We start from the raw sequence: 461,373 nt of genomic DNA, 5'->3' as shown, positions 1-461,373 counted from the left end.
ACGGGTCGCCGGGTCCGGCCACGCCGACCACCGCCAGATGGGGGATTGCCGCGCCCACCGCCAGCGCTTTCCGAATGGCCTGATCCGGCTCCAGCAGTTCCGCCACTACGCCGGGGCGCGATTCATTACTGCAATGGTATTTGCGGTTGCAGTAGTTACACTGGATGTTGCATTTCGGCGCGACCGCCAGATGCAGACGGGCGAAATGCCGGTGCGCTGCCGGGGAATAGCAGGGATGGAGCGCCGGCGCATCGCCCGCGGCTGTTGGTCGGCTGTTCGATTCCATGGGTATCCCCCGAAGCGGCGAAATCGTCGAAAAGCGGGCGTCAACCCGCCACCGCCCGGAAGCGAGCGGCGCAAGTTTCCTAGCAACCGCCGTGCCTGATTGATGGCATTTGATAACTTATTGCTGAAAATGGCTTTTATTGCATGAGTTCGGACGGTCTGTGGCGTTTGCCACAGGAGGAAGAAGGCGATTGTCGGCTATGGAACAAAGGTGACCTCCAAGATTAAGTTCGGATCGGTATTCATACCTGATTTTCTTGCTTAATGGATGCAGTGCAATCGAGTGGGAATCGTGACTGAGCGAGTGTGGTGGATTGTTTGAATTATCAGTTCTCGGAATGACTCAAGTTAGCATGTCTATGTGATTTTGTGGATTTGTGCGCTGATTTAGTCGTTGTTTTATTCCAAAAAACAACAAAAAATTATAATAAAAATATTAGACAAGCAAGGTCTCTTCTACTATATATTTATGTCCATGATTGGAAGACTTGGTGGTTTTCCGGTCGCTTTTGATTTTCCCCATTCTCGAATAATTAATTTAATCGACCCTGCTATCCAGTAGGGCCAAGCCGGGCGATAAGTTCGCTTTCACCACCCAAAGAGAGAGGTTATTATGAAAAGATTTGCAACCGCGGCTTTATCCGCAACCCTGTTGCTGAGCTTGAGTAATGTAAATGCCGCTGAAGAGAAGTACGTGACTATCGGTACCGGTGGTCAGACCGGTGTCTACTACGTCGTGGGTCAATCCATCTGCAAGCTGGTCAATCGTGGACAGAGCAAGCACGGCATTAAATGCACGGCGCCGTCCACCGGCGGTTCGGTCGCCAATCTGAATGCGATCCGGGCCGGAGAGCAGGACATGGGCGTGGCTCAGTCCGACCAGCAATACAAGGCGCTGAAAGGCGAGGGCGATTTCGAAGCGGCGGGGCCTTTCAAGGAATTGCGCTCGGTATTCGCGGTGCATCCCGAATCCTTCACCGTGGTGGCGCGCAAGGACTCCGGCATCAAGACCTTTGACGACCTCAAGGGTAAGCGAGTCAATATCGGTAACCCCGGTTCCGGTCAACGCGCCACCATGGATGCGTTGATGCAGGAAAAGGGTTGGGATACCAGCGTGTTTCAACTGGCGTCCGAACTGAAGGCGGCGGAGCAGGCCCAGGCGTTGTGCGACAACAAGATCGACGCCATGGTCTATGTGGTCGGCCATCCGAACGGCTCCATCCAGGAAGCCGCTTCCTCTTGCGATGCGATTGTGGTGCCCGTCACTGGCCCGGAAGTGGACAAGCTGGTGAAAACCTATCCCTACTATGCCGTTTCCGTCATTCCTGGCGGCATGTATCCAGGTAGCGACAAAGACGTCAAGACCTTTGGTGTGACCGCGACCTTCGTGTCGTCCACCAAGACCCCCGATGACACGATCTATGTGGTCGTCAAAGCCGTATTCGACAATTTCGATCGCTTCAAGAAGCTGCATCCGGCCTTTGCCAGTCTGGATCCGGCCCACATGATCAAGGATGGTCTGTCCGCGCCCTTGCACGACGGTGCCGTGAAGTACTACAAGGAAAAAGGCTGGCTGAAGTAACCCCGCGACCAGCGGACGGGCGACCGGGAAGGTTGTCCGTTCAGCCGATCCCTCTTAACGCAGTAGGTGTTTGGTACATGTACCGATGCAACCATGGGGGCTATCTTGTGAAAGTCAGTCGCTTAACCCGCATTTTCATCGCCTCGGTGGCCCTGGTCCTGGGAGTGGGTGCCGCACGGCTGGTCCAGGCCGAAGAGATCGCCATCGGGACCGCCAGCCGCGCCGGCGTGTACTTTCAGGTCGGGCAGGCTATCTGTCGGTTGTTGAACGTCGAAACCACCCAGCACGGAGTTGCTTGCAAGGCGCTGCCAACGGATGGTTCCATCTACAATCTGCAACAAATTCGATCTGGCAAGTCGCAGCTCGGTGTCGTGCAATCCGACTGGCAGTATCGTGCCGCCAACGGTACGGGGATATTCAAACCGGCGGGACCGGACACCGACCTGCGGGCCTTGTTTTCCGTGCATGGCGAGCCCTTCACGGTAGTAGCCCGCCGCGACGCCGGCATCCAATCCTTCGATGACCTTAAGGGCAAACGAGTCAACATCGGGAACCCCGGCTCCGGCCAGCGCGCCACCCTGGAGGTACTCATGGACGCCAAGGGCTGGGACAAGAGGGTCTTTTCCCTGGCCAACGATCTGTCGGCCTCCGAGCAGTCCCTGGCGCTTTGCCATGATCGCGTTCAGGCCATGGTCTACGTCGTGGGGCACCCGAATGCGTCCGTGGCCCAAGCCGTCGAGCTGTGCGATGCCATCATCGTGCCCGTAACGGGACCGGCGGTCGAGCGACTGCTGGCCGACAACCCGTATTACGCCCGTACCCAGGTGCCTGGCGGAGTCTATAAGGGCAACCCGCAACCGGTCAGCACCTTCGGCGTCAAGGCCACGGTCGTTGCCTCGACCAAGCTGAGCCCCGACACCGCCTACCTTTTGGTCAAAACGGTGTTTGAAAATCTGGACGATTTCAAGAAGCAGCACCCGGCCTTTGCCAACCTGGAGCCGGCCCACATGATTAAGGACGGCCTTTCGGCGCCGCTGCATGAAGGCGCGCTGCGCTACTATCAGGAGAAAGGCTGGTTGTGAACCCTGCCTGGCGAGTTCCTCATTATTTTTACCAAGGCGCTTTTGCGTATTGGTTTCCTGGCTGTTGATCCATGACCGACCCGCGCGAGTATCGCCGGGTGAAGGGGGCTTTGATGAGCGAGCAAGTTGATAGCAAACCGGTGGTGTCGGAAGAGGAACTGCAGGATCTGGTGGCCCAGGCGGATACCGGCGCCCGGTCGCCGGGAGGCATACCCCAGAAGATTTTGCTCGGAGTGGCCACCGCCTGGTCTTTGTTTCAATTGTGGATCGCGTCGCCTTTACCTTTCATGGTCGGTTTTGGCGTGTTCAACGATACCGAAACCCGCTCCATTCATCTGGCATTCGCGGTTTTCCTGGCCTTTTTGGGCTACCCCGCGCTAAAGCGCTCGCCGCGCCATTACATTCCCCTGCAAGACTGGATCATGGCGCTGGTGGGCGCCTTTTGCGCAAGCTACCTGTTTCTATTCTATAACGAGCTGTCGCAGCGACCCGGCGCGCCCAACACCCAGGATGTGATCGTGGCTTGCATCGGCATGGTCCTGTTGCTGGAGGCGACCCGGCGGGCGCTGGGTCCACCGCTGATGGTGATGGCCATGCTGTTTCTGGGCTACACCTTTGCCGGCCCCTACATGCCGGGCATCATCGCGCACAAGGGCGCCAGCCTGAACGCGGTGGTCAACCACCAGTGGATTACCACCGAAGGCGTGTTCGGCATCGCCCTCGGCGTCTCCACCAGTTTCGTGTTCCTGTTCGTGCTGTTCGGGGCGATGCTGGATAAGGCCGGGGCGGGCAACTATTTCATTAAAGTGGCTTTTTCCATGCTGGGGCATATGCGCGGCGGTCCGGCCAAGGCCGCCGTCGTGGCCTCGGGCCTGACCGGACTGATCTCGGGTTCCTCCATCGCCAATGTGGTGACCACCGGCACCTTCACCATTCCCATGATGAAGCGGGTCGGTTTTTCGGCGGAGAAGGCCGGCGCGGTCGAAGTGGCTTCCTCGGTCAACGGCCAGATCATGCCACCGGTGATGGGCGCGGCCGCCTTCCTGATGGTGGAATATGTCGGGATCTCCTATCTCGAAGTCATCAAACATGCCTTCGTCCCGGCCATCATTTCCTACATCGCCCTGGTTTATATCGTTCATCTGGAAGCCTTGAAGGCCAACATGCAGGGCTTGCCGAAACGCGGCGTAGTCAAACCCTGGCTACAGCGCATCATCGGTACCTTGTTCGGATTTATCGCTACCGCCATCCTTGCCATGGCGGTTTATTACGGCATCGGCTGGCTGAAGCCGGCCTTGGGCGATGCCTCCACCTGGGCGATTTCGCTGCTGCTGGTGGTGGTCTATGTGGCGCTGGTTTGGGTCGGCTCACGGTATCCCGTGTTGGAGTTGGACGATCCCAACGCGCCGGTGGTCCAACTGCCCGAGACCAAACCGACGGTGATGTCCGGCCTGCACTTTATCCTGCCGGTCATCGTGCTGGTCTGGTGTTTGATGGTGGAGCGGCTGTCGCCGGGTTTGTCCGCCTTCTGGGCCTCGGTGCTGATGATCTTTATCCTGCTCACCCAACGACCGCTGTTTGCGCTGTTTCGCGGCGAGGGCCAAATCGGCGCCGCCATCCACCGTGGTTACAACGATCTGGTCGATGGCCTGATCGCCGGCGCCCGCAACATGATCGGTATCGGCATCGCCACGGCGACGGCCGGCATCATCGTCGGCGCCGTTTCCCAGACCGGTGTCGGTCTGGTGCTGGCCGATCTGGTGGAAATTCTGTCACTCGGCAACATCCTGCTGATGTTGATCCTGACGGCGGTGCTTAGCCTGATTCTGGGCATGGGATTGCCCACCACGGCCAACTACATCGTGGTGTCGTCGCTGCTGGCGCCGGTCATCGTCACCCTGGGCGAACAGTCGGGCTTGATCGTTCCGCTGATCGCCGTCCATTTGTTCGTCTTTTTCTTCGGCATCATGGCCGATGTGACGCCGCCGGTGGGCCTGGCCTCCTTTGCCGCCGCCGCGATTTCCGGTGGCGACCCGATCAGAACCGGCGTCGTGGCTTTCATCTACAGCCTGCGTACCGCGATCTTGCCATTTTTGTTCATCTATAACACCGACTTGTTGTTGATCAACGTGGACTGGGTGCACGGCATCATCATTTTTGTCGTGGCCACCATTGCCATGCTGTTGTTCGCCGCCGCCATGCAGGGTTATTTCTTTGCTCGGAGCCGGTTCTATGAATCCATTCTACTGATGCTGATCGCCTTTACCCTGTTCCGTCCCGGTTTCTGGATGGACATGATCTCCCCGCCCTACGAGGAACTGGCGCCCGCGCAGTTAATGGCGGAGGCCGATAAGCTGGTGCCAGGCACGGAGATCCGATTGCATATCGATGGCACCGATGATGTCGGCAAGCCGCGCAGTTTTGTGGCCGTGCTACCGATGGGCGACGGCGCCACTGGCGAGGAGCGCTTGATGAACACCGGTCTTGAAGTGCTTGAGGAAGACGGCAAGCTCCTGGTCGATAACGTCGCTTTCGGCAGCGTCGCCCAGAAAGCGGGTTTGGCTTTCGATCAAAGCATCCACGGGGTGTTGTTGCCCTTGGATCAGCCTCGAAAGGAATGGCTGTGGATTCCCGCGTTCCTGGTGTTGGCGCTGATCGTCAAACTGCAACGGGCGCGCCTTGGTCGCGAAACGGCGCCAGCCGCCGCTTAAAGGAGAACTCCATGTATAAAGACATCCTGTTTCCCATCGACTTGAATCAAAATAGTTCTTGGGTCAATGTACTACCGTGCGTGATTGAATATTGCAAGGCGTTCAATGCGCGCCTGCATGTTGTTACCGTGGTGCCCGATTTCAGCATGCCGCTGGTCGGTAGCTATTTTCCCGAGAATTTCGGCAACAAAATGGTGGGGGACGCCAACAAGCGCCTGCACGTGTTTATCAAGGAGCATGTGCCCTCCGAGGTCCATGTGCAGCACATTGTCGCCGAGGGCGTCGTGTATAAGGAAATCATCCGGATGGCCAATGAGATCGGCGCCGATCTCATCATCATGGCTTCGCATCGTCCGGAATTGGGGGATTTTTTAGTCGGCCCAAACGCGGAGCGGGTGGTCCGGCATTTCAATAAATCCGTGCTGGTCGTTAGAAACTGAAACGGGTTACACATAATTTCTTCACGGATATCGTCTTTCCCGCAAGCAAAAAGCGAGTGGCGAGGGGACAGTCGCAAAGACTGACCCCTCGCTCCACGCTGGCTTTTCGCTTCGCTCTTTCCTGCTTGGCGGGGAAGGGGGAACTGGATAAGTGCTTCCACTTTTTCGTTGTCAGTGGATTCATGGCCAGTTGTCGAGCCTGGCTTTTTGCTTTATCCAGGATGTCGCTATTCTTTTCCCTCTGAAGTCGGTGCCGCTGGTGGATTGCGTGCACTTGCGCACCCGCTTGGGCGAGCAAGCCCAGCTTCGATTTGTAATGGTTGCGAAGATAGCGAGTTATCAAGTCGCTTAATAACGAAAATTCCACCAAAGGAAACAATCATGGCAATTAAGGCAAAATCAGAAAAGGCGCAAGCTAAAGCAAGTAAAAAAGCAGGTATTTCACTAAATGCTTGCCGCAATATCATGCAGTTGCGAACGGATAGCTGGAAACGCCTCAAGAATGACGCCAAGCGTCTTGCGGATGCGGTGGTCGAGGGAAGGGATCATGAAAGGCTGAGACAAAAGGTTGGTGATGGCTTAACGTTGTTGGAACCCATTGACAGCTATTGGGCATTTCCAAGCCGGCAGGATTTTCAATATCTTTACGAGCTGTTCGATGGAGCTGAGTACGACCGGCTGAGCAAAGTATGCGCCCGTGTCAATCGGACACTGACCAGTTTATCCTATCGCCACAAGCCGGTTTCCCTGCCCAGTAGTGACGGTAACAGTGATGTAGGGGATGATTCAGAAGATTTTTCAGACGCTTACCAGGAACGAGAGGGTCAGCATTATCTTAATCGACCCTATTTCGAAGTCTTGGTCGTGGATAATATTTCGCCCCGTGAAGAGGAAGCACTCAGGATAGGATTGCGCAAGATGCGCAGAATCGAAGATAAATTCGTCTATGAAATCGTAGTGGTTCCGAGTTTCGAAGATGCCATCATTGCGGTCCTGTTCAATTTTAATATTCAGGCTTGTGTCATTCGCTACGGCTTTCCATTCAAGTCCAAACACCAGCTGGAGATACTCCGCCAACTTCTGGAAGATCATGAAGGTGAGGAGAATGAGAATCTGTCGGAAAGTGACTATGGTCCGGTACTTGGCGCCAAGATCGCCGAAATTCGCCCTGAAATCGATTTGTACCTGGTGACCGATGCGGCGGTCGAGAGTATGGCCGGCAAGCTTTGCCGTAACTTCAGGCGTGTCTTCTATCGCGAAGAAGACTACATGGAACTCGACCTTAGCATTTTGCGTGGGATTGGCGCTCGCTACAATACGCCGTTTTTCACCGCGCTCAGGGAATACAGCAAACAACCGACCGGTGTGTTTCACGCCCTGCCCATTTCCCGAGGCAAATCCATCATCAAATCCAATTGGATTCAGGATATGCTCCAGTTTTATGGACCCAATGTCTTCATGGCGGAAACCTCGGCCACCTCGGGCGGGCTGGATTCCCTGCTCGATCCGACCGGCCCGATCAAAAAGGCCCAGGAGTTGGCCGCCCGCGCGTTTGGGGCGCGCCAGACCTTCTTCGTGACCAACGGCACTTCGACCGGCAACAAGATCGTGGTGCAAGCCCTGGTCGAACCGGGCGACATCGTGCTGGTGGATCGTAACTGTCACAAATCGCACCATTACGGCGTCGTTTTGGCTGGTGCCCAAGTCGCTTATCTGGATGCCTATCCGCTGGAAGCGTACACCATGTACGGGGCCGTGCCTCTGCGGCACATCAAGGAAACCTTGCTGGCCTATCGCCGCGCCGGCCTGTTGGATCGAGTGAAAATGATCACGCTCACCAACTGCACCTTCGACGGGCTCATCTACGATGTCGAGCGGGTCATGGAGGAGTGTCTGGCCATCAAGCCGAACCTGATCTTCCTGTGGGACGAAGCCTGGTTTGCCTTCGCCTACTTTCATCCGACCTATCGGCGGCGCACCGGGATGGCCACGGCGGCGCGCCTGCGCGAGCGGTACCGTGACCCGAAGTATCGGGAACGCTATCGGGTTTTCAGGGAAACATTCGACCAACAGGACCCGAACGATGACCGGAATTGGCTGGAGACCCGGCTGCTACCCGATCCCGACCGAGTCAGGGTGCGCGTCTACGTCACGCAATCGACCCACAAACGACTGACTTCGCTGCGTCAGGGATCGATGATTCATGTGCATGATCAGGACTTCAAACATCGGGTGGAGGATGCCTTTCATGAGGCGTACATGACTCATACTTCCACCTCGCCGAATTACCAGATTTTGGCCTCCCTGGATATCGGACGGCGCCAGGTCGAATTGGAAGGTTTCGAACTGGTGCAGAAGCAAACGGATCTGGCCATGGCCCTGCGGGAAACGGTGGGCAGCCATCCCTTGCTCCAGAAATATTTTGCTTTCCTGGCTATTCAGGATTTGATACCGGCCCAGTATCGCCCTTCCGGAATCGATCTTTATTATAGCGCGGAGAAAGGCTGGTCGCGCATGGAAACTGCTTGGCGGCAGGATGAATTTGCACTCGATCCCAGCCATTTAAATCTGAATATCGGTTTGACAGGTATCGATGGTGATCATTTCAAACATGACTATTTGATGGACAAATACGGCATCCAGATCAACAAGACCACCCGCAACACAGTCTTGTTCATGACCAATATCGGTACCACCCGCAGTTCCGTCGCTTATCTCATCGAAGTGCTGGTCAAGATCGCTCAGGAGTTGGATGAAACCCTGGAGGAAATGAGCCCGATAGAAAGGCGTCTGCATCAGCAAAAGGTCAAATCCCTGACCGAAGATAATCCTCCCTTGCCCGATTTCAGCTATTTTCATCCCTTCTTCCGCGCTCACCCGGAAATACCGACCCGCGAAGGGGATCTGCGCAAAGCGTTCTTCATGTCTTACAAGGACAGTTTGTGCGAGTATCTCAAGCTGCCAGCAGTGCGCAAGCAAAGCGCCGCGGGACGGGAAGTGGTTTCCGCCATGTTCGTCATTCCTTATCCACCGGGATTTCCCGTATTGGTGCCGGGGCAAGTCATCAGCGAAGGCACTCTGGCATTCATGCAGGCGCTTGATACCCGTGAGATTCATGGCTATCGACCGGAATTGGGTTTCCGGGTCTTTACCGAAGCCGCCTTGAAAATGGACCCGGCGGTCGTGGATCGAATTGATAGCGCCAAAAAAGTTGAAAAAGAGGCCGTTATTCGTGCCGGCATGGAAATCGCCGCTTCCGAGGAATAAGGTGCCTTGAAAAAATGTGAAAAATTAATCGATTGGTTTTGGGTAAGATTGCAAAAATTTTGGAATAAATCCACCTTGGAGACAACCGGCATGAAGAAAACCTTGCAAGGCATTTCCGACATTCGGCGCTATTTTCACCGCAACGAACGACCGATATTTTTCATCAGCGCCACCAACTTCAATCTACTCGGCATTGATGAGTGGGTCAAAGGGTTCAAATACATCTGCTATATCGATTGTTACGATGGCCAGCACCCGAATGTCTTCGTGCCGAGCGAGATTCCTCACCCGGAGTTCGAAAGCATCGAAGATATCAATAATTATCTACTGGAACACAAGGAGGTGATCGACTATATCAGGAGTCATGGAGACAATCCGGTAGCGGTATTTTTAATGTTCGACGAAAAGACCGAAGCCCTGTGCCAGGAACTCGGCATCGAGATCTGGTTTCCGCCGGCCAATCTGCGTAGCCGCTGCGACAACAAGATGGAAACGGTACGCATCGGCAACATGGCGGGCGTACCCAGCGCGCCCAATGCGCTGTCCAAGGTGGAGAGTTACCCGCACTTGTGCGCGCTGGCCAAGGAACACCATTTGGGTAACGATTGGGTGATTCAGACGGCGTTCGGCGATTCCGGCCACACCACTTTTTTCATTTCCAGTGAGGAAGACTGGAACAAGTACGCCGGCGAGATCGTCTGTGATCCTGAAGTCAAGATCATGAAACGCCTCAATTGCCGGGGTTCGACCCTGGAAGCCTGCACCACCCGCAAGGGCACCATCGTTGGACCCTTGCTGACCGAAGTCGTGGGGGCGCGGGAACTGACGCCCTACAAAGGGGGTTGGTGCGGTAACGAAATTTTTCCAGGCGCCTTCACCCAGCAAATTCGCGACCAGGCGCGCGATTATACCTTCAAGTTCGGCGAGCAGTTACGCAAGGAGGGCTATCGGGGTTACTTCGATCTGGACTATCTGATCGACCTGGACAGCGGTGATCTCTATCTGGGCGAACTCAACCCACGGGTTACGGGCGCCAGTTCGATGACCAACCATGCGGCTTTCGCCCATGCCGACGCTCCGTTGTTCCTGTTTCATCTGTTGGAATTCGCGGGTGTGGATTTTGTGTTCGATGTGGATGATCTCAACTCGCGCTGGTCCGATCCCGATTACATCGACAGTTGGTGCCAATTGGTGATCAAACACACTGAAGATAGCGTGGATGTGGTCACTCAGGCCCCCGCCAGCGGGATCTGGAAAATGAACGACGATGGTTCGATTGCCTACAGCCGCTTCGATTATCACCGGCGGGCGGTGGCCAGCGAGAGTGAGGCGTTTTTCCTGCGGATTACCGGTCCAGGCAACTTCCGCTATGAGGGCGCCGATCTGGGGATTCTGATTTTGCGCGGCCGATCGATGACCGACGATTTTGTCCTGAATGATCGGACTCATGCCTGGATCAAGGGTATTCTCGATCAATATCAAGCCCATCCGCTGGAAACGGCGCAGGTCGATACGGCGCCCGCCGCGGGTGCTTTCAAGATTCTCTGATACCGTGTGGTGGGTCGTGGTTGCCATTCCACTTGCCAAGCGATGGCGGCTCGGCAAAACAGGGATAGGGTTTTCGCAAATAGAGGAATCCGCCCATGGAGCGCGTTTTCGAAGCCATCGAGGAGGGTTGGCCGGGACCCAAGTGGCAAGATCTTTTCCAAAGGCACTGGCCATCCTACCAACGCTGGTTCTTGAGCGAAGGGAATAAAGCCCGACCATTTTATCTAAGCTCGATTCGTAGCTTGAAAGCGCATATGCCGGAACTGATGGCAACCTACGAACGTCTGGTGGAACTGGCCGGCGGCGGCGATTTGGCCGCCCGCTTCCTGTCGCTGTATTGTCCGCCGCCCTATCTAAGCGGTTGCTCCCAGGCGGTCTGGCCGGGAGCGGTTCCCCTGCTGGTTCGCAACTACGATTACAGCCCGCAACTGTTCGAGGCGGTGATCCTGAAAACGGCGTGGAATCACCGCCAGGTGATCGCCGTCAGCGACTGTCTGTGGGGGGTATTGGATGGCTTGAACGAAGACGGTTTGGCGGTTTCACTGACCTTCGGAGGACGGCGGATCGTGGGCGAGGGGTTTGGCGTGCCACTGCTGTTGCGCTATATCCTGGAATTTTGCACCACCACGCGGGAGGCGGTAGAGGTGCTGAAACGGGCGCCGACCCACATGGCGTATAACATTACGGTATTGGATCGCAGCGGGGCCTTCATGACGGTGTTTATCGCCCCCGACCGGCCGGCGGTCGTTAAGCCGGTTCCCATCACCACCAACCACCAGCAGGAGGTGGAGTGGCATCAGCACGCCCAGGCCACGGCGACTCTCGAACGGGAACGCTTTTTGAAGTTTCGCCTTCGTCAAAGCAGTGAAAATCCCGATAAGCTGATTCAGGCTTTTCTGCACTCACCGGTGTATTCGAATGCCTACGCTCGCGGGTTCGGTACGCTGTACACGGCGGTGTACCGGCCATTGAGCGGAGAAGTCGAGTTTCTTTGGCCCAACGGCGCCTGGCGACAGTCTTTTCACGCTTTTGAAGAAGGCCGGCGAGTCGTGCGCTTTCCCCATGCCCTTGAACCGACTGAAATGCTGCATTAAGCGGTGCTGTGAAAACCGGTTCCCCGCGCCGGGGGGTGCGGGCGGTTTTTATTGGAGCCGGCCCGATGTTTCCACGACATGATCGATGGATTCTTCCGCCCTGAGCAGTTCAAAACGCACGGCGTTGTCTTCGCCGATGTGGAAGCCGTAAACGGCGGCGTCGGGGAGGCTGTTGTACTGGAAGGGCGTGGAAAAATAATAGGCGCCGGTATCGTGGGCCAGGATGAAATCCCCCGGTTCGAGCAGCGGTAGCGGGCGTTCGTGGGCGAGGATGTCGCCGGCGAAGCAGCACGGACCGGCCACGTCCTGAGGGATTTTTTTACCTCGCTTGAACCGGCCTTGGGCGTCGAAGGCGCTTAGGCGGATAGCCCACATCTCCGGCATGAACACCGTGCGCGCCGCGACCTGTGCCCCGGCGTGGGTGATGGCGATGTGCCGGTCGCCGCTGGTTTTGGTGTACTCCACGCGGGCGGCGATGAAGCCGTTTTTGGCCATGATCGACCGTCCGAACTCGGTAATGACCCGATAAGCTCCCGAAAACAGGGCCGGCGCGCGAGCGCGCAGGAGCGCGGCGTATTCGGCGTAACTCGGCGTGAACTCGTCGCTGGCGAAGTTGACCGGCAAGCCCCCGCCAATATCGAGAACCCGCACCTGCCGGCGCCCCACGGCGGCATTGATCTCCTCCGCGAAAGCCACTACTTTGGCGACGCCGCTGGCGATGAGTTCGAGCGAGCAGCCTTGCGAGCCGACGTGGGTATGCACGCCAGTCAGCCACGGCCGCTCGATATAGGCTTGAATCAGCCGGGCTCGCTGTCCCTCGTCTTCCAGCGGGATGCCGAATTTCGAGGTTCGGGTGGCGGTGCTGGTGGCGGCGATGGCGCCGACCCCGACCTGCGGGTTGATGCGGACGCCGATCTCGGAATTCGACGACAAGGTGGCCATCAACGCCGTCACCCGTTCCAGTTCCTGGAAGTTGTCGATGTTCAGCGCGATGCCCAGCCGCAGCGCCTGTTCGATTTCCCCAAGCGTCTTGGCTGGGGAGTCGAGCACGATCTCGTGGGGTAGAAATCCGGCCCGGCGAGCTTGAGCGAATTCGCCGGGGCTGGCGACCTCGCACCCCATTCCGCACGCGCGCAGCAGTGCGAGCACCCGATGCAGGCAATTGGCCTTGGCCGCGAAGGCGTGGGTGAAATGATCGTCAAAAGCCGCCCGCAGACTGGCCACGGTCTTTTGGGTACCGTCCATGTCGATAAAGGCCGCCAGCAGGTGTTCTTCACCGAGCAGCCCGCGTGCGACGGCTGCCTGCATCACGGTTTCCTGACGGGGAGATATGTCGTCGTTCACGGCGGGTTCCTTTTCGGGTTTCTGCTGAGACTATCCGGGCAAACCATGGGTTCTGATTTAGTGATTGATTTTACTCTGGCAGAGAGGGGTCGGACCCCAGGATACAGATAGTTTGAGCTGCGTTAAAAACATATATGTACTTTTTAATAAAATATTATTACAAACGTATTTACACGAGAGCCGGTTTGTGTATACTTCAAAAAAATACAAATGTACTTTTTTTATAATTATGAGACTTTCATAACTATCCATGGTCCCCCCGTAATGAATACGCCAAACTTCGAAACCCTAATTTATCATTCAGAACAGCAAGTTGTTGAAATTCACTTCAACCGCCCGCACCGCCTCAACGCGGTCGTCGAGCAGTTCTACACCGAGTTGCTGATGGCGCTATCGTTAGCCGAGCGCGACCCGGCGATTCGGGCCGTCATCCTCACTGGCGTGGGCCGAGCATTCTGCGTCGGCGCCGATTTGAAGGAGCACGGGGCAGGGCAACGTACCGCCCATCAGCGGCGCCAGTACCTGCAACTCGGCAACGACGTGTGCGAGAAAATCTTCCGGCTGAGCAAGCCGGTGGTGGCGACCGTCAACGGTTATGCCTTGGGCGCCGGGGCGGAAATGGCCGTGTCCTGCGATTTCGTGCTGATGGCCGAGAGCGCGCAAATCGGCTTTCCCGAAGTCAGCATCGGGACCAGCGTGGGCGGAGGCGTCACCCAGATTCTGCCGCGCCTGGTCGGCCTCGGCAAAGCACGCGAGCTGCTGTTCCTGGGCGCGCGCATCGATGGGACCGAAGCACAGCGCATCGGTCTGGCCACTCAAGTTTGTCCCGATGTGGAACTGCTGGACCGCGCCCGGCGGTTCGCCCAGGAACTGGCGGGCAAGGCGCCGGTGTCCATGACGGTCGGGAAAAAACTGCTCAACGAAGCCGCCGGCCGTGACTTTGCCATCCAGTTGCAACTGGAGCTGGACGGCGTGTTTAGCTGTACGGTGACCGAAGATTGGCGGGAAGGGGTCAACGCCTTCGCCGAAAAGCGCGCGCCCCGGTTCAAGGGGTATTGAGCATGAACAGTCCACTCCATCAATTCCTCGCGCCCGACTCGATTGCCATCATCGGTGCTTCCCTGGACCCGACCAAGCGTGGCTATAAAGCGCTGGTGGGCCTCCTCAATGATGGCTATGCCGGCCGGATCTACCCGATCCATCCCAAGCTGGAGGAGATCATGGGCCTGAGAGCCTATCCCTCCATTGAACAGGTGCCGGAACCGGTGGATTTGGCGCTGATCTGCACGCCCGCCAAGACCCTGCCCGGCATTCTCGAACTGAGTGGCCGGAATGGCGTCAAGGGCGCGGTGATCCTGGCCAGCGGCTTCGGCGAAGCCGGGGAAGCCGGTGTCCAACTGGAACGGGAAACCCTGGAAGCGGCGCGACGCGGCGGTGTGCGCCTCATCGGCCCGAACACCTCCGGCCTGTTCAACCTGCATAAAAAGGTCAATCTGCTGGCGCTGGATGCGGTCAAGCCGGGCAACGTGGGCATCATCTCGCAGTCGGGCAACATGCTGCTGGCGCTGGCGCTGGAAGCTCAGCATAACGGCCACATCGGCTTCAGCACCTATGTCGGACCGGGCAACCAGACCGACATCGGCTTCGCCGACTACCTGCGCTATCTGGGCGAGGAGGCGAACACGCAGGTTGCCACCTTGTATGTGGAAGGCTTCAAGAACGGCCGCGAGTTTTTGCGGGTCGCGCGGGAAACCGCCCGGAAAAAGCCGGTGGTGGTCTACAAGTCGGGCAGCACGGCGGCTGGCCAGAAAGCGGCCAGTTCGCACACGGGGGCGTTGGCGGGCAGCTACGCCATGACCGTCGATCTGCTCCGGCAGGCCGGCGTCAACGTGGTCGGCAAGTCCGACGAGATTTTGCCGGTCGCCGAAGGGTTGGGGCTGTTGCAACAGGCGGCCGGTCGGCGTGTCGCCATCCTGGCCGACGGTGGCGGACAAGCCACCATCGCGTCCGATCGCCTCTCGGAAGCCGGCTTGTGCTTGGCCGAACTGGAACCGGCAACCCGCGAGCGATTGCGCGCCGTGCTGTTTCCCCAGGCGTCGCTAGCCAACCCGATCGACGTGGCCGGCAGCACCGACGCCAATCCCGGTTTGCTGGCGACCTGCGCCGAGATTCTCTGTCAGGACCGCACGGTCGATCAGGTTTTCGTGGTGGGGATGTTCGGTGGCTACGGCATTCGTTTCGCCCAGGAGTTGGCCGGTCAGGAACTCGACGCGGCCAGGGAAATCGCCGCGCTCAAGCAAAAGAGCGACAAGCCCCTGATCGTTTACAGCCTCTACGCGCCGTTGAAGCCCGAACCGTTGGAGGTGTTGCGCGGGTCCGGCGTGCCGGTGTACGACTCCATCGAGCACGCGGTGGAAGTGCTGGCCGCCTTGAGCGAGCGCGGCGAGTTTGCCCGGCGCGACGCCAGCGCCATTCACGCGGAACCCGTGCGGCCGGACGAGTCGATGCGGCGGATGATCGCGGTCGCGCGTCAGGCGGGCCGGGACCTGCTCGAACCCGAAGCCAAGGATCTGCTCGCCGCCTATGGCATCGATGTGCCGGAACAACGTTTGATCGCCAAAGCGGCCGATCTGGACGTGCTGGACTCCGCGTGGCTCGACCGGCCGCTGGCCATGAAGGTGGTGTCCAGGGACATCCTGCACAAGTCGGATGCGGGCGGGGTCAAGCTGAACCTGCAAGGACGCGACGCATTGCGCGCCGCCCATGCGGAGATCATGGCCTCGTGCCGCGCCTACCAGGCCGATGCGGACATCGCCGGCGTCCTGCTCACCCCGATGGCCGCTAAAGGCGTGGAGGTCATCATCGGCGTCAGCCGCGACCCGATTTTCGGCCCGGTCATGATGTTCGGCCTGGGTGGCATCTTCGTGGAAATCCTGGAGGATATCGCCTTTCGTTCGATCCCGCTGAGCCGGCAGGACGCCGAATCCATGGTGAATCAGATCAAGGCCCGCAAGATTCTGGAAGGCGCACGCGGCGCGGTGGGAATTGACAAGGCGGCGCTGGTGGAATTGATCCTCAAGGTGGCCGGCATCGTCGAGGCGCATCCCGAAATCGCGGAAATCGACCTCAACCCGCTGATGGCCTATCCCGATGGCTACGCGGTGGTTGATGCCCGCATGATTCTTGATCGGATTGACTGAAGGAGACGACCAGCATGATGGCTCCACTGGCATTGCAAGACGCGGAACTGGTGCTCGACCACCGGGTCGCCACCCTGACGATGCGGCGCGACGACGTGCGTAACGCCCTGACGGGGACTCACTTGATCGATGACATCGTCCGCACGGTGGAATGGGCCAATACCAATCCGGCGGTTTCGGTGCTGGTGCTGACCGGGGCTGGCGCCGCCTTCTCGGCGGGTGGCAACGTCAAGGATATGGCGAACCGTGGCGGCGATTTCGCCGGCGACGTGGCCGAAGTCGAGGAACGCTATCGGCGTGGGATTCAGCGCATTCCGCTGGCGCTGCACCAGGCCGAGATTCCCCTCATCGCCGCAGTCAACGGCCCGGCCATCGGCGCTGGCTTCGATCTGGCCTGCATGTGCGACCTGCGCATCGGTTCGCCACGCACGGTGTTCGGCGAGACTTTCCTCAATCTGGGGATCATTCCCGGCGACGGCGGAGCCTGGTTCCTGCAACGATTGGTGGGCTACCAGCGCGCCGCCGAGCTGACCTTGACCGGGCGTTTGGTGAAGGCCGAGGAAGCGCTGGCCCTGGGGTTGTTGCTGGAGGTGGTGCCCGAAGCGGAGCTGCTGGAGCGGACTCATGCCCTGGCCCGACGCATCGCCGGGCAGCCGCCGAAAGCGTTACGCTTGACCAAGCGTCTGCTGAAAATCGCCCAACGTGAGAATCTGCCGGACTTTCTCGACCGCTGCGCCGGTTTTCAGGGGATGTGCCACAACAGCGAGGAGCATCTGGTCGCGGTCAACGATTTTCTGGCGCGCCAGCGCGGCGGGCAGTCCTCATGACCGATGGCGGGCGCCAGGACATCATCACCCGGTTGCAACGGGAATTGCCTGAGCTGCGACCGGCGTTGCGGCGGGCGGCGAAATTCATCCTGGACCATCCGAAGGAGATTGGACTGCTGCCGATCCGCGATGCGGCGGCGCGGGCACAGGTCAGCCCTAACACTTTGGTGCGCCTCGGGCAATGGCTCGGTTATCCGACCTACGACCATCTGCGCCAACCTTTTCGGGAGGCGTTGAAACAGGGTTCGCACACCAGCAGCGGTCAAGCGCGCTGGTTGCAACAATTGGGGCAGGGCAAAGGACTGGCACCGCTGTACGCACAGATGGCTTCCGCCGGCGTGTCCAACCTGCAACAGACGTTCTCCGAGAACGATCCGAGCAAGCTGGAGCAGGCGGCACTCGAACTGGCGCAAGCCCGGCAAGCTTACGTACTGGGCTCGCGCAGCTCGTATTCCCTGGCCCATTACTTTTTCTATGTGGGGCGGATGGCGATGCCGAACCTGAACCTGGTGCCCCGGCATGTCAGCGCGCCGTTCGACGATCTCGCGCTGGTGGGGGATCGCGATGTCGTGTTGGCGCTGAGCTACGCGCCCTATGCCAAGGAGACGTTACAAGCCTGCGAATACGCCAAAGCGCGTGGCGCCAAGCTGATTGCGATTACTGACAGCGTGGCGGCCCCCTTGGCGTATCTTGCCGACCCTGTATTCGTTGTGCCGACGCAAAGCCCCCAATATTTTGCCTCGGCGGTGGCCATCATGGCGCTGTTGGAAACGCTGCTGGCGTTCGTGGTCGCCAAGGGCGGACAGGAAACGCTGGACACCATCGCCACCTTCGAGAAAGTCCGCGACGACATGGCGGTGTATTGGAATGAGGCGGAGCGTTCGCGGGGGCGCGATTGAGCGCTTCTCCCGCATCGGGCTGAACTCGACCTGGGTCCAGGTTGGGCGCCGTGGTTGAAGCCGGGTTTGGGACGGGTGGTTGGGGTCGCCGCTAGAAATCCAGCGGACTTTTGGCTTCCTTGAGGGTAATGCTCCGCACCGTGTGAGTGTAAATCATGGTTGTACGCACGTCGCTGTGCCCCAGCAACTCCTGAATGGTGCGAATGTCGTAGTTCGCCTGCAACAGATGACTGGCGAAGCTGTGGCGAAGGGTGTGCGCGGAAGCTCGCTTGAGAATCCGGGAGCGGCGCACCGCGTCCTTGATGGCCCTTTGCATCAGGCTCTCATGTAAATGAGAACGCCGGTACTCCTGGGTGGCCGGCACCTTGGTCAGCGTCATGGCCGGAAACAACCACTGCCATCCCGGTTCCTTGGCCGCGCGCGGGTATTTGTCCCCGAGCGCGGTGGGCAAAAACGTCCCCGCGTAACCGGCGGTCAAGTCCGCCTCATGCACCTGTGCGACCTGATCCAGTTGCACGTGCAGCTCAGGGATGAGCGCTTGCGGCAATGGCACCGCGCGATCCTTTTGGCCCTTGCCGTCATGCACGGTCAACACCTGCATGGCGAAATTCAAATCCTGCGCGCGCAGCTTCAGGCACTCGAACAGGCGCAGGCCACACCCGTACAACAATTTCGCCACCAGCGCGTAAGGCGCATCGAGCCGGGCGATGACGTGGTCCACTTCTTCCCGCGACAACACCACTGGGATGTAGGGCTTGCGCTTGGCGCGGACCACGCCTTCGACCTTGCCGAATTCCTTTTCAAGGACGTGCCTGAATAAAAACAGCAGTGCATTGAAAGCTTGATTTTGGCTGGATGCGGCGATTTTTTTATGGACCGCCAGAAAACTCAAAAACCCTTTGACATCGTCCATCGACAACAACGGTGGGTCTTTGCTTTTCGTGAAGGCCTGGAATTTTTGGGTCCAGATTTTATAGGCCTGCAAGGTCTTGGGGGAGTAATGCCGGACCTGGATCGCCGAGGTCAATCCGTCGTAGACCGACACCCAACTGGCTCCGGTCAATTTGAGTTCAGACGAAGCCGTTGGGTCGTGTTGGGAAAGCGCTTTAACCGGGTTTGCGGGTGTGGGAGGCACTCGACCGGACGCTTCCCTTTTTGGCCAGGCAGGTGGTTGCAATGGCGCAAGCGGGCGGAGAGGCGGCATGGCCCTTTCCGGGGGCGAGTGGACGAGCGCGGCTTGGGAGATAACCTTCGGAGGATGCGGCTCCATGGCGGCGGGAGAAGCGATCTCCAAATAGAGCGACACGGCGTGTCCGGCCTGTTGGCGCAGGGATACTGGCTGGTGCTTGGTCCGCAGCTTCTCCTGGAAAGCGGGCAAACTCCGGCGATCCGCTGGCGCGAAGCTATACTTGTGACAAAAGTCCAGGTAATAGCGCAGCCACTTGTGATAGTGCGGGCGCTACCCGGCCATGATCTCCTGCTGCGCCAACCGCGCCTCGTAGCGGCGGGTCAGCTCTGGGGGAACGGCAAGCATGACGGAATTTCCAGGGTGGCAAGGTTGGCAATGAATGTTATACTGCTAACAAAGACTAACTAGATCAAATAGTTATTGTCAACCATCATGGATTCGGGTAAATATACAGAAACCATATAATCACTTGTTTCGCGGACGCTTCGCGCCCGCGAAACGGGGCGGCGGATTGCAATCCGCATGGCTGCTTGGCGCTTCGCGCCGCACAACCACGCGGATCAAGCCGACATCGGCCGTCAAAGCCTTCGGCTTTTCCGTCCTCGCGGCTTATCCGCCGCCCCGTTATGCCTGAGAAGCTGTACAAAAACTAACACATTGATATTATTATAGTATTTTTGACAAAATAAGCCAAAATCCGGCGATTATTTTAATTTCAGAGATTCTATTCGAGGTGCTGTATGGCTTGGCCAAAAGAAATTCCTTGTAAGAGGTACCCCAGCGATTTGACGGATGAAGAATGGGAAATCTTGGAGCCGATTTTAAAAAAAGCGGATTTTTATACGACAGGTCGGCCACGTAAAGTTGATCTCCGCGAAGTAATCAATGCCATTTTTTACCTGAACAAGACGGGCTGTCAATGGCGGTATTTGCCTAAAGATTTTCCCTGCTATACCTTAATAAGTTACTATTATCATCAATGGGTTGACAACAATATTATGGAGCAAATCAATACAGCGATTCATCAGCAACTCCGAAAAGAAATGGGTCGAAATGAGAATCCGAGTGCGGGGATTATCGATAGCCAAACCGTTAAGGGGACACCGGAATCGGCCCAGGAATCCGGGTTCGACGGTGGTAAGTTAATTCAGGGTCGCAAGCGACATATTGTAGTAGATACAGTAGGTTATATTATTATTGCTCGGGTTCATGCGGCCAATATCTACGATGGTCATGCGGCTCGCCAAGCCTTGACTGCCTTATTTTCAATCGTGGATAATGTCAAAAAAATCTGGGCGGATGGTGGTTATAGAGGTGAAGAGTTTATTCAATGGGTTAAAGAGCAATTTGACTGTGTGCTCGAAGTCGTTGAGAAGAAAAAAAACCGGCGAAGGTTTTCAAGTGTTACCTCGACGCTGGGTCGTGGAACGAACCTTTGCCTGGCTCGGTCGTTATCGGCGACTGAGCAAAGATTACGAGCGGAAACCTACATCGAGTAGGGCGTAACCAGTCGAGCGCGGGGTAGCGCGCCGGGGTGGAAAGGGGCGGTGGGTCCCTTGCCCGGTTGACCCGGAGGTGGGTAGATTGATGTCACCCAACAAGCAATCACCCGAGGAACCCACCGATGTCGATGATGTGGCCGTTGACGACCGAAGGCAAGGGGTTGGACCTGTCGGCGCACTTGGCGGTGCTGACCGGGTTCGTGTACGACGCCGCCCGCGACGGCTTGCCGGCGCACGAACTGGAGCACGGCCTGTGGTCGCGCCTGTTGCGACTGGGTCATGAGATGCAAGCGCAGTATTTTGCCTTGGTGGGCGACGGGGATTGCGGCAAAACCCTGACGCTGGCCGACGGGCGAGTGGTCAAGCGCTTGCCCAAACCCCATGGCCGACCCTATCGGTCGATCTTTGGCGACTTCACTCTGGTGCGGGTGGTCTACGGCACGCGGGAAGGCCAGGCGATCGAGGCGGCGCCGCTGGATGCCCGGCTGGGGTTGCCCGAGGGCCCGTTTTCCTATCTCTTGCAGGACTGGGATCAAGCGCTGGCGGTGGAGAATCCCTACGGTCAGGTCAACACGGTGCTGGCGCGCATCCTGGGTCTGAAACAGTCGGTGGCCAGCCTGGAGGCGATGACCCGGACCCTGGCCGGGGCGGTGGCCGGTCATGAAGCGGCCCGACCGCCGCCGGCCCCGGCGACGGGCCAGCAGCTCGTGGTGCTGAGCGCCGATGGCAAGGGGGTCCCGATCCGCAAGCCGGCCGACGCCCCGACCATCGCCGCCCACGACCACACCCGAGGGCCGAAGCCGGATCGTAAGAAGATGGCCGTGCTCGGTGCGGCCTATCAGATCGAGCCGCATCCGCGTACCGCCACCGCCGTGGTCGAGTCCTTGTTTCGCGATCCGACCGCCCCCACGGAACCCTCGGCGACGCCCCGACCGGCGCCTCGACAGAAACGGCTGTGCGCGGTGTTGCCGGTGGCCGCCGCCGTGGCGGCGGCGCTCGCCGCACCGCGCCCGGTCGAGGTGGTGTTCCCCTGGTTGCGGGCTGAGGCTCGCCAGCGCGACCCCGACCACCGGCAAACCTGGGTCCTGCTGATGGACGGTCAGCCGGCGTTGTGGGACGCCGCGGCGGACACCTTGGGCGACACCGCGCGGGTCGAGATCCTCGATCTGCTCCATGCGACCGGCTATTTGTGGGACGCCGTTCACCTGTTTCAGCCGTCCGGTAGCCCGCTGGCGACTAAACTGATGAAGGTGCTGGTGCATGCCCTGCTCGACGGGGTGGGGACCGGGGTGATTCGCTGGCTACAGGACCTGGCCGAGCAGGGCCACCTGTCCGCCGCCGCCCGCGCCCGGCTGGAACAGATTCACGGTTATTTCGACCGCCACCGCGACCGCATTCATTACGATCGGTATCTCGCCGCCGGCTATCCCATCGCCTCAGGGGTGATCGAAGGGGCCTGCCGCCATGCGGTCAAGGACCGGATGGAACGGGCCGGGATGCATTGGACCCTGCCCGGCGCCCAGGCCCTGTTGAACCTGCGCTGCGTGGCGCTCAACGACGAATGGGAGCCGTTCATGAACCATTACATCCAAACCGAAACGGCGCGCCTCTATGCGAACATCCCGAGCCAACCCCCATCCACCCGGCTTCGACTCGTCGCCTGAACCAAGGGCGCGCTCGACTGGTTACGCCCCATCGAGTACGGGTCATGTTTATATGGCCTCAATTCGACTCATGCTGCGAAGAATTTGTAAAGAACGAGCATTATTACAAGGGGCTGCTTTAGAGGCAGCTTAGGTAATTGAGTTTTTGTACAGCTTCTAAGGAGTAAAACATGAGGCGACTAGTTCTGGTCGTGACAGTTGTAGGCTTGGTTACGTCTGCAGTAGCAGAAACAATGGGTAAAGAGGAGTTTATCGACACTTATGCAAAACTAGCGGCCTGCGTCGAAGCCAAACATATTGAGGATAAAGACGCAGAAAATGCCCTAGCCCCCCGAGTACAGTATTACGGACTAACCCATTTTTCTAAACCCGAGATAGACGGAATGCCAGTTGTTTTAAAGCTCAGAGCAAAAAACACTATCACGATGATGGGTTGGGGGTGCGAAGCTGCCTTTAAGAAGTTAATGACCCTACCTCTCCCACCACCGGAATAATTATCATCTACTGTAACCACGTAAGTCAGGTTGCCGTCTGTTTGGCAACCCAATATTCAATCAACTGGCCTAGCGCGTAGGGCGGTTAGAGCGAAGTGAAACCCGCCTTCCTTATAGAGCCTTGCGCATGACTGCGGTATGTACGGCAGGTACGTCTAATACTAAGTGTTGATATTGATTAGTGAGGCAGCAATGAAACAGAAATATACTTATTGGAAAGATGAAGATATGTGGTTAGGCTACTTTGATGAATTTCCAGATTACTGGACTCAAGGTGAAACAGAAGAAGAATTAAAGAAAAATTTGATTGATATTTATAAGGAACTGACTAGCGGAACAATCTCGAATATTCGCCGAGTCGCTGAGATCGAAGTGTCGTGAAAAACAAGGATCTAATAAAGAAACTTGAAGATATGAGCTGCGTCTTTATCCGTCATGGTGGCAACCATGATTGGTATCAAAATCCACGCACTAGAATATCGCAACCTGTTCCTCGGCATCGAGAAGTTAATGAACACTTAGCGAAACATATCATCAAAATTCTTAGTAACGACGATACCTAACTGGGGCTTGCACCTGACCCCGCTACGCGGGGCAGGTGAAGCCGGGCGTTTCGCGGACGCTTCGCGCCCGCGAAACGGGGCGGCGGATTGCAATCCGCATGGCTGCTTGGCGCTCCGCGCCGCACAACCACGCGGATCAAGCCGACATCGGTCGTTAAAGCCTTCGGCTTTTCCGCCCTTGCGGCTTATCCGCCGCCCCGTTAAGCCAAGATAGACGTGCGTAAATGTAATTACCGATATTGAGCAAAACGCATAGCGCAATAATCGGGAAATTGAATAGCGGGGTGTCCATCTGAGTGCGGTAGTGCCTATGGATTAGATCTTGACACACCATAGAAAGGGCGCTTCGATGGTCAAGATCACAATATCTGGTGTCCACCGCACTCAGATGGACACCCCGCATTGAATATAACCAATGGGTGATTTTCTGGGGTTTAAAAACGTGATATAGAGCGAAGCAAGTAAGCGATGACGCTTAATTGAAACCATTGAAGCGTCATCGCTTACTTGCTTCGCGCAATAGTGCAGTTTTCGCAGTTGTTTTTGCGATTCAAGCAATAACCGGGAGCGGGCGAAAATGGGAACGCCAACAATCAGCGAACCACGAGCACGACTATCTCAGCCTAACGCCTCGTTCGACCGGACACGCGATTGGCGTAGTCGCCCAAGCGAGCGTTTGCGCGCGTGCCGCTCAACTCGAAAACGTTAGAAGTAAATAGGACACAAAGAAGCAATGTCTTGGCTTAGAAACACATTTGAAATTTCGCACACTACACACAAGGCTATTGTTTCCATGGAAGGAATCCGTGGTTTTGCGGTATTTTTAGTATTCTTGGTTCACTACGTTACGCTCGTTGACCCTTGGCTTACAAAAGCATCTGCAACACAAATACTATCTGCTCATGTGCGCAGTATTGGCAATATTGGTGTTGATCTTTTTTTTGTTTTAAGCGGATACTTAATTTATGGAATGCTAATAAGAAAGAAGAAGCCTTTTGGTAGCTATCTTGCGAGAAGAATCCAAAGAATTTACCCAACATTCGTCACTGTCTTTCTAATCTACCTCTTATTGTCGGCTGCGTTCCCTTCTGAGTCCAAAATTCCAGATGGTTGGGAAGGTCTAATATTTGTAATGCAAAACCTGCTCCTCCTTCCTGGTCTATTTGATATAAATGCCATCATCACCGTAGCCTGGTCATTAAGTTATGAATTTTTCTATTATCTATTGATTCCATTGTTGATCAGCTTATTTAGGTTACGCGAATGGAATTGGAAATCGAGAGCTGCTCTATTTATTTGTGTGTCAGTTCTCCTTTTTGCGTATTTTGCTATCTACGGCGGGCACATCAGATTACTAATGTTCATTTCTGGAATATTGTTGTTTGAAGTCGTCGAGCATAAAAAAAATATAGATAATATACCTCCAATTGGTCTTCCCGCTCTAGCTCTAGCGATAGCGTCTGTCATATTGCTTAACGCTTTTGAAGCGAACAATTGGTGGAAGTTTTTATTGCTCTTTATTCTCTTCTTTATATTTTGCCTTGAATGCTTTTCTTCCGAAGGAATCTCAAACAGGATATTCAAGTTTACACCAATGAGGTGGCTGGGCAATATGAGTTACTCATATTACTTAATTCATGGCCTTGCACTGAAATTCGTATTTATACGCGATGTTCGACTTTTCAGGCGATCAGGCTCTCAAACTGCAGGTCTGACCGACCGATTTGCCGGTTCATGAAAATACCCAAGGTGTGCGCCAAGATTTTTCGGGCGATCCGACTCGTCAAGTGCCAAACATCCCGCGCCCGGATTTTCTCAAAATGAAACTGCTCGGTCAGTTGACCGATGACGGTTTCCACGAGGCGGCGGGTTCTCGTCAGTTGTTGGATGATCCAAGGCGCACGGGAATCGGCCATGTTCGCCCGCAAGGGGGTTTGCAAATCGATCCCCGTGGTTGCCAGTTCCGCCTGAAGACAGGCGCTCAGGTATCCCTTGTCGCCAATGACCAAGCCGTGAACGCCGTCCGTCAAATCCCAAAGCGCTTCGCGTTCATCACCGGCGGCGGGGGTCACCGTCCACGCCGTGATCACGCCATCGAATGTGATCATCAAGTGACCATGAAGTCCATAATAATACTGCTTTTTTGCCGCGCAATAGCCGAAGCCGGCCGCCTCGGGAAAACATCGGCATTGCGGGGCACGGGTCAGCATACACACCGGCATGGGGCAGCCATCGACGAGGTGAATAGGGTCCGTCACCGCCCCCAAGTCGATCAGCAGATGCCGATGCAGCCGCTGTTTGACGACCCAGAGATTGGCCGCTTGCTGGGCAAACGTGGTTCGCGATCCGAGTCTTGGAAACCACGACGGCCAATGACGACGGAAATACTTCCAGATGCCCACATCGGTATCCAAACCCAGAAACTCACCCACCACCTCCATGGTGATCACTTCGCTGTCCGCCAACTTCGGGGCAAAACCACGCTGGCGCAAGCGATGATCCCCAGCAGGGCTTCCAGGTGTTCTTCTACCCAGCAAAACACCGTGATGATAAAGTCTTCAAGCGGCATGGCGGTCTCTCCGTGCGGTTGAGGTGGTTGGTTCCTCTCAGCTTAGCTCGCACCGTCATGCCGCATCGGTCTGCCCTCATCTCTCCTCGAAAAAGTCGAACATCGCGTTATTTATGGTTTTGGCTGTTGTTTACGTACCAAAGAGTGCTGATGATTGGGTGTTTTGGGTAGGCTTGCCAGTGGCGTTTTTTGCTACTCTTGTACCGTCTACGATCTTGTTTATATTTATTGAGAAACCATACTCTTTGGTTTACAAAAGAGCGTCAGTTTCGGCACCTGTCAGCACAGAATCTTCTAACAATTAGCTCCACCGGACAAAATACTCGCTGCGCTCGCATTTTGCCGGTGAGCATAGCGTTTCGCGGACGCTTCGCGCCCGCGAAACGGGGCGGCGGATTGCAATCCGCTGGTTGCTTGGCGCTTCGCGCCGCACAACCACGCGGATCAAGCCGACATCGGCCGTCAAAGCCTTCGGCTTTTCCGTCCTCGCGGCTTATCCGCCGCCCCGTTAGGCATTAGCAAGCAGCATCGAGGTGACCATGAAATTTGAACTGCTAATTGGCACTGTTACCGTCGGCCTCGGCGCAACCTTCGTCATGGATCTCTGGGCCATATTTCTCAAGCAGGCCTTCAAAATTCCTTCTTCCAACTATTGCATGGTTGGTCGTTGGCTGCTCCACATGACCAATGGCTCCATCAAACATCAAAGCATTACCGCTGCTGCTCAGAAGCCAGCCGAGTGCACAATCGGCTGGGTTGCGCATTACACAATAGGGGCGCTGTTCGCGCTTGCCCTTGTGGCATTGGCCACACCCAAATGGCTACAGTCGCCGACTCTGATGCCTGCTTTAGTCTTCGGCATTGCTACTGTTGGCTTTCCCTTTCTTATCATGCACCCTTCAGTCGGCCTTGGCATTGCGGCGTCTAAGACGCCAAATCCCATGCAGGCGCGGCTACGTAGTCTTATGAATCATGCCGCGTTTGGGGTTGGGTTGTACGTTTCGGCTGTAGTTCTGAGTTTTATTACGGAAGCTCATGCCTAATCGGGTAAGGGCGGGTGTTTAACCCGCCCTCCCCACACCACCTAGCATGCGGGTCCGCACTAGGCGGTTCATGCGAAGGGAGCACACGACGGTTCAGGCATAGCCATGCGCTTTCATCCATTGATCGCGAATGCCAATCAAGCCCTGGCTCTTCAGCCAGTCGTTGGTCATCCCGGTTTGGGTGCCCAGCGAGCGAGACAGGCGCCAGTAGCTCTTGGAGCTCATGCCCGTCCAGATCGCCGCGCGTTTCGGCGTCCCCAGGGCCAGCAGGTTGCGGATACGGTTGCGCACGCCGCGCCACTGTTTCCAGTAGCACATGCGCACCCGCCGGCGCAGCCAGTGGTCCAGCTCGGGGATCGGCCGATAGTAGTCCGAGATGCCGAAGTAGCCCATCCAACCCCGGACATATTCGGCGAGCTTCTTGAACCGGTAGTCCATCGACACGCCCCAACTCCGCCCGGTCAGCTTGCGCAGCCGGTCGCGGAAGTCGTGATAGGCGCGCTCGCTCCAACGCAGCTTCTTGCCCCGGAAGATGAATCCGAGGAATTCGCAGTCATTGGTCTTGACCACCTGGCTCTTGTGCTCGTTGACCACCAGCTTGAGCTTGCCGGTCAGGAAGCGAGACACGCTCGCCATGACCCGCTCGCCGGCGCGGTGGCTGCGCACGAGGATCAACAGGTCATCCGCGTAGCGGACCAACCGGTATTCCCGCCGCTCCAGTTCCTTGTCGAGGTCATCCAAGAGGATATTGGCCAGCAGCGGCGAGAGCGGTCCGCCTTGCGGCGTGCCGATCGCCGTTGCCTCAATGGTTTCTCCAACCAGGACGCCTGCCCGCAGGTACGCGCCGATCAATGCCAGCAGCCGCTTGTCGCGAATCTTTCTGGCCACACGGGCCATCAGGACGTCGTGCTGGACCATGTCGAAGAACTTCGCCAGGTCCAGATCGACGGCGATACGGTAGCCGGCCCCGATATGGGCTGGTACCCGCCTCAGTGCTCCATGGGCAGAACGTCCGGGCCGGAAGCCGAAGCTCGATTCCGAAAACCCTGGATCGAACAGCGGCCCCAGGACTTGCGCGATGGCTTGTTGGATGACGCGATCCAGGACCGTCGGGATGCCGAGCAGGCGCTCGCCTCCTTGGGGTTTCGGGATGCTCACCCGCCGCACCGGCTGGGGCCGGTAGCTGCCATCGCGCAGGGCTTGGCGGATCGTCGGCCCGCTCGAACGCGCAAACTCGGCAAAGTCCTCGGTGCCCATCCCGTCGATGCCGGGCGCACCCCGATTGGACTTCACCCGCTTCCAGGCCCGTCGCATGTTCTCGCTCTCCAGCACCCGCTCCATCAGGTCGTCGTGCAAGGTTGGCTGCATGGCATCGCGCCGCCGTTCGTCTCCCCCGAGCGGGTTCGTCAACGTCTGCGAGCAATCCACGGCTCCACCTTGGCTTCTCATGTTCGGCCCTTCGCCGGCAACGCCCTCCAGGGCGTGCCTGCTACTATGGCCTCTGCTGACTTCTGTCCCATCACGCCGGACGTTGCCGCCCGACGCGCTGCCCGAGTCGCGGTAGGGTCCGGTGGCGATGCCAGCACTTTCGCGCCGGGCCTCAGGCCGGCTCCCTGGCGACCACAGCCCCCGTAGGGTTCGATGGTCTATCCAGCCCTTTCGGACTGGGCCTCAGTTCGGCTCCCATAGCGGTACGGGCTGCATGCGGGACAGATCTCCCCGGATAAGGACATGAACTTTCCGTGCACAACCGCCGCATTTACCCTATCCCCTGCACCTGTCGGGCTTCGTCACCTTGTGCTGACTCGCCCGGGGACTGAGCCTTCTATGCGGTTTCTGTCCGTCGGCTCGCACCTTTGCACTCGGGCTTCCTCCAGACAGACCCTCACGGGTTTGCCCTTGCCGTCGGCTAGTAGTTACTATCCACATTGTGGACACAGGTACTCCTACAGGGGGCTTTCACCCCATCAGTTCACGCCCGTGCCGGGCGTACACAAGTCGCTCCAACCGACGGTCTTGCCTCCGCTTTTCTCCGGCAAGCCTGCGGCTGAGCTCTGACGTTATGGCCCAAAAGTTCGTAAATTCGATCAGAGTGAGGATATGCCAGAAATAGCGAGATTTTACGGAATAGTAATAAAGCTCTTCTTCGGGGATCATCCGCCGCCGCATTTTCACGCAGTCTACGGAGAGCATATTGGCCTATTCAATATTGATACCCTTGAAATGATGGAAGGAGATCTACCGAATAGGGCCAAAAAACTCGTGATTGAATGGGCTACAATTAACCGAGACGAAATGAAAAAAATGTGGAATAGCCAAGAGTTTCACAAGCTGCCCCCGTTGGAGTAAATCGTGGAATATCCAAGAATCGTTTCAGCAAAAGCAGTCGATGAAAATACGCTATTGGTTGAATTCGATAATAATGAAAAAAGAAAATATGATGTTACTCCACTATTAAGTAAAGAAATGTTCGCCCCGCTTAGGGATCCGGCTTTATTTAAGGCTGTGAAGGTAGAAAAGGGTGGCTACGCGGTAGTGTGGAACAGCGAAATTGATATCAGTGAATATGAGTTGTGGCGTCATGGCTTGTCATTGCCATAACAAGGCAATGCAGCCGACGTCCAACTCTCCACGGTTTTTTGTGCATTCCGCTGTGCTCCATTTTTGCACAAAAAACCGTTCCAAGTTGGCTGCGGCTGATCGCTGTCGTTAGGCCAGGGAAAGCGTTATGAGCCTGTCCCCAGAAGAATCACTATTCGTCGAAAAGCGAGAAAGGCTTACGAAGCATTGGCCAGTATTCGGTTTTGGCGTTTTGTTCGTGCTTGCTACGTTTGCCTTCTGGTTATGGCTCAAGGTGCCGTATCTGATCAATCCTTGGGTTGTTGAGGTTGGCCTTGAGAAAGGCACGCTGCCCGAATCAACGGTGGTCCTTATGGCGGTTATGTTGCCTATGGTGATGCTGGTTTTTCTTGCATTTGCCAGTGCCGTTGTATTGCTGGCATTTGCGGCATTCTCCAACGAACGCAGATTGATTGAGCTTCTTCGAAGAGAAGGTGTGAATCCTGGTGCCAACGAGTCGCGGTAATGCAGGTTTGTGAACTCACAATACCGACAAGCCGCGGGCGCGGGCCTGACAAATCGGAAGCACATCCGCGCTTCGTGGTATGCGCCGGGCATCGACCTGCGGCGATGCCTAACCTTTCGCTCAAACGGGAGCCCGTGGCATGGTGCCTGTTTGGCATAAACCTTAATGCTCAAACGTAAACTATTATGAACGACATACCCAATGTAATGAGAGGCGTCCAGCTAACAGGGCATGGTGGCTTGGATAAGCTGGTGTTCCGCGACGATATTCCCGTGCCTGCTTTTGGGCCTCGCGACGTACTGATAAAAGTGAGCGCGGCCGGTGTTAACAATACTGATCTCAATACACGACTTGGATGGTATTCAAAATCAAACGGAAACAGTAGTGACGCAGGTTGGTCAGGAAATGCGATTCAATTTCCCAGAATCCAAGGTGCCGATGTTTGTGGCAGAGTCGTTGCCGTTGGAGAGCAAGTTGATCGTGGTCTCCTGAATCAAAGGGTACTGGTTGAGCCATGTATTTTGGAAGCGGGAGGTAAGGTCTTGGATCAACCCTGGTACTTCGGTTCCGAAATCGACGGTGGTTTCGCTGAATACACCGTTGTTGCAGCCAGGCATGCCCATAAAATCAATAGCAAGTTCAGCGATGTTGAACTCGCATCCTTTCCTTGCTCCTATTCCACAGCCGAAAATCTTCTGACCCGAGCCAGCGTTATCGGCAATGAAGTTGTCTTGGTAACCGGGGCGTCAGGCGGTGTGGGTTCTGCTGTCATTCAACTTGCCAAGGCAAGGGGAGCACGAGTTCTTGGTATTACCACACCGTCCAAGTCAGACAAGATATTGAGTCTTGGAGCTGAGCGTACACTGGCAAGAAATGCCAATCTTGTTCAAGAGCTTGGAAAAAATAGTATTGATATCGTGATCGACTTGGTGGCAGGCAAGCAGTGGCCTGATCTATTGGAGGTGCTTAAGCCCTTTGGACGGTATGCCGTTTCTGGCGCAATTGCCGGTCCGCTCGTGGAGTTGGATGTCAGAACGCTTTACCTGAAAGATCTCAGTTTATTTGGCTGTACTGTTCTCAACGAAGGTGTTTTTCAAAACCTGGTCAGGCGAATTGAAGCCAGTGAAATCACTCCCATCGTTGCCAGTGCTTTTCCTCTATCCCAGGTTCCCGAAGCGCAAAAACAATTCGAAACAAAGCAACATGTCGGAAAGCTGGTGATCGATATTTCAAGTGAGAGATAAATGCAATTTATCAGCTCAAAATCAGGTTCCATGGACGATCCGCCAACCGGCACGCCCGCCACTTCGCGCGATCAGGCGTTCGTCCGCTCCGGTACCGATCAGTGCAACGTCCTTGATCGATTCAAAATGAGGGTGGCGTACATACGCTGATCAACTCGCACTCCTGATCACCCACGTTGCGAAAGCGGTGCGGTTGGCGACTGTCGAAGTAGTAGGCATCTTCTGCTTCCAGCACGCGGCGCTGGTCGCCCACCATGATCTCGATCCGCCCTCGCAGCACAATGCCGCCTTCCTCGCCATCATGTTGCAACATGAGCTTGCCGGTGTCGGCGCCGGGCGCATAGCGTTCATGCAGGATCTGCAATTTACGGTGGCGCAGATTCCTGCCGACCTGACGAAAGGAAATCGCTCCCTTGGCCAGCTCCAGTAACTCGTGTGCCTTGAAAAAAATCGGGTCCTGAGAAGGCGGCTCCAAGCTAAAAAACTCGCTCAGCGACAGCGGAATACCATCCAGCACTTTCTTTAGAGACGCCACCGACGGGCTGTTCTTATTTTGTTCGATCAGGGAAATGGTGCCGTTGGTGACCCCGGCGCGGCGAGCCAATTCGCGTTGCGACAGACCATACTGCTCGCGCACGGCCCGCAGGCGGGTGCCCAGATCGAACCCTGGTTCCGCATCGCTCAGGCTATCGACGAGCTGCTCATGAATGTTCGACATATTAAACTTCCTTAGGCTGTTGGTCATCGGAATACTGGCCGATCAAATTATCAATATATTATTGATATAAAATATAAAATTTATATTTATGGATAAATTTTTCACTTTCAAGAGATCATCTTGATCGATTATTGTTTATTTTTTTAAACGATGCTAGGCTTGCGTTTACAAATTCAAGCTATCCAGATGACGGTCAGACGCTGCTTTTCCAGCCAGAGTGCTGAGCGGCGGCCTTCCGCGAACCGATGGAGTTCCTCATGCATCTGAAAGACCCTCGCCTGTTTCATCAACAGTGTTATATCGGCGGTGCCTGGATGGATGCCGATAACAGGGAAACTTTTCCGGTGAGCAATCCGGCCACGGGTGAAACGCTCGGCAGCGTGCCCAGGCTGGGAGCCGCCGAGGTCGGCCGGGCCATCGCGGCGGCCCGGGACGCTCTCGCCGGTTGGCGGGCGCGAACCGCCAAGGAGCGTTCCGCCATCCTGCGTCGCTGGTTCAACCTGATGCTGGAGCATCAGGAGGATCTGGCCGTACTGATGACGCTGGAACAGGGCAAGCCATTGACGGAAGCGCGCGGCGAGATCGCTTACGCGGCCTCCTTCATCGAATGGTTCGCCGAAGAAGCCAAGCGGGTTTACGGCGACGTCATTCCTCCGCATCAGGCCGACAAGCGCATCGTCGTCGTCAAGGAACCGATCGGCGTCTGCGCGGCCATCACTCCCTGGAATTTTCCCGCCGCCATGATCACCCGCAAGGCCGGCGCCGCGCTGGCCGCTGGCTGCACCATGGTGGTCAAACCCGCCTCGCAGACGCCGTTCTCGGCGCTGGCGCTGTGTGAGCTGGCGGAGCGGGCCGGCGTGCCGGCGGGGGTACTGAACGCGGTCACCGGTTCCGCACAGGTCATCGGCGCCGAACTCACCGCCAACCCCACGATCCGCAAGCTCAGCTTCACCGGCTCCACGGCTATCGGCAAGCAGCTCATGCGGGAATGCGCCGGCACCATGAAAAAGCTGTCGCTGGAACTGGGCGGCAATGCGCCTTTCATCGTGTTCGACGACGCCGATCTGGATGCCGCCGTGGAAGGCGCGATCATCTCCAAATACCGCAACGCCGGTCAGACCTGTGTTTGCGCCAACCGCCTGCTGGTGCAGGATGGCGTCTACGACGCTTTCGCCGACAAGCTGAGCCGGGCGGTGGCGGCCCAACTCAAGGTGGGTAATGGTCTGGAGTCCGGCGTCACCCAGGGACCGCTGATCGATGAGGCCGCCGTGGCGAAAGTGGAGGAGCACATTGCCGATGCCGTGAGCAAGGGTGCCCGTATCGTGCTGGGTGGTCAGCGGCACGAACTCGGCGGGACTTTCTTCCAGCCCACGATCCTGACGCAGGTGACCCCGGAGATGGCGGTGGCGCGGGAAGAAACCTTCGGCCCGGTGGCGCCGCTGTTCCGTTTCTCGACCGAGCAGGAGGCCATCCGCATGGCCAACGACACCGAGTTCGGCCTGGCTTCCTACTTCTATAGCCGCGATATCGGCCGGATCTGGCGGGTTGGCGAGGCTTTGGAATACGGCATGGTCGGCATCAACACCGGGCTCATTTCCACCGAAATCGCGCCCTTCGGCGGCATGAAGGAATCCGGCCTCGGCCGTGAGGGCTCCAAGTACGGCATCGAAGAGTATTTGGAAATCAAATACCTGTGCATGGGCGGTATCGACCGCTAAGCCGCTGGCTCCCAACCCTGTTTCCCTTTGCCGATGGAGTACCGAACCATGACCACCAACGCCGAGCTATTGTCGCGCCGCGTGCAAGCCGTCGCCCGAGGCGTATCCAGCATCCATCCCATCGCCGCCGCGCGCGCCGAGAACGCCGAGATCTGGGATGTGGAAGGTAAGCGCTATATCGATTTTGCCGGCGGCATCGCCGTGCTCAATACCGGTCATCGCCATCCTCAGGTGATGGCGGCGGTCGAGGCGCAAATGCAGCGCTATACCCATACCTGCTTTCAGGTCATGAGCTATGAACCTTATGTGGCGCTGGCCGAGCGGCTTAACGCCTTGGCGCCGGGTCGGGGACCGAACAAAACGCTGCTGTTGACCACCGGTGCCGAGGCGGTGGAAAACGCCGTCAAGATGGCCCGCTTTTATACCAAGCGCTCGGCCGTCATCGCCTTTAGCGGGGGTTTCCACGGCCGGACGATGCTGGCGTTGGGCCTGACCGGCAAGGTGCCGGCCTACAAGACCGGCTTCGGTCCTTTCCCCGGCGAGATTTACCACGCACCGTTTCCCAATGCCCTGCACGGGGTCAGCGTCGATCAGTCGCTGGGGATGCTGGAGTATTTCTTTAAAGTGGACGTGGAACCGGAGCGGGTGGCGGCCATCATCATCGAACCGGTGCAGGGGGAGGGCGGTTTTTACATCGCGCCGCCGGAATTCCTCAAGCGCTTGCGCCAGCTTTGCGACCAGCACGGCATTCTGCTGATCGCCGATGAAATCCAGACCGGCGCGGCGCGCACGGGCAAATTCTTTGCCATCGAGCATAGCGGGGTGGTGCCCGATCTGATCACCATGGCCAAAAGTCTGGCCGGCGGGTTTCCGCTCTCGGCGGTGGTCGGCCGCGCCGAGGTCATGGACAGCGTCGGCCCCGGCGGTTTGGGCGGCACCTACGCCGGCAGCCCACCGGCCTGCGCGGCGGCGCTGGCGGTGTTGGATATCATCGAGCGCGAGGGCCTGCTGGAACGCAGCCTGCGGTTGGGCGAAACGATCCAGGCCCGGCTCAAAAAACTGGCCGACCGCGTGACCCGCATCGGCGATGTGCGCGGCCTGGGCGCCATGGTGGCGATGGAATTTTTCAAGGACGAGGAGCGCCGGGTGCCCGACCCCGAACTGACCCGGGCGCTGGTGACCCAGGCGGCCGAGCGCGGCCTGATCCTGCTGTCCTGTGGCATGTACGCTAACGTCGTGCGCATCCTGGTGCCGCTGACCGCATCCGATGCACTGGTGGACGAAGGCTTGACGATTATCGAACAATGCCTGGAGTCGCTGACGCTGGAAGTGGCCTGAACCTGAACCGCCCTCGACGGTTCGGCCCAGTCGCCGACCGCGAGGGTGCGCATTACAACCAAAGGTAACTTGCTCATGACCCCGTTTGCCATCGCCGCCATCCAAATGCACGTTTCGGCCTTGCATGACAACATCAGTGCCATGGGGCACCGGCTCGACTTGCTCATGACCCGGTTTCCCTGGGTACAGATGGTGGTGTTCAGTGAGTTGGCGCCGTTTGGACCGCTGCCGGGGCACGCCCAGCCGATGCCGGGTCCGGCCGAGGCTACGTTTTGCCAGATGGCGGCCCATCATAAAATCTGGCTGATTCCCGGCTCGATGTTCGAACTGGTGGGCGAACACATCTATAACACGGCCAGCGTCATCGATCCCCACGGGCAGGTGGTCGGACGCTATCGCAAAATGTTCCCGTTTCGCCCCTACGAGAACCATGTGGAAGCGGGGAAAGAGTTTCTGATCTTCGACGTTCCCGAAGTGGGGCGGTTCGGCGTCTCCATCTGTTACGACATGTGGTTCCCGGAGACCTCCCGCACCTTGGCCGCCATGGGCGCGGAAGTGATTCTGCATCCCTCCATGACCGATACCATCGACCGGGAAGTCGAATTGTCGATCGCTCGCGCCACCGCCGTGACCAACCAGTGCTACTTTTTCGACATCAACGGGGTGGGTGACGGTGGGGTCGGTTCTTCCATTATTGTCGGGCCGTCCGGCTACGTCATTCACACGGCGGGCGGCGGGGAAGAAACCATCCCCGTGGAAATCAATCTGGATCGGGTGCGGCGCGAGCGCGAAGTCGGCATCCGCGGTCTGGGGCAACCCCTGAAGAGCTTCCGCGATCGGCCGGTGGATTTTCCGATCTATCAGCGGGGAAGTGGGTTTCCCGAGGACTATTTGCATAGCCTGGGTCCACTGGCCAAGCCGGAGCGGGGTTCCCGGGCCGGTCTGAAACAGGACATTGCGCCCGCGGTGGGGCAGGAAGGCTACCATCCCTTGGCTTGAGGGAGGCAGCCGGCTATTTCTTTAGTTCAGATGAAGATAATCTATTGTTTTAAATGTAGAAAAATACAATTTGTGGCTACAGTCGCCGCATCTTGATATCGAGGATTTGAATGCGGTAGGCAATCTGGCGCGGCGTCATGCCCAACAGCCGGGCCGCCTTGGCCTGCACCCAACCGGCCTGTTCCAGCGCGGCAATGACCCGTTCCCGCTCATCCAGGTCGGGTGCGTCCAACTCGATCCTGGGTGGAGCGGAGATCGGGGTCGCGCCAGCGCCACGCGGACTCAGGCCGCTCAATTCAATCACGTCCTGGGCGATCACGCCGTTGGCGCTCATGATCGCGCTGCGCTCCAGGCAGTTTTCCATCTCGCGCACGTTGCCGGGCCAGTGATGCCGCATCAGCAGGCGAATGGCGCCATCCGTGATGGCCAGCTTGCGTGCCTGGTGCTTGCCAATCTTTTCCACCAAAAACCGCGCCAGATCGGGAATATCCTCCTGGCGTTCGCGCAACGGCGGCATGAAAATCGGCATCACGTTGAGCCGGTAGTAGAGATCCTCGCGGAACAGGCCTTCATCCACCGCCGCTTCCAGATCGCGGTTGGTGGCGGCGATGACTCGAACGTCCACCCGCAGAGTCTGGCTGCTGCCGACCCGCTCCAGCTCGCCTTCCTGGATCACCCGCAGCAGCTTGGCCTGGAAAGCCGGCGAGATGTCGCCGATCTCGTCCAGGAACAGGGTGCCGCCGTGCGCCTGTTCGAAACGCCCCTTACGCTGGTTGACCGCGCCGGTGAACGCGCCTTTCTCGTGTCCGAACAATTCCGATTCCAGCAGGTTGTCCGGCAGGGCCGCACAGTTCAGCTTGACCAGCGGTCCGCCGGCTCGCGGCGAGTTGTAGTGGATGGCGCAGGCGATCAGCTCCTTGCCGGTACCCGATTCGCCGCGTACCAGCACCGTGGTGTTCCATTTCGCTACCTGCCGCACCTGCTCGAACACCTGCTGCATCGGCTGGCTGTGGCCCACCATGCTGTCGAAGCCGTGCTGGCCGCGCACCGTCCGCCGCAGGCTGTCGCGCTCGGCGGTCAGCGCCCCGCGCTCGCGTTCTGCGGCCTGCGCGGCGCGCACGCTGCGGGCGATCAGGTTGGCGACCATCTCCAGAAAGCGGGCACGCTCCGCCAGCCACTCGTCGCGGCGGGGCGGCTGCGCCGCCAGCACACCGCTGTATTGGCCCGAACCGGCCCGGATCGGCACCCCGATCAGTGGCAATTCGCGGTCGTAGAGTCGCAGGCGGTCGAGAAAGCGCGGTTCATCGGCCAGACGTGGTAGCACCAGTCGCTCGCCGCGCTCCAGCACCATTCCCAGCACCCCTTCCCCCGGCAGGTAACGCACCGGTTCGCCGGTCGGCGGCGGCTTGGGCTGATCGTGGATGGCGCTGACCAGCAGGGCGCCGCTATCGGGGTCCACCAGCGAAACCACGCCGCGATGCAATTCGCCGTGTTCGTGCAGAACCCGCAGGACCTGATCGAGCGTTTCCCACAATGGGCAGGGACGGCTAAGCACCTGGCTCACCCGGAACAGCGTGGCCAGTTCAATTTCCAGCAAATCCGATCGATCCATGACGACGTTCTTCGCGCTAATGGCGGTCAAGAATCATCCTCGTATTTGATGGGCAGCAAGACTTGCCAGCGGCAGCCCGCGTTGTAGTCGGGATCGAGGGTAATCATGCCGCGCTGCTCGTTGACCACCTCCTGGACCATGGCCAGGCCCAGGCCAACATGGGTGGCGGCGCGCTTGGTGGTGAAGAACGGCTCGAAAATTCGCCATTGCAAGTCCGTGGCCACGCCGGGGCCGGTGTCCTCGATCACCACCGATACCGCCTGTTCCTGAGTGGCGGTGGTGATGCGCAGTTCGCGCGGTTGCTGACGATTGCTGTCCATGGCGTCCAGGGCGTTGTCGATCAACTGCTTGAACATGCCGCGCAGGCGGCTGACCCGCGCGGTGACGGCGGGTAGCATCGGCGCGGGTTTCCAGTCGACGACGGTGCCGCCGGCCAGCAGGCGCTGCTTGCACAGTTCCAGTACCTCGCGCAGCAACTGATTGATGTTGACCGGCGCCGCCGCTTCCGGTGGCACCGCCGGTACCAGCGCCCGCAGCCGCTCCAGCGCCGTTTGACCGGTCGTGGCGGCCTGATTCAGGGCGTGGCGCAGGGCGGGATCGGCCTGGGCGCCACGTCGTTCCAACAGGTCGCGGGCGGCGGAGATCAGGTTCATCGGTCCCTGCATCTGGAAGATGGCGGCTTGCAGCGCCTCGCGCATGCTGCGCACCCGTTCCTGCTCGGCCAGCAGGGCGCGCATGGCGTTCATGCCCACTGCTTCCTGCTGGCGCTTGAGCGCGGTGATTTCGTTGGCCATGAGCAGCAGATAGGTCTGCCGCACCGGCTTGAAGAAGGTGGCGGCGCTGCTGTCCTGTTCGCGGAACCACACGCCCGAGCAGGAAAACCAGCGCGGTTGCCCCTTGCCGCCCGGATCGAAGCTGACCTCCCGATCGCGAAAGCCGTGCTCGGCGTTCGCGCCCCACGGAAAGGTTTCGCCCAGGGTTTCCCGCAGGGCGCGCAGAAATTCCGCCGCCGGTTCCCGCACCCGCAGGTCACCGACCAGCTTTTTGTATTCGTGGTTGTCGAGGATGACCCGCCCGTTCTCGTCCAGTAGGGCGATGACCGCTGGGGCGGCATCCACCATCGATTCGATCAACGCCTTTTGATAGTGCACCTGTTGTTCCAGATGGTGCATGGCGGTCACGTCGCGATGAATGCCGAGGAAGCAGGCGGTTTCCGCCCGGAGGTCCTGGATCGGGATGACGGTCAGTTCCGCCAGATAGACGGTGGAGCGCTTGCGGCGGTTGACCAGCAGCCCGGTCCAGGGTTTGCCGCGCTTGATTTGCCGCCATAGTTGATCGTAGACCCGGGCCGGCGTGCAGCGGTCGGAGAGCATGGCGGTGTTTTGACCGATAACCTCGTTGGCGGCATAGCCGGTGACTTCGGTGAAGGCCGGGTTGACGTAGAGGATGTTGGCGTCGGTGTCGGTGAGGCAGACCGCGATGGTTAGATTGTCCACCACCTTGGCGAACACCCAGGGCGGCAGGGTTTCGGCGGCGGATTGCATCGCCTTCGGGTCGCCTTGGGCGGAGAGATAGCCGAATGTTCTCTGATCGTTCTGGGCCATGGGTGTACTCGGCATTGTGGGAGGCTAAAACCATTGAAAAATGGTATGCAAGTTCATGGCCAGTATAAGGGGTGTGAAAGGTGAGGATCGCGCATGAGGCGAAGCGACGGAGGGATTCGCCTCGATCCGCCATCCGCCTCTTTTCATCCGCAATGCGGCATTCATGACAAGCGCACCTCGTTTTCCTCCGTTATTGTCGCGAACCTCACAATCTTGCCGCGATCGGCCGGGGAGAATCGAGATCGGCAAGGCATTGAACGCCTAGGGAATGGCATACGTTCGATCCGGTTGGCACGATTGCTGCCGGGTAGCGAGCCAGGAACGCGGAGGGCTGTTATGCGGGATTACCTGTTCATCCTGTTGGGCGCGGCACTGGTCAACAACGTGGTGCTGGTGCGGTTTCTCGGGCTGTGCCCGTTCATGGGCGTGTCGAACAAGATCGACTCCGCCCTGGGCATGGGCATGGCCACCACCTTTGTACTGACCTTGGCGGTCGCGGCCAGTTGGCTGTTGGAGCATTACCTGCTAGTCCCGCTCGACATCGAGTTTTTGCGCATCCTGGCGTTCATCCTGGTGATCGCCGCCCTGGTGCAGTTCACCGAGATGTTCGTGCGCAAGGCCAGCCCGACGCTCCATCAGGTGCTGGGCATCTACCTGCCGCTGATCACCACCAACTGCGCGGTGTTCGGTATCGCGCTGCTCAACGTCCAGCAAAAATACGATTTTATCAGCAGCCTGTTGTACGGCTTCGGCTCCGCGCTGGGGTTCACCCTGGTGATGCTGTTGTTCGCGGGGATTCGGGAGCGGTTGGCCCTGGCCAACGTGCCGGCCACTTTTGCCGGCGCTCCCATTGCTTTCATCGCCGCCGGCCTGCTGGCGCTGGCGTTCATGGGTTTCGCTGGGTTGCCGGTACATTAGCCGTCGGCCCTGATCGGGAGTTCACCAAAATGATTGCCGCCATGATGACGTTGACCGTGCTGGGATCGCTGCTGGGACTGCTGTTGAGTCTGGCCGCCCGCTATTTCCAGGTGCCGAGCGATGCCTTGCGTGAGGACATCATGGAGTTGCTGCCCGGCGTGAACTGCGGGCAGTGCGGTTATCCCGGTTGCGGTGGCGCGGCGGATGCGCTGGTGGCCGGCACCGCCGCGCCGACGCTATGTCCGCCCGGTGGCACGGCATTGGCGCGAGCGTTGGCGGCCAAGCTGGGTCGGGCGATGGATGCGCCGGGAGGTCCGCCACTGCTGGCCGAGATCGACGAAAGCCTGTGCATCGGTTGCGCCCATTGCGGCAAGCTCTGCGCCACCGACGCCATCATCGGCGCGCCCAAGCAGATCCACGCCGTTTTGCGGGAAGCGTGTACGGGCTGCGGTTTGTGTGTCGAGGTGTGCCCGACCGAATGCCTGCAACTGCGTCCCCAAAAACCGACTTTCGATAGCTGGTGCTGGCCCAAGCCGGCGCTGGCGGGAGTGTGAGCGATGCGTCTGCATGACTTCCGTGGCGGGGTCCATCCGCCCAGCCAGAAACATCTCAGCGCCGGGCGGCCGATCGAGTCCCTGCCGTTGCCGGCGCGTCTCTATATTCCGTTGCAGCAACACGCCGGCGCCCCCGCGCTGCCGGTGGTGACGGTCGGCCAACAGGTCGGCAAGGGCGAGTTGCTGGCCCGCGCGCAGGGCGCGACTTCCGCGCCGCTACACGCGCCCAGTTCCGGACGGATCGCCGCCATCGGCGAGTTCACCGCGCCGCACGCCTCGGGGTTGCCGCTACCGACCATCATCCTCGACACCGACGGCGAGGAGCGTTGGGCCGAACGCGCCCCGCCGCCCGATCCCTTCAGCCTAAGCCCGGAAGAAGTCGCCCGCCGGGTCGGCGCCGCCGGCATCGTCGGTATGGGCGGCGCCAACTTTCCGGCGTCGGTCAAGCTCAGCAAAGCGCGCCAGGCCGGTGTGCATACCCTGGTGATCAACGGCGCGGAATGCGAGCCGTATGTGACCTGCGACGATCAACTCATGCGCGAGCGGGCAGGGGAAATCGCCGACGGCATCGCCATCATGCTGCACGCCTTGCAAGCGTCGCGCGCCGTGATCGCCATCGAGAACAACAAGCCGGAAGCGATCCAGGCCATGAGCGACGCCTGTCGGCACGATGCCCGGATCGAGGTATTGGGCCTGCCCAGTCGCTATCCCGCCGGGTCGGCCAAGCAGTTGATTCAACTGCTGACCGGTTTGGAGACGCCAGCCGGCGGGCGCGGCACCGATACGGGACTGCTGGTGCACAACGTTGGTACCGCCTATGCGGCGCATCGGGCGCTGCGCCACGACCGGCCGCTGATCTCGCGCATCGTCACGGTCAGCGGCGGGGCCGTGCCGGAGCCTCGCAACCTGGAGGTTCCCATCGGCGCGCTGGCGGCCGATCTGCTGGCCTATTGCGGCGGCGTCAGCGACGAGCGCGCCCGCCTGCTGATGGGCGGGCCGATGATGGGACAGCCACTGCCCGGACCTCAGGTGCCGGTGATCAAGGGCACCAACGGCATTCTGGCGCTGACTCCCGACGAAGTCGGGGAGGCGGGCGAACCGTCGCCGTGCATCCGCTGCGGTCGCTGTGTGGAAGCGTGTCCGATGGGTCTGCTGCCGCTGGAATTGTCCAAACGGGCGCGCGGCGAGGACTGGGAGGGTATCCAGGCCCTGGGCTTGAACGACTGCATGTCCTGCGGTTCCTGTGCCTATGTCTGTCCGTCGCATATCCCCCTGCCGCAGTACTTCGCCTACGCGCGCGGCATGTTGGCGGCGCAACGGCGCGAGGAACAGAAGGCGCGGCGCACCCGCGAATTGATGGAGCAGCGTCAGGCGCGGTTCGAACGGCAGGAGCGGGCCAAGGCGGAAGCGGCGGCGGCGCGGCGGGCGGCAAAGAAACCACGAACTGTGGTTCTGGAAGCGGATGAAGATTAAGACTTTGCATTGTCAATCAAGGGCCGAGGTATGAATTCAAATTCGTTCGCCGGTGCTCCTCATGCCCACGACCAGGACAGCGTGCCTCGGTTGATGGGCGCGGTGTTGCTGGCGATCCTGCCGGCGACCTTGTACGGCTTGTTCCTGTTCGGCTGGCCGGCGTTCAATCTGCTGACGATCACCGTCCTGGTTGGCTTGGTTTGTGAAGCCGGTTGTCTGTGGCTGGCGGGGCGACCGATCCGACCGGGAGTGATGGACGGTTCGGCGTTGCTGACCGGGGTGTTGCTGGCCCTGTCGCTGCCGCCCTGGGCGCCGTGGTGGATCGGCGCCATCGGCGCCGGCTTCGCCGTCGTGGTCGGCAAGCAGGTGTTCGGCGGCACCGGTCAGAACATTTTCAATCCGGCGATGCTGGCGCGGGTCATGCTACTGGTGTCGTTTCCGGTGGAGATGACGACTTGGTTGACACCGCATCCCTGGTGGTCCGGGACTTCGCCGGGATGGCTGGAAGGCTGGCTGATTACGCTCGGCCATTTCAGCGCAACCGACGGGGTAACGGGTGCCACCATCCTGGGTTACGCCCGCACCGAGTTGGGCATGAATCATTCCCTGGCCCAGATTTTAGCGGGGCATTATCAGGCCAGCGCCGCCGCGCTGGGTTGGACCGGCGGCAGTCTGGGCGAAACCGCTGAATGGCTGGTGTTGCTGGGCGGCTTGTGGTTGCTGCGGCGGCGGGTGATCACCTGGCACATCCCGGTCGGGATGCTGGGCGCGGTGCTGGTGCTGGCCAGCGGTTTCCACCTGCTCGATCCCCAGCGCTTCGCCGATCCCGTGCTGCACCTGTTGTCGGGTGGGCTGATGCTGGGCGCGTTTTTCATTGCCACCGACCCGGTGACGTCGCCAATCTCGTCGTTGGGACAGATCGTGTTCGGCGTCGGCTGCGGTGTGTTGGTGTACATCATTCGCACCTGGGGCGGCTACCCCGAGGGCGTGGCGTTCGCGGTGGTGCTGATGAACGCCGCCACGCCGGTGATCGATCATTACATCCGCCCGCGCGCCTATGGTCGAACCTGGAGCGGCAAGCCGCGACCGGTGCCGGCTCGCGCCAAACAACCGCCCCTGGCGCGGAAATCCGGAGTAGATGCGCGTGATTAGTCACTGGCTGAAACCGGAGATTCGGCAAAGCTCGGGGTATCCGATCCTATTGCTGGGCGGTGTGGCGCTGCTGGTCAGCATGGCGATCGGTATCGCCAACTTGGGGACCCATGCCGATATCGCCCGGCGCCAGTTGGAGGATTTGCAGGCCACTTTGCAACAGGTGGTGCCCGCCGGGTACTACGACAACGATCCGGTGCGCGACACGGTGACCGTGCAAGAGGGCGATCGATCGGTGCGGGTCTACCGGGCGCGGCGCAAGGGCCAGGTGCAAGCGGTGAGTTTCCGAACCACGGCGCCGGGTTACGGCAGTACGGAGATGGTGATGATCATCGGGGTGGATCGCGACGGCAAGCTGCTGGGGGTGCGGGTGATCAGTCACGGCGAGACGCCGGGCTTGGGCGACAAGATCGAACTGAGCCGATCCAACTGGATTTTGAGCTTCAACGGCCGCTCGCTGGACGATCCATCGCCGGCCGGCTGGGGCGTCAAAAAAGACGGCGGAGTATTTGACCAGTTCACCGGCGCGACCATCACGCCGCGCGCGGTGGTCAAGTCGATCAAGGGGGGACTGGAATTTTTTGCCGCTCATCGAGCGGTATTACTGGATGAATCGAGCGGAGGCAATGACCGATGAACGACTATCGCGGCATCTTTGCCGACGGTCTGTGGAACAACAACGTGGTGTTCGCCCAGATGCTGGCGCTGTGCCCGCTGATGGCGGTGACCAGTACCGCCACTAATGGACTCGGCATGGGGTTGGCGACCACGGCCGTGCTGCTGGCGTCCAACATGGTCGTCGCCAGCCTGCGGCACTGGATCGTCCCGGAGGTGCGCATTCCGGTGTTCGTGCTATTGATCGCATCCTTGGTGACATTGGCCGATATGGCGATCAACGCCTGGCTGCACGAGTTATACAAGGTGCTGGGGTTGTTCATTCCGCTGATCGTGGTCAACTGTTGCGTGTTGGGGCGGGCCGAGTCCTTTGCCTCCAAACAGCCGGTACTCGCCGCCGCCGCCGACGGCCTGGCGATGGGGCTGGGTCTGACCCTGGCGTTGGTGCTGATCGGCGCTTGTCGCGAGATCCTGGGCAGCGCCACCTTGTTCGCCCACGCCTCCCTGTTGCTGGGGCCAGCCTTCACCTTTCTGGAAACCACGCTGATTGAGGATTATCGCGGCTTTCTGCTGATGTTGCTGCCGCCGGGCGGTTTTCTGGTGCTGGGATTCTTGCTGGCCGGCAAACGGGTGATCGAGCGGATCACCGAAAAGAGCGAGGTGAAAGAAGAGTTTCACTGTAGTGTCCAGTGATTTACGGTTTGCGATTTCAATGAAGAGTCGTGTGAAGGAGGATCTATGCAAGTCAGTGTCGCTTACGCCGAGTCGGGCCATCAGATCTGGCTGTCCCTGGAGATGCCCGAAGGGAGCACGGTGCAACAGGCCATTGAGTTATCCGGGGTCCTGGACCGTTATCCGCATCTGAATCTCAAGAAAAACAAGATTGGGATTTTTGGCAAACTCGCCAAGCCGACCGCGCCGTTGGAAGCGGGGGATCGGGTCGAAATCTACCGAGCGATCACCGTCGATCCCAAGACCGTGCCGCAACGGAAAATCGCATTGGATGACGATGACGACGACGATTGATTGGGGTCCGGTTTTCTTTTGCGTGAATCAGCGCGCCACGGGCAGCAGCGTCAGCCGATGCCGCGCCGGTCCGGGCAGGAACGGCAGTGGTTGGCCGTCGGCCCAAGCGTCGAACCCGGCCCGGTAGAAAGGCGACAGGGGATGACCGCTCTGGCCGCCGGGCATGTGTAGAATGCCTTCCGTCTCTCGTCCCGGCGCAACCGCCAACCGTTCGGACGAGCCATTGCTGGGGGTCTGTACGCGAGGCATGTATTGATCGCCGGGCAGGGCGCGTACCGGCATGTCCAGCCAAGTGCTCAGCCACGGCAGAATCCGGCTGAAGGGGTGCTGGATATGGATCAGGTTTCGATCCCCCCAGCTTTTCTTGCGCAGCGGCCGGCCGTCGGCGGTCAGTTCCGCCAGCGTCGCGTCCGCCGCGTCCAGCAGTAGCGCCGGCCAGTCGGGATAGCGGGGATCGAGCAGATGCGGTGGCTGTTGGGTGAGCAGTTGCCACAACGGCCCTTCGTGCTGCCTGATCGATGTGTAGTCGAAACGCAGATCCGCTTGCAGGCAGGCGACGGTCAACGGCGCGAACGCCCGTTCCCGGACCTTCAGACGAAAAGCGCGGACCAACCGGTAGCCGACCGAATCCACCGCCGCCCGGCCGCCCCAGTCGCTGACCCACCGGCGCATGTCCTGCCGCCGTGGATCGGCGTGGGCGGCCTCCGGGGTCAGCACCGCCAGCAGCAGGTCGCGCCAGTGCTGGAGAAACAGCGCGCGATCATCGAGTTGCAGCGCCAGGAAACTCGCTTCGTCGAAACGTTGCGCCGACCGCAGGCCGTCGCGAATCTGCCGGGCGCGGGCGCCGAGCGTGTAGCCGCCGTCGCCCAGCCGGTCCAGCCACGTCCCGTCCACCACTCGACCGTTGGCGGTCCACAGCCGGCCATCGGGCGGATCGACGATCCGTGGATATTCGGCTGCTTCCAGCCAGCCGTCCCAGCCGCGCCGGCCATCGGCCCAGGAAGACGGTATGCGGCCCGAGTGGCCGAAGCGGCGCGGAATCGGGCCGGTGAGGGTCCAGGCGATTCGTCCGTCCCCGCTGGCCAGCAGGATGTTCTGCGCCGGCATGCCGGCCTGGTTGGCGACCGTCAGCGCCGCCTCCAGCGTATCGACCCGCTCCAGCCCCTGTGGCCCCAGGTTGAACGCCCGCGGCTCGTGCGCCACCCAGCGCAGCGCCCGCCGCCGACCCCGATGGTCGTGGTCCACCACCGGCCCCCAGACGGTTTCCAGCACCTCCAGCGTTTCGGGCGGCCCGTCCTTGACGGTCAGTGTTTCCCGGACATGGGTAAAGGCGCGCGGCCCGTCGGGAGTCAGATAGTGCTCGTCGTCCACGCCGGGTTCCAGGATCACCAGATCGGCCCAGTCGCCTTCGCTGTTGGTGAAACCCCAGGCGATATGGCCGTTGCCGCCGGCCGCGATGGCGGGCGCTCCGGGCAACATGACGCCGGTGATTCGTCGTTCGCCGCCGGCCTCGGGATAGGCCAGGGTAGCCCGATACCAGATGTTGGGGACGCGCAGCGCCAGATGCATGTCGTTGGCCAGCAGCGCGCCACCGTGCGCGGTCAGTTGCCCGGCGACCGCCCAGTTGTTGCTGCCGCTGGCCGTTTCGGATTCGTCGGTCGGCACGAGTGGAAAGAGCGCGAAAGCCGGCGACGGGTGCGTTCGCGGGTTCGCCGGAACGATATCGACGACCGGCTGACCGCGCAGATCGAACACCTCGGGACCGGGCGGGGGCGGCGATGGGAGTGCTTCCCCCTGCAATGGCGCGTCCCACTCGGTGCCGAGCGGGTCGAGGAAGTCGGCCAAGGCGGGCGGCAGTCGGTCGTGCAGCAGGCCGCGGGTTGATTCACGCGGCCATTGCTGGCCTTGCAGGTTCAGATACATTGCGTACACCGCCAGCGCCGTATCCTCGGCTCGCCAGGGTTCGGGCGTGGCCCGCGGCAACAGGTATTCGAACGGTGGGGCGGCGAGGGCAGCCAGTCCGGCATTGACACCGGCGGCGTAGGCATCGATCAGGGCGCGATCTTCGAGGGGCAGCGTTGCCAGTGCCTGACGGGCACGATGGCGGAAGCGATGCAGGCGGTGGGCGCGATCCAAATCCAGCGCCGTCGGGCCGAACAAGGCCGCCAGCTCGCCGGCCGCCGTGCGCCGCAGCAGATCCATCTGAAAAAATCGTTCCTGGGCGTGGACGAAACCGGTGGCGCGGGCGACATCGAGTCGGTTCGCGCCGCGAATGACCGGTACGCCCAGCGCATCGCGTTCGACGGTGGCCGGCGCGCTCAGTCCGGCCAATATCGCCGCGCCATCCAGTTGGGGCAGGCTGCCGTGCAATCGGCTATACAACCAGATGGCGCCAATGGCCAGCAGCGCCAACAGGCCGATACCGACCAACAGCGCTCGGTGGCGCCAGCGAAAGCGAAACCGCGCCCTGCTCGCAGTCGTGTGCATGCCATGTCGCTCCAAAAAGGAGGAAATTGGCCGTTGTCATTGTCGGATGTCAACCTGTCTTACGGTAGTCCATGTTATCATTCGGCCACTCGCGCAGGTGGTGTTCGCGCGAGTTTTACCAGTTCATATAACAACTTCCGAGGAAACCACCATGGCCAATCATGTTCCCGACAACAGCCGCCGCCGTTTCATCAAGCTGACCGCCGTCGGCTTGGCCGCCGCGCCGTTCGCCAACGCGCTGTTGAGCGGAACCGCCCGAGCGGCGGATATGGTCAGCGAGACCGATCCCACGGCGGCGTCGCTGGGTTACGTGGCCGACGCCACCAAATCCGACAAGCGCAAGGACGCAACGGCGTTATGCCATAATTGTGGCTTGTACACCGGCAAGGCTGGCGAAGAAAGCGGCCCCTGCGCGATTTTCCAGGGTAAACTGGTTCATGCCAACGGCTGGTGCACCGCCTGGACCAAGAAGGCGGCCTGAACCGTTCGAGAATTCAGGGGGCAGGTCTTGCGTTATCCCTGCCCTCTGCCCCCGCGCCATCACTTCCCTCGCTTTCGATCCAAGCGCCAGACGATGTCTTCGACGATGGCGCGATAGAGGTTTTCCTTGAGCACCGCGTCTTCGACGCCGTGATCGATGTTGGGGTTGTCGTTGACTTCGATCACCACCACGCCCTTGGCGGTCTGTTTCAAATCCACGCCGTATAAGCCGTTGCCGATCAGATTGGCGGCCTTGAGCGCCGTCTTGACCACTACCTCCGGTGCATCTTCGACCCGGAAGGTTTTGAAGTCGCCGGCGTGGGTATCGGTCTTTTGGCCGGACTCGTGATTGTAGATCTGCCAGTGCTCCTTGGACATGAAATACTGGCAGACGAACAGCGGCGTCTTGTTGAGAATCCCGACCCGCCAGTCGAACTCGGTGTAGAGAAATTCCTGTGCCAGCAGCAGGTCGGATGACTTGAACAATTTGCCGGCCATGTCCAGCAGTCCGGTCCGATCATTGACCTTGAACACCCCACGCGAGAACGAGCCGTCGGGGATCTTCAGTACGATGGGGTAGTCGATCTCGCTGTCCACCCGCTCCAGATTGTCGCGGCGGACGATGACGGTTTTCGGGGTGCGGACCCGATGGGTACGCAGCAACTCGTCCAGATAGACCTTGTTGGTGCATTTGAGGATGGAGTCGGGGTCGTCGATCACCACCATGCCTTCGCTTTCCGCCTTTTTGGCGAAGGTATAGGTGTAGTGATCGATGCCGGTGGTTTCGCGGATGAACAGCGCGTCGAATTCGGCCAGTCGCCCGAAGTCCTTTTTCTCGATCAGTTCGGCATTGACCCCGCACTCACGGCCGATCTTGATAAATTGTTGCAGGGCTTTGGGGTTGGAGGGCGGCAGGGCCTCCTTGGGGTTGTGCAGCATCGCCAGGTCGTAGCGGTAGTTGCTGCTGCGGACCCGCGGCTGCCGCCAGCGCCGGCTCAGATAGGCCGCCAGCGCCCCGAGAAACATCTCCGACTGCTCCGCCGACAGCGAATGCAGGTGCAGCGCCTTGAGGGTGGCGATGCGCCACTTGCCCTGTAGCCGGAATTCCACCCGCAGCAGCGGTGAGCGGAAGGCGTCGAACAGTTGCCGGGCCAGTTCCTGCAATTCCTTGGCGGCGCACTGGCCGAAGAAGATGTCCAGTTCGAAGGCCGTGGCGGTGAAGCCGGGTCGGGGCTTGCCCAGCACCTGCTGGACGTGATCGTCCAGATCCTCGACATCCAGGCTGTAGATCGACTTGCGGCTGAGGTCGTTGAGGGTACGCACGCTGGGGATCACCCGGTGGCGCCGGGCCTCGGCCAGCAGCGAGCAGTAGTAGCCGACGCTCAGATAGCGGTAGCTGCGACACAGATTCAGTACCCGCAGGCTGCGGCCGGTGGAATATTCGGGCTTGGCCAGATAGTCCTTGGCGGCGACGACGGGCAGGTTGGGAAAATGAGGTTTCCAGTCGGTGGGATTTTCCACCAGGATGATGTGATCGGCCATCGGTGCAAAGCGTCCTGATAAAGCGAGTGTGCGGTTAAGGTGGTTAAGGCGTCGGCGATTCGGAGCGGCGGTTGGATCGATAGAGGATCAGCACGGCTTTTTGCGCGACCTTGCCATAGCGGGCCATGCGCTGGAACTCCCGGTGCGAGATCGGCATGTTGACGGAGTCGGTGACGGTTTCGCCGTTTTCGACATCGACGAATGGGTCGTGGACGTAGATGCAGTGATCGTCGAAACCGGTGACGACCACCCAGTGCGGAAAGCGCTCGCCATAGATGCGGTAGGAGCTGATCAGCACCAGCGGGATACCGCCGGCTTCGAATTTCTGCCGCAGTTCGTCCACGCCCAGGCTGCCGCAACGCAAGACGACCGGCAACTGGCTTAATTCCTCGATCCAGTCTTCCTGCACCAGCCGCATCACTTCCTTTTTTTCCGGGCTGCGCACCGAATCGACCAGGAACACCCCGTCTTCGTTGACGTGGATCTCCAGATCGAAACCGCGCCGGTGGGACGACAACGCCAGTCCGTAGGGACCGCAACCACCGTGGCCGGCGGTCATGAAGATGGTGGTGGCTTCGCGCCACAGCCGCAGTTCCAGTTTGCGATCCAGTTCGAGCGTCGGGTCCAGCGCCTTCATGGCCATCATCAGTGCCGCCGGGCCGCAGGTAAAGTCGAGGGTCTGCTGGTAGTAGGGTACCTTGACCAGATCGAGCTGGAGCTGCGGGACCAGCCGCTTTTCGAAGCGCAGCGCGGTCATGTGGTCTTCGTAATAATCCAGCACTTCCTTGAACTGGCGGTAGCCGTGGCGACGGAACAGATTCAGCGAAGGGGCGTTGTCGCGGCGAACCTCCAGCCGCATCGACACGCAATCGCGCTCCAGGGCGGCGGTCTCGGCGGCTTCCAGCAGGCAGTCGCCGATGTTGCGGCGGGCGAAGTCCGGGTGGACGGCGATGGAGTACAAGCGGGCCATCGAGGTGCCGCGCGAGAACAGCAGCAGCACATAGCCACGAATGCGGCCGGCGTCTTCCTCAACCAGGGTAACCGCGTTGCCGCGGCTCAGCAGATGGCGGAAGCTGCGGCGGGACAGGCGGTCACTGCTGAAGCAACGGTTTTCAATGGTCAACAGAGCCGGAATGTCGTTCCGGGCAGCGGCACGCAGCATGGCGGTTCAGAGGTTCCAAACCCGGAGAGGGGACGGGCGAACGGAGATGGGCGAAGCGGCTTGGCGACTACGGCCAGGACAAGCGCGGGGTACCAACCGGTGAATATTGTTATTATCTCGCAGTATCCACCTCTATCGCCAGTGAAAAACTCATGCCGACCTTGCCACCCTTATTACTGGACCACATCCGCCAACTGATCGCCACCCCCTCGGTGAGCAGCGTGTCGCCACAGTTCGATCAGAGCAACCGGCCGGTCATCGACCTGCTGGCCGGTTGGCTGGAAGATGCCGGTTTCGCGGTGCGGATCGAACCGCTGCCGGAGCGGCCGGACAAGGCCAATCTGATCGCCACGCTGGGGGCGGGGCCGGGCGGGTTGGTGCTGGCCGGGCACACCGATACGGTGCCGTTCGATGCCGGGCGCTGGCGCTACGATCCATTTGGCGGAGAGATAGCGGACGGGCGAATTTACGGCCTGGGCACGGCTGATATGAAGTCCTTCCTGGTGCTGGCGCTGGAAGCGGCGCGGGAATTCGCGGCAGGTCCGTTGCGCCAGCCGCTGGTGATTCTGGCCACGGCGGACGAGGAAAGCAGCATGCACGGCGCGCGGGCGCTGGCGGCGGCCGGCCAGCCGCTGGGTCGGCACGCGGTGATCGGCGAACCGACCGGGCTGAAGCCGGTGCGGATGCACAAAGGCATCCTGATGGAAGCGATCCGGCTGGAAGGCCGCTCGGGTCATTCCAGTAATCCGGCGCTGGGTGTGAGCGCTCTGGAAGGGATGCACCGGGTGATCGGTGAGTTGCTGCGGTGGCGGGCGGAATTGCAGGCGAACCATCGCAATCCGTTGTTCGAGGTCGAGGTGCCGACCCTCAATCTGGGGCACATTCACGGCGGCGACAATCCCAACCGGATCTGCGCCGACTGCGAGCTGCATATCGATATTCGGCCGCTGCCGGGAATGTCCTTGGCGGATCTGCGCGGCGAATTACACGGGCGGTTGGCCCACCTGCTGGCCGATAGTGAATTGCATCTGGGGTTCCTGCCACTGTTCGAGGGAATCGAGGCGCTGGAAACGCCGGCGGCGGCGGCCATCGTGCGAGCCACCGAGGAACTGACCGGCACGCCGGCTGGAGTGGTGAGTTTCGGCACCGAGGGGCCGTATCTGAACGCCCTGGGCATGGAGACGGTGATTCTCGGTCCCGGCGACGTGGAATGCGCCCATCAACCGAACGAATTTCTGCCGTTGGCGACGATTCAGCCGACGCTGGATCTGCTGCGGAGGCTGATCGGGCGGTTTTGCCTGCCATCCGCATGACCAGTCTTCCCCTGATCCTTGGCGCGCTGGGTCCGATCTTCGCGCTGATCCTGCTGGGTCTGGGCCTGCGGCGGCTGGGGTTTCCGGGCGACGGGTTCTGGCCGGCCGCCGAGCGACTGACTTATTTCCTGCTGTTTCCGGCCCTGCTGGTGAATCGCCTGGCGCAGGCGCGGCTGGAAGAGTACGCGGTCGGGCCGGTGGCGGTGGTGGTGGTGGCTTTGTTGTTGGGGATGACGGCGCTGGTGTATGCGTTGCGGCCGTGGCTGGGAGTGGACGGACCGGCCTTTAGCTCGGTATACCAGGGCGCGATCCGCTTTAATACCTATGTGGGGTTGGCGGTGGCGCTGGCGGTGTTTCACGCCGAGGGCGGCACGGTGGCGGCACTGGTGATGGCGCTCATGATCCCGATGATCAACGTGCTGTGCGTGCTGGTGCTGAGCGCGCACGCCGGCCGGGCGGCCAGCGCGGCCAGCGTGTTGCGGGGCTTGATCACCAATCCGCTGATCCTGGGCTGTCTGGTCGGGATCGGCTTGAATCTGAGCGGGATCGGCCTGCCGTGGGGATCGGCGGCGGTGCTGGATATTCTGGCGCGGGCGGCGTTGCCGTTGGGCCTGCTGGCGGTGGGCGCGGGCTTGCGACTGGCGGCGCTGAACCGGCCGGGCCTGCTGGTGGCGACCGGTGTGCTGAAACTGCTGGCGCTGCCGGCGCTGGCGGCGACGTTGTGCTGGCTGGCGCAACCGGGCCGGCTGGAAACGGCGGTGTTGCTGACCTTTGCCGCACTGCCGGGATCGTCCACCGCCTATATCCTGGCGCGGCAACTGGGCGGCGACGCGCCGCTGATGGCGGCGATCGTGACGGTGGAAACGGGGCTGGCGCTGGTGACGCTGCCGCTGGTTCTGGTCTGGGTGGTCTAGCGTGGAATACGTGGAGCGGAGGGGTCATGACCGCGACGGTGCAATTACCACGACATAAGCTGACGGTGGTTGATTTTCAGCGGCTGGGCGCGGCGGGAATTCTGAGCGGGTCCGACCGGGTGGAACTGATCGATGGGGAGTTGATGGATATGGCGCCGATTAGTAGCCTGCATGCGGATTATGTGGATCGGTTGGCGCAAATTCTGACGGTTCAAAATTGTGGCGATTATCGGGTGCGAGTTCAAAATCCCGTGCGACTGGATGACGATGGCGAAGTAACGCCGGACTTGGCGCTGGTGGTGAACCGGGGTTATCGCGACGCGCATCCGACCGCGGGAGATGTGCTGCTGCTGATCGAGGTGGCGGATACCGCGGTGGCCTATGATCGCGAGTTGAAGATCCCGCTGTACGCCCGGAATGGCATCCCGGAGGTGTGGTTGCTGGACGCGACGAAAGGGCGGATGGCGTGCTATCGGGAACCGGTGCTGGGGAATTATCGGGAGAGCCGGACGGCGGAGCCCGATGAGACATTGACCCTGGAGCGGTTGCCGGAGGTCAGGGTCCATTTGGCGGCATTATGGCGTTGATCGAAATCAAAAAAGCTTGGGGTAGGACCTGCGGGTTAATGGGTTAATGGGATGATGGATGCGATGGTTTATCCGCTTGGCTGGAGATTTAGGTGGTGTTATGGAAACCCTTTATGAACGGGATTTGTACGCATGGGCAACGCGAAATGCGGCCCTGCTGCGCGCGGGGCGATGGGCGGAAATTGATCGCATGAACATCGCCGAGGAATTGGAAAGCATGGGACGGAGTGAGCGGCGGGCGTTGGGGAGCCGGTTGGCGGTGTTGTTGATGCATTGCTTGAAATGGCGTTATCAACCGGAACGGCGTGGTCGAAGTTGGCGGGCGACGATTCGGGAGCAACAGCGACAGGTGGCTCGGCTGCTGGCCGATAATCCGAGCCTGCGCCTCGAATTACCGATACTCATGGCGGATGCTTACATTGATGCGGTACTGATGGCGATTGCCGAAACGGGCTTGGAGGAGACGCTGTTTCCAGAGACTTGTCCGTTTGAACTGGAGCAGCTCATGAGCGAGCGCGATGGGTGGGAGCTGATGCCTTAGCTTCCGTGGTGGATTTTGGCCAATGCAGCGGCGGGAGCGGAGCTGGCGCAACTGGAAGTGTGGGGCGGACGGACGTTGGCGACCATTGCTTGAAAGAGGTGTTCGAGGTGAGCGGCGGGCACTAAACGAGCCTGGCTTTCCCGTTTTTATTGCAGTCCTCTTGAAAGGAGCTTGACCATGCAAGCCATTGAATTTGAAGCTATCGCTGATCAGCGCATGCTTCGACTGCCGGACCAGGTGCCCGACGGCGTCAAGCTTCGGGTTTTGCTGCTGTTGGACGACGCGATGAATGAAGTCCACAAGCGGCGGCCAGAGGATAGGCCACGCCGGAAACCATGGCGAAGCTGGCCGGTTCGGTGGTCATGCACGACGACCTGATGACGCCCGTAATGCCGGAAGAGGACTGGGATGCCTTGAAGTGATCCTGCTGCTGGATACGCATGTTTGGGTTCGCTGGGTTGATTCTCAGGCAAACCCCTTATCGCCTGGAATCATCGATTGCATCGAAACCGCCGAGTAATTGGCGGTCAGCGCGGTTACGTGCTGGGAGGTCGCCTGGCTTGTTCGGCGAGGTTGCTTGCAGCTCAGACTGAGTTTGCCCGAGTGGTTCGATCAGGCATTGCAGGGTTCCGATGTGATTTGTATCCCGGTAGATCCATGGCGATGTCCTGGTTCCTACCCTTGAGTGGCAGGTACAGGTAATCTTCCAGCCGTCCGCCCCGACCGGCGATGATGCCAGCATGGCAGACGTGTCGAATGGGCAGCGCCATGTAGATCGATTATGCTCTTACAAAACGTAGAATAAGGTCGATCATGAACGAGAGCTTGAGCATCATCCTGCCGGCCAAGAACGAAGCAGCTAACCTGCCGTCGTTACTGGCCGAGCTGAAAGCGTTGTATCCAGCGGCGGAAATCCTCGTGGTCGACGACGGTTCCACCGACCAGACCGGTGAGGTGGGCCGAGAGTATGGTGCGCGGGTGGTCCGTCACCCGTACTCGTTGGGAAACGGCGCAGCGGTCAAGACCGGCGCGCGCAATGCCAGGGGCGACCTGCTGGTGTTCATGGACGCCGATGGCCAACACGCGCCCGCTGACATCGCTCGATTGTTGGCCAAGTTGGAGGAAGGCTACGAGATGGTGGTAGGGGCGCGGCAAGCGGATACTCATGCCTCACCGGGCCGGCGGTTGGCCAATCACTTCTACAATCGGCTGGCCTCGGTCATGACCGGTTATCGCATTGAGGACCTCACTTCCGGGTTTCGCACTGTCCGCGCTCGGCATTTCCGCAAGTTTCTCTACCTGCTGCCCAACGGTTTTTCTTACCCCACCACCAGTACCATGGCCTTTTTCCGTTCGGGGTTTCCGGTCGCCTACATCCCAATCCGCGCGGGCCAGCGCGGCGGTAAAAGCCACATCCGCCTGCTGCGGGACGGCGCGCGGTTTTTCCTGATCATCCTCAAGGTCGGCGCCCTGTTTTCGCCGATGCGGTTTTTTCTCCCGCTGAGCTTGGTCTTCTTCCTCACCGCCGTGAGTTACTACGGTTACACTTATGCCACTCTGCATCGCTTTACCAACATGAGCGCCGTGTTGCTGATCTATTCCCTGTCGCTGTTTCTGATCGGGCTGGTCTCGGAACAGATCTCCGCCCTACACTACAAGGGGGTCGAGGATGATCAGCGCCGAACCCGGTGGGACGAACGCCGTCGGTTGGCTGCTTCATTCCCGAAAAACACCGCCACGGGTGAGGAGGTAGCGGCGGGTTTTCCCTCTTCCCCATCGCGGGAGGAGGGCGGAGACAAGAGATAAAGGCAACGAACTCTGGCGAGATGAGGGTGGCCATGCCCTGCCGCATCATCTGAGCGTGGTGTTCGGTTATCAGGAGTTGGTGGTGACACGGCGGGAAACGATGAAGTTTTAATTTCTATAAGTCAGGTGTAAACTCATCGTGAAAATAAATTGGGTATGAGGAGAGGCAAACGCTTGTCATGCACCATATGAAGCCACCCGGAAACCATGAATAAGTCAGATACCACCGGCCCTGTGACCGTCTATACGCCGGATTCATCCCTGCGCGATCCGGGTCGATTGATCGGTGAGATGTTCCACGACCTGTGGGCCGGGCGCGAGCTGGCGTGGCGGTTGGCGGTGCGCGACATCAGCGCGCAGTACCGCCAGACTGCCTTGGGCCTGGTTTGGGCGTTTATCCTGCCGCTGGCCAATACGGCGGTCTGGCTGTTCCTGAGCACCAGCGGCATCGTCCGCATGGGTGGGACTGTGCTGCCCTATTCGGTGTACGTTTTCACCGGCACCATGCTGTGGGCGATCTTCATGGAGGCAGCCAACGCCCCCTTGCAGCAGACGAATGCCGCCAAGCCCATGTTGGCCAAGATCAATTTTCCGCGTGAGGCGTTGATCGTCTCGGGCATCTATCAGACGCTGTTCAACGCCGGCATCAAAATTGCCCTGTTGTTGCCGGCCATTATGTTGCTGGGGGTTTTTCCGAGCTGGGGCTTGTTGCTGTTCCCGCTGGCGGTTTTGGCGTTGATTCTCGCGGGCACGGCATTTGGTTTGGTTCTCACTCCAGTGGGGATGCTGTATACGGATATTGGCAAGTCGTTTCCGTTGGTCATGCAGTTTTTGATGTATTTGACGCCGGTGGTGTTTGCCATGCCGTCCGGCGGTTGGGCCGCGACGGTCTTTCAGCTCAATCCGCTGACACCGTTGATTCTGACTGCCCGCGACTGGCTGACGGGCATGATGCCGGAGTATCTGGGGTTTTTTCTGGGGGTGAACCTGGCGACTTTGGTCTTATTGTTCGTGATGTGGATTGTGTTTCGCGCCGCCATGCCCATTCTGATTGAGCGGATGAGCGCCTGAGTTCGCTGGTCCCCGAGACTGAAAACTGAAAACCTGATGGAACCGACTCCGACTCCGCATGATTGCTTCTTTCGCGAGAACTTCGGGCGATTGGTGATTGCTCAGGATTTCCTGCGGTGTGAATTGCCCGCGTCGCTGCTGGCCGAGATCGATTTGACCGCTTTGACCATCGCCAAGGATACCTACGTATCTCCAGATTTGCGGCAAGTCTATTCGGACCTGGTCTATACCGTGCGCCATCGGGGAAGCCCTCTGCGGATTTATTTGCTGTTTGAGCACAAGAGTCGGCCTGAGCACTGGGTGTTATTGCAATTGCTACGCTATATCGTGGCCGGGGGTGACGAATACCGTAAACAGCATTCGAAGGCGCGTCATCTGCCGCCCGTTTATCCTTTGGTGTTGTATCATGGGCAACAGCAGTGGCGAGTTCCAGCGAATTTTCATGAGTTGGTGGCTCCATTGCCCGAGGCGCTGGCGCCGTATGTTCCGCGGTTTCGCTACGCCCTGCATGATATCTCCCCACGTGGCAGCACTGAAATTAAAGGTGAAGCGTTGACTCGCCTGGTGCAGTTGGCGCTACGGCATATCTACAGCAACCAGCCACTGGAACGCTTACGGGAGTTGTTGAGGTTGATCGAGCAGGTCATCGAACAACCGACCGCTCTGGAGATTCTGGAATCGTTGTTGCGTTATTATGTCCAAGGTACGCAGCGACTGAACGAACAAGACGTGCGATCACTGTTGCAAGAGACCCATAGCGGAGAACCTCTTATGCAAACTTTCATTGATAAATACATCGAACAGGGCTTACAGCAGGGCTTACAGCAGGGTTTACAGCAGGGTTTACAGCAGGGCTTACAGCAGGGCGAACGACGTGGTGAAGCCACGATGCTATTGCGATTGCTCGAACGCAAATTCGGCCCGCCAAGCGAGTCTGTACGTGCGCGAATTATTCAAGCGGATGCTGAGACGCTGCTTCGTTGGTTCGATCAGGGTGTCATCGCACAAAGTCTGGATGAAGTCCTGCACTAAATATAAGCTCAGTCCTTACAGTTTAAAACTCCGATGTCTGACTCACTGGTTATCGTCGAAAACGTCTCGAAAAAATTCTGCCGCAGCCTCAAGCGCTCCTTGTGGTATGGGATGCAGGATCTTAGTAATGAGCTATTGGGACGTCGGCATGGCGGCGACGGGGAGTTGCGCCCGGATGAGTTCTGGGCGGTGAACGATGTGAGCTTCGAACTCAAGCGTGGTGAGTGTTTGGGATTGATCGGACGCAACGGGGCAGGTAAAACCACGCTGCTGCGGATGCTCAACGGCTTGATCAAACCGGATGCGGGGCGGATCGAGATGCGCGGGCGGGTGGGGGCACTGATTGCCTTGGGAGCCGGGTTCAACCCCATCCTGACCGGGCGCGAGAACATCTATGTCAATGCTTCGGTGTTGGGCCTGACCCGCCACGAGATCGACCGCAGGATAGGCGACATTATCGACTTCGCAGAGTTGCACGACTTCATCGATACGCCTGTGCAAAGCTACAGTTCAGGCATGCAGATGCGGCTAGGCTTTTCCATCGCATCTGCCCTCGAACCCGATGTGCTGCTGCTGGACGAAATCCTGGCGGTGGGTGATACGGCCTTTCGCAGCAAGTGCTTCCAGCGCATCGGCGAAGTACTGGAAAGAGCAGCCGTAATTTTCGTCAGTCACAGCGAGTCGCAGGTCAGCCGGATCTGCGACTCCACGCTGCTGCTGGATGCCGGAACTGTCAGCCATCTAGGTGAAACGGCCGAGGGGCTACGTCATTATAGTGAGGGCCAACAGACACCAGAGTCACCTTACCGGTTGATTGCCGATAAGCGAATTTCGTCAATATACCTATCGCCCTTGCCCGCGCGCATCGCTTGGTGCGACATCCTTAAGTTTGAATTTGCCATTGCGGTTACCGAAAACATCACGATTGGGCTGATATTGGTACATTTCTCGATCGAGAACGAATTCAAGGCAAATTCTATCGTTCGCCTTGATCAGTCCGATGTCCTAGAACTAGGTGGCGGATCGCATGTGCTGCAATTTGAGCTAGGGCCTATTCAACTTGCGCATGGCCGCTATCAGATCAGTATCAGTTTATTCGACCGCTCGGGAAAGGTTACGGTTACACAAGCACTTAATGCCGGCATAGTCGAAATTACAGGCCCGGTTGGTGGCGGTGTAAGTCATTTCTTCCCGATGACAGTAAACTTCGACCATCATGAAATCCCATCGGCAAGATGAACTCAATAATTCCTCATGCCGGAATTCGCCCCGATACGGATAGGATATTGTCCCAATACGCTCCTGAACACAATCGGCTCAAGGCCTACATTGATGGGTACAAGTTGGGGATTGTGAAGCTACATCTAGGTTGCGGCGGCATACGTTGGCGTGATTTCATCAATGTCGACATGTATCCAGCCGAGGCCGGCACTCCCGACAGTTCGCGCATTGGCTGCGTGGCCGACGTGTTCGCGGACATGCGCAAGCTAGGACTTGCTAATTACTCTGTCGATGAAATCTTCACCTCGCATACCATCGACCACTTCCCCCGCTGGGAAGCCATCGACATGTTTCGTGACTGGTATCGCATGCTGAAGCCTGACGGGTTGCTGGTCATCGAGGCGGCGGACTTCGTACGCTGCGTACTGTGGCTGCTACACCCAAACCGTAGTAAGCGTATCTCTGCCAAGAACCAGTTTTACGGAAACCAATGGGACCGCATCGACTTCGAGACGCACCGCTACTTGTGGAGCGCCCGTGAACTCGTCGGAGTCCTGCGTGATATCGGTTTCCGCAAGGTGAGCTTCAGCCATGCGACGCTTACGCACCACCCTGGGCGAGACATGCATGTCGAGGCCGTCAAATGAACACGCGATCCAACCTGCTACGGAAACAATGATCCTATGGCACTCCATCGGAAATTGATGGCCTTGATCACTTCGGCAAGAGGCCTGCTGCACCCGAAGCAGGGCGGCGTATCGAACGCCCGTCGGGAAAGTAATGCCTGGCTGCGCCAGCATTGTATGGCCATCCAAGGCAAGGTGCTGTCGATCGGGAGTGGCAACGATTCGGATGGGGAGGGTAGTCATTACCGGGATTACTTCGCCGCCGCAGTGTCCTATACGACATCCGAAGTCGGCCCAAACTTCGGATGCGATCTGGTCCTCGATGTACGGTCTATGCCCGAACTTAGCGATGGTTCCTTCGATTGTGTTTATTGCAGCGGTGTGCTCGAGCACGTCGATGACTTTCACGCTGGCTTTGCCGAGATCACTCGAATACTTGCCGACGGCGGCACACTGCTCCTTGGCCTGCCGTTCCGGCAGCCGATCCACATGAGCCCTAACGACTTCTGGCGATTCACAGAGTTCGGCATACGGCGCCTATTGCGGGATGCCTATGAGATTCAGGATGTAGTCACCATCGATACACTTCAGGGAGCCGAATTCCCTGCCGCATACTGGGCCAAGGCGATCAAGAAGGAACTGGAACACTCACCTACTGCCTCTGCATGTATAGGAGCCAAATAAAGATGGGGGCGCTGGTACATATCAAGCTATCCGACCTCGGCTGGATACAAGAGAGGCAAGCAAGGGAAATATGCAGTCGCCTTCCCTATGTGTCATACGGTTTAGAGGAAGACAGGCGAGCACGGATCCAATACTACATGACCTACGGCTGTCGCGGCGAACGGATATCCCCAATCGAGATCGGTTTTTTCACCCACCGAGAACGTGACAAAGCGGCACGTGACCTGTTCGAGAAGGTTGCGAGGGAGGTGGATGTGTGTGTCGCCATGGCAGACGCGACCGCCGACATCATCCGTTCGTTTGGTAGCTATCGAACAGAAATCATTTCCCCGGGCGTAGATCTCGCCGCCTTCTATCCAGTGGTCAAGCTTGGCGTTGTCGGACGAACCTACGCCACCGGGCGTAAGGGAGAAGGCATCGTATCGGCTGTCATGGACATCCCCCGTATCGAATGGCATTTCACCGGACATGGCTGGCCAGGGCACACAACCAGTTCTATGGCAACCAGTGGGATCGCCTGGAATATGAAACCCACCGCTATGTTTGGAGCGCGCGCGAGCTGGTCCGAGTGCTCCGTGATATCGGCTTTCAACGGGTGTCGTGTTCGCATGCGACCTGGACGCATTACCCGGGACGGGACATGTATGTCGAAGCCCATAAGTGAATGATCGCATCTATTTAGAGAACAGCTTCTCTTGCCGGTTTAAGGGGCGGACGATGGGACTTCGGAGCATTCTGATATACACCCATGAATTTCCTCCATTTAAGGGCGGGGCTGGTGTCTACAGTCACGATCTGGCAGTGGGGCTTATCTCGCTCGGTGTCGAGGTGCATGTTCTGACGCCACAGCCAAGTGTGGAGACGGGTTCAACCGACCTTAAAGACATCCATATCCATTTCCTAGCAAGGACGAGTACCAGGATCTCCACGCAGCATGCCCTTTGTTGTCTACAATTGAAATATCGATTTGATGTAATTCTGGTGACGGAGCGCCGTGCGCAAGAGAAATTCGCCCGGATGTCGAAAGGCTTATTTTCCTATGCGACGGTATTGCATGGTTCCGAAATCCTAATTTATTTCAGGGATCACGCAACGAAGCTGCCAGTACTTCGCGACCGCATGATCGCCTATTACAAAGAAGCAATAGGATGTATTGCGGTTAGTAAGGCAACGGCCGCTTTGACGAGAAGGGTGTTCCCTGGTCAGCTACGGTGTACCGTAGTGCCGAATGGTATAGACACTAGTCGCCTACTAGATGCGGACCCGGATGATGTAAAGTCGTTACGCCAGTCGCGTCCGCCAGACTCCAGGATCATTTTCTGCCTTGCCCGGCTGGATTTGGACAAAGGGCATGACATACTGATTCGGGCATTCGCTCTGGTTCGCCACGTTTACACGCGCGCGTACCTGGTGATCGGGGGCATGGGGCCTTATCGCGCCGCTTTGGAGGAGTTGTGCGTCGAACTGCAGCTTGAGAGCTGCGTCGACTTTGTCGGGGAAGTCCCTTCCTCGATGTTGCCAGCCTATTTCACGTTGTGCGATGTGTTTGCATTAACGAGTAAATGCGAGCGGCGCTGGGAGGGGTTTGGGCTGGTCTACTTGGAAGCCGGCTATTACGGAAAGCCCGTGATTGGTGGACATGAGGGCGGGGTACCTGAAGCGATTGCGCATCTGGAAAGCGGTTTGCTTGTCAACCCGCGCGACAGCGAAGCCGTGGCAATTGGCATAATCGCATTGCTATCTGATAGGGATATGGCTATGGAGATGGGAGCAAGAGGACGACAGCGCGTCCTAAGTTATTTCAATGCGAGGCGCATGGCGAAGGATACTCTAGAGTATTTGGAAACGAAAGTCCGAATTCATGAGAATGTCGGCCGCTTCGTGAATATCAAATTGTGGGCTTGTCGTTATTTATGCGCGCTGATTTTATTTGTCAAAGGTTTGCCGCGTCTTTCTGATAAAGTTTGACATGAAATTCTTGATATTTATTCCTTGCTTTACCCATGGTGGTGCCGAGAAGCAAGCATCCATTCTGGCGATGCATCTTAAGGAGATCGGCCATTACGTCGAAGTCTGGGGATTGCCCTCACGTGGAAAGGGAACCCCTCTTTTGGAGCTGCTTACTACTGCTGGAATTACTTGTCGACAGTTAGACCGCTGGCCATCATTCGGTTGGATTTATCAAGATGCAGGGCTAAATCCGGCATCTTTCTTACTCCGTGCATTTCTGCGGCTTCTTCGCAATCGGAAACTTTGCGCAGAGCTTCCTCGACAGCGATTTGATATTGTTATTCCATTCACAATCACCCCATCTGTATTAACTCTGCTATGTCGAAAGCAACTGGGTGTGAGAATCTTCTGGAATCATCGAAGCGGATATGATAACGGAAGTTTTATTTACAACCGTTACTTTGTAAGACTGGCTACCAGCGCCAATGTGGAATTCGTGGCAAATTCCCAGGATGGGGCGCATTTTGTCGCAGATACATTCAATCAGCCCCTCGCGTCTGTATCTATTATTCCTAATGCTTTTGTCCCTGATGGAACCTGGAAGACGCTACCAACTTTTGAGCGACATAGAACAAATAAAAGGAATACTTTGCGCTTGCTTCATCTCGCCAACCTGAATCGAGAAAAGGACATCTGGACGGCTCTGGAAGCTATAAGAATACTCAAGAAAGATGGTAGCAATGTTTTGCTGGACATTGCTGGGTTTACGCCGTTTAAGGAAGATGAGCGCCGATTACTTGAGGAAATATCGAGGGAAGATCTATTTGGGTCGGTTCGCTTCTGTGGCCCTCTGGGTCGCGCTGAACTAGAGCAGTGGCTTATCGACGCTGATATAGGCCTATTGTCCACACGGTGTGAAGGAACATCGAACAGCATTTTGGAGTATATGTATGCGAGGTTACCAATAATTGGTACCGACATTCCTGGAATTAGAGAATTACTACCAGAGGAAAACCGGAAGTGGTTGTTTCCCGTTGGGGATAGCGAAAAGCTTGCCTCCCTGATTCAAAAGATGAGCGAATCTGAGGAATTGAGGATGCACCTGGGTGCGGAAAACTGCGCCCATGTGGAGAGGAAATTCTCCATGTTGGCGACCATGCAACAGTGGGAGCGCGTCTTAAAAATCACTCATAAAGCCCCATAAATTAAGTTTAATGCGAAGAAAATATATGACCTTTACTTACATATAGTCTTCCCAATGCTGATTCGTACATCGCTAGGGCTGCTCGAAAGGATTTAGTCATTAAAACAGTAGGTTACTTGTAAGAAATGTCCAGTTCTAGATTGGGGCCTCTATATTATCCACCGATCTCATGAGCATTGAAATTATCTCACGCTGAGCACCGAGCTCGACATGGAAAAATATTCACCTCTTGTATCAATCTTGATACCTAGCTATCAAGTCGAAGAATTTATTCTTGCCACAGTAGAATCGGCGGCATCGCAGACATATTCTAAAATCGAGATTATAGCGGTCGCTGATGGTTGCACGGATGGCACCGTCGATATATTGCGTGATTATGGTAGGCATGATTCTAGGTTGCACATAATTGCTCTCGACAAAAACGAAGGTGTTCATTTAGCCCGCGTACGCGCTATGTCCGCAGCCCAAGGTGAGTTTGTCGGATTCCTTGATGCGGATGACTGGTTGCAACCGGAGTTTGTAGAACGCATGGTTTCCGCCATGACGCTGGGTCATGCCGATATTGTTATTTGCGGCATTCGCTATGCAACGAAAGACGGCACGCAAGGGGTGCACAAGGTAAGATTCGGACGTAGTGAACTTGTCGACAAGGATATACTGCGCAGGTTCTGTGATCTTGGGTTCGGCACCGGCTCTTTGTGTAACAAGCTTTATCGTCGAGAAGCAATAGAGCCGTTCTTATCTCAAGACTTCGGCGAAACAGTTCCTATTAACGAAGATTATATCGTTAATTTTGGTGCATTCGCTACAGCTAAACGAGTTTGTCTATTATCAAATACGCTTTATTTCTACCGACAACATCCAAGTAGTGTTACCGCATCATCGCATCGTGCAAAGGTCTTTGCACTCATGTTACGTGCCTATATTGTTTGTCTTGAAACCTATGTCGGGCGTATCTCACAAGCCGAGGAATTGGTAGATACGTTGTATGCCGCGCAATTTCACTACGATGCATATCGAGTTGATTCGAGAATCGCCTTGACCGAATATGCTGACCACATCGCAGAGTCACTCAAACGGCTTGCAATAATCCACCCAACAGCCATTTATGGACTGATGCATCTATTTGAAAAACCGGCTCGGAGGCCGAGTTTGCTATGGTGCATTTTACGTAGTGTCGTGCGGCGTGCGAAATCCTTATTTTCTAACTAATTAGATATGAACGTGCTGGATAAAAAAAATAATTCGATCAATAAGAATAGGGTGCTGATTTATACGAATGATCTATTACCTTACTCGGAAACCTTTATCAAGGAACAGGCACGTGCATTGCGTGGTAGCTGGTATCCTATTCTTGTCGGTGAATCTTTGATACTAAGCGGGCTCGCCTTAGATGGCTTGGATGTTCGGCTGCTGATTCCGGAGCATGCGCCTAGGTGGCGCCGATTCATTTATCGTATATTCCGATATCTCTGGCTGGCCGATCCGCTCGTGGTCAGGCGCTTGAGAGGGTTTGACGCGAAAGTTATCCATGCCCATTTTGGCACGTTCGCGGTGGATATCTGGCCTTACGCACGAATCCTCGGTTTGCCGTTGCTAGTCACCCTCCATGGTTATGATATTAATATCAAGCAAGAGTGGTGGGAAGCCGGACATGGTGGGTTGCGTCGACGGACATACCCGCGAAGATTACGGCAGATAGCTACTCACTCGCGCGTACATTTCATCGCCGTGTCGGATGCAATTCGTCGGCGCGCAATCGAATATGGCATCCCTCCCGAGAAAATTTCGCTGAGTTACATCGGCATCAATACCGACTTTTTTCAACCTGCTGGTGTGCCATTATACCTGCGACACAAGCGTGTGCTTTTCGTTGGCCGTATGGTGGAAAAAAAAGGCCCTTTGCTGATGATCCAAGCTTTTTCAAGGGTGTATAGGGAGGTGCCAGAAGCCGAATTGATTATGGTTGGTGACGGACCAATGCGCATGACCGCAGAGCAATTAGCATGTGAGTTGGGAGTGCCGGTAATTTTTACCGGCGCACTGTCGAGTATACAAGTGCTTGAACAACTGCATAAAGTACGAGTGTTCTGCTTGCCGAGCGTTACTGCTGCAAATGGCGATGCCGAAGGGTTTGGAATGGTCATTCTTGAAGCGCAGGCATGTGGAGTACCCGTCGTTTCCTCGGCACGAGGAGGTTCCATTGAGGGTATTGTCGATGGCGTGACCGGATTCCAGTGCAACGAAGGAGATATTATTTGTATTGCTGATCGACTTTTACGATGCCTACTGGACGAAGATTTGGCGAAGCGGATGTCGGAATCAGCTATAAAGTTTGTCCACGAAAATTTTAACCTGATTGAGCAAACAAAGAAAATAGAAAAAATATATGAACAATTTGTAACTTCATGCAACAGAACATATGCCAATGAGGTAAGAGATGAAATTTGAACAAATACACTCCATTGTTGGTGGTGTTCCATTTATTACAGAGCCGAATGCGCGATTTATTTATAACCTAATTGTCAAAGAAAAACTTACAAATATTCTCGAATTGGGGATAGCTCACGGCACAGCTACTTGCTATATGGCTGCGGCCCTACAGAATTTAGGCAAAGGTTTAATAACTGCCGTCGATCTTATTGAGGCCAAAAACGCTTATAATCCATCTATTGAAGTGCAGTTAGCGCGAACAGGTCTTTCTACATTTGTTGAAATATTACGAATGAAATCTGGTTATACATGGTTTTTGCATGATGAAATTGTAAGAAATAGTCAGGATGGTCGATGCAAAGAAATCTACGATTTATGTATTGTTGATGGCCCAAAGAACTGGACTATTGATGGAGCAGCTTTCTTTTTAGTGGATAAACTGCTCAAGCCAAATGGCTGGATAATATTTGATGATTATCTTTGGACCTACGCCGCTGCAAACTATCAACGTGATGCAACCGATGGTATTACTCATCGATCTTTATCTAAAGATGAGCAAGAAATTCCACACATCAGAGAGATATTTGAGCTATTAGTTAAGCAACATCCAAATTATGGCAACCTAATATTACTGGAAGGTAACAACTGGGTTCTTGCGCAAAAAAATATGGCGTCAGAAAAAACCTATACGATTATCCATAAAGAAATCACCATAGGAGTTCTCAATAAACTGATTCGCAAGGCTTTTAATTTTGTTAAGCACTCAACACAAACATTAAAGAAATTCAGCCCTCGATAAATAAATGGCTACTCCGCTAATTTCTGTAGTTATCCCCACCGCCAATCGACCGCAATATTTGCCCCGCGCGATCGAGAGCGCCTTGGCAGGTATGACACCTGGCGAAGTGGAAGTCATTGTGGTGCCCAACGGATTGGATGAGTCGTGGCGATCAGTTGCAGAAAACTATCGCCACCACCTATCTGTTATCTGGTTACCAACCCAGATTGCTCATGCAAACGTTGCTCGCAATATCGGTTTAGTTCAGGCGCGTGGAAAATTTATTCGTTTTCTGGACGATGATGATTTTATTTATCCTACCGCTGCTTCCGAACAAATCGATCTTTTGGAAAAGACCGGAGATGAATTATGCTCTGGTCTTGTGATGAACTTGGATGATCATAGTGAACAGCTTGGTACTCTTGGTTTTCCTGATACAAAGGACTTTGTTTGCGCTGCCCTATCGGTCAGTGGTTTCAGGCTGCCAGTTGGTAATGTATTTCTTCGAAATACATTAAGAACAGCCAGATGGGATGAGTCGGTCAATCGAGCTCAGGACTACGTTTGGATGGTGCAGCTTGCAGCGATAAAAGAGTGGAAATGGGTGCATCTTGAAAAACATGTTGGGGTGTGGTTTCAACACCCCGGCCAGAGAGTGTCGACTGTGTCCACTGCATCGGATCGGCCCAATAACATTATCGATGCGATAACCGGCTTGCATCGGCGCTTGTCAGAGCAGAGCCGCCTGACGGCAGAACGCGCCGATGCCTTGGCCGAGGCATTGTGGCATTACATTCATCGTTTCTTCCCATATGCGCCACGATATTGGGCGCGTGTTGCCGAGCAGGCTTATGACATCAGTCCTCGGGCGGGTCCACGGCATCCTGTATTCGACAATGCTGTGCTCCGGTCGATGGACCCGCTACAAGTCGAATGGCTCATGCTTCCCTTACGGCTGATTTCGACTAATGCAAGAAAGTTACGGCATGCTTTTTTCGCCATCGACTATCGGCGCAGGTTATAAAGTCGGATGAGCCGAGGAGACATAAATCCGACTGGCAACCCGGTGGTGGTCGTGGTGACTTACAACCGCAAAGCCTTGCTGGCTCATTGTTTGGACGCCCTGAGGCATCAGACACTGGCACCGGCACACATTATCGTTATCGACAACGCCTCCACCGATGGTACCCGTGAGACCCTAGCCCAAGCAGGTTGGTTAGATTTTCCCGGCTTTAGCTACACACGCTTGGACGAAAACACTGGCGGAGCGGGCGGTTTCCATGCTGGCTTGAAGCTGGCCGCACGCGAGCACTCAGGCTGGGTTTGGCTGATGGACGACGACGCCATACCGGAGCCGACGGCCTTGGAAGAACTCGCACGGGTCGCCGTCGATACTGCCAACATCTACGGCTCCGTTGCGCTCGACGGCAATCGATTATCCTGGCGGATGAGCGTCCGCCGTGCGGGGCTCGATGCTGCTCGCGAGGTCTACGAGCACATCCGCCAGCCAGCGGCGCTGCCGGATAATCCCGAGGTCCAGTTCATACCCTTCCTCGGCTTTCTCATACATACCGAACTGGTCAAACACATCGGGCTGCCCGAACAGGATTTCTTCATCGCCGCCGACGATGTCGAGTACTGTGTGCGTGCCCGCAAGCAAGGTGCGAAGATCATCCTCGCGACTCTTAGCCATCTCCAGCATCCGACTGCCGACGATTACTCAGTGAAGCTGTTTGGACAGGAAATCCTCTGTCTTAAATTGCCACCCTGGAAACGCTACTACGATACCCGTAACCGGCTGCTGGTGGCGCGCAAGCACTACGGCGTCGAGTTTTATTACAAGACCATTCCTGGTTCCCTTGTCCGGCTGTTCAGTGTGCTCTGGTTTGAGCCCCGGCGGCTCGCGCAATTGCGCGCGTTCGTCGCTGGCTTCGTGGATGGGCTACTGGGTCGCCAAGGACGGCGCCACGAACGTTGGTGTATTGAGAAATAAGCGCGCCTCCACTTGTGTGATGACCGTATATCCACCCCTAGCCTGACTAACCCGACATCCGGCATGTCGGACGATGACGGTGTCGGTTTCTATCGCGTGGGAGTCCTCTATGCCTGCCTGTAATGTTCTGATTATCGGTGCCGGTTTTGCCGGCAGCGTCGTCGCCGAACGCCTTGCCAGTGCCGGACAGCAAATTCTGGTCATCGACCAAGTCCTCGGTGGTTGTCGCCGAGTTGGCGCGAATATTTCAGGGGCGAAAACCGATTTTGGTCTCGGCACATGCTATCGAGGGAACGGGGGTCAATGCGATTCCAGAGGTGCTGGCGGACGTGGTGGCGCAACAATTGGGTTGGCGCGTCGATAGTGGAATCGTGCAAACGAACATTGTTGCGCACACTGGCGCCAACGGATTCTCGCGCTTGGCCCGACAGGCCATGTTCGATGGTCTGGTGATTGCCGGAGATGAATATGTTCTGGTCGACGATTTCGTGGGCCAAGGTGAAACGCTTGCGAACTTGCGCTCTCACATATTGAGGGACGGCGGAGCGGTGATCGGTGCAACCGTCTTGACGGGAAAGCCCTATTCCGCGAATCTGCGACTCAGTACGGATCCTCTTGAAAAACTGAGATTAAAACATGGAAAAGCACTTGAAATCTGGTGGAAACAACGATTCGTCTTCGGATTTGACGGCCTTACAGAGTCTGAAGCGCGTTACCTTCTCAACACCCCGGATGTTGAGCGCATCCGAAATCGAATTACTGCGGCAATCGAAGCGTGAGGTCGCTCTACGGGTGAGTGAATTAGTGAAAAAATAGCCTGATTCATGAACCTTCAACATTCACGCTCAGGCTTGCCCACATGATGGCTAGAAAAAACCTCTTCGCCGGATTGGATCAGGACTTACAGATTGCTCTACGGGCACAATTACGGGATTTGTGGACACATACCTCCACCGCCCTTGAAGGCAACAGCCTAACGCTGGGCGATACGGCCTTCATTCTGGCCGAAGGACTCACCGTCGCGGGCAAACCCCTGAAAGATCATTACGAGGTGGTGGGCCATGCGCGAGCGATCGAATTGCTCTATCACTGGATCGAACGCACCACGCCACTGGTGGAAAGCGATTTATTCCAACTCCATCGGGCCGTGCAAACCGAAGTCATCGTTGATATTTACAGTCCGGTCGGCGCGTGGAAAAACGAACCGAATGGAACCTACTATATCGATCCACATAACCGTCAGGCTTGGCGCGAATACGCACAACCCAAGCACGTTCCCGCCTTAATGGGCGATTGGCTGGCCTCCCTCAATCAAACGCTAACTGGCGATCTGGACCGTGATGCGGCATTAACCGCCTACACTCGCCTGCACTTGGCCTTCACCCGGATTCATCCCTTTTTCGACGGCAACGGGCGTATGGCGCGATTGATTGCCAATTTACCCTTGCTTCAATCCGGATTCCCGCCGATTGTGGTGGCACGGGAACGACGACGTGAATATATTAAGCTGCTCGTCGCTTATGATAGCGCCCACGGTCAAGCACAACTGGGTCAACCGCTGCTGGAAGAAGGTTCTGAATTGCAGACGCTTGAGGGGTTTTTTGCGGACAATTGGCAAGAAACCCAAGATCTCTTGGAAAATATGCGACAAATTCAACACCATCGAAGCCAGAACAAGGAGCAGTCGATCCAGGAACCCAAGTAGGGATTGACGCCGAACTGGCAGCGGACTGTCTTCGGTAAGCCGAACAATATAGCGCTCCCAGACTGGTTGTGGAATCTCCCCTCCTTGGACAAAGAGGGGTGGTGCGCAGCGCCGGGGTGCTTCGAAACAGCGACTCCACAAATCAGACAGGAACACTATATCTTATTGATCCACCCTAAATCTTTCCGGCCAATTGTGTTAGAGACTACCCAAGCGTGAAAACAGCCGACTTTATAGTTATCGGCGCTGGCTTTGCCGGCAGCGTCGTCGCCGAACGCCTCGCCAGCGCTGGCCAACAAGTTCTGGTCATCGACCAGCGTCCCCACATTGGCGGCAACGCCTACGACGAACCCGACGCCCACGGCGTCCTCATCCATCGCTACGGCCCGCACATCTTTCACACCAACGCCCAGCGCGTGGTCGACTACCTCTCGCGCTTCACCGACTGGATGCCCTACGAACACCGTGTCCTTGCCAGCGTTGATGGCCAACTTCTTCCCATCCCCATCAACCAGGACACGATTAATCGTCTCTACAGCCTCAACCTTGACGAAACCGGCGTCCGGGCCTTCCTCAACCGGGTGCGTGAACCCCGCGACCCCATCAAAACCAGTGAAGACGTCGTTCTCAATACCGTCGGCCGCGACCTCTACGAAAAATTCTTTCGCGGCTACACCCGCAAACAATGGGGCCTCGACCCCTCCCAACTCAGCGCCGCCGTCACCGCCCGTATTCCGGTTCGCACCAACCGCGACGACCGCTACTTCAGCGACCAATTCCAGATCATGCCCAAGGACGGCTACACCGCGCTATTCCAGCGGATGCTCGACCACCCCAACATCCGCCTCGAACTCGACACCGACTTCTTCACCATTCGCCACCGGATCAGCGCCAAAGCCATCATCTACACTGGCCCCATCGATGCCTATTTTGAGTATGGCCATGGACCCTTGCCCTACCGCTCCCTGCGTTTCGAACACCAACAACTGCCCGGCATTCCCCAACACCAGCCGGTCGCCGTCGTCAACTATCCCAACGAGCACGCCTACACTCGTATCACCGAATTCAAGCACCTCACCGGCCAAAGCCACCCCGGCACCTCCATCGTCCGCGAATATCCCCAAGACACCGGCGATCCCTACTACCCCATTCCGCGCCCGGAAAACGAAGCGCTCTACCAGCACTACAAAGCCCTTGCCGCCCGCGAAACCCACACCTTTTTTGTCGGCCGCCTCGCTCAATATCGTTACTACAACATGGACCAGGTCGTTGCCGCCGCCCTGAAAACCGCCGAGCGGATACTTGGCCTCGCTAACGAATAGGCATAGATTGACATGAACCCGATCAAAATCACCCTGCTTTTCGCCCTGAGTTTTTGAGCGGCAACCCTCGCCCATGCCCACCACTATCGCCGCCGTCCTGGTCACCTACAACCGCCAGCGTCTGCTCGCCGACTGTCTTACCGCCCGCCGCCATTACGGCCACCGGCTTTGGACCGAAACGCTACCCGGTTTACTGATCCGTCTGTTGGGTTCCTTGCGCCACGATCCCAAGCGCTGGCAACAATTATCCGCCTACCTGCGCGGGATTCATGACGGGTTTCGCAATCGCACCGGTCCTCGTCGCCCACCGTCCTGAGAAATTCACCCAATGCGCATTGCCTTCCTCTGTAAACGCCAGTACATGAGTTACGACGTGATCGCTGATCGCTATGCGCGGCTGTACGAGCAACCACGCCAACTGGCTCTGCGTGGCCATGACGTTTTGGGACTGTGTCTCAGTTATCGCGCTACAGAGGCGCGGGACGAGCGGCATCCGGCGAATCCGGGGGAATTACGGTGGGTCGGACTGACGCCGGGGCGCTCCGGTGGACTGACCTATCCGTGCCAGGCTTTGCGGCTGTTGCGCATGTTTGCGCCCGATCTGCTGGTGGGCGCCTCGGATGCCCCGCACATCATTTTGAGTGATTGGTTAGCTAAACGACTAGGTGTGCCTTTCGCTGCCGATCTTTATGATCATTTCGAAAGTTTTGGTTTATCCCGACTACCGGGAATAGTCCCTCTTTACCGGCGTGCCTTGCGCCGGGCAACGGTTGTGACTTGTGTGTCCGAACCGCTTGCTGACTTAGTGCGGGATGACTACGGTGTGCATGGCGTTGTGCTCGCCTTGCCGAGCACGATTGACCGTACTATTTTCTATCCACGCGACCGTTGGGCATGTCGAGCTCGTTTGGGATTGCCCTTGGATGCAAAGCTTATCGGTACGGCTGGCGGACTCTCGAAAGAGAAGGGGATCGAACCGCTGTATCGTGCCTTTGAACGGATTGCCCAGGAAAATCAGAACGTTCACTTAGTGTTAGCGGGTTCTCTCGATCCTGAATGTCCACCCCCTCAAGACTCGCGTGTGCATTATTTGGGCATGATGCCTCACGCTCAAACTGCCGAACTGTTCAGTGCGCTTGATGCGGGGGTGGTTTATTTACGGGATACACCTTACGGACGCTACAGCTTTCCGCAAAAGGCTTATGAAATGGTAGCCTGCGGGGCGCCCCTTGCTGTCGCTCGTGTTGGGGCGATGACTACACTTTTTCAAAGTTCCATTCAAACTTTATATGAGCCCGACGATGTTGCGAGTTTGGCCCACTGTCTAAAGGCGCAACTCGCCCGGCCTGAAGTGGTTGCCCTGAAAATCCCGGATTGGGGAGAACTGGCGAGCTTGGCGGAAAAGGCTTACTTGGACTTATTCGAATAAATTGAATTGATCTCGATGCCCATAAAGGCAATTCTTGTCATTTACGGGCAGTGGCCACCAGTCCATCTCCCCAATCCTTGCCATAAAACACGCGCTGAAGCACTTTGAAGGGGCTAAAAATGCCTTCGTTCAACCCTCTCAGAATGTTGCGAATATGTTGGGGTCTTGAGAAACTGCTGCGCGTGCTCCTCTCGACGGACGTAAGTTTCAGATGGGCATTCTCACGACAAATCAATAGATTAGATACAGTTCGTGTGATCTCGGTAAGAGGAAAGCCATAATTTACCAAATGGATATCCCGATAACCTGTAGCATTCAGAAGATCCGTTAGCTCGTGCCGTTCGTAGCGTCGGACATGGCCAACAATTTCATCAGACTTGCCGAATTTTTTGGCGTGTGCCGGTACCGTAACTAGAATTTTACCTCCCGGTTTAAGGTACTGGGTCCAATCCCGCAGCGCTGCCCTATCGTCCTCGATATGTTCTAGAACCTCGAAGGCAAATAGATAATCGAATGAGCCTGGAGTAAGGCTGCACAAGTCGTCTACAACGTCCATACGCGCTCGAAAGGTGGCCAAATTCTGCCTGAGCTTGTTTCTGCTCTCCTCGCCAAGATCGTAGCAGACTCCATGAAAGCCGCTCTCCAGAAATTTTCGAGTCATGTAGCCCGTTCCGGCACCCACCTCAAGAAAGCCAGATGGGATCCAAGTACGTGTTATATCTTCGATACAACTCTCACGTAGGATGAGTTTGGGTTGTCTTTTGCTCATTCAGGGATTCCGGTACTATTCACTCACCGTTCGCTTAAATTTTTCCCAGTTTTTAAGATTTTCACCTTAATAGCTGAGTAATTGGCTGAAAAATGATTAAATTGTCTTATTTTGAGTCACATTAACATGCCTTGCGGATGGAGACTTTTTGGAAGCTTGAGTTGTCATCCCAAAATAGGCCCTGTTTTTACCCCCAAAGTGGGAAATAATTTTCATTTTCCGCCCTAAATTTTAAGCGAACGGTGAGATTCAGGAATTAAGGTATGGCCAAAACGCCTCGCAATATCCCAGCATATTGCCGAGCAATAGTATCCCAACTCAGCCGCTGCGAGAGACGGACACGCATCCGGTCGGCGCGGCGGCAAGCCTCCCGTGGATGCTCCAAGGTCGCGATAACGTGCTCTGCCAGCGCCTGGATATTGGTGGAGATCACCCGCAGGTCCGCCTCATCTGGTTCGAAGAGATCCGCCATCGCTTCCAGTTCACCCACCACCACCGGACAGCCGCAGGCGATAGCTTCCATCAAAGTGACGGGTAAGCCTTCCTGATCGCCGGACTCGGCTCGTACAAAGGGGGCAACAAAGACCGCCGCGCGCCGATATAGATCCGGTAGTTCCACCTGAGCGAGCGGGCCGAGAAACTTGACCTTGTGAGCAAGGCCCAAAGCCTCAGCCTGAGCGCGCCGCTCGCCTTCCTCCGGCCCGAACCCCACTATCGTCAGGAACGCCGCAGGATGGCGGGCAATAATCTCCGGCATGGCGGCGAGCAAATACCGTAGCCCCTTCTTTTCCACCAGCCGCCCGACAAACAGGATTTCATCGTGCGAGCGGGGCTGATCAGGCATGGGGGTAAAACGATGGGTGATGTCTACGCCCATCGGTAGCACACAGACCTTTTGCGCGGATACCCCGATTCGTGCCAGTTCGCCGGTCATCGTCTGGCTGACCACCGTCAGCGCGGCCGCGCGACTCACGACGAAGCGCTTCAGCGCTGTCAGCGGGCGGGCACGCAAGGCAAAGAGATCGGCGCCGTGCGAAGTGACCAGAAAAGGCGGTGTGTGGCGATCCAGTAGGTCGAGCAGCGCCACGATCAAACCCTGCGGCAGTAGCCAGTGGGCGTGAATCACGTCCGGGTGCCAGCGACGTATCTCGCGCCAGGCGCACCAGAACAAGCCCAGAAGAAAAGACGGGACGAGCAACCACTTCCACGGTTGGCGTTTTAGATTGTTGACGATACCACCGTCGTTGACCAGGGTTTCAAGCCGGCTTGGCGCATAGCGGTAGCGCCTCACTTGAACGCCTTCGAATGTTTCCCGCGGCGCCGCGCCCCGCGCATGAGGGCACAGGACGCGCACATCGAACTGGGTTGTGAGTCTTTTCGCCAGTTCGTGTACGAAACCCGGTTCCGGATCGCCCAGCCAGCGTGGATAGGTGGATGAGAGGACCAGTAGTTTTTTACGGCTCACGCATTCCCTTTATGCCTTGGGTCTACTGCTTCATTCGTTCTGAGTCGATGGGTAGAGGGGCTTAGGATTGTATCCTCGCCGGAACACTGCTTGGAATCCGTATGCACCCTCAGTCCAATCCCAGCAGTTTTCTGGCCTGCGCGAGAGGGATGCCGCTGGCCACCAATCGGTCCAGCGCTTCGCGCATACCTTTTTCCATACCTTTTTCCATACCTTTTTCCATACCTTTTTCCATACCTTTTTCCATACCTTTTTCCATACCTTTTTCCATACCTTTTTCCATACCTTTTTCCATACCTTTTTCCATACCTTTTTCCATACCCTTCTGGTAGCTGGGCAGGCGTTCGAGATTGATTTGTAGCATGGCGTAGGCTTCCTGAAGAATGAGGTTGAGGGAGCGATTGTCAGCCAGAATCTCTAGCATGGACAGATATTCGCGCAGGCGTTTCTCATCAGCCCCGGTCAGGGTGCGCAGTTTCTCCAGCAGACGCAGCACCACCGCTTGCGGGTCCTCGTCGCCAAAGTCGCCCAGGATCGCCAACACCAGGGCATCAGGCTGGTCGCTGGCGTACAGGGTGCGATAGTCGATGTCGTGCATGTCCACGATATCGTAACGATAGCGCAATTGCGGGCTGTCCAGTCCGGCGGTCATGGTCAGTCGCCCGGCGCCGATGTAGACCAGGCCTTGATGCACCCGGTAGCCGGGATACGCCAGATAAATGTCGCTGAGGTAGCGCAGCATCCGCTCCGCCATTTGACCGTCGTTGGCGTTCTGAATTTCCAGATGCAGGATGAACGGCTCGCCCTGAACCGGAGTCACTTTCGCCACCAGGTCGGCGCGGCGGTCTTCGATCCGCTGCTCCTCGGTGGCGAGCAGTTCGGCGTCGACCAGTTCCAGGCGGCACAGATAGCGCGCCATGTCCAGCAGGAGGCGTTGGAGAAGGTTTTTGGAGAGGATGTCTTTTTGGCCCATGGCGCCAACATTCTAGCAGGCGGAGTGAGGCGGAGGATGGCAGTTTTGGCTACCGATAATCCTCCAGCCACGGGCTGATGGGGATGGAACCCACCGGCAAGCCGTTTTCGGGCGACAGCACCATGACGATATCCTGGTTCCTACCCTTGAGCGGCAGATACAGATAATCTTCCAGCCGTCCGCCCTGGCTGGCGATGAAGGCATCAATGGCGTGCTTGGCGTCCGCGCTCAGGGCGGCGATTTGGGTAAGGTCGATGCTGTGCGAGCGGAGTTGTTGCAGGTCGGGCCGGTAGGGTTCGTAGAGTTCGGTCCGGAATTCCAGATCCTTCTGGCCTTCCTGTAGGACACCGAACAACAATGCCTGGCGCTGCTTGGGATCTTGAGGCGGTTTGGCCTCTGCTAAGGTCGGGCCGATGCCGACGATGCCTTTCAGCTCGGGATAGCGAAGTTGCTCGAAGTCCACGTTCGCCGCCGGCACAGTGGTGAAGCGGTCGACACCAAACACTACAAAGGCCGGGCGCTGTTGGTAGATAAGAATCCCGCCATAGAGTAATGCAACCAATTGCACCGATATTATGCAGCCCATATCGAACTTCAGGCCGGGTTTTCCGGGTTTGAATATGATTAAGGTGAGCAATGGTCCGAGCACGACCTCCACGCCCGTCAGGATGCCCAATACGTTCCAGCCGCCGTCCGGTTCAAAGTAAGGTGCGGGATACCAGACGAACCACATCAGACCCAACAGCGCCAGAACGATAGTGGCACTGGCGGACAAGTGAACGACGACGGCGCGCAATCGGGTCATGATTTAATCAGTTTCCTGTATCATCTTTATTGATCAGCATGTTACGAGTTTTTTGTTTTTTGTCTAATCTATCTGATTCTTTCCGAAGATCCTCCCGCAGGGTTTTCTCCAGTCTGGCGATTTCCCGCTCGTAGGTGCCACGTTTTCTGTCGAGGGTGCTATCGGGTTGGGTTTCGAGTATATGCCGGGATTGTTCCAACATGTCCAGCGCTTGTTGAAAGTGACCGTGCGTGGCGAGCATGCTCACGAAATGCAGAGCGGTTTCCACTCGTTGGTAGTGTGACAAGGCTTCACTCAGGTAGTGGTATGCACCTTCACCATCACCTTGGCCCGACAGTAACAACCCTTGTAGATAATAGGTATAACGGTGAGCGACCGGAACCCGGCCTTGGAGATCGTCGCGAATGCCAGCCAGCAACGCCATCATGATCGCGGTGTGTTCGGGCAGTGGCGCGCGCGTATTGAAGGTGTCCACTAAATATTTTAACGCCACGAGCATCTGAGCATCGAATGGCTGCCGACGCAGGCGATCCCCGCGCTCAGCGAATTCGTCCGTACTGAGAATGCCAATGTCGGCTTTGAGGGATAGATAGCTGCTTGCGAGCAGCGCACTATCCGGTATTTCCCGCAAGGCCTGTTCCAGATGGGCAATGGCGCGGTCTGGTTGGCCCAGTCGTAGCAAGGTTTGCACCGCCGAATTTTGGGCGCGCGGCGAGCGTGGGTTGGTTTCAGCCCAGACTAGCATCAGTTGATTTTCGTCACTCCAGAGGCGCGCTCTCTGCCATGTAACCATCGCGTAGCTTCCAATGAGTGCGAAGGCGATGCATGCAACCAGGGCCGGTTGGATCCGATTTCGCAACCTCATGATACCCGCCGCGATGGGCAGAAAGAGAAAGATAGCTGGCAAATAATTCCGGTGTTCGAAATACAGTTCCAAGGCAATCGTGGTTGATTCGAGTAGTTGACCGACTAAAAAGAATAAAATGGCGAGACTCAACAGTGGCCATTGGCATCGCGCCAGCCATCCACCAATACCCAAGGCCAGGATTCCCAACAGCGCGGGCAGGGTTGTCCAAGGGGTGGAGAATCCGGTTGAAATCACTGTTCCATCATGGTAAAGCCCCTGAGTTTGAATATGGGGAATAAATAGATGGAACAAATAGTCCCAAAGAATGCGCGACTCAGTTAATAGACGCTCGGCCAAAGAAAAATTTCGAGTAGGAATCTGATGTTCAAGACCGGGTAGACGCATGATCAGATAAACGATAATCGTCAGTGCGGGTAATCCTAGGAATAGGGCTGTCCAGCGCCAGTTCGGGCCTGAGGTCGTCCAGTGAAAGCGAAGCGCAAATTCTATTGTCAGAATCAGTAATGGCAATAGCGCCCCGTTTTCCTTGCTGAAGACGGCTAGAACGGTCCCCAGCCCAACGCTGAGGCTGAGGGTGGCATAGCCAAGATACGGCCGTGTGGGTAGCCAGAGCCGCCCTTGTAGATACCCCCAGATGCCAAGGATTGAAAACAGAGCGGCAAGCTGAGTCATGCGTTGCACGACATACAGCGTGGTGGAAACTAGGAAGGGGTTAAGCAGCCACAGCGTCGTGGCGATGAGTGCGATCCAGTCCGTCTCGCGGGGCGATCGGCCAATGGCATATAGCAGCCCGCGGATTGTGGGAAAAAGAATGACGCCAATCAGGAGATGAATGAGCAAATTGGTGTATTTAAATGACGCGGGATCGGCTGGCCAATCGTTGGCGTTGATCAGGAAGCTGAGCAGGGAAATGGGGCGTCCACTAGGTCCGGCAAAGCCGCTGGAAAGGTAAGCTCGAAATAGCTCCCAGTTCTCGATGGGGCCGAAAGCACCGATCTTTTCCAGATTGGGGAAGTCGTCGAACAAAAAAGGACCCGTAAAGCCTGGTTCGTAAACCAGTACTGTCAGGAACCAGCTTCCGATCAGAAAGACACTTATGGATAGTTGGTGTCGACTTGGCATCGGAAAAAACCTCACAACAAAAAAGCCTGGTTAGAACCAGGCTTTTTCGAACTAACTGACTAGCAACAATCAGCGGCGGCAGGAAGAAGGTAGATATTTGCTATCAACCCCAGAAGAAGAACTGGCTTTGCATGTCCAGTCGATGCTACCTACGTTCGAGATGGGACTGAGGTCGAGTTGTTTGCCGCTAAGATTCTGATGCACTTCAGGGCCACTGTACTGGACGGTAATCAAACCATTCGCGATTGTTACGCTACTGGCGTATTTGCCTTTAATATCCGCAGCAGGGGCAACACCAGCCTCATCATTATCTGTGGGATAAGTCCCTTTGGTCTGTTTAAACTCGGATACGGCGGCTTTTGAGCCTCCCGCCAAGCTCAAACCATCCGTCACTTGGGCGCGAATGGTATAGTCTTGATAGGCCGGCAACGCGATGGCGGCCAGAATACCGATGATCGCCACGACGATCATGAGTTCGATCAGGGTAAAGCCTTGTTGATACTTTTTCATGGGATGCTCCTTACTGCACTTGGATGAAAACCCGTTGGGGGACTTGAGAGTTTTCGGGGATCACCGTTCAATCCCGTCGCGTACCCTGTTGCAGAGGGTATGCCAACAAACCTGATGATGAGAAAATTTTATTTAACATCTTGTTAAATAAACAATAATAATCACATTCCTATGCGCCGCCATGCTGGAAAGTCCTGGAAGCGAGTCACCCGTCCCGTTTAAGAGTGACCCTAACCGGCGCTGGCTGACAAAAAAGGTCAGATTCAAAGAACGCCCTGACTTTTTAGTGTCGCCAGTTCCGCCGCGCTCAGCCCCAGCAGCCCGCCAAATACCTCCTCGTTGTGGCGGCCAATCGCCGGCCCCGGCCAGTCGGTTGCGCCCGGCGTGGCCGTCAGCTTGGGCAGAATAGCGGGAATTTTCAGCGGCTTGCCGTCGATCTCCACCGTCTCGAACAAGCCGCGCGCCTGAAAATGCGGATCGGCGACCATATCCGCCACACTGTAAATCGGCCCCGCCGGTACCTCCGCCGCTTCCAGCCGCGCCAACACCTCCCGGCTGTCCAGCGTTGCCGTCCAGGCCGCGATCGCCGTGTCGATCTCTGTTTGATGTTCGACCCGGCCAGTGTTTTGAGCCAGTTTCGGGTCTTCGGCCAGATCCGCCCGCCCGGCGGCGTGCATCAGCCGCTGGTAAATCGAATCGCCGTTGCCGCCGATGATCACATCCTTGCCGTCCCGGCAGCGGTAGGTGCCGGTCGGGACAATGCCGGTCACGGTCGAACCGGACGGCTCGCGGATCGCGCCGGCGCCATCGTATTCCGGCACCACCGCTTCCAGCAGATTGAACACCGACTCGTACAGCGCCACATCCACGCTCTGGCCGGCGTGCGGCGCGCGGCGCTGGCGGTCGAGCAGCGCCAGCAGCACACCGAAGGCCGCGTGCAGCCCGGCGAAGGTATCGCCCAGGCTGAGGTTGGGTCGCACCGGCGGCTCGCCGGGCACCCCGTTGACGTAGCGCAGCCCGCCGATCCCCTCGCACACCGAAGCGTAGCCGGGCCGGGCGGCGTAGGGGCCATCCTGCCCGTAGCCGGAAATCCGTGCGAAGATCAACCCCGGATTGACCGGCTTCAGATCGTCCGGCCCCAAGCCCCAGCCTTCCAGGATGCCGGGACGGAAATTCTCGATCAGCACGTCGCAGCGCTCCGCCAGCCGCCGGGCCAGCGCGCGACCGGCGGGATCGCGCAAATTCAGCGTCACGCACTTCTTATTGCGGCCCAGACTGCGCCACCACAGCGACGCGCCGTCGCGGACGATGCGCCATTGCCGGATCGGGTCGCCGCCGGGCGGCTCGACCTTGATCACCTCGGCGCCGAAATAGGCCAGCAGAGTGCCGGCGAACGGTCCAGCCAACAATTGGCCGAGTTCGAGTACGCGGATACCGTCCAGCGGACGGGGGGCGGAAGTAGCAACGACGGACATGGTGCGATCACTCCATGAGCCTAATATTGCGTTGTGGTGTCTTATATGGCGCTCCCAGACCGGTTGTGGAATCTCCCCGCCTTGGATAAGGAGGGGTGGCGCGCAGCGCCGGGGTGGTTCGAAACAGTGATTCCACCGGTCAGACAGGATTGCTATACCAAGGCGATTTCCAAAATGATCCAATCCGAAATTATAGAGATGAGGCCGCAATCATGAATGAGGCAGCACGCAAAATCCCGCTTTCGCCAGCGGACTATCTGGCGGGCGAGCAACTGACCGAGCTGCGGCACGAGTACGTGGATGGCGCGGTGTATGCCATGACGGGCGCCCGTAAAACGCACAATCTGGTGGCGGGCAATCTGGCCCGTGCCCTGCACGCCCATCTCAGGGGCACGCCCTGCCAGGTGTTTACCAGCGACATCAAGGTGCATGTCGCCTGGGATTGGCGCGAGCGTTATTACTACCCGGACGTAGTGGTGGCCTGCGAGCCCGACGACGCCGATCCGTATGTGATCGAGAAACCCAAACTGATCGTCGAGGTGTTGTCGGAATCGACCGAGCGCAAGGATCGGGCGGACAAATTCTATGCCTATCGTCGCCTCGGCAGTCTTCAGGAATATGTGTTGGTGGCTCAGGATGCCGCGCGGGTCGAGGTGTATCGGCGCGATACCGGCTGGGATTTGGAGATTTATGAAGTGATCGAAGCCCTGATCGAATTGCGAAGCATCGGCTTGAGCCTGACCGTGCGGGAGGTTTACGAGGGCTTGCCCGAGCTGTTAGCTGAAAAAAGGTTATAAATTTATGGTTAAAAAATGCTTTATGGGCATATGGCGGCAATGATAGTGTCTTAGCATAGCCGCCCAAGGTCGATGTTGCCGGGGCGCGATCAGCGGATTCTCAGCGGGGAGCGACAACGATGTACCAGTACGACCAGTACGACCAGACGCTTGTGGACGAGCGGGTTGCCCAGTATCGGGGCCAAGTCCAGCGCTATCTGGCCGGTGAGCTGAGCGACGAGGAGTTTCGGCCGCTGCGGCTGATGAACGGCCTCTATCTCCAGCGTCATGCGCCGATGCTGCGGGTCGCCATTCCCTACGGCCTGCTCTCTGCCGATCAGTTGCGGGTGCTGGCCCAGATCGCCCGCCGCTACGACCGGGGCTTTGGTCATTTCACCACCCGCCAGAACATCCAATACAACTGGCCCAAACTGGAAGAGACCCCGGATATCCTCGCCGAACTGGCCAAGGCGCAGATGCACGCCATCCAGACCAGCGGCAACTGCATCCGCAACGTCACCGCCGACCATCTGGCGGGGGTGGCTCCGGATGAAATCGAAGACCCGCGCGTCTACTGCGAAATCATCCGCCAGTGGTCCACCTTCCACCCGGAATTCTCCTACCTGCCGCGCAAGTTCAAGATCGCCGTCACCGGCGCCCGCCACGACCGCGCCGCCGCCCAGGTCCACGACATCGGCCTGAACCTGGCGCGTGACGAGCGCGGCGTGATCGGTTTCCGGGTGCTGGTCGGCGGCGGGCTGGGTCGCACCCCGATGATCGGCCACGTCATCCGCGAGTTCCTGCCCCAGCGCGACCTGCTGTCCTACCTGGAGGCGATCCTGCGGGTCTACAACCAGCACGGCCGGCGCGACAACATCTACAAGGCTCGCATCAAGATTCTGGTCAAGGCGCTGGGACCGGAAGTGTTTCGCCAGCAGGTCGAGGCCGAGTGGGCGCAGATCAAGGATTCCGGTCTGGTGCTGGATCAAGCCGAGGTCGAGCGGGTGCGCCGCTTTTTCGCGCCGCCGCCCTACGAGGCGGAGGTCACCCAAGATCCCGGTTTCGAGCAGTGCCTGAAGGCCGACCCGGCTTTCGCCATCTGGGTACGCCACAACGTCGCCGAGCACAAAGTGGCGGGCTATCGTAACGTATTCGTCGCCCTGAAGGAGCCGGGCGCGCCACCGGGCGACATCGACGCCGATCAGATGGAGGCGGTGGCCGATCTGGCCGACCGCTACAGCTTCGGCCAGATCCGCGTCACCCACCACCAGAACCTGTTGCTGGCCGACGTGCGCCAGGCCGATCTCTACCCGCTGTGGCACGCGCTCAAGGCGCAAAAGCTGGCCGCGCCGGTGATCGGCACGCTGGCCGACATGATCTGCTGTCCCGGTCTGGACTATTGCAGTCTGGCCAACGCCAGTTCGATTTCGATTGCCCAGCAGATCAACGAGAAATTCGACCGGCTCGACTATCTCTACGATCTGGGCGAGATCCGCCTCAACATGTCCGGCTGCATGAACGCCTGTGGCCATCATCACGTTGGCCATATCGGCATTCTCGGCGTCGATAAGAAAGGCGAGGAGTGGTACCAGATTTCCCTGGGCGGCTCCTCGGAAAACGACGCCGCGCTCGGCGATATTCTCGGCCCGTCCGTGCGCAAAACCGAAGTCGCCAACACCCTGGAGCGCATTCTGCGGGTCTATGTGGAGCAGCGAGCGGAGGGCGAGCGCTTCCTCGATACGTTCCGGCGGATCGGGCTGGAGCCATTTCGAGTTCGGGCCTACACGCCGGGCAGCAAAGAGGCCAAGCAGGAGGAAAAGCGTTATGCGGTCGGTTATTAAAAACCGCCAGATCGTCGAAGATCGTTGGCAAGCGGTTGGCGAGGAAGAGGAGCTACCGGTCGGGTCGCTGATCGTGCCGTTGACGCGCTGGCGGCGGGAGCGGGTCGAGTTGCTGGCGCGGGGCGAGCCGCTGGGGGTGCGCCTGCCGAACACCGCCGACGTGGCCGAACTGGTCGCCGATCTGCCGCTGTTGGAGCTGGTGGCGCTGGAGTTTCCCAAGTTCAGCGACGGTCGCGCCTATTCGCAGGCTCGGCTGTTGCGGGAGCGTCACGGCTATCGCGGTGAAATCCGCGCGGTGGGCGAGGTGCTGCGCGATCAATTGTTCTTCATGGTTCGCAGCGGCTTCGACGCCTTCGAACTGCGGGCCGACCGCAGTCTGGAGGACGCGCTGGCGGCGTTCGACGAATTCAGCACCAGCTACCAGCCGGCCGCCGATCAACCGCTGCCCCTGTACCGGCGCGGGCGCTGAGCACCAGCGCTAAGGGCGCGCGCGTACCGCCTCGCGCCTCGCGCCTCAATCCAGGTACCAGTCCGGCGGGATCGGATTGTCGAGCGTTGCCGCGCCCGGTTCCTCGGTGGCTTCCAGGGGATCGGCGTCGATGTTGACCACCACGGTGGTTACGTTGTCGCTGGCGTCCCGCATCAGCGCGAGGTGGATGAAGGCCTTGACCGCCTCGTGACAGTCGTGGTCGCTGTGGATCAGCAGGCGACTGATTTCCTCGTCGCTCACGGTTTTATTGAGGCCGTCGCTGCACAGTAGAAACATATCGCCGGGATGCAGCGGGTGGATGACTTCGTCGATGAGCATTTCCTCGGCCGATCCGACCGCCCGGGTGATCACGTTGGCCAGCGGATGGCGGTGCGCGTCCTCGGGTGCGATCAACCCCTGGTCGACCAATTCCTGTACGTGGCTGTGATCGCGAGTGAGTTGCTGGAGTTGGCCGTCCCGCAGCCGGTAGATACGGCTGTCCCCCACCCACAGGCAGGCGCACTGCGTCTCGTAGATCAGTAGCGCCACCACCGTGCTGCCGATGGTGCGGTTCTGGTAGCGTTGCGCCGATTCCAACCGCAAGCGCTGGTTCACCTCTTGCATTTGCTGTTGCACCGAGTCCAGAAAACTCTGCCAATCGCGCGGTGGCGGTATCTGCTGCAGGCCTTCGATCAGCATCTGGCTGGCGATATCGCCGGCTTCATGTCCGCCCATGCCGTCGGCGACCGCCCAAAGGCCCAGTTCGGGCATCACCAGGCAGGAATCTTCATTGATCGCCCGCACCATGCCGACATGGCTACGGCCGGCGGACGACCATTTAAAAGCGGGTTTCTGGTTCATGGTTCTTCCTCTTCGGCGGCGGGTGGCTCGCCTGGGCGATGGGCGATGCCGGCGGGCGCTTTTTCGTGCCAGCCCCATTGTTGCCAGTTTCCGGCCAACAGCGCCGCAAAACCATCGGCTGGCGGCAGGTCCTTACAGATCAGCAGGCAGCGGGCGATCCAGTCGGAGCCGTCGGCCCACCACAGGCTATGCAGGGGAAAGCCCCGTCGTAGCAGATCGCTGGCCAGAAACGGCGAAATCCCGGTCGAGTCCAGCGCTTGCGGCAACGGACAATACCAGGCGTCGCCGCCGCTCGCCGGACTCGTCGCTGGAAAATCGTCCGCAAGCGGTGCGCCCAGTGCCGCGACCTGTTGGCTGAATTGGTCCAGATCCAGTTCGTCGCGTTCGAGCGCCGCCAGCGCCAGCTGTTCGGCTTGGCGAAACCAGGCTTCGCCGCCAGCCGGCAGCGCGAACAGCGGCCAGTCCGGTGCCAGCGCCGCGGCGATCACCAGCGGGTAGTAACGTCCCACCCGGTCCATGCTGGGCATCATGATACCGGCGTAGGCGGCGGACCCGCAGAGACCGGGGCCGAGCGCGAAGCGCCAGACCGGGCTGGTACAGTAGTATTCCCGCCAGTTTTCGCCCAACTGGTCGCGGCTGTGGGCGATAGCGGTCTGCAACCAGTGATCCCAGGGGCCGACGAAGCTTTTGGGCAGATGGCGGCCGATGAAATCGCCTCGACTGGGCAGCTTGCCGAAGAAGCCAGCCGCCGGTCGTGCCAGGGTGGGGGTTAGAGTTGTTCCGGACACTGGAAACCCACCATCTCTTGCAGGCTGAAGGGGTTGGAGGTGCTGCCGGGGGTCCGCATCTGGTAGATGGCCTGCAAGCCGCCCGACTGAAACGTGACCTGGAATTGGCCGGCGCCCAGCGGCCGGATCTGAGCCTGGTCGAGCAACTTGAACCAGGCCCAGGGACCGGTTTCGCTCAGTCGCGCCGGACTGCCGCCGGGCTGCGGCAGCAATTCGACGCGTGCCTGCCCGGCGGTTCCGGTCCATTGCAGGTCGCCCTGCCGCCCGGCTTGGTTGGCGCTGTAAACGAAGGTTTGGCCATCCAGACTGATCGTGGACTGACTCACGCCGGGGCCAAGCTGAAGAGGGATCATCTGAAAGCGGATCATGGGATTCTGGCCACCGCCGAATAAAGCGGCGCGCACGACGGCGGCGCGCTGGAAGGCTTGCAGCGCTTCCGGGGCGATGCTCTGCTCCGGTCCGGTGGGACCACGCCAGCGCCAGCTACCTTGCGAGGTATCAACGTATGGTTGCAGGTACTGCTTGAAGAAGCGGTCCATCAGACCGTTTGGGCCAAAAAACCGACCGAAGGCGGCCAGGGTGGCGTCGGGCGGTCCCGCCGGCGAGCGGATCGGGCTGACGGGGCTTTGTCCAACCCATTGAATCGAATTGACTGGGGCGCTGGAGTCCTGAGCGCCGCCCGCTCCGACGCCGCTCCATTGAATGGAGCTGCGGACCAGCGGGTAACGGCCGCGCAGATTATCCTGAAAAAAAGGGGCGACTTGCGCCGCCTTCCACTGAGCGTTTAGCCGGTCGCGCAGGCTGCGCACAATATCGGCGCTGTCCCGGGCCAGTTTGTCCAGCAGGAGGTTGAAGGGCGGCGGCTTGCGGGCGGCATCCACCTGCAACTGATTGATCACGGTACCAAACTGGTCCTTGAGATTTTGCGGCACGGCGCCATCCGGGCTGGACTCCCGGGCGCGGGCGATGGCGTTCATATGGCCGTACAGATCGTTGAGCGTCGCCAGGGTTTTGTCGAAGGGTGGAATGGTGCCGCCGACGCCATCGATTTCCCGGCGGTACTGGGCATCGAAGCTGGTCAGCCGGGGGTCGAGGGCGCAAGGTTGCAGCAGCGGGTCGGCGGCGGTGGTGTCGCTCTTGCCCAGGATGCCAGCGATCTTGTCGGTCAGCGACCGGTCGGCGGCGGGTTTGCCGGCCTCCGGCGGCGCGGGCGGCTGGTCCAGCGCGGTTTCACGGGCCACGGTTTCGATCAGGGTTCGCAGCGGCGAGGCCGGTCCCGACAGTACTTGCAGAATGTCGAGCGCCTCTTGCGGGTTGTTGAACACCTTGATCTTGACATCGCCGAGCAGATCCTGCCACTGCTTCAGGTAATCGCCGAGGTACAAGCGGCAGACACCCTCGGCGATGCGCTGACGGTCGGCTGGATCGCTGGAAATTTGCAGGGTTTGGCCCAGAATCCAGCTTTCGTCGGCCAGGTGGGCCACCAGCTTGGGGTTTTCGTCCAGAAAAAACTGGTAGTAACCCTTATAGGTGTACAAACCGGGAACCCCGCTGTTCAGCGCCTGGCCGCTCCCGCGGTCGAATACCCGGGGCGTGTCGGGGCCAGCGGCGAGGGTTAGGCCGATGTCCGGTGGCGTGCCGGCACTGCGCTGGCGCTGCTTGAGTCGTTCGTAGATACGCTGGGACAGGGGTACCTGGTTCAGCAGATTCCGGCTGCGCTGGATCAACGCATTGTCCAAGGCGATGGGCGATTGCAGCGGCGCCTGTTCCAGCAGGGCGTCCAGGTGGGCCGACAGTTGTTCGCGCTGCTCGCGGGTGAAGCCGCGCGGCAGGTTGGTCTGCCACTCCTGCTCCATCCAGTCCTTGACGGTCTTGGCGTCGAAGTGCTCGGCGTCGTCCAGCATCAGGTACGCCTTGAGGGTGTCGTATAGCGCGCCGGTATTGTCGGTGTTCTGGCGTAGCCGTTCCTCCATGTGCAGCACGATGCGGGGTAGAAAAGCCCGCTCCAGCAGCCGCTGGTAGATCGCCAGTGCTTCGCCGCCGAGCTTGTCGCCCTGATAAAGCCCAAAGCCCATCAGCCAGGGGGTGCCGGTATCGCGGTCGTCATAGCCGCCGGGGATGGTGCGGGCGGCGGTCAACAGGGACAGGGCGGCGGCGGGATCGGTCTGATCGGGCGAGAGCACCTGGATCTGTCGTTCCACCTCCAGCCGCTGTTTTTCCACCGCCCGCACATAGATTTCATTGCGGGCGTAGCTGGTCAGCCACAGCAGGGCGGCAATGACGGTGACCAGCAGGGCGGCGGCGTAGGCACCACGCTGGATCCAGCCACGCCAGCGTTCCACCTTGAGATTGGCGCCGGCGATCTCCGCTTCCGGGAAGATAACCTCGCGCAGCAGCCGGGTAATGAAGTAACTGCGACCCTTGCCGGAGAAGGTGCTCAAGGTCTGGCGGTGCAGGCCGAAAGTGGTGGCCAGCGAACTCATTAGCCGATCGATCGGCGTACCTTCCTGGGTGCCGCTGGTGAAGTACACCCCGCGCAACAGCACCCGCTCCTCATAGCGGCTGGGTCGGAACGCTTCCTTGAGGAAGCGGTCGGCGACCTGCTTCAGGGACGCGAACTGCTGGGGCAGGGTGTAGATCAGATCGCGCCGTTGGGGGTCACGTTCCTCCTGCAGGCGCTGCACCAGTCGGTCATTCAGCCGCTGCTCCAGCAGCTCGAACTCGGCGGTGAACCGTTCGACCACGCCTTCCGGACTGGTGGTGTCGTCCAGCGGGAAGGTCAGGCCCCAGACCTGAGCCCGCTCTTCCAGGCCCAGATCACCGAAGAATTCGATGAAACCGGCGATCAGGTCGGCCTTGGTGAACTGGACGTAGATGGGGAAGCGGATGCCGAAATGTTCGTGCAGCTCCTGTACCCGCTGTTTAATGGCCAGCGCCTGGGCGGAGCGTTCCTCCTCGCTCTGCTGCATCAGATCGGCCAGGCTGATGGCGATGAAGGCGCCGTTGATGGGTCGGCGGCGGCGGTGTTTCTTCAGCAGGTCCAGGAAGCCGCGCCAGGCGGCCCGGTCCACTTCCTCGTGGCTGTCCTGGGTGGTGTAGCGGCCGGCGGTGTCCAGCAGCACCGCTTCGTCGGTAAACCACCAATCGCAGTTGCGGGTGCCGCCCACCCCGCGCACCTTGCCGGCGCCCAGCGGGAAACGCAGACCGGAATTGATCAACGCCGTGGTTTTACCGGAACCGGGTGGGCCGATGATGATGTACCAGGGCAACTGGTAGAGGTATTGGGTGCGGCCGGTCTTGCCGCCCAGCTTGGCCCGCTTGAGGACCGACAGCGCTTCGTCCAAACCCTGCTTGAGCGTGGAGATTTCCTCGGCCGAGGCGGCTTCCTCTTCCTTTTTTCTCTGACGCTCGCGAGCAGCCTGCTCGCTTTCGCTGGCCGCGCCCTGATCGGCCGCTCCGGCCGCTCCGCCCGTTCCGCCCGTTCCGCCCGTTCCGCCCGCTCCGCCCGTTCCGATCCCGGCTTGACCGGCCAGATCGGCCAACATATTGCGGTTCCGCTTCAGGGTGTCGATATAGTACAAAAGCTGGTACAGGCCATACATGCCGCCGACGGTCATGATGGAGCCGATACGGCCCAGGTCCGAAGCCAGCGGAGTCTGGCCGGCGACGGCGATCAGGGGGCCGAGGTACCAGATCAAACCGGCGACGGCCAGGAAGCCGGTAATGCCGATGAACCAGCGGCTTTTTAGAAAATTCAGGATCTTGTTCATGGTCCCCGCCTAGTTGACTCGCGCCAGCAGGATGATATCGACGCGTCGGTTCAGCGCGCGGTTCTGCGGGGTGTTGTTGGGAGCCACCGATTCCGTATCGGCGCGGCCTTCGCTGATGAAACGGCCGGGCTGGTTGCTGACGGCGGCCAGTAGCTGGACCACGCTGTCGGCGCGGGCTTTGGAAAGATGCCAGTTGGAAGGAAATCGCAGGGTGTGGATCGGGATACTGTCCGAATGGCCGGTGACCAGCACCCGGCCCTGGACGGTGTTGAGTTCCTTGCCAATCTGCGCCAGCAGCGGCAGAAAGGCCGGTTTGACGTTGGCGCTGGCCGAGTCGAACAGGCCGTCGCCGCGGATGCGGACCGTGGTCTTGTCGGCATCCTCGATCACATCGACCAGACCCTGCCGGATCTGGGGATCGAGAAAATTGCGCAGATCGCGCGATACCCGGTTGAGATCGTTGAGATCCTGCGGTTTTGGGATCGCGGGCGCCGCCGTCGCGCCGCCACGGCGGACCATGGCCACGGTGTCCTCGCGAATGCCGCCGAGCGCGGTCAGCACCGGGTCGGAGGCGCTGTTCAGCAGCCAGTTGAACAGCGCGTAGGCGATCAGCAGCAGAGCCGCCGCCACCGCCGCCACCACCCATAGTGGCACGTAGCGGATCAGCGGGTTGTGCTGGTTGAGAACGCCACGCCAGTGCGGGGACAGTTCCCGCTCGAATTCGCCATGGGCGGTGCGGATGGCGTTATAAGTGCGCTCCCGCTGTTCCTCCAACCGGCTGCGGCCGTTATCCAACAGCCGGTAGCGGCCCTGAAAACCGAAGGCCAGACACAGGTACATCAGTTCCAGCAGGTGGAGATGCTTGCGCGGGTCGGGAAGAACGGCGTCCAGCAGCTCGAAGAATTTTTCGCCACCCCAGGTTTCGTTGTGAAACGTGATCAGCAGGCTGCTCTCGCTCCATTCGCTGGCCCGGCCCCAGGGCGTGTTCAGCACCACCTCGTCCAGCGTGGTGCAGAGCACATAGCGGGCCCGGAACACGGTCTTTTCGTGGACGCCAGCGTTGCGGGCGTTGACGGTAAACGCTTTCAGTTCTTCGATCATGCGCAGTCGCAAGCGCTCGGGATCGGGATGCGAGTGGGTGTTCTTCAGGCGCATGATCAGGCTGAGTAGCGGCGCGGCGGCGGCTTCCAGTGGATTCAGGCCGACGCCGGCCGACACCGGGGCGGAGTCGGCCGGCGCCGGGCTGGGCGAGCGCGGCGGCGGGGGTGGCGGGGATGATGGCGAGGACGGGCCGGCACGCCGGCCGCCCGGCGCCGGCCGAATGATGGTGCGGTCGCCTTCATCTCCGTCGGCGGCAAACGGATCGTCGATGGTCACGGTTCGCTACTCGCTTACTCTTTGATGGCCCAAAACGCCATGTCCAAGCCCGGAAACTCGCCACCGACATGGAAAGCGAAGCCGCCCGAGGTGAGCACTTGTTTCCAGAATTCGCTGCTGCGGTCGAGCCGGAAATAGATGAAATCGGCCTGATAGGGGATCTCGCGCGGCGCCACCGGCAGCGCGCTGACCCCGATGCCGGGCAGATGATGGTTGACGAACTGCGCGATACGCTCGACCGGACCGATCTTGACCTGGGTCGGAAAGCGGGCGCGCAGCAGGTCGGTCGCCATGTCGGCGCGGACCGCCAGAATGAAGGTGGCCTTGGTCAGCAACGGGCGTTCGCGGTCGGTGATGATGGCCACCCGGATGCCGTACTGGCGTTCTTCGATCGGAATGCGGATGGCCGCCTGCTCTTCGACCAGACTGAGCGAGCGGCGCAGCTCACCGATCAGGGCGCCGAAGGTTTTTTGCAGGTCGTCGTGGTCGTAGGCGGGGAACGGCGGCGGCCGGCGCTTGGTTTTGCCGGTGAAGGTGGACATTTCGCCGGCCAGTTGCAGGGCGATCTGGTAGAACGTTTCCGGATGCAACCCCTGCATGGAGGCCAGATGGGCGAATAGCGGTTCGAAGCGGTTGACGGTCTGCAGGCGCAAGAACTGGGCGATGTCCACGCCCGCGCCACGCGCCGTGCCCGCCCCCGTCACTCGTTCGGCCAGGGCGTCGCCGCGTTGATGCAGCAGCCCGAGTATTTCGGTGGCGAAACCGAGCAGCACCGGTACGCCGCGGCAGTCCAGGCAGGGCGGCAGGTAGTCGGGGTCCAGCACCACCGTCTGATCGGGTCGCTTTTCCTGCACCCGGGCGATGCCGATGCAGGTGTGCTCGCTGGAGTCGCGGGTGTCGAGGAATAGCCGTAGCCGGCGCTCGCCGGTTTCGACGAAGGCGCTGTTGTTGGCGGTGTCGACGTTGTTGTCCCGCACCTCGCGGGCCACGGCCCGGTAGCGGGTGGCGGTGTCTTGTTGCTGCTCGCCGCGTTCCACGTCGGCCATGCCGGTCCGCCGCAGCGGCAGGGCCAGCATGACCCGGGTGTCGCGCACGTCGGCGTCGATCGTCAACGGCGCGGGTGGCGGATCGTGGTCGGGAATGCTGAACGGCGTGCCGTCGGGCAACAGACCGGAGGCGGTGGTGATGGCGATTTTGCCCAGGGCCAGCGCCTCCCGATCCAGAGCCAGTTCGGCGATACCCCAGTCGTAGGGGCGCAGATGGTGGCAGGATTGCCGGACCACGGCTTCGAAATAGCGGTCCTGTTGTTGGAAGTGCTGGGGGCGTAGGAACATCCCCTCGGACCACACAACTTTACTGTACCAACTCATGGCGGAATCGCTCGTTGTATCGTTTCGTTAAGAGTGGGGGTCGCCGTTTTTTCTAAAGCCTAGCATTCAAACCGCGCAACGACAGTAATGGGTCGGATCGGGAACGCGAAGATCAGTGTTCACCCAACCGTTCTTCGTAGGCACGGGCAAATTCGTCGCCAAACAGCTCGTTGAAATCGTCCTCGGCCTCTCGGGCGATGGTTCGATATTCGGTCGTAAACAGATCCCAGTACTTAGCTTTGCGGTTGCCCGGCCAGAGGTTATCGAGCACGCTCTGTTCGAGCCGGGTTTCCAGATTTCCCGGATCGAACCGTTCGAGAAGGCGGGCCAGAGCGGCCTGAATCCCGGCCATGACCGCCAGTTGGTGGGCCTTGATGTCGTTGAAGCCCTCGCGCACCGCCTGCACTGGCGACATGTAGGCGTCTTTCTGTCGGACCAGCAACAGGGTCATCACCTGTTCGGGGCTGAGCGGCGGTTGGCCCGGCGAGGTCTTGAGCGGGTTGTTTTCGATGGGACCGATAGTGGTGCGATGCAGGCGGAACTCGCCTTTGACATCGCCACGGGCGAGCAGAACTTCCACCAGGCCCTGCACGGTTTCGCGGAAGATCTCGCCCAGGGTGCGCATGCAGTCGGGCAGTTGTTCGGCTGTCAGTTGCAGGTGCGGCAGGTCGGCGCCCTCCAGAAAGGCACGAATCAGGACATCGATGTCCGGCCCGGTCGGTTGAGCGGTGGGACGGGGTTCGGGCCGCGCTGGCCGCGCGGGGGGTTGCACTGGCGGTGGCGCGGGTATTTCCGGGACGGGCCGCGCGGGGGGTTGCACTGGCGGTGGCGCGGGTATTTCCGGGACGGACCGTGCGGGGGGTTGCACTGGCGGTGGCGCGGGTTGGGCGGCGGGGGAAGGGGTCGACCACCAGTCTTCCGGGATCAGCGGCTCGGCGCTTTCCCCCGGACGCTCGCCGGCCACCGGCGGTATTTCTGGCGGCGCTTCCGGTGGCGGTGCAAGGATATCGGGAAACGGTTGAGCTGGGGGTTCCATCTCAGCCTGTGCCGCGGACGGTTCGTCCGTTGGTTCCGATCCGGGTTCGAACGGTGGGGGTGTTATTTCTGGAATTGGCGAGGGCGGTGTTTCGGGGATCAGCGCCGGCGGTTCGAAGGAAGCCCGTTCCGGTTCCATCAAATCGGAAGGCGGTTCGGTGACCACCGCTGCCTTGCCCGGCTTCCCCGGAGCCTGACGTAGGCCCAGGCCATCCCTGCCCTCGGTCATAATGTCGCCGAAGGACGGTTTGATCATGCTGTCGGGGCCGCCGCCCAATTCCGCGGTGCCAGAGGCGGGCATCAGGTCTGAAATCGGCACGGCCTCGGTGATCGGCCCTTCCGGTTGGATTTTCGCTGGTTCGGCGGCTTCGGATAGCAGGGCGACCGCGATCTCGTATTCGCCCAGAACGAAATGGTCGCCATCTTTCAGCCTGACCATCTGGTTGCGGCCGACGCGCTGTTCGGAATCGTTGAGATAGACGCCGTTGGTGCTGGTGTCGGTCAGGAAGTAGCCACCATCCTGATAGTGGAGGGTGCAATGCCGGCCGGACAGGATGCGTTCCGGGTCTTGCAGGACCCAGTCGCTTTGCGCCGCCCGGCCGATGCTGATCGACCCGCGGTCGAGCGTCTTGGTGGTTTCCTGACCGGGAGAGAGCCGCTGAAAGCTGGTGATGGTCAATCGCAAGGGCATAACGCAATTTCCGTTGGCAGGGAGGTCCGCTGAGGTCATTTGGGCGGAGTTCATCAAACCAATCGCATAAGTTCATTAGATTTCAGTCTATACCGCCCAGGGTAATCGCGCCAAGCAGGGCTATACTTGAAAATCGACAATCGATGAAGAGGCGCACGACCGATGAGTGTGATCGAAATCGAAACATTGCTGAGCGATATCGCCGCCGATACACCATGCGGCGAGGATCTTGAATACGACCCCTTATTCGCCGAGATGGAAAAACTGGCGCAGGAAACGCCCGAGCGTCAGTACGGCGACACGATTATTCCGGCCGAGCCGCCCGACTGGCGCGGCGTCAAGAAAGCCGCCCTGACCCTGCTGGAGCGTACCCGGGATCTGCGGGTGGCGGTCTACCTGGCCCGAGCTTTGTTGCAGAGCGATGGCTTTCCGGGTTTTGCCGAGGGCTTGGCCCTGGTGGAGGGTCTGATCGAGCGCTACTGGGATGGCGTTTATCCGCTGCTCGACCCGGACGACGACAACGATCCGACCCTGCGGATCAACACGATCGTGGCGCTGTGCGATTCGGAAACCACCCTGCGCGACCTGCGGGAGACGCCGCTGGTCAGTTCCCGCACCCTGGGGCGGTTCAGTCTGCGCGACGTCCAGGTCGCCACGGGCGCGCTGACGCCGGTGGCGGGCGACGACGAGGAGCTGCCGACCCAGAGCCGGCTCGACGCCGCGTTCCAGGATGCCGATCTGGAGGTGTTGCAGCTCACCACCGAAGCGGTCGCCGATGCCTTCGACCGGGTCGGGCGCATCGAAGCGACGCTGACCGATCAGGTGGGGGTGACCCAGGCGCCGGACATGAGCGATCTGACCGGGGTTCTGAAGGAGGTCCGGCAGGTATTGACGGAGCAACTGCAGCGGCGCGGAGTGAGTTCGACCGGCGAAGCCGAGGGGCAGGCCGAGTCGGAGGAAGGAGCGGCGTTTGGCGCCGCGGTGGCGGGACAGCGCTTGGTGGTGGGCGATATCGCCAGCCGCGAAGACGTGATTCGCATGTTGGATAAGATTTGCGACTATTTCTCTCGCCATGAACCCTCCAGCCCCGTACCGTTTTTACTAAAACGTGCTAAGAATTTAGTCACCAAGGACTTTATGGAGATCATGCTTGATCTTGCACCGGGAGGGACCGAACAGGCTAACCTGATTTTCGGCCTGCAGAACGAGAGTTCCAGCGAATACGGCTAACGGGCCGGATCGCCGCTGGGTAAGGTAACAGACCACACGCTTCCGAATTCCAGAGAGGTAATTTTCCGATGGCGATGAGCAGCCAGAAATTTATCGCCCGTAACCGGGCGCCGCGCGTACAGATCGAGTACGACGTTGAGGTGTATGGCTCGCAGAAGAAGGTACAACTGCCGTTCGTAATGGGCGTGATGGCCGACCTGTCCGGAAAGCCGGTCGATCCGCTGGCGCCAGTGGCCGAGCGCAAGTTCCTCGAAGTCGACGTGGATAATTTCGATAGCCGCATGAAAGCCATGAAGCCGCGCGCGGCGTTTCGGGTTCCCAACTCGCTTACCGGCGAAGGCGAGTTGAGCGTGGATCTGACCTTCGAGAGCATGGACGATTTCTCTCCGGCCGCCGTGGCCCGCAAGGTCGATGCCTTGAATCAGTTGCTGCAGGCGCGCGAGCAACTCACCAATCTGATGACCTATATGGACGGCAAGACCGGCGCCGAGGATCTGATCGCCAAGGTGCTGAACGATCCGACTCTGTTGCAAGCTCTGGCGTCCGCGCCCAAACCCGAGGGCGAAGCGCCCGCCGCCGAGGAGTGATGAACCATGGCCGAAACCGACACGAACGCCCAGGCCCAGCCCGAAGCCCAAACCGAAACGGTGGAAGCCAGCGAGTTTGGCTCGCTGTTGCAGCGGGAATTCAAGCCTAAATCCGATCAGGCCAAGCAGGCGGTCGAGAATGCCGTCCACACCTTGGCCGAGCAAGCCTTGCAGCATACGACGCTGATTTCCAGGGACGTGCTCAAGTCCATCGAGTCGATGATCGCCGCCATCGACCGCAAGCTGAGCGAACAGATCAATCTGATCATGCACCATTCGGAGTTCCAGCAACTGGAGGGCGCTTGGCGCGGATTGAGCTACCTGGTTAACAATACCGAAACCGACGAGATGTTGAAGATTCGGGTGATGAACATCTCTAAGAAGGAGTTGGCAAAAAATCTTAAAAAATTCAAAGGGGTTGCCTGGGACCAAAGCCCGCTGTTCAAGAAAGTCTACGAAGAAGAGTACGGCCAGTTCGGCGGCGAACCGTTCGGTTGCCTGGTGGGTGACTACTACTTCGACCATAGCCCACCGGATGTCGAATTGTTGCGGGGAATGTCGCAGATCGCCGCTGCTTCTCACACGCCGTTCATCGCCGCCGCCGCGCCCACGGCCATGCAGATGGATTCCTGGCAGGAATTGAGCAATCCGCGCGATCTCACCAAGATCTTCCAGACTCCGGAATATGCTGCTTGGCGGTCGCTGCGCGAATCGGAGGATTCCCGTTACATTGGCTTGGCCATGCCGCGATTTCTGGCGCGCCAGCCCTACGGGGCCAAGTCCGATCCAGTCGAGGAGTTCGATTTCGAGGAAGACGTGGAAGGCGCCGACCACAACAAATATACCTGGGCCAATTCGGCCTATGCGATGGCCACCAACATTACCCGGGCGTTCAAGATGTATGGCTGGTGTACCCGGATTCGCGGCATCGAATCCGGCGGCGCGGTGGAGAATCTGCCGACCCATACCTTCCCGACGGATGACGGTGGCGTGGACATGAAGTGTCCCACCGAAATCGCCATCAGCGACCGGCGCGAGGCGGAGTTGGCCAAGAACGGATTCATGCCGCTGATCCACAAGAAGAACAGTGACTTCGCGGCTTTTATCGGTGCCCAGTCGCTGCAAAAGCCGGCCGAGTACGATGATCCGGACGCCACCGCCAACGCCAATCTGTCGGCCCGCTTGCCCTATCTGTTCGCGACCTGCCGCTTCGCCCACTACCTGAAATGCATGGTGCGCGACAAGATCGGCTCGTTCAAGGAACGCGATCAGTTGCAACTCTGGTTGCAGGAATGGATTTACAACTATGTGGACGGCAATCCCGCCATTTCCAGCGACGAGACCAAGGCCATGAAACCCTTGGCCGCCGCCGAGGTGGTGGTGGAGGAGGTGGAAGGCAATCCAGGCTACTACACTTCAAAGTTCTTCCTGCGCCCCCACTATCAGTTGGAAGGGTTGACCGTGTCGCTACGCCTGGTCTCCAAACTGCCTTCGATCAAGGGAGCTTAGGTCGAAAAAGCTTGAAATCTGGACGGGTCAGAATGGACTCCAAGGGCTCGTTCTGATCCGTTCGCAGGAAGAAAATGGAAACAAGTTGCTTAGAAACAGTGGCTTGTATTTTGGCACACAAGGTGCATTATCTAGATCGACGACGGAACTTCCAGTCTTTTACGCCCAAGGCCGGGCGGGAAAGGCGCCGTTGCTCGCAGGGGCGGGGTAACCCGCCGGCAGTTTCCATACCCACATCGAGAGGATACGACCATGGCTGATGCATTTTTGAAAATTGGCGACGTGAAGGGCGAATGCAAGGATCACGAATTCAAGGAATGGATCGAGGTGTTGAGCTGGAGCTGGGGCGCCAGCCAGATGGGCACCGCCGGGCACGGCGTCGGCCTGGGCGCCAGCAAGGTCAGTTTGCAGGACTTCAGCTACACCATGCACTTCTGCGCCGCTTCGCCCGAACTGCTGCTGTCGTGCTGCTCGGGCCACCACTACCCCGAGGCTACCCTGGTGATGCGCAAGCCGACCGGCAAGGACGGTGGGCAGAAGAAGTTCCTGGAGTTCAAGTTCAAGGACGTGCTGGTCAGCAGTTATCAGACTGGTGGCAGCGACGGCGCCGGCCTGCCGGTCGAGAGCCTGTCGTTGAACTTCACCAACTTGACTCAGGAATACTTCACCCAGGATGAGAAGGGCGCGACCAAGTCGGCCGGCAAGGCCGGCTGGGATGTCAAGACCAACAAGAAGGTCTGACGACAAGGCGCGTTCGGTCCGGGGCCCAGACGCGGATTCCGCGCATTCGGACGCTTGTTCGGTCCGGGTGCGCGGTGTTTTTCATTCCCAACCAGTGGGATATGCCGTTTATGCAAGCCGAGCAAAGTGTACGCGAAGGCCGTTTGCAGGACGCCCTGGCCGAGTTGCAGGCGCAGGTGCGCAAAGAGCCCGCCAACGCCAAATACCGTATCTTCCTGTTTCAGTTGCTGGCGGTGCTGGGGCAATGGGAGCGGGCGTCGAACCAGTTGAACGTACTGGAGGAGATGGACCCCGAATCCCTGCCGATGGTGCAGACTTACCGCGAAGCCATCCGCTGCGAATTATTGCGCGCCGAGGTGTTCGCCGGTCGTCGTTCGCCGCTGATTTTCGGCGATCCCGAACCCTGGATGGCGTTGTTGTTGGAGGCGTTGCAGTTGACCGCCGGCGGCCATCATGCCCAGGCCCAAGTGGCGCGCGACCAGGCATTTGAGGGCGCGGCGGCGACCTCGGGAACCCTGGATGGCCAGCCGTTCGAGTGGCTCGCCGACGCCGACCCGCGGCTGGGGCCGATGCTGGAGGCCGTAATCAACGGCCGCTACTACTGGATCCCCTGGCAGCGGATCCGCACGCTCGCGCTCGAACAGCCCAGCGACCTGCGCGACTATGTCTGGATGCCCGCCGGTTTCACCTGGGCCAACGGCGGCGAAGCCGTGGGCCTGATTCCGTCACGCTATCCCGGCTCGCAGGCCAGCGCCGATCCACAGCTGCAACTGGGCCGCAAGACCGAGTGGCTGGAGCAGGAGAGCGGGATCTATCTGGGCATCGGACAGCGCCTGTTGGCCACCGATCAAAACGAATATTCGCTGCTCGATATTCGGCGGATCGATCTGAACACCCCGGAAGCCCCACCGCAAGAGACAGATTCCGGCGATGGCTGAACTCACGCCCAGGGAGCGGCTGCAACCTTCGCTGTTGGATCGCCTGACCGACGACGAGCCGTACCAGCAGCAGGAATCGCGCGACAAGCGAGTGCTGTCCACGAACCGTTTGCGCGAGTGCGTGCTGCGCGATCTGGCTTGGCTGTTCAACACCAGCCGGATGCCGGATGACCGCGAAATCGAGCGTTATCCCTTCGCCGCCCGGTCGACCCTCAATTTTGGCTTGCCGCCGCTGGCTGGGGTGACGGCCCGTAGTTTGGACGTGGATGGGCTGGAGCTCATTCTGCGCCAGGTGATCATGGATTTCGAACCGCGCATCCTGCGCAATTCGTTGCGGGTGCGCGCGTCGTTTACCGAGGAGCGCATGAGCCATAATGCCCTGACCTTCGAGATCGAAGGGGAGTTGTGGGGGCAGCCCATGCCCATACAATTATACTGGAAAACCGAGATCGACCTGGAAAGCGGTCAGGTCAAGGTCGAGGAAGCCAGTCGGACGAGGGAGCACTGATGGATCCCCGTCTGCTCGAATACTACAACCGGGAACTCCAGCACTTGCGCGAGCTGGGCGGGGAATTCGCCCGCGAGTTCCCGAAGATCGCCGGGCGGTTGGGGTTGGAGGGGTTCGAGTGCGCCGATCCCTATGTCGAGCGGTTGCTGGAGGGTTTCAGCTTCCTGGCGGGGCGGGTGCAGCTCAAGATGGATGCCGAGTTCCCGCGGTTCACCCAGCACTTGCTGGAGATCGTCTACCCGCACTATCTGGCGCCGACGCCGTCGATGCTGGTGGCCCACTTCCAGCCGGACCCGACCGAAGGCGCGCTCGAACAGGGGTTCGTGATCCCTCGCGACAGCCAATTGCACAGCCAGCTCGGCAAGGGCGATCAAACGCCCTGCGAGTACCGGACCGCCCATGACGTGACGCTATGGCCGCTGGAACTGACCGAGGCGCAATATTTCGCCGGTAAGGAACCAGTGGCGCAGCTCGATCTGCCGGATCTGGCCAAGGTCCGCGCCGGCATCCGGTTGCGCCTGCGCACGACGCTGCCGGGTCTGCCCTTCAACAAGCTGGCACTGAGCGAGTTGCCACTCTACCTGCACGGCAGCGAGGCCGTGCCGTCCCGGCTGTACGAGCAGTTGCTGGCCAACGTGGTGATGGTGGTGGCGCGGCCCGGCCAGCGGCCGGCACCCTGGCACGAAGTCGTGGCCAAGCACGAAATCCGGCGGCTCGGCTTCGAGGATGAGCAGGCCCTGCTGCCCTGCACACCGCCCTCGTTTCAGGGCTACCGGCTGTTGCAGGAGTACTTCTCCTTCCCGCAGCGCTATCTGTTCGTGGAACTGGGTGGCCTGGGGCCGGCGGTGCGCCGCTGCGCGGATCGCGAGCTGGAAGTATTGATCCTGCTCAACCGCGACGATCGGGCGCTGGAAAACGTGGTGGCGGCGGAAAATTTCGCCCTGTTCTGCGCGCCCGCGATCAATTTGTTTCCCAAGCGGGCCGACCGTATTCACCTGAGCGATCAGGTGGCCGAACATCACCTGGTGCCAGACCGCACCCGGCCGATGGATTTCGAGGTTTACCAGATCAACGAGGTTACCGGGATTGGTTCCGAAGGCGAAGAACAGGAATTTCTCCCGTTCTACGCCAGCTACGATCGGATCGACCAGCGCCAACAGCGTTCCTACTACACCCAGCACCGATTGCCGCGCCTATTGTCCAGGCAGCAGCGGCGCGATGGGCCGCGTTCGAGTTACGTGGGCAGCGAAGTTTTTCTGTCGCTGGTCGATGCCGACGAGGCGCCGTATCGCGGCAACCTGCGGCAACTGGCGGTCACCACCTGGTGCACCAACCGCGATTTGCCCCTGCTCATGCCGATCGGGCGGGGCGATACCGACTTCACGCTGGCCTCCGGGGCGCCGGTCGGCGCCGTGCGCTGTTTGGCCGGACCCACCCGGCCGTGGCCTTCCCACGCGCACGGCGACACCGCTTGGCGGCTCATCAGTCATCTGTCCCTGAACTATCTGTCGCTGGCCGATACCGACGCCCGTCAGGGCGCCGTGGCGCTGCGGGAGTTGCTGGCGCTGTATGGCAACCTGGCGGAAATGACCGTCCGCCGGCAGGTCGATGGAGTCTGCTCGGTGCGGGCCACACCGGTGACCCGGCGCGCGCCGATTCCCGGTCCGATCGCCTTCGCCCGCGGCCTGGAAGTGACCTTGACGCTGGATGAGGCCGCCTTTGAAGGGGTGGGCATCCTGCTGTTGGGCGCGGTGCTGGAGCAGTTTTTCGCCAAGTACGCTTCCATCAATTCCTTCACCGAAACGGTCGTTAGATCGACCGAGCGGGGCGAGATCATTCGATGGCCAGCCCGGATCGGACGCAGGCATACGCTGTAGCTCTGTTCGAGGCGCTACAGCACAAGCCGTATACCTTCCATTTCTTCCAGGCGCTGCGGCGGCTGGAATGCCTGTACCGCGATAAGCCTCGGCTGGGCAAGGCGACCCGGCTGAGCGATGATCCCGTGCGTCTGGCGCAGGAGCCGTCGATGGCTTTCGCGCCGGCCACGCTGGCGGCCTTCGATCCGGGTGGCGACGGCAAGCCGCCGCGCCTGTTCGAATATTTTCTGGGGTTGTTTGGCCCGCAAGGGCCGTTGCCACTGCATCTGACCGAATACGCGCGCGACCGGTCGCGCAATTTCGACGACCGGACCTTCGCCTGGTTCGCCGATGTCTTCCATCATCGGATGCTCAGCCTGTTCTACCGGGCCTGGGCGGATACCCAACCGACCGTCAGCTTCGACCGGCCGGAAACCGATCGCTTCAATGTCTATGTCGGCGCCCTGTGCGGTTTGGGCATGCCGTCGCTGTGGAATCGGGATGCGGTGCCGGATCTGGCCAAGTTTCATTACGCCGGCCGCCTGGTCGGCCAGACCCGCAACCCCGAGGGCTTGCAGGCGATCCTGGCGGATTTCTTCAAGCTGCCGGTGCTGGTCGAGAGCTTCGTCGGGCACTGGCTGCCGCTGTCCGAGGCCAGTCGCTGCCGGTTGGGGGAAACCCCGGCCACCGGCCTGTTGGGAACGACGGCGGTGATCGGCGAGCGGGTGTGGGACTGCCAGCACAAGTTTCGGGTTGTCATGGGGCCGATGGGCTTGGCGGAATTTCAGCGCTTTTTACCCGGCGGCGCCAGTTTGCGGCGCTTGATCGACTGGGTGCGCAACTACGCCGGCGACGAACTGCTGTGGGATGTCAATCTGATCCTCCGCAAGGAGGAAGTCCCGCCGCTGCGATTGGGCGAGGGGTCGCAGTTGGGCTGGACCACCTGGCTGACCAGCCAGCCGCTGGATCGCGACGCCGATGACCTGAAGCTGGATGCCGTTATCTACTGTACCTGATCTTGAGGTGAAGGGTTAAAGGCGACCGGTTAAAGGTGAGAGCGGTAAAGGGCCGAAGGCTGGCTGGAGACCTCCTCACCTGACCCTGACCCTGACCTTGGCTCTTGACCTCGCGTGTCTACCTGTCAATGCCGCTGGGAGTCTGAACCTATGGCCGAAATCAGTCGTGTCACCGCATTCGGTAAGCTGAACAGTCTGGGCTATAAAGCCATCGAAAGCGCCACCGTTTTCTGCAAGCTGCGTGGGAATCCTTATGTAGAGCTGGTGCACTGGCTGCATCAAATCCTGCAATTGCAGGATTCGGATCTGCACCGGATCATCCAACACTTCAGTTTGAATCCGTCGCGGCTGGCCAAGGATTTCACCGAGGCCCTGGACCGGTTGCCGCGCGGCTCGACGTCGATTTCCGATCTGTCCTCCCATGTCGATGCGGCGGTGGAGAGTGGCTGGGTGTGCGCGACCTTGATGTTCAAGGACGCCCAGGTGCGCACCGGTCACCTGCTGATCGGGATGCTGAGGACGCCGGACCTGCGCAACGTGCTGCTGGCCATCTCGCGCGAATTCGACAAGGTCAAGCTGGACGAACTGGGTGACCGGTTTGGCGATATCGTCGCCGCCTCGCCGGAAACCGGGTTGCGCGCCGCGGACGGTTCCCAGGTCGGCGGCGGCGCGGCGCCCGGCGAGGCCAGCGAGGCCGTGGCGCCGGCGCAGATGGGCAAGCAGGAAGCCCTGCAACGCTTTTCGGTGGATCTGACCGAGCGGGCGCGCAAGGGTGAACTGGACCCCATCGTCGGCCGTGATGAGGAAATCCGTCAGATCGTCGATATTCTGATGCGCCGCCGCCAGAACAACCCGATCCTGACCGGCGAGGCCGGCGTGGGCAAGACGGCGGTGGTCGAAGGTTTCGCCCAACGCATCGCTTCCGGTGATGTGCCGCCGCCGTTGCAGGACGTGACGCTGCGGGTGTTGGACGTCGGCCTCCTCCAGGCCGGGGCCAGCATGAAGGGCGAGTTCGAGAACCGGCTGCGGCAGGTGATCGACGAGGTGCAATCCTCGCCCAAGCCGATCATCCTGTTCATCGACGAGGCCCATACCCTGATCGGCGCTGGCGGCGCGGCCGGTACCGGCGACGCCGCCAACCTGCTCAAGCCAGCGCTGGCGCGCGGTAAATTGCGCACCATCGCCGCCACTACCTGGGCCGAGTACAAAAAGCACATCGAGAAAGATCCCGCGCTGACCCGCCGTTTTCAGGTGGTGCAGGTCGGCGAGCCCAGCGAGGAAAAAACCATCCTGATGATGCGCGGGATGGCCTCGACCATGGAGCAGCATCATCGGGTGCAGATTCTCGACGAGGCGCTGGAGGCGGCGGTCAAGCTGTCGCATCGCTACATCCCGGCCCGGCAGTTGCCGGACAAGGCGGTCAGCCTGCTGGATACCGCCAGCGCCCGGGTGGCGATCAGCCTGCACGCGGTGCCGGCCGAGGTCGAAGACTGCCGCCGCCGCATCGAAGGGCTGAACACCGAACTGGAGATCATCGGTCGCGAGACGGTGGTCGGCATCGATACCGCTCAACGTCAGAACGACGCCACCGAGAAGTTGCAGGCCGAGCAGCTGCGATTGGGGCAACTGGATGCCCGTTGGCAGGAAGAAAAAGGCTTGGTGGACCAGGTTCTGGAACTGCGGGCCAAGCTGCGCGGTGACGGCGGTGCAGTCGATACCTCCTCTGTAACCGAACCCGATCCGGAACGGCAGACCTGGCTGGCGGAGCTGAAGGATCTCCAAACCCGACTGCACGAATTACAGGGCGAAACACCGCTGATTCTGCCCAGCGTGGACGCTCAGGCGGTGGCCTCGGTGGTTGCCGACTGGACCGGCATTCCGGTCGGACGCATGGTCAAGAACGAAATCGAAACCGTGCTCAAGCTGGCCGACATCATCAACCGCCGCATCATCGGCCAGCGCCATGCCCTGGATATGATCGCCCGGCGGATTCAGACCTCGCGCGCTGCATTGGACAACCCCAGCAAGCCGATCGGCGTGTTCATGCTGGCCGGCCCGTCCGGCGTGGGCAAGACCGAGACGGCGTTGGCGCTGGCCGAGGCGCTGTACGGCGGTGAGCAGAACGTCATCACCATCAACATGAGCGAGTTTCAGGAAGCGCACACCGTTTCCACGCTCAAGGGCGCGCCGCCGGGTTATGTCGGCTATGGTGAGGGCGGTGTGTTGACCGAGGCGGTGCGCCGCCGGCCCTACAGTGTGGTGCTGCTGGATGAGGTGGAGAAGGCGCATCACGATGTGCATGAAATCTTCTTCCAGGTGTTCGACAAGGGGTGGATGGAAGATGGCGAGGGGCGGCACATCGACTTTAAAAACACCCTGATCCTGCTAACCACCAACGTCGGTACCGATTTGATCATGGGCATGTGCAAGGACCCGGATTTGTTGCCCGACCCCGATGGCTTGGCCAAGGCACTGCGGGAACCGTTGCTCAAGGTATTTCCGCCGGCGCTGCTCGGCCGGTTGGTGACGATTCCCTATTACCCGCTTAGCGACGAGATGATCGGCGATATCGTGCGCCTGCAATTGGGACGGGTTCAGAAACGGGTTTTGGAGAACCACAAGGTCCCATTCGGCTATGACGACGAGGTGGTGAAGTTGATCGTCAGTCGCTGCACGGAACTGGAGAGCGGTGGGCGAATGGTGGACGCGATTCTGACCAACACCGTGTTGCCGGCGATCAGTCAGGAATTCCTGAATCGGATGGTGGAAGGCAAACCGGTTTCGCGGGTGCAAATTAAGGTCGTGGATGGGGAGTTTGGTTTCGAGTTTGAATGAGAGTGGCTTAGGACTGAAATGAACCGGTCCAGAATGAACTAGAGGAGGTTATTCTGGGCTGGCTCCCCAAGCTAATAGAGCATTAATCAGGATGGAGTTGCTCCGCAGGATAGAGTCGCTTGGGTTGGTATGGAAAGTGCTTTCTATAAAACCAAGTAGCGCATGTTTGCCACAAATGGCATACTGACCTGATTTTTAGGTTTGTGTATTTTGCGCAATTTCAGTTGAGCCAAATGTAAGGAGGTGCTCCTATGGCAACTATGCAGATCAATATTGGTGATCATGTAAGCTCTGAAGCTGGTTATGTTGCTATTCCTGCTGAATATCAGGGCAGCATGCGATGGGCGCGCACAAAAGCGAAGGAGATAGCCAGTAAATTCAATTCGGCCAATGCGTATTTCCGTACCTTACCCGATGGCAAATCGCTCACAGAGTTGCTTGCAGACAATACGATATGGGTGAATTACCATGCCACCATGAATGCCTACGGCGAGACAAATCAAGTCAGCGGTAAAGAGATCGCTATTTCAAGGAGAGCTTTTAGGATTGGTCGTTGGACGGTGCTGGCGACTTTGATTCATGAATTGGCGCATACCGACGGAGCGCCGGGTGGAGCAGACAAACGGGCAGAGCGAGCGGTCCTTGCGTGTAGGTTGGGTAAGCAGTCGGAGTTGACCACTGGAGTTGATGATCCACATACGCCTTACGACCCGAATATTTCGGGGTGATTTGCATTTATCATTTTGACAAGTAAGGATTAATTGCCAGTCTGGCACTAAACATATCACCGGTGGCTGTCTGAAAATACCCCTCTCTTTTTGCAATGCGAAAAGGAGAGGACTTGAACGCTAACTGACAAGAGCATGGCGCTAGGTTGGTAACGGCGGTGGCGGGTTTCAACTGCGTATAAGTGAGGGTGCCATAATATTATGATCACACAAAATTTTTTTTGCAGAGGGGCATTCCTGACCGTTCTCCTGTTGATGTTGCCAACAGTGGGTTTTGCCTGCCGTTGTCCTGGTTCGATTTCACCGATAGCCGCTTATAAACAGGCGGATATCGTGCTGTGGGGCAAGGTGATGGCTGTCAAGGGAGATATTAATAAGGAGGGTGCAACGGCAAGAATCAGCGTATCCAAGGTTTGGAAGAAAAAAATCCAGAATGAAGTGAGTGTATTAACCGCCACGACCTGTGCGTTTGAGTTTCAACTTAATGAAGAATATTTACTCTATCTTTACGAATCTTCGGATGGTAAGTATTACACCACCAAGAAATGTGTTGGTAACCTCCCAATTTCCCAAGCTGAGAAAGCATTGGATTGGTTGAAGCGCCATGGTATGCCAATGGATATCGATTATAAGCCCTGATTTTCAATACCCGGTTTAGTATTTCTCAATCCTTTGATCTCTTGACTTGGGCCATCGAGCCCACAGACAGATGCTGGTTGTACGAATTGAGGCGACGCTGAGAAATTACGATGGAAGCTTATGATTTTGAGTTTTTGAACAGCGATCAGGAACCATGTGCCGTCGTTTTCAAATGGACCGGAGTCTACGCGGGCTTTTTCAAGAATGATCGGCTGTTTGACAGAACCGGACGTTATCTAGGCTGGCGCGACGCCCAAGGTTCGGTATGGAAATACGACGGGGAATGGCTCGGTCAGGTCGTCGAACAAAATTACCTGGCGCGTGACCTGCGGGCGCTATCCCAAAAACGACCGCCACAGGTGCCCTCGGTGTCGGCACTGCCACCGATGCCGCCCGCGCCGCGAGTAGCGCGGGCGGTGCGACCGGGCTGTTGCGACCCCTTGGAAGCTCTGCTGCGAGTGCCGGCACCGGAGGAATTGATTGGCGAGTGGTGTTCCGACGATGAAAGCTTGCGGTTGAGCGAGGACGGCTCTTTTCAGTGGATGGCGATGGAATCGGCAACGGAAGCCGTTGGCCGCTGGGAATTGCGCGGGCAGGAGTTGCTATTGTGCTGGGAAGGCGTCGAAGAACCGGAACGAACCTATTGGGTGATTGAATTCAGCGGGGACTCGCTGCTGCTGCGCTGGATGAGAAAAACCGGCCGCAGCCTTCCCTTCTGGATGCACCGCCGGAGAGCCCAATCAGACATTCGGGACGACGCCGATGAATCGCAAGCAACGTAGGGCGCTCGCCGGCGCGGTGCGCTCGGATGCGCCTGCCAGCGAAGCACAATGGGTCGAGCAAGCGATTGCCATGCAGCGGCAAGGGCAACTTGATGCGGCGGAAGCGCTTTATCGCCAGACACTCCGCCGGAATCCACGGCAGGTCGATGCCCTGCATTTTCTGGGCGTGCTTGCCGCGCAGCGGCGCGATAACGACGGCGCCGTCAAGTTGATCCGCCAAGCGCTCGAATTGAAGCCACGCTATGCGGACGCCCACAATAACCTGGGCAACGTGCTGGCCGCCATGGAGCGGTTCGATGAGGCAGCGGCGGCTTATCGCCAGGCCATTGAGCTGGCGCCCGGCAATCTCGGTGCCCGCTGCAATCTTGGTGTGATGCTGCGGCGGTCCGGCCGGTTCGAGGAAGCGGTAGTGGCCTGTCAGCAGGCGCTTGCCTTGGATCAGCGCTTGCCAGAGGTCCATCTCAACTTGGGCAAGGCGCTGACGATGCTGGAGCGCTATGAAGAAGCGGTGACCGCGCACCGCGAGGCGATCCGACTGCGGCCCGGCCATGCTTCCGCTTATAAGAGTTTGGGTATGCTGTTGTACCGGCTCAATCGCAGCGAGGAAGCCGCCGAATTGTTCCGACGCTGGTTGGAACAAGATCCGGCCAACCCGGTCGCCCGGCATCTGTTGGCGGCGCATTCCGGGCGCGCCGCGCCGGCGCGGGCGGCGGACGATTATGTCCAGGAACTGTTCGATGGCATGGCCGACAGCTTCGACGACCACCTGCGCCGGCTGGAATATCGGGCGCCGGAGTTGATTGCTCGGGAAGTCGGCACGGCGCTGGGCGTGCCGACCCAGTCGCTGGAGATATTGGACGCCGGTTGCGGCACGGGGCTTTGTGGGCCGCTGTTGCGTCCTTACGCCCGCCGTTTGGTCGGAGTCGATCTGTCGCCGCGCATGGTGGAGCGCGCGCGGGCGCGGGGGGGTTACGACGAATTGGCGGTCGCGGAGCTGACCGCGTTCCTCACCGCCCGACCAGCGTCTCATGACCTGATCGTGTCGGCGGATACTCTGATTTATTTTGGCAATCTGCGGCCGGTGTTGGTCGCCGCCGCCGCCGCCCTGCGGCCCGAGGGTTGGCTGGCGTTTACCGTGGAGCGAGGCGAGGGTGGGGAAGCGGAGGAGTTCCTGCTGGATCGCAGCGGTCGCTACCGCCATGCCGAAGCCTATCTGCGCCGAGAACTGGTCCGGGCCGGCATGGCGATCGAAACTCTGGAAACCGTGGATTTACGTCTGGAAGGCGGCCAACCGGTCGTCGGGTTCCTGGTGCTGGCGCGCAAGCTCTTGCCAGTGACAGAGGTTGAAACGTGGTCGAGGCAAGCTTGAGGAGGCGCCAGTGAGCGACAATGCTAAGAAGTTGGATCAAACGTCTGGCGGCGATTTGCGGACCACGGTGGTGGCCGGATGGTTTGATCAGGCGATGACACGGCATCGCCAGGGCGATCTGACCCAGGCGCAGGTATTTTACCAGCGGGTGCTCGATGCCCAGCCCGATCACCCGGAAGCCTTGAATTTTCTGGGAATTCTCATGCAGCAACGGGGGCAATCGACCCAGGCGGAACAGTTCATTCGCCGGGCCATCCGCAACGCGCCCGATTATGCGGCGGCATATACCAATCTGGGCAACGTGCTGATCGTCCAGAAGCGCTACGAAGATGCTATCGCCGCCTACCGGCAGGCGACCATTTACAGAGCGGATGAGGTGGAAGCCTGCGTGAATATGGGCGCGGTGCTCAGGGGGTTGGGGCGGCTGCCGGAAGCGCTGGAGGCGTACCGCCAGGCCAGCGAGCGGCGCCCCGCAAGCGCTGAAATCCACCACCGCCTCGGCCTGGTGCTGGCCGAGTTGGGGCAGTTTGAAGAAGCGATTGTCGCCCAGGAGGCCGCGCTGCGCTGCGATGCCGGCCACGAGGAGGCCATCGAGCAGTTGGGTGGCTTACTGCATCGCATGGGACGGTCCGAAGACGCACGGATGGTGTTGGGCAACGCCGTGTTCCAATTGGGAGATAGCAAGGCCGCGCTGAATTTGCTGCAATTCTGGCTACGGTTGATGCCGGACGATCCGATCGCCCAGCATCGCTTGGCGGCCTGGTTCGGGCAGGATCAGACGCCGGTACGCGCTTCCGATGCCTACGTGACGTATCTGTTCGATCGGTATGCGGAGGGGTTCGACCAGCATTTGGTGCAGGAGTTGAACTATCAGGCGCCGGCGGTCATCGCGGAGCGGATCGCCGAAGTGTTGGGTACGCCCGCCGCCGGTCTGGATGTTCTGGACGCTGGCTGCGGCACCGGTTTGTGCGCGCCGCTGTTGCATCCCCATGCCCGCCATCTGGTCGGTGTGGATCTGTCGCCGCGCATGTTGGACAAGGCACGCGAGCGAGGTGGTTATGATGAGTTGGTCGTCGCCGAGCTGACCGCGTTTCTGGCGAGGCGGCTCCAAGCCTACGACCTGATCGTTTCGGCCGATACGCTGGTGTATTTCGGGGCGTTGGAAGCGGTGTTCGCCGCCGCCGCCGCCGCCTTGCGCCCTGGTGGTTGGTTGGCGTTTACGGCGGAAGCCGTGACGGGGGATGCGCCGCCGGGCGGATTTCGCATCAATCACAGTGGCCGTTATTGCCATGCGGCCGAGTATTTGCGGCAGGCCTTGGCGGAAGCAGGCCTGGAAATCCACTCGATGACGACAGCCACGCTGCGGCGGGAATGTGACCAGCCCATGATGGGTTATGTGGTGCTGGCCCGCCAGTCCGTCGCCCCGATCAGCTAACCGCTGGATTCTTGTCATCGGCAAGACTATCTTGACAAGCTCTCGGCGCGCGCGGCGGCCGGCAACTCGCCGGCCGCCGCGCGTCGCCTTTTTTCCCATCCCGAGGAGGCGGTTTTGATGGTCGAGTTCGATGACGTGCGGCAGTTGGTCGGCGAAATATTGCAGTTGGGAGATCGGGTCCTGCGGCTCGGCCCGGATACGCCGCTGCTGGGGAGCATCCCGGAGTTCGACTCGATGGCGGTGGTGACCTTGATCTATGCCTTGGAGCAGCAGTTCGATATTGAGGTTGCTGACGACGAGATTAGTGCCGAAACCTTCGAAACCTTGGGCAAGGTCCATGAGTTTGTCCGCGGCAAGGTTACGGCGGGGGGGTGAGCGCTGTCGCTTCCACCAGGCGGGTGCCTGAGTCGCTCCACCGTGTTGCCAGAAACTCGGGAATCCTTTGTTCCAGCCAATATTCCGCCCGCCACGGCCAGCGCCCGGCAACGAAGCCGACATGACCGCCGCGCGGGCCGAGTTTCAGCCGCACGCAGGACGAAAGCTCGCTGGCGTCCGGTACCGCTTCCGGCCGCATGAAGGGGTCATCCAGGGCGTGCAGGATCAGGGTCGGAACGCGGATGTGCCGCAGGTAAGGCCGGCAACTGGCCTGGGTGTAGTAGTCATGGACGCCGGCATAACCGTGCAGGGGCGCGGTGATCCGGTCGTCGAAGGCGTAGAAATCCCGTAGCGTCGTCAGTTCGTCCAAGGGCATGGGAGCATCCGAGCGGTGCCGGAATTTGTTGCGGTAGCTTTTTTTCAGCGCGCGCAACAGGTATGCCTGATAAAGCCGCGAAAAACCCTGGTTCAGCCGCCGCGCGGTCGTGTCGAGCACGAAGGGAACCGATACCGCAACCGCTGCGTGCAAGGGATTATCGGTTCCGGTTTCCCCCAGCCACTTGAGCAGGGCGTTGCCGCCCAGCGAGTAGCCGATGGCGGCCAGGAGCGTGGTGGGCTCGTTTTGGCGCAGCCAGGTCGCCACATGGTCGATGTCGGCGGTATCGGCGGCGCAATAGCCGCGCGCCAGCCGGTTGGGCTGGCCGCCGCGGCCGCGAAAGTGCATCACCACTGCTCGCCAGCCGCGCCGGGCGATGGCCGCCAGCAGGCCGAGCGCGTAATGAGAAGCGCTGGAGCCTTCCAAACCGTGCAGGATCAGCACGATCGGTCCCCGTCCGCCGGGGAGCCAGTCCAGATCCAGAAAATCGCCGTCGGGCAATTCCAGGCGTTCGCGCCGTAGAGGCAAACGGGGCCGGCGTCGGCACAGCACCGGCCACAGCGTTTGAGCATGCGGGCCGGGTAACCACCATGCCGGGCAAAAATTGGCGGATTGCATGAGGTGATAAGCGGATCGCGGGATGGATAAGGAGATCAGAGCGGGTTTGGCGCTGGTGACCGAGAGCGCTGTTAGGGTCGATCAACCAGTTGATCAGTTAAAGAGAAGATGATTCAGAAGCTGATCGTTTCTGAATGGATGGCCGGTGGCGACCTTCGAAACAGTCTGGGGCGCGGCTCGTTCGCCGCCGCGCCCCAACAGCGGTTTATTCAGGTTGTGCCAACTCTTCCTCGACTGAGTCCGGGGCGGCGGATGTCAGCCGTTTGGCGGCTGGCTTCGCCAGCGGTTCTTCCCCGATGGCCGTATCAGCCAGCAGCTCGCCCAGGGCGGTTGTGGTGAGCACCGGTTCCGGCAGCGGTTCCGGACGGAGCACCAGACCGCCCAGTGGTGGCACGGTAATGGTGATCGAGTAGGGATGTTCCATCCACGGCTTTTCCTCGGCGATCATGTCGATTCCACCATTACCGACGCCGCTGCCGGCGTAATAGTGGGAGTCGGAGTTGAACACTTCCGTATAACGGCCCGCCCGCGGCACGCCGATGCGGTAGTCTTGGCGCGGGACCGGTGTAAAGTTGACCACGACCACCAAAAAGTCATCGTCCTTCTTGCGCAGGTAGCTCAGGATGGATTGCTCGGCGTCGTGACAGTCGATCCAGTCGAAACCTTGCCATTCGAACTCGTAGTGATGCAGCACCGGATCGCTGTGATAAAGCCGATTCAGGTCGGTGACCAACTGCTTTAAACCCCGGTGGAAATCGTACTGCAGCAGCCACCAGTCGATGGAGTTGGCGCTGTTCCACTCGTTGCCCTGGCCGAACTCGGTGCCCATGAACAGCAGTTTTTTGCCGGGGTGGGTGAACATGTAGAGATAGAGCAGCCGCAGGTTGGCGAAGCGCTGCCATTCGTCGCCCGGCATCTTGTTCGGCATCGATCCCTTGCCATGCACCACTTCGTCGTGCGAGAACGGCAGCATGAAGTTCTCGGTGAAGCAGTACAGCATGCTGAAGGTCAGCAGGTCGTGGTGATATTTGCGATGGATCGGATTCTGCGCCATGTAGCGCAGGGTGTCGTTCATCCAGCCCATGTTCCATTTCATGCTGAAGCCCAGCCCGCCCAGGTAGGTCGGGCGGGTGACCTGCGGCCAGGAGGTGGATTCCTCGGCGATGACCATCGCGCCGGGGTGTTCGCTGTGAACCACCGTGTTCAGCTCGCGCATGAAATCGATGGCTTCCAGATTCTCACGCCCGCCGTATTTGTTGGGAATCCATTCGCCTTCCTTGCGTGAATAATCGAGATACAGCATCGAGGCGACCGCATCCACCCGCAGACCGTCGAGATGAAACTCCTCGATCCAGTACAGGGCGCTGGACAGCAGGAAGTTTTTTACCTCGTAGCGACCGAAGTTGAAGATCAGCGTGCCCCAGTCGAGATGCTCGCCCTTGCGGGGGTCGGTGTGCTCGTACAGCGCCTCGCCATCGAAGCGGGCCAGGCCGGCAGCGTCCTTGGGAAAGTGCGCCGGCACCCAATCGAGGATCACGCCGACATCGTGCTGGTGGCAGTAATCCATGAAATAGCGGAAATCGTCCGGGGTGCCGAAGCGGCTGGTTGGGGCGTAGTAACCGGTGGTTTGATAACCCCAGGAGGCGTCGTAGGGATGCTCGGTGATCGGTAGCAGCTCGATGTGGCTGAAACCGGTTTCCTTGACGTATTCCACCAGCTGGTGCGCCAGTTCCCGATAGTTCAGGAACTCGCCTTCCGGCCCGCGCCGCCACGAGCCGATATGGACCTCGTAGACGGACATCGGCTGATGCAGCCAGTCGGATTTTTTGCGTCGCTCCAGCCAGTCGGCATCACGCCAGGCATAGGAATCGGGCTTGGTGACGATGGTGGCGGTGCTGGGACGCAGCTCGAACTGTTGGCCGTAGGGATCGGACTTCAGCATGATCGCGCCACTGTTGCGGTTGCGGACCTCGAACTTGTACAGATCGCCCGGGCTCACGTTGGGGATGAACAGCTCCCATACGCCGCTGCCGCCACGCACCCGCATGGGGTGGATTCGACCGTCCCAGCGGTTGAAATTGCCGACCACGCTGACCCGTTCGGCGCTGGGCGCCCACACCGCGAACAGCACACCGGCCACCCCGTCCGCCTCATGCCGGTGCGCGCCCAGAAAGCGATAGGAATGCCAGTGCTTGCCTTCGCCGAACAGGTAGAGATCGAAATCGGGCAACTGCGGCGGAAAGCAATAGGGGTCGTGGGAAATGTGTTCGTGGTGGTCGGCGTCGCGCCAGATCAGCCGATAGCGCTCCGGGACCTGATCGACCTTGCCCTGCCACTCGAACAGATCGGTGTTGGGGATTCGCTGCAAGGGCAGGTTGCCCTCGGCGATGTGCACTTCCTGGGCGTAGGGCAAATGAGCGCGCACCACGACTTTCTTGTCTTGCGGGTGGCGGCCGAGTACGGCGAACGGGTCGTGATGGCGGGCTTCGATAATGCGTTGCAGTTCGGGTTGGAGTTTCGGGCTCGTCACGTAGCGCGTCCTTATAGTGTTAAAGGTTTTTGGGGCCATGCCCGGTGGCGGCTGGTGCTCCAACCGCAAAACCAGACAACAACGCGCGAACGAAAATCGCGCGTTGCGCGGAATCGGGAATCGGGAATCGGCAAGCGTCTGAAATCGGGCGCCTAACGCCAAACGCCATGCACGTTAATGACTCTAGTATAACGCAAAATCCGCCAGGGCAGGACTTTCCGTGAGGATATCAGCGGGCGGTCCGCCTGTGGAGCAACCGGTCGCAGCTCGATTTTTCCTGTCGGTGTCCGCTTTATTCCAGCCGTTCGATGCCCAGCGTCCGTAGTACATATTTCTCGTACACCGGTTCAGAGGTGCCGGCTTTGATCTTGTGAATGAAGTATTTTTCGAAGGCGATTTTAGCGTAGTGAACCCACTTGCCTTTTTTGAACCAGTTGACGTTGCGCGGCGGGATTTGCGGTAGTGCCACGAAGGCCGCGCCGGTATCGCCCATGTCCGCCAGGCAGATGGCGTTCCAGGTGCCCTTGGCCACGGCTGGTTGGCCGGCCAGGTCGGCCTGGATGTTCTGGACGATGGCGGAGACCATCGATTCGATCATATAGCCGGTCTTGGGTATCCCGGTGGGCACCGGCGTGGCCTCGACTGGCGGGATCGCCACGCAGACCCCGGCCGAGAAGATGTTACGGTACTTGGGGCTGCGCTGGTTGGCGTCGATCAGTACGAAGCCGCGCGGGTTACACAGGCCATCCACGGCGGCGACCGGGTCCACGCCGCGAAACGCCGGCAGGGTCATGGCGAACTTGAAGGGTACTTCATGTTCCTGGATCACTTCGCCTCGCTCGTTATATTCCTCAACAAGGGCGCGGTCGGATTCGATCCGGGTGGTCTTGGCGTTGGTGATCCACTTGATATGCCGGTTGCGCAGATCTGATTCCAGCATACCCTTGGAGTCGCCGACGCCGCCCAGGCCCAAGTGGCCGATGTACGGCTCGCTGGTGATCATGGTCATGGGTACGTGCTTGCGCAGCTTGCGCTTGCGCAGGTCGGCATCGAGAATGAACGCGCTTTCGTAGACCGGCCCAAAGCAACTGGCCATGGGCATCGCGCCCACCATGATCGGGCCGGGGTCCTCGCAGAAGGCTTCATAGGCTTCGTAGGCGGTCTGGGCATGGTCCACCGCGCAGACCGAATGGGTGTGGCCGTTGTGGGGGCCGGTGCCCGGTATCTCGTCGAAGGCCAGTTTGGGGCCGGTGGTGATGACGAGATAGTCGTAATCGACGGTTTGCCCGTCTTGTATCGTGAGCCGGTTGTGGGCGGCGTCGATATGGGTGACCGGCCGACCGATGAAACGGATATCCTTTTTTTCGAGGTAAGGGCCGATCGGGAAGGCGATATCGCCGCGCCGGCGCCAGCCGACCAGCAACCACGGGTTGGAAGGGAGGAATTGGAACTCCTCGCTCGCGTTGATCACCGTGATATCGTGGGTTTTGCCCAGTTTCTCCCGGGCTTCGTAGGCGAAGGGGATACCGCCGATACCCGCACCCATCACAACGATATGAGCCATGATTGTTCTCCCGAACCCTCTTCGGGGTATTTTCAGACGGTTGTTTGTGAAGCTGGTTAAGGTAAATAACATCTTTAAAAGTAGAGCATAGATCATTTCCGCGGGCTTGGTTGGATGCTGGCTCGTGACGATTCGCGGTGCTTTGGCATCCCCGCGCCGCCGCAGTCTGGTAAGATTATGGCGGTATCATCCAGACGTATCCGATAACCCGAGCAGGTCTAAAACATATCCAAAAGGACGATCCATGAACTCTCGTAAACTGCTTGCATTCGCGCTGGTTTTGGGGTTTGGCATGCTGGCGGGTTGTTCCGGTGAACAACCGAATAAGCCGGTGAGCTTCCAGAAGGACGTGTATCCGATTCTGAAAGCGAGCTGTTTGGAGTGCCATACCGTGCCCAATGGCGAGGGCTATACCAAGAGCGGTTTGGCGCTGGGCACCTATGAGGGGTTAATGAAGGGCACCAAGATGGGTCCCGTCATCATCCCCGGACAGAGTCTCAACAGCAGTTTCAACCGTCTGATCGAAGGCCGTCCCGGCGTGGATCCTTCCATTCAAATGCCGCACGGCAAGGTCAAACTGCCGGAAGAACAACTGGCCATCATCCGTCAGTGGGTCGATCAGGGCGCCAAGAACAACTAAACAGCCCGCGCTGTTTCCCGCCCGCATTCCTGCTCTCCCTCCGACGCCAGGGGGAGGGCGCGGTGCCGGCCGATCTCATCCACCAAAATAATCCGGTTCGTCCGCCCGACCCCGATCCTCCGTTCCGCCGCATATCCAACATCGGAACGGGCCTGTTCCATTAGATCGTTTTGGGGAGGCATCATGGTTAGCTCCCGGCAGACCGCGTTGGCCGGCGCGGATTTCGATACCTGGCTAAGTACCCTGCAAATCAGTTGGTCGCCGGCTCAGATTGAGATCGTCCGGCACGCCTACGCGCTCGGCGGCGAGCCGGAGCTGGCGGTGGCCGACCTGCTGGCCGGCTTGCGCATGGATCACGAAGTGGTCGCCGCCGCGCTGCTATACGAACCGGTTACGGCCGGGCTGATCAAGCTGGCTTTGGTTGAAGAGGAATTCGGACCGGCTGTCGCGTGTTTGGTCGATGGTATCGCCAAGCTCGATGCCATCGGCGAATTGCACCAGAGCGGCCAGCATGCCGGCCATCAGTTGGAAAGCCTGCGCAAGATGTTGCTGGCAATGGCGCAGGACGTGCGGGTGGTGCTGATCAAGCTGGCGATGCGGCTGAATGAACTGCGCCGGTTCGGGCGGCGACCCGCCGCCGGGCAGCGCCGCGTCGCCCGGGAGACTCTGGACATTTTTACCCCGCTGGCCAACCGGCTTGGCATCGGACGCATCAAGTGGGAGATGGAAGATCTGGCGCTGCGCTACCTGGAACCGTCGGCCTACAAGCAAATCGCCGCTGCTCTCGACCAGCGCCGCGCCGACCGGGAAAACTATATCGACCGGGTAATGGAGGAATTGCGCGATCATTTGCGTCAGGTCGGCATCCGCGCCGAGGTCAGCGGCCGAGTCAAGCATATCTACAGCATCTGGCGGAAGATGCAGCACAAGAAGCTGTCCTTCGAGCAGATTTTCGATGTGCGCGCGGTGCGGGTCATGGTCGATACGGTGAATGACTGCTACGCCGCGCTCGGTGTGGTGCATGCCTGCTGGAACCATATCCATCAGGAATTCGACGACTACATCGCCCATCCCAAGCCCAACGGCTATCAATCACTGCATACGGCGGTGGTGGGTCCGGAGGGCCGGGCCCTGGAAGTACAGATCCGAACCTTCGTTATGCATCAGAACGCCGAATTGGGCGTTGCCGCCCACTGGCGCTACAAAGAGGGCGGCGAGAGTCCGGGCGAAACAGCCGAACAGCAAATCGCCTGGCTGCGGCAGATTCTGGAGTATAGGGAGGAAGAGACCGGCGACGGCGATCTGTTGGAGCGCTTCAAGGCCGAGGCGTTCCAGGACCGGGTGTATGCCATCACACCCAAGGGCGCCATCGTCGAACTGGCGCAGGGAGCGACGCCGCTGGATTTCGCCTACCACATCCATACCGAGGTCGGTCATCGCTGTCGGGGCGCCAAGGTCAACGGCCGCATTGTGCCGCTGACTTATGAACTCAGGAACGGCGAGCAGGTGGACGTGCTGACCACCAAGACCGGCGGTCCCAGCCGCGACTGGCTCAGCCCGCATCTGGGCTATGTCAAGACCAATCGGGCACGGGCCAAGATCCGCCAATGGTTTGTCCAGCAGGATCAGGATAAAAGCATTACCGCCGGCCGCGCGCTGTTGGAACGGGAGTTCCAGCGGCTGGGAATCCGGCAGCTCAAGCTGGAGAAGGTGGCGGAAAAATTCAATTTCGCCAAACCGGAAGAGCTGTTCGCCGCCATCGGCCACGGCGCGCTGACCACCGCGCAGGTGGTGGCCAAAATTCAGGATCTGCTACCGGCGCCGCCCGCCGCCGCGAACCACCCACCCATCGCGCGCAAGCCCAGGAGCGTCGGGTCCGGCAAGGACGATGTGCGGATCCGCGGGGTGGGCCGATTGCTGACGCAAATGGCGCAGTGCTGCCAGCCGGCGCCGTTCGAGCCGATCGTCGGCTACATCACCCAGGGGCGCGGCGTGACCATCCACCGCCAGGATTGCGCCAACTGGCTGAGTCTGGCCAGCCAGCATCACGAACGCGTTATCGAGGTCGGTTGGGGCGAAACGCCGGCCACTTATCCGGTGGACGTCATGGTGGTCGCCCATGATCGCTCCGGCCTGCTGCGCGATATTACCTCGATTCTGGCCAACGAACAGGTCAACGTGCTGGGCGCGAACACGCTGACCGACCGGGAAACCTCGATCGCCCGCATGGGGTTGACCCTGGAAATCACCGATGTGGTGCAACTCAGCCGGGTGCTGGACCAGATCGGGCAGTTGCACAACGTGGTGGAGGCCTATCGCAAGAGTTGAAGCCGATGGTTTACGCCAAGCTGGCCAACAGCCGCCGGGTTTCCCGCAGCAAGGGATTGCGCCGCAGCAGCAGCGTCAACCGGCCCCCGCCGCTTTGCCGCCACAAGGCCGCCGCGCGGATGCCGGCCAGCAGCAGCGCCCGAATCCGGTTGCTGTTCTCCGGGTTGTTCAAGTGGACCGGTGCGCCGCTGACCATGATGCGCGGTGACAGTGTGCTCAGGTTGTTCAGATAGATCTCGGCGAAACGGGCGATGGAGTTGCTGTGCCCGACCGGAAAATGTGCCAGATTCGGGATGATGTTCTCGATACCGGTACGGACGGCCCGCAACAGATTGGCGCGTTGGGATAGCTTGCGTTCCAGGCTCAGCAGCGTTACCGCATAGCGGGTCAATTCCATGTCTCGCGGATTGCCGAGCTGCTGCTCAAGTAGTTGTAGTCCGGTGCGCAGCTGGAGAATGCCGCCGTACACGTCGTCGCTGCTGGCGGCGTCAATCTTGATCAGGCTGTTCAGGCAGGTTTCGACATCCTCCGGGTTGGCTTGGCCGCGGCGGGCGATGCCGCGCACCAGGTCGGCGGCTTGCAGCACGCCGGCGAGAGCGATGGCGCGATCACGGTCGGTCTGGGGCATGAGATGGAGATCGGGGTTGCGAAGTTGGATTCAATCCCAGGCGGCGTCGATCGTTCCGCCGCCCAGGCAGTCGTCGGCGAGGTAGAAGACGATGGACTGTCCGGGGGTGATGGCGCGTTGTGGTTCCAAAAACCGGACCGTGGCGCCTCGTGGGTCCAGCGCGTCCAGCACGCAAGCCTGATCATGCTGGCGATAGCGAATCTTGGCCTGACAGCGCAACGGCATGGTGGGCGCTTGCCCGGCAATCCAGCGCAGTTGCGAGGCGCGTAAGCGCCGGTGGAACAGAGCGGGGTGATCGTGCCCCTGCACCACGATCAGTGTGTTGCTGTCCAGCTCCTTGCTGGCGACGTACCAGGGTGCGCCGCTGCCATCGCGTCGGCCACCGATGCCGAGTCCCTGCCGCTGGCCGATGGTGTGAAACATCAAGCCGGCATGTTCGCCCAGCAGTTCTCCGTCCAGGGTTCGGATCGGCCCCGGTTGGGCTGGCAGAAAACGGTTCAGGAACTCTCGGAACGGACGTTCGCCGATAAAGCAGATGCCGGTGCTGTCCTTTTTGGCATGGGTGACCAGACCGGCGCGGGCGGCCATATTCCGCACCTCCTGCTTGTGGATGTCGCCGACGGGAAACAGTGCGCTGGCCAGTTGGGACTGGTCGAGTCCGTACAGAAAATAGCTCTGATCCTTATTCGGGTCGCGGCCCTTGAGCAAGTGCTGGTGGTCGTCGCGCCCTTCGCGTCGGACATAGTGGCCGGTGGCAATACGCCCAGCGCCCAGTCGGCGGGCATGGTCGAGGAAAGCCCTGAACTTGATTTCGGTGTTGCACAGGATGTCCGGGTTGGGGGTTCGGCCGCAGCGGTATTCGTCCAGAAAATAGCGGAACACCCGTTCCCGATATTCGGCGGTAAAGCTGACCTGATGCAAGGGAATGTCCAGCGTGTCGCAAACCGAGCGCGCGTCCTCCAGATCCTCGGCGGCGGAACAGTAACCGGCCTCGTGGGAATCCTCCCAGTTTTTCATGAACACGCCATGCACATCGTGGCCCTGTTCGACCAGCAGCAGAGCGGCCACCGAGGAATCCACGCCGCCGGACAGGCCCACCACGATCCGATTTTTTGTCATTGGGAGATCATCGGGAAACTGGGATGCAGGATGCGAATGGAGAGCTATAGAATACCAAACGGAACCCGCCGGGACAGTGTCTGCTCACCGCCGGCCAAAGAAAAAGGCCGAACCGGGAGGTTCGGCCTTGCGGGGAAGGAGGCGGCTTATTTGCCGATACCGCCCAAGCTGTCCTGTACCAGCTGGTCGAATTCGGCCTTGAAGCGCGTTGTCAGATCGGCCAGGGTCTTGGCATCGTCCATGAACTTCTGATTCAAACTGGAGATCGACTCGGACTGCGAGGTCAGGAACGCCTGCAAACTGGCGGGGTCGCTGATGTCGGCGGCGCTTTTCATCCGGTTCATCGCCATATCGACATAGGATTGCAGGGCGTTCATCTGAAAATTGACCAAGGCTTCCAGGTTGGTGGCGGACAGCTTGTTGGCCTTGATCACCGGAGCCAGGAAGCTCTGGTACTGCTCGGACATTTTGGCTAGGGCATCGTTGGTCATGGCGGTGGTTTCTCCACAAGTGATCGGTTGATGGAAAATAGCATAAAGCAGCTTTTGTTGCAGTGCAATATAAGCTCGGATTTTTATTGCAGCGCAGCAAGACGGCGACGTCAATGCCGACTTGGCGTCCAGCCGGCATTGACGGATAATGCTGACCTTTGCGGCGATGGATAATTCCCATGTGGTTCAAGAATATGACGTTATTTCGCTTGGTTGAGCCATTGCCGCTCTCGGCCGAGACGCTGGCGACGCGACTGGAGCAGCGCGCCTTCCAGCCCTGTCCCAGCCATCAACCGAGCAGTACTGGCTGGGCGCCGCCGCTGGGCCGCAAGGGACGCGACCTGGTGCATGCCGCGGCGGGCCGGTTGTTGCTGTGCTTGCGGACCGAGGAGAAAGTCTTGCCGGCGGCTGTGCTGAACCAGATGGTGGACGAGCGCATCGCCGAGATGGAAGAGCGGCGGGGGCCAGTGCGGCGGCGTGAAAAACAGGAACTGCGCGAGCAGATGGTGGGCGAACTGCTGCCGCGCGCCCTGTGCCGGAGCCGGCATGGCTATGCTTATCTCGATCCATCAGCGGGCTGGCTGGTGGTGGGCAGCGCCAGCCCGCGCGGAGTGGAAGAGCTGACCGGGATGCTGCGCAAGACGCTGGACACCCTGCCGATCGCTCCGCCACGGGTGCGGCACCCGGTGGCGGCGGTTATGACGGCGTGGCTGGCCGAGGGCCAAGCCCCCGCGGAATTTACACTGGGTGATATCTGCGAGCTGCGGGAGGCGGGAGAAACCGGTGGAGTCGTGCGTTGTCGCGGACAGGATTTGGCGGGTACCGAAATCCGCGGCCATCTGGCCGCGGGGAAGGAGGTAACCCGGTTGGGCCTGTGCTGGAACGGGCGGATCGCCTTTGTGCTCGATGAAGCGTTGACGATTCGTCGGCTCCAATTTCTCGATGTGATCCGGGAGTCGTTGCGGGATATCGCGGACTCCCCAGAGGCGATATTCGATGCCGAGTTCGCGCTGATGAGCGGCGAGTTGGCGCTGCTGGCGCCGCGCTTGCTGGAGGTATTCGGGGGCGAGGCGTAGATATTCGGCATTGAGCCGGCACAGGCGCTAGATTTGAATAATACGGCGGGGCCGTACATCACTGCGGCGGTTCGAAAAGGCGACACATGAGCGGTTGGCAACTAACGGGCGTGATCGGATTGCTGGGGGCGCTGGCGAGCATTGTGTTCGCCGGCTGGCTGGTCCTGCATTTTATCCAACAGCATAAGCAGCGAATGGAACAGCGGTTAGAGGCGTTGAAGAAAGCCTCGGCGGAGAGAGTAGCGGCGGAGAAAGTGGCGGCGGAGAAAGTGGCGGCGGAGCGGCTGGCGACCAAGCGGGCGGCGGCGGAGCGGCTGGCGGCCAAGCGGGCGGCGACGGAGAAGGCGGCGACGGAGAAGGCGGCGACGGAGAAGGCGGCGGCGGAACAGGCTATCGCCGAGTGGGCGGCGGCCGAACAGGCCGAGGCCGAGCGTGTCCAGATTAAGCGCACCACGGTGGAGCGGCGGGAGTCCGAGGAAGTCGAGGCGCGAATGCGCGCCGTCGAGGATGCCATCACCGAATGGTTGGATGCGGAACGCGAAGGCAACCGGGTGGCCGCTCCCGCCGTCGCCAAACCGGGCAAGGCATCGCAAAAAACCTACACTCGGACGGAAGCGATCCGTCAGCAGGTGCGCACCACCGCCGAGAAGGTGGAGAAGGAGGCACAGGAACTGGAGTTCATCAAGAATCGCATTGAGGCCGGGGTGGATTTTTTGCCGATCGAATTCAAGCAAACCATCGATGATTGGAAAGAAGGGCGACTTTTCCGCCACAACACTTTCGAGGATCTCAAGCTTAAATTCCGCTATAAAGCCTACTCGGTCGAGGACGGCTACGAGCTGCTGCATCAGTACAATGAGTGGATGACCCAGCAACGCGAAAAACTCCGGGTGTTTATTCGCCTGCTGGGTACCGAGGTGGATAAGGGAGAAAGCATTCAGGCGGCCATCGAGCAGGCGGAGCGCGGCGAGCGGCAAAAGTACCTGGAAATGGATGTTGATGTCATCTTCACTCTGCGCGAGGTCCGCACCATTCTGGACCGGCTGATTGGCATGGAGACCATTCTGAAGGAACTCGAAATGGTCTGTCGCAAGCGCTCCGAACAGATCATTACTCCATCCTGGGAGGCGAGGGGGTCGTTATAAGTAAAGTCGTTTTTCAGCCTCGTCCACCCAAATATGCCCGCCGCACCTCGGGGTCGGCCAGCAATTCCTCGCCGGTTCCCGACAGGCGGATTTCACCGTTGACCAGCACGTAGCCGCGCTGGGCGAGCTTTAGTGCATGGTGGGCGTTCTGCTCCACCAGAAAAATGGTGGCGCCGCTGTCACGAATTTCCCGGATCGTGGCAAAGATACGCTGCACCATCAGCGGTGCCAGTCCCAGACTGGGTTCATCCAGCAGCAGCAGGCGAGGCCGGCTCATCAACGCCCGGCCAATCGCCAGCATCTGCTGCTCGCCGCCGGAGAGCGTGCCGGCCCGTTGATTGCGCCGTTCCTTGAGGCGGGGGAACAGCTCGAATACTTTGATCAGGTCGGCATCCATGTGCTCCATCCCGACCGGTATCGCTCCCATCAGCAGATTTTCCTCCACGCTCATCGCCGCAAAGATTCGCCGTCCTTCCGGAGCTTGCGCGATGCCGCGCTTGGCGATCTCGTGGGTCGGCAGGCCGGTGATGTCGCAACCCTGATAGTGGATCCAGCCCCCGGCTGGCTGTGGATCGCCGAACAGGCTCATCAGTAAGGTCGATTTTCCCGCTCCATTGGCGCCGATCAGGGTCACGATTTCGCCGGAATCGATATGCAGGGAGACTTGGCGCAAGGCCTGGATCGGACCGTAGCGGGCATCCAGTTCGTGGATTTGCAACAACGGCTCGCTAGGACTCATCGTCGTTTACCGTGTCGGTTCCAAGATAGGCCGCCAACACGGCTGGATGGTGCGCCACGGTGTGCGGATCGCCATCGGCGATGACCTCGCCATAATCCAGTACCACGATATGCTCCGACAGCCTCATCACCAAGCCCATGTCGTGTTCGATCAGCAGGATCGTGACCCCATGCTCGTCGCGCAACCGGCGAATCAACTCGCTCAATTGCTCGGTCTCGCGGGGATTCAATCCGGCCGCGGGTTCGTCCAGGCACAGCAAGCGGGGACCAGTGCACATGGCACGAGCGATTTCCAGACGCCGCTGGTGACCATAGGGTAATTCTCCAGCCAGACGGTTGGCATCCTCGGCCAGTCCAAAAACCTTGAGCCAGGCGTAAGCGCGCTCCAGGGCGTCGCGTTCGGATTGGCGATAGGCTGCGGTTTGCAGCAGGCCCGCCACCAGGTTACGGTTGAGTTGCAGGTGCTGAGCGACCAGCAGGTTTTCGATCGCGGTCATTTCCTTGAACAACCGCACATTCTGGAAGGTGCGCGCCAGCCCAGCCCGGGTCACCCGATGGGTGCCACCAAACGTTTTATAATACAGCCGGTTGGCAAAGTCCGCCGGGTTGACCAGGTCACCGGCCTGAAAGGGCTGACCCAGGATCTGAATCAGGTCGATGGCGGCGCGCGGAGTATGCAGCGCGATCCGGCCTTCCGTCGCTTTGTAGAAACCGGTCAGGCAATTGAATACGGTGGTTTTGCCGGCGCCGTTGGGTCCGATCAGGGCCGAGATCGAACCGTGCCTGACTTCAAAACTGACATCATTGAGTGCCAGGATGCCACCGAAACGCATGCTCAACCCGGCCACTTCCAGAAGCGGCGGGTGAATCGGGTCGCTGGTCATCGACACAATCCCTTGACCTCGAAGGCACGCCGCCGGGGGCGAATCAGGCCGCGTGGTCGCCAGATCATCATCAGCACCATCAGCACCCCGAAGGCAAACACCCGATAGTCAGCAAAGGCGCGCAGCAGCTCGGGTAAAATGGTCAGCACCACCGCCGCCACAATTACCCCAGTGGTGGAACCCAGCCCGCCCAGCACCACGATGGCGACGATCAACGCCGATTCGAAGAAGTTGAACGACATCGGATTGATGAAGCCCTGATAGGTGGCGAAGAACACTCCGGCGATACCACCGACTGTCGCCCCCATCATGAATGCCGACAGTTTGACCAGAACATGGTTGATGCCCAAGGCGCGACAAGCGATCTCGTCCTCGCGCAACGCTTCCCAGGCGCGGCCTATCGGCATGTTACGCAGGCGGGTGACCACCACGACCATCAGACAGACGATCAGAAACAGCGCCAGGTAGATAAAGATGAAGCGATGTGTTGGATCGTAGCTGATTTGGAAATATTCGTGAAAGGGTATCCCCCCATCCCTGGCCGTGCGGGTGAATTCCAGACCGAACAATTGCGGGGCTGGGGCGGAGACGCCGTTGGGACCGCCGGTGAATTCCAGCCAGTTATTCAGCACCAGGCGGATGATCTCGCCAAAGCCCAGGGTGACAATGGCCAGATAGTCGCCATGCATCCGCAGCACCGGGAAGCCGAGCACGCCGCCGAACAATGCCGCCAACATCGCCGCCAGCGGTAGTGCGCTCCAGAAGCCCAGGTCGAGATACTGTGCGCCCAAGGCCAACCCATAAGCGCCGACGGCGTAGAAGGCGACATAGCCGAGATCGAGCAGACCGGCCAGCCCGACCACGATGTTCAAACCCAGACCGAGCAGCACGTAGATCATGGCCTGGATCAGCACCGTCAGCCAATACTTGCTAGCCAGAAACGGCAGGGTCAGGCTGACGGCAACGATGATCAGTAGCCACCAGCGCTGCTGGTTGCTTTCCGAGGCGCTGACCACCAGCACCCCCGGTTGGCGACGGCGGGCATTGAACCGTTCGAGCGCTGCTTGCCCGGTCGGGGTGTGCATCGCCAAGGTCACCAGAAACCGGCCCACGGCGATGATCGCGGCGATTAGCAACGGGCGTTGCAATTCATTCTTGACCTGATAGCCGTCCAGCACCAGGCCGACGATGGGACCCAGCAGCAAGAGCGCCAGGGCAAACGCCGCGGTGGCTTCCAGGACAGCCTGGCGGAACACGAGATTCCAGCGAACCCCGGTCGTGGAGGGGGCGGCGGCAACGGGTGGCATGGCTTACACTTTCTCCACTTCCGGCTTACCAAGCAGGCCCGTGGGGCGAAAAATCAGCACCAGCACCAACAGCGAGAAGGCGAATACGTCTTTGTAATCGGTGTTGACCATGCCGGAGAACAGCGCTTCCGCCAAGCCGAGAATCAGGCCACCCAACATCGCGCCCGGCAGCGAGCCGATACCGCCCAGCACCGCGGCGGTGAAGGCTTTGATGCCGGTGACGAAGCCGATGTAGAAATCAAAGGAGCCATAGTTCAGGGTCACCAGCACCCCGGCGATGGCGGCCATGGCGGCGCCGATGACGAACACCATGGAGATAATCCGGTCGGTGTTGATGCCGAGAATCGCCGCCATCCGTCGGTCCTGCTGCGTCGCGCGGCATTGCCGGCCCAATGAGGTGCGCTGGATCAGCCAGGTGAGTGCCGCCATGCTGGTCAGGGAGACCACGATAATCATCAATTGCACCAAAGTGATTTGCACGAAGTCATGGCCTTCGCCAAAGCGCAGTGTGGCCGGGATCAGGCTGGGCACGCCTTGAGTCTTGGCACCCTGACTGAGTTGCACTCCATTTTGCAGCACCAGCGACATGCCGATCGCGGAAATCAGCGGCGCCAGCCGAGGCGCGCCGCGCAGTGGGCGGTAAGCGACGCGCTCGATGGTCCAGCCGTAAGCGGCGGTGATCAGCATGGTGGTTGCTAAAGTGGCCAGCAGGGCGAAGGGCAGCGAGTCGATGCCGAAGGAGAACAAGACGGCCAGACAGATTGCGGTCAGATAAGCCGAGACCATGTACACATCGCCGTGGGCAAAGTTGATCATGCCCACGATGCCGTACACCATGGTGTAGCCGATGGCGATCAGGCCGTAGATGGAGCCAAGCGTCAGGCCGTTGACCAGTTGTTGGGCGAGAATATGCCAGTCCATGCGGATCGGACTACCCAATGCGGGATGGGAAAGGGCGGTGACCCTCCCTCGCGGGGAGGAAGGGCCGGGAGACAAGAATTACTTCTGCATTTCCTTATAGGTGCCGTCCGGTTCCCAGATGAACAACGAGAAGCTGGTGTCCTTGAGATCGCCCTTGCTATCCCAACTCTTTGGGCCGAGCACGGTCGGCACGGTGTGGGATTTGAGCCACTTGGCGAGCTTCATGCCGTCACTGGTCTTGGCGCCGTTCATGCTTTCGGCGATGGCTTGCAGCGAGGCATAGGCATACAGCGTGAAGCCGGCGGGATCGAATCCGGCATCCTTCATTTTCTTGACGACTGCTTGACTGGTGGGGATGTTGCGCGCCTCGCGGACCGAGGTCATGTAGGCGCCTTCGACGAACTGCGGGCCGCCGGCGGTGGTGACGATGGCCGGGTCCAGACTGCCGTCACCGGAGAGAAAGTTGACTTTCAAGCCCTGCTCGCGCAATTGCCGCAGCAACGGGCCGGCTTCGTTGTAAAGGCCGCCAAAATATACAGTGTCGGCACCCGATGCCTTGATCTTGGTCACCAAGGCGTTGAAATCCTTCTCGCCACGGGTCAGTCCCTCATACAGCACCACCCGGTCGTCGGCCTTCAATTCTTTCAGCCGATCGCGCATGGCGTCGGCGATACCTTGGCCGTAGGTGTCCTTATCATGCACCACGGCAATTTTCTTGGCCTTGAGTTTCTTGATGATGAAGTCGGCGGCCAGCGGCCCTTGCTGGTCGTCGCGTCCGCACATGCGGAACACGGTCGGTAGACCGCGCTCGGTGACTTTGGGATTGGTGGAGCCGGGGGTGATGACCAGGACGCCAGCGTCGGCGTAGACTTCGGAAGCCGGGATGGTCGAGGATGAACAGAAGTGGCCGACTACCGCCGCCACCTTGTCCTGGTCCAGGAGCCGGTTGGCGACCGCCGTTGCTTGTTTGGGTTCGCAGGCGTCGTCACCCTTGACCAGTTCGATCTGCTTGCCATTGATGCCGCCGGCGGCGTTGATGTCCTCGGCCGCCTGGCTGGCGCCGCGCCAGAATTGCTCGCCGAATGCTGCGTAGCCGCCAGTCATTGGACCGGCAACGCCGATCTTGATGGTCTCGGCGGCGCCAGCCAGGCCACTCAGGCTCAGTCCGCCAGCAAGGACCATGGACAACAGGCCACGCGGAAAGGAAGGAAAATCCATAAAAGCACTCCTTGAGGATGGGTTGAAAACGGATCTATGTGATTGGCGCCGCCAATTCGAAGTGAGTGGCGCCAAAGGGGCCGTAACATTGCTAGGCCCTTCTCTTAATTTTTATTGACATTGCCCGATCTTGCCAACTTTTGCAAAGATTGCCGTGCCCGCGCGGATCGCCACCCGCGCCTACGCGTCGGAAACCGGGACGGCCGCTCTATCTGGCGCCATCGGGAACCACTCGGCGACCCTCGGATCAAGGAAGTCGATCTGGGGGCTGGCGCCGGCCCGGGAAACAGGCACCAGCATTCCCGTCTTTCAACCGCCGCTTAGTTTGACACGATATCCTTTTCGAGGTCGCGCTCCAGCAACGCCTCGTAGATCGGTACATCCGGCCACCATTCGGCGATGACATAGGCCGAGAAGCAGGCGGTGAACAGCGGTAAAATCAAGGAATAGTTGCCGGTCATTTCGACGATCAGCACGATGCCGGTGAGCGGTGCGCGAACAATGGCGGTGAAATAGGCGGCCATGCCGGCGACCGCGACCGTCAGCGGTTCCGGCGCGACCAGCGGGAACCACTCGCGGCCCAGTTCGCCGATCCCCAGTCCCAGCAGGGCGCCGAGTACCAGCAGCGGCGCGAAGATGCCACCGGCCGCGCCGGTGCCGTAGCTGCCCATCGTCAGCAGGAAGCGCAAGCCAAACAGCAGGGCCAGTGTCCAGAGATCGATGTATTCGCGCCCGCTCAGAATCCGCTCCACCAGCGGCTGGCCGCCTCCGCAAATTTCCGGCATCCACCATCCGGTCAGGCCGATGATCACACCCCAGGAGATCCATTTACCCGCCAGCAGCCGTGGGTTTTGAGTATCGCCCAAGCGCTGGGTGGTCAACAACGCCCGGTTGAACAGGACGCCGAGAACGCCAGCCAGGATACCCAGAGCCAGAAATAGTGGCAGGCTGGCCAGATCGGGAATGGCGGTGACCGTTACGTGGAACACCGGATGCTGGCCCATGAGCCCACGCGAAAGCACATCGGCGGTCATGGAGGCGATGAGCGCGGCGAAGAACACCAGTGAAGTGAAGTTTCCTTGCAGTTCCTCCAGGACGAAGACCACGCCCGCCAGCGGCGCGTTGAAGATGGCGGACAACCCGGCACCGGCGCCGGCGGCGATCAGCGAGCGTTGTTCCAGGGTATCGCTGTGGGAGCGGCTGCCCAGCATCTGGCCTAGCGCGCCGCCCATTTGCACGGTGGGGCCTTCCCGCCCCAGGGTGAGGCCGCCGGTGACGCCGATCACCCCCCCGACGAATTTCACCCAGAGCACCCGGTGCCAGACCATCGAACGATACCCGAGCAAGACGCCCTTGAGGTGAGGAATGCCGCTACCGGCGGCGGCCGGGGCGAAGAACCGGACCAGCCAAACCGCCAGGCTGATGGTGACGACCGAAAACGCAATGGACAGGACGACTCCCCACCGGTCGAAACGGCTGGCAAAGTCGAGGAGAGACAGCCGCAGCGTGTCGCCGGCATCCATGGCTTTCGCGAAAGCCACCGCCATTAGGCCCGAAAGCACGCCGAGCAAGAGGGCGCGCGGCAACAGGCGCAGCCGTTGGCGATTCAGTTTCTCCATGCGCCGCTTGGCGCGGAGCAGATTGCCGCCGGGTTGGGAAAAATTCTGATCCGTTCGGGGAGTCATCGTTTAAGGGGAAGTAGGGCACCGGCGCTCGGCGCGAGTTTGCCCGCCGCAAAGCCGGTGTGTCGGAATGGTGACCGAGCGGCGTTTCAGAGGTAGTCGAACAAATCCAGTGGATAGCGCCTGCCGGCCAGATAATCATCGATGCAGCGCAGCACCATCGGACTACGCAACTTCGGCCCCAACGCCGCGATTTCATCCCGGTTCAACCAAAGCGCTCGTTGGATGCCATGATCCAGCGGCTGGTCGGGATGGTGGTGCAGGGCGGTGCCGGCAAAACAGGTACGGACGAAGGTATGGCCCTTGGGGTGGGTCCAGTAATACAGGCCAACGATGGCATCGACCCGGACTTCCCAGGCGGTTTCCTCCAGGGTCTCCCGGAGAGCCGCCGCCGCCAGCGTTTCGTGCTCGTCCAGGTGACCGGCGGGCTGGTTGTAGACCAGTTCCTCGCCGTCGGCGTATTCCTCCACCAGCAGAAAGCGTCCGTCGCGCTCGACGATGGTGGCAACGGTCAGACGCGGGCTCCATTCCGGGTTCATGCGGTCCCCTCTACGGCAATGGCTGGGCGATGGTGAAGGCCCCGCGCAGATCCCCTTCCTTGAAGCCGCGGGCGGTGTCGTTTGGGTACAGCGCTTTCAGCTTGGCGTCTACTTCGGGATCGAGTTTACCGCCATGACAGGCCAGGCATAGCGCGCCGGTGGGTATTGCTTTCATGTAGCGAAAGGTTTTCTGGCCCTGGTCGTCTTCGATGACCGCGAAGAATTCCAGCTTGTCGGCCGGCTCGCCCTGAGCCTTGCGGGCCTCGAACTGCTTAAGCACGGCGAGTTCCCAGTTGTCGGGCGCGTTGCCGGGGTTACGGATCTTGAGGCTGGTCCGGCCGACGATCATGTCCAGTTTCGAGCCAAGATCGGTCGCAATCTGGCCGGCCTGGTCGTGGCAGACCGTGATGCCGTTGGCCGGACCACCGGCCTTGATCGCCTCTTGCAGTGCTTCCTTCAACGCGCCACCAAACTGTCGCGCGGCGGCGCGGCTGGCTTTCACCTCGGCGCTGACATCCGGTTGCTCATCAGCGGCGGGCGGCGTTCGGGCGAAGGCAACGCCGGCCGCCAGCATTGCGCCAAGGACCAGAGTTGAAGAGTAGCGCATGCGGATTTCCTCATTTCGGTCAATACTTGACGGTCAGTATAAGTGAAATGCCCCGTTCTGGCGGACTTTTCCAGGTTTCGCCGCTCTAAAACGCCAGATGCGGATTGTCGACGAACCAGCAAGCGAGGTACACGATGGACCTGTCCCGGAAGAGCTGCACGCCCTGTCAAGGTGGAGTCTCCCCCCTTACACCCGGCGAAGCCGAAATTCTGTTGTCGCAAGCGCCCGGCTGGCGGTTGCTGGAAAATGGCACCCGGTTGGAACGGCGCTTCGAATTCAAGACCTTCGCCACCGCCCTGGCCTTCGTCAACCGGGTCGGCGACTTGGCCGAGAGCGAGGGGCATCATCCGGATATCAGCTTCGGCTGGGGGTACGCCAACATATTATTTTACACTCACAAGATTGGCGGCCTGCACGAAAACGACTTCATCATGGCCGCCAAGGTCAACGAGTTGTACACGGACGAATACTCAGCGGCTTGAAGGTTTCTCAGGGCAGGGCCGCCGCCACGCCGCGCAGCGCCGGATTGGCGGCGGTGATCACCCAGGTCGGGATCGCCGCCAGATACGCGCTGAACCGGCCCTTGGCCTCGAAGCGGCTCCGAAACGCCGACCGGTCGAAAAAATCGCCCAGGCGCGGCACGATACCGCCGCCGATATATACCCCACCCCGCGCGCCGAGCGTGATCGCCAGATTGCCCGCCGCCGTGCCCAGGGCCCCGCAGAACAGGTCCAGTACCTCTCTACTGTGTGGGCAAGTACCGGCCAAAGCGCGCTCGGTGAGGTCGGCGGGCGTCAGATTTTCCGCTGGCCAGCCTTCCAGTTCCGCCAGCGCCGTATAGAGATTCACCAGCCCCGGCCCGGACAGCAGCCGTTCCGGCGAGACGTGGCCGAACCGTCGGTGCAGAATTTGGTCGATGGCCCATTCCCGCTTGTCGGTTGGAGCGAAAGTGACGTGACCGCCTTCGGTCTGCAAGGGTAGCCAGCGATCGCCGGACCATACCAGGCCCGACACGCCCAGGCCGGTGCCGGCTCCGATCAAACCGATGGGCGCGCCGGCAATCGCCGTGCCGCCACCGACCGCTCGGCGTTCGTCCGCGCCCAGCAGCGGCAACGACAACGCGAAGGCGGTGAAGTCGTTCAGGATCAGCAATTGTTCCAATCCCAGCTCCCGTCGCGCGGTTTCCGTCGAAAACGACCAATGGCTGTTGGTAAATTGAACCCAGTCACCGGTGATCGGCGTGGCGACCGCGATGGCCGCCCGGGTCGGGCGCGGTCCCCCGGTTGCTTGCAGGTACGCCGTGGCGGCGGTGGTCAGACCGGCAAAGTCGATGCAGGCCAGGGTCTGCTCGGCGTACAGCCGCCGATGGGTGTCAACCCGGGCAAACCGGGCGTTGGTCCCGCCGATATCGGCGATCAGGTCATGAGGTCCAGTCGGGGATTCTTGCATCGCGGTCGTTCCGGGCGGTCGGGGAGAATGGAATGTCGATGATCGCTAGATTCTAGCAAGCCGGCGGAACCCGTGCCGCCGTGGTGCTTTTCGCGAGGGACGGATCGCCCGGTCGTTGTAATCCGCTTGTAAAATGCTGCATAGCCACATTAGAATAATTGAAATTACTGGTTGTGCAGTATGTTTCGCAATACGAAAATCGAGTGGGATTATCATGATTTCGCCGCGTCTTGCGGCAAGCTCGAGGCGTCTTTGTTACGACCGCTTCGCCTGACATTAAACCAAGCACATAACCCTCAAAGAGGATCAGCACATGGCGCACCTCAGCGTTGAGCAACTAAAGAAAGACTGGGCTGAAAATCCCCGCTGGAAGGGCATCACGCGCGGCTACACCGCCGAAGATGTCGTGCGGCTACGCGGCAACGTACCAGTCGAGTACAGCCTGGCGCAACGGGGCGCCGAGAAGCTGTGGCACCTGATCAACCACGAACCCTACGTTAACTGTCTGGGCGCGCTGACCGGTGGGCAGGCGATGCAGCAGGCCAAGGCCGGCATCAAGGCCATCTATCTGTCGGGTTGGCAGGTCGCCGCCGACAACAACAGCTACATGTCCATGTATCCCGACCAGTCGTTGTATCCGGTCAACTCGGTGCCGGCGGTGGTTGAGCGCATCAACAACACCTTCAAGCGCGCCGATGAAATCCAGTGCGCTCGGGGCATCGGTCCGGGCCACAAGGATTTCGTGGACTATTTCCTGCCCATCGTCGGCGATGCCGAAGCCGGGTTTGGCGGCGTGCTGAACGCCCATGAGTTGATGAAATCGATGATCCGCGCCGGCGCGGGCGGTGTCCATTTCGAGGATCAACTGGCCTCGGTCAAGAAGTGCGGCCACATGGGCGGCAAGGTGCTGGTACCGAGTCAGGAAGCGGTGCAGAAATTGGTCGCCGCCCGACTGGCGGCCGATGTGTACGGCGTGCCGACCATCATTCTGGCCCGCACCGACGCCGAAGCGGCTGACCTGCTGACCAGCGACTGCGATGAAAATGACAAGCCGTTCTGCACCGGCGAGCGCACCGTTGAGGGCTTCTACAAGACCAAGAAGGGTCTGGAGCAGGCGATTTCGCGCGGTCTGGCCTACGCGCCCTACGCCGATATGGTGTGGTGCGAGACCGGTACGCCGGATCTGAATTTCGCCAAGAAATTCGCCGAAGCGATCCGCGACCGCTTCCCCGGCAAGCTGCTGGCCTACAACTGCTCGCCTTCGTTCAACTGGAAGAAGAACCTGGACGATGCCACCATCGCCAAGTTCCAGCGCGAGCTGGGCGCGATGGGTTACAAGTATCAGTTCATCACCCTGGCCGGCATTCACAACATGTGGTACCACATGTTCGACTTGGCGCAGGACTATGTGAAACGCGGCATGTCCGCCTATGTCGAGAAGGTGCAGGAGCCCGAATTTGCCGCCCGCGACCGTGGCTACACCTTCGTATCCCACCAGCAGGAAGTGGGCACTGGCTACTTCGACGACATGACCACCGTGATTCAGGGTGGAGTCTCCTCGGTGACGGCCCTGACCGGCTCCACCGAAGAAGAGCAGTTCCACTGAGTGGGTCTGGTTCCGCCAGTCGCCGATGAGCGCTGACGGAACCCAGCGATGGACGACAACCCGGAGGCGAACCCTCCGGGTTTTTGTCTTGAAAACCGCGATAAAATGATGCCTGCCTATTTTTAACGAACGTCCCTCCCAGGAGTAGCCATGAAGCTGAACCTACCTGCTGGCGTACAAGTGAACGCCCCACTTCATCCCCGTTTCGACGAGGTTCTCACTCACGACGCCCTGGCGCTGGTGGCCAAGCTGCATCGCGCCTTCGAGTCGCGCCGCCAAGAGTTATTGAAAGCCCGTGTTGAGCGTCAGGCCCGGATCGATGCCGGCGAAATGCCCGACTTTCTGGCGGAAACACAGCACATCCGTGAGGGCGACTGGAAGGTTGCGTCGTTGCCCAAGGCGCTGGAGTGCCGCCGCACCGAAATCACCGGTCCGGTCGAGCGCAAGATGATCATCAATGCCTATAATTCCGGCGCCGATTCCTACATGACCGACTTCGAGGATTCCAACAGCCCCAACTGGTACAACCAGATTCAGGGTCAGGTGAATCTGGTCGATGCGATCCGCCGCAAACTCAGCTTCCTCAATGAAGTGGGCAAGGAATACAAACTCAACGACCGGATCGCTACCCTGCAAATCCGGCCACGCGGCTGGCACTTGGATGAGAAACATGTGACGGTCGATGGCCAGCGCGTTTCCGGCGGCATTTTCGATTTTGGTCTGGTGTTTTTCCACAACGCCAAGGAGCAGATCGCTCGCGGCGCCGGCCCGTTCTATTACCTGCCGAAGATGGAGAGCCACCTCGAAGCGCGGCTGTGGAACGACATCTTCGTGATGGCGCAAAACGAGTTGGGCATTCCGCGGGGGACCATCAAGGCCACCGTACTGGTCGAAACCATTCTTGCCACCTTCGAGATGGAAGAGATTCTGTACGAACTACGCGAGCATTCCGCTGGCCTGAACGCCGGGCGCTGGGACTATATTTTCTCCTGCATCAAGAAATTCAAGAAAAACAAAAACTTTTGTCTAGCCAATCGCGGTGCGATCACCATGGAAGTGCCGTTCATGCGCTCCTATGCGCTGCAATTGGTCAAAATCTGTCACAAACGCGGCGCGCCGGCGATGGGCGGCATGTCGGCGCTGATCCCGATCAAGGACGATCCGGTCGCCAACGAGAAAGCGCTGGCCGGTATCCGCCACGACAAGACCCGCGACGCCAACGACGGTTTCGACGGTGGTTGGGTGGCGCATCCCGGTCTGGTACCCATCGCCCACGAGGAATTCGTCAAGGTGCTGGGCGACAAGCCGAATCAGTGGGAAAAGCAGCGGGACGAGGTATTCACGGCCAAGCATTTCCTGGACTTCCAACCCGAGCAGCCCATCACCGAGGTCGGTCTGCGCAACAACATCAACGTCGGCATCCACTACTTGGGCTCCTGGCTGGCCGGCAACGGCTGCGTGCCGATCCATAATCTGATGGAGGACGCCGCCACCGCCGAGATTTCCCGCTCGCAGGTGTGGCAGTGGGTGGTCAGCCCGAAGGGTGTCCTGGACGATGGTCGCAAGGTTACCGCCGAGCTGGTCCAGGGCCTCATTCCCGAGGAACTGGCCAAGGTAAAAGCCACCGTCACCGCCCAGGGCGAAGATACCGCGACCTACGAGCAGGCGGCCGGTATTTTCGAGAAAATGAGTCTGTCGCCGGACTACCCCGAGTTCCTGACCCTGCCGTTGTACGAAGCAATGGATTGATCTGATCCATACTCTCCTCGATGAGTGGTGGTTGACTCAGGAGCGGAAATCCCCCAACCCCCTTTTGCAGGGGGGCGCCGTGTCAGCGGCGGGGGGATCGATCTCGGCGCTCCACGCGTCCACCACTCAAAGAGGGTTGCTACAGCCAGCCGTTCGATCAGCGCCTTTGAGGCGCTCATCCAATTAAAGGCTCGGCATTGTCGGCGGTCCTGTAACGCCGGCGATGCGCCACAGCACGCCTCAATCCACCAAGAGCCAGTTGCGCACCACCGCGATTTGGTCGTCGGCCATCAGCGCCGGGGCGTGGCCCATGCCGGGAAATTCGATCAATTTCGCCTTGGGGCCGCGCTCGGTCATGGCGACGGCGTCCGAGTGCTCCAGCACATCGGAATGTTCGCCGCGCAAGACCAGGGTCGGGCAGTGAATGGCGTCCCACATCGACCACAGGTCGATATCCTTCAAATCCAGCGTCTTGAAGTTTTTAGCGATACCGGGATCGTAGGCGAACGTGTAGCGGCCGTCTTCCAATTGCCGGGCGCTGTGGATCGTCATGTGTCGCCACTGTTCGTCGCTTAGATTGCCGAAGGTGGCGGCGATGGCGCGCAGGAATTTTTCCATCTTTTCGATGCTGTCGAAGGCCATTAGCTGGCCGACGTAGGCGGCGACCCGTTGCAAGCCAGCGGCGGGAATGCGCGGGCCGATGTCGTTGATCACCATCTTGTGGATCGGCGAACCGGCGTAGCTGGCCAGGAAGATGCCGATCAGCCCGCCCATCGAGGTGCCGATCCAGTCGATCCGTTCGGCGTCGATCCGCGCCAGCAGCATGGCGATGTCGTTGACGTAGAGCGGATAGGTGTAATCGCTTTTGTCGTTCAGCCAGTCGCTTTGGCCGCGGCCGACCACATCCGGGCAGATCACCCGATATTCATGTTCCAGCGCGGCGGCCAGAAAATCGAAATCGCGGCCGGTGCGGGTCAGGCCATGGACGCAGATCAATACCTTGGGGTTGTCGGGGTCGCCCCATTCGGTGTAGTGAACGCGGTGGAAACCGTGCGGGCCGAGTGCGCGGTGGCTGCGGGATTTCATCGCCATGGACCATTCTCCTGAGTCGAATCCCGCCATTATCCGGCAAGCGGCCAAGGGTGGCTATAATCGCCGTGTTGACCACCGAATGGAGGATACCGGCATGGCCACTTTACACCACACCGAAAGCGGCCAGGGCGAGCCGCTGATGCTGCTGCACAGCGGCGGGATGAGTGGGGCGGAATGGACACCGCAAATCCCGCTGTTCGCCCGCCATTTTCGGGTTGTCGTGCCCGATCATCTCGGTCACGGCCGCAGTCCGATGGTCGCCGAGAAGCTGATCGTCGGCGACATGGGCCGGGCGGTGCTGGAGTTGATGGACGAACTGGCATTGCCATGGGCTCATCTGGTCGGGTCTTCGCTGGGTGGGGCGGTGGCGCTGTGGCTCGCCATCCACCATCCCGAACGGGTGAGCAAGCTGGTGCTGTATCGGGTGGGCTACCGCAAGGACGAGCATACTCATGCCGGCACTCGCGGCATGGCCGATCCGGCCTACTGGCGCGGGGTCGGCATGCACAAATGGCTGAGCGATATCCACCAGCCGCAGGGTGGACCGGATGCCTGGGAGGCGGTGATCGGCCGGGTGTCGGAGGCATTGGAGCCGGCTACCACCGACCACGCGCACGATCTGGAGATTCTGGAGCGCATGGCACAGCCAACCTTGCTCGTGGTCGGCGACCGTGACCCGGTGGCGCCGCTGGAGCAGATTCTGGAGATGTTCGGCGCGATTCCCAACTGTGGGTTGTGGGTGATGCCGTATGCCACTCATGTGACCGCCGGCAACACTTGGCGCGCGGAGTCGTTCGCGCTGGAGGTGACGCGGTTTTTGCAACGACAAAAGTAGGTCGGTCCCGGGTGAATCATTGGCACCCATACGAATTCACCGGTGATCGGGTGGGCAATGGAGAGGGCAAGGCAATGCGTGATCGATTGAAAATGTTGCCGATGCTGGTGGCGCTGGCGGTGATTTCGCCGGCTTGGGCTGGCCCGTATGAAGCAGTATTCGGGTATGTCCAGCAGATGCTGGCGCGGTCGGCGGAAAATGATACGGAAGGGATGAACGCGGCGCTGCGGCAACTGGAGAGCGTGCCCCGGCCGGCGCGCCAGAACGTCAAGGAGGCTCGCGCTCTGAACGGGCAGGGTCTGGACGCATTGCGGCGGAACGATTTTTCGGCCGCCCTGGACGCTTTCCAGCAAGCCCAGCAGGCCGATCCCGCCGATGCCGAGATCAGCGGCAACCTCGGTTATATCCAACTGAAGCTCGGCCAGTTCAAGCGCGCCGAGCACCAATTGGTGTATGCGCTCTCGCTGGCGCCGGAGCGGGCATCCACATGGTTCAATCTGGGGCAGGTGTATGGGGCGCTGGGCGAGATTGACAAGGCGACCGGGGCGTTCGCCAACACCTACCGTTATTCCCGTGATGCTCCAAAAACCAGGGAATTCATGACGCAGGCGGTGCTGGCGCCGGAGAACGACGAGGCGACCCGCACGGCATTGCGGCGGGCGCTGCAATTACTGGGGTTGTCGCAATAATGGGTTCTCGCGGGGTCGCTACGGTCCGAGCGCCGCGTTCAGGCAAGAGTGGATGAAGCGGGCCACGACCGGCTTGCTCCGAAAGATGCCGTAATGCCCCTCGCAGAGAATGTCTGTGTTCAGCGCCAGCAGCCGTTCCAGCGAGGCCAGGTAGTCGGTGCGATTGGAGCGCAGGCGGACCGGGTCCAGCGGCCCGTGTACGTCTTGGGCGAATATAATCTGTTTGCCCTCGGATTCGACCAGGTAGGCTAGCGAACCGGGGGAGTGACCGGGGATGTGCAAGGCGGTAATGGCGCGCCCGCCCAGCGACAGTGTCTGACGCAGCCCGTGCAAGGGGTGGTCCACCGGGCAGGGGTGCAGGTGGGCGGCGTACCAGTCGGCCGCCGTGACTTCATCGTCGCCGCTTTCCAGAAAAACGGCATCCAGTTCGTGGGCGACCACCGGGCAATCCAGGTATTTCCGCAAGTTGTGGGCGCCGCCGGCGTGGTCATAATGGCAGTGGGTGAGCAGCAGGTATTCGATTTGCGCGGGGAGCACGCCGACCATGGCGAGATGGTCGAGCAGGCGTGCTTGCTCGCGGCCTCCGCCGGCGTCCACCAGCGCCGCATGACCATCGAAGTTGATCAGATAGATGGCCGCGTCTTCGGGCGCGGTCAGGCCGTATCCGCCCACCTGATAAATTTCGGAGGTGATGGCGATGGGTTCGAGCTGCATGGCGAAGGGGACTCAAGTGGGTTCGAATCCAACATAGGCTATGGTCGCGGTGCTGTCTACTTGTATCGATTGTGGGAAGGTATTCTCAGGAAAGTGCGCCGAATTCGACCGGCCGCGCGCCGCGGGCCAGTTTGTCGAGCACCCCGTTGATAAAGCGATGTCCCTGTTCGGCGCCGAATACCTTGGCCAGTTCCACTGCTTCGTTGAGAACGATCCGGTAGGGGATGTCCGAGCGCAGCATCAGTTCGTAAGCACCGATGCGCAGGATGGCGCGCTCCACCGGGTCCACCTGCGCCAGGGGTCGGTCCAACAACGGTTCCAGGGCGGTATCGATCTCCGCGATCCGTGCCGGAATTTGGTGGACCAGTTCCCGAAAATAGGCGGTATCGGCTTTTTGCAAGTCTTCTTCCGCCAGAAAGTGGGCTTCGATCTGGCCGGGGGTCTGCTCGGTCAATTGCCACTGATAGAGCGCCTGTACGGCACAGCGCCGCGCCCAACTGCGTTTGCCGGGCTGGTTTTTCCGAACTGGAGCACCCATGGTTCAGCCTTCCAACCGCCGCAGCAGACTGACCATCTCCAGCATGGCCATCGCCGCCTCGGCGCCTTTGTTGCCCGCCTTGGTACCCGCTCGCTCCACCGCCTGATCGATGGTGTCGACGGTAAGCACGCCGAAGCCGACCGGAATATCGTATTCCAGCGAAACGCTGGCCAGCCCCTTGACGCACTCGCCGGCGACGTACTCGAAATGCGGGGTGCCGCCGCGGATCACCGCGCCCAGCGCGACGATGCCGTCGTAGTGTTCGCTGGCGGCCAGCTTTTGCACGGCCAGTGGCAGTTCGAAGGAACCGGGGGTCCAGATCAGGTCGATGGCGGTTTCGGGGACGCCGTGCCGGCATAGGGTGTCCACCGCGCCATTGATCAGGCTCTGTACGATGAAACTGTTGAACCGCGACGCCACCAGCGCGAAGCGGGCGTCCTGGAGCGGGGTGAAGTCGCCTTCAATGATGTTGATGTGGTGCATGGCGGGGATTCCGTAACGATGCGCGATACAAAAACTCCCCTCTCCCTGTGGAAGAGGGGCCGGGATTGAGGGCGTCTTTCAAGCGTTTGACGCGCCAGAGGCTAGGCGAAAACGCTCCTAGGGAAAAGGCGTTCAGGCGACGTATTCCACGACTTCCAGGTTAAAGCCCGACAGCCCGCTGATACGTTTGGGCGCGCTGAGCACCCGCATCCGCCGCACGCCGATGTCGAGCAGAATCTGGGCGCCGATGCCGTAGGTGCGCAGCTCGGCGGACTGATCGGGCGGGCGCACGGTCTCGCTGGTACCGAACTGGTAGCCACGCATGCGCCGGATCAGGGCCGCCGGCTCTTCGAGGTGGCTCAGAAACACCAGCACGCCGGCCGGTTCTTCCGCCACTCGCCGCAGGGCATCGCGCAGGGGCCAACTGTTTTCCGACAGCCGGATCGCCAACAGGTCGCTCAGAAAGTTCTGCACATGGACCCGGACCAGAACCGGTTGCTCGGGATCGATATCACCCCTGACCAGGGCAAAATGTACCTGCCGGCTGACCACATCCTGATAGGTCAGCACGCGGAACGGGCCAAATTCGGTGGCCATGACCGTATCCGCGACCCGCTCCACGGTCTTTTCGTTCTGCATCCGGTAGCGGATCAGCGCGGCGATGGTGCCGATCTTGACCTCGTGTTGGGCGGCGAAGGCTTCCAGGTCGGGCCGCCGCGCCATGCTGCCATCCTCGTTGAGGATTTCGACGATGACCGCCGCCGGTTCCAGCCCGGCCAGCCGGGTTAAATCGCAGCCGGCTTCGGTATGGCCGGCGCGGGTCAATACTCCGCCGGGCTGGGCCATCAGCGGGAAGATGTGGCCGGGTTGGACCAGATCCTCGGGCCGGGCGTCGGGTCGGACGGCGGTGCGGATGGTATGGGCGCGGTCGTAGGCGGAAATGCCGGTGGTAACGCCTTGCGCGGCTTCGATGGAAACGGTGAAGTTGGTGAAGTAGGGGGTGGCGTTGTCCTGCACCATCAGCGGCAGGCGCAGTTGCTGGCAGCGTTCGCGGGTCAGGGTCAGACAGATCAGGCCGCGGCCGTAGCGGGCCATGAAATTGATGTCCTCGGGCCGGACCATCGAGGCGGCCATCAGCAGGTCGCCTTCGTTTTCCCGGTCCTCGTCGTCCATGACGATGACCATTTTGCCCTGCCGCAGGTCGGTGAGGAGCTCGTCAATGGTGTTAAGTGCCATGCTTATATCCAGAAGCCGTTTTCGCGCAGCAGCGCCTCGGTGACTCCGCCGCCCTCTGGTTGCGCGGCGCGCTCGCCCAGCAGCAGCCGTTCCAGATAACGGGCGATCAGATCCACTTCCAGGTTGACCCGTCGGCCGGTCTGAAAATCGGCGAGGGTGGTTTCCGCCAGGGTATGCGGGACGATGTTGAGTTCGAAGGCCGCGCCATCCACCCGGTTGACGGTGAGGCTGATGCCGTCGATGCAGATCGAGCCCTTTTCGGCGATATAGCGGGCCAATGTGTCCGGGGCCTGGATGCGCAACCGCCAGGAGCGGCCGTCGGGACGCCATTCGGTCACCGTGCCGATGCCGTCCACATGGCCACTGACCAGGTGGCCGCCGAGCCGGGTGCTGGGGGTCAGGGCCTTTTCCAAATTAACCTTCATGCCGGGCGCTTTTGCGCCGAGGGTGGTGAGTTCCAGGGTCTCGCGCGAGGCGTCGGCCCAGAAGCCGTCGCCGGGCAGTTCGATGGCGGTCAGACAAACGCCACTGACGGCGATGCTGTCGCCGAGTTGTACGTCGTTCAAGTCCAGCTTGCCGGTGGCGACGCGCAGGCGGACGTCGCCGCCACGGGGTTGCAGAGCGGTGAGGGTTCCGACTGCGGCGATGATGCCGGTGAACATGATGACGTTACCTCGATCAGGCCGTGAGAGCCCCGGTTACGACGGATTTCAGGGTGTGGGCAGACCAAACTACCGCGGCCGTAGCGTCAGCCGCCAGTCCCTCCCCACCGCCCGCGTTTCGACCATTTCCAACTCCGTGCGCTCGTTCATCCCTATCATTTCCGGCAATTGAAACAGCCCACGCGCCTTGTCGCCCAGCAACAGCGGGGCCATGTACAGCACCAGTTCATCCATCAGTTTTTCCTGCAACAACGCGCCGGCCAGGGTCGGACCGCATTCGACATGGATTTCGTTGCACTCGCGGCGGGCCAGCTCCGCCATCACGGCGTGCAGGTTGAGACCGCCTTCGGCGCGGGGCGCGACCACGATTTCCGCGCCGGCCGCTCGCAGGGGCGCATGCAACGCCGCATCGGCGACGGCGGTGAAAATCAGCACCGAACCGGGCAACCGCAAGATCCGGGCGGTGGGCGGCGTGCGCAGTGTACTGTCGAGAATCACTCGCAGTGGCTGGCGCGTGGTTTCCGACAGACGAACATTCAGGTTGGGGTCGTCGGCCAGCAGGGTTCCAATGCCGGTCAGGATCGCCGAACCGCGCGCCCGTAATCTTTGCACGTCCTGTCGCGCCGCTTCGCCGGTCAGCCATTGACTGTCGCCGGAGGCCAGCGCGGTACGCCCGTCCAGGCTCATCGCCAGCTTGACGCGGACAAAGGGGCGACCCTGGGTCATGCGCTGGATAAAGCCGGGGTTCAGTGCCCGCGCCTCGGGTTCCAACAACCCGCAATCCACGGCCATGCCGGCATCCCGCAATTGCTTCAGACCCTTGCCGGCCACTTGCGGATTCGGGTCGGGCATCGCCGCCACCATCCGGGTGATGCCGGCCCGGAGCAGCGCGTCGGTGCAGGGGGGAGTGCGGCCGTGATGGCAGCATGGTTCCAGGGTCACATAGGCGGTGGCGCCGCGCGCCCGGCCGCCGGCCGCCTCCAGGGCGATTACCTCGGCGTGGGCCTCGCCGGCGCGTTGGTGCCAGCCCTCGCCGACGATTTCCCCACTTTCGACCAGAACGCAGCCGACCCGCGGGTTGGGATCGGTGCCGTACAGGCCGCGCCGGGCCAGCGTCAGGGCGCGCGCCATGTGGCGATAATCGTCGGGGGACATTACTCGGAATCCGCTGCGCCGGGAGGGATCTGCAGCCGTTCGATTTCTTCGCGAAAGGCGTTTACGTCCTCGAAGCTGCGATAAACCGAGGCGAAGCGGACATAGGCCACCGGGTCCAGACCGCGCAATTCCTCCATCACCCATTCGCCGATCCGCCGGCTGCTCAACTCCCGTTCTCCTCCGGCGCGGGCACGGTTTTTGATGCGCAGCAGGGTCTCCTCGATGCGTTCGGTGCCGACTGGCCGCTTTTCCAGCGCTCGCAACAAGCCGGAGCGCAATTTTTCCTCCAGAAACGGTTCGCGGCGGCCGTCGCGCTTGACCACCGCCGGCATCAGCAGCTCCGCGATCTCGTGGGTGGTGAAGCGGGAGTTGCAGCGAACGCATTCGCGGCGGCGGCGCACCTTGTCTCCTTCCGCCGATAGTCGCGAGTCAATCACCCGGGTATCGGGCGTGCCGCAGAACGGGCAATGCACCGCCGCCGTCTCGCGTGGAACGCGCGATCAGCCGTAGACCGGGAACTTGGCGCACAGCTCGGCGACTTGGCCGCGCACCCGCTCGATCATCGCTTCGTGGTCGAGATCGTCGAGAATGTCGCACATCCAGCCGGTCAGTTCGCGGCATTCCCGTTCCTTGAATCCTCGGGTCGTGATGGCTGGCGAGCCGATGCGGATGCCGCTGGTCACAAACGGCGATTGCGGGTCGTTGGGCACGGCGTTCTTGTTGACGGTGATCCAGGCCCGGCCCAGCGCGGCGTCGGCGGCCTTGCCGGTCAGGCCCCGGGCGATCAGGCTGACCAGGAACAGGTGGTTGTCGGTGCCACCGGAGACGACCTCATAACCGCGTTCGATGAAGGTTCCGGCCATGGCGCGGGCGTTGGTGACCACCTGTTTTTGGTACTCGACAAATTCCGGTTGCAGCGCTTCCAACAGGGCGACCGCCTTGGCGGCGATGACATGCATCAGCGGGCCACCCTGAGTACCGGGGAACACCAGCGAGTTGAGCTTCTTTTCGATCCCGGGATTGGCGCGCGCCAGGATCAGGCCGCCGCGCGGGCCGCGTAGCGTCTTGTGAGTGGTGGTGGTGACCACGTCGGCGATGGCAATGGGGCTGGGATAAACACCTGCCGCCACCAGTCCGGCGACATGCGCCATGTCCACGAACAGATAGGCGCCGATCCGGTCGGCGATGGCACGAAATCGCTGCCAGTCCACCACTCGCGAATAGGCCGAGAAACCGGCCACGATCATTTTGGGCTTACATTCCAGCGCCAGCCGTTCGACCTGATCGTAGTCGATCTCGCCGGTGGCCTCGTTCAGGCCGTATTGCACCGCCTGGTACAGCCGACCGGAGAAGTTGACCTTGGCGCCGTGGGTGAGATGGCCGCCGTGGGCCAGGCTCATGCCCAGCACGACCTCGCCCGGCTCCAGCAGCGCCATGTAGACGGCGGCATTGGCCTGGGAACCGGAATGGGGCTGGGCGTTGGCGTAATCGGCGTGGAACAGTTGCTTGGCGCGGTCGATCGCCAGTTGTTCGGCGATGTCCACGAACTCGCAGCCACCATAGTAGCGCTTGCCCGGATAGCCTTCGGCGTATTTGTTGGTCAGCACCGAACCTTGGGCTTCCAGCACCCGGGGGCTGGCGTAGTTTTCCGAGGCGATCAGTTCGATGTGGTCTTCCTGCCGCTGTTTCTCACCCCGCAGGGCGGCCCACAACTCATTGTCAAACCCGGCGATCCGCATCTCTCGACTGAACATTCGCAACCTCTGCAAAAACGGGCGCCCGCTGCTTCGGAAGAAAGCGCGGGCGGGCTGTGGAAAGCTGCCAATGATACCCGATGTGGCCGGCGGATGGCAGGAGATTCGCCGGCGAGGGTGGCGGACGCGGGCCGAAGCGGTCAGCGCATCGGGGTTTCCAGGAAGGAATCCACCACGGCGGTCCAGGCCTTGGCGACGTTGCGTAGCTCGTAGCCGCCACCACCGACGGCGAGAATGCGGCCTTCGGCGAATTCCTCGGCGATCTGGCACAAGCTCCGGGCGGCGCGGCTGTGGGCGCGGGCGGTGTAGTGCAGGTGGGCCAGCGGATCGCCGTCCAGCCCATCGGCGCCGCAGTTCATGATCACGAACTGCGGCTCCCACTGGCGTAGAAACCCTTCGACCTTGTCCCACATCATCATGAAATCATCGTCGGCCGATAGCGGCAGCAGTGGGATATTGAGCTTGCGACCCTTGGCCGGACCCTTGCCGACTTCATGCGAAAAGCCGCTCTGCGGGAAGTTGTAGCGGCCATCCTCGTGAATATCGGCGAAGATGACGGTCGGATCGGACTCGAAGGGATAAAACACCCCGTCGCCGTGATGCGCGTCGATATCGACATAGGCAATGCGCTCCAGGCCATATTCCTGTTGCAGGATCTTGATGGCCACGCCAGCGTCGTTGAACACGCAAAAACCGGAAGCGGTATCGGGCATGCTGTGGTGCAGGCCGGCGATGGGCACGAAGGCGCGCCGGACCTCGTTGGCCATGATTTTGCGAGTGGCGTCGATCACCGTGCCGACCACCACCGCGGCGTCCTCGAATACGCCCTTGTAGGCCGGAGTGTCGCCGTAATCCAGCAAGCCTTCCCCCACCTCGGAATAGATCTTGACCTTCTCGACGTAGTTGGATGTGTGGAACAGTTTGATCTGCTCCTCGGTGGCCATGGCGGGAGGCAACACGCGCACCTGGTAGTCGAAGTGGCGGATGAGCATCTCATCCCAAAAGGCATGAATGCGGTCTTCCCCGAATGGGTGGTCTTCGAACCCGTAGCGGCCCAGTTCTTCACCGGTGTACACAGCCACCGTTCTGCTTCGCGCCATTACTCTTGATCCTCGTTGGGGGCGGTCGGTTTGCAGTGCGGTATCATAGCCGAACTTGACATGAATATGACGCCCGGTTAGCCGAAATGCGGCCGAGGGCGGGCCGCCATATCCATTCCCGTTTCCATCAGGAGAGCCAATGTCCCCAAACGCACGGCAAGGGCAGGACATTTTTCCGCGCGATCGCCAGCCGACGGTCCGCATTTTGGCGATGCCGGCCCATACCAATCCCAACGGCAATATCTTCGGTGGCTGGATCATGGCGCAAATGGATATTGCCGGTAGCGTGGTGGCGGTCGAGTACGTCGGTGGCCGGGTGGCGACCGTGGCGGTGACCTCGATGGAATTTCACAAGCCGGTATTCGTCGGCGATCTGGTGAGCTGTTTCGCCCGGATTCAGAAAGTCGGCTCGACCTCGATCACCGTCAAGGTGGAGGTGTTTGTCCAGCGTGCTCGCGATGGCCAGCTGCTGGCGGACCAGGTGACCGAGGCGGTCATTGTCTATGTAGCCGTCAACGACGACGGCTCGCCGCGCAAGCTGCCGGAGCGGGGACCGGATTTCCAGCAATATTGGTGAGCCGATCCTCAGTCCGGGTCGGTCGCGCCGTAGCCGCCGCCGCCCGGTGTTTCGATCGCGAACACATCTCCGGTCTGTACGGCCACCCGCGCCGTGCCGGGTAATTCCTCGATCTTCCCATTCGCGTGTTCCACCGCATTGCGTCCGACCCGGCCCGGCATGCCGCCGCGCAGGCCGTAGGGTGCGATCCGGCGGTGGCCGGACAGGATCGCGGCGGTCATCGGTTCCAGAAAACGAATGCGGCGGATAACCCCGTCGCCGCCGCGCCAGTGGCCCGCGCCGCCGCTGCCCGCGCGGATGGCGAATTTCTCCACTCGTACCGGGAACCGCCATTCCAGGACTTCCGGATCGGTCAGCCGGGAGTTGGTCATGTGGGTATGCACCGCCGAGGCACCGTCGAAACCCGGTCCGGCGCCGGCGCCACCGCAGATCGTTTCGTAGTACTGATACTGGTCGTTGCCGAAAGTGAAATTGTTCATCGTGCCCTGAGCGGCGGCCATCACCCCCAGCGCCCCATACAGTGCATCCACCACGCATTGCGAGGTTTCCACGTTGCCCGCCACCACCGCCGCCGGCGGGCGGGGATCAAGCAGGCAGCCGGGCGGGATCACGATCTCCAGCGGCCGCAGGCAGCCGGCGTTGAGCGGAATGTCATCATCCACCAGGGTGCGGAACACGTACAGCACCGCCGCCAGACATACCGCGCGCGGGGCGTTGAAATTGTTGGGTTGTTGTGGCGAGGTGCCGGTGAAGTCGATACGAGCGGTTCGCCGGGCACGGTCCAGGCGGATGGCGACCCGAATCACCGCGCCATTGTCCATCTCACAGGCGAACGCGCCGTCGCTCAGCCGATCCAGGGCCCGCCGTACCTGTTCGGCGGCGTTGTCCTGGACGTGGCGCATGTAGGCGTGGACCGTGTCCGAACCGAAGTGCGCCACCATCCGCCGCAGTTCCCGCACGCCCTTTTTATTGGCGGCGATCTGTGCCTGTAGGTCAGCCAGATTCTGGCGGACGTTGCGAACTGGCCAAGGCCCGGCGGTGAGCCGTTCCAGCAGTTCCCGTTCGCAAAACCGGTCACCGCTTACCAGTTGCACGTTGTCCAGCAGTACCCCTTCCTGTTCGATGTTGACGCTATCCGGCGGCATCGAACCGGGCGTGATGCCACCGATGTCGGCGTGATGGCCGCGCGAAGCGACGTAGAACAGGACCTCTCGTCCGGCGGCGTCGAACACAGGGGTGATAACCGTTACGTCCGGCAGGTGGGTGCCGCCCTGATAGGGCGCGTTGGTCGCGTACACGTCGCCGGGCTGGAAGCGACCGTGGTGGGCCTTGATGATGGCCTGGACCGCCTCGCCCATCGAGCCCAGATGCACCGGAATATGCGGGGCGTTGGCGATGAGCTGGCCGTCCCGGTCGAACAGCGCGCAGGAAAAATCCAGCCGCTCCTTGATGTTGACCGAATGGGCGGTGTTGGCCAGGGTGACGCCCATCTGTTCGGCGATGGCCATGAACAGGTTGTTGAACACCTCCAGCATGATCGGATCGACGGCCGTGCCGACCGCGACCCGCTGGGGGCGGGGCTGGTGGCGGGTCAGCACCAAATCGTCGTGCCCGCCGACCTCGGCTTGCCAGCCCGGTTCGATCAGAGTCGTTGCCCCGGCTTCGCCGAGGATCGCCGGGCCGACGATGCGGTCACCGGGCCGCAGGTCCTCGCGCCGGTAGAGCGGCGCGGCCTGCTCGGCCCCGATGAGATGTAGGGCAACCGTCGCGGCTGGCGCCAGCGGTTCGTCGCGCGGTGTGTTCGGCGCGTTCGGCGTGTTCGCTTCGCCCATGCCCACGCCGAAGCCGCCGCCGATGATCTCGACCTGCGCCGCTTCCACGATCAGCGTCTTGTCGGGAAGGGTGAAACCGAAGCGCCGCCGGTGGGCGTCGGCGAAGCGCGTCGCCAATTGGCCCGGATCTCCGGCGGCGACGAGCAGAGCGGTATCGCTGCCGGCGTAGCGCAGGCGGGTGGAGCGAATGGCTTGAATGGACTCGGCGGGAACGTCCTGGGTCTGCATCGCTGTCCGACCGGCCCGTTCCAATTCACTGAACGTGCGCTCCAGTACCGGCGCCAGATCGGCCGCCAGCGGGGCTTCGACCGCGCGTTCCTTCAGCAGGCGGGCGTCGGCCAGACCCATGCCGTAGGCTGACAGCATCCCGGCCAGCGGATGAATGAAAATGACCGGCATCCCCAGCGCGTCGGCCACCGCGCAGGCGTGCTGGCCACCGGCGCCGCCAAAGCAGCACAGGGTGTATTCGGTGACGTCGTAGCCGCGTTGGGTCGAGATCTGCTTGATGGCATTGGCCATGTTCTCGACGGCGATCCTGAGAAAGCCCTCGGCCAGTTCCGCCGGGGTGTAGCGCGTGCCGCTGGCGGCTTCGATTTCGGCGGCCAGCGCGGCGAACCGGTGCGCGACCGTGTTCCGGTCCAGCGGCTGATCCTGGTCAGGGCCGAAGACCTTGGGGAAAAACGCCGGCTGAATCCGTCCCAGCAGCAGGTTGCAGTCGGTCACGGTCAGCGGTCCGCCCCGCCGGTAGCCGGCCGGTCCCGGATTGGCGCCGGCCGATTCCGGCCCCACCCGCAAGCGGCCACCGTCGAAACGGCAGATCGAGCCGCCGCCGGCCGCCACGGTGTGGATGTGCAGCATCGGTGCCCGCAGCCGTACCCCGGCCACCAGGGTTTCGAAAGCGCGTTCGTACTCGCCGGCGTAGTGGGCGACATCGGTGGAGGTGCCGCCCATGTCGAAGGTGATGATCCGCTCGAAACCGGCGCGGGCGGCGGTGCGCGCCGCGCCGACGATGCCGCCGGCCGGACCGGACAGGATACTGTCCTTGCCGCGGAAATGGCGGGCGTCGGCCAGGCCGCCGTGGGATTGCATGAACAGCAGGCGCACACCGCTCAGTTCGCTGGCGACCCGGTCGATGTAGCGGCGCAGGATCGGCGACAGATAGGCGTCCGCCACCGTGGTGTCGCCGCGCCCGACCAGCTTCATCAGCGGGCTGACCTCGTGCGACACCGAAATCTGGGTGAAACCGATGCGCCGGGCCAGCGCCGCCGCCAGCCGCTCGTGCTCCGGGAAGCGATAGCCGTGCAGGAACACGATGGCGACGGCGCGGATGCCGGCGCGCCAGGCATCCTCCAGTGGGCGGCGGGCGCTGTCGGGATCGAACGGGGCGAGCACTTCCCCCTGGGCCGACACCCGCTCGCGCACTTCGGCGACCCGCTCGTACAGCAGCTCCGGCAGCACGATTTGGCGGGCGAACAGTTTCGGCCGGTTTTGATAGGCGATGCGCAAGGCGTCGCGGAAACCCCGGGTGATCAGCAGCAGGGTGCGGTCGCCCTTGCGTTCCAACAGCGCGTTGGTGGCGACGGTGGTGCCCATTTTCACCGCCGCGATCCGTTCGGCGGGGATCGGTTGATCCGGCGGAACGCCCAGTAAATCGCGGATGCCCCGCAAGGCGGCATCGGGATAATGCTCGGGATTGTCCGATAACAGTTTGTGCGCCACCAGCCGGCCATCGGGACGCCGCGCGACCACGTCGGTAAAGGTACCGCCCCGGTCGATCCAGAATTGCCAGCGGGCGGAGGGGGAGGAAGGGGGTGCGGTCATGGGGAATATTCCAGTGGACGGACGTCTAAGCCGCATGATTCATGAAAGAGCGAAACCCGGTTAATCCGATATGGCGCCCGGGCATCATTCTATTCAAGATTCCCTGGCTTTTCCCACCGTTGATCGGGCCAGGATCGCCAATGGCATCGTGCCTCGCTCTTCATGATTGATAATTTCATTCCACTATCGTTATACCCATTCTGAATAGGTGTTCGTCATTCCCGCGAATGCGGGAATCCAGGCCGCCGCCGAAAAACGGGAGATCCGCGTTCCCCGCGTTCGCGAGGACGGGCAGGACGAACAGGGTGGTTTTTGGCCTCCGAAAAGAACAAAACCGATCGGGAAACGGTATTATATGGCGGCGCTCACTCGGAGACGCTCGCTCATGACATTGCGTTTTATCCCTCTGCTGGCGGGCCTGGTGCTCGCCGTTTCCAGCTTGACGGCCCAGGCCGGCGAGCTTCAGGTGGCGGTCGCCGCCAATTTCACCGCGCCGATGCGGAAAATCGCCGCCGAATTCGAGAAGGACACCGGACATAAAGCCCTGCTTGCTTTTGGCGCGACCGGTAAGCTCTACGCGCAAATCAAGAACGGCGCGCCGTTCCAGGTTTTTCTCGCCGCCGATGACACAACCCCGGCCAAGCTGGAAGCCGAAGGCGATACCGTGCCCGGCAGCCGTTTCACCTACGCCATCGGTACGCTGGTGCTGTGGTCCGCTCAGCCGGGTTTTGTGGATAATCAGGGCGGGGTGTTGAAAAAAGGCCCATTCAAGCATCTGGCCATGACCAATCCCAAGACCGCTCCTTACGGCGCGGCGGCGGTGGCCACCCTGATGAAACTCGGGCTGCTCGATGCCCTCCAGTCGAAGTTCGTGACTGGCGAAAACGTCTCGCAAACTTATCAATTCGTTGTTACCGGCAATGCGGAATTGGGTTTTATTGCGCTGTCGCAGGTCATGATCGACGGTCAGTTGAGCGGTGGTTCCACCTGGATCGTCCCCGCCGACCTGCATGAAGCGATTCGGCAGGATGCGGCGATTCTCGCCAAGGGCAAGGACCAGCCGGCGGCCTTGGCGCTGGTCGAGTACCTTAAGAGCGAAAAGGCCAAAGCCATCATCCGGTCCCACGGTTACGATCTCTGAGGAAACCCGCGGGTGCTGAGCGATGCTAATTTTGCCGCGGTCTGGTTGACCCTCAAGCTGGCCACGATCACCACGGTGATTCTGCTGATCGTGGGGACTCCCATCGCCTGGTGGCTGGCCCGCACCCGTTCAAAATGGAAAGGCGTCATCGGCGCGGTCGTGGCGCTGCCGCTGGTACTGCCGCCCACGGTACTGGGTTTCTACCTGCTCATTGTCTTGGGGCCGCATGGCCCGGTCGGTCAACTGACCCAGTCCCTGGGATGGGGCGTGCTGCCCTTTACCTTCGCCGGGCTGGTGGTGGCCTCGGTGCTCTATTCCATGCCGTTTGTGGTTCAGCCCTTGCAGCAGGCGTTTGAGGCGATCGGCGCTCGGCCGCTGGAAGTGGCGGCCACCCTGCGCGCCAGTCCGTGGGATGCGTTTTTCACCGTGGTGTTGCCGCTGGCCAAACCGGGTTTCATCACCGCTTCGATCCTTGGTTTTGCCCACACGGTCGGGGAATTCGGCGTGGTGCTGATGATCGGTGGCAACATTCCGGAAAAGACCCGGGTGGTATCGGTACAAATCTACGATCACGTCGAAGCGCTGGAATATGCCGAGGCGCATGTGCTGGCCGGCGGCATGTTGCTCTTCAGTTTTCTGGTGCTGCTGGTTCTTTACTCCCGCAAGGGGACGAGCGCTTGGAAATGATATCCGACGAGGCGATCCATGCCCGCTTTCGGGTAATCTGGCCGGGGTTTACCCTGGATGTCGAGCTGTGCCTGCCCGGTCGCGGCGTCACCGCGCTGTTCGGGCATTCCGGCTCGGGCAAGACCACCTTGCTGCGCTGCCTGGCCGGACTGGAGCGGCAAAGTGTCGGCGCGCTGAAGTTCAAGGGCGAGGTCTGGCAGGACGACGCGCGCGGCATTTGCCGGCCCACCCATCGCCGGCCACTGGGTTATGTGTTCCAGGAAGCCAGCCTGTTTCCACATCTGTCGGTGCGGAAGAATCTGGACTACGGGCGAAAGCGGGTGAACGGCGGGCATAAGGTATCGCTGGATCAGGCGGTGGAATTGCTGGGCATTGGACATCTGCTCGACCGGATGCCCGACCGGCTTTCCGGGGGCGAGCGCCAGCGGGTCGCCATCGCCCGCGCACTGGCGACCAGCCCGGAACTGTTGCTGATGGACGAACCGCTGGCCGCGCTGGATCTGAAACGGAAAAGCGAAATCCTGCCCTATCTGGAGCGTCTGCACGACGAGTTGGAAATTCCGGTGTTCTACGTCAGCCACGTACCCGATGAAATAGCCCGACTGGCGGATCATGTGGTGCTGCTGGCCGAAGGCCGCGTGGTGGCCGCGGGTGGCTTGCGAGAGACTCTGGCGCGACTTGATCTACCGACCGCCTTTACCGAAGATGCCGGGGTGGTCATCGAGGCGGTGGTGGCGGACCATAATGAAGTCTACCACTTGACCCGGCTGGATTTTACCGGGGGCAGCGTGGTGGTTGCCCGCCGCCCGGAGGCGCTGGGGCGCCGGCTGCGGTTCCGCGTTCATGCCCGCGACGTGAGCCTGTCGCTCACCCGCGCCGAAGGGACCAGCATCGCCAACCTGTTACCCGCCACCGTGACCGAGGTAGCCGATGCCGATACGCCGGCCCATGTGCTGGTTCAGATGGATGCCGGCGGCACAGCTCTCATCGCCCGTATCACCCGCTACTCCCTCGATCATCTGGGCGTGACGCCCGGTAGAGCGCTGTGGGCGCAGATCAAGGCAGTGGCGCTGCTGGGTTGAATCGATACGGGTGCAAGGCAAGTCCTCGCTTTGATCCGCCCAATCTGAAAGCTGCCCAAAAGGATGACTGACCGTATGTACTCATGCGCCCTATCCGATGAAGCCCTGAGCCGTTTGCTGGCCGAAGACGTCCCGTTTGGCGATCTGACCACCGAATCGCTAGCTTTGCGAGGACGACCGGGTCGTCTGGAGTTTCATGCCCGTGGCGCGATGACCGTCTGTGGTGTTGAAGAGGCCGTGCGTCTGTTCGCGCTGACTGGAGCCAGTGCCCGTCTGGTAATTCCCTCGGGCGCCGCGGTAGAGAGCGATGCCTTGCTGCTGAGCGCGGAAGGGCCGGCGGACGCCCTACACCGGGCGTGGAAGACCGCGCAGACCTTGATGGAATGGGCTAGCGGTATCGCCAGCGGCGCGGCGGCTCTGGTGCGGGCCGCCACGCCGGTTCCCGTCGCTTGCACCCGCAAGAACACGCCGGGGACCAAGGCGCTGTCGATCAAGGCGATCCAGGCCGGCGGCGCGATCGCGCATCGGCTCGGCCTGTCGGAAACCCTGCTGGTGTTTGCCGAGCATCGCCTGTTTCTCGACGAGCCGCCCAGCGCGACCGTTGCCCGATTGCGAAATCGTCAACCGGAAAAGAAGATCGTGGTGGAGGTCGTCTCGACGGACGAGGCGTTGACCTGGGCGCGCGCGGGAGCCGATGTTTTGCAACTGGAGAAGTTCACGCCCGCTGGGTTAAGCGCCTGTCGAACACGGCTGGAAACCGATGGATTACATCCGGTACTGGTCGCCGCCGGCGGAGTACGCGTGGAGAACGCCGCCGATTATGTCGCTTCCGGAGCGGCGATGATCGCGACCTCCGCGCCTTATCACGCCGCGCCGCGCGATGTGCGGGTGCAATTCTTCAAGGCGGCATAGGGCGATTCTCCGGATGCGGGCGAGGAGAATCAGCGACTGACATCGACCCGGTACTTGCGGTGCCGATGCCGCGCCAAGTCGGCGCAATCCCGTGCCGAAGCCGGAAGCCGGTTTGGAATGCCTCATGCGGTATTTCTCCAGGCAGGGTCTACCCTTACGGAAGGCGGGAGCCAAGCAGGATCGATACGATCCTGGCTCACCGCCTGGAGAAGACGGCAATGCCCAAGCACGTTGCCGCAACCACCAATTGTCAGGAGGTGCTCCCATGTTATATGCCAGTCCCGGCCAATCCGGCTCCAAGATTACTTTCAAACCCCGCTACCAAAACTTCATCGGCGGCCAATGGGTCGCGCCCGTGAAGGGCGAATATTTCGAAAATATCAGTCCGGTCACCGGCCAGGCGTTTTGCGAGATCCCCCGGTCCAGTGCCGAGGATATTGAGCTGGCGCTGGACGCCGCCCATGCCGCCGCCGACGCTTGGGGCCGCACCGCCGTCGCGGAACGGGCCAACCGGATCAACCGCATCGCCGATCGCATGGAAGCCCATCTGGAGATGCTGGCAGTGGCGGAAACCTGGGATAACGGCAAGTCGGTGCGGGAAACCCTGGCCGCCGACCTGCCGCTGGCCATCGACCACTTCCGCTATTTCGCCGGTTGCATTCGCGCCCAGGAAGGCACCCTGTCGGAAATCGACGACGACACCGTCGCCTATCACTTCCACGAACCGCTGGGCGTGGTCGGCCAGATCATCCCCTGGAATTTCCCGATCCTGATGGCGGTCTGGAAACTGGCGCCAGCCTTGGCCGCCGGCAACTGCGTGGTGCTGAAACCCGCCGAACAGACGCCCGTGTCGATTCTGGTGCTGATGGAACTGATTCAGGATCTACTGCCGCCCGGCGTCCTCAACGTGGTCAACGGCTTCGGCCTGGAAGCCGGCAAACCCCTGGCCAGCAACAAGCGTATCGCCAAGATCGCTTTTACCGGCGAGACCACCACCGGGCGACTGATCATGCAGTACGCCTCGCAGAATCTGATTCCGGTCACACTGGAACTGGGCGGCAAATCGCCCAACGTTTTCTTCGCCGATGTGTGCGCCCAGGACGACGAGTTCTTCGACAAGTCCCTGGAAGGTTTCACCATGTTCGCCCTGAATCAGGGCGAAGTCTGCACCTGTCCCTCGCGGGCGCTGATTCAGGAATCCGGCTATGACCGCTTCATGGAGCGGGCGATCCAGCGAGTGAAAGCGGTCAAGCAAGGCCATCCGCTCGATACCGACACCATGATCGGTGCCCAGGCCTCTTCCGAGCAGTTGGAGAAAATCCTCAGCTACCTGGACGTCGGCCGCCAGGAAGGCGCGGAGTGTCTGACCGGCGGGCAGCGGGTCGAACTGGGTGGGGAACTGCGCAACGGCTACTACGTGCAGCCGACCGTGTTTCTGGGGCAGAACCGGATGCGGTTGTTCCAGGAGGAAATCTTCGGGCCGGTGCTGGCGGTGACCCCCTTCAAGGACGCGGCGGACGCGCTGGCCATCGCCAACGACACGCTGTACGGGCTGGGCGCCGGGGTGTGGAGCCGCGATATGAATATCGCCTACCGGATGGGACGCGGCATCAAGGCCGGGCGGGTGTGGACCAACTGCTATCACCTCTATCCGGCGCACGCCGCGTTCGGGGGCTACAAGCAATCCGGGATCGGGCGGGAAAACCACCGGATGATGCTGGACCACTATCAGCAGACCAAGAACCTCCTGGTCAGCTACAACCCCAAGGCCATGGGGTTCTTCTAAAATCAAACCGTGGCGCCGATATCCTTCGCTCTCGACACATCACGCCGGCGGATTGGCAAAATCAATTCGCCGCCAGCGCGACCATCTCGGCGGGCTGACAACGCTCGGTCCGCCCTATATTGGCCACCTTGCTCGGGGTGAAGGAGGGATCAGTGGCAAGCGTTTCCCGCGTACTGGCGACCGAAGCCGCCTTGGATTTGATCGCCCGGCTCAAGGCCAAGCATGGCCCGCTGATGTTTCACCAATCCGGCGGCTGCTGTGACGGCAGCGCGCCGATGTGCTACCCGGAAGGCGAACTGCTGGTCGGCGATGGCGATGTGCGCTTGGGCGAGATCGGCGATTGCCCGTTCTACATGAGCGCCGCCCAGTTTGAGTATTGGAAACATACCCAGTTGATTATCGATGTCGTGCCCGGACGGGGCGGTATGTTTTCGCTGGAAGGACCGGAAGGATTGCGCTTTTTGACCCGTTCGCGCCTGTTCAGCGACGAGGAGCAGGCGACGCTGGAGGAAGAGCCGGCCCGCCGCTCACAGGCCTGACTTGCCTTTCCATGATCGAAGAGATGAATGATGACCCTATTGCTGTTGATCATCCTGTTCGCGCTCGGCGCGATCTTCGTGCCGCGTCTGATCCCGGAAACCCGGACCACCCGCGGCGGCAAGACGCTGTCGCTGGACTGGCTCAGAAGCGGCACGCGCTTCGCCCTGTCGCTCGCGGCGGTGTTCATGATTCTGATGACCTCGTTCGTGATCATCGATCAGGACAAGGTCGGTCATCTGAAACTGATCTACGGGCTCAAGCAATTGCCGCCCGGCCACATCATCGCCATGGATGGCGAATCCGGTCCCCAAGCGGAGATTCTTGGTCCCGGCTTCCATTTCAAACCGCTGCTGAACCTGCTGTACGAAGTCGAGCAGTCGTCGGTGACGATGATCCCGGACGGCCGTTACGGCTATCTGGTTGCTCGTGACGGCCTGCCGCTGCGGGCGGATCAGTTTCTGGCCGATGCCTGGCCCGACGAACAGAAAATGCTCGACGCTCACTATTTTCTGAGCGAGGGTCGGGGTCAGAAGGGGCCGCAACTGACGGTGTTGAAGCCGGGCCGCTACCGGCTGAATCAATACCTGTTTGATGTCTACGTCAAGGAAGATCTGTTTCGAGCCACTTCGATTCCCGCCGGTTTCGTGGCGGTGATCAAGTCGAACGTGCAGCAGAAGCCGGATGACGCTTGCCGGCCGGTGCGCGATGAGCGTACCGCCAAGCAGTCGATTCCGCTGGTGCCCAAGGGGTGCCGCGGGGTCTGGAACGAGCCGTTGCTTCCCGGCACCTATTACCTCAACCGGCGCGCTTACGAGGTTGCATTGGTGGATACCCGCATCCAGACCTGGCAGTACCAGGGCGGGTACGCCCGGCGGCGGATCAACCTGACCCTGAATCAGAACGGGCAGATCGAGCAGACCGCCGAGCGGGAGGAGATCGTGACGCCGCGGAGCGCCGCCGACAACGCGGTGTTGTTGCGGGTCGAGGGCTGGGAGATCCCGCAGGATCTGCGGGTACTGGCCCAGGTCACGCCGGAGGACGCGCCGTTCGTGGTGGCGTCGGTGGGCGATTTGCAGGCGGTCGAGGACAAGATCATCACCCCGACCGTGCGCAGTATCGTGCGCAACGTCACCGGGTCCACGGCGCCGGTCGCGGACGGTCAGGATGGCGACCATCTGCAAAGCGTGCGCCGGGTGCTGGATTTGCAGGATAAGCGGCCGCGGTTGGAACAGGCGGTGCTGGATGCGCTGATTCCCGAGGCGCGCAACGCCGGGGTGTCGATCCGCGAGGTGCGCTTCGGCGATCCGGTGATCCCGCCCGAACTGCTGCTGGCCCGCAAGCGCGAGCAACTGGCCCAGCAGATGATTACGACCTTCCAGAAGGAACAGCAGGCACAGGAAGAGCGGATCAAGACCGAAAAGGCCCGCGCCACCGCCGAACAGCAGCCGGAACTGGTACGGGCGGAAATTCAGGTCGAGGTGGCTCGGCAGGATCGCACGGCGGCGCAGTTGCGCGGCGAGGGCGAGAAACTGCGCTTGCGGGAAATCGCCACTGGCCAGCAGGTCCAGGCCGAGGTGTTGGGCCGGGAGCTAACCTACCAGTTGGCGATGGTCAAGGAGGTGCTGGCGTTCATTGCGGCCAACCCCGACGCGGTCAAGGTGCCGAGCGTGCTGGTGGAGGGTGGCGAATCCGGTGCTTCGCTGCCGGCGGCGGCGGCCATCTTCGGCTTTCTCGGTAACAGCACGGTGGCACGGGGTCTGGGCCAGGCCGCCGCCGCGCAACCCACCGCGCCGGCCAAGGCCAGAGAGCCTTGAGAAGTCAACTGACCCGCCGCTTCAAGCCGGCGGCGGGCGCAGGAACTGCTCCAGCGCCGCCAGGAATATCCCCTTGCGGATGGGCTTGGTGAGATGGGCGGTGCAGCCGGCGTCCAGGCTGCGCTGCTCGTCTTCCTTCAGGGCATTGGCGGTTAGCGCGACGATGGGAACCGGCGAGCGTTGCTGTTCGCGCTCCCATTCGCGGATCAGCCGGGTTGCGGTGTACCCATCCATGACCGGCATTTGCACGTCCATGAATACCAGATCGTAGGTGTTCCGCTTGAACAGATCGAGCGCCAGCGCCCCGTTTTCCGTAACCTCCAGCCGGTGCGGTGTCTGTTTAAGGTAGGCCCGGATCAGCATGGTGTTTTCGCGCGAATCCTCGGCCATGAGAATGGATAGACCGTCCTGCTTCGAAAGATCGTGGGGATGCTGGCTGGGAGGGGCTCGGCTCAGCGGATCGGCGCGCCGTTCGCCGCGGATGTAGGCCAACAGGTAGTCGACCGCCACCCACAGCTCCCGGCGCTTGAGTGGCTTCGTCATGCAGACGATGCGGCCATCGCTGGCGTCCGCCAGTTCCCGGCAGCGCGGCTCGCCGGAGCTGAGCAGGATCACTGGCAGCGACCGGTAAGCCGCTTCCTTGGCCAGGTTGTTCAGCACAAAATCCAGCCCATCCAGCCCGCGCGGGCCGGATATCCGGGAATCCAGCGCCAGCAATTGGCAGGGTTGGCCGCGGTTGCGCTGGCCCTGCAACACGGCCAGCGCAACGCCGGCGCTGTCGGCCTGCTCGACCCGCGCCCCGGCCAGGGCCAGCGGTTCCGCCACGATCCTGCGGTTGAGCTCTACGTCGTCCACAACCAGCATCTGCCAGCCGTCGATGGCCGGGTAGGTGGGCCGTGCCAGTGCGTCAGTCGGCGGCGGCGTCAGCCCCAATCGAATCGTGAAATGAAAGGTGCTTCCATGGTCGGGTTGGCTTTCCAGCGCAAGCTGACCACCCATCAGCTCGACCAGCCGCCGACTGATGGTGAGGCCCAGACCGGTACCGCCGTATTTACGAGTGATTGCCCCATCGGCCTGGGTGAAGGCCTTGAAAATCTGCTGTTGTTTGTCGAACGGGATGCCGATGCCGGTATCGGTCACGGCAAAGCGGAGGTAGCCGGAAGCCGGGCGGTCGGGGTCGGTGTCGATCGCGATGACGACTTGGCCGCGCTCGGTGAACTTGATGGCGTTGCCGGCCAGATTGGTCAGCACCTGCTGCAGCCGGTGGGCATCGCCTTCGACCGTGACGGGCACATCCGGGCCGAGATACAGGATCAGTTCCAGCCCCTTTTGTTGCGCGCGCAACGCCAGCAGGTCGATTTGTTTGTTCAGCAGCGCTTCCAGATCGAAACTCTCATGGTTCAGCATCAGCTTGTCGGCTTCGATCTTCGACAGGTCGAGGATGTCCTCAATCAGGATGATCAGGTTTTCTCCGGCGTTTTTGAAGACTTCGACGTAATTACGCTGTTCCTTGCTCAGCTTGGTTTCGGCCAGCAGATCGGCCATGCCGATGATCGCGTTCAGCGGAGTGCGGATCTCGTGGCTCATGTTGGCCAGGAATTCGCTTTTGGCGCGGTTGGCGGTGTCGGCGGCCTCCTTGGCATTCTTGAGCTCCCCGGTGCGCGCCTCGACCAGTTTTTCCAGGTTGTTGTGGTAGGCGGCCAGCCGGGCATTGTTTTGTTCGATGGTGTCCAGCATCTGGTTGATGGCGAAACCGAGTTGAGCGACCTCGTCGGTGTGGCCGGAAACGAAGCGTGAACCCATCTGCCCGGACTGGACCTGGCGGGCTACCTCCGAGAGTTCCCGGATCGGCCAGACGATTCTGCGCGCCATCGAGTGCAACAGGATGCCGAAAAAGCCGATGATGACCGCCGTGAACACCAGCAGGGAGCGCTGGATGTGGACCCGGATGTTCTGGCTGGCCTGGAATTCCTGGTGGTAGGTGCTGATGGCCTGGGCGGAGATCTCGGAGAGCAGCAGCGTCAGGCTGCGGGTCAGCTCGTCGAACTTGCGGCTGAGGTTGCGAAGTTCGTTTTCCAGGTCGAAATCCCGGCGCAGCAGCTCCTGGTAACGGGTGGTGTAGGAGCCAAAGCGGCTGTCCTCGCGCAGGGAGGATCCCTCGATGTTGCGCAGCAACGAGTCGAACGCGATGATCAGACCGCGGTATTTGACTTCCGAGCGGACGAAGAAATAGCTTTCCTGGAAGCGATTGACGTTGAACAGCGGTTTATAAAGGGGGCTGGCGTTTGGAATGAAGAAGATGGTCGAGGACAGCACCTGATAGTTGGAGTCGAAATTGGTCTTGTTCAGCCGTTGCTGAGTCTTGAGTTGGGTCAATTGGCTGAACAGGTTTTCGTACTTCGCCAGCAGCGTGGTGATTTCGTCGATCTTGGGTGGGTCCAGCACGCTGGAAATCCGTGGGTCCATCTGCCGAATGTTGGCTTTCGCCTGGTTCAGCAGCGCCGCGAAGCGCTGTTCGGCGTCGGGACGGTCTTGCGACAGCGCCGCCTGTTCCCAAAAGCGGATTTCCCAGAACTGCCGTTCCAGGTTGCGGGTTTCCCGGTCGGTCAGCATGGCCTGTTCGCCGCGGGTGGCGCTGGAGGAAAGCTGCTCCAGGAAGAACCCCACGCCGGCGTAGCCGATACCGAGCAGTACCAGCAGCAGGCCAGCCATCAGGTAAAAGCGGTTTCTTACGGTGCCGAACATGATGCTATCGCCGCGGGTGGGTTGGTGGATCGGGCCGCGCGCCCTGGCTGGGATCGGGCGCGCGGTTTGCTCGAAGCGCGCCGGACGGCGCTATTCGCCGCGCTCGATCAAGTCGAGTTCGACCAGTATCAAGGGGGGCACGGTTTCCTGCCGCAGCGCCTTGATCGCCGCGCCCATCGCCAGATTGCCCATCCGCTCCGGTTTCTGCGCGACGGTGGCGTCGATTCGGCCCTCGCGCAGAGCGCGCAATGCTTCCGGGATGGCGTCGAACCCGACCAGCAGCGGGCGTCGGGCGGGATCGGCGGCTTGCAGCGCGTCCAGCACGCCCAGGATCATGCTGTCGTTGTGGGCGAAGACGGCGTCGAAGGTCTGTTGCCGGGCCAATAGCCGTGCCATGGTTTGGCGGGCCTCGTCGCGGTTGAAATGGGCCACTTCGCGCGCCGTCACCTTGAGCTTGGCATGTTGGGCGATGAGGTCGTTGAAACCCTTGCCGCGTTCGTAGCTGACCGAGGTGCCGGGGATGCCCTCGAATTCGGCGAGGGTTCCGCCGCGTTCCAGTTGGCGGGCGACGTACTCGCCCGCCAGGCGGCCTCCGGCCATATTGTCGGACGTGATATGGGAGATCACCTTGCCGCCGTCTTCCTTGCGGTCGACCGTAATAACCGGGATGTGGGCGTGGTTGGCGATTTCGATTCCGGGCTGCACCGCCTGCGAGTTGGTGGGGTTGATCAGGATGAAGTCCATTTTCTTGTCCACGAAATCCTGGATGGCCAGCAATTGCTGGCCATCGTCGTTGTGGGCGTCGGCGTACCGCAGTTCGACGCCGTGCAGTTTGGCCTGGGCGCGGGCACCCGCGAGCAGGGTGGCGAAAAACGGGTTGCTCAGATCCGAGAGCGACAGCGCGATCCGCTTACCGAAACTTTCGTAAGTGATCAGGTCCAGCGGCACTTCCTGGTGGGTCGGAATCTGCTTGCCTTGCAGCGCCCGCAGCGCCAGAGCCACGCCGTGGCGACCCATCAGTTCGGGGTGCTGTTCGATGGTGGCGTGCATCCGGCCATTGCGCAGTTCGTTGTGAGCGGCCTCGATGTTGTCGTAGCCACCGACCAGCACCTTGCCGCTCAGGTCGCGCGAGTTCAGGGCTTGCAGCACCCCGAGCGCCATCTGGTCGTTGGCGCAGAAGACGGCGTCGACGGCGCCCTGTTTTTCCAGCAGGCCGGACATGTGGGCGAAAGCGTCCTCCGTATGCCAGTTGGCGCTGACCGAATTCACGATCTCGATGCCGCCGCCCGCGGTGATGGCCCGCCGGAAGCCGGCCTTGCGCAATTCGCCGTTCTGAGCACCGCTGATGCCCTCGATGATGATGACGCGGCCCTTGCCGTGCAGCTTGCGACGGAAGTAGTCACCCACCAGCGCCGCGCCCTTGGCGTTGTCGGAGCCGACGAAGGGGATGGTGATGCCGTATTGAGCCTGGGCATGCTGGTCCAACGGGTTGTCGATATTGATGACCACGATACCCTGATCGATGGCTTGCTTGAGCGGTGGGACCAGTTTGCGCGAATCCGCCGGCGCGATGACGATGGCGCCGTAGCCACGGGAAGTCAGATTGTTGATCAGGCTAATCTGATGTTCGATGTCCGTTTCCATCTCGGTGCCGAACACTTCCAGGGTGACGTCGTTCTCGCGGGCGTATTCCTTGGCGCCGGCTTCCATCTTGGAAAAGAACGGGTTGGACAGCGCCTTCATGACCAGAGCGATTTTGTTCTTGTTGCTGTCGGTTTGCGCGTGTCCCGGAGACGGCGGCGTCCATGCGATCAGGCAGAGCAGCATCAGGGGCAGCAGACGGTGCGGCGAGTTGTTCATGGGCTGTGTTCCGTGTCGCCCGGCGGACAGGGTAGGGCGGCTGATGAGCGTGAAGGATCAAGGAGGAATGATAAAGAATTCGGAAGTAATAATGGCTCGAATCCCGCGATTGTTTGAATATTTGTTGAGATGACCGAATGTGGCTAAGCTGAAGTCATGACGAATTTTCTCGGTGAATTCGAATGCAAGCTCGATTCCAAGGCGCGGATCGCGTTGCCGGCCGCGCTGCGAAAGCAGTTGCCGCCCGAGGCCGAGGGGCGGTTGGTGGTCAACCGCGGTTTTGAGCAGCACCTGGTGTTGTACCCGCTACCGGAGTGGCGGCGAGTGACCGCCGAACTCGAGCGCCTCAACCTGTACGTCAAGAAGCATCGCGAATTCGTCCGCTATTTCCATCGCGGCGCGACCGAACTGGAACTGGATGGCAGCGGCCGGCTGTTGTTGCCCCGACGGTTGCTGGACTATGCCGGTATCCGCGATGCGGCGATCCTGCTGGCCTACGCCCATCGGATCGAGTGCTGGGACCCGACCCTGTACGATAATCTGCTGTCGAACGAGCCAGCCGATTTTGCCGGTTTGGCCGAGGAGATCATGGGCGCGGCGAACCGTCCGGAGCCGGACGGGGAGCGGATTCCCGCTTTCCGGGATTTTCCGCCGGCGCCGCCCAATTCGCGCCATTGATCCGCGGCGCTACCCCGCATGCCCTGACGCGGATGTTTCCTCGGTGGGCGGTATGGGCCGCAATCGGCGCCAGACCCCTTTTTCCAACTCCACCAGCAGGAAGACCGCCAGGCCAGCCAGGGTGACGATGCCCCAGTCGGCGACGCTGATCGGCGCGGTGCCCAGCAGCCGTTGCACCGGCGGGAAATAGGTGAACGCCAGTTGCAGCACCAGCAGGATGCCGACGGTGAACAGCACCGGACGGCTGCCCAGCAGGCCCTGGCGCGAAAGCGAGGAATCGAAAATGAAGCGGCTGTTGAACAGATAACAGATTTCGCCCATCACCAGCGCGTTGACCGCCACGGTGCGCGCCGCCTCGTGCGAGACGCCCTGCGCGGTCTGCCACAGAAACAGGCTCAGTGGGGCGATCACCAAGAGCACCGACACCAGGGCGATCCGCCACAGCATGAAGCCGTTCACCAGCGGCTCGTCGGGGTCGCGTGGCCGCCGCCGCATCACGTTCGCCTCGGCCGGCTCGAAGGCCAGCGACAGCGACAGCGTGACCGCCGTCACCATGTTCACCCACAGCACCTGGACCGGCGTGAGCGGCAGCGCCGTGCCCAACAGAATGGCGGCGATGATGACCAGCGCCTCGGCGCCGTTGGTCGGCAGGGTGAACAGCAGCGCCTTGCGCAGATTGTCGTAGACCGTGCGGCCTTCCTCCACCGCGTGGGTGATGGAAGCGAAATTGTCGTCGGCCAGCACCATCTCGGCCGCTTCCTTGGCCGCTTCGGTGCCCTTCATTCCCATCGCCACCCCGACGTCGGCGCGCTTGAGCGCCGGGGCATCGTTGACACCGTCGCCGGTCATCGCCACCACCTGGTGGTTGTCCTGCAGGGCCGCGACCAGCCGCAGCTTGTGCTCGGGGCTGGCGCGGGCGTACACATCGGTGTCCAGGACCACTGACCGCAGCGCCGCCTCGTCCATGGTTTCCAGCTCCGGTCCGGCCAGCACCCGCCGGTTGTCGCCGATGCCAAGCTGGGCGGCGATGGCTTGCGCCGTGGCGCCGTGGTCGCCGGTGATCATCTTGACCCGAATGCCGGCCTGCTGGGTGAGCCGCACCGCCTGGATCGCTTCCTCGCGCGGCGGGTCGCTGATGCCGAGCAGGCCGAGCAGGGTCAATCCGGCTTCGACGTCGGCGAAGGTCAGTTCGTGCTGGGTTTTGGGCACCGGCCGGCGGGCGACCGCCAGCACCCGCTGGCCCTGTGCCGCCAGGGCCTCGATGTGTTCGTGCCAGTACGCCGGGCGCAAGGGTTGCGGGTGGTCGGGATGCTGTTCGTCCGCGCACATCGCCAGTACCCGTTCCGGCGCGCCCTTGACGTGGATCACATGCGCGCCGTGATGATCGTGGTGCAGGGTGGCCATGAAGCGGTGCTCGGACTCGAAGGGAATGCTGTCCAGACGGCGGAACCGGGCCTGCTCGGCCATCGGGTCGAGGCCGGATTTCAGCGCCAGGGCCAGCAGCGCGCCTTCGGTGGGATCGCCGTCCATGCGCCATTCGCCCTCGCGCTCGCGCAGACTGGCGTCGTTGCACAGGCGCACGGCGCGGGCGATGACCCGCAAGTCGGCGGTGTCTTCCGGCATGATCGGTTCGCCCCTGACGCTGAACCCGCCGGTCGGCGCGTAACCGACACCACTGACTTCGAAAATCCGGTCGGCGGTGACGACCCGTTGCACGGCCATTTCGTTGCGGGTGAGGGTGCCGGTTTTGTCCGAACAGATCACGGTCACCGAGCCCAGCGTTTCCACCGCCGGCAGCCGGCGGATGATGGCGTTGCGCGCCGCCATGCGCTGGACGCCGATGGCCAGGATGATGGTCATGATCGCCGGCAGCCCTTCGGGAATCGCCGCCACCGCCAGCGCCACCGCCGCCATGAACATGTCGTCCATGGACTGGCCGCGCCAGAGTACGCCGGCGGCAAAGGTGGCGCTGGCCACCACCAGGATGGCCAGGCTCAGCCAGCGGCCGAACTGGGCCACCTGCCGCAGCAGGGGCGTGGCGATTTCCTCGACCTGCTCCAGCAGAATGCTGATTCGGCCGATCTCGGTCTGTTCGCCGGTCGCCACCACCACGCCCAGCCCCTGACCGTAACTGACCAGGGTGCCGGAATACGCCATGCCGGCGCGGTCACCGAGCGCCGCCGCGGCTGGGACGGGGGCTGTGGTTTTATGCACCGCCTCGGCCTCGCCGGTCAGCACCGCCTCCTGAATCCGCAGATTTCTGGCCTCGACCAGCCGCAGATCGGCGGGCACCTTATCACCCGATTGCAGCAGCACCCAGTCGCCGGGCACCAATTCCTCGGCGGGGATTTCCCGACGCTGCTCGTCGCGCAAGACCATGGCGTGCAGCGACAGCATGTTGCGGATGGCGGCCATGGCCGATTCGGCCTTGCCTTCCTGTACGAAGCCAACGATGGCGTTGATGAGCACCACGCCCAGGATCACGGCGGTGTCGATGCCGTGGTCCAGCGCGCCGGTGATCGCGGCTGAAACCAGCAGCAGGTAAATCAATACGTTGTGGAATTGCAGCAGGAAGCGCGCCAGCGGCCCGCGCCGCTGGGGAGGGCGCAGCCGGTTGGGGCCGTGAATGTCCAGTCGTCGGGCAGCTTCCTCTTCGCTCAAGCCACCGGGTACGGTGTCCAGTTCGCGCGGAACCTGATCGAGGGAGAGCGTGTGCCAGAGGGGGGATTGCGGGGAAGAGGGCGTGTTCATGGTCCTATGTCACAATATTTTAAGGGTCTTTGGATATTATACTGACGGCGAATGCACGCCTTTACCTGGCTGGGAGGGTGGTTTGCCGCCCCGGTTCGGCCAGCGGTTTGGCGGAGCACCGCAAGGCGGGTGATGGCTCACGCCTTGGTATAGCCATTTTATATGGCTTCATTAGCGATAATTAATTTTAGTAAATAATCGAATTCCAATATTCTAATCCCGTGCATTCCCCTGGGGGTTTGCGACATTGATTCCGCTAACCGAGGAACATCCCATGGAAACCATGACTCCCGTGAAAGAGACTGTTGGTCTGCCCCGTTTGAATGAGCGTGCCCCCGAGTTCGAGGCGCCCACCACCCACGGTGTTCGAAAACTAGCCGACTACCAGGGTAAATGGCTGGTGCTGTTTTCCCATCCGGCCGACTTTACCCCGGTGTGCACCACCGAATTCATGGCCTTCGCCAAGGCCCAGGATTCGTTTGCCCAACTGAATTGCGAGTTGCTGGGCCTGTCCATCGACAGCCACTACTCGCATGTGGCCTGGATGCGTAACATTCAGGAGAAGTTCGGCGTCGAAATCAAGTTCCCGATCATCGCCGACCTGTCGATGGCCGTGGCCCGGGCCTATGGCATGATTCATCCGGGCGCGGCCGATACTTCCGCCGTGCGCGCCACCTTCATCATCGACCCCAACGGCATCCTGCGTGCCATGGTTTATTATCCGATGAGCAACGGCCGCTCCATCGCCGAGTTCCTGCGTCTGGTCCAGGCGTTGCAGACCTCCGATGCCAATAAGGTTGCCACCCCCGAGGGCTGGCAGCCAGGCGACAAAGTTATCGTACCGCCGCCGGCCACCGCCGAGGAAGCTCAGGCGCGGGTCAGTCAGGGTGAGTACGAATGCACTGACTGGTATTTCTGCAAGAAGTCGCTGTAAGCCGGGACGAGGCTTCTTAGTCGGTAAGGGTGATCGTTTGCTTCCGGTTCCAATCGGAAGCCGAGCGGTTCCGAAATAAACCAGGCCCCGTAGCCCATGTCGCTGCGGGGCCTGCTGTTTTGTACATGCCTACGCCAGACGCCACGCCAGCATCTCTCCGGCCCGTAGCGGAATCAGCTCGTTGTCGTCGAACGGAAACGAGGCGGGCACAACCGTCGGTTGGCGGTACAGGGTGACGGTTCCCTTGTTGCGCGGCAGGCCGTAAAAATCCGCGCCATGGAAGCTGGCGAAGGCTTCCAGTTGATCCAGTGCGCCGGCGCTGTCGAAGGCTTCGGCATACAACTCCAGCGCGGCATGGGCGGTGTAGCAGCCGGCGCAGCCGCGGGCGGTTTCCTTGCCCGAGCGTGGATGCGGGGCGCTGTCGGTGCCGAGGAAGAATTTGGGATCGCCGCTGGTGGCGGTTTTGAGCAGCGCTTGTCGGTGATGCTCGCGCTTGAGCACCGGTAGGCAGTAATAGTGTGGTCGAATGCCGCCCTGGAAGATGGCGTTGCGGTTGTAGAGCAGGTGATGGGCGGTGATCGTCGCCGCGACCGTGACCGGCGCTGCCCGCACGTAGTCCGCCGCATCCTGGGTGGTGATGTGCTCCAGCACGATCCTCAGCGCGGGAAAGTCGCGAACGATCGGGTTCAAGACCCGGTCGATGAACACCGCTTCACGGTCGAAAAGGTCTATGTCCGGGTCGGTGACTTCGCCGTGGATCAACAACGGCAAGCCTTGAGCCTGCATCGCTTCCAGTACCGGGTAGATCGTGCGAACGTCGGTCACGCCGGAATCGGAATTCGTGGTCGCGCCGGCCGGATAGAGCTTACAGGCGTGGATGTGACCGGAAGATCGGGCGCGGGCGATTTCGGCCGGTGGGGTGTTGTCGGTCAAATACAGCGTCATCAGAGGTTGGAATTCTACTCCCATCGGTACCGCGTCCAGAATCCGCGCCCGGTAGGCCAGGGCCTGTGCGGTCGTCGTCACCGGCGGGCGCAGGTTGGGCATGACGATGGCACGGGCGAACTGGCGGGCGCTGTGCGGCGCGACCGCGCGCAGAGCCGCGCCGTCGCGCAGGTGCAGGTGCCAGTCGTCGGGGCGGGTGAGGGTGAGAGTATCCATGCGGGTTTCCGGTTGGGGTGAGGACGGTTCGGCGACGGATTATAAACCCCCAGGTTGCCGCAAACCGCAAAGTACCGCGTACCCGCCATCCGCAATATGACACGGTCTTGGTTGCGGCACCCATTCAAGCAAGTTTCGATGCGCTCACCTGCGGATGCGCTTGGTATACTTTAGCTAATTCCAATTTTAACTTCTTTGAAGGATTGGAAATTAAAAGTCAGTAATGATTTGAGGGTGCCTTTTTTCTTTACATGAGCGGTTTTAATGAAATCGAGAATCGCGCTTTTAAATTCTGGATACGTGGGATAATACTCGGTGTGCAAGCAGCATTTTTTCACCAACTTCCAGAACCGGGTAGTGTCCCTCAGTTTCCGTGATGAGCTTCAGGCCAACCGGGGAACAATTTTTCAAGATGGGGGCATTCTGCCCAATACAGCGGTGAGACCCGATACGATAACAGCTCCCGGGTGGTCCAGATGTGATGGGTCACGCCGGCCGCCATCGCAGGCGTGATGGAACACCATCGACGGGGAGAACCCGATCCGCGCGTCGGCTCGGTGACCGGCAACGAGCGGCGCAAGCTGTCATGGGGTAACACCAAATGGTAGTAGGCCAACGACAACCACAACTGTTTTTCGAACCAAGACAAGTTCTTGGAGAACCCGTTGGTGCGACGGGTCAGGCGGCGGTTCTGCTGCCGCTGGGTCAGGTTGTCCCGCTCGACGAAACTGGTATTGATGGTTTGACTGACGGGCGATTGGGCCAGTCGCGCCGCGACGGTCGCCCGGTCCCCAAAAACGACTTGAGTGGAGATCGCGGTGATACGCCCACCCCTTCGATGCTTGATCACTTGGGCATACAGCAGATCGGCATGCGGTCGCCGGCGGGGTTTGGGATGCGGGCCGCGCGTCCCGCAGCGGGGCGGACAGTACCATTCCCCATACATGTTCAACAACGCTTGCGTATAAGCAGGCCATTGATCGCTGGTAAAAAAGGGCACGGTTTCATCGGTCACCGACGCCACTTGTTCCACCAGCCGGTCGGCCTGGGTTTGATCATGTTTGCCGATGACAAACCCCAATATCAGGCGCCAGACCGGCGCAAACGCCAACCACACCCAAGCGTCGCCATAGGTCTCGACATACTCCTTGGCGCCAGGCAAGTTTTCTTGTTTGGTATGGATAAAGCTCCACAATTCATCCAATTGGCATTCGGTGACCGGCAAGTTTCGCCACAAGGACAGCACGACCGCCCGGCATTGCCGGGCACCTCGATCCAGCCAAGCGCAAACCGTGTCCTTATCCACTTCGACGATGCGCGCGGTGGCCCGCAGCGAATTCCCCTCGGCCAGCGCGCGCAGGGCGGTCTCAAATTGCACCGGATCGGCTTCCAGCCCATAGTAAGCCGTCCCATAACGCAAGGTCACCGTACTCCCGCAGCTCCGGCAGCGCGCCTGAGGTTCGCCTCGACTGCTGCCATTGCGTACTAATACCAATTCCCGGTAGATTTTGACTTTTTAACTGGTGGGCCAGGATAAAGCATAGCGCAATCCCAGCAGGCGCGTGGGCAGGTAATACCTATCGAGAAACGGTATAACCCACCAGTTTTAAAAGGTTTTCCGTAGTGCTCGCACCGTTCATTCGGACAATACAACGTTTCCCAGTCCATGCCGACCTCCTCGATGGAACCATGACCGCCATCGAGAATGCCAACTTGTCACTAAAATGGGAAAGCTCATCACGGAAACTGAGGGACACTACCCAGAACCGTTCGATCAGGTTGAATTGGGGCGAATAGGCCGGGAGAAACAGCAGTTCGATGTTCAAGGCGGCGGCGGTGTCCTGAACCAGCCGACAGCGCTGGTAGCGGGCATTGTCCAGCACCACCGTGATCGGCACCGTCAAGCCCAGCGCCGCCAGTTTGTACAGCATCCGGCAGACGTGCTGGCTGTTGATATAGGCGTCCGTGGTGACGGTGATCAGTTGATGGGTCGTCGCGTTCAAGGCCCCCAGCACGCTGAGCCGATGCCGGCCACTGGGCGTCGGCTGCCAGCAGCGCGCCAGGCACCAGACCCAACTCAGGAACAGCCCGTGGACGAAGTGGGCGGCGTCCAAAAAAAAACTTCGCGCCGTCCGGCTTGCGCCTCTTCCAGCCGCGGGGTCAGCGCCTCGGCTTCGAAGCGGGCCTGTTCCGCCCGGCGTTCCGCCGTCGGCGCCGGTCCCGGGATCGCCCCGGTCTTGCGCCGTCCCAGTCCAAACTGTTTAAGCACCTTGCCCACTTGGGCGGGACTGCGCTCAATCCCGGTCAGTTCGGCGATGCGGGCACGGGCCTCGACCAGGGTTGCCGGCGGGCGCCGCGCGAACGCCGCCACGATCACCCCTTCATACGGCGCCAGCGCGCTGCGGGCTTGGCGGAATCGACAGCTCGTCAGCGCCGCCCAGCCGCCCTCTTGATACAATCGCAGGTAGCCAATCAGGGTTGGCTTGGTGATCCCCAGACTCGCGCAAATCGCTTGATGCGACCTGCCCTCACTCTTCAGATAAAGCGCCGTCAACCGTTGCCGCACCCGGGGATGCGGATGATGAATTCGTTCGTGACGCAGGCGTTCCCGCGTCTCATCAGAGAAAACCAGTCGAATCATGGTGCGCGCTCCAGCCTCTTTCAGGCCTTCCGATTAACCCTCGGAACACCGTAAAACAAAACAACTATAAAGTAAATTTTGACTTAATTTAAAGTATATTTCCGACGTCGTCGGTCTGACTGGGGAAACAACTGCGATGGGAGTAGTGCCGCAAAAGACAAGACCTGATTCCGATGGTTATTAAGCGTCTCCATTCACCTCAATATCGGTAAAGGCCGCGTCGCCGCGAAGAGCACCCAGTATCGTTGCCACAAGAGCATCATCAGCGGTCATTTTATTTCTCCTCAAAATTTTTTCTTTCAGGGATCGATTTTTGTGGATTTGGATGAGCCACTCAATTTTCTCACCAAGAACCGGTTCTTTTTCAGTATACGCAATTGAACCCACAAGGTATGAAGAGACGTCGTTTGATACATCCATATACCAACCCCAGTCCTCGGTATCCGGTTTCGTCGAAGAATATGAGGAGCCGAGTGCGTTCTCACGTAACCAGATGAGCACACTCTCACCCGAAATTGGGTTGAACGGATTTAGCCGTTCTTTGGTGGTATCAAACTTCGCCGTTTTAAACGAAATCAAATGAATCATGGAGATGCCTAATTTTTAGGCTCAATGGCGCGGGTTTTGGCATCTGCTGGAGTAGCTTGTTTGGCGCTTCTGATTTCATTATCCAGGAGTTTTATCTGACTGATAATGCTGAATAGCCTCTGGCCATTCTGAGTTAGTGAATATTCTGTTCTGGGCGGCGCCTCTGCAAAAACATGCTTGACTTACCAGCCCGCCAGCTCCAACTGCGAGCCGATAAGCGTGCCCTTGGCGCCGAACCAGCCACCCTTCTCGATCACCCTGCCGTCGGTCCCGAACGGCGTCACCAGGATGCGTCGGTCGGCGGCGTTCAGGTCCGCGCGACAGAAGTTGTCTTTCTGGGTGAAGTTCCACGCACGAGCCGGGTGCGCGGGCGTCGCCCGTTTTCCTGGGTGATGGCGATGACGCCGATGGTGTGGCGTTGCTCGTCGATAGCGGTGCCTTCGTCACTTGAACCCCCTCGAATCCAGAGCCTTGCGGTGGTGTCCGAGGTGTGGCCGACGATGGGACCCAACTGTGCCGGACGGAGACTGCTCATGGTGTGGTTCCTTATCTTGTTGGAGCCGTGCGCGCGCGTTTGGTGTGCGGAGTCCTTCGGCGGGTATAACCAACGATGGGGCCAGCGCATCGCCCTGGATGGTTGGCTCCATCGTTGTTCAAGCGTTCCCCTTGGATGCCTTGGATGGATCGAGTCGTGCCGCCGCCTCGGCGGCGGTTTCATAAATATGGGGCGCGAGGTCGCGCTGGCGCAGGGCATCGCCAAGCTGCGCCCGCAGGAAAGTGTTGGTGGTGTAGCGGGTTACGCCCAGGTAGTAGCGCTGCAGCAAGTCGCTGACCATATCCATGTACTCCTGCATCAATTCCGGAGTAATCGAGAAATTGTCGTAGTTGACAATACCGAACACCCGCTTGCCGAGCGGCTCCAGCCGACCGCTGATCGCCGCGCGAATGCGCTGGATATCCTCATGGCTGCGCACCGACAGACCCTCGAAATTCAGGAAGAGCACGTTCTTGGCGGGGTCGTAGGAAAACCGCTGATCCAATGGCCGCACGACCATGAGTTCGCGCAAACCCATCGGCCCGTCATTGAAAATGCAAGCATCCATTTGTTTGAGGTGCGGGCTGATGGCGGGCCGAAATCCCATCTTCGCCAGCACCTCACGCTCCAGATCGATCCCTGGCGCGATCTCCACCAGTTCCAGCCCTTCCGGGGTCAAGCGGAACACCGCCCGTTCGGTCACATACAGCACCGGCTGCTTGCTGCGACAGGCCACCTCGCCGCTGAAGGTGCGCTGCTCGACCGTCTCGACGAATTTCGCCGTTCCGCCTTCGCGCCGGATGCGTAACTGACCGTCTTTCGCGGCGATGTCCAGCCCGCCGGCGGTGAATGTCCCGGCGAACACCACCTTCCTGGCATTCTGACTGATGTTGATGAAGCCACCGGCACCGGCGATACGCGGGCCAAATTTCGAGACGTTGATATTGCCCTGCCGGTCGACCTGAGCCAGCCCCAGCACCGCAATGTCCAACCCGCCGCCGTCGTAGAAATCGAACTGATTGGGTTGATCGATGATCGCCTGGACGTTGGTGGCGGCGCCGAAATCCAGCCCACCGGCGGGAATGCCGCCCACCACGCCCGGCTCGGCGGTCAGGGTCAGCAAATCGATGATCTTCTCCTCGGCGGCGATGCTGGCCACGCCTTCCGGCATGCCGATGCCAAGATTGACGATGGCGTTCATCGTCAGTTCCAGCGCCGAACGGCGAGCGATGATCTTGCGTTCGCTCATCGGCATGGAGGCAATCGAGGCCAGCGGCACCTTGATCTCACCGGAAAACGCGGGGTTGTATTGAGTGGAAAAGGTTTGCCAGTGGTGTTCCGGCGGCGCGACCACGATGCAATCCACCAGAATACCCGGCACCCGCACATCCTTGGGCCGCAGGAAGCCACGCTCGGCCACCCGCTCCACCTGAGCGATGACGATGCCACCGGAATTACGCGCCGCCATGGCGATGGCCAGCGATTCCAGCGTCAACGCTTCCTTTTCCATGGTCAGGTTGCCGTCGATGTCGGCGGTAGTGGCACGGATGATGCCGACATGGATCGGGAACGCTTTGTAGAACAAATAATCCTGGCCGTCGATCACCATCAGTTCGACCAGATCCTTCTTGGTGCGGGGGTTGAGCTTGCCACCGCCGTGACGCGGGTCGACGAAAGTGCCCAGCCCGACCCGGGTCAGCGTCCCCGGCTTGCCGGCGGCGATGTCGCGGTACAGATGAGTGATCACCCCTTGCGGCAGGTTCCAGGCCTCGATTTGATTGCTCACCGCCAGCGCTTGCAGCTTCGGCACCAGTCCCCAGTGCCCGCCGATGATGCGTTTCACCAGTCCCTCGTGGCCGAAGTGATTGAGGCCGCGGGTTTTGCCGTCACCCTGGCCGGCGGCGTAGACCAGGGTCAGGTCGCGGAGTTTGTCCAGCACCGGTGCGTCGGGCGAAAGATACAATGCCTCGATGGCGCAGGCGATGTCCTCGGCGAAGCCGGTGCCGACAAAGCCGCTGGTGGCCAGGGTATCGCCGGGGCGGATCAGGGTCACGGCCTCGCGGGCGCTGACCACTTTGCCGCGTTCGGGAATGTGCAGGGAGGCGAGTAGGGGATGCTGCATGATGATGTCCATCGTCAGGATTGAGGAACGCCGCTCGTCGGCACGCGCGGCGGTGCGAGATCAGAAGCTGCCGAACAGGGTTCCCTGGCTGATGACCATCACCAGGGCGCTCACCATGATCGCTACCAAAACCATGAAGATATCAAAGTCGGATGGTCGGTGCGTCAACCGGTAAATACTCAGCAGCGTCATGACCACGCCGTTATGGGGCAGCGAGTCGAAACTACCAGAGGACATCACCGCGACCTGGTGCGGCGGTTCCGGATCATCAGGGCGACAATAATCGACCACAGGCCGGCGCTCGCCGAAAGTTTCGTGGTGCCGTTATTGTTGTTCCATGGCGAGAAGGAGCAGCGGGAGAGTGAAATGTTTTCGGGAGTGATCGGAGACGGAAGACAGGCTTGGCACCGGTTGCCGATGCGGTGCTCTCGCTCAAGTTCCTCCCCCTTGAGAGGGGAGGAGGGTTATTCGGGTTCCTACTCTTCGCCAGAATCCAGTTGTTCGACCAGCGCCGTTCTCAGTGCTGCGTATTTTGCCGAATTGTTCAAGGGCCGGTTGTCCTGGTCAGTGACAAAGAACACGTCCTCGGCCCGGGCGCCGATGGTGGCGATCTTGGCGTTATGCACCTGCACCCCGCATTCCATGAATACCTGACCAACCTGGCACAGCAGTCCCGGCCGGTCCCAGGACACCAGTTCCACCAAGGTGCGGCCGTTGGCCTGATCCTCCCGGAACGAAACCAGGGTCGGCATCTGGAACGCTTTCTGAATCCGGGAAATATGCCGGCTGGGCGCCGGCGGCGTTTTGTCCGGCCGGCTCAGGTAGTGCAGCAGGGTGGAGGTGATTTCCTTGATCCGCCGTCGGTCGCGGATCGGCGAGCCGGAGTCCTCCAGCACCGTGAAGCTGTCCAGGGTGTAACCACTGTGGCCGGTGATGATGCGGGCATCGAGAATAGTCAGTCCCAACTGGTCGAGGATGGAGGTGATCAGCGCGAACAGGTTGTCCTGATCGCGGGTGTAGATAAAGACTTCGGTGCCGCCCCGGCCGGGATCGTCGCGGGCCATGACCAGCGGCCGCTCGTGATAGCCCTTCTTGAGAATCGCGCGGGTGTGCCAGACGATCTCGTCGGCGGAATGACGCAGGAAATAGTCGTCGCCGAAGCCTTCCCATACCCGGTCGATGCGCTCCCCATCGATCTTGGTGGCGCGCAGCCGTTGCCGCGCCCGCGCCTGCGCTTCGCGGATCCGTTCCTCCTTGTCGATGGGGTGGTCCAGCCCGCGCCGCAATGCCTGGCGGGTAGCCTTGTACAAGGTCCACAGCAGTGACGCCCGCCAAGTGTTCCACAGGTGGGGATTGGTGCCGCGGATATCGGCGACCGTCAGTAAATAAAGGTAATCCAGATGCATCTGATCGCCCATTTGCAGGGCGAATTGATGGATGACGTCCGGGTCGTGGATGTCTTTCTTCTGCGCGGTCAGCGACAGTGTCAGGTGATGGCGCACCAGCCAGGCCACCAGCCGGGTATCGAAACTGCTGAGCCCGTGCTGGCGGCAGAACCGCTCGGCGTCCTGAGCGCCCAGGATGGAATGGTCGCCGCCGCGCCCCTTGGCGATGTCGTGGTACAGACCGGCGATGTAGAGCAACTCCGGCTTGGGTAGTTGATCCATGATCGCACTGTATTCCGGGTCCCGCTGGGCGAACTGGGGGAGGAAAAACCGCCGCAGGTTACGCACCACGAACAGGATGTGCTGATCGACGGTGTAGGCGTGGAACAGGTCGTACTGCATCCGCCCGAGGATATGGCCGAATTCCGGCAGGTAGGCCGGCAGCACGCCATAGGCGTTCATCAGCCGCAGTTGCAGTGTCACCCCGTGCGGTTGGCGCAGGATCTCCATGAACAGGCTGCGCGGGCGCACGTCGTTGCGGAACTTGTCGTCGATCAGCGGCCGGTGGTCACGGATCAGGCGGATGGTGGAGGCTCGCAGCCCCTTGATTTCCGGGTGTTGCTGCAAGACCAGAAAAATTTCCAGCAGCGCAAACGGGTAGCGCAGAAACACGTTGGGCTGGGTCACTTCCAGATAGCCGCGGCGGACCTGGAAGCGGCGGTTGATGGGCTGCGGTTCGCCCGGTTCGTCGGCCAGCAGGATCGCTTCCTCGAACAGTTGCAGCAGCATCTCGTTCAGCCGGCTGAGTCCGTTGACGGTGCGGTAGTAGCGCTGCATGAATTGTTCGACCGCCAGGTTTTGCGCCTGATCCCGGTAGCCGAACTGCTGGGCGATCCGGCGCTGGTGATCGAACAGCAGCATATCTTCGCGGCGGCCGGTCAGCGCGTGCAGGGCGAAGCGCACCTGCCAAAGAAAATTGCGGCAGTCGATCAGCTCATCGTATTCGCTCGGGCTGAGAAAACCGTAGCTCACCAGTTCCTGCAAGGTGCTGACGCCGAAATGCCGTTTGGCCACCCAACCGATCATCTGCATATCGCGCAGCCCGCCGGGACCGTCCTTGATATTGGGCTCCAGGTTGAAGGCGGTTTCGTTGTATTTATGGCAGCGCTGGCAACGTTCCCGCTGCTTGGATTCGAAGAAGGCGGTATCCGGCCAGATACGGTCGGGGCCGGTGGCGGCGCGCATCTGCTCGAACAGTACCGATGTACCGATCAATAGCCGCGCCTCCATCAGACTGGTGGCGACCGTGATGTCGGCGGCGCCTTCGTGCACGCAATCCTCGAGCGTGCGCACGCTGTGCCCGACCTCCAGCCCGATATCCCACAGGAAGGCCATGAAGTCCTCCAGCGCGGAGCGGCGGGTTTCCAGCGTCCGCTCATCCAGCAGGATCATGATGTCCACGTCCGAGCCGGGGTGCAGCTCGCCGCGGCCGTAGCCTCCGACCGCCGTCAACGCCAGATCGGGGGTGTCGGCCTCGAAAAACCGCAGCCAGACGAAGCGCAGCAACTCATCCATCAAGCCAGCGCGGGCGGGCACCAGTTCATGCGCGGGCACGCCTTGCTGGAACAGTTCCTTGAACCGGGTGTCGCTCTGTTTGAGCAGGGCCCGAAACACGAGCAGCGGGTTGGCGGCGGCCGCCAGATCGCGGGCGAAAGCCTCCGCGTCGAACAGGGCGATCTCGGCCTGTCGCAAGTTATCCGACGGTGGTTCGGCGTGGACGGCGAAGGTGGGCGCGGCGACGGGCGAAAAAGCGATATCGGTGGCGGCCATGGGATCTTCCGGGGTATGGCGGGCGCTTACAGCGGATCGCCCGGGTGCGGCGTGAGGACTTCGTGGCCGGTTTCGGTGACCAGCACGGTATGCTCCCATTGGGCGGAAACGCTGTGATCCTTGGTGATCACGGTCCAACCGTCGGGTAGCAGCTTGACCTGCCGTTTGCCGGCGTTGATCATCGGTTCGATGGTGAAGATCATGCCGGGGACCAGCTCGATGCCGGTATCGGGGTCACCGTAGTGCAGCACCTGCGGTTCTTCGTGGAATTCCCGGCCGATGCCGTGACCGCAATACTCGCGCACCACCGAGCAGTGCTGGGCTTCGGCGTACCGCTGGATGGCGTGGCCGATATCGCCGAGGCGGATGCCGGGCCGCACCATTTCGATGCCGATGCACAGGCATTCGTAGGCCACCCGGCTGACGCGTTGCGCGGCGACCGGTGGGGTACCGACCTGAAACATCCGACTGGTATCGCCGTGATAGCCGTCCTTGATCACCGTGATATCGATGTTGAGTACGTCACCCTTTTTCAGCTTCTTCGGTCCGGGAATGCCGTGGCAGACCACATGGTTGATCGATGTGCAGATGGATTTGGGAAAACCGCGATAGTTGAGCGGGGCGGGGATCGCTTGCTGGACATCGACGATGTAGTCGTGGCAGATCCGGTTCAGCTCCTCGGTGGCGATTCCCTCTCGTACATGAGGCTGGATCATGTGTAGCACCTCGGCGGCCAACCGGCCGGCAACGCGCATCTTTTCGATTTCTTCCGGCGTCTTGAGAGTGATGCTCATCGATTTCCTGGGGGGTTTCTGGAACATGGCGTCGATCTACGGGCGTGTGGGCGGTGGGCGAGGGACGGCGTCCGGAACGGGCCGCGGTGTTTGGGACCGTGCCCGCGGGCGGCGGTTCATTTGGTTTTCCCAGACGATCCATGGTATAAAGCGCGCGCCTTTTAGGCAAACCTTCTCGCGTTGCACACACTTCGCACATTCGCCGGCACGGGCGGCCGGGTGCCCCCATGAGGGGTCGCCGCTTGGGGCGAATGGAGGCTCAACCCCAAATCCTTAAGGAGAATTCGGCAATGGCGACCATTTCCATGCGCCAGATGCTGGAGGCCGGCGTGCATTTCGGCCACCAGACCCGTTACTGGAATCCCAAGATGGCCCCGTATATCTTCGGGGCGCGCAGCAAGATCTACATCATCAATCTGGAAAAGACCCTGCCGCTGTATCTGGAAGCACTGAATTTCATCGGTCGACTGGCTTCCAAGGGTGGCAAGATTCTGCTGGTGGGCACCAAGCGCTCGGCGCGCGAGGCGACCGCCGAAGCGGCGCTCCGTTGCGGCATGCCTTATGTCAATCACCGCTGGCTGGGCGGCATGCTGACCAATTTCAAGACCGTCCGCCAGTCCATCAAGCGGCTCAAGGATCTGGATCTGATGGCGCAGGACGGCACTTTCGAGCGCTTGGCCAAGAAGGAAGTCATCGGCTTGCGGCGGGATATGGACAAGCTGGAACGCAGCCTGGGCGGCATCAAGGACATGGCCAGCTTGCCGGACGCGCTGTTCGTGATCGACGTCGGTCACGAAAGCATCGCCGTGCAAGAAGCCAATAAACTGGGGATCCCGGTGATCGGGGTGGTCGATAGCAACAATTCGCCCGACGGTATCAGCCATATCATCCCCGGCAACGATGACGCCATCCGCGCCATTCAGCTCTATGTGGGCGGTCTGGCGGAAGCGGTGCTGGAAGGCCGCGCGGTGCTGACTTCGGGCCGCGTCGAGGAAGAGTTCATCGAAATCCCGGAGGAAGAGACGCTGCCGGCGGGCGATGGTGTTTGATCCTCGCTGATCTTCCGTCAACACTGGGTTTTGCCAGCAAGGCTCGTGCGCCTGGCGCTCGCGAGCCTTTTTAATGAGTTCGGTTCAGTCCGGTTTCAGATTGAGTGCGGTAAATTTATCGTTACGAGGTACGTGAGCATGGTGGCAATTACGGCGACGCTGGTTAAAGAACTGCGCGAACGCACGGGTTCGGGAATGATGGAATGTAAAAAAGCCCTGCAGGAAACTCAGGGCGATATCGAGGCGGCGGTCGAATCGATGCGCAAGGCTGGACAGGCCAAGGCTGACAAGAAAGCCAGCCGGGTGGCCGCCGAGGGTTTGATCGTCATCAGGCAGACGGCTGGCGTGGCGGCCATGGTCGAGGTGAACTGCGAAACCGATTTCGTCACCAAGAACGACGACTTCCGGGAATTCGCCGCCGCCGTGGTCGAAACGGTCCTGAATAGCGATCCCGCCGACCTGGAAGCGCTGCTGACCTCGAATACGGCAAATGGCCAGAGCATCGAGCAGCATCGACGGGAATGCATCGCCAAGATCGGCGAGAATATCAACGTTCGTCGCTTCGCCCGGCTGACGACGCCCGCCGGCGTGCTGGGCAGCTATCTGCACGGTACCCGCATCGGCGTGCTGGTCGAACTGGACGGCGGCGATGGCGATCTGGCCCGGGACATCGCCATGCATGTCGCCGCCAGCCGGCCGCTGTGCGTCAGCGCCGACCAGATACCGGCCGAGCAGGTGACCAAGGAGAAGGAAATCTTCGCGGCGCAAGCAGCGACCAGCGGCAAACCGGCTAACATCGTCGAGAAGATGGTGGAGGGGCGGCTGCGCAAGTACTTCGATGAGATCACCTTGCTGGGGCAGCCGTTCGTCAAGGATCCCGAACAAAGCGTGGAAAAACTGCTGAAGGCCAATCAGGCCCGAGTGATCCGTTTCGAACGCTTCGAGCTGGGTGAAGGGATCGAGAAAAAGGCCGATAATTTCGCCGCCGAGGTGATGGCTCAAGCGCGGGGCGGCTGAGCGGGCGATGCGCTTCACCACCGCCGCCGCGATTACAGTACAATTCTTTCAGTGCCGATATTGCAGGTTGCGCGATGCCCATGCCGGATTCCAGACCAACGTTCAAGCGAATTCTTCTCAAGCTCAGCGGTGAAGTCCTGATGGGCGCGGGCGATTATGGCATCGATCCCGACGTGCTGGCGCGCATTGCGGGCGAGGTGCGGGAGCTATGTCAGCTCGGCGTTGAGGTGGGCATGGTCATCGGTGGCGGCAACCTGTTTCGGGGGGCCGGGCTGGCCAAGAAGGGAATGGATCGAGTCGCGGCCGACCACATGGGCATGCTGGCCACGGTCATGAACTCGCTGGCGATGCAGGATACCCTGGAGCGATTGGGGGTGTTCACCCGCGTGATGTCGGCGATCCGCATCAATGAGGTCTGCGAGGACTACATTCGCCGCCGCGCCATCCGCCATCTGGAAAAGGGCCGGGTGGTGATTTTCGCCGCCGGCACCGGCAACCCCTTTTTCACCACCGACTCCGCCGCCAGCCTGCGGGCCATCGAGGTTAACGCCGAGGTGATGCTCAAGGCGACCAAGGTGGATGGTATCTATTCGGCGGATCCGTTCAAGGATCCCAAGGCGGTGCGTTACGATCGGCTGACTTACGACGAAGCCCTGGCGCGCAAGCTGCAAGTGATGGACGCCACGGCTATTGTCATATGCCGGGAAAACGACATACCGCTGAAAGTTTTCAACATCAATCGCCACGGGGACCTGGTGCGGGTCGTGTGCGGCGAAAGCGTGGGCACCACCGTGGTGCGGGAATGACGACCATGATCGATGACATCAAGAAAGAAGCGGCTGACCGGATGACCAAGAGCGTGGATAGCCTCAAGCAGGAATTGACCAAGCTGCGAACCGGCCGCGCGCATGCCAGCCTGCTGGATCACATTACGGTCAGCTACTACGGCAGCGAGGTGCCGCTTGGCCAGGTGGCTTCGGTCGGCGTCAGCGACGCACGGACCCTATTGGTGACGCCGTGGGAAAAAAACATGGTGGGGCCTATCGAAAAGGCCATTTTAAAGTCCGATCTGGGTTTGAATCCCGCTTCCGCCGGGACGGTAATCCGGGTACCGCTGCCGGCGCTGACCGAGGAGCGCCGCCGTGATCTGGTCAAAGTGGTTCGGCAGGAAGGCGAAGGCGCCAAGGTGGCGATTCGTAACATTCGCCGCGACGCCAACAACCAGCTCAAGGCCTTGCTCAAGGAAAAGAAGATCGCCGAGGACGCGGAACGGCAGGCCCAGGACGAGACTCAGAAACTCACCGACCGGCACATTCAGGACGTAGACAAGGTGCTTGCGGCCAAGGAAGCCGAATTGATGGAAATTTGAAGCGTCGGCAGCGGGCTGCCCGCGGTGAGCGCGAACCTGACGAGGAACCTCCCGAATGTCGGTTGACGTCCCGATGCCACGGGCGCCGTGCCAGTCGTTACCTCGCCATATCGCCATTGTCATGGACGGCAACGGTCGTTGGGCGCAGCAGCGGTCCCTGCCACGCACGGCGGGCCACCGGGAAGGTGCCAAGGCCGTGCGCCGGATCGTGCGGGCGTGCAGCGAGCGCGGCATCGAAGTGCTGACGTTGTTCGCCTTCAGCAGCGAGAACTGGCGACGGCCGCGGCCGGAGGTCGAGGTGTTGTTGAAGCTGTTTCTGACCACCCTGCGCGGCGAAATTCGCCGGCTGGACACCGCCAACGTGCGGTTGCGTTTCATCGGCGATCACAGTGCCTTTCCCGGAAACTTGCAGGATTACATCGTCAAGGCTGAACAACGGACCGCCGCCAATACCGGTTTGACCCTGGTTATCGCCGCCAATTACGGCGGGCGTTGGGATCTGGCCCAGGCGGCGCGCCGGGTGTCCGAAGCCATGTTGGAGGGTCGATTGCAACCGAGCGATATTACCCCGGCTGTCCTGCATCCCTTCACTTGTTTATCCGATCTGCCCGAACCGGATCTGTTCATCCGCACCGGCGGCGAGCAGCGCATCAGCAATTTTCTGTTGTGGCAGATGGCTTACACCGAGCTGTATTTTACCGAACGGCTCTGGCCGGATTACGATAGCGGCGACCTGGAATCCGCCTGCGCCGCGTTCGCCAGCCGGCAACGGCGCTTCGGTCAGACCGGCGAGCAGGTAGAGCAAGGCCAACATGCTTAAACAACGGGTCGCGACGGCGATTGTATTAGCCGCGCTGGTCGTGTGGGCGGTGATGAAACTGCCGCTGGCCGGTTTTGGCCTGCTGCTGCTGGTGGTGATCCTGCTGGGCACCTGGGAGTGGGCCGGGCTGGCGGGATTGAGCGGGCCGCGCCACCGCCTGGTGTACGGCGGTCTGGTACTGGCTTTGATCCTCGCGCTCTGGCCGCGGGTGGGCAACGCCGCCTTCGTCGCTGGCCTGATGGGCTTCGTGCTGGCCGGCTGGTGCTACGCTCTGTTCTGGATGGGTCGCTACACCGCGCACCCCGACCGCCAGGACCGTTCGGTGACGGTTGCGGCGGCCGGCGTGATGGTGCTGGTGGCACCCTGGGTAGCGTTCATGGCGCTGCGGGACGAGTTTGGACCGGCCTATGTGCTATTTCTGTTTCTGTTGGTCTGGATCGCCGATATCGGCGCCTATTTCGCCGGCCGCCGCTGGGGGCGGCGCAAGCTGGCGGTCACCATCAGCCCGGGCAAGACTTGGGAAGGGGCGCTGGGCGCCGGGATGGCCGCGCTGATGTTCGCGCTAGCCGGCGCGGCGGTGCTGGATATCGGCGCGCACTGGCCCTGGTTTGTGGCGGTCTGTATGGTGACGGTCGGTTTTTCCATCGTTGGGGATCTGTTCGAGAGCATGCTGAAGCGACAATGCGGCATGAAGGATAGCGGCACGCTGCTGCCTGGTCACGGCGGCGTGCTCGATCGGGTCGACAGTCTGACCGCCGCCGCGCCGGTATTTCTGCTGGGGCTGTACGGAATGCGGGGATGAGCGAGCGTATCGGGGTCGCCATCCTGGGGTCGACCGGCTCGATCGGCGCCAGCACTCTCGATGTGCTGCGGCGCCATCCCGACCGTTTCCGGGTCGTGGCCCTGACCGCCCATCGGGATGTCGAGGCGCTATTCCAGCAGTGCCTGACACACGAACCGGATGTTGCGGTGCTGGCCGATGCCGCCGCCGCCGAACGGTTGCGGGAGCGGTTGCGGGCGCTGGGCCGGTCGGTCGAGGTGCTGGCCGGGGTCGCCGGGCTGGAGCGTGCGGCGACCTTGCCCGAAGCCGCTTATGTGATGGCGGCCATTGTCGGCGCGGCGGGTTTGCTGCCGACCCTGGCGGCGGCGCGGGCCGGCAAGCGGGTGCTGCTGGCCAACAAGGAAGCGCTGGTCATGGCCGGGCCGCTGTTCATGACGGCGATCCGCCAGCACGGCGCGGAGCTGCTGCCGATCGATAGCGAGCACAATGCGTTGTTTCAATGCCTGCCGGCGGATTTCGCGCACACCGGCCTCGCCGCCGCCGGCGTGCGCCGGATTCTACTGACCGGCTCCGGCGGGCCGTTTCGAACCGCGCCATTGGCACAATTGGCGGATGTCACTCCCGAGCAGGCTTGCGCCCATCCCAACTGGAACATGGGCCGCAAGATTTCGGTCGATTCCGCCACCATGATGAACAAGGGGCTGGAGGTCATCGAGGCACACTGGTTGTTCGAAGCACCGACGGCGACGATCGAGGTGGTGGTGCATCCGCAGAGTGTGATCCACTCGATGGTCGAATATCAGGACGGTTCGGTGCTGGCGCAATTGGGTAATCCCGATATGCGCACCCCCATCGCCCATGCCTTGGCCTGGCCGCGGCGCTTGGTCTCCGGGGTGACCTTCCTGGATTTTTCCCGCTTGGGGAAACTGGAATTTCAGGCCCCCGATTTTGCCCGCTTTCCCTGTTTGCGGTTGGCCTTCGCCGCGCTGGAAGCCGGCGGGACCGCGCCGGCCGTGCTGAATGCCGCCAACGAAGTCGCGGTTCAGGCGTTCCTCGATCGGCGCATTCGCTTCACCGACATCGCCGCCGCGGTGGAGCATGCCCTGGAACAGGTTCCGGCGAGCGCGGCCGAAGAACTGGCGGCGATTCTCGATGGCGACTTGGAGGCGCGAGCCGTCGCCGGCCGCTGGATCGCTACCCGGGCGTTGGAGGGTTGATGATGAGCAATTCACTGGTTTCGGTCCTGGCCTTGATCGTCACCCTGGGGGTGTTGATCACTGTCCATGAATTCGGTCATTTCTGGGTCGCGCGCCGCCTGGGCGTCAAGGTCTTAAAGTTTTCCATCGGCTTCGGCCGGCCGCTCTGGCGGCGGCTGGGCCGGGACGGCGTGGAATATGTGATCGCCGTGCTGCCCCTGGGCGGCTACGTAAAGATGCTGGACGAACGTGAAGGCGAGGTACCGCCGGACGAACGGCAACGGGCCTTCAATTGCCAGCCGGTGGGTTCGCGCATCGCCATCGTGTTGGCCGGACCCGCCTTTAATTTTCTGTTTGCCGTGCTCGCGTATGCCTTCATGTTCATGGTGGGCATACCTGGGGTCAAACCGCTGCTGGACGAGCCGCGGCCGAAGTCATTGGCCGAAGCGGGTGGTTTTCGCAAGAGCGACCTGGTGATGGCCATCGACGGTAAGGAAACTCCGACACTGGGCGCGGTGGTATTGGCGCTGGTGGACCGGACCATGACCGGGGAGGTGATCAAGGTCGAGGTGCTGGATGCCGACGACCGGACTCGAATTCGTACCCTGGATACCAGCGAACCCCAGGGGCTGGCCGATCCGGCACAGGTTTTCGAGTGGGTTGGGCTGGTGCCCTGGCGACCGGTGTTGCCGGCGGTGATCGGCCAGGTGATGCGCGACGGCGCGGCCGAGCGGGCTGGGTTGCGGCCGGGTGACCGGATCGTGTTGGCCGACGGCAAGCCCGTCGCGAATTGGCGACAATGGCGTGAGGTGATCGAGCGGCACCCCGGCCAAGCTTTCAGCACGCGCATCGAGCGCGAAGGAATCGAGCAGTCGCTGGAGTTGATCCCCGACGCGCGGGAAAATGAACGAGGCCAGCGGGTCGGGTTCATCGGTGCCGTCGCCGATATGCCGGAAGACCTCGCCCGGAACTTGCGGGTCGTGGTACGTTATGGTCCGCTGGACGCGGTCGGCGCGGCGATCGGTAAAACCTGGGACATCTCGTTGCTGACTCTGCGCATGTTGGGACGCATGTTGGTCGGCAGGGCCTCGCTGGACAATCTCAGCGGTCCGTTGACCATCGCGCAGTTCGCCGGTCAGGCGGCCAGCGCCGGTTTGATCGCGTTTGTGTCGCTGCTGGCCCTGGTCAGCATCAGTCTGGGGGTGTTGAACCTGCTGCCGGTGCCGGTGTTGGACGGTGGCCACTTGCTGTATTACCTGATCGAACTGGTCAAGGGCAGTCCGCTGTCGGAAACGGTGCAGAATCTGGGGCAGCGAGTGGGGATCGCCGTTTTGCTGCTGTTGATGGGATTGGCCCTGTTCAATGACTTCAGTCGTATCATCGGATAAGAAGAACCAATTGCCCGTGCCTTGGGGTAACCACGTACTTATGAAATTGTATCGTCGCCTGATTCTTTCCTTTGGTCTGATGGTCGTGGCCTGCGGGGCACGCGCCGGCGAATTCGTCGTGCAGGACATCCAGGTCGATGGTTTGCAGCGCATTTCCGCCGGTACCGTATTCAACTACCTGCCCGTGCAGGTCGGTTCGTCGGTTTCCGAGCAGGAATATCCGGAAATCATCCGCGCGCTGTTCAAGACCGGATTCTTCAGCGATGTCAGCCTGGAGCGCAAAGGCAACGTGCTGGTGGTGACCGTGACCGAGCGGCCGGCGATTTCCGAGGTTCGGATCACCGGCAACGAGGATATCAGTACCGACGACCTGAAAAAGGCGCTGGCCGAGGTCGGCTTGGTCGAGGGTCGGGTTTTCGACCGCTCCCTGCTCGACAAGGTGGAGCAGGAATTGCTGCGGCAGTATTACAGCCGCGGCCGTTACGCAGTGCGGATCGACAGTCAAGTGCGGCCGTTGGAGCGCAATCGGGTCGCCATCACCATCGAGATTTCGGAAGGCGCGGTGGCCAGCATCGGCCAGATCAATATCGTCGGCAATCGGGCTTTTAGCGATAAGGAACTGTTGGGTCTGTTGCAGTCCTCCACCACCGGCTGGCTGTCCTTTTTCAGCAAGGACGATCAGTACTCCAAGCAGAAGCTGGCGGCGGACATCGAGACGCTGCGCTCCTTTTATCTGGATCGGGGCTATCTCAGGTTCAACGTCGATTCCACGCAGGTTTCGATCACGCCCGACAAGAAAGATGTCTACATCACCATCAACATCACCGAGGGCGAGCCCTACACCATTGAGGACACCCAGCTGGCCGGCAATTTCGGCGATGTCCCGGAGCAGGATCTGCGGGAGCTGATTACGATCAAGGCGGGTGAAACCTTTTCCCGCGCCAAGATGGCCGAAACCACCAAGAAATTGAGCGAGCGTCTGGGCGAGGAGGGCTATGCGTTCGCCAATATCAATACGGTCCCTCAGGTCAACGACGAAACCCGAAAAGTCACCTTGGTCTTCATGGTGGATCCGGGCCAGCGGGTTTATGCGCGGCGCATCAATTTTCAGGGCAACATCAAGACCCAGGACGACGTGTTGCGGCGGGAGCTGCGCCAAGCGGAAGGTGCTTGGGTTTCGACCAAGGATCTCGAGCGCTCCAAAACACGCTTGCAGCGCCTGGAGTATCTGGAGAGCGTCAGTGCCGAGACGCCGGCCGTGCCCGGAACCAACGATCAGGTCGATGTGAATTATACCGTCGTCGAGCGCCCGTCGGGGAGCCTGATGTTCGGCATCGGCTACGGCCAGGATTCGGGTTTGCTGCTGAATGCGAGCGTGACCCAGAATAATTTTCTCGGCACCGGCAATCAGATGAGCTTGGTGCTCAACAATAGCGACGCCGGCGCCAACTACAGTATTTTCTATAACAATCCCTACTATACGCCGGACGGTATCAGTCGCGGGTTCCGGCTTTACTATCGAGACATCGACGCCGCGCAGGTCAATACCGCCGACTACGTGCTCAACAACTACGGTGCCCAGGTCAGTTTCGGGTTCCCGCTCAACGAATTCGATACGCTGCTGCTGTTGCCCGGCTACGATCATGTTACGATCGATACGACGACCGGCACGCCCGTTGAAATTCTCGATTATATCGACCAGAACGGCGATACCTTCAACGAGTTCAAACTGGATGCCAGTTGGGCGCGCGACACCCGCAATCGGGTTATTTTTCCGACCAGCGGCAGCCTGAATCAAATTTCGGCCGAACTCGCCGTGCCGGGTAGCGATGCGGAATACTATAAGCTCAACTACCGGGGCTTGATGTACTACCCCTTCGCCCGGTGGCTGACCTGGTCGCTTGGCGCGGATATCGGCTATGGCGACGGTTACGGTAATACCGATGGCTTGCCCTTTTTCGAAAATTTTTACGCGGGTGGCCTGCGGTCGGTGCGGGGTTACAAGGCCAATACGCTGGGTCCCCGTTACAGTGACGACGAACCGAGCGGTGGTGCGTTCAAGACCGTCGCCAGCACGCAGATGATCTTGCCGGTGCCGTTCCTGGAAAAATCGGAAAACGTGCGGATGGCGGCGTTCTTCGATGTCGGTAATGTCTTTGCGACCGCAAGTGATTTCGACGCCAACGAACTGCGCTATTCGGTCGGTATCGCTGGATTGTGGTTGTCTCCGCTGGGTCCCATCGCGGTGAGCGTCGCCGCTCCGCTCAACGACAAGTCGAACGATGAGACGGAGGTTTTCCAATTCTCCTTTGGTGTACCGTTCAACTGATGCGGGATAGAAGGTGGATTTTAAGTTGCTGGTTTATATTCGTGTTTTTTTGATGGAGGTTATCGAGTGAAGCTTATGTACAGGTTATTGGCCGCAGCCGCCCTGGCGCTGCCCCTTTCGTTGACCCAGGCGGCCGATTTGAAAATCGGTTTCGTTAGCATCGCCAAGATTCTGAGTAGCGCGCCGCAAGCCGAATCGGCCAGCAAGCGGCTGGAAAAAGAATTCGCGCCGCGGCAGAAAGGCTTGGTCGAGGCGCAGAAGTCGCTGCGCCGCTTGGAGGAGAAACTGGCTAAGGATGGCGCGGTGATGAGCGACAGCCAACGCCGTAATCTGGAGAGTGACATCCGCAATCAGGCTCGGGAATTAAAACGGAGCAGCGATGAGTTCCGCGAGGACTTCAACCTGCGCCGCAACGAGGAGCTGGGCAAGTTCCAGAAACAAGTGCTGGATGTGATCAACAGTGTCGCCAAGGAAGAGGGTTTCGACCTGGTCATTAACGATAGCGCAACGCTGTACGCCAGCCCGCAAGTGGATGCCACCGATAAGGTCTTGAAGCGTCTTACGTCCAAATAACCTTGATGACCACGCTGGGGGAGGTGGCGGCGGCGGCGAACGCCCGCTTGCAAGGGTGCGACGCCACGACCGTCATCACCGGCGTGGCGCCCCTGGACGGCGCGGAATCCGGCCAGATCAGCTTTTTGACCCATCCACGCTATCGCCCGTTTTTGGCCCATACTCGGGCGGCGGCCGTGATCTTGTCGCCCGAAGACGCCGCGTCCTGCCCGGTGCCGGCCCTGGTGGCCACCAACCCGCATGTTGCCTATGCCCGAGCCGCGGCATTGTTCGTGCCGACCACCGGGCCGCATGGTGGGATTCATCCCACGGCTTGGGTTGATCCCAGCGCCCAGGTTGCGGCCAGCGCCTGGATCGGCCCGCAGTGCACGGTGGAGGCCGGCGCGGTGGTGGGCGAGGAGGTATGCGTCGGTCCCAACTGCGTGATCGGCGAGCAGGCGGTGGTGGGCGCCGAGACACGATTGGTGGCACAGGTGACCCTGTGCCACCGTGTTCATATCGGTCGGCGAGTGCTGGTGCATCCAGGCGCGGTGATCGGCAGCGACGGTTTCGGTCTGGCGCTCGGGCCGGATGGACACTGGGTCAAGGTGCCGCAGCTCGGCGGTGTTTGGATCGGCGACGATGTCGAGATCGGTGCCAATACCACGATCGATCGCGGTGCCCTGGAAGATACCGTGATCGAGGAGGGGGTCAAGCTGGATAACCAGATTCAGATTGCTCACAACGTGCGGGTTGGCGCCCACAGCGCGTTGGCCGGTTGCGTCGGTATCGCGGGCAGCGCCCGCATCGGGCGCCATTGCATGCTGGGCGGCGGGGTCGGCGTCGCCGGCCATCTGGAGATCGCCGATCGCGTGCAAGTGACCGGTATGTCGCTGGTGGCCCGATCCATTGCCGAACCGGGTGCCTACTCTTCGGGTTTGGCAGTGGAGCCGAACCGACTTTGGAATAAGATCAGCGCCCGCCTGCGTCGCTTGGACGAGCTGTTCCGGCGGGTGGCGGCACTGGAAAAAATCAGTCGAAATGGCTCCATTTGAGAGGATAAGGTTTTGGAACCGATGGATATTCAGGAGATTTTGGAATACCTGCCGCACCGGTATCCCTTTTTACTGGTCGACCGGGTTCTGGCCATCGAACCGGGGCTGTCGCTGATTGGCCTCAAGAACGTCAGCTTCAACGAACCGTTTTTCCTCGGCCATTTCCCACAACGGCCGATCATGCCTGGCGTACTGATCCTGGAAGCGCTGGCGCAGGCGACCGGAATTCTGGCGTTCAAGAGCGATGGCGTGCGACCGGATCGCCAGTCGATGTATTACTTGGCCGGGGTGGATAACGCCCGTTTCAAGCGGCCGGTTGGGCCGGGCGATCAGTTGATCCTGGAAGTACGGCTGGAGCGTATCAAGCGCGATATCGGCAAGTTTATCTGCGAAGCCAAGGTGGATGGCCAACTGGCGGCGAGCGCTGAGTTGATGTGTGCCAAGCGAGGCATTCACTTGTGATCGATGCGCGCGCCGTGGTGGACCCTTCGGCCCGATTGGCGGCGGATGTGGCGGTTGGTCCCTTTTCCATCATCGGTCCAGGCGTGGAGATTGACACTGGTACTTGGATCGGCCCGCATGTCGTGATTCAGGGGCCGACGCGGATCGGTCGCGACAACCGGATTTATCAGTTCAGCTCGCTGGGCGAAATCCCGCAGGACAAGAAATATAACGGTGAGCCGACTCGCCTGGAGATCGGTGACCGTAACACCATCCGCGAATTCGTGACGATTAACCGTGGCACGGTGCAGGATGCCGGCCTGACCCGGTTGGGCGACGATAACTGGATCATGGCCTATGTCCACATCGCCCACGATTGCGTGATTGGCGACCGGACCATTTTCGCCAACGGCGCATCGCTGGCGGGCCATGTCCATATCGACGACGATGTGGTGCTGGGTGGGTTCGCGCTGGTTTACCAGTTCACCCGGCTGGGGATCCATAGTTTTTGCGGATTTGCCTGTGGGGTGCATCGAGATGTACCGCCTTACGTCACCGTGGCCGGCTACCGGGCCGAACCCTACGGCATCAACGCCGAAGGGCTGCGCCGCCGTGGCTTTTCCGATGAAGAGATTCAGGCGATCCGCCGCGCCTATAAAGTGATCTACCGTTCCAACATGCGTCTGGATGAGGCAACCGAAAAAGTTCGGGAAATGACGGTGGAATGGCCGCGGCTGGGGGTTCTGGCCGAATTTCTGACGGCCCCTTCGCGCAACGGTGTCGTCCGCTAGGAGCGCGCCGTTCATGCACATCGTGCTGGTGGCCGGCGAGCTGTCGGGCGATTTGCTGGGCGCTGGCCTCATCACCGCCTTGAGGACGCATTACCCGCATGCCCGCTTCAGCGGCATCGGCGGACCCGGCATGATCGAGAGGGGATTGCGTAGTCTGGTGCCATTGGAACGACTGGCGGTGATGGGTCTGGTCGAGGTCTTGCGCCATCTGCCGGAACTGCTGCGCATTCGGCGGCGGCTGTACCGGGAATTGCTTGCCGATCCGCCGGCGGTGTTCGTCGGGATCGACGCGCCCGATTTCAATCTGGGTCTGGAACGCCGGCTGCGGATTCGCGGTATTCCGACCGTGCATTACGTCAGCCCTTCGGTGTGGGCGTGGCGGCCCTGGCGGGTGCGCAAGATCGCTCGGTCAGTCAATCTGATATTGACCTTGCTGCCGTTCGAGGCCGTGTTCTATCAGCGCCATGGCGTACCGGTGCGTTATGTCGGCCATCCGCTGGCCGATAGCATTTCCCCGCATAACGATCCCTTGCTGGCTCGGCAATTGTTGCATTTGCAGGCGCCGGCCGAGGCGCGCATCGTTGCCTTGTTGCCCGGCAGTCGCCGAGGTGAAGTCGGTCGGTTGGGGCCGTTGTTGCTGGATACCGCAACCTGGCTGTGGGCGCGGCGGCCCGAGTTGCATTTCCTGCTGCCGGCGGCGACGCCCAAGCTGTTCGAGGTATTGGAGTCGATGCGGGCCGAACGGGTGCCAACCTTGCCGTTGACCTTGGTGCATGGGCAGCCCCGCGAGGCGATGGCGGCCGCCGATGTGGTGTTATTGGCATCGGGAACCGCGACGCTGGAGGCGATGTTGCTTAAGCGGCCGATGGTGGTCGCGTATCGAGTGGCGCCGGTGACGGCCTGGATCGCCCGGCGCTTGCTGACGGTCTCGCATTTTGCCTTGCCCAATTTGCTAGCTGGACGCGCCTTGGTGCCGGAGTTCGTGCAGGAGGCGGCGACGGTGGAGAATCTGGGGTCGGCGGTGCTGCGCTGGCTGGACGATGCGACCGCCCGCACGGAGCTGGTGACGGAGTTCGATGCCCTGCACGCGCAACTGCGTTGCGATGCCAGTCGGCGGGCGGCGGCGGCGGTTGCGGAGTTGTTGGAGCAGGGCTGAATCGTCTTGAGATACCGAGTATTACTGTTCTTCGTGAAAGTTGCGTACCGACGCCAACCGGAACGCCTCGTTGGACCCTGCTCACCGATAAGGGGCAACGAAAGCTTTCCTTCGATTTTTCCGATTACGAGAAATCGCTCTTATTAGACGTTAATGCCGGAATTTCAATAAGATATGAATTATTCCAGAGCACTTGGGCTTCCACGAAATCGATGCCGTGTTTCCGCCAGTTACTGTTGCTCTTTCGCTCATAAAATTCAAACTACTGCCATTGCATCTTGAGGTCTCGATTAGTCTGCGCGCAATCTCGAAGATAAAGATTGATGAGACTTTGATATGGTATGCCTTTTTCCTCCGCCATCTTCTTGAAATATTCCACGGTGTCCTCGTCCAAGCGAATAGTGATCTGTTTCTTTAGTCTTTGAGCATACGGGTTTGGTACTGAGTCTGAGAAATCGTAATGATCACGCATGTTTAAAGTCCTTATATAGCTTTCGTTCTGGCTTATCACAGTGTCTTTTGATAGTCTTCTTTATATGGTTTAAATTCTTCTGCTAATTGTCTTCCATAATCTAAATCTTCATCAAGAATTATCCATTTTTCTGGCCACTGGTATAAATCTTTACAATACTGCATTTTTTCACTCATTACATTCCTATCATCCGAATAAAGCTTCAAAAAAAATAGAGTGATAATTTTCTTGGCCTAACGACCAAGTTCAGCCGAGGTTTATGTTGCTATTCATAGTGTGTCCACATACGAAGTATTTTTACTACTCGTTCATTCTCTAAAACTTGATACACGATGCGATGCTGAATATTAATACGACGGGAATACGCCCCGGACAGATCTCCAACCAATTTCTCAAAGGGTGGCGGGTTTTGATATGGATTGCTCTCCAATAAGGTAAGCAAAGACTGCGCCTTTGTTTTTAATCCTGAGGATGCCAGTTTCTTCGCATCTTTTTGAGCGTGTTTGGTAAATACTATTTTCCAACTCACCAATCGAGTTCCTCGGCACACTCAGAACTCGGTGTTTCCATACCCTTCTTTAACGATTCCCTCATTCCTGGTACAGATAGTAGATAGAGGGTTTCTGATATAGCGTTCCAATCTTCTTCCGAGACCAGAACGGCATTACCTCTTTTTCCTTTTATTACAATCGGTTGGTGAGAAGTGGCCGCCTCATCGATCAAACTATAGAGTTTAGATCTAGCTTCTGTGGCATTGAGAATAGTCATTACTTTGTCCTCCTTGACAAGTATCGTACGCTAATACGTACGATACTTCAAGATGGTTTCTGCAACATAACGGGCGCGAGTTGAGGGTCATCCCGCACGGAGCAGAGCTGCCGCCCGGCGGAGGAACGGCCAAGTTCCACCCGTCGTGGTGGGCGGCAGGGACGCGAGTACGGGACGACGAAGTCGCCCCGAAGGGGTGACGCTCGAACGAGAGTTCGACGGCGCGCAGCGCCGAGAACTCGAAGCTCGACTCAACTCGCGCCCGTTCGTCGGCGCGAAGCGCCGACGAACGACCCGCTTCACCTGCCCCGCGTAGCGGGGTCAGGTGCAAGCCCCAGTTAGGCTAGTTGAATTGTGTTGCTTAACTTAAGCAGAGCCATTGTTTCCTCCATTACTTTTCCCACCAGTTAGTATAGCAATAGCTATAGCACCAACAATTGCGAATGCACCACCTATAACCTCCACCCACTTTTTATTTTTATATGATTTATTTGATTTGCAAGCAGGGCATAAATCTTTTTCTTCTTGTTCCAAAGAACGTCCACACTCTTGACAATTGTTCATTTTAATTCTCCAATAGTTCGATGGGTTTTAATTCTATCTCAATACAATCAAATTCACCATTTGCAAGCAAATTGCATCTATTGATTTGATCAATAAAGACAGGAACATCTTTTAAAAAACTCACCCATGGTGTTTCAGGAGGAGTATTTCCTTTTCCTTTAAACGGCACTAATCGTGCTTTTTTAATGGCAATTTCAATCCCGCAAGACTGAAGATTTGAAAGGTTTTTTATTAAAGTTGATGCTGCTGCCTTTGGCTCATTTATCACTATAAAGCATTCAGATAAAGTCTTAATTCCAAGAAGGCACGCTTTAAATGACTCTTCTGCAAGTCCGAACTTTTCGGACGCAATTTTTGCTTTATTTGTAAACCAGTTATCCCAAAAACTGATTTTAGCATCCGGTGCTTCTTCTATTTCATTTTTTAATGATCGAACTGTTTTTTCAATACCATTATTTAGTGTCTGTATAGCATGTTCAATTGCTCTTGACTGTCGTTCAAAATCTTGCATTGCCATTGCTTGATTATATTGACTTACACCAGACATAATTTCAGCTATATTATTATCATGAAGCCTACTAATTATTTTTGATATTCCTTCTTCTATGCGATTTAGCTGCATAGCTATGCTTACCAAAAGTATCTGAGAACCTATTGCTGTTGCAGCCTTTATAAAAGATGGTTGAATAGCTTGAAATTTTGCATGTTCTATAATTTTCCCATCTTTATAAAACACACCTTTTATATTGCCAGCAGCATCTTTAAAAAGTTTGCCTCCCTCTGGCGTATAAACAATTTTATACACAGCATCTTGACTCAACTCCCTTGCAATTTCAGGTATACCAGAAATACACCTTAACTCTTTCAAAATATTACTTCTTTTCAAAGAGTCTTGATATTGAGAATCTGAATTTTCAGATAAAAGATTGATGACGAGAGGTGTGCATTTTGTTGGCATATCTGACATTTTTTTTACCATAACTGTTTGTAGGTTTGTTAAGCCTAACGGGCGCGAGTTGAGGGTCATCCCGCACGGAGCGGAGCTGCCGCCCGGCGGAGGAACTGCCAAGTTCCACCCGTCGTGGTGGGCGGCAGGGACGCGAGTACGGGACGACGAAGTCGCCCCGAAGGGGTGACGCTCCAATGAGGGTTCGACGGCGCTACGCGCCGAGAACCCGATATTGGGAACAACTCGCGCCTGTTCGTCGGCGCAAAGCGCCGACGAACGTCTTTGCTCACCGGGGCCGCGCCACTCGATGAGCGTTCAAATGCCACAACTGGCTATGGCGCGGTCTCCGGTGCAGCAGCCAGTTAGGCCACAGTTGATCGAAGTTAGGTTGCTAAAAAGGAAAAACCCCAATTACAAAAGCTAAGAAATCTAGGAAACGCCTAAATAATCTGCTTAAATTACTAAATAAATGCACTTTACCTTAGAGATGATTCATAAGAATTCTCGAAATATTTTTTATTGTCTTGATAAGATTATTTCTTTTTTTATTAAAGTTTCAATGTGATTTTCTATTTTTTTACTAAAAGTAATAATAGAAAGATCAAATTTTACTCGACTGATCATAATGTAAATCGAATTTGGAAGGGTACGACTGCTGACAGGCGTTATAACGACGGGAAATTCTCTTCCAGCTATTTTTTCTACATTTAATAAAAAAACTTCTTTATTAAAATCAATATCTACTGTGTACGCTATATTTTCAGAATTTAGTATTCTCTTAAATTTAGATAAAGTTGTATTATTCTCGTAAAAAATAACTAAAGGAAAATTTGTGGTAAATGAAGTTTTAATATAGCGTATCTTGTTTTTAACCAGATTTATAAAGTCATTGTCTTCATTTATTAATACAAACTCAGGCTTTCTAAAACCTTTTTGATTTTCAAAATACTCGTCTTTTATATCAATGATAGGTTGTTTTAAAACCAATTGTCTATAGTTATAACTCATATTACCCAGTTCATAAGTTTGCCTAAAATTATGCTTAAGTTTGTATATGTTAAGGGTATCGTCATCGTCTTTGAAGAAAGCCTCCTTATTTAGAATATTACTCCAATTGCCAATTCCATCTGAGGTTTCCTTTTGTAGTTCATCGCCTGTTAAAATTATGTTTGACGCATATAGTCTAACTATTTCTATTTTAGAAGAAGAAACATCTTGGGCCTCATCGATAATAATAGTATGATAAGTACTCATAAATTTTTTATATTTATTTGCATACCTTGCAAGGAAATCGGCTTCTATGTCGTCCTCAGAAATTAAATTAAATGTATTATCAGAATAAAATTCTTTCTCTAATTTTCCTAGCTTATTTTCAGCTTTAGCCATTAATTTTTTTTCTTTCTTATCTAATTTTTTTCTTTTGCTGCTAAGTTGTATTTGTTGAGATTTATAAAGAGTATTACATTTTTTACGAATACTTTCTGCCACATTAAAATTAGTTAATTCTTTGTTTTTTGACAAAAAATCATTTTCAAGTTGCAATTTGAATTCATTATAATTTTCGGATATGGCTTTTTCAAACGATGAAAACTCTATACTATTATCGATTTTTGATTGAGATAGAGCGTCGCAATCTTTAATAAATTCCAAGAAAATACTAAAAAGTTTTTTGCTTCTATTTATTTTATCTTTTAATTCATTATCTTGCTCAATATTTTTTGACTGACTACTTTGGTTATTGCGTGTTCTATTGTTAATATTTGTACAAGCTTCAAATAACTTAATAAAATTTAAAGCCTTATTTTTATAGCTGATTAAGTTTTGGTCTGTCATATCATTTCTACTGTACCCAATCTCATCAATAAATTGATCTACTGAATAAATGCCAAAGTTTGTAACACCAATTGACTGCAACAGTCCATTAAAAGCTTGAACAACCTGTTCATTTTTAACGAGAATAACAATTTGATTTAAAGATACATTTTGGTTTTGAATTATTTTTATTTTTTGAAGAACAGTGGTAGATTTACCAGTTCCAGCCGGTCCATCAATTATATAATTACCTTCACCATATATAGCTTTCCCCTGCGCACCAGTAGGTATTATTTCTCCCATTTTCATAAAGCTTTCTATATTTATTTTCTTTGTTTCCAGTACTTCTTCTGGTTCCTCCTCTTTTTTAGAAAATTCGGATTCAATTGCTTTATATGCGCTTGAAAAATATGACTTTCCTTGATTAGTAATATACTGAACATCTTCTAAATCATTTTGGCTGGGTTTAAACATACCAATTAAAGTAGCCGTACCCAAGGCGGGACTTTCTTGGTCTAATTCAAAACCAAGAAAGTCTCTAGCTCGATAATCATGCCAAGGAAATATCCGATAATTACGGGATGTTCGCACATCATAAAAACTAGCTTTTGTTAAATATACATTTGCAGAATTTGAGAATCCTTCTTTGTTAAATTTAATCCTATGAAAAATTGGAGTTTCAATATTGTTTTTGTATACAGAGAAATCTATTTTTAGTTCTTCTAACATGGTTTTCTCTCTAAATTAGAAAGCGGGGTGTCCATCTGAGTGCGGTAGTGCCTATGGATTAGATCTTGACGCACCATAGAAAGGGCGCTTCGATGGTCAAGATCACAATATCTGGTGTCCACCGCACTCAGATGGACACCCCGCATTAGAAATTTATCTCTATGGATTCATCAACTCCCTAAATAACCAAAAGGGAGTAACTTCAATTTACAGCGTCGATCATCATCTGCCGAATTTCCCACAATTGCGGGAGATATGCGATCCTTTGCTTCCGTCAATATTATCCGTGTGCGCCTAACGGGCGCGAGTTGAGGGTCATCCCGCACGGAGCAGAGCTGCCGCCCGGCGGAGGAACGGCCAAGTTCCACCCGTCGTGGTGGGCGGCAGGGACGCGAGTACGGGACGACGAAGTCGCCCCGAAGGGGTGACGCTCGAACGAGAGTTCGACGGCGCGCAGCGCCGAGAACTCGAAGCTCGACTCAACTCGCGCCCGTTCGTCGGCGCGAAGCGCCGACGAACAGTTGAGCTCAGCCGCGGCCCGTAAGGGACGTCGGCTGGAGCGAATGGTTAGCCCTGCGCACTAAATGCTGCGTGATACTTGACGACGCCAGAGGGCAACGGCTGGCCAAAGGACAATGCCTGAAAATATTCAGGGGGTACATTTGGCAACACCAGCGAACTTTCTGCCTTGAAGCCGAAGCGTGAGTAGTAGGCCGGGTCTCCGAGCAGCACACAGCCCGAAGCCCCCATATCTTGCAGTTGGGTTAGGGCGGCCCTCATGAGCAGAGCACCAATACCCTGACCTTGCAGATCCGGGATGACGGAAATGGGGCCTAACCCATACCAGCCAGACACACCGCCCGAAATAGTGACCGGAGAAACCGCCACATGTCCTATGACCACCCCAGCCCGGACCGCAACAAGCGAAATGCTTAGGGCGCCGGCCTCGCGTAGGGCCCCTACAACGAATTGCTCGGTGTGATCTGTGTGCGGCGCATTCAGGAAGGCCGCCTCAGTCGCGGCGCGGATGGCCACAACATCAGAAGGTAATTCCTGGCGGATGATGGTTTGCACGATTTTTTTCCGCGGGGCTAACGTAGAGGTAACCGGGCGACAGCGGCTGGCCACCTTGCCCGCGAGGCGCAGGATAGACAGCGAGCGGCTCGCGGGCAAGGTGGCCAGCCGTTGGCGCTCCGGTTGACCGGCAGGTTAGGCAGCGCGGAGCGCGGATGGCCGAGGGAGCAGGTGGTGGAAGTGAGTGAGCCCGCCGCCCAGCCGGAGAGTCCGGCCGGATGGCTGCACGGCAGAGCCAGAAGGCGGGCCGTGTGGGACTGACTCGGGGCAGTGGCCAACAGAGGCCAGGTCACAGGCGCGGCGTGGACGGCAAGAGTGCCTTCGTGCCGAGCGGCAAGTAGGGTGCCGACGCTTGCCCGACCCATGTGCTGCCTAACGGGCGCGAGTTGAGGGTCATCCCGCACGGAGCAGAGCTGCCGCCCGGCGGAGGAACGGCCAAGTTCCACCCGTCGTGGTGGGCGGCAGGGACGCGAGTACGGGACGACGAAGTCGCCCCGAAGGGGTGACGCTCGAACGAGAGTTCGACGGCGCGCAGCGCCGAGAACTCGAAGCTCGACTCAACTCGCGCCCGTTCGTCGGCGCGAAGCGCCGACGAACGCCAAGTTAAGCGGCGGCCAGCATGGAGCGCCGTTTGCGTGAAAATGGCGAAGCCACACGCAATAAGGCGCGGAGTGCTGGACGTCCGAGTGAGCGTAGCGAACGGCTTGAACGCATTGTTATGTTTTTCTTCGCACACGGGCCAATGCCTCCGATGCACTTGCCACACCACCGTTGCTTGCTAAGACCAGCCAATGCTCCGCCGCTTCAAGATTCTTGCTCGTGCCTAAAGCATCCGCATACATCAGGCCAAGATTGTATTGCGACTCGGGGTGCCCTTGTTCCGCCGCCTTCTTGTACCAGCTCAATGCGAGCGGATAACTTTGAGTTACTCCATTGCCGGAATAATACCCCCAACCAATATTGGCTTGAGCATACATATTCCCTTTCGCCGCCGATTGACTGAACCACTCCATAGCTTCAATCGCTTTGTTGTGACTCAACAGAAGCGCACCCAATTCATTTTGCGACGCTGTACAGCCCAATTCTGCGGCTTTGCGCAATGCGGCCAACGCGGGTTGCCTTTTGCCCCGGTGTTTATACGCCTTGTAGTCGAGGCGATGCAGCAAAACTCTCAGTCGCTGGAACATCCTTTTCTAAACATAACGGGCGCGAGTTGAGGGTCATCCCGCACGGAGCGGAGCTGCCGCCCGGCGGAGGAACGGCCAAGTTTCACCCGTCGTGGTGGGCGGCAGGGACGCGAGTACGGGACGACGAAGTCGCCCCGAAGGGGTGACGCTCGAACGAGAGTTCGACGGCGCGCAGCGCCGAGAACTCGAAGCTCGACTCAACTCGCGCCCGTTCGTCGGCGCGAAGCGCCGACGAACATGAAGTAGACCTCATAAATGACGCCTTACTTTGCGTCTATTTTGACGTATAATCACAATAAACTCATATCAACTTATTGATAAATAAGGTAAGTTGCAAGATAACAACAGCTTGAATAAGGTCCGTCATGGGCGGCAACCTCAGCAGCGGTTCAAGCCACCATGAAACCATTAAAGTAGAGGAGATTATGGCTGTCAAGCCCAGGTTACTTGATCAGGTTCGAGACAAAATCCGCTTCAAACATTACAGCATCCGTACCGAGCACACTTATGTCGACTGGATCAAGCGCTACATCCTGTTTCACGGCAAGCGGCATCCCCAGGAAATGGGCAAGCAAGAAGCCGAGCAGTTCTTGTCTCACTTGGCCGTGGATCGCAACGTGGCTGCCTCCACCCAAAACCAGGCCCTCAGCGCCATCCTGTTCCTGTACAAAGAAGTCCTCGAACAAGACATCGGTTGGCTGGAGAACGTGGAACGGGCCAAACGTCCCGCCCGGCTGCCGGTTGTCCTCACCGCCACCGAAGTGCGTGCCGTGCTCGCCCATCTCGAAGGGCGCCACCGTCTCATGGCTAACCTCCTGTACGGTGCCGGCTTGCGGCTGATGGAATGTGTCCGCTTGCGGGTGAAAGACCTCGATTTCGAATACCGGCAAATCACCGTGCGGGATGGCAAGGGCCAAAAAGACCGCCTGACGATGCTACCGGACGCCCTGATCGCACCGCTCCAGACCCACTTGGCCGATGTCAAGATTCTACACGAGCAAGATTTGTGTGAAGGCTTCGGCAACGTCTACCTGCCGTTCGCCTTGGAGCGCAAGTATCCCAACGCTGGCCGGGAATGGGGCTGGCAATATGTCTTTCCCGCCTCACAACGCTCCGTCGACCCACGCTCTCGTATCGAACGCCGCCACCACCTCGATGAGCAAACCCTGCAACGGGCGTTCAAGAAAGCCGTGCGCGCGGCCAGCATCACCAAATCGGCCTCCTGCCATTCGCTCCGCCACAGTTTCGCCACGCATCTGCTCATGTCGGGCTACGATATTCGCACCGTCCAGGAATTACTGGGCCATAAGGACGTCAGCACCACCATGATCTACACGCACGTTCTCAACCGGGGTGGCAAGGGCGTGGTCAGCCCGCTGGATGCGATCTGACTTCGGTGCGGCGGCTGTTAGGTCGTCAAACGCAAGGTGGCGGTGTCCACCTGGAATCAGGCGCGCGGCACTGCTGTTTCCTAACCAAGCATCCGGTTGTGGGCCACCATCCAAAGCCCTATGATGTGTAAAAATCGAACAAGAGATACACATCATGCGTACCAATATCGTGATCGACGATCAACTCATGGAGGAGACCTTGCGCGTGACGGGTTTGAAGACCAAGCGCGAGGTCGTTGAATTGGGCCTGCGCACCTTGTTGCGATTGCGCCAGCAGGAAGAAATCCGCCGCTTTCGCGGCAAGCTCGACTGGCAAGGCGACCTCGACGCCATGAGAACCGACCGGTGATCCTGGTCGATTCCAGCGTCTGGATCGACTACTTCAGGGGAACCATCACCGTGCAGACCGAGCGTCTGGATGCGCTGCTGGGCAGCGAGCCCTTGGCGGTGGGAGACCTCATCCTGACCGAAGTCCTGCAAGGGTTTAACAGCGAACGAGACTTCAACCAGGCTCGCAAGTTGCTAAGCTCCCTGGACGTGGTGGAAATCGGGGGGCGGGAAATCGCCATTCAGGCCGCCCGTCACTTCCGCGCCTTGCGGCGGCTCGGCGTTACAGCGAGGAAAACCATCGACACGCTGATCGCAACGTTCTGTATTGAAAAAGATTATGCTTTGCTGTACAGCGACCGCGAGTTCGAGCCATTCGTTGAACGCTTCGGCATGCGCTCCGCGATGGTACAGAGTTATACCAATTCTGAATAGGTTTTCGTCATTCCCGCGAATGCGGGAATCCAGGCCGCCGCTGAAAAACGGGATACCCGCTTTCGCGGGTATGACGAACAGGGTGGTTATTGGCCTCCGAAAAGAACAAAACCTATCGGGAAACGATATTAAATGCTGATTTGATGACTCTTGAAGGAACCTCCATGCCCGACACCCTCCTGATCGCCGGCGTGGACGAAGTGGGACGCGGCCCGCTGGCCGGTCCCGTGGTCGCCGCCGCCGTCATTCTCGATCCCGCCCGCCCCATCGCCGGCCTGGCTGATTCCAAGCAACTCAGCCCCGCCCGCCGCGAACGACTGGCGCTGGACATCCGCGCCAACGCGCTGGCCTGGGCGCTGGGTCGCGCCGAGGTCGCCGAAATCGACCGGCTCAACATTTTCCAGGCTGCGCTGCTGGCAATGCGGCGGGCGGTCGAAGCCCTGTCCGTGACCCCGGATCAAGTGCTGGTGGACGGCAAGCACTGTCCACCGCTGGCTTGCCCCTGTACAGCCATCGTCAAGGGCGATGCCACCGTGCCGGCGATCAGTGCCGCCTCGATTCTGGCGAAGGTGGCGCGGGACGCTGAACTGCGCGAACTGCACGAGCGTTATCCACACTACGATTTCGCCCGCCACAAGGGTTACCCGACCGCCGTCCACCGGGAAGCGTTGCGCCGCTTCGGCCCCTGTCCCGAACACCGCCGCTCTTTCGCGCCGGTCGCCGCCGCGCTGCAAGCCGCCATCCTCATCGAGGAAGGGCTATGACCACGCCCTTTGTGCACTTGCGCCTGCACACCGAATATTCGCTGGTGGACGGATTGGTCCGCATCAAGAGCCTGGTCAAGCAGGTGGCCGCCGCCGGGATGCCGGCCGTGGCAGTCACCGACATGAGCAATCTGTTCGCGCTGATCAAGTTCTACAAGGCCGCGCTCGGCGCCGGGATCAAACCGATCATCGGTGTGGAAGTTTGGGTGCGGCGGGGCGACGAACCGACGCGGTTGGTGCTGCTGTGCCAGGATCTGATCGGCTATCGTCACCTGACCCGGCTGGTCAGCCGCGGCTATCTCGAAGGCCAGCAGCGCGGCGTGCCAGCGATCGACTACCGCTGGCTGGCCGGCAACACCGAAGGCTTGATCGCCCTGTCCGGCGGCCGGGCGGGCGAACTGGGCCAGGCGCTGCTGAACGACCGAATGGAACAGGCCCGGAACTGGCTGGCCGAGTGGCGGCAACTGTTCCCCGAGCGCTTTTATCTGGAGTTGCAACGCACCGGGCGGCCCCAGGAGGAAGAATATCTCGAAGCCGTCCTGGACCTGGCGGCGGCGACTGGAACGCCGGTGGTGGCGACCAACGAAGTGTGTTTTCTCCAGCGCGAGGATTTCGAGGCGCACGAAGCGCGGGTCTGTATCCACGATGGCGCGATTCTGGGTGACGCTAACCGTCCCCGCCGTTATAGCGACCAACAATATCTGCGCTCGCCGGCGGAAATGGCCGAACTGTTCGCGGATGTGCCGGAGGCGCTGGAAAATAGCGTCGAAATCGCCCGTCGCTGCAACCTGCAACTGGAACTGGGCAAAAACGTGCTGCCGGATTTTCCCATCCCGGCGGGCACGAACATCGGCGATTTTTTCTCGGCCCAGGCCCGCACCGGCCTCGAACAGCGGCTACAGCGGCTGTTCGACCCTGCCGCGCCCGATTTCGCCGAACGCCGCCAGCCCTACGAGCAGCGGCTGGAAATCGAACTGAAGGTCATCATCCAGATGGGCTTTCCCGGCTACTTTCTGATCGTGGCCGATTTCATCCAGTGGGCACGCGCCAACGGAGTGCCGGTCGGGCCGGGGCGCGGTTCCGGCGCCGGTTCGCTGGTGGCCTATGCGTTGGGCATCACCGATCTGGACCCGCTGGCCTACGACCTGTTGTTCGAGCGCTTCCTCAACCCCGAACGGGTATCGATGCCGGATTTCGACATCGATTTCTGCATGGAAGGGCGCGACCGGGTGATCGAGTACGTCGCCCGGCGCTACGGTCGCGACCGGGTGTCGCAGATCGCCACCCACGGCACCATGGCGGCCAAGGCGGTGGTGCGCGACGTCGGCCGGGTGCTGGGCCATCCCTACGGCTACGTCGACCGCATCGCCAAGCTGATTCCCTTCGAAATTGGCATCACCCTGGACAAGGCCATCGAACAGGAAGCGGAACTGCGCCGGCTGTACGAGAACGATGAGGAAATTCGGACCCTGATCGACCTGGCCCGCAAGCTGGAAGGGCTGGCGCGCAATGTCGGCAAGCACGCCGGCGGGGTGGTGATCGCGCCGTCCACCCTGACCGACTTTTCGCCGCTGTACTGCGAAGAGGGCGACGCTGGGGCGGTGACCCAGTTCGACAAGGACGACGTCGAGTCGGCTGGGCTGGTGAAATTCGACTTCCTGGGCCTGCGGACCCTGACCATCATCGACTGGGCGGTACAGGCCACCAACCGCAAACGGGCGAGGGCGGGCGAGCCGCCGCTCGATATCGCGACGATTCCCCTGAACGACGCGCCGACCTTCGATCTGTTGAAACGCTACCAGACCACGGCGGTGTTCCAGTTGGAATCCAGCGGCATGAAGGATCTGATTCGCCGCTTGCAGCCGGACTGTTTCGAGGACATCGTGGCGCTGGTGGCCCTGTTTCGGCCGGGACCGCTGCAATCGGGCATGGTGGATGACTTTATCGACCGCAAGCACGGCCGCGCCCGCATCGAATATCCCCATCCGACGCTGACAACGATTCTCCAACCCACCTACGGTGTCATCCTCTATCAGGAACAGGTGATGCAAATTGCCCAGGTGCTGGCGGGGTATAGCCTGGGCGGAGCGGATTTGCTCAGGCGGGCCATGGGCAAAAAGGACGCCGAGAAGATGGCCAAGGAGCGGGAGGGGTTTGTGAAAGGCGCGACGGAGCACGCGGTCGAGCCGGAAACTGCGTCTTATATATTTGATTTAATTGATAAATTCGCGGGCTATGGTTTTAATAAAAGCCATAGCGCCGCCTATGCCCTGGTGTCTTACCAGACCGCCTGGCTGAAGGCGCATTATCCGGCGGCGTTCATGGCGGCGGTGCTGTCCTCGGACATGGACAAGACCGACAAGGTGGTGGTGTTCATCGAGGAATGCCGCTGCATGGGTCTCAAGCTGGCGCCGCCGGCCATCAACGCGTCCGAGTACCGCTTCACGGTCGGCGCAAGCGGCGAGATTCTCTACGGTCTGGGGGCGATCAAGGGGGCAGGCGAAGGCGCCATCGAGGCGCTGCTGCGCGAGCGGGAGCGGGGTGGGCCGTACCGCGATTTGTTCGACCTGTGCCAGCGGGTGGATTTGCGTAAGCTCAACCGCCGGGTGCTGGAAGCGCTGGTCCGTTCCGGAGCCTTCGACGAACTCGGCGCCAACCGGGCGACATTGGCGGCGCAATTACCGGAGGCGCTGCGACTGGCCGAGCAGCATTCCCGCAATGACGCCGCCGGCCAGAACGATATGTTCGGACTGGCCGCCGAAGAAACACCAGCGCGGCCACCGTATGCCGCTGTCACCGAAAGTACGGATAAGCCGGCGGTACAATTGGATTGCACGGCAACGCCGCCCATGGGGCGCTTGGGGAATGTCCAGCGGGAATGGGACGAAGAAGAGCGGTTACGCGGCGAGAAGGAAACGTTGGGGGTGTACCTGACCGGTCACCCGATCAATCGCTTGAAGTCGGAGCTAACCGCGCTGGGCGCGACCCGGCTGCGCGATCTGAGCGAGAACGGCGGCAGTTCACGTCGAGGCAACGACCGTTCGCTGACCGTCGCTGGACTGGTGGTCAGCCTGCGGACCCGCAATGCCAACCGGGGCGGGCGAATCGCCTTCGTGACCTTGGATGACGGCGGCGGGCGGATGGAACTGCGCATCTTTCCCGAAGTGTACGAACAGCATCGGTTACTGATCGTCGAGGACGCCATTCTGTTGGTGCAGGGGAATTTGGGTTGGGACGAGTTCAACCAAACCACCCGGCTGAACGTCGAGCGAGTGTTGGATCTGGACAGCGCGCGCGCCGAACGGGCTCGGCGGCTGCAACTACGCCTGGACGCGGAACAGTGCGCGGCGGGCGTGTCGCGGAAACTGGCCGGCGTGCTGGCCGAGCATCGCGCCGACGGCCGCTGCGTGGTATGGGTGGAGTACCTCGGTTCCAGCGCGCGGGTGGAACTGGCATTCGGTTCGGACTGGCGGGTCAAGCCATGTGAAGCGCTCCTGCGCCGACTGCGGGAGCTGGCCGGCGCGGAGGCAGTGCGGTTGTTGTACGACCCACAGCCAGTTACTGATCGTAGCGCATCTTGACGAAGGAGCCCGGCGCGTCCTCGATCGGTTTCAGTTGACCGTCACCCGGCGTGCGGGCCGGTATTTGCGGGCCGGCGTGCGGTTGCAGCCAGGCCAGCCAGTCCGGCCACCACGATCCCTCCTGCTTGACCGCATCCTTGAACCAGTCGTCGGGATTCGGCGGGGTGTTGGGATTGAGCCAGAACCCATATTTATCGGACGAGGCCGGATTGATGACCCCGGCGATGTGACCCGAGCCGCTCAGCACGAATTTCACCGGCCCGCCAACCAGTTGGGTGCCGGCATAGGTGGAGGTCCACGGGGCGATATGATCCTCGAAGGCGGACAGGAAGCAAACCGGCGTCTTGATCTTGCGCAGATCGATCGGCACGCCCGCCAAAGTGATGCCGCCCGGCTCGCGCAGCAGATTCTTCTGGTACATGTTGCGCACGTAGAAGCTGTGCATGTCCCGGGGCATCCGGGTGGAATCGGAATTCCAGTACAGCAGATCGAAGGGATAGGGGTCGTTGCCCAACAAATAGTTGTTGACCACGAAGTACCAGATCAAATCGTTGGCGCGCAACATGCTGAATACGCCGGCCATCTGGCTGCCGTCCAGATAACCGCGCTCGCCCATTTGCTTCTCCAGCAGGGTGATCAGCTCTTCGTCGATGAACACCTCCAGCTCGCCCGGTTCGCTGAAATCGGTCATGCAGGCGAAACAGATGGCGCTCTTCACCCGCCGGTCCTTCCTGGCGGCGAGGTAGGCTAGCGTGGTGAGCAGGATGGTGCCGCCCAGACAGTAGCCGGCGGTGTTGATTTCCCGTTCGCCGGTGGCCTGTTCGATGGCGTCCATCGCTTCCACGATGGACAGCATGTAGTCCTCGAACTTCTTGTGCGCCAGCCGCTCGTCCGGGTTGATCCAGGAGGTCATGAACACCGTGAAGCCCTGGTCCACCATCCACTTGACCATGGAGTTCTTGGGTCGCATGTCCATGATGTAAAACTTGTTGATCCAGGGCGAGACGAACAGAAACGGTCGCTGGTGAACGGTCGGGGTGCTGGGGTTGTATTGAACCAGTTGCATCAACTCGTTCTGAAAGACAACCTTGCCCGGCGTGACCGCAATGTTTTCGCCGGGTTTGAATGCCTTGAGATCGGTCATCTTGATCTGCACCTGGCCGCGACCGCGCTCCACATCCTCCAGCAGATTCTGGAGACCCTTGACCAAATTCTCCCCGCCCGAATCGAGCGTGGCCTGGAGCACGGTCGGATTGGTCAGCACGAAGTTCGTGGGTGCCATGGCATCCACGAACTGACGGGTATAGAACTGGACCTTGCGGGCGGTCTTGTCGTCCAGTCCCTCGACCTTGTGAACCAGCCCTTGCAGGCTGTCGGCGGCGAGTAGATAAGACTGTTTGATGAAGTCGAAAACCGCGTTTTCCGCCCACTGCGCGTCCTTGAAGCGCTTGTCGCCGGGCGGCGGCGCGATGAGCGGCTTGCTTTCCTTGCCCTGCATCCGCTGGGAGGCCGCCTGCCACAGATCGAGGTAGTTTTTCCAGAAATTAACTTGAGCCTCGATCAACTGGTCCGGGTTTTTCAGCAGCTTGTCGAATAGTTCCTGAAAAGACTTGCTGATGATGGCGGGGTCCATGATCGGGAGCGGGTCGCCGCCTTCCTGGCGCTTGAGAAATTCCTGTAGTACCCGCTGGCTCTGTTCGATGATTTTGGAAAAATTCTGAGCCAGCTTGTTGAAGTCGGGTTTCTTGCCGTCGGGGGTGGGCGATGCGGGGGCCTTGGCCATGGGAATGCCTCACTGGAGTCAGGGTAATCCCAAAATTATAGGCGAGAGTAACCACAGTCGCAGGGGTAGAATCGAGTCCGTATTGATGGATGACAAGCCGCTTGATCGCTTACTCCCACCGAAACATCCAGGCGCCAATGAGCATGAAGCCCAGGCTCATCGCGGCCAGCACCAGCAGATGCCCGGAGACATCCGCCAGGCCGGCGCCATCGATCATGATCGCCCGTGAGGCATCGATGATATGGGTCAGCGGCGCCAGTTGGGCGCACTGTTGCAGGAAGGGGTGCACGCCCTCCAGCGAAAACCAGACGCCCGACAGAAACGTCATGGGCCAACTCAGCGCGTTCAGGAGTCCCGCCGCCAATTCCTCGCTGGTGGCGCGGGCGGCGACCAGCAAGCCGAGGCTGAGCAGGCTGACCGCGCCGAGCGTGAATACCACGAACAGGGCGAGATAGGAGCCGAACATGGCAAAACCGACAAACAGGTCGGTGCCGACGAACACCAGCACGGTCGAGACCATGACCAGTAGCAGCCGCGAGGTGATTTGCGCGGAAAGAAATTCCAGCGGTCGCAGCGGAGTGGCCCTGAGGCGTTTGAGCATGCCGTTCTTGCGGTAACGCACGATCACGTAACCGACCCCGAATAGACAACTGAACATCATGTTCATCGCCAGTACGCCGGGCAGTACCCAGTCCACATAGCGAATGGCGCGGCCGCTTACGCTTTGTTTGCTGAAGGTCGGGCGGGCGTCGGCACCGCGCAGTATCCGTTCCAGCACATAGCCTTTCGGCGATTCCTCGTTGATCCAGTAGCGCCGTTCGGCGGGGTCGAACAGCATGTCGAGCTGGTGGCGTTCGACCTTGGTCAGCGCGGCGCTCAGATCGGTGATGGAGATGAAGCGGATATAGCGGGTTTGGAAAAATTCGCTGCCGTTGCGGTTGCCGGTATCGTGGAGCAGCCCCACCTTGTAAAGATCCAGTCCCGGTCCGGAAAAGGCGAAGGTGAAACCGGCGATCAGGGAAATGGGGAACAGCAGGTTCCAGGTCAGCGAGGATCGGTCGCGCAGGAATTCCCAGTTACGGTGCACGAACACCGTCCAGAAGCGTTTGAAGCTCACGCCCGCAACTCTCGGCCGGTCAGTTCCAGGAACAGATCCTCCAGGGTACGTGGCCGGATCTGGAGCCGCGCCAGCGGGATGTCGTGGGCCAGCAACTCACGGATGGCGGTGGTAACGTCGCGGGTCAGGATTTCCACCGAATTTCGGCCCCGTACCACGGTGTGCGACAGCGGGGGAGGGGGATCGGGAAAGTCCGCCGCCGGCAATTGCAGCACCACGTCATCGAAGTGGGCTTCCAACAGCTCGCGCGGCGTGCCATGGGCAATGATCCGGCCATGGTCCATGATGGCGATTTCGTCGCACAGGTGGTAAGCCTCCTCCATGTAATGGGTGGTGAGCAGGATGGTCTTGCCGCGCGCCTTGATGTGGTGAACCAGTTCCCAGAAATTGCGGCGGGCCTGTGGGTCGAGACCGGTGGTGGGTTCGTCCAGGAAAATCAGTTCCGGGTCGTTGACCAGGGCGATGGCCAGCAGCAGCCGCTGGCGTTGGCCGCCGGACAGTTTGCGGGTATCGCGGTCGAGAAACTCGCCCAGCGCGCAGGCTTCGACCAATTCGTCGAACGGCAGGGTTCGAGCGTAGAAGTTGCCGAACATCCGCAGGTTTTCGCGGCCGGTGATGAAGTCTTGCAGCGCCGTGGACTGGAACATGATGCCGACTTCCTGACGGAAGCGTGCTCCCAGAGTCTCGCCGCGATAACGGATGTGGCCAGCGGTCGGTTGCTGAATGCCTTCCAACATCTCGACCGTGGTGGTTTTGCCCGCGCCGTTGGGGCCGAGCAGGCCGAAGCAGCAGCCGGTCGGGATGGCGAGGTCGATGCCGTTCACGGCGTTGACCCCGCGAAAGTGCTTGACCAGATTGCGGGTTTCCAGCAGGGCGTTCATGGAGTTTATCGACCGAAATCGAGGGGAATGCGTCGGGCGTGATGGATTGGCCAGGAAAGGACCGCAAGAAAAAAGGCGGGTTTCGTCACGCGTCCCCCGCCTTCCTTCAGCGCCTCGGTGGTTCCGAGCTATGCGGTCAGGTCTTTCGAGTCAACCTCGCTATCGTCGTTCTTATCGTCGTCGCCGATGACTTTGACTTCGGATTCGCCGCTTTCGAACATATTGCTGCTGAGGGTGAGTTGACTCGGGATCCAGCCTTGTCGCCGTTGCAGATGGTAGGCCAAACCGGTACCGGCGGGGATCAAGCGACCGACGATCACGTTTTCTTTCAGTCCGCGTAGATCGTCACGTAGCCCGCGTACCGCCGCTTCGGTCAGCACCCGAGTGGTTTCCTGGAACGAGGCGGCGGAGATGAACGACTCGGTGGCCAGTGATGCCTTGGTGATGCCCAGCAGGATCGGCTGCCAGACCGCTTTGACCCGGCCTTCGGCCTCGGCTCGATCGTTCTCTTCCAGCCCTCGGGTGCGTTCGATCTGCTCGCCCTTGATGAAAGGCGTTTCGCCCGGATCGATGATATCGACCTTGCGCAGCATCTGGCGAACGATCACTTCGATATGCTTATCGTTGATCTTGACGCCCTGCACCCGGTAGACGTCCTGAATTTCCTTGGTCAGGTAGGCGGCCAGTTCCTGCACCCCGAGCAGGCGCAGGATATCGTGCGGATTAGGCTCGCCGTCAGCGATCATTTCACCCTGCTCGACGTACTCGCCGTCGAACACGCCGACATGCCGCCACTTCGGGATCAATTCCTCGTAAAGGACGTCGCCGCCCTTGTCGCGGATCACCAGTCGCTGCTTGCCCTTGGTTTCCTTGCCGAACTCGATGATGCCGGATTTCTCGGCAAGGATGGCCTGTTCCTTGGGCTTGCGCGCCTCGAACAGGTCGGCCACCCGCGGCAAGCCGCCGGTAATGTCGCGAGTCTTGGAGGATTCCTGCGGGATGCGGGCAACGATGTCGCCCACCGCCACCTCGGCGCCATCGGCCAGGTTGACGATGGCGCCGGCCGGCAATGGATATTGCGCCAGGTTACTGGTGCCGGGGATGAACAGATCGTTGCCGTGAACGTCCACCAGCCGCACCAGTGGCCGCTTGTCCTTGCCCTGCGCGCCGCGTTGCTTGGGGTCCATCACCACCAGGCTGGTCAGGCCGGTCATTTCGTCGGCGTGCCGTTGCACGGTGATGCCTTCCTCGAACTCGGCAAAGCGCACCGAGCCGGCCACCTCGGTGACGATCGGATGGGTGTAGGGGTCCCAGCGGGCGATGACCTGACCGGCCTCGGCCGCGTCGCCGTCCTTGACCGTCAGCTCCGCGCCGTAGGGGACCTTGTAACGCTCCCGCTCGCGGCCCTGATCATCCACCAGGGTGATTTCGCCCGAGCGGGAGACCGTGACCAGGTTGCCGTCCCGTCGCTGCGCCACCTTCATCTTGTGCAGCCGCAAGGTCCCTCGCGATTTGATCTGCACGCTGTTGCTCACCGTGGTCCGCGAGGCCGCCCCACCGATGTGGAAGGTGCGCATGGTGAGCTGGGTGCCGGGTTCGCCGATGGATTGAGCGGCGATCACCCCCACCGCCTCGCCGCTGTTGACACGGTGACCGCGCGCCAGGTCGCGGCCGTAGCAGGTGGCGCACACGCCGTAGCGGGTCCGGCAGGTGATGGCCGAGCGTACCCGGATGCGATCGATGCCGAGGTCGTCGAGTGTCGCCACGCCTTGTTCGTCGAGCAGGGTGCCGGCGGGAATGGCGATGTCGTCGCCGCCCGGCTGAAAGACATCCTGGGCCACCGTTCGACCCAGCACCCGGTCGCGCAACGGTTCCTTGATATCGCCTTCCTCGACCACGGGCGTCATCCACAGGCCTTCATTGGTGCCGCAATCCGGTTCGGTCACCACCAGATCCTGGGCCACGTCCACCAAGCGCCGAGTCAGGTAGCCGGAGTTGGCGGTCTTGAGCGCGGTGTCGGCCAGACCCTTGCGGGCGCCGTGGGTGGAGATGAAGTACTCCAGCACGCTCAAGCCTTCGCGGAAATTGGCCTTGATCGGGGTCTCGATGATCTCGCCGGACGGCTTGGCCATCAGCCCGCGCATGCCGGCCAATTGGCGGATCTGCGCCGCCGAACCACGAGCGCCGGAGTCGGCCATCATGAACACGGGGTTGAGAGAGGGTTGGCGGACTTCCTTGCCTTCGCGGTCAATCACCGTTTCGGTGCCCAGATTGTCCATCATCGCCTTGGCGACCTGGTCGTTGGTACGCGACCAGATATCCACCACCTTGTTGTAGCGCTCGCCCTTGGTGACCAGCCCGGAGGTGTACTGGTCGTCGATTTCCTTGACTTCCTGCTCGGCTTTTTCCAGCAGTTCGGTTTTTCTGGCCGGAATCTGGAAGTCTTCGAAGCCGATCGAGGAGCCGGAGCGGGTGGCGTAATGAAAACCGGTATACATCAACTGATCGGCAAAGATCACGGTGTCCTTCAAGCCCAGCCGCCGGTAGCACTCATTGATCAACCGGGATACGACCTTTTTGGTCAGCGCCCGGTTGACGAGTTCGAAGGGCAGGCCGGCCGGCAGGATATCGGACAATAAAACTCGCCCAACGGTGGTCTTGACTCGTTTCGGTACGGTGCGGGCCTGACCCGCCTCGTCGATTTCTTCCAGCGGCAGGCGTGCCTCGATCCAGGCGTGAAGTTCCACCTGCCCGCTTTCGTAGGCGCGATGGATTTCATTAAGACCGGAGAACACCATGCCCTCACCCTTGGCGTTAATCCGCTCACGGGTTAGGTAATACAGGCCGAGGACCACGTCCTGAGAGGGGACGATGATCGGCTCGCCGTTGGCCGGGCTAAGGATGTTGTTGGTGGACATCATCAGCGCCCGGGCTTCGAGCTGCGCCTCGATGGATAGCGGTACGTGTACCGCCATTTGGTCGCCGTCGAAGTCGGCGTTGAAGGCGGTGCAGACCAGCGGGTGCAACTGAATGGCCTTGCCTTCGATCAAGGTCGGTTCGAAGGCCTGGATGCCCAGTCGGTGCAGGGTCGGCGCGCGGTTGAGCAACACCGGATGCTCGCGGATCACCTCTTCCAGGATGTCCCACACCACCGGCTCCTCGCGCTCCACCATTTTCTTGGCGGCCTTGATGGTGGTGGACATGTTGCGGAATTGCAGCTTGCTGAAGATGAATGGCTTGAACAGCTCCAGCGCCATCTTCTTGGGCAGCCCGCACTGATGCAGGCGCAGGGTGGGGCCGACCACGATCACCGAACGACCGGAGTAGTCCACCCGCTTGCCGAGCAGGTTCTGGCGGAAACGGCCCTGCTTGCCCTTGATCATGTCGGCTAGCGACTTCAGTGGCCGTTTGTTGCTGCCGGTGATGGCGCGCCCGCGGCGGCCGTTGTCCAGCAGCGAGTCGACCGCTTCCTGCAACATGCGTTTCTCGTTGCGGACGATGATGTCCGGGGCCGAGAGTTCCAGCAGTCGCTTGAGCCGGTTGTTGCGGTTGATCACCCGGCGGTAGAGATCATTGAGGTCGGAAGTGGCGAAGCGTCCGCCGTCCAGCGGTACCAGCGGTCGCAGATCGGGCGGCAGTACCGGCAGCACGGTCAATACCATCCACTCCGGCTTATTGCCGGAGTTGAGGAAGGACTCCACCAACTTGAGGCGCTTGGACAAGCGTTTGAGTTTGGTCTCGGAGCTGCATTCGAGGATTTCCTGGCGCAGTTTCACCACCAGCTCTTTCAAGTCCAGTGTATGCAGCAACCGGTGAACCGCCTCGGCCCCCATCCGGGCATCGAACTCGTCGCCGTACTGTTCGACCGCGTCCAGATAGGCCTCGTCGGTGAGCATCTGACCTTTTTCCAGCGTTTGCGTCATGCCGGGGTCGATGACCACGTAGGATTCGAAATACAGCACCCGCTCGATGTCGCGCAGGGTCATGTCCAGTAACAGGCCGATGCGCGAGGGCAGCGATTTCAAGAACCAGATATGGGCCACCGGGCTGGCCAGTTCGATATGGCCCATCCGCTCGCGCCGTACCTTGGCCAGAGTGACTTCCACTCCGCATTTCTCGCAGACCACTCCACGGTGCTTGAGCCGCTTGTACTTGCCGCACAGGCACTCGTAGTCCTTGGTCGGGCCGAAGATCTTGGCGCAGAACAGCCCGTCGCGCTCCGGCTTGAAGGTCCGATAGTTGATGGTCTCGGGTTTCTTCACCTCGCCGCAGCTCCAGGCCCGGATCATCTCCGGCGAGGCTAGCCCGATGCGGATGGCGTCGAAGTCCTCGACCTCGTCGAAGGTCTTGAACGGGTTCAGCAGCTCTTTCATCATCTCTCACCCACGGGATTGCATGACGCCGCCACAGCCGGCGGCCGGTCCGGCGGCCTCACTCGTTGCGCGCCGGCGGCGTCACATCGCTTTCCAGCTCGATATTGATACTCAGGGAACGGATTTCCTTGACCAGCACATTGAACGATTCAGGCATGCCGGCTTCCATCCGGTGGTTACCGTCCACGATGTTCTTGTAGACCTTGGTGCGGCCGTTGACGTCGTCCGATTTCACCGTCAGCATTTCCTGCAAGGTATAGGACGCGCCGTAGGCTTCCAGTGCCCAGACTTCCATCTCGCCGAAGCGCTGGCCGCCGAATTGCGCCTTGCCGCCCAGCGGCTGCTGCGTGACCAGGCTGTAGGGACCGGTGGAACGGGCATGCATCTTGTCGTCCACCAGGTGGTTCAGCTTGAGCATGTACATATAGCCGACCGTCACCGGGCGGTCGAATGGATCGCCGGTGCGACCATCGTACAGGGTGCTCTGACCGTTTTCCGAGAGCCCCGCCAGTCGCAGTAATTCACGCATTTCCTCTTCGGTGGCGCCATCGAACACCGGCGTGGCGATCGGCACGCCGCCACGCAGATTACGGCACAGCGCTACCACTTCCGTGTCGTCGAACTGTTGCAAATCGACGCTTTGCCCGCCGACCTGGTTGTAAATCTGATCCAGGAGCGAGCGCAGGTCAGCGAGTTGTGCTTGCGCGTCCAGCAGGCGGCCGATCTTGAGGCCCAGACCTTTGGCGGCCCAGCCCAGATGGGTTTCCAGCACCTGACCGACGTTCATTCGCGAGGGTACCCCCAGCGGGTTCAGCACGATATCGACCGGTGTGCCATCTTCCAGATAAGGCATGTCTTCCTGCGGCACGATCATCGACACCACGCCCTTGTTGCCGTGACGGCCAGCCATCTTGTCTCCCGGCTGGACGCGGCGTTTGACCGCCAGGTAGACCTTGACCATCTTGAGCACGCCCGGGGCCAAATCATCGCCCTGGGTCAGCTTGCGGCGTTTTTCCTCGAACTTCTGGTCGAAATCCTTGCGCTGCTGGTCCAGTTGCCGGTTGATCTTTTCCAGTTGCTCGTTCAACTCCTCGGCTTGCATGCGGATGTGAAACCACTGCTCGCGCCGCAGGGTGCTCAGATACTCGAGCGTGATGGTCGCACCACCGTACAGGCCATTGGGTCCACCCTCGGTCGTTTGGCCGACCAGCATCCGCTCCATGCGCTGATACAGATCGTCCTCCAGGATCCGCATCTGGTCGTTCAAATCCTTGCGGATCCGTTTCAGTTCCGCTTCCTCGATCTGCTGGGCACGGGAATCCTTTTCCACCCCGTCGCGCGTGAATACCCGGACGTCGATCACCGTGCCGTCCATGCCCGAAGGCACGCGCAGCGAGGTGTCCTTTACGTCCGAAGCCTTCTCGCCGAAGATCGCCCGTAACAATTTTTCTTCCGGGGTCAATTGGGTCTCGCCCTTGGGCGTGACCTTGCCGACCAGGATGTCGCCGGCCTTGACCTCGGCGCCGATATAGACGATGCCGGCTTCGTCCAGCCGTGCCAGCGCGCTTTCGCCGACGTTGGGGATATCGGCGGTGATCTCCTCGGGCCCCAGCTTGGTGTCGCGGGCGACGCAGGACAGTTCCTCGATATGGATGGTGGTGAAGCGGTCTTCCTGCACCACCCGCTCGGAGATCAGGATCGAATCTTCGAAGTTGTAGCCATTCCAGGGCATGAAGGCGACCAGCAGGTTCTGGCCCAGCGCCAGTTCGCCCATATCGGTGGACGGGCCGTCGGCCAGCACGTCACCGCGCGCCACGTTGTCATCGACGTGGACCAGCGGTCGCTGATTGATGCAGGTGTTCTGATTGGATCGGGTGTACTTGGTCAGGTTGTAGATATCCACGCCCGGTTCGCCGGCTTCGGTTTCGGCATCGTTGACCCGCACCACGATGCGGCCGGCGTCCACCGAATCCACCCGCCCGCCGCGGCGGGCGATCACGCACACGCCGGAATCGCGAGCCACGATCCGTTCCATGCCGGTGCCGACCAGCGGCTTTTCGGCGCGTAGGGTCGGCACGGCCTGACGTTGCATGTTGGAGCCCATCAGCGCGCGGTTGGCGTCGTCGTGCTCCAGGAACGGGATCAGCGCCGCCGCCACCGAGACGATTTGCTTGGGCGACACGTCCATGTATTGCACCTTGTCCGGAGCGGTCAGGGTGAATTCGTTCAGATGACGGCAGGAGACCAGGTCGTCGGTCAGCTGCCCGTCGGGATCGAGCGGAGCGTTGGCTTGCGCAATGACATACTGGCCTTCCTCGATGGCCGACAAATAATCGATCTGATCGGTGACGCGGCCATCCACCGCCCGCCGGTAGGGCGTTTCCAGGAAGCCGTAGGCGTTGGTACGGGCATAGACCGCCAGCGAGTTGATCAGGCCGATGTTCGGACCTTCCGGGGTTTCGATCGGACAGACCCGGCCGTAGTGGGTGGCGTGCACGTCGCGCACCTCGAATCCGGCCCGTTCGCGGGTCAGACCGCCGGGCCCCAGCGCCGACACCCGGCGTTTGTGGGTGACTTCGGACAAGGGATTGTTCTGGTCCATGAACTGCGACAGTTGCGAAGAACCGAAGAATTCCTTGATGGCGGCGCCGACCGGTTTGGCGTTGATCAGATCCTGCGGGGTCAGTCCTTCGGACTCAGCCAGGCTCAGCCGCTCCTTGACCGCGCGCTCGACCCGGACCAGCCCGATGCGGAACACGTTTTCGGTCATCTCGCCGACGCAGCGGATGCGGCGGTTGCCGAGGTGGTCGATGTCATCGACCTGGCCGTTGCCGTTGCGGATGTCGATCAGCACCTTGAGCACGGCCAGGATGTCCTCCATGGACAGTACGCCGGGTGGGCGCTCCTTGGTCGGCACGTCCGGAATGGGCGTCCGCCGATGGCTGACCCTGCTGTCGAATTTCATGCGGCCAACATCGGATAGATCGTAGCGCTCGGCCGAGAAGAACAAATCGTGTAACAGGCGTTGAGCGGCGTCCTTGGTCGGCGGTTCGCCAGGGCGCATCATCCGATAGATTTCCACCTGAGCGTCCCACTGGCTGCGGGTCTGGTCGGCGCGCAGGGTGTTGGACAGGTACGGGCCGCGATTGACTTCGTTGACGTACAAGGTCTGGAATTCGGCGATGCCGCTGGCTTGGATCTTTTCCAGCTTGTCCGGCGTCAATTCGTCGTTGGCCTGCGCCAGTTGCTCGCCGGTTTCCGGATCGCGCAGGTCGTGGGCCAGAATCTTGCCGACCAGATATTCGCCCGGTACCCGCAAGCGCCGCACTCCAGCTTTATCCAGGTCGCGAACGTGCTTGGCCTTGACGCGCTCGCCCGCCTTGAGCAGCACCCGATCTCCGATCATGATGTCGAAGCCGGCGGTTTCGCCTTGCAGACGCTCCGGCACCAGATCCAGGTTGAACTGATCGTCTTCGATCCGGACCGTGTTGGTGTCGAAGAAGAGGCCGAGAATCCGTTCGTTGACGCTGATGGCGTTGCGGTCGTTCGGATTGGGCTCGTCGAACAGCGCTCGCAACAGGATGGTGACCGGTAGCTTGCGGCGGCGGTCGATGCGCGCGTACACGATGTCCTTGACGTCGAATTCGAAATCCAGCCAGGAGCCGCGGTAGGGGATGACGCGCGCCGAGAACAGCAGCTTGCCGGAGGAATGGGTCTTGCCCTTGTCGTGATCGAAGAACACGCCGGGCGAGCGGTGCAGCTGCGAGACGATAACCCGTTCGGTGCCATTAATGACGAAGGTACCGTTGTCGGTCATCAACGGCAGTTCGCCCATGTAGACTTCGTTTTCCTTGATGTCCTTGATCTTATGGGTGCCGGCCTCGGCGTCCTTGTCCATCAGCACCAGCCGCAGCCGCACTCGCAACGGCGCGGCGTAGGTCAGTCCGCGCAACTGGCATTCGCGGACGTCGAACACCGGCTCGCCCAGCCGATAGCTGACATACTCCAGCCGCGCATTGCCCGAGTAGCTGACGATGGGGAATACCGAGCGAAAAGCGGCGTGTAATCCCGCTACCTGGCGTTCTCCCGGCGGTACCTCGGCTTGCAGGAACTCGCGGTACGAATCGAGTTGGATCGCCAGCAGGTAGGGCACTTCGAGAATGCTGGGGCGTTTGCCGAAGTCTTTACGGATACGTCTCTTTTCAGTAAAAGTGTAGGCCATCGGGATTCCTCTCACGGAAGTACCAGCCAAGGGCGGGAGCCGCCTGATTCCATTGCCAGTTTCGCTTCGCTGTCCCGCGAACCGAAACGGCGGTTTTCCCTGACAGGCTCAAAACGGAAACAGGCCGGCAGCCCGAAGCCACCAGCCGTTCCCGTTCGAGTCCGTCCAAGCCAGAAAATGTTGCGCAACGAGTTCCCATCAAAGGGGAGCGGCGCGGCGCTTACTTGATGTCGACCTTGGCGCCGGCTTCCTCCAGCTTTTTCTTGATGTCCTCGGCTTCGGCCTTGGGAGCGCCTTCCTTGATCATGGAGGGTACGCCTTCCACCAGGTCCTTGGCTTCCTTCAACCCTAGACCGGTCAGGGCACGTACCACCTTGATCACCTCCACTTTCTTTTCGCCAAAGCTGGACATGACCACGTCGAACTCGGTCTTTTCCTCGACCGGCGCGGCGGCGGCGGCGGCCGGAGCCGCCGCCATGGCGGCGGCGGCGGTAACGCCAAACTTCTCTTCCATCGCGGAAATCAGATCCACGATTTCCATTACGGTCATGCCGGCGATAGTGTCCAGCATTTCTTGTTTGGAAACGGCCATTGCAGATTTACTCCTGAATAAAAACGCTAAAAATTCTGACTGCCATCAATCAGCTTGTTTTGCCAAAACGATCAGGCGGCTTCCTTCTGCCGCCGGACTGCTTCGATCGTGCGCACCAACTTGCCGGGAATTTCATTGAGAGTCCGCGCGAACTTGTCGAGCGGCGCCCGCAGGCAGGCCATGAACAGGCTGATCGCCTCGTCGCGGGTCGGTAGGCTGGCCAAGCGATCCAATTCGCTGGCTGGAAATGCCTGTCCACCGACCGCCAGCGTCTTGACGACCAGCTTGTCGTTGGCTTTCTCCTTGAGAAATTCCTTGAATATCCGCGCTGCCGCGCCGGGCTCTTCTTGGGAGAACGCTAGAATCAGCGGTCCCACCAAGTTAGGCCGCAGGCACTCGAACTCGGTCCCCCGCACGGCACGCCGTGCCAGGGTGTTCTTGACAACGCGCAGATAAACACCGGTTTCCCGCGCTTTCACACGCAGGGCCGTGAGCTGAGTGACGCTCAGTCCACGGTACTCGGCGGCGATCGCGGAGTGCGCACTGGCAGCTACTTTGGCGACCTCAGCCACCACAGCCTGTTTTTCTGCCAGATTGAGACTCATCGCATTACCTCATGGTTTTTCTCCGCTGTCGCGGAGAATGGGAGCGGCGGCCTGACCAGGAATAATCCGGAAGGGCCTGACCGTCTGCGCGGGCTGTTCCGGTCATGACCAGAAACCATTGAGCCTGACGGCACCCGCGGTCTTTGACGCTAGCCGGGATCGATTCCCGACTGGCCCAAAGTTCCTTGTTCCATCCCCGGCGCCATGCCGGGAAACGGTTCAGAATGACAGTGTGGTTTGATCCACGGTGAGACCTGGCCCCATGGTGGTGGACACAGTGACTCGGCGGATGTAGACGCCCTTGGAGGTCGCGGGCTTGATTTTCTGCAAATCGTGCAACAGCGCCTGCAAGTTTTCCCGCAACTGGTCGGAGGCAAAATCCAGCTTGCCGATGGTGCAGTGGATGATGCCGGCCTTGTCGGTGCGATAGCGAACCTGTCCCGCCTTGGCGTTGCGGATGGCACCCGCCACGTCGGGTGTCACGGTGCCGACCTTGGGATTGGGCATCAGGCCGCGCGGGCCAAGGATTTTGCCGAGCTGGCCCACTAGCCGCATGGCATCCGGCGCGGCGATAACCACGTCGAAGTCGAGATTGCCGGCCTTCACCGATTCGGCCAGATCCTCGAAGCCGACTACATCGGCGCCGGCGGCGAGGGCGGCGTCGGCGTTGACGCCTTGGGCAAATACCGCTACCCGCACTGTTTTTCCGGTCCCGTGTGGCAGCACCGTGGCGCTGCGCACCACTTGGTCGGACTTACGCGGGTCCACTCCCAGGTTGACGGCCACATCCACGGATTCCTTGAACTTGGCACCAGGCAATTCCTTGAGCAGTTCGAATGCTTCCTCGATCGGATGGGATTTTCCTGGCGTCAACTTGGCGCGAATCGCCTGCATGCGTTTGGAGAGCTTGGCCATGTCACGCCTCCTCGCGAACGTCGAGACCCATGGAGCGAGCGCTGCCGGCGATGGTACGCACCGCGGCGTCGAGGTCGGCGGCGGTCAGGTCGGGCATCTTGGCCTTGGCTACCTCTTCCAGTTGAGCGCGGGTAACCTCACCGACCTTCTTGGTGTTAGGGGTGGGACTGCCCTTGCCGATCCCCAGTGCCTTCTTCAACAGCACCGTGGCCGGCGGGGTCTTCATGATGAAGGTGAAGCTGCGGTCGCTGTAGACCGTGATCACCACCGGAATCGGCAGGCCAGGTTCCAGATTCTGGGTCTGGGCATTGAAGGCCTTGCAGAACTCCATGATGTTGACGCCGTGCTGGCCCAGCGCCGGACCGACGGGAGGACTGGGGTTGGCCTTGGCGGCGGCGACCTGTAATTTGACGTATGCCGTAACTTTTTTTGCCATTATGACTCCTGTCGGGTACAAGCGCCTTGCGGCTCCCCGAATGAGCCGTCCGGACGGGCGGACGGGCGGAAGATCGACCGGTGGACACCGGTTAGCGGGACACTTTTTCGACCTGACTGAATTCGAGTTCGACCGGGGTCGTCCGACCGAAAATCATCACGCCGACACGTAGCCGGCTCTTTTCGTAGTTCACTTCCTCGACCACGCCCTCGAAATCATTGAAGGGACCGTCGGTGACACGCACCATTTCGCCGGGTTCGTACAGCACCTTGGGCTTAGGTTTGTCGACACCGTCCTGAATCCGTTGCAGGATGGTTTGAGCTTCCTTTTCCGAGATCGGCGCTGGTTTGTCGCTGGTCCCCCCAATGAAGCCGAGCACCTTGGGAACGCTACGGACCAAGTGCCAGGTCTCGTTATCCATTTCCATCTGTACCAGCACGTAGCCCGGGAAGAATTTGCGATCACTCTTGCGCTTCTGCCCGTCGCGCATTTCCACGACTTCCTCGGTGGGCACCAGAATCTGGCCGAAGCGTTCGGTGATAGCTTCACGGTTGATGCGTTCCAGCAGCGAGCGCTTGACATGTTGCTCGAAACCGGAATAAGCCTGCACCACATACCATCGCATCGCCATAAGTCGCTCCGCTAGCCGGTGATCAGCCGAACCAGCCACAGTAGCAGTACGTCGAACAACCACAGCAGCACGCCCATGATGACGACCATGGCGATCACGATCAGAGTGGTTTGCGTGGTTTCGGCGCGTGTTGGCCAGACCACCTTGCGCAGTTCGGAACGGGCACCCCGGACGAACTCCACGGTTTCCGCGCCCGGTTCGGTTTTCAGGGCGATAGCCACCGCCGCGCCGGCCGCCGCCAGCAAACCGATCACACGAACCAGCAATGAATGATTCGCGAAAACATAAAAAGCCACCAGTGCGACCAAGACGATGGTGCCTGCGGCTAGGAGCTTGAACATATCGGCGCGATTGGCCGTCTGCAGTTCGGGTTTGGTCGGGTTCATGCGGGTCTTGGGTTTACACGTTCCAAGGAATTCCCACTCCGCCAAACAGGTGGAGTGGGAAGTGGGGCATGCCATGATGAATGGCAGGCCAGGAGGGAATCGAACCCCCAACCTGCGGTTTTGGAGACCGCTGCTCTGCCAATTGAGCTACTGGCCTGTAACTTAAGAGGTGGATTCCTGGTACAGAACCCACCCAGATGTGTGACTGAGGCTCACTCGATCACTTTAGCGACGACGCCGGCGCCGACGGTGCGCCCACCCTCGCGAATGGCGAAGCGCAGGCCCTCGTCCATGGCGATCGGCGCGATCAGACTGACCACGATCCGTACATTGTCGCCGGGCATCACCATTTCGATCCCTTCGGGCAGGTCGACCGAGCCGGTGACGTCGGTGGTGCGGAAGTAGAATTGCGGCCGGTAGCCCTTGAAGAAGGGTGTGTGCCGCCCGCCCTCTTCCTTGCCCAGTACGTAGACTTCGGCTTCGAACTGAGTGTGTGGGGTGATGGTGCCGGGCTTGGCCAGCACTTGGCCACGTTCGACGTCGTCCCGCTTGGTGCCGCGTAGCAGAACCCCGACGTTGTCGCCGGCTTCGCCCTGGTCCAGCAGCTTGCGGAACATTTCGACGCCGGTGCAGATGGTCTTGACCGTGGGCCGGATGCCGACGATGGCGACTTCCTCGCCGACCTTGACCTTGCCCCGTTCGATGCGGCCGGTGACCACCGTGCCGCGCCCGGAGATCGAGAAGACGTCTTCGATCGGCATCAGGAAGGCTTTGTCGATTTCGCGCTGTGGTTGCGGAATGTAGACGTCCATGGCGTCGACCAGTTTGACGATCGAGGGTTCGCCAATGTCGCTTTGGTCGCCTTCCAGGGCCTTGAGCGCGCTGCCGGTGATGATGGGGACGTCGTCGCCGGGGAAGTCGTAGCTGCTGAGCAGTTCGCGGACTTCCATTTCCACCAGTTCCAGCAGTTCGGCGTCGTCGACCATGTCGGCTTTGTTGAGGTAGACCACGATGCACGGGACCCCAACCTGGCGCGCCAGCAGAATGTGCTCGCGGGTCTGCGGCATCGGGCCGTCGGCGGCCGAGACCACGAGGATTGCGCCGTCCATCTGCGCGGCGCCGGTGATCATGTTCTTGATGTAGTCGGCGTGCCCGGGGCAGTCAACATGGGCGTAGTGCCGCTTGGGCGATTGGTATTCGACGTGGGCCGTGGCAATGGTGATGCCGCGCGCCTTTTCTTCCGGCGCGGAGTCGATCTGGTCGTAGGCTTTGAATTCTCCACCAAACGCCGTCGCCATCACCCGCGTGATCGCCGCCGTTAGCGTGGTCTTGCCGTGGTCTACGTGGCCAATCGTCCCGACGTTGACGTGCGGCTTGCTGCGCTCAAACTTTTCTTTGGACATCCAGGCACTCCCCTAAAAAACTGTCTAAGGCCGAAACTCGGATCGCGCCACATCAGGCATCACATATACGCATTGAATTTGGAGCCCATAACCAGATTTGAACTGGTGACCTCATCCTTACCAAGGATGCGCTCTACCAACTGAGCTATATGGGCCGATCTTTAATCTTTCGACATCGCGCATGGTTTGGAGCGGGTGATGGGAATCGAACCCACGTCAACAGCTTGGAAGGCTGAGGTTCTACCATTGAACTACACCCGCCTTGGTCGCGCTAGGCTCGACATCGCATGCGGAGGCAAATTCCTCTATCACCACAAGCTTCGCCTCCGCAAAGCAGCCAACCCTCAAAAAGTATGGTGGAGGGGGAAGGATTCGAACCTTCGAAGGCTGAGCCAACAGATTTACAGTCTGCCCCCTTTGACCGCTCGGGAACCCCTCCAAAATTGAGTCGCATATTGTCTTGACAAAAAATGTCATTGTCAATTGCTGGAATGAAGTTTTTGCGAAACGATACTGGAAATTTTCGACTATAATAATCGCTTTCAGGTGGCTGGCGTAGCTCAGTCGGTAGAGCAGCTGATTTGTAATCAGCCGGTCGGGGGTTCGATTCCCTTCGCCAGCTCCATATTGATCATCGGCTTGCGGCAACGCAGGCCGTTTTCGTTTCCGGCCGTGGCGCCGCTGCGGCGCCACGAATTTTTTACTGGCCGCGGGAACATGGATCATTCCCCTAAATCCGGTTCACCGCAGTGACGCAGAATCGCCGCCCGCGCCTGATCGCGCAGCCGCACCGCCGCCGCCCAGTCGTCGCCATCTGGCTGAACCGGCGCTTCGACCCGCACTTCCAGTCGGCCGCGGCGCGGAAACCAGGAGCCGGCGCGCAGCATCGAGCGAGTACCGCGAATCGTGACCGGGACCACCGGTGTTCCCGCCTGCGCCGCCGCCAGAAACGCACCCATGCGGAACGATAGCAGCCCCGGCATTCGCTTAAAGGTACCTTCCGGGAAAAACCCGAGCGAGTGGCCGGCGTGCGCCGCCTCGGCGATCTTGCGGGCTTCGTCGGCACTGCGCTGTATGTCGAAACGCTCGACGAACAGCGTGCCGATCCGTTGCAGCGGGGGTCCAATCCAACGGTTATCCAGCAACTCCCGCTTGGCGACGTAATGAAAACGGCGCGGGATGGTCGCCATCAGCACGTAGGCGTCCAAGAAGCTGGCATGGTTGGCCACCAGCACGCAGGGACCGGCCGGCAGGTGTTCGAGCCCGCGCACCGTCAACGACGTACCGGTGAGCTGAGCCAGCAGCCAGGTTGCGGTCCGGCTCAGCGTCCAGCGCCATTCCAACTTTGGCAGCATCATGATCCCCAGCCACACCGTCGGCGCCAACAGCCCAAACAGGGTCCAGGCGTAAGCGGCATACAGTCGCTCCAGCGCGCCGCGCCAAAGTCGCTGTGTTTGCGCCCAACCGCTGGCTAGCGCGATCCGCGTCAATTGCAGCCACAGCGCCCGGCCGCCGCGCCCGAGCGTGTTGCGTTCGAATAGTTCCCGGATGGCTGCCCGGCGGATTTTGCCGCTGGAGGTTTTGAGCACCGTATGCGGCGGCGCCAGCATCACTTCGTCCGGCGGCATTCCCAGCAAGTCCACCCCAACGCTCTGAATCCGCTGGCGCAGCTTGGTCAGCGCTTCCGGCTGGGTGGCGCGGGTTTCGGCGACCACGACCAGGCGCTCGCTGCCGGTGATGGGGTCGGCGCTGGCGAAAACCGCCACGCAGCCCTTGCGGATTCCCGGAATTTCTCCGACGGCCTGTTCCAGTTCATAAGGGTAAATATTGCGCCCGCCGCGAATGATCAGATCCTTGACTCGGCCGGTCAGGTAAACATCGCCGCTGGCCAGATAGGCGCGGTCGCCAGAATCCAGCCAGTCGTCGCCGTGCGGGAACAGCCGCCGGGTGGCTTCGGGATTGCGATAGTAGCCGGCCGTCGCCGATGGCCCCTGGAATTCCAGTCGCCCTTCCTGCCGCTCCGGCAGCTCCCGGCCCCGGTCGTCGACGATGCGCAGTTGATGGCCGGGGAGTGGTTGGCCGCAGGCGGGGAAGAGCAGGGCGCTGGCTTCGTTCGCATCCGCCGGTTCGGCCCGGCCGCCAGCCATGAACACGCCGCGTCGCACCCGGTCGATGGTCGGTGTCCGCCCCGGTGGTTGCAGCGTCAGTCCGACCGAGCACTCGGCCAGCCCGTACACCGGCGCCATGGCGTCCGGCCGGAAGCCGTAAGGTTCGAAGCGGGCGACGAATCGCTCGATGGTGGCCGGGTTGACCGGTTCCGCGCCATTGCAGCTCATGCGCCAGGAGCTTAGGTCCAGTCCTTCAATTTCATGATCCTGAATGGCCCGCGCGCAGAGATCGTAGGCGAAATTGGGCGCGGCGGACAGGGTGCCACGATGGTGGTGGATCGCTCGTAGCCAGCGGGCTGGCCGGGCCAGGAAGCTGAGCGGCGACATGACCACCAATGGGAAACCATAGTACAGGCTGCTCAGACAGGCGCCGATCAGGCCCATGTCGTGATATAGGGGCAGCCAGCTTACGAACACATCGTCGGGTCCGGCCGCCACGATCGAGCCCATGGCACGCAGGTTGGCCAGCAGGTTGGCATGAGTCAGCATCACGCCCTTGGGGTCACCAGTGCTGCCGGAGGTGTATTGCAGGAAGGCGAGATCCTGGCCGCGAACCGGGGCGTCGCTCCATGGTGTTGGTTCCTGCTCCAATTCCGCTACCGTGACGATATGGCGCAGTTCCTCGACTTGCGCCCGCAGCAGCCGCGCCACCAACTTGGCTTCGGGCACGGTGATCAACGCCATGGTTTGGGCGTTGCCCAGCAGCCGGGCGTGGCGGCGCAGATGCTCTTCGATCTGCGAAGGGCGGACCGGCGGATAGATCGGCACCGGTACGCCGCCCGCCAGCAGGATGCCGAAGAACGCGAGGAAATACTCGGGACCGGTCGGGAGCATGATGGCGACGGTTTGCCGGGGTTGCAGCCCGCGTTCCCGCAACCCGGTGGCCACCGCCCGGGCGCGCTGCCGCAGTCCGGCGTAGGTGAAAGCGGTGTCGATCCGATCGTCGTTGCCGTAAATCTGGATCGCCACCCGCTCGGGCTGGCGCTCGACATGCCAGTCCAACATGTCGAGCAGGGTTTCGGCGCCGTCCGGGCTGCCAACGGTTGCGGCTGGTTGCGCCGTCGGCGCTTGCCAGTCCGGCGCGAGCGTGGTTGCCTCCGGCGGTTGGCCGCTGGCCCGCAGGATCAACTCCAGCAAGTCGCGTGGGCTTTCCGCCAGCAGCACCTTCTCGTCCAGTTGTACGCGAAAAGTCCGTTCGATTCGTTGCAGTAGTTCGGTGCGCGCCAGGCTATCCAGCGCCAGATCGCGATCGATGTGGCTGTCCAGGGTCAACGCTGGCGCGTCGCGCTCGGACTGGCGAATTTCCAGCAGTAGTTCCCGCATGACCGTCAGCAGGCGGGTCGCGGCGTCCCCGGCGTTCGTGGGTGCCGGTTCGGCGGAGTTTGGCAATCCATCGTGATCGGGAGACATGGCGATAGGTCCGGTGATTGTCGCGAATTCCGGCCGACAACCGGGGTCGGGCTGTTGGCGTCCTAAACCAACATTCTAGAATATGGGGGATAATGCGTGTCGGCATCGGCGTAAACTCGCCAAACTTCACCCTGCCGCCGCCCGATTCCCGAGGATTTGTCCATGACTCGCAATGTGTTTCGCTGCTGGTTGGCTTCGCTGCTGCTGGGGCCTGTTTGTGCCTTCGCGCTGGAAGTTGGCGAGATTAAAGTTGATTCCGCCCTGAACCAGTTGTTCGACGCCAGGATTCCGCTACCGACGCTGTCGCTGGAGGAACTGGGCAGGATTTCCGTCAAGGTGGCGTCGCCGACGATGTTCAAGGAATTCGGCCTCGACCGGGGGGCGACGCTGGATAATCTGGTTTTTTCGATCCAGTACGATGCCGAAGGCAAGGTTTACGTCAAGGTGGTGTCGATCAAGCCCATCCACGAGCCGTCGCTGGCGCTGCTGTTGGAATTCGGCTGGCCGCGCGGCAAGACGTTCCGGGAATTCACCGTGCTGCTCGATCCCGTGCGGCGTTTGGTCGAGCAACCTGTCGCTGGTCGAACCAAAACCGTGTTGGATACGCCCGCCGACACCGAGGCCGACTCGGTCTCCGAGTCGCCTTCGGCCGATATCGTCGTGAACAGAACCATTCAATACCCCGATCAACCGGTGTCTGCCACGGAAGCGTCCTCGTCCGGGAGTTGGGTCTATCGACCGGGGGATGTTTACGGCCCGGTCACGTCCGGTGAGGGGCTCTGGGGGATCGCGCTCAAGGTCCGACCCGATCCCGGAATTACCAGGGATCAGATGATACAAGCCTTATTTCAAGCCAATCCAGATGCCTTTTCCAAGGTGGGGGTCGATGGTTTGCGCATCGGAGCTTTATTGCGAATTCCGACGTTTCAGGAAATCGCCGATTTCACCGGTTCCGCGGTTGCCAGACAATTGGCGGCGGCGGAGAAGGCAGCGCTGGCCGGCGCGGGAACTGGCATTGCATCCGCTGGAGAGATGCCGGCGGCGGTGGAACAGGCATCGGCGGGAGCAACTGCCAGCAACTTGGCCGTATTTCCCTTGGCGCGGCCAAGCACGCTTGAGCCGACCCCGTCAGTCCCCGAACCGAAGCCTGAAGTTTCCAGCTCCGAACCGGCGGCGGTCGCGGCTTCCGAACCGAAGCCTGAGGTTTCCACCGTCGAACCGGCGGCGGTCGCGGCTTCCGAACCGAAGCCTGAGGTTTCCACCGTCGAACCGGCGGCGGTCGCGGCTTCCGAACCGGAGCCCGAAGTTTCCACCGTCGAACCGGCGGTGGTCGCGGCTTCCGAACCGGAGCCTGAAGTCTCCACCCCCGAATCGGCGGTGGTCGTGGCTTCCGAACCGAAGCCTGAAGTCTCCACCCCCGAATCGGCGGTGGTCGTGGCTTCCGAACCGGAGCCTGAAGTCTCCACCCCCGAATCGGCGGTGGTCGTGGCTTCCGAACCGGAGCCTGAAGTCTCCACCCCCGAATCGGCGGTGGTCGTGGCTTCCGAACCGGAGCCTGAAGTCTCCACCCCCGAGCCGAAATTGGAGATCTCCGTTCCCGAACCGGCGGTGGTCGCAACCCCAGAACCGAAGCCCGAAGTTGCCGAACCTGACCTTGCATTGAACACAGCCGTATCAAGACCGGCGAGGCCAATGGTTCTTGCGCCAGTGTCGGCGACTCCGCTGCTGTTTCTGGTGGTTTCAGAAGTCATGGCGTCGGCTACTGTCCAGGTTCCTCATGTGCCTGTTTCACCACAAAGCCTTTCTGATACACGGACTGTCGATGCCGTGGCATCGGAACCGGTTCTTGAGCCTGGTGCCAATGCGGCGACGCCGTCAGAGCTTGATCGTCAGATTACGGCTGAGTCGGGCACGACTTCTCAATCAGCCAACGACACGTTAGCAACAGTGGCGGCTGATGTTTTCGAGTTATCGCCAACCGCCACTGTTGCTGAATCGCTAGTTGCGGACTCCATCGCGCGGCCAGTTGCGGGGTTCGCTGTTCTGTCGGTATTTGAATCAGCCGAAACTGTTCATGCCGCCGATTCCACTGAACCACCGGCGCTGAAGTTTGCCGCTCCGCCGGAGATTGAAACCGTCGAGGTCAACGAGGTCGTCGAAGCGACGGAGCCGCCGAGAGATGAAAGCGCCGAAGCCGTTCAGGTCGTCGAAGCGACGGAGCCGCCGGGTGTTGAAAGCGCCGAAGCCGTTCAGGTCGTCGAAGCGACGGAGCCGCCGGGTGTTGAAAGCGCCGAAGCCGTTCAGGTCGTCGAAGCGACGGAGCCGCCGGGTGTTGAAAGCGCCGAGGTTGCCGAGGTTGCCGAGGTTGCCGAAGTAGCTGAACCTGTGGATTCAACGGTGATTGAGTCCGAAAAATCGGCTATGCCTGTATACAAGGGGGGAGAGCAGTACGGCCCCGTGGTGCCCAACGAACGGCTTTGGAATATCGCCGCCAAGGTTCGCCCCGCTCCGGATATCGGCATCGACGCCATGATGAAGGCGCTATTTGCCATCAATCCAACAGCATTTTCCAAAGCGGGCGTGGATTACCTGAAAGTGGGAGTGACCCTGCGGATTCCGACGTTACGGGAAATCGTCGATCACACCGATTCCAAAGCGGCGAAACAATTGTTGGAACAGCAAGCCGCTGCAAACAAGGTGGCCGAGCCGGAGAGTTCGATTCAGGTTCCGCCATCCTTGCCGCCGGCCGCGGCAGCCGGGTCCGATACGGGTTCCGAACCCGGACCCAAACCGCGGTCTACCCCGTCGTCGTCCGTCGCTAATTAAGGACGGAAACACTCCCTCCAAACGAGGAAGGCTGGATTGTGAAAATCCAGTAATGGCTTGCGAGTCAACGCCAATAGAAATTCAGTCGGGACTGGCGGGCGCCGATGGTCACGGGTTGCCGCTGGGTTTGATCGGGCGTGCTGGCTTCCACGGTGTAGGCGCCCGGCGGTAGTTGGGCATAGAACCAGGGGCCGTTCGATTCAGCGCGCAGCACAGTCTCGCCGCGCTGGTCCACAATGGTGACCTTGATGTCCGCCAGATAGTCGCCACTGCCCTGCATGGCGAACAGCAGCCGCAGATTGAACTGGCCGGACAGCGCGTTGAGTTCGGCGCGTTCGCCTTCGCCCACGCCGCCGGAGGCGTAACGGATGCCTCGATCATCCTGAACCTGGATCAAATCGCCCGGTGGCAGCCAGCCGGGTCCGGTCTCTTCCGCATAGGGTGAGTAGGCTGGATATTCCTCCGCGGGCGCGGGTGTCGGGGCCACATACGGGCGCGGCGGGGGCGCGGGCGGTGCCGGTGGTTGGGCTGGCCCGGCCGGTCGGCTGTAAAACTGGATGGGACCCCCGGGTGCCAGTTCGTAAGGGGGGTCGGGCCTGACCGGTGGCGGCTCCGGGTAGCGTGGCGGCGGCGAATCGTAAGGCGTGGGCGTGTACATCTGTTGCGCGTCGGCCGGCCGCGGCAATCCACCGCTCAGCGCCAGCGCCGCCGCAATCAAGCCCATCGTTCGCATCGTTGCCATTTGGGACCTCCTGCTGTTTTCCGTGAGCCTTGTCGGAGAAGGGGTTTCCAGTAGTTTCTTTCCAACATCCTTTTAGAGTTCGCGGGATTGTGTTTGATTCCCGCGCCGCTTAACTGTTCTGGGTTGCTTGGGCGTACTGTTCGCGCATCGCTTTCTTGTTGAGCTTGCCCACGCTGGTTTTGGGGATGGAATCGACCAGCAGCACCCGGTCGGGCATGCCCCACTTGGAGATGATGCCCTGCTCGACAAAATCCTTCAGCCAGTCGCGGATTGCCGTTTCGTCCACCTGCCGACCCGATTGCGGCACCACCAGTGCCAACGGCCGTTCACCCCATGTCGGATCGGGAATGCCAATGACCGCCGCTTCCGCCACCGCCGGATGCTTGAGGATCAGATCTTCCAGTTCCAGCGAGGCGATCCATTCGCCACCGGTCTTGATCACATCCTTCAACCGGTCGGTGATCTTGAGATAGCCTTCCTCGTCGATGAAGCCGATGTCGCCGGTGTGGAGATAACCACCGCGCCACAGCGATTCGGAACTTTGCGGGTCCCGCAGATAACCTTGGGTCAGCCACGGCGCACGGGTCACCACCTCGCCCGTGCTCTTGCCATCGGCTGGCAGATCGTTCATGTCCTCGTCCACGATCCGCAATTCGACCATGGGGATCGGCAAACCGGCCTTGCAACGGATGTGCAGTTGCCGTTCCCAATCCCAGTCCAGCATGTACGGTTTGAGTTGCGCCAGGGTCAGAATCGGGCAGGTTTCCGACAGACCGTAGGCACCGAACACGTCCACGCCCCGATCAAGGGCCTGTTTGGCCAATGCCCGCGGCAATGCCGAACCGCCGATGGTGACTTTCCAGCGCGACAGATCCACCTCATCCATCTTGGGACTACCCAGCAGCATTTGCAGGATGGTGGGCACGCAGTGGGAAAAGGTCACGTTCTCGCGCTGAATCAGGGTTAACAATTGCTCGGGAATGTAGCGTCCCGGATAGACCTGTTTGACGCCCAGCAGCGTGGCGACATAGGGAAACCCCCAAGCGTGAACGTGGAACATGGGGGTGATCGGCATGTACACGTCATCGCGATTAAAGCGGCCCTGGCCAGGGCCGCCCACGGCCGAGCGCAGAGCCAGAGTATGAAGCACCAGTTGCCGGTGGCTGAAGTACACGCCTTTGGGCAGGCCGGTGGTGCCGGTGGTATAGAACGTGGTGGCGCGAGCGTCTTCGGAGAAGTCCGGAAATTTGTAGTCGGAATCGCCGGACATCAACAGGCTTTCGTATTCGGTGGTGATATCCAGGGTGGTGGCTGGCGTCTGGCCGGTGTCGTTCAACAGTACCAGTTTCTTGACCGGCTCGATGCGGTCGCGGATGGCTTCCAGCACCGGCAGAAACTCGGTGTTGACCAGAATGATGTCGTCTTCGGCGTGGTTGATGGTGTAGAGGATCTGTTCCGGGGATAGCCGGATATTGATGGTGTGCAGCACCGCGCCCATCATCGGTACGGCGAAGAAGCATTCCAGATAGCGGTGGCTGTCCCAGTCCATGACCGCCACGGTGTCACCGCGCCTGACCCCAAGGCCCGCGAGACCGCTGGCCAGGCGGCTGACCCGTTCGCCCAGGTCGCGGTAAGTTTGGCGCTTGAAATCGCCATGGACGATCTCCTGCTCGGGGAACTGACGGATCGGATTGCCGAGCAGGCTCTTGATCAGCAGGGGATGGTAGTGGGCGGACGGAGTGTGTTCGATCAGTTGTTCGGACATGTTTGTTCTACTCCATGGCAGCGTTTGGCCACTCAGCCCGCGTGTTGCGTGATATACGCCTTGACCGCTGCTACATCCGCTTCCATCACCTCAAAGCGTTGCGGTAGCGCTTCGATGTTTTCGTAGCCGGTCGGGCGTTCCGGTGGATGGCCCAGCGCTTCGACGATGGAATCCTCGAATTTAGCTGGCAGGGCGGTTTCCAGGCACAGCAGCGGTACGCCTTGCTCGCGATACTCCAGCCCGACTTTGATGCCATCGGCGGTGTGAGTGTCGACGACCACGCCACATTCCTGGTGAATCCAGCGGATCACCGCCATGCGGTCCGGGTGGTTGCTGGAGCCGGACACGAAGCCGGATTGCGCGATGGCGCGGAAGGCGTCGGTGCCGGACAAGTCGAAGAAACCGAAAGTATCCACCTGCCGCCACAGTTCGCGGACCATCGCCGGATCGCGCCCGACCACATCGAAAATGAAGCGCTCGAAATTGGATGCCTTGGAGATGTCCATCGAGGGGCTGCTGGTGTGCGCCACTTGATCGGTCTGACGCACCCGGTAGACGCCGGTGCGGAAGAACTCATCGAGCACATTGTTTTCGTTGGTGGCGAGGATCAGTCGGCGGATGGGGAGGCCCATGCGCTTGGCGATGTAACCGGCGCAGATATTGCCGAAGTTGCCGGACGGCACGGCAAAGGACACTTCCTGGTCGTCGCGCGTGGTGACCGCCAGCCAGCCCTTGAAGTAATAGACGATCTGCGCCACCACCCGTGCCCAGTTGATGGAGTTGACGGTACCGATGGCGTGGCGAGCCTTGAATTCGGCATCGTTGCTGACCGCCTTGACGATGTCCTGACAGTCGTCGAACACGCCATGCACGGCGATGTTGAAGATATTGGGATCTTGCAGCGAGAACATCTGCGCGGTCTGGAACCGGCTCATCTTCTGGTGAGGCGAGAGCATGAACACCTGGATGCCGCGCTTGCCGCGCATGGCATATTCGGCGCTGGAGCCGGTGTCGCCCGAGGTGGCGCCGAGGATATTGAGGTGGCCGCTGGTCTTGAGCAGGGCGTATTCGAACAGGTTGCCAAGCAACTGCATGGCGATATCCTTGAACGCCAGGGTCGGGCCATTCGACAGCCGCAGCAGCCAGACGTCATCCAGCAGATTGGTGGCCGGCGTAATGGCTTTGGTATGGAAGCGGTCAGCGGTGTAGGTACGTTCGACCAGTGCGTGCAGGTCGTCATCCGGCAGGTCGTCGGCGAATTTGCGCAGGATGGCGAACGCCAGTTCCGGGTAGGACAGGCGGCGCCAACCGGCCAGCTCACCGGGCGCCAGGGTCGGGTAGTGTTCCGGAATGGTCAGGCCGCCGTCGGGCGCCAGCCCGCCCAGCAGGATCTCGGAAAAGGTCGCGGGGGCCATGCCGCCCCGGGTGCTGAGGTAGCGCATGTGGTCGGTCCTCGGAAAGCGCGGAAGAGCAAGAGTCTATGAATCTATTGTACCCTTCCGTTTCCCCAAAGGCGCTGATCATGCACAAGGATTGAGGCGACACTCTTGCCCTCCGCTCTGTTTTACGCGCGACGTTTACAGGGGTTTTTGAGGGCGCTATAGAGCATCTTCCGCTGGGCTGTCCGCCGATCCGCGGTTAGAACCCGAGTCGCTTCCAAAATCGCCCGAAGATGCTTGTGCCGCTGCCTTTGGCGCGCGGTGGATCGACAATCTCTGTCTGGTCGATCGATTCGACTGGATTCTGGATTTCGCTGGGCTGTACGGAGCCGGCTTCTTCGTTCGGATGTTGTTGAGGTAGTGCCGTATCCGCCGCCGCTGGAACAGGAGCTTCGGCTTCGGGCACGACTACAGGGGAGATCTCGGGTGCGACGGTGACTTGAACCGGTTCTGAGGATTGCGGCGCTTCACTGATATAGGGGATATCAAAGTTGGTGTAGTCCCGGGTCACATAGCCTGCAAGGGTCCATTCCCGCAGCATCAACACCAGATGCCAACATCCCGGTGGTGTCGGTGCGCGGTGTGCGGTCGTTTGCAGGTTAAGGTGTTGCCCCTGGCCGGGGAGCGAGCCGATAACCACGCCGGCCAGCGGGATGCCATCGAAGGCGCCCCCGGCATAGGGTGCGGCCAAGGCCCACAATTCCAGCGACAGAGTACCGCTCATGTTGGCGGGGTCGCGCGGATTCTGAATCTCCGCAACCGTCAGCTCGATCTGGTCTTCCGTGAGCTGATATTCCACTTTGCCCAGGATACGTGGCAAGGCGAAACATTCGGGGCGAGGATAATTGGCGAAGGCGTGAATGTGTCGGAAATCTCCATCCTCGCCAGCGGCAAGCACCAGGAGCAGGGTCCAGTCACGGGCGCCGGCGGGGGGCGAAACGAAGGTGGAACCCGCGACGGCGATCGATGGCGGAACCGTCTCCGGTAGAGGGTCGAGCGGGATTTCGGCGACCTTGACGCCTGAAAGTTCACCACCCACGAAGGGCATGTCGAGCGCCCAGAGTTGGAGTGCCCAGGCAGTGGACGTCGCGTATTCGGCATTGAGGATGTTCAGGTCGGCGCTAAGGTGAATCTGGTCGCCGGTGATCGCGTAGCTGTGGGTGGCGCCGAGATGAATGGCGGGTGAATCGACCGTCGATGGAACAGTAGGATAAGCAGTCATGGAGTGTAGTGTTTCGACATATTGGTGCGAATGCTGGATTCAAAGGTAATGCGGTATGTGCTTCGCTTCATTGCCCAGTGGCGATGCCGCTTGTTGGTGGACAGTGCGCGACGCACGACCGGGGTTGGCGCGACTCTTCCCGCACCCGCTCAAGGAGCGGGGCGGAGTCTAAAGCAGAACCGGGAATCTGACCATGTTTTCTTCATGGCTTTTTCCGCGCCGGGCGTGTGCGTTCGAACAGCAGGGTGGAGTTTAGGACAGCGACCACGATGAGCCGGAGTTTTTCCCCGTCGGTCCTGCCCGCGGTCGGGGGGATTTCCGCTCCCGAGTCGACCACCACTCATCAAGGAGAGCCATAGTAGATCCAGGTTTCCACAAAAATATTCCAACAATCTATTTTAATTGATATTTTTTTGGCTGGTCGTGCTCGGAAAGCCGCTTGGGGATGGTGATGAGCTTGGTCGTGGACGCCAGTGGTCTGTAAGGCATTTGAGGAGATAAGCAACCATGAGCACAGTATCCAGCGTATCTCGAAGCCCGCTGCATCTGCGGGTGTTTCTGGCTTCGCCGGGGGACGTGGCGGACGAGCGCGCGCTGGCTCTGAACGTGCTGGACCAACTGCAATACGATCCGCTGTTGCGCGGCAAGATCACGGTGGAAATCGTCGCTTGGGACAAGCCCGGCGCGGGTGCACCCATGCTGGCGACTCTGACACCGCAAGAGGCGATCAAGAAAGGTTTGCCGACACCCGCCGAGTGCGATGTCGTCATCGTTATTTTCTGGGCGCGCATGGGCACGCCGTTACCCGATGATTGGCAAAAGCCCGATGGCGGCCGTTATCTGTCAGGGACCGAGTGGGAGTATCTCAATGCGCTGGAAGCGGCCGAAAAACACGAAAAGCCAGCGATCTTGATCTATCGCCGAACCGAGAAGATAGCTCTCGATCCAGACGATCCGGCCTTTGACTCAAAATCGCGACAATGGCGTCAAGTGAAGCAGTTTTTTCAATCCTTCGCCAATCCCGATGGTTCGATAAAACGTGGTTACAACTCTTACCTGAAGCCGGACGAGTTCAGGGAGCAATTGAATTTACATCTGCGAACGGTGGTGCGGGACATTCTGGATCGAAAGACGGCTGTTTCGGTAATTCCTCCAAGCGAGCCGCCGGTTCCTTCGGTGCCGGGTCCACCGCTATGGCCGGATTCCCCCTTCCCCGGTTTGCGCGCCTTTACTCCAGACGATGCGCCGATCTTTTTCGGACGGGGCCAGGAAACCAATGGTTTGGTCGATAATACCATTTACGATTAGATTTTGTTATCATACTCATTTAACCTACTTTTATTGATCCAGTCATGAGCCGCTCATTACAAGTCGAAATCCACGAATCCTCCGAAGAACTAAAGCGCATAATGAATGAACAAACTCACGCCAAGTTTCGAGAGCGATTACAAATTCTATATTGGATTAAAAGTGAGATTTTTCATTCTTTACAAGAGTTAGCCGATCATTTAGGGCGATCGAAATCCGTCATTGTCAAGTGGCTCAAAGTATATCGTACCCAAGGCTTAATCGGGCTGTTGCAGTGGAATTATCATGGCGGCCGTCGTTCGAGAATTACCGAAGCTATGAGAGAGGCACTCCAGCGCCGTCTGGACGATCCGACTCATGGATTTTATAGTTACGGACAAATCCAGCAGTGGCTTCTCCAGGAATACGAGGTCGATATTCCTTATTCAACAGTGCATCAAGTCGTTCGTTATCAACTCAAAGCAAAACTTAAAGTGGCGCGGCCAACGAGCGTTCATCGCCATGAAGAGGCGGTGGTTTCTTTTAAAAAAAACTTCCACGACAACTTGAATTAATTGATATTCTTCAACAAGTTGAAAATGAAGCGGTCCGGCCTTTACGGTATTGGTGCCAAGATGAAAGTCGCTTTGGATTAAAAACGATCACCCGGCGGGTCATCACCGCACTGGGGATTAAGCCAGTTGGTCCAGTTCAATGGACCTTTCAATCATTTTGGCTCTATGGTGCCATTGAGCCACTGAGTGGCGAAAACTTCTTTTTAGAATTTTCCCATTTAGATGCTGATTGCTTTCAGTGGTTTTTGAATGAATTTTCTAAAACTTATCCGCACAGCCTCAACGTAATTCAATTGGATAACGGTCGCTTTCATTCTGCCAAAAAACTCGTAATCCCCGATAATGTCGTCTTATTATTCCAACCGCCTTACAGTCCCGATGTGAACCCCATTGAGCGTGTTTGGCAATCAATGAAAGATCAATTGTGTTGGATCAATTTAAAAACCCTAGATGAACTACGTAAAAAAGTGGATGAACTCATTCAATCGCTTCTCCCAAGCGAAGTGGTTTCTTTGACCAGTTTTGATTTTATTTTATCCGCACTAAAGTAGTAAAATCTATTAGTAATCGGTATTACGATGGGTTTGGGCGGGTGGCGGGTGCTATCGCCAAGCGAGCGGAGGATACCGTCGGCAAGCTGGGCGTGACCCAACAAACGGTGGGCGAGGTTTTTCGGGAACTGGTGGAAATCGACGAGGAAGGCGCCGTCGCGCGGCGACGGGCGTCACGGGCGCGTCTGGTCCATTCGGCGGAGACCGAAAGGTTGGTCAAGGCGTTTGTCGATGATGCCCGCCTGCTGGTGGTCGGTCGGGGAGAGGATGGTCAGCCAGTGGTGGAAGTCGCCCACGAGGCGTTGTTCTCGGCATGGAAAACCGTGCGCGATTGGATCGCGAATCACCGCGAGCAACTCAAAGCGGGGCAGGATCTGGAGGAAGCCGCTCGGGAGTGGCATGGAATCGGCCAACATGGATCTGGATTGGCATCGGGTGCGAGGCTCAGACGTTACCGTCAGGCTGCAAATCCTTCCGAGTTGGCCGCCCAGTTTCTGCGCGCCAGCCGGCGGCGTTTGTGGATTCTTCGAGGCGTGGCGGGCGCCGTTGCCGGGCTGGTGCTGGCGGTCGCGATCGGAACCGTCTGGCTTTATGCGAATGGCCTAACCGTCAGACATGGAACCTCGATGCTGCTCGCCGCTGTTGGTCTTTACCGGGCGAGCGAGCCGGAGATGGTCAGGATTTCGGTCGGCGAATTCTGGATGGGGTTGCGCGAGGATGATCGGGAAGCACGTTTTAGCGAGAAACCGCGCCATCGGGTGACCGTCTCGCGACCCTTCGAGATCGGCAAATACGAGGTCACCTTCGATGAATACGATCAGTTTGCCCATGCCACGGGGCGGGCGTTGCCCAGTGATCAGGGTTGGGGCCGGGGCCGGCGGCCTGTCATCAACGTGTCCTGGGAGGATGCCGCTGCTTATGTCGTGTGGCTCTCCGAGATGACGGGCAAGTCTTACCGGCTGCCGACGGAAGCCGAGTGGGAATACGCGGCGCGGGCGGGCAGCGAAACGGCGCGATTCTGGGGCGATGATGCCAAGCGGGCCTGCCAGTATGCGAATGGGGCGGATCGGAGTTTTCAGCGATATGGATACGGTGGTGAGATTCATGACTGTGATGACAATTATGTTTGGACGGCGGTGGTGGGTTCTTTCAGGGCCAATAAACTTGGTGTGCATGACATGATGGGTAATGTTTGGGAGTGGGTACGGGATTCCTGGCATGAGAATTATCGGGGTGCGCCGCTGGACGGTTCGGCGTGGGAGGAAGCGGGCGGCGGTCCCCGGGTGCTGCGGGGCGGTTCGTGGTACGTCGCTCCGGACTGGTTGCGGTCGGCCGCGCGCCTCGGGAGCAACCCGCGCTACATGGTCAGCGGTGTAGGGTTCCGTCTGGCCAGGACATTAACTCTTTGACATTTTGGCTTTTTCCCTTTGCGGGGGTCCAGGGGGCGAAGCCCCCTGGTCGCCACAAATTTTACATGCTCATCGTCGTATCCGATTGCCGAACGTTCCGGTTGAAGACCGCCAACAAGTCGGTGATTTTTAGATCGTCATTGGAATCCATGGCCGCGACCTTTTCGAGCAAAGGAATACCTTTCTCCGTTTGGCCCTGCCGCGCATACAAATAGGCTTCGCCCTTCAGACAGAGCAAATAGAATCGGACCAGCACCATATCGTTTTCATGGCCTTCGGCAAGCTGTGCCTCGCTGAGTGTGCTCCAGTCTTGGGGTAATCCGAGTTTTTGCCGCACGACTTCACGGGCTTTTTGACTGATGCCCAAGGCTTCAGGATAACGGTGCTGGTAAAAAAAATAGCGAAACAGGGAAACCAGAACCATCAAATTTTCCGGGGCCAGTTGAAAGGCGCGCTGTAAACCCGCCTCGGATCTCCCGTCACTGTAATCTTCGGTGGCTTGTTGAAGTAACCGCACGACCTCCTCGGAAGGCGGGTTGTCGAAATACAGCGGCTCGGCATCGAAAGATAATAGATCCACAACGAATTTCCTCAGCGAATCAACAGGATCGGAAGGGCACATTAAAGCCGAAGGGATCGCCACAATCAAGGCGCGAGGAGAGATGTACCTATAAGGGCGCTGATCCTCGTCATGCTAAAGTGACGAACCGAGACAGGGTGCGGCCCAAGATCGTGCTTACGATTTTCCAGCCTTCGCCATCTCCGCCATGATCAACTGCGTCCACGCCCCGGACCGGAGCCGGGCAGGTTCTGGCCGCCGTCGGCGACCACCGACTTGAAGCCGTTGGGGCTGATCTGTTCGGCGGCGAGGGGGAAATTGCCGGCCGCGCCGCAGATCAGAGTATGAATCGACTCCAGTTCCGCGCGAGCATCCCGCATGGCTTTTTCCAGCGCGGGATAATCGCGCACGTCGGCGGCATGGGCCGAGACTCGCGCGCCGATTCCCCGCAGTTCCGTCGCCGCCGCGTCCAGCTTGTCTTGCGAGCGGCCAACGATGCCGAGGTTATACCATTTACGATTAGATTTTGTTATCATACTCATTTAACCTACTTTTATTGATCCAGTCATGAGCCGCTCATTACAAGTCGAAATCCACGAATCCTCCGAAGAACTAAAGCGCATAATGAATGAACAAACTCACGCCAAGTTTCGAGAGCGATTACAAATTCTATATTGGATTAAAAGTGAGATTTTTCATTCTTTACAAGAGTTAGCCGATCATTTAGGGCGATCGAAATCCGTCATTGTCAAGTGGCTCAAAGTATATCGTACCCAAGGCTTAATCGGGCTGTTGCAGTGGAATTATCATGGCGGCCGTCGTTCGAGAATTACCGAAGCTATGAGAGAGGCACTCCAGCGCCGTCTGGACGATCCGACTCATGGATTTTATAGTTACGGACAAATCCAGCAGTGGCTTCTCCAGGAATACGAGGTCGATATTCCTTATTCAACAGTGCATCAAGTCGTTCGTTATCAACTCAAAGCAAAACTTAAAGTGGCGCGGCCAACGAGCGTTCATCGCCATGAAGAGGCGGTGGTTTCTTTTAAAAAAAACTTCCACGACAACTTGAATTAATTGATATTCTTCAACAAGTTGAAAATGAAGCGGTCCGGCCTTTACGGTATTGGTGCCAAGATGAAAGTCGCTTTGGATTAAAAACGATCACCCGGCGGGTCATCACCGCACTGGGGATTAAGCCAGTTGGTCCAGTTCAATGGACCTTTCAATCATTTTGGCTCTATGGTGCCATTGAGCCACTGAGTGGCGAAAACTTCTTTTTAGAATTTTCCCATTTAGATGCTGATTGCTTTCAGTGGTTTTTGAATGAATTTTCTAAAACTTATCCGCACAGCCTCAACGTAATTCAATTGGATAACGGTCGCTTTCATTCTGCCAAAAAACTCGTAATCCCCGATAATGTCGTCTTATTATTCCAACCGCCTTACAGTCCCGATGTGAACCCCATTGAGCGTGTTTGGCAATCAATGAAAGATCAATTGTGTTGGATCAATTTAAAAACCCTAGATGAACTACGTAAAAAAGTGGATGAACTCATTCAATCGCTTCTCCCAAGCGAAGTGGTTTCTTTGACCAGTTTTGATTTTATTTTATCCGCACTAAAGTAGTAAAATCTATTAGTAATCGGTATTAATGCCGCTGCCGCCACCGGTGATGAACACGGTTTTGCCCTGGAACAGATCGTTGGCGAAACAGGACGTGATTTCATGGCGCTTTCCTGGGTTAAAGTGTGATAAGTCCTTAAAGACTAAGCAAGATAAGATCGGTAAACCTGGCACGGTTTGGCTCGCTTGACCGTTGCGGCGCCCTTACCGAGAATTGCCGTCTGATGTTTATCCTTTTCGGAGTCCGTCATGGCCGACCGCGATCTGTTGATTATAGGAGCCGGTATCAGCGGCTTGAGCATGGCCCATTACGCTGCCGCCGTCGGCCTGAACGTGCTGGTGCTGGAGCAGGAAGATCGGGTGGGGGGATGCTTGCACTCGCATCGTTTCAGCGATGAGATGGAGGGGTTCTGGCTGGAGTTGGGTGCGCACAGCAGCTTCAATTCCTATGGCAACCTGTTGGCGATCCTGGAACCGATCGGCCTGCTGGACCGCTTGCAACGCCGGGCCAAGGTCGGTTTCCGGATGTTTGCCGGTGGCGCGATCAAAAGCATCCTTTCCCAGTTGTACTTCCCGGGACTGCCGCTGGCGCCGTTCCGGCTGCTTGGTCTGATCAAAACCGGGCGCACCGTCGCCGAGTACTACGGCCGCATCGTCGGCCGACGCAATTACGCGGCGGTGTTCGAACCGGCCTTCAATGCGGTGATCTGCCAGCCGGCCGACGAATTTCCCGCCGACAGCCTGTTTCAATCCCGGCCCCGGCGCAAGGACGTACCACGGAGTTTCACCTTGCCTGGCGGGTTGCAAACCATCGCCGATACCCTGGCCGGGCAAGCGGGTATTTCCGTCGAACTCGGGCAGAACGCGCGGGAGATCCGGCGCGACGGTAAGGGCTTCGTCGTCCGTACCGATCGTGGCGAGTACAGCACCCGCGCGCTTTGTCTGGCCACGCCGGTGGCGGCGGCGGCCGAATTGCTGAGCGCGCCGTTTCCCGACATCGCCGGGCGGCTGGCGGAGATCAAGACCGCCAAGCTCGAATCGGTCGGGGTGGCGCTACCGGCCGCGCGGTTATCCTTGCCGCCGGTGGCGGGGTTGATCGGCCGGGGCGAAGCGTTTTACTCGGCGGTATCGCGCGATACCGTGCCCGATGCCTACTGGCGAGGTTTTACCTTCCACTTTCGGCCCGGTGTGTTGGGCGAAGAAGAGAAGATCGAGCGAATCGCCCAAGTGCTCGGCATCGATCGATCCCTGCTCGAATCCGGGAACGTGGTGCCCAAGCTCAACCGGTTGCCCGCGCTGCGGGTCGGTCATGGCGAACGGGCCAAAGAGCTGAATCAGGCGTTGGCTGGAAATCGCTTGGCGCTGGTCGGCAATTACTTCAGCGGAGTGGCGATCGAGGATTGTGTGACCCGCTCGCGGACGGAGTTTGAGCGGTTGCGACGCGAGGGATTGTGAACGGTCCGAGCCGGACCCGGGCGCCAGTCGCGCCAGGCGGGTCCACTCGAGCAAGCGGATTAAAAGTTGGGAAAAACCGTGGACGTTTCGCCGGCCGGGACGAAGAGATTTTCGCCAGTCGACCAAATGTCATCGTTAATCAGGAACTTGCAGGCAACCGCGCCCTTCTTGAGATCATTGTTGGTCCACACCCAAACATCGTTTTCAACGTTTTTCATTTCCACGCCGGTTTCCCAACTGAGGCCGGCGCCCTCGCCGCGGATGAACAGCTTATTACCGAATCCGACATCGTATTTGGCGACCACGACCGTGGCGGTTGAGTCGATTTGTTTTTTGGCCGTGGCCGTGGCGGGCGAGGCTGGGGCTTTGCTGGATTTAGTGGCCTTGGCGGGTGCCGGTTTCGCGGCGGGTTTGGTGATGGTTTCGGCCTTGGCGGGGGTCACGGGCGCCGCGGGCGCGGCGGGTTTGGTGATGGTTTCGGCCTTGGCGGGGGTCACGGGCGCCGCGGGCGCGGCGGGTTTGGTGATGGTTTCGGCCTTGGCGGGGGTCACGGGCGCCGCGGGCGCGACGGGTTTTGGTGCCTCGGCCTTGGTGGGGGTCACGGGCGCGGCGGGTTTTGGTGCCTCGGCCTTGGTGGGGGTCACGGGCGCCGCGGGTTTTGGTGCCTCGGTCTTGACGGGTGCCGCGGGAGCGACGGGTTTTGCGGCGGCTGCCGTGGCTGGCTTGGTGGTTTTCTTGGGGGCCTTGTTGACTGGAGTGCTGGTCGGCTCTTTCTTCTTCGGCATGAATCGATCCTCTGGTGAGTGGTTTGATTACGAAAATACGGTTTGCCATCATGGCGACTTTTTGAGTCTAACCCAAGCGCGAACGAGTCTCCAAATGACTGACAGCTTGGAATAGTGTGGATTATCACGCGCCATTTTTAAATCCAACTCGAGCCAGCTGTATGCTTCAACACGGTTTTTCCTTCGATCCGACCCATGGTTACGATCTTGCCACCTTACTGGCGGTGACGCCACCGGCCGAGCCACCCGATTTCGCCGGTTTCTGGCGAAACTTGTACGCCCGTGCTCGCGAGGTCACGGTTGCGCCGATATTGCGGGAGGTTCCCAGCCCACACCCGCGTATCCATATGTTCGAGCTGGAATTTACATCGCTGAACGGGTTTCTGGTCAAGGGCTGGCTGACCCGGCCGCGCGATGAGCCCGTCGAACGCGGCGTCGTGGTCGGTCACGGCTATGGCGGTCGGGACGGCCCGGATTTTCATCTGCCCATCCCTCGGGCGGCGATGCTATTTCCCTGTGCCCGAGGCATTTCCCGCAGTGCCTGCGCCGGGATTCCGGCGAACCCGGACGATCATGTGTTGCATGGGATCGGTGGGCGGGATACTTACGTGCACGGTGGTTGCGCGGCCGATACCGTGTGGTGCGCGGCTTCGGCGCTCCTGGAACTGTTTCCCACGGCGGCGCGGCGGCTGGAGTATTTGGGGATCAGTTTCGGTGGCGGCCTCGGCGCGCTGGCCCTGCCGTGGGACGAACGGTTTCATCGAGCCCATCTGAACGTACCCAGTTTCGGCCATCATCCGCTGCGCTTGGGAATGCCCTGCGTGGGCAGTGGCGAGGCGGTACGTCGCCACCAGCGGCGGACTGGCCAGGTCATGGATACGCTGCGCTACTTTGACGCCGCTGTTGCCGCGCGCCATTTATGTATTCCCATGCATGTCGCCGCCGCCCGCTTCGATCCGGCGGTGCCGCCGCCCGGCCAGTTCGCGGTTTATAACGCGCTCGCCGGTTCCAAGGAGCTGTTCGTGCTGCGGGCGGGCCATTTCGATCACAGGGGCACGATCGCCGAGGACCGACGCTTGCTGGATGCGCTGGCGTACTTCTTCAACCGCGATTGAGCCACGCCGGGCGGCTGGAGGCGATGGGCGCTCCAGGCCGGGCGGACCTGCCATTCCTCTTTTCAGCAAATCGCTGTGGCACAAGGGGGTCTGGAACGCCACGCACGTCTGGCGGGGGCGGGCGCACAGCCCGAAGCATTGGCGCAAGATGGTGGCGCTTTATGTTTGAGCGCCATTCAAGGCGATGGCGGGATCGTGGCGGTCAATACCCCAGTAACCGCGCGCTCTGATAGAAGACGAAACTCAGCAGCCAGGCCAGTACCAGCGACCAAGCGATACTGACACTGGTGAAGGCCAGACTTTTGGATTCGCTACGCAGGGTCGCCACCGTGGACAGGCAGGGGGTGTAGACCAGCGTGAACAGCATGAAGCTGAACGCCTGCACCCAGTCCATGTGCTGGGCCGTCAATTGTGCCAGGGCGTTGCCCTGTACCCCGTAGACCACCGCCATCGCGCCCAGCACGATCTCCTTGGCGACGAAGCCGAACAGCAGCACCACCGCCATCTGCTGGTCGATGCCGATCGGCCGCAGCAGCGGTTCCAGCCAGCCGCCGAACATTCCCGCCAAGGTCTCGGGTCCCCCGGCCGGTACGCCGGTGGGCAGGTGGGTCAGCAACCAGATCGCCACCACCCCCGCGACGATGAAGCGGGTGGCACGACTGAGAAAATGATGGATCTCGTGCCAGGCGCGCAACACCACTTGCTGAAGCGTCGGTAACCGGTAGGGCGGTAGTTCGATCAACAGCGGCTCGCCACCGCCCAGCCGGTTCTTGAACAGCAGGGCGGTGGCGAAGGCGATCAGGAAGCTGGCCGCATACAGCGCCAGCAGTACCAGCGGCGCTTGGGTCGGGCTGAACAGCGCCGTGATCAGAAAGAGAAAGACTTGCAGCCGGGCCGAGCACAGCGAAAAAGGGATGATCAGCATGGTCAGCAAGCGCAGGCCGCGCGCGCGTATCACCCGGGTGCCCATCAGCGCCGGTACGTTGCAGCCGAACCCCATCAACAGCATCACGAAGCCACGCCCGTCCAGACCGACTCGCGCCATCAGCGCATCCATCAGGAAAGCGATGCGCGACAGGTAGCCGCTGTCTTCGACCAGCGCCATGCCCAGAAAGAACAGCACGATCACCGGTACGAACGAGGCGACCGTACCCAAGCCGTCGTACACGCCTTCCACCAATAGTCCGTACAGCCAGCCGGGCAGCATCGCCTGCAAATGCACCAGTACCGACTCGCGAAACTGCCCCAGCAGCCAGGCTACCCCATCCTGCAGCGGTGTACCCAGGGTATAGACTGTTTGAAATAGCAGGAACAGGGCCAAAAAGAACAGCGGGACGCCAAACACCGGGTGCAGGGCAAAGCGGTCGATACGTTCGCTCAGGCCGTATTCCAACACCCGGGGCATCATGACGGAGCGGGCGATCAACTTCTCGGCTTCGGCGATCAACGCCTCATCGGCGGCGAAGTCGGCCTGCGGGGCAGGGGAGGCGGTGGGAGAATCCAGGCTCAGGATATGCCGCAGCATCTCGCGGGCTTCCGGGAAGCCACGACCGTATTTGGCGCTGATGAAACAGACCGGACAGTCCAGCCCCGCCGCCAGCGCCGCCACATCGAAGCGGATGCCCAACTGTTCGGCTTCGTCGCTCATGTTCATGATCGCAACCGCCCTGAGACCCAGCCGGCGCAATTGCAGCGCCAGCGGCAGTTGCTGGTCGATCTGGGTGGCGTTCAGGATGATGCACAGCAGGTCCACCGAGTTGTTCAGCAGAAAACGCCGCACCACCTGCTCGTCCTCGGCGAATCCGTGCAGATCGTAAAGGCCCGGTAGATCGACGACTTCGACCATCTCGGCGCCGAGCAGGATCTTGGCGCTCAGCAGATCGACGGTAATGCCTGGCCAGTTGCCGATGCGGGCGCCAGCGCCGGTCAGGCGATTGAAAAAGGTGGATTTTCCGGTGTTTGGCATCCCCAGCAGGGCGATGCGTTTCATCCCATGGCTCGAAGATGAATGAAAGCGGCGTCATGTCGGCGCAGCATCACGTTGACGCTGCCGATCCGGACTTGCAGCGGCCCGCCGAACAGCGCTTGGCGAATCAACCGTACTTCTCGGCCGATGCGAAAACCCAGGGCTTGCAGCCGCCAGCGGAATTGCTCCTCGGTTTCCACTTCTTCGATGACGCCGCGCTGGCCGATCGCCAGTTCGGAAAGGCAGATCAATTTCATGCAAGCACACCTCGCGAATGCGAATGATTCGTATTTTTCAATAAGTACGCATAAACCGCAATGGTGTCATGAGAATTTTGTGGGTGGAGATTGAAAAGGCCTGCCTTGCGCGGGTCTGGGTGTCGTGGTGCCTCTCAGCGCTAAAACCGGGATACGGGGGCATTTGGCGGGTTGAGGAGCGGCGGTTCCAGGGATGGCTGATGGGGCGTTGGATGATTGGCGAGCAAGGCACAACCGCGTCCGTGGTGGCGCTGCAAGTTTTGCCAGGCCTCGAAGGAATATTGGTGAAAATCGTTTTCCCGGGCCGTGGCTTGGGTAGCGACGCTTCCGGTTGGGTCCAGCACCGCAAGGGTATTGCCTGGCGTGGGCAGTTGATGGGCATCCAGCAGGGCGACCGCTTGGTGGGTATAGAAGCCGTCCGCTCGTTCGCCAATACCGATTCGGTATAGACGAAAATGTCGCATGCGCGCCATTCTCGGTAAATGGCGCAGCAGGCGGTTGGCGGCGCCATCGCGCGGATCGCCGGTGGCGCTGTTGCTCAGCCCGAAGCGTATGTAGGTTGCATCGATTCGAAGTAGCTCCCGCGCTTTGTCGGGTTCAAGATCTTCGAACCGGGAGGCGATTTGCTGTAGATAACTGGGCATGATTTCTTGACCTCATTCGACCGTAACCAAGGGCCGATGCCTTCCCGGAGCAAAGACCGGGGCTGAGAAGGCGGATTCAAGTTGGATTGTGAATCCGAGGAGCCTGATTGCGGAGCCTGAATAGCTACTATTGTAGTATTGATAAAGCAGATGTATAGGTTTAGACGATAAAATATTTCGTATTGCGCAATCGAAAAAAAGCCCGGCGGAGCCGGGCGGGGTGAGCGAGAAAATCGGCTCAAGCAGATGGGGTATCAGACGGAGCATCAAGCTTGGCGACAGCCTTTTCCATCAGCTTTTGCAGTTCGCCGTTCTGGTAAAGCTCCAAGGTAATGTCGCAACCGCCGATCAGTTCGCCATCAACATAGATCTGGGGAAAAGTCGGCCAGTCGGCGTAGCGCGGCAAGTTATCGAAAATCTCCGGATCTTCCATTACGTTCACGTAGGCGAACGGCAGACCGGTGGCCGCCAGTGCCTGGGTCGCGCGCTGAGAGAAACCGCAGCGCGGCATTTCCGGGGTGCCTTTCATGTAGATCACCACCGGATTGGATTCCACTTGCTGTTTGATCAGTGCCAAGACATCCATTGCATAACCTCGGGTTAGAGTGATTCGGAAAGAAAAGCGGTGCTGCTATCCTGGATGGATACACTCGATTTTAGACCGGCGGCGCGCGAGAGGTTGCATGTCGGGTATCCGATCGGGAGCGGTCAGGGCGCGCCGCTTCGGCCGGCCGAATCCACATTCAGTTGCAGCCACAGTTCCAGCAGCGCCGCGTGCCACAGTTTGCTGCCCAGCAGCCGGGTCAGGTGCGCCTCCGGTTCGGCCAGCAGCGTATCCAGATGGCCGCGCTGGAACAGGCCGCGTTCCCGGCAGGCGCGCGAATCGAGGATGTCGCGCATGAACGCCAGAAACGGCCCACGCACGAACTTGAGCGCCGGTACCGGAAAATAGCCCTTGGGCCGGTCGATCACCGTATCCGGCAGCAGTCCGCGGGCGATTTTCTTCAGCACGTACTTGCCGTCGCCGCCGATCTTCAATGCCGGTGGCAGTTGCATCGCCAGTTCCACCAGTTCATGGTCCAGGAACGGCACCCGGGCTTCCAGTCCCCAGGCCATGGTCATGTTGTCCACCCGCTTGACCGGGTCGTCCACGATCAGGGTGGTGACGTCCAGCCGCAGCACCCGGTCCAGATACTCCTCGGCCCCCGGTTCCGCCAGCCGTTCGGCGATCAGTTGGGCGGTGTGGTCGGGGCCGTGGTAGGCCGGCGCGACCGTGGCCAGCCATTCGTCGTGATCGCGGTCGAAGTAATGCCGCCGAAATCGCTCCAGGTCGCCACCGGTTTCGGCGGCCATGCGCGGGTACCAGAAATAGCCGCCGAACACCTCGTCGGCGCCCTGGCCGCTCTGCACCACCTTGACCGCCTGGGAAACCTGCTCGGCCAGCAGGAAAAACGCCACCGCATCCTGGCCGACCATCGGTTCGGCCATGCAGGTGACCGCCTCGGGCAGGCGTTCGAGCACCCGGTCGTTGGGGATCAGGTACTTGTGATGGCGGGTTTGGTAACGGGCGACGATCTGGTCGGAATATTCGAACTCGCTGCCTTTCTCTTCCGGCTGATCCTCGAAGCCGACCGAGAAGGTCCGCAGGTCGCGTACCCCGGATTCGGCCAGCAGCGCCACCAGCAGGCTGGAATCCAGCCCGCCGGACAGCAGCACGCCGACTGGCACGTCGGCTACATCCAGCCGCCGCCGCACCGCCAGCCGCAGCGCATCGTGCACGGCGTCGATCCATTCCCGCTCGGCGCGCGGCATCTTCGGTCGTTCGGCGCGCAGCCGCCAGTAGACCCGGTTCGTTTCCCGACCGCTGGCGGCGATGCTGAGCGTGGTGGCGGGCGCCAGCTTGCGGATGCCTTGCAGGATCGTGCGCGGCGCGGGGATGACCGCGTGCAGGGTCAATTGATGGTGCAGGCCGACCGGGTCGATCGCGGTATCCACGTCCGGCGCTTCCAGCAGGGCTTGACTGTTGGAGGCGAAACGGAAGGCGCGCGGGGTGCGGCTGGTGTACAGCGGCTTGATGCCCAGGCGGTCGCGGGCCAGAAAGAGTGTGCGCTCGCGCAGGTTCCAAATGGCGAAGGCAAACATGCCGAGGAGATGCTCGACGCAGCGCTCGCCCCATTCGGCATACGCCTTGAGAATAACCTCGGTATCGCCCTCGGAAAAGAAGCGGTAGCCCTTGGCCAGCAGGTCCCGCCGCAGTTCCCGATAGTTGTAGATAGCACCGTTGAACACCAGCGCCAGCCCCAGTTCGGGGTCCACCATGGGCTGGTTGGAGCGGTCGCTGAGATCGATCACCGACAGCCGGCGATGGCCCAGCAGCAAAGGACCGTCGGACCAGGTGCCTTCGTGATCCGGGCCGCGCCGGGCCAGGCGCCGCAGCATCCGTCCCATCAAGACCCCATCGGGTTCACCGCCATCGAGGCGCAATTCACCGCCAATGCCGCACATGGAATCGTCCCACTTGCAGGGTGAGCCGGAGGGGTCCGGCTTATTCGGAGATGTAGTCGATGCTGGACCAGACCACCCGGCGCACGCCAGGCGCCGCGCGGGCCAGCGACATCGCGCGATTGGCGGCACGGGCGGTCAACCGGCCGCTCATGCTAACGACACCCTGCTCGGAAGTGACCGTGATGCTGGTGTTTGATAACAACTCGTCCTGCTTGAAGGCATCCTTGATGGAGGCGGTGATTTCGGAATCGTTGACCTGAGGACCGCGGCGCGCATTGTCGCTGAGGCTGGTGCCGGCGCTGGTGTCGCTGCTGGAACCACCACCCAGGCCGGCGCAGGCAGTGAGGGTCAGGGCGGCGAGGAAAGTGAGAATCAGGGGGATTTTGTTCATTTATTCGGTCTCCGTGGGCTGAAACGCAGGGCGTGCGGACCGACTTCATACCGGTCCGGCGGCCGGTCTGACGGCAAGAATAACACACCCCGCTTGGCTGAAACCCGCGTTGCATCGGCCGGAACCGGCGTCTAGACTAGCCCAGCTTTGCCGCTCGGACCCCACGCCGGCGGTAAAGCTTTAATGCCTTCCCCAGGCTCTAACCGGGCGCTGCAACCCTGAAGGCTCATTTATCACCCACTGGATCAATGGAGAGACGACGATGGTTCATCAACTGCCCGAACTACCCTATGCCAAGAACGCGCTGGAGCCTCACATCTCGGCGGAAACCCTGGAATATCACTACGGCAAGCACCACCAGACCTACGTCACCAACCTCAACAACCTGATCAAGGGCACCGAATACGAAGAACTGCCGCTGGAGGCGATTATTCAGAAGTCGTCCGGAGGGCTGTTCAACAACGCCGCACAGGTATGGAACCATACTTTTTACTGGAACTGCCTGAAGCCCAACGGCGGCGGTGAACCCACTGGGGCGCTGGCCGAGGCGATCAACAAGAAGTTCGGTTCGCTGGCGGCCTTCAAGGAGGAGTTCACCAAGGTTTCGGTCGGCACCTTCGGTTCCGGCTGGGGCTGGCTGGTGAAGAACGCGGACGGTTCGGTGGAACTGATGAGCACCAGCAACGCCGGTACGCCAATGACTTCCGGCAAGACGGCGCTGCTGACCTGCGATGTGTGGGAACACGCCTATTACGTCGATTACCGCAACGCCCGTCCCAAGTACGTCGAGGCGTTCTGGAATCTGGTCAACTGGGATTTCGCCGCCAGCCAGTACGCCTGATCCGGCCAGTCGCCAGCTTACTTCCAAGAGCAGGCCAGCCTCATGCCGGGGTTGGCCTTTTTTGATGCCACGCCGGTTGTCGCTCGAAAATATTTTCGCACTATCCGCCGGGCCACTTCCTCGTGGTTGCCAGCGTGCTGGTGGGTCGGGACACGGTACGGCGGAACCCACCGCTAGCTTGAAAATACTGTTGCGCCGGGTTATGGCCGACTTGTATGCAGTCGGCCAGCCGGTCCACAGTGTCGATATCGTCACTGACCATGGCCGCTACGGTCGCGGCGTCAGCGCCAATCAGGTCGCGGTCGCGGCTTTGTTGCTATTGCTTGCAACCGGCGCTGACCTTGAGCCGGACGGCGGCGCTGCTGTTTTTCGCCCTGGTCAGCTTCCTGGCACTCAAGGAATACCTGACCCTGATTCCCACTCGCCGCGCCGACCGCCGGGTGTTGCTCTGGGCCTATCTGAGCATCCCGGTGCAGTATTTCTGGATTCATATTGAGTGGTACGGGATGTTCATCATCTTCATCCCGGTTTATCTGTTCCTACTGCTGCCGGTGGCGACGGTGTTGAGCGGTGAACGGGGCACGGTGGGATTCTCGATCGGGTGGATAGCCTGACCTACACCGCGCCGCTGTTTTTCCATTTCACCCGATACTTTTATTTCTAAACGTCGCCATGTGGTCCATCGTGTTACGGCTGTTGTTTTTCTGCTGATCGTCAAGCCGTTTTTGCTGCTGGCGGTGGGGATCAAGGTGCGCCGCCGCGACCGCTTGCCTCAACGGGTTCATGGCCGCGTTGGTGGCCAGTCTGGCGCCGCTGGAACCGCAAGCGGCGGCGGTCGGAGAAGGGCGGATTTAACGACTAGGGTGTTATCCCTTGAATACTCAACGTAGTCAAATCTGATGGATTCGTCCGCCGCACCTTGACGCATGGGGGTAAAACCTTAAGCTAGCGGCTTGTGGCGGTCCGGACTAGAGGTTCTGGGCCGTTCTTGTTATTGAACCGACCGGTATGCGTGAGGAGCATTATGTCCGACATCAAGAAAGTCGTGCTGGCCTATTCGGGTGGGTTGGATACTTCGGTGATCCTGAAGTGGTTGCAGGATGTCTACCAGTGCGAGATCGTGACTTTTACCGCCGATCTGGGGCAGGACGAGGAGCTGGAACCAGCGCGGCAGAAGGCGCTGATGGCCGGTATCAAGCCGGAACACATCTTCATTGATGACCTGCGCGAAGAGTTCGTGCGCGACTTCGTGTTTCCCATGTTTCGGGCGAATGCGATTTACGAGGGCGAGTACCTGCTGGGCACCTCGATCGCCCGGCCGCTGATCGCCAAGCGGCAGATCGAGATCGCCGTGCAAACCGGCGCCGAAGCCATCGCTCACGGCGCCACCGGCAAGGGCAACGACCAAGTACGCTTCGAGCTGGGTGCCTATGCCCTGAAGCCCGACATCAAGATCATCGCCCCATGGCGGGAGTGGGATTTGCTGTCGCGCGAGAAAATGCTGGCCTACGCGGAGCAGCATGGCATCCCGGTCGAGATGAAGCGCGGAACGAAATCGCCGTATTCGATGGATGCCAACCTGCTGCATATTTCCTACGAAGGCGGCGTGCTGGAAGATCCGTGGAACGAGCCGGACGAGGCGATGTGGCGTTGGTCGGTGTCGCCGGAGCAGGCACCGGATCAACCGCGCCACATCGAACTGGACTACCGCAACGGCGATATCGTGGCCATCGACGGCGAAACGCTGACCCCCGCCGCGGTGTTGACTAAACTGAACCAGCTTGGGGGTGAGCACGGCATCGGCCGGCTGGATATGGTCGAGAACCGTTATGTCGGCATGAAGTCGCGCGGTTGCTACGAAACCCCCGGCGGCACCATCATGCTCAAGGCGCACCGGGCCATGGAATCGCTGACTCTGGACCGGGAAGTCGCGCATCTCAAGGACGAACTAATGCCGCGCTACGCGAGTCTGGTTTATAACGGCTATTGGTGGAGCCCCGAGCGCAAGTTGTTGCAGACCATGATTGATGCTTCGCAAGTTCATGTGAACGGCACAGCGCGGGTCAAGCTGTACAAGGGCAACGTGATCGTGGCCGGTCGCAAGTCGGACGATAGCCTGTTCGACATGAACATCGCTACCTTCGAGGATGACGCCGGCGCCTATGATCAGAAGGACGCGGGTGGGTTCATTAAGCTCAACGCCCTGCGGATGCGGATCGCGGCGCTGAAGGGACGGCGGTAATTTGGAAAACCGGCACGGCTGGCATGGTCGTGCCGGTTGCGATTCGTGACCCTATTTGGAGGTGAAAAATCATGCGTATTCTCCACACTATGTTGAGAACCGGTGACTTGGAGCGCTCGATCAAGTTTTACACCGAGATCCTGGGAATGAAGTTACTACGCCAACGAGATTATCCCGATGGTGAGTTTACCTTGGCATTCCTGGGATATGGCGATGAATCCGATCATACCGTGATTGAATTGACCTACAATTGGGGCGTGGATCGTTATGAGATGGGAACCGCCTATGGTCATATTGCCATTGAAGTCGATGATGTGTATCAGGCCACGGCGGAAGTCAAGAAACGCGATGGCAAGATTCTTCGTGAAGCAGGTCCCATGAACGCGGGGACCACGCTTATCTCTTTTATCGAAGACCCCGACGGTTACCCAATTGAGCTGATTGGAAAGAAATGACGAGAGAATTCCATGGTTGGTGCAAGATAAAATCCGGGATCAATAAGCTCTGGAATGAGTAATTTGATTTTCAAGTAGTTTTAATAAAACAATTTCGCAGTGATTTTTGATTGATTATGAGGAGCATGCTCATTGGTGGTTACAGAACTTAAGCGCAAGGATAAGCCTCAATATGGCGTGGGAGATGCTTCTTATCAAGCAGCGGGTGGTAAATCAGGAATAAGAAAGCTGGTCGATGATTTTTATGATGTGATGGAACGACTTCCAGAAGCCGAGAAAATCAGAGGCATGCATCCAAAAAATCTGGATATTACTCGGGATAAGCTAACTCGATTTTTGTGCGGTTGGCTGGGTGGTCCAAAACTTTATATGGAGAAGTATGGTTCCATCAGAATACCGCAGGCGCACAGTCGCTTTGAGATTGGATCGAAAGAGCGCGATGCGTGGCTGTTGTGTATGGATACGGCGCTGAAAAACCAACCGTACACGGCGGAGTTCAAGAACTATTTGATGGAACAACTCTATGTGCCGGCGGAGCGGAGTCGAAACAGGGATTAAGGAATGAGTTGTCGGACGCCACGCTTTCGATTCGGTAACTATTGGTCCGTTTGCCTCTTGAAATTATAGTCTTGCCAACAACGATCCGTACCGATTCAATTCCGCATCAAACCCCATGGGGCGACCGGTGTTACCCCTTACCCATCACCCTCTGCTCAAAGGAGCTACCTTGGCCAAGCCTAACTATCAGTACGAAAAACGTCAAAAAGATCTGAGCAAGAAAAAGAAGCAGGAAGCGAAACAGGAAGAGAAACGTCAACGGAAATTGGATAAAAGCAGTGTCCCGCTGGATGAGACACCGAATCAGCAATCTTAGTTGGAATGAAGCGAAGCCAACCCGAGTGGGTAGTCCTGCAATCTTATTGATTCCAAGGGCCGAATCTGAAAGATACAGGAGTCAATCAATATTTGATCGACTCATTATTGAAATAAAGGAGATTCTATGGCCATGCTTGGAAAAGAATTCAATAAGATTCAGATTAACACCAGTGGCGCGGCCATTTTTATGGAACATGGTGGGTCGGGTAGTCCGCTGCTGTTTTTACATGGCTACCCGCAAACGCATGCCATGTGGCGCCAAGTTGCACCGCAATTGGCGGATGAGTTTCGCGTTATTTGTCCAGATTTGCGTGGATATGGCGATAGTTCCAAGCCGAAAAGCACCCCGGATCATGGTGTCTATTCCAAGCGGGCGATGGCTCGGGACATGGTGGAAGTGATGGAATACTTCGGATACCGGGAATTTGTCGTGGCTGGTCATGATCGGGGCGCCAGGGTGGCCCACCGCATGGCGCTCGATTATCCTGATCGAGTCAAGAAAGCATGTATCATGGATATCGTTCCCACTTATCACATGTTCAAGCACACCGACCAGAATTTTGCCACGGGTTACTATCACTGGTTCTTTCTGATCCAGCCGAACGGACTACCCGAACGGATGATTGGAGCCGACCCGGCCTACTATCTCACCGAAAAGCTGAAGCACTGGAGTGCTCCCGACGCACGCTTCGCATCCGAAGTGGTATCCGAGTACATTCGCTGTTTCAGCAATCCGGAAACCATTCGGGCCTCCTGCGAAGATTATCGGGCGGCGGCAAGCATTGATTTGCGGCATGATGAAGAAGATCTGGATAAGAAGATTCGTTGTCCGCTTCTTGTGTTATGGGGCGCCAAAGGCTTTGTTCACCGGACCTACGATGTGCTGGAGGTTTGGCGGCAATATGCCGACCATGTGGAAGGCAAGGCTTTGGACTGCGGGCATTTTCTGCCGGAGGAAAAACCGGAAGACGTGGTGCTGGCACTCCGCGAGTTTTTCGGGAGTTAATAGAGTACGCGGTGGGTTTTTGTCAAGCTTCCCGAAGTACCGCGCGCCCGACGTGCGAACAAAAAAGCCGGCTCACGCCGGCTTTTTTGTTGCTCCTAAGGTTTCATCTGGCCATCCATGGCCATCCATGGCCATCCATGGCCATCCATGGCCATCCAGGCTTCAGGCTGCTTCGACTGTCCACACTTCGGGAGCCTTCTCGGCACGCTTCCCGAACTCTTGGCGCTGCTTTTCGAGTTCCGGTGGCAGCTTCTCGCCAAACTTCTCGAAGAAGCCCTTGATATCCTCGATCTCGCTGAGCGCCTCCGAACGGTTGATGCTGGTGATCATCTCGAACTGTTCCTTGGAGAAATCCATGCCTTCCAAGTCCAGATCCTCGTAGCGCGGCATCAACCCGAACGAGCTTTCCACCGCATCGACCTGGCCGTTGACGCGTTCCACGATCCACTTGAGAACCCGCATGTTCTGACCGAAGCCCGGCCAGGCGAACTTGCCGTTCGCATCCTTGCGGAACCAGTTGGTGCGGAAGATCATGGGCAGCTTAATCCCCGACTTCTTGCCCATGTTGATCCAGTGACCCCAATAGGCCGCCATGTTGTAGCCGCAGAACGGCAGCATGGCAAAAGGATCGCGCCGGATGCCGGTCACGCCAATGGCCGCCGCGGTGGCTTCCGAACCCATGGTAGCCGCCATGAATACGCCATGGTTCCAATCGAAGGCTTGGTAGACCAGCGGGAAGGTCTTGGACAGACGACCACCGAAGATGAACGCCGAAATCGGCACGCCGGCCGGATCTTCCCAAGCGGGGTCGATGGTCGGGCACTGCGCCGCAGGCGAGGTAAAGCGCGAGTTGGCGTGGGCGCCCAGCCGACCGCAATCCGGCGTCCAGTCGTTGCCCTGCCAGTCGATGCCATGGGCCGGGGGCTCCACACCCATGCCTTCCCACCAGACGTCGTTGTCGTCAGTCAGCACCACGTTGGTGAAAATGGAGTTGGATTTGCAGGACTCCATCGCCATGGGGTTGGAATCGTAGGAGGTTCCGGGAGCGACGCCGAAGAAGCCGGCTTCCGGATTGATGGCGCGCAAGGTGCCATCGGGACGCGGCTTGATCCAGGCAATGTCGTCACCGACGGTCAGCGCCTTCCAGTTGCCGAAGCCCTTGGGTGGTACGATCATGGCCAGGTTGGTCTTGCCGCAGGCGCTTGGGAAGGCCGCCGCGACATAGGTCTTCTCGCCCTTGGGCGATTCGAGACCCAGGATCAGCATATGCTCGGCCAACCAGCCTTCATCGCGGGCCATGGACGAGGCAATACGCAGGGCCAGACATTTCTTGCCCAGCAGCGCATTGCCGCCGTAGCCCGAACCATAGGACCAGATCTCACGCGTCTCGGGGAAATGCACGATCGCTTTGCGGCCAATGTCCGGCTCACACGGCCAGGCGACATCCTGCTGACCGGGGGCCAGCGGTGCGCCCACTGAATGCACGCAGGGTATATAGAAACCGTCGCTACCCAGCGTGTCGAGTACCTTTTGGCCCATGCGGGTCATGATCCTCATGTTGACCACGACATAAGCCGAATCGGTAATTTCAATGCCGATCTGGGCAATTGGGCTACCAATGGGACCCATGCTGAAGGGGATCACATACAAGGTGCGACCCTTCATGCAGCCGTTCATCAGTTCTTTCAACTGTGCCCGCATTTCATCCGGCGGTGCCCAGTTGTTGGTCGGGCCGGCATCATCTTTGTTCAGGCTGCAAATGAAGGTGCGATCCTCGACTCGCGCCACGTCGGATGGATGGGAACGAGCAAGATAAGAGTTGGGCCGCTTTTCCGGGTTCAGTCTGGTGAAGGTGCCGGAGGCGACCATCTCGTCGCACAGACGCTGATATTCCGCCTCCGAGCCGTCGCACCAGACGATGCGATCAGGCTGGGTCAGGGCGGCTATTTCATCTACCCATTTCAACAAGTTGGCGTTGCTGGTGCGTTTTGCGCCGTCATGCGTGAGTGCCATCGATAAAATCCCCTCTGGGTTGGGTGACTGAGGCTGAAGAGTCGGCGGATGGGGTTAAACCACCCCTGTCCGGGTAGAGATAGTGGTGAGGGAGGACTCGACTGAGTCAGGTTTCACCATGCAAACGTAAGGTTATCATCAAGCTGTTGCGGATGCCACCAGTCCCGCTGGGCACGCCACCCCGGTGCCGCCCAGCCCGCAGTAGCCGCCGGGCTTTTTGGCCAGATACTGCTGATGGTAGTCCTCGGCATAATAAAATTTGGGTGCGACGCGAATCTCCGTGGTGATCGAACCGTAACCAGCATCGCGCAGCAGGCCCTGGTAAGCAGCCTGGCTGGCTTCGGCGGCGGCCTGCTGGTCCGGGTCGTGGTAGTAAACCGCCGAACGGTATTGAGTGCCGGTGTCGTTGCCCTGGCGCATGCCTTGGGTGGGGTCGTGCGATTCCCAGAAGGCCTTCAGCAGATCGACATAACCGATGGCTTGCGGGTCGAACACGATCCGTACCACTTCGGCGTGACCGGTGAGCCCGCCGCAAACTTCTTCATAGGTGGGGTTCGGGGTGTGGCCGCCGGCGTAGCCGACCATGGTCGAATACACACCGGGCAACTTCCAGAACAGCCGTTCCGCACCCCAGAAACAGCCCATGCCGAACAACGCCAGCGCCATGCCTTTGGGAAAGGGGGGAGTCAGGCGGTTGCCGTTGACGTAATGGCGTTCCGGAACAGACAGTGCCTGGGCGCGGCCGGGCGGGGCGTCTTCCGGCCGGGGCAGGGTGAGCTTGTGTTGGGTGCGGAAGCCGAACATGCTGCGAGTCTCCGTTGGAGGATATGCCAGCGTTGACCATGATTCGGCGGTGAGGTTCAAGATGACCGCTCCAATGGCTCTTCTCATAAAAGCGGGTTTGGAAGAGCAGGGTAGCGGCCGGAAATAAAAAATCCCCGTAAGCAGACCTTACGGGGATTGGTATTGATCAGGCGCTAGTAGTCAGCAGGCGCTCATGCCGCCAGCTTCACTTTGTCCGCCACTTCGCGATACTCCGGTACCTGATCGAAGTTCAGGTACCGGTAGATTTCGGCACCCTTGGCGCCGATTTCGCCCATGTAGCTCATGTACTCCTCAAAGGTTGGGATCTTGCCCAACAGCGCGCAGACCGCCGCCAGTTCCGCCGAACTGAGGTAGACATTGGCGCCCTTGCCCAAGCGGTTGGGAAAGTTGCGGGTCGAGGTGGACACCACGGAAGCGCCGTCGGCCACCCGCGCCTGATTGCCCATGCACAGCGAGCAGCCGGGCATCTCCATACGTGCCCCGGCGCTGCCATAGATGGCGTAGTAGCCTTCCTCGCTGAGTTGATGCGCGTCCATCTTGGTCGGCGGCGAGATCCACAGCCGGGTTGGGATGTTGGATCTACCGGTCAGCACCTTGCCGGCGGCGCGGTAGTGACCGATGTTGGTCATGCAGGAGCCGATGAACACTTCGTCGATCTTGTCGCCGGCCACGTCGGCCAGAGTCTTGACGTCGTCGGGATCGTTGGGGCAGGCCAGCAACGGCTCCTTGATGTCGGCCAGGTCGATGTCGATCACCGCCGCGTATTCGGCGTCGGCGTCCGGTTCCATCAAGGTCGGGTTGGCCAGCCACTCCTCCATGCCCTTGATGCGGCGCTCCAAGGTCTTCACGTCCTGGTAGCCGTTGGCGATCATCCACTTGAGCAGCGTAATGTTGCTGTTCAGGTATTCGATGATCGGCTCCGGGTTCAGCCGCACCGTGCAACCGGCGGCGGAGCGCTCGGCGGAGGCGTCGGACAGCTCGAAGGCTTGCTCGATTTTCAGGTCGGGCAGTCCCTCGATTTCCAGGACGCGGCCGGAGAAGATGTTCTTCTTACCTTCCTTCGCCACCGTCAGCAGGCCGGACTGGATCGCCGCGTAGGGGATGGCGTTGACCAGATCGCGCAGGGTGATGCCGGGTTGCATCTGGCCCTTGAAGCGCACCAGCACCGATTCCGGCATGTCCAGCGGCATGGAGCCGGTGGCGGCGGCGAACGCCACCAGGCCGGAGCCGGCCGGGAAGCTGATGCCGATCGGGAAGCGGGTGTGCGAATCGCCACCGGTGCCGACGGTGTCGGGCAGCAGCATCCGGTTCAGCCAGCTATGGATGATGCCGTCGCCGGGGCGCAGCGCCACGCCGGCGCGGCTGGAGATGAAGTCGGGCAGGGTGTGGTGAGTCTGCACGTCCACCGGCTTGGGATAGGCGGCGGTGTGGCAGAACGACTGCATGACCAGATCGGCGGAGAAGCCCAGACAGGCCAGATCCTTCAACTCGTCGCGGGTCATCGGGCCGGTGGTGTCCTGCGAACCGACCGTGGTCATCTTCGGTTCGCAGTAGGTGCCCGGACGGATGCCGGCGACACCACAGGCTCTGCCGACCATCTTCTGCGCCAGGGTGAAGCCCTTGCTGGAACTTTGCGGCACCACCGGGCGACGGAACACGGTGGACGGCACCAGACCCATGACGTCGCGCGCCCAGTCGGTCAGACCGCGGCCGATGATCAGGTTGATGCGCCCGCCGGCCTGCACTTCGTCCAGCAGCACGTCGGACTTGAAACTGAAGCGGCTGAGTTCGGCGCCGCTGTCATGATTCTTGACCACGCCTTCATAGGGGTAGATGTCGATGATATCGCCCATGTTCATCTTGGTGACGTCGCAGTCGGTGATCGGCAAGGCGCCGGCGTCTTCCTGAGTGTTGAAGAAGATCGGCGCGATCTTGCCGCCCAGGCAGTAACCGCCGAAGCGCTTGTTGGGGACGTAGGGGATGTCCTCGCCGGTCCACCACAGCACCGAATTGGTGGCGGATTTGCGACTGGAGCCGGTACCGACCACATCGCCGACGTAGGCGACCGGATGGCCCTTGGTCTTGAGCGACTCGATCAGCTTCAGCGGGCCAATCTTGCCGGGCTCGTCGGGTTCGATGCCGGGCCGCGCCATTTTCAGCATCGCCAGGCCATGTAGCGGGATATCGGGACGGCTCCAGGCATCGGGGGCGGGAGACAGATCATCGGTGTTGGTCTCGCCGGACACCTTGAACACGGTGACGGTGGCTTTTTCGGGGACCTTGGGACGGTTGGTGAACCATTCGGCCTCGGCCCAGGATTGCATGACCTGCTTGGCGTGAGCATTGCCGGCGTCGGCCTTTTCCTTGACGCCATGGCGGTAATCGAACATCAGCAGAGTGAGCGACAGCGCCTTGACGGCGGCCGGGGCGCACTCGGCGTCGTCCAGCAGGTCGATCAGCGGCTGGATGTTGTAGCCGCCCAGCATGGTGCCCAGCAGTTCGGTGGCGCGGATTCGGGAGATCAGCGGCGATTGGGTTTCGCCCTTGGCGACGGCGGCCAGAAAGGCGGCCTTGACGTAGGCGGCCTGGTCGACGCCGGCCGGCACCCGGTGAGTGATCAGTTCGAGTAGGAAGTTTTCCTCGCCCTGAGGTGGGTTTTTGAGCAGTTCGACCAGATCGGCGGTCTGCCGCGGGTCCAGCGGCAACGCGGGAATGCCCAGGGCAGCGCGTTCGGCGGCTTGTTGGCGATAGTTTTCGAGCACGGAAAAACCTCCTTGGTTATCTGTGTTCCGGTGCCCGCGGGTACGGGCGACCGGCGCGGTTGGATTCCAGCGTGGGAGCAGCCGGAACACGCTCGCCGATGGCATGGCCAGTGTGTTCCGGCGTAAAGAGCGCGGCTATTGTAGCGTTGATGCGCGGTTTCTGTGAATGTTGCCTTGCGGTACGCTCGCCGCTCGGTGGGTGGAGCGCTTATTCCTTTTCGGTGATGGTCAGCGCCAGGAACAGCGCGCCGTTATTGCGCTTGATCAGCACCGGTACGGGGCGTCCCGCCGGCAGTTGCTTGACCAGTTCGGCGAACTGGGCCGGATCGCTCACTTCGGCGTTGTTGATGCGGGTGATGATGTCGCCGGGGCTGATGCCGGCGCTGGCGGCCGGGCCTTCCTTGACATCCTTGACCAGTACGCCCGATTCGCCCGGCTGACGCTGATCGGCGGGTAGTTCGGTCACGATCAGGCCGAGCCGGTTGCGGGCCGGCGGTTCGGCGATGGCCTGCTGCAGCTTGGTTTCCTCGGGCAGTTCCTGGAGCTGAACCGTCAGGGTCTGTTCCTTGCCGTTACGGATCACGATCAGCGGTACGTTGTTGCCGGGTCGGGTGCGCCCGACCATCAGCGGCAGTTCGCTGGAGTGGCGAACCGGCTGGCCGTTGAAGGTGACGATGATGTCGCCGGCCTGGATGCCGGCCGCCAGCGCCGGACCCTCGGCCATCACTTGGCCGACCAGGGCGCCGCGTGGCTTGTCGAGACCGAAGGATTGGGCCAGTTCCGGCGTGACTTCCTGAATCAGCACGCCCAGCCAGCCGCGAGCGACTTTGCCGCCGGTCTTGAGTTGCTCCACCACTTCCAGCGCCACGTCGATCGGTACGGCGAAGGAGAGGCCCTGGTAGCCGCCGGAGCGGCTGTAGATCTGCGAGTTGACGCCGATGACTTCGCCGTCGAGGTTGAATAGCGGGCCGCCGGAGTTGCCCGGGTTGATGGCGGCGTCGGTCTGAATGAAGGGCACGTAATTGTCGCTGGGCAAGTTGCGGCCCAATGCGCTGATGATGCCCTGAGTGGCGCTGCGCTCGAAGCCGAAGGGCGAGCCGATAGCCAGCACCCACTGCCCGACCTTGACTTTGCCGATATCGCCGATCTTGATGGTCGGCAAGGGCGTGTCGGCTTTGACCTTGAGCAGGGCGATGTCGCTGCGGGTGTCCTTGCCGACGACCTCGGCGGGCAGCTCGGTGCGGTCGGACAAGCCGACGATGATGCTGTCCATGTCTTCGACGACATGGGCGTTGGTGATCACATAACCATCCGCCGAGAAGATGAAGCCGGAACCGACCGAAGAGCGTGGCTGCGGGCTCAGCTCGGGCATCTGATCGAAGAATTTCTTGAAATAGTCGAAGAACGGGCTGTTTTCGGGGATTGACGGATGGCCGTGCCAGGGTCGATCTTTTGCCTTGGGTTCCGATTTGGTGTTGATGCTGACCACCGCCGGGCTATAGCGTTCGACCAGGGTGACAAAATCGGGATAGTCCGCCGCGCTGGCGGCCGCGCTCCACAGCAGAGCGAGGACGGCGACCAGCCAGAACGGTTGCCTTAAGCGTTGCATGGAATGATTCTCCTGAAATGAACGGGATCGGTTTGACGAGTGGTGAGGCGACGGAGGCTGGAAAACCATCCGATTCGTCGGGATTGACCGTCAGTTGTCCGCTTGGTTCGGACGCGTGGAGCGGTCGGATAGCCCTTGAACACGCCCGCCGCGCCTTTGAATGGGGCGATGATCTCGGACGGACCATGGTGCAACCGAACGACATGGCGGAGAGTCTGATCCAGTGTTTGGGCGCGAGCCGCTGGCCCGCGACTGTCTAATTGCCCCCCTATAAGGAGATCTAGCCTCATGGCGCAAACCGCTTCCACCATGTTGCCCTTGGGTACGCTCGCCCCCGACTTCAGTCTGCCCGAGCCGATGACCGGCAAAACGGTATCCCTCGGCGATTTTCAGGACGCTCCGGCCTTGCTGGTCATGGTGATCTGCAATCATTGCCCCTTCGTTAAGCACATCCGCCAGGGGCTGATCCAATTCGCCCGCGACTATCAAGCGAAAGGCTTGGCCATCGTGGCCATCAGCGCCAACGATGCCGCCCATTATCCCGACGACAGTCCGGCGAAAATGGCCGTGGAAGCGAAAACCTTCGGCTATCCCTTTCCCTACCTCTACGACGAATCCCAAGCCGTGGTTAAGGCCTACCGCGCCGCCTGCACGCCGGATTTCTTCCTGTTCGACGCCAGCCGCAAACTGGTCTATCGCGGCCAGTTCGACGGTAGCCGGCCCGGCAATAACGTCCCGGTGACCGGGAGCGATCTACGGGCGGCGGCGGATGCATCGCTGGCCGGTCGGTCGGTCCCGTCCGCGCAGCGGCCCAGCATCGGCTGCAATATCAAGTGGAAAGCCGACCACGAACCGGACTATTCGCGCTGATAAATCCCCGTTCGTGGGCGTGGGGCGCGGTTCAGCGTTCGATGCTGTAGATCAGGTCGGCGCCGGAGCCGAGCGCACTGCTGTCGGATTCGAACATCAGGCTTTTGGTCAGCCGGTACTTGATGTAGATGGTGTTGACGGCATTGATCAAACCGACCCCGTACCCGACGTACAGATCCGGGGTTAGATACTTGCCGAGCGTTAGCGACGTGCCTTCCTCGTCGGTCCCATTTTTTCCATTTTTTCCATTGGTGCTCGTGTTGAGCTGTACCGTGTCCAGCCCAACCGCGCCGCCCAGCCCCTTGGCGAGCGAATCACCGCCCAAACCCAGGGCGCTGGCGGCCTTGAACAGCATCGCCGATTCGCCGCCGCTTCCTTGAGTCGCCCGGCCCAAAACCAGGTAGGACAGGATGTCGCTTTGGGGCATCGACGGATTGGAAAACAGGGTCAGGCGCGGTTTCTTCAGCGTGCCCTGGACCTGAGCGCCGACCGTGGTGTCGTCACTGAGATTGCTGCTAAACGTGCGCGCCACCCGCATATCCAGCCCCGGGTTGTCGAGCAGGCTGTTGCTGAACAGTACCCGCCCGCGCTGGATATCGATCTCGGTGCCGTAAATTTTGTAGGTGCCCGCGACGATCTCGGCGCTGCCGCTGGCTCGTGGCGCCAGTTCCGGCGTCTCCACCACCAGCAGGTTGCCCCGGAGCTTGCCCTGGAAAGCCGGGGTGACCACTTGCACGTCGTCGCCCAGGATCACCCGCACCCGGACATAGAGGGCCGGTCCCTTGGCCTGGGGTTTCGCCTTGCCGTCACGATCATTGACGATCACCACATCTTCGGAGGACGTGACCGGGCTCGGGCCGTCGCCCACGCCGCCGGGGCTCAAATACGCCTGCGGGATGGTGACCTGCCCCTCGACGCGCACCAACTCGCGAGTGATATCCAGATTCAGGTCCGGGCTGAGCCGGATGCGGATATCCGAGGTGTCGTAAGCCTGGAAGTCCTGACCCTTGATATTTAGCCGCAGTTGCGGTTTCAGCGGCTCCACTTCGCCGCTCAGTTGCAGTTGGCCGGGCTTGGAGCGCACCGATCCGCTCAGTTGCAGCGGTCCCTGACCGGTGCTGGTGGCGGCGAACTGCAAATTCTCCAGCTTGATGCCGGCCGCCGGGATCGCCGCGCCGGCGTTTTCCAGGCGAATCGCCCCGCGCAGCACCAGCTTGGGCAGCGCGCCGCTCACGTTGACATCGGCCCGCAGTTGGCCGGTGACCTCCTGCGCTTGCGGCACGAACAGCGAGATGATGCCTAGATCGGTGATGGCGGCAATGATTTTACCGTCCACACGGGCGGCCCCGAAGGGATCGCGCACCTGGGCGTCGGCCTGCAACTGCCCGGTCCGCGCCAGATCCAGCTTGACCTGGCCGGTTGCGGTGCGTCCGTCGGTCTGAGCGCGCAAGGCGCCACCCTTGAGGGTGAAGCGCAGCGTGCGGCCATCCGCCAACATTTGCAGGGTGCCGGGGGCCAGGTCGAGGTTGAGCTTGCCTTGCAGGGCGCCGTTGGGATCGCCGCTGGCTTCGGCCTGGGCGTCGATGCGGGTCGTCAGTTTCATGCCGGGCGGCAGAAATTGTTTGAAGCGCTCCGGCTGGAGATTCTGGAGTTGCACGCGGCCGTTGAAACCGCGCGCGCCGTTCCACTGGCCTTGCAGGCAAAGCCGGGTCGGGGCGCTGGCCAGACAGGCGCTGTCGAGACTGGCTTTATCGGCGGCAGCCTGCACGGCCACTGTTTTTTCCAGATTCCAGGTGCCGGCGAGGGTGTCCTTGGCCGTCAGTTGGGTGATGCGGCCCTGCCAGGTCAGCGCCGGCAGTTGCAGCTTGCCGGCCAGCGCCAGCGCGAAGCGGCCCGGATCGCCGCTTAGTTCGGCCTTGAGTTCGTGCGCGTCCGGCGTGCCGCCACCGTCCAGAGTGACGGATTTCCAGCGCTGGCCACCCAGCACCAGCCCCTCGCCGCTCAGTTTCAGCCGGGAACGGTCGCGGCCGCCGACATCGACGTCGGCTTCGCCCTGCAAGCGCTGAATTTGGGTGTCGCCCTGGCGCAGGTCGCGCACCGTGAAGTTGGCCGCCACCCGCGGGCGGTCGCGGGAGCCGCTGAGGGTGCCGGTACTGGCCACGCCGCCGCTCAGGCCGGGAACCAGCGATTTCAGTTCCGGCGCATTCAGCGTCCAGCGCAAATCCCAGCGCTTCGCCAAGGCGCCTTCCGCGTCCAGCCGGGCCGGGCCGGCGTTCAGGCGCAGGGTTCTGATCGTCAGATCCTGGTCCAGCACGCTGACATCGGCGCTGCCGCGCAGTGCCTGGCCGCTCAAGGTGCCGGTCAATTCTTCCAGCAGCAGGTTGGCGCGCAGCTTGCCGTCGTCCAGCCCACCATCGCTTTTGAGCCGCAGATTCAGCTTGCCGGGTACCTCTTTCCACTGCGCGCCGGGGTTCAGGCCGGTGCCGGCCAGCGTCGCTTTCCAGCTCACGGCGGGCGCCCAGGTGGCATCGACGGTGCCTTCGAGGGTGCCCTCCAGGGTCTGGCCGCTCCATTGGACCGCGCGCACCGCCTGATCGGAACCCTGACCGTTCAACGTCCAGCGGCCCTTGGGAATCTCCGGGCCTTGCAGGTCGGCGGCGAGTTGGAAGCGGTAATCCTTGGGTGTGCCCTCGGCGGCGAACTCGCCGCTGGCGCTTTCCACCTGGGCGGGGCCGGTCAACGGCCAGACCAGCGAGCGCCATTGTCCGCTGGCCTTGAAACGCAGTTCGGCGAATTGCAAGTCGCCCTTGGCGTCCAGCGTCAAAGGGTGGTCGGCGGTGGTCAGTTTCAACTCGTTCAGCCGTACCGCCTGGTCGTCGCCGGCGGCGGTAAAGCGCAGGGTGGCGGGGCCGAGTTCCGGCACGGTGGCCTTGATTTCGCCCTGACCCTGAAAGCGGGCCAGCACGCCTTGCGCGGTGATTTGGGCAGCCAGCGGTTTTCCGGCCAGGTCGGGGACGAAAGGCTTCAGGTCGGCCACCTCCAGCTTGACGGTGGCCGACCAGGCGGGTTCCTTGGTCAGCGCCTGGCGAACCTCGCCTTGCAGTTCCAGCGCCGCCGCGCCGGTGATTTTTTGGGTCAATTCCAGGTGATCGCGCAGAGTGCCGCGCAATTCGCCCGTGCCCTTGAAGTCGCCATATTCCGGGACCGGCGCGCGCCAGTCGAGCCGGACGCGCAGCGGGTAGCCGCCGGTGGGCGTGATCTGGCCGTCCAGCCGGACATCGCCCAGTGGCGAGCGCAGATCCAGCACCTCGACCCGCAGCGATTCAGCCTCGGTGCGCGCCTTCAGGGTTATGGCGTCGATCTGGACGGGCTCGGCGCCGGCTGGCCGGATCTGGATGTTGCGGCCTTGCAGATCGGCGACGGTGAGCGCCAGCGGCAACCGGATGTCGGGCAATTCGAGCGGCTGGTCCGACGGCGGCGTGTCCTCGCCAGGCGGCAGCTCCAGTTCCAGGCCATCGACGTGCAAGCGGGTGATGGTCAGCGCCCCGTCGAGCAACTCGGCGGGTTGCCAGTCGAATTCGCTGCTGACCAGCGCCACTTGCAGCGGGCCGTCCTGGTAGCGCAATCCTTCGATCCGCAGCGGTCCCAGCAGCCGGCCGCTGGCCCGGTCGTAGCTGAGCTGGCCGGGCAGCACCCGTTGCGCCAGCGCCAGCAGGCCGTTGAAGCCGGTTTCGGTGGAAACCGCGAAGCTGGCGACCAGCAGTCCCAGCAGCAGCAAAACCAGCGGCAGTGCCAGCAGCCAGTACAGGGTACGGCGCAGCAGGCGGGTGGCGCTCATAGATCGGGTCCGATGCTGAAGGAGAAACGAAAGGCGCTGCCCGGCGGACGGTCCAGGCCGGAGGCGAAGTCCACCCGCAGCGGACCGACCGGCGAGAGCCAGCGTATCCCCAATCCGACGCCGGTTTTCAAATCGGGAGACGCGCCGTCGAAGGCATCACCGGTGTCGACGAAAGCCGCCACGCCCCAGTCCCCCCAAATCCGATGCTCGTATTCCATGCTGGCCACCACCAGGTTTTTGCCGCCGATCACGGTACCATCGGAATCGGTGGGGCCGATGCTTTCGTAGGCATAACCGCGCACGCTGGCGTCGCCGCCGGTGAAGAAGCGCAGGGAAGTCGGTAGCTTGTTGAAGTTATCGACCGCCGTGGCTCCGAGGTTGCCGCGGACGAGCAGCCGGCTGGCATCGTTCAAACCGTAGATCCAGCGAAGTTGCAACAGCCCTTGCAGGAAGTTGGTGTCCGACAGCAGCGCCGTCGATGCGCCGCGCAGCCCGAAGCCGAACAGCAGGCCACGGCGGGGATAGGCACGGTCGTCGGCGTCCACCCAGGTCCAGTTCAAGCCGGGAATCAGCAACAGCGATTGCTCTAAGGGCTGGTTGCCAATCGTGTACTCATCGTACTGCAAGTTTAAATTGTAGTTTTTCAGCCACTTGCCATCTTGTTGCTGCAAGCTGCCGCCGACCTTGTAGGTCTCGTAGTCTTTGTCGTCATAGTTTTGCCGGACGTAGCCGGCGGTGATAGCGTATTCGTCGGTGGTCGGGTCGGTGCCGGGAATCATGTACTTGAAGCCGATCAGTGACTTGATTTGCGAATAGCCCAGTTCGGCTTCGTAGTGATGGCCTTGCGGGTTGAGCCAGCGCTGTTCGGCGCGCAGCTTGCCGCGGAAGCCGGTGTCGGTGCCGTAACCCAGGCCGACGCTGTATTTGCGCTGCTTGCCGGGGTCCAGTTCCACATTGACCGGCGCGGTATCGTCGCCGGCGTCGGGCGGCGCGTTCACTTCCACCCGGCTGAAATAATTGCTGTTGCCGAGATCGCTTTGCAGCTTCAACAACCGGTTGACGTTGTAGGGGTCGCCGGGTTTAAAACGGGGATAGCGGGCCAGCAGTTCGGGCGACAGAAAATCCTGCTTAAAGGTGATGTTGCCGAAGCGATAGCGCCGGCCGGTGTCGTAGTACAGGTGGATGGCCGCGCTGTAGGTTTGCAGGTCAACACGAATGGAACGTTCGGCAAAGCGGGCGTTGAAATAGCCGCGTTCGGTCGCCAGCGATTCCAGCGTGGACTTGATCTGCTCGTATTTGGGCTGGTCCAGGGTCTGCCCCTGAGCCAGCGGCAGGTTGTCCAGCAGTTTTTGAAAGGCGGGGTCTTGCGCGCCCTCACCCAGCACTTTGACGTCGATCTCGGCGATGCGCAGCGGCCGGCCGGGTGTGATGCGGTAGCGCGCCGTCCAAGCTTCCGGTGTGCGGGTCAGGGACGCCTCGATGGTGGGCTCGAAATAGCCGAACGGCTCCAGCGCCTTGCGGATTTCGCGCTCGGCGTTGTTGTGCAACCAGCGCAGGCGGACTTCGTCCGGCGCGGGTTGGTCGGCGAAGCGGTTGAGTTCCAGGTAGGCCAGTACGTTGTCGCGCAATGGGCCGTCCACACCTTCGACGCTCAGGGTCAGGGGCGGGTTGGCGGCGGGCGGCGACTCGGGTTCCTGAGCGCTCAGCGGGCTGGCCGCCAGCATGAGGCAACAGAGCAGGAGCCAGGCCTGGAGGAGGGTCAAACCGGATTGAGGCATGATGAGCGCTGGATGGCTTGAGGTCGGTGGATGGCGCGGGCCGCGGCGGGCTTTGGGCGAAACGGGGCCAGGTTTGCGCGGTCTGCCCTAATGGGTAACAGGTATAATCCTTATCACATATTGACGGGACAGGAAAATGTTTGATGACGCCTTTTCCCCAAACGGGATGAAAGAGAAATCCGGGTTTTGCTATCCCACGCTCGAATCCACGGTCGGCAATACGCCGCTGGTTCGGTTGCGGCGGCTGCCGGGAAACAGCAGCAGTCTCATTCTAGGCAAACTGGAGGGCAATAATCCCGCCGGTTCGGTCAAGGATCGGCCGGCGCTGAGCATGATCGAGCACGCCGAGGCGCGCGGCGAGATCCGGCCCGGCGATGTGCTGATCGAAGCGACCAGTGGCAATACCGGCATCGCGCTGGCGATGATCGCGGCGCTGAAAGGCTACCGGATGAAATTGATCATGCCGGAAAACCAGAGCGCCGAGCGGCGGGCGGCGATGCGGGCCTACGGCGCCGAACTGATTCTGGTGAGCAAGGAAGACGGCATGGAGGGCGCCCGCGATCTGGCCGCGCGGCTGGAGCGGGAAGGGCAGGGGCGGGTACTCGACCAGTTCGGCAACCCCGACAACCCGCTGGCGCATTATGAAAGCACCGGTCCCGAAATCTGGCGCGACACCGACGGCCGGGTGACTCACTTCGTCAGTGCCATGGGCACCACCGGCACCATCATGGGGGTGTCGCGCTATCTCAAGGAACAAAATCCTCGCGTACAGATCGTCGGCGTGCAGCCGACCGAGGGGTCCTGCATCGCCGGCATCCGCCGCTGGCCGCTGGAGTACCTGCCGAAAGTCTTCGACCCGGCGCGAGTGGATCGAACCCTGGACGTCGATCAGGCGGAAGCCGAGGAGATCACCCGCCGGCTGGCCCGCGAGGAAGGCATTTGCTGCGGAGTGTCGGCGGGCGGGGCGGTGGCGGTGGCGCTGCGACTGGCGCGGGAGGTCGAGAACGCGGTGATTGTCACCATCATCTGCGACCGCGGCGACCGTTATCTGTCCACCGGGCTGTTTCCCGATTAAAGGCTCGAACCACTCCGGCGCTTCGCGCCACCCTTCTCTTATCCAAGAGAGGGAAATCCAACCTGTTAAGCACCATGGCTAAAAAAGCAAAAATTCCGGTGGAACCGTTTGTGGTCGGCGTCGATGACCTGGCGCATGAAGGTCAGGGTGTCGCACGGCGGGATGGCAAAGCGGTATTTGTCGAGGGGGCGCTGCCGGGTGAGGAAGTCCGCTGCGTTTACACCGCCCGCCGGAGTCGCCGCGACGAAGCGCGTGCCGTGGAAGTGCTGCACGCCTCACCGGAACGGGTCGAGCCGCTCTGCGCGCATTTCGGGGTCTGTGGCGGCTGCGCCCTGCAGCATTTGCAGCCGTCTGGCCAGCTTGCCGTCAAGCAGCGCTGGCTGCTGGATGGCCTGACCCACATCGGCAAGCTCCAGCCGGAACAGGTGCTGGAACCCATGACTGGGCCGCTATGGGGTTACCGGCGGCGGGCGCGGCTGACGGTGAAATACGTTGCCAAGAAGGGGCGCACCCTGGTGGGTTTTCGCGAGCGGCACAGTCCATTCGTGGCCGACCTGCGCCGCTGCGAGGTGCTGGACGAGCGGGTGGGTAGCCGGTTGGAGGAACTGGCGCAACTCATCGATAGCCTGTCCATCCGCGACCGTTTGCCCCAGATCGAGGTGGCTGGCGGCGATGAAACGACAGGGCTGAATTTCCGGGTGTTGGTGCCGCCGAGCGAGGAAGATCGGGCGCGACTCCAGGCGTTCGGCGAGCGGCACGGCTTTGCGCTCTACCTGCAACCGGGTGGGCCGGACAGTGTGCGGGCATTGTGGCCGGAGCAGCCGGAACTCAGCTATCGCCTGCCGGATTTCGATCTCGATCTGGAATTTCAGCCCTGGCACTTTATTCAGATCAACGCCGCCATCAACCGGCAACTGGTCGGGCGGGCATGTGAGCTGCTGCAAATCGGTCCGGAAGATCGAGTGCTGGATTTGTTTTGTGGGCTGGGTAACTTCACCCTGGCGCTGGCCCGCCGGGCGCGAGAGGTGGTCGGCGTGGAAGGCGACGCCAGCCTGGTGGAGTGGGCGCGGCGCAATGCCGCGCGTAATGGTGTTGCGAACGCCACTTTTCACGCCGCCGATCTGGCCGGTGACTTGAACGATCAGCTTTGGGCACGGGGCGGTTATGATCGGATCTTGCTTGATCCCCCCCGTTCCGGCGCGCTGGAGATGATGCCGCGCGTGGCCGCGCTGGGCGCGCGGCGGGTGGTATATGTGTCCTGCCATCCGGCCACGCTGGCGCGGGATGTCGGCGAGTTGGCGCACCGCCACGGTTACCGATTGGAAAGCGCTGGGGTGCTGGATATGTTCCCTCACACCGCGCATGTCGAGTCGGTGGCGGTTTTGGCCCGCCGGACGTAGCGGGTCGGTCATTGCGTTTTGTGGGGATCGGCCGAGCCCGCATCGCCAATGACGTCGGGGTCGGGTTTTCCACCGCGAGAACGCCGCGCGGTTTGGGGAGCTGTCGGTTTGGGCTATCCTTCTCCGATGCCCGCTTCAAACGGAAGGAAGAATCGTCATGCTGACCCAATCCCTGTCCGGTCTGCCCGCGTTCCTGTCTTACTTTGTCACCGCCATCGGTCTGCTGGCGCTGTTTCTGACGGTGTACGTCTTCATCACCCCCTACCGCGAAATTGCCCTGATCCGCGAGGGTAACGCGGCGGCGGCGGCCAGCCTCGGCGGCGCCGTGCTCGGCTTCGTGTTGCCGCTGGCCAGCGCCATCACCCACAGCGTCAGCCTGCCCGACATGGCGATCTGGGGGCTGATCGCGCTGGTCGTTCAGGTGCTGGTCTATCTGGCGGCGCGGTTTCTGCTGTTGCCCGAACTCGGTCGCGACATCCCCGCCGGCCGGATCGCCACCGGGGTCTTTCTCGGCGCGCTATCGGTCGCCATCGGCATCCTCAACGCTGCCTGCATGAGTTACTGAACCGGCCGCGCGGCTAATCGGACGGCCCCATAACCGAGGAAAGCGCGATCGAAAGCGTGGGCCAGAACCAGTAGACCAGCAGCGCCGCCAGTCCGGCCAGCAATCCGGCCAGAACCCAGGGCAATGCTCGTCGCCACGACAACAGAAGGGCGGCTGGAACCTCGACGCTGGCCCTGTTGGGGATGGATTTGAGCGCCGCCTTGCGGTGGGACGAACGCGGCACCACCACCGTTCTCCCGGTATCCTCGTCCAGCGCCGCCTTTGCTGCCGTTCTCCCGGCCGCCGCGTCCTGTACCGCCACCACCAACTCCTCGGCGCTGGCGAATCGCTCCTCCGGTTCCTTGGCCAATAGCCGGTCGAGCGCCGGCTGAAAGCGGCTGAGTGGTTCCGGCAGGATCGGCACCGGCTCCTTGAGGTGCTTCAGCGCGATATCGAAGGCATCGGCCCCCAGAAACGGCCGGGTTCCGGTCAGCATCTCGTAAAACACCACCCCCAGGCCGTACAGATCGCTACGGGCGTCCGTCGGCTTGGCCAGCGCCTGTTCCGGGCTCATGTAATTGGGCGTGCCGAGCCGCCAGCCGGCGGCGGTCAACTGGGTCTTGTCCAGCGTGTTCTTGGCGATGCCGAAATCCGACAGCAGCGCCGTGTTCGGATTGCGGAACAAAATGTTGGCCGGCTTGATATCGCGATGGATGCAATGCTGCTGGTGCGCCTGGCCAAGCGCCCGGGCGATCTGGCACAGAATCGTCACCGCCTGGTCCGGCGTCAGCCCCGCCTTGATCCGCTCCTTGAGCGTGCCGCCCTCCAGGTATTCCATCGCGATGTAGTACACGTCGTCCAGATTGCCGGCGTCGAAAATGGTGACGATATGCGGGTGGCCGAGCTTGCCGATGGTGCGGGCTTCCTTGATGAAGCGCTTGCTGAAAATGGGGTCGCTGGCCAGGCCGGGGGACAGTACCTTGATGGCCACGCGGCGACCCAAGGATTCCTGGAGCGCCAGATAGACGGTGGACATGGCGCCCTTGCCGATGACTTTTTCGAATTGATAGCCGGAAATCCGGGGCATTTCCATGGGGGTCGCGCTACCTTGCGGGCATTCCAAAGCGGAATGGAAAAATAATGGGACAGGCCGGCGTAAACGGCAAGCTGGGGTCAAGCTTCCGGGCGGGGAAATCCGATTTTAACCCCATTGTGCCGCCGCGGGCGTTTATAGCAGTGAAATCACAACCTTCGAAGGAGAACGCCATGAACCCGTCGTTGTCACTTTACGCGCTGCTGGCCGCCGCCTTGCTCGCTGGCTGCTCGCCCGCCGTACCGCCGCAAGCAGCGGTCGAGTCCAAGCAACAGACCACCGGCCCATCATCCCCGGCGGTTGCCCAGTCCGTGGCGGATCGGGTCGCCACCGTGCCGGCCGCCACCGTGCCATCCGGCAAGGAGGCCGAGCGCTTGGCGCCCCCACCGGCGTTGTCGCCGGTCAGCCCGGTGCTGACTTTTGCCACGTCCCGTGCCCAGCCGCCCGCCGCAAGCCAGAGGGCCGAGGGTTTCGCCGGGCAGGCTCGCATGTCCGGCCGCCGGGACGCGGACGGGTTGCGCGCGCCCAGCGAAGCGACCGATCGTGAAAATTACGCCCAGATCGAGGATAACCCGGTCAAGCGCGCCGCCGAGCAGCCGGTGTCCACCTTCAGCATCGACGTCGATACCGGTGCCTACGCCAACGTCCGCCGCTTCCTCAACGGTGGCCGGTTGCCGCCGCATGATGCGGTGCGGGTCGAGGAACTGATCAACTACTTCGATTACGACTATCCGCCGCCGGACGGCCGCGAGCCGCCGTTCCGGGTCAACACCGAATTGGCCCCGACGCCCTGGAATCCGCAAACCCTGCTGCTGGCGGTCGGCATCAAGGGCTACGAATTGCCGAAAACCCAGTTACCGCCGGCCAATCTGGTGTTCCTGATCGACGTGTCCGGCTCAATGAACTCGGCGGACAAGATCGGCCTGCTCAAGCCGGCGCTGAAGCTGCTGGTCCGGCAACTGCGGCCCGAGGACAAGGTGGCGATCGCGGTCTACGCCGGCGCGGCCGGGATGGTGCTGGAACCCACGCCCGGCAATCAAAAGGCGAAGATCGAGGCGGCGCTGGATCAGCTCAGCGCCGGCGGTTCCACCAACGGCGGCGCGGGCATTCAACTGGCCTACAATCTGGCCCGGCAGGGCTTCGTCGAGGGCGGCGTCAATCGGGTGATTCTGGCCACCGACGGCGATTTCAACGTCGGCACGGTCAATTTTCAGGCGTTGAAGAATCTGGTGGAAGCCCAGCGCCAGAGCGGTATCGCGCTCACCACCCTGGGCTTCGGCGCCGGCAACTACAACGACCGGCTGATGGAGCAACTGGCCGATGCCGGCAACGGCAACCATGCCTACATCGACACCCTGCGAGAGGCCAACAAGGTGCTGGTCGAGCAGATGAGCGCCACCCTGTTGACCATCGCCAAGGACGTGAAGATTCAAATCGAGTTCAACCCGGCGCTGGTCGAGGAATACCGTCTGATCGGTTATGAGAATCGAATTCTGCGCCGCGAGGATTTCAACAACGACGCCGTGGATGCCGGCGACATCGGCGCCGGGCACACGGTCACCGCGTTGTACGAAATCGCCCTGAAGGGTAGCGGCGGCAGTCTGAGCGATCCGCTGCGCTACGGCCAGCCAGCGGCGGACGACGTCGTTCCGCGCGGCGACGAGATCGCCTTCCTGCGCCTGCGCTACAAGCAGCCGGACGGCGAGGTCAGCCAGTTGCTGGAACAACCGATCCGGCGCGGGCAGGCGCTCGGGGACTGGCGGGAAACCAGCGAGCGGTTCCGTTTCGCGGCGGCGGTGGCCGGTTTCGGCCAGATGCTGCGCGGCGGGCGCCATACCCGCGATTTTGGCTACGACGACGTATTGGCGCTGGCCCGTGCCGCGCGGGGCGCCGATCCCCACGGTTACCGGGGCGAGTTCCTGAGCCTGGCCGGGCTGGCGCGCTCGCTCGATCCCGGTCGGGGCGGGGCAGTGGGGCAAGCAATCCACTGATTGTGGTATCAGAGGAGCGGGGACCGGTTTTCCCGGAGTCTGGAATCCGATCCCCGTTCCCTGATACCTTGTTTCCATGCGGACCGAAGACGATGCCGACGAGACTCTCATGCTGCGCTACCGGGATGGCGAGGTCGCCGCCTTTGCGCCGCTGTACGCCCGCCACAAAGGGGCACTGTACCGCTATCTACTGCGCCAATGCGGCCAACCGGCGCTGGCCGAGGAGCTGTTTCAGGACGTGTGGTTGAAGCTGATCGCCGCCCGGGCCGGTTACACCGTGCAGGCCCGGTTCGCCACCTATCTATACCGGCTGGCCCACAATCGCCTGATCGATCACTACCGCGCCAGCCGCCGGGGGCTGCCGCTGTCCTACGCCGAGGATTGCCCGGAGTGGGCCGAAACGCCGGCGCCGGCCGAAAACCAGCCGGAGGCGCAAGACGACCGCCGCCGGCAGGCCGAACGCCTGCTCGAACTGCTGGCCGAACTGCCCGAGGCCCAGCGCGAGGCCATGTTGCTGAAGGAAGAAGCCGGGTTGTCGCTGGAGGAAATCGCCCAGGCCACTGGAACCGGCCGGGAGACCGTCAAGAGCCGCCTGCGCTATGCCATGGCCCGCCTGCGACAGGGTTTGAGAGGTGCGCGATGAACGATCCACGCGATGCGGAATTCCACGACGAGGATCTGTCGGCCTTGTACCGGACCACCCGCGACCCCGAGCCGCCGGCCTGGCTGGACCCGCGCATCCTGACGGCGGCCAACGCCGCGCCGCAACCGGTTCCGACGCTGGCGCCGCCGCGCTCCCGGCGGCGGCGAACCCGAATGTGGGCGGTGCCGGCGGCACTGGCGGCAACCGTGGTGCTGGCGGTGGGCATCGTGCGGCTGGCGCGCGAGACCGGCGAATGGAGTTCGCCGCCCGAGAGCAAGGCGCTCCGTTCCCTGGTGGAACCCGCCACCGAAGTCAACGCCGCTGCTTCCGGTCGTGCCCAGTCCCGCGCCGATGATCGCCCCTCGCCATCCGCCGCCAACCTGCGACCCGTCATGCCCATGGGCGAGGCGGTTCGAGTGGCGCCGCCATCGTTGCCCGCCTTGCCCGCCTTGCCCGCCGCGTCGCCGCTCGGATCGGAACCACGGTCGATGCCGTATCGGACCGCGCCGGCGGAGCAGGAACGACAACGGAATGAGTTCCAGGCCGCGCCGACGGGCCGACGGGCCGACCAGGACGCCGCATTACGGGATCATCTGGATCGCCGCTCGCCGGAGGAATGGCTGGCGGTCATCGCCGAACTGCGGCGTCAGGGCCGGACAGCGGAGGCGGACGCCAGGCTGGCGGAATTTCAGCGGCGGTATCCGAATTATCCGCTGGAGGCCGCGCCGGAGCCGCCACGATGAGCGGAACTCTTCCTTCGCCGTCCGCGCTGGCGGCCTTGGAGGCGCGTTTGCTGGATCTGTTGGCTGCCCATCCCGCTGGACTGAGCGAGCACGAGCTGCTGAAGAGACTGCGCGCCAGCGATCCTTGCTTCGCGGGTTTTAGCGCCCGCGAACCACTCAGCCTGTTTCGGGGTCATTACCTGCTGTTTCACGCGCTCTACCGGTTGCGGGAGCGCTTGGCCGGCGAGCGGCGTGGCCGCTTGCGGGTGGACCCGCTGAGCATTGTGCTGGAGTCCGAACCGCTGCCTTGCGGCGGCGGGACGGCACTCGCGCCGGGTGAGCCCGACTTTGCGCCGTGCTACGCCGATTTGGCCAGGCTGGCGACGGTGACGGTCGCCGAGGTCGCCGAGCTACTGCGTTGCTTTCACGCCGAACGCCGGCGGGCCGGGCGGCGGCGGGCGGCGCTGGCGGCTCTGGAACTGCGGGACCCGGTCGATGCCGCGACGATCAAGCGACAGTACCGACGGCTGGCGATGCGCCACCATCCCGACCGGGGTGGCGACGGAGGGCGGCTGGGCGAGATCAATGCGGCGTTGGCGGTGCTGGAAAAGAGCACTGGCTGACGTGGCCGGAGCGGTCGGTCATTTGGGTAAATACTGCGCGATGGCTTCAAGTAGCGAGGTTTCTTCCACCGGCTTGACGACGTAGCTTTTGGCGCCCTGCCGCGCGCCCCAGATCCGGTCGGTTTCCTGATCCTTGGTGGTGACGATGATAACCGGGATATGGCTGGTGGAGGGGTGCTTGGTGATCTGACGGGTCGCCTGAAAACCGTTGACCTTGGGCATGACCACGTCCATGAGCACGAGATCGGGCAGTTCCGCCTTGGCCGTTTCGACGCCTTCCGCGCCGTCTTTGGCGGTCAGAATCTCGTGCCCATGTTTCTTGAGAATCTTGGAGAGACTTAGCGCCTGCGTGGGCGAGTCGTCGACGATTAGTATGCGGGCCATGCTGCCACTCCTGGAATAATCTTGCGTATCTCGTCTGTGCGTCGCCGGTACGACGGGGCCGCTACCCCTTGCGCGAGAAAATGAAAATCTGGTGGGCTATACGCCATTTATCGATCCCATCATCATAAGCGAAATTCACTGGTTTGGGGGATGCTTTTGTTGTCGCCGGCCGCTTGCCGGTGCGTGGTAGGATACTGGGATAACAGGTTTGATTCGCAGGAGTTTGTTGCATGAGTGATTCACCATTGAGCTTTTTCAACCGTCTGATCCTGGCGCTGCGCGCGGTCGGGCGCATTTTAGCCGATGAGGGGTTCGCCGCTGGCGTACTGCGGCTCGAAGGGGGGGCGGCGCCGATGGCCGCGGAACCCGCCAGACCGGCACTCAAGGAAACTTCACCGGATTCCGCCTTGCAATTGCTGGCGCTGTTACAGCAGGAAGGGCGGTTCGTGGATTTCTTGCAGGAAAACGTGACCGCGTATTCCGATGCCGAGATCGGTGGCGCGGCGCGGGTGGTGCACGAGGGCTGTTGCAAGGTGGTGCGCGATTATTTACGCATTCAGCCGGTGCGTGAGGAAGCGGAAGGCGTGAGGTTGACCGTGCCGGCCGGTTTCGATCCCACGGCGCTGCGGTTGACCGGTAACGTGGTTGGCCAACCGCCCTTCACCGGTACCTTGATGCATCGCGGCTGGCGGGTGGCCGAGATCAAGTTGCCGAAGGTGGCCGAGGGTCATGACGTTCAAGTGCTGGCGCCGGCGGAGGTGGAACTATGAGCACGGCTCGTTACACGGTGGGCATTGATCTGGGCACCACCCACTGTGTGTTGGCGGCGGTGGATTTGGCCGCCAGCGACCATGATGAGGTGGTTGAACGGATCGAACTCATTCCGCAGTTGACCGCGCCCGGCGCGGTCGAGGAGCGACCGATGCTGCCCTCGTTCCTCTACTTGCCGCATCCCGACGAACTGCGGCCGGAAGATCGGGTCCTGCCTTGGGGCGAGCCCCCGTTCGTGGTTGGCGAACTGGCGCGGGCGATGGGCGGTCGGACGCCGATTCGCTTGGTATCCAGCGCCAAAAGCTGGTTGTGTCATCCAGGGGTGGATCGGCGTGCCGCCATCCTGCCGGTGGAGGCGCCGGAGGAAGTGGGGCGGGTTTCGCCGTTGCAAGCCTCGATCCGCTATCTGGAGCACTTGCGCGCCGCTTGGGACCATCAGCATCCCGAGGCGCCACTGACCGAACAGGACGTGGTGCTGACCGTGCCGGCTTCCTTCGATCCCGCCGCTCGCGAATTGACCGCCGAAGCGGCGGAGGCGGTCGGCTTACGCCATTTGGTGTTGCTGGAAGAACCGCAAGCGGCCTTGTATCACTGGGTATTGGCCACTCGGGAAGGGTGGCGCAAGCAGGTCCAGCTCGGCGACATCATCCTGGTGATCGACCTGGGCGGTGGCACCGCCGACTTTTCGCTGATCGCCGTGACCGAGCGCGACGGTTCCCTGGAACTGGTGCGGGTGGCGGTCGGCGAGCATATTCTGCTGGGCGGCGACAACATGGATCTAGCCTTGGCGCACGCGGTCCGCGCCAAGCTGGCGGCGCAAGGCATCCAGCTCGATCCCTGGCAGTTGCAGGGTCTGACCCACGGTTGCCGGTCGGCCAAGGAAACCCTGTTGAGTCATGACGAGATCGAGGCGGTGCCGGTGGTGGTGCCAAGCCGCGGTTCCAAACTGATCGGCGGTACCTTGCGCACCGAACTGACCCGTGATGAGGTCTCCCACACCTTGATGGAAGGGTTCTTTCCAATCGTGGAAGCGGCGGCGCGGCCAGCGGCGCGGGCGCGGGCGGCGCTGACCAAGCTGGGTTTGCCCTACGCGCAGGATGCGGCCATGACCCGTCATCTGGCGGCGTTTCTGGGCCGGCAGGTGGAGGCGACCCGCTATCTGCCCGGTTTCGAGGACCGGCTGCCGGAGCAGGCCAGTTTCCTGCATCCGACCACGGTGCTGTTCAACGGCGGTGTGTTCAAGGCGCCACCCTTGCTGGAGCGGACCCTGACCGTGCTAAACGGTTGGCTGGTGGCCGAGGGCGCGCCCCCGGCGCGCTTGTTGGAAGGCAGCGATCTCGATTTGGCCGTGGCGCTCGGCGCGGCCTATTACGGCTATGTGCGGCGCGGGCGCGGAGTGCGGATTCGCGGTGGCACCGCCAAGTCCTATTACGTCGGGGTCGAAAGTGCCATGCCGGCGGTACCGGGGATGGAACCGCCGATCGAAGCCTTGTGCATCGCGCCGTTCGGCATGGAAGAGGGAACTCAGGCCGAATTGCCGCCACAAGAAGTGGGATTGGTGGTCGGCGAGCCGGTGCGATTCCGTTTCTTCGGTTCCTCGGTGCGGCGCAGCGATCAGGTGGGCGCGGTGCTGGAGCAGTGGACGGCGGACGAGGTCGAGGAACTGGAGGAGATCGAAGCAACCTTGCCCGCCGAGGATCGCCAACCCGGCGAAGTGGTGCCGGTGCGGCTGCACGCGGCGGTGACCGAGGTCGGCACGTTGCGGCTGGAGGCCGTGCCGCGCGAAGGCGGAGCAGCCTGGAAGGTCGAGTTCGACGTGCGCGGGGAGGGATAAGCCGAACCGTTGCTGAGTGATAGATCCATGACCGATTCGCAAATCCAGCGCCAGGATGCCCGCCAGTTATTGCGCCAAGTGCTTGACGATCCACTGGCCGATTTCCACGCCGGCCAGTGGGAAGCCATTGATGCCTTGGTCCACCGCCGAGACAAGCTGCTAGTTGTGCAGCGTACCGGCTGGGGCAAGAGCATGGTGTATTTCATCGCTACTCGTCTGCTGCGCGACCGAGGTTTGGGGCCGACGCTGATCGTTTCGCCACTACTGGCCTTGATGCGCAATCAGATTGAAGCCGCCGAACGGTTGGGCATCCGGGCGCTGACCATCAACTCGGCCAACCGTAACGATTGGCCGTCGCTCACCCGCGCCATTCTGAACGATGTGGCCGATGCGGTGCTGATTTCGCCCGAGCGGTTGGCCAACGATGAGTTCGTGCAGGATGCACTGTTGCCAATCGCCCAGCGTCTTGGCTTGCTGGTGGTTGACGAGGCCCACTGCATTTCCGACTGGGGTCACGACTTCCGCCCAGATTATCGCCGTCTGGTTAACGTCTTGCGGCGAATGCCGCCGAACATGCCCTTGCTGGGGACCACGGCGACCGCCAACAACCGGGTGTTGAGGGATATCGGTCAGCAGTTGGGCGGCATCAAGATCCAACGTGGTTCGCTGATGCGTGAAACCCTGGCATTGCAAACCCTGCGCCTGCCCGATCAGGCGGCGCGGCTGGCCTGGTTGGCGGAATATCTACCGAAATTACCCGGAACCGGCATTGTGTATACCCTGACTCGTCGGGATGCCGAACAGGTGGCCGACTGGCTGAGCCGGAATGGAATCCCGGCTCGCGCCTATCACAGTGACAGCGCAGCGGGCGGTTTTGCCGATGCCAACGCCTACCGGCAGCATTTGGAAACCCTGCTGCTGACCAACCAAATCAAGGCACTGGTGGCGACCACGGCGTTGGGTATGGGTTACGACAAGCCGGATTTGGGCTTCGTCGTCCACTATCAGGCGCCCGGTTCCATCGTGGCTTACTATCAGCAGGTGGGCCGCGCCGGTCGTGCCATTGCTTACGCCGTCGGGATTTTGTTGGCGGGGCGGGAAGATGAGGAGATTCATGCTTTTTTCCGTGACAGCGCCTTTCCCGATGAGACCCAGGTCAACACGATACTCCACGCACTGGAGCAGTCCGATGGCCTGACGGTTATCGAGTTGGAAACAGCAGTCAATCTCAGACGAAGCAAGCAGATCGAGCACGTTTTAAAATTTTTGAGCGTTGAAAATCCCGCGCCAGTGCTCAAGGATGGCGCACGCTGGCGGCGCACGCCGGTGGCCTATTGCTTGGAGCATGAGCGCATCCAGCGCCTGACCCGGCAGCGCGAGCAGGAGTGGTGGGAGATGCAGGCGTATATCGATAGCCAGGATTGCCTGATGCGGTTTCTCGCCACGGCGCTGGATGATGAGAACCCACGGCGATGCGGCCGCTGCGCCCGGTGTTTGGGTCATCCAGTGGTCGGCGAAACCTTCTCGCAGACGCTGGCGGTGGAAGCGGCGCGTTATCTTCGGCGTTCCCAGTTGCCGCTGGAATGCAAAAAGCAGGTGGCCAGTGGCGCGTTTATCATGTATCCCTTTCGAGGCAATTTGGCGGCAAATCTGCGCGCTGAAACCGGACGGGTGCTGTCGCGCTGGGGTGATGCCGGCTGGGGACGGTGGGTGGCCGAGGACAAGCGAGCCGGCCATTTTCGCGATGAGCTGGTGGAAGCCATGGCCGAGATGATTCAGCAACGCTGGCGTCCCCAGCCCGCGCCCGCCTGGGTCACCTGCGTACCGTCCCGCAACCATCCTACCCTGGTGCCGGATTTCGCCCGCCGCCTGGCGGCTCGACTCCGGTTGCCGTTCGTGCCCGCCGTCGCCAAGCAGCGTGACAACCAACTACAGAAACTCCAGCAGAACCGTTACCACCAGTGCCGTAACCTGGATGGTGTGTTCGCTGTTGCTGCTCCGATTCCAAGTGGGCCAGCATTGTTGGTGGATGATATGGTGGATTCGACCTGGACCCTGACAGTCGTGGCAGCCCTGTTGCGGCAGGCGGGGAGCGGGCTGGTATGGCCGACCGCGCTGGCGACCACCGCTGGCGGTGGGGATTGATATGGACCTGCACGTGCAAACCCAGGCGGTATTGTTATTGACCGCCTATTTTTCCAAACCCGCCAAGGATAAGCTGCGCCCGCTGTCGCCGATGGAATGGGGGCGCTTTGCTCGTTGGCTGAAGGAACAGAGGATCGCCCCGGAAATGCTGTTGCGCGACGATCCGGCCCGGTTACTGGCGGGATGGACGGATCGCACGGTGACGCTGGAGCGTATTCATGCATTGCTGAACCGCGCCGGTGCGTTGGGGCTGGCCGTGGAAAAATGGCAACGCGCCGGGCTCTGGATTCTGATTCGGGCCGATGCCGATTATCCCAGCCGTCTGAAAAAACATTTGCAAGCCGATTCACCGCCAGTGCTGTTCGGATGCGGCAACCGTCAGTTATTGGATCAGGGCGGGATTGCAATCATCGGTTCGCGTCACGCCAGCTTGGAGGATTTAGCGTTTACGACTGGCTTGGGTACCGAAGCAGCGTTGCAGGGACTGTCAGTGATTTCCGGCGGCGCTCGCGGTGTTGACGAGACGGCAATGCTGGGAGCGCTGGGGCGGGAGGGAACGGCAGTCGGCGTACTCTCCGATAGCCTCCTGCGCGTCGCCACATCGGCCAGGTTTCGCCCGAGCCTGCTGAACGGCAATCTGGTGCTGATTTCGCCCTTCAATCCGGAAACGGGTTTCGATGTGGGCAACGCCATGGGGCGCAACAAATACATCTACTGTTTGGCCGACGCGGCGGTGGTGATCGCGGCCGACAAGGAACATGGTGGCACCTGGAGCGGTGCGGTGGAAAATCTTAGGCATGGTTGGACGCCGCTGTGGATCAAGCCACATCCCGATCCTGCTTCTGGAAATGCCGAATTGGTACGGCGACGCGGGCGCTGGTTGCCGGAGGTGCCATGCGATCTGGTAACCCTGTTCGGCCGAGAGAACCCGGTGTCAACACCTGCAATTGATCGGGCGCCAGATTTGATCGCAGAACCCAATCCGTCTCTTCTCGGGTCATCGGAAATGCCGGTCTCGTCCGTGGACCCCGCGATTGACAAGCTGGGTTTTTACCAGTTGTTCCTGCGCCGCCTGCGAAAGTTAACCACGAAGATACCGGTTACCGATCAGGAGTTGCTGACTTGTTTCGATATTGGTAAACCTCAATTGCGGGATTGGCTGAAACGAGCTGTAGAGGAAGGGCAGGTGAGAAAACTCAGCAAGCCGGTGCGCTATCAGTGGCAGTCGGCGCGGCCCGAACAAAACTCGTTTTTCGCTAACGAGTAGAGGGCTGAACCATCGCTCGTTCCAGCACACCCCGTTATTTGGTCGGCATCGATCTGGGTACTACCCATACGGTGGTGGCCTACGCCGATCTGAAGGCCGCCGGAGCGGCGGATATCCGTCAATTCCCCATCGAACAACTGATCGCGCCCGGCGCGGTGGCGGCCCGTCCGCTATTGCCCTCGGTGCGCTATCACCCGGCGGAAGGCGAACTGGCGGCGGCGGACATCCAGCTCCCCTGGGTTTTCGACGACCCCGGCGCGGTGGCTAATGCGGTGCTGGGCGAACTGGCGCGGGAGCGGGGCGCGCGGGTGCCGGGGCGGTTGGTGGCCAGCGCCAAGAGCTGGCTGTCGCATGCCGGCGTGGACCGCACCGCGCCGGTGTTGCCCTGGGGTGCGGCGGAGGAGATCGCCAAGGTGTCGCCGCTGGCCGCCAGCGCCGGCACTCTGGCCCATGTCCGCGCCGCCTGGAACCAGCACTTTCCCCGTCAGCCGCTGGAACGGCAGGAACTGGTGTTGACCGTGCCGGCCTCCTTCGACGAAGCGGCGCGGACCCTGACGGTGGCAGCGGCGCGGCTGGCCGGTTTGCCGGCGCTGCGGTTGGTGGAGGAGCCACAGGCGGCCTGCCATGACTGGTTGCATCGCCATCGGGACGAAGTGGCAACGGCCTTGGGCGAGTCCCGCCTGTTGCTGGTTTGTGACGTGGGTGGTGGCACCACCGACCTGACTTTGATTCAGATCGAGTCGGGCGAAAAGGAGCCATGCCTGACCCGGATCGGCGTGGGTGATCATCTGATGCTGGGTGGCGATAATATGGATCTGAGCCTGGCCCGCATCGTCGAAACCCGGCTGGGCGGTGGGCGTCTCAGCGCCGGCGAGCTGTCGCAATTGTGGCAACAATGCCGGAGCGCCAAGGAACGGCTGCTGGCACCCGATGCGCCGGAACAGGTGACGGTGACCGTGCTCGGCGGCGGTGCCCGACTGATCGGCGGGTCGCGCGCGGCGGAACTGGGTCGCGACGAGGTGCGATCGTGGTTGGTGGACGGCTTTCTACCGCTGACGGCGGCGGGCGAACAGCCCCAGGGCCGGCGGGCGGCGGTGGTCGAATTCGGTTTGCCCTATGCCGCCGACCCGGCCATCAGCCGTCATCTGGCGGCGTTTCTGGCCCGGCACGCCGACGCGGCCCGGCGAGCGCTGGGCGAACGGGCGCCGGCCGAGCGTCCACCGATGCCGGACGCGGTGTTGCTGAATGGTGGAGTGTTCCACGGCGCGGCCCTGTCGGAACAGCTGCTGGAACTGCTGGCCGGCTGGCGGGGCGAGCCGCTGTTGCGGCTGGATAATCCCGAACCCGAACTGGCGGTGGCGCGCGGCGCGGTGGCCTACGGGCTGGCGCGGCACGGTCGGGGCCTGAAGATCGGCGGCGGTTCGGCGCGGAGCTATTTCCTGGTGGTGGACGGCGGCGCGCGGGAGTGCAAACAGGGGGTGTGCCTGTTGCCGCGCGGCACGGAGGAGGGGCGGGAAATCCGGTTGGATCGAAGCTTTTCCCTGCGGCTGGGCGCGCCAGTGCAGTTTCACCTGATGTCCTCGACCGGGGATGCGAGCTTTGCGCCGGGCGAGTTGGCTGTGCTGGATGCCGGGAAATTTTTGCCCCTGCCGCCGATCGTCACGCTGATCGAAAGCGAGGCTGGAGCGGGTGAAGTTCCGGTGCAACTGAGCGCGCAACTGACCGAGGTCGGCACCCTGGAGGTGGACTGCGTCGCGGTGGAGCCTTTACCCCCGGCCCCGCTTCCGGTGGAAACGCCCTCACCCCCGGTCCCGCTTCCGGTGGGAGAGGGGAGCGCTGGACCCAAGCGCTGGCGGCTGGCCTTTCAACTGCGGGGCGGCGATGTGGCGGCGCTGGCCCGCTTGCATCCCCGTTTTCCTGAGGCAACGGCGCGGATCGAACGGTTTTACGGTTCCCGCGCCGCCGATATCGAGCCCAAGGAGATCAAGAGCTTGCGCACCGATCTGGAACGCTTGCTCGGCAGACGCGAGACCTGGGAGACGCCGCTGCTGCGCGAGCTGTTCGGGGCACTGTGGGTTGGCGCCCGGCGGCGGCGGCGCTCGGCCGATCACGAGCGGCTGTGGTTCAGTCTGGCCGGCTTTTGTTTGCGGCCGGGTTTCGGTTATCCGTTGGACGAGTGGCGAGCCGGGCAATTGTGGGCACTGTACGAACAGGGCATTCAGCACCATCGGGACGCCCAGGTGAGGTCGGAGTGGTGGACGCTGTGGCGGCGGGTGGCCGGTGGCCTGGACGCGGCGGCGCAACTGCGGCTCAGTGAGGATTTACTGAGCGATTTGCGCCCGTTGGGCGGCAAGATGGCCAAGGACAGGCCGCCGGGAATCGAAGACATGGCGCGGCTGGCCGGCGTGCTGGAGCGCTTGCCGGCGGCGCGCAAGCTCGAACTCGGCGAGCTGCTGCTGGCGCGACTGGCGCGCAAGGGCGAATCCCCACAATTGTGGTGGGCGGTGGGCCGGCTGGCGACCCGCGTCCCGGTGTATGGCAGCGCCCATGATGTGGTGCCGGCGGTAACGGCGACAGCCTGGCTGGAACGGGTGCTGGCGCTGGACTGGAAGGCGGTGGCGCCGGCGGCCTTCGCCGCGGTCCTGCTGGCGCGGTTGAGCGGCGACCGCCAGCGCGATCTGGACGAGCCGGCGCGAGCGCGGGTCATCCAGCGGCTGCGAGCGGCCAAGGCCCCAGCCGCGTGGCTGCGAATGGTGGAAGAGGTGGTGGATCTGGACGAGGCCGATGCTGGCCGAGTGTTCGGCGAGGCGCTGCCACCGGGCTTGCGGTTGGCGAGCTGAGCTGGCCCGTGCCGCAGGATGCCGAAACACGACCGGGACAAGCGACAAGGACTATAATTCGATAAAAATCGCTTTTCAGTCTGCCCCTTGCGAGGTTCTGCCCCATGACTGCCGCGACGCTTGCCCCGTCGGCATCGATCCCGACACCGCCCGTGACCTACCCCGAATTTCTTGCCGCCCTCTTGGCCGGCGACCGTCGGCGCTGCACGGTGTTGACCCGGCGGACCCTGGCGGATGGCATCCCGGTCATCGACTTGTACCAGCGGTTGTTTCAGCAGGCGCTGTATCGCGTCGGCGACTTATGGGAGCACAATCAAATCTCGGTCGCCAGCGAGCACCTGGCCACCTCCATCGTCGAAGGTCTGCTCAATCAGATTTACCCCGAGGTGATTTCGCCGCGCCGGGCCGACAAGAGCATCGTCGTCACGTCGGTGGAGGGCGAGCTGCACCAGGTCGGCGGCAAGATGGCCTGCGATGTATTTGAAATGCATGGCTGGGATGCCTTCTATCTGGGCGCCGACACTCCGGCCCGTGAATTGCTGCGCCTGCTACACGAGCAGCCGCCCGATCTGGTGGGGTTGTCCTTGAGCGTTTATTTCCACATCGGCGACCTGCACGCGACGGTCGACGCCATTCGCGCCGAATTCCCTGTTTTACCCATCCTGATCGGCGGTCAGGGCTTGCGGCATATCGAGCCGACGTTGTTTCAGGGTCCGAACGTCCATTACTTGGCCGATCTGAGCGAATTGAACCGTTTCGTCGCCTCGCTGCAATAAGGGATCGAGGACGCTATGACCGGCGATGAACTGCTGCCCGTCGCGAGAGGATTGCCGGCATGGTGGAACCTGCGCTGACTGAGTCCGCGCCAGCGCTGCAACGCTGGACGGCGGAACTGAACGGAGCGCGCGACGACAGCGCGGCGCTGGCGGTCGGTGTTTTCGATCTGGCCGGTAACGCCTTGTACCTCAATCGCGGCATGGCTCAGGTGCTGGGCGGCGACCTGCCCGACCATCCCCGCCACCGCTATCTGGTCAATCCCAGTTTTGAGGCACTGCTGGAGTTGGCGGGAGACGGCCTGATCTTCAGCGGCTGGCTGACAGTGGGGGATGGCCGCCGGGTTAGCCGCACCCTGCGCACCCAGGTGTTCCGCAAGAGCGAGGAGCTGTTGGTCGCCGGTGAATACGACGCCATGGAGATGGACAACCTCAGCCGGGAGCTGGCGCGCACCAATCAGGAAATCAATAACCTACAGCGGGAACTGATCCGCAAGAACGCCCGACTGTCGCAAACGCTGGAGCAGTTGCGGGAGACCCAGGCGATGCTGGTGCAGGCCGAGAAGATGAGCGCGCTCGGTCAGTTGGTGGCCGGAGTGGCGCATGAGATCAACAACCCCATGGCCTTTATCGCCGGCAATCTGAGCAGCCTGCGGGAAGGGGTGGAATCCCTGAGCGCGGCTTACCAGCAACTGGAGACGCTGGCGCTGGACATGGCGGCCCCGGCCGAACCGGTGCGGGCCATCCGGGCGCGGCATGACCTCGACTTCATTCTCGATGATTTCAGCGAACTGCTGGTCGCTACCGAGGACGGGGTTGGTCGGGTGCGGCGGATCGTGGCCGATTTGCAGACCTTCTCCCGCTTGCACGAAGCCGAGCGCAAGACGGTGGATTTGGCCGAAAACCTGCGTAGCACCCTGGCGCTGGCCAAATCGGAATTGACCGCGCGCCGGATCGAGACCGTGCTCGAATGCGTCGATCTGCCGCCGGTCGAGTGCTATCCGGCCGAACTCAATCAAGTGTTCATGAACCTGATCGTCAACGCCATCCAGGCGATGCCGCAGGGAGGAGCGCTGAGCATTCGCGGCGCGCGGCGGGCCGACGGCTGGATTGCTCTGCGCTTCCAGGACACCGGCACCGGCATCGCGCCTGAGATCGTGGACAAGATCTTTAACCCGTTTTTCACCACCAAGCCGGTGGGGAGCGGCACGGGGCTGGGTCTGAGCGTGTCTTACAATATTATCAAACGCCATGGCGGGCGGATTGAAGTCGAATCCACCATCGGGCAGGGCACCGCATTCACGGTACTGCTGCCGGAGCGTCAACCCTGAAACCTCCCACTCTATCCTGACCACCGTTGCAGCCTGACGGGAGACGCGCCGATGCCATCATCCACTCTCATGACCCGCCTGCGTGAGGCGACCGACGAGATTCACACTCAGATCCAGGAGTTGCCGTATCTGAAGGCGCTCGAACACCGCGATCTGCCGCTGGAGAGCTATGTGGGGCAGCTGCGCGCCATGGCCGTCCTGCACGGCGTGCTGGAGCACGAGTTGCCCGTGCAGCGGGATGCCCGTCTGGGTACCGTCTGGATGGAGGACATGCGCCGGTTTTCGCGGGTGCAGAGCGACCTGACTTTTTTTGCTCCCCGGGCCGTGCTCGACATCCCCGCCGTTCACGAGGCCGCCAAGGCACTGGCGGATCGCATCCTACAGCGCTCCCTGGATATGCCGATGACTTTGCTGGCTTATCTCTACGTGCTCGAAGGCTCCATTCTGGGCGCGGAAGTCCTGGCGCCGTTGGCGAAGAAGGCTTTTGGCTTGGACCTGCGGCACGGGCTGGCCTACCTGGCGTGGGACGGCGCGGCCGCGCGGGAGCGTTGGCGGGGTTTCGGCGAGCGCATGGACGCCGTGCCGGTCACCGCCGAGGAAACCGACGCCATCGTCGTCGCGGCCTTGGAAGCGTTCGCCGGGATCCGCCGTGTTTTTCAGGCGCTTTATCCTTTCGACCCCGCCACCTTGGCTTTGAAGGTCACGGCTCTGAACCCCGAAGCAGGCGCCCATCCGATGCCGGATGATCCCAGAGAGGTGGAGGCCGCGATCCATGCCGGCCGACGCTGTTGTCTGGAGTATCCCTATTTCGCTTGGCGCTACGGCGAGCGCGGCCAGCGCTATACCGATAGCGACAGTGCATGGCTGGCGACCCTGATTTCGCGCGACCAGGCGATGGTCAACGCCCAGGTGGAGTGGCTGGGGGTCGTGCTGGCTTCGCGGGGCATGCCCCGAATCCTGCTCCAGCGGCATCTGGAACTGCTGTACGAGGAGCTGGTTACGCGGGTGCCGGAACGGAGAGAGAAGGATTTCGCGAAACTGATGATCGCGGCCAACCACCTGGCCGAGCAGCGCCGCGCCGTCATTGCCGATGCCGATTTTGACGCGATCCGCGCCCGGTTCGAGCAGGCGGTGGGGCCGGATTGGCGGGCACGCCTGCCGGGGGTGGGGGCCATGCTGGTCAGCGCCGTCGCCGACCAGATCCACGGTATCGAGGAGGCGGTGGCCAGCCTGGAAGGTTGGCTGACCGATCCAAACCGGTTTCCGCCCCATTGGATCGCCGCCGTTCGGGATGCCCTACGGGAGGCCCACGCCCGCGCGGTTGCCATGCGGGTAGAACCCGGTTCAGTCGCTGATTAGGGCGCTGCCCGCCTGTGAGTTGCCGAAATGTCAGCCATGAGTTGTCAGCCATGAGTTCTCCCATAAATCCTTTCGCCCCGGCTGAGTCTGAAGCGCTGCGCTGTCAGGTGTTGGTGATCGATGACGAGCCCGAAGTGCTCAACGCCATGAACCGGCAGTTGCGCCGGGAATTCGATGTGTTTCTTGCCCACAATGCCGAAGAGGCGCTGGCGATCATGCGCGAACGGCCGATTCATGTGGTGATTTCGGACGAACGCATGCCACGGGTGACCGGTTCCGAATTTTTCAGTCAGATCAGGGAAGAGTACCCACAAGCCATCCGTTTGCTGCTAACCGGTTACGCCGACTTGCAGGCGGTGATTCAGGCGATCAACCAGGCACACATTCATCGCTACATCACCAAGCCTTGGGACACCACCGAAATCCGCACCATCGTCCGCGAAGCCTACGACCGCCACCGGATGAGCGCGCATAACCGGGAATTACTCCGCGAGCTGCGCGAGGCCAACGAGCAATTGGAGCGGCGCGTGCGGGCGCGCACCGAGCAACTGGAGGAAGCGCTGCGGGAGCTGCGCGATAGCGAGCAGCGCTATCGCGGCATCGTGGACAACATCAACGATCCGGTGATGGTCACTGATCTGCGGTCGTGCATTCTGTCGGTGAACCCGGCGTTCGTGCGGGTGACGGGCTACGCGGTCGAGGAGGTGCTGGGTCGCCATCCCAGGCTGATGGCCTCCGGGCATCATGACCCGGAATTCTACGCCGGGCTGTGGCGGCAGTTGCTCGCCGAGGGCATCTGGCGCGGCCATATCGTGAACCGCCGCAAGAACGGCGAAGTTTACGTGCAGCGGCTGACGGTTTCCACCGTCCGCGACGATGCCGGCAACGGCTTGTACGTGGCGGTTTACACCGACCTGACCGAAGAGATACAGGAATTGGAGCGGGCGCAGTTCCAGGCCCAGCACGACGCCCTGACCGGGCTGCCCAACCGGACGCTGCTGTTCGACCGGCTTTCCGAGGCGATTCGGGAAGCCCGCCGTCGCGACAACCGGGTGGGCGTGCTGTTCATCGATCTCGACGGGTTCAAGCCGGTCAACGACCAGTATGGCCACGAAATAGGCGATATCCTGCTGCAAGCCTTTGCCCAGCGTCTGGAACAGAGTGTGCGCGAATCCGATACGGTGGCGCGGCTGGGCGGCGACGAGTTCGTGGTGGTGTTACGGGAGGTCGAGACGCCCGAGGACGCGGCCCAGGTGGCGCGGAAGATTTTGGCTGGGCTGCAACAGTCTTTTCAGCACGGCGCCCTGGAGCTGCGACTGGGGGCCAGCATCGGCATCGCACTCTGGCCGGACCACGGCGACGCCGCCGGCGTCCTGTTGAAGAACGCCGACGGCGCCATGTATGCCGTCAAACAGAGCGGTCGCTCGTCCTATTGCTTCCACGATCCGGCCGCGCTGGCCTCGGCCCCACCGGGCGGCTAGCCGGCGACCTGAAGGATGATCTTGCCACGGGCATGGCCGGTCTGGCTGATGACGTGCGCCTGACGGACCTCGGCCAGCGGCAGCACGGTGTGGATCACCGGCCGCATCCGTCCCCCGTCGATCAGGGCGGCGATTTGGGTCAACTGCTCGCCGCTCGGGCGGATGAACACGAAGGCGCCACGGACTCCATGGGTGGCGGCGACCGCTTCCGGCGGCGGACTGACCACCGAGACCAGAATGCCGCCGGGTTTCAGGACCTGCCAGGATCGCTTTTGGGTGTCGCCGCCGATGGTATCGAACACCACGTCCACATCCGTTGCCACGTCCTCGAAATGAGTTTTGGTGTAGTCGATGAACTGGTCCGCGCCCAGTTCGGTCACGATGCCGGAATTGAGCGCCGAGGCGGTGGCGATGACCCGCGCGCCGCGCGCCTTGGCCAGTTGCACCGCCAGGCTGCCCACCCCGCCGGCGGCGGCATGGATCAGCACGGTCTGCCCGGCTTGCAACTGGGCGGCGTCCACCAGCGATTGCCAGGCGGTCAGCGCGGCCAGCGGCACGGCGGCGGCGTGGATGTGGTCCAGGCGGGTCGGCTTATGGGCGGCATCGCTGGCCTTGACGGTGATGTATTCGGCGTAACCGCCATTCCGCTCGATGTCGGGCCGGGCGTACACTTCGTCCCCGACCTTGAACGCGGTTACCGCGGGGCCGACTTCGACCACTTCGCCGGACACGTCCCAGCCGAGAATCAACGGCAGGGTATGGCGCAGGGCGCCTTGCAGATAGCCTTCGCGAATCTTCCAGTCCACCGGATTGACCGCCGCCGCCCGCACCCGGATCAGGATGTCTTCGGGTTCGAGCATGGGCAGCGGGACGTTCTCTTCGTAGTGCAGGACTTCGGGTCCGCCGTAGGCATGAATGCGTACCGCTTTCATGGTTGCCATGTGAATTCTCCGCAGGGTCAATATTCTTGTCGTCAGAGTGTAGAATGCTGGCGGCTTCGTTTTCAGTCCGTTAAGCCAGCGCGATTCGACAAGATCGGCCAGGGCTGGATACTGCCGATCGGCCGCCGACCGCGTTGACGATCGCTTTCCGAGAGCCCAAAATGGCGCGCTTTTTACGCCGCGCCATCGCTTGGTCGATCAACGCGGCCTCAATGTCCCCAGAACCCGCGATCCTGATCCATGGATACTTATAAGCCGACGCATCTCAAGCAGCTCGAAGCCGAGAGCATTTACATCATCCGCGAAGTCGCCGCCGAGTTTGAGAAACCGGTGATGTTGTACTCGATCGGCAAGGATTCCGCGGTGATGCTGCATTTGGCCCTGAAGGCATTTTACCCCGGCAAGCCGCCGTTTCCGCTGCTGCATGTCGATACCACCTGGAAGTTTCGGGAGATGATCCGCTTCCGCGACGAGCAGGTCCGCCGGCTGGGGCTGGAACTGATCGTCCATATCAACGAAGAAGGTGTGCGTCAGGGCATCAATCCGTTCACCCACGGTTCGCGGGTGCATACCGACGTGATGAAGACCCAGGCGCTGAAACAGGCGTTGGAACGGTATGCCTTCGACGCCGCCTTCGGCGGCGCCCGCCGCGACGAGGAGCGCTCGCGGGCCAAGGAGCGGGTATACTCGTTCCGTGACCGCAACCACCGCTGGGACCCCAAGAACCAGCGTCCCGAACTGTGGAACCTGTTCAACGGTCGGGTATACCGGAGCGAGAGCATTCGCGTGTTCCCACTCTCCAACTGGACCGAGCTGGACGTCTGGCAGTACATCCACCTGGAAAGCATTCCAATCGTGCCCTTGTACCTCGCCGCCGAACGGCCGGTGGTGGAGCGCGACGGGACCTTGATCATGGTCGACGACGAACGCATGCCCTTGGAGCCGGGCGAGACGCCGAAGCGGGAGTGGGTGCGGTTCCGTACCCTGGGTTGCTACCCACTGACCGGCGCCATCCGTTCGCACGCCACCACCTTACCCGAAATCATCCAGGAAATGCTGCTCGCCCGTCATTCCGAACGCCAGGGCCGCCTGATCGACCACGACGCCGCCGGCTCGATGGAAGAGAAAAAGCGGCAGGGGTATTTTTAAGATGTCTCTCCTCGAAACCGATATCCAGGCTTATCTGGAAGCCCACGAGCGTAAGGATTTACTGCGCTTTATCACCTGCGGCAGTGTCGATGATGGCAAGAGCACGCTGATCGGTCGCTTGCTGTACGACACCCAGTTGATCTACGAAGATCAGCTTGCCGCCGTGCGCCGCGATACCAGCAAGTACGGGACCACCGGCGAGGAACTGGATCTGGCCCTGTTGGTCGATGGCTTGCAGTCGGAGCGCGAGCAGGGCATCACCATCGATGTCGCCTATCGCTATTTCTCCACCGATAAGCGCAAGTTCATCATCGCCGACACGCCCGGCCACGAGCAGTACACCCGCAACATGGCCACCGGCGCCTCGACCGCGCAATTGGCCATCCTGCTGGTCGATGCCCGCAAGGGCGTGCAAACCCAGACGCGCCGCCACAGTTTCATCGTTTCCCTGCTCGGCATTCGCCATTTGCTGCTGGCGGTCAACAAGATGGATTTGGTCGGCTACGACCCGGCGGTGTTCGCGCGGATTTGCGACGATTACCTGGAGTTCGTGGCCAAACTGGGGGTCAAGGACGTGCGCTGCGTGCCGGTGTCGGCGCTGCGTGGCGACAATGTGGCGCAGCCGTCTACCGCCATGCCCTGGTACGAGGGGGCGACCCTGCTACAGGAATTGGAACAGATCGAGGTCGATGCCGACCGCAATCTGCGCGATTTTCGTTTTCCCGTGCAATACGTCAACCGGCCTCATCTGGACTTTCGCGGTTTCTGCGGCACTCTCGCCGCCGGCGTGGTACGGCCGGGCGACGAAGTCGTGGCGCTGCCATCGGGTCGGCGCAGCCGGGTGACGACTATCGTGACCGCCGACGGCCACTTGCCCGAGGCCTTCGCCGGCCAGGCGGTGACGCTGACGCTGGCCGACGAGATCGACGTCGGTCGCGGCGATCTGCTGGTTCACCCCGACCGCTTGCCGGTGGTCGCCGAGGAGTTCGACGCCCGGCTGGTGTGGATGGCGGATGCGCCGTTGCTGCCGGGTCGTCAGTACGACATCAAGCTGGCCACCCAGCTGCTGCCGGCCACCCCGACCGTGCTGCACCACCGCATCGACGTCAATACCCTGGAGCACCAGCGCGTCGAGGAATTGGGCCTGAACGAAATCGGCTACTGCCGCTTCAGTCTGAACCAGCCGGTGCCCTTCGATGCCTACGAGGAGAGTCCCGGCACCGGCGGCTTCATCGTCATCGACCGAATCAGCAACGCCACGGTCGGCGCGGGCATGATCGTGCGCCCGGTGACCCAGGCGCTGATCGACAAGTCGCATAACGTGGTTTGGTACGAGCACCGCATCGGCAAGGCGCAGCGGGCCAACCAGAAAGCGCAGCGGCCCTGCGTAATCTGGCTGACCGGCCTGTCGGGCTCGGGCAAATCGACCCTGGCCAACGCCCTGGAGCAGCGCTTGTACCAGCGCGGCTATCACAGCTATCTGCTGGATGGCGACAACGTCCGCCACGGCCTGAACCAGGATCTGGGGTTCTCCAAGGACGACCGCATCGAGAACATTCGCCGGATCGGCGAGGTGGCGGCGCTGTTCGCCGACGCCGGCTTGATCGTGATCACCGCCTTCATCTCGCCGTTTCGCGCCGACCGGGCGATGGTTCGGGCGCTGCTGCCGGACGGAGAGTTCATCGAGATGCATGTCCATGCCTCGCTGGAGGCGTGCGAGCAGCGCGATCCCAAGGGTTTGTATGCCAAAGCCCGCGCCGGGGTCATCAAGGATTTCACTGGCATCGATTCGCCCTACGAAGCACCGGAGCGGCCGGAACTGGTCATCGATACCGAGCAGATCCCGGTCGAGGAGTGCGTGGACCGGGTGCTGGGCTATCTGAGCGAGCGGCGCATCCTGCGCGGTGCCTGAGCGACGGGGGTAGCCATTTCATGGGGTGGGAAGCCTGGTTTACCGGCGGCTTGATTCTGGCGCTGCTGGGGGTTCTGGTGACGACGCGGGCCGCACCGGACATGGTGTTCCTGGGGGGGCTGGTGCTGTTGGTGCTGGCGGGGATCGTACCGGCGGCGAAGGCATTCGAGGGTCTGGCCAACCAGGGTGTGATCACGGTCGGGGCACTGTATGTGGTGGTGGCCGGGCTGCGCGAGACCGGTGGGGCGCAGTGGCTGGTGCAGCGGATTCTGGGCCGACCGGCATCGCTGTCCCGGGCCCAGTTGCGCCTGATGTTGCCGGTCACGGTGTTGAGCGCCTTCCTCAACAATACCCCGGTGGTGGCCATGCTGATTCCCGGCGTGGGGGAGTGGGCGCGCAAGTACCGGTTGCCGGTCTCCAAGCTGATGCTGCCGCTGAGCTACGCGGCGATCCTGGGCGGCACCTGTACCCTGATCGGCACCAGCACCAATCTGGTGGTGAACGGCCTGTTGATCGATCGGGCCAACGTCAACCTGGGGATGTTCGACATCGCGCCGATCGGTCTGTCGGCGGCCATCGTCGGGGTGACGTTCATCATTCTGACCAGTCGCTGGTTGTTGCCGGACCGGCGACCGGCGGTGTCGCCGACCGACGATCCGCGCCGTTATACCCTAGAGATGCTGGTCGATCAGGACGGCCCGCTGGAGGGCAAGACCATCGAGGCCGCCGGCCTGCGGCATCTGCCCGATTGTTATCTGATGGAAATCGACCGCGACGGCGCGATATTGCCAGCGGTGTCGCCCCGGGAGACCTTGCAGGCGGGAGACCGGCTGGTCTTCGTCGGCGTGGTCGATTCGGTGGTGGATCTGCAACGCATCCGTGGCCTGACTTCGGCCTCGACTCAGGTGTTCAAGCTGGCCGAGCGGCGCAGCGACCGCCTGCTGGTCGAGGCGGTGGTCTCGAACACTTGCCCACTGATCGGGCGCAGCATCCGCGATGGCCGGTTTCGCAACCGCTACAAGGCGGTGGTGATCGCGGTGGCGCGCAACGGCGAACGGTTGCGCGGCAAGATCGGCGACATCGTGTTGCGGCCCGGCGATATCCTGCTGGTCGAGGCCGGGGTCGGTTTTCTGGAAGGACATCGCAACAGCCGGGATTTTTTTCTGGTCAGTCCGGTGCCCGATTCGACCCCGTTGCGTCACGAACGGGCCTTGCTGGCGCTCGGTATCCTGGTGACGATGGTACTGACGGCCGGGCTGGAGCTGGTCGGCATGTTCGAGGCGGCGCTGACGGCGGCGGCACTGATGGTGCTGACCCGTTGCGTCAGCGTCGCCGGTGCCCGGCAAAGCATCGACTGGTCGGTACTACTGGTGATCGCGGCGGCGTTCGGCATCGGCGGGGCGCTGCAAAGCACCGGGTTGGCCTTGGAAGTGGCGATGGCGATCCTGGGATTGGCGGGGGATTCGCCGACTCTGAATCTGGTGATGGTCTATCTGGCGACGGTATTGTTCACCGCCGTGATCAATAATAACGCGGCGGCGCTGCTGATGTTCCCGATTGCCCAGGCGGTGACGGCGAAACTGGGGGTAAGTATCGTGCCGTTCGCGCTGGGGATCATGATGGCGGCCTCGGCCGAATTCTCCACGCCGATTGGCTACCAGACCAACCTGATGGTGTACGGGCCGGGTGGCTACCGTTTCTCCGATTATCTGCGGATCGGCCTGCCGCTGAATGGGGTGGTGGCGCTGGTGTCGCTATCGATGATTTTCTGGTGGTATTGAGTGAGCGGGCCGATGGCGCGGTTGCGGGGGCTAAGTCTTTTCGGCCGGCGTCAGCGCATCCAGCGGGAACGTCAGCGCGTTGGGCTGTCCGAGCAGTTCCAACAGCACTCGCGCCCGGTGCGCGCCGTCGGTGTGCAGCAATTCCGCCTCATGGCCGGCGAACGGGCCGGTAATGATCCGCACTCGGGAGCCGGGAACCAGCGGCGATGGCAGATCCAATATGCCCCCCTCGCAGACCCGCCGCAATTCGGCGATCACCGGTTCGGGCACCGGCCGCAATTCACCGCCGAAGCGGACCAGTCCGACCACGCCGCGCGTCGAGCGGATCGGCCGCAGGTCGTCCTGGCCCGGCACGGCCCACAGAAACAGATAGCGCGGGAACATCGGCTCGATCACGTCGCGCCACTGGCCACGCAGTCGGCGCCGGATGCGGACCCGCGGCAGGAATACCGTGAATTCCTGCCGCGTCAGTTGTTCGGCCGCTTCCGTTTCCCGGCGCGGTTTGCTGAAGACAGCGAGCCAGCAGCCAGCGGCGGAATGGGTTTGAGCGGGGGAAGTGTTCATCATCGGATGCGCGTGTTTGGGCGATTAGCCTCCAAATATTCCTCACGCGCGCGCAAAACGCAAGCTGGCGTTCGGGTAAAAATCCCTTCGGGCGAGTGAGATAGGCTTGCGCCTAACGCCAAAACAACATTAACCTTACCGGCTGTCGTTCAGCTTTTGAACGAATTTGTGCCACAACGATTTACCGATGATGCCGCCCTGAGTACGGTAGGGCGGTAGCGTGACTTTCCGAACTTTTTTCGTACAAGACAGCCTTTTTAAATCATGAACAAGACCGCCCTCATCACCGGCATCACTGGCCAGGATGGCGCCTATCTGGCCGAATTTCTGCTGGCCAAGGGCTACACCGTCCACGGTATCAAGCGCCGCAGCTCGCTGTTCAACACCGACCGTATCGATCACCTCTATCAGGACCCGCACGAACCGGATCGCCGCTTCATTCTCCATCACGGCGATCTGACCGACTCCAGCAGCCTGATCCGCATCATCCAGCAGGTGCGACCCGACGAACTGTACAATCTTGCCGCCCAGAGCCACGTTGCCGTCTCCTTCGAGGAACCGGAGTACACCGCCAACTCCGACGGGCTCGGTGCTTTGCGTCTGCTGGAAGCCATCCGCATCCTGGGGCTGGAGCGGAAAACCCGTTTCTACCAGGCCAGCACCTCTGAACTGTACGGTCTGGTGCGGGAAACCCCGCAGCGCGAGACCACGCCCTTTTATCCGCGCTCGCCCTACGCCGTCGCCAAACTTTATGCTTATTGGATCACCGTCAACTACCGCGAGGCCTACGGGCTGCACGCCAGTAACGGCATCCTGTTCAACCACGAAAGTCCGGTGCGCGGCGAAACCTTCGTGACCCGGAAGATCACCCGCGCCCTGGCCCGTATCGCCCTCGGCTTGCAGGATTGCTTGTACTTGGGCAACCTGTCGGCCCGGCGCGACTGGGGCCATGCCCGCGACTACGTCGAGATGCAGTGGCTGATGCTGCAACAGGACACACCCGACGATTACGTGATTGCCACTGGCGAACAGCATAGTGTGCGTGAGTTCGCCAGCCGCGCCGCCGCCGTGCTCGGTCTGACGCTGCGCTGGGAAGGAGAGGGCGTCGCCGAGACGGGCATGGTCGCCGCCGTCGATGCCGCCGCCGCGTTGCCCGAGAGTGCTCGGGCGCTGGTCGACCGCACCGTGATCCGGGTCGATCCGCGTTACTTCCGCCCCACCGAGGTCGAAACGCTGCTTGGCGATCCCGGCAAGGCCCGCGAAAAGCTGGGCTGGACCCCGCGCACCGCCTTCGCCGATCTGGTCGCCGAGATGGCGCGCGAAGATCTGCGCCAGGCCCAATGCGACGCTTTGGTCAGGTCGGCCGGCTACCGCGCCTTCGATCGTCAGGAGTAGGGCTATGGAACGCGATGCCCGCATTTATGTCGCCGGCCACCGGGGTTTGGTGGGTTCGGCTATCGTCCGCCGCCTGCAACAGGCCGGTTATTCCCAACTCCTGGTCCGCACCCACGCCGAACTCGACCTGAGCGACCCGGCGGCGGTCGATGCCTTCTTTGCCGCCGAACGTCCCGAGTATGTGTTTCTGGCGGCGGCCAAGGTGGGCGGCATTCACGCCAACGCCAGCTATCCGGCCGAGTTCATCCGCGACAACCTGGCGATTCAGAGCAGTGTGATTCATGCCGCCTGGCGCCATGGGGTGAAGAAGTTGCAGTTTCTCGGTTCCTCCTGCATCTACCCCAAGCTGGCCCCGCAGCCGATTCATGAAGACAGCCTGTTGACCGGGCCATTGGAACCGACCAACGAGTGGTATGCCATCGCCAAGATCGCCGGCATCAAGACCTGTCAGGCCTACCGCCGCCAGTACGGTTTCAACGCCATCAGTCTGATGCCCACCAATCTCTACGGTCCCGGCGATAACTTCGATCTGGCCAATTCCCATGTCCTGCCGGCGCTGATCCGCAAGTTTCACGAGGCTCGAATCGCCGATGCGCCGAGCGTGACCGTCTGGGGTAGCGGTACGCCCCGCCGCGAGTTCCTGCATGTGGACGACTTGGCCGATGCTGCGTTGTTTCTCATGAGTACTTATGACGGTGAGGCGATTGTGAATGTTGGGGTGGGGGAGGACGTGACCATCCGCGAGCTGGCTGAGTTAATCCGTGAGGTGGTGGGCTATTCCGGCAAGATCGTGTTCGACCCCGGTAAGCCGGATGGGACGCCACGCAAGTTGTTGGATGTTGGGCGGTTGAATGGGTTGGGCTGGCGGGCGCGGATTCCGCTGGGTGAGGGGATTACCGCCACCTATGCCTGGTATTTGGAGCAGCAGGATGTCGGGGCATTGAGGCCTTGATGGTCCGCATGAACGGATTAGCGGCATTACGGTTCTTTGCTGAAGCTGCCGAAAATCCAGCGGGTGTATTTGGAGGATTTCGCCGGGGCGGCAACAAAATAATGAAAAATGCTGGTAAACAGTCTGAGCAGCTCATTTACATGAAAAGTGTAGATGGCCATCGCCAGTCGTACTTTGATCTTCTTGGCCCGATGTACGGACTTTCTCCTGTGACCGGTCAGATATCAGGTCGTCTATTTCAGCGCTTGGTTAACGCTAAATATCTGCTGTTCGCCTCACTCGATGAACACATGTTCTTATTCGTCGTTATCTCCATAATCCGTAGCGTTCTCGGTCGTCCCACAGTAGCGCTGTTTCTGCGTGCTCAAAAATGCTTTGAATATGGCAAGCTCATCTATCCCCTCAAGCGTTTCGTTTTTCGGGCATTGCGCCGTGTAAGACTGCTCACTGTCGTAACAATTACACCATTTGAGGTGGCCCCGCGCTACGCAGAGGTGGCGCGTGCCGGCGTGTGCGATCCGCAGTACTGGGATCTACATGACGGCATTGCGCTTCGTATGCCGGGATGCACCAGACTTTCTGACGAGGTGCGGGAGCGCGCTGTTAGCCGCAGAATCTGCTGTGTTTTGGGGGCGCTAGGGATTGGTAAGGGTCTCGGATTCTTAGTCGAGGCGTTGGAGCGGCATCCGCAGATTGTGAATCACGTCCTCATTGTCTGCGCTGGGCGTGTTATGCCGGGCAATGACGATCTCGCTGCACGATTATTGGCTCAAGGCGCACTGATTTTTGATCGGTTTATCTCGGACGCCGAGCTAGAGAGTCTCTACGGTATCGCCGATGCCATTTGGGCCTGCTATGCGCCGGATTATGATCAGGCTTCTGGCGTATTTGGGCGGGCGATCCAATGGGGGGTGCCGGTGATCGTGCGTGAAGGCTCGGTAATAGCCGCCTTCGCTGATAGGGCTTGCGCTGATTATCACCCTGTTGCTTTCGACGCCTACGAGTCCCTCGCGGCGATACTGGATCGGCTGTCTTCGCGGCAGGAGGTTACGCCAGCCCTGTCCGAGTTCGACCGAACCCACCTTGTCGGCACATGGCGGCGTCAGTTCGATGATACCGTTCGTGCGGGGCTGGAGTGTGGCAAGGTTGCTAATGCTAAAGATTGAATCATTCACTCAACAGCGCGTAAGGCAAGGCATCAAAAATACCGATGAAAGCTAAATTAAAACAGTTCATTGAACAGATTCTTGGTTGGAATTTCTGGATAGAGCGATCAGCCGATCCGGCAAGAATTAATGCACTGATTCGATCATTGAGGCCAAAGTCTACTGTCGCTCCATTAGTTAGGATTGGTCCGAATGGTGATGGTGGCTATTTGTTGCCCGATGATCTTGACGGCATCTCAGTCTGTGTCTCCCCAGGCATATCGGTAGAAATAGGTTTCGATTTAGCAATGGCGGAGCGCGGCATTCGTGTATTTATGGCTGATGCGTCGGTTGATGGTCCTCCTCAATCGAATAGCCGCTTTCAATTCGTGAAGAAATTTCTGGATGTCTTTGAGGATGATAAACATATACGACTTGATTCTTTATGCGCTTCAATTCAGCGGGAACTGTGCGGAGATCGTATTCTTCAGATGGATATTGAAGGCGCTGAATGGCGCGTACTGCTAGATGCTAATAGTGAAACTCTAAGAATGTTTCGGATCATGGTGATCGAATTCCACGATTTAAAGCAAGTATTTAGCCGCTATTCATTTGATTTTATTGAGGCTACTTTCCGCAAAATTTTGCAGACCCATTCTGTTGTACATTTGCATCCTAACAATATAGTTAATCCTACAGTATTTGATAGGTTTTCTGTTCCATCACTAATGGAAATCACCTTTTATCGTAATGATAGACCTTTCTCGATGCAAACAAACGATTTCACTTATCCTCATCCACTAGATATCGATAATGTATCTAGTAGTTCGACAGTCGTTCTTCCAGGTTGCTGGCGATCTTAACTAATGGAGAGCAGCGAGTGCTAAATTTTCTTGATCGTATAAAGCCGTCACATAAGGCGTTCTTAGGACGAATCGGACGTCACTTTGGCTTGGAAATTAAATTAAATGGTCCTAGGTCGCGAACTGATCTTAGGCTTGTACATTTTTTGCGAATGCATAATGTCGACCTTACTCTTGATGTGGGTGCAAATAAAGGGCAGTTTGCTCAAAGCCTATTTGCAGCAGGTTATCCTGGCAGGATTGTATCATTTGAGCCTCTTCCGCAAGTGTATACGGAACTATCAAAAACGGCAAAATTATTTGGTGATCGCTGGATCATTGGTCCTCAAATTGCGCTAAGTGACCGAACTGGGATAGCTGAATTTTATGTTACGGCTTCTGATACATCTAGTTCTCTATTTCAGCCGACAAAAAATTTCACTAATTCACTATCAGAAGTTCGAGTTGTCGATCATATTGAGGTTAAAACGGGGCGGCTTGATGATGTTGCTTCTCCATATATTTTGGATGTGAAAAATCTATTTTTGAAGCTGGATGTTCAAGGTGGGGAGCAGCTTGTTTTGAATGGAGCTGGGGATATACTGAGTCGTGCATGTGGGATTATCACTGAATTATGTGTCGATTCATTATATAGCGGGCAACCACCTGTCACCGATATGATGGAATTGCTTGCATCTTATGGATTTGAAATATGGGATATTTCATCGGCCTATAGGCAACCACAATCTCTTCGGCTTGGCGCTATCGACCTAGTCTGCTTTAAGCCTCCAACCACCAGTGAATTATGAGAGCCACGGAATCACTCCCGTTGCTTAATGATCGCGTGGGCATACTCCCGGCAGTAGATCGAGCTTTCGCGGCCTTGAGTGTACTTCTTGCCCCTGGTCGGCTTGGCCGTAATGCGCTGTTCGCTCTTAGCCAAAGCCTCGTTGTAGTATTTTGCATATTTTTCGTTTATCGCCTGCTGGTGGCCCATGTCGGTATTGAGCGGCTCGGCGTCTGGTCGCTGCTGATCGCTGGTTCTTCATTGGTGCGAATCGGTGATATCAGTGGCGCCGGCGCGCTGGCGCGGTTTGTCGCTATGGGTTCTCGAATCGGCGAGGCCGTGCCCGCCTGTGATTATGTGCATACCGTGATGCTGACGAGCATAGGCTTCAATATCGCGCTCGGTCTGGTGATTTATCTCGTGGGGCCGATGGCCTTGCCGCATTTTATCGCGGCGCAGTATTTAGCCGAGGCTGAAACGCTCTTACCCTTTGTGGTCGCTACGATGGTGCTTGGTGGTCTGGCGGTCGCTGTAACCTCCGGTATTGATGGAACGCAACGCGCTGATCAACGGGCTATCGTGGTTATAGTCGCGGCTTTGGCTTTTCTAACTGCAAGCTGGCTGTTGGTGCCGAGCTACGGCGTCATCGGTTATGGGGTCGCGTTGTTGCTACAGCAAATCATCATGTTAGGGCTGGGCTGGCTGGTGTTGCGGCTTCATGTAGCGGGTATTGGTTGGCTGCCATATCGTTGGCGATGCGGCGTGTTTGCAGAGACGACCGGTTATGCGCTGAAGTTGAATGCAATCGGAGTGATGGGCCTGCTGTTTGAGCCTTTGTCCAAGTTTGCCTTCAACCATGCCGGTGGCCCTGGCTTGGTTGCCTATTATGAACTGTCCTCCCGCCTCGTGGTGCAGGTCCGTGGTTTGGTGATTGCCGCCGCGACCCCGCTCATTCCGGCCTTTGCCGCGCTGCAATCCAGTGATCATTCGTCCGTTCGGCGGATGCTGGAGAAATCAACGCGGGTGGCGATGTTGGCAGCAATAGGTGTAGCGCTTCTCGCGCTCGCTGGTGCGCCGTTGATGAGTCTCATGGTATTTGGCCGGCTGGAGCCTGAGGTGCTGTCAATGAATGCAGAGCTGACGGTGGGTTGGGCCATTAATATCCTTGGTGTTCCGCTCTATTTCGCTGCCCAAGGGCAAGGCGTATTGCGCTGGAATTTCGTCAGCCATGCGCTGATTGCCCTCTCGGTGTTGGTGGGCGTGTTTTTTCTGGTTCCAACTTTTGGTTCGACGGGCCTTATCGCTGCAATCGTTACCGGGCTGGTTCTGAGCACATTTACCGTGGTCATTGGCAACGCCCATGTCCTTGGTATGATGGATGTGGTGCGACGCTTGCGCTGGGAACTCTTGGCGGCAAGCTTCGCCATTGCGGCAATAAGTGCGGCGGCGATGGGGGTCTACGTGGTGGCGTTAAGGTGAAGAGACGTGACCCATACTTGTAATTCAAAACAGAGGGCAGATGTAGATGCGCATGATATTCCGGTCACGGGAGGAACATTGATTTTCCCTCCCCGTCGGCCTATGTCTCGTCCGTTGAAGGTTTTCCGATTCCTGACCAGTCCAGCAGCCGCCTTCTTGCTGCTGTTTCCAACTATAGGCTATTACACGTTTGCTGCTTATGTGAATGTCATTTTTCCCGAAGGTAGCGTTGGCAATATCGTAATTCGTGCGGGATCTTTGGTAATTCTATCCATCGCTTTTACCAGTGTCCGTGCCAGACAAAAGAAGGGTTTCAACAAATTTCTGCTTCCGGTAACTATCTTTTTATTTTTCTACACGCTTAGGCTTGTTGAGAATATATTATTTTCGGACATTGAAATTATTCCTGGTAATAATACCCTTGTTCTTATGATATTTTTCTTTTCCAGCATTATTCCGGCTTATGTACTCGCATTCATCGAACCAGCAATTCGTGATGAGGACATGGTTGCACTGCTATCGGGTTTTGCTATCCTTTTCCTGGTCGGTGTCTGGCTTAATCGTGAGGCGCTCGCTGAATCTGCGGAAGTCCGAATGATGTTGACTAAGATTAATCCAATTTCTCTCTCTTATGTTGCTGTTAGTTTCATATTATACTATCTAATTCAATTCTCCCGATCTAAGCGAGTGATAATTGAAGCATTATTGATTACTCCGGTGTTGCTGGTAATAATTTCTCTGGCGCGGTCACGGGGAGCAATGATTTCCGGGATTTTGACACTGATTATTTATATTCTGATTACTAAGGGAAGCCGTAGAATCTCGATGTTGGTCATACTCGGTGGTGCAGTCACATTAATCGCGTTGTTCGCTAACCCTATCTATTTAGAAAGTGCCATGGATGCACTCAACAGAATCGATACCCACGATGACCTGTCAACAAAGGGTCGTATCCTTTCCTTCGAGGGAGCATGGGAACAATTCTTGGAAAATCCCCTCATTGGAAGATATGCTATTGAGCTTCAAACGGGGGTTTATTCGCATAACATTCTCTTGGATTCGCTTATGTCCGTCGGTCTGATTGGGAGTATTCCATTCGCATTACATATTGGCTTGGCTCTTCGTGCGACCATTGGGATTATAAGGAATCACACAGATTCGTTTGCGCATGTATTTATAGCACTCCTTTTCATCAGAGATTTTATTGGTTCACAATTTAGCGGATCACTTTGGGGGTCTTCCGGGTTCTGGATCACTTCGTTTATTGTAATTAGTATTTGGTACGGACGTAAACGTAATCAACTGACTCAGCGAGTAATACTATGAAACCAAAACAAATTGCTAAAAAGTTATGGGCTAAGCTCCAAAACCACTTTTTTGGGCTACTCGGTTTTGATTATATTTCATTATATAAAGTAAACCGTCGTAACGATTTAAAAGAGATTGGCTCACGATATGGAAGCTGGGTAGTCCCATCGACTTTAATTGATGCCAACTCAGTTTGTTACTGTGTTGGCTGTGGTGAAGATATTTCGTTTGATCTTGGATTAATTGAGTATTTTTCATGTGATGTATTTGCTTTTGATCCAACGCCGAGAGCAATTAGTTATGTTGAAAAGGTAGCGGGTCAAAATCCTAAATATCATTTTTTTGAGGTGGGGCTTTGGGATAAGGAAGATACACTAAAATTTTACGTTCCACGCAATATAGAACATGTCTCTCATTCCCTTGTGAACCTTCAAAAAACTGATGAATATATTGTCGTTAAAGTGAAAAGACTAAAAGATATAATGAATGAGATTGGTCATAAAAAAATAGACCTAATAAAAATAGACATAGAAGGAGCGGAGTATAAGGTTATAGATTCTATCATTGAGGATGGAATTAAAGTTAAAGTAATCTGTGTAGAATATGATGAATATTTCAATCAATTAGATAGTAATTATAAAAATAGAATTCGATATTCAATTAGCAAATTACTTTCTGCTGGCTATCTGTTAATTTATGCGCAGGGTAACGGCAATTATACCTTTGTAAAAGCAGCACCAATTCTTGATCCTTGCTAATGCATCTGTGCGCATTCCTTATTCTAGTCCGACCAGAAAGTTGACGAGCGATACCAACCCAGTGAAATGGACGCTCATGATGAAAGATGTGGTTCTTCGTCGATTCTTGTGGGTTTGGTGTTGTTGTAGGGCGAATTTTACGATCTTCAAAGATAACAAGCCGAAGTGAACAAATGCCAACATTCATCAAGAAGTTGATCGCTATTCTTGCCGGTCTAATTGCGCTTATTTTCAGCATAGTATTGACCGCTCGTGAGGTTCAAAGTATAGACGAAGTAGCCAATCAACAGATCAAGCCAGATTGGAGCCAGTTACCAATATTTGCCATGCGTGGTGGGCTAGAGGTTTTTTGGAATGTTCTTGATCGAACCAATGGGGAAAACGAGACTCAAGCGTTCGCACATGGCTTCAAGCCCATTACACTGATCAATCCCTATGCTGATTATCCCGGTAAGCAACAGGAAAATATTGCACATTATCTCGATAAAGGTAATAAAAACCCTTGGGTAAAGCCATCATTTTTTGAGCGGATCATCAAGCGCAACATTACTGCACAACGCAGTTGTGGTATTTACGTCCATGATATCGAGTTCGAATTTCAGGAGGATGCCGCCAAAGCTTGGGCTGATCCGTCCATTCGCGCAGCCTCCAAAGCGGAGACCCTTCACCACTTCGAGGAAACCTACTTCCAAGAGTGGGCCGAATGGTTCTGGCTACCCCTCAAATGGACGAAGGAGATTGATCCCGATTCTCGCGTTGGTCTCTATGGGGTACAACCTTTCCGTCGAGACTATTGGGGGATCGCAGGCAAAACAGCTCAACAGATCGATGGAACACACCACTCTGACTGGAAACTCTGGCAATACATTGATCGGTACGTTGATTTTTATATCGCCAGTATCTATGCTTTCTACGATTCCCCCGAAACAATCTTCTATATGGCTGCAAATGTCGAGGAGAACTATCTGCGTACACGACGGTTAGGTGACAAGCCTTTGTTTGCCTATGAATCGTTGCAATTTCAGAAAGATGGACATCGCGAACTCGAACCGTATCTTGCCGAAGCGATGGCCATACTCCCCTTCTTCAGTGGGGCTAAAGGTATCGTCCTGTTTGGCTATGAACCACAACTGAAGCCTGGTGATGGTCCGCCTTACGCAAGGTTGTCGCTCTTCATGCAATCTCTCAACAGGGTTGCAAACCTGTCGGACAAGATTGGCAAGGCACGTCTTGTTATCGACGAACCAGCCCATGTGCTCTGGAAAGAGAAACGCCCACTTATCCGTCAATTGATTGTGAATGACGGCGAGTGCATCGTTATGGCGATCAATCCCTGGCAGGAAGAAACAGCCGAGACGAATACACCAGTAAGATGTGGCAATACCACCTTCCAAGTCACCATGAGGGGACGTCATACGACACTCACTGAGATTGGGGAGATGGCAAAAATACTACAGCCGCAACACAAAGAACCAAGCTCATCTTGACGGCCTTCCAAAATCGCCCGATGACCACGCCTTGTGCCAAACCCGTATAGCAACCTGTGATGAAGCGCTCAAGTTTACCTTTACGCGTTCTAATATTACAGCCCGTCATACCCACCTACCGAAAGAGGGTATTCGAGATTCTCTCAGCCAGTAGTGATCCAGTATTCACGATTATTGCGGGAGATCATGCAGAGGGATTACGCACACTACAAGGCGCCGAGCTAGATCAAATTCGACACCATCTTGTTGCACCTCGAAACATTCGTTTTGGAGGGCATTCTGGTTTCACTTGGCACCCTGAAGCCTGGCGCTTGGTACGTCGTGAGCAGCCGGATTGCGTAATCGTTCAAGGTAGTGTTTATGACATCACCAGTTGGCTCGTGTTGTTATGGGGGCGCTGGTGCAACGTGCCTGTTCTCAGTTGGACGATTGGTCTTCAAAGGTCAGAGTCTGGACCGAAATGGTGGTTCAGGCGCGCTTTTTACAATCTTGCGCGTGGGCTTTTGCTTTATGGCGATTATCCAAAGCGGCTGCTAACTGATGGGGGAGTGCCTGCTGACCGGATTCATGTTATCTACAATTCACTCGATGTGTCGGCGCAACGTGCGGCTGAGGCGATGGTGCGTGAGGAAGACGTTCAGCAGTTGCGTGAGAAACTAGGAATTGCTGCCGGTGCTTTTGTGCTGCTCTTCATCGGACGAATCGTCCCTCGTAAAAGATTGAGTATTTCTTTACATGCTATTACCGCACTTGCTGCACAAGGATACGATGTTCATCTTCTGCTTATCGGTGACGGTGACGACGTTGATAATTTACATAGCCTTTCACTCCAACTGGCGACCCAAAGAAAAGTTCATTTTGTAGGCGCTATTTATGACGAAATAGAGATCGCTAAATATATGAAGTTGAGCGCAGCAGCTTTGATTCCAGAGGCAGGGTTACCGATTATACACCCTATGGGCTACGGGCTACCTCCAATCATCTCCGATAATTTGGCTCGTCACGGAACCGAGTGGGAGGCTGTTGAAGAAGGACAGACAGGTTTCTTCTATTGCGATAATGATATCGATTCACTCATCACGGTTATTAAAAAATGTTTACTAGATGATGAGATGCGACTTATCATTTCCAAAAATGCTCGGAGGCGTGCGGTCGAACGATACACATCGGAACAGCATGCCGCACGTATTATTGAAGGTGTGCTACGCTTTACTAGGCGTGATTAAGTGCGTTTTTCTAGTAAAAAAACACAATGGTGCAAACATGAAAACGAAAATTCCTCGCCAAGATAATGATGTTTTCCTTGATGGGGAAAAACTCTACGGGAACGATTTCAGTGAGTCCGAAATTGAAGAGTGGTTTCGGGACGAGCAAGAAGGGTACGCTGAACTCGGTCTATATCATAGATCACATCACAGATATGGTTACCATAAGTTAAATTGGCATCATGGTTACTCGTATTTACCTAATAACCAGCGATTTCGGCATGTCCTTTGTTTTGGAGAGGCCTATGGCGAAGAATTGCAACCTATTTCCGGAAAGATAGATTTTGTCACACTATTGGATCCATCCGAAGTATTTTCAGGTGTGGATCGAATCTTCGGTATTCCATGTAGATATGTTAAGCCTACGGCTTTGGGAGATTTACCATTTGCTGACTCGACTTTTGATTTAGTAACCTGCCATGGCGTCATGCATCATATTCCTAATGTTTCCAAAGTAATTAAGGAGTGTTCAAGGTGTTTAGTGAAAGATGGCGTAATGCTTCTGCGGGAGCCAATTTCATCTATGGGTGATTGGCGATATCCTAGACCTGGCCTTATAAAAAGAGAGCGAGGTATCCCTTTAAAGCTGCTAACTTCAATATTGACTAATGCTGGTTTTTTAATCGAAAAAACGTTTATGTATGTTTCCGGTAACGAGGGTGTTTTTTAATAAAGTAAACGTGTCTCCTTATAATAATGCCTTGGCTGTGTGGATCGACTTAGTTATCTGCCGGATTTTCGCATGGAATATTAAATACTACCGAGCTAATATAATTTCTAAACTTGGGCCAGGATCCGTCTATTTTGTCTTGAGAAAAATTTGATATGTTTTTAATCGACATCATTGCGGGAGCGCGCCCGAACTTCATGAAAATAGCGCCGATTATTCGGGCGTTGGATGCCCAGAAAGCGACAGGTGGGCAGTTACGCTACCGCTTGGTGCATACCGGCCAACACTACGATGCCCGGCTATCGGGCACTTTTTTTGCCCAACTTGGCATCCCGGAGCCGGACGTGAATCTGGAAGTAGGTTCCGGCACCCAGGCGGAGCAGACCGCAGCGATCATGACACGCTATGAACGGTTACTGCTGGATGTGCGCTCAGATTTATGTCTGGTGGTCGGCGATGTAACCTCGACGATGGCTTGCGCCATTGCGGCGCAGAAACTGTGTGTACCGGTGGCGCATGTGGAGGGTGGCATACGCTCCGGTGACTGGAGTATGCCGGAGGAGATTAACCGCAGGGTGACCGATGCAATCACCAACTGGTTCTTCACTACCAGCACCTATGCTAATGAGAATCTGCGTAAGGCGGGGGTAAACGAAGAGCAGATTTTCTTTGTCGGCAATACCATGATTGACAGCCTGCTTGCTCACTTGGAGCGGTTGCAGCCCCCGCTGTTCTGGGATGAACTTGGGTTGCGGACAGGCGAATATTTCGTGGTGACTCTGCATCGGCCAGCTAATGTAGACGAGGCTGGGGCGTTAGAGCGAATGTTGACAGCGATCGCCGAGGGGACGCACGGCCTGCCGGTGGTCTTCCCTGTACATCCGCGCACCGCCAAGACCCTGCGCGAGTTGGCTGATTTGCCAGCGAGCCTGCGGCTGGTTGATCCCCAGCCCTATCTGGAATTCAACTACCTGGTCAAAAATGCTAAGGCGGTGATCACCGATTCCGGTGGGATTACCGAAGAGGCAACCGTGCTAGGCGTACCTTGCATGACACTGCGCGATACCACCGAGCGGCCTGAGACCATCACTGTTGGCACCAATGCCTTGATCGGTACCGACCCCATCAAGCTGGCTCCCGCGCTTGATCGGCTGTTCGCCAACAAGTGGCAACAGGGTGGAATTCCGGAGCTGTGGGATGGGCACGCGGGGGAACGGATCGTTGCAGTGTTAGAAAAAATTTTACTAAAAAATCAATCCACAACTTACTAAAGAAGACCTATAAGGTGTCGCTGAGGAGTTAATGCAGAGCATTGATTGGCTTTCGACCGGCGAGGCTTTTTATGAGGAATATAAATTTTATGGAACGAGGGATAGTGATCTTTGATCCCTTGATAACCCAAATCAACCCAAGCTTCCACGGTGGAGAGACCCGGCTGCTGAGGATCTAATTCCTCTTTCAATAACGCGTAGTCATGCCGGCTACCGGCCACTGTTGGGCCAACAACTGGAATGCCTTTATTGCTGTCCCCGATCACCGTGTTTTTCAGAGTATGGTGGCGTTTCTTGCCACTAAAATAATGTTTTTGTTTACGCGCATGGTGAGGGCGGCAACAAAGCCTTTCTGTCGCATCAAAATAATCTTCTGATGATGATCAATAGATTGCTTATCAGTATTGGCAGGCTTAAAATGGCGATACGGTAAGATATGCAAGCGTTTTTCAGCCTGCTTTAAAATAGGCATAAATTTAACAAAATTTTCTTGGGCTTTGGCTAGACTCAGGTCAAACAAGCAACCCAGCACATCAAATGTCGGATAGTTTTTGAGATAAAGCAGGATAAAAAAGAGTTTTAAATCGGGTGAGAATAATGCACCTTTCCGACCGCCACCCGGCTTTCTTTGACGTTGTAAGCGGTGTTTTTGGTAACGCTGTTGTTGGGCCAACTGCAAACACTTTGCAAACTCAGGTAGAATAAGGTCAAATTCTTTCTGAGAGAGTCCAGTACAGGCTCTAAATTGTCTGTAACTCTTCACACCCCTCCCGGTAATGGCTAACTTCCCCTCGGGGAGTAGGTATGGAAAACTAGAGTCCAGCCCCACGATCAACCACCATGCACCTCAGTCCACATAGCCTGCGCCAATGAGACCACGCCTACCTGGATTCGCTGGGGGAGGCCGAGGTGCGTGCGCTGTCGGGCAAGCTGCTGGACGATTTGAAGGAGGCGCTGGACCGGTTGAATCAAGGACCGGACAACAGTTCGCGGCCGCCGAGCAGTCGGGCGCCGTGGGACCGACCGGGTGGCGGGCCGAAATCGGATGCCGCCGATGCGGCGGACGAGGGACCCGAGTCGGCGGAGGCGAAGCCGGAGTCAGCGGAACGGCCATCGGCCGAGGCGAAACCGGCGAAGGTCCCCGCGGCCCGCAAACCGGGCAAGCAACCGGGAGCGCCGGGGGTGGGCCGCACGCAGGTGTTCCAAGCGAATGCCGAACAGGCCCATTACCCCGACACCTGCGCCGGCTGTGGCCGGCCGCTGGACCCGGTGGGCGCGGTGGCCTACACCGGGTTTCAGGCGGTCGACCTGCACTGGGGCGATCCGGCGCGACCGGGGCTGACCGTGTGGGTGGTGGACCATCGCTATTACGAGGTGCCCTGCGCCTGTGGCCATCGGACTCGGGCGCTAGCCGGTCAAGGGGTGGTCGATCCGTTACTGGCGGGTATAACACTCGGGGAATGGCGGCTCGTGGGTCCTGGGCTGGCCACGCTGATCGTGGCACTGGCTTTCCGGTTCCGGCTGTCGCGGGCACGGATTCGCGAATTCCTGGACGAGTGGCTGGGACTGAAGCTGAGTACCGGCACGATCCATCGGACGCTCCACGAAGCCGGCGCGGCGGTGGCGCCGGCGGAAGACGAACTCGTCCAGGCGGTTCTGGACAGTCATCTGCTGCACGCCGACGAAACCTCCTGGCCCGAACACGGTCGGCCGCTGTGGCTGTGGGTGTTTGTCGCGGCGACCGCGACCCTGTACTACGTGGCCGGGCGCGGCAAGGAGCGGGTCGAGAACGTGCTGGACGGCTTTAGCGGCTGGCTGATGAGCGATGGCTGGATGGCGTACCGCCACGACCCGCGCCGGTTACGCTGTTGGGCGCACCTGATTCGCAAGGCGCGGGGCCTGGCCGAGAGTGGCGACCGCGAGGCCCGTGTCTTTGGCCGGTTCGTGCTGGAGACCTTGGAGGCGCTGATGGCGGCGGTCTACGCCGCCCGCGAAGGTCCGCTCCCGGTCGATTGGCCCACTCAACACGCGTCGCGGGTGGCGGCGTTGCGCGCCGCCTGCGAGCGGCGCCAAGGGAGCGACCACGCTAAAACCCACGCCTTGGCGGTGGAGTGGCTCAATGACTGGGACGCCATCTTCCAGGTACTGCGGTACCCGAAACACCCCTTAACGAACAACGAGGCCGAGCGCGCCCTGCGGCATGGGGTGATCGCGCGCAAGATCAGTCACGGCACCCGCACCCCGGTCGGCTCGCGGGTCTTCGCCCTGCTCGCCAGCGTCATCGACACCTGCCGCCAACGCGGCCACTCCCCTTGGCGCACTCTCGAACGCGCCATCGCCGACCGCCGCGCCGGACTGCCTCTCGCCCCTTTACCCCAGTAGAGTAGAGGGGAATGAACGGCTACCCTGATAGATATCCTTCACCACGCGAACGGCATGAGCCAAAGACCCGCTCCTCCTTGGAGTAAAGCGTTTTGAACGATGCTTCGTTCAAGGAGGATGGATGACCCGCGAGCTATCGGTGTTCCACACCATTGCAGGTCTCCAGGTGCAATCGGGCGGCACTTCAAAAGCGGTCGTCGATCTAGCGGATGCCCTGGGCCAGCAACCGGCCATCCATCCGGTGCTGGTTTCGCAAGCGTTGCTGGGGGAATCCACACTCCCCTCGCTGAATCCAAACGTGCAACGATTGATCGCCAATACAAACTCGCCAAATGCCTTGCGGCTTGGATTGCCGTTGCGCGGCGCACTGCACAACCTCATCAAGGATCATGAATTTTCACTGATTCAAAATCATGGTTTGTGGCTGCCGGTCAATCATTGGGTCTCTCGATTCGCCCGCACGCACCGCATCGCCATGATTGCGCAACCGCACGGCATGCTCGAACCCTGGGCCATGAACCATAAGGCATGGAAGAAACGGCTGGCCTGGAACCTTTATCAACGCCGCGATTTGGAATCGGCGGCGGTATTACACGCTACGGCGGAACAAGAAGCGGAGAGTTTTCGTCAACTCGGACTACGCCAACCCATCGCCATTATCCCCAATGGCACCGATCTCCCGGAATGGCGCGACCAAGCGTATCCCAAAGGAACGCCCAGAAAAATGCTGTTCCTCTCCCGAATCCATCAAAAAAAAGGTTTGCTGAATCTGATCCAGGCTTGGCAAATCGTCAGGCCCAGTGGCTGGAAAATGATCATCGCCGGTCCCGACGAAGGCGGACATCAACCGATCGTCGAAGCCGCCATCCATCAAGCCGGCTTGCAGGACGATTTTGAATTCACCGGCTCGGTGTACGGCGACGAAAAAGAAGCGCTGTACCGTTCGGCGGAGGTGTTCGTCTTGCCCACCTTCAGCGAAAACTTCGGGCTGGTCGTTGCGGAGGCGCTGGCCTGTGGCGTTTCGGTCATCACCACCAAGGGCGCTCCGTGGCAAGGCTTGCACACCCACCGCTGCGGCTGGTGGATCGACATCGGTGTGGAACCGCTGGTCGCCGCCTTGCGCGAAGCGATGAATCTCCCGCCTGACACCTTACGCGAAATGGGCCAGCGGGGAAGAACCTATGTCGAACAGAATTTCGGCTGGCCCGGCATCGCCCAGCAAATGCTGTCGGTTTATCGCTGGGTGTTAGGGCAGGGCGAGCGGCCGGATTGCGTTCATCTTGACTGAAAGAAATGCAAAGAAAGCCAAAAGCCAAAATGAACCCCATCGTCTACATAGAAACGTCTGTCGTATCGTATCTCACCGCGCGTCCAAGCCGGGATCTCGTCATCGCGGCGCGGCAGATGTGGACCCGCGAATGGTGGGAACTCGCCTCTCAAGCATGGACATTGCGGATTTCTGATCTGGTGCTGGAAGAAGCCAGCCGTGGCGATTCCCATGCCGCCGCGTTACGGATCGATGCTTTGGGGTATCGAGGCATGGCCCATCACGCCGGATGCGGAAACCTTGGCGACCCGGCTGATTGAATTACAGGCCCTACCGCCGACCGAACCCGAAGATGCGCTGCATGTCGCTCTGGCCACCGTATCCGCAGAGCCCACTACCTCGTGACTTGGAACTTTGCTCACCTGGTCGGGCCAGATTCCAAATTGAAATTGCTCGATGCCCTGCGTGCCTGCGGCTATCGTCCACCCCTCCTCACGACCCCAGAAGAGTTGCTGGAGATCATGCAATGACCCACCCCGACCCCATCTTGGCCGAACTTTGGGAAGTCAAGCGCCAAATCAATGCAGAAGCCGGATATCGTGTCGAAGAACTCACCCGTATGGCTAGAGAATCGGCGGAAAAAATTCGGCATCAATGGCAACAGAAGGGGTTGACCGCGACCCGCCAAGAGGAAAAAAGACCGGCCACCCACGAAGCGTAATGGGCGAACAGTCCCCTCTCCCCCAACCCCTCTCCCGCACGCGGGCGAGGGGAGCTTTACTACGCCGCCTCCGGCGCGCAGGCGCGGGGAGTGAATGCTTACCCCGCTTACTTTAATCACAAGATGAACGACTGATGAAGCTCGAATTTGACCCGGAAGCTGATGCGGTTTACCTGGAATTGATCGATGCCGAAATCGAAGCATCGAAAGAAGTGCAACCGGGCATCATTCTTGACTATGACCTTGAAGGGCGTGTTGTAGGAATTGAGGTGCTTCACGCCCGCCAGCGAAACCAATGACCTTTGCAAAAAGCGCCTCGAAAGGTCAAAGGCGCAAGGCGCAAGGTGAAGACCTCCCGATGACCGACCACGATCACGGCTACAAGCGGCTGTTTTCCCACCCGGAAATGATCCGGGATTTGCTGTTGGGCTTCGTCCGCGAACCCTGGATCGCCGACCTTGACTTCGCTACCCTGGAAAAATACCCCGGCGAATTCATCGACGACCGGCTCCAGCAACGCCGCAATGACATCATCTGGCGGCTGCGCCGCGGGCCGGACTGGCTCTACCTCTACGTCCTGCTCGAATTCCAGTCCGGCGTGCATCCCTTCATGGCCGCTCGGCTATCCACCTACCTCGACCTGCTCTACCAGGATCTGATCCGGGGTCGGCAACTCGAACGACGGCAACCGGGACAACCGCGCCGCCTGCCGCTCGTCCTCCCGATCGTTCTCTACAATGGTCGCCGGCGTTGGACCGCCCCCACCGACCTGGCCGAGCTGATCGAACCCGGCCCGACTGGTCTGGACGCCTACCGACCCCGGCTGCGCTACCTGCTCATTGACGAAAGCGCCTACGCTGATGCCGAGTTGGCGACGATGCGCAACCTGGCCGCCGCCCTGTTCCGCCTGGAAAACAGCCGCGACCCCGAGACCGTGCGCGAAGTGCTAGCCGCCCTGATCCAATGGCTCAGTGCCCCGGAACAGAGGGAACTGCGCCGCTCCCTGCTGCTCTGGTTGCGTGAAGGGTTTCTACAAACGCGGCTGCCACAGGTATCATTCCCCGAACTCAACGACCTGGAAGAGGTGCGCATTATGCTCGCTGATCGTGTACTCGACTGGACCGAACAATGGAAACAACAGGGTCTGCAAGAGGGGCTGCAACAAGGCCTGCAACAAGGCCTGCAACAAGGCCTGCAACAAGGCCTGCAACAAGGCCTGCAACAAGGCCTGCACTCAGAACGGCGGGCCTTGTTGCGACTGATCCGCCGGCGCTTCGGTGAAGCCACCACCGATCAAAGCACCCTGATGCTGGAGCGAATCGAGCAACCAGCCATTCTTGAGGATCTGTTCGAGAAGCTGCTCGACTGCCCGGATGAAAGCGCTTGGCTGGCGCGATTGCAGGCGAAGGTCGAAGAAGGCGAAACACACTGAAGTATCGAATTCGAGAAACCGGATCGGTCCATGACCCATGACCAGAACTTCAAAAACCTGATTCTGGACTACCCACGCCCAGCCTTGGAATTCTTCGCTACCACCGAAGCCGTGGACCTCAGCACCGCCCGGATTCTGCCAGTCCGCCAGGAACAACTGAAGGAACGGCTCGGCGACCGTTTTCGCGAGCTCGATGTTCCTCTACTGGTGGAATGGCCCGATGGCCGACGTGCCGCCCTGCTGTTCGTCATCGAAGAACAAACCGAACCTCAGCGCTTCTCTATCCATCGACTGGCGCATTATTGCCTCGACCTCGCCGAACTGCTTGACACCTGCCAAGTGATCCCCGTGGTCATCTTCCTCCACCCCGGCGCCTATCCCGCCACCTTGCGGATGGGCAGCGACCACACCACCTACTTGAACTTCCACTTCATCGCCTGTGCGCTGCCCCGCCTATCCGCCGCCCGCTACCAGGACAGCACCAACATCGTTGCTCGGCTCACTTTGCCCACCATGGCCTATCCTCCCGAGCAACGGCTGGCGGTCTACGCCAGCGCTCAGGATGGCCTGGCCGGACTGGAACCGGATCCAGAGCGACGGCTCAAATACGTCGACTTCATCGATGCTTACGCCCAACTCAGCGAAGATGAATGGCATGTTTACCAGCGTGACTACCTCTCGCGCAGTACCCAGAAGGAAACTCTCATGGGCATGTTGCACTACTCCCGGCAGGAAGGTCGGCAGGAAGGTCGGCAGGAAGGTCGGCAGGAAGGTCGGCAGGAAGGTCGGCAGGAAGGTTTGAATTCGGAACGACGGGCCTTGTTGCGACTGATCCGCCGTCGCTTCGGTGAAAACACCGCTGATCAAAGCACCCTGATGCTGGAGCGAATCGAGCAACCAGCCATTCTTGAGGATCTGTTCGAGAACCTGCTCGACTGCCCGGATGAAAACGCCTGGCTGGCGCGGCTGCAAGCGGCGGCTGGAGAAGCCGGGTACTAAACTATGCCTGCCAAGCTCCGCAAGTCATTAATCACGAAGGGGTTCCGACATGAGAACTGGATTAGATATTGACGAAGATGTACTTGCGGCTGCCAAGGCTCACCACCCGCTTGACCTCCATCATCAATAAGATAGAACGCGCCAAACGCAGTTCTGTATATTGATCTTTCAGGGGCTAAAGCATGGGAGCCAAGCGAATGACCATAACTGCTTATGAAATTGACTTTTACCAGTGGACACAACAGCAGGCGGCGCTCATGCGTCAGGGTGAATTTAACCGTGTCGATTTAGATATTGAGAACATCGCAGAGGAAATTGAGAGCATGGGACGCCGTGATCGTCACGCTCTCAGGAGCTATTTACACAACATTCTGATACATCTTCTCAAATGGCGGTATCAACCTGAGCGACGTGGAATCACTTGGCGGCTGTCTATTAAGAATGGACGCCACCAAGTTGACATTCTGGTGGAGGATAGTCCGAGCTTGCAGAGGAAAATCCCTGATTTGATGGCTAAGGAATACGCTCAAGCACGAGAAAACGCTGCTCTGGAAACCGGATTGCCATTGGCAACCTTCCCGGAGTTATGCCCGTTCACGGTCGAACAGATCACCGGCGATGGCGGCCGGCATCACCGATCACCTGTGGACGGTCCGTGAACTCTTGTCGTACCGGGTATCGCCTCTTTACTGGCAAGAACAACCCCTCCTGGAAAAGTTGTTCCCCAGTTGGCCCGAGATTCATCACGGAAGTTAAGGGGCACTACCGGGTAGCCTATGGCGCAACCGTTTTATAGCGTTACCTGCAGTTAATGAGCATTTACGGTCCACGACTTTGGGCATGACCCCCCCACCACTACATCTTGTGGTCTCCACGGGAGATCTCATAGAGCCTAAAAACTATGAAAAAAATTGGAATTATTACTTACCACTTTGTCACAAATTATGGTGCTGCACTGCAGGCTTGGGCTCTGCAGAAATTTTTACAATCATTAGGCCATGAAGTATTTATTATTGATTATCGTCCTAGTTATCTAACATCGGGTGGATATTTTTGGTGGCCGGTGGATGCCTGGCATTGCCATGCAAATCTTGTTATTGCTTACCTCAAATTAATGACGCTTCGGCAGGCTCTTCTAGGAGATGGGGGTAAAACTACGAATTTTGCAATTTTTCATGAACGCTTTCTCAAAACTAAAAAACCTATTTATCATTCACTTAATGAACTAAAAAGAAAACCACCTGAGGCCGATATATTTATTTGCGGAAGCGATCAGATCTGGAATGCTTCAGTACAGTTTGGTATTGACCCCGCTTATTTCCTCGACTTTGTACCGTCTGGTATAAAGAAAATATCTTATGCGACTAGTTTCGGTAGATCATTTATTGAGGAACGATTTAAGCAAGAGACTGCTAGATTGATTGCCCGGTTGGATGCAATTGCTATACGTGAGCAAAGTGGTGTGGAGATTGTGAAAAACCTTACAGGTAAAAAGGCAATATGGGTGCCTGATCCTACTCTACTGGTTGAGGATGGATATCCAGAGGTTGAGCGACCTCTCGCAGTACCATCTGATTATTTATTTTCATATACTCTGCGTAGTCGAGAATTAGTTGCAAAGGTTGAAAAACGAGTTGGGCAGAGTCAGAAATTAAAAATTGTTTCCCCTGAAATATTGAAGTTAACTAAGATAGGAGCCCCAGGGCCGCTTGAGTGGTTAGGATATATTAAAGCTGCAAAATTTGTCGTAACTAATAGTTACCATGGGACTATTTTTAGTATTATTTTCCGAAAACCTTTTATTTTTGTGGGTCTCAGCGGACATAAAGCAGATTTTAATGAGCGAGCTTTATCATTGCTTGACAGGCTAAAGTTATCAGCGCATGTAATCTCTGATTTTAACGAGGAAAAGATAGATGCAATTTCTAAGGTTATACCAGATTGGGATTATATATATAGTGAAGTCGCAACTTGGCGGAAAATAGCACGATCTTTTCTTGAGTTAGAGGTTAATTAAGTGCAAAATAAATTTGGTTCTTCGAGGGTTCTTGTGGAAATCTGGGTATTGATATCGCATCAATGCTGCTCACCATGATGGGCTCATTAATAGTCCATTGATCTGCAATAGTATCTACTTCACCGCAAGCTGGCACAATGGGCCAAAATCTGTTTTTGAACACCAGCCTCACAGAAACCATCGAAGAATCCATAAATTTTCTTAAATATGAGTTGAAGCTGCTGATATGATAGGCAAAATAACAAAGCTTTTTCAATTTTTTTTAGAGTATATCAGGGATTTTTTCTTGGCTATTCGCTTTAATACATATTCACCGTTTGAGGAAAAAGACCGTAAATTATTTTATCAAATTATAATTCTTTCTCATGCTATTGAAAAAGGTCTCTCATTTCCAAATTTACGTCCTCTTTTTGGTCGTGAAAAAATTGAATTGATAATGCGAATGATTCAAGAATTCAATAAAAGTTTTTCTTTATTTCCTCTTGAGATGTCCAGCGGAGCACTACAAAACTATGTTGAAGTTCATCGTGCAATGGGGGTTATTGATCCGTTTTTAGAAACAGTCGATAAATTTGCAAGAGATAAAATTATTTTTGATAAAATTGAACCTAAGGGAGGGATTAAAAAAATTTCTTTTTATCCAGATCCAGAAAATAAATTTAGTAATAAAATGAACCTCCAATTTCTTGAATCTAGATTCAGTTGTCGGGTATATGAATCTGGAGTTATTTCTGAAGAGACCATAGATAACGTAGTAACCATTGCACAGCAGACCCCTTCGCAGTGTAACCGCCAGTCTGTGCGCCTACACTGCTTTCAAGAAAAATCAAAAATTGAAGAACTATTGTTACTTCAAGGTGGTGCGGCAGGTTTTTATGAGGGAGTTTATAATTTATTCATCGTTACATCTGAGGCTACTGCGTGGGGAGGCTTTGGACAGCGTAATCAGGGTTACGTTGATGGGGGGTTATTTTCAATGGGTCTCTTATTGGCCTGTCATGCGCATAATATTGGAACATGTGCATTGAATCTCGCAGTTGGCAATTCGCATGAAAATAAGATTAAGAAAATAGCAAACATTCATCCTCGAGAGAGATTAATTATGATGATAGCTTTCGGCTATTATCCTGTCGAGGGTAGGTTAAAAGCAGCGATGTCTCCGCGCTTATCTGTGCAACAGGTTCTCCGAAAACATTCGATTGACTAGTTCTTAAAATTGATATGAAAATGGGATTTGAAAAATTTAAATATCAGAATAATCTGTCATTTTACTCAAAATTCAGGCGATTGCTTTGGAGTCTTTCTTGGGTAATTTTTTTTCTGCCAACACCAGACTGTTGTTTTCATGGATGGCGTCGTTTATTGTTAATATGTTTTGGTGCAAAAATAGGAAAAGGGTTTCGTATTGCATCAACTTGTAAAATTTGGGCGCCTTGGAATTTAGCTGTAGGTGATTATGTTTGCTTGGCTGAAAATGTAGACTGCTATACTGTTTCAAAAATAGAAATAGGTAGTAAAGTTACTGTAAGCCAACGAACATTTTTATGTACAGCATCTCATGATATTACCTCACTAATCCGTCCTCTCACTCATTTACCAATCACAATTGGTAATCATGCTTGGGTTTGTGCGGAAGCTTTTATCGGGCCGGGAGTCACAGTTGGAGAAGGTGCAGTTGTTGGTGTTCGCGCCGTAGTAACTAAACGCGATGTTCGACTTTTCAGGCGATCAGGCTCTCAAACTGCAGGTCTGACCGACCGATTTGCCGGTTCATGAAAATACCCAAGGTGTGCGCCAAGATTTTTCGGGCGATCCGACTCGTCAAGTGCCAAACATCCCGCGCCCGGATTTTCTCAAAATGAAACTGCTCGGTCAGTTGACCGATGACGGTTTCCACGAGGCGGCGGGTTCTCGTCAGTTGTTGGATGATCCAAGGCGCACGGGAATCGGCCATGTTCGCCCGCAAGGGGGTTTGCAAATCGATCCCCGTGGTTGCCAGTTCCGCCTGAAGACAGGCGCTCAGGTATCCCTTGTCGCCAATGACCAAGCCGTGAACGCCGTCCGTCAAATCCCAAAGCGCTTCGCGTTCATCACCGGCGGCGGGGGTCACCGTCCACGCCGTGATCACGCCATCGAATGTGATCATCAAGTGACCATGAAGTCCATAATAATACTGCTTTTTTGCCGCGCAATAGCCGAAGCCGGCCGCCTCGGGAAAACATCGGCATTGCGGGGCACGGGTCAGCATACACACCGGCATGGGGCAGCCATCGACGAGGTGAATAGGGTCCGTCACCGCCCCCAAGTCGATCAGCAGATGCCGATGCAGCCGCTGTTTGACGACCCAGAGATTGGCCGCTTGCTGGGCAAACGTGGTTCGCGATCCGAGTCTTGGAAACCACGACGGCCAATGACGACGGAAATACTTCCAGATGCCCACATCGGTATCCAAACCCAGAAACTCACCCACCACCTCCATGGTGATCACTTCGCTGTCCGCCAACTTCGGGGCAAAACCACGCTGGCGCAAGCGATGATCCCCCAGCAGGGCTTCCAGGTGTTCTTCTACCCAGCAAAACACCGTGATGATAAAGTCTTCAAGCGGCATGGCGGTCTCTCCGTGCGGTTGAGGTGGTTGGTTCCTCTCAGCTTAGCTCGCACCGTCATGCCGCATCGGTCTGCCCTCATCTCTCCTCGAAAAAGTCGAACATCGCGTTAACTAAGGATGTTGAATCATGGACGGTTGTTGCCGGCAATCCAGCCCAATTTATTAAAAAGCGGGTATTGTGTGAGGGTTGATCTAATCAACATCTTCCGCGCTGTGGGGTCGCGACCACATCAGCGATTCCCAGCCTCTTTTGCTCATCTAACTAATTTATAAGTATATTTTTTATTAAACACTGATAAATTTTCGGCTCTCTGGTATTTCAAGGGGTCTTAAAGTATAATACTATCAATTAGTTATTAACACCAAGTGAGAATTCCATGACGTCTAAATCATTAGACGAGTTGAAGAGCACTTTTAATATGCTTTTGGATATTCCTAATGTTGAAGTCGATGAGATAGAAATTGATCGAGACGGGAATTATCGGGTCACGCTCCATAGCACAGCGCGCGGAACGTGTTGTCATCAGTGCGGTAATTTTATTGATCATTTTTATGGAGCGGGGTGTCCATCTGAGTGCGGTGGACACCAGATATTGTGATCTTGACCATCGAAGCGCCCTTTCTATGGTGTGTCAAGATCTAATCCATAGGTACTACCGCACTCAGATGGACACCCCGCTTTAAAAAAATCAACTCTAACTTATTGATTAAATAAAATAATTTTTTATAACTAAATCATAACATGTTGAAAATATTCAAGATAATTATTTGGGGACTTCTCTATTACGCTCAGGCATTTATCGCTGTTCGGTCGGCAGGTTGAACTGCGTCTTCGTCCACCACGGTATCAATGTCCACGATGCCAAGGGCGGCCGACGACGACTCAAAGAGCGACGTGGTATGATCATCGAAGTCGGTGTACCCAAGCCTTCGAAAAACAGGTGTTGTTAGCCTGTGTAAATAGTACGGTTTTGGATGCCAGCATTAAAGAGGGGATTGGCTATGAAACGGTACGAGGAATTATTGATCGCTCTATTGCTAAGAACGTTGATTGGCAGGCGATTAAAAATCTTGAAATTATTGGGATTGATGAAATCTCTTTAAAAAAAGGACACCAAGATTTTGTGACGATTGTGACGATTGTGACGAGTCGTATGGGTGAAAAAACGGTGATTCTGGGGATATTGACCGATCAGAAGAAAGAAACCGTCAAAGAATTTTTCATGAGTATTCCCAAGAGGTTACGCAAACAAGTGGGTTTCATTTGTTCGGATATGCATGTTGGTTTTATCAATGCAGCGAAGGAAGTTTTTGGGAAAAAGGTTCAGGTCATAGTCGATCGATTTCATGTCGCCAAGTTATACTTTAAATTAAGTCAAATTTTACTTTATGGTTGTTTTGTTTTACGGTGTTCCGAGGGTTAATCGGAAGGCCTGAAAGAGGCTGGAGCGCGCACCATGATTCGACTGGTTTTCTCTGATGAGACGCGGGAACGCCTGCGTCACGAACGGCTCCATCATCCACATCCTCGGGTGCGGCAACGGTTGGAAGCGCTCTATCTCAAGAGCGAGGGCTGGTCGCATCAGGCGATTTGCGCGAGTCTGGGGATCACCAAGCCGACTCTGATTGGCTACCTGCGGTTGTTTCAAGACGGGGGCTGGGCGGCGCTGACGAGCTGTCGATTCCGCCAAGCCCGCAGCGCGCTGGCGCCGTATGAAGGGGTGATCGTGGCGGCGTTCGCGCGGCGCCCGCCGGCAACCCTGGTCGAGGCCCGTGCCCGCATCGCCGAACTGACCGGGATCGAGCGCAGTCCCGCCCAAGTGGGCAAGGTGCTTAAACAGTTTGGACTGGGACGGCGCAAGACCGGGGCGATCCCGGGACCGGCGCCGACCGACGAACGCCGGGCCGCACAGGCCACGTTCCAGGTCGAGCAACTCACCCCCCGGTTGGTGGAAGCCCAAGCCGGCCAGCGTGCGGTTTTTTTTTGGACGCCGCCCACTTCGTCCACGGGCTGTTCCTGAGTTGGGTCTGGTGCCTGGCGCGCTGCTGGCAGCCGACCCCCAGCGGCCGGCATCGGCTCAGCGTGCTGGGGGCCTTGAACGCGACGACCCATCAACTGATCACCGTCACCACGGATGCCTATATCAACAGCCAGCACGTCGGCCGGATGCTGTACAAACGGGCGGCGCTGGGCTTGACGGTGCCGATCACGGTGGTACTGGATAACGCCCGGTATCAGCGCTGCGGGTTGGTGCAAGAGATCGCCACCCACTTGAACATCGAGTTGCTGTTTTTGCCGACCTATTCGCCGCAGTTCAACTTGATTGAGCGGTTTTGGAAGTTGGTGAAAAAATGCTGCTTGCACACCGAGTATTATCCCACGTATCCAGAATTTAAAAGCGCGATTCTCGATTTCATTAAAACCGCTCATGTAAAGAAAAAAGGCACCCTCAAATCATTACTGACTTTTAATTTCCAATCCTTCAAAGAAGTTAAAATTGGAATTAGCTAAAGTATACTTCGCTAGCATAGTAATCTCTCGTAAAACCATAGTGGAAGTCAATCATGGGGCATCCGGTTTCTGTGCGGCTGGACGACGGCATTCAAGCGATGCTTGAAGAGGCTGCTAAAGCACATGGTATTGGCTTATCGACGTATCTACGCGAACTAGCGACCCAAGAAGCCAAACGTATACGGCGCGAGCGCATTCGGGCACAAAGCCGCGCTGTGGGGGAGTATGTTGCCACTTCGCCCGAAGGCTGCTCCTTCTATACGGAGTGGGGGACACCGACCCCTGTGGATGAGGGAACATGAGGTTGGCGGCGGGTCAGATCGTCCTGGTGGACTGGCGGGATGGCCTGCCTAAAGAACCCAACAAGAGACGGCCTGCCATTGTGGTTGAGGATCGCGACCTGTTCGATCACGCCTATCCCAATCTCATCCTGACGCCTCTCGGCGAGGACTCGCTTTTAGCCATTGAGGATTTGTCGGTCAAAATTTCACCGACACCGGAGAATGGCTGCACCAAACTCTGCTACGCCCTGGCTCATCATGTCACCACAACCTCGAAGCATCGGATCACGCCCACTCCTTCGCATATCACCGATGAGGAACTCGTGGAAATCCGATGGCTGATCGGAGTCACTATTGGGCTGGACTGAGAGTATTTCGGTGACACAAAACCCGTGAAACTGGTCGCCGTCATCCTAACCCTCAACGAGGCACAACATCTGCCGCGCTGTCTCGCCAGCCTTACCGGCGTCGTGGATGGCGTGCTGGTCGCCGATTCCTTTTCCATCGACGACACCCTGCACATTGCTCAGGCGCACGACGCACGGGTGGTGCAGCATCCGTTCGTGAATCAGGCCACCCAATTCAACTGGGCCTTGACTCAACTCGACGCCGATACCGACTGGGTGCTGCGCATCGACGCCGATGAAGTTTTAACCCCGGCGCTGGCAGCGGAGATTCGCGCCCGCCTGCCGGGTATCGGTCCCACAGTAGACGGGGTGTTCTGCGGACGGCGCATGACCTTCCAAGGCCGACTCATCCGCTTCGGCGGACTCTTTCCGGTGCGGATACTGCGCCTGTTCCGCGCCGGGCGTGGCCAGTGCGAAAACCGCTGGATGGACGAACACATCAAAGTCGCCGGGCCGACCGTCGATTTCCAGAACGAACTGATCGACGACAACCTCAACTCGCTAACCTGGTGGACCGATAAGCACAACCGCTACGCCAGCCGTGAGGCGGTGGACCTGCTGAATCTGGAATACGATTTCATGCCCCACGACTCGGTCGCCAGTCTGCGCGGTGGTAACCAGGCCGGGGTGAAACGCTGGCTGAAGGAACGGATCTATGCCCGGTTGCCTAGCGGATTCCGCGCCTTCGCCTACTTTTTTTACCGCTACGTGGTGCGACTGGGATTTCTGGACGGCCAGGCGGGCACGGCCTTCCACTTTCTACAGGGCTTCTGGTACCGGTATCTGGTGGACGCCAAAGTGGCGGAGGTGAAACGCCATATACAGGCGACGGGTTGCGATGCAGTGACCGCAATCGAGCGAGTGTTGGGGATTCGGGTGTGAGTTGGAGCAACGTTTGCAACCCGTCCTTGCCTGAACTGCTGTCTGGACCCCCATGAAAATCTCCGTCATCACCGCCGTCTATAACAGTCATGTCACCCTCGCCGATGCCCTCGATTCCGCCTTGGCCCAGGATCACCCCGACACGGAATTGATCGTCATCGACGGTGCATCCACTGACGGCACGCTGGAGGTGATCCAGCGCTACGCTGAACGGATTGCCCATCGGGTCAGCGAGCCGGATCGCGGTGTTTATGACGCTCTTAACAAGGGTCTGCACCTGGCCACGGGTGAGGTGGTGGGCTTCCTGCATTCCGATGACCGCTACGCCGATGACCGGGTGCTCTCCCGAATTGCCGCCGCCTTTGCCGACCCGGCCGTGGACGCCTGCTACGGCGATCTGGTCTATGTCCGCCAGGACGATCCCGGCCATGTCGTGCGCTATTGGCGTGCCGGTCCCTACTGCTCGCGCTTGCTCAGCCGGGGCTGGATGCCGCCGCACCCCACCTTCTACGCCCGCCGCGCCCTTTATCAGCGGCTTGGCGGCTTCGACCTCGACTACGAGATCGCCGCCGACTACGATTGCTTGCTGCGCTTCCTGAGCACTGGGCAGATCACTTGCGCCTATATCCCCGAAATCCTGATTCACATGCGCCTGGGCGGCATCAGCAATCGCTCCCTAGGCAAAATCCTGCAAAAATCCCGTGAAGATTATCAAGCCCTGCGACGTCACCAAGTGGGCGGCCTGAGCACGCTGCTGATGAAAAACCTGCAAAAGCTGCCGCAGTTTTTCAAAGATAGGCATTGATGGATCACCAAAATTATCAATGTGGATGGCGACTTGCTACCTTTAGACCTAATCTCAAGCCTTAAGCTGGACAATCATGATCGACTTGCACTGTCATCTACTCCCGGGTATCGACGATGGGGCGCCGGATCTGGAAACCGCGCTGGCCATGGCCCGCATCGCCGTTGCCGATGGCATCGAAGTCATCGCCTGCACCCCGCACATCTATCCGGGCTTGTATGAGAACAGCGGGCCGGCCATCCGCCGGGCGGTGGAGGCACTCCAATATCAGTTGGCCGAGGCCGACATTCCGCTGCGGCTCACCTACGGCGCCGATACCCATCTCGCGAGGGATTTGGTGGAGGGCTTGCGCTCCGGGCGGGTGCCGTCACTGCATGGCAGCCGCTACTTTCTGCTGGAGCCGCCGCATCATGTGGCGCCGCCGCGGCTGGGGGAAATCGTGTTCAATCTGCTGGCTGCTGGCTACGTACCGGTGATTACCCACCCCGAGCGTTTGAGCTGGATCGAAGACTACTACGGAATTTTCGTGGAACTGGCGGGCAAGGGTGCCTGGCTGCAAGTCACCTCCGGTAGCCTGACCGGCCGGTTCGGTCCCTCGGCGCAATATTGGGGCGAGCGACTCCTGGATGAAGGCTGGGTGCATATTCTGGCCACCGACTCTCACGGTGTGAAACGGCGCCCGCCGCTGCTGGCGGAGGGACAGCACGCGGCGGAGCGTTGGGTGGGCAAGGAAGAGGCGATTCATCTGGTGTGGACCCGTCCTAAAGGTATACTGGACAATATCGAGCCGGATCGAATGCCAAAGCTGCTCGATTCAGTTTCGAATGTATCATGGACGCAATCGCTCAAGGCGATGCTAGGCAAATGGATGGGGCAACGCTGAACGGTTTCAAAGCGATGATAACCAGTCGGGGGTGCGTGGGCGTGCGGGTTAAGCAGGTTAAGAGAGTGTTTGCGGGCATGACAATGCTCTGGGTGGTCTCGCTCGGCGTTGCCGGGTGCGCCAGTCCACCGCCTGCCACCGATCCGCCCGCCGCATCGGGTGCCGCGCCCGCCGCATCGGTTGCCGCACCCGCTGCCGCGGTGCCCGCCGCCGTCATGGATCAGCCCGCCGCAATACCGGTTGTGGATGCTCCGGCGATACCGGCGGTCCCGATCCCGGTCGAGGCTCCGAGCGACTACTTTATCGGCCCGCAGGATTTGCTGAAAATCGAAGTGTTTGGCGTCGAAAGTCTGAACCGTTCGGTTCGGGTCAACTCCCGAGGTCAGATTGCCTTGCCGCTGGTCGGCTTGGTGCAAGCGGAGGGGTTGACCGGCGAGCAACTGGCAACCGACATCGCCACCCGGCTGGCCAAGGATTATCTACAGAATCCTCAGGTCACCATTTTTATTGAAGAATTCACCAGCCAGCGGATTGCGGTAGTGGGTTCGGTCAAGACCCCGGGCGTGTATCCACTCAAAGGGCGGACCACCCTAATGCAGCTGGTCGCCAGCGCCGGCGGTACGATCAGCGTGGCTTCCGGTACGGCCACGGTGCTGCGCCCCGAGCCGGACGGTACGCGCAAAATGCTGCAATACGACTTGGTGGCGATCCGCGATGGCGAGGCGCCGGACCCTGAAGTGCTTGGCGAGGATGTCGTCCATGTCGAAACCTCGGGCGTCAAGGCCACCGTCAAGGAAATCCTGGAATTTATCCTGCCGTTCCGAGTGCTTTCCGCGTTCTAACTGGTATTCCGTAATTGGTAACTTTGATTAATGACTATTCCCGAATTGCCCCAATACCCTGGTCCTGACTCGCGGCCGCCCGGCCGGGCGCTGGCGGAACGCCAGACCGGTGTCCCCATGCCAGCCCCGCCGCGGGAGTATCCGTCGTTTGAGGAGGCGTCGGAAGAGGATGCTCTCAACCTCCGTGAACTGTGGCAGGTCATCCTTAAGCGGCGCTGGAGCATCCTCATTTTTACCCTGATCGTGGTGACCGCCACAGTGGTCGCCACCTACCTGATGACGCCGCTCTATCGCGCCAGCCTGACCTTGCAGATTGATCTCGAGGACATCAAGATCATGAAGATGGGGGACGTGTCACCGGTTGAGTCAGGATGGGGTAGCCAGGATTATTACCAGACCCAGTACGAACTGCTGAAGAGCCGCAGTCTGGCTTTGCGGGTGGTCAATCAGATGGGTTTGGCCGACCAGCAGGCCCAGGCCGACGCTCCACCCCCTTCGCTGGGCGCGCAGCTCAAGGGCTGGTTGGCCGGTTGGTTGCCGGCGGCCGGCGATGCCAAGGCGGGATCCGGGCAACAGGACGCAGGCTCCGCGCCCACGGCGGAAACAGCTCGGGTCGAGGGTGCCATCGACGCGGTCCTGGGCGGCCTGACGGTCGAGCCGGTGCGCAACTCGCGACTGGTCATCCTGCGCTACGACAGCCCAGATCCCAAACTGACGCGATGTTCGACTTTTTCGAGGAGAGATGAGGGCAGACCGATGCGGCATGACGGTGCGAGCTAAGCTGAGAGGAACCAACCACCTCAACCGCACGGAGAGACCGCCATGCCGCTTGAAGACTTTATCATCACGGTGTTTTGCTGGGTAGAAGAACACCTGGAAGCCCTGCTGGGGGATCATCGCTTGCGCCAGCGTGGTTTTGCCCCGAAGTTGGCGGACAGCGAAGTGATCACCATGGAGGTGGTGGGTGAGTTTCTGGGTTTGGATACCGATGTGGGCATCTGGAAGTATTTCCGTCGTCATTGGCCGTCGTGGTTTCCAAGACTCGGATCGCGAACCACGTTTGCCCAGCAAGCGGCCAATCTCTGGGTCGTCAAACAGCGGCTGCATCGGCATCTGCTGATCGACTTGGGGGCGGTGACGGACCCTATTCACCTCGTCGATGGCTGCCCCATGCCGGTGTGTATGCTGACCCGTGCCCCGCAATGCCGATGTTTTCCCGAGGCGGCCGGCTTCGGCTATTGCGCGGCAAAAAAGCAGTATTATTATGGACTTCATGGTCACTTGATGATCACATTCGATGGCGTGATCACGGCGTGGACGGTGACCCCCGCCGCCGGTGATGAACGCGAAGCGCTTTGGGATTTGACGGACGGCGTTCACGGCTTGGTCATTGGCGACAAGGGATACCTGAGCGCCTGTCTTCAGGCGGAACTGGCAACCACGGGGATCGATTTGCAAACCCCCTTGCGGGCGAACATGGCCGATTCCCGTGCGCCTTGGATCATCCAACAACTGACGAGAACCCGCCGCCTCGTGGAAACCGTCATCGGTCAACTGACCGAGCAGTTTCATTTTGAGAAAATCCGGGCGCGGGATGTTTGGCACTTGACGAGTCGGATCGCCCGAAAAATCTTGGCGCACACCTTGGGTATTTTCATGAACCGGCAAATCGGTCGGTCAGACCTGCAGTTTGAGAGCCTGATCGCCTGAAAAGTCGAACATCGCGTCAAACTGGCCGCCGCCATCCTCAATGCGCTGGCCAAGGCCTATATCAGCCTGAATCTGGAGCGGCGTTTCGAGGCATCCACTTACGCCCGCAACTTTCTGCAAGAGCGACTGCAACAGGTTAAGGTCAAACTGGAGGAGTCCGAACGGGCACTGGTCGAATTCTCCCGTCGGGAAGAGATTTTTACCGTTGGCGACAAGGAGAGCATCGTCGGCCAGAATCTGGGGGCCACCAATGTCGCCTTGGGCGAGGCGGAAAAGCGGCGGATCGCCGCCGAGGCAGTGTACCGACAGGTGCTGGGTACTCGCGGCCAGGGGCTGAGCCAAGTGCTGGACAGCAAGATCATTCAGGATCTCAAGCAGACCAAAGCCAAACTGGAGGCCCAGTACCAGGACAACCTCAGCATCTACAAGCCGGCCTATCCGACCATGGTGCAACTGCGCAACCAAATCGGTCAGGTCGACAGCATGATTGACTCGGAGATCGGCAACATTCGAGCGGCGATCACCGCCAACTACGAAGCAGCCAAAGCCGAGGAAGCGCTGTTGCGCACCAATCTCGACCGGCTCAAGCAGGAGGCGCTGGCGTTGCAGGGTCGCAGCATCCAATTCAACATCCTGCGCCGCGAGGCGGACACCAACCGCGAGCTATACGATGGACTGTTGCAGCGCTTCAAGGAAGTTGGGGTAGCGGCCGGCATCGGCACCAACAATATCTCGGTCGTGGACGAAGCCAAGGCGCCGAGTTTTCCCTACAAGCCCAACCTGCGCCTGAATACCATGCTAGCGCTGATTCTGGGCCTGCTGGGCGGCATCGGTCTGGCCTTTCTGTTCGAGCATTTGGACGATACCTTCCGCAGGCCCGAGGATCTTGAGAAACTGCTGGGCCTGCCGGTGTTGGGCATGATCCCGGTGACCAGGCAGGAGCGCGGTGACGAGCGCGCCATCGCCTTGATCGGTCACGACGACGCGCGCTCGGCTTTCGCCGAAGCGTACCGCTCGGTGCGTACCGCCCTGCAATTTTCCACCGCCAGCGGCGTGCCCCGGCTGCTGACCGTGACCAGCGCCATGATGAGCGAGGGCAAAAGCACCACGGCGGTCAGTCTGGCCATCCAGTTCGCCCAGGCCGGCAAGCGGACACTGCTGATCGAGGCCGACCTGCGCAAGCCCTCGCTCCACAACACATTGAAACTCGATAACCAAACCGGGCTGACCAACTATCTGGCCGGCGGGGAGGTGCAGCCGGCCGATATTACCCAACCCACATTCATCGCCAACCTGTTTGCCATCCCGTCCGGGCCGCTGCCGCCCAACCCCGCCGAACTGCTGTCGTCTGGCCGGATGGTGGAGTTGCTGACGCTGGCCGCCGAGAAATTCGACCAAGTAATACTGGACAGCCCGCCGTTGCTGGGATTGGCCGACGCGCTGATCATCGGCAATCTCTGCGAAGGCACTTTGTTGACCGTGGAAATGGGTAGTACGCCGCGCGGCTACGTGCAGAATGCTTTCAAACGGCTGCGCGGAGCGCGGGTGCAGGTGCTGGGTACCCTTCTGACCAAGCTGGAGGCCAACCAGCCCGGCTACCATAGCTACTCCTACTACCACGCCGGCTACTACGGCGAGACCACACCCGATGCCAAGAAGCTGCTGGTCGAGAGGGGATAAGAGAGGGAGCGTGAGGCGCAGGGTGTGACCAATCCCGGTCCCGATATCTTCGAACTGGCGCTGGCCTGCTACCGCGCTCCACTGGCTCACCAAAACCGACTGGCTTCCGCCGCGCCACTGCCGCCGGGCATGACCCGGCTGCTGTGGTTGGCCAACGGTTCGCCGGAGACGCTGGAGGGCGCCGTTCGTCAGACCGGGGCCAAGGCCGACGAGCTGCGCGACGCCGCCCGGTTTTTGGTTCAGCAGCTTTGTTTCGCCCGTGGCGCCAGCCAGTACCGCGTATTGGGGCTTGAGCCCGGCGCGGCGGCCGAACAGGTCAAGGAACATCATCGGCTGCTGATACGGTTGTTTCACCCCGACCGCGTCGGTGGCGGCGCGAGTTGGACCGATCACTTTGCCAGCCGGGTCAACGAAGCCTGGACTGTGCTGTCTCGCCCCCAGCCCCGTGCGGCTTACGATGCTCGCCAGTCGCAACCGCCATCGCGGGCCGTCGTCCCGGCTACCGTCGGCCAAACTGACCCCCCACCGGCATCGTCGGTTCGTGCCCCGGATTGGCGGTGGCGCAAAGCTGGCGATTCCCGCCCCCGATTCGCCGTGCCGCGCCGCTGGCTACCGGTTTTGGTATTGAGCGGAGTCGCCTTGGCGGCGGCGCTGGCGGTTTGGGGGGTTTATGAAACCCGGCCACCCTTGGCCGCGCCTACCGTGTTCCCTCATTCCGCGCCCACCGCCGACCCCGAGCCGTCGTCGTTCGCCGACCCGGTCGACCGCAGTGCCATCACCGCGCTGCTGGCCGCGCCGGACTGGCAGGCGCTGGGTCAGCGCGAGCACCAGGCCCGCCAGCGGGCCAGCGAAAGCCACATGGCCCGGGAGCGGCTGGAACAGGCTTACCGGGAACAACTGGCTACCGATGTGATACTGCTGGAACAGATTCGTGCGGAGCGATCCCAACTGGAAGAACAGTTGCGTGCCGAACGTACTTGGAGCGAGCGGTTGGCGGCCGAGCAGGCGAAGTTGGAGCAGTTGAAGGCCGAGCAGGTTCAGGTGGAGCAGGCGCGAGACGAACGGCTGGCGGTTGAGCAGGCGAAACTGGAGCAGTTGAAGGCCGAACAGGCCAAAGCCGAGCAGATGGCCGAAGCCTTGCGGGCCGAGCGGGAACAGCTCGAGCAGGCGAAACTGGAGCAGTTGAGGGCCGAGCAGGTTCAGGCGGAGCGGGCGCGGTCCGAACGGCTGGCGGCCGAGCAGGCGAAGTTGGAGCAGTTGAGGGCCGAGCAGGTTCAGGCGGAGCGGGCGCGGTCCGAACGGCTGGCGGCCGAGCAGGCGAAGCTGAAGCAGTTGAAGGCCGAACAGGCCAAAGCCGAGCAGATAACCGAAGCCTTGCGGGGCGAACGGGAACAGCTCAAGCAAACCCGGCTTGAGCGGGCGGGCGCGACGCCGGTACGGCAGGCGCGGCCCGATCCACAGCCGGAGCAGCCAGCGGACCCGGCGGGCGCATCGCGGCTGACCGCCGTCGCTCCGGATGCCGAGGCGTTGACCATCAAGGAGCTGGATGGACTGATCAAGCGCTACACCAACGCCTATCGGCGCGGTGATCTGGACAGTTTAATGGTTTTATTCGCAACCGACGTGCGGGGCAAGGGGGGAAGCGACCGCGACCGCATTCGCCGGGATTATGGAACCTTGTTCGGTACACACTGGGTCGAGCGAATGCAGTTGCGCGATCTGAGTTGGGTGCGCGGCGGCGGCTCCGTCAGCGCCGCCGGCCGCTACGAATTGTGGTTGCGGCGGCGCGACAACGGCGAGTCGATCCAGTTGGCGGGTACAATCCGCTTCGAAGTGCGCAAGCGGGACGGGCAACCATCCATCGTGGCCATCGATTACGATTGGCCGGGGTATTGAATCGGGCCACAACCTCAACACGCGGCGGTCGAAAGAATCATAAAAAATCATGGCAATGATGAACAATAAGGTGATCGGAGCGGTTGGTCTGACCGTGTTGGGTGCGATGTTAGCCTGGCGGGTGTTGGTGACCGGTTTGGCCGAATACTACGCTGGACGGGACACGCCGGAGGCCGACGCCGGTGCACTGAGCTGGCGGAGTGATCAGTCGGTGGCGTTATACCGGCAGGGTCTGGCGCTGGCCGAGCGCGATCCGGCCGCCGCCAAACGGCTGTTCCAGGCGGCGGCGTGGGCTAATCCCACCGATGCGTTGGTCTATCTGGCGCTGGCCGAACTGCAAGCGGGGGCTGGTCAGCCATCTGTCGCGACCGCGCTGATGGAAACGGCCGATGCGCTGGGGCCGATGCGTACTCCGGTGCTGGCCCGCTCGGCGGCGTTTTGGTTGGCTCAGAGCCGACCGGACCTCACGCTGGCGCGTTGGGATATGTTGCTGCGGAACCGACCGGCGACCGCCGATCAGTTGTATCCACTGCTGCTGCGTTGGGTTGAAAGTGTCGAAACCCGGCCGTTGTTGCGACCGCTGCTGGCCGATCCGCCGCAATGGTGGGATAAATTCTTCGCCTATGTCGCGGCCAAGGCGGCGCGCTTGGAATCAGTGGTCTTTCTGTATCGTAACCGCGAACGGGCTGGAAGACTGCCCGAGGCCGCCGAACAAAAGGTTTATCTGGGGCGGTTATGGCGGGAAGGCCACTGGTTGGAGTCGTATCTGACCTGGTTGAGCGGGCTGGACGAACGCCAGCAACAGGGCTTGGGCAATATCTATAACGGCGACTTTGAGCTGCCGGTCACCGGACTGGGTTTCGACTGGCGCATCTCGACACCGCGCGGGGCGCTGGTCGAAATCACCGAGACTTACGGTACTCACGGCGGCAAAGCCCTGCATGTAACCTTTAATGGTCAACGGGTACGTTTCCGACATGTCCGTCAGCCGCTATATCTGGAACCGGGCCGCTACCGCTTGCAGGGGCGGGTGCGCCCGGACGGCCTGCGGGCGGAGCGGGGCCTGCGTTGGATGGTGCGCTGTGGCGAGTCGGGCGGACGGCTGTTGTCGGAAGGTCCATCCTTTACCGGTGGTTCCGGCGACTGGCAGCTTTTCACCCAGGAGTTCACGATTCCGGAGGCGGATTGTCCGGTGCAATGGTTGCGGCTGGAACTGGAGGGGCGGGCGGAACTGGATTTCGAAGCCCAGGGCGGAATCTGGTTCGACGATCTGGCAATCAGCCGGCAGGGTTAGCGGTCAGCGATTCTCGGCCTCTTATTTTTTGACTGTAATTTTTAAGGACATTTTTTTATAAACGCCATGTAATTATTATAAAAAAATTGTTATAAATCAATGCTGCTAGAATTTCCGGCTAGTAATCTCTCTCCCTGCTTCTGGCTCGGTCGCCGCCAATTTTTCGCGGGCAACGCTTTAAAGCCAGTGTTCGTTTATCGTTTGTCGTATACTTGTACCTAAAGCATAGGTTGTAGCGTTTATCGACTGGGTGTGATGATGGTGATGGTCCAAAGCAGGAGGGTTGACGAATCATGAAAATACGAGCGATGACTACAAGCTTGGTGCTGGTTTTGGCGGGATATGCCGCCGGTGCCAGCGCATTGGAGCCTTCGGCCGTGCTGCGGCAGCCGCAGGGGCGGGTATTCGTCGGCCAAAGCAAAGCGATGGAGCCGGCTCGAGATGGCTTGGCCTTATACGCAGGCAATCGAGTGGTGACAGTCGCTGGTGGCCAGGCGGAAGTGATGTATCCGGATGATTGTGTGGTGGCTCTGCCCGAGAATAGCCTGTTGGTCGTCGGGGGGCCAGAGCAGTGCCATCAAGGATTGGCTCACGTCCGCACCATCAATGGATTCCAGGATACCCGGATTGGTCAGGCACCCCCGTCGGACGACGACGATGACAATCGGATAGGACTGTACATCTTCGGCGGAGCGCTCGGGTTGGCGGCTGTCACGGCCATCGCGCAGGGCAACAACAAGGAAGACGCAGGACCTGCTAGTCCCCAGTAATCATTCTCGCCTGGTTGTGTTGAGGATCTAAGGTGCTTGCGGGCACTGTCACGAACCGCGCCGCTTTCAGCGGCGCGGTTTTGTTTTATGGCCTGACAGCCTTGCTGGTGTTTGCGCCGTTGTATTGGGGGGGCAACCGGCCATTGCCGTTGCTGGTCATGGAACTGGCGGCATTAGCGCTGTTGGTTGGGCTGGCGTGGAGTAGGTCGAAACCGATTCAACCGGCGGTCCTATCCTGGCCGATGCGGGTGTTTCTCGTTGTGTTTTTGCTGTTGCCACTGCTGCAGTTGTTGCCGCTGCCGCTGCCGCTTTGGGCCGATTTGCCCGGACGGGAGTTCTACGCCGGGGCGCTGCGTCTGGCCGGCGTGGACGGAACCGATTTCGACTGGCGGGCGATCTCGCTGGTGCCATCCTCGACCGAGGTGGCTTGGCTGGCGTTGTTGCCACCGTTGGCGGTGTTCGTGGCGGCAAGCGGTCTGTCTGGCCGGCGACTGCTGGCGCTGGTGCAACTGTTCTTGGGGATTGCCGTCGGCCAGGCGCTGCTGGGCTTGATTCAATACGGCGATGGGGTGGACAGCGTATTCCGGTTTGGCAACACGCTGATGGGTGGTAGCGCCTCGGGTACTTACGTCAACCGCAACCATTTGGCCGGTCTGCTGGAAATGGCGCTGCCGGTTGCCTTGGCGCTGTTGGCGGCCACGGTCGGCCACGGCTTGCCCCGGTATACCGGCCATGGCCGGCGCCAGCGGACCCTGCGCCAATGGTTGGCGCGCTTTAGCGTGAACCGGATCAACCAGGCGACGCTGTACGGCGCGACGGCGCTGGTGCTCCTGCTGGGGTTGGTGTTCACCCGCTCCCGCGCCGGGGTCAGCCTGGCGATGTTGGGCATCCTGTTGTGCACCGCGTTGTTTTCGACCCGGTTGGGCGGGCGTAACGCCTATGGGCTGATGGGGACTTTCACGGCGGTTGGAGTCGGATTGGCCGGGCTGATCGGGTTGACGCCGGTATGGGGTCGCTTCGCCTATTCGGACCCGATCGAGGACGGTCGCTGGCGGATTTTCGACGCCACCCTCCAGGCAGTCGGCGAATTCTTTCCACTGGGCAGCGGCGGTGGCACCTTCGAAGATATCTTGCGGCGGTTTCACCCAGTAGATTTTCTGGGGGTGACCATCAACCGGGCCCACAACGATTATTTGGAATGGCTGCTGGAGTTCGGGCTGGCGGCGGCATTGCTAATTGCAGTCTGGCTGGTGTTTTACCTGCGCCAGTGGGGGCGGGTGTGGAAGCGTGGTGAGTGGGCGTCGCTACGCTTCGTTCAGGCTGGGGCCGGGATCGCGCTGCTGTTGATGATGCTGCATACCCTGGTGGATTTTAATCTGCGGATACCGGCCAACGCGGTATTCACCGCCTTGTTGGCGGCGGTGTTTTTCCATCGCCCGGTCGAGGAGGAACGGCAATCCACGCGCCAGCGGCGCGGAGCATCGGGCGCCAGCGACGGGGGAGAGCCGGCCGACGCGCTGGCTCCAGCCTATGAGATTCCACCGGAAAATCGAACCAACCCATTTACATCGTGAAGCAGATCTACCAGCGCAGTGCTCGCCGGGCGTAGGGTAGATCCGCCACTGGCAACCGGCCTTGGAGCGTGCCTTCGCCAATAAATGCTTCCAGCGTGCAGACCTGGCAGCGCAAGCCTATATCCAGTACCCAATGGCCGTCCACCAGCAGCGCGGCGTGGGTGACCCTCAGCGACGGGCCGGCGACCAGTACATATTCCAGCCGGTCCGGGGGGTATCCCCAGCGGATCAGGCGGTCGGCCTTGGCGACGGCGTAGGCTTTGCAGTCCCAGGCGGTCAGCCGGTCGAGATCGGTGGCGTCTGGCCAGTCGCTCAGGCAGAGATCGTCGGGGCAGGGCCGGCCCTGCTGGTTCACGGCAGTGTTGACCCGAACCAGTTCGGCTGGCGCGATAGAGGGTGGAGGCAGGGCCGGCGTAGTCTGGCAGCCGCCGGCGAGTAGCAGGGCAAGCAGGGACAGGGGGGAGTGGCAGCGGAAGCGTGACATGGATGCTAGCATAACAAATTGATCGCGTTCCCGGCGCTTTCGCCCGCCTAGCCCCTGCACGAGACGGTTTTTGCTTCATCGGCAAGAGCATCGCGCAATAGGAGAAATTTTATGCCTCAGCTTGCTTTCATCACCGGCGCCACCTCCGGATTTGGCGCTGCTTGCGCTCGCCGCTTCGCCGTTGCCGGCTGGTCGCTGGTTTTGTGCGGTCGGCGCCAGGACCGGTTGGATGCCCTGCGCGCCGAGTTGGCCGGCATTCCGGTGCATGCTTTCCCGTTCGACGTGCGCGATGGTGCCGCCGTCAAGGCCGCCATTGCCGAACTGTCGCCGGAATTCGCCGAGATCGATGTGCTGGTGAATAACGCCGGTCTGGCGCTGGGTCTGGAGCCAGCCCACCGTTGCGACATGGAGGATTGGGAACGGATGGTGGATACCAATATTAAGGGATTGCTGTACTGCACCCGCGCCATCCTGCCCGGCATGGTGGCTCGCGACCGCGGCCATGTGATCAATATGGGTTCAGTGGCCGGCAGCTATCCTTATCCAGGTGGCAACGCCTACGGCGGCACCAAGGCGTTTGTCAAACAGTTTTCTTTGAACCTGCGCGCCGACCTGTTGGGTACCCGGGTACGGGTGACCAACATCGAACCGGGTTTGGCGGACAGCGAATTTTCCCTGGTGCGTTTCAAAGGCGACGCCGCTCAGGCCGCCAAGGTTTATCAGGACACCCAGCCGCTGCGGCCAGAAGACATCGCCGATATCGTGTACTGGGCGGCGACCCGTCCGGCTCACGTCAACCTCAACAGCATCGAGGTGATGCCGGTGTGCCAGGCCTTCGCGCCGTTTGCGATCAGCCGCGAAGGCTGAGGTGGATCAGGAGTGGTTGCGGGCGGCCAGCGGGCTGAGCGCGGGCCTGACCGGTTCGGTCGCGGTATTCCTCCGGTTCGGTTTCATGGACCCGGCCACGGCGGCCTGCTGCCGGGTCCAGAGCCGGGTGGTGAGCCGGTAGTACAGCACGAACGCGGCAAGGAAGGCATAAAACTGCCAGTGTTCGGGCACCCCTAGTCGCCAGGCCAGAACCCCGCTGGTGGCGGCGAATGTGGCGGTGGCCAGCAGGATCGCGCAGACCCGGCCGTCCGTCAGGCCAATGCCGAGTAGCAGGTGGTGAAGGTGCTGGCGGTCGGCGGCAAACGGGCTGTGGCCGGCGCGGATACGGCGGGTCATCACCGCGATGGTATCCATCAAGGGCAGGGCCACGATCCAGATCGCGGTGACCGGTGCCATTACCGCCTCCCGACCCTGGGACAGGTGAACCAGGAACCATCCCAGGACGAAGCCGAGCATGGTGCTGCCGGCGTCGCCCATGAACACGCTGGCGCGGGCTCGCCAGGGATGGCGCAAGTTGAAGCAGAGGAAACCGGCGATCACCAGAGCCAGCACCGACAGGACGCCAATGACCGCGTTCCCGGTGGTTGGCGCGAGCAGGCTCAGGACGATCATGCACAGGGTAGCGAGCAGCGCCAGTCCACCCGCCAAGCCGTCGAGTCCGTCGATCATATTGAAAGCGTTGATCACCCCAACCACGGCGAAGATGGTGAGCGGGATCGTGAAATCGCCGAGCAGGACGTTACCCCACCCGAACAAATTACCCAAGCTGGTCAACGCTATCTCCCCCGCCAGCACCATCAGCAGGATGGCACTGATCTGAAAAAGAAAACGCACGCTGGGGCGAAGGGGGAATCGGTCGTCATAAAGGCCGACCAAGGTGAGCTGGGTCATGCAGACCAGCAATACGGGAAAGGCGTGAGGCCATTCCTCCGCCAGCAGCAGCATACTCACGCAGAACGCCGCCCACATCGCCACTCCGCCAGTCATGGGGACCGGGTCGCGATGATGTTTACGGTCGCCTGGTCGGTCGATCCAGCCTAGGGTCCGCGCCGGTTTGACCAGCAAGGCGATGAATCCGACACTGCACAGGAATGCACTGAAAAGCGACGAATATCCCCATAATTGATCCATTTCGGCATTCTCTTAGGCTCGTAAAACGATTCGCCGATCACATTCAAAGTACTTTATTGTAAAATTTTAGTAGCATTGAATTTCAAATGAACGACTTTAAGGAAAATCCATTCGTGACTAAGCCCATTATAAGTACGATTCTGAATTTATAAAGGGTAAAAAAGCTTTCATTGTCGTAAAAACCATCGACCGCCTCACGATTCAATCACACCTTTCAACAGGACCCCCTCTACTCCGACAATACGCAGCCGGGTGCTGGCCGGACAGTCTTGGTCCACCAAGACTTTCCAGGTGCTGTCATCGACTCGAACCTTGCCATGGCCGTTGACCACTGGCGCATCCAGGGTGAATACCCGACCCACATACTGATGAGCTCGGCGGTTGAGCAATGGGTCCTCGGTGCGGGTCGGGTGCTTGCGTAGCCGTAGCCGCCAGGTGACGATGGAACCGACCGACAGTAGCGCAAACAGCAGCACCTGATAGGTCCAGGCCAGCTCTGGCAGCACGGTCAGCGCCAACCCCACCAGCAGCGCCGCTATCCCCATCCACAGAAAGAAGAAGCCGGGAACGACGGCTTCGACCATCATCAACACCACTCCCAGTAGCCACCAGTTCCAGTAAACCGGCTCCAGCAGCCAGCCACTCACGAGGGTCTCTCCACCTTGCCCAGCGCCTCTCGCGTCAGTTCGGCCACTCCGGCCAGTGTGCCGATCAGCCCTGAAGTGTCCAGTGGCATCAGTAGCACTTTTTGGTTCGGTGCCACCGCCAGTTTCGCCACTGCCTCCACGTATTTCTGCGCCACAAAGTAATTGATCGCCCGCACGTCACCCTTGCCGATGGCTTCCGACAACATCAGGGTGGCGCGGGCCTCGGCCTGGGCCAGCCGCTCGCGAGCTTCGGCGTCGCGAAAGGCGGATTCCTTGCGGCCCTCGGCTTCGAGAATAGCCGCCTGTTTGAGGCCTTCGGCTTCCAGAATGGCGGCTTGGCGCGCACCTTCAGCGGTGAGAATCGACGCCCGCTTGTCCCGTTCGGCTTTCATTTGCCGCGCCATCGAATCCACCAGATCCTTGGGCGGGGCGATGTCCTTGATTTCGATGCGTGTGACCTTGAGGCCCCACGGCGTGGTGGCTTCATCAACCACGGTGAGTAGTCGGGCGTTGATTTCATCGCGCTTGGACAGCAGTTCGTCCAAGTCCATCGAGCCCATCACCGTGCGGATGTTGGTCATGGTGAGGTTGAGGACGGCGAATTCCAGGTTGTTAACTTCGTAGGCGGCCTTGGCGGCGTCCAGCACTTGATAGAACACGACCCCGTCTACTTGGATCATGGCGTTGTCCTTGGTGATGATCTCTTGCGAGGGGACATCCAGCACCGTTTCCATCATATTGATTTTGTGGCCGATACGGTCAATGATCGGAATGATGAGGTTCAGGCCGGGCCGCAGGGTTTCGGTGTAGCGGCCAAAGCGTTCGACCGTGTATTCCATGCCCTGTTGCACCGACTTGATGCCCAGGAAGATCAGGATGACCGCCAGCACCGCTAGCGCCACCACAAACGCGGAAAAGCCCTCCAGCATGACGATTTCCTCCAGTATGAGTGGGGTAAAGCTTAAAGATTAAAGGGTGGAGAGAAAAGGACCAAGTCCAGCGCTTGGTCGATACGCCGCCGTGCTTGCTCCTGATCCCCGTTACCCGGCGCCTTCATCCTGGATCGAACCCGAACGCGCATCCACCATCACATGCAGAGGTTGGTCTTCGTGGTCCCAGGCGACCACCTGCCAGCGCATCGCGCCGGTTTCGTCCACATAGAGCGAAGCTGAATCGAGGGAGAGGCCGTCGGCGCGGGTGATCAGCGCCGCTTGGGCCACCGGCAGTGCGCGGTCGAGATCGTATAGCCAGGATCCCAGCACCAGTGGAGTCAGCGGCGTGATGGCGGTCAGTTCATCCCATTCCGCTTCGTCGGTCGCCTGCTCGAATTCCCGGTCCACGGCGGTGACCGCAAGCTGGCCGGCCATCGGGTCAAGCAGGATGTCGAAGCTGTACAGACGCCGGATGCGCCGTTGCGGCTGGTCTTCGCAGCCACGGAAGGTGTAGCGCAGTTCCCGGATCTGTGCCGCGCCGTCGGTGCCGCCCTCCAATTCCACCACCACCGCTTCCAATACCGCATGCGGAGCGGTGTGTTGGGCCAGCGGCCGAACGATCGAGTAGCCGGCGCGGATGGTGGCGATCTGGGTTCCAGCCGGTAGCGACTGGCGGTCGACCAGGATGGTGGCGGTGCCGCCGACGAAGACGGACACGTCAATACCGTGGCTGGCCAGTACCCGGCGGGCGTGACGATCGGCGGCGCGTAGGTACAGGCTGGCCAGCGGCCAAGCTTGACGCCAGACCCCCAGCAGTGCCGCCCACGGTCGCGGCTGGGTTACCCGGCCGTCCCGATCCGTCCGCAACCAGCCATCCGCGATCAGCGCCTGAATTTCGCGGGCGTGACGATCGGCCAGCAGGCTGGTGGGATCGTGAGTGGCTCGGGTGGCTGGATCCGGGTCCACCACATGTTCGAGGGCGGTCACAAGCGCGCGGTGCAAGGCGTACAGTGCTCGCGGGTCCCAGATATCCTTCAGTTGCAGCCGCGCCATGTAGGCGGGTGGCGGCAAGCTGTAAGGCAGATTCAGATTGTTGGTGGCCAGTACCCGACCATCTTGCAATTGGGTCGAGAACTCGACGAAACCGTGCGGCGGGCGGGAGCCGGTCGCGAACCGGATGTGGGCGATCAGGGCGACGCTGCCCTGTTCCGGTTGCGCCAGCAGTCGCAGCCACAACACCGCGCCCTGGATGAGGTCATCGCTGCGGAAATCGTCGCAGTGGACGAAACCGGCGGCGGTCAGTGATGCGGCGGCGTCGGTGAGCGTGAGCCAAGCAGCGTCGGGTAGCTCCGTTTCCCGGATCGGAACGAAGCGTGGCCGTAGCGGCTGACGGACGCGCCACAGCGCCAGCGGTGTTCCGAACAGCAGTTGCAAGAGCAGGGCGGGTGGAGCGATCAGCCATTTGATCAGGCGAACCAACAAGACCAGCGTGTAGGATGGCAGCAGCACGATGGTGCGCAGCAGCAATAGCAGTAAATGACGCACCAACGGTCCTCGCTTCAGTGCTCGTCGTCCAACTGGCCGAGGCTGAAGAACTCGCTCTCGCTCCATACGCCATAATCACGACCGCCGCTGGCCGCTGGCCGCTCCTCGCCCAGTTCGATCAGTTCCAGGAACACCGCTCGACTCAGGAGCGCGCGCAAACCGCCGCGTACATGGATGTAGGGCGAGGGTTCGCCGCCGGGGCTGCGGTATTCGACCATCAGCGGATGGGCGGAGCCGGCACTGACCCGATCGCCCAGGTTAGTGGTGAAAAGCAACCGCTGCTCGCGGCCGGTGCCTTCGGCATCCAACCGCACCGCCAGGAACGGCGCGTCATCGACTTGAATGCGCCATTTTTCCACCGGCGTGACCAGGTAGTAATGACCGTCTGGATCGTATCGCAAGATGGAGGCGAACAGCCGAACCAGGGCTTCGCGCTGGATGGGGCTGTCTTCATGGCGCCAGACACCGTCGCGGGTGATGCACAGGTCCATTTCGCCGCTGAGAGGCGGGTTCCAGTGCTCCACTGACGGCAGCGAGGCGGACGGCAGTTGGGAAGCCAGGGTTTCCGGGTTAAGAGTGGAGCGACGCATGACTGGGGGCGGAGTTCAAGGTGCGGTTTCCCGTTCGCCTTTATTATGAAGGATGAACGACCGTGTGGCGAACCTTCATCGCTCGAAGCTTTCGTTAGCTTCGTTCAAGACAAGAGTGATGAGCTGAAACGCCGCACGCCCTTGCTCGGCTTGGGCAAGGGCGTGCGGGTTGACTCCATATTAATAAGGAGCACGAAGCGGATTGGGTTTTTCTCAGCCCTCGACGGTGACTCGTTGCAGCCTGTGGTAGATCCGGATGACCTTGTCTGGGAACGAGGAACGTGTACCCAGGCTGCCGTTATAGTTGAGCAGCGCCCGGCGCAGGTTGCCGGAATGGTCTTCGAGATATTCCACCAGGATTTGCGAGCCGGTGTGGATATTCTTGGCGGGGTCGAACAGCGCATGGCTGCCGCCGATTTTCCGAACCTTACCTTTATGGGAACCCGGCATCACCTGCATCAGACCACGGGCGCCAACCCGGCTGATAGCGCGCTCTCTGAACGTCGATTCGACGGCGATAACGGCGAGGATGAGTTCCGGGTCCACATCGTGGCGCTTGCCATTGCGAACCGCTTCGCGAACGATCCGCCGCGCCTTGGCTTCTGGGACCCGATACTTGCGCTGAATATGGCTGGAAAGGCGGGTGACTTTCCCTTGCTCGGCCGGCTTGAGTTCGACGGCACCGGCACCGGCACCGGCATCGGCATCGGCATCGGCATCGGCATCGGCATCGGTGCCGGAATCAGAGTTGAGGGCTGCTGTGATTGGGTTGGACTCTTCGCCACGGATTGTTTCCGGCGATTGAGCCAGCGCTGCGACAGGCATTAGAAACGCCGCGCACAGCAGTCCTGACTTAAGGGTCAGAGTAAGCCTTTCCTTGACGCATTCCGTGAACTCCATAAAAGACCTCCATCGTTGATCAGCACGAACTGACGGTGCTCAATAGGTCCATATCCTGGGTCGGCTTCGATCCTCCCTGGACCTGGCCGGATTGCTCCAGCGCCGTGGACCCGACTAAGCAACTCCGGGAATGTGGCCTGCCAGCCTGATTTCCGGTGTTGCCTGATGTTCCTGGACCAGTATCAAACTACGGTGCTTGGCCTATGACGGGAACATAGTGCAATACAGCATTGGCGGCTATGAAAGCATGGGACTAAAATGTTTTGCAAGTATCAGATTGCCAAATAAATAATTTTTGTATGTCGAGCAATTGCTTTCCAACTGCTGTTTATTTACTAAATTTGTTTTAAAAAACAATTGCTTAAATTAACATGAATTTTCGACAATCAATTCTTAAAAATATTTTTAAAAACAAAAAGTTATGAAATTTTTTGTAAATTGGCAAAAAAGAACGCCTATCAAGCAATGGTGATTATTTTTTGGTAATGGCATCAGCTTCAATTAGTGTCACAATAAAATTAATTTATTTTAAATCAATTGGTTAAATTGTTTTTTGAATAAACGCCAGCCCTATGATTTATTTTTCAACTTATTGATAAATATGTAATTTACAATAAGTATCTGGACTGGCTCTGGCTCGATATGAAACGGGACCATTGGTGAACGAATCCTGAACGGATCGTTTGTGATGGAGGAAGAGTACAATGACGACGGATGCCGGTCCGGGGCTCAGGGTATGTTGGATGGCTTGGAACAAGGGGCTGACGCACCCCGAACGGATGGAAAACCGGGGCTCCATGGAACGGAAATTTTCCAGGTTTGGCCGCGAAAAAATTTTGTGCGAACGACCGATAGAGGAGTGACGATGGGAAACCGACTTTCCAAAATCTACACGCGCACCGGGGACAAGGGGAGCACCGGTTTAGGCAACGGTGATCGGGTTGCCAAGGATTGCCCGCGCATCGAGGCGATCGGCGCGGTCGACGAATTGAACTGCATTATTGGCCGGGTGCTGGTGCATGACCTGCGGGAGTCTATTCGCGACTGCTTACAGGAGGTGCAGCACAAGCTGTTCGATCTGGGAGGGGAGTTGAGCGTTCCGGGCTACCAGGCCATCAAGGAGGAAGACGTGGCGCGGCTGGAAGCGGCGCTGAACGAATTCAACGGCCAGTTGCCGCCGCTCAAGGAGTTCATACTACCCGGCGGCGGTCGGGCGGCGGCGGATTGCCACATGGCGCGGGCGGTTTGCCGGCGCGCCGAGCGGCGGGTGGTATCGCTGGCGCGGGAAGAAGCTATCAATACAGACGTACAGATTTTTCTGAACCGTCTATCGGACCTGCTGTTTGTGCTGTGCCGGCTTCTCGCCCGGGATGAGGGAGGGATCGAGGTGCTGTGGCGCAATCCAGGGCGAGGTTGAGGTTGAGGTTAAGGCTCGAAGGTTTTTATCTTTCCCTTCATTTTTCCAGCACATATCGACCGGGGGCCGCTTCCAGGGGCGGGTAAGCGCTGTTGCCAGGAGCCGGTGATTCGATCAACGGCCCGCAGTGCTCGCCAAGCCAGCGGCTCCAGTCATCCCACCACGATCCCGTCACCTTGGCGGTGCTTTCCCGCCAGGCTTCCGGATCGTGCCGGCCGTTGGCGTCGCCGACCCAGTAGCGCCGCTTGGGCGGCGTCACCGGCGGGTTGATGATGCCAAGAATGTGCCCGGAGGTGGCCAGGACATAACGCGTCGGACCCTTGGTCAACCCGCAGAGCCGGAAGGTTTGGCGCCAGGGTGCGATGTGGTCCTGCTCGGCGCCAACCGCATACAACGGTTGGTCGATGAGACCCAGATCGAGCCAGCGTCCGCCGATCTCCAGTTCGCCCGGCCGCGCCAGCCGGTTGTTCAGATAAAGCTCTCTCAAATAAAACTCATGCATCGCCGCCGGCATGCGTGTGGTGTCGCAATTCCAGAACAGCACGTCGCTGGGCGGCAGTTCCTCACCGTACAGGTAGCTGTGAATCACGTAGTGCCAGATCAGGCTGTTGGGCCGCAGCAGCCGAAAAGCGCTGGCCATGTCGGCACCATCCAGATAGCCGTCGGCGTTCATGCGCTGCCGCAGGAATTCGAAGCTGTCCTCACTCAGGAAAGCGCCGATTTCGCCGGGATCCTGAAAGTCCACCAGCGTAGTGAAGGTCGTCCAGTGAGCGACCGGGTTAGTGGCGCGGTCGCCGGGATCGGCGTTGAGCCAGGCCAGCAGCATTGCCAGCGCGGTGCCGCCCAGGCAGTAGCCGGTGGCGTGGACCTGGGATACACCTCGGATGGCGCGGGCCGTTTCCAGCGCCGGCCGCACGCCGCGCAGCAGGTAGTCGTTCAGCGTCGTTGCTCGCGCTCCCGGAGTCGGATTTTTCCAACTGGTGACGAACACGGTGAAGCCCCGTTCGACCAGATAACGCACCAGACTGTTGCGCGGGCCGAGATCCATGATGTAGTACTTGTTGATCCACGGTGCAATCAGGACCACCGGTATGGCATGGACCCGTTCGGTGGCGGGTTCGTATTGAATCAGTTCCAGCAAATCATTGCGCAGCACCACCTGACCGGGGGTGGCGGCCAGGTCGCGTCCCACCGTGAAGGCATCCGGCTCCACCATCCGCACCTCGCCAGCGGCGGTATCGCGCAGCCAGTTTTGCAGTCCCCACAATAGGCTGTAGCCGTGGCTGGCGATGCCGCGTCGCAGGGCTTCGGGGTTGGTCCAGAAAAAGTTACTGGGCGCGATGGCGTCCAACCACTGCCGGACCCAGAATGCCGCCCGCTGCCGGCGCGATGGTTCGATGCCTTCGGTGGCGTAGATGACGTTTTCCAGCCAGCGGCTATACAGCAGATACATCTCTTTCAGATAAGCAAAACCGGGCTGTTCGCTCCAGACCAGGTCCTGAAAGCGTTCGTCGCGAGGGATGGCGGCCACCGCCGGTTCGCTGGGAATACCCAGGCTGGCTTGAGTGAAGCGCTCGTGGACCTGCTGGCCGTCCGAAGTCAGGCCTTGCAGGCTGGCGGCCAGCCGTTCGGGCTGCCGCAGCCACGCCTGTTGTACCGCCAGGCTGGAGCCGATGATGTCGAACGGATCAAGCATGGATCCAGATCGAGGGGAAGCAGCCTGTTTGCTGGATGTTTGAGCATTCATGTCGGTTCTCCGGCGCCGCGTCTCAGGCATTACACCTATTATTATAGTGCCTTTTATGGCTGGCATTCCCTCTATTTCACCGCCGCGCGATCCGCCAGCAATGATGGATTTTGGGCTGGCGGGCAAAGTCGGGCGGCAGTGTGCGCCGGCTCCAGTCTTCGATCCACAAATCGGCCAAAGCATCCCGGTCCAGCCGGAACGCACGGTGGTTGGTGGAGAAAATCAGCACACCGTCCGGTGCCAGCAACCGCAGTGTCTGGCGCAGCAGACCGACGTGATCCCGCTGTACATCGAACGATTCCGCCAGCCGCTTGGAGTTGGAAAAAGTCGGTGGGTCGAGAAAAATCAAGTCGTAGCATTCCCGCGCCTGATCCAGCCATTGCCGGCAGTCGGCCCGAATCAGGGTGTGATGGGGGCCACGGATGTCGTTCAGCGCCAGGTTGCGTTGAGCCCAGTCCAGATAGGTCGCCGACAGATCCACGGTGGTGCTGCTGGCCGCGCCACCCAGCGCGACGCAAACGGTCGCCGTGCCGGTATAGCCGAACAGGTTGAGGAAATGCCGCCCGGCTGCCAGTTCGGCCAGCTTTTGCCGGGTAATGCGGTGATCGAGGAACAGTCCGGTGTCCAGATAGTCGGTGAAATTGACCCAGAAGCGGGCCGCTCCTTCGCGAACTTCGTGGAAGCATCCCTGTTCGGCCCGCTTCTGGTACTGGCTGGTGCCCCGCTGTCGTTGCCGGACCTTGAGGAAAACCTGTTCCGGCGGCAGCTCCAGCAGCGCCGGCAGCACCGTCAGCGCCTGCTCCAGCCGTGCGTGCGCCTTGGCGGGATCGATGCTGGATGGCGGTGCGTATTCCTGTACATGCAGCCATTGTTCATAACGGTCCACCGCCACCGCGTATTCCGGCAGGTCGGCGTCGTACAAGCGATAGCAGCGCACGCCTTCCCGCTCCGCCCAGTGACCAAGATGCCGCAGATTTTTACGCAGCCGGTTGATGAAGCCCTCGGCGCCGCTTTCGAGCGCACGCTGCAAAACCCGGGTTCGGGCGCGCTGGTCGGCCGCGTCCCGGTCGACGAAGGAGGCGGGTTCGACCCGGAAGCGCAGCAGCCGGCATTCCAGCGGGCCGTTGTAAAAGACATGGGTTTTTTCGGCGCGCAGCCCCATGCGTTTGCCGAGTTCGGGATTGCCGGTGAGGATCGCGGCCCGCCAGCCGCCAAAACGCACTTGCAATCGTTCACCGAGTTGGTGGTATAGCGCGGTCAGTTCATCCCATTCGCCCAGTCGTTCGCCGTAGGGCGGGTTGGCGATCAGCAGTCCCGGTGGACCGTCCGGCGGTTCGATGTCGGCCAGTTCCCGCCGCTCGATACTGATCCGGTTGGCCACCCCGGCGTGGCCGGCATTGAGCAGTGCTGCCCGCACGGCTTTGGGATCGTGATCGCTGGCCAGAATCGGCGGGATGCGGGTCAGGCCGATCTCCCATCGCTGCCGCGCTTCGGCCAGCAGCCGGTTCCACAGCGCCGGCACATGGCCCAGCCAGCCGCTGAAGCCCCAGCGCTCGCGCGACAGACCGGGCGCCCGGTCGCCAGCGATCCAGGCGGCTTCAATGGCCAGCGTGCCGGAGCCGCACAGCGGGTCGAGCAGGGGGCCGCCGGCCGCGGCGATTTCCGGCCAGCCGGCTTTCAGCAGCAGGACGGCGGCCAGGGTTTCCTTGAGGGGGGCCAGCACCGTGGCCGCGCGGTAACCACGTCGGTGCAGGCTGTCGCCGGACAGGTCGAGACCGATGGTGGCGTGGCCATCGCGGGCCTGAACCTGAATGCGCAGGTCCGGCCGTAGCCGATCGACACCCGGTCGTCGGCCACAATGCGCCCGAAACCGGTCGACGATGGCATCCTTGACCCGCTGCGCACCGTAATGGCTGTGATCGATACCAGCACAGACGCCGCCGAAATCGACGGCGAGCGTACCGTCCGGGTCCAGGTGCTCTTCCCAAGGCAGTGCATAAACCCCACTGTAAAGTTCGTTGGCATCGGCGGCGGGGATTTCGGCCAGCACCAGCAGTATCCGGCTGGCGGTCCGTGACCACAGACAGGCGCGGTAGGCAAGTTCCAGCGGTCCCCGAAAACGGATGCCACCGCGGACGGGCTTGGTCTCCGCCGCGCCCAGCTCGGTCAGTTCCACCGTTAGCAGCGGTTCGACGCCAGCCGGCGCGGTGGCGATAAAGATGGGTTCGTCCATGCATTAATCCTCAATGGCGACGTTGACCAATACCGGCTGGAGCAATCGCCGGACGTCGGTGGACGCCAGACTGACCAGTAGACCACGCCTGCCGCCGTTGAGATAAATCAGCGGTAATTCCAAGATGCTTGTTTCCATGTGGATCGGCATGGGTTTGCGGGTACCGAAGGGCGAGGTTCCGCCGACCAGATAACCGCTGTGTTTGTGGGCCGTGGCCGGGTCGCAGGGATGAATGGTCTTGACTCCCAACAGTCGGGCCAGTTCGCGGGTGGATACTTTGCGGTCACCGTGCATCAGCACGATCAGAGATTGTCGCTGGTCATTTTCCATGATTAGGGTTTTGATGACACAGTGCTCGTCTACCCCCAGGCAGTGCGCGCTGTGAGCGGTGCCGCCATGCTCTTCGTAAGAATATGGATGTACGCTGAAGGCGACTTGGCGGTCCCGCAGGAATCGGATCGCGGGAGTCATTGAAAATTTAATTTTGCTCATTGCATTTTTTCATGGGGCTTGTTGTTTATTTGTTTATTTGATAATTATTGTAAATATAATAAAAATAGTATCATTAATGATAATATCCAGCGTAAGGAAATGGTAATATTAATATATCTATATGTAAAATAATATTTTTTATATAGTACTGATTCGATTCCAGATGAGATCTCCATAGAGTTGGTTAGTGAGCGGCGATATTTGAATATTTAGATGAATGCTGGGAAATCAATTTTTGTTGTTTAATGGCAAAAAAATAGTGGTATGTCTGATTCTTGATTTGGCAAACTTGATTTGCTTAGATGAAGCGAAGGCTCACCAATAAGTAGTTGCTGGGAGGATTTTACGACAATGAGAACAGATGTAGCGTTTCAGCCAAGCAGCGATCATGAAGAGAATCAGCCGGAATTGGGCCGGCGCGGATTCCTGAAACTTGCGGTGGGTGGCCTTGGTGCCTTGGCCCTGACGCCAGCGCTGCTTGAGGCAGCCGTCCGGCGTGATCGCTATCTGCTGTTCTACAACCCCCATACCGGCGAGAGTGTCCGCCAAGTCTACTGGACTCCCCAGGACGGCTATATCCGCGAGGCCATCGGTGAGGTGAGCTGGGGGTTGCGCGACCACCATAACGATCAGGTCAAGCTGTTCGATACCAACGTCCTTGATCAGCTTTACGCCTTGCAGGTGCAAGTCAGCCCCGGCAGGCCGGTGCATGTCATTAGTGGCTATCGGTCACAAAGCACCAACAGCATGTTGCGCGCGCGCAGCCAACGCGTGGCCCGCAATAGCTATCATATCCAGGCCATGGCGCTTGATGTTCGCCTGCCGAATGGTCGGGTATCGGATCTCTATCATGCGGCCCGTTCCCTGGGCGCGGGGGGGGTTGGCTACTATCCTCGTTCCAACTTCGTGCATGTCGACAGCGGCCCGGTGCGTTACTGGAGCTGAGAGGGGGCTTGTCGCGGCGAAAGCTTGCCGCCGCGATTGCCGGCGCCGGATTTTTTGGCGTTGCCGGGTGGCTGGTTTGGCCATTGCCCGATGCCCTTTGCGAGAGTTCCCGCTGCTGCATTGCATCGTTTGATCCCTTTTGAGTCGTGAAAAATCAAAGAGGCGGCTTCTGCCGCCTCTTTGATTTTTCGATCCTTTCTGATAGTTGCCAGCGCTAGAACAGCAACCTGGGCAGGAACAGGCTGATCTGCGGAATGTAGGTCACGATGATCAGGAAGCTGAGCATGACCATCAGCCAAGGTACGGCGGCTTTCACTACATCCCACAGCGGCATACCGGTGACACCGGCGGTGACGAACAGATTCAATCCTACCGGCGGGGTGATCATGCCGATCTCCATGTTGACCACCATGATGATGCCCAGGTGGATCGGGTCGATGCCGAGTTGAGTGGCAATGGGGAAAAAGATCGGGGCCAGGATCAGCAGGATTGACGACGGTTCCATGAAGTTACCGGCAACCAATAGCACGATGTTGACCACGATCAGGAATTGCCAGGCCGACAGTCCCCAACCAACGATGGTTTCCGCCATCACCTGCGGGATGCGCTCGGTAGTGAGCACATGAGCGAACAGCATGGCGTTGGAAATGATGAACAACAGCATCACCGTGACCTTGCCGGCGTCCGCGAATACTCGGGGTACATCGCGGAAGCCCATGTCGCGGTGGATGAACAGGGCGACCACGAAGGCGTAGACCGCGGCGACCGCCGCTGCTTCGGTGGCGGTGAAGAAACCACCGTAGATACCGCCCATCACCACGATAATCAGACCCAGCCCCCAAATCGCCTCCCGGGCCGCCACCAGCAGCTCGCGAAACGAGACGCGCGGTTGTAGCGGAATCTTCATTTTCCGCGCGCTGATGAAAATGGCGATCGCCAGCATCAGGCCCAGCAAGATGCCGGGCACCACCCCCGCCATGAACAACTGACCGACCGAGGTTTCGGTGGCGGCGGCATAGACCACCATGACGATCGACGGCGGAATCAGAATTCCCAGGGTGCCGGCGTTGCAGATAATGCCGGCGGCATATTTCTGTGGGTAGCCACCCTTGACCATGGCGCCGATGACGATGGAGCCAATCGCGGCGACAGTGGCTGGCGACGAGCCCGACACTGCCGCAAACAACATGCAAGCCAATACAGAGGCGATGGCCATGCCGCCGGTGATGTGACCGACGGCGGCGACCGCAAAGCGAATCAAGCGCTTGGCCACCCCACCCGTGGTCAGAAACGCCGAGGCCAGCACGAAGTAGGGAATCGCCAGCAAGGTATAATGATCCATGGTGTCGAACAGCTTCAACGACATGGAGGCCAACGAATCGTTGGTGAAGAACAAGATGGTCAGGATGCTGGACAGGCCCAGGGAGAAGGCGATGGGGACGCCCATCAGCAGGAAAACAAACAGGATGGTAAACAGAAATAGCGAGGTCATGGCGCTTTCTCCTGACGAGCGGAGCCGGCGGGATGCAGAATTTCGACCGCCTCGACCACCTCGACCCCCTCAATCGCCTCGATCGCTTCACGAGCCTCGTCAGCGAGTTGCAAGCCTTCCTGTTGGCCGAGGATGGTGCGCCAGCCCACTTGCAGCAGTCGCAGCAGGGCCAGGGAAAGCCCGATGGGCAGCATGATGAAGGGAATCCAGCGCGGGATCGGCAAATCCTGGGCTTCGATACCCAGCTCGTAGAGCTTGTGGATATAGCCGACCGAACCGACCAGCATGATAATGCAATAGACGCAACAGGCCAGTACCCCGATCAGGCCGATGACGCGGCGCAGCTTGTGTGGAAACTGACGCACTAGCACGTCGATGCCGATGTGCGCGCCAGTCCTGATCCCATAGGAAACGCCGAACAGTACGAGCCAAGCGAACAGGAAGGTGACCAGCTCCAGCGCCCAGGTAAAACCGGTACCAAGTACATAGCGGTTGATCACCTGAACGAAGGAGATGGTGACCATCAGCGCCAGTAGCAGGGCGATAAACCCTTCTTCCAGATGATGGACAACGCGGGCAAACATGAGAAACCCTCCGAACGGAAGCCTGAAAAACTACCTCCCGGCGCTTGCGGTGCTGCCGGGAGGGGATGGCTTATATATAAGCTCTCCTCAATGAGTTGTGGTCGACTCAGGAGCGGAAATCCCTCCAACCCCCTTTTTCAAAGGGGGCACCGCGCCAGCGGCAGGGGGATTGAGCTCGGCGCTCCACAGTTTCCACCACGCAAAGAGGATTTCCATAGGTCCGCTATCACTTGCCATTGGCAGCCAGTGCCGCATCGACGATGTCCTTGCCGATAGCGGGAGTGAACTGGTCGTAGACCGATTTCATGGCTGTCTTCCAGGCCGCCAGTTCTTCGGGCGTCAGCGCCAGGATTTCAGTCTTGCCGGAGTCCTTGATCTTCTGGCGGTCGCCATCGCTGAACTCGGTGGCCCACTGATTGACCTGCGCCGTGACTTCGGTAAGGATTTCTTCCAGGGTCTTGCGCACATCCGCCGGCAAGTCGTCCCAGAACTTGGTGTTGGTTACCAGCATGTAGCCCAGATAGCCGTTGTTGGTTTCGCTGATGTACTTCTGGACCTCGAAGAACTTCTGAGAATAAATATTCGACCAGGGGTTTTCGGCGCCGTCGACCACGCCGGTTTCCAAGGCTTGGTAAACTTCCGAGAATGCCAGCTTCTGCGGGAAGGCACCGACGGCCTCGAACTGGGCTTCGAGAATGTCGGAAGACTGGATGCGGAACTTCATGCCCTTGGCGTCCCCGGGCTTGCGCAATGGCTTGTTGGCCGAAAGCTGCTTCATGCCGTTATCCCAATAGCCGAGACCGGTCAATCCCTTCTTTTTTATTGAGCTAAGGATGGCTTGGCCAGTCGGCCCGTTCTGGAAACGGTGGACCGCGTCAATATCCTTGAACAGAAACGGCAGATCGAACACCTGAATCTGTTTGGTGTAGCGGTCGAACTTCGATAGCGAGGGTGCGATCAACTGCACGTCGCCGAGCAGCAACGCTTCCATTTCCTTGCCGTCGCCGAATAGCGAGCTGTTGGGATAGACCTCCACGGTTACTTTATCCTTCAGCCGTTCCTCGGCCAGTTTCTTGAACAGCAGGGCGCCCTTGCCCTTGGGGGTGTTCTCGGCGACCACATGCGAGAACTTGATCACGATTTCCGCATGGGCGATTCCGCTGAGCAGGGCCAGGGTGGCGCCCGCCAGCAGGGCATGAAAGAGGCTTGATTTACGCATGAGCGGCATTCTCCTTTGGGTATTGCTTTTTCTTGGTTCTGCGGCATTGAGGGTGAATCGATGGCATTAGCCCGATCATTCAGATTCGCGGCGGAACCGGAACCCTAGGAACTAAGCATAGAAAAAAAATAGCGTCATGCGCGGATAACGCGCACAACGGCTATTTGTTGCACCTTGACGGGGAAAGGGAAGTTTTAAGCGCGGATGCCGGTGCCGCGGCGCAGCAGCCACAAGCTGTAGCCGAACAGGACGGCGACGAACAGCAGGATGATGGCGAAAGCGGAGCGGATATCGATGTCCGACACACCCAGGATGCCGTAACGAAAGGCATTGATCATGTACAGGATGGGGTTGAACAGGGATGCGGTTTGCCAGAACGGCGGCAGCATGTTGATGGAGTAGAAAATGCCGCCCAGATAGATCAGCGGGGTGAGCACGAAAGTGGGCACTACCGAAATATCGTCGAAGCTCTTGGCGTAAATGCCGTTGAGCAACCCGGCCAGGGCGAACAGTACCGAGGTCAGGACGATCACCGCCAGCGTGACCAGCGGATGCCGCCACGGCAGGTCGGCGAAAAACAGCGAGACCGCCGCCACCACGCCGCCCACCGCCAGGCCCCGCGCCACCCCACCGCCGACGAAGCCCAGCACGATGATGGTGTTGGGCAGGGGCGAGACCAGCATTTCCTCGATGTGCCGCTGAAACTTGGCGCTGAAGAACGAGGACACCACGTTCGAATAGGCATTGGTGATCACCGCCATCATGATCAGGCCCGGCGCGATGTATTGGGGATAGCTCAAGCCTTCCACCGGCCCGATTTGAGCGCCGATCAGCGTGCCGAAAATGATGAAATACAGCGCGGTGGTTACCGCCGGCGGCAGGATGGTCTGAATCCAGATACGCAGGAAACGCAGGGTTTCCTTGATCAGAATGGTTTGCAGGGCGACGAACTGGGTGCGAATGTTCATAAGGGATGGTCGATTCCGGATTGCTAACGTCCGTTCTTTCTGGCAACGGCGCCATACTCTACTAATATTTCAGTTAGTTTTCATGGTTCGAACAGTATGACGCAACCGTGGCGCAAACGGGGCGTCGGGTGGAGACCGTCAACAACAGAGGGATGCCGGCATGTCGGACGAGAACGCACAAACCGCAACAGAGATGCCAGAGAATTCCGAACGTGCGTCTTCCCAGGAGCACGACCCTCAGACCGCGAAGCTACCGATGAGCGGCATCCGCGTCATTGACGTAGGCACCTTTCTGGCGGGTCCCTACGCGGCTTCGGTGCTGGGTGAATTCGGCGCCGAAGTGCTCAAGGTGGAACATCCGCTGGCGGGTGACCCGATGCGGCGCTTCGGCACGGCGACCAAGCGTCACGACGCCACTCTGGCCTGGCTCAGCGAAGCGCGCAATAAGAAATCGGTGCTGATCGACCTGCGCCAGAAAGAGGGGGTGCAACTGTTCCTCAGGCTGGTCGAAAAATCCGACGTGCTCATCGAAAATTTTCGGCCGGGGACCATGGAGGAGTGGGGCATCGGCTGGAAGGAGCTGAGCGAGATCAATCCCGGTCTGGTTTTTTTACGGGTGTCGGGTTACGGCCAAACCGGACCCTATCGCCACCGCTCCGGCTTCGCCCACATCGCCCATGCTTTCGGTGGGCTGTCCTATCTGGCCGGTTTTCCGGGCGAGACACCGGTGGTGCCCGGCACCGCGCCGCTGGGCGATTACCTGTCGAGCCTGTACGGCGCGATCGGCATCATGCTGGCTCTGCGTCACCGGGAGAAAACCGGGCGCGGCCAGATTGTCGATATCGGCATTTACGAGGCCGTGTTCCGCCATCTGGATGAAATTTCCGCCTCTTACGGCCTGTTCGGCAAGGTTCGGGAACGCGAGGGCGCCGGCAGTTTCGTTGCGGTGCCGCACGGGCATTTCCGCACCCGGGACGATAAATGGATCGCCATCGCCTGCACCACCGACAAGATGTTCGAGCGGCTGTCCGAGGCGATGGAGCGGCCGGAACTGGCCTCTTCCCGGCTCTACGGCGAGCAGCGCAAGCGGCTGGCGGCGCGCGATGAAGTCAACCGGATCGTCATCGAGTGGGTGGGATCGCTCAGTCGTGAGGAAGTGCTGAATCGTTGCCTGGAGAAGGAGGTCCCGATCGGCAAGGTCAACAGTATCGCCGACATCTTCGAGGACGAGCATTTCCAGGCGCGCGGCAATCTGGCCCGGTTGGAAGAGCCGGGGCTGGGCGAGGTGGTGGTGCCCGGTGTGACGCCCCGGTTGTCGCTGACGCCCGGTCAGGTCAGCAATCTCGGACCGCCGATGGGCAATGCGACCTATGAAGTCATGCGCGAGCTGCTCGGGCTGTCGGCCGAGGAGATCAAGCAGTTGCGCCAGCGCAAAATCATCTAGCGAGCGAGAGCACCATGACGACCGCAACTTCTCAGACTGAACTACCGCTCGCCGGCATCCGGGTCATCGATGTGGCCACGGTGATCGCGGCGCCCTATTGCGCGACCATTCTCGGCGAATTCGGCGCCGATGTGCTCAAGGTGGAACACCCGATGGGCGGCGACGTTTGCCGCAAGTTCGGTACGCCGACCCATCGCGGCGACACGCTGGCCTGGCTCGGTGAGGCCCGCAACAAGAAGTCGGTGACCATCGACTTGCACCGCCCCGAGGGGGTCGAGCTGTTCAAGCGCTTGATCGAAAAGGCGGACGTGCTGTGCGAAAACTTTCGGACTGGTACGCTGGAAAAATGGGGCCTGGGCTGGGAGGTGCTGCAACGGATCAATCCCGGCCTGATCATGCTGCGGGTGACCGGCTACGGTCAGACCGGTCCGTACCGGGATCGGCCCGGCTTCGCCCGCATCGCGCATGCCGTCGGCGGCATCGCCTATCTGTCCGGGATGCCCAAGGGGACTCCGGTCACGCCGGGCTCGACCACGCTGGGCGATTATCTGACCGGCCTGTACGGCTGCGTGGGTGTGCTGATGGCCTTGCGTTATCGCGAGCAAACCGGTTTGGGCCAGTATGTCGATGCCGCCCTGTACGAATCGGTGTTTCGTTGCACCGATGAATTGGCGTCGGCCTTTGCCATGTTCGGTACCGTGCGCGAGCGGCACGGGCCGACCCATAACGATTTCGCCTGTCCCTACGGTCATTTCCCGACCAAGGATGGGAAGTGGGTGGCCCTGGCCTGTGCGACCGACAAGCTATTCGGACGGCTGGCCGAAGCGATGGGGCGGCCGGAACTGGCTTCCTCGGGTCTTTATGGCGAACAGAAAACCCGGTTGGAGAACCGCCATGACGTCAACGAAATCGTGCGGGACTGGTGCGGTTCCCTGACTCGCGAGGAAGTGCTTAAGCGCTGTTATGCGACCGGTGCGCCGGCCGGCCCGCTGAACAACATCGCCGATATTTACGGCGACCGGCAGTTTCACGCCCGGCGCAATCTGGTGGCCATCGATGACGAGGATTTGGGCGAGACCATCGTCGTGCCGTCGGTCATTCCCCGGTTGTCGGAAACGCCGGGGCAAATCCGCCATCTCGGCCCCAAACTCGGGCAGCATACCGAGGAGGTGCTTGGCGAGCTGCTGGGAATGAGCCAAGAGGAAATCGCTGAGTTGAAGAAGAAGCGGGTGATCTAGCGTTCCTCGCCTCATGAGTCGATTGTGGATGAGGCGAGGCCGGATGCCGGGCGGGTGGAGTGGCGAGCGATGGCGTGCTGCCGTCGCTGACAGCAATGACTGGTTGATTATAGTTGTTGTTGTAGTTGAAATTTCCAGATTTAACAATTGGTTGACACAGGCTTGCTGTGATTATACGTCAAAATCGACCTAAAGTAAGGCGTCATTTAGGAGGTCTAATTCATGTTCGTCGGCGCTTCGCGCCGACGAACGGGCGCGAGTTGAGTCGAGCTTCGAGTTCTCGGCGCTGCGCGCCGTCGAACTCTCGTTCGAGCGTCACCCCTTCGGGGCGACTTCGTCGTCCCGTACTCGCGTCCCTGCCGCCCACCACGACGGGTGAAACTTGGCCGTTCCTCCGCCGGGCGGCAGCTCCGCTCCGTGCGGGATGACCCTCAACTCGCGCCCGTTAGGAGTCATCATGTTCGGGCGCCAACTTTTCCTGTTGCTGCAATTGGCACCATTCGCTGTGTTTGCAGCAGCGCCATCTCCACAGGGCGTGTGGAGTGGGGCGATTGGAACAAAGGCTATCGCAGCCTGTTTCAATAAGGGATCGCCGTGGACGGCATACGGAAGCTATTACTATACTTTAAATTAAGTCAAAATTTACTTTATAGTTGTTTTGTTTTACGGTGTTCCGAGGGTTAATCGGAAGGCCTGAAAGAGGCTGGAGCGCGCACCATGATTCGACTGGTTTTCTCTGATGAGACGCGGGAACGCCTGCGTCACGAACGAATTCATCATCCGCATCCCCGGGTGCGGCAACGGTTGACGGCGCTTTATCTGAAGAGTGAGGGCAGGTCGCATCAAGCGATTTGCGCGAGTCTGGGGATCACCAAGCCAACCCTGATTGGCTACCTGCGATTGTATCAAGAGGGCGGCTGGGCGGCGCTGACGAGCTGTCGATTCCGCCAAGCCCGCAGCGCGCTGGCGCCGTATGAAGGGGTGATCGTGGCGGCGTTCGCGCGGCGCCCGCCGGCAACCCTGGTCGAGGCCCGTGCCCGCATCGCCGAACTGACCGGGATCGAGCGCAGTCCCGCCCAAGTGGGCAAGGTGCTCAAACAGTTTGGATTGCGACGGCGCAAGAGCGGGGCGATCCCGGGACCGGCGCCGACGGCGGAACGCCGGGCGGAACAGGCCCGCTTCGAAGCCGAGGCGCTGACCCCGCGGCTGGAAGAGGCGCAAGCCGGACGGCGCGAAGTTTTTTTTTGGACGCCGCCCACTTCGTCCACGGGCTGTTCCTGAGTTGGGTCTGGTGCCTGGCGCGCTGCTGGCAGCCGACGCCCAGTGGCCGGCATCGGCTCAGCGTGCTGGGGGCCTTGAACGCGACGACCCATCAACTGATCACCGTCACCACGGACGCCTATATCAACAGCCAGCACGTCTGCCGGATGCTGTACAAACGGGCGGCGCTGGGCTTGACGGTGCCGATCACGGTGGTGCTGGACAATGCCCGCTACCCGCGCTGTCGGCTGGTTCAGGACACCGCCGCCGCCTTGAACATCGAACTGCTGTTTCTCCCGGCCTATTCGCCCCAATTCAACCTGATCGAACGGTTCTGGAAGTGGGTGAAAAAATGCTGCTTGCACGCCCGCTATTATCCCGCGTATCCAGAATTTAAAAGCGCGATTCTCGATTTCATTAAAACCGCTCATGTAAAGAAAAAAGGCACCCTCAAATCATTACTGACTTTTAATTTCCAATCCTTCAAAGAAGTTAAAATTGGAAGCGGGGTGTCCATCTGAGTGCGGTAGTGCCTATGGATTAGATCTTGACACACCATAGAAAGGGCGCTTCGATGGTCAAGATCACAATATCTGGTGTCCACCGCACTCAGATGGACACCCCGCAATTGGAATTAGCTAAAGTATACACACATAATGCAATGGCTGACACTTTTTTTGGATATCATGCACCGTGTGTTCAAGCATCCTTTAGGTTGGGGTAAATCAAAGCGGACCGCCGGGACCGAGTTGAGGAGATATCACAGTGCCCCAAACGTCGAGCCAGCGATTTTGATACTCCGTACCACGAGCACCTGGGACTGTGATGGCAAATGCATTGGGGATTGTACCCTTGAGCTCCGGCGTTTTCGCTGAAAGCTGCATTGCTGTTGTTAGCGCTCCAGTAGTTGCCACCCCCCCAACGACTGCAGCAAAACAAAGTGTTCCAACGGATGCGGCACAAACGGCTGTCCCGGCAAGTCCAGTTGCTGCTCCAGCTACGATTGTCGTACCTGCAGTCATCAATGTGTTAAAGAGATGACCATCCTTAATCGCGAGAACAGCCGTCATCTGCTCTTTTCCTTCCCAACAGCGACCTTGAGCAACAGGATAGACATCAAGCTGTGCAGGAGCTACTGGTTTGTGGTTATTGCCTGTGGTACGAATATAGAATTCCCCCTTCTCATCATAGAGTACGTCACCTGGCTTATACCAATGTACCTCCAGAATGAAGCCCGCTTTGTTCCAGACGCATTGCTTCGCTTGTGCCACGCTAACAAATGCCGCCAAGGACAATGTAATCAAAAGTGCGCTTACTGAAAAGTAAGGTGATCGTTTCGACATATTTATTTCTCCTATTAGTTAAATTACCTCCGGCTTAGTCGGAGGCTTACTTACGCCCTTAAAGGGCTTTCAATGGTGCTAAGGGCGCAAATACCTTAGGCCAATTGATTCTGCCTGTCAAAGCCCTGTCATGGCCCTAACGGGCGCGAGTTGAGGGTCATCCCGCAGGGTAACTCTTCACACCCCTCCCGGTAATGGCTAACTTCCCCTCGGGGAGTAGGTATGGAAAACTAGAGTCCAGCCCCACGATCAACCACCATGCACCTCAGCCCACATAGCCTGCGCCAATGAGACCAAGCCTACCTGGATTCGCTGGGGGAGGCCGAGGTGCGTGCGCTGTCGGGCAAGCTGCTGGACGATTTGAAGGAGGCGCTGGACCGGTTGAATCAGGGACCGGACAACAGTTCGCGGCCGCCGAGCCGTCGGGCGCCGTGGGACCGACCGGGTGGCGGGCCGAAATCGGATGCCGCCGATGCGGCGGACGAGGGACCCGAGTCGGCGGAGGCGAAGCCGGAGTCAGCGGAACGGCCATCGGCCGAGGCGAAACCGGCGAAGGTCCCCGCGGCCCGCAAACCGGGCAAGCAACCGGGAGCGCCGGGGGTGGGCCGCACGCAGGTGTTCCAAGCGAATGCCGAACAGGCCCATTACCCCGACACCTGCGCCGGCTGTGGCCGGCCGCTGGACCCGGTGGGCGCGGTGGCCTACACCGGGTTTCAGGCGGTCGACCTGCACTGGGGCGATCCGGCGCGACCGGGGCTGACCGTGTGGGTGGTGGACCATCGCTATTACGAGGTGCCCTGCGCCTGTGGTCATCGGACCCGGGCGGTGGCCGGTCAAGGGGGGGGTGGACCCGCTGCTGGCGGGGATCGAGTTGAGTGAATGGCGGCTGGTGGGGCCGGGGTTGGCGGCGCTGATCGTGGCACTGGCTTTCCGGTTCCGGCTGTCGCGGGCGCGGATTCGCGAATTCCTGGAAGAGTGGCTGGGACTGAAGCTGAGTACCGGCACGATCCATCGGACGCTCCACGAAGCCGGCGCGGCCGTGGCGCCGGCGGAAGACGAACTCGTCCAGGCGGTTCTGGACAGTCATCTGCTGCACGCCGACGAAACCTCCTGGCCCGAACACGGTCGGCCGCTGTGGCTGTGGGTGTTTGTCGCGGCGACCGCGACCCTGTACTACGTGGCCGGGCGCGGCAAGGAGCTGGTCGAAAACGTGCTGGACGGTTTTAGCGGCTGGCTGATGAGCGATGGCTGGATGGCCTACCGCAACCACCCGCGCCGGTTACGCTGTTGGGCGCACCTGATTCGCAAGGCGCGGGGCTTGGCCGAGAGTGGCGACCGCGAGGCCCGTGTCTTTGGCCGGTTCGTGCTGGAGACCTTGGAGGCGCTGATGGCGGCGGTCTACGCGGCCCGTGAAGGTCCGCCGCCGGTCGCGCCGCCGACCCAACACATGATGGTACTGGCCGCGTTGCGCGCGGCCTGCGAACGGCGCCAGGGTCACGCCCACGCCAAAACCCACGCCTTGGCGGTGGAGTTGCTCAACGACTGGGAAGCCATCTTCCAGGTGCTGAGTCATCCCGAACTGCCACTGACCAACAATGTAGCAGAGCGGGCACTACGCCATTGGGTGATCGCGCGCAAGATCAGTCACGGTACCCGCACCCCGGTGGGTTCGCGGGTCTTCGCTCTGCTCGCCAGCGTCATCGATACCTGTCGCCAGCGTGGCCACTCCCCTTGGCGCACTCTCGAACGCGCCATCGCCAACCGCCGCGCCGGATTGCCTCTTGCCCCCTTGCCCCGGTAGAGGGGGGAGAACGGCTACTGCTGAAAAGATTGAAGAAGCAGAAAAGGGGGCGGATTTATTTAAGTTCCGCAGAATGATTTTCGATAACGAGCAGAAATAAATCTGTCCCCTTTTACAAGCACGCCAAACTTGGAATCTCACTAGTCGAAGGTAGGGAAAAGTCTGTGAGAGTTTTACTTGCAATGGCCTTGGCACTCCTCATTCTGATTCCCATTGGATTAAATGCACAAAACCAAAAAGTGAAAAGTGCTGAATTTTCCCATTTCTGGGTGAAGTTCAAAACTGCCATAGCAAAAAATGATAAAAAGCAGGTCGCTTCGATGACAAAGTTTCCATTTCCCTACAAGGTATATGGCGAAAAAGATCTATCGAGAACCGAGTTCATCACGAAGTATGATGAGATTTTTGATCGGACAACAAGGTTATGCTTTTCTAGAAAAAAGACAATACCAATAGAAAACAACGCGTTCTACTATGGCTACTCAGTATTTTGTGACTCATCAATCTACTCATTTGAGAAACTTGACAGGGAATACAAGTTCTCTGATAAATATCCAGATGATTAGAGTGAAAGAAAAGGGGTCAGACACGATTTCCCTTATGATGTATCGGTAGAACGGGGTCAAGTCTTGCCTTTTGCCTATCAGTCGGGTGAAACTATGCCTAACTGGTTTATTCCAGCCGACCCGGCGCGATAGAGCCGCGCCGGTCGGCTGAATTCTGGCGTTCGTCGGCGCTTTGCGCCGACGAACGGGCGCGAGTTGAGTCGAACTTCGAGTTCTTGGCGCTTTGCGCCGTCGAACCCTCATTGCGATCACGGGCAACGGCGTGTCCATTCCTCCCATGATCGGGTATGGCGCGAAGTTTTCCACCGCCCAGGCCCGTATACTAACCGCCAAGCCCGGCATACAGGCGCTTTTGGACAGGCTGAGGTTTCGCTCGCCGTGCTGGGTGCGCTGGCCTCAAGCCAGCTTCCGGTACTTGATCCGGTGCGGCTGGTCGGCGTCCACGCCCAGCCGGCGCTTGCGGTCGGCCTCGTAGTCGGCATAGTTGCCCTCGAACCACACCACCTGCGAATCGCCCTCGAAGGCGAGGATGTGGGTGGCGATGCGGTCCAGGAACCAGCGATCATGGGAGATGATCACCGCGCAACCGGCGAAAGCCAGTAACGCTTCCTCCAGCGCCCGCAGCGTTTCCACGTCCAGATCGTTGGTCGGCTCGTCCAGCAGCAGCACGTTGCCGCCGCTCCTGAGCAGTTTGGCGAGGTGAATGCGATTGCGCTCGCCGCCGGATAGATCCTTGACGAACTTCTGCTGATCTTGCCCCTTGAAGTTGAAGCGGCCGGCGTAGGCGCGCGAGTTGATCTGGTAGCTGCCGATGGCAATGATATCCAGCCCGTCGGAGATTTCCTGCCAGACGGTCTTATCTGGAGCGAGACTGTCGCGCGACTGATCGACATAGGCCAGCTTGACGGTGTCGCCGACGCGCAAGCTTCCGTCGTCCGGCTGTTCCTGACCGACCAGCATACGGAACAGGGTGGTCTTGCCGGCGCCATTGGGGCCGATCACGCCGACGATGCCGCCCTTGGGCAGCTTGAAGTTGAGCCCGTCGATCAGCAGCCGGTCGCCAAAGCCTTTCCGTAACTGCGTCGCTTCCACCACCAGATCGCCCAGCCGCGGCCCCGGTGGGATGTACAGATCCTGGGTCTCGTTACGCTTCTGGAATTCCTGCGATTCCAGTTCCTCGAAGCGGGCCACACGGGCCTTGCTCTTGGCGTGGCGGCCCTTGGGGTTGGCGCGCACCCATTCCAGTTCCGCCTTCATGGCCTTGGTGTGAGCGGTCTCCTGTTTCTCTTCGATTTCCAGCCGCTTTTCCTTCTGGTCCAGCCAGGAGGAATAGTTGCCCTCCCAGGGGATGCCGCGACCGCGATCCAGCTCCAGAATCCAGCCGGCGACGTTGTCGAGGAAGTAGCGGTCGTGGGTGACGGCGACCACGGTGCCGGAGTAATCCCGCAGGAAACGCTCCAGCCAGGCCACCGACTCGGCGTCGAGATGGTTGGTCGGCTCGTCCAGCAGCAGCATGTCGGGCTTGGACAGTAGTAGCCGGCACAGCGCGACCCGGCGTTTTTCGCCACCGGACAGTTGAGCCACCTCCGCATCCCAGGGCGGTAGGCGCAGCGCTTCGGCGGCGACATCCAGGGTGCGATCCAGGTTATGGCCGTCGGTGGCGTGCAGGTGGGCTTCCAGTTCGGCCTGTTCGGCGGCCAGCTTGTCGAAATCGGCGTCCGGATCGGCGTAGGCGGCATAGATTTCATCGAGCCGGGCCTGGGCGGCCTTGATCGGCTCGACGGCTTCTTCGATGTTGCCGCGCACGTCCTTGCTGGGGTCGAGTTGCGGCTCCTGCGGCAGGAAGCCGATATGGATGCCGGATTGCGGGCGGGCCTCGCCGAGAATGTCGGTGTCGATGCCGGCCATGATGCGTAGCAGGGTGGATTTGCCGGAGCCGTTCAGACCGAGCACGCCGATCTTGGCGCCGGGAAAGAACGATAGGGAAATATCCTTGAGAATCTCGCGCTTGGGCGGTACGACTTTGCCCACGCGGTTCATGGTGTAGATGTATTGGGCCATGCGATCCGGTTCGGTGGTGGTTGGCGGGAGGCGGCCAATCTAACCATTGCCCGCCAAGCCGTAAAGGGGAAAGACGGCGCGGGCGACGAAAAGCCCCGTTCCGGGCTGGGAACGGGGCTTGGCTGGATCGGAACGAGGGCGGGCTAGATTCGACGAAATTGAGTATGCTATATCCATGAGACAAGTGATATTGATATTCCAGCAATCATCGAGGAAGTGTCGTGAACGATCTGCCCCGCCAGAAGCTCCGCGAATTGATCGTCCAATACGGTCGCTCGCTGTGCGACGACCCGCGCCGCTGCGAGGCGTTGCTGAAGGATTATTGTGGACAATACAAGCGGGAAATCTTTGTTCTGGTCAACGCCCTGAAGAGCCGGGTGGCGGAGGAGTTGATCAACGCCTCTGCGAGTGTGCCGCCCGCGCTGGTGTTGGGGCGGCTGATCCAGCGGCTCGAAGACGAATTGGGCTTGGCCGAAAACGCGGCGCGCTGGGCGGTGGAGTCGTGGGCGCTGGCGTTGGGGATGTCGGTTGCCAGCGTCGAGCGACCTCGACCCGTGCCGGAACCGCCCCGCCAGTCCGTTGCGCCGTCTGCATCCTCGCCTTCACCCCTGAAACCCTTCACGGTGTTCCAAGACCGGTTGCGCGATGGCACTGAGGGTCCCGCGATGATCGTGATTTCGGCGGGTGAGTTCTGGATGGGTTCGCCGGAGAGCGAAGTGGGACGGGACAGCGACGAACGCCGGCATCGGGTGAAGATCGAGCAGCCCTTTGCCATCGGTCAATATGCCGTCACCTTCGACGAGTACGACCGCTTTTGTGTCGCGACCGGACGAGAGCTGCCTAAGGACTTTGGCTGGGGCCGAGGTAACCGTCCAGTGATTGATGTTAATTGGCACGATGCGGTGGACTATACCGAGTGGCTATCGGCGCAAACGGGCCAGGCGTATCGGTTGCCGACCGAAGCCGAATGGGAATACGCAGCGCGGGCGGGGACGGAGACGGCGTTTTGGTGGGGAAACAGCATTACTACCGATCAAGCGAACTATAACGGGAATTACACCTACGGTTCACACGGACGAAAAGGGATCTATCGTGAAAAAACGGTTCCGGTGGACCAGTTTCAGCCGAACCCTTGGGGGCTGTATCAGGTGCATGGCAACGTGCGGGAATGGACCGGCTCGCGTTATGACGGAGATTACGGTGGAGCGGAGATGCGGTGCGCCGGCAAAGATGGGGACGACTTCCGGTCGTTGCGCGGCGGCTCCTGGAGCCGCGAACCCGCGTGGGTGCGTTCCGCCCTCCGCAACGGGAGCATGCCGACGTTCCGCACCTACCTCACGGGGTTCCGCCTCGCCAGATCCTTATAAGCCTTTGATCTTTAATCTTTTACCCTTTACCGCGCGCGAAGCGCGCGTTTTTTCGCGCCATTTTTGGGGTTTTTTGAAAGACGGTTGAAGCATCAGGAATCAGACCATGCACCAACTTCTCCAACTCCGCTCCACCGTTCAGGCCGCCTCCGGCCATCCCTGCACCGTCGAAACCTTCCTCGGCGGCGGCGGGCAGGGCGAAGTCTACCGCGCCACGCTGGACGGCAAGCCACTGGCCCTCAAGTGGTACTTCCCCGAACAGGCCACGCCCGCGCAACGGCAAAATCTGGAAACGCTGATCCGCAAAGGCCCGCCCAACGCTCGGTTTCTCTGGCCGCTGGAATTGGCCAGCTCGGCGAGCGCGCCCGGTTTTGGCTACCTGATGCCGCTGCGCGAACCGCGCTACCAGGGCATCGTGGACCTGATGAAAGGACGCATCGAACCCAGCTTCCGTGCCCTCGCCACCGCCGGCCTGCAACTGGCCCAAGCCTTCCTGGAACTACACGCCAAGGGTCTGTGCTATCGGGATATTTCCTTCGGCAACGTCTTTTTCGACCCCGATACCGGCGACATCCAGGTCTGCGACAACGACAACGTCGCCATCGACGGCCAGGGCGACAGCGGCATTCTGGGCACCCCGCGTTTCATCGCCCCGGAAGTGGTGCGGGGCGAAACCGCGCCCAGCACCCAAACCGACCTGTTCTCGCTATCCGTACTGCTGTTCTACCTGTTCCACGTCCATCATCCGCTGGAGGGCAAAAAGGAAGCTGCGATCAAATGCTTCGATTTGCCGGCGATGAACAAGCTGTACGGCACCGAGCCGCTGTTTATTTTCGATCCCACCGACGATGCCAACCAGCCCGTGCGCGGCCTGCATGACAACGCCCTCGAATACTGGCCACTCTACCCGCAATTCCTGCGCGACCGCTTCACCCGCGCCTTCACCGCCGGTCTGCGCGACCCCCACGAACGGGTGCGGGAGAGCGAATGGCGGGCAACGATGGTCCAGTTACGCGACGCCATTCTCTACTGCGGCCAGTGCGGCGTGGAAAATTTCTACGACAGCGACGCCTTGCGTGCGTCCGGCGGGCAACCGGGACCGTGCTGGTCCTGCAAGTGCGTGCTGACGCTGCCGTACCGCATCCGCATCGAGCGCGGCGTGATCATGCTCAACCACGACACCCAACTGTACCCACACCATCTCGATCCTCAGCGACTTTACGACTTCAGCCAACCGCTGGCGGTTGTGCAGCAGCATCCACAGAACCCGAGCTTATGGGGCCTGAAAAACCAGTCTCCGGTGAAATGGGTCATCACCACCCCGGACGGAACGATTCGTGATGTGGAACCGGGGCGCAGCGCTTCGCTGGCGGCGGGCGTGAAGATCAATTTTGGCCCGGTGGAAGGCGAGATACGGGTTTGACGAGGAGGAGACTTTCAGCATGCACAATGCACCCCGCCAAAAGCTCCGTGAACTGATCGTCCAGTACGGCCGCTCGCTGTGCGAAGACCCGCGCCGCTGTGAAGCACTGCTGAAGGATTATTGTGGGCAGTACAAACGGGAGATTTTTGTCCTGATCAGCGCCCTGAAAAACCGGGTGGTGGAGGATTTGCCCAAGGTGTCTCCTGGAGTACCGCAGGCAATGATTCTGGCGCGGTTGGGCAAACGGTTGGAAGATGAATTGGCCATGACCGCCGAGGCGGCGCATTGGGCGGTGGAATCGTGGGCGCTGGCGTTGGGCGTGATCGATCAGCCGTCGCCTGTAGTGAAACCGGCCCTGGTGTCGCCACCTTCACCGCCGCCGACTGTTCCCAAGGTTGCGCCTGCGCCGCAAACTCGCCCGACTGAAACTTTGATGGCGGGTCGTTATCGGGATAACGGTGATGGCACGGTGACCGATGTGAAAACGGGACTGCAATGGATGCGGTTTTCATTGGGACAGAAATGGAAAGATGGAACCTGCATGGGTGAAGCAAAACAGTACCCATGGCGGGAGGCGCTGGACGCTGCTGAAGCATTGAATTGCCAGGGAGGTTATGCCGGTTGCCTTGATTGGCGATTACCCACGAAGAAAGAATTGCAAACGCTAGTCGCCGGTAAGAGTAGCCCAACCATTGATCGAGCAGCCTTCCCAAATACGCTGGGGTGGTGGTATTGGTCCTCCTCGTCCGATGCCGGCGATCCCCACTACGCATTGGTCGTCGATTTCAGCAGTGGCGTCGTGTACGCCGACTATAGGGCGAGCAACGGCCGTGTGCGGCTCGTGCATGGCGGGCAGTGATTTTGGCTTTTTGCTTTCCTTGAATCCAACGGCAAATTCAACCTCTGAATTTCATTTCCAGGAGTTTCTACATGGCCAAACGCCCCGGCGGTGAATTAGCCACCCGCCCGCTGCACTTCATCTGGATCGCCGACTGTTCCGGCTCCATGTCCATCGACGGCAAGATTCAGGCGCTCAACACCGCCATCCGCGAAGCCCTACCGCACATGCGCACCGTCGCCGACGAGAACCCTAACGCCGAGGTTCTGGTCCGAGCCCTCAAGTTCTCCAGCGGCGCGCAATGGCACGTCTCTCAGCCGACCCCGGTCGTCGATTTCAAATGGGCCGACTTGCAGACCGAAGGCGTCACCGACTTGGGCCGGGCGCTGGCGATGGTCGCGGAACAACTGCGTATCCCGCCGATGAGCGACCGCGCCCTGCCGCCGGTACTGGTGTTGATCTCCGACGGCTGCCCAACCGACGATTTCCACAAGGGACTGCAAACCCTGATGAACGAACCCTGGGGCAAGAAAGCCGTGCGCATCGCCATCGCCATCGGCGAGGACGCCGATACCGAAGTCTTGCAGAAATTCATCGGTCACCCGGAGTTGAAACCGTTGCAAGCCAACAGCCCCGAAGCGTTGGTGCGCTCCATCAAATGGGTTTCGACCGCCGTGCTGAAATCCGCCTCCTCACCGGCCAGCCAGGCGGCGGGCATGACCCCGGGTCTCAACGTGCCGATCCCCACCCCGCCCAGCGCCGCCGGCCCGAATTCGGCGGACGATGTGTGGTAGGGCGGCCATGACCGACTGGCGGACGCTCAGGGCCAGCGTGCGCGGCGCGGCCCATCAACGTACCGGCTTACCCAACCAAGACGCGGTGCGCATCGCCCGCGCGGTGAACGGGTTGCCGCTGATCGTGGCGCTGGCCGACGGCCACGGCAGCGCCAAGAGCTTTCGCAGCCAACACGGTGCGCGCTCGGCGGTGGCGGTAGCACTCAAGGTCTGTGGCCGTCTGTGCCAGCTCGGTAACCTGTCCCAAATCAAGCACGGGGCGGAGGAAAAGCTGCCCTTGGAACTGGTGCGGCACTGGCGGGCGCAGGTCGATCGGTCGCTCCAGCTTCAGCCGTTCACCCTGCGGGAACTGGAACCGCTGGATGCGGCGGCGCGGCGGCAGGTCGAAGCCAATCCTTATCTCGCCTATGGTTCCACCCTGCTGGCCGTGATCGTCGCGCCCGGCTTCATTCTCTATCTGCAACTTGGCGACGGCGACATTCTGACCGTCTCCGCCGAGGGCAAGGTCGAACGGCCCCTGCCCAGGGACGAACGGCTGATCGCCAACGAAACCACCTCGCTGTGTTCCTACAAGGCCTGGAATGATGTACAGGTGCGTTTTCAGACTCTGGCCGGCACGCCGCCGGCGCTGATCCTCACCGCCACCGACGGCTACGCCAACGCCTACCGTAACGAGGCCGATTTCCGGCAAGTGGCGCGGGACTATTGGACGATGCTGCGCGACGAAGGCGAAGAGGCGGTGAGACCGCACCTGCGGGAATGGTTGAACGAGGCTTCGCAACAGGGCAGCGGCGATGACATCACCACTGGGATTCTCTGGCGATCAGCGACGACGGCGACCCACTCGAAACCGGACGATCAACCTTTCAGCAACGAGCGAATCGCCGACGAACTCGTCACCTTGCCCTCGCCGCGATAAGCTTCGTGATTGGCTGCGATGTCGCTGAGTTTGTAGAGGTAGTTCACCATCAGCCCGGCCGACTGGGCGATACCCTGAGGCGAGGTGTTGGCCAGCCAGTTCAGCCGCTCGATGCGCGCGCCGTTCGACAGATGAAAATGAGCGACGCGGTCGAACGCCGAACCGCCCGCGCGTTTTTCCTTGGCCAGAAAGCAGGTGCACAGCCGCAGCAGCGGCTTTTTTAGCGCCTTGGCCAGTTCCGGATTCTGGGGCCAGTCCGGCATTTGCAGCAGGCTCGACAGTGAGGCGGGTTCCTTGCCGGTGCCGGCGGCGGTGGCCAGCGTTTTTCGTTCGGACGCGGTCAGCAGTTCCCCTTCCGCGTCCTTGTCGGGTTCGTTCAGCTTGCCGTCCAGCCAGTGGCGGAAGTCGGGGATCGGCGACAGGGTGGCGAAGGTCTTCAGATTCTTGAACTCGCCAGCCAGTTCGTCCACCACCCGCTTGATCAGAAAGTTGCCGAAACTGATGCCGCCCAGCCCTTCGTGGGCGTTGGAAATCGAGTAAAAAATCGCGGTATCGGCCTCGGTCGGATCGATCACCGGCGCGGCTTCGTCCAGCAGCGTATGAACGTTGTCGGCGATGCCGTGGACCAGCGCCACCTGAACGATGATCAGCGGTTCGTTGGGCATGCGCGGGTGGAAAAAGGCGAAACAGCGGCGGTCGGCGCTGAGCCGGTTCTTCAGGTCGTCCCAGCTCTTGATCGGATGCACGGCCTCGTAAGCGATCACTTTTTCCAACAGCGCCGCCGGCGATTCCCAACTGATGCGCCGCAGTTCCAGAAAACCGACGTCAAACCAGGAGACCAGCAGCGACAACAAATCCCGTTCCAATGCCGCCAGCGTTGGGTCATCCTTGCGCCACATCAACAGTTCCGCGCGCAGGTCCACCAGAAAGTGAAAGCCATCGGGCAGGGCGTTGAGCTGAGTCAACAGTCGCAGCCGCGGCGGTTGCAGGGCCTGGCGCATCGCCCGTTCGGCCTTGGCGCGCTCGTCGTGGTTGTCCCCCGCCTTTTGCAGCGCCGCCACCGCCTGGTTCACCGCCTGGTGGTCGATATCGAATTCCCGGGCGAGAATTTGCAGGAAGCGCTTGCGACCCTTGGCGTTGAGCGAGAGATAAATTCGCCCCAGATTGGCGGCTCGGGCGCGGGCGGACACTTCGCCGCCGCGCGCCTCCAGGCAATCGCGCATTTGCGCCTTCAACGCCTCCATGTCCTTTTCGGGCAGGTTGGGGCTGGGTGCCGCGAACAACCCCTCCCGCCAGTCGGCCATTTCCCGCCACGCCTCGCGGAGGTTGTCCATGGTGCGGTTCAACAGGCTGGCGCGGGTAACTTCAGGCTCGCGAGTGGTCAGTTCGGACATGACGGAATTACCTGGTTTTGCAAGGGGTTGCCGTATGGGATGGGTATGACGAATGGCCGCGCGTCGCTGGTGTCGTGGAGACCGCGTGGACATCGGCTTATCAAAGTATAGGTGCTAACCTTAATCAAAGCAGGGGTTTGTAAGGCTTGATGAAGCGGTGGAGTCCCTGGGCCTGCCGGGTGGCTCGGTCGGGCGAACAACAATCCCGCCATTCCAAACAGATCTGGCGGGATCGCCGGACGTCGAACCGGAAAACGGCGCTCAGAACTGTTCTTCGGTCAGCGCCATGATGGAAATGCCGCCGTTCTGAATCGAGCGCAGCAGCGCGCCCGCCTTGGGCAGTAGGTGTTCGACGTAGAAGCGGGCGGTGACCAGCTTGGCTTCGTGGAACAGCGAATCCTCGCCGGTCATCAGCTTGTTTTGGGCCACTCGCGCGGCACGGGCCATCTGCCAGCCGCCGCAGACGGTGCCGACCAGCATCAGGTAATCCACCGATACCGCCATCGCATTGTTGGGGTCGCCGCTGGCCAGCATGTGCCCGGTGGCGTCGGCCAGCGCCCTCGCGCCGTCGCGCAGCCCGTTGCGGATCACCGCCATGTCGTCGCCGGGAATCGGGTCCAGCGTTTCGGCGGTCATTTCGATCTCGGCGATCAGGGCTCGCATCGCGGCGCCCTGGTCCATGTTCAGCTTGCGGCCGGCCAGATCGGCGGCCTGGATACCGGTGGTACCCTCGTAAATAGTGGTAATGCGAGCATCGCGCAGGTGTTGGCAGGCGCCAGCCTCTTCGATATAACCCATGCCGCCGTGGACCTGTAGCCCCAGCGAGGCGATTTCGATACCGGTCTCGGTGCACCAGCCCTTGACCACCGGAATCAGCAGCTCCACCCGGGCCTGATGAGTTTGGCGGGTCGCGGGGTCGGGGTGGTGGCGGGCCAGATCCAGGTGCATGGCAACCACGTAGGCCAGGGCGCGCATCGCCTCGTTCTGCGCCTTCATGGTCATCAGCATCCGCCGCACGTCGGGGTGGTGGATGATGGCGACCCGCTCGCCGCTCTTGGCGCCGGCCGCTCGGCCCTGCACCCGGTCCTTGGCGTATTCGCGGGCCGCTTGATAAGCACGCTCGGCGATGGCCAGCCCTTGCAGTCCGACCTTGAAGCGGGCCTCGTTCATCATGATGAACATATAGGCCAAGCCCTTGTTTTCCACGCCGACGAGATAGCCGACCGCCCCATCCTGGTCGCCGAAGGCCATCACGCAGGTCGGGCTGGCGTGGATGCCCAGCTTGTGTTCGATGGATACGGCGTGGACGTCGTTGCGCGCGCCCAGCGAGCCGTCCGGGTTGACCAGGAACTTGGGCACGAGGAACAGCGAGATGCCCTTGACTCCCTCCGGCGCGTCCGGGGTACGGGCGAGCACCAGATGGAGGGTGTTCCCGGTCATGTCATGCTCGCCCCAGGTGATGAAGATCTTCTGGCCGAAGATCCGGTAATGGTCGCCGTGGGGAACGGCGCGGGTCCGCACCGCCGACAGGTCGGAGCCGGCCTGCGGCTCGGTCAGGTTCATGGTGCCGGTCCATTCGCCGCTGACCATATTCGGCAGATACAGCGCCTGCTGTTCGGCGGACCCGGCCTGCTCGATCGCCGCGATCGCGCCGGCGTTGAGCATCGGGCACAGCGCGAAGGACATGTTGGCCGAATTCCACATCTCCTGGGTGGCGGTGTTGAACAGTTCCGGCAAGCCCTGGCCGCCGTGTTCGACCGGGCAGCCGATGCCGTTCCAGCCACCTTCGATGAAGCTTCGGTACGCCTCGCTGAAGCCGGTGGCGGGAAGGACTCCCTCGGGACCGATCCGGGCGCCCTGAATGTCACCCGACTTATTGAGCGGCGCCAGCACCTCGGCGGCCAGCTTGGCGGCTTCCTCCAGCACGGCCTCCACCAGCTCCGGGCCGACTTCCTGCTCGGCGAAGGCGGGGAGAGCGGCGACCTCGGAGAGACCGGCCAGTTCGTTGATGACAAACTGCATGTCGCGGATCGGGGCGAAATAGGCGGTCATGACGCCTCCTTGAACGTTCGGGGAACGGCGATGAAAAACCCCGCCCCGCCCTCGCCCCACATTGGGGGAGACGGTCGGGACGGGGAAGCGGGGACGACCGGCGGCTTAGCCGGCGGCTTTCAGCGTGTCCAGCTCCTTGGACAGTTCGGGTACCGCGGCGAACAGGTCGGCGACCAGCCCGTAATCGGCGACCTGGAAAATCGGCGCCTCCTCATCCTTGTTGATGGCGACGATGACCTTGCTGTCCTTCATGCCGGCCAAGTGCTGGATGGCGCCGGAAATGCCGACGGCGACATACAGTTCGGGCGCGACCACCTTGCCGGTTTGGCCGACCTGGTAATCGTTGGGCACGAAACCGGCGTCCACCGCCGCGCGAGAGGCGCCCACCGCCGCGCCCAGCTTGTCGGCGACGTCTTCCAACAGTTTAAAGTTGTCGCCGTTGCCCATGCCGCGCCCGCCGGAAACGATGATACGGGCGGCGGTCAGCTCGGGTCGGTCGGACTTCGTTAGTTGCTGGCCGACGAAGCTGGAAATACCGGCGTCGGCGGCTGGCTCGACCGCTTCGACGCTGGCGGAGCCGCCGCTGGCCGCCGCGGCCGGGAAGGCGGTGCCACGCACGGTCATCACCTTGACCGCATCCTTGGACTGGACGGTGGCCAGCACGTTGCCGGCGTAGATCGGGCGGACGAAAGTATCGGCGCTGTCGATCTTGATGACATCGGTGATTTGCGCCACGTCCAGCAGCGCGGCGACTCGCGGCAGCGTATTTTTGCCGGCGGCGGTGGCCGGGGCCAGGATGTGGGTGTAGCCACCCGCCAGCCCGACCACCAGCGCCGCCACGTTTTCGGCGAGCTGGTGGGCGTAGTGCGGGGCATCGGCGACCCGCACTTTCTTGACGCCCGCGACTTGGGCGGCGGCCTCGGCGACCGCGCCGCAGCCGTGGCCGGCCACCAGCACGGTGACATCGTCGCCCAGTTGCGCGGCGGCGGTGATGGTGTTCAGAGTCGCCGCCTTGAGGGTGGCGTTGTCGTGTTCGGCAATGACCAGGATGCTCATGGTTTCGATTTCCGCGGGCTTAGATGACGTGGGCTTCGTTGTGCAGTTTGTCCACCAGTTCGGCGACGCTGCCGACCTTGATGCCGGCCTGGCGCTTGGGCGGTTCCTGCACCTTCAGGGTGACCAGTCGCGGTGCGACATCCACGCCCAAATCGGCCGGCTTGAGCACCTCCAGCGGCTTTTTCTTGGCTTTCATGATATTGGGTAGTTTGACGAAGCGCGGCTCGTTCAGGCGCAGGTCGGTGGTGATCAGGGCGGGCAGCTTCAGCGCCACGGTTTCCAGGCCACCGTCGATCTCACGGGTGACGTTGACCGTCCCGTCGTCGAGTTCGACTTTGGAAGCGAAGGTCCCCTGCGGCCAGCCGAGCAGCGCCGCCAGCATCTGGCCGGTCTGATTGGCGTCGTCGTCGATGGCCTGTTTGCCGAGAATGACCAAGTCCGGGTTTTCCTTCTCGACCACCGCCTTGAGCAGCTTGGCCACCGCCAGCGGTTGCAGTTCGGCGTCGGTTTCCACCAGGATGCCGCGGTCGGCGCCCATGGCCAGCGCGGTGCGGATGGTGTCCTGACAGGCGGCGACGCCCAGCGAGATTGCCACGATTTCCTGGGCCTTGCCCGCTTCTTGCAGGCGGATCGCTTCTTCCACGGCGATTTCATCGAACGGGTTCATGGACATCTTGACGTTGGCGGTTTCGACGCCGGTACCGTCCGCTTTTGCCCGTACCTTGACGTTGTAGTCAACGACCCGTTTTACGGCGACTAAAATCTTCATCATTCACCTTTGCGTGGGATTGCTCAATTTTAAGTGGCGGCGTGGACGCCCGGCCGGGAGCGTGGCGCAAACCCGACCCTTCGAGAACACGCGGCTTTCGGGTTGGATGGTACTTACCGAGTGACCGGATCGATGATGGGGCCGCGCCGGTGGCGCTTCGAAACCATAAATCCGTCCGGGTTAACGTTTGTTAAGTTATGGTATTTATTCACTCCCGGCGATGCAATGGATTTATTGGCCACGGATGAGAGTGGCGTCGGGAGCGCGGGGAGCGTCGGCTCGTGGTGAGGCCGGTCGATTCGAAGGTCTGGAATCCAGTCGGGAATTTCCCACTATTCCGCTCGGTCGTGTAGGCTATGCGCCGTCCGTGGTGGCGATGTTGTCCGCCGGAATCCTTAGCTCTATCGGAGAAATCCATGTACCCCACTCACGAAGGTTATAACGACACTCTGCACGGCTACTATCTGGAGGATCTCCGGATCGGCATGAGCGCGTCTCACGCCAAGACCGTCACCGAAACCGATGTGGTGATGTTCGCCGGCTTGACTGGCGATAACAATCCAATCCATTGCAACGATGTGTTCGCCACTCAGACGCGGTTCAAGGGCCGCATCGCTCACGGCATGTTCTGCGCCGGCCTGATTTCCTGCGTGGCCGGCACCCGTCTGCCCGGACCGGGCGCGGTGTACGTGGACCAGCAGTTACGCTTCACGGCGCCGGTACGAATCGGCGATACCGTCACCGCGGTTTGCACGATCCAGGAAATCGTTGCGGAGCGCCGGCGGGTTATCATGAGCACGATCTGCACCGTGGAGGACAAGGTGGTGGTGGAAGGGAGCGCCACCTTCGTGGTGAACCGCCGCAATTCCTAAGGCAGCGAGTGGACGATCGCCTTACTCTTCCATGATGATCCGGAAGCCGGTTGTCGCATCGTGATAGCTGGGTTTCCGGGGCATGCGCTTGGCCGAGCGCACATCCCCCGCGCCGTTGTTCCAGGAGCCGCCCCGAACGACCCGTAAGCCTTCGGTGGATCGTTGGTCGGAACAGTGCTGCTCCTGGCCGGTATAGGTCGGATCGTAATTGGAGCAGGTCCATTCCCAGACATTGCCGGCCATGTCGCGCAGACCCAGCAGGTTCGGCTGGTAGGTTCCGACCGGCGCGGTGACCGCCTGACCGTCGTCCAGGGTGCCGATGGACGCGCCGGTCGGATCGTTGCGGTCGGAAAAGTTGGCATGGCGAGGGTCGATGTCGTTACCCCAGTGGTAACGGGTCGTGGTGCCGGCGCGGGCGGCATACTCCCATTCGGCCTCGGTGGGTAGCCGGAAACGCTGACCGGTGCCCGCTTCCCAGGACAGCCATTCGGTGAAGGCCGCGGCGTCGCCCCAGTCGACTTGAACGACGGGCTGCTGGTTTCCGTTCAACGGATGGCCTTGGAAGGAGCCGCTGTCATGGCTGGGTTTGAAGCGCCGGTACTGGCTATTGGTGACCTCGGTGTTACCGATCCAGAATCCTTTCACGCAGACTGGGTGGGATGATTCGTCACCACCCCGGTCCCGCTCGTTGGTGGGGCTGCCCATGCTGAAGCAACCGCCCTCGACCCAATGTAGTTCCATGCCCGTGGTGTTGTCGGTCCGGGTTTTGATCTTGGCGCCCGGTTGCCGGGCGGCGAGTAGTTCGGAGCGGGCGGCGGCCACCGCGGGATGGTTCGGAGCGGTGGCCGCCGCCTGATCCAGAAAACTGTCGGCCAAGGACCAGCTTCGGCTGGCAATCGCCTGACGGGCCTGTTCGATGTAGCGCGCGATTTCGGCCTCGCGTTGCTGGGCGGTTTCCTGGGCGTGACGGTCGGCTTCTTCCTGTTCCCGTCGTTGCAGCGCCACTGCCTCTTGCCGGTTCTGTTCCTGAACGCCCTGGTAGTACTGGTAAGCGAACAGGCCGGCGCCCGAGAGCCCTAAAACAGCACAGGCGGCCAACAGGATATGCGTCCAATTAACCGACTTTAAACCATCGGGCACGGGTTGAGCCGAGGGCTGGGGCGTGGAGGACTCGACCACCCTCGACCGCCGTGATGCGGCCGGCTCGACCACTGGTGGAGAGCTGGTCGGCGAAGACGTTTCCAATTGCGTCCGGGGGGGGCTGGTCATGCCCTCGCGCCTGGTCGCCGTGGCTTTTCGCAGGTGTTCTATCGCGGAACCCGGCGCGCGTTTGAGCAGGGGTGACGTCTGGTTGGCCAGGGGTGGCGATTGGGTCTCGGCGGCGTGGGTTGGGCTGGCCGGCTCCGACTTCGGCTCCGATTCGGGCTCTTCCAGATGATCCCAGATATCTTCCAGCAAACTCATCGAGGCCGAATCGATGTTGGTCGCTTTCGGTGGTACCGATGATGGGCTGCTCGATGCGGGATCGGCAAGCGTCCAACTCAGGTTGTCGCTCAGCGCCAGAGCAGCCAGGTCGATGCGTTGGGGGGGGGGCGAGTCGGTTGTCCGCGGCTGAGAAGGTCGGCGCGAGACCCGGGTGCGGCCCGACCAGATGTCGTCCTCGGATTGCTCCAGATCGGTGGAGGAAGAGGACGACGTATCGTCGGCAAACGGGTCAAGTCGCGGTATGTCGATGCGTTGGGATAATTCGAGTAGTTCGGGTTTGATCGGCGGTACTTGAGAAAAGTCCGCCTTTTCGTTGGAGCGTTCCGTGGCCCACAAGGCTTCCTGCATGGCGACGATGCTTTGGAAGCGATCCTCCGGGCGCACGGCCAGTGCCCGGTCGACCATTTGGAGCAGGTTGTGCGAGTACAGTCCAGCTCCCGCCTCGATCGCTGGCTGCACCGGGTCCTTGAGCACCCGGCCCGGTGCTTCGACCGGTGGCGCACCGGTGATGCAGCGGTACAGCACGGCGCCGAGCGCGTAAATATCGGTCCACGGGCCGTAATCTTCGCCGACCGTGACATATTGCTCGATCGGCGAATAGCCCGGCGTTACCACACTGGTGACGCTGCGGCTGCGTCGGCCCAGCGCTTGACGCGCGGCGCCGAAGTCGATGAGCATGACGTGGCCGTCGGCCTTGCGCATGTAGAGGTTACTGGGTTTGAGATCGCGGTGCAGATAGCCTTGGCCGTGGACGGCTTCCAACGCGGGCAGCACGTCGGCCAGCAAGCGGCGCAGTTCGCCCTCGGGCAGGATGCCGCCCCGTTGCAGCAGGGCGCTCATCGACTCCCCCTCCTCGAACTCCATGACGATGTAGGCGCTGCCGTTGGCCGTAAAGTAGTCGCGCACGCGCACCACGCAGGGGTGGTTGATCTGGACCAGGATTTTGGCTTCGTCCAGGAAACGCTGTAGACCCCAATCGTAGGAAGGCGGCTCGCCGCTTTTGGCCGGGATCTGGCCTTGGGCGTTGGGGCGGACGGTCGTGCCGTTATGGTCACGGTACGCCCACTCGGCCGGGAAGTATTCCTTGATGGCGACCTCGTTTTCCAAGGCCTCGTGCATTGCCCGATAAGTGATGCCGAAGCCGCCAGCGCCCAGCACGCCATCGATCTGGTAGCGGTGCAGGCTGAAACCTCTGGGCAATGCGTTCGTTTCTTCGGTCATCGAGTTTCCGTTTGGTGGATGGGCGCGGCGGGTCGGGAAGGCACGGACGGTAAACCAGTGCTAGTGGCCGCGATCGAACAAGGATGCCAGGCCCGCCGACAACCGTCGCAGCCAGGGCATGTGGTCGCCGGTGGCGATGCCCGTGCCCGCGCGCAGCAGCACCAGGGTGGCATTATCCGCCATGGCTCCGCCGCGCCGCGCCGCCTGTTCGGCCAGCAGCCGGGCGGCGGCGACCGGACCATGCTCGGCGGCGGCGGTCCAGAATTCGGCCTCGGCGATGTGTTCCCAGATGCCATCCGAGCACAGCACCAGCAAATCGCCGGGCTGGACGGCAAATTGGCCTTTGTCGGGCCTGGGGTGCTCCTCGCCACCCAGGCAACGGTAGATCCGGTTCTGCGCCGGATGGGTCGCCATCTGCGACTCGTCGATTTCGCCCATATCCATCAAGAGCTGCACGGCGGAGTGATCGCGGGTGCGCATCAGGCGTCGGCCGCGGCGGAAGTGATAGAGCCGACTATCGCCGATGTTCAGCCAATGGGCGCCGTCGCGGTCGAGCCAGACGATCACCACGGTGCTGCGGGCCGTTTCCGACTGACGGTTGATGGCGTCGTGCATTTGCTGGCATAGATGATCGAGCGCGGCGGTGGGGTCGTCGAGCAGCGGGATCGGCAGGTTCTGGGTGAAATCCCGGGCCACGTCGATGACGATCTGGGCGCCCAGGGCGCCATCGAGGTGGCCACCCATGCCGTCGGCCAGCACGGCCAGCAGGGTGTGCTGGCCAGGCAGTTGAAACACTCCCCAGCGGTCCTGCTGTTCGTGGCGGCCGCCTTGCTGGCTGGCGGTGCCGGATTCCCACTGGGGGATCGGACTGGGTTGGGTCGAACTCACAGCGGTATCTCCGGCGGCCGGATGGGGCTGGTGACGGCAGCCGGTGGAGCGGGGGCTGCGGGGGACGGACGGAAAGAGGTTACCCAAGCCGGAACCGGGCTGGAGGAACGATGGATGGTGCGAGCATATCGCCCGGGCATGCAAATCTCCTCGGCAATACTCTGGACAGTCCTGACGGGTGGTTGCGGAGCGGTTTCCGGCACCGCGCGGGTGCCGGGTTCGAGCCGCGTCCTCCGCTTCGACGGGTCACGCAATTATCTTACCGACCGCGGGGGACAAACAATCCAAAATTCCAGTCTCATCGTCATCGGGGTCGGAGATGGCCGGGGAACGGTCGTTAACCAGCGGCTTTACAGCAACTTGAGGATCTCCTCGGCGTGATGGGCGGGATCGGGATGGTCGATGATATGGGCGATGTGATCGCTTTCGTCGATGAGGAAAGTGATACGGTTGGCGACGCCGAACAGGTTCATCGCCGTTCCCACCAGTCCGCCGCCACCACCACCGATCGCTCCATAGGCCCGGCTGACGGCGCCGTCGGTATCGGCCACCAACGGAAAGGGGAGGTTGTATTTCTCGGTGAAGCGCTGGTGGGCCGCGATATCCTGGGTGGAAACGCCCAAAATGGAGGCGTCCTTATCCTGGATTTCCTGGTAGTGATCGCGCAGGGAGCAGGCTTGTTTGGCGCAGCCCGGCGTATCGTCCATCGGATAAAAATACAGCACCAGCTTTTTGCCGAAGTAATCGGACAGCTTGACCGTGCTACCGTCGGTGGTGGTGGCGCTGAATTGGGGGGCGGGGTCGCCGATTTTCAATTTCATCGTTCTATTCTCACGGGTGGTTTGCAACAAAAGACCGGTTCGTACCGCAATCTTGGGGTATGGGTTTGACCGGGGTCATGCGGACAAGCGGTTTTCGATACCGCGTGGGCGGCGCGGTCCGCGCCAGTATTTTTGACCGGTCTATTTTGGAAAACTTCCGGACCGTGCGCCACCTTTGGTAATTATGGCTAATCGCCGCGGCCATCGTGGCCGATCGATGGGGTGGTCGTCACCAATAAATGCCTCGAGTAAACTGCGCGAAGGAAATTTGCTCCAGCGAGGGTTCCTGGGTATCGGGCTGTCCCTTGGCCGCGCTCGATTCGGGGAACAGACGGAACGCGGTGTTCATGATCACGGCGTAGATCTTGGGCGCCACGGCGTGCAGCACCTGGGCGAAGATGCCAACCCGGGTGGCGATGCGTTCCGGTCGATAGATAACCGCCTGCACGATTAGATCCGCCGCTTCCTCCGGACTGAGGGTGGGTACGTGCTGATAGATCTGGGTTGGTGCGATCATCCCGGTGCGCACCAGCGGCATGTTGATGGTGGTGAACTCGATGCCGCTGTCGGAAAACTCGGCCGCCGCGCAGCGCGAAAAAGCGTCCAGCGCCGCCTTGGAGGCGACATAGGCCGAAAAGCGTGGGGCATTGCTGAGCACGCCGATCGAGGAGATGTTGATAATGTGGCCACGCTTTTTTCGCAGCATGCTGGGGATGAACCCCATGATCAGCCGCAGCGCGCCGAAGTAATTGAGCTGCATGGTGCGCTCGTAGTCGTGGAAGCGATCCAGCGAATTCTCGATGGCGCGGCGAATCGAGCGGCCGGCGTTGTTGACCAGGATATCCACCCCACCGTGATCGTCCAGCACCCGTCGCAGCAGCGCATCGCAGGAGGCGACATCGGCGACATCGGCAATGTAGATGAGAGCCTGGCCGCCGCGCGCCTCGATTTCCCGTTGGGTGTCCAGTAGCTTTTCCTCGGTGCGGGCGACGATGAGGGTCTTGGCGCCGGCTTCGGCGATCTTGAGCGCGGCGGCCTTGCCGATGCCGGCGGAGGCGCCGGTGATCATCACCACTTTGCCCTTGATCGCGCCGCTCAGACTGCGGTCGATGAATAGGTCGGGATCGAGATGGCGCTCCCAGTAGTCCCACAATCGCCAGGCGTAGCTTTCCAGCGGCGGCACGGTGATGTCGGTGCCCTTGAGCGCCTTGAGCGTTTCGCGGCAGTCGAAGCGGGTGGGGTAGTTGATCAGGCCCATGACGTCCGGTGGAATACCGAGATCCGCGAGGATCTGGTCCTTGATGCGTTGCACCGGCTTGAGGCGAGCCAACCCAGCCTTGATGATGTCGGGCACGAAGGCGAACATCAAGGCGTTGAAGCGCAGGGTCATTTCCGGGGCATGGGCGGCGTGGGCGAACAGGTTGAGGATATCGCCGACTCGGCGCGGGTTGGGGTCCACCAGATGGAAGCACTGACCGTCCAGCCCAGGTTGGTGGGCGATATGGTCCATGGCATCGACGATGAAGTTGACGGGCACCAGGTTCAAGCGGCCGCCCTCGATGCCGATCATGGGCACCCAAGGCGGCAATAGCTTGCGTATTTTCTGGATCAGCTTGAAGAAGTAGTAGGGGCCATCGATCTTGTCCATCTCTCCGGTGCGCGAATCGCCGACCACCGCGCCGGGTCGATAGACTCGCCAGGGGCGAGAGCATTCGCGCCGGACGATGCCTTCGGATTCGTGCTTGGTCCGGTAGTAGGGATGTTCGAGTCCCTCGGCTTCATCGAACATGTCCTCGCGGAACACGCCCTCGTACAGGCCGGCGGCGGCGATGGAACTGGTCAGGTGGAAGCAGCCAGCCTCGATCGCCTCGGCAAAGGCGACGATGTTGCGGGTACCCTCGATGTTGACCTTCTCCTGAATCTCGGAGCTGGCTTTGAGATCGTAGATCGCCGCCAGGTGGAACAGGTGATGGATGCTGCCCTTGAGCCAAGCGAGATCGGAGTCGGACAGGCCCAACCGCGGTTGAGTCAGGTCGCCGACGATGGGGAAAGTACGGTTGGCGGCGTTGCCCCAACGCTGGCGTAACTGTTCCACCGTGGGCAGTTCGCGTTCCAGAATCAGGTAATAGATGTGGCCGTCCTGGCGCTGTAGCAGCTTTTCGACGAGGCGGCGGCCGATAAAACCGGAAGCGCCGGTTATGAAATAATTCATAATGATCGGGTCCTGGCTGTAACTGTGTCTTGGTCACAAAATATTATAGGGTTGACCATTCGGAAAGGCTCAATATGGATTCCAGACTGTGGATGGTGGTTCGCCCTGATGAGGATCAAGGGCTACATTGACCCCATTCCGAACTGTTGGATATAAATACAGGAGGGAAATCAAGTGGAGAAAATATGGCTGCGGGAGTATCCGGAAGGAGTGCCAGCCGAAATCGACTTGAACGAATTTGCATCCCTAAAGGATATTCTGGAAAAAAGCTGCCAGCGCTTCGCCGACTTGCCGGCCTATTCCAATATGGGCACGACCTTGCGCTATCGGGACATCGACCGGCTCAGCCGTGATTTCGGTGCCTACCTGCAGGGACGGGGCTTGGGCAAGGGCGAGCGGGTCGCCATCATGATGCCCAACGTCCTGCAATATCCGATCGCTCTGTTCGGCGCGTTGCGGGCCGGCTTGACGGTGGTCAACGTCAACCCGCTGTACACGCCGCGCGAACTGGAGCATCAGCTTAAGGACTCTGGCGCGACCGCCATCGTCATCATTGAAAATTTTGCCCACACCTTGCAGGGGGTGCTGGACAGGACACCGGTCAAGACCATCGTCACCACCCAGTTGGGCGATTTGTTCCCCTTCCCCAAGCGTTCGCTGGTCAACGTCGTGGTCAAGTACCTCAAGAAAATGGTCCCGGCCTGGCGCATTCCAGGCGTCGTGCCGTTTCGGCGGGCGCTGGCGGTGGGCGCGGAGCAAACCCTGCAAGAGGTGCCGCTGACGCATGACGATCTGGCGTTTCTGCAATACACCGGCGGTACCACCGGCGTGTCCAAGGGCGCGATGCTGACTCACGGCAACCTGGTGGCAAACCTGCAACAGACCTCGGCTTGGCTCGGCTCCTTTTCCAGACCCGCCGAGGAGACCATCATCACCGCTTTGCCGCTGTACCACATCTTTTCGCTGACCGCCAACTGCCTGACTTTCATGAAGGTGGGTGGCCACAACATTCTGATCACCAACCCCCGCGATATGCCGGGCTTCGTCAAGGAATTGGCGAAGATCCGCTTCACCGTCATCACCGGCGTGAACACCCTGTTCAACGGCCTGCTGCATGCGCCCGGTTTCGAGCGGCTGGATTTCAGCGCGCTCAAGATCAGCCTGGGTGGCGGCATGGCGGTGCAGCGGGCGGTGGCGGAAAACTGGCGGCGGGTGACCGGCACGTTGCTGATCGAGGCCTATGGCCTGACCGAAACCTCGCCGGCGGTCTGCATCAACCCGCTGACCCTCCAGGAATACAACGGCAGCATCGGCCTGCCGATTTCCTCCACCGACCTGTCGGTGCGCGACGACGATGGCCGCGAGTTGGGCATCGGCGTGGACCAGGTCGGCGAGATTTGTCTCCACGGCCCGCAGGTGATGCGCGGTTACTGGAATCGGCCCGAAGAAACCGCCAAGGTTATGACTTCCGACGGTTATCTTCGCACCGGCGACGTGGGCTATGTCGATGAGCGCGGCTACGTCAGGATTGTGGACCGCAAGAAGGACATGATCCTGGTGTCCGGTTTCAATGTCTATCCCAACGAGATCGAGGATGTAGTCGCTCTGCATCCGGGCGTGCTGGAAGCCGCCGCGGTCGGCGTGCCGGACGAGAAGTCGGGCGAGGCGGTCAAGATCGTGGTGGTGGCCAAGGACCCCACGCTGACTGTCGAGGCGCTGATCGAACACTGTCGTCAGCACCTGACCGGCTACAAGGTGCCGCGGCGGGTCGAGTTCCGCGCCGAGCTGCCCAAGAGTAACGTCGGCAAAATCCTGCGGCGGTTACTGCGGGATGGGTAAGCGGGATACGCCCTCTCCTTCCGGGAGAGGGTTGGGGCGAGGGCGTGTTGCTTTCAGGCCGCGGCGGCCGGGCGGGCGGCGACAACCGGTTCCAGCCAGTTCAACAGGGAGTCCGCCGCCGCCTGCCAGTTCAGTTCCAACATCATGGCGTGTGCCATGTTGGGGATGATTTGGGCTTCGGTGCGGTAGAAACGGGCGGTTTCCCGGACCATGGCCGGCGAGATGAAAACATCGTGTTGCGCCCCCTGTACCAGGATCGGCAGCCGCAGTTGTTCCGGGTTCAGCCGCAGCGGGTTAATGCCCATCATGTCCAGCGACACCAGTTGCGATTCCGCCTGGATGTAGTCGAAATACTCGCGTAGCTTTGCGATGGGCATATCTTGGGAAAACAACAATCGCCGCATCATCTCGGGCGAGCCGACGCTGGGGCCGAGCAGCGAGAACAGCGCCATCTGCTGGAACAGGAACGGGTGCCGCATGGCCATGTGCAGGTTGCTCGGCAGCAGGCCCTGTGGCGGTACCGAGGCCATCAGTACCGCGCCCGGTATCTCGGGATGGGTTTCCAGGTATTTCTGAAGCACCATGCCGCCCATCGAATGGCCGATCAGCACCGGCGGAGCCGGCAGGGTCGCCACCGCCTGGGCCAGGTCGGCGACGTAATCGCTCAGCCGCCAGGTGTGCAGGTGCTGGTGGCCCTCGCTGAGACCGTGGCCGCGCAAGCTGACGGCGTGCGCCGCATAACCCCGCCGGGCGAAGTAGGGCAGGAAGTTTTCATCCCAGACTCTGGCATCCGAGAACGAGCCATGCACGAACAGCAACGGGGTTGGCTCGGGCGTGGTTTCCGGATAGCGGCTGATCAAGTCCAGCTTCATGGCAATGATTCCTGTTGGGTGAAAAGAGACGATTGAAGAGAGTGTGCGGCCGGGCCGGCGACGGCCGAGGCGATCGTCGCCCGAGGCGGGGATGGAGCAACCATCAGCGCAATGCCACGGTTTCCACCCAGATCAGTTCGCAGGCACCGTTGCCGGTGTCCTCGCGGCTCAGGGAACTGCGCCATTGCCAGCCATCGTTGCGGTGGGCTTCGACCAGATAGCCGCGCAGGCTGACAATATGACCGGGGCGGATTAATTTCAACCGGTCGGCGACATACCCGGTCGCCGGAATCAGATGCATGTTGGCGCTGTGGGTTTCGATATCCCGGCGCGGGATGAAAAAATCCTTGACGTGCCAGTAATAGAATCGGTGGCGTTGCTGGATATCGATTCGCCCCAGTACGCTGCTGTCCGACATCGGTCCCCAACCCAGCGCCAGATCGAGCGGCGCGAGATCCGCGCCGCTGTCGAAGCGGTAATCCTCCCGGCCCAGCACGCGGGCTTCAAGCGTGAATTCCGCCAGCGCCTTGACGTGGTAGCGGTCTTTTTGAAAGACCGGCGCTCCGGCATCGAGCAGTCGTTGCGAAGGCGGGTCCGGCGCCAGCACGCCGGGCGACCGCTCGATGGGGCGATCCTGCCAGGCCCAGTAGGCGCCCAGCGCGCAGACGAGCAATAACCATCCGAAGCGGCGCATTGGCTAGGGTTCCTCTGGATGGGTCCCGAAGTCGGGCGATGGCGCCCGATTCTCGACATCGATGGCGGTGATCTCGCAGCGCACACGACCGGAACCCAGCAAAACTTCCACCGGGTCGCCGATCTGGAGTGGGTCGGTCCGCCGGACGATGCTCCCATCCGGGTAGCGACGCACGATCGCATAACCGCGCTTCAGAGTGGCCAGCGGGCTCAGGGCATGCAGGGCGCTGCTCAGATTTTTCAGGCGTTGGTGGGTGGCCTGGAAACACTGACGCAGGGTCGCGTCTTGGCGCAGCGCCAGCGCCCGCAACTGCTGACGGGCCGAGCGCAGCCGCGCCACCGGGACCTGTGCCCGCAGGCGCGTTTCCAGTCCGACCAGCCGCAGTCGCTCGCGGCCCAGGCGATGGTTCAGTGCCTGCCGCAGCCGCTGATCCAGCTCGTCCAGTTGCTGAGCATGATCGTGCAGACGGCGTCGCGGTTGCAGTCGTTCCAGCCGCGCCACCAGTGGGTGCAGCCGCTGGCGCCGCTCGCTGAGGCGCCGCCACAACGCGCGTTCCAAGCGTTCTGTCAGCAAATGGGTCGCGCGCAGCCATTCCTGGCGGTCGGGGCTGCTGAGTTCGGCCGCCGCCGTGGGGGTGGGCGCGCGTAAATCGGCGGCGAAGTCGGCGATGGTGACATCGGTTTCGTGACCGATGCCGCTCACCAGCGGAATGGCGCAGTCGATAATCGCCCGGGCCACGATTTCTTCGTTGAATGCCTGCAAGTCTTCCAGCGAGCCGCCGCCGCGAGCCAGCAGCAGCAGGTCGCAATCCTGGCGTTCGGACGCCAGTCGGATGGCCGCGGCAATGCGTTCCGCCGCGCCGTCGCCCTGCACCGGCACGGGATAAAGCAGGATCGGCAGATTGGGGGACCGGCGGCGCAGGGTGGTCAGCACATCGCGGAGCGCCGCGCCGCTGGGCGAGGTGATCACGCCAATTCGCCGGGGAAAGCGGGGCAGGACTTTTTTTCGGTCCGGCGCGAACAGTCCTTCCCGTTCCAGCCGCAGCCGCAGTTCGTCGTAAGCCCGCCGCAGCGCGCCAGCGCCGGCTTCCTCCACATACTCGACGATCAGTTGGAAATCGCCGCGTGGTTCGTACAGGCTGACGCGGCCCCGTACCAGTACCTGCTGGCCGTTGCGCGGGCAATCGCGGAACAGGCAGGCGCGATTCTGGAACAGCGCGCAGCGGATTTGCGCCTTGGCATCCTTGAGCGAAAAATAGAGGTGCCCTGAAGATGGGCGGGACAGGTTGGAAACCTCGCCCTGTACCCAGAGCAGGGAGAATTCACCTTCGAGCAGTGCGCGCACGGCCTGGTTCAGGCGGGAAACGTTGTAGACGTCGCGATCCGGCAAAAGGGTTGCGGCCATCAAGTACCTTTGCAAAATTTTTATTTATTGAGTGTCCAGGCTTATAATTAACGATTTATTTGCATTCGAGTCTTGAGGTCCCGCCATGCGAATCGTTCAAGAAGCCCTGACCTTCGATGATGTCCTGCTCCTGCCAGCCTATTCCACGGTGTTGCCCAAGGATGTCAGCCTCAAGACGCAATTAACCCGCACGATCAGCCTCAATATCCCGTTGGTGTCGGCGGCGATGGATACGGTCACGGAGTCGCGACTGGCCATTGCCTTGGCCCAGGAGGGGGGTATCGGCATTATCCACAAGAACATGTCCGTTGAAAAACAGGCGCAAGAAGTACGGCGAGTGAAAAAGTACGAAACCGGGGTCATCAACGACCCCATCGTCACCGGCCAGAACGCCAGCATCCGCGAGGTGTTGGCGCTAACTCGCGCCCATCATATCTCCGGTGTGCCGGTGGTCGATGGCGAGGATCTGGTCGGGATCGTGACCAGCCGTGACCTGCGTTTCGAGTACAACATGGATGCTCCGGTTAGCACGATCATGACCCCGAAGGAACGGTTGGTGACGGTACGGGAAGGCGCGAGCCGTCAGGAAATCGTCGCCCTGCTGCACAAGCATCGTATCGAAAAAATATTGATGATCAACGAGTGCTTCCAGTTGCGCGGCATGATTACGGTGAAGGACATCCAGAAATCCAGTGATTTCCCGCTGGCCTGCAAGGACGAATGGGGGCGCTTGCGCGTCGGCGCGGCGGTGGGCACCGGCGATGATACCGAGGAGCGGGTGAGCGCCCTGGTGAATGCCGGCGCCGATGTGCTGGTGGTGGACACCGCCCACGGTCACTCCCGTAACGTGCTGGATCGGGTGCGCTGGGTCAAGGCACATTTTCCCCAGGTGCAGGTGATCGGCGGTAACATCGCCACCGCCGCCGCCGCCCGCGATCTGGTGGAGGCGGGCGCGGATGCGGTCAAGGTCGGGATCGGTCCCGGCTCGATCTGCACCACCCGCATCATCGCCGGGGTCGGCGTGCCGCAGATCAGCGCCGTGGCCAACGTCGCCGAGGCGCTGCACGATTGCGATGTGCCGGTGATCGCCGATGGTGGCGTGCGCTACTCCGGCGATTTGGCCAAGGCCATCGCCGCCGGTGCCCATTCGGTCATGATCGGCAGCCTGTTTGCCGGCACCGAGGAAGCGCCCGGCGAGGTGGAGCTCTATCAGGGGCGGTCCTACAAGTCCTATCGCGGCATGGGTTCGATCGGCGCCATGACCCAGCAGCACGGTTCCAGCGACCGTTATTTTCAGGAGGGCAGCGCGGTGGAGAAACTGGTGCCGGAAGGGATCGAGGGCCGGGTGCCCTATAAAGGCAGCGTGTTGGCCATCATCAATCAAATGATGGGTGGGTTGCGCTCCAGCATGGGTTACGTCGGCTGTTGGGATATTGCCGAGATGCGCGTCAAGCCGGCGTTTACCCGAGTGACGGGCGCCGGGATGCGCGAAAGCCATGTTCACGACGTGAGCATCACCAAGGAAGCACCGAACTACCGGGTGGATTGAACATGATTGCTCGCGATATCCACCTTGACCGCATTCTGATTATCGACTTCGGTGCTCAGTACACCCAACTGATCGCCCGCCGGGTGCGGGAGATTGGCGTCTACTGCGAAATTCAACCTTACGACGCCGATCCGGCGGCATTGCGCGAGTTTCATCCACGAGGGGTCATCCTGTCGGGCGGCCCGGAATCGACCACCGTGGCCGACGGACCGCGCATTCCCCAGGCCGTCCTTGAATTGGATACGCCGCTGTTGGGCATCTGCTACGGCATGCAGTCCATGGCGATGCAACTCGGCGGTCGGGTGGAGCCGTCCGATCATCAGGAATTCGGCTACGCCCAAGTCCGCGCCCACGCCCATTCTGCTCTGCTGCGCGACATCGAGGATCACGCCAGCCCGGAAGGCCATGGCCTGCTGGACGTATGGATGAGTCACGGCGACCAGGTGGTCGGCTTGCCGCCCGGTTTCACCCGCATCGCCAGCACCGCAACCTGTCCGATCGCCGGCATGGCCGACGAGGATAGACGCTGGTACGGGGTGCAGTTTCACCCCGAGGTAACGCACACCCGCCAGGGCGAGCGCATTCTGCGCCGTTTCGTGTTGGATATCTGCGGCTGCGCGCCGTTATGGACCACCGGCAACATCATTGAGGACAGCATTGCCGCCATCCGTGCGTGCGTGGGTGGTGACGAGGTGTTGCTGGCGCTGTCCGGCGGGGTGGACTCCTCGGTGGTGGCGGCGCTGTTGCATCGAGCCATCGGCGACCAGTTGACCTGTGTGTTCGTGGATACCGGCCTGCTGCGCCTGCACGAGGGCGATCAGGTGATGGCGACTTTTGGCCAGCATCTCGGGGTGCGGGTGATTCGGGTGGATGCCGGGGAGCGTTTTCTGAGTGCCCTGGCCGGTATCGCCGACCCCGAGCAAAAGCGCAAGATCATCGGCGGGCTGTTCGTGACGATTTTCGAGGAAGAAGCAGCCAGCTTGCGTGATGTGCAATGGTTGGCCCAAGGCACCATTTATCCTGACGTGATCGAATCGGCCGGCGCCAAGACCGGTAAGGCTCACGTCATCAAATCCCATCATAACGTCGGCGGTTTGCCGGCGGCGATGCGGCTGAAGCTGATCGAGCCGCTGCGGGAGCTGTTTAAGGACGAGGTGCGCCGGTTGGGAGTGGAACTGGGGTTGCCGTCCGAAATGGTTTACCGCCATCCGTTCCCGGGACCGGGGCTGGGAGTGCGCATTCTGGGCGAGGTGCGCGGGGAATATGCCGAGCCGTTGCGCCGGGCCGATCACATTTTCATCGAGGAATTGCGCCAGCACGGTTTATACGACCGTGTTAGCCAGGCGTTCGCGGTGTTCCTGCCGGTCAAGTCGGTCGGGGTGATGGGCGACGGCCGCCGCTACGATTACGTCATCGCCCTGCGCGCGGTCGAGACGGTGGATTTCATGACGGCTCGCTGGGCGCATTTACCCTACGAGTTTTTGGATCGGGTGTCGCGGCGCATCATCAACGAAGTTCGCGGCATCTCGCGGGTGGTCTACGACGTGTCCGGCAAGCCGCCGGCCACGATCGAATGGGAGTGAGTGTCGAGCCGGGCGGGCGATTCGCGGAGTCGGAACATGGACAAAGAGAATACGCCGGATGTCGAGCGGGATCGGTATTGGATGCGCCGGGCCCTGGAACTGGCGCGGCGAGCGTCGGCGGCTGGTGAGGTACCGGTCGGAGCGGTGCTGGTGCGGGATGGCGAGGAGATCGGCGAGGGCTGGAACCGTCCGATCGGTGGCTGCGATCCAACCGCCCACGCCGAAGTGCTGGCGCTGCGGGCGGCGGCGGAGCGAATCGCTAATTACCGTTTGGTGGGTAGCACGCTGTACGCGACGCTGGAACCCTGTCCGATGTGCGCTGGTGCGCTCGTGCAGGCGCGGGTGGCGCGGGTGGTGTTCGGCGCGGCCGATCCACGCGCCGGCGCGGCGGGTACGGTATTCGATCTGCTTCAGTCGCCTTTGCTCAACCATCGGTGTGTGGTGATGGGTGGCATTCTGGCCGAGGAATGCGGGCTGCTATTGCGGGAGTTTTTCCGTGCTCGCCGCATCAAGCCCGCGACCGACGAGGAATCCCAGGTCAACGTTGGTTGAAGCCACTGTTGTTTTGATAGTTGGGCGGTTGTTGCCACCAGGGCTGTTGCGCCTCCAACTCGCGCTGGCGGAGTTCTTCCCGTTGCTGCCGTTCGGCTTGTTGGCGACGTATGTCCTCCAGCAAAGCCTGTTCTTCCTGTTCTTCCTGTTTCCGCTGTTTGGCTAGTTGGGCTTCGCGGCGCAGGTTGAGCAGTGCTTGATCGTTGGGCGCGGCGCGCAGCCCGCGGCCGAGGTAAGCCAAGCTTTCATCCAGTTGTCCCTGCCGCAGGCTCTGTTCCGCCACGTTCTGATAGTAGGCGGCGATGCGTTGAATGCCAGCAAGCGCCACCGGGTTTTCAGGCTGCAATTCCAGCACGCGCCGGTAGGTGCTCAGGGCGTTGCCGCTGGCGGGAGCGGTGATCCGGCGGTTGTCCATCTGCTGCTGAGCCTCGGCGATCAACTGTTCGATTTCCGCCTGCGGCGTTGGAGGAGGGGCGGTTTCTTCGGCGGGAGGCGCGGCCGGCGTGTCGGTGGACGCGGTTGGGCTGTCCGGTGCGTCCGGTTGAGGCTCCGGGGTGGTCGGGGGTGCGTCAGGGTCGTCAGCGGGATTCGTGGCGGAGGCGGTTGGCGAACCAGTGGGAGCGATAGGCACGGTGGTTGGCTGGGATTGGGATAGGGTGTCCCGCGGCCGAGTGGTCGGTCGGGAGGATGGCGTCGCCGCCGCGAGAAGATTAGGAACCCCTTCACCGTTGTTGAGCAATTGCGGTAACTCATGCACGATAGGAATTTGCCAAAGAAAGAAAAAACCGATCGCACAGGCGGTCAGGACCGCGCCCATGTAAATGGCAAAGTGCCGCAGCCACCTGAGAAAGCCCGATAGCAAGACCGTTCCGATAGTTTCGGAGTCCGGTCCGTCGTCGCTCGTTGGTGGGTTGTCCGGGAAATGAGGGTCGGCGGTAGGGATGGCCAGTTTCATCGCGTCAGTACGGCAGGTAAGCGTCCTCCCCGCCAACTGGTTTTCGCGACCGGAAGCTGGCGGGGATTACACATAGGGATTGGCAAAATTTCTCCATGCGGTAGAATACGAAGCTCTTCCGCGTTTCTCCATGCGGTAGAATATAAAGCTCTTCCGCGTTTGCTCCAAGCGATTCTTCCCGGAGAGGTACCGAAGCGGTCATAACGGCGCCGACTCGAAATCGGATGGGGGCCTAACCGCCCCACAAGGGTTCGAATCCCTTCCTCTCCGCCAATTCAATAAGTTGCCAACTGCCGTTGCGCGTCGTTTCTAGCTTCAGATTTTGGGCCGTGCTGATTTTGTGCCGCGACACGCTCTGGAGCGTGTGGATGAACTCGCCGGGTCGAGTCAATCCCATCCGCCCAGACATGGACAGCGTGCTCATCCGAGCGGTCGCGACGGTTCCAGGTGACATACGCCTCCGCCCATTCCGCCTTAAGCCGGCTCACCACCGTCGGCGACCAGGCCCAGGGCTTGCTTGTTGCCCAACAGGATCGACAGTGCCTCCCGCAGGTCCCCGGTCGAAATCCCGCGTCAATACCGCCACGGCAGCGCGGCCTCCACCCGTTGGGCTTTGCGGACATAAGGCGACACCCGCGCCGAGTTGAACTTGATCCCACTCCCGGAACGATCACGGACCTTGGGAAGCCGCACCGGCACCGGTCCCAGCCCCGTCAGGATGTCCCGCCCGGGCAGGTTGCCGGTGATCTCAACACCGATCAGGGTCACCCATTCACCCGCACCGCCTTCACCGGCCGCTTGGCGCAGGCCGGCATCCAGATCGGCATGGACGGCCGGGGATGGGCGCACGACAACATCTTTGTGGAACGGTTGTGGCGCTCAGTCAAACTAGGCGGCAGTCTATCCCCATGCCTATGATACGCTCGATCAGGCCCACCAGGGCTTGGGTCGGTACTTCAACTTCTACAACTATCAGCGTCCTCATCAGGCGCTGAACTACCGAACACGCATCGATGTGTATGCCGACAGGCCAGCGATCCTGTCACCATGAGGGCAGAGAACCCACCTTGAAATCAGCTCAATCCTGTCTTGACGATGAGATCCACATCATATGCGGGAACGTCTATAGGGTTTCGATGATGCTGGTCATCGGGTGCGTGGCGGCGGTGAGCCCAGGATGGGCCGCCGTGCCCGATTTGACCCATTTCGATATCGAAGATCTGATGCAGATTAAAGTGGTATCGGCGACGAAGGTCGAACAAGCCTTGGAAGACACCGCATCGGCGGTTTTTGTCATCACCCAGGACGATATTCGCCGCAGTGGCGTTACTAACATCCCGGATGCATTGCGGTTAGCGCCAGGGGTACAGGTAGCGCGGATCGACGCCAACAAATGGGCCATCACCATTCGAGGTTTTAACGGGCGCTTCGCCAACAAGCTGCTGGTGTTGGTGGACGGTCGATCTATCTATACTTCTGTTTTCGCTGGCGTTTATTGGGATATACAGGATTTATTGCTTGAAGACATCGAGCAAATTGAAGTCATCCGGGGGCCAGGAGCCAGCCTGTGGGGCGCGAACGCGGTCAACGGCGTCATCAACATTCTGACCAAGCGGGCCGCTGATACCCAGGGTTTGATCAGTGTAACCGCCGGTAAAGAAGAAGGAGCGATTGTCGGGATGCGTTACAGCGGTCAGTTGGGGGATAGCGCCCACTATCGGCTCTATGGCAAATTCCTCGATCAGGATAGTTTGCTGGACGCTCGGGGGCAGGATGCCGAAGATGATTGGCGTTTGAGCAGCGGTGGTTTCCGACTCGATTGGGCGCCATCGGATCGGGACAACATCTTCGTGGATGGCGGTCTGTTCGACGAATCGCTGCAACAGAATTTGCTCGTGCCTTCCTTGACGCCACCCTTCTCGCAACCGATGCGGGACAAGGCCCAAGTGTCGGGCGGCCACTTGCAAGGTCGCTGGGAGAGAGTCTTGTCGGACACCTCGCGACTGTCCTTGCAGATGTATTATCAGGATCAGCACCGTCGGGACGCGATACTCGGTTTCGACATCGATACCTTCGATCTGGACTTTCAGCACGCTTTTGCGTTGAACGGGCAGAACGATCTGATTTGGGGATTGGGGTATCGCCGTTACAGCGACGATTATCGGCGGACGGCGCTGGGCTCAATGACTCCATCCCGTCTCGATTACGATTTGTTCAGCGCCTTCGTTCAGGATCAAATCGACCTGATTCCCCATGAACTCAAACTAACGCTGGGAACTCGGCTGGAACACAACGATTTCAGCGGCTGGGAATTTCAACCAAACGTAAGGCTAATGTGGAGGCCACACCCGCGACATCGGTTGTGGGCGGCGGTGTCCCGCGCGGTGCGCGCCCCCTCGCGCGGCGACGACGGCGTCGCGCTCGGCTTGGTCGTGGTGCCGCCTCAGCCACCTCTTGATCTTCCCGGTCTATTGGTGTTCCAGGGGGACCCCGCTTTCACGTCCGAAAAACTGACTGCCTACGAACTGGGCTATCGGACTTGGCTGGCCGAGCAATTGTCGCTGGATATCGCTGCGTTTTACAACGAATACGATGACTTGCGTGCCGTGGAACAGCGGAACGATTTGATCACGCTGGAGGATGGCTATCTGCGGATTCCCGCTGTGTTCGTCAACGCGGTTCAGGGTAATACCTATGGATTTGAAATAGCGGCGAACTGGCAGGCGGCGGATCGGTGGCGGCTACAACTGGCTTATTCCTATTTACAGGTGGAATTGCAAAACAAGCTGGGATTTTCCGAGTTGATTCCGGTAGTGCGCGATGGTTCGCAGCCTCATCATCAAGTATCGTTGCGGTCGAGCGTCGATATTCGCCACGATTTGGAATTCGACCTGTGGCTGTATTACGTGGACCAGATGCCCGAGCTGGCTGTCGGCACGCTAGCGCGTACAACAGTCGTTGATTCCTATTTCAGTGTGAACGCTCGTCTCGGTTGGCGACCCCGCCCGGATTGGGAACTGTCGTTGATGGGCGCCAACCTGCTGGGACCGTCACATGTAGAGTTTGTGCAGGAAGCCTATCCGTTCCCCGAGCAAGTGGAACGGAGCATTTATGGCCAGATGAGATGGTCATTTTAGTATCCATCGAAATCAATTTTCAGAATGGTCAAGATAATTCAATGAAATCGCGTGAGATAAAAGAAATCGCGCTATCGCTAATGGTTTTGGCCTGTTTGGGCATGGCGGCCGCTCCGGCGAGTGCCGCCACGCCAGACTTGACCCAATTCAGCATCGAAGACTTGATGCAAATTAAAGTGGTGTCGGCGGCGAAGATTGAACAAGCCTTGCAAGACACTGCGTCGGCGGTTTTCGTGATCACCGCCGACGATATTCGACGGTCGGGGGTGACCAACGTGATGGAAGCGTTGCGGCTTGCGCCTGGGGTAGAGGTCGCGCGTGTGGATTCCAGCCGCTGGGCGATTACCATTCGTGGCTTCAATGGCCGCTTCGCCAACAAATTGCTGGTCATGATTGACGGCCGTTCGATCTACAACCCGCAGTATTCCGGCGTGTATTGGGAAATTCAGGACATGTTCCTGCCCGATATCGAACGGATCGAGGTCATTCGCGGCCCTGGTGGCAGTCTGTGGGGCGCCAATGCCGTCAACGGCGTCATCAACATCATCACCAAAAACAGTCAGGACACGCAGGATGGATTGATGGCGCTCACCGCCGGCAACGAGGAACGAGCCATTGCCGGAATTCGCTACGGCGGCAAACTGGGCGATAACGCCCAGTATCGGGTTTACGGGCAGTTCACCGAACGCGATGGTCTGGCGACTTTCGACGGTCGCGATGCGGGCGACGACTGGAGTATCGGCAAGGGCGGGTTCCGTCTGGATTGGACACCGTCGGCCATGGATAAGATCGCCGTGCAGGGCGACCGCTATAAGGGTATTTTTAATCAGAATTACATATTTCCCACCATCGTTTCGCCGTTTTCCAGCCAGTCGTTTTCCGATCAGCAGTTGGTAAAAGTTGATGCCACGGGCGGCAGCTTGCAGGCACGCTGGGAGCACCAGTATTCCGCGACGTCACAGATGGGCTTGCAACTGTATTACCAGTATGCGGATCGTGACGAGGCGCTTTACATTGCCGACACGGATACATTTGACCTGGATTTCCAACATAACTTCGCGTTAGGCGATCGACAGGAAATGGTCTGGGGATTGGGCTATCGGCGCAATCAGGATCATTTCACCGATACCACCCTGGCGACCGTCGATCCCAAGAGCGCGACGGCGGAATTACTGAGTGCTTTCGTTCAAGACCAAATCGACCTGATTCCGGAGCAATTGCGATTGACGGCCGGCATTAAGCTCGAACGCAACGATTACACGGGCTGGGAATGGCAACCCAGCATCCGTATGCTATGGACGTTGCATCCGGACCATCGTCTTTGGGCGGCGATATCGCGCGCCGTCCGTACTCCTTCACGCGGCGAGGAGGAAGCGCAAATAACCTTGTATATCTTGCCGCCGTCACCGATGGCTGGTAATTTGCCAACGATTTTTACTCTGTTTGGAAACAGCCAACTCGAAGCCGAAAAACTCATCGCTTACGAAATCGGCTATCGCACGCGGGTAGCCGAGCAATTTTCCGTGGATGCCACTGTTTTCTACAACGACTATGATCAAGTCATCGGCACGGTTCCCGGAACGCCATTTCTGGAAACCGAGGTAGTCCCGCCCCATCTAGTGGTACCACTACAATTACAGAATGTTCAATCGGGCTATAACACTGGATTTGAATTGGCGGTGGACTGGCGTCCGACGCAAACTTGGCGGCTGCAATTCGCTTACTCATATTTGCATAGCGATGTCAATAAGTCTAATGATCCGAGCGATGGCGGCACTAATCTGAATCAGATTTCATTGCTATCATCCTGGAATTTACCGAATAATTTTGAAGTGGATGCATGGGGGCGCTACGTCAACCGGGATGGCTTGATTACCACCCTTTCTCCATTTAACGAGGTCAAGATCGATCCATATTTCAGCCTGAACCTGCGTTTGGGATGGCGGCCCGGCAAGGATTTGGAATTTTCGCTAGTAGGCGCCAATTTGTTGGACAAAGGTCACCTTGAATTTGTACAGGAAGCCTACACGTTTCCGGTTGAAGTCCAACGCAGCCTCTACGGCCAAGTGAAGTGGTCGTTTTAAAGTCTCCCTCCGCATTGATCTCGTCGAGCATGAGCGAGACAGGAAGCGAGACCTCAATGGCTGACCAGGATCGTCGCCTGGTGTTTTCATGGCGTTATTGGCTGGTGGTCTTGGCCACGGTGTTGCTGGCGGGTGCGCTGCTGGGTAGCGCTACCTGGGCTAGCAGGTTCGACGAATACGCCGTCAAGGCCGCTTATCTGTACAACTTCGCCAAATTTGTCGAGTGGCCGCCGGAGGTCTTTTCCGCCACCGATTCGCCCTTGGTGATTTGTATTGCCGGTGATAATCCGTTTGGCACCGCGCTGGAGGCGCTCCGTGATAAGGTGGTGGAAGGCCGGCCGGTGGAGGTGCGCCATATTCCAACGGCGACCGGTCTTGATCGGTGTAACGTCGTCTTTATCGGAAGGGCGGAACAAAGGCGACTCAAGACCGTGTTGGCGGAGCTTGCGCGCCTGCCCATACTGACCGTCAGCGACATCGGCGGCTTTGCTCAAGCTGGCGGCATGATTGGCTTGTTTGAGACTGAGCAGCGCATCCGGTTTAACATCAACATTATGGCTGCCCGTCAAGCCAATCTTAAGCTGAGCTCGCAGTTGCTTAAACTGGCCACCATCGTGAATTAAGGTGGCGGAGAAAATTCATGGTCACCTTTGACAGGCTATCGATAAAAAATAAATTAATGGTGGTCATGCTGCTGACCAACGCCCTGGTATTGCTGGCGGTCGGCATGGCGCTTATCGTCAACGAAACCTTTTCCCAGCGTCGGGTTGCCCAAGCTCAGCTCGTGACGCTGGCCAACGTCATCGGCGCCAACACGGCTTCCGCCCTGCTCTTCAACGACCTCAAGGCCGCCGAACAAAATCTCGCCGTGCTACGCACCAAGCCCGATGTGCTCTATACCCTTATCGAAGATCCTCAGGAGAAAATACTCGCCGAGTACCGGGCCGCGGGACTGGAGGACCAGCAACGAAACCGAATGCAAAAGTGGCGTGAGGAGCTTGAGAGCGAATATGAAAAGCGAGTGGCGCAGGGCGGGCAAGCAACACTCAGCGAGACTGGATTGTTCGGTGCCCAAGGTCGAATGCTGGCGGTCAAATGGCCGATCCAACAGGATGGCCAGACGCTTGGCTATATCGAGATTTTTTCGGATTTGCAGGAGTTGAGCGAAAACCTGTACCGCTATTACGGGATTATCGCTGGGTTGTTGGTGGCTTCGTTGGCGCTGGCCGCGCTGCTAGCCTCGCGGTTTCAGGGTTTGATTTCAGGACCGATCCTGCAATTGCGTAACGCCATGCGTGAAATTGCCAAGACCCGCGATTACGCCGTTCGGGTGGCGTGTTCCAGCAACGACGAATTGGGTGCGCTAGTGGAAGGATTCAACGGCATGTTGGCGCAAATCCAGCGTCGCGACGCTGAATTGGCCCATTACAGCGCGGGTCTGGAAGCGGAAGTCGCGGCACGCACACTCGATCTTTCCGCCGCCAACGACGAATTACGCGATCTGGTTGTGGAATTGAGCGTGGCCAAGGAACGGGCCGAGGCCGCGAATCGAGCAAAATCCCAATTCCTGGCCAACATGAGCCACGAAATCCGCACCCCCATGAATGGCGTTCTGGGTATGGTGGATTTATTGTTGGAAACCGAGTTGCAAGCCAAGCAACGCTATTTTGTGGGCATCATCCACCAATCGGGCGTTAGTCTGCTCAAAGTGATCAACGACGTACTGGATTTTTCCAAGATCGAATCCGGTAAGTTGGAACTGGAATCCGTCGACTTCAATCTGTTGGAACAGGTGGAGGAAACGATAACTCTGTTCGCGGAACAGGCGCAGCGCAAGGATCTGGAACTTGCCTGTTCGCTCCCGTTAGAACCGATCGCCGTTTTTGGGGACCCCATTCGTCTGCGCCAAATCCTCGCCAATTTGTTGAGCAACGCCATTAAATTCACCGAGCGCGGCGAAGTGGTCCTGCAAGTGACCATGCTCGAACAGAGTGCCTCCGCCTATCGCTTGCGCTTTGAGATTCGCGATACCGGGATCGGCATTCCCGAAGAAGGGTGGCAGAATATCTTCAACGCCTTCGATCAGGCCGACGGTTCCACCACCCGCAAATATGGCGGCACTGGTTTGGGCTTGACGATCGTCAAGCAACTGGTGGCGATGATGGGGGGCAAGATTGCCGTGGACAGTGTCGTTGGCCAAGGCTCGAATTTTTGGTTTGATCTGGAATTCAAGCGCGCGGTCGATGCGGTGGCGGTGCGAGGAGCCGAGCCATCGTGTGATCTCAATGGCTTGCGTGCGCTGGTGGTGGACGATAACCAGACCAACCGGGAAATCCTGCACCACTTGCTCGATGTCTGGGGCATGCGCAGCGACGGCGCGGTTGACGGCGCCGAGGCCCTGCGCTTGCTGGGCGATGCGCGCCGGGTCGGCGATCCCTACACGGTCGCCCTGCTGGATGGGATCATGCCCGGGATGAGTGGACTGGATCTGGCGCTGGCCATCCGCGGTGAACCGCAACTACGCGATACCAAACTGATTTTGTTGACTTCGGTGATGTTCCAAGGCGACCAGTACGAGAAGGCCCGCCAGATACAAGCCTGTCATTTGCATAAGCCCGTGCGCAAAGAAGTATTGCACAAGTGCTTGCGCAAGCTGCTCGATGATGTGGACTCCGGCCGTCCGCGGCCGAAGGAAAAAAATGATCCGATCGCACCACGGTGCTTGCGTTTCCCCGGCGCTCGCGTTCTGCTGGTCGAAGACAACCTCATCAATCAGGAGGTGGCGAGTACAATGCTGGACCAGATGGGCTGTCAGGTGGATATTGCCGGCAACGGCCAAAAAGCGACCGATGAACTCGTCCGGCATTCCTATGATGTCGTGCTGATGGATTGCCAAATGCCGGTCATGGACGGTTTCCAAGCCACGGCGGTCATTCGGGCGCGCGAATGCACCACCGCCGGTGGCGGTTTGGCCGCGTCGCATCTGCCCATCGTGGCGGTAACGGCGCATGCGGTCCGTGGCGACCGGGAGCGTTGCCTGGAGGCCGGAATGGATGATTATCTGTGCAAACCGTTCGTCAGGGAAGAATTGGCGATGGTGCTAAAGCGCTGGTTGCCGGCATTCGAAACGCAGGATGAGGCGGCAAGCGAGCCAGATGCCGACATGGCGCCGGGCAAGACGCCGCCCGCCGCGCCCGCCGCCACAACCTTCGACAACCCATCGGCGGCGCTGGACGCGGCGGTGCTGGAAAACATTCGCGGGATGGAACGCAATGGATCGCCGGGACTGATGGCGCGGCTGGTCGATTTGTATCAGCGCAATACCGAGACCCTGCTGGAGCAATTGCGCGGCGCGGCGAAGGTTGGAGAGCGCGAAGGGTTGCGAATGGTGGCGCACACTCTGAAGTCCAGCAGCGCCAATGTGGGTGCGGTACGGATGCAGGGCTTGTGCAAGGAACTGGAAACGATGGCGCGGGCGGGGCCAGTGCCGGATGCAATGGCTTATGTAGTGGCGATCGAGCAGGAATTCGCCATGGTGCGGGTTGCGTTGCGGGGGCAACTGGCGCAAGAGGGTGAAAGACGATAATTTCATTGAAACCAATGAGTAGATCCATGCCCAGCAGGAGCGATTCGCAAGAAGAAACGACGGGGCGGACCAAGCAGCCATCGATTTTGATCGTGGATGATGACGATGGTCAACGCTTGCTGACTGGTGCCTCGCTCCGGCAAGGTGGATTCACCATTCTGGAAGCTTGCGGTGGCGAGCAAGCGCTCGAGGTTTTCCAGCAACACCAGCCCGACTTGGTATTGCTGGATGTGGTGATGCCGGGTATGGACGGGTTTGCGACCTGTACCGCGTTGCGGGGTTTGGTCGGAGGTCGGAATTTGCCGATCGTCATGGTGACCGGCCTGGATGATGTCGAATCCATCGAACGGGCTTATCAGGCCGGAGCAACCGATTTTCTGACCAAGCCGATCCAGTGGCTGATCCTGCATCAACGAGTACGGTATATCTTGCGCGCCAGTTGGACACTGCGGGACTTACAGAACAGCGAAGAGCGGTTTCGTACCCTGGTAAACGCGGCGGGTAGTGTCATTATGGTGCTGGACCGCAAGGGTCAGGTGGTCGAGTTCAATCCGGTTGCGGAACGGTTTTTTTTCTTGCGCAGGGGCTGGCCGGTAGCCGCTGACTTTGCGGACGCCTTGCCGGTGGCCGGCGACTGGGGCGCACTGTTGGGGAACCCGCAAAGTTTTGAGAGCACCATCCGGGCGCTGAACGGCGATGAGCGTATCTTGCTTTGGAACCTCTCCGGATTTGCCGACGCCGAAGGCGTTGTCGCGGGCTTGGTGATCGTCGGGCAAGACATTACCGAACGACGCCAAGCCGAGGAGGATATGCGCAAGCTCTCCTATGCGATCGAGCAGAATCCGGTCTCCATTCTCATCACCGACATCTACGGCAATATTGAATACGTCAATCCGAAATTCTCCGAAGTCAGTGGTTATCTGCTGGAAGAAATTCGGGGAAAAAACCCTTATTTTCTGCAAACCAGTACCTTGAACGCCGAGGAATATCAGCGCATGTACCGGTTGATTACCAGTGGCGGGGTCTGGCAGGGAGAATTGTGCAGTCGCCGTAAGGATGGCGAGTTTTTCTGGGAATCGGCGCACATCTCCGCTATTCGAAACCCACACGGCGCGATTACCCATTTCGTCTGGTTGCGCGAAGACATATCGGATCGTAAGCGCGCCGAGGAGCGCATCCGCTTTCTGGCTTATTACGATAATCTGACCCATTTGCCGAACCGTGTGATGTTGCAGGAGCGTTTGCGGGAAGCGATAGAAATCTCCCGAATGCACTCGTGCTTGTTGGCGGTGATGTTCCTGGATTTGGATCAATTCAAACGGATTAACGACTCGCTGGGTCACCGGGTAGGCGATTTGCTGCTGCAACAGGTGGCTAATCGGCTACCAGAGTGTCTGCGGTTCAGCGATCAGGATTATATCGCTCGTCCGGATACTCCATTGCCCCAAGATTTACTGGCCCGACTCGGGGGCGATGAGTTTGTCATCGTGTTGACCGAGATCAACCACGTTGACGCAGTGACCCAAGTGGCGCGAAAGGTATTGGAGGTCATGGCCCAGCCGTTCGTGGTGGATAACGAGGAAGTATTCACCGGTTGCAGCATCGGTATCGCCCTGTATCCTTGCGATGGCGAAGACATGGAGGTTCTGCTAAAGCACGCCGACACCGCGCTTTACCACGCGAAGGATCGCGGCCGGAATAACTATCAGATGTTTTCCCATTCAAGGAACGTGGCCGCTACCCAGCGCCTGGTCCTGGAAAACCATTTGCGTAAGGCGCTGCAAAATCAGGAGCTGATCATTTACTACCAGCCACAGGTTGCGCTGGACAGCGGCCGCGTTACTGGAGTGGAAGCGTTGCTGCGCTGGAACAGTCTGGAATTGGGGCTGGTATCGCCGGTTGACTTTATTCCGGTCGCGGAAGAAACCGGTTTGATCGTGCCGATCGGGGAGTGGGTGCTCCGCACCGCTTGCGCCCAAGCTCGTGCTTGGCAGACGAGGGACGGGCTTTCTGATTTGCGCATGGCGGTTAATCTGTCGCCGCGGCAATTTTCCGATCCTCATTTCCTCAAGCGGATCGCAATGGCCTTGCAAGAAACCGGATTGCAAGCGGAGCTGTTGGAACTGGAAATCACCGAAAGCTTGCTGATGGACGAGGGTTTGCTGGAATCCTTGTATGCGCTCAAGGAGCTTGGGGTCAAGTTGAGTATCGACGACTTCGGAACGGGTTATTCCAATCTGGGATATTTACAACGATTTCCTCTTGATCGGCTGAAAATCGACAAATCCTTCGTGCAGGATATTGACTGTAAATCCAATCACGACACCATTGCCGCCGCGGTGATCGCCATGGCGCGTAGTTTAGGTTTGAGTATCATCGCCGAAGGGGTGGAGACGAAGAGCCAACTAGCCGTTTTGCGTGCGCTGGATTGCGATGAGATACAGGGGTATTACTTCAGCCATCCGCAGCCGCCCGAAAAAATCCTTGGGATATTGAAAAGCCACCTCAAGTCCGATTGAGTCGTGCCCGATTCAAGGGTCGTGTCCTGATGGAAAGGGTGACTCGTGGGCACTGACGGTGAGCGTCGGGTAGGAGGCTGTGGTTTTCCTGAATGGGTTGTGGCCGATGCGCGAGCGGAAATCTCCCCAACTTCCCATGCGATTTTCAAGGGCGCCGCCGCAGCGCGTCTAGCCAGCCTGTCTATCGGGTTCCGGCGGTAGCACCGGTTTCATCCCAGCGCCGAGAATGGTTTTTGGATCTCCCCCCAGGCCCAGCAGATACCGATAGACAGCGGCGTACTCCATAACCCGCTGTACATAGGCCCGGGTTTCCCGGTAGGGAATGGTTTCCGCCCAGACATCGCTGGGCACCGGATGGTCGGCGGGTAACCACTGCATCACTTTGTTGGGACCGGCGTTATAGGCGGCGGTGGCCAGTATCGGGTTGTTCTGCAACCGTTCCAGCATCCGGTGCAGATAGTGCGCGCCGTAACGGATATTGGTCTCCGGCTGGCGCAGGTTGGGCGTATCGACGGCGTCCTGCAAGTCGCGGGCGATTTGCCGGCCGGTCGCGGGCATCATCTGCATCAACCCCAGTGCTCCAACCGGGGAGCGGGCGTCGGCGCGAAAAGCGCTTTCTTGTCGGATGACCGCGTAGACCCAGGCTGGGTCCATGGCATCGGCTTTGGCATTCGCCACGACCTCGTCGTGATAAGCCAGCGGAAAGCGCAGTTCCAGATCATTCCAATGTTCGGCGCGGGCAATGGTGATGATGGCCTGGTGATACCACTCCCAACGATGGGCCAGTCGCGCCGCCTGCTTGAGCGTCGCCGGATCGAAGGCCTGGGTGGCCTGTCGCCATTCGGCATCGGCTTCCCACTCGCGGCCTAGAATGTACAATTCCCGCGCCCGTTGCAGACCGGGGGAACGGGCCAGCAGTGCGTCCAGTTCAGTGGGCGAAACCGTCAGCGGTGTATTGGTCATGGTGTAGGGGACGCCGAGCCGGTCGGCGGCCAGAAAGCCGTAATAATCCCGCTGGTTGGCAATGCGCCGATAGATGGATTGGGCGGATTCGGTCTGACCGAGTGACTCCAGCGCTCGACCTCGCCAGTATTGCCAGCGTGGACTGTCGCGTTCTTCGGGAGTCAACTGATCGAGCCAGTGCAGGGTCGCCGGCCAGTCGCCTTGTCGTAAGCAAACCCGAATTCGCCATTCCCGCACATCCTGATCGACCACCGTTTCCGGCAAGGCGGTCAATCGCGCCAGCGCGCTTGGGTGGTAGTCGCTGGCGATCCACAGGGCCAGTAGCCGCTCCTCGATGGCCAGAGGCGGAGCCAGCGACGGATCGCGTGCCTTGAGCGCATCGAGCGCGGCCAAGGCCGCCAGCGCATCGCGCCGCCGCCAGCGACTCAGACCATCCGCCAGAATCGCGGGAACGCGCGGATCGCCGGCTTTGAACCGGGTAGCGTCGAGAACCAGGCTCGGATCGTCGGCGACCGCCAGCCAGGCATCCGCCAGATCCTGGTCGGTGGCCGACATGTCCGTTCGTAGAAACCGCGCGAGCCCAATCTCTCCCGCCGTCATCGCCAGCGCGAAGCGTTGCCAACGGAGTTCAGGCGTGGGATTGCCCTCGGTCTGCCAGACCGCGATCACTGGGTCGCAGGCGCTGGGCAGCGAACCGCCGCGCCGCCAAAGCGTGGCAAAGTCCCGTAAGGCGGCTTCGCTTTGGCCAGCGTTCAGCAACGCTTGCCGCCGCCAGCATTCGAAAGTCGGATCGCGGCCGGGAACGGCATCGAGCAGGTAATCGTCCCAGCGGCGGGCGCTGGCCAGTTGGCGCAACCAAGCGTTGCGCAAGCGGTGGGCCAGTGGCGTGTCGGGATAGGTTTGCAGAAAGTCCCGCACTTCGACCGCCGGGAATTCCGTCAGCCGCCGGGAGAGATCCCGGTAACGCAGGTAGGGATACAGGGGATAGCCGCGCAGCGCCGCATAGTCCACCGATGCACCCGCTTGCAGTGATCGTTCCACGATCTGAAAAACTTCCCGCCGCGCCCGCAGGGATTTCGTGGCGCTGACATCGCCCCCGAGTCCGATAGTCAGGACGATGACGAGGAGAAAAGAGATGAAAATCCCTGTCCCTCTCCCGCTCATGGGAGAGGGACAGGATCGAGCGTCATTCTTCAAGCACGGCACTCACGATTTCATCAAGCTTCCAGTCGCACCGGATTGTCGAACCATCGGTTGCGAATCACCTTGCGCAGCAGATCGACCGGAATGATCACGACGGCCAGCAGCAGCACGTAAACCCATTCCTGTATCGACAAGCCTACTGTGCGCAGGATTTCACCACCATAGCTAATGAAGAAAATCTGGATGACCATGATCAAGGGGATGATGATGGAAAACAAGCGGTTGTCGAGCAGATGCTCCCACAGATTCAACCCCTGGGTACGGGCGTTGAAGGTATTGAAAACCTGGATGAACACGAAGAAGGCGAAAAACGCCGTCAGGAACTTGGCCTGGGCGGCATCGGAGCCGATCTCATGACCGCCGGAGAATAGGGTCCGGGTCAGGTCGCTGGTCAGGAATAGAATACTGATGAAGGCGATGAAGACGCCGTTGATCAGGATCGACGACCACATGTCGGTGTTGATCAGTTGTTCGTCGCGCCGCATCGGCTTTTCCAGCATGTAGCGTTCCAGCGCGGCCTCGCCGGCGAAGGCCAACCCCGCCAAGGTGTCCATAATGATGTTCAACCACAGCAACTGGGTCATGGTCAGCGGCAGGTCGAAGCCAAAGAACTGGCCCAGAAACACCACCAGAATGGCGGAGACATTGACCGTCAACTGGAAGATCAGGAACTTGCGGATCGACTTGAACAGGGTGCGCCCGTACAGCACCGCCTTGGTTAGCGAGGAGAAGTTGTCGTCGAGAATGACGATGTCGCCGGATTCCTTGGTCATCTCGGTACCGCTACCCATGGCGAAACCAACATCGGCGTTTTTCACCGCTGGCGCATCGTTGACGCCGTCGCCGGTCATGCCGACCACCAGATCCATTTCCTTGGCCAGCTTCACCAAGCGGCTCTTGTCGGTCGGGAAGGCGCGCGCCACCACATAGAGATGCGGTAGTTTCTGCTTCACTTCCTCGTCGGACAGTTGGGACAGCTCGGCGGAGGTGAGGATGATCGCCTGTGGATCGTCTTCCAGCAGCCCCACGTCCTTGGCGATGGCTTGGGCGGTTTCCTTGGCGTCGCCGGTGATCATGATGACGTGAATGCCGGCGTTCTTGGCGGTTTTCACCGAGGCATAGGAAGTCTCGCGCAGTTCGTCGCGCATCCCGAACACGCCGACCAGGGTCAGATGGGTGGGAAGCGTCTTGTCGCCGTCGATCGGCGTTTCGCTCACCGCCACCGCCAGCAGGCGCATGGCCCGCGAAGACAGTTCGTGCATGGCCGCTTGCAGGGCGCTTTGATCGCTGAGATCGATGGCGTTGCCATCGGCATCCAGGCAGCGCGTACAGTTTTGCAGAATCACTTCCGGGGCGCCCTTGACCAGAGTCAACGCCCGGTCGCCGGTGACCTGAGTGGCGGAAAACTTGCGGGTGCTATTGAAGGGAATGAGATCGACGATGTCCACGTTGCCGGTCTGCGCCAAGTACGGCGTGACAAAGCGGAGCAGTGCCTGTTCGGTGCGGTCGGCGCCGACCATTTTAGGGTCGTTCGGGTCGCTGGCGTCGATCACCGCGCTGGTGTTGTTGCGCAAAGCGAAGCCGGCGGTGTCGCGCAAGGTCTGGGGAATGTCGTCCAGTTTTTCATGCCGCGTACCCGCGCCGGTGAGGAAGGCGCTGACCGACAAGCGGCCCTGAGTCAAGGTGCCGGTCTTGTCGGTGAACAGGATGTTCAAGCTGCCGGCGGTTTCGATGCCCAGCAGCTTGCGCACCAGCACCTTGACGCTGAGCAGTTTTTTCATGTTGATCGCCAGCACCATGGCGATCATCATCGGCAAACCTTCCGGTACCGCCACCACCACCACGATGATGGCCAGAATCGCCGCCGTCACGAAATCCTTGATAATGAGTCCGCCCTCCTGCGCCCAGTAGGCGTCGAAACTCTCGGCTTGCAGGAAGATGTTGTTGAACATGAAGGCCAGGAAAATCAGGGTGGCGCCGACGTAACCAAAAGTCGAAATATGCCCGCCCAATACGGTCAGCTTGTGTTGCAGGGGCGAGAGCCGATCCTCGGCGGACAGCAGTTCCTTCATGGTTTGGCCGTAGCGGGTTTGATCGCCCACCGCGCTGGCCCGCATCACGCATTCGCCATCGACCAGCAGACCGGCGCGAAACAACTGATGTTCCTCCGCCGCTGGATCGGCACCTTCGGGCAGCGCGGTCTTTTTGACCGGTTCCGATTCGCCGGTCAAAGCCGCTTCGTCCACCTCGGCATGGCCAGCGATGAGCAGTCCATCGGTCGGAACCGTGTCGCCCGGTTGCAAGAGGACGTGATCGCCGACGACCAGCTCATTGATCGAGATTTCGGTCAGATGGCCATTGCGGAACACCTTGACCAGAATCATTGAGGCTTCTTCCAGCAGTTTCTGGAAAGACTGTTCGTTGCTGTGTTCCGACCAGGTGGCGACGAAGGTGGCGATCACCACCGCAAAGGCGATACCGACGCTTTCGTACCATTCGGCATAACCGAAGATCGTCAACAGGACCGTGATCAGCAGAGCGGCGATCAGGATGATGATGATCGGGTCTTTCAGGTTGCCCAACAGCTTATCCCAGAAGGTTTCAGCCTCCTGGCTGGCTACGGCATTGGAACCGTGCTGGGCGCGGGAAGCTTCCACTTCCCGATCGGTCAAACCTGGATAAGTGAATTTCATGGTGGCTCTTCAACTGGAGTGAGTTCGGAGATAGCGCGAAGCGGGCAGCGGTGTGGAACCCTGGACTCAAGCCCTGGAGGCAGGCGCTTCGCAAGTTTGATTCCCTCGGACATTCCACGAGTTCCGCGACTGGGAACCCTCATTGCGGGGGATCGGCGCGGGCTATCGTGGCGGGATGGAGTTCAGTTTATCAAAGCTGGGGAGGGATAAGAGCCCGCCATGCTAGGCGACCGAGAAATAATCCCGCGAAAGCACCATTGGCCATGGTGCTTTCGCGGGAATGACAGGCCGTTTATACCGCTTATCGATCGTTGCCGGCAAATAGAGAATTGCTGGATGTGATCGTGGGGCGACCCATACTGCTGTTGCCGACGACAACCTGCCTACCGGTGGGGCGCAGGTAGGTGGTTTGCGGGGTACGCGCGGTCCGGCTGGTGCGCGGGGTGATGATGGTCACGCCTCCGGTTCGGCCCGGATAGTATCCACTGGCGTTGTTCAGCGCCAGCGAGCCGCTGCTTGCGCCGGTGTAATAGAGGCCATCCGCCCGGTATTTCTGATAGAAACTCAGCACACGGTCAACGTAGGTTTGGGTTTCCTTGTACGGCGGGATCTGGTTGCCGTATTTTTGCACCGCACCCTCGCCGGCGTTGTAGGCAGCCACCGCCAGCCGGGTATCGTTGAAGTGGTCCAGCAGCCAGCGCAGGTAGCGGGCGCCACCGTGCATGTTGGCGACCGGATCGTAGGCGTTGTTGACCCCGAATCGCTCGGCGGTGCCCGGCATGAGCTGCATCAGCCCCATGGCGCCCTTGGGGGATACCGCCCAGGGGTTGTAGGAGGATTCGGCGCTGATGACGGCGTGCAAGAGTGCCGGGTCGAGCCGGTATTTCGCGGCGATGCGGTTGACGTCGGGGGTAAATCGTTGGCGGTTGTTTTCGCCGGTGCGGGATAGTCTGGCGCGGCTGGCGCGGCCGGTGCGTTGGGGGATCTGCTTGCCGCCGGGGCTGTACAGATTGCTGGGGGCGAAGCTGGAACTCTGGGCTGCTTTCTTGCTGTAGGCTGGTGTGCGCATCACCAGTTTGTAGCGGGGGTCGTTGGGGACGTTGCTCAGATGCCGTACCCCGTTACTGTCGACGAAGGCGTAAATATCCGCCTGGGCGGGTCCGGCCAGCGCCAAGGCCACCGGAACCAAACCGGCCAATAGCAGCCGCTTCATCAGGTTCTCCTTTTATTATCGAAAAGCTTAGTCATTGTAAGCGACGACTGGGTAGCCGTCTGACTCAAGCGGGAGAGTCGAGCGTCTGTCGGTTAATGGAACTAAGATTAACATAAACCGCGCGAACCACACGTTTGCGAGTGTGCCCCGCGAGCCCGTTCGGGGCCTTTCCGGAATCAACGCACTGAATCGTCAGAGAAAAGAAAATATTCTGGCGGACGCCACTTGGTAAAGCCGGTTCGTCCGTTGGGTTTCGCTCCCAGCCTGTGAGAGGTCACGATGTTCAGAACCGCCGAACTGCAACGCAAGCTGCCCAAGGAGGATTATCACCAACAGATTCCTCGGTTGCGGCAGGAGCTGCTGATGATGCAGATGGAGTTGCGGGAGGCCGATTTTCCGGTGATCGTGGTATTTGCCGGAGTGGACGGCGCCGGTAAAAGCGAAACGGTCAACAAGCTGCACGAGTGGATGGATTCACGCTGGTTGATGGCCCGCGCCTTCGGCGAGCTTTCCGATGAGGAGCGCGACCGGCCGGCATACTGGCGGTTCTGGCGGGAGTTGCCGCCCAAGGGGCGAATCGCATTATTCCTCAGCTCCTGGTATTCGGTGCCGATCCTCGACCATGTCTACGGCCGCGTCGGTCTGGCCGAGTTCGATGAGCGGTTGGCGCGGATCAAGTCGTTCGAGAAAACCTTGGCGGACGACGGTGCGCTGATCCTGAAATTCTGGATGCATCTATCCAAGGACGCGCAGAAGGAGCGTTTGCGCAAGCTGGAAAAGAATCCACTGTTGCACTGGCGGATTTCCAAGCGCGATTGGCGGCACTGGGAGCTGTACGAGCAATTCGTCGCCGCCGCCGAGCGCACGATCATGAAGACCAGCACCGGCTTGGCGCCCTGGAAGATCGTCGAAGGTTACGACGCCCGCTACCGGAGTATTTCGGTGGCGATCGCTATCCGCGATGCCATCCGTTTCCGGCTGGAAGAGGCCAAGACGCAAGCGACCGGCGCCGCCGTTCATCTACCCGAGCCGTTTCCGTCGGAGTCGGGCCTGCCGCCGGTCACCATTCTGTCGCGGCTGGACATGGACAAGAGCCTGTCCAAGGAAGACTACGCCGCCGGCTTGAAGCACTACCAGAGTCAACTGAACCAACTGCAGCGCGCGGCTCGGGAGCGCAGGATTTCGACCATTCTGGTCTTCGAAGGTTGGGATGCCGCCGGCAAGGGAGGCAGCATCCGTCGTATCACCACCGCTCTCGACGCCCGCGACTATCAGGTGATCCAGATCGCCGCGCCCACCGACGAGGAAGCCGCGCACAATTATTTGTGGCGGTTCTGGCGGCACTTGCCGCGCGCCGGCCGGGTCACCATTTTCGACCGCAGTTGGTACGGGCGGGTGCTGGTGGAACGGATCGAGGGATTCGCCGGCACCCGCGAATGGCAGCGCGCCTACGCCGAGATCAACGACTTCGAGGCGCAATTGGTGGAAAGCGGCATCGTGCTGGTGAAATTCTGGCTGCACATTACCCCGGACGAACAGTTGCAGCGCTTCAAGGAGCGCGAACAAATTGCCTACAAGGCCTGGAAACTGACCGATGAGGACTGGCGCAACCGCGAGCATTGGGCCGATTACGAACTGGCGGTCAATGACCTGGTGGAGCGAACCAGTACCCATCAGGCGCCGTGGTCGCTGATCGAAGCGAACGATAAACGCTATGCACGCGTCGAAGTGCTGCGGACGCTCTGCGAGCGGCTGGAGACGGCGCTCGCCGGCCAACCGAAACAACCGAAACAAAAACCTTGAAGGTGTGTTTGCCATGACCGAATCCACCGAATCCGTCGTGCATGACGTCGAAACCGTGGAAACTAAACCGCGCGCGCGTCGCGAGCGGCGCGACGAGCAAATCACGGTCGAGGAGGTGGCCGCGCCGTCACCGCCCACGATCGATCCCGACGCTCCCGAATGGTATCTGAACCGCGAGCTGACCTGGCTGGCCTTCAACCAGCGGGTGCTGCACGAAGCCCAGGACGCGCGCAACCCCCTGTTGGAGCGGGTCAAGTTTCTGGCTATCGTCGGTTCCAATCTGAACGAATTTTTCATGAAACGCATCGGTGGTCTCAAACAACAGATCGGTGCGCGGGTACGGGAACTGACGGTGGACGGCCGTAGTCCCGAGCAGCAGGTGAGCGAGTGCCTGGTGGTGGTGCGCGACATCGTGGAGCAGCAGCGACTGCTGGCGTCCGAGTTGCATCGTCTGCTGAAGGAGCAGGGCATCATTTTGCGCAGCCACCGGCGGCTGACCGAGGAACAGCGCAAGCAGATGCGCGAGTATTATCTGCAAAACATTTTTCCGCTGGTTACGCCGCAGACCATGGACCCGGCGCACCCGTTCCCGTTTATTTCCAACCTGTCGCTCAATCTGCTGGTGACCGTGCGCTATCCCAACGACGACGCCAGCGGGCTGGCGCGGATCAAGGTACCGATCGGTTCCGGCATTCCTCGCTTTCTCAAGGTCGGCGACGAAGAGTTGTACGTACCGCTGGAGGAGGTGGTCGCCAGTAATCTCGACCTGCTGTTTCCCGGCATGGTGATCGAGGCCTGCGAGCTGTTTCGCGTCACCCGCAATGCCATCACCGAGCGCGACGAGGATCTGGCCGACGATTTGCTGGTGATGATCGAAACCGAATTGCGCGAGCGCAAGTTTGCTCCCATCGTCCGGCTGGAAGTGCAAAAAGACATGGACCCCGTGCACCGGGGCATGTTGGCCGCCGAACTGGGTCTGGACGAGGCCAGCGAGGTGTTCGAAGTCGATGGCATGATGGCGCTGCGCGATCTGTTCCAGATCGTCGGCATCAACCGCCCCGACCTGCACGATGCCCCGCACCATCCCCTCGATCATCCCAAGCTGAGCGACAAGCGCAATATTTTCCACATCATCCGCGAGACCGGGCCGATCCTGCTGCAACACCCCTATGAATCGTTTGCGACCTCGGTGGAGCGGTTTTTACTGGAAGCCAGCTTCGACCCGAAGGTACTGGCGATCAAGATGACCTTGTACCGCACCTCGGAGGATTCCAAGATCATCGACTACCTGATCGATGCCGCGCGGAACGGCAAGCAGGTGACGGTGGTGGTGGAGCTGAAGGCGCGCTTCGACGAGGCGGCCAACATCCGCTGGGCCAACCGGCTGGAAGAAGCCGGTATCCATGTGACCTACGGAGTGCTGGGGCTGAAGACCCACAGCAAGGTCATCCTGGTGGTGCGGCGCGACTACAACGGCCTGCGCCGCTACGCCCATATCGGTACCGGCAACTATCACGCCGGTACCGCCCGACTGTACAGCGATCTGGGCCTGCTGACCTGCGACCCGCCCATCGGCGAGGATCTGACCGAACTGTTCAACTATCTGACCACCGGCTATGTGCCCAAACGGCTGTACCGCAAGCTGCTGCCGGCGCCCAAGGTGCTTAAGCCGGCGCTGCTGGCCAAGATCGAGCGGGAGATTGAACACGCCAGGGCCGGCCGGCCGGCGCGAATTCAGTTCAAGATGAATGCGTTGGAGGACAAGGACATCACGGCGGCGCTGTATCGAGCGTCGCAGGCCGGCATCCCGGTGGATTTGATCATCCGCGATACCTGCCGATTGCGACCCGGCATCGCGGGGCTGTCCGAGCAGGTGCGGGTGGTGAGCATCGTCGGCCGGTTTCTGGAGCACACCCGGATCTACCATTTTCTGAATGGGGGGGCCGAGGAATACTTCATCGGTTCGGCCGACTGCATGAAGCGCAATCTGGAAAGCCGGGTCGAGGTGGTGGCGCCGGTGGAGCCCCCGGAGTTGCAGCGGGAACTGCGGCAAATTCTGGATGTTCAGCTTAACGACCGGCGCGACGCCTGGGACATGCAGCCCGACGGGACCTACATTCAGCGCATGCCTGGCGAGGGCGACGATCCGCGCGGCTCCCAACTGATACTGATCGAGCTGGCCGAGCGCCGGCAAAAGGAGGCTCGACGCTTGAAGAAGCGCAAACCCAAGGGCATCGCCCGGCGGCCGATCTTCGAGCGCTGATCGGCGGTTGCGCCCCATGAGTTCGCAAGCCGTCACCCACGTCAGGGCCAACCCGCTCTCCCTGGCGGCCGACACCACCAGCGAAGAAGCCTTCATCGCCATCGTCGGCGCCTGTCTGGTGCATGCCGAGGCCAATCGGCCGGCGGTGCTGGACGATCAGGTCGAGGGCGTTCATCAGATGCGGGTGGCATTCCGCCGGCTGCGTTCCGGCCTCAAGATCTTCCGGCCGCTGATCCCGCGCGAGGCCAGCGCCGAACTGGTAACGGATATCCGCTGGCTGAACGGTTTTCTGGGGCCGGCCCGCGACTGGGATGTGTTTCTGGAGGAGGGCATGGCCCCGATGTTCGCCCGTTTTCCCCGCAAGCGCGGTCTGCGGCTGTTGCGGGCCAGGGCCGAGACCCTTCGTTGGAGCCACCATCGAAGCTTGCGCGCGGCGCTGGAAGAACCGCGTTATCCCCTGCTGTTGCAGCGGTTTGCCAGCTGGTTGGATCACCGCGCCTGGCGGGAGAACCTGACTGACTCGCGGCGGGAGCGGCTGGATGGACCGGTGCTGAAGTTTGCCACCCCGCTGTTGGAAGACGATGATCGGCGGGTGCTGAAGCGGGGCGAGGATTTCGTCCGACTGGTCGCCGGGGAACGGCACGCACTGCGGATTCGCATCAAGGAACTGCGCTACGCGTTGGATTTCTTCGCCAGTCTCTACCCGGTGGCGCCAGTCAAACCCTTTCTGGGCGCCCTGGCCAAGCTGCAAGATGACCTGGGGGTCATGAACGACATCGCGGTCACGCGGCGGCTGCTGGATGAGGCGCGACTGAGCACGGTGTCCGCCGCCCGACAGGTGATCGACGGTTGGTACGGTTGTCGGCTGGATGTCCACGAATACCAGTTTGTCGAGTCCTGGCGGCGCTTCGTGGAATGCGAGCGACCCTGGAAGGAGTGACTCGGCCATTTTCCGCGCGGTGGCCAAGTCCATGGCAAAGCACAAGTGCGGTTGGCCGCCGCCGCGACATCCGGCGGCCAATTCGTTCCTTACGGGAGAATCACCATGTCTGGACCAACCTTAACTCAACAATTGACCGAACTGATTACCGGCAAACCGGTCGTGGCCACCGATTTGGAACAGGCGGCGTTGCTGACGCTGGATGCGATGGCCAACGCGCTGGGAGCGCGGACGAGCGAGCCGGGCGCGATCCTGTTGCGCTGGGCCGACGAAACCGCGATCGCCGACGCCGCCCGGCGCGCCTTCCTGTTGGGGTCGCTGACCCATATTCTGGAAACCGACGATCTGCACCGGGCTTCGGTAGTGCATCCGGGTTGCGTGGTGGTGCCGGCGGCCTGGGCGGTAGCGGCGCGGGAAGGCATTCGCGGCCATGCCATGCTGAGGGCGGTGCTGTGGGGGTTCGAGGCAGTGACTCGGGTGGGAATGGCGGTCGGCCCGACCCATTATCGGCTTTGGCACAACACCGCCACCTGCGGTCCCTATGGTTCGGCCATGGCGACGGCGGCGTTGCTGCGGCTGGATATGCCGGCCACGGTCCACGCCCTGGGTAATGCCGGTGCACAATCTTCCGGGCTGTGGCAGTTTTTGGAGACCGGGACGATGACCAAGCACCTGCACGCCGGTCGGGCGGCGGAGGCAGGGGTGTTGGCGGCGGATCTGGCCCGGTTCGGCTTCACCGGTCCGCCAGCCATCTTGGAAGGGGCCAAGGGCTGGTTCGCCGCCACCTGTCCCGATGCCGACCCCGCCGCGGTGACACGCGACCCGGACGGTCCCTGGCAATTGTTGCTCACCTCGATCAAACCTTGGCCGTCTTGCCGGCATACTCATCCGGCCATCGACGCGGCTCGCGAATTACGGCACCGTTGCCCGGTTGGCGCCATCGAGCGGGTGGAAGTGGAGAGTTATCCGGCGGCGCTGGAGGTTTGCGATCGGCCACTGCCGCGGAGCGATTACGAGGCCAAATTCTCGCTGCAACATTGCGTGGCGGCGGCGTTGGCGCGGGATACCGTGGATTTCGCCGCTTTCGCCGAGCCGGCGCGGGCCGAACTGGCGGAATTGCGCGGGCGGGTGACCCTGCGAGTGGCCGAACCCTATGCCGCTGCTTATCCCTCGGCCTGGGGGAGCGCGGTGACGGTGGTGCCGCACGAGGGCGAACGGATCACGGTCGGGCGAACTCATGCCAAGGGCGATCCCGAAGCGCCGCTGACGCCGGTCGCATTGATCGCCAAGGCGCGGATGTTGATGGTTCATGGCGGAATCCGCGAGCCAGACCGGCTCATCGATGCAATACTGGCGTTGTCCGATGATTCGGTGCTACCGGAGTTGCCTTAAATTTGAGCAAATATTTCAGTGGTGCAACAAAAAATTAGAGGTAACTGGTTGTTTTCCAATTAAAATGTTGTTTTTTGCCGAAAAACAACGAAAAATAGTGTGTTTGCTCTAAATTTTTTGCTAGAATAGCCGCCGTGCAGTAGGCATCTTTGCTTCTCCTCAGTCTGCTGCACATCCTCCTTTGGTGGTTTTTGGCCGGACGCTCTTTGTCCGGCCCTTTTTGTTTTCAAGGTACCGAGCGTGGGTTTGAGCTCCGAGACGCGCATGATCGGGTCCCGTCGCATTCCGCCCAAACCACCCGGTTGCGAGTTGTGCGGCAGGTTCATCTCCGCGCTGACCCGCCATCATTTGATTCCCCGCGCCCGCCATCGCAAGAAGCGCACCCAACGGTTGTTCGAGCGCGAGGAAGCACGCGCCCTCATTCTGTGGATCTGCCGACCCTGCCACGATCATATTCATGGCGTGCTCAGCGAGAAGGAAATGGCGGCGGGCTACCGCAGCCGCGAAGCCTTGCTGGCGCATCCGGCGATTCGCCGCTTTGTGGCGTGGATCGGGGCCAAGCCGGCGGGTTTTATGCCGGCGGGGCGAAGCCCGAAGCGCTAACCGGTTGGCCGGAGCGCTCAAGCCCTGGAAACGGCCAGCACGCGCCCCAGCCAGCCGGCGACATCCTGGATTTCCTGCCAGCAGACTTCGTGGCCCATCCCGTAATCCCGCCATTCCACTCGATAACCCAGGCTCTCCAGCGCCTCGGCGCTTTGCTGGCCGTAGCGCAGCGGAATGACGGCGTCGTGGCCGCCGTGGGCCATGAAGATCGGTGTCTGCTGATTGGCCGATCGTCGTTCGCCATTCAGCTTGCTGGCCAGGGGAAGGTAGCAGGACAAGGCCAGAATGCCGGCCAACGGCTCGGGATAACGCAGCGCGGTATGCAGCGCCATGGCTCCGCCTTGGGAAAAGCCGGCCAGTACGATGCGCTCGGCGGGGATTCCGCGCTTTTTCTCGCGTTCGAGCAATTCGTAAATCGCCCGTTCGGAGGCGTACACGCCGTCGGGGTCTTCCTGACGGGGCAGGTCCATGCTCAGCACGTCGTACCAGGCCCGCATCCGCATCCCGCCGTTGATGGTGACCGGGCGACTCGGCGCGTTGGGGAAGACGAAGCGGATACCGAGCTCCGGTGGCAGGCGCAGTTCCGGCACGATGGGTTCGAAGTCGTGGGCATCGGCGCCCAGCCCGTGCATCCAGATCACGCTGGAGCGGGCGGTGCCGGCAGGTTCGATTTCAACGGTGGTCAGCGGCGGCATATCGGTCATGAACAATTCCCGTGGGTTGGCGATTGGGCGGCATTACCGGGGAAAGCGCCCCGGCTTGTCAAGCCACGTCGTTCAGCCCATTGCGCGCTATACTGGCGACGATTTTCATGCCCGACCTCAGGATATTGTTTCGATGCCTAGATTTCGCCCCGGACGGGTGCTGACGGGACTGCTGTTGGCGGCGCTTCTGGCCGGTTGCGGCCAGAAGGGTCCGCTGTATCTGCCCAAGCCCCAGTCGCAACCGTCGTCGTCCGAGCAGCCCCCCACCGCGAAGCCTTGAATCATGGACCATTTCGAATACCGTGACGGCCGGTTGCATGCCGAGGGTGTGTCGGTCGCCGACATCGCGGCGACGGTTGGCACCCCTTGCTACATTTACTCCCGCGCCACGATCGAACGCCACTGGCGCGCTTTCGACCAGGCTTTCGGCGAGCATCCACATTTGATCTGCTACGCGGTCAAGGCCAATAGCAATCTGGCGGTGCTGAACGTGCTCGCCCAGATGGGGTCCGGTTTCGATATCGTATCCGGCGGCGAGCTGGAACGAGTGCTGGCGGCCGGCGGCGATCCCGGAAAAATCGTGTTTTCGGGAGTCGGCAAGCGTCGTGACGAGCTGGAGCGCGCGCTCGAAGTGGGCATCCGCTGCTTCAACGTCGAATCCGAGGCGGAGTTGGCGCTGCTGGAGCGTGTGGCGGCGGAACGGGGCCGGCGGGCGCCGGTGTCGCTGCGCATCAACCCGGACGTGGACGCCGATACGCATCCTTATATCTCCACCGGACTCAAGCAGAACAAGTTTGGCATCGAGGTGGAGCGGGCGTTGGCGGTTTACGCGCGGGCCGCCGCCTCGCCGTATCTGGAAGTCGTTGGCGTGGATTGCCATATCGGCTCGCAGTTGACCCGGGTGGCGCCGTTCGTGGATGCGCTGGAACGAGTGCTGGCGCTGGTGGCACGGCTGAAAGAGCAGGGGATTCAGCTTCATCATCTCGACCTGGGCGGGGGATTGGGCATCCGCTACCGCGACGAAGAGCCGCCGCTGCCGGCCGAGTACGCCGCCGCTCTGATGGAACGCCTGCGCGGCCGGCCCTACGAAATCCTGATCGAGCCGGGCCGGGCCATCGTGGGCAACGCCGGCATTCTGGTGACGCGCGTGGAATTATTGAAGCAGGGCGCGGATAAGAGTTTCGCGGTGGTGGACGCGGCGATGAACGACCTGTTGCGACCAGCGCTGTATTCGGCCTGGCAGGCGATCATCCCGGTCGAGCCGCGCGTTCAGGGTCAGCCGCGCTGCTACGATGTGGTGGGACCGATCTGCGAGACTGGCGACTTTCTTGGCAAGGACCGGGCATTGAACATCGAACCGGGTGATTTGTTGGCGGTGCGTTCCGCCGGTGCCTATGGTTTCGCCATGAGTTCCAATTACAATTCCCGGCCCCGCGCCGCCGAGGTGATGGTGGACGGTAGCCGTTTCCAGGTGGTGCGCCGGCGGGAGACGGTGGCGGAGCTGTATGCCGGCGAAGCGGTGTGGTCGTAAACCTGGGTTTCCGTGGTCCGGCGACGGCCTGGTGGAAGTCCCGTAAAGAGCCCATTTCATGAACCCACGTTTCACCAATCCCTCGACGGATGAAATCCGCGCCCTCCTGGGGCGGATCAAGACCATCGCCGTGGTCGGGCTGTCCGCCTCGCCGGCGCGGCCCAGCCACGGAGTTGCCCGGGCGCTACAAGACTTCGGCTACCGCGTCATCCCGGTCAATCCGGCGGTGACGGAGCTGCTGGGCGAACGGGCGTATCCCCGCCTGCGCGATCTGCCCGAGCCGGTGGATTTGGTGAACGTGTTCCGCGATCCCCGCCATGTCGCCGCCATCGCCGACGACTGTGTTGCCCTGAAACTGCCCGCCCTCTGGTTACAGGATGGCGTGATCGATGCAGCGGCGGCGTTGCGGGCGCGGGCGGCCGGATTGACTGTGGTGATGGACCGTTGTATCTACCGCGACTACCTCCGGCTGGTGGCATGACCGCGCCCGCCGTTTCCAACCTCTAACCGCGCAAGCTCGATTTTGCAATGACCGATCAAACTTCCGAACACCCGGTTCAGCATCGAACCCTCGAGCACCCGGTCCAGCACCGGCTGAAACTACGCAACCTGCGTCTGTCCGACTACGGCGATGTCGAGGAGATCATGGAAGCGGTCTACCCCAGCATGGACGGCGCCTGGAGTCGCGAGCAGTTCGCTTCCCAGATCGCCCGTTTTCCGGAAGGGCAAATTTGCATCGAGGATAACGACAAGGTGGTGGCGGCCACCATCAGCCTGATCGTGGACTACGGTCGCCACGGCGATCGCCACACCTACAATCAGATTATCGGTGACGGCTATCTCACTACCCACGACCCCAATGGCGACACCTTGTATGGCGTGGATGTCTTTGTCCATCCCGATTACCGCGACATGCGGCTCGGCCGGCGGCTGTACGACGCCCGTAAGGAGCTGTGCGAGAAGCTCAATCTGCGAGCCATCATCGTCGGCGGCCGGATCCCCGGCTACGGCAAGTACGCCCACGATATGACTCCCCAGCAGTACGTGGAGCAGGTGCGGGCCAAGGAGCTGGTGGACCCCATCCTGACTTTCCAGTTGGCCAACGACTTCCACGTGCGCAAGATCGTAACCGGCTATCTGCCCGACGATACCGAGTCCCAGGCTTACGCCGTGCTGCTGGAATGGCTGAACATCTACTATGAAGACAAGGAGGTCCTGATCGGTGGCCGCAAATCGGTGGTGCGGGTTGGGGCGGTGCAGTGGCAGATGCGGCAGACTGTATCGCTGGAGGATATGCTGCAACAGGTCGAATATTTCGTGGATGCGGTGGCGGGCTACAAGACCGACATCGTGTTGTTCCCGGAATTCTTCAACGGTCCGCTAATGGCTCAGTTCAACCAGCGCAACACCGCCGAGGCGGTGCGGCAACTGGCCGAGTATACCGAACCGCTGCGCGATGCCATTTCGCAGTTGGCTGTAGCCTATAATGTCAACATTATTGCCGGCAGCATGCCGGAATATGGGAGTGGCGCGTTGTACAATGCCACTTATTTGTGTCGGCGCGATGGTACCTGGGACAAGCAATCCAAGCTGCATATTACCCCGGACGAGCGATCCTATTGGGGTCTTCAGGGCGGCGACTCGCTCAGGGTATTCGAACTGGATGTCGGCAAGATCGGCATTTTGATCTGCTACGATGTGGAATTTCCGGAATTGCCGCGTTTGCTGGCTGATCAAGGCATGCAGATTCTGTTCGTGCCGTTCTGGACCGACACCAAGAACGCCTACCTGCGAGTGCGGCGTTGCGCGCAGGCCCGGGCCATCGAGAACGAATGCTACGTCGTGATTTCCGGCAGTGTCGGCAACCTGCCGCGAGTGGAGAACATGGATATGCAGTACTCTCAGGCGGCGGTGTTCACCCCGTCCGACTTCGCTTTCCCGCATGACGCCATCGCCGCCGAGGCTACGCCGAACACCGAAATGACGCTGATCGTCGATCTGGATCTGGATAATCTTAAGGAGATGCGCATGCATGGCAGTGTGCGCAACTTCCGCGACCGGCGGCTGGATTTGTACAAGATTGCGTGGACGGGGAGGAGTTAGTATTTTGAAGTTCAAAAATAAATTTGCTTGAGCTGGTTGGGGTCGAGGCGATGAAACTTCACTTCACCAAGATGCAAGGGCTCGGCAACGATTTTGTGGTGATCGACGGCGTCAGCCAGCCCGTGGCGTTGACGCCGGAGCACATCCGCCGGCTCGCGAATCGTCACTTTGGCATCGGTTGCGATCAGGTGCTGTTGGTCGAACCTTCCGATCGGAAAGACGCCGACTTTCGCTACCGGATCTTCAACGCCGACGGTGGAGAGGTAGGACAGTGCGGTAACGGGGCCCGTTGTTTCGCCCGTTTCGTGCGCGATCGAGGATTGAGCGACCAGAATAGCCTGTGCGTGGCGACCGCGACCGGTTTGCTGCGCCTGACGATCCAAGCGGACGGCCGGGTGACGGTGGACATGGGGCAGCCGCGGCTCGATCCGGTCGACGTGCCCTTTTTCGCCACCGAGCGCGCACCGCTCTATTCGATCGCCGCCGACGGGATCGAACTGGAAATCGGCGTGGTGTCCATGGGCAACCCACACGCGGTATTGCGAGTGGACGATGTGGAGCACGCGCCGGTGGCGCATCTGGGGCCTTTGCTGGAGCGGCACGGCCGCTTTCCCCAACGCGCCAATATCGGTTTCATGCAGGTGGTCGCGCCTGACCAGGCCCGGCTACGGGTTTACGAACGCGGTGTCGGCGAAACCTTGGCCTGTGGCAGCGGCGCCTGCGCGGCGGTGGTCGCCGGCCGGTTGTGGGGCCTGCTGTGGCCAAGTGTGCGGGTTGAGCTGCCCGGTGGCGTGTTGGATATCCACTGGGCGGGCGAAGGTGAGCCGGTAACCATGACCGGGCCGGCGGTAACGGTGTTCGAAGGCTGGATCGAGCCATGAACGCGAGGCGGCCAACCGCAAGGTGGATCGAACGATGAGTGACGAACAGGCGGTACCGGGTCCGACGGAGATCGAGCGCGTCGTGGTCAACTGGCTGCGCGAGCATCCCGAATTTTTCATCGGTCATCCCGACCTGGTCGAGAGCTTGCGAGTGCCTCATCCCTGCGAGCCGGCGGTGTCGTTGCTGGAGTACCAGAACCGGTTGTTGCGGGAGCGTGGCCAGCGCCTGCATGGCAAACTGTTGGAACTGGTCGGCATCGCCCGCGACAACGACCGGCTGGCGGAACGGGTTCAGCGGCTGGCGCTGGACCTGCTGGATGCGCCGAACGAATTGGATGGGCTGCTGTATCGCATAAAAGCGGTGCTACGGGACGAATTCAACGCCGATTGCGTCGCCCTGTGTCTGGAAGCCGCGCTCGTCGCCGACTCGGGGGCGGCGGAATTCCTGCGCCCGGATGTGCTCGCTCTGTTCGAAGGCTTGCTGCAGGTGGGCAAATCACGTTGTGGCCGCTTGCGTTCGGAGCAGGCCACCGCGCTGTTCGGCGATTGCGCGCCGCGGGTGGCTTCGGCGGCACTGGTTCCCCTGGGCGACGGCCGGTGGCGTGGACTGCTGGCGCTGGGTAGTTGGGACGAGCAGCGCTTTCATCCCGGCGCCGGCACGCTGTTTCTGGGGCGGGCCGGCGAGCTGGTCGGTCGGGCGCTACGGGCGCGTCTGTTGGCCGACGGGTGGCGGGCGCGGTCCGACCCCTCCTCGGCGCATGAGGGCTAAGGCGCTTTCACTGTTCTTCCCGATACCCTAGCCAGCCATCCAGTCGCGCGTGGGCTTCGCCGATACCCTGGCCGGTCGGTGCCGAGAACAACTGGGCGCTGGCGCCCGGATAATTCGCCGCCAGCGCCCGTTTCAACTGGGCCAGCGCCGCCAGCGCCGCGCCCCGGCTGAGTTTGTCCGCCTTGGTCAACAGGATGTGCGCCGGCAGTTCGCGGGCGGCGCAGCCGTCCAGCAGTTGGCGATCCATGTCGGTCAGCGGATGGCGGATATCCATCAGCAGCAGCAGGCCGCGCAGCGCCGCGCGCCCGGTCAAGTAGCGTTCCAGCAGTTCTCCCCAGTGCCGGCGAATTGAGTCGGGAACCCGAGCATAACCGTAGCCCGGCAGATCGACCAAGTAGCGATCCGGCTCCACCAGAAAAAAGTTGAGCAGTTGGGTCCGGCCGGGCGTTTTACTGACTCGGGCCAACTGCCGTTGGCCAGTGAGAAGGTTGATCGCGCTGGATTTGCCGGCGTTGGACCGGCCGGCGAAGGCTACTTCCCGGCCGGTATCGGGCGGAAGCTGGGCCAAGGCGTTAACGCTATACAGAAAACGGACGCCGCGCCAGCGACCGGTGGTCGGTGCGGTTCGGGTAGCGATAGAGGTAGTATCGTTGGGGTTTCTCATTGAACTCAAAGGCCGAAACTGATATATAAAACTGCCGCTTTCGGGACGGGACCGATTCAGGCAAGCACCAGTTCCGTCACCGCCGAGCGAGGCTTGGCCACCGGCCCGCGTTGCTCTGTTCCGCGCCGGCGGCAGGTCGCCTGAACCGAATACCGTCATCGTACAGGAGCCTTCCAAAAATGAAAAAACTCGTTGTGATCGCCGCGACCTGCGCATTGCTCGGTTCCACAACCGCCGTGCTGGCCGCTGGCGACGCCACCGCCGGTAAAGCCAAGTCCGCGACCTGCGCGGCTTGCCATAGTCCGGACGGCAACAGCACCAATCCCCAGTATCCCAAACTGGCGGGGCAAAGCGCTGATTATCTGCTCAAGCAATTGCAGGAATATAAGAGTGGAGCCCGCGCCAACCCGATCATGGCTGGCATGGTCGCGCCATTGAGCCCACAGGATATGGAGGATCTGGCGGCTTATTTCGCGTCCCAGCAGGTCACCCGCGCCGCGGCCGATCCGGCCCTGGCGCCGGTGGGCGAGGCGCTCTTTCGCGGCGGGGATCTCAATAGCGGCGTTCCGGCCTGCGCGGCTTGCCACGGCGCCACCGGTGCCGGCAACCCGGCCGCCAAGTTCCCGGCGCTGGCCGGCCAGCACGCGGAATACGCCGAGATTCAGTTGAAAGCCTTCCGCGCCATGGAACGCGCCAACGACGCCGGGCAGATGATGCGGGTCATCGCGGCGAAATTGACCGACCCGCAAATCAAGGCGGTTTCGTCCTACGTGCAGGGCCTGCAATAAATCTTGGGCGAACCGGGCCGGATATCCGCCGGTTTCGCAAAAGGGTGGCTGAATGGCCACCCTTTTTTCTTCCACGCCATCTGGCTTCGACAGCGATCAGGTTCAAAGCGGTTCGGAAGACCTGAACCGATGCCGCCCGGTCGGGTCGAACAGGCTTCCCGCACGTTTTCCCGAACCATACCGTGAACGAAACCGCCGCGCGTCAATCCGATCACCGCCGTACCCTGGGCTGGGTGTTGTTGGAATTTTTCGGTTCCATGAACCTGGCGATCACCCTGCTGGTGGTGGTGGCGGTCGCCTCGGTGATCGGCACGGTGTTGCAGCAGAACCAGCCCTATCCGGATTACCTGCTCAAGTTCGGGCCGTTCTGGTTCGAGGTGTTGCGTCGGCTGGGGTTGTTCGATGTCTACGGCGCTGGCTGGTTCGTCGCTATCCTGGCGTTCCTGATTTTATCCACCAGCGTTTGTCTGTACCGTCAGGTACCGGGAATGCTGCGGGAGATGGTGCGGTTCCGCGCCAACGTCCAGGCGCGTTCGCTGCGCGGTTTCCACCAGCACGCCGAGTGGCGGCTGCCGGATCGTGGTCTTGACGCCACGCAGAGCGCGGTGACCGAGATGCTGCGGGCGCGAGGCTACCGCTGGCGCGCCCACGATAGCGGCGATCACCGGGTAGTGGCGGCGATGAAAGGCCGCTATAACCGTCTCGGTTATCTGTTCACGCACGCCGCGGTGGTGATGATCGGCATCGGTGGCCTGCTGGATGGCAATCTGTGGCTGAAGCTGAAGGAGTGGCGTGGCGAGATCGTGCTGGAGACCCGAGACCTGGCCGCCCGCGACATCCCTCCGGCCAGCCGGCTGGCGCCCGGCGCGGTGCCGGCGTTCCGTGGCAACGTGATGCTGCCCGAGGGCGCCGCGGCCAATTTCGTGTTCGTTCGCGCCCGCGACGGTTTTGTGCTGCAGGAACTGCCATTCGCCATCGAGCTGAAAGATTTCCAGGTCGCCTACTACGACACCGGTCAGCCAAAATCCTTCGTCAGCCAAGTGCTTATCCATGATCGGGAGCATCTGGGCGGCCAGCCCATGGCAGCGACCATCCGCGTCAACCACCCGCTAACTTATCGCGGTTATTCGATTTACCAGTCCGACTTCGGCGACGGCGGCTCCAAGCTGGATCTGCGCGCCTGGCCAGTGACCGTCGCCCGGCTGGAGCCGACCGAAGCCAAGGGTACGGTGGGCAGTTCCCTGAAAGTGGGAGGACCGACTGGACCGCTTTCCCTGGAAGTGGACGATTTCCGCCTGTTCAACCTGCTGCCGGAGCCTGACGTCCGGCCCGGCGAGCGCAAGTTCCGCAACTTTGGCCCCAGCATTGGTTTCAAGCTGCGCGACGCGGCCGGCGAGGCTCGGGAATACTTCAATTACATGGCGCCGGTGCAACTGGAGGGCCGCTGGTTTTTCATCAGTGGCATGCGCGCCCAGCCCGGTGAGCCGTTTACCTATCTGCATATTCCGGCGGACCCGAACAACAGTCCCGAACGCTTCCTGCGCCTCAACGCCCGCTTGCGCGATTCCGACTGGCTGCATGGTGTGCTGGCCCGCTCCGGGCCGGCAGCGGACGAAAACCCGGAATACCGCCGCGACCTCGAACGAGTGCGGTTGAGCTTGGTCGAATTGTTCGCTCAGGGCGGCACCGCCGCGGTGGCGGAGCGAGCCAAGACGGTGGTGCCGGCCGAACGGCTGCGGGAGGCGAGTGCGCTGTATCTCAATATCCTGCGTGATACCTTGGCCCAAATCTTCATCGAGGTGCTGCGCGAGGAGGGGGTTGATGTCGAGCATGGTGTCGGCGAGCGCGAGGAGGCGTTTTTCAATGACGCCGTGTCGGCGCTGTCCGCGCTGCCGGCCTATGCCTCGCCCTTCTACCTGCAACTGAGCGGTTTTCAGCAGGTGGAGGCTTCTGGATTGCAAGTCACCCACAGCGGTGGAGTCAGCGTGGTCTACACCGGCTTTGCTTTACTGGTCATCGGTGTCTTCATCATGTTTTATACTTCGCATCGTCGGTTGTGGGCTTGGCTGGCGATCGAGGATGGGGCGACCCGGTTGATTCTGGCCGGTACCGGAAATCGCCACCAAACCGAATTTTCCCGCGAATTCGCCGGCTTACAGTCGATGTTCGAGCGGCGGTTGGGGTCAGCGGAAGAAAAACAGTCCGCTTCGTCCGCTGTGCCATCGAAGATGTCGGCGGCGGACGCAAAATAGCGCGGTAGCGATAGTTATGAGAGGAGCGGAATGGCAATGGCGGTAACGCGCGAAGCAATGTTGGAGCAGTGGGAGCAACCGTCTTTTTGGCGCCGCTTGACGGTTCGGGACGGGCTGTGGATGCTGCTGGCGGCGGCTGGCTCGATCCTGGTCTGGTGGTTTTATCGCTCGTACATGGATGGCTACGAGATCGCCATCCAGGCCGGTAGCACTCTGGGGCTGATCGCTTGGGGGTTGTACTGGAAACCGGTACGGTTGTTCGCCCTGGCGGTGGCGGTGTTGGCGGCGCTGGCGCTGTGGCGTTACGATGCGGATTATGCGTTGCGCCAGAGCGACTTCTGGCTCAAATATTTTCTGGAAAGCCAGGTCGCGTTCATGTGGATGAGCGCCTTGTACGTGCTGGCCACCGTCACCTATTTTGTCGCGCTGTTCAGCCGTTCCGAATTTGTCGGCGAGACCGCGACCGCCCTGACCTGGACAGCAACGGTCATGGGTGCGACCGGCCTGCTGGTGCGTTGGCGAGAATCCTATCTGCTGGGGGCCGACATCGGTCATATCCCGGTCAGCAACCTGTACGAAGTGTTCATCCTGTTTGCGTTGATTACCGCGCTGCTCTATCTCTTTTACGAGGATCGCCACCGCACCCGCGCCATGGGTGGTTTCGCCCTGCTGGTGATCAGCGGAGCCGTCGCCTTCCTGCTGTGGTACACCTTTGACCGCGAGGCCCATCACATTCAGCCGCTGATTCCGGCTTTGCAGAGCTACTGGATGAAAATCCATGTGCCGGCCAACTTCATCGGTTATGGTGCGTTCTCCTTGGCGGCGATGCTCGGGGTGGCCTACCTGCTGCGGTCCGGCGTGGAGGCGCGTTGGCCGGATGGCCTGCTGGCGCGGGTGTTGCCGCCGCTTGAGCTGCTGGACGATGTCATGTACAAGGCCATCGCGCTGGGTTTCGCCGCCTTTACCATCGCCACCATTCTCGGCGCGCTGTGGGCGGCCGAGGCCTGGGGTGGTTACTGGTCCTGGGATCCCAAGGAAACCTGGGCATTGATCGTCTGGTTGAACTATGCGGCTTGGCTGCACCTGCGGCTGACCAAGGGCTGGCGCGGCGCGCCGATGGCCTGGTGGGCGGTGATTGGCCTGCTCGTGACCTTGTTCGCTTTTCTGGGGGTCAACATGTTTTTGTCGGGGCTGCACTCCTACGGCACGCTGTAAGCCAGTCCGCCGCCCCGTTTTCGCCAACCGAAATCGAGAGAGTTCCCGTGATGCCGAATCCATTTTGTCGCCTGCTGCTGATCGTGCTGGCCTGCGCGTTGCCGCTGGTCGTCGCCCACGCCGCCGATCCGGCCACGCCGCCGTTTGAGGAGGGTAAGGATTATGTGCGTCTGTCGACACCGGTGCCGACAGAGATGCCCGATAAGATCGAAGTGATCGAGATGTTCTGGTACGGATGCCCGCACTGTTTCGATTTGGAGCCGAAAGTGCGGGAATGGCTGAAACACAAGCCAGACAATGTCGCTTTCGTGCGGATTCCGGTCGCGTTTGGGGCCAGTTGGGAGCCTGGCGCCCGTGCCTACTATGCCGCCGAGGCTTTGGGCGTATTGGAGCAGATTCATGAGCCCTTGTTTGCGGCCATGCATCAGCACAAGCTGAAGGACGAAGATGACCTGGCGGCGTTCTTCGCCGAACATGGCGTCGATCAGGATGCCTTCCGTAAGGCCTACTCCTCGTTCCAGACCGAAACTCAATTGCGTCGCGGCAACCAGCTGGCGCAGCGTTATGGGGTGCGAGGCGTCCCGGCGGTGATCGTCAACGGCAAGTACGACGTGCGCTCGCCGCGCATGTTTGAAGTCGTGGATTTCCTGATCGTCCAGGAAGCCGCCGCGCCCGGAGGCGGCTAGCCGGCGCACGATGAGCGACCAAGGCGAACCACGCCGCTTGCGGCTGCTCAGTTACAATATCCAGAGCGGGTTGACCACCCGCAAATATTCTCAATATTTTACCCGCAGTTGGAAACATCTGGTGCCGGTGCCATCGCGGATGAGCAACTTGGACGGCATCGCTCGGGTATTGACCGACTACGACCTGGTGGGTTTGCAAGAAGTGGACGCTGGCAGCCTGCGTAGCGGTTTCGTCAATCAAGTAAAATATTTGGCGGATTATGCCGGCTTCGAGTACCTGTTCGATCAGTCCAACCGCCGGATCGGCATGATTTCGCAGCACGGCAATGCGGTGCTCAGCCGCATCCGGCCGACCGCCATCACCGAGCACAAGTTGCCTGGACTGATTCCAGGTCGGGGCGTGTTGGAAGTCCGGTTCGGCGCGGGGGAGGATGCCTTGCATGTGCTGATCATCCATATGGCGCTGGGCCGGCGCGGCCGATTGTTGCAAATCGAGTTTCTGGCTCATTTGGTGCGCGATTACCGTCACGTCATCCTGATGGGCGACCTCAACTGCCGGTCGGATAGCCCGGAGATGGGGACATTGTTGGCGACGGCCCGCCTGTGCGAGCCAGCGCCCGGATTGCAAACCTTTCCCAGTTGGCAGCCGGACCGGCATCTGGACCATATTCTGGTATCGCCGTCCATCGCGGTCGAACGGGTGGAGGTGTTGAACCACGTTTTTTCGGATCATCTGCCGATCGCCATGGAGGTGCGGTTGCCGGAGGAATGCAGGGTGCGGGAGCCAGAAGACAAGGATCGGATCAGGGAATTGCATTCGCTCCCCTGAGGTTTATTAAACGGCCTTTATTCCTTTGAATTCAGAATGTTTCTGGAATGTGTTGGAGCAACGCATCGGCGCGGTGACCGACCAGCGCTTCGTCGCTCGGCAGCGCCAGCCACTCGGTGGTGGCTGCATCAATCAGGCTTGGCGAGTCGGAGACGGCGAGCGGGATTTTTTCGTCAAGACCCATGGCGCGGCCACCGTGGTCCAGACCATGTTCGAGGCGGAGGCCGCCGGCCTGGCGGAACTGGCCGCGACCGAAGCCGTGCGGGTTCCCTTGCCAATCGGGCATGGTACCGCCGCCGGTCTGGCTTTTCTGGTGCTGGAGTACCTGCCACTGGGCGGAGGCGGCCCGCGGGCGCTGGATCTGCTGGGCCACCAGTTGGCCGCGCTGCATCGCATTCCCCAAGCGTTTTTCGGTTGGCATCGGAACAACACCATCGGTTCGACCCCCCAGCCCAATGATCGTGGCGATGACTGGATCACATTCTGGCGTGAGCGGCGGCTCGGCTTTCAGTTGGAACTGGCCGCCCACCATGGGCATGGAGGCGAACTGCGACGGCGAGGCGAGCAACTGCTGGCGCGGTTCGCGGGGCTGTTCATCGGTTACCGGCCGGTGCCGGCGCTGCTGCACGGCGATTTGTGGAGTGGCAACGCCGGCTGCACGGTGGATGGAGATCCGGTCATCTTCGACCCAGCCTGTTACTACGGCGACCGCGAGGCGGATCTGGCCATGACCGAATTGTTCGGTGGCTTTCCAGAATGTTTTTACGCCGCTTACCGGGAAGCGCTGCCGCTGGATGTGGGTTACCCGCAACGGCGGACGCTGTATAACCTGTACCACGTACTCAACCATCTCAACCTGTTCGGCGGCGGCTACCGCGCCCAGGCCGAGCACATGATCGACCAACTATTGGCGGAATTGGGTTGACAGGGGACGCCTGATTCAGGAGAACGCTCAATGCCCACAGCCACCGATCACCTCGAATTGCCCGTACCGGCGCCCGGCACGCAGCGGACGCTGCGAGTCCATCGCTACGGTGTGCCCGGCGCGCGGCCCAAAGCCTATTTCCAGGCCGCCCTGCACGCCGATGAAATACCGGGCCTGTTGGTGGCGCAACACCTGCTGCGTGGACTGGAGCAAGCCCAGGAACAGGGCCGGATGGTGGGTGAAGTGGTGGTGGTGCCGGTTGCCAATCCGATTGGCTTGAACCAGCACTGCAACGGTCGCCTGCTGGGCCGTTTCGATTTCGAGGGCAGCGGCAATTTCAATCGCGGCTTTCCCGACTTGACGCCGTTCGCGCTGGAGCGGTTGCGGGGGCGGTTGCGCGCCGATCCGGTCGATAATGCGGCGTTGGTCCGCGCAACCTTGCGGACGGTGCTGGCCGAACAGCGGGTGGCGCGGGAGACGGACGTGCTCAAACTGGCGTTGTTGGGGCAGGCCATTGACGCCGATTTCGTCTTCGACCTGCACTGCGACAGCGAGTCGCTATTGCACCTGTATGCATCGCGCTGGCAGGCCGACGAGGCGCGGACGCTGGGCGCGGAACTGGGGGCGGCGGCGATCCTGCTGGAAGAAGATCCAGGCGGCAATCCGTTCGACGGAGCCTGCGCCAGTCCCTGGTGGAAGCTGCGCGCGGCACTGGCGACGGAAGGTCCGGTGCCGCTGGCCTGTTTCGCGACCACGGTGGAACTACGCGGGCAAACGGATGTAAGCGATGAATACGCGGCGGCCGACGCGGCGGCGCTGCTGCGGTTTTTACAACGACGCGGCGTGATCGCCGGCGAACCGGGGCCGCTGCCGGAACCGCGTTGCCAGCCAACCCCGCTGGATGGGGTGGACGTGCTGACCGCGCCGGCCGCTGGCGTGCTGATCTATCGCAAACAGTTGGGTGAGTACGTCATGGAGGGCGAAATAGTCGTGGAATTGATGGACCCGCTCGGCGACCCGCCCGGCGCGGCTCGCCGAGCAATCCGTACCGCAACGAGTGGTCTCCTGTTTGCCCGCATGACCGAACGGTTGACCCGACCCGGACAGAAATTCTGCAAGGTAGCCGGTCGGGAGTCGTTGGGTTACCGTCAGGCCGGGAAACTACTGGAGGATTGAGCGCGGGTGGTTCAACGCCCTGGCCAGACGCCTAGCGCTGTGGGTTTTAGCGCCACCCGCTGAAATGGCAAAAACGGTGTTCCCGCGCTGAAGCGGGAACGGAATTGAGGTGGGCTCTTGCCGCAAGTCAGCCATAATTTATCGAGAAGCGTTATTGGGAGACGCCATGAAGCTTGCTGCCTGGAGCAATAAAGCCCACATCATTGGCTTTGTGTTTCTACTTGCGATGGGTTTGGTGCATCCAGCGAGTCTGACCCGTGCGGAAACGCTGATTGTGGGAGGAACGGGCTCGGCGGCACCGTTGATCGGGCAATGGGCCGAGGCGTATGGCAAGCGCAAGCCGAACGTCAGAGTGCGTGTGATCGAACCGCCGATGGGCAGTAACGGTTCAATTCGCGCGGTGCTCGCCGGCGCAATTGATCTGGCGGTACCCGGCAAGCCGCTGATCGAGGCCGAAAAGGCTCAGGGTGGCCAGGATTGGGAGCTTGGCCGCACCCCCTTTCTGGTGGTTACGGAGAAGAAACCGCCACCACCCGGATTTACCATCGAGCAATTGGCGGCGATCTACAGCGGCAAGATGACGACCTGGACCGATGGTTCACCCATCCGACTGGTGGTGCGCAGCCTGTCCGAATCGGACACTCTTATCCTGCGCCGGTTGTCGCCGGGTATGAACCAGGCGATCGACGCCGCGCTGGCCCGGCCCGGCATGTTGGTTGCCGCCAATGATCTGGAGAATATAGATCTGCTGGAAAAGACGCCGGGTTCCCTCGGTACGAGCAATCTGGCTCTGGTGCAGGCCCAGAATCGCAAGCTCAATGCCCTGCCCATTGACGGCAAGGCGCCAACTCTGGCCGCCCTGCGCCAGGGCGCCTACCCCTATTTCAAGGGCCTTTACCTCGTGCGCGGCCCCAAGCTGTCGCCAGCAGCCCAGGGTTTTCTGGAATTCATTCTTTCGTTATCCGGGAAGGAAATCCTGGATCGTTCGGGCTACGTTTCAGCCCCGCATCAGCCGTGAACAAGGTTGCCCGAATCGAACGCCTGCTCACCTGGCTGGCTGGCGGTTTGGCGGCGCTCGTCATGGTGGCGCCACCCACCGCGTTTTTTCTTTGGTCCTACCAGAATCGCAGCGGGGCGTTGCAAAGCGAGGCCCAGTCCCTCGCCACGGTCGTCACGGAGTTTGTCAATCACAGCACCGGTTTGTGGCGCTTCCAACCCGAGCGGCTGACGTCGTTACTGCAACGGTATGGCAATCGACGGTACGGCGCCGCCGTGATCGACCAGAACGGCAATACGATTGCCTACCTAATGCCGGAGTTGGCTGCGCCCACCCTCACCCGCACTTATCCGATTTACGATTTCGGCACCGAAGCTGGGAAGGTGGAAGTGCTTGTCTCGCTGCATGAGCTAGTGGTGGAAACGGCTCTGATCGCACTCGCCGGACTGGTGTTGGGCATCATCCTTTTTTTTCCACTGCGGCTTGTCCCGGTGCGTGCGCTACGGCGGACAACGCAGGCGCTCATGGATAGCGAAAATGCCTATCGGCAACTTGTTGAGTTGTCGCCCGATATGATTTGCATCAATCTCGATGAAAAAATCACCTATATCAATGCCAGCGGCGCTCGGATGCTTGGGGCGGATTCGCCGGCGGCGCTGATTGGCACGTCATTCTGGGACCGAATCCATCCTGACGATCGTGCGGTTGTGCGGGAGCGAATAAAACAGATCCTCACACTCAAGACGGCTGCTCCCCTGCTGGAGGAGCGCTACCTGCGAATGGATGGCGCCGCGTTTCCCGTGGAGATGGCCGCCGCCTCGTTTACGTATCAGGGCAAGCTGGCCTTTCAGGTGGTTGTGCACGATCTCTCCATCCGCAAACAGGCGGAGGCAGCGTTGCAACAGGCCAAGGAAGCCGCCGAGGCGGCCAGTCAGGCCAAATCGGAATTTTTGGCGATGATGAGCCACGAGATTCGCACCCCCCTGAACGGCGTGTTAGGCATGGCGGAGTTGCTGCGGGGCACCCCCCTGAATGCCCAACAGCAGCGGTTTGCGGACGTGATTCTCAATTCAGGCCACACCCTGCTGGTCACTATCAACGACATTCTGGATTTTTCCAAGATCGAGTCGGGTCGGATGAAACTGGAAGTCGTGCCCTTCGACTTGCGGGAGTTGATGGAAGAGACGGCGGCGCTGCTGGCTGGGCGAGCACACGAAAAGGGCCTGGATCTGCTCGACGATTTGCCGCTCGATCTGCCGGTCGTGGTGGAAGGCGATCCGGTACGCTTGCGGCAGATTCTGGTAAACCTGACCAGCAACGCCATCAAGTTTACCGAGCGAGGCAAGGTGGTCATGCGGCTACGCCTGTTGGACCAGGATGCCGCGAGGCCGCGCCTGCGCTTTGAAGTCCAAGATACCGGCATCGGGATTGCCCCGGCGGCGTGCGCCCGGATTTTCGAGGCTTTCACCCAAGCGGACGCTTCCACCACCCGCCACTATGGCGGCACCGGGCTGGGGCTGGCCATTGTTCGACAGTTGGTCCAGTTGATGGATGGGGAGATCGGCGTGGATAGCACGCCGGGAGTGGGTTCCCGGTTCTGGTTTAGTCTTCCACTGTCACAGTCAGTAACAAGCGTGCGGTCGCCTTGGCCAGCGCGGGAGGATCTGAGAGGCTTGCGGATTTTGCTGGTGGGTGATAATGCCGCCAACCGCGAGATTTTGCGGCGGCGGACGACAGCCTGGGGTTTGACGAGTGACCAGGCGGAAAATGAAGCCCGGGCCCTCACCCGCTCGCCCCGATTCACCGGCCGGATTCTGGTCGCCGAGGATAACCCGGTCAACCAGGAAATGGCCTTGGCGGTACTGAGTATGCTGGGCTGTCAGGGCGAGGTGGTGGCCGATGGCCAGGAGGCGGTTGAAGCCGTGGCCCGAACCCCGTATGACCTGATTTTGATGGACTGCCAGATGCCGGTGCTGGATGGGTTTGCCGCCACCGCCGCTATCCGTCGCTGGGAACACACGCGGGGTCGGCCGCGCCTCCCGATCGTTGCCCTGACCGCCAACATCGTCAAAGGCTTTCGGGAACAGTGTTTGGCGGGAGGGATGGATGATTATTTGAGTAAGCCTTTCACCCAGGAACAATTGGCCGCCCTGCTGGACCGTTGGCTGCCGGCCAGCGGCGGTGTCGTGCCCATGTCCAAGCCGTCTCCATCCCCGGATTCTCCGCCACCGCCGCGCGGAGATGACGGCCATCAGCCCTGAAGTTTCTATACTGAGCAATCCAATTTTCCAGTTTTCACCAGCGCAAATCGCGCCTCCGCTGGATGAGCAGGCCCTGGCCCAAATTCGCGCCTTGCAACGGCCCGGCCAGCCCAGCGTGCTGGGTAAAATCATCGGCCTCTATCTGGATAGCTCGCCCACTTTTCTCCAGCAGATGCGAGAGGCGATCACGGCCGGGGATAGCGGGGCACTGCGTCAGGCGGCTCATGGTTTCAAGTCGGGTAGCGCCAACCTGGGGGCGATGCAGTTGGCGGCGGTGTGCAAGGAGTTGGAGTATCGGGGGCGGGACCAGTGCCTGGAAGACGCCCCCACCTTGCTGCGGGAGGTGGACCGCCACTATGCACGGGTGCGGGAAGCACTGGTTGTGGAGATGGAGAGAGAGCGGCGGGCGAACCCGGCGTCCGCTGGCCCATGAGGGCCAACCGGCAACCTCGTTCAAGTGTAAGGCTTTCTCCGGTTTGTTGATCCGGGATCGCGATGGGGATCCCGAATCGATGCCGTACTCCGCTATTGTTATATCGTTTCCCGATAGGTTTTGTTCTTTTCGGAGGCCAATAACCACCCTGTTCGTCATACCCGCGAAAGCGGGTATCCCGTTTTTCAGCGGCGGCCTGGATTCCCGCATTCGCGGGAATGACGAAAACCTATTCAGAATTGGTATTATCGTATCCGATTTAAGAGGAGCCCTCGATGAGTGCTGATACCGTTTCCGCGCCAGCCAGGATTTTAGTGGTGGACGACGATCTTGCGACCCGCTTCCTGGTGAGTGAAGCCTTGGAGCAGGCCGGTTTCCGCGTCGAGCAGGCTGAAGACGGTCGTCAGGCACTCGCGATTTGCGAGCGGATCAACCTCGATCTCATCACCCTGGATGTCATGATGCCCGAGCTGGATGGGTTCGCGACCTGCGTCGAACTGCGCCGGCGACCCGAGGGAGCGCAGGTGCCGATCCTGATGATGACCGGCCTGGACGACTATGAATCCATCAATCAGGCGTTCAAGGCTGGCGCGACCGATTTCATTACCAAGCCCATCAACTTCATCCTGCTCGAATATCGAGTCCGGTATCTACTGCGGGCCAGCGCGGCCATGGCCAGCCTGCACGAGAGCGAGCGTCGGCTCACGACCGCCCAACGCATCGCGCGACTGGGATACTGGGATTGGAGTGAGGGTCATGACTTTCTCCATCTGTCGCGGGAGGTTTGCGAAATGCTTGGGCTCGATTCCCAAGCGCCCAAGGTTCCGTTCCAGGTTATTCTCGCCCGTGTGCATGAGAAGCATAGAAACCTTGTAGAGCAATGGCTTGAAGAAATACGGCAGGGCGGGAAATCCAGGGCGATCAGTTACCGGCTGGTGGATACCGTCGGCGGCGGGCGTTACGTTCAGCAACAGGCCGAAGCTGTCCTGGATACCTCCGGTTGTCCCACCCATTTGTACGGCACCCTGCAAGACATCACCGAACTGCATCAGACGGAGGAGCGCATTTGGCAATTGGCCTTCACCGATAGCCTCACGCGACTGCCCAACCGCGAATTATTCAAGGACCGCCTCGACACGGCGCTCAAGCGGGTCCAACGCCACGGTCGCCAACTCGCGCTGCTATTCCTGGATCTGGACAACTTCAAGCGCATCAACGATACCCTGGGTCACAATGTAGGCGATCTCCTGCTCCAGGCGATGGCCGACCGGCTGGAGTTGAGCGTTCGCGCCAGCGACTCGGTGTCGCGGAGCGATGCGGAAGTGCAGGACGAGAGTATCGCCCGGCTGGGAGGTGACGAATTCACCGTGCTGCTGCCCGAGATTCAGCGCAGCGAGGATGCCGCCATTGTCGCCGAACGGATTCAGGTTAATTTATCGCGGTCGCTCGTCCTGGAGGGTCACGAAATCTTCGTTACCCCCAGCATTGGCATTGCCGTGTTTCCGCGGGATGGAGAGAATTCGGAAACATTGCTCAAAAATGCCGATATGGCCATGTATTCCGCCAAGCGCCAGGGCCGAAATCTCTACCGATTTTACGATGCTGCCTTGAATGAATCCGCTCACAAGCGCCTGACGATGGAGAACCAGTTGCGCAAGGCCATCGAGCGAAACGAGATTTCTCTGTGTTACCAGCCCCAACTCGATCTTCCGAGTGGTCGCATCTGCGGCGTCGAAGCCTTGGCGCGCTGGACGAATGACGTGCTGGGCACGGTTTCTCCCCTCGAATTCATTCCGCTTGCCGAGGAGACCGGCCTCATCATCCTCATCGGCGAATGGGTGCTGCGCACCGCCTGCCGGCAAGCCAAGGCCTGGCAGGTGGCCGGGATCGGCCTGGAGCGGATGGCGGTCAACATTTCCGTTTTGCAGTTTGTGCAACCCCGCTTCACGGATGGGGTAGCGCGGATTCTGGAAGAGGTCGGCCTTGAACCGGCGGCATTGGAACTTGAGATCACCGAAAGTCTGTTGATGAAGGACCCGGAGGGGGCCTTGCACACACTTCGGACCCTCAAGGATCTCGGTGTGCAACTGGCCATCGATGATTTTGGTACTGGCTATTCAAGCTTGAGCCGCCTCAAGCAACTGCCGTTGGACCGGCTCAAGATCGATAAGATGTTTGTGCGCGAAGTGGACTCGCAGCCCAACGATGCCGCCATCGCCACGGCGGTGATCGCCATGGCCGAAAGCATGGGGCTGCGAGTCATCGCCGAGGGCGTGGAGAACGAGGCCCAACTGCGCTTTCTCAAATCCAAGCGCTGTCATGAAATCCAGGGATACTATTTGAGCCGGCCGCTGCCCGAGGCTGAAATGACCGCGCTGTTTCACAACCACCCTGTTTCAGACCGTGACGGCGGGTGATTTCCCGGCAAACTGGCGGGCAATCCTTTCCAGCACGACATATTGCAACGGATTAACGGTAACGGATTCAGGGTTGCTGTAACAGATCGAAAGGAGCATTACATTGAAATCCAGAACATTCACCCATTGGATGTTGGGAATCATGGCGGCGGCGTGGGTTATTCATGCCTGGAGCGCCACCGCGCGGGATGCCGGCGTAGCGCACAAAGCGCCGTATAAGGTCCTCCACATCATGAGTTACCACTCGCCATGGCGTTGGACCGACGGCCAGTTGGAAGGCTTTAAGGAAGGGATGGCGGATGCGCCGGTCGAATATCAGGTGTTCCAGATGGACACCAAGCGCAACAGTACGCCGGAAGCAAAGGACAAAAAAGGTCAGGAAGCGCGTGCCTTGATCGAATCATCACAGCCGGACCTGGTTTACACAAGCGATGACGATGCCCAGGAATACGTCGCCATTCACTATGTCAACAAGAAATTGCCTTTCGTATTCAGCGGGGTTAACAAGGATCCAGGGATTTACCACTTCGTGGGCAGCAATAACGTTACTGGCGTTCTGGAACAGGAACACTTTATCGAAACCGTAAACCTGCTCAGGCAGATCGTGCCGAATGTCAAGCGGATTGCCGCCGTGTTCGACGGCGATACCATGTGGGACCCGGTGATGGCGCGTATGCGCGAGCGTATCACCCAGATCCCCAATGTCGAAATTGTGGCCTGGGATCGCTTTCAGACGTTCGACGAGTACCAGCGCAAGATCAGGGAATATCCGGGCCAGGCGGATGCCATCGCCCTAATCGGTATCTTTAACTTCAAGGATTCGCAAGGCAAAAACGTTCCCTATCAGGAGGTATTGCGTTGGACCGCCGAGAACAGCACCTTGCCGGATTGCGGTTTTTGGGTGGATCGCGTGCATTACGGCACACTGGCTGCCGTCACCGTATCCGAGCACGAACAGGGACTCGCGGCGGGCCGGTTGGCGCATGCGATTCTGGTCGAAGGCCAGAGTCCATCGAGCTTACCGATGCGGCCTACCGTCAAGGGCCGCGCTGTCGTCAGCTTGGCGCGCGCTAATAAGCTGGGTATCAAGATGAAGAGCGGGGTGTTGCTCTCAGCCGAGGTGATCGAGAAATTCGAGTGGGATCAGTAAATGCGTCTTGGGCTGCGCGCCAGAATTGTGCTGATCGCGGCCAGCGTCGTATTGGCGGCGATGGCCGCGATCATCGGCGCCAGTGGGTATATCTTCTCAAACCAGTACGAGAAGGCGCTTGAGTCGCGCTCGCTCGCCATTGGCAAGAGTCTGAAACTCCAGTTGGAGCGAATCCTGGCGCTGGGAATCAAGGTGGGGGACCTGATTGGTTTCGAGGAGCAGTGTCAGGAAATCGTCAGCCTGTACCCGGGGATCAGCCATGCTTTCGTTGCCACGGACGACGGTCGGATCCTGTTCAGTAGCGAGTCGGTAAGGATGGGCGGCGAAATCATGCGGCCCGCCCTGCTCGAAGCCCTGCGGCTGGATAACGACTCGATCACGGGCATCAGTCTTGGCTCGGCCTATTTCCATATGGCGGTGATTCCGGTCTTCGGGCGGGACGGTATACAGGTCGCAAGTGTCGTGGTTGGATTTCCCGGCGGGCTGGTGGTGGACGAACTGCGGCGGGTACTTTACATCGGCGCCGGCGCGGGCTTGCTCGTTCTCGTCGCCGGGATCGCGCTGCTGCTAAGCGCGCTTGCGGCGTTCGTGACCCGACCGCTAAACCAACTCATCGAAACGGTGGAACGTATCGGCCGCGCCGGCGCCGACCTGTCCGTGCGTGTTCCCGGACAACCCGGCGCGGCCGAGTTTGGCGTGCTGATCTCCGCGTTCAATCACATGCTGGATCAACTCGAACGGCGCGATACCCAGCTTCGGTTTGCCAAGGAAGCCGCCGAGGCGGCGAGCCGGGCCAAGAGTGAATTTTTGGCCATGATGAGTCACGAGATTCGCACGCCGCTGAATGGCGTCCTGGGCATGACGGAATTATTGCGAGGGACGGTGCTGACCACCCAGCAGCGGCGGTTTAGCCACACCATTCTGCAGTCGGGTCAAACTCTGCTGGCGGTCATCAACGACATTCTGGATTTCTCCAAGATCGAGGCGGGGCGACTGGAGCTGGACATCGTGACCTTCGACCTGCGGGAACTCATCGAGGAAACCGCCATATTGTTGGCCGCGCGAGCCCATGGCAAGGGTCTGGAGCTGGCGGTTGACGTGGTGGCGGACTTGCCGGACCCGTTGCAAGGTGACTCGGGGCGGCTGCGGCAGATTGTGATGAACCTGCTAAGCAACGCCATCAAGTTCACCGAACGCGGCGAGGTGGTCCTCCGCCTGACGGCGGTGGCGCAAGGCCCCGACACCGCGCGGCTGCGCTTAACAGTGCGCGACACGGGGATCGGAATGACCCCCGAGGCGCAGGCCCGGCTTTTCGAGGCCTTTACCCAAGCCGACAGTTCCACCACGCGCCGCTATGGCGGTACCGGCTTGGGCTTGGCCATCTGCAAGCGCCTGGTGCAACTCATGGGTGGGGAGATGGGCGTCGAGAGCACCCTGGGCGCCGGCTCGACCTTCTGGTGCACCCTCACCCTGGCGCGCGCCGAGACGGCGTTGCGTCCGATCCCGCCGCCCCGTGCCGATTTGCAAAACGTGCGGGTGTTGGTGGTGGACAACCACGCCACCACCCGCGAGATCCTCCAGCGCCAGTTGCGCGGTTGGGGCATGCGCGAGACCGGCGTGGCGGGCGGATCGGAGGCGCTCGCCATCCTGCGCCAGGCGGTCCAGACCGGGGCGGCTTACGGTATCGTCATCCTTGATGGGCACATGCCCGGTATGGATGGTTTGAAGCTCGCCCGCCAGATTCGTGCCGATCCCACCCTGCGCGCGCCGCGGTTGCTAATGCTCACCTTGAGCGGCTTGAGCGATGACAATCCTCAGGAGGCGGGGGCCGAAGTGAACCTTTACTTACAAAAACCCATGCGCCAAGCCGAACTCCATGACGCCCTGTGCCGGCTCGCGCGGCCGACCGCCTTGGCGGTGGACTCCGTGAGCTATCGTTCCGTCCGGCGCGAGGAACCGCCGCGCTTCGACGGCCGAGTGTTGGTGGCCGAGGACAACCCGGTCAACCAGGAAGTGGCGCTGGCCATGCTCGAACATCTGGGTTGCCGGGTCGAACTGGCCAATGACGGACGCGAAGCACTGGCCGCGTTAGCGCGCGAACCCTTCGACCTGGTGCTGATGGATTGCCATATGCCGGTGCTGGACGGTTGGAGCGCCGCCACTGAATGGCGGCAACGAGAAAGCGCCACCGGTGGCCGGCGGGTGCCGATCATCGCCTTGACCGCCAACGTTATCAAGGGGGTGCGGGAGCAGTGCCAGGCGGCAGGAATGGACGACTACCTCGCTAAACCCTTCGAGCAGGCACAGTTGGTGGCGATTTTGGAAGGCTGGTTGCCCATTGTCAGGCAGCTTGCGCCCATGCCCGCCGCTGCCATGCCCGCCTCGGCCACACTATCCCAGCCGCCTGCCTCGGAGGTAGCGGCCAATAACACCGTCATCGCCCTCTCGGCAGCTCCACCGTCCCCCACACAGCCGATCGCCCTAACCGATTCACTGTTGGACGAACGCGCCCTGACCCAAATCCGTGCCTTGCAGCGGCCCGGCCAACCCAGCGTGCTGGGTAAAATCATCGGCCTCTATCTGGATAGCTCGCCCACTTTTCTCCAGCAGATGCGAGAGGCGATCACGGCCGGGGATAGCGGGGCACTGCGTCAGGCGGCTCATGGTTTCAAGTCGGGTAGCGCCAACCTGGGGGCGATGCAGTTGGCGGCGGTGTGCAAGGAGTTGGAGTATCGGGGGCGGGACCAGTGCCTGGAAGACGCCCCCACCTTGCTGCGGGAGGTGGACCGCCACTATGCGCGGGTGCGGGAAGCACTGGTTGTGGAGATGGAGAGGGAACGACGGGTGACCCCGACGTCTGCTGGTCCATGATGGTTAACCGACAGACTCCCCCAAGCGCAACGCTGTTGCCGGTTTGGTCCGGGATCGTGGCGGGTGGTCTCGAATCGGTGCCGCATTCCGCTATTGTTATCGTATCCGACTCAAGGAAAATCGCCGATGAGCGCTGAAACCGTTGCCGCGCCCGCCCGGATTTTTAGTGGTGGACAACGATCTTGCGACCCGTTTCCTGGTGAGCGAAGCTCTGGGGCAGGCGGGTTTTTGCGTCGAACAGGCCGAAGACGGCCGTCAGGCACTCGCGGTTTGTGAGCGGGGCAAGTTCGATCTCATCACCTTGGATGTTCCACAACCGCCCTGTTTCAGACCGTGACGGTGGGTGATTTCCCGGCAAACTGGCGGGGTGGGAGCCGCTGATTTATCGCCGGACAGGGAAGCTGCTGGGAGATTGATGCGGGCGATTCAACGCCCCGGCCAGTTGCCTATCGGGATACCCCACACCCCGATACCTCGTTGTTGGGCAATTTTTTCCAGCACGACATATTCAGGCGGGGCGTCGGGCGCGGCGGCGGCCCAACCTTGCTGAATCAGCCAGGCGGCCAGATCCTCATCGTTGACCGTGCAACTGGCGAGCACGTCGTCGTTGGGCAGGCGCTCCCGAATATCGCAGTGAACAAAATTGACCCCGATCTTGAAATTCAGCGCCAGCGCGGCGCGTGGCGCGCAGTGGATGGGACGGACGTTGTCTTGGCAACCCTGATCGGTCGGTGGAATGATGATGCCGTACAGCCGCACGGTCTGGCCACGGATGCGCAGGCTGCCATCGTCGTTGACGAAGGCAAAACTGGAGAGATCGCTGGCCGGCGCGGCGGTGGTATACAGCAGGACGATGAGCAGCGGAAAAATAGCGGGCATGGTGGGAGCGCCAGACAGGCGATGCGATGATCGAAACACATTTGGGCTCTGTTCGCGGGTGAAGTCTATTTGGTCTGTAGCTTTCATGCGTTATGATCGGTGGAACCACGAGCCACTCTTACACAGGATAACATTATGGATTTAATTGGGTTTCTAATTATCGGCCTGATCGCGGGCTGGATTGCGACCACCTTCATGCGCGGCGGCAGCATGGGGCTGGGCGGTAATCTGGTGATCGGCGTGATTGGCGCCTTCGTCGGCGGTTTTCTGTTCCGCTTGCTCGGTTTTGCCGCGATCGGCCTGATCGGTCAGCTCATCACCGCCACGGTGGGCGCCATGGTCTTGCTGTACGTGGTGCAAGTGCTCAAGAAAGCATGAGGTTTTGCAACGCCTTGATTCCGGTCGCTGGAAAGCGACGCAATCGGCCCCGCCCAACGCCGGACGAGACGGTATCGTGCCGATCCCGCCCGTGTTTTCATCGGATTCCGATCCGGGAGTTTTGCTGACCCATGGATGCTTTCTGGATTGCGCTCGCTTTTTTTCTGGGATTACTGTTTCGCTATTTGGGTTTGCCGGCGCTGGTCGGCTATCTGGCGGCGGGGTTCGTGCTAAATGCCCTGGGTCAGGAAGGCAGCGAACTACTCGAGCAGATCGCCCATGCCGGGGTACTGCTGCTGCTGTTCAGTGTCGGTCTCAAGCTGCGGATCAAGAGTCTGATTCGTCCCGAGGTTTGGGGGGGTGGGCTACTGCATCTGGCGGTCAGTGGGGCGTTGTTGGGGCTGGGCCTGCTCGCGGTTTTGACGCTGCCACCGGGACAGGCGTTGCTGCTGGCGATCACCCTGGGCTTTTCCAGCACGGTGCTGGCGGCCAAGAGTTTGGAAGAAAAGGCGGAACTGCGCGCTTTTCACGGCCGAGTGGCAATTGGCATTCTGATCATTCAGGACTTGGCGGCGCTACTCTTGATGACGGTGGCGGGCGTGGGAGCGCCGTCGCCATGGGCCTTGCTGGTGCTGGGGCTACCGCTGTTGCAGCCACTGGTGATGAAATTGCTGGACTGGAGCGGCCACGACGAATTGCTGGTGCTGTACGGACTGGTGCTGGTGTTGCTGGTCGGCGGTCTGGGTTTCGAGCATCTGGGCCTGAGTTCGGAGTTGGGCGCGCTGTTGTTGGGGGTTTTGCTGGCGAGTCATTCCCGGGCGACGGAACTCTCCAAGGCATTATGGTCGCTCAAGGAAGTGCTGCTGGTCGGTTTTTTCCTGCAAATCGGGCTGGAAGGCTGGCCCAGTCTGGCCACGCTGGGCGGGGCGCTGCTGCTGGCGCTGCTGCTGCCGCTCAAGGCAGCGCTGTTTTTTTTCATTCTGGTCGCCTTCCGGCTGCGCGCCCGCACCGCTTTTTTGACCGCGCTGGCGTTGGCCAGCTACAGTGAGTTCGCGCTGATCGTGGTGAAATTCATGGTCGGCAACGGCCAATTGGACGCCGAATGGCTGGTGTTGTTGGCCCTGACCGTGGCGCTGTCCTTCGTCATCGCCGCGCCGCTCAACCGCTTTGCCCATGTCCTGTATGAGCGATTTGAGCACCGGTTGGCGCGGTTCGAGCGGGCCGACCGACATCCCGACGAGCAGCCGGTGTCGCTGGGCAGCACCCAGATTCTGATTCTTGGCATGGGCCACGCCGGCACTTCCGCCTACGATTTTCTAAAGAAGCGCCAGCATGTTCCGGGTCAGCCCAAGGTGCGGATGGTGTCCGGCATCGACTCGGATCTGGTCAAGGTCGAACGGCATCTGCACGAAGGCCGGCGGGTGGTTTACGCCGACGCCGAGGACCCGGGATTCTGGCATCGCTTGCGCCTGGACGGTCTCAAGGCGGTGGTACTGGCGATGCCGGACCCGGAGGCAAAGAGCATCGCCGCCCGGCAGTTGCGGCGGCACGGCTTCCAGGGGTTGATCGGCGCGGTCAGCAGCTATCCCGAGGAAGAGCAGGCACTGAAGGCGGCGGGCGCCGACATGACCTTTCTGGCGTTCAACGAGGTCGGCGTGGGTTTGGCCGAGCATGTTTGGGAGGCGCTGGAAAGGCAGGCCAGCCAGCCGGATTGAACGCGGGCGGGTCCGACACCAATTCGGGCGGTTGCGGTCTATCGAGCGTAGGCCCCAACCCATGTAAGGAGCAGTCATGAGCTACAAGATCAGCAAATCCGACGCCGAGTGGCGGGCACGGTTAAGCCCGGAGCAGTATCGAATCTGCCGCCAGAAAGGGACGGAACCGGCCTTTACCGGGACGTATCACGATTGCCACGAACCGGGGGTTTATCGCTGTGCCTGCTGCGGCGCCCCGCTGTTCGATGCCGGGGCCAAGTTCGACTCCGGCACCGGCTGGCCGAGTTTTTGGGAGCCGGTGGAGGCGGAGAAGGTGACTACCGCCGAGGACCGTGGTTTGTTCATGCGCCGCACCGAGGTGCTGTGCGCGGATTGCGGGGCTCATTTGGGCCATGTGTTCGATGATGGTCCGGCCCCGACCGGCCAGCGCTATTGCATCAATTCGGCATCGCTGAAGTTGGAGGACAAGACGGGTGAATGACCCGGCGATGACCGAGGCGTGGCGCGCCGGGAAACCGGCTTAGCGCTGGGCAGTGGGATTTTCCAGCACAAAACCGCAGGCCGCCGGTAAGCGGTCCTCGGACGGCGGCCGAGGTTTCCGGTAAGGGCGCGGCGACAGTACCGCCCGCACGATGTCCCGCACCCAGTTGCTCAGGTCGGAGCCGCATCCGTCATCGAGCGGGATCGGTTTTTGCGGCTTGCACTGATCGGAACCGGGTGGGCAGGCCAGCCGGACGTGAAAATGGGCATCGTGTCCCCACCACGGCCGCAGTTTATACAGCCAGCTTCGGTCGGTTTCGCTGGCGCACAGCGCCTGTTTGATGATCGGATTGACGAAAATCCGCTCCACTTCGGGCGCCAGGGCCGCCTGTTTCAGCGCGTCCCGATAGCGCGGTGACCAGCGGGAGTTGTTCAACACGCCTTCGTCGGCGCGCACCATCGAGAGCATCTCAATCCGCTCCACTTCGCTGCGCGACAGCAGCCGGTCGCGCGGCTGTTGCAGGAACCAGATATCCGCGTCCAGCCCGCTCTGGTGGCTGCGGTGGCCGTTCGGCATCGGGCCGCCGCGCGGCTGGGCCAGATCGCCGACCAGCAGCCGCCCGCCACCCGCCGCCGTTTGCCGGCCCAGCCGCTCCACCAGCCGCACCAGCAGAGGGTGACCGTAATAGCGGTTGCGGCTGGGGCGCATGACCTGATAGCCCTCGCCCGTTAGCGGCAGTGCCATCGCCCCGCCGATGCAGCCGGCGGCGTAGGAGCCGATCACCTGTGGCGGACCCGCCAGCGGATAAGCGATTCTGCTCCACGCATTGCCAGCCCAGGCCGGTGTCCATCCCCAAAGCAGCGAAATCAGTAATGCGGCGAACCGAAGCGTCATGGTATTCCCCCTCGAAGCACAACCCAGTTTCTTAAGCTTATCATCGCCAAGGGCAATGTGCTCAAGACACTGGAGTTGCCGCCGATCCTGGAATTGGCGGATGTATTGTCTGCGTTATTGGGCGGGAGTCGGGATGGGGAGTACTGCTTGATATGCTGGCGGCTTTAGTGCGAGGCGCGGACATTTTCGCGGACATCTTTCTTGGTTCATCGGGCATAACACTCTATGCCCCAATGGAAAAATGAGCCTTGAGAGGTGGACATTCCAATGGACCCGAACGCTTGGCGGCGGCTGGATCGGTGGATTGAAACGGCCCGATTCGGTCCTTTCGCCTTTCAGATGGGGACTGATCCCAGTGAAGTCGCGTTGCTGTTGTCAAGACGCGGCGGCATTGGCATCTGTTGCCCTCTTTGAGTTGTGGAAGCGTGGACTGCCGAGATCAATCCCCCCTGCCGCTGACGCGGCACCCCCCTTTGAAAAAGGGGGGGTTGGGGGGATTTCCGCTCTTGGGTCGACTACAACTCATTGAGGAGAGCTATAAAAGCCCCTTCGAGGAAGGGGGTGTTACGTTGAATCCGAGAAAAAGCTATCGGCTCCGGAGCGCCGGACATTCCCCAATCAATTCCGCCTGGCCGTCTTCGTCCACCGTTTCCAAGCGCACCGTGAAGCCCCATAACCGATGCAAGTGCTTAAGCACTTCCTGAGCGCTGTCGGTGTGCAGCGGTCGGCGATTGTAGGGCATGTGACGCAGGGTCAACGAGCGATCTTGACGGTGGGCGACGTTCCATACCTGGATGTTGGGCTCGCGGCTGCCGAGGTTGTACTGATCGGCCAACGCCAGCCGCAGCCGCCGGTAGCCGGCCTCGTCATGGATAGCGGTGATCTCCAGATCTTCCTGCATATCGTCGTCCAGCACCGCGAACAACTTGAGATCGCGCATAACCTTGGGTGACAGATACTGGGCGATGAAGCTCTCGTCCTTGAAATTGCGCATGGCGAAGTCCAGCACCTTGATCCAATCCTGCCCGGCGATGTCCGGGAACCAGTGGCGATCCTCGGCGGTGGGTTCCTGACAGATGCGCCGGATGTCGCTCATCATGGCGAAACCCAGCGTGTAAGGGTTGATGCCGGAATAGTAGGGATGATCGAACGGCAATTGCTGAATGACGCTGGTGTGCGATTGCAGGAACTCGATCATGAAGCCATCGTTGGCATAGCCCTCGTCATAGAGCCGGTTCATCAGGGTGTAATGCCAGAATGTGGCCCAGCCTTCATTCATCACCTGGGTTTGGCGCTGTGGATAGAAATACTGAGCGATCTTGCGCACGATGCGCACCAGCTCACGCTGCCACGGTTCCAGTAGCGGCGCGTTCTTCTCGATGAAATACAGCAGGTTTTCCTGCGGCTCGCTCGGGTAGCGCGACTCGACCGCGGCGGTGGCTTCGGACGCTCGAACCGGTACGGTCCGCCACAGGTCGTTGAGCTGCGATTGCAGGTAGGTCTCCCGCTCCTGCTGGCGCAACTTTTCTTCCCGCATCGACAGCGGCGCCGGATGCTTGTAGCGGTCCACCCCATAATTCATCAGCGCATGACAGGAATCGAGGAACAGTTCCACCTCTTCCTCGCCATGGCGCTCTTCGCACTCGGCGACATAGTTGCGGGCGAACAGCAGGTAATCGATGATCGCGTCGGCGCTGGTCCAGGCGCGAAACAGATAGTTGCCCTTGAAAAAAGAGTTGTGGCCGTAGGCGGCGTGGGCAATCACCAGCGCCTGCATCATGGCGGTGTTTTCCTCCATGAGATAAGCGATGCAGGGGTCGGAGTTGATTACGATTTCGTAGGCCAGCCCCATTTGCCCGCGCCGGTAGTTCTTCTCGGTCAGCACGAACTGCTTGCCGTAGGACCAGTGCTTGTAACCCAGCGGCATCCCCACCGAGGAGTAGGCGTCCATCATCTGCTCGGCGGTGATGACTTCGATCTGGTTGGGGTAGGTGTCGAGCCGGAACTCCTCGGCGGCGATGTGGCCGATGACTTCGTTGTAGCGCTCCAGCATCGGGAAGGTCCATTCGGACGACTCGGCAATCAGTCGCGACGCACTCATGACACGCGCCTCTTGAACAGGTCCCGGAACACCGGGTAGATGTCGGCCGGCCCGTCGATCTGCCGCATGGCGAAGTGTGGGTGTTGCTCCTTCACTTCCTCGTAGGCTTCCCACAGGCTCTGATGGCGGTCCGGGGTGATTTCGATGTAGGCGTAGTAGCGCACGAACGGCACGATCTGCTTGAGCAGGAGGTCCCGGCAGGCCGGCGAATCATGGTGCCAGTTGTCGCCGTCCGAAGCCTGCGCCACATAGATATTCCAACTGGCGGTCGGGTAGCGCGCGACCATGGTCTCGCCCATCAGGTGCAGGGCGCTGGACACCACGGTGCCGCCGGTCTCGCGCGAGTAGAAGAACTCCTGTTCGTCCACCTCCTTGGCCACGGTGTGGTGGCGGATGAACACCACCTCGATTTTCTCGTAGTTGCGTTTGAGAAACAGGTAGAGCAGGGTGAAAAAGCGCTTGGCCAGATCCTTGCGCGCCCGATCCATCGAGCCGGATACGTCCATGATGCAGAACATCACCGCCTGAGTGGTCGGCTGCGGCTGTTTGACCCGATTGGTATAGCGCAGGTCGAAGGTATCGATGAACGGCACCGCCCGCGCCCGCGCCCGCAGGCGTTCGATCTCTTCGATCAACTCGCGGGCGCGGCTTTCGTCGGCCGGCGGTTCGTCCAGCAATTGTTGCAGTTGATCTTCCGCCTCCCGCAGCCGGCGAGTGTAGGGCGCGGCCAGCGCCATCCGTCGCGCCATGGCTCCCTTCAGCGAGCGCACCACATCGATGTTGGCCGGGTTGCCGGCGCTGCTGAAACCGGCGCGCACCGACTTGAATTCGGTGAGCTTGGCCAACTGGGTGCGCACCAGATTGGGCAGTTCCAGATCCTCGAAAAACAGCTCCAGGAACTCCTCGCGCGACAGCTCGAACACGAAATCGTCTTCGCCCTCGCCACTGTTGCTGGCCTGGCCGCCGCCCGCGCCGCCGCCCGCGCCACCTTGCGGTCGGGCGGCCCGGTCGCCGGCGACGAATTCCTTGTTGCCTGGGTGGATGGCTTCGCGCCGACCGCCCGGTCCGTGGCCGAACACCGGTTCGGACAGATCGCGGGCGGGGATGTTGACTTTCTCGCCGTTATCGATATCGGTGATGCTGCGGCCGTTCATGGCCTCGGTCACGGCCTTCTTGATCTGATTCTTAAAGCGCCGGATAAAGCGCTGGCGGTTGACGGCGCTTTTGTTCTTGCCGTCCAGCCGTCGGTCGATAAGCGTGGCCATGCGCGGTTTCCTCCGTTTAGTCCGTTTACGATGCCTTGCGGACCCGCAGATACCAGTCGGACAGCAAACGCACCTGCTTGGCCGTGTAGCCCTTGGCGACCATTCGATCAACGAAATCGGCGTGTTTTTTCTGCTCGTCGGCACTGGCCTTGGTGTTGAAGCTGATCACCGGCAACAGGTCCTCGGTGTTGGAGAACATCTTCTTCTCGATCACCGCCCGCAGCTTTTCGTAGCTGGTCCAGGCCGGGTTGTGGCCGGCGTTGTTGGCCCGCGCCCGCAGCACGAAATTGACGATCTCGTTGCGGAAGTCCTTCGGGTTACTGATGCCGGCTGGTTTCTCGATCTTTTCCAGTTCGGCGTTGAGCGACGCCCGATCGAACGACTCGCCGGTGTCGGGATCGCGGTATTCCTGGTCCTGAATCCAGAAGTCGGCGTAAGTAACGTAGCGGTCGAAGATATTCTGCCCGTACTCGGAATAGGACTCCAGGTAGGCTTGCTGAAGTTCCTTGCCGATGAACTCGGCATAGCGCGGCGCCAGGTAGCCCTTCAGGTAGGACAGGTATCGCTCCTCGGTCTCGGCCTGGAACTGCTCACGTTCGATTTGCCGCTCCAGCACGTAGAGCAGATGCACGGGGTTGGCGGCGACTTCGACATGGTCGAAGTTGAACACCTGCGACAGAATCTTGAAGGCGAAGCGGGTGGAAATGCCGTTCATGCCTTCGTCCACCCCGGCGTAGTCGCGGTATTCCTGCATCGACTTGGCCTTGGGGTCGGTATCCTTCAGATTCTCGCCGTCGTAGACCCGGATCTTGGAGAAGATGCTGGAGTTTTCCGGTTCCTTGATTCGGGTCAGGGTCGAGAACTGGGCCAGCATCTCCAAGGTGCCGGGCGCGCAGGGCGCTTGCGACAGCGAGCTGTTGGTGAGCAGTTTCCGATAGATCTTGACCTCGTCCGATACCCGCAGGCAGTAGGGTACCTTGACGATATAAACGCGGTCGAGAAACGCCTCGTTGTTCTTGTTGTTCTTGAAGCTTTGCCATTCCGACTCGTTGGAGTGGGCCAGAATGATCCCCTCGAACGGGATCGCCGATAGCCCCTCGGTGCTGTTGTAGTTGCCTTCCTGGGTGGCGGTCAGCAAGGGGTGCAGCACCTTGATCGGCGCCTTGAACATTTCCACGAATTCCATCAGTCCGCGATTGGCGCGGCACAGGGCACCGGAGAAGCTGTAGGCGTCCGGGTCGTTCTGGGCGAAATGCTCCAATTTGCGGATATCGACCTTGCCCACCAGCGAGGAAATATCCTGATTGTTTTCATCACCCGGTTCGGTCTTGGCGACGGCGATCTGATGCAGGATCGACGGCCGCAGTTTCACGACCCGGAACTGGGTGATGTCGCCGTTGTATTCCTGCAAGCGCTTGGCGGCCCAGGGCGACATGATGTGGCGCAGGTAGCGGCGCGGGATGCCGAAATCCTCTTCCAGGATCGGACCGTCCTCGTCGGGATTGAATAGCCCCAGCGGCGATTCGAACACCGGCGAGTCGGCGATGGCGTAGAATGGCACCTTCTCCATCAACTGCTTCAGCCGTTCGGCCAGCGAGGACTTGCCGCCGCCCACCGGACCCAGCAGGTAGAGGATCTGCTTTTTTTCCTCCAGGCCCTGCGCGGCGTGCCGGAGATAGGAGACGATTTGCTCGATGGCGTCCTCCATCCCGTAGAATTCTTCGAAGGCGGGGTAGAGCCTGAGCACCTTGTTCTGGAAAATGCGCGACAGACGAGGGTTGTCGCGGGTATCGACCAAACTCGGCTCGCCGATGGCTTTCAGCAACCGTTCGGGGGCGCTGGCATAGGCGTTCGAGTCGGTCTTGCACAGCTCCAGATAGTCGTGCAGCGATAGCGTTTCTTCGCGGCTCTCTTCATAGCGCGATACATAGCGATTGAAAATCTTCATCGGTCATACCTCTCTATATGGTCGCGGGAGCGGGGCGGCTTCCCGGTACGAGCCTTCGGGTTCAACTGCGACGATTCCTTCCTCGATCCTGGCGTCCCCGGCGCGGACCGGCGGCGGGAGGGCCGCCGCGGATCTCCAGCGTATTCCTGGCCGGATCGACCGAATGACCCCGGTGCCGGGTGGTTGCGGTCGGCTTCCTCCGCTGACGCTGCTCGGGGAGATGCAGCAATTAACGGACCAACCGCCGCTGGTGGCTGGCGAGGTCGGGGCGCGGTTGCCGGGTGGAGCGTAAACGGATTCCATCCGGGTATTGTTCGAGGTGAAAACAACAAAATCAGTTAGTTGATGATGCTTGATTCACCTGAAATCAGGCTGAACAACCGGTGGGGCCGGGCGTGAGCAGCCATGCGGCGCAGTCGATCGAAGAGAATGAATCGTCTGCTAATTGCACAAGTTTAGTGCAACGCACTCAAACTGACAGCTGGTGCGTTGACTGGTTTGTTCGTTGCGCCGCGCGGGGTTCGGTTCCAAGACCTGATAGACCACGGTAGTGGCGGGCGGTTCAGAGGTGGGCCATTACGGTTGGGAGGGAGGCGGCTTTGTTGCTAACATCGCCCGCCACGTGGACGCATAAGCTTACAAGGCATGCCATGAAGATTATCAGTGACTGGTTTCGTCAGCTTTTCAACGATCCCCAGGCGGTCATTTTGACCGTCGTACTGGTGCTGGGCACCAGCGTGGTCCTGATCATGGGCCGAGACCTGGCGCCGGTGTTGGCCAGCATAGTCATCGCTTACCTGCTGGATGGCGTCGTGCAACTCTTGCGGCGTTGGTTGCATTTGCCGCGGCTGTTGGCGTCCGTACTGGTGTTTGTCCTGTTCGTCGCCTTCGTGCTGTTTTTGTTGCTGGGCTTGTTGCCCATGGTTTCCCAGCAGTTGTCCCAGTTGATTCAGCAACTACCCAATATGATCGTCAAAGGTCAGAACCTATTGCTTAGTCTGCCGGCGATGTACCCGGAATTCATCACCGAAGTGCAGGTGCTGGGCGTCATCAACGCCATGAAAGCCGAGATCGCTACTTGGGGTCAGAGCGTGCTGTCCTGGTCGCTGGCGGCGGGGATGGGCATCATCACCATCACCATCTACGTGGTGCTGGTGCCGCTGCTGGTGTTCTTCTTTCTGAAGGATAAGGACTTGATCCTGAGCTGGTTGCACGGCTTCCTGCCGCATGATCACACCTTGGCGCAGCAGGTCTGGCGCGAGGTGGATCGGCAGATGGGTAATTATGTGCGCGGCAAGTTTTTGGAGGTGCTGGTGGTCTGGGCCGCGACCTTCATGGCCTTCGCTCTCATGGGCTTGCAGTTTGCCATGCTGCTTGCCCTGATGGTGGGGCTGTCGGTGATCGTGCCCTATATCGGTGCGGTGGTGGTGACGGTGCCGGTGGCGCTGGTGGCGTTTTTCCAGTGGGGCTGGGGTTCCGAGTTCATGTGGTTGCTGGGGGTTTACCTGATCATTCAAGGCTTGGATGGCAACGTGTTGGTGCCGCTGCTGTTTTCCGAGGTGGTCGATTTGCATCCGATCGCCATTATCGTGGCGGTGCTGGTGTTTGGTGGTCTTTGGGGGTTCTGGGGGGTGTTTTTCGCCATCCCGCTGGCGACCGTGGTGCAATCCATCCTAAAGGCGTGGCCTCGGCCGGCGGTGGTGGTGGAGTCGGAGTCGCTCTGACCGCTCGCCGCAGGAACCAACTCAGACCGTCGGGCAGCTTGACGATGGTGAACCAGAAGTCCTTGATGGATTTTACTACGGCGCAGGCTGGGCGGCTGGCGCCGCCCATCCCCGGCTCACAGCAGCGGCGACAGCAGCCGGGCGGTGGATTGGCCCAGCCGTTGGCCCAGGGTGGCGCGCCGGCCTGGTTTAACATAGCGGTGAGCGTGGCGCAGGTCGGCGGCGAAGCCGCGAGCCAGTTGCCCGGCGAGGCCGGCGTCGTACAGCACCGCCATCGCCTCGAAATTCAGCGTCAGGCTGCGGTTGTCGAAATTGGCGCTGCCCACCGTCGCAATACGCTCGTCCACCACCAGCAACTTGGCGTGCAGCATGGGCGGGCCGTACTCGTGAATCGTGACGCCGGCACCGACCAGTTCGTCGTAATAACTCCGCGCGGCGGCGGAAACTAGCCGCGAATCGCTTTGCTTGGGTACCAGTACCCGTACCTCCACGCCGCGCAAGGCAGCGGTGATCAGGGCGGCGGTCAGCGCCTCGTTGGGGACGAAGTAAGGCGTGGCCAGCAGGATTTGTCGCTGGGCGCCGACGATGGCGGCGAAATACAGCTTGGCGATGGCGTGGCGATCGTTGTCGGGGCCGGATTCGACGACTTGCAGCCATGGACCGGCCGCTTCGGCAAAATGGGGGAAAAATTCCGGTTCGAGCGGTTCCTGGCCGGTGGCGAAGTACCAATCTTCCAGAAAGATGAATTGCAAACGATGGACCGGCTCGCCCTCGATGCGCAGGTGTAGATCGCGCCAGGCATCCGGTCCTTGCTGGATATTGCTGTGAGCGTCGCTGACGTTGATGCCGCCGGTGAAGCCGATCCGGCCATCGCAGACCACGATCTTACGGTGGGTGCGGAAGTTGACATGGCGCAGGCGCAACCGGCGCGGGCCGATGGGGTTGAACCAGGCGACCTGGACCCCGGCGTCCCGCAGGGGTTGTAGAAAGCGGCGATTGGCGCGGTCGGAGCCGATGGCGTCCAGCAGCAGTCGCACTCGTACTCCGGCGTGGGCCTTGTTGGCCAACAGATCGCGCAGTCGGGTGCCGATCCGGTCCGGTGTCCACAGGTAATATTCCAGATGGATGTGATGCGTGGCGGTGGCGATACCTGCCTCGATGGCCTCGAAACAGGCGTCGCCGGTTTCCAGCGGGAGAACGGCGATGGCCGGCGTGGGCGCGCCCTGGCCGACCCGTTCCAGCAGCAGCGCTAGTTGCCGCTCCAGACCGGCGTCGGGAAAGTGGGGCGGAATGGCCTGATCGGGGCGTAGATCGCGGGTGGATTGAATCAGGCGTTCGCGGGCGCGGCCGTAGCGCCGCCGGCGCCGATGCAGCCGCCGCGGTCCGAACAGCAGATACACCAGGAAGCCGAAGTAAGGCATGAACAGCAGGGCCAGCAGCCAGGCCAGCGTCGCCGCCGGCGAACGACGTTCCAGGATCAACCCGACCGCGACCAAGGCAATCCACAGCAGCCAAGCCAGCGAGAATAGAGCGAGCAGGTGATCGGTCATGCGTGGCGCTTAAAGCCGGTCGGACGCGAATTCGGCCAGTCGCGAGCGCTCGCCGCGACGCAGGGTGACGTGACCGCCATGTGGCCAGTCCTTGAACCGGTCCACCACGTAAGTGAGACCCGACGTGGTTTCGGATAGATAAGGGGTGTCGATTTGGGCGATGTTGCCCAGACAAATTATCTTGGTACCGGGGCCGGCGCGGGTGATGAGGGTTTTCATTTGCTTGGAGGTCAGGTTCTGGGCTTCGTCGATGATGACGTACTTATTCTGGAAGGTGCGGCCACGCATGAAGTTGAGAGAGCGGATCTTGATCTTGCTGCTGAGTAGATCGGCGGTGGCGGCGCGGCCCCATTCGCCGCCTTCCCGCGGGGTCAGCACTTCCAGGTTGTCCATCAATGCGCCCATCCAGGGCGTCATCTTTTCCTCCTCGGTGCCGGGCAGGAAACCGATGTCCTCGCCGACCGGAACGGTCACGCGGGTCATGATGATCTCGCGGTAGCGCTTCGTATCCAGCACCAGCGCCAGTCCGGTCGCCAGCGCCAGCAGTGTCTTGCCAGTGCCGGCGGCACCGAGTAGGGAGACGAAATCGATCTCCGGGTCCAACAGCAGATTGAGCGCGAAATTCTGCTCGCGATTGCGGGCGGTGATGCCCCAGACCGCATGATTGGGGGTGGTGTGATCCCGGAGAATTTCGATGACGGCTTCCAGGCCGCGCAATTGGCGGACGATGAACGCCGCATCGGTTTCAGCTTGAAACAGACCTTGATTCGGATGCCAGTTGCTTATGTCGGGACCGTGGACCCGATAGAAGGTACGGCCGCTTTCCTTCCACGATTCCATCTCCTTGCCGTGGCTGTCCCAAAAATCGGCCGGCAGGTTGTGTGTGCCGCCATAAAGCAGGTTGACGTCGTCCAACACCTGGTCGTTGTAATAGTCTTCGGCGTGGATACCGAGGATGGCGGCCTTGATCCGCAGGTTGATGTCCTTGGAAACCAGCGTGACCTGACGGCGGGGATGATCCTGTTGCAGGGTCAGCGCCATGCCGAGAATATCGTTGTCCGGGGTGTTGCCCGGCAGCGTGGCGGGCGGGCTCAGGCGGGTGGGGCGAATCTGGAAATAGAGCCGGCCACTGGTTGGTTCCCCGTGGTGATTGGCGGGGCCAGGCAGGGCTAGGCCCCGTTCGATCTCGTCCTTGCTGGCGCCGGCGATCAGATCATTCAGGAGGTGGCTGACCTGACGGACGTTGCGGGCGACTTCGGAAACGCCCTTCTTGGCGCGATCCAGTTCCTCCAGCACCATCATCGGCAGGTGGATATCGTGCTCCTTGAAGCGAAACAGGGCGGTGGGATCGTGCATCAGCACGTTGGTGTCGAGCACGAATAGGCGGCGGTCGGCCGGATGAGGGGAGGGAGTCGTGGCGGCGGTTTGGGGTATCGGGGCGGAATCGGGCGTCATGGCTCGGGCTTGCGGGGTTGAGCGAGGGAACGGGAAGGACCGGCACGGCGGGCGCGGCGGGCATGTGGACCGGGTGTCGGCGTGGGTTACGAAGCCATGGATTCCACCGCCGCCAGCACTTCGGCGGCATGACCATCGGGTTTGACCTTGCGCCATTCCCGCCGCGGCACGCCCTCCGAATCGATCAGGAAGGTACTGCGTTGCACGCCCACTACATCCTTGCCGTACATTTTTTTCGGTTGTAGCACGCCGAACAGTTGGCACAGGGTCTGGTCGGTGTCGGCGATGAGATGAAATGGAAAGTTTTGCTGGGCGCGGAAACGGTCGTGGCTGCGCAAGCTGTCGCGCGATGCGCCGAACACCACCGCGTTCAGAGCGGTGAAGCGGTCGTGCAGATCCCGGAACTGCTGGCCTTCAAGCGTGCAGCCCGAGGTATTATCCTTGGGATAGAAATACAGGATTACCAGGTGGCCGCGCAGTTCGGAAAGCCGCACGATCCGGTCGCCGGTCGCGACGGCGCTGAAGTCGGGAACAGGCTGGCCCACGGTCACGCTCATATCGGTTTACCCCTTGATCGGTTCCAGCACCGCGTCCAGGTTCAGGTCGTCGCAGAAGTCCAGGAATTCCTCGCGCAGCAGGGCGATGTGGGTGTTGGCCGGAATGCCGATGGCCAGGTTGACCGAGAACATCGGCGTGCCGGTATGCGGCGCGCTGTAGCTGCGCGTGACCATATCCTCAATGTTGATCGAGCGGCTGGCGAAGAAGCCGGCCAGGTGATGGACGATGCCCGGTTGGTTGACCGCCACCACTTCCACGGCGTAGGGCAGGACATCGCCCGCCGGCACGCGGCCCTCGGTGCGTTTGGCGACGATGGTCAGGCCCAGCGCCTGCTCCAGCCGCTTGAGCTGCATTTCCATCTTGGTCAGGGTATTCCAGTTGCCCTGGACCAGCAGCAGGATGGCGAACTCGCCGCCCAGCACGGTCATACGGCTGTCCACGATGCCGCAGTCGCATTCCAGGATCACGCGGGACAGTTCGTTGACCAGGCCGGGACGGTCTTCGCCGAGGGCGGAAACGACCAGATAATTTTTCACGGACGGAGCTTCCTACGGGCAAATAACCAAGGGATGATAAACCGCAGTGTACAGGCATCCAGCAGGGGTGAAAACCGCCCTCGCGCCGCGCCGCGCGGGCGCTTGTCAAGCTTGCCCGGTATCCGTACCATGCGGTGATCGTTTGGAAAATTAGAGAGTATAAGATTATGTTTCGTGGCAGCATGGTGGCGATCGTTACCCCAATGCGCGCGGATGGCGCGCTGGATCTCGAAGCGCTGGCGCGGCTGGTGGAATTTCATATCGACAACGGCACCGACGCCATCATCGCGGTCGGCACCACCGGCGAATCGGCGACGCTCGATTATGAGGAGCACATCGCGGTGATCCGCAAGGTGGTGGGGCAGGTCAAGGGGCGGATTCCGGTGATCGCCGGCACCGGCGCCAACTCCACCCGCGAGGCGCTGCATCTAACCCAGCGCGCCATGGAGACCGGCGCCGACGGCTGCCTGCTGGTAACTCCTTATTACAACAAGCCCACGCAGGAGGGTTTGTACCAACACTACAAGCTGATCGCCGACAGCGTGGCGATTCCGCAGATTCTGTATAACGTGCCCGGTCGCACCGCCTGCGACATGAAGCCGGAAACCGTCGAGCGCTTGGCCGATATTCCCAACATCGTCGGCATCAAGGAAGCCAGCGGCAGCATCGAGCGCATTCAGGAACTGGTGAGACGCCTCGGCGATCGCATGGACGTCTACAGTGGCGAGGATGGTATCGCCGCCGAAGCGATTCTCAACGGCGCCAAGGGGACGATTTCGGTCACCGCCAATGTCGCGCCGCGCGCCATGCACGAGATGTGCGCCGCCGCGCTGGCCGGCGACCGCGCCCGGACCGAAGCCATCAACAACCGGCTGACCGAACTGCACAAGGCGCTGTTCCTCGAATCCAACCCGATCCCGGTGAAATGGGCGGTCAACCAGTTGGACCTGATCCCGCCGGGCATCCGGTTGCCGCTGACGCCGCTATCCAACGCCTTGCACCCGGCGGTGCTGGCGGCGATGCGGCAGGCGGGAGTGATTGGATAAAACCATGACGATGCGATTCTCGTTTTCCCTTTGGCGCGTGACCGCGCTTGCCGTTACCATCCTGGCGATTTCTTCGGGTTGTTCCACCAGCTTCGATACCCTATTACCGGACCGGCGGCCGGATTACCGGCAAAGCACGGTGTCGCAGCCGCTGGAAATCCCGCCGGATCTCACTGCCTCCACCATCGACGACACCTTGCTGGTGCCGGAGCTCAACCCAGCGGGTTCAGCCAGTCTGTCGACCTACGCCAAGGAACGCGGTGGACCACAAGCGCAGGCCCGCGCGCCCGAAGCGGTACTGCCGCCGCAGCCGGGCATTACCCTGGAGCAGGACGGCAACCAGCGCTGGCTGGTGATCGCGGCGCCCACCGATCAGGTGTGGTCCAAGGTTCGGGAGTTCTGGACCAGCAACGGTTTTATCCTGAAGCGCGACGATCCCACCATCGGCATCATGGAGACCGACTGGGTGGAGAACCGCGCCGATATTCCCCAGGACGGCCTGCGCGGCCTGCTGAAAAAATATCTGGATATCCTCTACTCGGCGCCTACCCGCGATAAATTCCGGGTCCGGCTCGATCGCGCCTCGGACGACAAGGTGACGGATCTGTACCTGACGCATTATGGGGTGGAGGAAGTGGCGGTCGGCGGCACGTCCGCCAGCGCCAGCAATGCCTACATCTGGCAGCGGCGACCCTCCGATCCGGAGTTGGAAGCCGAAATGCTCAACCGGCTGACGGTCTACCTGGGCGCGTCGGAGAAGCGCGCCGAGACCCAGCAGGCCAAGGCGGCCGCGACGACGGGCCCACGCGTGCGCCTGGTCGAGCAGGGTGGCGAGAGTCAGTTGATCATCGACGAGGACTACTCCCGAGCCTGGCGGTTGGTGGGACTGGCGCTGGATAGCAGCAATTACGCGGTGGAGGAACAGAATCGCGGTCAGGGCCTGTATGTGGTCGAGTATCGTGATCCCGAAAAAGAGAATCAGAAACCGGGTAGCGACGCGGGCTTTTTCTCCAAGTTGGCCTTCTGGCGCGATAAACCGGAAGCACCGGCGGTGGGAACCCGCTACCGGGTTCGGCTGGCGGGCCAGGGTGCGCACACCCTGGTAGTGGTTCGCAACAGCGACGACCAGCCCGATGATTCGGCCGGCGCCCGGCAGGTGTTGGACGTCTTGCAACAGGTCATCAAGTGATGGCGCATGGCGAGCGGCGATTAATGGTTCGCCACCTCGCCATGTCTCCGCCCGTTGTGGGATGCACTTTGCGGTGAGCGCGGACATCCGGCGGTTGCCGCCACAACTGGTCAGCCAGATTGCCGCCGGCGAGGTGGTCGAGCGCCCGGCGGCGGTCGTCAAGGAACTGATGGAAAATAG

General features: G+C 60.1%; 381 protein-coding genes, 6 tRNA genes and 16 pseudogenes (2 of these 403 only partly in view). 242 read left to right on the top strand and 161 right to left on the bottom strand.

Annotated elements, in window-relative coordinates; all coding sequences use genetic code 11:
• Positions 1–286 carry the start of a nitrogenase cofactor biosynthesis protein NifB gene (nifB, locus tag IPM89_07960; protein ID QQS55697.1) on the bottom strand. 1,142 nt of this gene lie to the left of the window's left edge, so 286 of the gene's 1,428 nt are visible here — the first part of the coding sequence; the start codon lies at positions 284–286; its stop codon lies beyond the left edge, outside the window.
• Between the two features lie 612 nt (positions 287–898).
• Here nifB and IPM89_07955 point away from each other — a divergent pair.
• From IPM89_07955 to IPM89_07925, 7 genes are all read left to right on the top strand, one after another.
• Entirely contained in the window at positions 899–1,867 is a 969-nt protein-coding gene (locus tag IPM89_07955) for a TAXI family TRAP transporter solute-binding subunit (GenBank protein QQS55696.1), read from the top strand.
• 77 nt (positions 1,868–1,944) lie between these two features.
• On the top strand, positions 1,945–2,949 hold the full coding sequence (locus IPM89_07950; GenBank protein QQS55695.1) for a TAXI family TRAP transporter solute-binding subunit: 1,005 nt from the start codon (positions 1,945–1,947) through the stop codon (positions 2,947–2,949).
• Between the two features lie 113 nt (positions 2,950–3,062).
• The gene (locus IPM89_07945; protein ID QQS55694.1) at positions 3,063–5,660 is read left to right on the top strand and encodes a TRAP transporter permease; all 2,598 of its coding nucleotides are present in this window, start codon (positions 3,063–3,065) and stop codon (positions 5,658–5,660) included.
• A gap of 11 nt (positions 5,661–5,671) precedes the next feature.
• Positions 5,672–6,100, top strand: coding sequence for a universal stress protein (locus IPM89_07940; protein ID QQS55693.1), 429 nt, complete (start codon positions 5,672–5,674; stop codon positions 6,098–6,100).
• A 381-nt stretch (positions 6,101–6,481) separates the two neighbouring features.
• Positions 6,482–9,367 carry an aminotransferase class I/II-fold pyridoxal phosphate-dependent enzyme gene (locus tag IPM89_07935; GenBank protein ID QQS55692.1) on the top strand — a complete coding sequence of 962 codons (2,886 nt, stop codon included), beginning with the start codon at positions 6,482–6,484 and terminating at the stop codon, positions 9,365–9,367.
• A 90-nt stretch (positions 9,368–9,457) separates the two neighbouring features.
• Positions 9,458–10,915, top strand: a complete 1,458-nt coding sequence (locus tag IPM89_07930) for a biotin carboxylase (GenBank protein ID QQS55691.1) — start codon at positions 9,458–9,460, stop codon at positions 10,913–10,915.
• Positions 10,916–11,010: 95 nt separating this feature from the next.
• On the top strand, positions 11,011–12,009 hold the full coding sequence (locus tag IPM89_07925; GenBank protein ID QQS55690.1) for a hypothetical protein: 999 nt from the start codon (positions 11,011–11,013) through the stop codon (positions 12,007–12,009).
• Positions 12,010–12,057: 48 nt separating this feature from the next.
• On the opposite strand, the gene IPM89_07920 is transcribed toward IPM89_07925, so the two are convergent.
• The gene (locus IPM89_07920; GenBank protein ID QQS55839.1) at positions 12,058–13,317 is read right to left on the bottom strand and encodes a diaminopimelate decarboxylase; all 1,260 of its coding nucleotides are present in this window, start codon (positions 13,315–13,317) and stop codon (positions 12,058–12,060) included.
• Positions 13,318–13,617: 300 nt separating this feature from the next.
• Between IPM89_07920 and IPM89_07915 the strand changes: the two genes are divergently transcribed.
• The 4 genes from IPM89_07915 to IPM89_07900 are packed head-to-tail and all read left to right on the top strand — an operon-like array spanning position 13,618 to position 18,279.
• Positions 13,618–14,412 (top strand): enoyl-CoA hydratase/isomerase family protein, encoded by a 795-nt coding sequence (locus IPM89_07915; protein QQS55689.1) that lies wholly within the window; start codon positions 13,618–13,620, stop codon positions 14,410–14,412.
• Positions 14,413–14,414: 2 nt separating this feature from the next.
• On the top strand, positions 14,415–16,553 hold the full coding sequence (locus tag IPM89_07910; GenBank protein ID QQS55688.1) for an acetate--CoA ligase family protein: 2,139 nt from the start codon (positions 14,415–14,417) through the stop codon (positions 16,551–16,553).
• A gap of 17 nt (positions 16,554–16,570) precedes the next feature.
• Entirely contained in the window at positions 16,571–17,380 is an 810-nt protein-coding gene (locus IPM89_07905; GenBank protein QQS55838.1) for an enoyl-CoA hydratase/isomerase family protein, read from the top strand.
• The gene (locus tag IPM89_07900) at positions 17,377–18,279 is read left to right on the top strand and encodes a MurR/RpiR family transcriptional regulator (GenBank protein ID QQS55687.1); all 903 of its coding nucleotides are present in this window, start codon (positions 17,377–17,379) and stop codon (positions 18,277–18,279) included. Before IPM89_07905 ends, IPM89_07900 begins: the two co-directional genes overlap by 4 nt.
• Positions 18,280–18,370: 91 nt before the next feature.
• On the opposite strand, the gene IPM89_07895 is transcribed toward IPM89_07900, so the two are convergent.
• Positions 18,371–19,549: an integron integrase gene (locus IPM89_07895; protein ID QQS55837.1), complete on the bottom strand. Its 1,179-nt coding sequence runs from the start codon at positions 19,547–19,549 to the stop codon at positions 18,371–18,373.
• Positions 19,550–20,226: 677 nt separating this feature from the next.
• Here IPM89_07895 and IPM89_07890 point away from each other — a divergent pair.
• The 6 genes and pseudogenes from IPM89_07890 to IPM89_07865 all read left to right on the top strand — a co-directional run bounded on the left by IPM89_07890 (position 20,227) and on the right by IPM89_07865 (position 25,429).
• Positions 20,227–20,974: pseudogene (locus IPM89_07890) on the top strand (IS5 family transposase).
• Between the two features lie 118 nt (positions 20,975–21,092).
• Positions 21,093–22,634, top strand: coding sequence for an ISKra4 family transposase (locus tag IPM89_07885; GenBank protein QQS55686.1), 1,542 nt, complete (start codon positions 21,093–21,095; stop codon positions 22,632–22,634).
• A gap of 170 nt (positions 22,635–22,804) precedes the next feature.
• Positions 22,805–23,128 carry a hypothetical protein gene (locus IPM89_07880; GenBank protein ID QQS55685.1) on the top strand — a complete coding sequence of 108 codons (324 nt, stop codon included), beginning with the start codon at positions 22,805–22,807 and terminating at the stop codon, positions 23,126–23,128.
• 192 nt (positions 23,129–23,320) lie between these two features.
• Positions 23,321–23,509 (top strand): type II toxin-antitoxin system HicB family antitoxin, encoded by a 189-nt coding sequence (locus IPM89_07875; GenBank protein ID QQS55684.1) that lies wholly within the window; start codon positions 23,321–23,323, stop codon positions 23,507–23,509.
• Positions 23,506–23,691: a type II toxin-antitoxin system HicA family toxin gene (locus tag IPM89_07870; GenBank protein ID QQS55683.1), complete on the top strand. Its 186-nt coding sequence runs from the start codon at positions 23,506–23,508 to the stop codon at positions 23,689–23,691. The genes IPM89_07875 and IPM89_07870 overlap by 4 nt, the downstream gene beginning before the upstream one ends.
• Positions 23,692–24,484: 793 nt before the next feature.
• Positions 24,485–25,429, top strand: a complete 945-nt coding sequence (locus IPM89_07865) for an acyltransferase (GenBank protein ID QQS55682.1) — start codon at positions 24,485–24,487, stop codon at positions 25,427–25,429.
• On the opposite strand, the pseudogene IPM89_07860 reads toward IPM89_07865, so the two are convergent.
• Positions 25,374–26,260 (bottom strand): annotated as a pseudogene (locus IPM89_07860) (IS982 family transposase). The gene IPM89_07865 and the pseudogene IPM89_07860 overlap by 56 nt on opposite strands.
• A 539-nt stretch (positions 26,261–26,799) precedes the next feature.
• Between IPM89_07860 and IPM89_07855 the strand changes: the two are divergent.
• Positions 26,800–27,303, top strand: a complete 504-nt coding sequence (locus IPM89_07855; protein QQS55681.1) for a DUF2938 domain-containing protein — start codon at positions 26,800–26,802, stop codon at positions 27,301–27,303.
• Between the two features lie 93 nt (positions 27,304–27,396).
• Here the strand turns inward: IPM89_07855 and ltrA are convergent, their stop codons facing one another.
• Entirely contained in the window at positions 27,397–28,752 is a 1,356-nt protein-coding gene (ltrA, locus tag IPM89_07850; GenBank protein QQS55680.1) for a group II intron reverse transcriptase/maturase, read from the bottom strand.
• 651 nt (positions 28,753–29,403) lie between these two features.
• Here ltrA and IPM89_07845 point away from each other — a divergent pair.
• From IPM89_07845 to IPM89_07830, 4 genes are all read left to right on the top strand, one after another.
• Positions 29,404–29,652, top strand: a complete 249-nt coding sequence (locus tag IPM89_07845) for a DUF4160 domain-containing protein (GenBank protein ID QQS55679.1) — start codon at positions 29,404–29,406, stop codon at positions 29,650–29,652.
• Positions 29,653–29,655: 3 nt separating this feature from the next.
• Entirely contained in the window at positions 29,656–29,904 is a 249-nt protein-coding gene (locus IPM89_07840; GenBank protein QQS55678.1) for a DUF2442 domain-containing protein, read from the top strand.
• A gap of 127 nt (positions 29,905–30,031) precedes the next feature.
• Complete coding sequence (locus IPM89_07835; GenBank protein QQS55677.1) at positions 30,032–30,388, top strand: hypothetical protein; 357 nt, start codon at positions 30,032–30,034, stop codon at positions 30,386–30,388.
• A 182-nt stretch (positions 30,389–30,570) separates the two neighbouring features.
• The gene (locus IPM89_07830; protein ID QQS55836.1) at positions 30,571–31,632 is read left to right on the top strand and encodes an alcohol dehydrogenase family protein; all 1,062 of its coding nucleotides are present in this window, start codon (positions 30,571–30,573) and stop codon (positions 31,630–31,632) included.
• A gap of 121 nt (positions 31,633–31,753) precedes the next feature.
• Here IPM89_07830 and IPM89_07825 read toward each other — a convergent pair whose 3' ends face one another.
• The gene (locus tag IPM89_07825) at positions 31,754–32,350 is read right to left on the bottom strand and encodes a cupin domain-containing protein (GenBank protein ID QQS55676.1); all 597 of its coding nucleotides are present in this window, start codon (positions 32,348–32,350) and stop codon (positions 31,754–31,756) included.
• Between the two features lie 257 nt (positions 32,351–32,607).
• On the opposite strand from IPM89_07825, the gene gabD reads away from it, so the two are divergent.
• The 3 genes from gabD (at position 32,608) to IPM89_07810 (ending at position 36,405) form a co-directional block, all read left to right on the top strand.
• On the top strand, positions 32,608–34,068 hold the full coding sequence (gene gabD / locus IPM89_07820; protein ID QQS55675.1) for an NADP-dependent succinate-semialdehyde dehydrogenase: 1,461 nt from the start codon (positions 32,608–32,610) through the stop codon (positions 34,066–34,068).
• Between the two features lie 48 nt (positions 34,069–34,116).
• Positions 34,117–35,406 carry a 4-aminobutyrate--2-oxoglutarate transaminase gene (gene gabT, locus IPM89_07815; GenBank protein QQS55674.1) on the top strand — a complete coding sequence of 430 codons (1,290 nt, stop codon included), beginning with the start codon at positions 34,117–34,119 and terminating at the stop codon, positions 35,404–35,406.
• Between the two features lie 75 nt (positions 35,407–35,481).
• Positions 35,482–36,405 carry a carbon-nitrogen hydrolase family protein gene (locus tag IPM89_07810; protein QQS55673.1) on the top strand — a complete coding sequence of 308 codons (924 nt, stop codon included), beginning with the start codon at positions 35,482–35,484 and terminating at the stop codon, positions 36,403–36,405.
• Positions 36,406–36,481: 76 nt separating this feature from the next.
• Here IPM89_07810 and nifA read toward each other — a convergent pair whose 3' ends face one another.
• Both nifA and nifL read right to left on the bottom strand, forming a co-directional pair.
• Complete coding sequence (gene nifA, locus IPM89_07805; GenBank protein QQS55835.1) at positions 36,482–38,017, bottom strand: nif-specific transcriptional activator NifA; 1,536 nt, start codon at positions 38,015–38,017, stop codon at positions 36,482–36,484.
• A 26-nt stretch (positions 38,018–38,043) separates the two neighbouring features.
• The gene (gene nifL / locus IPM89_07800; GenBank protein QQS55672.1) at positions 38,044–39,621 is read right to left on the bottom strand and encodes a nitrogen fixation negative regulator NifL; all 1,578 of its coding nucleotides are present in this window, start codon (positions 39,619–39,621) and stop codon (positions 38,044–38,046) included.
• A gap of 336 nt (positions 39,622–39,957) precedes the next feature.
• On the opposite strand from nifL, the gene rsxA reads away from it, so the two are divergent.
• The 7 genes from rsxA to IPM89_07765 are packed head-to-tail and all read left to right on the top strand — an operon-like array spanning position 39,958 to position 45,359.
• On the top strand, positions 39,958–40,539 hold the full coding sequence (gene rsxA, locus IPM89_07795) for an electron transport complex subunit RsxA (protein QQS55671.1): 582 nt from the start codon (positions 39,958–39,960) through the stop codon (positions 40,537–40,539).
• 29 nt (positions 40,540–40,568) lie between these two features.
• Positions 40,569–41,093, top strand: coding sequence for an RnfABCDGE type electron transport complex subunit B (locus IPM89_07790; GenBank protein ID QQS55670.1), 525 nt, complete (start codon positions 40,569–40,571; stop codon positions 41,091–41,093).
• Positions 41,094–41,096: 3 nt separating this feature from the next.
• The gene (gene rsxC / locus IPM89_07785) at positions 41,097–42,566 is read left to right on the top strand and encodes an electron transport complex subunit RsxC (GenBank protein QQS55669.1); all 1,470 of its coding nucleotides are present in this window, start codon (positions 41,097–41,099) and stop codon (positions 42,564–42,566) included.
• A 30-nt stretch (positions 42,567–42,596) separates the two neighbouring features.
• Positions 42,597–43,718, top strand: coding sequence for an RnfABCDGE type electron transport complex subunit D (locus IPM89_07780; GenBank protein ID QQS55668.1), 1,122 nt, complete (start codon positions 42,597–42,599; stop codon positions 43,716–43,718).
• Positions 43,705–44,355 carry an electron transport complex subunit RsxG gene (gene rsxG, locus IPM89_07775; GenBank protein QQS55667.1) on the top strand — a complete coding sequence of 217 codons (651 nt, stop codon included), beginning with the start codon at positions 43,705–43,707 and terminating at the stop codon, positions 44,353–44,355. The genes IPM89_07780 and rsxG overlap by 14 nt, the downstream gene beginning before the upstream one ends.
• A complete protein-coding gene (locus tag IPM89_07770) occupies positions 44,352–45,026 on the top strand; it encodes an electron transport complex subunit E (protein QQS55666.1) in 675 nt (224 codons plus the stop codon). The genes rsxG and IPM89_07770 overlap by 4 nt, the downstream gene beginning before the upstream one ends.
• Before the next feature lie 45 nt (positions 45,027–45,071).
• Positions 45,072–45,359, top strand: a complete 288-nt coding sequence (locus tag IPM89_07765) for an RnfH family protein (GenBank protein QQS55665.1) — start codon at positions 45,072–45,074, stop codon at positions 45,357–45,359.
• A 27-nt stretch (positions 45,360–45,386) separates the two neighbouring features.
• Here the strand turns inward: IPM89_07765 and IPM89_07760 are convergent, their stop codons facing one another.
• Positions 45,387–47,846: a penicillin acylase family protein gene (locus IPM89_07760; GenBank protein ID QQS55664.1), complete on the bottom strand. Its 2,460-nt coding sequence runs from the start codon at positions 47,844–47,846 to the stop codon at positions 45,387–45,389.
• A 151-nt stretch (positions 47,847–47,997) separates the two neighbouring features.
• Between IPM89_07760 and IPM89_07755 the strand changes: the two genes are divergently transcribed.
• On the top strand, positions 47,998–48,327 hold the full coding sequence (locus IPM89_07755) for a high-potential iron-sulfur protein (GenBank protein ID QQS55663.1): 330 nt from the start codon (positions 47,998–48,000) through the stop codon (positions 48,325–48,327).
• A 59-nt stretch (positions 48,328–48,386) separates the two neighbouring features.
• Here IPM89_07755 and IPM89_07750 read toward each other — a convergent pair whose 3' ends face one another.
• Both IPM89_07750 and IPM89_07745 read right to left on the bottom strand, forming a co-directional pair.
• Positions 48,387–49,868: a RimK family protein gene (locus tag IPM89_07750; protein QQS55662.1), complete on the bottom strand. Its 1,482-nt coding sequence runs from the start codon at positions 49,866–49,868 to the stop codon at positions 48,387–48,389.
• A gap of 43 nt (positions 49,869–49,911) precedes the next feature.
• Positions 49,912–51,030, bottom strand: coding sequence for a GNAT family N-acetyltransferase/peptidase C39 family protein (locus IPM89_07745; protein QQS55661.1), 1,119 nt, complete (start codon positions 51,028–51,030; stop codon positions 49,912–49,914).
• A 152-nt stretch (positions 51,031–51,182) separates the two neighbouring features.
• Between IPM89_07745 and argE the strand changes: the two genes are divergently transcribed.
• The 4 genes from argE (at position 51,183) to IPM89_07725 (ending at position 54,385) form a co-directional block, all read left to right on the top strand.
• On the top strand, positions 51,183–52,343 hold the full coding sequence (argE, locus tag IPM89_07740; GenBank protein QQS55660.1) for an acetylornithine deacetylase: 1,161 nt from the start codon (positions 51,183–51,185) through the stop codon (positions 52,341–52,343).
• Entirely contained in the window at positions 52,340–53,257 is a 918-nt protein-coding gene (locus IPM89_07735) for an AEC family transporter (GenBank protein QQS55659.1), read from the top strand. Before argE ends, IPM89_07735 begins: the two co-directional genes overlap by 4 nt.
• 26 nt (positions 53,258–53,283) lie before the next feature.
• Positions 53,284–53,844 carry a Uma2 family endonuclease gene (locus IPM89_07730; protein ID QQS55658.1) on the top strand — a complete coding sequence of 187 codons (561 nt, stop codon included), beginning with the start codon at positions 53,284–53,286 and terminating at the stop codon, positions 53,842–53,844.
• 100 nt (positions 53,845–53,944) lie between these two features.
• The gene (locus tag IPM89_07725; protein QQS55657.1) at positions 53,945–54,385 is read left to right on the top strand and encodes a DUF29 domain-containing protein; all 441 of its coding nucleotides are present in this window, start codon (positions 53,945–53,947) and stop codon (positions 54,383–54,385) included.
• A gap of 250 nt (positions 54,386–54,635) precedes the next feature.
• Here IPM89_07725 and IPM89_07720 read toward each other — a convergent pair whose 3' ends face one another.
• Positions 54,636–54,827 carry a hypothetical protein gene (locus tag IPM89_07720; GenBank protein QQS55656.1) on the bottom strand — a complete coding sequence of 64 codons (192 nt, stop codon included), beginning with the start codon at positions 54,825–54,827 and terminating at the stop codon, positions 54,636–54,638.
• A gap of 371 nt (positions 54,828–55,198) precedes the next feature.
• Between IPM89_07720 and IPM89_07715 the strand changes: the two genes are divergently transcribed.
• The 19 genes and pseudogenes from IPM89_07715 to IPM89_07625 all read left to right on the top strand — a co-directional run bounded on the left by IPM89_07715 (position 55,199) and on the right by IPM89_07625 (position 73,639).
• Positions 55,199–56,191, top strand: coding sequence for a glycosyltransferase family 2 protein (locus IPM89_07715; protein ID QQS55655.1), 993 nt, complete (start codon positions 55,199–55,201; stop codon positions 56,189–56,191).
• Positions 56,192–56,398: 207 nt separating this feature from the next.
• A complete protein-coding gene (locus IPM89_07710) occupies positions 56,399–57,262 on the top strand; it encodes an ABC transporter permease (GenBank protein ID QQS55654.1) in 864 nt (287 codons plus the stop codon).
• Positions 57,263–57,298: 36 nt separating this feature from the next.
• Positions 57,299–58,294 carry an Rpn family recombination-promoting nuclease/putative transposase gene (locus tag IPM89_07705; protein ID QQS55653.1) on the top strand — a complete coding sequence of 332 codons (996 nt, stop codon included), beginning with the start codon at positions 57,299–57,301 and terminating at the stop codon, positions 58,292–58,294.
• A 33-nt stretch (positions 58,295–58,327) separates the two neighbouring features.
• The gene (locus IPM89_07700) at positions 58,328–59,533 is read left to right on the top strand and encodes an ABC transporter ATP-binding protein (protein QQS55652.1); all 1,206 of its coding nucleotides are present in this window, start codon (positions 58,328–58,330) and stop codon (positions 59,531–59,533) included.
• Positions 59,534–59,580: 47 nt separating this feature from the next.
• Positions 59,581–60,162, top strand: a complete 582-nt coding sequence (locus IPM89_07695; protein ID QQS55651.1) for a methyltransferase domain-containing protein — start codon at positions 59,581–59,583, stop codon at positions 60,160–60,162.
• A 57-nt stretch (positions 60,163–60,219) separates the two neighbouring features.
• The gene (locus IPM89_07690) at positions 60,220–60,825 is read left to right on the top strand and encodes a class I SAM-dependent methyltransferase (GenBank protein ID QQS55650.1); all 606 of its coding nucleotides are present in this window, start codon (positions 60,220–60,222) and stop codon (positions 60,823–60,825) included.
• 137 nt (positions 60,826–60,962) lie between these two features.
• Positions 60,963–61,493, top strand: a complete 531-nt coding sequence (locus IPM89_07685) for a hypothetical protein (GenBank protein QQS55649.1) — start codon at positions 60,963–60,965, stop codon at positions 61,491–61,493.
• The gene (locus IPM89_07680; protein QQS55648.1) at positions 61,486–62,793 is read left to right on the top strand and encodes a glycosyltransferase family 4 protein; all 1,308 of its coding nucleotides are present in this window, start codon (positions 61,486–61,488) and stop codon (positions 62,791–62,793) included. The genes IPM89_07685 and IPM89_07680 overlap by 8 nt, the downstream gene beginning before the upstream one ends.
• Before the next feature lies 1 nt (position 62,794).
• Positions 62,795–63,979, top strand: a complete 1,185-nt coding sequence (locus IPM89_07675) for a glycosyltransferase family 4 protein (protein QQS55647.1) — start codon at positions 62,795–62,797, stop codon at positions 63,977–63,979.
• 210 nt (positions 63,980–64,189) lie between these two features.
• The gene (locus IPM89_07670) at positions 64,190–65,191 is read left to right on the top strand and encodes a glycosyltransferase family 2 protein (protein QQS55646.1); all 1,002 of its coding nucleotides are present in this window, start codon (positions 64,190–64,192) and stop codon (positions 65,189–65,191) included.
• A 6-nt stretch (positions 65,192–65,197) separates the two neighbouring features.
• The gene (locus IPM89_07665; GenBank protein QQS55645.1) at positions 65,198–66,430 is read left to right on the top strand and encodes a glycosyltransferase; all 1,233 of its coding nucleotides are present in this window, start codon (positions 65,198–65,200) and stop codon (positions 66,428–66,430) included.
• Complete coding sequence (locus tag IPM89_07660; protein QQS55644.1) at positions 66,420–67,211, top strand: class I SAM-dependent methyltransferase; 792 nt, start codon at positions 66,420–66,422, stop codon at positions 67,209–67,211. The genes IPM89_07665 and IPM89_07660 overlap by 11 nt, the downstream gene beginning before the upstream one ends.
• 4 nt (positions 67,212–67,215) lie before the next feature.
• Positions 67,216–68,214 (top strand): glycosyltransferase family 2 protein, encoded by a 999-nt coding sequence (locus IPM89_07655; protein ID QQS55643.1) that lies wholly within the window; start codon positions 67,216–67,218, stop codon positions 68,212–68,214.
• Between the two features lie 6 nt (positions 68,215–68,220).
• Positions 68,221–69,183: a glycosyltransferase family 2 protein gene (locus tag IPM89_07650; GenBank protein QQS55642.1), complete on the top strand. Its 963-nt coding sequence runs from the start codon at positions 68,221–68,223 to the stop codon at positions 69,181–69,183.
• A 266-nt stretch (positions 69,184–69,449) separates the two neighbouring features.
• Positions 69,450–69,962: pseudogene (locus tag IPM89_07645) on the top strand (phosphoribosyltransferase).
• A gap of 83 nt (positions 69,963–70,045) precedes the next feature.
• Positions 70,046–70,888: a Fic family protein gene (locus tag IPM89_07640; GenBank protein QQS55834.1), complete on the top strand. Its 843-nt coding sequence runs from the start codon at positions 70,046–70,048 to the stop codon at positions 70,886–70,888.
• Between the two features lie 215 nt (positions 70,889–71,103).
• Positions 71,104–72,210: a UDP-galactopyranose mutase gene (gene glf, locus IPM89_07635; GenBank protein QQS55641.1), complete on the top strand. Its 1,107-nt coding sequence runs from the start codon at positions 71,104–71,106 to the stop codon at positions 72,208–72,210.
• A gap of 73 nt (positions 72,211–72,283) precedes the next feature.
• Positions 72,284–72,526: a hypothetical protein gene (locus IPM89_07630; GenBank protein QQS55640.1), complete on the top strand. Its 243-nt coding sequence runs from the start codon at positions 72,284–72,286 to the stop codon at positions 72,524–72,526.
• A gap of 12 nt (positions 72,527–72,538) precedes the next feature.
• Positions 72,539–73,639 carry a glycosyltransferase gene (locus tag IPM89_07625; protein ID QQS55639.1) on the top strand — a complete coding sequence of 367 codons (1,101 nt, stop codon included), beginning with the start codon at positions 72,539–72,541 and terminating at the stop codon, positions 73,637–73,639.
• A 37-nt stretch (positions 73,640–73,676) separates the two neighbouring features.
• Here the strand turns inward: IPM89_07625 and IPM89_07620 are convergent, their stop codons facing one another.
• From IPM89_07620 to IPM89_07590, 7 genes are all read right to left on the bottom strand, one after another.
• On the bottom strand, positions 73,677–74,408 hold the full coding sequence (locus IPM89_07620) for a class I SAM-dependent methyltransferase (GenBank protein ID QQS55638.1): 732 nt from the start codon (positions 74,406–74,408) through the stop codon (positions 73,677–73,679).
• A 256-nt stretch (positions 74,409–74,664) separates the two neighbouring features.
• Positions 74,665–75,873 (bottom strand): glycosyltransferase, encoded by a 1,209-nt coding sequence (locus IPM89_07615; GenBank protein ID QQS55637.1) that lies wholly within the window; start codon positions 75,871–75,873, stop codon positions 74,665–74,667.
• A gap of 109 nt (positions 75,874–75,982) precedes the next feature.
• Entirely contained in the window at positions 75,983–76,846 is an 864-nt protein-coding gene (locus IPM89_07610; GenBank protein ID QQS55636.1) for a hypothetical protein, read from the bottom strand.
• Positions 76,847–76,895: 49 nt separating this feature from the next.
• Positions 76,896–77,651: a hypothetical protein gene (locus IPM89_07605; protein ID QQS55635.1), complete on the bottom strand. Its 756-nt coding sequence runs from the start codon at positions 77,649–77,651 to the stop codon at positions 76,896–76,898.
• A gap of 7 nt (positions 77,652–77,658) precedes the next feature.
• Positions 77,659–79,641 carry a tetratricopeptide repeat protein gene (locus tag IPM89_07600; protein ID QQS55634.1) on the bottom strand — a complete coding sequence of 661 codons (1,983 nt, stop codon included), beginning with the start codon at positions 79,639–79,641 and terminating at the stop codon, positions 77,659–77,661.
• A 69-nt stretch (positions 79,642–79,710) separates the two neighbouring features.
• Positions 79,711–80,151 carry a pilin gene (locus tag IPM89_07595; protein ID QQS55633.1) on the bottom strand — a complete coding sequence of 147 codons (441 nt, stop codon included), beginning with the start codon at positions 80,149–80,151 and terminating at the stop codon, positions 79,711–79,713.
• A 263-nt stretch (positions 80,152–80,414) separates the two neighbouring features.
• Positions 80,415–81,626: a CoA transferase gene (locus IPM89_07590; GenBank protein ID QQS55632.1), complete on the bottom strand. Its 1,212-nt coding sequence runs from the start codon at positions 81,624–81,626 to the stop codon at positions 80,415–80,417.
• A 212-nt stretch (positions 81,627–81,838) separates the two neighbouring features.
• On the opposite strand from IPM89_07590, the gene IPM89_07585 reads away from it, so the two are divergent.
• The 3 genes from IPM89_07585 to IPM89_07575 all read left to right on the top strand — a co-directional run bounded on the left by IPM89_07585 (position 81,839) and on the right by IPM89_07575 (position 84,712).
• Positions 81,839–82,423 carry a Uma2 family endonuclease gene (locus IPM89_07585; GenBank protein ID QQS55631.1) on the top strand — a complete coding sequence of 195 codons (585 nt, stop codon included), beginning with the start codon at positions 81,839–81,841 and terminating at the stop codon, positions 82,421–82,423.
• A gap of 119 nt (positions 82,424–82,542) precedes the next feature.
• Positions 82,543–84,243 (top strand): nitrite/sulfite reductase, encoded by a 1,701-nt coding sequence (locus tag IPM89_07580; GenBank protein QQS55630.1) that lies wholly within the window; start codon positions 82,543–82,545, stop codon positions 84,241–84,243.
• Positions 84,227–84,712, top strand: a complete 486-nt coding sequence (locus IPM89_07575; protein ID QQS55629.1) for a DUF934 domain-containing protein — start codon at positions 84,227–84,229, stop codon at positions 84,710–84,712. The genes IPM89_07580 and IPM89_07575 overlap by 17 nt, the downstream gene beginning before the upstream one ends.
• Before the next feature lie 45 nt (positions 84,713–84,757).
• Here IPM89_07575 and IPM89_07570 read toward each other — a convergent pair whose 3' ends face one another.
• The 6 genes from IPM89_07570 to tagH all read right to left on the bottom strand — a co-directional run bounded on the left by IPM89_07570 (position 84,758) and on the right by tagH (position 94,604).
• A complete protein-coding gene (locus IPM89_07570) occupies positions 84,758–85,573 on the bottom strand; it encodes a serine/threonine-protein phosphatase (GenBank protein QQS55628.1) in 816 nt (271 codons plus the stop codon).
• Positions 85,570–86,361 carry a type VI secretion system-associated protein TagF gene (gene tagF, locus IPM89_07565; protein QQS55627.1) on the bottom strand — a complete coding sequence of 264 codons (792 nt, stop codon included), beginning with the start codon at positions 86,359–86,361 and terminating at the stop codon, positions 85,570–85,572. Before tagF ends, IPM89_07570 begins: the two co-directional genes overlap by 4 nt.
• Positions 86,343–90,131: a type VI secretion system membrane subunit TssM gene (gene tssM / locus IPM89_07560; protein ID QQS55626.1), complete on the bottom strand. Its 3,789-nt coding sequence runs from the start codon at positions 90,129–90,131 to the stop codon at positions 86,343–86,345. The genes tagF and tssM overlap by 19 nt, the downstream gene beginning before the upstream one ends.
• 9 nt (positions 90,132–90,140) lie before the next feature.
• A complete protein-coding gene (gene tssL, locus IPM89_07555; protein QQS55625.1) occupies positions 90,141–91,508 on the bottom strand; it encodes a type VI secretion system protein TssL in 1,368 nt (455 codons plus the stop codon).
• A gap of 14 nt (positions 91,509–91,522) precedes the next feature.
• Positions 91,523–92,878, bottom strand: a complete 1,356-nt coding sequence (gene tssK / locus IPM89_07550; GenBank protein ID QQS55624.1) for a type VI secretion system baseplate subunit TssK — start codon at positions 92,876–92,878, stop codon at positions 91,523–91,525.
• Between the two features lie 112 nt (positions 92,879–92,990).
• A complete protein-coding gene (gene tagH, locus IPM89_07545) occupies positions 92,991–94,604 on the bottom strand; it encodes a type VI secretion system-associated FHA domain protein TagH (GenBank protein ID QQS55623.1) in 1,614 nt (537 codons plus the stop codon).
• A 162-nt stretch (positions 94,605–94,766) separates the two neighbouring features.
• Between tagH and tssA the strand changes: the two genes are divergently transcribed.
• From tssA to IPM89_07470, 15 genes are all read left to right on the top strand, one after another.
• Positions 94,767–95,834 carry a type VI secretion system protein TssA gene (gene tssA / locus IPM89_07540; GenBank protein QQS55622.1) on the top strand — a complete coding sequence of 356 codons (1,068 nt, stop codon included), beginning with the start codon at positions 94,767–94,769 and terminating at the stop codon, positions 95,832–95,834.
• 68 nt (positions 95,835–95,902) lie between these two features.
• Positions 95,903–96,421, top strand: coding sequence for a type VI secretion system contractile sheath small subunit (tssB, locus tag IPM89_07535; protein ID QQS55621.1), 519 nt, complete (start codon positions 95,903–95,905; stop codon positions 96,419–96,421).
• Between the two features lie 6 nt (positions 96,422–96,427).
• Positions 96,428–97,930, top strand: coding sequence for a type VI secretion system contractile sheath large subunit (gene tssC / locus IPM89_07530; GenBank protein QQS55620.1), 1,503 nt, complete (start codon positions 96,428–96,430; stop codon positions 97,928–97,930).
• Positions 97,931–98,182: 252 nt separating this feature from the next.
• Positions 98,183–98,671, top strand: coding sequence for a type VI secretion system tube protein Hcp (locus IPM89_07525; GenBank protein QQS55619.1), 489 nt, complete (start codon positions 98,183–98,185; stop codon positions 98,669–98,671).
• Between the two features lie 110 nt (positions 98,672–98,781).
• Positions 98,782–99,609, top strand: coding sequence for a tetratricopeptide repeat protein (locus IPM89_07520; GenBank protein ID QQS55618.1), 828 nt, complete (start codon positions 98,782–98,784; stop codon positions 99,607–99,609).
• Positions 99,602–100,117, top strand: a complete 516-nt coding sequence (tssE, locus tag IPM89_07515) for a type VI secretion system baseplate subunit TssE (GenBank protein ID QQS55617.1) — start codon at positions 99,602–99,604, stop codon at positions 100,115–100,117. Before IPM89_07520 ends, tssE begins: the two co-directional genes overlap by 8 nt.
• The gene (gene tssF, locus IPM89_07510) at positions 100,117–101,994 is read left to right on the top strand and encodes a type VI secretion system baseplate subunit TssF (GenBank protein ID QQS55616.1); all 1,878 of its coding nucleotides are present in this window, start codon (positions 100,117–100,119) and stop codon (positions 101,992–101,994) included. The genes tssE and tssF overlap by 1 nt, the downstream gene beginning before the upstream one ends.
• On the top strand, positions 101,958–102,989 hold the full coding sequence (tssG, locus tag IPM89_07505; protein ID QQS55615.1) for a type VI secretion system baseplate subunit TssG: 1,032 nt from the start codon (positions 101,958–101,960) through the stop codon (positions 102,987–102,989). The genes tssF and tssG overlap by 37 nt, the downstream gene beginning before the upstream one ends.
• Before the next feature lie 150 nt (positions 102,990–103,139).
• Positions 103,140–105,824 (top strand): type VI secretion system ATPase TssH, encoded by a 2,685-nt coding sequence (gene tssH / locus IPM89_07500; protein QQS55614.1) that lies wholly within the window; start codon positions 103,140–103,142, stop codon positions 105,822–105,824.
• Between the two features lie 251 nt (positions 105,825–106,075).
• Positions 106,076–106,552 carry a hypothetical protein gene (locus tag IPM89_07495; protein QQS55613.1) on the top strand — a complete coding sequence of 159 codons (477 nt, stop codon included), beginning with the start codon at positions 106,076–106,078 and terminating at the stop codon, positions 106,550–106,552.
• Positions 106,553–106,753: 201 nt separating this feature from the next.
• The gene (locus tag IPM89_07490; protein QQS55612.1) at positions 106,754–107,191 is read left to right on the top strand and encodes a hypothetical protein; all 438 of its coding nucleotides are present in this window, start codon (positions 106,754–106,756) and stop codon (positions 107,189–107,191) included.
• Between the two features lie 110 nt (positions 107,192–107,301).
• Positions 107,302–107,973, top strand: a complete 672-nt coding sequence (locus IPM89_07485) for a hypothetical protein (protein ID QQS55611.1) — start codon at positions 107,302–107,304, stop codon at positions 107,971–107,973.
• Positions 107,954–109,342 carry a tetratricopeptide repeat protein gene (locus IPM89_07480; protein ID QQS55610.1) on the top strand — a complete coding sequence of 463 codons (1,389 nt, stop codon included), beginning with the start codon at positions 107,954–107,956 and terminating at the stop codon, positions 109,340–109,342. Before IPM89_07485 ends, IPM89_07480 begins: the two co-directional genes overlap by 20 nt.
• Before the next feature lie 10 nt (positions 109,343–109,352).
• Positions 109,353–110,777 (top strand): tetratricopeptide repeat protein, encoded by a 1,425-nt coding sequence (locus IPM89_07475; protein ID QQS55609.1) that lies wholly within the window; start codon positions 109,353–109,355, stop codon positions 110,775–110,777.
• Positions 110,778–110,894: 117 nt separating this feature from the next.
• Positions 110,895–111,152, top strand: coding sequence for an acyl carrier protein (locus IPM89_07470; GenBank protein QQS55608.1), 258 nt, complete (start codon positions 110,895–110,897; stop codon positions 111,150–111,152).
• On the opposite strand, the gene IPM89_07465 is transcribed toward IPM89_07470, so the two are convergent.
• The 3 genes from IPM89_07465 to IPM89_07455 all read right to left on the bottom strand — a co-directional run bounded on the left by IPM89_07465 (position 111,136) and on the right by IPM89_07455 (position 116,240).
• A complete protein-coding gene (locus IPM89_07465; protein QQS55607.1) occupies positions 111,136–112,146 on the bottom strand; it encodes a hydrolase in 1,011 nt (336 codons plus the stop codon). The genes IPM89_07470 and IPM89_07465 overlap by 17 nt on opposite strands.
• A 205-nt stretch (positions 112,147–112,351) precedes the next feature.
• Complete coding sequence (gene glgB, locus IPM89_07460) at positions 112,352–114,715, bottom strand: 1,4-alpha-glucan branching protein GlgB (protein ID QQS55606.1); 2,364 nt, start codon at positions 114,713–114,715, stop codon at positions 112,352–112,354.
• 253 nt (positions 114,716–114,968) lie between these two features.
• A complete protein-coding gene (locus tag IPM89_07455) occupies positions 114,969–116,240 on the bottom strand; it encodes an FAD-dependent oxidoreductase (GenBank protein QQS55605.1) in 1,272 nt (423 codons plus the stop codon).
• Positions 116,241–116,532: 292 nt separating this feature from the next.
• On the opposite strand from IPM89_07455, the gene IPM89_07450 reads away from it, so the two are divergent.
• Both IPM89_07450 and relA read left to right on the top strand, forming a co-directional pair.
• Positions 116,533–116,880, top strand: coding sequence for a hypothetical protein (locus tag IPM89_07450; protein QQS55833.1), 348 nt, complete (start codon positions 116,533–116,535; stop codon positions 116,878–116,880).
• A 183-nt stretch (positions 116,881–117,063) separates the two neighbouring features.
• Complete coding sequence (relA, locus tag IPM89_07445; GenBank protein ID QQS55604.1) at positions 117,064–119,208, top strand: GTP diphosphokinase; 2,145 nt, start codon at positions 117,064–117,066, stop codon at positions 119,206–119,208.
• 10 nt (positions 119,209–119,218) lie between these two features.
• Here relA and hflD read toward each other — a convergent pair whose 3' ends face one another.
• The 3 genes from hflD to IPM89_07430 all read right to left on the bottom strand — a co-directional run bounded on the left by hflD (position 119,219) and on the right by IPM89_07430 (position 121,446).
• Entirely contained in the window at positions 119,219–119,836 is a 618-nt protein-coding gene (gene hflD / locus IPM89_07440; GenBank protein ID QQS55603.1) for a high frequency lysogenization protein HflD, read from the bottom strand.
• A gap of 30 nt (positions 119,837–119,866) precedes the next feature.
• Complete coding sequence (gene mnmA, locus IPM89_07435; protein ID QQS55602.1) at positions 119,867–120,955, bottom strand: tRNA 2-thiouridine(34) synthase MnmA; 1,089 nt, start codon at positions 120,953–120,955, stop codon at positions 119,867–119,869.
• 146 nt (positions 120,956–121,101) lie between these two features.
• On the bottom strand, positions 121,102–121,446 hold the full coding sequence (locus IPM89_07430) for a phasin family protein (GenBank protein ID QQS55601.1): 345 nt from the start codon (positions 121,444–121,446) through the stop codon (positions 121,102–121,104).
• Positions 121,447–121,625: 179 nt separating this feature from the next.
• Between IPM89_07430 and IPM89_07425 the strand changes: the two genes are divergently transcribed.
• Together IPM89_07425 and IPM89_07420 are read left to right on the top strand one after the other, a co-directional pair.
• Positions 121,626–122,522: a recombination-associated protein RdgC gene (locus IPM89_07425; GenBank protein ID QQS55600.1), complete on the top strand. Its 897-nt coding sequence runs from the start codon at positions 121,626–121,628 to the stop codon at positions 122,520–122,522.
• An 86-nt stretch (positions 122,523–122,608) separates the two neighbouring features.
• Complete coding sequence (locus IPM89_07420) at positions 122,609–123,667, top strand: hypothetical protein (protein ID QQS55599.1); 1,059 nt, start codon at positions 122,609–122,611, stop codon at positions 123,665–123,667.
• A 13-nt stretch (positions 123,668–123,680) separates the two neighbouring features.
• Here IPM89_07420 and IPM89_07415 read toward each other — a convergent pair whose 3' ends face one another.
• From IPM89_07415 to IPM89_07380, 8 genes are all read right to left on the bottom strand, one after another.
• Entirely contained in the window at positions 123,681–124,406 is a 726-nt protein-coding gene (locus IPM89_07415; GenBank protein ID QQS55598.1) for an ABC transporter ATP-binding protein, read from the bottom strand.
• The gene (locus tag IPM89_07410; protein ID QQS55832.1) at positions 124,396–125,274 is read right to left on the bottom strand and encodes an ATP-binding cassette domain-containing protein; all 879 of its coding nucleotides are present in this window, start codon (positions 125,272–125,274) and stop codon (positions 124,396–124,398) included. Before IPM89_07410 ends, IPM89_07415 begins: the two co-directional genes overlap by 11 nt.
• An 11-nt stretch (positions 125,275–125,285) precedes the next feature.
• On the bottom strand, positions 125,286–126,596 hold the full coding sequence (gene livM, locus IPM89_07405; protein QQS55597.1) for a high-affinity branched-chain amino acid ABC transporter permease LivM: 1,311 nt from the start codon (positions 126,594–126,596) through the stop codon (positions 125,286–125,288).
• Between the two features lie 3 nt (positions 126,597–126,599).
• Positions 126,600–127,517, bottom strand: coding sequence for a branched-chain amino acid ABC transporter permease LivH (locus IPM89_07400; GenBank protein QQS55596.1), 918 nt, complete (start codon positions 127,515–127,517; stop codon positions 126,600–126,602).
• 78 nt (positions 127,518–127,595) lie between these two features.
• Positions 127,596–128,735: a branched-chain amino acid ABC transporter substrate-binding protein gene (locus tag IPM89_07395; protein ID QQS55595.1), complete on the bottom strand. Its 1,140-nt coding sequence runs from the start codon at positions 128,733–128,735 to the stop codon at positions 127,596–127,598.
• Positions 128,736–129,055: 320 nt separating this feature from the next.
• A complete protein-coding gene (gene clcA, locus IPM89_07390) occupies positions 129,056–130,354 on the bottom strand; it encodes a H(+)/Cl(-) exchange transporter ClcA (protein ID QQS55594.1) in 1,299 nt (432 codons plus the stop codon).
• Between the two features lie 152 nt (positions 130,355–130,506).
• Positions 130,507–130,956, bottom strand: coding sequence for an NUDIX hydrolase (locus tag IPM89_07385; protein ID QQS55593.1), 450 nt, complete (start codon positions 130,954–130,956; stop codon positions 130,507–130,509).
• A 10-nt stretch (positions 130,957–130,966) separates the two neighbouring features.
• Entirely contained in the window at positions 130,967–131,563 is a 597-nt protein-coding gene (locus IPM89_07380) for a DUF3365 domain-containing protein (GenBank protein ID QQS55592.1), read from the bottom strand.
• 134 nt (positions 131,564–131,697) lie between these two features.
• Between IPM89_07380 and IPM89_07375 the strand changes: the two genes are divergently transcribed.
• Positions 131,698–132,045 carry a 4a-hydroxytetrahydrobiopterin dehydratase gene (locus IPM89_07375; protein QQS55591.1) on the top strand — a complete coding sequence of 116 codons (348 nt, stop codon included), beginning with the start codon at positions 131,698–131,700 and terminating at the stop codon, positions 132,043–132,045.
• Between the two features lie 7 nt (positions 132,046–132,052).
• On the opposite strand, the gene IPM89_07370 is transcribed toward IPM89_07375, so the two are convergent.
• Positions 132,053–133,012 (bottom strand): glucokinase, encoded by a 960-nt coding sequence (locus IPM89_07370; protein QQS55590.1) that lies wholly within the window; start codon positions 133,010–133,012, stop codon positions 132,053–132,055.
• Positions 133,013–133,325: 313 nt separating this feature from the next.
• Here IPM89_07370 and aceA point away from each other — a divergent pair, with 313 nt between their 5' ends.
• Both aceA and IPM89_07360 read left to right on the top strand, forming a co-directional pair.
• On the top strand, positions 133,326–134,618 hold the full coding sequence (gene aceA, locus IPM89_07365; protein QQS55589.1) for an isocitrate lyase: 1,293 nt from the start codon (positions 133,326–133,328) through the stop codon (positions 134,616–134,618).
• Between the two features lie 150 nt (positions 134,619–134,768).
• Complete coding sequence (locus IPM89_07360) at positions 134,769–136,367, top strand: malate synthase A (GenBank protein QQS55588.1); 1,599 nt, start codon at positions 134,769–134,771, stop codon at positions 136,365–136,367.
• Positions 136,368–136,607: 240 nt separating this feature from the next.
• Here IPM89_07360 and IPM89_07355 read toward each other — a convergent pair whose 3' ends face one another.
• On the bottom strand, positions 136,608–137,453 hold the full coding sequence (locus IPM89_07355) for an alpha/beta hydrolase (GenBank protein QQS55831.1): 846 nt from the start codon (positions 137,451–137,453) through the stop codon (positions 136,608–136,610).
• A gap of 100 nt (positions 137,454–137,553) precedes the next feature.
• On the opposite strand from IPM89_07355, the gene IPM89_07350 reads away from it, so the two are divergent.
• Complete coding sequence (locus tag IPM89_07350) at positions 137,554–138,294, top strand: alpha/beta fold hydrolase (GenBank protein QQS55587.1); 741 nt, start codon at positions 137,554–137,556, stop codon at positions 138,292–138,294.
• Positions 138,295–138,368: 74 nt separating this feature from the next.
• Complete coding sequence (locus tag IPM89_07345) at positions 138,369–138,983, top strand: tetratricopeptide repeat protein (GenBank protein QQS55586.1); 615 nt, start codon at positions 138,369–138,371, stop codon at positions 138,981–138,983.
• An 18-nt stretch (positions 138,984–139,001) separates the two neighbouring features.
• Here the strand turns inward: IPM89_07345 and IPM89_07340 are convergent, their stop codons facing one another.
• The 9 genes from IPM89_07340 to IPM89_07300 all read right to left on the bottom strand — a co-directional run bounded on the left by IPM89_07340 (position 139,002) and on the right by IPM89_07300 (position 146,625).
• On the bottom strand, positions 139,002–139,697 hold the full coding sequence (locus IPM89_07340; protein QQS55585.1) for an MBL fold metallo-hydrolase: 696 nt from the start codon (positions 139,695–139,697) through the stop codon (positions 139,002–139,004).
• An 85-nt stretch (positions 139,698–139,782) separates the two neighbouring features.
• The gene (gene nusB / locus IPM89_07335; GenBank protein ID QQS55584.1) at positions 139,783–140,235 is read right to left on the bottom strand and encodes a transcription antitermination factor NusB; all 453 of its coding nucleotides are present in this window, start codon (positions 140,233–140,235) and stop codon (positions 139,783–139,785) included.
• Positions 140,236–140,238: 3 nt separating this feature from the next.
• The gene (gene ribE, locus IPM89_07330) at positions 140,239–140,718 is read right to left on the bottom strand and encodes a 6,7-dimethyl-8-ribityllumazine synthase (GenBank protein ID QQS55583.1); all 480 of its coding nucleotides are present in this window, start codon (positions 140,716–140,718) and stop codon (positions 140,239–140,241) included.
• Between the two features lie 132 nt (positions 140,719–140,850).
• Positions 140,851–141,954 carry a 3,4-dihydroxy-2-butanone-4-phosphate synthase gene (gene ribB, locus IPM89_07325; protein ID QQS55582.1) on the bottom strand — a complete coding sequence of 368 codons (1,104 nt, stop codon included), beginning with the start codon at positions 141,952–141,954 and terminating at the stop codon, positions 140,851–140,853.
• Positions 141,955–141,956: 2 nt separating this feature from the next.
• Entirely contained in the window at positions 141,957–142,616 is a 660-nt protein-coding gene (locus IPM89_07320; protein QQS55581.1) for a riboflavin synthase, read from the bottom strand.
• Between the two features lie 69 nt (positions 142,617–142,685).
• On the bottom strand, positions 142,686–143,771 hold the full coding sequence (ribD, locus tag IPM89_07315; GenBank protein ID QQS55580.1) for a bifunctional diaminohydroxyphosphoribosylaminopyrimidine deaminase/5-amino-6-(5-phosphoribosylamino)uracil reductase RibD: 1,086 nt from the start codon (positions 143,769–143,771) through the stop codon (positions 142,686–142,688).
• Positions 143,771–144,244, bottom strand: coding sequence for a transcriptional regulator NrdR (gene nrdR / locus IPM89_07310; GenBank protein ID QQS55579.1), 474 nt, complete (start codon positions 144,242–144,244; stop codon positions 143,771–143,773). Before nrdR ends, ribD begins: the two co-directional genes overlap by 1 nt.
• Before the next feature lie 27 nt (positions 144,245–144,271).
• Positions 144,272–145,525 carry a serine hydroxymethyltransferase gene (locus tag IPM89_07305; GenBank protein ID QQS55578.1) on the bottom strand — a complete coding sequence of 418 codons (1,254 nt, stop codon included), beginning with the start codon at positions 145,523–145,525 and terminating at the stop codon, positions 144,272–144,274.
• A 140-nt stretch (positions 145,526–145,665) separates the two neighbouring features.
• Entirely contained in the window at positions 145,666–146,625 is a 960-nt protein-coding gene (locus tag IPM89_07300; GenBank protein ID QQS55577.1) for an acetoin utilization protein AcuC, read from the bottom strand.
• A 139-nt stretch (positions 146,626–146,764) separates the two neighbouring features.
• On the opposite strand from IPM89_07300, the gene IPM89_07295 reads away from it, so the two are divergent.
• Positions 146,765–147,202: an acyl-CoA thioesterase gene (locus IPM89_07295; protein QQS55576.1), complete on the top strand. Its 438-nt coding sequence runs from the start codon at positions 146,765–146,767 to the stop codon at positions 147,200–147,202.
• A gap of 8 nt (positions 147,203–147,210) precedes the next feature.
• Here IPM89_07295 and IPM89_07290 read toward each other — a convergent pair whose 3' ends face one another.
• Entirely contained in the window at positions 147,211–150,855 is a 3,645-nt protein-coding gene (locus IPM89_07290; GenBank protein QQS55575.1) for a hydantoinase B/oxoprolinase family protein, read from the bottom strand.
• 385 nt (positions 150,856–151,240) lie between these two features.
• Here IPM89_07290 and modA point away from each other — a divergent pair, with 385 nt between their 5' ends.
• The 7 genes from modA (at position 151,241) to IPM89_07255 (ending at position 158,817) form a co-directional block, all read left to right on the top strand.
• The gene (modA, locus tag IPM89_07285) at positions 151,241–151,996 is read left to right on the top strand and encodes a molybdate ABC transporter substrate-binding protein (protein ID QQS55574.1); all 756 of its coding nucleotides are present in this window, start codon (positions 151,241–151,243) and stop codon (positions 151,994–151,996) included.
• A gap of 12 nt (positions 151,997–152,008) precedes the next feature.
• Positions 152,009–152,683 (top strand): molybdate ABC transporter permease subunit, encoded by a 675-nt coding sequence (gene modB / locus IPM89_07280; GenBank protein ID QQS55573.1) that lies wholly within the window; start codon positions 152,009–152,011, stop codon positions 152,681–152,683.
• On the top strand, positions 152,680–153,765 hold the full coding sequence (gene modC / locus IPM89_07275) for a molybdenum ABC transporter ATP-binding protein (protein QQS55830.1): 1,086 nt from the start codon (positions 152,680–152,682) through the stop codon (positions 153,763–153,765). The genes modB and modC overlap by 4 nt, the downstream gene beginning before the upstream one ends.
• Before the next feature lie 75 nt (positions 153,766–153,840).
• Positions 153,841–154,677 (top strand): ModD protein, encoded by an 837-nt coding sequence (gene modD, locus IPM89_07270; protein QQS55572.1) that lies wholly within the window; start codon positions 153,841–153,843, stop codon positions 154,675–154,677.
• A 265-nt stretch (positions 154,678–154,942) separates the two neighbouring features.
• Positions 154,943–156,463 carry an aldehyde dehydrogenase family protein gene (locus IPM89_07265; protein QQS55571.1) on the top strand — a complete coding sequence of 507 codons (1,521 nt, stop codon included), beginning with the start codon at positions 154,943–154,945 and terminating at the stop codon, positions 156,461–156,463.
• Positions 156,464–156,615: 152 nt separating this feature from the next.
• Positions 156,616–157,002 (top strand): DUF779 domain-containing protein, encoded by a 387-nt coding sequence (locus tag IPM89_07260; GenBank protein QQS55570.1) that lies wholly within the window; start codon positions 156,616–156,618, stop codon positions 157,000–157,002.
• 27 nt (positions 157,003–157,029) lie between these two features.
• Positions 157,030–158,817, top strand: coding sequence for a hypothetical protein (locus IPM89_07255; GenBank protein QQS55569.1), 1,788 nt, complete (start codon positions 157,030–157,032; stop codon positions 158,815–158,817).
• Positions 158,818–158,838: 21 nt separating this feature from the next.
• Here the strand turns inward: IPM89_07255 and IPM89_07250 are convergent, their stop codons facing one another.
• Positions 158,839–161,562 carry a response regulator gene (locus tag IPM89_07250; GenBank protein ID QQS55568.1) on the bottom strand — a complete coding sequence of 908 codons (2,724 nt, stop codon included), beginning with the start codon at positions 161,560–161,562 and terminating at the stop codon, positions 158,839–158,841.
• A gap of 90 nt (positions 161,563–161,652) precedes the next feature.
• On the bottom strand, positions 161,653–163,422 hold the full coding sequence (locus tag IPM89_07245) for a substrate-binding domain-containing protein (GenBank protein ID QQS55567.1): 1,770 nt from the start codon (positions 163,420–163,422) through the stop codon (positions 161,653–161,655).
• Positions 163,423–163,578: 156 nt separating this feature from the next.
• On the opposite strand from IPM89_07245, the gene mraZ reads away from it, so the two are divergent.
• A complete protein-coding gene (gene mraZ, locus IPM89_07240) occupies positions 163,579–164,100 on the top strand; it encodes a division/cell wall cluster transcriptional repressor MraZ (GenBank protein ID QQS55566.1) in 522 nt (173 codons plus the stop codon).
• 9 nt (positions 164,101–164,109) lie between these two features.
• Here mraZ and IPM89_07235 read toward each other — a convergent pair whose 3' ends face one another.
• Entirely contained in the window at positions 164,110–166,851 is a 2,742-nt protein-coding gene (locus IPM89_07235) for a cation-transporting P-type ATPase (protein ID QQS55565.1), read from the bottom strand.
• Between the two features lie 283 nt (positions 166,852–167,134).
• Here IPM89_07235 and IPM89_07230 point away from each other — a divergent pair, with 283 nt between their 5' ends.
• Positions 167,135–167,785, top strand: a complete 651-nt coding sequence (locus tag IPM89_07230) for a peroxiredoxin (protein QQS55829.1) — start codon at positions 167,135–167,137, stop codon at positions 167,783–167,785.
• Between the two features lie 129 nt (positions 167,786–167,914).
• On the opposite strand, the gene pyrC is transcribed toward IPM89_07230, so the two are convergent.
• From pyrC to map, 11 genes and pseudogenes are all read right to left on the bottom strand, one after another.
• The gene (gene pyrC / locus IPM89_07225; GenBank protein ID QQS55564.1) at positions 167,915–168,946 is read right to left on the bottom strand and encodes a dihydroorotase; all 1,032 of its coding nucleotides are present in this window, start codon (positions 168,944–168,946) and stop codon (positions 167,915–167,917) included.
• Between the two features lie 364 nt (positions 168,947–169,310).
• Entirely contained in the window at positions 169,311–170,372 is a 1,062-nt protein-coding gene (locus tag IPM89_07220; protein ID QQS55563.1) for a helix-turn-helix domain-containing protein, read from the bottom strand.
• Positions 170,373–170,523: 151 nt separating this feature from the next.
• Entirely contained in the window at positions 170,524–171,060 is a 537-nt protein-coding gene (locus tag IPM89_07215) for a transposase (GenBank protein ID QQS55562.1), read from the bottom strand.
• Entirely contained in the window at positions 171,024–171,587 is a 564-nt protein-coding gene (locus IPM89_07210; GenBank protein QQS55561.1) for a helix-turn-helix domain-containing protein, read from the bottom strand. Before IPM89_07210 ends, IPM89_07215 begins: the two co-directional genes overlap by 37 nt.
• 180 nt (positions 171,588–171,767) lie before the next feature.
• Positions 171,768–172,175, bottom strand: coding sequence for a hypothetical protein (locus tag IPM89_07205; protein ID QQS55560.1), 408 nt, complete (start codon positions 172,173–172,175; stop codon positions 171,768–171,770).
• An 8-nt stretch (positions 172,176–172,183) separates the two neighbouring features.
• A pseudogene (locus IPM89_07200) lies at positions 172,184–172,354 on the bottom strand (winged helix-turn-helix transcriptional regulator).
• 128 nt (positions 172,355–172,482) lie between these two features.
• Positions 172,483–172,710 (bottom strand): hypothetical protein, encoded by a 228-nt coding sequence (locus IPM89_07195; protein QQS55559.1) that lies wholly within the window; start codon positions 172,708–172,710, stop codon positions 172,483–172,485.
• A gap of 118 nt (positions 172,711–172,828) precedes the next feature.
• A complete protein-coding gene (locus IPM89_07190; GenBank protein ID QQS55558.1) occupies positions 172,829–174,832 on the bottom strand; it encodes an acyl CoA:acetate/3-ketoacid CoA transferase in 2,004 nt (667 codons plus the stop codon).
• Positions 174,833–174,892: 60 nt separating this feature from the next.
• Positions 174,893–175,123: a hypothetical protein gene (locus IPM89_07185; protein QQS55557.1), complete on the bottom strand. Its 231-nt coding sequence runs from the start codon at positions 175,121–175,123 to the stop codon at positions 174,893–174,895.
• Positions 175,124–175,308: 185 nt separating this feature from the next.
• Complete coding sequence (gene glnD / locus IPM89_07180) at positions 175,309–178,146, bottom strand: [protein-PII] uridylyltransferase (GenBank protein ID QQS55556.1); 2,838 nt, start codon at positions 178,144–178,146, stop codon at positions 175,309–175,311.
• On the bottom strand, positions 178,074–178,841 hold the full coding sequence (map, locus tag IPM89_07175) for a type I methionyl aminopeptidase (GenBank protein QQS55555.1): 768 nt from the start codon (positions 178,839–178,841) through the stop codon (positions 178,074–178,076). Before map ends, glnD begins: the two co-directional genes overlap by 73 nt.
• 290 nt (positions 178,842–179,131) lie before the next feature.
• On the opposite strand from map, the gene rpsB reads away from it, so the two are divergent.
• From rpsB to lpxB, 14 genes are all read left to right on the top strand, one after another.
• A complete protein-coding gene (gene rpsB / locus IPM89_07170) occupies positions 179,132–179,890 on the top strand; it encodes a 30S ribosomal protein S2 (protein ID QQS55554.1) in 759 nt (252 codons plus the stop codon).
• Positions 179,891–180,031: 141 nt separating this feature from the next.
• A complete protein-coding gene (locus tag IPM89_07165) occupies positions 180,032–180,907 on the top strand; it encodes an elongation factor Ts (protein QQS55828.1) in 876 nt (291 codons plus the stop codon).
• An 80-nt stretch (positions 180,908–180,987) separates the two neighbouring features.
• A complete protein-coding gene (gene pyrH / locus IPM89_07160; protein ID QQS55553.1) occupies positions 180,988–181,713 on the top strand; it encodes a UMP kinase in 726 nt (241 codons plus the stop codon).
• Between the two features lie 5 nt (positions 181,714–181,718).
• Positions 181,719–182,276, top strand: a complete 558-nt coding sequence (frr, locus tag IPM89_07155) for a ribosome recycling factor (protein ID QQS55552.1) — start codon at positions 181,719–181,721, stop codon at positions 182,274–182,276.
• Between the two features lie 55 nt (positions 182,277–182,331).
• Positions 182,332–183,096, top strand: coding sequence for a di-trans,poly-cis-decaprenylcistransferase (gene uppS / locus IPM89_07150; GenBank protein QQS55551.1), 765 nt, complete (start codon positions 182,332–182,334; stop codon positions 183,094–183,096).
• Positions 183,089–183,898 (top strand): phosphatidate cytidylyltransferase, encoded by an 810-nt coding sequence (locus tag IPM89_07145; GenBank protein QQS55550.1) that lies wholly within the window; start codon positions 183,089–183,091, stop codon positions 183,896–183,898. Before uppS ends, IPM89_07145 begins: the two co-directional genes overlap by 8 nt.
• Entirely contained in the window at positions 183,895–185,094 is a 1,200-nt protein-coding gene (locus IPM89_07140) for a 1-deoxy-D-xylulose-5-phosphate reductoisomerase (GenBank protein QQS55549.1), read from the top strand. The genes IPM89_07145 and IPM89_07140 overlap by 4 nt, the downstream gene beginning before the upstream one ends.
• Positions 185,095–185,096: 2 nt before the next feature.
• Positions 185,097–186,461 carry a sigma E protease regulator RseP gene (rseP, locus tag IPM89_07135; protein ID QQS55827.1) on the top strand — a complete coding sequence of 455 codons (1,365 nt, stop codon included), beginning with the start codon at positions 185,097–185,099 and terminating at the stop codon, positions 186,459–186,461.
• 40 nt (positions 186,462–186,501) lie between these two features.
• A complete protein-coding gene (bamA, locus tag IPM89_07130; GenBank protein ID QQS55548.1) occupies positions 186,502–188,790 on the top strand; it encodes an outer membrane protein assembly factor BamA in 2,289 nt (762 codons plus the stop codon).
• A 75-nt stretch (positions 188,791–188,865) separates the two neighbouring features.
• Positions 188,866–189,363 (top strand): OmpH family outer membrane protein, encoded by a 498-nt coding sequence (locus IPM89_07125; GenBank protein ID QQS55547.1) that lies wholly within the window; start codon positions 188,866–188,868, stop codon positions 189,361–189,363.
• A 5-nt stretch (positions 189,364–189,368) separates the two neighbouring features.
• On the top strand, positions 189,369–190,397 hold the full coding sequence (gene lpxD, locus IPM89_07120; protein ID QQS55546.1) for a UDP-3-O-(3-hydroxymyristoyl)glucosamine N-acyltransferase: 1,029 nt from the start codon (positions 189,369–189,371) through the stop codon (positions 190,395–190,397).
• 21 nt (positions 190,398–190,418) lie between these two features.
• Positions 190,419–190,859, top strand: a complete 441-nt coding sequence (gene fabZ, locus IPM89_07115) for a 3-hydroxyacyl-ACP dehydratase FabZ (GenBank protein QQS55826.1) — start codon at positions 190,419–190,421, stop codon at positions 190,857–190,859.
• Complete coding sequence (lpxA, locus tag IPM89_07110; protein ID QQS55545.1) at positions 190,856–191,629, top strand: acyl-ACP--UDP-N-acetylglucosamine O-acyltransferase; 774 nt, start codon at positions 190,856–190,858, stop codon at positions 191,627–191,629. Before fabZ ends, lpxA begins: the two co-directional genes overlap by 4 nt.
• A 13-nt stretch (positions 191,630–191,642) precedes the next feature.
• Positions 191,643–192,785: a lipid-A-disaccharide synthase gene (gene lpxB / locus IPM89_07105; protein QQS55544.1), complete on the top strand. Its 1,143-nt coding sequence runs from the start codon at positions 191,643–191,645 to the stop codon at positions 192,783–192,785.
• 104 nt (positions 192,786–192,889) lie between these two features.
• Here lpxB and IPM89_07100 read toward each other — a convergent pair.
• From IPM89_07100 to IPM89_07055, 10 genes and pseudogenes are all read right to left on the bottom strand, one after another.
• Positions 192,890–192,999: pseudogene (locus IPM89_07100) on the bottom strand (BrnT family toxin).
• A gap of 48 nt (positions 193,000–193,047) precedes the next feature.
• Positions 193,048–193,257: a BrnA antitoxin family protein gene (locus tag IPM89_07095; GenBank protein ID QQS55543.1), complete on the bottom strand. Its 210-nt coding sequence runs from the start codon at positions 193,255–193,257 to the stop codon at positions 193,048–193,050.
• Between the two features lie 35 nt (positions 193,258–193,292).
• On the bottom strand, positions 193,293–193,433 hold the full coding sequence (locus tag IPM89_07090) for a hypothetical protein (GenBank protein QQS55542.1): 141 nt from the start codon (positions 193,431–193,433) through the stop codon (positions 193,293–193,295).
• Positions 193,434–193,522: 89 nt separating this feature from the next.
• Positions 193,523–193,786: a Txe/YoeB family addiction module toxin gene (locus tag IPM89_07085; protein QQS55541.1), complete on the bottom strand. Its 264-nt coding sequence runs from the start codon at positions 193,784–193,786 to the stop codon at positions 193,523–193,525.
• A complete protein-coding gene (locus IPM89_07080) occupies positions 193,783–194,025 on the bottom strand; it encodes a type II toxin-antitoxin system Phd/YefM family antitoxin (GenBank protein ID QQS55540.1) in 243 nt (80 codons plus the stop codon). The genes IPM89_07085 and IPM89_07080 overlap by 4 nt, the downstream gene beginning before the upstream one ends.
• A gap of 366 nt (positions 194,026–194,391) precedes the next feature.
• The gene (locus tag IPM89_07075) at positions 194,392–194,589 is read right to left on the bottom strand and encodes a hypothetical protein (GenBank protein QQS55539.1); all 198 of its coding nucleotides are present in this window, start codon (positions 194,587–194,589) and stop codon (positions 194,392–194,394) included.
• Position 194,590: 1 nt separating this feature from the next.
• Positions 194,591–195,658: a hypothetical protein gene (locus tag IPM89_07070; GenBank protein ID QQS55538.1), complete on the bottom strand. Its 1,068-nt coding sequence runs from the start codon at positions 195,656–195,658 to the stop codon at positions 194,591–194,593.
• A gap of 396 nt (positions 195,659–196,054) precedes the next feature.
• Complete coding sequence (locus IPM89_07065) at positions 196,055–198,079, bottom strand: AAA family ATPase (GenBank protein QQS55537.1); 2,025 nt, start codon at positions 198,077–198,079, stop codon at positions 196,055–196,057.
• Between the two features lie 567 nt (positions 198,080–198,646).
• Positions 198,647–199,153 carry an N-acetyltransferase gene (locus tag IPM89_07060; protein QQS55536.1) on the bottom strand — a complete coding sequence of 169 codons (507 nt, stop codon included), beginning with the start codon at positions 199,151–199,153 and terminating at the stop codon, positions 198,647–198,649.
• 716 nt (positions 199,154–199,869) lie between these two features.
• Entirely contained in the window at positions 199,870–200,262 is a 393-nt protein-coding gene (locus IPM89_07055) for a sel1 repeat family protein (protein ID QQS55535.1), read from the bottom strand.
• Between the two features lie 503 nt (positions 200,263–200,765).
• Here IPM89_07055 and IPM89_07050 point away from each other — a divergent pair.
• The 5 genes from IPM89_07050 (at position 200,766) to dnaE (ending at position 206,838) form a co-directional block, all read left to right on the top strand.
• Positions 200,766–201,731: an integron integrase gene (locus tag IPM89_07050; protein ID QQS55534.1), complete on the top strand. Its 966-nt coding sequence runs from the start codon at positions 200,766–200,768 to the stop codon at positions 201,729–201,731.
• A 154-nt stretch (positions 201,732–201,885) separates the two neighbouring features.
• Positions 201,886–202,080, top strand: coding sequence for a type II toxin-antitoxin system VapB family antitoxin (locus IPM89_07045; protein ID QQS55533.1), 195 nt, complete (start codon positions 201,886–201,888; stop codon positions 202,078–202,080).
• Positions 202,077–202,493: a PIN domain nuclease gene (locus IPM89_07040; protein QQS55532.1), complete on the top strand. Its 417-nt coding sequence runs from the start codon at positions 202,077–202,079 to the stop codon at positions 202,491–202,493. The genes IPM89_07045 and IPM89_07040 overlap by 4 nt, the downstream gene beginning before the upstream one ends.
• 143 nt (positions 202,494–202,636) lie before the next feature.
• Positions 202,637–203,257, top strand: a complete 621-nt coding sequence (gene rnhB / locus IPM89_07035; GenBank protein QQS55531.1) for a ribonuclease HII — start codon at positions 202,637–202,639, stop codon at positions 203,255–203,257.
• Positions 203,254–206,838, top strand: a complete 3,585-nt coding sequence (dnaE, locus tag IPM89_07030; GenBank protein QQS55530.1) for a DNA polymerase III subunit alpha — start codon at positions 203,254–203,256, stop codon at positions 206,836–206,838. Before rnhB ends, dnaE begins: the two co-directional genes overlap by 4 nt.
• On the opposite strand, the gene phaC is transcribed toward dnaE, so the two are convergent.
• The 16 genes from phaC to IPM89_06950 form a co-directional block, all read right to left on the bottom strand.
• Complete coding sequence (gene phaC, locus IPM89_07025; GenBank protein ID QQS55529.1) at positions 206,816–208,621, bottom strand: class I poly(R)-hydroxyalkanoic acid synthase; 1,806 nt, start codon at positions 208,619–208,621, stop codon at positions 206,816–206,818. The two genes, dnaE and phaC, sit on opposite strands and share 23 nt — an antisense overlap.
• A gap of 109 nt (positions 208,622–208,730) precedes the next feature.
• The gene (locus tag IPM89_07020) at positions 208,731–209,738 is read right to left on the bottom strand and encodes an ABC transporter permease (GenBank protein QQS55528.1); all 1,008 of its coding nucleotides are present in this window, start codon (positions 209,736–209,738) and stop codon (positions 208,731–208,733) included.
• Positions 209,735–210,619 carry an ABC transporter ATP-binding protein gene (locus IPM89_07015; GenBank protein ID QQS55527.1) on the bottom strand — a complete coding sequence of 295 codons (885 nt, stop codon included), beginning with the start codon at positions 210,617–210,619 and terminating at the stop codon, positions 209,735–209,737. Before IPM89_07015 ends, IPM89_07020 begins: the two co-directional genes overlap by 4 nt.
• 128 nt (positions 210,620–210,747) lie before the next feature.
• Positions 210,748–214,992, bottom strand: coding sequence for a DNA-directed RNA polymerase subunit beta' (gene rpoC, locus IPM89_07010; protein QQS55825.1), 4,245 nt, complete (start codon positions 214,990–214,992; stop codon positions 210,748–210,750).
• Between the two features lie 58 nt (positions 214,993–215,050).
• Positions 215,051–219,214 carry a DNA-directed RNA polymerase subunit beta gene (rpoB, locus tag IPM89_07005; protein ID QQS55526.1) on the bottom strand — a complete coding sequence of 1,388 codons (4,164 nt, stop codon included), beginning with the start codon at positions 219,212–219,214 and terminating at the stop codon, positions 215,051–215,053.
• 220 nt (positions 219,215–219,434) lie between these two features.
• Positions 219,435–219,806: a 50S ribosomal protein L7/L12 gene (gene rplL / locus IPM89_07000; GenBank protein ID QQS55525.1), complete on the bottom strand. Its 372-nt coding sequence runs from the start codon at positions 219,804–219,806 to the stop codon at positions 219,435–219,437.
• 71 nt (positions 219,807–219,877) lie between these two features.
• Positions 219,878–220,411 carry a 50S ribosomal protein L10 gene (gene rplJ / locus IPM89_06995; GenBank protein QQS55524.1) on the bottom strand — a complete coding sequence of 178 codons (534 nt, stop codon included), beginning with the start codon at positions 220,409–220,411 and terminating at the stop codon, positions 219,878–219,880.
• A 219-nt stretch (positions 220,412–220,630) separates the two neighbouring features.
• Positions 220,631–221,326, bottom strand: coding sequence for a 50S ribosomal protein L1 (gene rplA / locus IPM89_06990; GenBank protein QQS55523.1), 696 nt, complete (start codon positions 221,324–221,326; stop codon positions 220,631–220,633).
• Position 221,327: 1 nt separating this feature from the next.
• Positions 221,328–221,762, bottom strand: a complete 435-nt coding sequence (rplK, locus tag IPM89_06985) for a 50S ribosomal protein L11 (protein QQS55522.1) — start codon at positions 221,760–221,762, stop codon at positions 221,328–221,330.
• A gap of 91 nt (positions 221,763–221,853) precedes the next feature.
• Positions 221,854–222,393 carry a transcription termination/antitermination protein NusG gene (nusG, locus tag IPM89_06980; GenBank protein QQS55521.1) on the bottom strand — a complete coding sequence of 180 codons (540 nt, stop codon included), beginning with the start codon at positions 222,391–222,393 and terminating at the stop codon, positions 221,854–221,856.
• A gap of 11 nt (positions 222,394–222,404) precedes the next feature.
• Complete coding sequence (secE, locus tag IPM89_06975; GenBank protein ID QQS55520.1) at positions 222,405–222,779, bottom strand: preprotein translocase subunit SecE; 375 nt, start codon at positions 222,777–222,779, stop codon at positions 222,405–222,407.
• A gap of 81 nt (positions 222,780–222,860) precedes the next feature.
• Positions 222,861–222,936: transfer RNA gene (locus IPM89_06970), tRNA-Trp, on the bottom strand.
• A 55-nt stretch (positions 222,937–222,991) separates the two neighbouring features.
• Positions 222,992–224,182 (bottom strand): elongation factor Tu, encoded by a 1,191-nt coding sequence (tuf, locus tag IPM89_06965; GenBank protein ID QQS55519.1) that lies wholly within the window; start codon positions 224,180–224,182, stop codon positions 222,992–222,994.
• 79 nt (positions 224,183–224,261) lie between these two features.
• Positions 224,262–224,337, bottom strand: a tRNA-Thr gene (locus tag IPM89_06960).
• Between the two features lie 32 nt (positions 224,338–224,369).
• A tRNA-Gly gene (locus tag IPM89_06955) sits at positions 224,370–224,443 on the bottom strand.
• A 93-nt stretch (positions 224,444–224,536) separates the two neighbouring features.
• A tRNA-Tyr gene (locus IPM89_06950) sits at positions 224,537–224,621 on the bottom strand.
• 110 nt (positions 224,622–224,731) lie between these two features.
• Here IPM89_06950 and IPM89_06945 point away from each other — a divergent pair.
• Positions 224,732–224,807: transfer RNA gene (locus IPM89_06945), tRNA-Thr, on the top strand.
• A gap of 97 nt (positions 224,808–224,904) precedes the next feature.
• Here IPM89_06945 and IPM89_06940 read toward each other — a convergent pair.
• Positions 224,905–227,760: an AMP-binding protein gene (locus tag IPM89_06940; protein QQS55518.1), complete on the bottom strand. Its 2,856-nt coding sequence runs from the start codon at positions 227,758–227,760 to the stop codon at positions 224,905–224,907.
• A 162-nt stretch (positions 227,761–227,922) separates the two neighbouring features.
• Between IPM89_06940 and IPM89_06935 the strand changes: the two genes are divergently transcribed.
• Positions 227,923–230,586 (top strand): hypothetical protein, encoded by a 2,664-nt coding sequence (locus IPM89_06935; GenBank protein ID QQS55517.1) that lies wholly within the window; start codon positions 227,923–227,925, stop codon positions 230,584–230,586.
• 64 nt (positions 230,587–230,650) lie between these two features.
• On the opposite strand, the gene IPM89_06930 is transcribed toward IPM89_06935, so the two are convergent.
• The 4 genes from IPM89_06930 to IPM89_06915 form a co-directional block, all read right to left on the bottom strand.
• Entirely contained in the window at positions 230,651–231,328 is a 678-nt protein-coding gene (locus IPM89_06930; protein ID QQS55516.1) for a carboxypeptidase regulatory-like domain-containing protein, read from the bottom strand.
• Positions 231,329–231,437: 109 nt separating this feature from the next.
• A complete protein-coding gene (locus IPM89_06925; protein ID QQS55515.1) occupies positions 231,438–233,093 on the bottom strand; it encodes a fatty acid--CoA ligase in 1,656 nt (551 codons plus the stop codon).
• Between the two features lie 32 nt (positions 233,094–233,125).
• Positions 233,126–234,535, bottom strand: coding sequence for a threonine synthase (locus tag IPM89_06920; GenBank protein ID QQS55514.1), 1,410 nt, complete (start codon positions 234,533–234,535; stop codon positions 233,126–233,128).
• Positions 234,536–234,731: 196 nt separating this feature from the next.
• Positions 234,732–235,754 (bottom strand): hypothetical protein, encoded by a 1,023-nt coding sequence (locus IPM89_06915; protein ID QQS55513.1) that lies wholly within the window; start codon positions 235,752–235,754, stop codon positions 234,732–234,734.
• Positions 235,755–236,261: 507 nt separating this feature from the next.
• Here IPM89_06915 and IPM89_06910 point away from each other — a divergent pair.
• The 3 genes and pseudogenes from IPM89_06910 (at position 236,262) to IPM89_06900 (ending at position 239,576) form a co-directional block, all read left to right on the top strand.
• Positions 236,262–237,062, top strand: coding sequence for a hypothetical protein (locus IPM89_06910; protein QQS55512.1), 801 nt, complete (start codon positions 236,262–236,264; stop codon positions 237,060–237,062).
• Between the two features lie 44 nt (positions 237,063–237,106).
• A pseudogene (locus IPM89_06905) lies at positions 237,107–238,167 on the top strand (IS630 family transposase).
• Positions 238,168–238,208: 41 nt separating this feature from the next.
• The gene (locus IPM89_06900; GenBank protein QQS55511.1) at positions 238,209–239,576 is read left to right on the top strand and encodes a formylglycine-generating enzyme family protein; all 1,368 of its coding nucleotides are present in this window, start codon (positions 238,209–238,211) and stop codon (positions 239,574–239,576) included.
• A gap of 61 nt (positions 239,577–239,637) precedes the next feature.
• Here IPM89_06900 and IPM89_06895 read toward each other — a convergent pair whose 3' ends face one another.
• Positions 239,638–240,219: a hypothetical protein gene (locus tag IPM89_06895; protein ID QQS55510.1), complete on the bottom strand. Its 582-nt coding sequence runs from the start codon at positions 240,217–240,219 to the stop codon at positions 239,638–239,640.
• A gap of 128 nt (positions 240,220–240,347) precedes the next feature.
• Positions 240,348–240,677, bottom strand: a complete 330-nt coding sequence (locus tag IPM89_06890) for an SDR family NAD(P)-dependent oxidoreductase (GenBank protein ID QQS55509.1) — start codon at positions 240,675–240,677, stop codon at positions 240,348–240,350.
• Between the two features lie 25 nt (positions 240,678–240,702).
• Between IPM89_06890 and IPM89_06885 the strand changes: the two are divergent.
• Positions 240,703–241,763, top strand: a pseudogene (locus IPM89_06885) (IS630 family transposase).
• Between the two features lie 246 nt (positions 241,764–242,009).
• A complete protein-coding gene (locus IPM89_06880) occupies positions 242,010–243,215 on the top strand; it encodes an FAD-dependent oxidoreductase (protein QQS55508.1) in 1,206 nt (401 codons plus the stop codon).
• 59 nt (positions 243,216–243,274) lie between these two features.
• Here the strand turns inward: IPM89_06880 and IPM89_06875 are convergent, their stop codons facing one another.
• On the bottom strand, positions 243,275–244,000 hold the full coding sequence (locus IPM89_06875; protein QQS55507.1) for a hypothetical protein: 726 nt from the start codon (positions 243,998–244,000) through the stop codon (positions 243,275–243,277).
• A gap of 161 nt (positions 244,001–244,161) precedes the next feature.
• Here IPM89_06875 and IPM89_06870 point away from each other — a divergent pair, with 161 nt between their 5' ends.
• Positions 244,162–245,115: an acetylxylan esterase gene (locus tag IPM89_06870; protein ID QQS55506.1), complete on the top strand. Its 954-nt coding sequence runs from the start codon at positions 244,162–244,164 to the stop codon at positions 245,113–245,115.
• A 202-nt stretch (positions 245,116–245,317) separates the two neighbouring features.
• On the opposite strand, the gene feoB is transcribed toward IPM89_06870, so the two are convergent.
• The 6 genes from feoB to IPM89_06840 all read right to left on the bottom strand — a co-directional run bounded on the left by feoB (position 245,318) and on the right by IPM89_06840 (position 250,878).
• Complete coding sequence (gene feoB, locus IPM89_06865; protein QQS55505.1) at positions 245,318–247,105, bottom strand: ferrous iron transport protein B; 1,788 nt, start codon at positions 247,103–247,105, stop codon at positions 245,318–245,320.
• The gene (locus IPM89_06860; protein ID QQS55504.1) at positions 247,102–247,338 is read right to left on the bottom strand and encodes a ferrous iron transport protein A; all 237 of its coding nucleotides are present in this window, start codon (positions 247,336–247,338) and stop codon (positions 247,102–247,104) included. The genes feoB and IPM89_06860 overlap by 4 nt, the downstream gene beginning before the upstream one ends.
• A 140-nt stretch (positions 247,339–247,478) precedes the next feature.
• A complete protein-coding gene (locus IPM89_06855; protein QQS55503.1) occupies positions 247,479–247,982 on the bottom strand; it encodes a hypothetical protein in 504 nt (167 codons plus the stop codon).
• Positions 247,983–248,220: 238 nt separating this feature from the next.
• Positions 248,221–248,568 carry a Grx4 family monothiol glutaredoxin gene (gene grxD / locus IPM89_06850; GenBank protein QQS55502.1) on the bottom strand — a complete coding sequence of 116 codons (348 nt, stop codon included), beginning with the start codon at positions 248,566–248,568 and terminating at the stop codon, positions 248,221–248,223.
• Positions 248,569–248,690: 122 nt separating this feature from the next.
• Positions 248,691–250,487: an N-acetylglutaminylglutamine amidotransferase gene (locus tag IPM89_06845; protein QQS55501.1), complete on the bottom strand. Its 1,797-nt coding sequence runs from the start codon at positions 250,485–250,487 to the stop codon at positions 248,691–248,693.
• A gap of 40 nt (positions 250,488–250,527) precedes the next feature.
• Positions 250,528–250,878 (bottom strand): BON domain-containing protein, encoded by a 351-nt coding sequence (locus tag IPM89_06840; protein QQS55500.1) that lies wholly within the window; start codon positions 250,876–250,878, stop codon positions 250,528–250,530.
• A gap of 262 nt (positions 250,879–251,140) precedes the next feature.
• Between IPM89_06840 and IPM89_06835 the strand changes: the two genes are divergently transcribed.
• The 8 genes from IPM89_06835 to IPM89_06800 all read left to right on the top strand — a co-directional run bounded on the left by IPM89_06835 (position 251,141) and on the right by IPM89_06800 (position 256,298).
• On the top strand, positions 251,141–251,719 hold the full coding sequence (locus tag IPM89_06835) for a superoxide dismutase [Fe] (GenBank protein ID QQS55499.1): 579 nt from the start codon (positions 251,141–251,143) through the stop codon (positions 251,717–251,719).
• Between the two features lie 215 nt (positions 251,720–251,934).
• Entirely contained in the window at positions 251,935–252,333 is a 399-nt protein-coding gene (locus tag IPM89_06830) for a phosphatidate cytidylyltransferase (protein QQS55498.1), read from the top strand.
• Positions 252,309–252,383 carry a hypothetical protein gene (locus IPM89_06825; GenBank protein QQS55824.1) on the top strand — a complete coding sequence of 25 codons (75 nt, stop codon included), beginning with the start codon at positions 252,309–252,311 and terminating at the stop codon, positions 252,381–252,383. The genes IPM89_06830 and IPM89_06825 overlap by 25 nt, the downstream gene beginning before the upstream one ends.
• Before the next feature lie 360 nt (positions 252,384–252,743).
• The gene (locus IPM89_06820) at positions 252,744–253,961 is read left to right on the top strand and encodes an argininosuccinate synthase (protein ID QQS55497.1); all 1,218 of its coding nucleotides are present in this window, start codon (positions 252,744–252,746) and stop codon (positions 253,959–253,961) included.
• 71 nt (positions 253,962–254,032) lie between these two features.
• Entirely contained in the window at positions 254,033–254,416 is a 384-nt protein-coding gene (gene gloA / locus IPM89_06815; GenBank protein QQS55496.1) for a lactoylglutathione lyase, read from the top strand.
• Positions 254,417–254,551: 135 nt separating this feature from the next.
• Entirely contained in the window at positions 254,552–254,974 is a 423-nt protein-coding gene (locus IPM89_06810) for a group II truncated hemoglobin (protein QQS55495.1), read from the top strand.
• Between the two features lie 169 nt (positions 254,975–255,143).
• A complete protein-coding gene (locus tag IPM89_06805) occupies positions 255,144–255,290 on the top strand; it encodes a hypothetical protein (protein QQS55494.1) in 147 nt (48 codons plus the stop codon).
• 126 nt (positions 255,291–255,416) lie between these two features.
• Positions 255,417–256,298 carry an alpha/beta hydrolase gene (locus IPM89_06800; GenBank protein QQS55493.1) on the top strand — a complete coding sequence of 294 codons (882 nt, stop codon included), beginning with the start codon at positions 255,417–255,419 and terminating at the stop codon, positions 256,296–256,298.
• 162 nt (positions 256,299–256,460) lie between these two features.
• Here IPM89_06800 and IPM89_06795 read toward each other — a convergent pair whose 3' ends face one another.
• From IPM89_06795 to IPM89_06780, 4 genes are all read right to left on the bottom strand, one after another.
• On the bottom strand, positions 256,461–258,311 hold the full coding sequence (locus IPM89_06795; protein ID QQS55492.1) for a phosphoenolpyruvate carboxykinase (GTP): 1,851 nt from the start codon (positions 258,309–258,311) through the stop codon (positions 256,461–256,463).
• Between the two features lie 138 nt (positions 258,312–258,449).
• A complete protein-coding gene (gene msrA, locus IPM89_06790) occupies positions 258,450–259,115 on the bottom strand; it encodes a peptide-methionine (S)-S-oxide reductase MsrA (protein QQS55491.1) in 666 nt (221 codons plus the stop codon).
• Between the two features lie 191 nt (positions 259,116–259,306).
• Entirely contained in the window at positions 259,307–261,898 is a 2,592-nt protein-coding gene (gene acnB / locus IPM89_06785) for a bifunctional aconitate hydratase 2/2-methylisocitrate dehydratase (GenBank protein QQS55490.1), read from the bottom strand.
• Between the two features lie 208 nt (positions 261,899–262,106).
• Entirely contained in the window at positions 262,107–263,507 is a 1,401-nt protein-coding gene (locus IPM89_06780) for a DegQ family serine endoprotease (GenBank protein ID QQS55489.1), read from the bottom strand.
• Positions 263,508–263,795: 288 nt separating this feature from the next.
• On the opposite strand from IPM89_06780, the gene IPM89_06775 reads away from it, so the two are divergent.
• Positions 263,796–264,377 (top strand): thioredoxin family protein, encoded by a 582-nt coding sequence (locus IPM89_06775; protein QQS55488.1) that lies wholly within the window; start codon positions 263,796–263,798, stop codon positions 264,375–264,377.
• Positions 264,378–264,408: 31 nt separating this feature from the next.
• On the opposite strand, the gene IPM89_06770 is transcribed toward IPM89_06775, so the two are convergent.
• Positions 264,409–268,215 carry a translocation/assembly module TamB domain-containing protein gene (locus IPM89_06770; protein QQS55487.1) on the bottom strand — a complete coding sequence of 1,269 codons (3,807 nt, stop codon included), beginning with the start codon at positions 268,213–268,215 and terminating at the stop codon, positions 264,409–264,411.
• A complete protein-coding gene (locus IPM89_06765; protein QQS55486.1) occupies positions 268,212–269,993 on the bottom strand; it encodes an outer membrane protein assembly factor in 1,782 nt (593 codons plus the stop codon). Before IPM89_06765 ends, IPM89_06770 begins: the two co-directional genes overlap by 4 nt.
• A gap of 166 nt (positions 269,994–270,159) precedes the next feature.
• Here IPM89_06765 and cysM point away from each other — a divergent pair, with 166 nt between their 5' ends.
• The 3 genes from cysM (at position 270,160) to IPM89_06750 (ending at position 273,033) form a co-directional block, all read left to right on the top strand.
• The gene (gene cysM / locus IPM89_06760; protein ID QQS55823.1) at positions 270,160–271,068 is read left to right on the top strand and encodes a cysteine synthase CysM; all 909 of its coding nucleotides are present in this window, start codon (positions 270,160–270,162) and stop codon (positions 271,066–271,068) included.
• Between the two features lie 74 nt (positions 271,069–271,142).
• Positions 271,143–272,468 (top strand): 23S rRNA (uracil(1939)-C(5))-methyltransferase RlmD, encoded by a 1,326-nt coding sequence (rlmD, locus tag IPM89_06755; protein ID QQS55485.1) that lies wholly within the window; start codon positions 271,143–271,145, stop codon positions 272,466–272,468.
• Between the two features lie 157 nt (positions 272,469–272,625).
• On the top strand, positions 272,626–273,033 hold the full coding sequence (locus IPM89_06750; GenBank protein ID QQS55484.1) for a DUF350 domain-containing protein: 408 nt from the start codon (positions 272,626–272,628) through the stop codon (positions 273,031–273,033).
• Positions 273,034–273,046: 13 nt separating this feature from the next.
• Here the strand turns inward: IPM89_06750 and IPM89_06745 are convergent, their stop codons facing one another.
• Positions 273,047–274,105, bottom strand: a complete 1,059-nt coding sequence (locus tag IPM89_06745) for a serine/threonine protein kinase (protein ID QQS55483.1) — start codon at positions 274,103–274,105, stop codon at positions 273,047–273,049.
• Between the two features lie 173 nt (positions 274,106–274,278).
• On the opposite strand from IPM89_06745, the gene IPM89_06740 reads away from it, so the two are divergent.
• The 4 genes from IPM89_06740 (at position 274,279) to IPM89_06725 (ending at position 278,084) form a co-directional block, all read left to right on the top strand.
• A complete protein-coding gene (locus IPM89_06740; protein ID QQS55482.1) occupies positions 274,279–276,096 on the top strand; it encodes a von Willebrand factor type A domain-containing protein in 1,818 nt (605 codons plus the stop codon).
• Positions 276,097–276,172: 76 nt separating this feature from the next.
• Positions 276,173–276,739 (top strand): RNA polymerase sigma factor, encoded by a 567-nt coding sequence (locus IPM89_06735; protein ID QQS55481.1) that lies wholly within the window; start codon positions 276,173–276,175, stop codon positions 276,737–276,739.
• Entirely contained in the window at positions 276,736–277,482 is a 747-nt protein-coding gene (locus IPM89_06730) for a hypothetical protein (protein QQS55480.1), read from the top strand. The genes IPM89_06735 and IPM89_06730 overlap by 4 nt, the downstream gene beginning before the upstream one ends.
• Entirely contained in the window at positions 277,479–278,084 is a 606-nt protein-coding gene (locus IPM89_06725; GenBank protein QQS55479.1) for a DnaJ domain-containing protein, read from the top strand. Before IPM89_06730 ends, IPM89_06725 begins: the two co-directional genes overlap by 4 nt.
• Positions 278,085–278,102: 18 nt before the next feature.
• Here the strand turns inward: IPM89_06725 and IPM89_06720 are convergent, their stop codons facing one another.
• Positions 278,103–278,468, bottom strand: coding sequence for a response regulator (locus tag IPM89_06720; GenBank protein ID QQS55478.1), 366 nt, complete (start codon positions 278,466–278,468; stop codon positions 278,103–278,105).
• 230 nt (positions 278,469–278,698) lie between these two features.
• Here IPM89_06720 and IPM89_06715 point away from each other — a divergent pair, with 230 nt between their 5' ends.
• The 9 genes from IPM89_06715 (at position 278,699) to IPM89_06675 (ending at position 292,269) form a co-directional block, all read left to right on the top strand.
• Positions 278,699–279,238: a DUF2760 domain-containing protein gene (locus tag IPM89_06715; protein ID QQS55477.1), complete on the top strand. Its 540-nt coding sequence runs from the start codon at positions 278,699–278,701 to the stop codon at positions 279,236–279,238.
• Positions 279,235–281,073: an Hsp70 family protein gene (locus tag IPM89_06710; protein ID QQS55476.1), complete on the top strand. Its 1,839-nt coding sequence runs from the start codon at positions 279,235–279,237 to the stop codon at positions 281,071–281,073. Before IPM89_06715 ends, IPM89_06710 begins: the two co-directional genes overlap by 4 nt.
• A gap of 42 nt (positions 281,074–281,115) precedes the next feature.
• Complete coding sequence (locus tag IPM89_06705; protein ID QQS55822.1) at positions 281,116–283,218, top strand: ATP-dependent DNA helicase RecQ; 2,103 nt, start codon at positions 281,116–281,118, stop codon at positions 283,216–283,218.
• A 1-nt stretch (position 283,219) separates the two neighbouring features.
• Positions 283,220–284,485, top strand: coding sequence for a DNA-protecting protein DprA (locus IPM89_06700; GenBank protein QQS55475.1), 1,266 nt, complete (start codon positions 283,220–283,222; stop codon positions 284,483–284,485).
• A gap of 11 nt (positions 284,486–284,496) precedes the next feature.
• Positions 284,497–287,325, top strand: a complete 2,829-nt coding sequence (locus IPM89_06695; protein QQS55821.1) for a hsp70 family protein — start codon at positions 284,497–284,499, stop codon at positions 287,323–287,325.
• A gap of 104 nt (positions 287,326–287,429) precedes the next feature.
• Positions 287,430–288,101, top strand: coding sequence for a cobalamin-dependent protein (locus IPM89_06690; protein ID QQS55474.1), 672 nt, complete (start codon positions 287,430–287,432; stop codon positions 288,099–288,101).
• A 59-nt stretch (positions 288,102–288,160) separates the two neighbouring features.
• Entirely contained in the window at positions 288,161–289,429 is a 1,269-nt protein-coding gene (locus IPM89_06685) for a two-component sensor histidine kinase (GenBank protein ID QQS55473.1), read from the top strand.
• Positions 289,430–289,480: 51 nt separating this feature from the next.
• Positions 289,481–290,788, top strand: coding sequence for a biliverdin-producing heme oxygenase (locus tag IPM89_06680; protein QQS55472.1), 1,308 nt, complete (start codon positions 289,481–289,483; stop codon positions 290,786–290,788).
• A gap of 50 nt (positions 290,789–290,838) precedes the next feature.
• Positions 290,839–292,269 carry a diguanylate cyclase gene (locus tag IPM89_06675; GenBank protein QQS55471.1) on the top strand — a complete coding sequence of 477 codons (1,431 nt, stop codon included), beginning with the start codon at positions 290,839–290,841 and terminating at the stop codon, positions 292,267–292,269.
• On the opposite strand, the gene IPM89_06670 is transcribed toward IPM89_06675, so the two are convergent.
• Positions 292,266–293,201, bottom strand: coding sequence for an NADP-dependent oxidoreductase (locus IPM89_06670; GenBank protein QQS55820.1), 936 nt, complete (start codon positions 293,199–293,201; stop codon positions 292,266–292,268). The genes IPM89_06675 and IPM89_06670 overlap by 4 nt on opposite strands.
• Before the next feature lie 249 nt (positions 293,202–293,450).
• Here IPM89_06670 and cysD point away from each other — a divergent pair, with 249 nt between their 5' ends.
• From cysD to IPM89_06655, 3 genes are read left to right on the top strand one after another with little or no spacing between them, the layout of a single operon-like run.
• Entirely contained in the window at positions 293,451–294,359 is a 909-nt protein-coding gene (gene cysD / locus IPM89_06665; GenBank protein QQS55470.1) for a sulfate adenylyltransferase subunit CysD, read from the top strand.
• Position 294,360: 1 nt separating this feature from the next.
• Complete coding sequence (cysN, locus tag IPM89_06660; GenBank protein ID QQS55469.1) at positions 294,361–296,271, top strand: sulfate adenylyltransferase subunit CysN; 1,911 nt, start codon at positions 294,361–294,363, stop codon at positions 296,269–296,271.
• Positions 296,272–296,291: 20 nt separating this feature from the next.
• On the top strand, positions 296,292–298,052 hold the full coding sequence (locus tag IPM89_06655) for an SLC13 family permease (protein QQS55468.1): 1,761 nt from the start codon (positions 296,292–296,294) through the stop codon (positions 298,050–298,052).
• A gap of 30 nt (positions 298,053–298,082) precedes the next feature.
• Here IPM89_06655 and IPM89_06650 read toward each other — a convergent pair whose 3' ends face one another.
• Positions 298,083–298,619, bottom strand: coding sequence for a transcription/translation regulatory transformer protein RfaH (locus IPM89_06650; GenBank protein QQS55467.1), 537 nt, complete (start codon positions 298,617–298,619; stop codon positions 298,083–298,085).
• 261 nt (positions 298,620–298,880) lie between these two features.
• Here IPM89_06650 and gmd point away from each other — a divergent pair, with 261 nt between their 5' ends.
• From gmd to wecB, 12 genes are all read left to right on the top strand, one after another.
• Positions 298,881–300,011 (top strand): GDP-mannose 4,6-dehydratase, encoded by a 1,131-nt coding sequence (gene gmd, locus IPM89_06645; GenBank protein QQS55466.1) that lies wholly within the window; start codon positions 298,881–298,883, stop codon positions 300,009–300,011.
• Between the two features lie 4 nt (positions 300,012–300,015).
• On the top strand, positions 300,016–300,963 hold the full coding sequence (locus tag IPM89_06640; GenBank protein QQS55465.1) for a GDP-L-fucose synthase: 948 nt from the start codon (positions 300,016–300,018) through the stop codon (positions 300,961–300,963).
• Positions 300,963–302,129, top strand: a complete 1,167-nt coding sequence (locus IPM89_06635; protein ID QQS55464.1) for a glycosyltransferase — start codon at positions 300,963–300,965, stop codon at positions 302,127–302,129. The genes IPM89_06640 and IPM89_06635 overlap by 1 nt, the downstream gene beginning before the upstream one ends.
• Before the next feature lie 44 nt (positions 302,130–302,173).
• Positions 302,174–302,971 (top strand): FkbM family methyltransferase, encoded by a 798-nt coding sequence (locus IPM89_06630; protein ID QQS55463.1) that lies wholly within the window; start codon positions 302,174–302,176, stop codon positions 302,969–302,971.
• Positions 302,972–303,123: 152 nt separating this feature from the next.
• Positions 303,124–303,759: an FkbM family methyltransferase gene (locus IPM89_06625; protein QQS55462.1), complete on the top strand. Its 636-nt coding sequence runs from the start codon at positions 303,124–303,126 to the stop codon at positions 303,757–303,759.
• Positions 303,760–303,779: 20 nt separating this feature from the next.
• Positions 303,780–305,216 carry a hypothetical protein gene (locus tag IPM89_06620; GenBank protein ID QQS55461.1) on the top strand — a complete coding sequence of 479 codons (1,437 nt, stop codon included), beginning with the start codon at positions 303,780–303,782 and terminating at the stop codon, positions 305,214–305,216.
• 6 nt (positions 305,217–305,222) lie between these two features.
• Positions 305,223–306,542 carry an O-antigen ligase family protein gene (locus tag IPM89_06615; GenBank protein ID QQS55460.1) on the top strand — a complete coding sequence of 440 codons (1,320 nt, stop codon included), beginning with the start codon at positions 305,223–305,225 and terminating at the stop codon, positions 306,540–306,542.
• Positions 306,539–307,282, top strand: coding sequence for an FkbM family methyltransferase (locus tag IPM89_06610; protein QQS55459.1), 744 nt, complete (start codon positions 306,539–306,541; stop codon positions 307,280–307,282). Before IPM89_06615 ends, IPM89_06610 begins: the two co-directional genes overlap by 4 nt.
• A 173-nt stretch (positions 307,283–307,455) precedes the next feature.
• Positions 307,456–308,769, top strand: a complete 1,314-nt coding sequence (locus IPM89_06605; GenBank protein QQS55458.1) for a hypothetical protein — start codon at positions 307,456–307,458, stop codon at positions 308,767–308,769.
• Positions 308,770–308,828: 59 nt separating this feature from the next.
• A complete protein-coding gene (locus IPM89_06600; GenBank protein QQS55457.1) occupies positions 308,829–309,995 on the top strand; it encodes a glycosyltransferase family 4 protein in 1,167 nt (388 codons plus the stop codon).
• 37 nt (positions 309,996–310,032) lie between these two features.
• Entirely contained in the window at positions 310,033–310,704 is a 672-nt protein-coding gene (locus IPM89_06595) for a class I SAM-dependent methyltransferase (protein ID QQS55456.1), read from the top strand.
• Positions 310,705–310,859: 155 nt separating this feature from the next.
• The gene (wecB, locus tag IPM89_06590; GenBank protein QQS55455.1) at positions 310,860–311,975 is read left to right on the top strand and encodes a UDP-N-acetylglucosamine 2-epimerase (non-hydrolyzing); all 1,116 of its coding nucleotides are present in this window, start codon (positions 310,860–310,862) and stop codon (positions 311,973–311,975) included.
• Here wecB and IPM89_06585 read toward each other — a convergent pair.
• Both IPM89_06585 and IPM89_06580 read right to left on the bottom strand, forming a co-directional pair.
• A pseudogene (locus IPM89_06585) lies at positions 311,972–312,337 on the bottom strand (hypothetical protein). The gene wecB and the pseudogene IPM89_06585 overlap by 4 nt on opposite strands.
• Positions 312,250–312,738: a transposase family protein gene (locus IPM89_06580; protein QQS55454.1), complete on the bottom strand. Its 489-nt coding sequence runs from the start codon at positions 312,736–312,738 to the stop codon at positions 312,250–312,252. Before IPM89_06580 ends, IPM89_06585 begins: the two are co-directional and overlap by 88 nt.
• 77 nt (positions 312,739–312,815) lie before the next feature.
• Between IPM89_06580 and IPM89_06575 the strand changes: the two are divergent.
• From IPM89_06575 to IPM89_06525, 11 genes and pseudogenes are all read left to right on the top strand, one after another.
• Positions 312,816–314,357 (top strand): annotated as a pseudogene (locus tag IPM89_06575) (IS66 family transposase).
• A 121-nt stretch (positions 314,358–314,478) separates the two neighbouring features.
• Positions 314,479–315,645, top strand: a complete 1,167-nt coding sequence (locus IPM89_06570) for a glycosyltransferase (protein QQS55453.1) — start codon at positions 314,479–314,481, stop codon at positions 315,643–315,645.
• A gap of 29 nt (positions 315,646–315,674) precedes the next feature.
• Positions 315,675–316,154: pseudogene (locus tag IPM89_06565) on the top strand (type II toxin-antitoxin system VapC family toxin).
• Positions 316,151–316,345: a hypothetical protein gene (locus IPM89_06560; GenBank protein QQS55452.1), complete on the top strand. Its 195-nt coding sequence runs from the start codon at positions 316,151–316,153 to the stop codon at positions 316,343–316,345. Before IPM89_06565 ends, IPM89_06560 begins: the two are co-directional and overlap by 4 nt.
• A gap of 134 nt (positions 316,346–316,479) precedes the next feature.
• Positions 316,480–316,644, top strand: a complete 165-nt coding sequence (locus tag IPM89_06555; protein ID QQS55451.1) for a DUF2283 domain-containing protein — start codon at positions 316,480–316,482, stop codon at positions 316,642–316,644.
• A gap of 59 nt (positions 316,645–316,703) precedes the next feature.
• Positions 316,704–317,696: pseudogene (locus IPM89_06550) on the top strand (Rpn family recombination-promoting nuclease/putative transposase).
• A 111-nt stretch (positions 317,697–317,807) separates the two neighbouring features.
• A complete protein-coding gene (locus IPM89_06545) occupies positions 317,808–318,776 on the top strand; it encodes a Yae1 family protein (protein ID QQS55450.1) in 969 nt (322 codons plus the stop codon).
• Between the two features lie 197 nt (positions 318,777–318,973).
• A complete protein-coding gene (locus IPM89_06540) occupies positions 318,974–319,435 on the top strand; it encodes a DUF29 domain-containing protein (protein ID QQS55449.1) in 462 nt (153 codons plus the stop codon).
• Between the two features lie 242 nt (positions 319,436–319,677).
• Entirely contained in the window at positions 319,678–320,793 is a 1,116-nt protein-coding gene (locus IPM89_06535) for a polysaccharide pyruvyl transferase family protein (protein ID QQS55448.1), read from the top strand.
• Between the two features lie 286 nt (positions 320,794–321,079).
• Positions 321,080–322,000: a nitroreductase family protein gene (locus IPM89_06530; protein QQS55447.1), complete on the top strand. Its 921-nt coding sequence runs from the start codon at positions 321,080–321,082 to the stop codon at positions 321,998–322,000.
• A 20-nt stretch (positions 322,001–322,020) separates the two neighbouring features.
• Positions 322,021–322,569 (top strand): putative colanic acid biosynthesis acetyltransferase, encoded by a 549-nt coding sequence (locus IPM89_06525; GenBank protein ID QQS55446.1) that lies wholly within the window; start codon positions 322,021–322,023, stop codon positions 322,567–322,569.
• On the opposite strand, the gene IPM89_06520 is transcribed toward IPM89_06525, so the two are convergent.
• Positions 322,514–323,401 (bottom strand): IS982 family transposase, encoded by an 888-nt coding sequence (locus IPM89_06520; protein QQS55445.1) that lies wholly within the window; start codon positions 323,399–323,401, stop codon positions 322,514–322,516. The genes IPM89_06525 and IPM89_06520 overlap by 56 nt on opposite strands.
• A gap of 941 nt (positions 323,402–324,342) precedes the next feature.
• On the opposite strand from IPM89_06520, the gene IPM89_06515 reads away from it, so the two are divergent.
• From IPM89_06515 to IPM89_06450, 14 genes and pseudogenes are all read left to right on the top strand, one after another.
• A complete protein-coding gene (locus IPM89_06515; GenBank protein QQS55444.1) occupies positions 324,343–324,825 on the top strand; it encodes a transposase in 483 nt (160 codons plus the stop codon).
• Between the two features lie 33 nt (positions 324,826–324,858).
• Positions 324,859–325,913 (top strand): annotated as a pseudogene (locus tag IPM89_06510) (IS630 family transposase).
• 298 nt (positions 325,914–326,211) lie between these two features.
• Entirely contained in the window at positions 326,212–326,562 is a 351-nt protein-coding gene (locus tag IPM89_06505) for a type II toxin-antitoxin system PemK/MazF family toxin (protein QQS55443.1), read from the top strand.
• A gap of 24 nt (positions 326,563–326,586) precedes the next feature.
• On the top strand, positions 326,587–327,483 hold the full coding sequence (locus tag IPM89_06500; protein ID QQS55442.1) for a glycosyltransferase family 2 protein: 897 nt from the start codon (positions 326,587–326,589) through the stop codon (positions 327,481–327,483).
• Between the two features lie 52 nt (positions 327,484–327,535).
• Positions 327,536–328,288, top strand: coding sequence for a glycosyltransferase (locus IPM89_06495; GenBank protein QQS55441.1), 753 nt, complete (start codon positions 327,536–327,538; stop codon positions 328,286–328,288).
• Positions 328,289–328,364: 76 nt separating this feature from the next.
• Positions 328,365–329,171, top strand: coding sequence for a capsular biosynthesis protein (locus IPM89_06490; protein QQS55440.1), 807 nt, complete (start codon positions 328,365–328,367; stop codon positions 329,169–329,171).
• Between the two features lie 77 nt (positions 329,172–329,248).
• A complete protein-coding gene (locus tag IPM89_06485) occupies positions 329,249–330,013 on the top strand; it encodes a polysaccharide export protein (GenBank protein ID QQS55439.1) in 765 nt (254 codons plus the stop codon).
• 30 nt (positions 330,014–330,043) lie between these two features.
• The gene (locus IPM89_06480; protein ID QQS55438.1) at positions 330,044–330,793 is read left to right on the top strand and encodes a hypothetical protein; all 750 of its coding nucleotides are present in this window, start codon (positions 330,044–330,046) and stop codon (positions 330,791–330,793) included.
• 42 nt (positions 330,794–330,835) lie between these two features.
• Positions 330,836–331,723: an IS982 family transposase gene (locus IPM89_06475; protein ID QQS55437.1), complete on the top strand. Its 888-nt coding sequence runs from the start codon at positions 330,836–330,838 to the stop codon at positions 331,721–331,723.
• Between the two features lie 18 nt (positions 331,724–331,741).
• Positions 331,742–333,403, top strand: a pseudogene (locus IPM89_06470) (polysaccharide biosynthesis tyrosine autokinase).
• 24 nt (positions 333,404–333,427) lie between these two features.
• The gene (locus IPM89_06465; protein QQS55436.1) at positions 333,428–335,299 is read left to right on the top strand and encodes a DnaJ domain-containing protein; all 1,872 of its coding nucleotides are present in this window, start codon (positions 333,428–333,430) and stop codon (positions 335,297–335,299) included.
• 49 nt (positions 335,300–335,348) lie between these two features.
• Positions 335,349–336,593, top strand: a complete 1,245-nt coding sequence (locus IPM89_06460) for a hypothetical protein (protein ID QQS55435.1) — start codon at positions 335,349–335,351, stop codon at positions 336,591–336,593.
• A gap of 308 nt (positions 336,594–336,901) precedes the next feature.
• Entirely contained in the window at positions 336,902–337,363 is a 462-nt protein-coding gene (locus IPM89_06455) for a hypothetical protein (protein ID QQS55434.1), read from the top strand.
• 32 nt (positions 337,364–337,395) lie between these two features.
• On the top strand, positions 337,396–338,937 hold the full coding sequence (locus IPM89_06450; protein QQS55433.1) for an O-antigen ligase family protein: 1,542 nt from the start codon (positions 337,396–337,398) through the stop codon (positions 338,935–338,937).
• A gap of 7 nt (positions 338,938–338,944) precedes the next feature.
• Here the strand turns inward: IPM89_06450 and IPM89_06445 are convergent, their stop codons facing one another.
• Positions 338,945–339,421: a transglutaminase-like cysteine peptidase gene (locus IPM89_06445; GenBank protein QQS55432.1), complete on the bottom strand. Its 477-nt coding sequence runs from the start codon at positions 339,419–339,421 to the stop codon at positions 338,945–338,947.
• 111 nt (positions 339,422–339,532) lie between these two features.
• Here IPM89_06445 and IPM89_06440 point away from each other — a divergent pair, with 111 nt between their 5' ends.
• Complete coding sequence (locus IPM89_06440; GenBank protein ID QQS55431.1) at positions 339,533–340,288, top strand: SDR family oxidoreductase; 756 nt, start codon at positions 339,533–339,535, stop codon at positions 340,286–340,288.
• 6 nt (positions 340,289–340,294) lie between these two features.
• Here IPM89_06440 and IPM89_06435 read toward each other — a convergent pair whose 3' ends face one another.
• The 6 genes from IPM89_06435 to IPM89_06410 form a co-directional block, all read right to left on the bottom strand.
• Positions 340,295–341,440 carry an undecaprenyl-phosphate alpha-N-acetylglucosaminyl 1-phosphate transferase gene (locus tag IPM89_06435; protein ID QQS55430.1) on the bottom strand — a complete coding sequence of 382 codons (1,146 nt, stop codon included), beginning with the start codon at positions 341,438–341,440 and terminating at the stop codon, positions 340,295–340,297.
• Between the two features lie 194 nt (positions 341,441–341,634).
• Entirely contained in the window at positions 341,635–342,027 is a 393-nt protein-coding gene (locus tag IPM89_06430; GenBank protein QQS55819.1) for an NfeD family protein, read from the bottom strand.
• A gap of 56 nt (positions 342,028–342,083) precedes the next feature.
• Positions 342,084–343,013, bottom strand: coding sequence for an SPFH/Band 7/PHB domain protein (locus IPM89_06425; GenBank protein ID QQS55818.1), 930 nt, complete (start codon positions 343,011–343,013; stop codon positions 342,084–342,086).
• A gap of 114 nt (positions 343,014–343,127) precedes the next feature.
• A complete protein-coding gene (locus IPM89_06420; GenBank protein ID QQS55429.1) occupies positions 343,128–344,564 on the bottom strand; it encodes a hypothetical protein in 1,437 nt (478 codons plus the stop codon).
• A 14-nt stretch (positions 344,565–344,578) separates the two neighbouring features.
• The gene (locus IPM89_06415; GenBank protein ID QQS55428.1) at positions 344,579–345,154 is read right to left on the bottom strand and encodes a DUF1285 domain-containing protein; all 576 of its coding nucleotides are present in this window, start codon (positions 345,152–345,154) and stop codon (positions 344,579–344,581) included.
• A 213-nt stretch (positions 345,155–345,367) separates the two neighbouring features.
• Complete coding sequence (locus IPM89_06410; protein ID QQS55427.1) at positions 345,368–346,054, bottom strand: lytic transglycosylase domain-containing protein; 687 nt, start codon at positions 346,052–346,054, stop codon at positions 345,368–345,370.
• Positions 346,055–346,919: 865 nt separating this feature from the next.
• Here IPM89_06410 and IPM89_06405 point away from each other — a divergent pair.
• Entirely contained in the window at positions 346,920–347,471 is a 552-nt protein-coding gene (locus IPM89_06405) for a cob(I)yrinic acid a,c-diamide adenosyltransferase (protein QQS55426.1), read from the top strand.
• A 37-nt stretch (positions 347,472–347,508) separates the two neighbouring features.
• Here IPM89_06405 and IPM89_06400 read toward each other — a convergent pair whose 3' ends face one another.
• The 3 genes from IPM89_06400 to ybaK form a co-directional block, all read right to left on the bottom strand.
• On the bottom strand, positions 347,509–349,167 hold the full coding sequence (locus IPM89_06400) for an alpha/beta hydrolase (GenBank protein ID QQS55425.1): 1,659 nt from the start codon (positions 349,165–349,167) through the stop codon (positions 347,509–347,511).
• 127 nt (positions 349,168–349,294) lie between these two features.
• Complete coding sequence (gene rlmKL / locus IPM89_06395; GenBank protein ID QQS55424.1) at positions 349,295–351,451, bottom strand: bifunctional 23S rRNA (guanine(2069)-N(7))-methyltransferase RlmK/23S rRNA (guanine(2445)-N(2))-methyltransferase RlmL; 2,157 nt, start codon at positions 351,449–351,451, stop codon at positions 349,295–349,297.
• Positions 351,452–351,454: 3 nt separating this feature from the next.
• Positions 351,455–351,943 carry a Cys-tRNA(Pro) deacylase gene (gene ybaK, locus IPM89_06390; GenBank protein QQS55423.1) on the bottom strand — a complete coding sequence of 163 codons (489 nt, stop codon included), beginning with the start codon at positions 351,941–351,943 and terminating at the stop codon, positions 351,455–351,457.
• Between the two features lie 351 nt (positions 351,944–352,294).
• On the opposite strand from ybaK, the gene IPM89_06385 reads away from it, so the two are divergent.
• Positions 352,295–352,888: a DUF882 domain-containing protein gene (locus tag IPM89_06385; GenBank protein QQS55422.1), complete on the top strand. Its 594-nt coding sequence runs from the start codon at positions 352,295–352,297 to the stop codon at positions 352,886–352,888.
• A gap of 214 nt (positions 352,889–353,102) precedes the next feature.
• On the opposite strand, the gene IPM89_06380 is transcribed toward IPM89_06385, so the two are convergent.
• The 4 genes from IPM89_06380 to IPM89_06365 form a co-directional block, all read right to left on the bottom strand.
• The gene (locus IPM89_06380; protein ID QQS55421.1) at positions 353,103–354,380 is read right to left on the bottom strand and encodes a TRAP transporter large permease; all 1,278 of its coding nucleotides are present in this window, start codon (positions 354,378–354,380) and stop codon (positions 353,103–353,105) included.
• Positions 354,377–354,964, bottom strand: coding sequence for a TRAP transporter small permease (locus IPM89_06375; GenBank protein QQS55420.1), 588 nt, complete (start codon positions 354,962–354,964; stop codon positions 354,377–354,379). The genes IPM89_06380 and IPM89_06375 overlap by 4 nt, the downstream gene beginning before the upstream one ends.
• Positions 354,965–355,190: 226 nt before the next feature.
• Complete coding sequence (locus IPM89_06370) at positions 355,191–356,183, bottom strand: TRAP transporter substrate-binding protein (GenBank protein QQS55419.1); 993 nt, start codon at positions 356,181–356,183, stop codon at positions 355,191–355,193.
• A 194-nt stretch (positions 356,184–356,377) separates the two neighbouring features.
• Positions 356,378–357,151 (bottom strand): ABC transporter permease, encoded by a 774-nt coding sequence (locus IPM89_06365; protein QQS55418.1) that lies wholly within the window; start codon positions 357,149–357,151, stop codon positions 356,378–356,380.
• A 160-nt stretch (positions 357,152–357,311) separates the two neighbouring features.
• On the opposite strand from IPM89_06365, the gene IPM89_06360 reads away from it, so the two are divergent.
• From IPM89_06360 to IPM89_06350, 3 genes and pseudogenes are all read left to right on the top strand, one after another.
• Entirely contained in the window at positions 357,312–358,595 is a 1,284-nt protein-coding gene (locus IPM89_06360) for a CoA transferase (protein ID QQS55417.1), read from the top strand.
• A gap of 14 nt (positions 358,596–358,609) precedes the next feature.
• Positions 358,610–359,833, top strand: coding sequence for a CoA transferase (locus IPM89_06355; GenBank protein QQS55416.1), 1,224 nt, complete (start codon positions 358,610–358,612; stop codon positions 359,831–359,833).
• Positions 359,834–360,550: 717 nt separating this feature from the next.
• Positions 360,551–361,614, top strand: a pseudogene (locus IPM89_06350) (IS630 family transposase).
• 204 nt (positions 361,615–361,818) lie between these two features.
• Here the strand turns inward: IPM89_06350 and IPM89_06345 are convergent.
• Positions 361,819–362,436: a hypothetical protein gene (locus tag IPM89_06345; protein ID QQS55415.1), complete on the bottom strand. Its 618-nt coding sequence runs from the start codon at positions 362,434–362,436 to the stop codon at positions 361,819–361,821.
• 258 nt (positions 362,437–362,694) lie between these two features.
• Between IPM89_06345 and IPM89_06340 the strand changes: the two are divergent.
• Together IPM89_06340 and IPM89_06335 are read left to right on the top strand one after the other, a co-directional pair.
• Positions 362,695–364,237, top strand: a pseudogene (locus IPM89_06340) (IS66 family transposase).
• A gap of 164 nt (positions 364,238–364,401) precedes the next feature.
• On the top strand, positions 364,402–364,803 hold the full coding sequence (locus IPM89_06335; GenBank protein QQS55414.1) for a hypothetical protein: 402 nt from the start codon (positions 364,402–364,404) through the stop codon (positions 364,801–364,803).
• A 396-nt stretch (positions 364,804–365,199) separates the two neighbouring features.
• On the opposite strand, the gene ettA is transcribed toward IPM89_06335, so the two are convergent.
• A complete protein-coding gene (gene ettA / locus IPM89_06330) occupies positions 365,200–366,864 on the bottom strand; it encodes an energy-dependent translational throttle protein EttA (protein ID QQS55413.1) in 1,665 nt (554 codons plus the stop codon).
• A gap of 521 nt (positions 366,865–367,385) precedes the next feature.
• Between ettA and IPM89_06325 the strand changes: the two genes are divergently transcribed.
• From IPM89_06325 to IPM89_06305, 5 genes are all read left to right on the top strand, one after another.
• Positions 367,386–368,231 (top strand): formylglycine-generating enzyme family protein, encoded by an 846-nt coding sequence (locus IPM89_06325; protein ID QQS55817.1) that lies wholly within the window; start codon positions 367,386–367,388, stop codon positions 368,229–368,231.
• 106 nt (positions 368,232–368,337) lie between these two features.
• The gene (locus IPM89_06320) at positions 368,338–369,654 is read left to right on the top strand and encodes a serine/threonine protein kinase (protein QQS55412.1); all 1,317 of its coding nucleotides are present in this window, start codon (positions 368,338–368,340) and stop codon (positions 369,652–369,654) included.
• Between the two features lie 265 nt (positions 369,655–369,919).
• The gene (locus tag IPM89_06315) at positions 369,920–370,513 is read left to right on the top strand and encodes a DUF1566 domain-containing protein (GenBank protein ID QQS55816.1); all 594 of its coding nucleotides are present in this window, start codon (positions 369,920–369,922) and stop codon (positions 370,511–370,513) included.
• A 71-nt stretch (positions 370,514–370,584) separates the two neighbouring features.
• Complete coding sequence (locus IPM89_06310; GenBank protein QQS55411.1) at positions 370,585–371,286, top strand: tellurium resistance protein; 702 nt, start codon at positions 370,585–370,587, stop codon at positions 371,284–371,286.
• A gap of 7 nt (positions 371,287–371,293) precedes the next feature.
• Complete coding sequence (locus IPM89_06305; GenBank protein ID QQS55410.1) at positions 371,294–372,205, top strand: protein phosphatase 2C domain-containing protein; 912 nt, start codon at positions 371,294–371,296, stop codon at positions 372,203–372,205.
• Here IPM89_06305 and IPM89_06300 read toward each other — a convergent pair.
• The 4 genes from IPM89_06300 to IPM89_06285 all read right to left on the bottom strand — a co-directional run bounded on the left by IPM89_06300 (position 372,145) and on the right by IPM89_06285 (position 377,476).
• Positions 372,145–373,599: a malonyl-CoA decarboxylase gene (locus IPM89_06300; GenBank protein ID QQS55409.1), complete on the bottom strand. Its 1,455-nt coding sequence runs from the start codon at positions 373,597–373,599 to the stop codon at positions 372,145–372,147. The genes IPM89_06305 and IPM89_06300 overlap by 61 nt on opposite strands.
• A 261-nt stretch (positions 373,600–373,860) precedes the next feature.
• Positions 373,861–375,651 (bottom strand): acyl-CoA dehydrogenase C-terminal domain-containing protein, encoded by a 1,791-nt coding sequence (locus IPM89_06295; GenBank protein ID QQS55408.1) that lies wholly within the window; start codon positions 375,649–375,651, stop codon positions 373,861–373,863.
• Between the two features lie 105 nt (positions 375,652–375,756).
• The gene (locus tag IPM89_06290; protein ID QQS55407.1) at positions 375,757–376,707 is read right to left on the bottom strand and encodes an FAD-binding protein; all 951 of its coding nucleotides are present in this window, start codon (positions 376,705–376,707) and stop codon (positions 375,757–375,759) included.
• Positions 376,708–376,726: 19 nt separating this feature from the next.
• On the bottom strand, positions 376,727–377,476 hold the full coding sequence (locus IPM89_06285; protein ID QQS55815.1) for an electron transfer flavoprotein subunit beta/FixA family protein: 750 nt from the start codon (positions 377,474–377,476) through the stop codon (positions 376,727–376,729).
• Positions 377,477–377,892: 416 nt separating this feature from the next.
• On the opposite strand from IPM89_06285, the gene IPM89_06280 reads away from it, so the two are divergent.
• On the top strand, positions 377,893–378,348 hold the full coding sequence (locus tag IPM89_06280) for a MaoC family dehydratase (GenBank protein QQS55406.1): 456 nt from the start codon (positions 377,893–377,895) through the stop codon (positions 378,346–378,348).
• A gap of 21 nt (positions 378,349–378,369) precedes the next feature.
• Here the strand turns inward: IPM89_06280 and IPM89_06275 are convergent, their stop codons facing one another.
• From IPM89_06275 to IPM89_06260, 4 genes are all read right to left on the bottom strand, one after another.
• Positions 378,370–381,054, bottom strand: a complete 2,685-nt coding sequence (locus tag IPM89_06275) for an SUMF1/EgtB/PvdO family nonheme iron enzyme (GenBank protein ID QQS55405.1) — start codon at positions 381,052–381,054, stop codon at positions 378,370–378,372.
• A 60-nt stretch (positions 381,055–381,114) separates the two neighbouring features.
• Complete coding sequence (locus IPM89_06270; protein QQS55404.1) at positions 381,115–381,942, bottom strand: serine/threonine-protein phosphatase; 828 nt, start codon at positions 381,940–381,942, stop codon at positions 381,115–381,117.
• Between the two features lie 350 nt (positions 381,943–382,292).
• On the bottom strand, positions 382,293–382,763 hold the full coding sequence (locus IPM89_06265) for a peroxiredoxin (GenBank protein QQS55403.1): 471 nt from the start codon (positions 382,761–382,763) through the stop codon (positions 382,293–382,295).
• Between the two features lie 229 nt (positions 382,764–382,992).
• Entirely contained in the window at positions 382,993–384,975 is a 1,983-nt protein-coding gene (locus IPM89_06260; GenBank protein QQS55402.1) for an SDR family oxidoreductase, read from the bottom strand.
• Positions 384,976–385,149: 174 nt separating this feature from the next.
• On the opposite strand from IPM89_06260, the gene IPM89_06255 reads away from it, so the two are divergent.
• Positions 385,150–386,814, top strand: coding sequence for a long-chain-fatty-acid--CoA ligase (locus IPM89_06255; protein ID QQS55401.1), 1,665 nt, complete (start codon positions 385,150–385,152; stop codon positions 386,812–386,814).
• Between the two features lie 53 nt (positions 386,815–386,867).
• On the opposite strand, the gene IPM89_06250 is transcribed toward IPM89_06255, so the two are convergent.
• From IPM89_06250 to IPM89_06240, 3 genes are all read right to left on the bottom strand, one after another.
• Entirely contained in the window at positions 386,868–387,686 is an 819-nt protein-coding gene (locus IPM89_06250) for an alpha/beta hydrolase (protein ID QQS55400.1), read from the bottom strand.
• 103 nt (positions 387,687–387,789) lie between these two features.
• Positions 387,790–388,380, bottom strand: a complete 591-nt coding sequence (locus IPM89_06245; protein QQS55399.1) for a hypothetical protein — start codon at positions 388,378–388,380, stop codon at positions 387,790–387,792.
• A gap of 3 nt (positions 388,381–388,383) precedes the next feature.
• Positions 388,384–389,784 (bottom strand): exodeoxyribonuclease VII large subunit, encoded by a 1,401-nt coding sequence (locus tag IPM89_06240; GenBank protein ID QQS55398.1) that lies wholly within the window; start codon positions 389,782–389,784, stop codon positions 388,384–388,386.
• An 85-nt stretch (positions 389,785–389,869) separates the two neighbouring features.
• Here IPM89_06240 and guaB point away from each other — a divergent pair, with 85 nt between their 5' ends.
• The 3 genes from guaB to tadA are packed head-to-tail and all read left to right on the top strand — an operon-like array spanning position 389,870 to position 393,468.
• Positions 389,870–391,333 (top strand): IMP dehydrogenase, encoded by a 1,464-nt coding sequence (gene guaB / locus IPM89_06235; protein ID QQS55397.1) that lies wholly within the window; start codon positions 389,870–389,872, stop codon positions 391,331–391,333.
• Between the two features lie 2 nt (positions 391,334–391,335).
• Entirely contained in the window at positions 391,336–392,916 is a 1,581-nt protein-coding gene (guaA, locus tag IPM89_06230) for a glutamine-hydrolyzing GMP synthase (protein ID QQS55396.1), read from the top strand.
• A 36-nt stretch (positions 392,917–392,952) separates the two neighbouring features.
• Positions 392,953–393,468 carry a tRNA adenosine(34) deaminase TadA gene (tadA, locus tag IPM89_06225; protein ID QQS55395.1) on the top strand — a complete coding sequence of 172 codons (516 nt, stop codon included), beginning with the start codon at positions 392,953–392,955 and terminating at the stop codon, positions 393,466–393,468.
• Here tadA and IPM89_06220 read toward each other — a convergent pair.
• Complete coding sequence (locus IPM89_06220) at positions 393,455–394,423, bottom strand: hypothetical protein (GenBank protein ID QQS55394.1); 969 nt, start codon at positions 394,421–394,423, stop codon at positions 393,455–393,457. The genes tadA and IPM89_06220 overlap by 14 nt on opposite strands.
• Before the next feature lie 180 nt (positions 394,424–394,603).
• Here IPM89_06220 and IPM89_06215 point away from each other — a divergent pair.
• Positions 394,604–394,696: transfer RNA gene (locus IPM89_06215), tRNA-Ser, on the top strand.
• Between the two features lie 300 nt (positions 394,697–394,996).
• On the opposite strand, the gene IPM89_06210 is transcribed toward IPM89_06215, so the two are convergent.
• Positions 394,997–395,272 (bottom strand): hypothetical protein, encoded by a 276-nt coding sequence (locus IPM89_06210; GenBank protein ID QQS55393.1) that lies wholly within the window; start codon positions 395,270–395,272, stop codon positions 394,997–394,999.
• A gap of 52 nt (positions 395,273–395,324) precedes the next feature.
• Here IPM89_06210 and IPM89_06205 point away from each other — a divergent pair.
• The 6 genes and pseudogenes from IPM89_06205 (at position 395,325) to IPM89_06180 (ending at position 405,749) form a co-directional block, all read left to right on the top strand.
• Positions 395,325–395,474: pseudogene (locus tag IPM89_06205) on the top strand (transposase).
• 136 nt (positions 395,475–395,610) lie between these two features.
• Positions 395,611–397,560, top strand: a complete 1,950-nt coding sequence (locus tag IPM89_06200) for a TonB-dependent receptor (GenBank protein QQS55392.1) — start codon at positions 395,611–395,613, stop codon at positions 397,558–397,560.
• Between the two features lie 41 nt (positions 397,561–397,601).
• The gene (locus tag IPM89_06195; protein QQS55391.1) at positions 397,602–399,644 is read left to right on the top strand and encodes a TonB-dependent receptor; all 2,043 of its coding nucleotides are present in this window, start codon (positions 397,602–397,604) and stop codon (positions 399,642–399,644) included.
• A 56-nt stretch (positions 399,645–399,700) separates the two neighbouring features.
• The gene (locus IPM89_06190; protein ID QQS55390.1) at positions 399,701–400,267 is read left to right on the top strand and encodes a YfiR family protein; all 567 of its coding nucleotides are present in this window, start codon (positions 399,701–399,703) and stop codon (positions 400,265–400,267) included.
• A gap of 17 nt (positions 400,268–400,284) precedes the next feature.
• Complete coding sequence (locus IPM89_06185) at positions 400,285–403,230, top strand: response regulator (GenBank protein ID QQS55389.1); 2,946 nt, start codon at positions 400,285–400,287, stop codon at positions 403,228–403,230.
• 26 nt (positions 403,231–403,256) lie between these two features.
• Positions 403,257–405,749: an EAL domain-containing protein gene (locus IPM89_06180; GenBank protein ID QQS55388.1), complete on the top strand. Its 2,493-nt coding sequence runs from the start codon at positions 403,257–403,259 to the stop codon at positions 405,747–405,749.
• A gap of 168 nt (positions 405,750–405,917) precedes the next feature.
• Here the strand turns inward: IPM89_06180 and IPM89_06175 are convergent, their stop codons facing one another.
• The 3 genes from IPM89_06175 to IPM89_06165 form a co-directional block, all read right to left on the bottom strand.
• Positions 405,918–407,909 (bottom strand): transglycosylase SLT domain-containing protein, encoded by a 1,992-nt coding sequence (locus IPM89_06175; GenBank protein ID QQS55387.1) that lies wholly within the window; start codon positions 407,907–407,909, stop codon positions 405,918–405,920.
• A gap of 20 nt (positions 407,910–407,929) precedes the next feature.
• On the bottom strand, positions 407,930–410,608 hold the full coding sequence (locus IPM89_06170; GenBank protein QQS55386.1) for a calcium-translocating P-type ATPase, PMCA-type: 2,679 nt from the start codon (positions 410,606–410,608) through the stop codon (positions 407,930–407,932).
• A gap of 301 nt (positions 410,609–410,909) precedes the next feature.
• Positions 410,910–411,821, bottom strand: coding sequence for a lytic transglycosylase domain-containing protein (locus tag IPM89_06165; protein ID QQS55385.1), 912 nt, complete (start codon positions 411,819–411,821; stop codon positions 410,910–410,912).
• A gap of 279 nt (positions 411,822–412,100) precedes the next feature.
• On the opposite strand from IPM89_06165, the gene pap reads away from it, so the two are divergent.
• The 5 genes from pap (at position 412,101) to IPM89_06140 (ending at position 418,822) form a co-directional block, all read left to right on the top strand.
• Entirely contained in the window at positions 412,101–413,624 is a 1,524-nt protein-coding gene (gene pap, locus IPM89_06160) for a polyphosphate:AMP phosphotransferase (GenBank protein QQS55384.1), read from the top strand.
• A 13-nt stretch (positions 413,625–413,637) separates the two neighbouring features.
• Positions 413,638–415,887 carry a polyphosphate kinase 1 gene (gene ppk1, locus IPM89_06155; GenBank protein ID QQS55383.1) on the top strand — a complete coding sequence of 750 codons (2,250 nt, stop codon included), beginning with the start codon at positions 413,638–413,640 and terminating at the stop codon, positions 415,885–415,887.
• A gap of 16 nt (positions 415,888–415,903) precedes the next feature.
• The gene (locus IPM89_06150; protein ID QQS55382.1) at positions 415,904–416,827 is read left to right on the top strand and encodes a CHAD domain-containing protein; all 924 of its coding nucleotides are present in this window, start codon (positions 415,904–415,906) and stop codon (positions 416,825–416,827) included.
• 105 nt (positions 416,828–416,932) lie between these two features.
• Positions 416,933–418,219 carry an MmgE/PrpD family protein gene (locus IPM89_06145; GenBank protein ID QQS55381.1) on the top strand — a complete coding sequence of 429 codons (1,287 nt, stop codon included), beginning with the start codon at positions 416,933–416,935 and terminating at the stop codon, positions 418,217–418,219.
• A gap of 264 nt (positions 418,220–418,483) precedes the next feature.
• On the top strand, positions 418,484–418,822 hold the full coding sequence (locus tag IPM89_06140; GenBank protein ID QQS55380.1) for a hypothetical protein: 339 nt from the start codon (positions 418,484–418,486) through the stop codon (positions 418,820–418,822).
• A 17-nt stretch (positions 418,823–418,839) separates the two neighbouring features.
• Here IPM89_06140 and IPM89_06135 read toward each other — a convergent pair whose 3' ends face one another.
• Positions 418,840–419,526: an alpha/beta fold hydrolase gene (locus tag IPM89_06135; protein ID QQS55379.1), complete on the bottom strand. Its 687-nt coding sequence runs from the start codon at positions 419,524–419,526 to the stop codon at positions 418,840–418,842.
• 133 nt (positions 419,527–419,659) lie between these two features.
• Here IPM89_06135 and IPM89_06130 point away from each other — a divergent pair, with 133 nt between their 5' ends.
• The 6 genes from IPM89_06130 to IPM89_06105 are packed head-to-tail and all read left to right on the top strand — an operon-like array spanning position 419,660 to position 424,810.
• Entirely contained in the window at positions 419,660–419,806 is a 147-nt protein-coding gene (locus IPM89_06130) for a lipoprotein (protein ID QQS55378.1), read from the top strand.
• A gap of 3 nt (positions 419,807–419,809) precedes the next feature.
• Positions 419,810–421,057, top strand: coding sequence for a diaminopimelate decarboxylase (lysA, locus tag IPM89_06125; GenBank protein QQS55377.1), 1,248 nt, complete (start codon positions 419,810–419,812; stop codon positions 421,055–421,057).
• A 58-nt stretch (positions 421,058–421,115) separates the two neighbouring features.
• Entirely contained in the window at positions 421,116–421,538 is a 423-nt protein-coding gene (locus IPM89_06120) for a CoA-binding protein (protein ID QQS55376.1), read from the top strand.
• 47 nt (positions 421,539–421,585) lie between these two features.
• A complete protein-coding gene (locus IPM89_06115; GenBank protein ID QQS55375.1) occupies positions 421,586–423,160 on the top strand; it encodes a GNAT family N-acetyltransferase in 1,575 nt (524 codons plus the stop codon).
• Positions 423,161–423,210: 50 nt separating this feature from the next.
• On the top strand, positions 423,211–424,041 hold the full coding sequence (gene dapF / locus IPM89_06110; GenBank protein ID QQS55374.1) for a diaminopimelate epimerase: 831 nt from the start codon (positions 423,211–423,213) through the stop codon (positions 424,039–424,041).
• Positions 424,042–424,075: 34 nt separating this feature from the next.
• Positions 424,076–424,810 (top strand): DUF484 family protein, encoded by a 735-nt coding sequence (locus IPM89_06105; protein QQS55373.1) that lies wholly within the window; start codon positions 424,076–424,078, stop codon positions 424,808–424,810.
• 7 nt (positions 424,811–424,817) lie between these two features.
• Here the strand turns inward: IPM89_06105 and IPM89_06100 are convergent, their stop codons facing one another.
• A complete protein-coding gene (locus IPM89_06100; GenBank protein QQS55372.1) occupies positions 424,818–425,474 on the bottom strand; it encodes a YihA family ribosome biogenesis GTP-binding protein in 657 nt (218 codons plus the stop codon).
• Positions 425,475–425,653: 179 nt separating this feature from the next.
• Between IPM89_06100 and IPM89_06095 the strand changes: the two genes are divergently transcribed.
• From IPM89_06095 to IPM89_06030, 14 genes are all read left to right on the top strand, one after another.
• Positions 425,654–426,262 (top strand): cytochrome c4, encoded by a 609-nt coding sequence (locus IPM89_06095; protein QQS55371.1) that lies wholly within the window; start codon positions 425,654–425,656, stop codon positions 426,260–426,262.
• Positions 426,263–426,444: 182 nt separating this feature from the next.
• Positions 426,445–428,514 (top strand): cytochrome c biogenesis protein ResB, encoded by a 2,070-nt coding sequence (locus tag IPM89_06090; GenBank protein ID QQS55370.1) that lies wholly within the window; start codon positions 426,445–426,447, stop codon positions 428,512–428,514.
• Between the two features lie 36 nt (positions 428,515–428,550).
• Positions 428,551–429,729: a c-type cytochrome biogenesis protein CcsB gene (ccsB, locus tag IPM89_06085; GenBank protein ID QQS55369.1), complete on the top strand. Its 1,179-nt coding sequence runs from the start codon at positions 428,551–428,553 to the stop codon at positions 429,727–429,729.
• A gap of 50 nt (positions 429,730–429,779) precedes the next feature.
• Positions 429,780–430,415, top strand: coding sequence for a thiol:disulfide interchange protein DsbA/DsbL (locus IPM89_06080; GenBank protein QQS55368.1), 636 nt, complete (start codon positions 429,780–429,782; stop codon positions 430,413–430,415).
• A 10-nt stretch (positions 430,416–430,425) separates the two neighbouring features.
• Entirely contained in the window at positions 430,426–431,244 is an 819-nt protein-coding gene (locus IPM89_06075; protein ID QQS55367.1) for an endonuclease/exonuclease/phosphatase family protein, read from the top strand.
• A 49-nt stretch (positions 431,245–431,293) separates the two neighbouring features.
• The gene (locus IPM89_06070) at positions 431,294–432,169 is read left to right on the top strand and encodes a fructosamine kinase family protein (protein QQS55814.1); all 876 of its coding nucleotides are present in this window, start codon (positions 431,294–431,296) and stop codon (positions 432,167–432,169) included.
• 30 nt (positions 432,170–432,199) lie between these two features.
• A complete protein-coding gene (locus tag IPM89_06065; protein QQS55366.1) occupies positions 432,200–433,345 on the top strand; it encodes a succinylglutamate desuccinylase/aspartoacylase family protein in 1,146 nt (381 codons plus the stop codon).
• Positions 433,346–433,454: 109 nt separating this feature from the next.
• Positions 433,455–434,363: a substrate-binding domain-containing protein gene (locus IPM89_06060; GenBank protein ID QQS55365.1), complete on the top strand. Its 909-nt coding sequence runs from the start codon at positions 433,455–433,457 to the stop codon at positions 434,361–434,363.
• Positions 434,360–436,603 carry a response regulator gene (locus IPM89_06055; GenBank protein ID QQS55364.1) on the top strand — a complete coding sequence of 748 codons (2,244 nt, stop codon included), beginning with the start codon at positions 434,360–434,362 and terminating at the stop codon, positions 436,601–436,603. Before IPM89_06060 ends, IPM89_06055 begins: the two co-directional genes overlap by 4 nt.
• A complete protein-coding gene (locus IPM89_06050) occupies positions 436,584–437,036 on the top strand; it encodes an Hpt domain-containing protein (protein QQS55363.1) in 453 nt (150 codons plus the stop codon). The genes IPM89_06055 and IPM89_06050 overlap by 20 nt, the downstream gene beginning before the upstream one ends.
• 275 nt (positions 437,037–437,311) lie before the next feature.
• Positions 437,312–439,453, top strand: a complete 2,142-nt coding sequence (locus IPM89_06045) for an EAL domain-containing protein (protein ID QQS55362.1) — start codon at positions 437,312–437,314, stop codon at positions 439,451–439,453.
• 130 nt (positions 439,454–439,583) lie between these two features.
• The gene (locus IPM89_06040) at positions 439,584–440,603 is read left to right on the top strand and encodes a hypothetical protein (protein QQS55813.1); all 1,020 of its coding nucleotides are present in this window, start codon (positions 439,584–439,586) and stop codon (positions 440,601–440,603) included.
• Positions 440,604–443,474, top strand: a complete 2,871-nt coding sequence (locus IPM89_06035) for a response regulator (protein ID QQS55361.1) — start codon at positions 440,604–440,606, stop codon at positions 443,472–443,474. It begins immediately after the preceding gene.
• 169 nt (positions 443,475–443,643) lie between these two features.
• Positions 443,644–443,811, top strand: coding sequence for a hypothetical protein (locus IPM89_06030; GenBank protein QQS55360.1), 168 nt, complete (start codon positions 443,644–443,646; stop codon positions 443,809–443,811).
• Between the two features lie 89 nt (positions 443,812–443,900).
• Here IPM89_06030 and IPM89_06025 read toward each other — a convergent pair whose 3' ends face one another.
• Positions 443,901–444,353 (bottom strand): thermonuclease family protein, encoded by a 453-nt coding sequence (locus IPM89_06025; GenBank protein QQS55359.1) that lies wholly within the window; start codon positions 444,351–444,353, stop codon positions 443,901–443,903.
• Between the two features lie 135 nt (positions 444,354–444,488).
• Here IPM89_06025 and IPM89_06020 point away from each other — a divergent pair, with 135 nt between their 5' ends.
• The 3 genes from IPM89_06020 to msrB all read left to right on the top strand — a co-directional run bounded on the left by IPM89_06020 (position 444,489) and on the right by msrB (position 446,927).
• Positions 444,489–444,731, top strand: a complete 243-nt coding sequence (locus IPM89_06020) for a GlsB/YeaQ/YmgE family stress response membrane protein (protein ID QQS55358.1) — start codon at positions 444,489–444,491, stop codon at positions 444,729–444,731.
• Positions 444,732–444,862: 131 nt separating this feature from the next.
• Positions 444,863–446,446, top strand: a complete 1,584-nt coding sequence (locus IPM89_06015) for a cation:proton antiporter (protein ID QQS55357.1) — start codon at positions 444,863–444,865, stop codon at positions 446,444–446,446.
• Between the two features lie 76 nt (positions 446,447–446,522).
• A complete protein-coding gene (gene msrB, locus IPM89_06010; protein QQS55356.1) occupies positions 446,523–446,927 on the top strand; it encodes a peptide-methionine (R)-S-oxide reductase MsrB in 405 nt (134 codons plus the stop codon).
• Between the two features lie 39 nt (positions 446,928–446,966).
• On the opposite strand, the gene mepA is transcribed toward msrB, so the two are convergent.
• The 4 genes from mepA to IPM89_05990 all read right to left on the bottom strand — a co-directional run bounded on the left by mepA (position 446,967) and on the right by IPM89_05990 (position 453,135).
• Positions 446,967–447,821 (bottom strand): penicillin-insensitive murein endopeptidase, encoded by an 855-nt coding sequence (mepA, locus tag IPM89_06005; GenBank protein ID QQS55355.1) that lies wholly within the window; start codon positions 447,819–447,821, stop codon positions 446,967–446,969.
• Between the two features lie 586 nt (positions 447,822–448,407).
• Complete coding sequence (locus tag IPM89_06000; GenBank protein ID QQS55354.1) at positions 448,408–449,922, bottom strand: SpoVR family protein; 1,515 nt, start codon at positions 449,920–449,922, stop codon at positions 448,408–448,410.
• On the bottom strand, positions 449,919–451,187 hold the full coding sequence (locus tag IPM89_05995) for a YeaH/YhbH family protein (GenBank protein ID QQS55353.1): 1,269 nt from the start codon (positions 451,185–451,187) through the stop codon (positions 449,919–449,921). The genes IPM89_06000 and IPM89_05995 overlap by 4 nt, the downstream gene beginning before the upstream one ends.
• A 25-nt stretch (positions 451,188–451,212) precedes the next feature.
• Entirely contained in the window at positions 451,213–453,135 is a 1,923-nt protein-coding gene (locus IPM89_05990) for a PrkA family serine protein kinase (GenBank protein QQS55352.1), read from the bottom strand.
• 650 nt (positions 453,136–453,785) lie between these two features.
• On the opposite strand from IPM89_05990, the gene IPM89_05985 reads away from it, so the two are divergent.
• Positions 453,786–454,859 (top strand): AI-2E family transporter, encoded by a 1,074-nt coding sequence (locus tag IPM89_05985; protein QQS55351.1) that lies wholly within the window; start codon positions 453,786–453,788, stop codon positions 454,857–454,859.
• Positions 454,860–454,975: 116 nt separating this feature from the next.
• Here IPM89_05985 and cls read toward each other — a convergent pair whose 3' ends face one another.
• The 4 genes from cls to IPM89_05965 form a co-directional block, all read right to left on the bottom strand.
• Positions 454,976–456,409, bottom strand: coding sequence for a cardiolipin synthase (gene cls, locus IPM89_05980; protein QQS55350.1), 1,434 nt, complete (start codon positions 456,407–456,409; stop codon positions 454,976–454,978).
• A 9-nt stretch (positions 456,410–456,418) separates the two neighbouring features.
• Positions 456,419–457,864 (bottom strand): PhoH family protein, encoded by a 1,446-nt coding sequence (locus IPM89_05975; GenBank protein ID QQS55349.1) that lies wholly within the window; start codon positions 457,862–457,864, stop codon positions 456,419–456,421.
• 86 nt (positions 457,865–457,950) lie between these two features.
• Complete coding sequence (locus IPM89_05970) at positions 457,951–458,421, bottom strand: peroxiredoxin (protein QQS55348.1); 471 nt, start codon at positions 458,419–458,421, stop codon at positions 457,951–457,953.
• Between the two features lie 6 nt (positions 458,422–458,427).
• A complete protein-coding gene (locus tag IPM89_05965; protein QQS55347.1) occupies positions 458,428–458,958 on the bottom strand; it encodes a glycine cleavage system protein R in 531 nt (176 codons plus the stop codon).
• A 167-nt stretch (positions 458,959–459,125) separates the two neighbouring features.
• On the opposite strand from IPM89_05965, the gene IPM89_05960 reads away from it, so the two are divergent.
• The 3 genes from IPM89_05960 to mutL form a co-directional block, all read left to right on the top strand.
• Positions 459,126–460,004, top strand: coding sequence for a 4-hydroxy-tetrahydrodipicolinate synthase (locus tag IPM89_05960; GenBank protein ID QQS55346.1), 879 nt, complete (start codon positions 459,126–459,128; stop codon positions 460,002–460,004).
• A gap of 4 nt (positions 460,005–460,008) precedes the next feature.
• Entirely contained in the window at positions 460,009–461,193 is a 1,185-nt protein-coding gene (gene bamC, locus IPM89_05955) for an outer membrane protein assembly factor BamC (GenBank protein QQS55345.1), read from the top strand.
• A gap of 61 nt (positions 461,194–461,254) precedes the next feature.
• Positions 461,255–461,373 carry the 5' portion of a DNA mismatch repair endonuclease MutL gene (gene mutL / locus IPM89_05950; protein QQS55344.1) on the top strand. The gene runs 1,699 nt beyond the window's last position, so the window shows 119 of its 1,818 coding nt (coding positions 1–119); it begins with the start codon at positions 461,255–461,257; its stop codon lies beyond the right edge, outside the window.

The sequence above is a fragment of the Candidatus Competibacteraceae bacterium genome (genome assembly GCA_016699715.1).
GTDB lineage: Bacteria > Pseudomonadota > Gammaproteobacteria > Competibacterales > Competibacteraceae > Competibacter.
The sequence above is the reverse complement of the archived record's forward strand: the minus strand, read 5'-3'. Positions and strand labels throughout refer to the sequence as shown.

Excerpts from the sequence above, each read along its gene's own strand:
- IPM89_07955 (QQS55696.1), top strand. The coding sequence starts at position 899 with ATGAAAAGATTTGCAACCGCGGCTTTATCCGCAACCCTGTTGCTGAGC.
- IPM89_07950 (QQS55695.1), top strand. The coding sequence starts at position 1,945 with ATGTACCGATGCAACCATGGGGGCTATCTTGTGAAAGTCAGTCGCTTA.
- IPM89_07945 (QQS55694.1), top strand. The coding sequence starts at position 3,063 with ATGAGCGAGCAAGTTGATAGCAAACCGGTGGTGTCGGAAGAGGAACTG.
- IPM89_07940 (QQS55693.1), top strand. The coding sequence starts at position 5,672 with ATGTATAAAGACATCCTGTTTCCCATCGACTTGAATCAAAATAGTTCT.
- IPM89_07935 (QQS55692.1), top strand. The coding sequence starts at position 6,482 with ATGGCAATTAAGGCAAAATCAGAAAAGGCGCAAGCTAAAGCAAGTAAA.
- IPM89_07930 (QQS55691.1), top strand. The coding sequence starts at position 9,458 with ATGAAGAAAACCTTGCAAGGCATTTCCGACATTCGGCGCTATTTTCAC.
- IPM89_07925 (QQS55690.1), top strand. The coding sequence starts at position 11,011 with ATGGAGCGCGTTTTCGAAGCCATCGAGGAGGGTTGGCCGGGACCCAAG.
- IPM89_07920 (QQS55839.1), bottom strand. The coding sequence starts at position 13,317 with ATGCAGGCAGCCGTCGCACGCGGGCTGCTCGGTGAAGAACACCTGCTG.
- IPM89_07915 (QQS55689.1), top strand. The coding sequence starts at position 13,618 with ATGAATACGCCAAACTTCGAAACCCTAATTTATCATTCAGAACAGCAA.
- IPM89_07910 (QQS55688.1), top strand. The coding sequence starts at position 14,415 with ATGAACAGTCCACTCCATCAATTCCTCGCGCCCGACTCGATTGCCATC.
- IPM89_07905 (QQS55838.1), top strand. The coding sequence starts at position 16,571 with ATGGCTCCACTGGCATTGCAAGACGCGGAACTGGTGCTCGACCACCGG.
- IPM89_07900 (QQS55687.1), top strand. The coding sequence starts at position 17,377 with ATGACCGATGGCGGGCGCCAGGACATCATCACCCGGTTGCAACGGGAA.
- IPM89_07895 (QQS55837.1), bottom strand. The coding sequence starts at position 19,549 with ATGGAGCCGCATCCTCCGAAGGTTATCTCCCAAGCCGCGCTCGTCCAC.
- IPM89_07885 (QQS55686.1), top strand. The coding sequence starts at position 21,093 with ATGTCGATGATGTGGCCGTTGACGACCGAAGGCAAGGGGTTGGACCTG.
- IPM89_07880 (QQS55685.1), top strand. The coding sequence starts at position 22,805 with ATGAGGCGACTAGTTCTGGTCGTGACAGTTGTAGGCTTGGTTACGTCT.
- IPM89_07875 (QQS55684.1), top strand. The coding sequence starts at position 23,321 with ATGAAACAGAAATATACTTATTGGAAAGATGAAGATATGTGGTTAGGC.
- IPM89_07865 (QQS55682.1), top strand. The coding sequence starts at position 24,485 with ATGGAAGGAATCCGTGGTTTTGCGGTATTTTTAGTATTCTTGGTTCAC.
- IPM89_07855 (QQS55681.1), top strand. The coding sequence starts at position 26,800 with ATGAAATTTGAACTGCTAATTGGCACTGTTACCGTCGGCCTCGGCGCA.
- ltrA (QQS55680.1), bottom strand. The coding sequence starts at position 28,752 with ATGAGAAGCCAAGGTGGAGCCGTGGATTGCTCGCAGACGTTGACGAAC.
- IPM89_07845 (QQS55679.1), top strand. The coding sequence starts at position 29,404 with ATGCCAGAAATAGCGAGATTTTACGGAATAGTAATAAAGCTCTTCTTC.
- IPM89_07835 (QQS55677.1), top strand. The coding sequence starts at position 30,032 with ATGAGCCTGTCCCCAGAAGAATCACTATTCGTCGAAAAGCGAGAAAGG.
- IPM89_07825 (QQS55676.1), bottom strand. The coding sequence starts at position 32,350 with ATGTCGAACATTCATGAGCAGCTCGTCGATAGCCTGAGCGATGCGGAA.
- gabD (QQS55675.1), top strand. The coding sequence starts at position 32,608 with ATGCATCTGAAAGACCCTCGCCTGTTTCATCAACAGTGTTATATCGGC.
- gabT (QQS55674.1), top strand. The coding sequence starts at position 34,117 with ATGACCACCAACGCCGAGCTATTGTCGCGCCGCGTGCAAGCCGTCGCC.
- IPM89_07810 (QQS55673.1), top strand. The coding sequence starts at position 35,482 with ATGACCCCGTTTGCCATCGCCGCCATCCAAATGCACGTTTCGGCCTTG.
- nifA (QQS55835.1), bottom strand. The coding sequence starts at position 38,017 with ATGGATCGATCGGATTTGCTGGAAATTGAACTGGCCACGCTGTTCCGG.
- nifL (QQS55672.1), bottom strand. The coding sequence starts at position 39,621 with ATGGCCCAGAACGATCAGAGAACATTCGGCTATCTCTCCGCCCAAGGC.
- rsxA (QQS55671.1), top strand. The coding sequence starts at position 39,958 with ATGCGGGATTACCTGTTCATCCTGTTGGGCGCGGCACTGGTCAACAAC.
- IPM89_07790 (QQS55670.1), top strand. The coding sequence starts at position 40,569 with ATGATTGCCGCCATGATGACGTTGACCGTGCTGGGATCGCTGCTGGGA.
- rsxC (QQS55669.1), top strand. The coding sequence starts at position 41,097 with ATGCGTCTGCATGACTTCCGTGGCGGGGTCCATCCGCCCAGCCAGAAA.
- IPM89_07780 (QQS55668.1), top strand. The coding sequence starts at position 42,597 with ATGAATTCAAATTCGTTCGCCGGTGCTCCTCATGCCCACGACCAGGAC.
- rsxG (QQS55667.1), top strand. The coding sequence starts at position 43,705 with ATGCGCGTGATTAGTCACTGGCTGAAACCGGAGATTCGGCAAAGCTCG.
- IPM89_07770 (QQS55666.1), top strand. The coding sequence starts at position 44,352 with ATGAACGACTATCGCGGCATCTTTGCCGACGGTCTGTGGAACAACAAC.
- IPM89_07765 (QQS55665.1), top strand. The coding sequence starts at position 45,072 with ATGCAAGTCAGTGTCGCTTACGCCGAGTCGGGCCATCAGATCTGGCTG.
- IPM89_07760 (QQS55664.1), bottom strand. The coding sequence starts at position 47,846 with ATGCACACGACTGCGAGCAGGGCGCGGTTTCGCTTTCGCTGGCGCCAC.
- IPM89_07755 (QQS55663.1), top strand. The coding sequence starts at position 47,998 with ATGGCCAATCATGTTCCCGACAACAGCCGCCGCCGTTTCATCAAGCTG.
- IPM89_07750 (QQS55662.1), bottom strand. The coding sequence starts at position 49,868 with ATGGCCGATCACATCATCCTGGTGGAAAATCCCACCGACTGGAAACCT.
- IPM89_07745 (QQS55661.1), bottom strand. The coding sequence starts at position 51,030 with ATGCTGCGTGCCGCTGCCCGGAACGACATTCCGGCTCTGTTGACCATT.
- argE (QQS55660.1), top strand. The coding sequence starts at position 51,183 with ATGCCGACCTTGCCACCCTTATTACTGGACCACATCCGCCAACTGATC.
- IPM89_07735 (QQS55659.1), top strand. The coding sequence starts at position 52,340 with ATGACCAGTCTTCCCCTGATCCTTGGCGCGCTGGGTCCGATCTTCGCG.
- IPM89_07730 (QQS55658.1), top strand. The coding sequence starts at position 53,284 with ATGACCGCGACGGTGCAATTACCACGACATAAGCTGACGGTGGTTGAT.
- IPM89_07725 (QQS55657.1), top strand. The coding sequence starts at position 53,945 with ATGGAAACCCTTTATGAACGGGATTTGTACGCATGGGCAACGCGAAAT.
- IPM89_07720 (QQS55656.1), bottom strand. The coding sequence starts at position 54,827 with ATGCGTATCCAGCAGCAGGATCACTTCAAGGCATCCCAGTCCTCTTCC.
- IPM89_07715 (QQS55655.1), top strand. The coding sequence starts at position 55,199 with ATGAACGAGAGCTTGAGCATCATCCTGCCGGCCAAGAACGAAGCAGCT.
- IPM89_07710 (QQS55654.1), top strand. The coding sequence starts at position 56,399 with ATGAATAAGTCAGATACCACCGGCCCTGTGACCGTCTATACGCCGGAT.
- IPM89_07705 (QQS55653.1), top strand. The coding sequence starts at position 57,299 with ATGGAACCGACTCCGACTCCGCATGATTGCTTCTTTCGCGAGAACTTC.
- IPM89_07700 (QQS55652.1), top strand. The coding sequence starts at position 58,328 with ATGTCTGACTCACTGGTTATCGTCGAAAACGTCTCGAAAAAATTCTGC.
- IPM89_07690 (QQS55650.1), top strand. The coding sequence starts at position 60,220 with ATGGCCTTGATCACTTCGGCAAGAGGCCTGCTGCACCCGAAGCAGGGC.
- IPM89_07685 (QQS55649.1), top strand. The coding sequence starts at position 60,963 with ATGACCTACGGCTGTCGCGGCGAACGGATATCCCCAATCGAGATCGGT.
- IPM89_07675 (QQS55647.1), top strand. The coding sequence starts at position 62,795 with ATGAAATTCTTGATATTTATTCCTTGCTTTACCCATGGTGGTGCCGAG.
- IPM89_07670 (QQS55646.1), top strand. The coding sequence starts at position 64,190 with ATGGAAAAATATTCACCTCTTGTATCAATCTTGATACCTAGCTATCAA.
- IPM89_07665 (QQS55645.1), top strand. The coding sequence starts at position 65,198 with ATGAACGTGCTGGATAAAAAAAATAATTCGATCAATAAGAATAGGGTG.
- IPM89_07660 (QQS55644.1), top strand. The coding sequence starts at position 66,420 with ATGAAATTTGAACAAATACACTCCATTGTTGGTGGTGTTCCATTTATT.
- IPM89_07655 (QQS55643.1), top strand. The coding sequence starts at position 67,216 with ATGGCTACTCCGCTAATTTCTGTAGTTATCCCCACCGCCAATCGACCG.
- IPM89_07650 (QQS55642.1), top strand. The coding sequence starts at position 68,221 with ATGAGCCGAGGAGACATAAATCCGACTGGCAACCCGGTGGTGGTCGTG.
- IPM89_07640 (QQS55834.1), top strand. The coding sequence starts at position 70,046 with ATGGCTAGAAAAAACCTCTTCGCCGGATTGGATCAGGACTTACAGATT.
- IPM89_07630 (QQS55640.1), top strand. The coding sequence starts at position 72,284 with ATGCCCACCACTATCGCCGCCGTCCTGGTCACCTACAACCGCCAGCGT.
- IPM89_07625 (QQS55639.1), top strand. The coding sequence starts at position 72,539 with ATGCGCATTGCCTTCCTCTGTAAACGCCAGTACATGAGTTACGACGTG.
- IPM89_07620 (QQS55638.1), bottom strand. The coding sequence starts at position 74,408 with ATGAGCAAAAGACAACCCAAACTCATCCTACGTGAGAGTTGTATCGAA.
- IPM89_07610 (QQS55636.1), bottom strand. The coding sequence starts at position 76,846 with ATGGGCCAAAAAGACATCCTCTCCAAAAACCTTCTCCAACGCCTCCTG.
- IPM89_07605 (QQS55635.1), bottom strand. The coding sequence starts at position 77,651 with ATGACCCGATTGCGCGCCGTCGTCGTTCACTTGTCCGCCAGTGCCACT.
- IPM89_07600 (QQS55634.1), bottom strand. The coding sequence starts at position 79,641 with ATGCCAAGTCGACACCAACTATCCATAAGTGTCTTTCTGATCGGAAGC.
- IPM89_07595 (QQS55633.1), bottom strand. The coding sequence starts at position 80,151 with ATGAAAAAGTATCAACAAGGCTTTACCCTGATCGAACTCATGATCGTC.
- IPM89_07590 (QQS55632.1), bottom strand. The coding sequence starts at position 81,626 with ATGTCCGTCGTTGCTACTTCCGCCCCCCGTCCGCTGGACGGTATCCGC.
- IPM89_07585 (QQS55631.1), top strand. The coding sequence starts at position 81,839 with ATGAATGAGGCAGCACGCAAAATCCCGCTTTCGCCAGCGGACTATCTG.
- IPM89_07580 (QQS55630.1), top strand. The coding sequence starts at position 82,543 with ATGTACCAGTACGACCAGTACGACCAGACGCTTGTGGACGAGCGGGTT.
- IPM89_07575 (QQS55629.1), top strand. The coding sequence starts at position 84,227 with ATGCGGTCGGTTATTAAAAACCGCCAGATCGTCGAAGATCGTTGGCAA.
- IPM89_07570 (QQS55628.1), bottom strand. The coding sequence starts at position 85,573 with ATGAACCAGAAACCCGCTTTTAAATGGTCGTCCGCCGGCCGTAGCCAT.
- tssM (QQS55626.1), bottom strand. The coding sequence starts at position 90,131 with ATGAACAAGATCCTGAATTTTCTAAAAAGCCGCTGGTTCATCGGCATT.
- tssK (QQS55624.1), bottom strand. The coding sequence starts at position 92,878 with ATGAGTTGGTACAGTAAAGTTGTGTGGTCCGAGGGGATGTTCCTACGC.
- tagH (QQS55623.1), bottom strand. The coding sequence starts at position 94,604 with ATGCCCTTGCGATTGACCATCACCAGCTTTCAGCGGCTCTCTCCCGGT.
- tssA (QQS55622.1), top strand. The coding sequence starts at position 94,767 with ATGAGTGTGATCGAAATCGAAACATTGCTGAGCGATATCGCCGCCGAT.
- tssB (QQS55621.1), top strand. The coding sequence starts at position 95,903 with ATGGCGATGAGCAGCCAGAAATTTATCGCCCGTAACCGGGCGCCGCGC.
- tssC (QQS55620.1), top strand. The coding sequence starts at position 96,428 with ATGGCCGAAACCGACACGAACGCCCAGGCCCAGCCCGAAGCCCAAACC.
- IPM89_07525 (QQS55619.1), top strand. The coding sequence starts at position 98,183 with ATGGCTGATGCATTTTTGAAAATTGGCGACGTGAAGGGCGAATGCAAG.
- IPM89_07520 (QQS55618.1), top strand. The coding sequence starts at position 98,782 with ATGCAAGCCGAGCAAAGTGTACGCGAAGGCCGTTTGCAGGACGCCCTG.
- tssE (QQS55617.1), top strand. The coding sequence starts at position 99,602 with ATGGCTGAACTCACGCCCAGGGAGCGGCTGCAACCTTCGCTGTTGGAT.
- tssF (QQS55616.1), top strand. The coding sequence starts at position 100,117 with ATGGATCCCCGTCTGCTCGAATACTACAACCGGGAACTCCAGCACTTG.
- tssG (QQS55615.1), top strand. The coding sequence starts at position 101,958 with ATGGCCAGCCCGGATCGGACGCAGGCATACGCTGTAGCTCTGTTCGAG.
- tssH (QQS55614.1), top strand. The coding sequence starts at position 103,140 with ATGGCCGAAATCAGTCGTGTCACCGCATTCGGTAAGCTGAACAGTCTG.
- IPM89_07495 (QQS55613.1), top strand. The coding sequence starts at position 106,076 with ATGGCAACTATGCAGATCAATATTGGTGATCATGTAAGCTCTGAAGCT.
- IPM89_07490 (QQS55612.1), top strand. The coding sequence starts at position 106,754 with ATGATCACACAAAATTTTTTTTGCAGAGGGGCATTCCTGACCGTTCTC.
- IPM89_07485 (QQS55611.1), top strand. The coding sequence starts at position 107,302 with ATGGAAGCTTATGATTTTGAGTTTTTGAACAGCGATCAGGAACCATGT.
- IPM89_07480 (QQS55610.1), top strand. The coding sequence starts at position 107,954 with ATGAATCGCAAGCAACGTAGGGCGCTCGCCGGCGCGGTGCGCTCGGAT.
- IPM89_07470 (QQS55608.1), top strand. The coding sequence starts at position 110,895 with ATGGTCGAGTTCGATGACGTGCGGCAGTTGGTCGGCGAAATATTGCAG.
- IPM89_07465 (QQS55607.1), bottom strand. The coding sequence starts at position 112,146 with ATGCAATCCGCCAATTTTTGCCCGGCATGGTGGTTACCCGGCCCGCAT.
- glgB (QQS55606.1), bottom strand. The coding sequence starts at position 114,715 with ATGGCCCCAAAAACCTTTAACACTATAAGGACGCGCTACGTGACGAGC.
- IPM89_07455 (QQS55605.1), bottom strand. The coding sequence starts at position 116,240 with ATGGCTCATATCGTTGTGATGGGTGCGGGTATCGGCGGTATCCCCTTC.
- IPM89_07450 (QQS55833.1), top strand. The coding sequence starts at position 116,533 with ATGCTGGCGGGTTGTTCCGGTGAACAACCGAATAAGCCGGTGAGCTTC.
- relA (QQS55604.1), top strand. The coding sequence starts at position 117,064 with ATGGTTAGCTCCCGGCAGACCGCGTTGGCCGGCGCGGATTTCGATACC.
- hflD (QQS55603.1), bottom strand. The coding sequence starts at position 119,836 with ATGCCCCAGACCGACCGTGATCGCGCCATCGCTCTCGCCGGCGTGCTG.
- mnmA (QQS55602.1), bottom strand. The coding sequence starts at position 120,955 with ATGACAAAAAATCGGATCGTGGTGGGCCTGTCCGGCGGCGTGGATTCC.
- IPM89_07430 (QQS55601.1), bottom strand. The coding sequence starts at position 121,446 with ATGACCAACGATGCCCTAGCCAAAATGTCCGAGCAGTACCAGAGCTTC.
- IPM89_07425 (QQS55600.1), top strand. The coding sequence starts at position 121,626 with ATGTGGTTCAAGAATATGACGTTATTTCGCTTGGTTGAGCCATTGCCG.
- IPM89_07420 (QQS55599.1), top strand. The coding sequence starts at position 122,609 with ATGAGCGGTTGGCAACTAACGGGCGTGATCGGATTGCTGGGGGCGCTG.
- IPM89_07415 (QQS55598.1), bottom strand. The coding sequence starts at position 124,406 with ATGAGTCCTAGCGAGCCGTTGTTGCAAATCCACGAACTGGATGCCCGC.
- livM (QQS55597.1), bottom strand. The coding sequence starts at position 126,596 with ATGCCACCCGTTGCCGCCGCCCCCTCCACGACCGGGGTTCGCTGGAAT.
- IPM89_07400 (QQS55596.1), bottom strand. The coding sequence starts at position 127,517 with ATGGACTGGCATATTCTCGCCCAACAACTGGTCAACGGCCTGACGCTT.
- IPM89_07395 (QQS55595.1), bottom strand. The coding sequence starts at position 128,735 with ATGGATTTTCCTTCCTTTCCGCGTGGCCTGTTGTCCATGGTCCTTGCT.
- clcA (QQS55594.1), bottom strand. The coding sequence starts at position 130,354 with ATGGAGAAACTGAATCGCCAACGGCTGCGCCTGTTGCCGCGCGCCCTC.
- IPM89_07385 (QQS55593.1), bottom strand. The coding sequence starts at position 130,956 with ATGAACCCGGAATGGAGCCCGCGTCTGACCGTTGCCACCATCGTCGAG.
- IPM89_07380 (QQS55592.1), bottom strand. The coding sequence starts at position 131,563 with ATGCGCTACTCTTCAACTCTGGTCCTTGGCGCAATGCTGGCGGCCGGC.
- IPM89_07375 (QQS55591.1), top strand. The coding sequence starts at position 131,698 with ATGGACCTGTCCCGGAAGAGCTGCACGCCCTGTCAAGGTGGAGTCTCC.
- IPM89_07370 (QQS55590.1), bottom strand. The coding sequence starts at position 133,012 with ATGCAAGAATCCCCGACTGGACCTCATGACCTGATCGCCGATATCGGC.
- aceA (QQS55589.1), top strand. The coding sequence starts at position 133,326 with ATGGCGCACCTCAGCGTTGAGCAACTAAAGAAAGACTGGGCTGAAAAT.
- IPM89_07360 (QQS55588.1), top strand. The coding sequence starts at position 134,769 with ATGAAGCTGAACCTACCTGCTGGCGTACAAGTGAACGCCCCACTTCAT.
- IPM89_07355 (QQS55831.1), bottom strand. The coding sequence starts at position 137,453 with ATGAAATCCCGCAGCCACCGCGCACTCGGCCCGCACGGTTTCCACCGC.
- IPM89_07350 (QQS55587.1), top strand. The coding sequence starts at position 137,554 with ATGGCCACTTTACACCACACCGAAAGCGGCCAGGGCGAGCCGCTGATG.
- IPM89_07345 (QQS55586.1), top strand. The coding sequence starts at position 138,369 with ATGCGTGATCGATTGAAAATGTTGCCGATGCTGGTGGCGCTGGCGGTG.
- IPM89_07340 (QQS55585.1), bottom strand. The coding sequence starts at position 139,697 with ATGCAGCTCGAACCCATCGCCATCACCTCCGAAATTTATCAGGTGGGC.
- nusB (QQS55584.1), bottom strand. The coding sequence starts at position 140,235 with ATGGGTGCTCCAGTTCGGAAAAACCAGCCCGGCAAACGCAGTTGGGCG.
- ribE (QQS55583.1), bottom strand. The coding sequence starts at position 140,718 with ATGCACCACATCAACATCATTGAAGGCGACTTCACCCCGCTCCAGGAC.
- ribB (QQS55582.1), bottom strand. The coding sequence starts at position 141,954 with ATGGCACTTAACACCATTGACGAGCTCCTCACCGACCTGCGGCAGGGC.
- IPM89_07320 (QQS55581.1), bottom strand. The coding sequence starts at position 142,616 with ATGTTCACCGGCATCATCGCCGCAGTCGGAACCCTCACCGCTCTGCAA.
- ribD (QQS55580.1), bottom strand. The coding sequence starts at position 143,771 with ATGTCCCCCGACGATTATCGCCACATGGCGCGCGCCCTGACGCTGGCC.
- IPM89_07305 (QQS55578.1), bottom strand. The coding sequence starts at position 145,525 with ATGTTCAGTCGAGAGATGCGGATCGCCGGGTTTGACAATGAGTTGTGG.
- IPM89_07300 (QQS55577.1), bottom strand. The coding sequence starts at position 146,625 with ATGGCGCGAAGCAGAACGGTGGCTGTGTACACCGGTGAAGAACTGGGC.
- IPM89_07295 (QQS55576.1), top strand. The coding sequence starts at position 146,765 with ATGTCCCCAAACGCACGGCAAGGGCAGGACATTTTTCCGCGCGATCGC.
- IPM89_07290 (QQS55575.1), bottom strand. The coding sequence starts at position 150,855 with ATGACCGCACCCCCTTCCTCCCCCTCCGCCCGCTGGCAATTCTGGATC.
- modA (QQS55574.1), top strand. The coding sequence starts at position 151,241 with ATGACATTGCGTTTTATCCCTCTGCTGGCGGGCCTGGTGCTCGCCGTT.
- modC (QQS55830.1), top strand. The coding sequence starts at position 152,680 with ATGATATCCGACGAGGCGATCCATGCCCGCTTTCGGGTAATCTGGCCG.
- modD (QQS55572.1), top strand. The coding sequence starts at position 153,841 with ATGTACTCATGCGCCCTATCCGATGAAGCCCTGAGCCGTTTGCTGGCC.
- IPM89_07265 (QQS55571.1), top strand. The coding sequence starts at position 154,943 with ATGTTATATGCCAGTCCCGGCCAATCCGGCTCCAAGATTACTTTCAAA.
- IPM89_07255 (QQS55569.1), top strand. The coding sequence starts at position 157,030 with ATGATGACCCTATTGCTGTTGATCATCCTGTTCGCGCTCGGCGCGATC.
- IPM89_07250 (QQS55568.1), bottom strand. The coding sequence starts at position 161,562 with ATGTTCGGCACCGTAAGAAACCGCTTTTACCTGATGGCTGGCCTGCTG.
- IPM89_07245 (QQS55567.1), bottom strand. The coding sequence starts at position 163,422 with ATGAACAACTCGCCGCACCGTCTGCTGCCCCTGATGCTGCTCTGCCTG.
- mraZ (QQS55566.1), top strand. The coding sequence starts at position 163,579 with ATGACGAATTTTCTCGGTGAATTCGAATGCAAGCTCGATTCCAAGGCG.
- IPM89_07235 (QQS55565.1), bottom strand. The coding sequence starts at position 166,851 with ATGAACACGCCCTCTTCCCCGCAATCCCCCCTCTGGCACACGCTCTCC.
- IPM89_07230 (QQS55829.1), top strand. The coding sequence starts at position 167,135 with ATGACTCCCGTGAAAGAGACTGTTGGTCTGCCCCGTTTGAATGAGCGT.
- pyrC (QQS55564.1), bottom strand. The coding sequence starts at position 168,946 with ATGGATACTCTCACCCTCACCCGCCCCGACGACTGGCACCTGCACCTG.
- IPM89_07210 (QQS55561.1), bottom strand. The coding sequence starts at position 171,587 with ATGATTCGACTGGTTTTCTCTGATGAGACGCGGGAACGCCTGCGTCAC.
- IPM89_07205 (QQS55560.1), bottom strand. The coding sequence starts at position 172,175 with ATGATTCATTTGATTTCGTTTAAAACGGCGAAGTTTGATACCACCAAA.
- IPM89_07195 (QQS55559.1), bottom strand. The coding sequence starts at position 172,710 with ATGAGCAGTCTCCGTCCGGCACAGTTGGGTCCCATCGTCGGCCACACC.
- IPM89_07190 (QQS55558.1), bottom strand. The coding sequence starts at position 174,832 with ATGCAGCATCCCCTACTCGCCTCCCTGCACATTCCCGAACGCGGCAAA.
- glnD (QQS55556.1), bottom strand. The coding sequence starts at position 178,146 with ATGGGAGCATACCGTGCTGGTCACCGAAACCGGCCACGAAGTCCTCAC.
- map (QQS55555.1), bottom strand. The coding sequence starts at position 178,841 with ATGAGCATCACTCTCAAGACGCCGGAAGAAATCGAAAAGATGCGCGTT.
- rpsB (QQS55554.1), top strand. The coding sequence starts at position 179,132 with ATGGCGACCATTTCCATGCGCCAGATGCTGGAGGCCGGCGTGCATTTC.
- pyrH (QQS55553.1), top strand. The coding sequence starts at position 180,988 with ATGCCGGATTCCAGACCAACGTTCAAGCGAATTCTTCTCAAGCTCAGC.
- frr (QQS55552.1), top strand. The coding sequence starts at position 181,719 with ATGATCGATGACATCAAGAAAGAAGCGGCTGACCGGATGACCAAGAGC.
- uppS (QQS55551.1), top strand. The coding sequence starts at position 182,332 with ATGTCGGTTGACGTCCCGATGCCACGGGCGCCGTGCCAGTCGTTACCT.
- IPM89_07145 (QQS55550.1), top strand. The coding sequence starts at position 183,089 with ATGCTTAAACAACGGGTCGCGACGGCGATTGTATTAGCCGCGCTGGTC.
- IPM89_07140 (QQS55549.1), top strand. The coding sequence starts at position 183,895 with ATGAGCGAGCGTATCGGGGTCGCCATCCTGGGGTCGACCGGCTCGATC.
- rseP (QQS55827.1), top strand. The coding sequence starts at position 185,097 with ATGAGCAATTCACTGGTTTCGGTCCTGGCCTTGATCGTCACCCTGGGG.
- bamA (QQS55548.1), top strand. The coding sequence starts at position 186,502 with ATGAAATTGTATCGTCGCCTGATTCTTTCCTTTGGTCTGATGGTCGTG.
- IPM89_07125 (QQS55547.1), top strand. The coding sequence starts at position 188,866 with ATGTACAGGTTATTGGCCGCAGCCGCCCTGGCGCTGCCCCTTTCGTTG.
- lpxD (QQS55546.1), top strand. The coding sequence starts at position 189,369 with ATGACCACGCTGGGGGAGGTGGCGGCGGCGGCGAACGCCCGCTTGCAA.
- fabZ (QQS55826.1), top strand. The coding sequence starts at position 190,419 with ATGGATATTCAGGAGATTTTGGAATACCTGCCGCACCGGTATCCCTTT.
- lpxB (QQS55544.1), top strand. The coding sequence starts at position 191,643 with ATGCACATCGTGCTGGTGGCCGGCGAGCTGTCGGGCGATTTGCTGGGC.
- IPM89_07095 (QQS55543.1), bottom strand. The coding sequence starts at position 193,257 with ATGCGTGATCATTACGATTTCTCAGACTCAGTACCAAACCCGTATGCT.
- IPM89_07090 (QQS55542.1), bottom strand. The coding sequence starts at position 193,433 with ATGAGTGAAAAAATGCAGTATTGTAAAGATTTATACCAGTGGCCAGAA.
- IPM89_07080 (QQS55540.1), bottom strand. The coding sequence starts at position 194,025 with ATGACTATTCTCAATGCCACAGAAGCTAGATCTAAACTCTATAGTTTG.
- IPM89_07075 (QQS55539.1), bottom strand. The coding sequence starts at position 194,589 with ATGAACAATTGTCAAGAGTGTGGACGTTCTTTGGAACAAGAAGAAAAA.
- IPM89_07065 (QQS55537.1), bottom strand. The coding sequence starts at position 198,079 with ATGTTAGAAGAACTAAAAATAGATTTCTCTGTATACAAAAACAATATT.
- IPM89_07050 (QQS55534.1), top strand. The coding sequence starts at position 200,766 with ATGGCTGTCAAGCCCAGGTTACTTGATCAGGTTCGAGACAAAATCCGC.
- IPM89_07045 (QQS55533.1), top strand. The coding sequence starts at position 201,886 with ATGCGTACCAATATCGTGATCGACGATCAACTCATGGAGGAGACCTTG.
- rnhB (QQS55531.1), top strand. The coding sequence starts at position 202,637 with ATGACTCTTGAAGGAACCTCCATGCCCGACACCCTCCTGATCGCCGGC.
- dnaE (QQS55530.1), top strand. The coding sequence starts at position 203,254 with ATGACCACGCCCTTTGTGCACTTGCGCCTGCACACCGAATATTCGCTG.
- phaC (QQS55529.1), bottom strand. The coding sequence starts at position 208,621 with ATGGCCAAGGCCCCCGCATCGCCCACCCCCGACGGCAAGAAACCCGAC.
- IPM89_07015 (QQS55527.1), bottom strand. The coding sequence starts at position 210,619 with ATGAACGCCCTGCTGGAAACCCGCAATCTGGTCAAGCACTTTCGCGGG.
- rpoC (QQS55825.1), bottom strand. The coding sequence starts at position 214,992 with ATGAAAGAGCTGCTGAACCCGTTCAAGACCTTCGACGAGGTCGAGGAC.
- rpoB (QQS55526.1), bottom strand. The coding sequence starts at position 219,214 with ATGGCCTACACTTTTACTGAAAAGAGACGTATCCGTAAAGACTTCGGC.
- rplL (QQS55525.1), bottom strand. The coding sequence starts at position 219,806 with ATGGCCGTTTCCAAACAAGAAATGCTGGACACTATCGCCGGCATGACC.
- rplJ (QQS55524.1), bottom strand. The coding sequence starts at position 220,411 with ATGAGTCTCAATCTGGCAGAAAAACAGGCTGTGGTGGCTGAGGTCGCC.
- rplA (QQS55523.1), bottom strand. The coding sequence starts at position 221,326 with ATGGCCAAGCTCTCCAAACGCATGCAGGCGATTCGCGCCAAGTTGACG.
- rplK (QQS55522.1), bottom strand. The coding sequence starts at position 221,762 with ATGGCAAAAAAAGTTACGGCATACGTCAAATTACAGGTCGCCGCCGCC.
- nusG (QQS55521.1), bottom strand. The coding sequence starts at position 222,393 with ATGGCGATGCGATGGTATGTGGTGCAGGCTTATTCCGGTTTCGAGCAA.
- secE (QQS55520.1), bottom strand. The coding sequence starts at position 222,779 with ATGAACCCGACCAAACCCGAACTGCAGACGGCCAATCGCGCCGATATG.
- tuf (QQS55519.1), bottom strand. The coding sequence starts at position 224,182 with ATGTCCAAAGAAAAGTTTGAGCGCAGCAAGCCGCACGTCAACGTCGGG.
- IPM89_06940 (QQS55518.1), bottom strand. The coding sequence starts at position 227,760 with ATGTCTCCCGATCACGATGGATTGCCAAACTCCGCCGAACCGGCACCC.
- IPM89_06935 (QQS55517.1), top strand. The coding sequence starts at position 227,923 with ATGACTCGCAATGTGTTTCGCTGCTGGTTGGCTTCGCTGCTGCTGGGG.
- IPM89_06930 (QQS55516.1), bottom strand. The coding sequence starts at position 231,328 with ATGGCAACGATGCGAACGATGGGCTTGATTGCGGCGGCGCTGGCGCTG.
- IPM89_06925 (QQS55515.1), bottom strand. The coding sequence starts at position 233,093 with ATGTCCGAACAACTGATCGAACACACTCCGTCCGCCCACTACCATCCC.
- IPM89_06920 (QQS55514.1), bottom strand. The coding sequence starts at position 234,535 with ATGCGCTACCTCAGCACCCGGGGCGGCATGGCCCCCGCGACCTTTTCC.
- IPM89_06915 (QQS55513.1), bottom strand. The coding sequence starts at position 235,754 with ATGACTGCTTATCCTACTGTTCCATCGACGGTCGATTCACCCGCCATT.
- IPM89_06910 (QQS55512.1), top strand. The coding sequence starts at position 236,262 with ATGAGCACAGTATCCAGCGTATCTCGAAGCCCGCTGCATCTGCGGGTG.
- IPM89_06890 (QQS55509.1), bottom strand. The coding sequence starts at position 240,677 with ATGAGTATGATAACAAAATCTAATCGTAAATGGTATAACCTCGGCATC.
- IPM89_06880 (QQS55508.1), top strand. The coding sequence starts at position 242,010 with ATGGCCGACCGCGATCTGTTGATTATAGGAGCCGGTATCAGCGGCTTG.
- IPM89_06875 (QQS55507.1), bottom strand. The coding sequence starts at position 244,000 with ATGCCGAAGAAGAAAGAGCCGACCAGCACTCCAGTCAACAAGGCCCCC.
- IPM89_06870 (QQS55506.1), top strand. The coding sequence starts at position 244,162 with ATGCTTCAACACGGTTTTTCCTTCGATCCGACCCATGGTTACGATCTT.
- feoB (QQS55505.1), bottom strand. The coding sequence starts at position 247,105 with ATGAAACGCATCGCCCTGCTGGGGATGCCAAACACCGGAAAATCCACC.
- IPM89_06860 (QQS55504.1), bottom strand. The coding sequence starts at position 247,338 with ATGAAATTGATCTGCCTTTCCGAACTGGCGATCGGCCAGCGCGGCGTC.
- IPM89_06855 (QQS55503.1), bottom strand. The coding sequence starts at position 247,982 with ATGCCCAGTTATCTACAGCAAATCGCCTCCCGGTTCGAAGATCTTGAA.
- grxD (QQS55502.1), bottom strand. The coding sequence starts at position 248,568 with ATGGATGTCTTGGCACTGATCAAACAGCAAGTGGAATCCAATCCGGTG.
- IPM89_06845 (QQS55501.1), bottom strand. The coding sequence starts at position 250,487 with ATGTGCGGCATTGGCGGTGAATTGCGCCTCGATGGCGGTGAACCCGAT.
- IPM89_06840 (QQS55500.1), bottom strand. The coding sequence starts at position 250,878 with ATGAACAAAATCCCCCTGATTCTCACTTTCCTCGCCGCCCTGACCCTC.
- IPM89_06835 (QQS55499.1), top strand. The coding sequence starts at position 251,141 with ATGGTTCATCAACTGCCCGAACTACCCTATGCCAAGAACGCGCTGGAG.
- IPM89_06830 (QQS55498.1), top strand. The coding sequence starts at position 251,935 with ATGCAGTCGGCCAGCCGGTCCACAGTGTCGATATCGTCACTGACCATG.
- IPM89_06820 (QQS55497.1), top strand. The coding sequence starts at position 252,744 with ATGTCCGACATCAAGAAAGTCGTGCTGGCCTATTCGGGTGGGTTGGAT.
- gloA (QQS55496.1), top strand. The coding sequence starts at position 254,033 with ATGCGTATTCTCCACACTATGTTGAGAACCGGTGACTTGGAGCGCTCG.
- IPM89_06800 (QQS55493.1), top strand. The coding sequence starts at position 255,417 with ATGGCCATGCTTGGAAAAGAATTCAATAAGATTCAGATTAACACCAGT.
- IPM89_06795 (QQS55492.1), bottom strand. The coding sequence starts at position 258,311 with ATGGCACTCACGCATGACGGCGCAAAACGCACCAGCAACGCCAACTTG.
- msrA (QQS55491.1), bottom strand. The coding sequence starts at position 259,115 with ATGTTCGGCTTCCGCACCCAACACAAGCTCACCCTGCCCCGGCCGGAA.
- IPM89_06780 (QQS55489.1), bottom strand. The coding sequence starts at position 263,507 with ATGCAACGCTTAAGGCAACCGTTCTGGCTGGTCGCCGTCCTCGCTCTG.
- IPM89_06775 (QQS55488.1), top strand. The coding sequence starts at position 263,796 with ATGGCGCAAACCGCTTCCACCATGTTGCCCTTGGGTACGCTCGCCCCC.
- IPM89_06770 (QQS55487.1), bottom strand. The coding sequence starts at position 268,215 with ATGAGCGCCACCCGCCTGCTGCGCCGTACCCTGTACTGGCTGCTGGCA.
- IPM89_06765 (QQS55486.1), bottom strand. The coding sequence starts at position 269,993 with ATGCCTCAATCCGGTTTGACCCTCCTCCAGGCCTGGCTCCTGCTCTGT.
- cysM (QQS55823.1), top strand. The coding sequence starts at position 270,160 with ATGAAAGAGAAATCCGGGTTTTGCTATCCCACGCTCGAATCCACGGTC.
- rlmD (QQS55485.1), top strand. The coding sequence starts at position 271,143 with ATGGCTAAAAAAGCAAAAATTCCGGTGGAACCGTTTGTGGTCGGCGTC.
- IPM89_06750 (QQS55484.1), top strand. The coding sequence starts at position 272,626 with ATGCTGACCCAATCCCTGTCCGGTCTGCCCGCGTTCCTGTCTTACTTT.
- IPM89_06745 (QQS55483.1), bottom strand. The coding sequence starts at position 274,105 with ATGGAAATGCCCCGGATTTCCGGCTATCAATTCGAAAAAGTCATCGGC.
- IPM89_06740 (QQS55482.1), top strand. The coding sequence starts at position 274,279 with ATGAACCCGTCGTTGTCACTTTACGCGCTGCTGGCCGCCGCCTTGCTC.
- IPM89_06735 (QQS55481.1), top strand. The coding sequence starts at position 276,173 with ATGCGGACCGAAGACGATGCCGACGAGACTCTCATGCTGCGCTACCGG.
- IPM89_06730 (QQS55480.1), top strand. The coding sequence starts at position 276,736 with ATGAACGATCCACGCGATGCGGAATTCCACGACGAGGATCTGTCGGCC.
- IPM89_06725 (QQS55479.1), top strand. The coding sequence starts at position 277,479 with ATGAGCGGAACTCTTCCTTCGCCGTCCGCGCTGGCGGCCTTGGAGGCG.
- IPM89_06720 (QQS55478.1), bottom strand. The coding sequence starts at position 278,468 with ATGGCCCGCATACTAATCGTCGACGACTCGCCCACGCAGGCGCTAAGT.
- IPM89_06715 (QQS55477.1), top strand. The coding sequence starts at position 278,699 with ATGAGTGATTCACCATTGAGCTTTTTCAACCGTCTGATCCTGGCGCTG.
- IPM89_06710 (QQS55476.1), top strand. The coding sequence starts at position 279,235 with ATGAGCACGGCTCGTTACACGGTGGGCATTGATCTGGGCACCACCCAC.
- IPM89_06700 (QQS55475.1), top strand. The coding sequence starts at position 283,220 with ATGGACCTGCACGTGCAAACCCAGGCGGTATTGTTATTGACCGCCTAT.
- IPM89_06690 (QQS55474.1), top strand. The coding sequence starts at position 287,430 with ATGACTGCCGCGACGCTTGCCCCGTCGGCATCGATCCCGACACCGCCC.
- IPM89_06685 (QQS55473.1), top strand. The coding sequence starts at position 288,161 with ATGGTGGAACCTGCGCTGACTGAGTCCGCGCCAGCGCTGCAACGCTGG.
- IPM89_06680 (QQS55472.1), top strand. The coding sequence starts at position 289,481 with ATGCCATCATCCACTCTCATGACCCGCCTGCGTGAGGCGACCGACGAG.
- IPM89_06675 (QQS55471.1), top strand. The coding sequence starts at position 290,839 with ATGAGTTCTCCCATAAATCCTTTCGCCCCGGCTGAGTCTGAAGCGCTG.
- IPM89_06670 (QQS55820.1), bottom strand. The coding sequence starts at position 293,201 with ATGAAAGCGGTACGCATTCATGCCTACGGCGGACCCGAAGTCCTGCAC.
- cysD (QQS55470.1), top strand. The coding sequence starts at position 293,451 with ATGGATACTTATAAGCCGACGCATCTCAAGCAGCTCGAAGCCGAGAGC.
- cysN (QQS55469.1), top strand. The coding sequence starts at position 294,361 with ATGTCTCTCCTCGAAACCGATATCCAGGCTTATCTGGAAGCCCACGAG.
- IPM89_06655 (QQS55468.1), top strand. The coding sequence starts at position 296,292 with ATGGGGTGGGAAGCCTGGTTTACCGGCGGCTTGATTCTGGCGCTGCTG.
- IPM89_06650 (QQS55467.1), bottom strand. The coding sequence starts at position 298,619 with ATGATGAACACTTCCCCCGCTCAAACCCATTCCGCCGCTGGCTGCTGG.
- gmd (QQS55466.1), top strand. The coding sequence starts at position 298,881 with ATGAACAAGACCGCCCTCATCACCGGCATCACTGGCCAGGATGGCGCC.
- IPM89_06640 (QQS55465.1), top strand. The coding sequence starts at position 300,016 with ATGGAACGCGATGCCCGCATTTATGTCGCCGGCCACCGGGGTTTGGTG.
- IPM89_06635 (QQS55464.1), top strand. The coding sequence starts at position 300,963 with ATGGTCCGCATGAACGGATTAGCGGCATTACGGTTCTTTGCTGAAGCT.
- IPM89_06630 (QQS55463.1), top strand. The coding sequence starts at position 302,174 with ATGAAAGCTAAATTAAAACAGTTCATTGAACAGATTCTTGGTTGGAAT.
- IPM89_06625 (QQS55462.1), top strand. The coding sequence starts at position 303,124 with ATGCATAATGTCGACCTTACTCTTGATGTGGGTGCAAATAAAGGGCAG.
- IPM89_06610 (QQS55459.1), top strand. The coding sequence starts at position 306,539 with ATGAAACCAAAACAAATTGCTAAAAAGTTATGGGCTAAGCTCCAAAAC.
- IPM89_06605 (QQS55458.1), top strand. The coding sequence starts at position 307,456 with ATGCCAACATTCATCAAGAAGTTGATCGCTATTCTTGCCGGTCTAATT.
- IPM89_06600 (QQS55457.1), top strand. The coding sequence starts at position 308,829 with ATGAAGCGCTCAAGTTTACCTTTACGCGTTCTAATATTACAGCCCGTC.
- IPM89_06595 (QQS55456.1), top strand. The coding sequence starts at position 310,033 with ATGAAAACGAAAATTCCTCGCCAAGATAATGATGTTTTCCTTGATGGG.
- wecB (QQS55455.1), top strand. The coding sequence starts at position 310,860 with ATGTTTTTAATCGACATCATTGCGGGAGCGCGCCCGAACTTCATGAAA.
- IPM89_06570 (QQS55453.1), top strand. The coding sequence starts at position 314,479 with ATGACCCGCGAGCTATCGGTGTTCCACACCATTGCAGGTCTCCAGGTG.
- IPM89_06560 (QQS55452.1), top strand. The coding sequence starts at position 316,151 with ATGACCCACCCCGACCCCATCTTGGCCGAACTTTGGGAAGTCAAGCGC.
- IPM89_06555 (QQS55451.1), top strand. The coding sequence starts at position 316,480 with ATGAAGCTCGAATTTGACCCGGAAGCTGATGCGGTTTACCTGGAATTG.
- IPM89_06545 (QQS55450.1), top strand. The coding sequence starts at position 317,808 with ATGACCCATGACCAGAACTTCAAAAACCTGATTCTGGACTACCCACGC.
- IPM89_06540 (QQS55449.1), top strand. The coding sequence starts at position 318,974 with ATGACCATAACTGCTTATGAAATTGACTTTTACCAGTGGACACAACAG.
- IPM89_06535 (QQS55448.1), top strand. The coding sequence starts at position 319,678 with ATGAAAAAAATTGGAATTATTACTTACCACTTTGTCACAAATTATGGT.
- IPM89_06525 (QQS55446.1), top strand. The coding sequence starts at position 322,021 with ATGGGATTTGAAAAATTTAAATATCAGAATAATCTGTCATTTTACTCA.
- IPM89_06520 (QQS55445.1), bottom strand. The coding sequence starts at position 323,401 with ATGCCGCTTGAAGACTTTATCATCACGGTGTTTTGCTGGGTAGAAGAA.
- IPM89_06505 (QQS55443.1), top strand. The coding sequence starts at position 326,212 with ATGAGGTTGGCGGCGGGTCAGATCGTCCTGGTGGACTGGCGGGATGGC.
- IPM89_06495 (QQS55441.1), top strand. The coding sequence starts at position 327,536 with ATGAAAATCTCCGTCATCACCGCCGTCTATAACAGTCATGTCACCCTC.
- IPM89_06490 (QQS55440.1), top strand. The coding sequence starts at position 328,365 with ATGATCGACTTGCACTGTCATCTACTCCCGGGTATCGACGATGGGGCG.
- IPM89_06485 (QQS55439.1), top strand. The coding sequence starts at position 329,249 with ATGACAATGCTCTGGGTGGTCTCGCTCGGCGTTGCCGGGTGCGCCAGT.
- IPM89_06480 (QQS55438.1), top strand. The coding sequence starts at position 330,044 with ATGACTATTCCCGAATTGCCCCAATACCCTGGTCCTGACTCGCGGCCG.
- IPM89_06475 (QQS55437.1), top strand. The coding sequence starts at position 330,836 with ATGCCGCTTGAAGACTTTATCATCACGGTGTTTTGCTGGGTAGAAGAA.
- IPM89_06460 (QQS55435.1), top strand. The coding sequence starts at position 335,349 with ATGGCAATGATGAACAATAAGGTGATCGGAGCGGTTGGTCTGACCGTG.
- IPM89_06455 (QQS55434.1), top strand. The coding sequence starts at position 336,902 with ATGACTACAAGCTTGGTGCTGGTTTTGGCGGGATATGCCGCCGGTGCC.
- IPM89_06445 (QQS55432.1), bottom strand. The coding sequence starts at position 339,421 with ATGTCACGCTTCCGCTGCCACTCCCCCCTGTCCCTGCTTGCCCTGCTA.
- IPM89_06440 (QQS55431.1), top strand. The coding sequence starts at position 339,533 with ATGCCTCAGCTTGCTTTCATCACCGGCGCCACCTCCGGATTTGGCGCT.
- IPM89_06435 (QQS55430.1), bottom strand. The coding sequence starts at position 341,440 with ATGGATCAATTATGGGGATATTCGTCGCTTTTCAGTGCATTCCTGTGC.
- IPM89_06430 (QQS55819.1), bottom strand. The coding sequence starts at position 342,027 with ATGATGGTCGAAGCCGTCGTTCCCGGCTTCTTCTTTCTGTGGATGGGG.
- IPM89_06415 (QQS55428.1), bottom strand. The coding sequence starts at position 345,154 with ATGCGTCGCTCCACTCTTAACCCGGAAACCCTGGCTTCCCAACTGCCG.
- IPM89_06410 (QQS55427.1), bottom strand. The coding sequence starts at position 346,054 with ATGGAGTTCACGGAATGCGTCAAGGAAAGGCTTACTCTGACCCTTAAG.
- IPM89_06405 (QQS55426.1), top strand. The coding sequence starts at position 346,920 with ATGGGAAACCGACTTTCCAAAATCTACACGCGCACCGGGGACAAGGGG.
- IPM89_06400 (QQS55425.1), bottom strand. The coding sequence starts at position 349,167 with ATGCTTGATCCGTTCGACATCATCGGCTCCAGCCTGGCGGTACAACAG.
- rlmKL (QQS55424.1), bottom strand. The coding sequence starts at position 351,451 with ATGGACGAACCCATCTTTATCGCCACCGCGCCGGCTGGCGTCGAACCG.
- ybaK (QQS55423.1), bottom strand. The coding sequence starts at position 351,943 with ATGAGCAAAATTAAATTTTCAATGACTCCCGCGATCCGATTCCTGCGG.
- IPM89_06385 (QQS55422.1), top strand. The coding sequence starts at position 352,295 with ATGAGAACAGATGTAGCGTTTCAGCCAAGCAGCGATCATGAAGAGAAT.
- IPM89_06380 (QQS55421.1), bottom strand. The coding sequence starts at position 354,380 with ATGACCTCGCTATTTCTGTTTACCATCCTGTTTGTTTTCCTGCTGATG.
- IPM89_06375 (QQS55420.1), bottom strand. The coding sequence starts at position 354,964 with ATGTTTGCCCGCGTTGTCCATCATCTGGAAGAAGGGTTTATCGCCCTG.
- IPM89_06370 (QQS55419.1), bottom strand. The coding sequence starts at position 356,183 with ATGCGTAAATCAAGCCTCTTTCATGCCCTGCTGGCGGGCGCCACCCTG.
- IPM89_06365 (QQS55418.1), bottom strand. The coding sequence starts at position 357,151 with ATGAACATTCGCACCCAGTTCGTCGCCCTGCAAACCATTCTGATCAAG.
- IPM89_06360 (QQS55417.1), top strand. The coding sequence starts at position 357,312 with ATGTCGGACGAGAACGCACAAACCGCAACAGAGATGCCAGAGAATTCC.
- IPM89_06355 (QQS55416.1), top strand. The coding sequence starts at position 358,610 with ATGACGACCGCAACTTCTCAGACTGAACTACCGCTCGCCGGCATCCGG.
- IPM89_06345 (QQS55415.1), bottom strand. The coding sequence starts at position 362,436 with ATGTCGAAACGATCACCTTACTTTTCAGTAAGCGCACTTTTGATTACA.
- ettA (QQS55413.1), bottom strand. The coding sequence starts at position 366,864 with ATGGCCCAATACATCTACACCATGAACCGCGTGGGCAAAGTCGTACCG.
- IPM89_06325 (QQS55817.1), top strand. The coding sequence starts at position 367,386 with ATGTCGGTTGCCAGCGTCGAGCGACCTCGACCCGTGCCGGAACCGCCC.
- IPM89_06320 (QQS55412.1), top strand. The coding sequence starts at position 368,338 with ATGCACCAACTTCTCCAACTCCGCTCCACCGTTCAGGCCGCCTCCGGC.
- IPM89_06315 (QQS55816.1), top strand. The coding sequence starts at position 369,920 with ATGACCGCCGAGGCGGCGCATTGGGCGGTGGAATCGTGGGCGCTGGCG.
- IPM89_06310 (QQS55411.1), top strand. The coding sequence starts at position 370,585 with ATGGCCAAACGCCCCGGCGGTGAATTAGCCACCCGCCCGCTGCACTTC.
- IPM89_06305 (QQS55410.1), top strand. The coding sequence starts at position 371,294 with ATGACCGACTGGCGGACGCTCAGGGCCAGCGTGCGCGGCGCGGCCCAT.
- IPM89_06300 (QQS55409.1), bottom strand. The coding sequence starts at position 373,599 with ATGTCCGAACTGACCACTCGCGAGCCTGAAGTTACCCGCGCCAGCCTG.
- IPM89_06295 (QQS55408.1), bottom strand. The coding sequence starts at position 375,651 with ATGACCGCCTATTTCGCCCCGATCCGCGACATGCAGTTTGTCATCAAC.
- IPM89_06290 (QQS55407.1), bottom strand. The coding sequence starts at position 376,707 with ATGAGCATCCTGGTCATTGCCGAACACGACAACGCCACCCTCAAGGCG.
- IPM89_06285 (QQS55815.1), bottom strand. The coding sequence starts at position 377,476 with ATGAAGATTTTAGTCGCCGTAAAACGGGTCGTTGACTACAACGTCAAG.
- IPM89_06280 (QQS55406.1), top strand. The coding sequence starts at position 377,893 with ATGTACCCCACTCACGAAGGTTATAACGACACTCTGCACGGCTACTAT.
- IPM89_06275 (QQS55405.1), bottom strand. The coding sequence starts at position 381,054 with ATGACCGAAGAAACGAACGCATTGCCCAGAGGTTTCAGCCTGCACCGC.
- IPM89_06265 (QQS55403.1), bottom strand. The coding sequence starts at position 382,763 with ATGAAATTGAAAATCGGCGACCCCGCCCCCCAATTCAGCGCCACCACC.
- IPM89_06260 (QQS55402.1), bottom strand. The coding sequence starts at position 384,975 with ATGAATTATTTCATAACCGGCGCTTCCGGTTTTATCGGCCGCCGCCTC.
- IPM89_06250 (QQS55400.1), bottom strand. The coding sequence starts at position 387,686 with ATGAAGCTGGACTTGATCAGCCGCTATCCGGAAACCACGCCCGAGCCA.
- IPM89_06245 (QQS55399.1), bottom strand. The coding sequence starts at position 388,380 with ATGCGCCGCTTCGGATGGTTATTGCTCGTCTGCGCGCTGGGCGCCTAC.
- IPM89_06240 (QQS55398.1), bottom strand. The coding sequence starts at position 389,784 with ATGGCCGCAACCCTTTTGCCGGATCGCGACGTCTACAACGTTTCCCGC.
- guaB (QQS55397.1), top strand. The coding sequence starts at position 389,870 with ATGCGAATCGTTCAAGAAGCCCTGACCTTCGATGATGTCCTGCTCCTG.
- guaA (QQS55396.1), top strand. The coding sequence starts at position 391,336 with ATGATTGCTCGCGATATCCACCTTGACCGCATTCTGATTATCGACTTC.
- tadA (QQS55395.1), top strand. The coding sequence starts at position 392,953 with ATGGACAAAGAGAATACGCCGGATGTCGAGCGGGATCGGTATTGGATG.
- IPM89_06220 (QQS55394.1), bottom strand. The coding sequence starts at position 394,423 with ATGAAACTGGCCATCCCTACCGCCGACCCTCATTTCCCGGACAACCCA.
- IPM89_06195 (QQS55391.1), top strand. The coding sequence starts at position 397,602 with ATGAAATCGCGTGAGATAAAAGAAATCGCGCTATCGCTAATGGTTTTG.
- IPM89_06190 (QQS55390.1), top strand. The coding sequence starts at position 399,701 with ATGGCTGACCAGGATCGTCGCCTGGTGTTTTCATGGCGTTATTGGCTG.
- IPM89_06185 (QQS55389.1), top strand. The coding sequence starts at position 400,285 with ATGGTCACCTTTGACAGGCTATCGATAAAAAATAAATTAATGGTGGTC.
- IPM89_06180 (QQS55388.1), top strand. The coding sequence starts at position 403,257 with ATGCCCAGCAGGAGCGATTCGCAAGAAGAAACGACGGGGCGGACCAAG.
- IPM89_06170 (QQS55386.1), bottom strand. The coding sequence starts at position 410,608 with ATGAAATTCACTTATCCAGGTTTGACCGATCGGGAAGTGGAAGCTTCC.
- IPM89_06165 (QQS55385.1), bottom strand. The coding sequence starts at position 411,821 with ATGAAGCGGCTGCTATTGGCCGGTTTGGTTCCGGTGGCCTTGGCGCTG.
- pap (QQS55384.1), top strand. The coding sequence starts at position 412,101 with ATGTTCAGAACCGCCGAACTGCAACGCAAGCTGCCCAAGGAGGATTAT.
- ppk1 (QQS55383.1), top strand. The coding sequence starts at position 413,638 with ATGACCGAATCCACCGAATCCGTCGTGCATGACGTCGAAACCGTGGAA.
- IPM89_06150 (QQS55382.1), top strand. The coding sequence starts at position 415,904 with ATGAGTTCGCAAGCCGTCACCCACGTCAGGGCCAACCCGCTCTCCCTG.
- IPM89_06145 (QQS55381.1), top strand. The coding sequence starts at position 416,933 with ATGTCTGGACCAACCTTAACTCAACAATTGACCGAACTGATTACCGGC.
- IPM89_06140 (QQS55380.1), top strand. The coding sequence starts at position 418,484 with ATGATCGGGTCCCGTCGCATTCCGCCCAAACCACCCGGTTGCGAGTTG.
- IPM89_06135 (QQS55379.1), bottom strand. The coding sequence starts at position 419,526 with ATGACCGATATGCCGCCGCTGACCACCGTTGAAATCGAACCTGCCGGC.
- IPM89_06130 (QQS55378.1), top strand. The coding sequence starts at position 419,660 with ATGCCTAGATTTCGCCCCGGACGGGTGCTGACGGGACTGCTGTTGGCG.
- lysA (QQS55377.1), top strand. The coding sequence starts at position 419,810 with ATGGACCATTTCGAATACCGTGACGGCCGGTTGCATGCCGAGGGTGTG.
- IPM89_06120 (QQS55376.1), top strand. The coding sequence starts at position 421,116 with ATGAACCCACGTTTCACCAATCCCTCGACGGATGAAATCCGCGCCCTC.
- IPM89_06115 (QQS55375.1), top strand. The coding sequence starts at position 421,586 with ATGACCGATCAAACTTCCGAACACCCGGTTCAGCATCGAACCCTCGAG.
- dapF (QQS55374.1), top strand. The coding sequence starts at position 423,211 with ATGAAACTTCACTTCACCAAGATGCAAGGGCTCGGCAACGATTTTGTG.
- IPM89_06105 (QQS55373.1), top strand. The coding sequence starts at position 424,076 with ATGAGTGACGAACAGGCGGTACCGGGTCCGACGGAGATCGAGCGCGTC.
- IPM89_06100 (QQS55372.1), bottom strand. The coding sequence starts at position 425,474 with ATGAGAAACCCCAACGATACTACCTCTATCGCTACCCGAACCGCACCG.
- IPM89_06095 (QQS55371.1), top strand. The coding sequence starts at position 425,654 with ATGAAAAAACTCGTTGTGATCGCCGCGACCTGCGCATTGCTCGGTTCC.
- ccsB (QQS55369.1), top strand. The coding sequence starts at position 428,551 with ATGGCGGTAACGCGCGAAGCAATGTTGGAGCAGTGGGAGCAACCGTCT.
- IPM89_06080 (QQS55368.1), top strand. The coding sequence starts at position 429,780 with ATGCCGAATCCATTTTGTCGCCTGCTGCTGATCGTGCTGGCCTGCGCG.
- IPM89_06075 (QQS55367.1), top strand. The coding sequence starts at position 430,426 with ATGAGCGACCAAGGCGAACCACGCCGCTTGCGGCTGCTCAGTTACAAT.
- IPM89_06065 (QQS55366.1), top strand. The coding sequence starts at position 432,200 with ATGCCCACAGCCACCGATCACCTCGAATTGCCCGTACCGGCGCCCGGC.
- IPM89_06050 (QQS55363.1), top strand. The coding sequence starts at position 436,584 with ATGACGGCCATCAGCCCTGAAGTTTCTATACTGAGCAATCCAATTTTC.
- IPM89_06045 (QQS55362.1), top strand. The coding sequence starts at position 437,312 with ATGAGTGCTGATACCGTTTCCGCGCCAGCCAGGATTTTAGTGGTGGAC.
- IPM89_06040 (QQS55813.1), top strand. The coding sequence starts at position 439,584 with ATGTTGGGAATCATGGCGGCGGCGTGGGTTATTCATGCCTGGAGCGCC.
- IPM89_06035 (QQS55361.1), top strand. The coding sequence starts at position 440,604 with ATGCGTCTTGGGCTGCGCGCCAGAATTGTGCTGATCGCGGCCAGCGTC.
- IPM89_06025 (QQS55359.1), bottom strand. The coding sequence starts at position 444,353 with ATGCCCGCTATTTTTCCGCTGCTCATCGTCCTGCTGTATACCACCGCC.
- IPM89_06020 (QQS55358.1), top strand. The coding sequence starts at position 444,489 with ATGGATTTAATTGGGTTTCTAATTATCGGCCTGATCGCGGGCTGGATT.
- IPM89_06015 (QQS55357.1), top strand. The coding sequence starts at position 444,863 with ATGGATGCTTTCTGGATTGCGCTCGCTTTTTTTCTGGGATTACTGTTT.
- msrB (QQS55356.1), top strand. The coding sequence starts at position 446,523 with ATGAGCTACAAGATCAGCAAATCCGACGCCGAGTGGCGGGCACGGTTA.
- mepA (QQS55355.1), bottom strand. The coding sequence starts at position 447,821 with ATGACGCTTCGGTTCGCCGCATTACTGATTTCGCTGCTTTGGGGATGG.
- IPM89_06000 (QQS55354.1), bottom strand. The coding sequence starts at position 449,922 with ATGAGTGCGTCGCGACTGATTGCCGAGTCGTCCGAATGGACCTTCCCG.
- IPM89_05995 (QQS55353.1), bottom strand. The coding sequence starts at position 451,187 with ATGGCCACGCTTATCGACCGACGGCTGGACGGCAAGAACAAAAGCGCC.
- IPM89_05990 (QQS55352.1), bottom strand. The coding sequence starts at position 453,135 with ATGAAGATTTTCAATCGCTATGTATCGCGCTATGAAGAGAGCCGCGAA.
- IPM89_05985 (QQS55351.1), top strand. The coding sequence starts at position 453,786 with ATGAAGATTATCAGTGACTGGTTTCGTCAGCTTTTCAACGATCCCCAG.
- cls (QQS55350.1), bottom strand. The coding sequence starts at position 456,409 with ATGACCGATCACCTGCTCGCTCTATTCTCGCTGGCTTGGCTGCTGTGG.
- IPM89_05975 (QQS55349.1), bottom strand. The coding sequence starts at position 457,864 with ATGACGCCCGATTCCGCCCCGATACCCCAAACCGCCGCCACGACTCCC.
- IPM89_05970 (QQS55348.1), bottom strand. The coding sequence starts at position 458,421 with ATGAGCGTGACCGTGGGCCAGCCTGTTCCCGACTTCAGCGCCGTCGCG.
- IPM89_05960 (QQS55346.1), top strand. The coding sequence starts at position 459,126 with ATGTTTCGTGGCAGCATGGTGGCGATCGTTACCCCAATGCGCGCGGAT.
- bamC (QQS55345.1), top strand. The coding sequence starts at position 460,009 with ATGACGATGCGATTCTCGTTTTCCCTTTGGCGCGTGACCGCGCTTGCC.